The following is a 443,090-nucleotide window of genomic DNA, read 5'->3' on the forward strand; positions in this document are numbered from 1 at the left end:
CACCGCGCTGGAAGAGATGCGGGTGATCTTCCGGCAGGAGCCGGCCTGGGATTCGACCCTGCATTTCGGCTCGCGCCTGGTCTTCGACCGGCAGGGCCAGCTGTTTGTCACCACCGGCGAACGCTCGCGCCCCGAGCCGCGGCAACTGGCGCAGGATCTGGGCACGCATCTGGGCAAGGTGCTGCGCATCGACCCCGTCACCGGTAGCCCCGCGCCCGGCAACCCGTTCAGAGACGGGCAGGCCCGGCCCGAAATCTGGTCCTGGGGCCATCGCAACATCCAGGCGGCGGCCTTGGACGGGCAGGGCCGGCTATGGACCGTCGAACACGGGCCGCAGGGCGGCGACGAGCTCAACCTGCCGCAGGCCGGGCGCAACTATGGCTGGCCGGTGATCACCTATGGTCAGGATTACAGCGGCGCCCCAATCGGCCGGGGCATCACCCAGCGCGAGGGGATGGAGCAGCCGGTCTATTACTGGGATCCGGTGATCGCGCCCAGCGGCATGCTGTTCTATCAGGGTGCCATGTTCCCGGAACTGCAAGGCGACGCGCTGATCGGCGGCTTGCAGGCCGGCGCGGTGGTGCGGCTGCGCATCGAGGGCGATCGCGTGACCGGAGAGCAGCGCCTGCTGGAAGGCATCGGCCGGGTGCGCGACATCGAACTGGCGCCGGACGGGGCGCTGCTGGTCCTGACCGATGCGGGCGAACTGATCCGGCTGGCGCGGGACTGACGGCGGGCGCGCCTTCGCAACCTGGCCAGGGCCCAGGCGCCCGATTGCCGGGCGGGGCGGCGACCGCCGGTCCCGGTCATGCGGCCGGACCGGGGCCGGGGAACCTGCGACCGCTTTCGCAGTCCTTGGCCGTCGCTGGTGTGGTGCGGAATCGCCGCTGTTCCTTGCCAGGGACCGGATGGCTAGACCGGGCGCTGCAACGCGTCCTCGGCATCTTCGGGCGAGATACCAAGCGCCTCCATCCCGGCTTCCAGATAGTCGGCCAGCTGCGGCTCGCCCATCAGGTAGTCCTCGGTGGGGGTACTGCGCTCGGCCTTGGCGGTCTCGATCGCCTCGTCCAGATCCTCGGGGCCGAAGGTGTCGCGGCCGATCCACATCACCGCGACCAGGCTGGCCTGCTCGTCCTCGTTCAGGCTGGCGATGAACTCGGCCAGCTCGGTCTGCGTGCCATGGCCCTTGCGATGCCCGCTATGCGCCCAGGGGTTGATGCCGCTGTCGTATTCGCGGGCGCGGATGATGACATGGGCGATCTTTTCGGGGCTGATTTCCAGCATGGCGGCACCTCCGGGACTATCCATTTGTCGCCCCGAGCGGCGCCGGGGTCAATCGGGATCGAAGCGATGGCTGAAGCGGGCGATGCCCTCGGCCGCGGCGCATGCGACGATGCCGGCCGTCTCGGCGTCCTTGGCCGCGCGCCAATCGCCATGGTCCGGGCGGTTCTCATGCGGCAGCCGGTGCGGGGAAAAGCCCAAGCGGGCCTCAAGCCGGGGCAGGTCGGCACTGAGATGTTCGAGCTTCGGGCAGGGCGCCGGGGATTCGCCCTGCGGTCCGGTCAGGTAAGGCCGCGTCGGGATCGACAGCCGCGCCTGCGTCATCGGGTCGCGCAGGAAATCGGCAAAGCCCGCCGCCTCGGCCGGCCGCACCGAGAGGGGCGCAAAGCCCCGCCCGCCCAGCCAGGAATGATCGCTCGGCGCCTGCACCCAGGGGGGGGCCGCACCAGGGTAAAGACCAGGCAATCCGCCAGGGCGGCTGGATCGACCGGGCCTTGAATATCGGCCATCGTCGAAGGCTCTGACAACCGCACGCGCGTGGCCAGGTTCTTGACGCGGCGGCGGTTGCGGCCCTTGGGCGTGTCGGATGGGATGATGTCATCCTTGCCCGACACGCATCTCCAACCCCAGCGCGGTGCCGCCGGTTTTCGAAATATGGACAAGGACATAGCGATGCCGGTGCGAGGCGATCATCGCCCGAAAAGCCGCTCGATATCCGCCAGCTTCAACTCGATCCAGGTCGGGCGGCCGTGGTTGCATTGGCCGGATTTCGGCACCCGCTCCATCTCGCGCAGAAGTGCGTTCATCTCCTCCGCCGACATGCGCCGGCCCGAGCGCACCGAGCCGTGGCAGGCCATCGAGGACAGCACCGCATCGACCCGCGCCCGCAGCCGGTCCGATGCGCCCTGATCGGCCAGGTCGTCCAGGATGTCGCGGATCAGCCGCCGGGCGTCCAGGCGCTGGATCAGCGCCGGCACCTCGCGCACCGCCACGGCGCCGCCGCCGAAGGGCTCGATCACCAGCCCCAGCGCGGCAAGATCCTCGGCGATGGCCAGGATGCTTTGGGCGTCGGATTCGGACAGCTCGACGATCTCGGGGATCAGCAGGGCCTGGCTGGCGATGCCGCTGGCATCAAGCTGCGCCTTCAGCCGCTCATAGACCAGCCGCTCATGCGCGGCATGCTGGTCGACGATGACGATGCCATCGGCGGTCTGGGCGATGATCCAGTTCTCGTGCAATTGCGCGCGGGCGGCGCCGAGCGGCGCCTCGACCGACGCTTCGGGCTCCGGCTCGACCCTTGCGGTCGGCGCCTCGGCGAAACCCGGCGCCTGAAAGGCCAGGCTGGCGGCGATGGCCGGGGCCGAGGGGCGGGCGGGGCCGTAATGCGCCTGATAGCGGCGCGGCGGCTCGGAAACGGGTTCCGCCCGCGCCACTCCCAGCGCCGCCGCGGCCACGGTGGACGAGCTGCGATGCCCCGCCCCCGCCAGCGCGTGACGCAAGGCAGAAACCACCAGCCCGCGGGCAATGCCGGGTTCGCGGAACCGGACCTCGGCCTTGGCAGGATGCACGTTCACGTCGACCTGGTGCGGGTCGCAGGCCAGAAACAGCACCGCTGCCGGATGCCGCCCCGAGGCCAGCACGTCCATATAGCCCGCCCGCAGCGCCCCGGTCAGCAGCTTGTCGCGCACCGGCCGGCCGTTGACGTAAAGATGCTGCGCCACCGCCGCGCCGCGCGAATAGGTCGGCAGCGCGGCAAAGCCGGTCAGGGTGATGCCGTCGCGCGTCGCGTCGATGGGCAGGGTGTTGTCGATGAACTCGCGACCCATGACGCGCGCGAGCCGGGTCTGCAGGGCGCCGAACAGCTCGCCCTGCTCGGCATCGGCGCGGAACAGCAACCGGCCCTCGTCCTCGTCGGTCAGGGTGAAGCCGACATAGGGTTCGGCCATGGCCAGGCGGCGGACGACCTCGGCCACGGCCTGGGTCTCGGCCCGGTCCGAGCGCAGGAATTTCAGCCGCGCCGGGGTGGCAAAGAACAGGTCGCGCAGCTCGACCACGGTGCCGCGATTGCCGGCGGCGGGCTTGACCGGGCCGATGCGCCCGCCCGTGACGGCGATCTGCGCGCCGTCATGGCCGGCGGCGCGGCTGGTGATCGACAGCCGGCCCACCGCGCCCAGGCTGGGCAGCGCCTCGCCGCGAAAGCCGAAGCTGCGGATGTCCAGCAGGTCGCTGCCGTCGATCTTGCTGGTCGCGTGCCGGGCCAGGGCCAGCGGCAGATCCTCGGCCGTCATGCCGCAGCCGTCGTCGCTGACGCGGATCAGCGCCTTGCCGCCCTTGGCGATGGCGATGTCCACCCGCGCGGCCCCGGCATCCAGCGCATTCTCGACCAGTTCCTTGACCGCCGAGGCCGGGCGCTCGACCACCTCGCCCGCCGCGATGCGGTTGGCGGCGGCCTCGTCCAGCTGCCGGATCACGGGGCGCATCTGGGGGTCGTGATTGTTCATGCCCCCAGATCTAGCATTTCCCGCTGCGCCGGGAAAGGATTCGTCAATTGGTGGCGTCGATACCCTCGGGCCGGCCGACCAGAACGAAGCGGATCTGGCCGGCATGCAGCAGGCGCTTGGCGACGCGCTGCACGTCCGCGGCCGTCACCGCCTCGATCTTGCCGTTGCGGGTGTTGACGTAATCCGCCGGCAGGCCGATCAGCTGCATCCCGGCCAGAATGCCGGCGATCTTGCCGTTGCCGTCGAAGCGCAGCGCATATTCGCCGGTCAGATAGGTCTTGGCATCGGCCAGTTCCTTTTCCGTCACGCCGCCCTGGGCGAACCGGTCCCATTCCTGGCGGATCAGGCCGACCGCCTCGGCCACCTTGTCGTTGGCGCTGGCCATGCCGCCCTGCCAGGTCTCGCCATAGACGCCGTTCGCAAGGCCGGTGCGCACGCCATAGGTCAGCCCGCGCTTTTCGCGGATCTCGTCCATCAGCCGCGAGGAAAAGCCGCCGCCGCCCAGGATGTGATCGGCGACATAGGCGGCGAAGTAATCCGGGTCGGACATGGGCAGGCCGGGCTGGGCAAAGCTGACCACCGTCTGCGGGCTGTCCCAGTCGATCACCGTCACCCCGCCGGTCAGTTGCAGCCGGGCCTTGTCCGGCAGCGGGGCCGAGCCCTGCTCGGGCAGCCCGCCCAGCACCTTGTCGATCAGCCGGCCCAGTTCCTCGGCACTGATATCGCCAGCGGCCGCCACCACCACGCGGTCGCGGGCCAGAACGCGGTCCTTGGCCGCGATCAGGTCGTCGCGGCTCAGCGCCGCCACCGATTCGGCGGTGCCGTTGATCGAGCTGGCATAGGGATGCTCACCCCAGGCCTGCCGCGCCAGCTCCTTGCTGGCGATGGCGTTCGGGTCGGTCGCCTCGGCGCGGATCACCGCCTGCAGCTGCGCCCGCACCCGTTCGACGGCATCGGGGTCGAAGCGCGGCTCGGCCAGTGCCTGGCGCAGCAATTCGGCCGCCTCATCGCGGTTCTCGGTTAGCATGCGGGCATTGACGGTCAGCGCGTCGTCACCGACATCGAAACGGTTCTGTGCGCCCAGCCCCTCGACCGCCTCGGCATATTGCACCGAGTCCATCTGGCCCGAGCCTTCTTCCAGCAGCGCGGTCATCAGGCTGATCTGGCCGCGCTTGCCCGGCGCGTCCAGGCTGGCGCCGCCCCGGAACATCAAGGACAGCGCGGTGAAGGGGATCGAGTGATCCTCGACCAGCCAGGCCGTGATGCCGCCGGGCGAGGTGATCTGCTGGATCTCGATGGCGCGGGCCTGCTGAAGGCTGGCCGGCAGCGCGGCCAGCGCGACGAAGGCAAGGGCGGCAAGGGCGCGGATCATTCGGCTTCTCCCGGATTGTCGGTATCGGCAGAGACGGGTTCGGGCGCGGAATCGGCGCGGGCCTCGACCGGCGCCTCCGGCGGCGGCAGCAGCCAGCCGGTGACGCTGGCCCGGCTTTCCAGCACCAGTTTCGCGGCGGCCCGGATGTCCTCGGGGGTGACGGCGGCCAGGATGTCGGGCCAGTCGTTCACGTCCTCGACGGTCAGGCCGGTGGCCAGGCCCTGGCCATAGTCATAGGCCCGGCCATGCGCCGAATCCTGGGCATAGACGCGGCCGGCGCGGATCCGGGTCTTGACCCGCTCCAGCTGCGCGGGATCGGGGCCATCGGCCAGGAATTTCGCCAGCGCCGCGTCCAGCGCCGCCTCGGCCTCGGCATTCGACACGCCCGGCGCCGGCACCATCGAGATCGCGAAGGTGGTCGGATCGACCGCGAACCCGTCATAGGAGGCATTCACGTAAAGCGCCTTGCCGGTCAGAACCAGGTCGCGGGCCAGGACCGAGGTCTGGCTGGAACCCGCCAGCAGGTTGGCCAGCACGGTCAGCGCCGCGGCCTGCTGCTGTTCGCCCCGGTTGCGTTCGGGTGCGATCACGCTGCGGATCATCACCGGCTGGGCGACGCGGGCATCCACCCGCTCGATCCGCCGGGGCGAGCGCTGGATCGGTTCCTGCGGGCGCGGCTTGCGAGCGGCATCGGGCTTGGGCGGGATAAGGCCGTAATATTCTTCCGCCAGCTCCCGGACCTGCTCGGCCGTCACGTCGCCGGCGATGACCAGAACGGCGGCGTTCGGGGCGTAATGCGCGTCATACCAGGCGATGGCGTCCTCGCGCGTCAGCCCCTCCATCTCCTGCCGCCAGCCGATTACCGGGCGGCCGTAAGGGTGATTGTAGAACTGCACGGCGCTGCGTTCCTCGGCGAATTGCGCGCCGGGGTCGCTGTCGGTGCGCTGCGAGCGTTCCTCCAGCACCACCTGCCGCTCGGCCTGCCAGTCGTCCTCGCCGATCTTCAGATTGGCCATGCGGTCGGCTTCCATCTCCATGATCAGCGGCAGCCGGTCGCTGGCGATGCGCTGGAAATAGGTGGTGAAGTCATAGCTGGTAAAGGCGTTGTCCATGCCGCCATTGGCGGTCACGGTCCTGGAAAGCTCGCCCGGTCCCAGCTTGTCGGTGCCCTTGAACATCAGGTGCTCCAGGTAATGCGCGATGCCGGACTTGCCCGGCTGCTCGTCGGCCGAGCCGATGCGATACCACAGCATCTGCACGACGACCGGGGCGCGATGATCCTCGATCACCACGGCTTCAAGGCCGTTATCCAGGGTGAAATGGCTGATTCCCTCGGGCATTTCCGCCAGCGCGGGCGATGCGGCCAGCATGAGCGCAAGCGGTGCAAGTCGGGTCAGGATGGTCATGGGCAGGCTCCGGTTCCGGGTCGCGCCATGAACCTGCCCTTGTGCGCGGGTGCGCGCAAGCCTGCCGCCCCTCATCTCGGCGTGATCGGGGGCGATCAGTCCTCGCGCAGGATCGGCACGCGGTCGCGGACGCTGGGCCGGACCATCTCGCCGCCCCGGCTCATGCCGCGCGGGGGCGCGGCGGGCAGTTGCACGCCGGTCGGCCGCCACCGCTCCAGCTCCGTCCAGCTGTCCAGCGTCATCGAGTCATAGGCGCGGTAATAGACATTGGTCCGCGCCAGCACCTCGAGCGCGCGGCGGGAATGGCGGCTGCGCCAGGCCAGATCCTCTTGCGCGGTGGTCTGGCGGATCGCCGGGTCGCGGCCCAGCCGCGAGGCATGGGCGATCAGCGCCGCGTCCGCGGCGCCGACGCCCTGGGCGGAAAGCTGGCCGGGATTGCCGCCCAGCGCCGCTACGGCATCGGCATGGGGCGTCGGATCGGTGATGTTGCCGCCCCCCGGCGTCGGTGTCGGCAGCACGTTCAGGTCGGCCGGCATCTGCAAGGGCCTGGTCGGCAGGATCGAGAACTCGTCAGGGCTGGAGCGGCCGGCGCTGGTGTTCATCAGACGCGGATCGCTGCTGCAAGCGGCCAGCAGCAGCGTGGTCATGGTCAGCGCGATCGCCCGCATCTTCCGTCCCTCTTGTTCTTCCGGCCCGTTCTTAGCGCGTATTGCCGGGCTCGTCACGGGTCTTGTCGTCCAGCGCCAGTTCCGCCTGCGCATCCTCGCCGGGCAGCGTCGGTTCGCCGTTCGCGGGGCGGGGTTTCGGCGCCCGCGGCTTGGCCGGGGCGCGGCGTTTCCTGGGCTCGGGCTTCTTTTCCGGCGGCAGCAGCACCAGTCCCAGCGCACCCAGGAAGATCGCGATATCGGCCACGTTGAAGCTATAGGGGTTGCGCCAGCCCGGCAGCGACATGTTCAGGAAATCCGCGACCGCGCCATAGGTCAGCCGGTCCACGACATTGCCCAGCGCGCCGCCGATCAGCAGCCCGGCCGAAAGTTGGGCAAAGCGCGAGGGCTTGGCGCGTCCGACCCAGATCCCGACCCAGAGGCAGACGGCCAGGGCGATGGCGATCAGCACCCAGCGCATCACCTCGACATCGCTGGCGAACAGGCCGAAATTCATGCCTTGGTTCCAGGCCATGCGCAGGTTCAGCCAGGGGTCGATCACGTCGATCTCGCGCAGCTGGTCCAGCCGCAGCACATGCACGACCAGGTATTTCAGTGCCTGATCCAGCAGGAAGACCAGCCCCGCCACCAGCGCCACATTGCGCCCGACGCGCGGCGGCGGCGGCTTTTTCGAGCGCCGCTTCCGGGCCGCCGGGCTTTTCCGCGGCTTGGGGGTCGCGGTCTCGGCCATCAGTGGCGGAAATGCCGCTGGCCGGTAAAGACCATGGCCAGGCCCAGCCGGTCCGCGGCCTCGATCACCTCGGCGTCGCGCATCGAGCCGCCGGGCTGGATCACCGCCCGCGCGCCCGCCGCCGCCAGCGCCTCGACCCCGTCCGCGAAGGGGAAGAAGGCGTCAGAGGCCACCGAGGAACCGATGGTCAGCGCCTGCGCGAGGCCCAGCGCCTCGGCCATATCCTCGGACTTGCGCTTGCCGATGCGGGTCGAATCGACGCGGCTCATCTGGCCGGCGCCGATGCCGACGGTCGCCAGGTCGCGGGCATAGACGATGGCGTTCGACTTCACATGCTTGGCCACGGTCCAGGCGAAAAGCAGGTCGGCCAGTTCCTGATCGGTCGGCTGGCGCTTGGTCACCACCTTCAGGTCGGCGGGCAGAATGCGGCCGTTGTCGCGGCCTTGCACCAGGAAGCCGCCGGCGACCTGGCGGAAGGCCAGCCCCGGCGCGGCCGGATCGGGCAGCCCGCCGGTGGTCAGCAGGCGCAGGTTCTTCTTGGCGGCGAAGATTTCCTTCGCCTCGTCACTGGCGTCGGGGGCGATGACCACCTCGGTAAAGATCTCGGTGATCGCTTGCGCGGTCTCGGCGTCCAGCGTGGTGTTCAGCGCGATGATGCCGCCGAAGGCCGAGGTGCGGTCGCAGTCGAAAGCGCGCCGATAGGCATCGACGGCGCTGTCGCCGCGGGCCACGCCGCAGGGGTTGGCGTGCTTGATGATCGCCACCGCCGGGCCCTGGGCCGGGTCGAACTCGGCCACCAGTTCAAAGGCGGCGTCGGTGTCGTTGATGTTGTTGTAGGAAAGCTCCTTGCCCTGCCATTGCCGCGCGGTGGCGACGCCCGGCCGGTCCGAGCCGTCCTTGTAGAAGGCGGCGGACTGGTGCGGGTTCTCGCCATAGCGCAGGCTTTGCGCAAGCTGGCCCGAAAAGCTGCGCCGGCGCGGCGTTTCCTCGCCGATGGCGCCGGCCATCCAGGTCGAGACCGCGGCGTCATAGGCGGCCGTCCGGGCATAGGCGATCTGCGCCTGCCGCTGGCGGAAGGCCAGGCTGGTGCGGTCGTCATTGGCGTCAAGCTCGGCCAGCACGGCGGCGTAATCCTCGACATCGACCACCACCGTCACGAAGGCGTGGTTCTTGGCGGCGGCGCGGATCATCGCCGGACCGCCGATGTCGATGTTCTCGATGCAATCGTCATGGGCGGCGCCCTTGGCCACCGTCGCCTCGAACGGATACAGGTTGACGACCAGCAGGTCGATCATGCCGATCCTGTGCGACCGGGCGGCGGCCATGTGCTCCTCGTTGTCGCGCAGCGCCAAGAGACCGCCATGGACCACCGGGTGCAGCGTCTTGACCCGGCCGTCCATCATCTCGGGAAAGCCGGTCACGTCGGCCACGTCCACCACGCTCAGCCCCGCCTCGCGCAGCGCCTTGGCGGTGCCGCCGGTGGACAGGATCTCGACGCCCCGCGCCGAAAGCGCCCGCGCGAAATCGATCAGCCCGGTCTTGTCGGAAACGGAAATCAGCGCGCGCTTCAGCGGAATGCGGTCGGTCATCGGTCGGTAGCCCCGTGCGGTGGATGGCGGATTTGGCCCGTCACCTACCCCCGGAACGCGCCAAGGTCCAGCCGATCTGGATCGCCCGGCCCAGCAGATGCGCGGAAATCACCATCTGCCGCGAGGGGCGCGGCTCGGCCAGGGCGCGGTCGAGCAGGCAGGACGCCTCCAGCCGCAGCTGCCCCACGCCGTCATGGGTGAACAGCCATTCCTCGCCACCCGGCAGGGTCAGGTGGATGTCCTGCCCCTGCTGGCGGGCCTGGACCTCGGGGTGCAGGTGGAAGCGGATGTCGAAGGCCAGTCCCTCCTCCGGACGGACCTGGTCCAGCCGGGCCTGGGCGCTGGCATCCAGCGCCGCCAGCGAATCCTCGCCCTTGAGGCCCATGCCGTCGGGGTCGAGCCATAGCTCGCGCAGATGCGTCAGCCCGTGGCTGGCCAGCCAGCCGTCATGGCCGGCCAGCAGATGCGCCGGTTCCGGCGAATGCGCCGGGCCGCAATCCGGGGCGGTCAGGTTGCCCAGCGCGTCGCAATCGCCGGCCCAGACCAGGTCGGGACGCTCGGTCAGGATGTCGGGCTCGCCCTCCTGCCGGTTCGGGTTCAGCCGCGACGAGGACAGGCCGGCCAGGCACAGCGCCGAATGGCAGGGCGTGGCGCGGCTGGCCCTGGCCCAGAGCGGGCCGAAGCCGTCGCCGGGGCCGCAATTCACGATCAAGGGCTGGCGCGCCACGGTCAGTTCGAAGGCCAGGGTCGAGGCATGGGCGCGCACCGCCGCCGGACCGCCGGGCGGCGGCGCCGCATCCAGGATCAGCGTGGTGCGGGCCCGCGCCATGCGGGCAAAGCCCATGGCCAGCCCGCTGGCCGGCAGGGCGGGGCCTTCGGCCGCGCGCAGGCAGCGGTCGAGCCGCCCGGCCGCGCCGCGCCCGCCGCCATGGAAGCTGGGCAGCGCGCCGTCGGCATGGCGCAGCGCCCGCAGGATCGGCGCGATCTCGGCGATGATGGCGCGCAGCTCGGGCGGGCAGTCCAGCCCCACCTCTTCGGCGACCTCCTGCGCCCAGACCAGCAGCGCCATCGCCTCCAGCAGCGATTCGGGCGCGCGCGCCTCGGACAGGGTGGCGACGCCCATGGCGTCGGCCTCTTCGGCCAGGGCGATCAGCGCCGGCTGCGCCAGGGCCTGGCGGTCGCGCAGCGACATGGCGCCGATGGCGAGCCCCGCCAGCGCCTCGATCCGGCACAGCCCGTCGGTGCTGTCGAACCATCTGTCGCGCAGGTGAAGCAGGTGCTGGTCGAGGGCGCGGAAATAGGGCTCGGCCCCGTCGCGGTCCAGGCCCGGCAGGATCATCCCGGCATGGAAGATCCAGCGCAGCACCCGCCGCCCGGCGACCTGGGGCGCCCATTCCGGCGTCTCGGGCTGCGGCTGACGATGCCGGCGCAGCCAGCGCAGCACATGGTCCTGGGCGATGGCGCGGGCACGGGGCGTGCCCACGGCGGCAAGATCGTCGAGCCAGCCGAAGCCGGCCAGTTCGGCCGCGACGCTGGCGGGCAGGTCGGCGGCGAAGAAATCGCCCGAGAGCGTGATGCCGCCCAGGTGCAAGGTACCCGCGGCGATCTGTTCGCCGCGGCCGGGATGGCCGATGGCCTTGGGTTCGGGGCGGCGCAGGAATCCCCGGGGCGCGACGGTGCTATCGGTCATGGGCAACATTCACTAGGACGGCGCAACCTTAGGTCCGCTCGGCGGATTTCCGCAAGCGCGCGATGAAGAACCCGTCCATGCCGCCGCGTTCCGGCCACAGGTCCGGGCGCAGCCGCAAGCCGCCTCCGGGCGTGATCCAGCCCGGCTCGATGCCGGTGGCGCGGGGCGGCTCGACCGCCAGGCCGGGATGGCGGGCCAGGGCGGCGGCCAGCTGGTCCTCGCCCTCGGCCGGCAGGAGCGAGCAGGTGGCATAGACCAGCCGCCCGCCGGGCTTGAGCAGCGTGAGTGCATGGTCGATCAGCCGCGCCTGCAATCCGGTCAGTTCGGCAAGGCCGGCACCGTCGCGGATGCGCGGCAGCTCGGGATGGCGGCGGATGGTGCCGGTAGCCGAGCAGGGCGCATCCAGCAGCACCGCGTCCAGCGGCTGGTCGGGGTGCCAGTCCAGCGCATCCGCCGCGACCAGCCGGGCGGAAAGCCGGCAGCGGGCCAGGTTCTCGGCCACGCGGGCCAGGCGCGGCTCGGAGATGTCCAGCGCCGTGACCTCGGCCCCGGCGGCGGCGAGTTGCAGCGTCTTGCCGCCGGGCGCGGCGCAAAGATCGGCGATCGCCTCGGCCGGCTGCGGATCGAGCACCCGCACCGCCAGCGCGGCGGCCGCGTCCTGCACCCACCAGTTCCCCTCGGCATAGCCGGGCAGGGCCGAGACCTGCGCGGCGGCGGGCAGCCGGTGCGAGCCGGTCGGCAGCGCCTCTCCGGGACAATCCGCGTCCCTGGGCGTCAGGTCCAGGGCTGCGCCGGCCTCATGCGCGGCCTCGATGGCGCGGGCGATATCCTCGCCCCAGGCGGCGACGATGGGGGCGCGCAGCCAGGGCGGCATCTTTTGCGGCGAGAGCCGCGCCCAGGCCTCGGCGGCGCCGGCGATCTTGCGCAGCACCGCGTTCACCATGCCGGCCGCCGCCTGTCCCTTTGGCCCCGAGGCGCGGGCCAGAGCCACGGCGGCGTTGACCGCGCCATGCGGCGCCTCGCCCAGGGCCAGCATCTCGACGGTGGCCAGCCGCAGGATGCGCATGATCTCGGGCCGCGGCCGGCGGGCCAGCAGCGGCGCCAGCAGCAGGTCGGCGCGGTCCGCCCGGCGCAGCACCTCCAGCGCCAGGCGGCGGGCGCGGGCGCGGTCGGGCGGCGACAGGCGCTCGGTCAGCGCCGCCGCCTCGTCCAGCGTCGCGCCCTCGTCCACCGCGCCGAGCAGGCGCAGCGCGCCCTTGCGCGCCCCGTCCCTGGTCCCGTCCCTGACCGTCTTGCCCTGTGCCTTGTCCAAAGCCTGCCCCTTGCCTAGATTGGTCCGGTCTAGCGTGAAGCAGGGGAAACCGCCATGACCGACCGCAAGGATCTGCCGCCCGCCGCCCAGCGCGCGCTGGCCGAGGCCGAGGAGCGCCGCCGCAAGCAAAAGCCGCTGGAGCTGCCGGTCGAACTGGGCGGGCGCGACGGGCCCGAGCCGGTGCGCTATGGCGATTACGAAAAGAAGGGCATCTGCGTCGATTTCTGATCCGCTGCGCCCGGCCGCCCGGTCGCATGGGTATTTGGAGAACGGAGAAATCCACCCTGCTGGCGAATCCGTGATCGGGAATGAGCCGGCCGTTTACTTGCCATTGGGGTTCGGCGTCTAAACAATGCGCCAACCACCAAACCGCAAGGAACGGCAGATGGCCTCTGGGCAGGGGATGATGAGATGGGCGGCGCTGGCGATCCTGCTGGCGGGCCCGGCTTTCGCGCAGCAGGGACCGGGGGCGCGCGGACCGCAAGGTCCGACCCAGGTCGGGGTGATGGCCACTGCCGAGGAGGACGTGCCCTATACTGTCACCCTGCCCGGCCGCGCCATCGCCTATCAGCAGACCGGCATCCGGCCGCAGGTCGGCGGGGAAGTCCTGGAGATCGCCTATGATCCCGGCAGGCCGGTCAAGGCCGGCGACGTGCTGTTCCGGCTGGACCCCGAGACCCTGGCCGCGGCGCTGGCCGCTGCCGAGGCCGCGGTGGCCGGGGCCGAGGCCAGCCTGACCCAGGCGCAGAATACCGTCACCCGCTATCGCCGGCTGGAGGGGTCGGGCGTCTCGGCCGTGGAGCGGGCCAATGCCGAGGTGGCGCTGAAACAGGCCGAGGCCGACCTGAAATCGGCCGAAGCCGCGCGGGACGCGGCGCGGCTGGCCTTGCAGCGCACCGAGATCAGGAGCCCGCTGGACGGGGTGGCGGATGTGGCGGCGGTCTCGGTCGGGGATCTGGTGACGGCAAGCCAGTCCGAATCGCTGACCACCATCACCCAGCTCGACCCGATCTATGTCGATGTCTCGGAATCCAGCGCCCGCATGCTGCGCAACCGGGCGCGCATCAGTGCCGGCCAGCTGGTCGTCAACGGCGGGGTAACGACGCAGCTGATCCTGGAGACCGGCGAGGAATACCAGGGCGAGGGGCGGATCGTCAGCCCCGGCATCGCGGTCTCGCCCACCACCGGCACGGTGCCGATCCGGCTGCAATTCGACAATCCCGACCGGATGATCCTGCCCGGCCAGTTCCTGCGCGTGCAGCTGACGCTGGGCACCACCCGCGCCGTGCTGGTGCCGCAGCGCGCGACCAGTCGCGCCTCGGACGGCACGCTGACCGCCTTTGTCGCCCGCGACGGCAAGGCGCAGCAGGTCACGCTGAGCGAACAGGGCAGCTATCGCAACAGCTGGATCGTCACCCAGGGCATCAATCCGGGCGAGCAGCTGATCGTGGACGGGCTGGAAAACCTGCGCGCCGGCGCCGAAATCGCCACCGTCCCCGTCACCATCGACGCCCAGGGCGTCGTGCGCGAGGTCGATGAGCGCGGGGAAGGCTAGGACATGGCGCAATTCTTCATTCACCGCCCGGTCTTTGCCTGGGTGCTGGCCATCGTGACCATGCTGATCGGCACCTGGTCGCTGATCGGCCTGCCGGTCTCGCAATATCCCGACATCGCGCCGACCACGATCCGCATCACCGCCAGCTATTCCGGGGCGACGGCGCGGGCGGTGCAGAACTCGGTCACCACGCCGATCGAGGATGCGCTGACCGGGCTGGACGGGCTGCTCTATACCATCTCGACGGCCTCGACCGGGCGCAGCGTGATCGAGATGGTCTTCGACGACAGCGTGGACCCGGTCGATGCGCTGAACGAGGTGCAGTCCAAGGTCCGCTCGGTCGAAAGCCGGCTGCCGACGCCGGTGCAGAACGACGGCGTGTCGGTCACGCGCTCGTCCTCGTCGATCCTGATGGTCGGCTCGCTGGTCTCGACCACCGGGCAGCATTCCACCATCGAGCTGGGCAACCTGCTGGAGCAGGTGGTCGAGGGCCCGGTCAAGCGCACCGAGGGCGTGGGCGGGGTCAATGTCTTTGGCTCGGGCTATGCCATGCGGATCTGGATGGACCCGCTGCGGCTGGCGCAGTTCCAGCTGACCCCCACCGACCTGACCACCGCCGTGGCGCAGCAGAACAGCACCGTCTCGGTCGGCGCGCTGGGCGAGCAGCCGGTGGTGGCGGGCCAGCAGTTCACCGCCAACATCACCGCGCAAAGCCAGCTGACCTCGGTCGAGGATTTCCGCAACATCCTGCTGAAGACCGGCGAGGACGGCGCCACCGTGCGGCTGGGCGACGTGGCCGAGGTCGAGATCGGCCAGACCCGCTATGGCCGCGATTCGCGCTATAACGGCATGAACGCCTCGGGCTTCGCGGTGAACCTGGCCACCGGCGCCAACGCGGTCGAGACGGCCAGCGCGGTGCGCGCCACGCTGGAGGGGCTGAAGAACGCCCTGCCCGAGGGGGTCGAGGTGCATATCGCCTATGACACCGCGCCCTTCGTCGAACTGTCGATCGAGAAGGTCTATCACACGCTGATCGAGGCCATCGGGCTGGTCTTCCTGGTGATCCTGCTGTTCTTGCAGAACTGGCGCGCGACGCTGATCCCGATCATCGCCATTCCGGTCGTGCTGCTGGGCACCTTCGGCATGCTGGCGGCGCTGGGATATTCGGTCAATACGCTGACCATGTTCGCCATGGTGCTGGCCATCGGCCTTTTGGTGGACGACGCCATCGTCGTGGTCGAGAACGTCGAGCGGGTGATGGAGGAGGACGGGCTGGGCCCGGTCGAGGCCACGGAAAAGAGCATGGGCCAGATCAGCGGCGCGCTGGTCGGCATCGCGCTGGTCCTGTCGGCGGTGTTCCTGCCCATGGGCTTCATGCCCGGCTCGACCGGGGTGATCTATCGCCAGTTCTCGGTCACGATCATCACCGCCATGGTGCTGTCCCTGCTGGTGGCGCTGATCCTGACCCCGGCGATGTGCGCGAGCCTGCTGCGCCAAAGCCACGGCCCGGCGCGCTTTGCCCCCGCCCGCTGGTTCAATGCGGGCTTCGAGCGGGTGACGCGCGGCTATTCCGCCACCGTGCGCCGCAGCCTGCGCCGGCCGTTCCTGGTCATGCTGCTGCTGGCCGCGATCAGCTATGGCGCCACCGACCTGTTCGGCCGCATGCAAACCACCTTCATCCCCGGCGAGGACCAGGGCGTGCTGCAATCGCGCATCACCCTGACCGAGGGCTCGACCGCGCAGCAGACCGCCGCCGTGGTGCAGGAGATCGAGCAATACATGCTGACCGAGGAAAGGGAGGCGGTGGATTCGGTCTTTGTCGCCATGGGCTTCGGCTTTTCGGGCACCTCGCAAAGCCGGGCCATGGTCTTTGTCAAGCTGCGCGACTTCGACCAGCGCAAGGATCCGGCGCTTTCGGCCAGCGCCGTCGCCTCGCGTGCCAATGCACGCTTCCAGAACCATCGGGCGGGACGCATCACCTTCCTGCAGCCGCCGGCGATTCCGCGGCTGGGCAATGCGGCCGGCTTCAGCATGTTCCTGCTGGACCAGTCCGGCGGTGGGACCGAGGCGCTGACCCAGGCCGCCGAGGCGCTGGAGCGGGCGGCGGCCGAGGATCCGCGCCTGCAAAGCGTCGAAAGCAGCGGCACCGAATCCGAGGCGGCGCTGAAGATCGACATCGACCAGCAAAAGGCGGAAAGCCTGGGCGTCAGCCTGTCAGGGGTGAATGCCATGCTCTCGACCATCTTCGCCGGGACCGAGGTGAACGATTTCTCGCTGGGCGCGCAATTGCGGCCGGTGATCGTCCAGGGGGCGGCGGCCAACCGCATGCAGCCCGAGGACGTGGACAGCTGGTATGCCCGCAACGCCAATGGCGAGATGGTGCCCTTTACCGCCTTCATGACCACCCGCTGGGAGCCGGTCGAGCCGAGCCTGTCGCGCATGGACAGTATCGACGCCATCGAGATCACCGGCCAGCAGAGCGACAGCGCCAGCTCGGGCGAGGCGATGGCGGCCATGGAGGAACTGGTGGCGCAGCTTCCCGGCGGCTATGGCACGGCCTGGACCGGGCTTTCCTATCAGGAGCGGCAATCGGGCAACCAGGCGCCCTGGCTTTTCGCGCTGTCGGCGCTGGTGGTGTTCCTGTCGCTGGCGGCGCTTTACGAAAGCTGGTCGGTTCCGTTCTCGGTCATGCTGGCGGTGCCGGTCGGCGTCCTGGGCGCAGTGGTGGCGGCGCTGACCTTCGGCCAGGCCAATGACGTCTATTTCAAGGTCGGCATCCTGACCACCATCGGCCTGGCGGCCAAGAACGCCATCCTGATCGTCGAATTCGCCCGCGACCTGGAGCAATCCGGCCGCGCCACCGTCGCGGCGGCGGTCGAGGCGGCGCGGCTGCGGCTGCGGCCGATCCTGATGACCTCGCTGGCCTTTATCCTGGGGGTGCTGCCGCTGGCCATCGCCACCGGGGCGGGGGCGGCGGCGCAGAACTCGATCGGCATCGGGGTGATGGGCGGGATGATGGCGGCGACCTTCCTTGGCATCTTCATGGTCCCGGCCTTCTACGTTACCGTGCGCCGGCTGACCGACAGGAGAGCCCGGACATGAACGACCTTCCCCGACTGACCTCGCTGGCGCATGGCGGCGGCTGCGGCTGCAAGCTGGCGCCCTCGGTCCTGCGCGAATTGCTGGCCGACCAGCCCCTGGCGCAGGCGTTCCCGCAATTGCTGGTCGGGACCGAGACCTCGGACGATGCCGCGGTCTGGCAGGTCGACGACAACACCTGCGTCATCGCCACCACGGATTTCTTCATGCCGATGGTGGACGATCCGCGCGCCTTCGGCCGCATCGCCGCGACCAATGCGATTTCCGACATCTATGCCATGGGCGGCCGGCCGATCATGGCGCTGGCCATCCTGGGCATGCCGATCGACAAGCTGGCCCCGAACAGATCCGCGAGATCCTGGAGGGCGGGCGCGAGATCTGCCATGAGGCCGGCATTCCGGTGGCGGGCGGCCATTCCATCGACGCGCCCGAGCCGATCTACGGGCTGGCGGTGATCGGTCTCTGCCATCCGTCCGAACTGCGCCGCAATGCCGATGCGCGGCCGGGCGATGCGCTGATCCTGACCAAGGGGCTGGGCGTCGGCATCTATTCCGCCGCCATCAAGAAGGGCGCGCTGGACGCGGCCGGGATCGCCGAGATGATCGGCTCGGCCACCACGCTGAACAAGGTCGGCGCCGAGCTGGCCAAGCGGGCCGATGTGCATGCGATTACCGACGTGACCGGCTTCGGCATCCTGGGCCACGGGCTGGAGATCGCGCGGGGCGCCGGGCTGCGGCTGCGGCTGCGGCTGGCCGACCTGCCGCTGCTGTCGCGGGCGGCGGAACTGGCCGAGGCGGGATTCGTCACCGGTGCCTCGACCCGGAACTGGGCCGCCTATGGCGCCGAGGTCGAACTGCCCGAGGGGCTGGCGCCCTGGCAGCGGGCGCTGCTGACCGATCCGCAGACCTCGGGCGGGCTCCTGGTCGCCTGCGCGCCCGAGGCCGCCGGCGAGGTGCTGGATTTCATCCGCGGCGCGGGTTTCCCGCTGGCGGCCGTCGTCGGCCATGCCGAGCGGGGGGGCGCGGGCATCCTGGTCGAATAGCGCCGGGATTCCTGGGTATTTGGGGAACGAAGAAGCGGCGGGCGGCGCGGAACCCGGCGCTGCAGCGGACGTTGGGACGCAGGAGGATGCAGCCCATGCCCCAGATTTCCCCGTTCCGTTCCCTGGCCCTGAGCCTGGCGCTGGCCTGCCTGGCCGCGCCGCTTTCGGCACAGACCGCACCGGCCGCCGAGGAGCAGCCGCAGCAGTCCGCCCAGGCCGCGGCGGGCGAATGCCCACCCGCAGCAGCCCAGGCCGAACCCGCGACGCCCGAGACCGCCTTGGCCGACGGCACGGCGCCCGAGAACTCGGGCTCGACCGGCTGGACGGGCGGCACCGGCGGGTCGATGATCGGCACCAACCCTTCGGGTGCGGATCACGCCAGCCGGACCTGGCAGCCGCCCACCGCCCGGGGCCTTGATCTTGCCGGCCATCCCGAACCGGCGCCGGCCTGCTGATCCGGCGGACGATTGACGCTGGCGCCCCGGCCGCGGAAGATGCGGGCAAAACGGGGACCGCGATGACCGACGACCAGAATCCTGCCGCCATCGAGGCGCATTCGCCCTATTCCGAATCGCTGGAGATGCAGGTGGTCGCCGCCACGCTCGACGAGGTGGTGCTGCGCATGCCGGTGACGCGCAGCCTGACCAATCGCAACGGCGTGCTGCATGGCGGCGCGATCATGAGCCTGGCCGATCATGCCGCCGGCACCGCCACTCATCTGCGCCTGCCCCAGGGCGCGGCCACCACGACGCTGGAAAGCAAGACGAACTTCCTGCGCCCGATTCGCCTGGGCGACGTGGCCGAGGCCCGGCCCCGGCCGCTGCACCTGGGCCGGACCACGATGATCTGGCAGACCGATATCCTGCGTGGCGACGGCAAGCTTGCTGCCGTGGTGATCCAGACCCAGCTGGTGCTGGAATGGAAGGAGCCCGGCTGAGCTATTGCGCCGGACCGATGGTCAGTTCGACCGGTTCCAGCCCCTCGACCTCGCCGGCCAGCCGGTCGCCTTCCGCAACCGCGCCGACCCCGGCGGGCGTGCCGGTCATGATCAGGTCGCCCGGCGCGAGGTGGTAATAATGCGACAGGTCCGCGATCAGTTCCGGGATGGACCAGACCATGTCCGAAATCGGCGCATCCTGCCGCAGGGCGCCGTTCACCTCCAGCCGGATGCGTTGCCTCGCCGGGGTGAAGTCCCGCGCCGGGGTGAGCGCCGAGAACACGGCCGCCCCCTCGAAATTCTTGCCCAGATCCCAGGGATGGCGCTTGTCCTTGGCCCGCGCTTGCAAGTCCCGCCGCGTCATGTCGAGGCCCGTGCCATAGCCCCAGACCGCGGCCATCGCCCGCGCCGGCGCGATGCGGAAGGCGGGGGCGCCGATCGCCACCACCAGCTCGATTTCGTGATGCAGGTCGCGCGTGCCGGGCGGATAGGGCAGGGTCGCGCCACTTTGCCGCACCGCATGGGCGGATTTCAGGAAATAGAACGGCGCCTCGCGGTCGACCTCGGCCCCCATCTCGGCGGCATGGGCGGCATAGTTGCGCCCGACGCAGAAAATGCGGTTTGCCGGGAATCGCGCGTCTTGGCCGGAAACCGGCAGCGCGGCGGGCGGGGGCGGGGGGAACAGATATTCGCTCATGCCCGCGACCCTGCCACGGTAATGCAGTCGCGGCAAGAATGCGGGCGCCGTTGCCCGCACCGGATTTTCATGGCAAGAGAGCGTAAAGCCAACCGAATGCAGGGTTCGCATACATGACCGATTTCGCGCAGCGCCGCACCATGATGGTCGACACTCAGGTGCGTCCGAACGAAGTGACCAGCTATCCCGTCATCGAGGCGATGCTGAACGTCCCGCGCGAGCAGTTCGTCCCCGAATCGCGCCGGGACGTGGCCTATGCCGGCAACAATATCGACCTTGCCCCCGGCCGCGTCCTGCTGGAGCCGCGGACGCTGGGCAAGATGATGGATGTGCTGAACCTGCAAAACGGCGACCTGGTGCTGGATGTCGGTTGCGGCTACGGCTATTCCGCCGCCGTCATGGCCCGCATCGCCGAGGCCGTCGTCGCGCTGGAAGAGGACGCCGCGATGGCTGCCGAGGCGGAAAGCCGGCTGGCGGCGCAGGACGTGTTCAACGTCGCCGTGGTCCAGGGCGCGCTTTCCGAGGGCTGCGCCGGCCAGGCCCCCTATGACGCCATCCTGATCGAGGGTGCGGTCGAGCAGGTGCCCCAGGCGCTGGCCGAACAGCTGCGCGAGGGCGGCCGCATCGTCGCCATGTTCCGCGAGGGCAATCTGGGCACCGTCCGCATCGGCCACAAGCTGGACGGGCGGTTGAACTGGCGCTTTGCCTTCAATGCCGTCGCCCCGCTGCTGCCGGGCTTTGCGCGTCCGCGGGGTTTTGTCTTGTGATTCCGACAGGAAAGGCCATGGCATGTTTCGCAAAACGCTGAGAACTCTGCGGCCTCCGCTGATCGCAGCCCTGCTTGCGGGCGCGACGACCGCCCCGGCCGGGGCCGAATCGCTGGCCGATGCCATGGTCGCAGCCTATCGCCACTCGGCGCTGCTGGAGCAGAACCGCGCCGTGCTGCGCGCCGCGGACGAGGACGCGGCCACCGCCCTGGCCCAGCTGCGCCCGGTCGTGCAATGGATCGCCGAACACAGTTTCCAGAAGATCAACGGCCTGGCCATCGGCCGCTCGACCGGCATCGGGCTGCAGGCCCAGATCACGCTTTACGACTGGGGCCGCAACGCTATCGCCATCGACGCGGCCAAGGAGACCGTGCTGGCCACCCGCGCCGCGCTGGTCGGCGTGGAACAGGACGTGCTGCTGGGCGCGGTCCAGGCCTATCTGGACGTGCGCAGCGCGACCGAACAGGTTGATCTGCAAGCCAATTCCGTGCGGGTGATCGGTCAGGAGCAGCAGGCCGCCTCGGATCGTTTCGAGGTGGGCGAGATCACCCAGACCGACGTGTCGCAGGCCGATGCCGCCCTGGCCGCGGCGCGTGCCAGCCTGGCGGCCGCACGCGGCAATCTGGAGGTCGCGCGCGAGGCCTATCGCGCCGCGACCGGCCGGGCGCCGGGCCAGTTGGCGCCGCCGCCGCCCACGCCGGCGCTGCCCGCCTCGCTCGAGGCGGCGCGGCAGATCGGCCAGCGCAGCCATCCGGCGATCCTGCAGGCGCAGCGCCTGGCCGCCGCTGCCGAACTGGGCGTCGCTGCCGCTGCCGCCGCGCGCAATCCGACGCTGACCGGCCAGGCCAGCATCGGCCGGTCGAAGGAATTGTCGATCCAGGGGCAGGAATCGACCCGCAACACGCTGGGCGCTTCGCTCAGCCTGTCGCAGACGATCTATTCCGGCGGCCGACTGCCCTCGGCGCATCGCAAGGCCATGGCGCAGCGCGACCAGGCGCGGGCCGGGCTGCTTCAGGTGTCGCGCCAGGTCGATGAGGCGGTCGGCCGGTCCTGGGCAGGCATCGACGTGGCAAGGGCGCAGATCAGTGCCATCGACGAGCAGATCGTCGCCGCGCAGCAGGCCTACGAAGGCGTGCGCGAAGAGGCGACGCTGGGCGCGCGCACGACGCTGGACGTGCTGGATGCCGAGCAATTGCTGCTCGAGGCGCGGGCCAACAAAATCTCGGCCGAGGCCAATCTGCAATTAGCACATTATCAACTTCTGGCTGCTATGGGTCTGTTGACGGTGGAAAACCTGAAACTGGGGATACCGACCTATGACCCATCGGCCTATTACAATGCGGTGCAGGACGCACCCTATACCAGCAGGCAGGGCGAAAGCCTCGACCGCGTCTTGCGCGCGCTCGGCAGGGACTGACGCCGCCGCCCTCGATCCGGGGGCACATCATGCAGCATGAGGTTATGCGGCCACTGGCGCCGGGCCCCGGCTCGGACAATGTCGGCGACGTTCTGGCCTCGATCCGCCGGCTCATCGCCCAGGATGAGGCGGGCTGCCGTATCCCGGACCCGGCGCTGAACGCGCTGCCGGCCGAGGGCGAGGCGTCGCCGGCGCAGACCGCGCCGCTGCCGGCGGGCCGTCCGGCATTCCCTGCGCGAATCACCCCCTTGGTGCTGGATAGCAGCACCCTGGTCGCGGGCCAGCCTATGAAAGCTCCGCAAGCTGGCGCCCCTTCGGCATCGGAGCCGCAGGTCTTCGGCGATTGGCTGCGCATGCCGCCGGCCGAGGAATCTGCGGCGGTCGAGGCCGCGCCGGTGCGGTCAGATGCGACCGAACCCGCGCAAGCCGATGCGGGGACCACACCCGCCCCCCACCAACCCCTTGGCCCTTCGCCCGAGGCGCCGACAAGCACCATTCTGCAAATGGAGGAAACCATGCTGGAAACCATGCTGCATGCCAATGCTTCCGTGACCCCGATCAACCCGGCTGCCCAGGCACAGGCCGCTGAAGCCATGGCCCGCGACACCGGCGAGCCGCATCTTTTCGCGCCCCAGGACAAGGATGCGCAAAAGGGCACCCATCTGCGTGGCATGATCCGCGAGGCGATCCGGCAGGAGCTTCAGGGCGAGATCGGCAACCGGCTCAGCCGTAACCTGCAACAGATGATCCGGCACGAGATCGAACTGGCGTTGCGGCAGATGTGCGAACAGGACTGAACCGGCGTCGCGGCAGCGGGTTTCGGCCGCCGCGCGCCGGTCCGGGACGGGGTTCCGCTTCGTCTTGCCCTGAGCATGCGTCTCGATCCGGCCGGTTGCGAGGGATGCCCGTCGTGTTTCATTTGCCGATCGGCTTCGCGCCGCAAGCCAGGCCTGGGGGGCTTTCCCGAGGGCTGCGGGATCGGTTCAGCGCGATGCAGAGCCGTTTCAGCCCGCGCGTCGGATGGGCGGTCGCGCCCTTCGTCAGCCGGCTGTCGGTGCCGGATCGCCTTTGGCCGTCCCGGCGCGGCGACCCGGTCATCCGCCGATCGTTCGTGCCGGGCTGGTTCCGGTTGTTCGTCAATCCGCGCTCTGGCTTGCCGGGGGACAAAGCCGCACTTCGGTGCGCCATTCCGTGCAGCGCCGGTGCAGATCCTGGGGCAGGGGCTGGTCGGTGAAGACGGCGTCCAACTCGGCCAGGCTGGCGATGCGGGCCGGCGCCGGGCGGCCGATCTTGGAATGATCCGTGACCAGGAAGGCGCGGCGCGACTGGCGCAGGATGGCGCGGCTGACCCGCACCTCGGCCAGGTCGAAGTCCAGCAGGTCGCCGTCATGGTCCAGCGCCGAAGTGCCGATGACCGCGTAATCCACCTTGAACTGCTCGAAGAACTGGGTGGTGAGTTCCCCCACCAACCCCCCGTCCGAGCGGCGCAGCGTGCCGCCCGTCACCATGATCTCGCAGCCCGGATTGGCCAGCAGGATATTGGCGACATTCATGTTGTTGGTGATGACGGTGATGTTGGAATGATGGATCAGCGCGCGGGCCACCGCCTCGGTCGTGGTGCCCAGGTTCAGGATCAGGCTGCAATTGTCGGGGATCTCCGCCGCGCAGGCCGCGCCGATGGCGGCCTTGGCCTCGGCATTCATGCGCCGTCGCGCCTCGTAGCCCAGGTTGACCGCGCCGGCGCGCGGCACCGCCCCGCCATGCACGCGGTCCAGAAGGCCCGCCCCCGCCATCTCGCCCAGGTCGCGGCGGATCGTCTGCAAGGTCACGTCGAAACGCTGCGCCAGATCCTCGACCAGCACCCGGCCTTCGGCGCGGGCGAGTTCCAGGATCTCGTTCTGGCGTATGCTGAGCGCCACCGGGCTCTCCATCGGCTGGATCGCGATCACTTTATGCGATCAAGCCTCGCGCGCAAGCGTTCCTTGCGAGGCATGGAACCGGCGCCGATGTTCGGATCGCGGCGATCCGCCCGGAAACGAAAGCCGCTTGACCGACCGGATGCCGCGGTGCAGCCTGCGCATCACCCCGATGACAGCAGGCCGCCGATGACCCATATCCTTGCCATCGACCAGGGCACGACCTCGTCCCGGGCCATCGTCTTTGACGCTGGCCTGCGTCCGGTCGCCTCGGCGCAGCACGAGTTTGCGCAGCACTACCCCTCCTCGGGCTGGGTCGAGCATGACCCTTCGGACCTTTGGGTCAGCGTGGCGGGCGTGGCGCGCGCGGCGGTGGAGAAGGCCGGGATCCATGCCCGCGACATCGCCGCCATCGGCATCACCAACCAGCGCGAGACCACGCTGCTCTGGGACCGGCAGACCGGCCGGCCGCTGCACCGCGCCATCGTCTGGCAGGACCGCCGCACCGCCGATCTTTGCGCCCGGCTGAGCGCCGAGGGGCACGAGCCGATGATTGCCGCCCGCACCGGCCTGCTGCTCGATCCCTATTTCTCGGGCTCCAAGCTGAAATGGCTGCTCGACCATGTCGAGGGCGCCCGCGCCCGCGCCCGGCGCGGCGAACTGGCCTTCGGCACCGTCGACAGCTGGCTGATCTGGAACCTGACCGGTGGCAAGGTGCATGCCACCGACGCCACCAACGCTGCGCGCACGCTGCTCTACAACATCGCCGAGAACCGCTGGGACGCCGAGATCTGCGCGCTTTTCGACATTCCCATGCAGCTTCTGCCCGAGGTCAGGGATTGCGCCGCCGATTACGGCACCACGCGGGCGGACCTGTTCGGGCGCGAGATCCCGATCCTGGGGGTTGCGGGCGATCAGCAGGCGGCGACGGTGGGCCAGGCCTGTTTCGCGCCGGGCATGATGAAATCGACCTATGGCACCGGCTGTTTCGCGCTGCTGAACACCGGCGCGGACATGGTGGCCTCGACGAACCGCCTGCTGACCACCATCGCCTATCGGCTGGGGGGGCGGACGACCTATGCGCTGGAGGGGTCGATCTTCATCGCCGGTGCGGTGGTGCAATGGCTGCGCGACGGGCTGGGGCTGATCGGTCGGGCATCCGAGACGCAGGCGCTGGCCGAGGCGGCGGATCCGGGCCAGGATCTGGTCCTGGTGCCGGCCTTCACCGGGCTTGGGGCACCCTATTGGCGGCCGGATTGCCGCGGTGCAATCTTCGGGTTGACGCGGGCCTCGGGCCCGGCCGAGCTGGCGCGGGCGGCGCTGGAGAGCGTGGGTTTCCAGACCCGCGACCTGTGGGAGGCGATGCGGGCGGATTGGCCGGCTGCGGCGCGGGGCGTGCTGCGGGTGGATGGCGGCATGGCGGCGAGCGGCTGGACCATGCAGTTCCTGGCCGACATTCTGGGCGCGCCGGTGGATCGCCCGGCGGTGACCGAGACGACGGCGCTTGGCGCGGGCTACCTGGCGGGGTTGCAGGCGGGCCTGTGCCCGCCGCCCGAGGATTTCGCCCGCGCCTGGTCGCTGGAGCGCCGCTTCGAACCCGCCATGCCCGATGCCGACCGCGAGGCCCGATACGCAAGGTGGAAAACCGCCGTCGCCGCAACGATGGGGGTGGTATGACCGCGTTTTCCTTTGCCCTGCCGGGCCGGGTGGTCTTTGGCCGCGGCGAGGCGCAGAGGGCGCCGGCGCTGATCCGCGCCCATGGCCCGCGCGGCGTGCTGGTGCATGGCGCGAACCCGGCCCGCGCCGCCTGGCTGCTCGACGCGCTGCGCGCCGAGGGCGCCGAGGTCATGGCCGTGACCTGCGGGGCCGAGCCGACCCTGCCCATGCTGGAGGCGGCGCTGGATCAGGCCAGGGGCTTCGGCGCCGATTGGGTCGCGGCGCTGGGCGGCGGCGCGGCGCTGGACCTGGGCAAGGCGCTGGCGGCGTTGATCCCGGCGCCGGGCGGAATCATGGATCACCTGGAGGTGGTTGGCCGTGGCCTGCCGCTGGCCGCCCCGCCCTTGCCCTTCATCGCCCTGCCGACCACCGCCGGCACCGGCGCCGAGGCGACGCGCAACGCGGTGATCGGGCTGCCCGAGCATGGCCGCAAGGTCTCGATCCGGGACGAGCGCATGCTGCCGCGCCTGGCCATCGTCGATCCGGCCCTGACCGACCATTGCCCGCGCGCGGTGACGCTGGCCTCGGGGCTCGATGCGCTGGCGCAGGTGATCGAGCCCTATGTCTCGGCCCGCGCCACGCCCTTTACCGATGCGCTGGTGCGTCCCGCGATCCTGCCGGGCCTGCGGGCGCTGAAGCGGCTGATCGAGGCCGAGGATGCGGCGGCGCGCGACGTGATGGCCTGGGTCAGCCTTTGCGGCGGGATGGCGCTGGCGAATGGCGGGCTGGGCGCGGTCCACGGCCTTGCCGGCGTGATCGGCGGCGTGACGCCCGCCGCGCATGGCGCGATCTGCGGCGCGTTGCTGGGGCCGGTGCTGGCGATGAACCGCGCCCACAGTCCCGACCCGACCCGCATCCACGAGGTCTGCGGCGAGATCGCCGGCGTTCTCGGCGGTGGTGCCGGCGAGGCGCCGCAAGGGCTTTCCTGCTGGGCGCGTGCCGCCGGGCTGCCAGGGCTGGGCGCGCAGGGGCTGGACCCGGCCCGGCACCGGGCGGTGGCCGAAGCCTCGCTCGGCAGTTCCTCGATGAAGGGCAATCCCTTCGTCCCCTCGGTGCTGCAGCTGTGCGAGGTCTTGCGCGAGGCAGGCTGAGGGGGCCGTCGGCCGGTTTTCGGCGCGGGTCGCCCCGGATCCGCGCCGCGGCCTGATCGCCGCGCATGATGCGTGGCGCGCTGGCGCCTGTCGCGTCTTGCAACGGGCCGGATCTGGGTGATCGCTCGCCCGGCTGATGGTTGCATTTCCCGCGAGACAATTTGGCGGATTTCGCTTATCGTGCTGAAACAGAACGGTTCTTGTCACCTGTCAGCCAGACGGTATCGGGGGGACGGAATGGTCGAACGGGCCACGGGTGAGGTGCGCTTCGCGGTCGTCCTGTACGGCGGCGTCTCGCTGGCGATCTACATGAACGGCATCGCGCAGGAACTGCTGCGCATGGTGCGCGGCAGTTCCGACCTGCCGGACGAGGCGCTGGCGCCTGGCGAACTGATCTATCGCCGGCTGTCGCGCGCGCTGGCGGGCCCGCGCGGCGGGCGCAAGCGCTTCGTGATCGACATCATCTCGGGCACCTCGGCGGGCGGGATCAACGGCGTGGCGCTGGCCAAGGCGCTGGTTGTGGGCGCGCGCGACATCGACATCCTGCGCGAGGCCTGGACGGAAAAAGCCGATATCGGCCAGTTGCTCAACGACCGCCAGGGCATTGCCGGCCGCCTGCGCCCGACCGAATCGCTGCTGGACGGCGGCCATATGTTCCGGGTGCTGCACGACACGCTGGCCCGGCTGACCGGCGACGGCCGGCCGCTGGCCGAGACGGTGGACCTGTTCGTCACCGCCACCGACCTGCACGGCCGGCAGGCGCCGATCCACCTGACCGGCGCGCGGCTGGACGAAAGGGTCCACCGCAAGGTGTTCCATTTCGCCTATGACGGGGCGGGCCGCAACGATTTCGGCCCCGGAAACGAGGCCATGCTGGCCTTTGCCGCGCGCTGCACCTCGTCCTTTCCGGTGGCCTTTCCGCCGATGCGCTTTGCCGACATGCCGGCCGCGGCGCAGGATGCCGGCTTTGCCCGCTTCTTCGACCACGACCCGGATTATGCCGGCCGGCCGTTCGCCGATGGCGGCTATCTGGACAACCGGCCCTTCAGCTATGCGACCGGGCTGATCCCGTCGCGCCCGACCACCCTGCCGGGCGAGCGCAAGCTTCTGTTCATCGACCCTTTCCCCGAGGCGCCCGCGCCCTCCGGCCAGCCGTCCGAGCCAGTCGATTTCCTGCAAAACGCCCAGCTGGCGCTGACCGGGCTGCCGCGCTACGAGGTGATCCGCGACGATATCCGCGCCATTGCCCGCATGAACCGGCGGCTGGAGCGGCTGGGCGCCTTGCAGACCCGCTGGCGCGAGGACCAGCGGCGGGTCGAGGCGGCCGGGCGCAAGATGCGGCAAAGGCGCAAGCCGGCCGACCTGGACCGGATGGACCTGGCCGACCTGATGACCGGCGCCTATCAATACCCGCAGAACTACCCACTTTATCACCACCTGCGGGTCTATGGCACCACCGACGGGCTGTCGGCGATGGTGGCCGGGCTGGCCGGATACCCGCCGGATTCGGACGTGGCGCTGTATCTGCGCCAGATCCTGCGTGGCTGGCGCGACGAGAACTTCAGCGCCTATCACGCCGAGGGCCGCGAGACCGAGAACGCCTACCTGTCCCGCTATGACCTGGATTTCCGGCTGCGCCGGCTGATCCATCTGCGCGCCCATATCGACGAGGCGCTGGACCGGCGCGAGCGCATCCAGGGCGAGAACGTGGCGCTGCACCTGTCCCCGGAACTGCTGGCGCCCCTGCGCGTCCGGATCGAAGAGGAACTGGCCGAGCTGCGCCGCCTGGCCAGTCCCGACGGCAGCCGGGCGCAGGCCCTGCTGGCCGGCGCCGAGATCCTTCGGCTGGACGGGCTGATCTCGGCCGAATACAGCGCGGTGATGAAGCTTGCGACGCTCGATCAGCGGTATCGCAGGGCGCGCGAGATCTATCGCGGCACGGAAATCAAGGCGCTGGTGGACAAGGCACTGGCCCGGCTGGGCCGGGACATGCGCGCGGTCTTCGACGCCAGCAGCGCCCGCATCCGCGCCGACCTGGCCCAGCCCGAATTGCAGCCGCTTCTGGATGTCTATGACGATTTCCATTGGCATGACGTGATGACCTATCCCTTCCTGGAGGGGTCCGAGCTTCAGGAACATTCGCAGGTCGAGGTGTTCCGCGTCAGCCCCGCCGACAGCGGGCTGAACCCGCGGCCCGACAAGCTGGCGGGCATCGCCGTCGGTGCCTTCGGCGGCTTCCTGAACCGGGACTGGCGCGAGCATGACATCCTGTGGGGCCGGCTCGACGGGGCCGAGCGTATCGTCGCGGCGCTGATGTCCGACCGCCCCGAGGCCGAGCGCAACGCCTGGATACAGGAGTTCCAGAACCAGATCCTGCGCGAGGAATATGGCGAAGTGGCGGGCCAGGCCCGGCGGCTGGCGCTGCTCAAGGCCAAGCTGCGCGATGCCCGCATCGACGAGGACGCCTTCGAGGAGACTGCCGCCCAGGCGCTGGGGGTCAAGGACGCGGCCGAGCTGGACCTGCGGCGTTTCGGCACGCATTACAAGGATTTCAAGCCCATCGGACCGCGCCCGCCCGAGATCGCGGGCTGGAGCAGCCGCGCCATGGCGATCCTGTCGCGCATGATCGACGATCTGCCCGACGACGGCATCCTGCGCATGCTGGGCAGCCGCGGGGCGGCGGCGCTGCGGGCCGGTGGCGGGCTGATCTCGGGCTTTGCGCGCTTTGCCATGCCCGGCAGCTACTGGCGGATGCTGGCGGACAAGATGCTGTTCCTGGCCATGCTGGCGGGGTTGCTGGTGGTGCTGCTGTCGCCCTGGCTGGGATCGGCGGCTGCCAGGATCGGCTGGCTGCTGCTTGCGGTCGCGATCGCGACCTGGCTCCTGCTCCACAGCTTCGGGCGCTGGCTGCGCGGGCGCGACAGCCTGCCGCAGGCGTTGCGCTGGCTGGCGCTCTGCGTTGCGCTGGCGCTGATGGGCGTGGGGCTGGCAACTGTCGCAGATCGCCTGTTCGGCTGACGCAGCCCGCGCGAGGCCGCGTCGCAAACCGACTGCGCCTTGTCGCAATAGGGCCTGAGCGTTGCGCCGCCCGGTTGGAAAAAGGCGTCAACGGGGATAGAGGCGAACCGGAACGGGCAGGCCCGCGATGAATCGGGCTTGCGCATGCCGGCGCCTGCGCTATCCGCGCGCGGAGGGGCCGGGGTCTGCGCGAGGGATGCGGAATGCGAAGGAGAACGGGCCTATGGGGGCAAGGATCATCGACGGCAAGGGTTTTGCTTCTGGTGTTCGGGGGCGGGTTGCAGAGGCTGTGGCCCGGCTGAAGGCGGCGCATGGGATCACGCCCGGCCTGGCGGTGGTGCTGGTGGGCGAGGATCCGGCCAGCCAGGTCTATGTCCGCAACAAGGGCGTCCAGACCCGCGAGGCCGGCATGGCGAGCTTTGAGCACAAGCTGCCGGCCGAGACCCCGCAGGCGGAACTGCTGGCGCTGATCGCCCGGCTGAACGCCGATCCGGCCGTCCATGGCATCCTGGTGCAGCTGCCGCTGCCCGGGCATATGGACGCCGAGGCGGTGATCAACGCCATCGACCCGAGGAAGGACGTGGACGGCTTCCATGTGCTGAACGTGGGCCTGCTCGGCACCGGGCAGAAGGCGATGGTGCCCTGCACGCCCTTGGGCTGCCTGATGCTCTTGCGCGACGCCCTCGGCGATCTTGCCGGGCTGAACGCGGTGGTGGTCGGGCGCTCGAACATCGTCGGCAAGCCGATGGCGCAACTGTTGTTGAACGAAAGCTGTACGGTGACCATCGCGCACAGTCGGACGCGGGATCTGGCGGGGCTGTGCCGCAGCGCCGACATCCTGGTCGCGGCGGTGGGCCGGCCGCGGATGATTCGCGGCGACTGGGTCAAGCCGGGCGCCACGGTGATCGACGTGGGCATCAACCGCATCGAGGAGGAGGGCCGCACGCGCCTGGTCGGCGACGTGGATTTCGAGGGTGCAGCAGGGGTCGCGGGCGCCATCACCCCGGTGCCGGGCGGCGTCGGGCCGATGACCATCGCCTGCCTTTTGGCCAATACGCTGACCGCCTGCTGCCGGGCCAATGGCTGGCCCGAGCCCGAGGGGCTGACCGCCTGAGCGCGCCGCCGCACCGGGGGCGCTTCGCCCCCCGGACCCCCCGAGGATATTTGCACAAGGAAGAAACCAGGGCCCGTGCCCTTTCAGTGGAGAGCCAGATGAAGAAATACACGCTGACGGTCGCCTGCCCCTCGACCCGCGGCATCGTCGCCACCGTGGCCGGCTTTCTGGCCGAGCACGGCTGCAACATCACCGATTCGAGCCAGTTCGACGATACCGAGACCGGCAAGTTCTTCATGCGGGTGAGCTTCGTTTCCGAGGAAGGCGCGGGGCTGGAGGAGTTGCGCGAAGGTCTGGCCGAACCGGCCAGGCCCTTCGACATGCAATACGCCATCCATGACGAGGCCGAGAAGATGAAGGTCGTGATCATGGTCAGCCGCTTTGGCCATTGCCTGAACGACCTCTTGTATCGCTGGCGCATCGGCGCGCTGCCGATCGACATCGTGGCGGTGATCTCGAACCACATGGATTATCAGAAGGTGGTGGTGAACCACGACATCCCCTTCCATTGCATCAAGGTCACCAAGGAGAACAAGCCGCAGGCCGAGGCGCAGCTGATGGCCGTGGTCGAGGATTCGGGCGCCGAGCTGGTGGTGCTGGCGCGCTACATGCAGGTGCTGTCGGATGAGCTTTGCCGCAAGATGTCGGGGCGGATCATCAACATCCACCATTCCTTCCTGCCGAGCTTCAAGGGCGCCAATCCCTACAAGCAGGCCTTCGAGCGCGGGGTGAAGCTGATCGGCGCGACCAGCCATTACGTCACCGCCGACCTGGACGAGGGCCCGATCATCGAGCAGGACATCATCCGCGTGACCCACGCGCAATCGCCCGAGGATTATGTCAGCCTGGGCCGCGACGTGGAAAGCCAGGTGCTGGCCCGCGCCATCCACGCCCATATTCACCGCCGGGTGTTCCTGAACGGCAACAAGACCGTCGTCTTCCCCGCTTCGCCGGGAAGCTACGCCTCCGAGCGCATGGGCTGAGAGTGCGGGGCGGCCATCGAGCCGCCCTTTTCCGGCCCCCGCTCTCACCGTTGCAAAAATACTCCCGCCGGAGGCATGGCGCCGAAACAGACGCCGCCCGCGCGGAATAGGCTAGGATCCGTGACGCCGGCGCAGCGCCTCCTCGACCGTGGGGGCGTAATGCACCAGCGGACGGCGCAGGCCGTGGGTCAGCAGCACCCGGCGGATGTCGCGGCTGGTGCCGGTCAGCCACAGCGCGATGCCGCGGCGCTGCGCCTTGTGCGCCAGCCCCTCGATCATGTTGGCGCCGGTGGAATCCAGGAAGGGCACGGCGCTGAAATCCACCACCAGCACCCGGAACCCGTCCTGGATGCGATCCAGGACCGAGCCGATCGAGGCCGTGGCGCCGAAAAACAGCGCCCCCGAGATGCGATAGACCACCACATCGCGCGGCTGCGGCTGGTCCGGGCGCGGCTGGGCGCTGTCGGCCGTATCGGCGCCGACCAGCGCCTCGACCCCCACGGCCTGGCTCATGCGCTGGATGAACAGCACCGAGCCGAGCGCCAGCCCGACCACGATGGCCTCGGTCAGGTCGCGGAAGATGGTCAGCCCGAAGGTGACCAGCAGCACCGCCGCCTCGCCCCAGCCCGAGCGCAGCAGGATGGCGATGGCCGGTTTCTCGATCATGTTCCAGGCCACCACCGCCAGCACGCCGGCCAGCGCCGCCAGCGGGATATAAGACGCCAGCGGCGCCGCCAGCAGCATGAAGCCCAGCAGGAACAGCGCATGCAGCATCCCCGCCACCGGCCCATGCGCGCCCGCGCGCACATTGGTCGCCGTCCGCGCGATGGTGCCGGTGACGCAGATGCCGCCGAACAACGCCGAGCCCATATTGGCCACGCCCTGCGCCACCAGCTCGCAATTCGAGCGGTGGCGGCGGCCGGTCATGCCATCCGCGACCACCGCCGACAGCAGCGATTCGATGGCGCCGAGCAGCGTCAGCGAGACCGCTGCGGGCAGCAGCGCCAGCACCTTGTCCAGCGACAGCCCCGGCAGAGCGGGGGCGGGCAGGGAGGACGGAATGCCGCCGAAGCGGCTGCCGATGGTCGCGACATCCGCCCCCGCCGCCGCGGTGAAGCCCGCCGCCAGCGCCACGGCGATCAGCATGCCGGGCCAATGCGGCCGGGTGCGTTTCAGCCCCAGGATCACCGCGACGGTTCCCAGCGCGATCCCCAGGGCCGCGGGGCTGAGGCTGGCGCGGGCCTGCCAGAGGGCGGGGATCTTTTCCACCAGCTCGCCCGGCTCATGGGCCAGCGCCAGCCCGAAGATCTCCTTCAGCTGGCTGGTGAAGATGATGACGGCGATGCCGGCGGTGAAGCCGACCGTCACCGGAAAGGGGATGAACTTGATGAAGGTGCCCAGCCTGAGCAGCCCGATAGCCACCAGCATCAGTCCCGACATGAAGGTCGCCAGGATCAGCCCCGACATGCCGTGCTGCGCCACGATCCCGGCGACCAGCACGATGAAGGCCCCCGCCGGCCCGCCGATCTGGTAGCGCGAGCCGCCAAGCGCCGAGACCAGGAAGCCGCCGATGATGGCGGTATAGAGCCCCTGCGCCGGCGAGGCGCCGGAGGCGATGGCAATGGCCATCGACAGGGGCAGCGCCACGATGGCGACGGTCAGCCCGGCCAGGGCATCGGCGCGCAGCTCGGCCGCGCCATAGCCCTCGCGCAGGACGGTGATCAGTTTCGGGGTGAACAGCGGCGCAAATCCGGGACTTGCGCTGGCCTGCTGGGTCATCTGGTGCCGCACCTTTGCAAAAGGGGGCGGCGGGATCGTCGGCTTTCGTCGGCGGTCGCCGTCGCGGTTACGTCCTGGGACCGGATTTCAGCCGCACGCCGCGCCCGCCCGAGGGGCTGGCGGCGCCTTCGCCGATCAGCTCGATCCCGGCGGCCTCCAGCGCCTCGACCACGCGGGTCAGGCTTTCGACCACGCCGCGCACATTGCCGTCGCTGGCCTCCATGCGCTGGATGGTGGGAACCGACAGGCCCGAGAGTTCGGCCAGCCGCTTCTGGTCGATGCCAAGAAGGGCCCGTGCCGCACGCATCTGCGCCGAGGTCATCATGCGGTGATTTCCAATCCTTTATGATGGATGCCTAGCATGGCTATCATGATATTTCAAATATCATCTTTGCTTTCTGAGATATAAGGAAAAGGCCCCCGCGAAGGGGGCCTTTCCGGTTCGTGTCCGAGTGGGCAGGAGATCAGAACTTCATCGTCGTGCCCAGTGTGATCGTGCGACCGGGCGCCCAGACCGGCTCGATTCCACCGTTGCGATCATTCGCGGCATAACCCGAACGCTCGTAATAGTTCTTGTCGAACAGGTTATCGACGCTGAGCCGGACTGCCACGTTCTCATATGCCTGGGGCGTCCACTCGGCATAGGCGTTGACCACGGTATAGGACGGCTGCTTGTAGTAGGTTGTCGTGGAGGTCACCCGCTCGTCGATCGAGCCTGCCCACTCCACCGAGGCGCCCAGGACCGTGTTCCATGCCGGCAGTTCGTGATCGACCCAGAGCGTGGCGGTTTCGCCCACCGGCATGAAATAGACGCCGTTGTTGGGCAGGACATCGTCACCATCGCCGGTCACGTCCGCCTTGGTGAAGGAGGCGCCGATCCGGGTATTGCCGAAGTCATAGGTGCCATGCAGGGTGACGCCCTTGCTGCGATATTCCTCGGTGCGGTTGGTCAGCAGGGTCGAGGATTCGTAGCTCAGCAGTCCGTCGATCTTCGTGTCGAAGACCGTGATGCCGGCCTGCCAGGCGTCGCCGTTAAAGTTCGCTCCGACCTTGAGGTTCTTGGCCGTGCCCGTGTCCAAGTTCGGGTCGGTGACGAAGGCGTTGCTGCGGGCATGGACATAGCCGTAATCGCCGATGACGTAGCCCAGCCAGGTGCGCGAAGCACCCGCGAAAACCTCGATACTGTCGTTGACGCGATAGGCGAGGGTGCCATTCACGCTGGCGCCGGAATCGCTGAACCGCTCGCCGTTCCAATCGGTAAAGCGATGCGCGTCGTAGCGCGCGCCGGTCGAAAGGCTGAAGCCGTTCTGGAACTCGAACCGACCCTGGGCGAAGACGCCGATCTGGCTCGTCGAGAAGTTGCGGTAACGACGGTTGTTGTTGCCAGCGCCATAGTTGTCTGTGGCGTAGTCGTGTTGGTTGAAATCGACCCCTGCGGTGATCTTGCCGGTGTTGATCGTAAAGGTGTTCTGCACCTTGCCGCCGAACTGTTCCTCCTCGAAAATTGCGTTGCCGTTATTCGCAGAAACATAGGTCGGGTCACCATTTTCGTCTCTGCGCAGTGTCAGATAATTCGGTCGCCAGTATTCGTATTGGCTGAAGTAAAGCGAAACCTCGGGATCCCACATGTCGGTCGGCTCGGTCGAGGTATAGGTCAGCTTGACCGTGTCACGGCTGACCTTCAGCGGATGAACCTCGTCGCCGGCAAGGCCCATATTCGCCTTGATCAGACGATCGGCCTCGTCACGGCTGCGCTCCAGGCCAAGCTCGATCCGGTGCCCCTCGAACTCATAGCCCAGCTTGGCCAAGACATTGCGCGCCGCAGGTTCGGTGCCCAGTACTTCCTTGCCGTCACCGTTGTCGTAATTGTCGCCGTTCGAGCCGTGGGCCATGATGAACCAGTCGAACCCGCCGCTCCGGCCATAGCCGGCCAGGCTGCCCGAGAAGCCGCGACCATTCGAGCCATAGGAAAGTGCTGCACGGCCGCCGACGTTCTGTCCCGCTTCCAGCAGATCGAGCGCGCCCACCGTCTCGTAGCGCAGCGCACCCGCTGCGGCGGCAAAACCAGAGTCGGCTGCTGCTGCGCCGGCTTCGACTTCGACCGATTTCAGGAAGGCCGGGTCGATCACGTTCGAGCCGGTATGGTGCCAGCTGGTCTGCGCTTGCGGCAGGCCGTCCACGGTAACGGCAAGCAGCGATTGCTCGATGCCGAAGACACTGACCTTCTTCGCCGGTCCGCCACCACCCGAGACGGTGATGGAGGATTCGCGCGCGAACAGTTCCGAGACATCGGCGGGCTGCAGCGCCTCGATGTCCTCGGGGGTGACGGAAACGCCGCCGGTCGCCTCGACATTCTCCTGGCCATCGGCGACCAGGGTGATCGGATTGAGGACCACGGTCTCGGCGTTCTGGTTGTCCTGGGCGTAAAGGGCCGTCGCCAGCGCCAGAGAGGACACCCCGGCCAGCGGAAGAATTCGGCGCAATTTCATGGTCATTTGCCTTGAGTCGTTTGGAACTGGCGCGATTTACCGGGCTGCCCGCCATGAACACAAGTATTTTACTCGGAAATTCGGCCTTATCTCAGTAAAACAGTCGGGATTGTTGCGCATCTGCGTCACTTTCCCGGCCGGGCGCGATGTTCCTCGCAGAATGACGGGTCGCGGGATACCGAGATCCGAAGCCGGGGCTGGCGCAGGCGGGGGCATTGGGGTTACAGCAACCCAAACCCGCAGCCCGAGAAGCCACAGATGACCATCACCCTTTATCAAAACGACCTGCCGGACGATCTGGACCTGGGTCCGGTCGTGGCCATCGACACCGAGACGATGGGGCTCGATCCGCGCCGCGACCGGCTGTGCCTGGTGCAGCTGTCCTCGGGCGACGGCAATGCGCATCTGGTGCAGATCGCCCAGGGCCAGCGGCAGGCGCCGAACCTGGTGCGGATGCTGGCCGATCCCCAGGTGCTGAAGCTGTTCCACTTCGGCCGCTTCGACATCGCCGCGCTGGAGGCGGCCTTCGGCGTGGTGACGCAGCCGGTCTGGTGCACCAAGATCGCCAGCAAGATGGTGCGCACCTATACCGACCGGCACGGGCTGAAATACCTGCTTTCGGAACTGGTCGGCGTCGACATCTCCAAGCAGCAGCAGACCAGCGACTGGGGCGCGGCGGATCTGTCCGAGGCGCAGCTGGAATATGCCGCCTCGGACGTGCTGCATCTGCATGCGCTGAAGGCCGAGCTGGAAAAGCGGCTGGCGCGCGAGGGGCGGCTGGACCTGGCGCAGGCCTGTTTCGACTTTCTTCCCACCCGCGCCCATCTGGACCTGCTGGGCTGGGGGGATGAAAACGACATCTTCCATCACTAGGTAGCGGGCCATGAGCGCATATCTCGATACCGCCCGCCGGGTGATCCGCACCGAGGCCGAGGGGCTGGCCCTGCTGGCCGACGGCCTTGGCGACAGCTTCGACCGCGCGGTCGAGACCATCCTGGCCGCGCGCGGCCGCGTGGTCGTGTCCGGCATGGGCAAGTCCGGCCATGTCGGGCGCAAGATCGCGGCCACGCTGGCCTCGACCGGGACGCCGGCGCAATTCGTCCACCCGGCCGAGGCGAGCCATGGCGACCTGGGCATGGTGACGCAGGGCGACGTGGCGCTGGTGCTGTCCAATTCCGGCGAGACGCCGGAACTGGCCGACCTGATCGCCCATACCCGGCGCTTCCAGATCCCGCTGATCGGCGTCGCCGGGCGGGCGCAATCGACGCTGCTGCGCCAGGCCGACGTGGCGCTGGTCCTGCCCCAGGCGCCCGAGGCCTGCGGCACCGGCATCGTGCCCACCACCTCGACCACCATGACCATCGCGCTGGGCGATGCGCTGGCCGTGGCGCTGATGGAGCATCGCCAGTTCACGCCCGAGCATTTCCGCACCTTCCATCCCGGCGGCAAGCTGGGCGCGAAACTGTCGAAAGTGGCCGACCTGATGCACCGCGACATGCCGCTGGTGGCCGAGACCGCGCCCATGGCCGAGGCGCTGCTGACCATCAGCCAGAAAAGCTTCGGCGTGACCGGGGTGACGGATGCCGCGGGGCGGCTGACCGGCATCATCACCGACGGCGACCTGCGGCGGCACATGCAGGGGCTGCTGGACCATAGCGCCGCCGAGGTGATGACCCGCAACCCGCGCACCATCGGCCCCGACCAACTGGCCGAAGCGGCGCTGGCCGAGATGCAGGCCCGCCGCATCACCTGCCTGTTCGTAGTCACGCCCGAAGGGATGCCGGCCGGGCTGATCCATATCCACGACTTCCTGCGCACGGGGCTTGTCTGACGGTGGGCACCCGCTCGCGCATCGTGGCCTGGCTGCAGGTGATCCTGCCGCTGACGGCGCTGGCGATCCTGTCGGTGCTGTTCCTGCTGGGCCGCAAGCCCGACCCCGAGGCGAGCATTCCCTATGCCGATGTGGACCCGCGCGAACTGGCCGAGCGGCAGGCGGTGACCAGCCCGACCTATGCCGGCGTGACCCGCGATGGCGCGCAGCTGAGCATCGCGGCCGCCGAGGCCCGGCCCGGCGACCGCAGCAGCGGCACCCAGGCGCAGGCGGTGCGCCTGACGCTGCGGGCCAGCGACGGGCGGGCGGCGGATGTCAGCGCCGGGGCCGCCTCGATGCGCGACCAGCAGGTCCGGCTGGCCGAGGGGGTGCGCATGACCACCGCCGACGGCTGGGTGCTGACCGCACCGGAACTGTTGGCCTCGACCACCGAAGGCACGCTGCTTTCCGAGGAGGAGGTCAATGTGCTGGCCCCTTTCGGCCGGCTGACGGCGGGGCGGATGGAGTTTCGCCCCTCGGGGGAGGGCAGCGGCGATCACGTTCTTGATTTGAGCGGCGGAGTCCGCTTGATATACCGGCCATGACCCGGCGCCGCCGGCCGCATAGGGGGCCTTCGGGCGCCAGAAAGGAAATCCGATGATCCGGCCCGGACCGCTTTTGCCCGTGATCCTGTCGCTGATGCTGGCGGCGGGCCCGGCGCTGGGGCAGGCCAGGGGCTTTGGCAGCGCCCAGGATATCAAGGAACCGGTCGAGGTCACGGCCGATTCGCTGACGGTCGACCAGAAATCCGGCCAGGCCACGTTTTCGGGCAATGTGCTGATCGGCCAGGGTGCCATGCGGCTTGCGGCGGACAGCGTGACCGTGACCTATGCCCAGGGCGACCAGCGCCGCATCAGCGCCTTGCACGCGCAGGGCAACGTCACCCTGGCCAGCGGCGAGGACGCGGCCGAGGCGCAGGCGGCCGATTACGATGTCGAGACCGGCACCATCGTCCTGACCGGCGACGTGCTGCTGAGCCAGGGCGGCAACCTGCTGGCGGGTGACAAGGTGACGGTGAACCTGGAAAGCGGCACCGCCGAAGCCTCGGGCCGGGTGCGCAGCGTCCTGCAGCCGGAGAACTGACGCCATGGCCGAAAAGCAGGGGCTGCGCGTTCGCGGCCTGCGCAAATCCTATCGCAACCGCCCGGTGATCCGCGACGTGGCGCTGGACCTGGAGCGCGGCGAGGTGGTGGCGCTGCTGGGGCCCAATGGCTCGGGCAAGACCACCTGCTTCTATTGCGTGGCCGGGCTGGTCGCGCCTGATTCGGGCCAGGTGCTGATCGACGGGCAGGACGCGACGCGCCTGCCGATGTATCGCCGCGCCCAGATGGGCATCGGCTACCTGCCGCAGGAGATGTCGATCTTTCGCGGCCTCACGGTCGAGCAGAACATCATGGCCGTCCTGGAACTGGTCGAGCCGCATGTCCACCAGCGCCGCGAGCGGCTGGAGGAGCTGCTGGGCGATTTCTCGATCGGCCATCTGCGCAATGCCTCGGCCATGGCATTGTCGGGGGGCGAGCGGCGCCGGGTCGAGATCGCCCGCTGCCTTGCAGCCGATCCGGCCTATCTGCTTCTGGACGAACCATTCGCCGGCGTCGATCCCATCGCCGTGGGCGAGATCCGCGCCCTGGTCCACGACCTGAAAAGCCGCGGCATCGGCGTGCTGATCACCGATCACAACGTCCGCGAGACGCTGGAAATCGTCGACCGCGCCTATATCCTGCACGACGGCCATGTGCTGAAAGCCGGCACCACGGCCGAGATCGTGGCCGACCCGCAGGTCCGCCGCGTCTACCTGGGCGAAACCTTCCGCATGAACTGAACGCGAGGACGTGACGATCCCTTGCGCGCAGCCGTTGACACCGGGACGTGGCTATCACCAAATGAGGATATGGCCGGGCAGGACGCCGGGCCGAAGAAACCCGGACGGTGCCGCCGCGAGGGCTGTGACGACCAGGCCGGGCAACCGAAAGGACGGACCACCATGCGCTATCAGATCAGCGGAAAACAGATCGACGTGGGCGATGCGCTTTCGACTCATGTCAAGACCGAACTCGGTGCCACCGTTGAGAAATATTCGCAACGCCCGACGGATGCGACGGTGATCTTTTCCCGCAACGCGCATGAATTCATCTGCGATGCCGTGGTGCATCTCTCGACCGGGCTGACCGCCCAGGCCAAGGGCGGGGCCACCGACATCTATGCGGCCTTCGAGCAATGCCGCGAACGGATGGACAAGCAACTGCGCCGCTACAAGCGCCGGCTCAAGGACCACTACAAGGACCGGACCCAGCCGGTTGAATTCGAGCAGGCGGGAATGTATGTGCTGGCCGCCGATGAGGACGAATGGGAAACGCAGGCCGACGGCCTGCAACCCATGATCATTGCCGAGATGGAGACCCGCGTGCCCACCCTGTCGGTCGGCGACGCGGTGATGCAGATGGAACTGTCCGGCAGCCCGCTGCTGGTCTTCCGCAACGAGAAACATGGGGGCGTGAACGTGGTTCACCGCCGCGACGACGGCAACGTGGGCTGGATCGACCCCCGCAACCTGGGCTAGACTGACACAGAAGGGCAGTCTTGTTGAACCAAACGTCCCGGCCGCGCAGCCCGCGGCCGGGCCTTGACAATTTTCGGGCGACATGCAGATCAGCGACATTCTCTCCCCCGCCGCCGTGCGGACGATGAGCCAGACCACCAGCAAGAAACGGTTGTTCCAGGAAATTGCCGAACAGGCGCGGGCCGTCTATGGCGTGGACGCCGCGCAGACGCTGGACGCGCTGCAAGAGCGCGAGACCCTGGGCCCCACCGGGGTCGGCCATGGCGTCGCGCTGCCCCATGCCCGGCTGCACGGGCTTGAGCATGTGGTCGGCCTGTTCCTGCGGCTGGAAAAGCCGCTGGATTTCGACGCGGTGGACCGCCAGCCGGTGGACCTGATCTTTGCGCTGCTGGCGCCCAAGAATTCGGGCGTCGATCACCTCAAGGCTCTGGCGCTGGTCTCGCGCACGCTGCGCGACCAGGATCTGCGCGCCAAGCTGCGCGCCAACGAGGATCCGGTGGCGCTGCACGCCATGCTGGCCGCTGCCCCCGGCATCAAGGCGGCCTAGGGTCGCAGCCCTGTCCGCAAGGGGTGAAATGCCGCCGCATCCGCGCTATACTCCCGCGCGGGAGGAAGACCGACATGACCAGACATATCGCAGACCGCAGTCACGAAAGCAGTTCCGGCCGCACGCAATACTATACGCGGCAGGAACGCGAATCCGGCCTTCACCCGGCCATCGCCGCCCTGCGCATGCGGCCCCGTATCCGCAACAGCGAAGAGGCGAATCGCCGCGCCGCCGAATTTGCCCGGATCGAGCGCGGCCATCGGGTCTGATCCCGGCCCCGGCAATGCGAACCCGGCCGGGCGCTGCCGCCCGGCCGGGTTTCCATTTCGGTCCAGCGATCAGCTGCGGACCAGCTTTTCGTAATCCTCGGCGATCTTGCGGGTGGTGCCGCCGACCTGGAAATGCCAGTCGCCGATCTGCCCGACCGGCGTCACCTCGGCCGCGGTGCCGGTCAGGAAGCATTCCTGGAAATCCGCCAGCTCCTCGGGCTTGATCCGGCGTTCATGCACGGCGGTGCCGTTGTCCTTGAGCATCTGGATGACCGTCTGCCGGGTGATGCCGTTCAGGAAGCGGTCGGCCAGCGGCGTATGCACCTCGCCGTCCTTGACGAAGAAGATATTGGCGCCGGTGGCCTCGGCGACATAGCCCTCCCAGTCCATGAACAGCGCGTCCGAGCAGCCCTTTTCCTCGGCGGCGTGCTTGGACATGGTGCAGATCATGTAAAGCCCGGCGGCCTTGGCGGCGGTGGGGATGGTCTCGGGGCTGGGCCGCTTCCACTTAGCGATGTCGAGCTTGGCGCCCTGCCATTTCGCATCGCCGTAATAGCTGCCCCATTCCCAGGCGGCGACGGCCATGCGCACCGGGTTGCGGCGCGCCGAAACCCCCATATCCTCGCCCGAGCCGCGCCACATCACCGCGCGGACATAGGCGTCCTTGAAGCCGTTGGCCTCCAGCACGGCGGTTTTCGCCGCGTCGATCTCCTCGGCGGTATAGGGCGACTGCATGTCCAGAAGCCGGGCCGATTCGATCAGCCGCAGCGAATGCTCGTGTCCCTTGAAGATCTTGCCGCTGTAGCAGCGCTCGCCCTCGAAGACCGAGCTGGCGTAATGCAGCGCATGGGTCAGGATGTGGACATTCGCCTCGCGCCACTCCACCAGCTTGCCATCCATCCAGATCTTGCCGTCACGATCGTCATATGCGCCCGCCATTTTTCCCTCCGGCCGGTTCTGTTTGCGGAATGTTGCGCCGTCAGAGCATGTCTGGCAAAGAAAATTGCGCAACTTGAGGTCTGGGCTATCCATTCATGGTTGGAAAGTCAACAAGCCTGACGTAATAAGGGCCACGCAGCGAAGGGAAGGCCATGCAGAACAAGGTGAATGTCGCGCCGGCAGGCGGGGAAAGCCTGCTGTTCCTGACCGATGACCAGCTTCGCCGCGGCATCGAGGCGATGTTCTTCGCCTATCGCGCCTTTACCGCCGATCCCGACCTGATTCTGGCCGAGCTGGATTACGGCCGCGCCCATCACCGGGCGATCCATTTCATCCATCGCGAGCCGGGCCTGACGGTGACGGCGCTGCTGGACGTGCTGGGTGTGACCAAGCAATCGCTGAACCGGGTCTTGCGCACGCTGATCGAGGACGGGCTGGTCGAAAGCCGCATCGGCCGCCGCGACCGGCGCGAGCGCCAGCTCTACCTGACCGACAAGGGCGCGGCGCTGGAACGCCGTCTGTCCGAGGCGCAGCGCGCCCGCATGCGCGCCGCCTATCGCGCCGCCGGACCGCAGGCGGTGGCGGGCTTCCGGCAGGTGCTGGAGGCGATGATGGACCGCGACACGCTGCGCCAGTATCGTGCGCTGAAAGAACTGCCCGAGTCGCCATGACCGCTCCCGATCCTGCTTCCGATCCGCAGCCCGCCGCCCATATCTTGGTCGTCGACGACGACGAACGCATCCGCAGCCTGCTGCGCCGCTTCCTGATGCGCAACGGTTTCCTGGTGACCACGGCGCGCGACGCCGCCCATGCCCGGCGCCTGCTTGACGGGCTGGATTTCGACCTGATCGTGCTCGACGTGATGATGCCGGGCGAGGACGGGTTCTCGCTGACCCGCGACCTGCGCCGGCGCATGACCACGCCGATCCTGCTGCTGACCGCCAAGGGCGAGACGGGCGACCGCATCGAGGGGCTGGAAAGCGGCGCCGACGATTACCTGCCGAAACCCTTCGAGCCGCGCGAGCTGCTCTTGCGCATCGCCGCCATCCTGCGCCGTATCCCGGCGACCGAACCCAAGGGGCCGAAGTTCCTGTCGCTGGGGCCCCTGCGCTACGATGCCGACAAGGGCGAACTGTGGCAGGGCGATGCGCCGCTGCGCCTGACGGGAACCGAGCAGGCGCTGCTCAGGCGCCTTGCCGACACGCCGCGCCAGCCGGTCAGCCGCGGCGCGCTGATCGAGGATCTGGGCCGCAGCCCGTCGGAGGAGGCGGGCGAGAATTCGGAACGCGCCATCGACGTGCAGATCACCCGCCTGCGCCGCAAGATCGAGCCCGATCCCAAGGAGCCGCGCTACCTGCAGACCGTGCGCGGAACCGGCTACATGCTGGTGCCGGATTAGCGGCGCCTGGTCGGCTGCTCCGTTGCGATATGAGTATTTGAGAAACGGTGAAAGCCCAAGCGGTGCGCCCGGCTCTTCACCGTTTTCCAAATACCCATGCCGGGCCGGCCATCTTCGCGGCGGGATGAAGAAGGGGGCCCGAAGGCCCCCAAATCACGCCAGCGCGCCGTGGCAGTGCTTGAACTTCTTGCCCGAGCCGCAGGGGCAGGGATCGTTGCGCGACGGGTTGCCCCAAGTGGTGGGATCGGTCTCGTCGAAGCCGGCGACCCGGCCCGAGACCTCGCCGCCCTCGGCTTCCTCGTGTTCGGGGTGCATCTGCGCCTCGACCGCCGCCTGTTGCTGCTGGTATTCGCGCAGCATCTGCTCGCGCTCGGCATCGGTCAGCGGGCGGATGCGGGCCAGTTGCTGGGTCACGTCGAAGCGCAGCCCGTCCAGCATGGTCTCGAACAGCTGGAAGGCCTCGGTCTTGTATTCCGATAGCGGGTCGCGCTGCGCATAGCCGCGGAAGCCCACGACCGAGCGCAGATGCTCCAGCGTCACCAGATGCTCGCGCCACTTGCTGTCGATCTGTTGCAGCAGCACCTGCTTTTCGATCTGGCGCATGTTCTCGGAGCCGAATTGCTCGGCCTTCTGCGCCATATAGGCATCGGTGGCCTGCTGGATGCGTTCGCGGATCCCGTCCTGGTCCACGCCGTCCTCGGCCGCCCAATCGGCGACGGGCAGGTCCATGTTCAGCTTGTCGACCACCGCGTCATGCAGGCCCTGGACGTCCCATTGCTCGGCATAGGCGCGGGGTGGCAGATGCCGGTCGACCAGGTCGTCGATCACCTGCGCGCGCATGTCGGCGGCGATGTCCCCGACCTCGTCGGTATGCATGATTTCCAGGCGCTGGCTGAAGATCGCCTTGCGCTGGTCGTTCATCACGTCGTCGAATTTCAGCAATTGCTTGCGGATGTCGAAGTTGCGGCCCTCGACCTTGGCCTGGGCGCGTTCCAGCGACTTGTTGACCCAGGGGTGGACGATGGCCTCGCCATCCTTCATGCCCAGCGTCGACAGCACCTTGTCCAGCCGTTCCGAGCCGAAGATGCGCATCAGGTCGTCTTCCAGCGACAGGAAGAACAGCGAGCGGCCGGGGTCGCCCTGGCGGCCCGAGCGGCCGCGCAGCTGGTTGTCGATGCGGCGGCTTTCGTGGCGCTCGGTCGCCAGCACGAAAAGGCCGCCGGCATCCAGCACCGCCTGCTTCTCGGCGGCGTGCTCGGCCTCGATGCGGGCGCGGACCTCATCGGGGTTCGCCTCGGGATCGGCGGCCAGCGCCTCCATCACCTTCATCTCGACATTGCCGCCCAGCTGGATGTCGGTGCCGCGGCCGGCCATGTTGGTGGCGATGGTCACGGCGCCGAGCTTGCCGGCGTCGGCGACGATCTTGGCCTCCTGCTCGTGCTGGCGGGCGTTCAGCACGTTGTGCTGGATGCCTTCCTTGCTCAGCATCTGCGACAGCATCTCGGATTTCTCGATGCTCGTCGTGCCGACCAGGATCGGCTGGCCCTTGGCATGGGCTTCCTTGATCGCCTCGATCACGGCGGCGTATTTCTCGGTCGCGGTGCGATAGACGCGGTCATGCTCGTCGATGCGCTGTACCGGGCGGTTGGTCGGCACCTCGACCACGCCGAGCTTGTAGATTTCCGCGAATTCCTCGGCCTCGGTGGCGGCGGTGCCGGTCATGCCCGAGAGCTTGTCGTAGAGCCGGAAATAGTTCTGGAAGGTGACGGAAGCCAGCGTCACGTTCTCGGGCTGGATGGCGACGCCTTCCTTGGCCTCGATGGCCTGGTGCAACCCGTCCGACAGTCGGCGGCCCTTCATCATCCGGCCGGTGAATTCGTCGATCAGCACCACCTCGTCGTCGCGCACGATATAATGCTGGTCGCGCATGAACAGCTTGTGCGCCCGCATCGCCTGATTGGCGTGGTGGACGATGGTGGTCGATTCGGGGTCGTAAAGCGTCTGGCCCTCGGGCAGCACGCCCGCCGCCTGCAGGCGCTTTTCCAGGAATTCGTTGCCTTCCTCGGTAAAGGTGGCGTTGCGGGTCTTTTCGTCCAGCTTGTAATGCTCGGGCGCGAGTTCGGGCATGAAGGCGTCGAGCGTCTTGTAAAGCGCGCTGCGGTCCTGGCTGGGCCCCGAGATGATCAGCGGCGTGCGCGCCTCGTCGATCAGGATCGAGTCGACCTCGTCCACGATGGCAAAGAAATGCCCGCGCTGGGTCATCTGCTCGATCGAGCCCTTCATGTTGTCGCGCAGGTAGTCGAAGCCCAGCTCGTTATTGGTGGCATAGGTCACGTCGGCCCGATAGGCCTCGCGCTTTTCCTCGTCCGGCTGGAAGGGATAGACGACGCCGGTGGTCATGCCGAGCTGCGCAAAGACCTTGCCCATCCAATGCGCGTCGCGTTTCGCCAGGTAGTCGTTGACGGTGACGACATGCACGCCCTTGCCCGCTAAGGCATTCAGATAGGCCGGGAAGGTCGCGACCAGGGTCTTGCCCTCGCCGGTCTTCATCTCGGCGATATTGCCCTGGTGCAGGAAGACGCCGCCCATCAGCTGCGTGTCGAAGGCGCGCAGGCCAAGCGCGCGGCGCGCCGCCTCGCGGCAATTGGCAAAGGCCTCGGGCAGAAGCTTGTCCAGATCCTCGCCTGCCTGCGCGCGGCCCTGCAATTCGCGGGTCTTGCCGATCAGTTCCGCATCGGAGAGGGCGCGGAACTGTTCCTCCAGCGCGTTGATCTGGGCCACCAGCGGCCGGACCGATTTCACCTTGCGGTCGTTGGGCGTGCCAAAGACCAGTTTCGCCAAGTTTCCGATGCCGAGCATATGAACCTTCAAAATCGCGTATCTGGGGGTGCGCGGGACGTTCCGCCCACTTGCCGGCACCATTCGCCTTGCCCTATCACTTGGGCCGGAAAAACGGCGACGGGCGCGCATTTTCGGTTGCGCCGGATGTATGCCCCGGCCGGCCCACTGTCAACGCTTGCGCCCGTTCACCTCTGCGTGGACGCGCCGTCCCATGAAGGGGAAACCTATGCTGAAACCGCTTCTTGCCGTCTCCGTGCTGCTTTCGGGGACCGTCTCGGCCCTGCCCGTGCTGGCGCAGGATGCCGATACGGTCGTCGCCACCGTCAATGGCGAGGCGATCACGCTGGGCCAGATGGTCGCCATGCGGCAGGGGCTGGACGCGCAGGCGACCCAGGGCCTGCCGGATACGGCACTGTGGGATCTGATGCTGGACCAGATGATCCGCCAGACCGCCGTGGCCCAGGCGGCCGAGCCGCTGAGCAAGCGCGATACCGTGGCGCTGGAGATCGAGAAGCGCGCCTATCTGGCCGGCTCGGTGCTGGAAAAGATCGCCGCGGCCGAGCCGGACGAGGCCGAGCTGAAAGCCGCCTATGACCAGGCCTTCGGCGGCCAGGCCGAACCCGGGGTCGAATACAATGCCGCCCATATCCTGGTGAAGACCAGGGAGGAGGCCGAGGCCATCGCCAAGCAACTGGCCGAGGGCGCCGATTTCGGCGTGCTGGCCGAGGAGAAATCGACCGACAATTCCGGCCCGAACAAGGGCGACCTGGGCTGGTTCCAGCCCGAGCAGATGGTCGCGCCCTTTGCCGAAGCCGTGAAGGCGCTGGAAAAGGGCCAGGTCTCGGAACCGGTCGAGACCCAGTTCGGCTGGCATGTCATCAAGCTGAACGACACGCGCGAGGTCACGCCCCCCGCCTTCGACGAGATCAAGGAGCAGCTGGCCGTGCAGGTCCGTCGTGACAAGGTGCAGGCCGAGATCGAAAAGCGCGTCTCCGAAGCCAAGGTCGAAAAGACCGAAGGGCTCGCCCCCGACCTGCTGAACAAGACCGACATCCTGGGAGAGTGAGCGATGGCCAAGACGGATGACAAGAAGTCCCGGCTTTCCGATGCCGAAAAGCTGAAGGCGCTGAAGAAGAAGCTGAAAAAGCTGAAGGCGGCGCTGAAGGAAACCGCTGCCGGCCTCGAGGCACGGGCCGAGGCGGCGGTGGCGGCGGCGGTGAAGCCCAAGAACCCGGTCTCGCCGCTGGCGCCGGCGCGCTTTCCCGACCTGCCGGTGATCGAGGGGGCCGAGTTCGCCTCGGGCGCGGCGGGGGTGAAATACCAGGGCCGTACCGATGTCATGCTGGTCCGGCTGGCACCGGGCACGGCCATCGCCGGCGCCTTCACCAAATCCTCGACCCGTGCGGCCAGCGTGCTGGACTGCCAGGCCAAGCTGGCGCTGAAGCAGGACACCGCCCAGGGCGCGGCGATCATCGTGAACTCGGGCAATGCCAATGCCTTCACCGGCAAGAACGGGCAGGAGGCGGTGGATGCCGTCACCGGCGGCGTCGCCAAGGCGCTTGGGGTGCCGCGCGAGCGGGTGTTTTCCTCCTCGACCGGGGTGATCGGCGAGCCGCTGCCGGCCGAGCGCATCACCGCGGTGATCGGCGATCTGGCCGCCAACCTGGATGCGGCCGGCGCGGCCGGCGCGGCACGCGCCATCATGACCACCGACACCTTTCCGAAAGGCGCGGCGGCCAGCTTCGAGGGCGACGGGGGCACCATCAACATCACCGGCATCGCCAAGGGCTCGGGCATGATCGCGCCCGACATGGCGACGATGTTGGTCTATGTCTTTACCGATGCGCAAATCGCGCCGGCGCTGCTGCAGCGCATGCTGTCGGCGCGCATGGACCAGACCTTCAACGCCATTACCGTGGACAGCGACACCTCGACCTCGGATGCGCTGATCCTGGCAGCGACCGGCAAGTCCAAGGCGGCGCCGATCACTGACCTGCGCTCGGCCCCGGCGCGGGCCTTCGGCAAGGCGTTGTCGCAGGTGATGCTGGATCTGGCGCAGCAGGTGGTCAAGGACGGCGAGGGCGCGACGAAATTCGTCGAGGTGCAGGTGACGGGGGCCACCAGCGATGCCGACGCGCATCGCGTCGCCATGGCCATCGCCAATTCGCCGCTGGTCAAGACCGCCATCGCCGGCGAGGACGCGAACTGGGGCCGCGTGGTCATGGCGGTCGGCAAGTCCGGGGCCGAGGCCGACCGCGACCGGCTGACCATCCGCTTCGGCGACATGGTGCTGGCCGAGAACGGCTGGCGCGCGCCCGGCTATGACGAGGGGCAGGCCAGCGCCTATATGAAGCGCGACCATCTGGTGATCGGCGTCGACCTGGGGCTGGGCAGGGGCCGGCGCACGGTCTGGACCTGCGACCTGACGCATCGCTACATCGACATCAACGCCGATTACCGCTCATGAAGACGGTGCTTGTCGCGGCCGTCGCGCTGATCGACGCAGACGGCCGCGTGTTGCTGGCGCAGCGCCCCGAGGGCAAGTCCCTCGCGGGCCTGTGGGAGTTTCCGGGCGGGAAGGTCGAGCCGGGCGAGACGCCCGAGGCCGCGCTGATCCGCGAATTGCACGAGGAGCTGGGGATCGAGACCTGGCGCTCGTGCCTGGCGCCGCTGACCTTCGCCAGCCATGCCTATGAGGAGTTTCACCTGCTGATGCCGCTGTTCGCCTGCCGGCGCTGGCAAGGCGTGCCGGTGCCGCAGGAAGGGCAGAACCTGGCCTGGGCCCGTGCCGCAGAATTGAGCAAATATCCCATGCCGCCGGCGGATCTGCCGCTGATTCCGATCCTGCGCGACTGGATATGAGACATATCGGTCACGCTGGTTCCGGCTTTATCGTCCATCTGCCTGAGTCTGCGACATTCCCGGTTAACATTTGACGATTTTGCGACAATTCTGAAATCCTGTAGAGGAGGAGATCGGACATGATTCGCACGATCACGATCGGCAGTTGCATTTCGGTCCAGGGGATCTTTGAACGGCAGCAGGCGAACGGGAACATCGTGGTCCGAGTAGGCAGCAAGACCTATGAGGGCAAGCCCGTCCTGACCTGAGGCGACAGCAACGTGTCCATGATCGCGGAACGGGGCCCCTTTGCGGGCCCCGTTCTGTTTTTCGCTTGCCCTGTCGCCGGCCTCCGGCGGGGGTATTGGGGAAACGGAGAAGGCGGCGCACGCAAGGCGTCGGCGTTGCCATGTCGGCAGGTGGGCGTTCCTGCCGGGGTCCGGGCATGAAAAAGGGCGGACCCGCAGGCCCGCCCCCTTTGCCGCTGTCCGCGGGGATCACAGCTGGCGCTGCACTTCCTCGCGCTCGAAGATCTCGATGACATCGCCCTTGCGGATGTCGTCGTAATTCTCGAAGGCCATGCCGCATTCCTGGCCGGATTGCACTTCCTTGACCTCGTCCTTGAAGCGCTTGAGCGTCTTCAGCGTGCCTTCGTGGATCACCACGTTGTCGCGCAGCAGGCGCACGCCGGCCGAGCGACGCGCCACGCCCTCGGTCACGAGGCAGCCGGCGACATTGCCGACGCCCGAGACGCGGAAGACTTCCTTGATTTCGGCATAGCCGATGAAGTTCTCGCGCACCTCTGCGGAAAGCAGGCCCGAGGCCGCCGCCTTGATGTCATCCACCAGGTCGTAGATGATCGAGTAATAGCGGATCTCGACCCCTTTCTGGTTGGCGGCGTTCCGCGCCGGGGCATTGGCCCGGACGTTGAAGCCGATGACCGGCGCCTGGCTGGCCTCGGCCAGGCCGACATCCGATTCGGTGATCGCGCCGACGCCGTAATGCAGCACGCGGACGCGCACCTCGTCGTTGCCGATCTTTTCCAGCGCTTGGACGATGGCCTCGGCCGAGCCCTGCACGTCGGCCTTGATGACCACCGGCAGTTCGGCGACGCTCTCGTCCGCCTTGGCCTTGGCGAGCATCTGGTCCAGCGTGATCGCGGCACCGGCGGCGGCGCGCTTGTCCTTGGCGGCCTGGATGCGGTAATCCGCGATCTCGCGCGCCTGCGCCTCGGTCTCGACCACGTTCAGCACGTCGCCGGCCTCGGGCGTGCCGTTCAGCCCCAGCACCTCGACCGGGACCGAGGGGCCGGCAGTGTCGATGCGGTCGCCCTTGTCGTTGATCAGCGCGCGGACCTTGCCCCATTGCTCGCCGACGACGAAGATGTCGCCGCGCTTCAGCGTGCCGTTCTGCACCAGCACGGTCGCGACCGGACCGCGGCCCACGTCCAGCTTGGCCTCGATCACCGCGCCCTGGGCCGGGCGGTCGGGATTGGCCTTCAGTTCCAGGATCTCGGCCTGCAGCGCGATGGCCTCCAGCAGCTCGTCCAGGCCCTGGCCGGTCTTGGCAGAGACCTCGACGTCCTGCACCTCGCCCGACATGGCCTCGACCACCACCTCGTGCTGCAACAGGTCGGTGCGCACCTTCTGCGGGTTCGCATCCGGCTTGTCGACCTTGTTGATCGCCACGATCATCGGCACATTGGCGGCCTTGGCGTGGTTGATCGCCTCGACCGTCTGCGGCATGACCGCGTCATCGGCGGCGACCACCAGCACGACGATATCCGTCACCTGCGCGCCGCGGGCCCGCATCGAGGTGAAGGCCGCGTGGCCGGGCGTGTCGAGGAAGGTCAGCAGCGCCCCGTTCGACGCCTTCACCTGATAGGCGCCGATATGCTGGGTGATGCCGCCGGCCTCGCCCGAGACGACATTGGCATGACGAATCGCGTCCAGAAGCGAGGTCTTGCCGTGGTCCACATGGCCCATGATGGTGATCACCGGCGGGCGCGGCTTCAGATCTTCGGGCCGGTCCTCGACCTGGTCGATCACCTGCTCGACATCCGCATCCGAGACGCGCACGGCGCGATGGCCGAATTCGTCGATCACCAGTTCGGCGGTATCGGCGTCGATGGACTGGTTCGCCGTGACCATCATGCCCATGCGCATCAGCGACTTGATGACGTCCGGCGTGCGCTCGGCCATGCGGTTGGCCAGTTCCGAGACCACGATGGTCTCGGGCAGCTGCACGTCGCGCACCTGCTTTTCGGCGCGCTGGTGGCCGCCCATGGCCTTTTGCCGGGCTTTTTCCTGCTTGCGCTTCATCGCGGCCAGGCTGCGCTGGCGCCCGCCTTCGCCGTCCAGCGCCTGCGACAGCGACAGCTTGCCGGTGCGGCGGCTGTCCTCGCGGCCCTTGTTGCGGCTGTCGCGGTCGTCGGCGGGGCCGCGGGTGTCGCGGTCGCGGTCGGTCTTGCGCGGGCCGGCGGCGCTGACGCCCTTGGTCTCGGCGCGCACGGCGGCCGCCTCGGCGGCGGCGCGGTCGGCAGGGGTCGCCGGACGCGCATCGGCCTTGGGCTTGGCGATCTCGGCCTTCTTCTTTTCGCGCAGCTCGGCTTCGCGGGCGCGGCGCGCATCTTCCTCGGCCTTCAGCCGCAGGGCTTCCTCGCGTTCGCGTTCCTCGCGCTCCTTGGCCTCGGCTTCAAGCCGGCGGCGTTCGCGCTCTTCCTCGCGGGCCTTTTCCTCGGCGACGCGCTGCGCGGCTTCCTCGACCTCGCGGGCCTTGGCGGCCTTCAGCGCGGCCAGGCGCCGTTCCATCTCGGCATCCGAGATGCCGGCGGGACGCTTCGACGGGTCGCCCGACACGGCCGAGGGCGAGCCCGAGCGCCCGCCACCGGCCGCGCCGCCGGCCTTGCCGGGCACGACCACGCGCTTGCGCTTGGTCTCGACGACCACGTTATGGGTCCGGCCGTGGCTGAAGCTTTGCTTCACATGGCCCGAACGGCCGCCACCAAGACCCAGGGGTTTCTTTCCGTCAGTATCGCTCATCCGATCTTCATTCCTTCCCGGCGGGTGCACCGCCGTCATGCCCGCGCAGACCCGTCAGTCTGCTCGCGTCCCTGATCAATTTTTCGGTCAGGCCCCCCGGCGCAAGCGCGCTGTGTATGACATGATCGCGCCCAAAGGACAAACCCAATTCTGATGCGGTCATGCAGCCGAACCACCGGCCCCCCGGAGGGGTCCAGAGCTTGCCCTTGCCGCGTTCGGACCCGTCGCTGGCCTGCAAGAGCACCTTGGCCTTGCCGGCCGCCAGCCAATCCTTGACCTTCTCGAAGCCGGCCACCGCCAGCCCGGCCTTGCGCGCCAGCGACAGCGTGTCCGTCACCCGCCGCGCCAGCCCGGATTCGATGATCGCCAGCAGTTCGGGCGGGGCGGTCACCCGCGCCTTGGCGCCACGCGAAAACAAGCCCTTGGCGGCAGCCTTGTCCAAGGCTTGCCGGTCGGCCACGACCCAGAAGCCGCGTCCGGGCAGCTTTTCGGCCAGATCCGGCACCACCTCGCCATCGGGGCCCGCGACAAAGCGGATCAGCCCAGCCTTGGGCTGAACCTCGCCCGTGACGATGCAGCGCCGTTCGGGCGTCTCGCGGTCCTTGATACGGCCCCCGCGTGTCATCCGGTTTCCGGGGCGTTACACCCCGGCCTCCTGTTCGTCGCCCTCGGCCCCGGCCTCGTCGGCCGATTCGAACTCGGTCGGGTCGACCCAGCCCAGCATGACGCGGGCGGTCATCACCATGGTCTGCGCATCTTCCAGGCTGATGCCGAAGGGTTCCAGAATGCCGTCGTCCTTGACGCGCTGGCCGTTCTGCGTGGTCCAGCCGCCGGCCAGTTCCCAGTCGGCGCAGGTGGCGAAATCCTCCAGCGTCTTGACGCCGTCCTTGGCCAGGGCCTCGACCATCTGCGGGGTCAGGCCCTCGAACTCGATCAGGCTGTCCTCGACGCCAAGGGCGCGGGCGTTCTCCAGCGCGGCCTTGTTGGCGGCCTCCAGATGCTCGCGGGCGCGGGTCTGCAATTCCTCGGCGGTGCCTTCGTCCACGCCCTCGATCGACAGCAGCTCGTCCAGGTCGACATAGGCCACCTCTTCCAGGTTGGTGAAGCCCTCGGCGACCAGAAGCTGGGCGAAGAACTCGTCCAGGTCCAGCGTGTCCATGAACAGCTTGGTGCGGGCGTTGAACTCGGCCTGGCGGCGCTTCGATTCCTCTTCTTCGGTGAGGATGTCGATGTCGAGGCCCGTCAGCTGGCTGGCCAGCCGCACGTTCTGGCCGCGGCGGCCGATGGCCAGCGAAAGCTGCTCGTCCGGCACCACCACCTCGATGCGGGTGGCGTCCTCGTCGAAGACGACCTTCGCCACCTCGGCGGGTTGCAGCGCGTTCACGAGGAAGGTCGCCTGATCCTCGGACCACGGGATGATGTCGATCTTTTCGCCCTGCAATTCACCGACGACGGCCTGCACGCGGCTGCCGCGCATGCCGACGCAGGCGCCGACCGGGTCGATCGAGTTGTCATAGCTGATCACGGCGATCTTGGCGCGCGAGCCCGGGTCGCGGGCCACGGCCTTGATCTCGATGACGCCGTCATAGATCTCCGGCACTTCCATCTTGAACAGTTCCGCCATGAATTGCGGATCGGTGCGCGACAGGAAGATCTGCGGGCCGCGGGCCTCGCGGCGCACATCCTTGACATAGGCGCGGATGCGGTCGTTCGGGCGATAGCTCTCGCGGCCGATCTTCTCGTTGCGGCGCAGGATCGCCTCGCCGCGGCCGACGTCGACGATGATGTTGCCGTATTCCTCGCGCTTGACGACGCCGTTGATGATGGTGCCGGCGCGGTCCTTGAACTCTTCGTATTGCCGGTCGCGCTCGGCCTCGCGGACGCGCTGCAGGATCACCTGCTTGGCCGATTGCGCGGCGATGCGGCCCAGGTCGACCGGCGGCACCTGCTCCTCGAACACGTCGCCCGGCTGCGGCTTGCCCGAGAAATCGGTCAGCACCTGGCCGTCGCGCAGCCAATGGGCGCGACCGTCCTTCGAGGGCTCGAAATAGGCGCGGGCCTGGTCGGCGGTGAATTGCGCCTGGTAGTTCTCGACCGTATCATCCTCGACCACGGTGCGGGCGCGGGTGAAGGTGGCATTGCCGGTCTTGCGGTCGATATGGACGCGGATGTCCATTTCCGAGCCGTAGCGCGACTTCGCCGCGCGGGCCAGGCTGTCCTCCATCGCCTCGATCACCAGATCGGGGTCGATCATCTTTTCCCGTGCAACGGCCTCGGCGGTTTGCAGCAGTTCAAGCTGGTTGGCAGAGGTGATGGCCATTCCTCACTCCTTCGCGGCGGCGTTGTCTTCGCCGGCTTCCGTTTCGATCTCGTCAAAGGCGGTCTCGTCCAGATTCTCGATCTGCACGCCCGCGTCCTTTTTCTGTCGCAGCATCTCGGCGATCAGCTCGTCGGTCAGCACCAGCTTCGCATCGGAAAGCCAGTCGAAGTTCAGCCCGATGGTCTGGGTCTCGCCGCCTTCCTCGATGTTCAGCAGCACCTCGTCGCCGCCCTCGCCCTTTTCGACCCCAGCCAGCACGCCCTTGAAACGCTTGCGCCCGTCGATGGGCTGGTTGGTCTCCAGCCGCGCCTCGTAGCCCTCGAAGGTCTCGAAATCCTTCAGCCGGGTCAGCGGCCGGTCGATGCCGGGGCTGGAAACCTCCAGGTGATAGGCGTCCTCCAGCGGATCCTCGACATCCAGCATCGCGCTGACGACGGTGGAAATGTCGGCGCAGTCGTCGACATTGATGCCGCCTTCGGGACGGTCGGCCATGATCTGAAGCGTGGCGGTCTTGCCGCCTTGCAGGCGGATGCGCACCAGTTCGAAACCCAGATCCTCGATGACCGGGGCGATGATCTCGGCCAGGCGCCGGTCGATGGCGGTCTTGGCGATGAGGTCGCTCATGCTGATCCCCCAAATACAAAAAACGGGCCTAGGCGGCCCGTGCGTCTTACCGGTGGGCAGGTTGTGGACGCCTGCGCCGCTGTTGAGCCGCATATAGGGCCCCGTGCCGGGGATTGCAAGGAAAACCGGCGCGGCGCCGGCCGCCCGCCCCGCGGGGGCCGGAAACCGGCGGCCCCGCGGCCCTTGGCGACAGGGTCAGCGCCGCCTTGCCACATCCCGGAAACCGTCCATGACCCGCACCAGCTCGGCGGCGATTCGCGGCTCGCTCAGCGCATGGCCCGAGGCGGGGACCAGCCGCAACTCGGCCCTGTCCCAGCCCTGGGCCAGTTCCCAGGCGGTCGCCGGCGGGCAGACCATGTCATAGCGGCCCTGCACGATCACCGCGGGAATATGCTCGATGCGGTGGCGGTCGCGCAGAAGCTGGCCCTCGGTCAGGAAGCAGTCATGGGCGAAATAGTGATTCTCCAGCCGGGCGAAGGTGCGGGCATAATCGGGCGGCGCATGGCCCGGCCCATTGATCTCCAGCCCCGCCAGGGCGTTTTCCCAGACCAGCCAGGGCAGGGCGAAGCGCGTCTCCTGCCCGCGGTCGCCGCTGAACAGGCGCCGGTGATAGGCGGCGATCATGTCGCCGCGCTCGGCCTCGGGGATCGGGGCCTGGAACTCGGCCCAGCGGTCGGGGAAGAAGCGCGCGACACCGCCGCCATAGAACCAGTCCAGCTCGGCGCGCCGGCCCAGGAAGACCCCGCGCAGCACCAGCGCCTCGACCGGCTCGGGATGGGCCTGGGCATAGGCCAAGGCCAGGGTCGCGCCCCAGCTGCCGCCGAACAGGATCGCCCGCTCGATCCCCAGGCTGCGGCGGATCGTCTCGATATCGGCGATCAGGTGCTGGGTGGTGTTGGCCGCGACCGCGGCATGGGGCTGCGAACGGCCGCAGCCGCGCTGGTCGAACAGCACCGCCCGGTAATGCGCCGGGTCGAAGAAGCGCCGCATATAGGGGCTGCACCCGCCGCCGGGCCCGCCATGCAGCACGATCACCGGCACGCCGTCGGGATTGCCGCTTTGCTCGACATGCAGCTGGTGGCCTTCGCCGACCCCGATCACCCGGCGGTCGAAGGGTTCGACCATCGGGTGCAGCCTGCCATGCGACGGTGTGCCGCCGATTTGCCCTGCCAATCTGTCCATGGCACCACTATATAGCGCCTCGCATGCGCCCGCCACATGAAGGACGGCCAGATGACCGAAAGACCAGCCCCAAGCAACCCGGCCCCCAGCAACCCGGCCCCCAGCAGCATCGACCCGGCCGAGGTCGCCAAGTTCCAGGCCATGGCGCGGGAATGGTGGGATCCGAGCGGCAAGTTCAAGCCGCTGCACATGCTGAACCCGACGCGGCTGGACTATGTCACCGCGCAGATCGCCGCGCAGTTCGGCCGCGACCTTTCCGCCCCCGCGCCATTCGAGGGGCTGCGTCTGCTCGACATCGGCTGCGGCGGCGGGCTGATGGCCGAGCCGATGGCCCGGCTGGGCGCCACCGTCACCGGCGCCGACGCGGCCGAGGGCAATATCGCCATCGCCCGCCTGCATGCCGGGGAACAGGATCTCGCCATCGACTACCGCGCCACCACGGCCGAGGCGCTGGCAGCCGAGGGACATCGCTTCGACGTGGTGATGGCGCTGGAGATCGTCGAGCATGTCGCCGACCCGGCGCAGTTCATCGCCACCTGCCGCGAACTGGTGGCGCCTGGCGGCATGCTGATCCAGTCCACGCTGAACCGCACCGCGCGCAGTTTCGGCGCCGCCATTCTCGGGGCGGAATGGATCATGCGCTGGCTGCCCAGGGGCACGCATGACTGGCGCCGCTTCATCACCCCCGACGAGCTGGCGCGGATGACCGAGGCGGCGGGGCTGCGCGTCGTTGACCGCTGCGGCATGGTCTTCAACCCGCTGGGCTGGAGCTGGTCGCTGTCGCATCGCGACCTGTCGGTGAACTATGCGATGACCGCCCTGCGCGACGGCTGACTTCTTCGTTCCGCAAATACCCGGCAGCAGCGGCGCGGCCGGGCGGGCCCGCGCCGGTCTTCACCGTTTTCCAGATACTCCTGCGACCGGGCGACCGGCGGGCTCAGCGCCCGCCGCGCGATTCGTGACGCAACGTCTCTTCCAGCTGCTTGCGCAGCATGCGCAGGACCGGCAGCGCCGCGCGCACCCGGTCGGCGCCGACATCGCGCACCACATCGGCGATTCGCGGCATGAAGGCGGCCAGGGCCGCGTCCCGCGCCGCCCGCCCGGCCGGGCTGATGGCGATGAACTTGCGCCGCGCGTCGTCCCAGTCCGGGCGGATATGGATATGCCCCGCCCATTCCAGCCGCGACAGCGTGTTGGTCATGGCGCCGCGGGTGACGTGGAACGCCTCGGCCAGTTCCGCCGGCGTGCGCTCGACATTCAGATGCGCCAGCAGGTTCAGAACCGAGAAATGCGAGATCTGCATGCCCTTGGGCAGCGCCTTGCCGATCAGGTCGCGCGCCAGCTGATCGGCGATGAACACCTCGGAAAACAGGCTGGCCGCCAGGGCATCGGCCGAGGCTTCGGCATGGCCATGCGGGCTGTCTTGCGTCTTGTGGATCATGGGCCCGCGAAGTTCCGGTCATGCGTCAGGGAAGGGATGCGGGACCGTGCCCCGAGAACCGCCGCCGGGTCAAGCGTCACGAAGCTCACCCCCGGCTCGGTGCCGCCATCGGCCAGCACCTCTCCCCAGGGCCCGACGGCCAGGGAGTGGCCATGGCTGCGGCGCGGGCGGCGGTCCGGCTCGGCATGGCTTGCATGGCTGCCGCATTGCGCGGGCGCCAGGACGAAGCAGCCGGTCTCGATGGCGCGGGCGCGCAACAGCACCTCCCAATGCGCGGCGCCGGTGGTGTCGTTGAAGGCGGCGGGCACGGTCAGCACCTGGGCCCCCGCCTGGGCCAGCGCGCGGTAAAGCGCGGGAAAGCGCAGGTCGTAGCAGACGGTCATGCCGACGGGCAGGGGCCCCTGGGCCAGCACCGCCCGCCCGCCCGGCCGGAAGGCCGCCGATTCGCGATAGGATTCGCTTTCTGACACGGTCACGTCGAACATGTGCAGCTTGTCATAGCGCGCCCGGATGCTGCCGTCCGGTGCGATCAGGAAGCTGCGATTGGCAAAGCGGCTCTCGCCCGGATCGCCGGTCTTCAGCGACAGCGAACCGATCAGCAGCCAGATGCCCAGCTCGCGCGCATCCTCGCGCAATGCCGCGAGCGTCGGATCCTCGGCCTCGATGTGCAGAATCTGCTCCTGCCGCTCGCGGCCGGCACCCAGCAGGTTGGTCGCCTCGGGCGTCAGCACCCAGCCGGCCCCGCCCCGCGCCGCCTCGCGCACCAGCGCCTGCGTGACCGGCAGGTTGCGCTCGGGATCGTCCGAGACGCTCAGCTGCACCAGCCCCGCGGTCAGCGCCTGGCTCATGCGGTCAGGCCCAGCATGGCATCCAGCTGGCCCTGGCGGTCCAGCGCATGCAGATCGTCGCAGCCGCCGACATGGCGGCCGTCGATGAAGATCTGCGGCACGGTCCGGCGGCCGCCGGCGCGCTGGGTCATTGCCGCGCGCAGCTGCGGATCGCGGCTGACATCGGTGTCGTGATAGGCGATGCCCTTCTTGCGCAGCAGCGATTTCGCGGCAATGCAATAGGGGCAGGTGGGGGTGGTATAGAGTTCGACCTTGGCCATAGATATGCGCGTCCCGGATTCATGGTTCGGTTCCTATCTAGGCATCCTTGACCGCCCGCGCCAGAACCACGACCGAGATCGGCCCCGCGCCCGCTGCCGCCAGCGCATCGGCCGAGGCGGCCAGCGTTGCCCCCGAGGCCATCACGTCATCGACCAGCAGCACCGCCCGGCCCTGCACCTGCGCCGCCATGCGCGCCGGCACGCCGATCGCCCCGTCCACATTCGCGAAACGGTCGCCGACGCTGCCATGGTCCTGCATCGGCGTATGCCGCAGCCGCCGCAGGGCGCCGGGCAGATGCGCCAGCCCATGCGCGCGGGCGACATGCCGCGACAGCATCTCGGCCTGGTTGTACTTGCGCTTCAGCAGCCGGCGCAGATGCACCGGCACCGGCACCACCACCGTCTCCGGCCGCAGCAGCGGCAGGGCCGCCCGCGCCACCCAGCCGCCAAGCGCGGGTGCCAGGTCCAGCCGGTCGCCATGCTTCAGCATCAGGGCCAGCCTGCGGCCGCTGCCGCGATAGACCAGCGCCGCCCGGCCCTGTTGCCAGGGCCGCCGGACCCTCAGGCAGTCGTCGCAGACCAGCAACCCCGCCGCCGCGTCCGCCGCATCGCCCGCCCCGTCGCCAGGCAAGGGCGCGCCGCAGCGCGCGCAGCAGGTGCCGGTGATGAAATCGGCCTCGCGCCAGCAGGCGGGGCACAGCCCGCCCTCGTCGGCGACGGGCGCGCCGCAGCACAGGCATTGCGGCGGATAGACCAGCCGCAATGCGCCTTTCATCAGGCCGCGAAGCCCCCTATGTTCAGCCCCCATGATGCCCGATCCCACCTCTTCCGTTCCCGGCCTGACCGATCGCCGCGCGCTGGAGCGCAACCGCGCCCGCGCCCTGCGCCTGGGGCCGGTCGATTTCCTGCATCGAATCGTCGCCGACGAGATCGAGGATAGGCTGGCAGAGGTTAACAGACGGTTTAGCGCCGTCGCCGTCGTCACCGGCCAGCCGCAGTTCTGGCGCGATGCCATGCCCAGCGCGGCGATCGTCGCCGATACGCCCGTTCTGGCGCTGGAACCGGGGGCGCATGACCTGGTGATCCATGCCCTGGCGCTGCACTGGGCCGAGGATCCGGTGGGCCAGATCGCCCAGGCGGCGCGCGCGCTGCGCCCCGACGGGCTGTTCATCGCCGCCTGTCCCGGCGGGCGCAGCCTGCACGAGCTGCGCGACGCGCTGACCCGCGCCGAGGCCGAGGTGACGGGCGGCCTGTCGCCCCGCGTCCTGCCCATGGGCGAGATCCGCGACCTGGGCGGGCTTTTGCCGCGCGCGGGCCTGGCGCTGCCGGTCGCCGACCAGATCACCCAGATCGCCAGCTATCGCAGCCTGTTCCATCTGGCGCGCGACCTGCGCGCCATGGGCGAGGGCAATGCGCTGGCCCAGCGGCTGCGGCGCCCGACGCGACGAGATGTCTTGTTGCGCGCCGCCGCGCTTTATGCCGAAAACCATCCCGACCCGCAGGATGAAACGCGCATCCGGGCCACCTTCGATCTGGTCTTCCTGACCGGATGGGCGCCCGATGCCAGTCAGCAGAAACCGCTTCGGCCCGGCTCGGCCCGGATGCCGCTTGCCGAAGCTCTTGCCAGCACGAGAAAGCCCGAATGACCTTTACCGAGTACGCCCCAGCCGACCATCCGAACATCCCAGCCCGCAAGATTGGCGTGCTGGTCGCCAACCTGGGCACGCCCGATTCGCCCGACTACTGGCCGATGCGGCGCTATCTGAGCGAGTTCCTGTCGGACAAGCGGGTGATCGATTATCCCGCCTGGAAATGGCAGCCGCTGCTGCAGACTGTCATCCTGTCCAAGCGGCCCTTCACCTCGGGAGCGAACTACCGGCTGATCTGGAACAACGAGGCGAACGAAAGCCCGCTGATGACCATCACCAAGCAGCAGGTGGCGGCGCTGCGCGAGCGGGCCTCGGCGCTGTGGGGCGACCGGGTCATGGTCGATTTCTGCATGCGCTACGGCAATCCCTCGACGCCGGACGTGGTCGAGCGCATGGTCAAGGCGGGCTGCGACCGCATCCTGTTCTTCCCGCTCTATCCGCAATATGCCGGGGCGACGACGGCGACGGCGAACGACCAGTTCTTCCGGGCGCTGATGACGCAGAAATGGCAGCCGGCCTCGCGCACCGTGCCGCCCTATTTCGACCGGCCGGATTATATCGCGGCGCTGGCCGCCTCGGTCGAACGCGCGCTTGGCGGCCGCCAGCCGAGAAAGCTGGTCGCCAGCTATCACGGCATGCCGAAACGCTACCTGATGGAGGGCGACCCCTATCATTGCCAGTGCCAGAAGACCTCGCGCCTGCTGCGGGAACGGCTGGGCTGGGACGAGGGTGTGATCGACACCACCTTCCAGTCGGTCTTTGGCACCGAGGAATGGCTGCGCCCCTATACGGTCGAGCATGTGGCCGAACTGGCCAAGCAGGGCATCACCGAGATCGCGGTGATCTCGCCCGCCTTCTCGGCCGATTGCATCGAGACGCTGGAAGAGATCCAGGGCGAGATCCGCGAGGCCTTCGAACATGCCGGCGGCAAGGAGTTCACCTATATCCCCTGCCTGAACGCCGAGCCCGCGCATATCGACGTGCTGGCGACCGTGATCGCCGAGAATCTGGCGGGCTGGATCTGAGGGTCGGATATGCGGATGTCCGCTTTGCGGAACGAAGCGGACGGTCGTGGCATTAGTGAACATCACCGCGTGCCCTGTTCACCGCATCGATCCACTCGGATGCAACGGCGACCAGCGCGGCGTAGTCGCATATCCTGCATTCTGCCCGCCCTATCAGGTTGCTGAAGAAGTCGGCCCTCGACCTGGTTTGCGGACCATGGTTCACCCTGTGCGTGGCGACGGCGGGGAGCCCAATGGACGACGATTTCACCTAGGTCGCTACCTGGAGGGGTTGCGTGTATGTGGCTTTCGTCATCGACGCCCACGCACGCCGGATCGTCGGCTGGCGGGCGAGCCAAACAGCTCACGCAGGCTTCGTGCTCGAAGCCTTGGAACAGGCCGTGCATGATCGGCGACCGGTCACGGGCGCGGGGCTCGTTTACCATTCCGACCGCGTGTCGCCATACCTGTCGATCAAATACACCGAGAGGCTGGGCGAGGCCGGCATCGAACCATCTGGGGCAGCGTCAGCGACAGCTGCGACAACGCTTTGGCGGAGACGATCGACGGTCCCTTCAAGGCCGGGGTGATCCATCGACGCGGGCCGTGGCGCAGTTTCGAAGCTGTCGAGTATGCCACCCTCGAATGGGTCGACTGGCTCGACAACCGCCGCCTTCTCGAGCCGATCGGAAACATCCCGCCAGCGGAAGCGGAGGCAAGCTTCCACGCCGCTCTGGATACTGAAGACATGGCCGCGTAACTAACCGAAATCAGCCTCCGGAGAACCCGGAGCGGTTCACACCGTCAGCCCCCTACGAGATGCTGGCCAGGTTACAGGACCAGACCGTTAAGCGAAGCCTGGAGTGATCGGACGACGGGGTGTCCCGATTGACGCTGGAGATCGCTGACATCTTTCGCGCCCATGGTCCCACGTGGCGGCGGGCCAATGCCGGGCATGTCAGCCTGACCCAACTGAAGGTCACGTCGGGGCCATAGAGGCCTGCCGGACCGAGGCACTTGGGCCAGGCATGTGGCGGGTTGTGCCAGGTGCGGCCATCACCCTATCGCCTACAACTCCTGCAAGAACCGGCATTGCCCCAGGTGCCAGGGACCGGCGGCGCGCGACTGGATGGCAGCGCGTGCCGAGGATCTGCTCCCGGTCACGCCGTCTTCACCCTTCCGGCCGAGATCGCGCGGATCGCTTCTTGCAACAAGAGGGCGGTCTACGGGCTGCTGTTCAAGGGTGTGGGCATGACTGCCATCGGTCCGAAGGAATGCCCGAACGCGGAAACGGTCATGACCATCGCCGCCGGCCCCAAGCGCCTTGGCGCCCGTGTCGGCATGACCAGTGTGCTGCACACCTGGGGATCGGCGCTGACTCATCCCCACATCCCCATGATCGTTCCGACCGGCGGCCTGTTGCCCGAGGGCACGAGGTGGGTCACCTGCAAGCGCGGGTTCTTGCTGCATGTGCGGGTTCTGTCGCGGCTGTTCCGACGCCTGTTTCTGGACGGGCTGAGGGATCTGCACCGGGCCGGTCAGTTGGTCTTCTTAAGCGATCTTGCCGAGTTGGCCGACGCGCGCACCTTCACCGCCTGACGTGCCCCGTTCCGACAATCCGAATGGGTGATCTATGCCAAGCCGCCCTTCGGAGAACCCGAGGCCGTGCTGGCCTATCTCAGCCGCTACACGCACCGCGTCGCCATTTCCAACGCGCGTCTGGTCAGCGCCGATGCCCATGCCGTCGCCTTTCGCTGGAAGGATTACCGCATCGAATCCGGCGACCGGCAAAAAGTCATGCGGCTGGCCACGCCCGAGTTCATCCGTCGCGTCCTGATCCATGTCCTGCCCGATGGCTTCCACCGCATCCGGCATTCCGGCCTGCTGGCCAGTTCGGCTCGCAAGGCCAATATCACCAAGATCCGCGCCTTGCTCTGCGTCCAGCAGTCTGAACAGGTCGCCGTTCCAGAGCCAAAGCCCGAGATCGCCCCGCTCACCATGCCCCTCCTGCGGCGGTGTCATGCGCATCATCGAGATCTTCAGGCGGGGACAGACACCGATGTCGTGCGCGCCACCGAGGGAACAGGCCGCATGACATATCGCCCGTCGTCCGTCACGAAACAGCACCGGCCACAGACCGCAGGCCCGGTCCCAACAGCGCGTGCTTGTTCATTGCCAGCACGGCACGAGGCGGCAGAAACTCCAAACCGCACAGCCCTTGTCGAGATCATCGGCCGGGTTTGCGATCGTATCAGGTGCCTGGAACGCCATCAGCCGCACTCCGGATAAATCCGTCGTCCCGTCCCTTTGCGCGCTTTACCCCTAGCCTGATCCAAGACCCCCGCGGCTTCCGCCTTGGGAGGTTTTCCAACGCGGCCCGACCCCGCACCAGGGGCACCCTCATGCCGCGGCCCGCATCGGAAAACCTTCACCGTAGCGGTCGTTCCTGTCCCGGCCGGGTCAGATCAGCAGCACCTGGGTGCCGATCTTGGTCAGGTCGTAGAGCTGCTTGATATGCTCGTTGTAAAGGCCGATGCAGCCGTTCGAGGACTTGCGGCCGATCTTGCGCGTGTCATGCGTGCCGTGGATGCGGTAATACTGCCAGCTCAGCCACAGCGCATGGGTGCCCAAGGGGTTGTCCGGCCCCGGCGGCACGAAATCCGGCCATTCGGGGTTGCGCTTCTTCATCTCGGGGGTGGGCGCCCAGCTGGGGCCCTCGACCTTCTTGATGATCTCGGTGCGGCCGGTGCGGGTCAGGTCGGCGCTGACCGGGACCGAGGTCGGGAACAGCTTGTAGACCGACTGGTCCTCGGACCAGTAATGCAGCGCGCGCGAGGTCAGGTCGACCAGGATGGCGCCATTGGTCAGGCTGCTGAAATAGGGCTGCCAGTCCTGCATGCGGAAGCTGGAGATGTTGCGCCGCGAATCCTGTCCGGCATCGTATTGCACCATACCCGCATCCGGGGTGGCGCCGCCCGCCGTGCCCTGCAAGGGCTGGCCGGTATAGGGGTCGAAGGATTGCGCGATGGCCGGGGCCGCCAGCCCTGCCGCGCCCATCGCCACCGAGGCGGTCAGAAATGTCCGGCGCGAGACCGGTTTCTTCGGCGTGATCATGTGTCGCTCCTGATATGTGACGGACCGCTTCCTGCGGCCTTCTCTGCCCGAATGTGCGAAAGAGGTCTTGCTGGAACGGGGATTTACGCCTGCCGCGGACGCCTTGCAATTCAAACAAGCGTCATTGTCGCAACACAGTCGCAGGCTGTTGCGCTCACGCAATCTTGGGTTTGAAGCGGCGGTTGCGCTTTTGTATGGCTGGCGCAAACATCCTTGGGGACAGGACATCATGCTGAAACTTTCCACCCTGGCGCTTGTGTCGGTGCTGGCCCTTGCGGCCTGCCAGCAGCCTCAGCCGCAACTGGGCCCCGACGGCCAGCCGCTGCCCACGGCCTATCGCATCACCCCGCGCGAAGAGGCGCAGATCCCCGGCCGCGTCCTGGGCCAGATCAACGCGCTGCGCGCCAATGTCGCGGCGCCCGCCATGATGCAGAGCCCCGCGCTGGATGCGGCCGCCAAGGTCCATGCCCGCGACATGGCGGCGCAGAACCGGGCCTGGCATTTCGGCTCGGACGGCTCATCGCCGCTGGAGCGGGTGCGGCGCCAGGGCTATATGGGCCATCTGATCGGCGAGAACATCTCCGAGACCTACGAAAACGAGATCACCACCCTGAACGCCTGGATGCAGACCCGCGACACCCGCGACGTCATCATGGATCCGCGCGCCACGGAGTTCGGCATCGGCTGGTACCAGGAACCCTCGGGCAAGATCTGGTGGGTGTTGATCACCGGCGCGGCCGGTGCGCCGATGGCCATGGCCGGGGGCTTTGCCTCGGGCGCCGGCATCTGACAACGCGGCGCGGCCTTTTGCGGGCCGCGCCTTTCCGGCCGCTCGGCCAGCCGACGAAGCCCGATCAGGGCCGTCGGCGGCGCATGCCGGTTCGCCGAGAGGGCCGAAGCAAGGATGCCGGGTGCTGCATGTCCGGCCGACAGGCGGCACTTGGTCAAGGCCGTTGCCGCCGCGCGCCGCAACAGCGGCGCATGCCGGTTCGCGAACAGGAACGATGCGATCATGCGGCGCCCGATGCCGGGCGCTGCCATGGCCGGCCGAGACGGGCCTGCAAATGCTGTCGCGGGCCCGATCCCGCCGGGTGCCGCGCCGCAGCCGCCGCGGTTCCCCGGACCCTGCCGGCCGGGATCCTATTTGAAGGTGATCTCGTATTCGCCCGCCTCGAAGGCCAGCATCTCGACGAACTTCATCTCGTTGCGGTCCTCGAAGACATAGACATAGACGGTGTCATGCAGAAGCGTGGCGCGGCAAAAGACCTTCTCGGCCGTCACCCGTGCCGGGCAGGTCTCCAGGTCGATATGGTTCACGGAAGGCTCGAATGCTTCATAGCCGAAGTCCTGGGCCTGTGCGCCGGTGCCGACGAAGGTGGCGGCAAGCAGGGCGGGGGCGAGTAGCGATCTCATGGATGATCTCCGGGAATGGGTGAAGACGCGACTGATAATAACCAAGTGATTCAGTCAATTTTTTACCTAAAGGCAGGAATCGTCCGGGTGCAACCCATTGCTTTGCCGCGACGCGTCGGTTCACCCTGCGCGCTCGTCTGTTCGTCTGCTCGTCTGCTCGTTCGCTTGCCTGCCGGACCGCCCTGCGGTGCAGCCGCCGGAAAGGCCCATGGCGTTGTCCATGGCGGATGCGTCAGCCTGATGCCGGCCGGCGCTGGTCGCCCGGCTTGCTGCCGTCCCGGCCTTCCGACATGGCAAGGCCCCGCGCCGATGCGCGGGGCCTGGGTCATCGTTCGGCGGTGTCAGGGATGGCGTCAGGGATAGATGAAGATCGGCACGCCCGGCCGCAGCATGGTGAAGATCTCCTCGATCTCCTCGTCGGTGACGGCGATGCAGCCGGCGGTCCAGTCCGGCCGGTTCAGCGCCCGCCCTTCGGGACCGAGGCCGTGGATGAAGATGTCGCCCCCCGGCCGCTGGCCACGCGCCGCCGCATTGGCCACGTCCTGCGCCGAAGGATAGGAGATGCCGACCGACAGGTGATAGCGGCTGCGCGGGTTGAAGCGGTCGATGAAATACAGGCCCTCCGGCGTGCGGCCGTCGCCTTCGAATTGCTTGTGGCCCAGAGGCTGGTTGCCGAGGTCGATCTTGTAGCTTTTGACGACCTCCTTGCCGCTGACCAGATACATCTTGCGGTCGGCCTTCTTGACCACGATCTGCGTGATCGGCGGCCCCTGATAGGTCTTGCTGGGTTGCAGGCTGTCGCCCCCGCCGCAGCTTGCCAAGACGGCTACTGCGACAACCGCGAAAAATGCGCGTATTGCCCGAATCATCACTGCCCTCTGTGTGCGCTATGCGCTTCGTTTTGTTATGAAATACCACAGAGATTAAAATTTCGCTAGCGTCGGCGAATTTCCGCCACGGTCTCGACATGCGGTGACCAGCGGAACTGGTCGACCACGAAAAGCCGTTCGATCGCATAGCCGCCCTCGGCGAGAATCCGCGCATCCCTTGCAAAAGTGACCGGGTCGCAGCTGACCCAGGCCAGCATGGGCACCTGCGCGCGGGCGATCTCGTGCGCCTGCGCCTCGGCCCCGACGCGGGGCGGGTCGATCACGATTGCGTCATAGCCAAGCTCGTCGGGCAGCAGCGGCCGGCGCGCCAGGTCGCGGACCTCGGTCGTGATTCGGCGCAGGCCCGGCGCCTGCCGGGCGGCGGCATCCAGCGCCTGCAAGGGCGCGGCCAGCCCCTCGACGGCATGGACCTCGGCCGTCTCGGCCAGCGGCAGCGAAAAGGTGCCGCAGCCCGCGAACAGGTCCAGCACCCGCCCGGCGCCGCCGACCATGCTGCGCACGGCCGCCAGCAGCGCGGCCTCGCCCTCGGCGGTGGCCTGCAAAAAGCTGCCTGGCGGCGGCACCACCCGCGCCCGGCCCATGGCCAGCGCCGGCGGGCGGCGAGTGATCGGCTGCCCGTCCCAGCTGAGCCGCGCCAGGTCGCCTTCATCCGCCAATGCCGCAAGGGCCTGCAACAGCGCCGGCTGCATCGGCTTGCCGCCGGTGACGGCCAGGTCCAGGCCCGCCGGCGTCTCGGTCACGGTCAGCGACAACTCGCCCGAACGCGAGGCGCCGGCGACCACCAGCCGCCGCAACAGCGGCAGAGCGGACTGGATCCGCGGGCGCAGCACGTGACAGTCGGCGATGTCCACGATCACCTCCGAGGCGCGGGCGTGAAAGCCCACGAGCGCGCCCTTTTTCGTGCGCCGCCCCGACAGAACCGCGCGCCGGCGCGAGCGCGGCGGCGAGACATGCACCCCGGCGATGGGCGCGCAAAGCCCCTGCGCGCGCAGCGCCTCGGTCACCACGCCGACCTTCCATGCCTTCACGAAATCGTCCGAGCCATGCATCAGCGAACAGCCGCCGCAGGCGCGGTAATGCGGGCAGGGCGGCCGCACCCGTTCGGGCGCAGGCGTCACGATGCGCGGGCTGGCGATGCGGCCGGCCTCGGCCTCGCCCTCGATCACCTCGCCGGGCAGGGTCAGCGCGGCCAGCGCGCGGCTCTCTCCCGCGATGGCCACGCCATCGCCCTTGCGGCCCAGCCGCTCGACGGTCCAGGTGGTCACTCGGCGGCCTCGGTGGTGTCCTCGTCTTCCTCGGTGCCCAGGAAGCCGCCCGACTGGCGGTTCCAGTAGCGCGCATAGGTGCCATTGAGCGCCAGCAGTTCGGCATGGCTGCCCTGTTCGACGATGCGGCCGGATTCCAGCACGACGATGCGATCCAGTTCGGCGATGGTCGAAAGCCGGTGCGCGATGGCCAGCACGGTCTTGCCCCGCATGGCACGGTGCAGCGCGTCCTGGACCTGCGCCTCGACCTCGCTGTCCAGTGCCGAGGTCGCCTCGTCCAGCACCAGGATCGGCGCGTCCTTCAAGAGCGCGCGGGCCAGCGCGATGCGCTGGCGCTGGCCACCGGACAGCTTGACGCCGCGCTCGCCCAGATGCGCGTCATAGCCGGTGCGGCCCATGTGGTCGCGCAGCTTGAGGATGAACTCATGCGCCTCGGCGGCCTTGGCTGCGGCGACGATCTCGTCCTCGGTCGCGTCGGGGCGACCGTAGAGGATGTTCTCGCGCGCCGAGCGGTTGAACATGGCGGTTTCCTGCGTGACCATGGCGATGTTGCGGCGCAGGCTTTCCTGCGTCACGGCGCGCACGTCATGGCCGTCCACCCGGACCGCGCCGCCCTCCACGTCGTAAAGCCGCAAGAGCAGCGAGACCATGGTGGATTTCCCCGCCCCCGAGGCGCCGACGATGCCCAGCTTTTCGCCCGCCGCGACATGAAGGTCCAGGTCGATGATGCCGCCGCCATTGCTTTGCCCCTCGCCGCGGCCATAGGCGAAATCCACGTGGTCGAAGTCGATGCGGCCCTGGACCCGGCCCAGGGTGACGGCATCGGGCGCATCGGTCAGGGCATGGGGCGGGGCAAGGGTCTTCATGCCGTCCTCGACCTCGCCGATCGAGCCCCAGACCCCCATCAGCGCCATGCTGACCCAGCCGGTCATCTGCGCCAGCCGTATGGCGATGGCGCCGGCGGCGGCGATGTCGCCCGCCGTGGCCATGCCCTGCCGCCACAGCAGGATGGTGCCGCCGACCAGGATCACCGGCAGCGCGCCGGCAATGGTCATCAGCGACAGGCGGAACCAGGTGCTGACCCGGCCGAAATCCAGCGCGCGTTCGCGAAAGCCGGCCATGGCGCCAAGCGCGGCGCGGTCCTCGTGCTCGGCATGGGCGAAAAGCTTGACGGTCTTGATATTGGTGATCGTGTCCACGACCTGACCCGTCACCATGGCCCGCGCCGAGGCCCGGCTGGCCGAGCGCGTGCGGATGCGCGGCAGGAAGAAGCGGATCAGCAGCACGTAGGAGCCCAGCCAGACCATCAGCGCCAGCGCGCCCCAGCCGTCGACCGAGACCAGGAAGGCGGCCGAGCCGATTACCGAGGCCAGGGCAAAGGCCACCACGTTGACGAATTCGGTCGCCACATCGGTCACGGCGCGGGCGGTCTGCATCTGCTTTTGCGCGATGCGGCCGGCGAAATCGTTGTCGAAGAAGGTCACCGCATGGCCCATGGTCCAGCGATGCAGCCGCGACAGCACCAGGGGCAGGATGTTCGGCCCGATGATGACGCTGGAACTGGCGGTCGAAAGCCCGAAGATCGCCGGGCGGATCAGCAGGAAGAAGGCGGCAAAGCCCAGGATCAGCCCGCCCTGGTCCGCCCAGATCCGGTCCACGGGGGTCGAGACCACCGCATCCACCACCCAGCCCAGCAGCACGGCCGAGACCACGTCGGCGATGCCTCCCAGCGCCGAGGCCACCGCGGCCAGCGTCAGCCCCGGCCATGCGCCCGACAGGCACCAGCGGAAAAAGGCCAGCAGGCTGCGCGGCGGCGGGCCGTCCGCCGGGCGGAAGGCGTCGATCATGCGGGCGAAGAAATCATGCATCAGGCGCGGGCCTCCTGTTGCAGGGCGATCCGCAGCAGCGCCTCGCGCGGCAGGGTGAAATCGCTTTCGACAAAGGCGTCCTCGGCCCGGCGCAGCGCCTCGCCCAGGGCAGGTCCGGACAGGTCCGGCATCAGGTCGCGGGCAGTCAGCGGGAATTTTGCCCCGGCGCCGCGGGCAAGCTCGTGGCACCAGCCGAAGGCGGGCCTGTCGCCGCGGGCGGCGCGGATCAGCACCGCTTGCGCGGCGCTGGCGCGGCCCAGGCGATAGGCGGCGGCGGGCGCGGGCATGGTCAGCGCCTGCGCGATCCGGTCCTGGGTGCGGGCCTCGTCCCGCGACAGGCGCAGCGCCTCGGCCGGGTTCGGCGCGCCCAAGAGCGCCAGCCGGCGCGGCCAGCAGGGCAGGGCGCCGGTGCCGTATTCCCGCTCGATCTCGACCAGTTCCGGCAGGTCGCTGGCATCCGCGCCGGGCAGGACCAGCGGCAGCACCCCCGCCTCGGCCATCAGCGCCACGGCGTGGGACGGGTCGGGGGCGTCGAGCAGCTTGCGCATCTCGTGGCCGATGCGTTCCTTCGAGATGCCGGCAAGCCCCTGGCGCAATTCGCGGCAGGCGGCCAGCGCGTGCAGGTCGGCCTCGCGCCCATACCAGGCCAGCAGGCGAAAGAAGCGCAGGATGCGCAGATAGTCCTCGGCGATGCGCGCGCGCGGGTCGCCGACGAAGCGCAACCGGCGCGCCGCCAGGTCGGGCAGGCCGCCCACCGGGTCCAGCACCTCGCCCGAGGCGGTGGCGTAAAGCGCGTTCATGGTGAAGTCGCGCCGCCGCGCATCGTCCTCGATGCGGTCGGAATAGGCCACGACGGCACGGCGGCCATCGGTTTCCACGTCGCGGCGAAAGCTGGTGACCTCGAAGCCGCGGCCATCGGCGATGACGGTGACGGTGCCATGCTCGATGCCGGTGGGCACCGAGCGCAGGCCGGCCGCCTCGGCCAGTTGCACGGTCTCCTCGGGCCGGGCCGAGGTCGAGATGTCCACATCCGCCACCGGCTCGCCCAGAAGCGCGTTTCGGACCGCACCGCCGACGATCAATGCCTGGGCGCCGCCCGCGGAAAGCGCGGCCAGCACCTGCTCCAGGGCCGGGTCGTCCAGGAAAGGCGCGGTCAGCCGGGTCATGCGGAAAGCCTTGTCGCCAGGGAATGCAGCACGCGGGCGGTGGCGCCCCAGATATAATAGGGGCCCCAGGAGGCGACATAATAGTCCCGCCGCGCGCCGCGCCAGATCCGGCCCTCGATGTGGTAACTGGCCGGATCGGCGACATGGGCGAAGGGGACGGTGAACACTTCCTCGACCTCTCCGGCCTCGGGGATCGGGGTGAAGGGGCCGTGGATCAGCGCCAGCACCGGGGTCATGGCGAAACCGGTGATGGTGCGATGCGGCGGCATGGTGCCCAGCACCTCGACCCGGGCGGGATCGAGGCCCACCTCCTCATGCGCCTCGCGCAGGGCGGCGGCGACCTCGTCGGCATCGCCGGGATCGACCTTGCCGCCGGGCAGCGCGATCTGGCCGGGATGGTGGCGCAGGCTGGAGGCACGCTTGGTCAGAATCAGCCGGCCGTCCACCGCGTCGAAACCGGCCAGCACGCCGGCCGGGCGCAGCGCAACCTCGCCCGGCGGGGCGCCGCCGAAGTCGAAATCCGACGAGGGCCCCGTCCTTTCCGACAGGGCCCGCGCCAATCTCTCGCGGATCGTTCCCATCAAAGCGCGGCCCGGCTTTCCCCGGTCCCGCCCTTGGGCAGGGGATTGCCCTCGGCATCGATCTCTGCCTCGAAGCCCAGGCTCTTGGGGTCGAATTCGTAATGTGCGCCGCAGAACTGGCAATCGGCGGTCACGATGCCGTCTTCGTTGGTCATGTGGCCGATGTCCTTGGCCGAATAGATCGACAGCGTGCTGCGCACCCGCTCGGCATTGCAGGAGCAGCCGAAGACCAGCGGCTGCGCGGCGAAGGCCGCGGGCTCCTCCTCGTGGAACAGGCGGAAGACCAGGTTCGGCAAGGGCAGGGCCTGATCGACCAGTTCCATCGCCTCGACCGTGGCCATCAGCGTGGTGGCGCGGTTCCAGTCCTCGGATTGCGCGCCCTGCAGGATGTCGGCGGATTGCAGGTCGCCGCCCTCGGGCCCGGCATGGCTGCCGGCCGGCAGGGTCTGCAGCATGATGCCGCCGGCGCGCCAATGTTCCTGGTGTTGGCCGGGCAGCCGCGCGCGGCCCACCGTCAGCTCGAACCGGGTCGGCAGCTGTTCGGACTGTTCGAAATAGGTCTGCGCGCAGGTGGCAAGCGAACCGCCGGCCAGCGGCGTCAGGCCCTGGTAGGGGGTCGTGCCCTCGCCCTGGTCGATCAGCACCGCGAAATAGCCCTGGCCGAGCTGGTCGAAGCCGGGCAGACCGTCTTGCAACCGCTCGGCGTCGAAACTGGCCCAGGCACGCATGCGGGCGGGGCCGCCCTCGGTCTCGGGGGCGTAATAGTCGGTGGCGATGGTGCGGATGGCGCCGTTGCCGCGCACCTGGAGCGAGAGCTTCCAGCGCAGCTTGATGGTCTGGCCGATCAGCGCGGCGAGCGTGGTCAGTTCCGCCACCATGGCGCTGACCGGGACCGGGTAGTCGTGGCGCGACAGGATGTGTTCGAGCAGGGGCCCGAGACGCGCGACGCGGCCGCGCATGTCCGAGCGTTCCAGCTGGAAGGGCAGCATGCAGTCGTCCCAGGAAATTTCCTTCGTTTCGGTCATTGGAAGTCCTTCGGAATAGGGATGCGCGGGGGCCGGCTGCGGCCTGGCGCCTTGGCCCCAATATAGGCCCTGCGGCGGAAAGCCCAAGGGGGGAAGCCGGGGGCTTCGCGCCCCCGGACCCCCGCGGGGTATTTGGGAAACGGTGAAATGCGACCTTCAGGCCTGTTGACGGCCGCCCGGCCGGGACGATAACCGGGACCAGGGGCATTGCAGGGAGCCAGACATGACGTTCGACCGCCGCATCAAGATCGCGCCTTCCATCCTTTCCGCGGATTTCGCCAATTTCGGCCAGGAATGCCGCGCGGTCGAGGACCAGGGCGCCGACTGGGTCCATGTCGATGTGATGGACGGGCATTTCGTGCCGAACCTGACCTTCGGTCCCGCGATGTGCAAGGCGATCCGGCCGCATATCCGCGGCGTGATGGACGTGCACCTGATGATCGCCCCGGTGGATCCCTATATCGAGGCCTTCGCCGAGGCGGGCAGCGACATCATCACCGCCCATGTCGAGGCCGGGGCGCATGTCCACCGCACGCTTCAGGCCATTCGCGGCACCGGCGCCAGGGCCGGGCTGGCGCTGAACCCCGGCACCCCGGCGGAAGCCGCGCGGCCGCTGCTGGACGATGTCGACCTGATCTGCGTGATGACGGTGAACCCCGGCTTCGGCGGGCAGAAGTTCATCCACAGCCAGGTCGAGAAGGTGCGCGAATTGCGCGCCATGATCGGCGACCGGCCGGTGCATATCGAGATCGACGGCGGGGTCGATCCCACCACCGCGCCGCTGGTCGCGGCGGCGGGGGCGGATGTTCTGGTCGCCGGCTCGGCCGTGTTCCGCGGCGGCTCGGTGTCGAACAGTGCCCCTTACGGCGAGAACATCCGCGCCATCCGCGAGGCTGCCGAGGCCGCGCTGCGTTGATCTGGCGCGGCGCCACGGCGCTGGCCGGCGGGGCGCTGGGCCTGGCCGCGCCGCTGGCCGGGGCGGATTGGCGCGAACGGCTGGCGCTGTCCGGCCCCGCGGTCGCGCCGGGCGGGATCTGGCTGCATGCGGCCAGCGTGGGCGAGCTGAACTCGGCCCGCGTGCTGGCCGAGGCGCTGGCGCCGGACTTTCCCCTGGTGGTGACGACCAACAGCCTGACCGGGCGCGACCTGGCCCGGCGGCTGGGCCATCCTTGCGCGCTGGCGCCGCTGGACGTGCCGCAGGCGGTGGGCCGCTTTCTGGACCGGGTTCGGCCCGCCGTGCTGGTCACGGTCGAGAACGAGCTTTGGCCCAACCGCTCGGCCATGGCGGCGGCGCGGGGCGTGGCGCAGGTCGTGGTGGGCGCGCGCATCTCGGCACGCTCGGCGGCGCGCTGGCGCCGGCTGCCGGGGCTGATCGGGCCGATGCTGGCCCGCATCGACGCGCTGTCGGCGCAGGATCCAGGCAGCGAGGCGCGGCTGCTGGCGCTGGGGCTGCGGGCGGGCGCGCTGACGCCGCGGCTGAACCTGAAGCTGCTGGCCCCTGCCCGGGTCGAGCCGGGCGAGGACGGGCCGGAGCGCGCGCGCACCGTGCTGGCGGCCTCGACCCATGAGGGCGAGGATGCGCTGATGCTGGATGCCTGGGCGGCGGCGCGCGAGGCGGTGCCGGGCCTGCGGCTGATCCTGGCGCCGCGCCATCCCGAGCGCGGCGATGCCGTGGCGGCGCTGATCGCCGCGCGGGGGCTGGAATATGCGCGTCGCAGCCGGGGCGGCGGGCCTGGCGCGCCGGTGCTGCTGGCCGATACGCTGGGCGAGATGGCGCAATGGTATCACGCCGCCGGCATCTGCATCACCGGCGGTTCCTTTGCCGATCACGGCGGCCATACGCCATGGGAGCCCGCCGCCTGGCGCTGCGCCGTCCTGCACGGGCCGCATGTCGCCAACCATGCCGGCGACTATGCCGATCTGGCCGCGGCCGGCGCGGCGCAGGGCTGCGATGCGGCGGGCCTGCCGCAGGCGCTGGCCGCCCTGGCGCGGGATGCCGGGGGGCAGCGCCGCATGGGCGCGGCGGCGCGGGCGCTGCTTCTGGCGCGGGCTGGCAATCCCGCCACGTTGATCGGACGGATCGCGGCCCTGGCCCGGCGCGGGCTTGCATAAGCCCCTGCGCGGCCCGATATTTAAAGGGAAAGGAGCCGAGATGATCCGCTATGCCCTGCGTTGTGAAAAAGGCCATGACTTCGATGGCTGGTTCCGGTCCTCGGACGGGTTCGAAAGCCTGCGCGCGGCGGGGCAGGTCACGTGCACGCATTGCGGCTCGGCCCAGGTGGACAAGGCGCTGATGGCGCCGCGCGTGGCGCAGAGCCGCGACGAGGCCCCCGATCTGCACAGCCCCCGCAACGACCATGAGGCGGCGCTGGAAAGGCTGCGCCGCCATGTCGAGGAAAACTCGGATTACGTCGGCATGTCCTTTGCCGCCGAGGCGCGCGCCATGCACGAGGGCCTGGCGCCCGAGCGCGCGATCCATGGCGAGGCGAGGCTGGAAGAGGCCCGCAAGCTGCTGGAGGACGGCATTCCCGTCGCGCCCTTGCCCTTTCGCTCGCGGCAACGGGCGAATTGAAGGCCGCGGCGCTTTCTGCGGCAAGCGCCTTGCACCGGGAGATGGTCAGCCCGGCGCGTGTTCGCCGTCGATCAGCACCATGATGCGCCCGCGCGAGCAACGCTCGACCCGCGCCTCGACGCCATAGACCTGGGCCAGAAGCTGCGGGGTCAGCACCTGTTCCGGTCTGCCTTCGGCATGGGTGTGGCCGCCGTGGATCAGCACGATGCGGTCGGCCCATTGCGCCGCCAGCGCCAGGTCGTGCAGCACGGCGACGACGATGCGCCCCTCGCCCGCCAGGCGCCGCAGTTCGGAAAGCAGCCGCACCTGCCGCGCCAGATCCAGCGCGCTGGTCGGCTCGTCCAGCAGCAACAGGCGCGGGTCGCGCACGATGGCCTGCGCCAGGCTGACCATTTGCCGCTGTCCGCCCGACAAGGCCGACAGCGGTTCCAGCGCCAGCGAACCGATCCCCAGCTTGTCCAGCACCGCCATGGCGGCGGCATCGGCCTGGCGCGCGCCCAGGGTCTCGCCCGCGCGCAGCGCCGCGATCACGCTTTCCAGCGCCACCAGGGACGAGCCTGACGGCAGGCTTTGCGGCATGAAGCCGATCAGCCGGGCGCGGTCGCGCATCGGCACATGGGCCAGGTCGTGCCCATCCAGCAGCACCTGCCCGCCATGCGGCTGCAACTGGGCGATGGCGCGCAGCAGCGTGGATTTCCCGGCGGCGTTCGGCCCGGCCAGCACCGTGACCTCGCCCGGCCGCAGCAAGGGCAGGTCCAGGCCTGTCAGCACGCTGCGCGCGCCGTAGCGCACCGAGATGCCCTGTGCCAGCAGCCCCTGCATCAGCGCCGCCTGCCGCGCAGGATCAGCGCGAAAAAGATCGGCAGCCCGATCAGCGAGGTGACGAGGCCGACCGGCAGCAGCACCCCCGGCACCAATGTTTTGGAAAGTGTCGAGGCCAGCGACATGACCAGCGCCCCGGTCAGGATGCTGGCGGGCAGGAAGACGCGGTGGTTCTCTCCGACCAGCATGCGGGCGATATGCGGCCCGGCCAGGCCGACAAAGCCGATCACGCCGACCATGGACACGGCCGCGGCGGCCAGCAGGCTGACCCGCAAAAGCGTCCAGCGCCTGAGCCCGGCCACGTCGACGCCGAAGCTTTTCGCCTGGTCCTCGCCCAGCCGCAGCGCGGTCAGCTTCCAGGCCGCGCGGAACGAAAACGGCACCGAGACCAGCAGCACCAGGCCGATCATCACTACGCCGGGCCATTGCGCCGAGGCCAGGCTGCCCATGGTCCAGAACACCAGCTGTTGCAGCGCATCGGCCGAGGCGACGAATTGCAGCAAGGACAGCAGCGCGGCGGCGGTGAAGTTCAGCGCCACGCCGAACAGGATCAGCACCTCGGGGCCGCCGCCGCGGATGCGGCCCAGAAGTTGCAAGAGCCCCAGCGCACCCAGCGCGAACAGGAAGGCGTTGCCCGAGACGCTCCAGACCGCCGGCAGGCCGGGCAGGGTCAGGCCCAGCACGATCGCCACCGCGGCGCCAAGCGCGGCCGAGGACGACACGCCCAGCGTGAAGGGCTCGGCCAAGGGGTTCTCCAGCACGGTCTGCATCTCGGCCCCGGCCAGCGCCAGCGCCGCGCCGACCAGCAGCGCCATGCAGGCCACGGGCAGGCGCACGTCCCAGACGATGACCTGGGTGCCGCGGGCCACCTCGCCGCCGGCCAGCGCCCGCAGCGTCTCGGCCAGCGGCAGGCCGGCGGGGCCGGTTACAAGGTCCAGCAGCAGCGCCGCCAGCGCAGCAAGGCCCAGCGCCGCCACCAGAAGGGTGTTGCGCCGGCCTTGCCGGTGATAGCGTTGCAGCGTCGCGTCGCTCATTGTTCCGGCGTCACCCACCAAGTCCCCGGCACGATGACGGGTGAGAAGCGGGCGTTGATCTCGGCCAGCGTGGCGGCGGGATCGACGTCCTGGAACAGCTCGGGATGAAAGGTCTTGGCCAGGTATTCGATCAGCGCGATATGCACGGGCGAATCGTTGAACAGGTGCCAGACGCCGGCCGTGCGCCCCTGCTCCACCGCGCGCAGCGAGGCAAAGCCCGATGCCGCGATCAGCCGCTGAAAGCTGGCCTGCGCGGTTTCGGCATCCACGCCCGAGCCCAGAACCAGCCCGCCCCGCGCCGCCATATGCGTACCGCCGGTGGCGATATAGACATCCGGGTCGGCGCCGATCAGGTATTCCAGGCTGACATTGCCCAGCACGCCCTTGACGGTGTCATGGCCGATATTCTGCCCGCCGGCCGTGGTGATGAAGTCGTGAAACACCCCGCTGCCGACGGTCGAGCAGCAGTTCTGCGGCGCCGCATGGACGTGAAAGAACACGCGCGGCCGGGCGATGCCGGGCTCGGCCAGCCGGTCGCGGATGCGGGCCAGCCGGCTGTCGTAGAAGCTGGCGAATTCCTCGGCTCGATCCTCGGCGCCGGTCAGCTTGCCCAGGATGCGCAGGCTGGGGATCGAGTTCTCCTGCGGGTGCGAGAAGAAATCGACATAGGCGACCGGAATGCCCGCCGCCTCGATCTGCTGGCGGGCGACCTCCATGCCGGGATCGTTCTGGTCGATCAGCGTCAGCACCACCAGGTCGGGATGCAGCGCGATGATCGCCTCGGCCGAGATGTCGCGATTGCCCGAGCCGACCGGGCGGATCTGGTCGATGTCGGGGAATTTCTCGCGGTAAGCCTGCATGGTCGGCTCGTCCAGCGCCTTGTCCAGCCGCCAGCCGGAAACCAGCGCCACCGGATCGTCGTGCATCAGGCCCAGCACCGACAGGTGCCGCCCCTCGCCCAGCACGATATGGCGGGCGGGCTCGGGCAGATGCACCTCGCGCCCCAGGATGTCGGTGGCCACCACATCCGCTGCGGCAACGCCAAGCGAGGCGATCAGGGTAAAGGCGGCAAGCAGCGGGCGGGTCAGGGTCATGGCGGGTCCGTTGGCTCATGCGCCGGGGCGCGAACGCCCCGGCAGGGTCGAGGCCCTCTTACTCCGTGGCGGGGGTGATGCGCCAGATGCGGTCGCCCGCCTCGTCGTCCTCGCCCCGCGACTTGTTGACCGCCCAGACATTGCCCTTGCCGTCGGCGCGCAGCTGGTTCGGATAGCTGCCGGCGTCGAGATTGGCGACGATCTCGCCCTCGGGGCTGACCACGGCGATGGTGCCGGCGCCGCGATTGGCGACATAGGCCAGGCGGCCGACCGGCTCGAAGGCCACGTTCAGCGGACCGGCGCCCACGGCCACGTCATGCAGGACTTCGCCGGTCTCGGCCTTGACGATCAGCAGGTTGTCGGTGGCCTGCGAGGCGACGAAGATCAGCCCTTCCTGCGGGTCGTAGGCCACGCCCGAGGCGGCCTTGGTGCCGGGCAGCGGGATCACCTTGACCTCGCCCGAGGCCAGGTCGACCACCGCCGCCTCCGGCGTGGACAGGCTGACGGTCACCAGCTTGCCGCCCGCCTCGTCGATGTCCAGCGCCATGGTCGAGAACTCCTCGCCGCGGATCTGCGACTGGATGGTGATCGGCTCCAGCGGTTCCAGCGTCTTGGTGTCGAAGACCTTGATCTCGGGCGTGCCGGTGGCGCTGGCATAGGCGCGGCCGTTGGCCTCGTCCACCACCACGTCGCGGGCATGGGGCACGGCGCCCGGCTCGAACTGCTTGACCAGAGACAGGTCGGACTGCTTGTAGACCGCCGCCGTGTCCTGGCGGGTATTGGTCACCCAGACATGGCCGTTCGCCTCGTCGACATCGATGCCATAGACCGCGAAGACGCCGCCGTCGCTGCCATCGGGACGGGCGGGCGCGGCGCCGGGGGTCGCCTCGGCCTCGATCTTCAGCGTCTCGGCATTGATCTTGACCAGCTTCGATTCCTTGACTGGCGGCCGGCCGACCGCGCTGGTCACGAATGCGGCATTCGCAGCCTCGCTGAACTTCACCTGGTAAAGACCGCGCACCACCGGCTCGCTGGCGACGGCGAGTTTCTCGGTCCCCGCGACCGCCACCTCGGGCGAGACCTTCAGCTCGACCACCTCGGCCGAGGCCGGGTTCTCGGTGACGACCACGATGGGCTGCAAGCCGGTCTCGGCCTCGGCGTCGACATCCAGCGCAAAGCTGAACCCGCCCTCGGCATCGACGGTGATCGGCTCGGCGTTCAGCGTGGTGGTGCCGCGCATCAGCGTGACGGTCTGGCCGGGGATCAGGTTCTGGCCCTCGATCACCGCCTTGCCGCCCTTGTGGACCGGGGCGCGATCGACGCCGCCGGCGCTGACCCGGCCGGCGAACTCGACCAGCGGCTTGGTAAAGACGGTTTCGGCCAGGACGGGGCCCGCGATCACCGAAAGCGCAAGCGCCGAGGCCCCCAGCAGGGCGCGAAGTGCGGGGCGCGATGGATATGCCATGAGAAACTCCTTGAAAACAGACCAGGACTCGCTTTGGCTGACCCCGATCAGGGCTGGCTTCGGTCAGCGGGCAACCTATATTCCTGACCGTCCTTGTCAACTAACGCCGGCAAGGATGCAGGGCTTTGTGAACAGGGGGAATTGTCGCATCATGTCGCAGCTTGGACAGGTCGGGCCGGATCACGCCAGGAAACAGGCCGAACTGCGCATCTTTCAGACCGGGGCGCCGACCCATGCGCTGTCGCAGAAGGTGGTGGCGGTCGGGTCCAGCTACCGGCTGTTCCTGGCGGTGCCCAGGGCGCCGGCGCCGGCCAGGGGCTGGCCGGTGCTTTACATGCTGGACGGCAATGCCGCCTTCGACTTCCTGACGCCCGAGCATCTGGCGCTGGCCCCCGGCCTGATGATTGTCGGCATCGGCTATGACACCGACCGCCAATTCGCCCGCGAATTGCGGACGCTGGACTTCACCGCGCCGGACGGGCCGGGCGACGGGTTGCGCCCCGACCATGTCCACGAAGGCCGCATGGCCGGCGGCGCGGCGATCTTTCACGACCGGCTGACCGGCCCGCTGCGGCAGGCGGCCGAGGCCGGCCTGCCCGTCGATCCGGCCCGCCGCACGCTCTGGGGGCACAGTTTCGGCGGGCTGTTCACGCTTTACGCGCTGCTGGCGCGGCCGCAGGGCTTTGCCCGCCATGCCGCGATCAGCCCCTCGATCTGGTGGGACGAGGCGCTGATCCGCCGCGTGGCGCAAGAGGCCGCGCCCGCCTCGCTGCCGCTGCTGGTGGCCTTGGGCGACCGCGAGAAGCGCTCGGGCAGCGACGGCCCGCCGCCGGACGGACCGGCGCCCGCCACGATGCAATTCGTCGCCGATCTGGCCCGCCATCCGGGCCATCGCGCGCAGCTGCATGTGCTGCCGGGGCTGATCCATATCCAGACCCTGGCGGGCTCGTTCCCGCTGGTCCTGCCCTTTGCAACGGCGGATTAACCGGATCTCAATCTTCTTGTGCTGCTGTGGCCGCAGGCAAGAACGGAGACGGGGATGGTGTTCGCCAGATATGCGCTTGTCCTGCTGGGCCTGGTGCTGTGCGGGCTGGGCGTCGCGCAGGTGCAGCCGGGGGTGCCGGGCCTCGTCCCGCCTTCGCCTCCGGCCATGGCCGTGCCGGGACCGGATGCGGATGACGTCCTGCTGGGCCTGGGCGGGCTGATCGGCGGGCTAGTCTGCGGCCTCGTCGCATTGGCCTTGGCCCGCCCGCAGCCGCCGCCGGCCCGCGCGCCGGTCGGGGGCAGGGCCGGGACGGCGCCGGCCGGTCAGCCCTCGGCCAGCCTTTTGACCAGCTCCGGCGCGATCAGGGCCGTGGCCTCGGCCGAGGTCATCTCGGCATGCAGGAAGGGCAAGTCGATGACCTCCAGCCCCTCGGCATAGAGCGCCCACATTTCGGGCGTCAGCGTGCGGTCCTTGTGGTCGCGGGCGGCGCGGAAATGCGTGATCGTGCCGGCAAGGCGGCGATGGTGATGGCCGCGGATCAGCCGGTTGGTGCCGGTCACCGTGCGCACCACCCCGTCCAGTACCTGCGCCGGCAGCGCCCCCAGCGCGCTGTCGCCGCGGCGCAGGAAGGCCACCACCGCCTCGCGTGTGTCCAGCTCGCGATGCGCCTCGGGGTCGTAGCCGGCAATGGCCAGCAGCGCGCGCAGGGCGGCGACCGGGTCCGGCTCGGGCTCGTCGCGCCAGGCGTCGCAGGGATAGCTGTCCAGCATGGCGACCAGGCCGGGCTCGCGGCCGGCTTCCGCCAGGATCGCGGCGATTTCCTGCGCCAGGATGCCGCCGACCGACCAGCCGGCCAGATGCACCTGGCCCCGCGGCGCCAGCGCGGCGATGCGCTGCGCATAGTCCTGCGCCAGCGCGGCCAGGCTTTCCGGCATCGGCACCGCCGGGTCCAGGCCGGGATGTTGCAGCCCCCAGACCCGCCGGCTGGGCGCGATGCGCCGTGCCAGGCCGCGATAACCCCAGGCAAGCCCGCCGGCCGGGTGAATCAGGAACAGCGGCGCGGCCTGGGCATCGCCCTCGGCCAGCAGGATCAAGGGGCCCAGCCCGTCGTCGCGGGGTGCCTGCGCGTCCAGCGCCGCGGCCAGCGCGGCAAGCACCGGCTGCTCGAAGATGGTGCCCAGGCCGGGATCGCGGCCCGTCTCGGCCTCCAGCGCCTGCGCCAGCCGTACGGCGGACAGCGAATCTCCCCCCAGCGCGAAGAAATCCGCCTCGGCCGGGGCGGGGGCGTCCAGGTGCAGGATCTCGGCGTAAAGCCGCGCCAGCAGGCGCTCGGTCGCGCTTTCGGCCGCCCGGCCCGAGGCGGCGAATGCCGGCGCCGGCAGCGCCTTGCGGTCCAGCTTGCCGTTCGACGTGACCGGCAGCGACTCTAGCGCCACTTCGGCCGCGGGCAGCATATAGGCGGGCAGGCCAGCCGCCAGCCGCTCGGCCAGCAGCCCCGGTCGCCAGTCCGCCGCCGGCACCAGATAGGCGACGAGGCGCTTTTCTCCGGCATGGTCCTCGCGCGCGATCACCACGCATTCGCGGGCAAGGCCGGTGGCCATGATCGCCGCCTCGATCTCGCCCAGCTCGACCCGCAGCCCGCGGATCTTGACCTGATGGTCCGAGCGGCCAAGATAGACCACCGCCCCGTCCAGCCGCAGCCGCGCCAGGTCGCCGGTCGCGTAAAGCCGGCCCTGGGGCGCGTCGATGAAGCGTTCCGCCGTCAGGTCCGCCCGGCCCAGATAACCGCGCGCCAGCTGCACGCCGCCCAGATACAGGTGCCCGGCCAGGCCCGGCGGCACCGGGCGCATGCGGTCGTCCAGCACCTCCAGCGCCGTGTTCCAGACCGGCCAGCCGATGGGGATGGGGTTGGCGCGATCCTCGGGCCCGGCGGGCCAATAGCTCACGTCCACCGCCGCCTCGGTCGGGCCATAGAGGTTGTGCAGCTCGGCCCGGATGCGGGCGTGGAAGCGGTCGCGCTGATCCGCCGTCAGCTCCTCGCCCGAGCAGAACACCCGGCGCATCGCCAGCCCCTGCGAGGCGGGCGAGGCCAGGAAGGCCGATAGCATCGACGGCACGAAATGACAGGTGGTGATGGCGCGGTCCCGGATCAGCCGGGCGATGGCGGCGGGATCGCGATGCGCGCCGGGCGGCGCCATGACCAGTTCGGCCCCGGCCATCATCGGCAGGAAGAACTCCCAGACCGAGACATCGAAGGTCGCCGGGGTCTTTTGCAGGATGCGGTCGTCCGAAGCGATGCCGTAATGTGCCTGCATCCACAAAAGCCGGTTGACGATGGCGCGATGCTCGACGGCCACGCCCTTGGGCTCGCCGGTCGAGCCCGAGGTGAAAATCACATAGGCCAGGTCGCCCGGCTGCGGCGTCCCCGTGGGCCGACCCTCGGCGGGCCAGTCGGTGGGCAGCAGCAGCTCGGTGCCGGCCGGGAACAGCCCGGCAAGGTCGGCCGTGGCCAGCACCGCCACCGGCCGGGCCTGCGCCAGGATGCGGGCGATGCGCTCGGGCGGATGGGCAGGGTCCAGGGGCAGATAGGCCGCGCCGGCGCGCAGGATCGCCAGCAGCGCGAGGGGCAGTTCCAGTGATCGCTCCAGCGCCACGGCGACGATGCGGTCGGGGCCGGCGCCAAGGTCTTGCAGCCGCGCGGCCAGGGCGGCGCTGCGGCGGTCGAGATCGGCAAAGCTCAGGCTCTCGGCGCCAAAGCTGACGGCCGGCGCCGCGGGCGTGGCGGCAAGCTGCGCCGCGATCAGCGCGGTGAGCGTGGTGTCGGGCAGGGGATGGCGGGTCGCCTCGGCCCGCGCCTTTGCCGCGGCGATCTCGGCCGGGCTTGCGGTCGGCACCTCGGCCAGGGTTTCGGCGGCCAGCGCGGCCTCCAGAAACGCGACCAGCCGGTCGCCATGGCCGCGCACCTCCTCGGGCGTATAGAGAGCGGGATTCGCGTCCACCTCGAAGATCATGCCCGCGGCCGGATCGCCGCGGAAGGTCAGCGTCAGGTCGTCGACCGCGCCGGCGCCGAGGATATGCAGCCGGCAGTCGAGCCCCGGAAATTCCGGCGGCTTGTCAAAGGGCTGCACGTTCACCAGCGGCCCATAAAGCCGCCTGGTGCCGCCGACCAGTCCCAGCTCGCGGCGCAGAAGCTCGCTGCGGTAAAGGCCGCGGCGGCGGCCCTGCGCCATGCGTTTCGACTGCGCGGCCAGCCATTCGGGCAGGGGCGCGTCCTCGTCCAGCCGCAGCCGGTGCGGCAGCACGTTCATCGCCATGCAGGGCACCTGCGCGATCTTGCGGCCCATCCGCGCCATGAAGGGCAGGCCGATCACCGCCTCGCCCCCGGTCCAGCGCGCCAGATAGGCGCCGGTCAGCGCATTCAGCACATCGGGCCAGCCCAGCCGGTGCCGGGCGGCATAGCCCGCCAGCCGATCCAGCAGGGCCTGGGGCAGCATGCGGGTGTCGCGCAGGAAATCGGGCCCGCTGACCGCGCGGCCCGGCGCCAGTCCGGCGACCTCGGGCAAGCCGGCCAGTTCGGCATGCCACCAGTCGCGGTCGGCCTGCCGGCGGGGCGAGGCGCGCCAGGCCGCGTCCTCCTCGGCCGCCAGCGACAGCGGGCCAAAGGGCTCGGGCACGGGCGCCCCGGCCACCAGCGCGGCGTAATGCGCGGCGATGCGGTTCGTCACCAGCACCATGCCATAGCCGTCGATGGCCAGGTGGTGTATGCGTTCGTATAGCAGGTGCCGTTCGGGGCCCAGGGCGAACAGGGTCAGCGCCCCTGCCGGCTCGCAGCCAAGGTCCAGCGGGCGCCGGCTGTCGGCACGCATCTGTGCCAGGGCCTGCGCCTCGGCATCGGGCTGGGCCGAGAGATCGGCAAAGCCCAGCATCGGCGGCAGGCCGACCCATTGCCGCGGCCCCTGGGGCCCGGCTGCGAAGCGCAGCGCCAGGGCCGGGGTCTCGGCGATGGTGCGCTGCACGGCCTGGGCCAGCGCGTCGGGGTCCAGCGGGCCGGTCAGTTCCAGATATTGCCCGGTGTTCAGGATCGGGTTCTGCGGGTCAAGCGCCTGGACATACCACAGCCCCTCCTGCGCCTCGGTCAGGGGACAGCCGGTCTCGGCCGGGATGTCGTGACGCGTATCCATGTCAGGTCCGCCGCGGCCGGGAAGGGAGAAATCGTAAGGAAAGGATCGCGCTGACAACCATGTTACCCCAGGCACCGGATTGCGGGCCTTGCCCGTCTGCGGCCATGGCCATAATGTCGCTAAGGAATTTAGTCAACTTTGTGCGCGGAACCATGCCCTCCAGATCCCTGCCCTGGCGCGATACCGAACGGGTTTACGGGCAGGTGACGCGCCTGCTGCATTGGAGCATCGCCGCGCTGATGCTGTGGCAGTTCTTGGGCATGGGGCTGCGGGCGGTGCTGGGGCGCACGCCGCTGGTGTCCTTTTTCGTCGGCTCGCATCAGCCGGTGGGGACGGTGCTGTTCCTGTTGATCGTCCTGCGGGTGGGCTGGGCGCTGGCGAACCACGGCCGTCGGCCGGATCACGGGCCCGGCTTCCAGGGGCTGGCGGCGCGGCTGGGCCATCTGGCGCTGTACCTGGTCATGGTCGTGATGCCGGTCGCGGCCCTGCTGCGCGCCTATGGCGGCGAGCGTGCCTTTGCCCCCTTCGGATTCGAGATCTTCCCGGCCCAGCAGCCGCCGATCGTCTGGATGGTCAGCGCGGGCGAGGCGCTGCATGGCGAACTGGCCTGGCTGCTTCTGGCGCTGATCGCGGGCCATGTCGTCATGGTCGGCGTGCACGAGGGCATGTGGCGCGACGGCACGCTGGCGCGCATGGCCGGGCGCCGGCGGGCGGGTCTTTAGGCCAGAATCGCGCGGGGCCCGGCGCGGGGCCGCCCTTTTTCGTTGCCTGCGCGCCGGGGCGGTGTCACCATTCCTTCATGATGAATGCGCCCTTCGGTTTCCCGTCCGAACATGATCGCGTGGCCTTCGACCGGGCCGAACTGGGTGTCATCCTGTCCCTCTATGGCCGCATGGTCGCGGCGGGCGAGTGGCGCGACTATGCCATGTCCTTCCTGCGCGACATGGCGGTCTTCTCGATCTTTCGCCGCGCGGCCGAACATCCGCTTTATCGCATCGAAAAGCGTCCCAGGCTGCGCAATGCGCAGGGCCAATACGCGGTGATCGGCATGGACGGGCGCATTCTCAAGCGCGGCCACGACCTGCCCACCGTGTTGCGCGTGCTGGAAAGAAAACTGATCCGCCCGGTGGACTAGGCGGCGGCCCGTCAGGGCTGCCGGCTCTCCGGCGGACGGCTGGCGCGGTTGCGCAGATAGCTTTGCGGCGGCGCGCCGAAATGGCTGCGAAAGGCCGCGACGAAGGCGCTGGCGCTGCGATAGCCCAGCGAATGCGCGATGGTGGTGCTGCTTTCGCCCCGCTCAAGGCGCGCGATGGCGGCCAGCAGCCGCACCCGGCTGCGCCAGTCGCGAAAGGACAGGCCCGTCTCAGCCCGGAATAGCCGCTCGAGCGTGCGGGGGCTGGCCCCGGCCTCGGCCGCCAGCAGCGGCAGCGGCCGCGGGTCCGAGGGATGGCGGCCCAGATGCGCCGTCAGCCGCCGCAGCCGCGGATCCTGCCCGCCGGGCAGGTCGAGGGGCGCGGGCTGCGCCGCCGCGATCTCGTCCAGCGCCACCGCGCCTAGCCGGGCCAGGCGGCCGGCGTCCCGTTCGGCCGCCATGCGCAGGACCACCTCGCGCAGCAGGGCCGAGATCGGCAGCACCTCGCATCCCCGCCCCGCGGGCCGCACCGGGCAGGAGGGATCGACGTAAAGATTGCGCGTCCGCGCCCCGGTGCCGGGACGCGAGACCACCCGCATCTCGTGCCGCGTGCCGCCGGGGATCCAGATGCCGAAGCCGGGCGGCACCAGCCAGACCCCGTCCTCGGCGCCCAGCCGCAACAGCCCCTCGGCCGCCCACAGAAGCTGGCCGCGCGGATGGGCATGGGGGGCGACATGCGCGCCCGCCGCCAGGTCGCGCCCATGCGCCAGCACCGGCCGCGCCGGATCGAGGACAAAGGCGGTGCCGCTGGGATCGAAGCGCAGGCTTGGCGGATCATCGACATCTTTTGTCATGATGGCGAACTTACGCAGGAGGCCGGCTTCTGTCTAGCTTGCGCCGTTCTCCTGTGCAGGCGCCGCCATGAAGCTTTCCGTCCGTCCCCTCGTCTTTCTTGCCGGCCTGGTCCTGGCCGTCCTGCTGGCCGTCGGGCCGGTGCCGCAGCCGCTGGGCCGCAATGCCGCGGTTGTGCTGGTCACGCTGGCCTTGTGGAGCACCGGGCTGGTCCCGCCCTTCCTGACCTCGCTGATCTTCTTCGCCGCGGTGCTGATCCCCGGCCTTGCGCCGCCCGAGCTGGTCTTTGCCGGCTTCGGCTCGGCCGCGGTCTGGCTGATCGTGTCGGGCTTCGTCATCGGGGCGGCGATCACCGGCTCGGGGCTGGGCGGGCGGATCGCCGGGGTGCTGGCGCCGCTGGCGGGCGGCAGCTACCTGCGGCTGGTCCTGGTGATGACGCTGGCGGCGATGGCGCTGGGTTTCGTCATGCCCTCGTCGGTCGGCCGGGCGGTGGTGCTGGTGCCGGTCGGCATGGCGCTGGCCGAGCGGCTGGGGCTGCACAAGGGTTCGAACGGGCGCATCGGCCTGGCGGTGGCGCTGACCATGGCCTGCAACATGCCGAGCTTTGCCATCCTGCCCTCGAACATCCCCAACATGATCCTGGCCGGTGCGGCCGAGGGTCAGCACGGCGTCACCTTCGGCTACATGTCCTATCTGCTGCTGCATTACCCGGTGCTGGGGATCCTGAAATCGGCGTTGACCGTGGCGCTGGTCGTCGCGCTGTTCCCCGACCGGATCGAGCCCGGCTGCACCGAAACCGCCGCCCGGACTCCGCTATCGCCGCAGGAGCGGCGGGTGGCGCTGATCCTTGCCGCCACGCTGGCCCTGTGGATGACCGACCGCCTGCACGGCATCGGCCCGGCCTGGATCGGGATCGCCACGGCGGTTCTGCTGCTGATGCCGGGGCTGGGCGCGGTGCCGCCCAAGCAGTTCAACGCCTCGGTGGATTTCGGCATGGTGCTGTTCGTCGCCGGCGCGCTGGCGCTGGGGGCGGTGGTCAATGCCTCGGGGCTGGGCAGCGTGCTGGGCGGGGTCTTGCAGGACTGGCTGCCGCTGCGGCAGGGCGCGCGCTTCGCCAATTTCCTGTCGCTGACCTCGATGTCGGGGCTGATGGGGCTGGTCACGACCAATCCCGGCGTGCCCACCGTGCTGACGCCCATGGCGCCGGACCTGGCCGCCGCCACGGGCCTGTCGCTCAAGGCGGTGCTGATGACCCAGGTGGTCGGCTTTGCCACGGTGATCTTTCCCTATCAGGTCGGACCCTTCGTGCTGGCCATGCAGCTTTCGGGCGAAAAGCTGGGCCATGTGCTGCGCATCACCGTGCCGCTGGCGCTGCTGACCTTCCTGGTGCTGATGCCGCTCGATTGGTTGTGGTGGCGCCTCCTGGGCTGGCTGTGATCGGGGCATCGTTCAGCCGGCCCGGCTGCGCCGCCCCGCGGCCCGCCAGGGCCGCCCGTCGATCGCCGCCAGCCCCAGGCCGATCAGCGCCATGCCGGCGCCATGGCGCGGTTGAAGGGTTTCGCCCAGGAACAGGAGGCCCAGAAGGATGGCGCTGACCGGGATCAGGAATGTCACCAGCACGAGATTGGTTGCGCCCGCCGTGGCCAGGATGCGGAAATACAGCACATAGGCCAGCGCAGTCGAAATCGCCGCCAGGCCGATCAGCGCAAAGATGGCCGCCGGGCTTGGCGCCGCCAGCGTCCATGGCCGGTCGACGACCGCGACAAGCGGCAGCAGGATCAGGCTCGATGCGATCACCTGTCCGGTCGCCGTGCTCATCGGGCTGACCCCCATCGCGCGGAAGCGGCGCCCGTAGATGCCCGCGAAACCATAGGACAGCGCCCCGGCCAGGCAGGCAAGCTGCGCCACGACATGCGCGCCCAGGTCGCGCAGCGCATCCGCGCCGATCATCACGGCCACGCCGGCAAAGCCGATCAGCACCCCGGCCAGCTTGCCGCCGGTCATGCGCTCGTCGCTGGTCAGGACATGGGCGAGGATCACGGTGAAAAGCGGCGTCGCGGCATTCAGGATCGAAGCCGCGCCCGAGGCGATATGCTGCTGTCCCCAGACGATCAGCGAAAACGGGACGGCATTGTTCAGCATGCCCATGCCCAGGAAGGCCGCCCAGACCGCGCGGCCGCGCGGCATCCGCTCGCCCCGCAGCCGCAGGACGGCCAAAAGGATCAGCGCGGCCAGCGCCACGCGCGACACGACCACGGTGAACACCGGCAGTTCCCGCACCGCCACGGCGTTGAAAAAGAACGACCCGCCCCAGACCGCCGACAGGGCCAGCAGCATCGCCCATTCCAGCGGCGTCATGGGGCGGTTGGTGGCGGTCGGTACCGGCATGATCTTCCCTCCTTCGACCCCCGGGGCCGGTTGCGCAGGGCATGTTGCCGCCTTGGCACGCGGCCGCGATCCGTTTCTTGCGGCCGAAACCCGGCAGGATCAGCCTGCCTCGCCCGGCTTGATCTTTTGCGCCGTGCCCTGGGCAAAGCTGTCCAGCCGGCCCTTGGCGGCGTCCTGGGTGTTGACGATGCCGGCGACCATGGATTCGGCATAGGCGGCGTCCAGCCCCGACATGTTCTGCATATGCGAGATCGCCGAGCAGGCGGCGAAATTCGACAAGGGCGTGTTCTGCGCCACGCGACGGGCAAGATCATAGGCCATGGCCTCGCTGTCTGCCACGCGGTATTGCGCCAGCCCGACCTGCACTGCCTCGTCCCCGGAATAGAGCCGGCCGGTCAGCATCATGTCCACCATGCGCGCCTGGCCGATCAGCCGCGGCACGCGGATGGTGGCACCGCCGCCGGTGAACAGCCCGCGCTGGCCCTCGGGCAGGCCGAAATAGGTGGTCTCGTCCATGACCCGGATATGGACCGAGGAGGCCAACTCCAGCCCGCCGCCCACGACCGCGCCCTTCAGCGCCGCGATGACCGGCACGCCGCCGTATTCGATCTTGTTGAAGGCTTCGTGCCAGCGCAGGCAGATGCGCATGAACTCGGCCGGGCTGCGCTCTTCGCGCCCGTGCTCGACCAGGTCCAGCCCGGCGCAGAAATGCGGCCCCTCGGCGCGCAGCACCACGGCGCGGGCGCCCGAGGCGGGCAGGGCGGAAAAGACCTCGACCAGTTCCTCGATGGTCTCGGCGTTCAGCGCGTTGCGCTTGGCGGCGCGGTTCAGGGTGACGGTGGCGATGCCGTCTTCGTCCATCCGGAACAGCAGGTTGTCGAGCGTCAGGGCCGAGATGTCGCGCATGGTCTAGCCTTTCGTGATCCAGTGAATGACGACGGGAACCGTGGCGATGCTGGCCGCGGTCGAGATCAGGATGGCCGCCGAGACGCGCTGCACGGCGGTGCCGAAATATTGCGCAAGGATATAGACATTGCCGGCGACCGGCAGGCTGGCGGCGGCGATCATCACCCCCGCCGCATAGGGCTCGACCCCGAAGACCGCCAGCGCGGCGATGCCCACGGCCAGCGGATGCAGCACCAGCTTGGCGAAGCTGAGCCAGAGTGCCGGGCCCATGCGCTCGGCCGCGCGGCCGGCGAGGCTGGCACCGATGGCGAAGAGTGCCCCCGGCGTGGCCGAGGCGCCCAAGAGCGCCAGGAACTCGTCCAGCGGTCCCGGCATCGGCAGCTGCAGCCCGGCCCAGGCCAAGCCGGCCAGCATCGAGACGATCATCGGGTTCGAGACGATGCCGCGCAGCAAGGGCACCAGCGTCGAAAGCCGCACCCGCCCCTGCCTTGCCGCGGTGACGATCAGGGTGATGAGGGTCGAGAACACCACCATGTCGATGGTCAGCACCATCAGCACCGGGCCGATGGCACGCTCGCCCAGCAGCACGACCAGCATCGGCACGCCCAGAAAGCCGGTATTGCCGGTCATCGCGGTATGCGCCTCCATCGCCGCGGCGGCGAGCGGCTGGCGGCGCCAGCGCGCCACCGCAAATCCCAGCGCCCAAAGCGCGGCAGACCCCGACAGATAGGCCAGGACGAAGGCCGGGTCGAAAAGGCTGGCCACGTCCAGCGTCGCGGCAAAGCGGAACAGCATGGCCGAAAGCGCGAAGTAGAAGACGAATTTCGTCAGCCAGCCGGTCGCCTCGGGCGGGAAGAAGCGCGTGCGCCCGGCCAGCCAGCCCGTGCCGATAACGAGAAAGAACGGCAGGGTCTTCAGGAAGATCGCCAGCATCAGTCCGCGGCGATCGCGCAGGCGGGGCCGCGCTCGACGGTATATTCGGTCTCGCCCGGCGCCACCTCGCGGCTGCCGATCAGCCGGTGGCCGGATTCGGCGCAGAAATGCGGCACGTCGATCACGGCGGCGGGGTCGGTGGCCAGCAGCGTGACCCGCGCGCCCCGGGGCAGCGCCATCAGCCGCTTGCGCAGCCGCAGCACCGGCAGGGGGCACAACAGGCCGCGCGCGTCGATCTGCACGGTCATGCGGCGGAATCCGCCAGGCGGGCGCGGCACCAGTCGTCGATCTGTTCCGGCCGCAACTCTTCGGCCAGGTCGCCGGCAAAGTCGCGAAAGCCCGGCAGTTGTTCGTCGGGCACATGCACCAGCACCGGGATGCCGGCAGCCAGCGCGCGGGCGATGGTGTCGCGAAAGCCGCGGCCGAAGCATTCCTGCTTGCCGAACTTGTTGACGATCAGCAATTCGGCGCCGCGGTCCAGCACCGTTTCCGTGCGGGCGACGGCCTGGGCCAGCGCGCCGGTATCCAGCCGGCAGGCCTGCGAGCCCGCGCCCAGCGACTGGGTGATGCGCACCAGCGGGCCGGCGTCGCCCAGGATGCGCAGGTCCATGTCGCATTCGCAGCCGGGGCTGATCTCGGTATTGATCTGCACCGCGCCGGCCAGCCGCAGCCCGGCGGCGGCCAGCCGCTCGGCCGTGGCGGTCAGCAGCCGGTCGCCGGCGCCCGGCGTCTGGTCCTGGATGGTGACGAAACCCAGCATGACGATCCCTCTTTCGGCGGCCAGAATAGCTTTTGGCGGCGCGGGTGCAATATTGGGTATTTGAAGAACGAAGAAGCGGCCGGGTTCAGTTCCCCTCGGCCAGCGGGCCGTAGAGGATCAGCGCCGGATGCGGGCTGGGGCCTTCGCTGGCCAGCTGCCTGGCCAGGGCGGCGACGGTGGTGCGGATCAGGCGCTGATGCGGATGGCCCACCGCCTCGGCCAGCAGGGCGGGGGTGTCGGGGGGCAGGCCGTTTTCGACCAGCAGCGCCGCCATGCGCGGGAAGGTGCGCTGGCCCATGAAGACCACGGTGGTGGCGCGCGGATCGGCCAGGGCGGCCCAGTTCTGGTCCTCGGGCAGGCCGCCGGTCACGTCGGCGCCGGTGACGAATTGCAGCCGGCGCGCGGTCTGGCGTCGGGTCAGCGGCAGGCCGGCGACGGCGGCCGCGGCCATGGCCGAGGGCACGCCCGGCACGATCTGGAACGGGATGCCGTGGCTGCGCAGCGCCGCCAGTTCCTCTTCCAGCCGGCCGAATATGCCCGAATCGCCGGATTTCAGCCGCACCACATGCTTGCCCGCCTGCGCATGTTCGATCAGCAGGGCGTTGACATGTTCCTGTTTGGCCGAGGGCCGGCCGGCGCGTTTGCCGACCGAAATGCGCACGGCCTGCGGGCCGGCCTGGTCCAGCACCGGGCCCGAGGCGAGGTCGTCGTAAAGCACCACATCCGCCTGGGCCAACAGCCGTGCGGCGCGCAGGGTCAGGAGTTCGGGGTCGCCCGGACCCGAGGAGACGAAACTGACAAGGCCGATCTGTTCACGCATGATTCCGCGATGCGGCAAAATCCGCGCCAAGGCAAGGGGCTGCTTGCCGCCCGCCCCGCCATTTGCCATAGAAGGCGCGACCGCGACCTTGGGGATCAAGCCATGTTCCGTGCCCGCCATCTTCTGGGGATCGAGCCGCTCGCCCCCCCCGAAATCACCACGCTTCTCGATCTGGCCGAGACCTATGTTGATCTGAACCGCCGCACGGTGAAGCATTCCGATGCCTTGGCGGGGATGACGCAGATCAACATGTTCTTCGAGGCCTCGACCCGCACGCAGTCGAGCTTTGAGCTGGCCGGCAAGCGGCTGGGCGCCGATGTGATGAACATGGCGATGCAGACCAGTTCGGTGAAGAAGGGCGAGACGCTGATCGACACCGCGCTGACGTTGAACGCCATGCATCCCGACCTGCTGGTGGTGCGCCATCCGCAGTCGGGCGCCGTGGATCTCTTGGCGCAGAAGGTGAATTGCGCGGTGTTGAACGCGGGCGACGGCCGGCACGAGCATCCGACCCAGGCGCTTCTGGACGCCTTGACCATCCGCCGCGCCAAGGGGCGGCTGCACCGGCTGACCGTGGCGATCTGCGGCGATATCGCCCATAGCCGGGTGGCGCGCTCGAACCTGATCCTGCTGGGCAAGATGGAGAACCGGCTGCGCCTGGTCGGCCCGGCGACGCTGATGCCCTCGGGCGCCCGCGACTGGGGCTGCGAGGTCTACGAGGACATGCGCGAGGGGCTGAAGGGCGCCGATGTGGTGATGATGCTGCGCCTGCAGAAGGAACGCATGGACGGCGGCTTCATCCCGTCCGAGCGGGAATATTACCACCGCTGGGGGCTGGACGCCGAGAAGCTGGCGCTGGCGGCGCCCGATGCCATCGTCATGCATCCGGGGCCGATGAATCGCGGGGTCGAGATCGACGGCACCATCGCCGACGACATCAACCGTTCGGTGATCCAGGACCAGGTGGAAATGGGGGTCGCGGTGCGCATGGCGGCGATGGACCTTCTGGCGCGCAACCTGCGCGCCGAGCGCGGCGCCAAGGCGGCGGAGATGATGGCATGATCCTGCACTTCCACAATGCCCGGCTGGTCGACCCCGAGGCGCAATCGGTCGAGGAAGGCTCGCTGACCGTCCGCGACGGCCGGATCGAAGCCATGGGTGCCGACGCCCCGCAAGGCGCCGAGCTGATCGACTGCGGCGGCAAATGCCTCGCGCCCGGGCTGATCGACTGGGGCGTCAAGATCGGCGAGCCGGGCGAGCGGCACAAGGAAAGCTTCCGCAGCGCCGGGCTGGCGGCGGCGGCGGGGGGCGTGACCACGGTGATTGCGCGGCCCGACACGATGCCGCCGATCGATGCGCCGGAATCGCTGGAATTCGCCACCCGCCGGGCGGCCGACGCGCCGGTGAACATCCGCCACATGGCGGCGCTGACCCGCGCCCGCGAAGGGCGCGAGATGGTCGAGATGGGCTTTCTGCAGGATGCCGGCGCCGTGGCCTTCACCGACGGGGTGCGGGTGGTTTCGGACACCCGGCTCCTGTCGCGCTGCATGACCTATGCCCGCGGCCTGGGCGCGCTGATCGTCGGCCATCCGCAGGAGCCGGGCCTGTCCAGGGGTGCCGCGGCGACCGGCGGCAAGTTCGCCTCGCTCTACGGCCTGCCCGCGGTCTCGCCCATGGCCGAGGTGATGGGGCTCGACCGCGACCTGGCGCTGGTGGCGATGACCGGCGCCCGCTACCATGCCGACCAGATCACCGTCGCGGCCAGCCTGCCGGCCTTGAAGCGGGCGCGCGATGCCGGGCTGGACGTGAGTGCCGGTATCTCGATCCACCACCTGACGCTCAACGAATATGACGTGGGCGGCTATCGCACCTTCTTCCGCTTCACCCCGCCGCTCCGCTCCGAGGAGGACCGGCTGGCCATGGTCGAGGCGGTGGCCGAGGGGCTGATCGACGTGATCGCCAGCTTCCACACCCCGCAGGACGAGGAAAGCAAGCGCCTGCCCTTTGCCGAGGCGGCGCCGGGCGCGGTGGGGCTGCAGACCCTGCTGCCGGCGGCGATGCGGCTTTACCACCAGGGCGGGCTGAGCCTGCCGCAGCTGTGGCGGGCGATGTCGCTCAATCCGGCGCGGCGGCTGGGTCTGCCGGGCGGGCGGCTTGCGGCGGGGGCGCCGGCCGACCTGCTGCTGTTCGACCCGGACGCGCCCTTCGTGCTGGACCGCTTCACCCTGCTGTCGAAGTCGAAGAACACTCCCTTCGACGGCGCGCGGATGGAGGGCCGGGTGCTGGGCACTTGGGTCGCCGGCCGCCGCGTCTTCGGAGCGGACGCATGAGCCTGATCCTCTGGGCCGTCATCGGCTATCTTCTGGGCTCGATCCCCTTCGGCATCGTCATCACCCGGGCGCTGGGGCTGGGCGACCTGCGCCGGATCGGCTCGGGCAATATCGGCGCGACCAATGTGCTGCGCACCGGCAACAAGCCAGCGGCGCTGGCCACGCTGCTTCTGGACAGCGGCAAGGGCGCCATCGCCGTGCTGCTGGCGCGCTGGCTCGCCGGTCCCGATGCTGCGCTGGTCGCGGGGGCGGCGGCCTTCCTGGGCCACCTGTTCCCGGTCTGGCTGGGCTTTCGCGGCGGCAAGGGTGTCGCCACCTTCCTCGGCACGCTGCTGGCGCTGGACTGGCGGCTGGGCCTCAGCGCCTGCGGGATCTGGCTGCTGACGGCGGCGGTGGGCCGGATCTCCTCGCTCTCGGCGCTGGTGGCGGCGGCGCTGACGCCTTTTCTCGCCCTCTGGCTTGACGGCCCGAGCATGGCGGCGGTAGCGGCGTTCATGGCGGTGCTGATCTTCATCCGCCACCACGCCAATATAGCGCGCATCCTTTCCGGGACCGAGCCCCGGATCGGCAGCAAGCCGTGAATTTCTTCCATGTGCAAATAGCCCCGAGGGAATGTTTGGCCGGCCCCGTTGTCATGTGTCAAAGCCTCTGATCTGCGGTGTCAAAAGGTTTGAGCCTGCTTTTCGGGGGATCAGAGGGGGGGCAACCGCTCTTGGACGATCTCGACCACGTTTCCTCGACCCTCATCGGAAAGGCCGATGTGCGTCCAGGCCGGGAGATCGCCGCAAAGCTTCGGCCGTTCGGACCTCTTGGCGGTGAACTGCGTGACGGCTGACCGGATTGCGGCCGAGCCCGATAATAACCGATCCATCATCATCATCGGACATGTGGATCGTCCGGTTCATGTTGCCACCCTGCCATAACGGGGGTGGCCCCGTGTTTCTGCTTCGGCTTCCTGTAGCGTGCCGGGGTGACAGGAGCGCGTGGTGCAAACGGGCCTTCCGACGTCATGCCTGCCTGAAAGTGATCCTGCGTCGAGTGCAGCAGGGCCTTGCCGATTTCACCCATGGCCGGCGCTGCATCAACGAGGGGCATTTCAAGCATTCTGAAGGCGCGGGGCGATCTGGGAATCGTTGAATTCGACTTCAATCATGATTCACGGCCTCTTTTTTGGCGCGGCGTTCCGGGTCGACCCGCAGCCTTGCGGGGTTCTCGGCCTTGCACGCAAAGAGGCGCGCACGAACCCGTCATCGGCCTGCGCCTTCGCGTTCCGCTCGGTCAGGGCTGCCTGCAGGGCCTCGGCCGGCACGAAGCGGGCCGGGTCGGGCCCGCCTTCCGCATAGTGCGCGTTCCGGTTGCGCTGCGCGAGGTCGCGCGCGATGCTGTCCAGTTCGGCCAGTTGCGCGACCGCGCCTGCCGCGCACGTCATGCGCCTTGAGGCTGTTCCCCTGCCGTTGGCCGATCCATTCCCGCAGTGTCGGGAACATGCCGAGCCGACCTGAACAGCCCCGAGTTTCTCAGACGCCGTCACGTTTCATCATCTGCCGCCGTTCGAACTGGGCGGGCGACAGCATCCCGTTCCGCGCATGCTTGCGCTTCGGGTTGTAGGACATCTCGATGTAATCGAACACGTCCGGCCTGGCTTCTTCGCGGGTCCGGTAGGTCTTGCGCCTGATCCGTTCCCGTTTGAGCAGGTTGAAGAAGCTCTCGGCAACGGCGTTGTCGTGACAGTTGCCACGGCGGCTCATCGAATGCTCCAGGTTGTGGGCACGCAGGAACGCAGCCCAATCCATGCTGGTGAACTGGCTTCCTTGGTCCGAGTGGATCAGCACCTTGTTCTTGGGCTTGCGCCGCCAGACGGCCATGAGCAGGGCCTACAGGACGACATCTGTCGTCTGCCTGATTTGCATCGACCAGCGTAAGCGCGGCGGCAATCGCGTCGTGCCATTTCTGGCCTGATGCCTGCATTATGCGCGCATGGTCGCAGCGGAGATGCTGGATTTGAAGAGAGACGGCAAAATGGGCGTCCATTTGGACGGCTCGACAGGCGTTGAAACTTTCGGCTTGAGGTGATCGAGGGCCCGAGCGGTGGGCGGCTGGTCCACTCGGAGGGGGTGCCGTGTCCGCTGGCGGCAGGATAGTCGAAAAGCGAGCGGAACCCCCTTTTTTACTGCGGGAAAGGCGCGTTCCGTGCTTCACTTCCTGTCATGGATGCCGCGGATCTTGCACATGAAAATGCCTGCTGAAAGCCCGCCTCGCCGAGGTCGAGGCGATGCTGGCAGCAACGCAAGAGGCCAATCGGCGGCTGCAGGATATCCTGCGCGCGGCGCGGCGCAAAAAGTTTGGCCCCCGCTCCGGAAAATTGTCGCCCGAGCAGTTCAACCTTCCTCTGGAAGATGCCGAATTTGTGCAAGGTGTGCTCGAGGAGGCCCAGGAAAAGGCCGAAGCGGCGATGCAAAGGGCACGTGGTGAGGAGCCGCGCAGGCCCAAGCGTAACCGTGGGCATCTGCCCCGGGTCGAGCGCGTCATCGAGCCTGCCGGCACGCTTTGCCCCTGTGGTTCCGGCGAGATGACGAAGATCGGCGCGGATGTGTCGGAGTGGCTGGATAATAATGCCGGCACAGTTCCGGTTGCTGGTCACGCGGCGCCCCAAATATGCCTGCCGCTGGTGCGATAGTGTCCCACGGGATGGTGTAAGAGCGCCGACCCTCGGAAAGGTCAGGGGCTGATCAGGATGCCACGGCTGGCAGCCTGATGTTGGGATTGTCGGTGACGCGGGCGAGCGTTTCAAGGCTCATGTAGCGCCGCGCAACCGCCCACTCGTCGTTGGTCTCGAGCATCAGCGCACCGACCAGCCGGACAATAGCGTCGTCGTTGGGGAGTGAGGGCATGACTGCCACCGGTCCGAAGGAATGCCCGCACGCCTGGGAGACCGGCTCGCAGGCCAAGACCGGCGCCGGCAGATGGATCGCCTTCTGCAACCACCAGAGCGGCCTCGCGCCGCCCATGGCGGACAGCCGCCCACCGCGGTCTGCGTCAACAGCAGAGCGAAACCGACCGGCAGAGCCAGAGAGCGGCTTAAATCACCCCAGAGCCCGTCCAATGATCGCGAAGTGGCTCGGAAAATCCCATTCGTAATCGCGTCCGACCAGCGAGTAATAGGCCTGATAACGCTACCTTCCAACCAGTTCCATAAACACCGGAAAATTCCGACGGGCTCCGCCACTATTCCAGTAGCTCTTTGATCTCTTGTAAGGCAGAGGAGTATGAAATTGAACGAATGTGCCAAGCTTCCAGCGAGGCTCAACGACAAGGTTCAAGTTCGTTCCGGGGCGTCGGCGGCGTATATGCTGGGCCACGGCCCGCGTCAGAAGCCCTGGTCCGGTTTTTGACCATGTGCTATCATTATGGCGCTCTTCCAGGGATTTTTTTGCTGCAACTGCTGCCCAAACAATGGCGGGGTGCCCTGGCGGTGCCGCAATGACGTTATTCCCCATGACGCCGCCGGGCTCCTGATACACCACAAGGTTTGACCCCAAGCGAGTCAGCGGATATGGATCTCCCACGAGCCAGTCGTCGCAATCTGCATAAATTCCACCTTGGATCATGAGGTAGCAAAGGCGAAAATAGTCACTTTCCTCCGCGGGTGATGCGGCGTTTCTCAATGCATCGGCCCAGTCTTTCCCCAAATGCCGTGTCAGGAACTTCAAGGCGGCCTTCTGGTCGAACAATTGATAATGTTGACAAAAGGCTTTCTGCCAAGTTTGCATGATCTCCCGCAGATATGCCGGTGGGGTGCCCTTGTTCCAATATTGCATGACGCCCTCATGCCGCACCGATCCGCTATCGGCAGGGATCACCCTTGAGCTTGTCGAAGACAACCACCTTTCGATGGTCAGTATCGCGGGGGGCGTGGTTAATGAAACATTCTTTTCGTGCTTTCTCGAAAGCAGGCAATCTGCTGCAACCAGGCCGGCCAAAGTTGAAAAGAAATGCGGGTTGCTGTTTGCGCTTTGCCCCGACTGGTTATCCTTCACCAGATCGACTGCTGCGTCCAGGCGTCCAAGACGGATCAGCGATCGCAGTCGCATCTCGAAGTGGCTTTTCAATTTTCCCGACTCTTGAAGGGTTTCCAGCAGCTCCATGGTTCGAGCAGGACAACCCATCTCATACCAACATACGGCCATGGCTATGGTCCACGCCCGACTTCTGGAAAAAGAAGGTTGGTCGACTTTCTCCAACTCCCTTCTGGCAATATCCATCTGGCCGCTCTTGGTGAGAGACACGATATGCTCCCGGAACAAGGTCAAATCCGATGGATGCTTTCGACGGGCCATCCCAAGGTAACGTGCCGCAACATGCAATCTTCCCGACTGCTGCAAAAGTCGCGAAATGCTCAACACCTCCGCTACGGATCTATCATGCGGATCTCTAGGCCGGCCATGCAGAGCGTCCTTTGCCTTTCCGGTCATTCCTCCCATTTCCATGTCGAACAGAGGGCGCTCTGAATCGCCAAGCAAGCCGGAGAGGCGTTGAACAAGGCGTTCCGCCTCACGAATACCGCCTTTCGTTACCGATTTTATTATATGAACAAGATTGAAAGCTCGCAAATCATTCCGTGAAAGAATGCCTTCGATCGCGCCGCGATAAAGATATCCCAATCCCAGGGTTTCTGCCTTTTCATATGCGTTCCATAACAGCATGACCGGCAGTGCCCTAGCGCACCGCTCTGAGGCAGATGAAAATTCCTTCAGCAGGTATTCAGCGATTTTGTCCGGCATTTCCTTTATTGGGCCGAGAGCCGCCTCGGTGATGTTTCCCGCCTGATCTGGGAGGGAATTTCGGATGCGCGATGCGAGATCCTCAGCCACCAACATCAGTTCGTCTTCTCGGCCATCCTGTATGAGATTTCTAACCTTTCCAAGCAATGCCCATTTGTGGTCAGGTTGCTTGGCAAGGATCGCATCCAGATGCTTCTGGCTGGCCTGGAAATCCCCTGTCTCTCTTAAGGCAACAGAAATTTCGTGGTGCAGAGGGATCATGTCCGGATAACGCGATACAAGGGGGGTCAAAAACTCAAGCGCCTCGCCCGCGTCTCTCAACTGGCGCAGCAAGGCGCCCTTGCGCACCAGAAGATTGGCGTTTTCCGGTAGGATATTCAAAGCATTGTCGATGGCCTCGATTGCTTCTACCTGTCGACCCACTTGCATGAGGGTTTTGGCCCTTCCGAGCAGGGCCCATTTGTGCTGAGGTTGCCTGGCCAGGATCGCGTCAATATGCTCCAAGCTGGCCTGCAGATTTCCTGTCTCTTGGAAAGCAACAGAAACTTCGCGACGGAGAGAAATATTGTCTGGAAAATGGGACAGAAGGGGAAGCAAGAAATCAAGCGCTTCTCTGGCGCCCCTAAACTGGCGCAGCATTGCACCTTTACGCACCAAGAGGTCGATGTTCTCGGGCAGGATATTCAAGGCGTTGTCGATGGCCGCGAACGCTTCCACCTGTCGACCCGCTTGCATGAGGGTTTTGACCCTTCCGAGCAAAGCCCATTTGTGGCGAGGCTGCTTGACCAGAATCGCATCAAGATGCTCAAGGCTGGCCTGGAGATTGCCTGCCTCCCGAGAGGCAATGGAAAGCTCGTAGCGCAGAGGTATCTGGTCTGGATGACGTGGTAGTAAGGGGATTAGTACCTTGAGTGATTCTTCTGGTCCTTTCTGCTGCCGCAGCAAGGCAGCTTTTTCTACATATGAACTAACCTCACGAGGTTTTATTCGAGTTTCGTTCTCGATCAAATCCAGGTCATTAAGCATTATTCTAATACACTTTTGGGATAGGCTCGGGCGCTATGATTTTTATTGCTTATGATGCTTCTGGTAAAAATGCCCGGCCTTGTGCCGTGCCTGCAACGATTATCCGTGCCGACATAGCCAAAGTCCGGGCATGGGAGTTTGGGACTGATCGTCAGGCGGCTTTCAGTTTCGCCATCAAGACGTCGAATTCCCGGTCCACCTGATCAGAGAACGAGCCGGCGCCGAGACGTTCGCAAAGATATGCGGGCAACTGCCGGCGCGCGGAAATGCGAATGCGCTTCATCTCCGAGATGATCCGCTCTGCGCCATAGAGGGCCAGATACTCGTCATGGTTGTCGAACGACTTTCGGCTGATGTAGTCGACAAACGTTTCGGTCGGCGCACCATTCGCCAAGATCTCGTCGTGGTTCTCAGTCTCGATATGATAATAGGTGAACTCGCTGGGCATCGCAGTACTGTCGACGAAGCAGATCGAACTACCATTAACCAGCGCGCCCGCATTGATCACCATATCGTCGATAATCATGCCATGGTCGGCAGTGACATACAGATCGCTATGCGGAAGCCCGTCACCTAGCGATCCGGCTTTGATGCAAACCGGAAGATGGCGGCTGTCAAGCCGGTTATTGCGAACGGTCCTGCGGCCCACCCATTTTATGGTGATCGCCTTTCCTGTATGGGCCAGGATTTCATCGCCGGCAACCAGGGTTTCCACCGGCTTTTCGCCATCCGGAGTCGCGATCAGGGTTCCATGAAGGAAGCAAGGCAGTACTTCTTCATCAGTCAGGTCCATGGTTCCAGTTTCGTCGACCTCCACGGTAATCGCGGCCGTATCCAGGGCGTCTTGGACAGCATCACCGGCCCCGCGGATAAGTGCTGCAGCGGTGCCGCCGACCAAGGGAACGTCCTCCACAGCACTGGCCAGGTTTTCCAATGCTTCGCTCACGTCCGCGCCGACCGCCGTATATTCGTTTCCGGCCAGCGTGATGGTCAGCTCGACGCCCAGATGGCTGGGATCCAGCCCGTCTTCACTGATGACATAGAAATTTCCACTCTCGTCCTGGAAGAGTTCGCCCTCGAGAGGGTTCAATGTGGCGCCGAGACTGAACAGCGCGCCCAGCCCGACCTCCACCGAAGCAGTGGAAACCGTGATATCCCCGACATATGTCCCTGAAATGAGGGTATTTTCGTCGGAGTCGACAAGCGACAGCTCGTCCCCGTTCGAAAGCGTTGTGCCCGTGGGCGATTCGACATCATAGAGGGAAAATTCATTATCAGGCTGATTGGTGATATTAAGAAGGTTCAGGTCATTGGTGTCAATGATGATAGTATCGCCTTCAATCTGGATCAGACCTTCCGGAAGCTCTGTGAAATAGGGCATGTAATTCCTCACTAAGCGAATGTTTATTTCATGCGGAGTTAACTTTCGTCCGCCATCGAACCGGCGCCAAAGTCACAAAACATTAATGAAAAATACCATAACCAGCCCACGCCATCACGATTCGATAACGGGCAATTTATTTGCAGCATGATACTGGATAGAAATCAAGGGTTTTCTAGATGGGTCATGTCTTTTTCGACCCGCCGCACTGCGCGATCTGGCAGAAGCCTGGCCGGCCACTAGAATAGTCGGCCCTCGGTCCGGCCTTGATGCATGATTCATCCTGCGGATGGCGGCGGGCGGGACATGACCGGCGGGGCGGACAAGACGCGCGGGGCGTTGTTCAGCTGTTTCGACCTCGAGGCGCGTATCCCTGCGCGGCAGCCACTTTGCAAGATCCGGTGGGTGATGAGCAAGGCCCAGGCCGGCCTGGACGCCGAGTGCGAGGCGCTCTACATCAAGTTCGGACACCCTTCGATCACGCCGGAGTGGCCGATTCGGGTCTACCTGATCCAGATACGGTTCTTGGTTTGCTCTGAGCGTCAGTTGTGGAGCAGATGCAGCATGACCTGCCGTACCGGCTGGTCGTGGATCCTGGGACCGAAGACCCAGCGTGGATTCCGACCGGCTTCTGACGACTGGCAGTCAGGGAGGGTTATTGTGGCGATCCTGGCGTAGCCGCAGCGGTCGCGACACCTATGGGTCGAACCTCGTGCTTTCGTAACCGATGGGGTGGACGCCCCCCCGACGGCATCGATGTGCCAAGGTAGCGGGTGTTGAAACACCGCTATAGAGGAGAGCGTCCATGGGAGAGGTTAGCATCATCGGGCTGGATTTGGCCAAGAACGTGTTCCAGCTGCACGGCGCGGGGGCCGATGGGTCTGTCATTTTCCGGCGTAAACTTTCGCGTGTGCAGCTTTTGCGTTTCCTGGCGGAGCAGCCGCGCTGCATAGTGGCGATGGAGGCCTGTGCGTCGGCGCATCGCTGGGGCCGAAAGGTCGGTGAGTTGGGCCACGCGGTCAGACTGATTGCGCCGGCCTATGTGAAGCCGTTCGTAAAGCGGCAGAAGAACGACGCTGCCGATGCCGAGGCCATCGCGGAGGCGGCATCGCGCCCGACCATGCGGTTCGTGGAGGTGAAGCGCGTGACGAAGCAAGTTGCGGGCCTGACGTTCAAGACGCGCGATCTGCTCGTGCGGCAGCGAACGCAGGCGATCTCGGTGCTGCGGGGTCATCTGGCGGAATACGGCCTGATTGCCCCGCAGGGACCGGCGCATTTGGCACGCCTGAAGCATGCGCTCGAGCAGTCTGGTTCCGAACTGCCCGAAGCTGTCCTTGCCAATCTGTCAAAATACCACGTTGCGGACCGCCAAAGCCGCCATTCGGACGCGACTGCTTATTTCGGTGGAATAATTGACAAGTGTAAGCGGCACCGCACCTGCTTTCAGCTTGACGGCTTGAAGTTCCAGGGCAGCAGATCGTCGATCCTCGCTTGCGGGTGACTGGCGGCCACGGCTTCCAAGGTTGTCTTGAGGTAGGCGAAGGGCTCGACGCCGTTGACCTTAGCGGTAGCGATTAGGGATGCGATGCGAGCCCATGATCGACCGCCCTCGTCATGGCCGGCGAAGAGTGCGTTCTTGCGGGTCAGGGCGATCGGGCGGATCAGGTTCTCGATGCTGTTGGAGTCGATCTCGACCCGGCCATCGCGCAGGAAGGTCTGCAGCCCGTCCCAGTGACGATGGATATAGGCCAGTTTCTCCCCGAGGCGGGACTTTATCGATATGCGCCGGCACTGCAGCTGCAGCCAGTCGCCAAAGGCGGCGACCAGCGGCGCACTGTGCGCCTGGCGAGCCGACAGTCGTTGGCCGTGGCCCATGCTACGGGTCTCAGCCTCGATCCGGTAAAGCTCGGCGATCCGGCGCAGGCCCTCGGCCGCGATCTCGGAGCCGTCGCGCTCGAAGATCTCCTTCAACTTGCGCCTTGCATGTTCGAGATGCGCCAGGCCAGAACCTTGCGGGTGAACCAGTCCATGATGGCCACCAGATACAGGAAGCCGCGCCGCATCGGCAGGTAGGTGATATCGGCGCACCAGACCTGGCCGGGACGATCCACCCGCAGCCCGCCCAGCAGATAGGGCCAGGTCTTGCGACCCTTCCTCGGCTTGCTGGTGTTGGGCTTCTGGTAGATCGGCATCAGGCGCATGAGCCGCATCAGCCGCCGGATGCGCTTCTGGTTCACGCCATGGCCTTCATTCTGCAGATGCCAGGTCATCTGCCGGACGCCGTAGAAGGGCGTATCGAGGAACTGCTGGTCGATCAGCCGCATCAGCCCGAGGTTCCGCTCCGTCTCTCCGGCCGGTTCATGATAGAACGACGAGCGCGAGATCGACAGCAGGCGGCACTGCGCCACGATCGACAGCGCGGGATGGTCCCGCTCAATCATCCCACGCCTCACTTGCCGGTCCACGGCTTGAGCTTTCGTGACAAAAAATCGTTGGCGACGGCCAGCTCCCCGATCTTGGCGTGCAGCGACCGGACCGTCTCCTCATCCACTTCCGCAACGGGCTTTCTGCCGCCGCGCTCGAAGATATCCGCAGCCCCGTCGAGCAGCGCCTTCTTCCACTGGTGGATCATCGTCGGATGCACGCCGTATTCGGCGGCCAGCTCAGACACAGTGCGCTCGCCCTTCACGGCCTCAAGCGCCACGCGCGCCTTGAAGCCCGCGTCATGGTTCCTGCGCTTCCGCATTCCTAATCTCCTTGTCCGTGGAGACCAGCAAACGTCAGATCGTAGCTTCCGTCACTGTCCGATTTCAGGGGAGTAGCTCATGATCCGGAAATCCATCAAGACACGCGGCTCGTTTCCGACGGATGAGGCTGCGGCCAAGCTGATCCATCTCGCGATCCGCAATTTCGAGAAAGATGGCCGCAACGTTCGGGAATGGTTTGCGGCCCGCAATCAGTTCGCCAAAATGTGCAACGGGCGCTTCGCCGCCTGAGTGTCTGAAACCCCATGGAACGGGACAGATACACAGAGTTCAGGACACTCCCGACCCCATTGCAATGATCCGTAGCGCCGCAACCTTTGATTTTTATTGACCGTATTGTTCCGGTTTCCCCGCGCAACCCCTCTCATTGTGCAAAAAGCATCAAGGCTTCTGGCGCTCTCCATTGTAATGTATTGAGTCCACGTAGAAAAATAGCCACGCGGTCCCAAATCCTTTGTCCCCCATCATGCGTCCAGGGGGCGGTCAAACATGGAGGCAGAGCCCTCTTCTACCGCGTCGGTACCGGCTCCTCGCCGGAATAGTCGTAGAAGCCGCGCCCGGTCTTGCGGCCCAGCCAGCCCGCCTCGACATATTTCACCAAGAGCGGGCAGGGGCGGTATTTCGTATCCGCCAGCCCCTCGTGCAGCACGTTCATGATCGCAAGGCAGGTGTCCAGGCCGATGAAATCCGCCAGTTCCAGCGGCCCCATCGGATGGTTGGCGCCCAGCTTCATCGACTGGTCGATGGACTTGACCGAGCCGACACCCTCGTAAAGCGTATAGACCGCTTCGTTGATCATCGGCATCAGGATGCGGTTGACGATGAAGGCCGGGAAATCCTCGGCGCTGGCCGAGGTCTTGCCGATCTTCTCGACCACCTCGACCAGGGCCTTGTAGGTCTCCTCGTTGGTGGCGATGCCGCGGATCAACTCGACCAGCTGCATGACCGGAACCGGGTTCATGAAATGGAAGCCCATGAAGCGCTCGGGACGGTCGGTGCGGCTGGCCAGCCGGGTAATCGAGATCGACGAGGTGTTCGAGGTCAGGATGGTCTCGGGCTTCAGATGCGGCAGGAGATCCTCGAAGATTGCCTGCTTGACGGTTTCGCGCTCGGTCGCGGCCTCGATGATCAGGTCGGTCCTGCCCAGGTCCGCCAGGGTCATCGTGGTGGCGATGCGCTTCATCGCCGCATCCTTGTCCTCGGGGGTGATCTTGCCGCGGCTGACCTGGCGGTCCAGGTTGTGGTCGATCTGCGCCAGCGCCCTGTCCAGCGCCTCGCGCGAGATGTCGGTCATCAGCACGTCATAACCCGCCAGCGCAAAGACATGCGCGATGCCGTTGCCCATCTGCCCGGCGCCGATCACGCCCACCGATTGAATCGCCATGAACCTCATCCTTTCGTCGGTCAGGCGGGACGATAGGCGCAAGCGGGCCGGACGTTCAATGCAAAAACCGCCCGGCGGCCGGTCGGGCGGTTTTCGGGATATGTTCCGGGCGGTGAGGGGCTCTGCCCCCCGCGGCCCCGTGGCCCCTCGATGGGGCCGCGGGGTCGCTTCCCCGGGGTATTTGCGAAACGGTGAAAGCGCTCAGAGCTTGCCGGTCAGTTCCGGGACCACGGAGAACAGGTCGCCGACCAGGCCGTAATCGGCGATCTGGAAGATCGGCGCCTCCTCGTCCTTGTTGATCGCCACGATCACCTTGCTGTCCTTCATCCCCGCCAGGTGCTGGATCGCGCCCGAGATGCCCACCGCGACATAGAGCTCGGGGGCGACCACCTTGCCGGTCTGGCCGACCTGCCAGTCGTTCGGGGCATAGCCGCTGTCCACCGCCGCGCGCGAGGCGCCCACCGCGGCGCCGAGCTTGTCGGCCAGCTCTTCGATGATCGCGAAGCTCTCCTTCGAGCCGAGGCCGCGGCCGCCCGAGACCACGCGTTTCGCCGAGGTCAGCTCGGGGCGGTCGCTCTCGGCCACCTCGTCGGCGACCCAGCTCGACAGGCCCGGATCGGCGGCAGCGGCGGTCTCGGTGACCGGGGCGTTGCCGCCGATCCCCGCCGCGTCGAAGCTCGCCGTGCGGATGGTGAAGACCTTCTTCGCGTCCTTCGAGCGCACCACCTGGATGGCGTTGCCGGCATAGATCGGCCGCTCGAAGGTCTCGGCGTCGATCACGGCCGAGACATCCGACAGCACCATCACGTCCAAGAGCGCCGCAACCCGCGGCATGACGTTCTTGGCGTCCGTGGTCGCCGGCGCGGCGATGTGGTCGTAATCGCCGGCCAGGCCCAGGATCAGCGCCGCGGTCGGCTCGGCCAGGCGGTGGCCGTAAAGCGGGGCTTCCGCGACCAGCACCCTGGCGACCCCGGCGATCGTCGCCGCCTCCTCGGCGGCCGCTTTGGCCGAGGCGCCGGCGCAGAGCACCGTCACATCGCCAAGCGCCTTGACCGCCTGCACCGCCTTGGCGGTCGCATCGCGGTTCAGCACCCCGTTCGTCACTTCCCCAAGCAGCAGAACAGCCATCAGATCACCCCCGCTTCTTTCAGCTTGCCCAGCAGCTCGTCCACCGAGCCGACCTTGATGCCGGCCTTGCGGCCCTCGGGCTCGCGCACCGAGACCACCTCGAGACGCGGCGCGACGTCGACGCCGTAATCACCGGCGGTCTTTTCTTCCAAGGGCTTCTTCTTGGCCTTCATGATGTTCGGCAGGCTCGCATAGCGCGGCTCGTTCAGCCGCAGGTCGGCGGTGACCACCGCCGGCAGCGCCACCGCGATGGTCTGGAGGCCGCCGTCGACCTCGCGCGTCACCTTGGCCTTGGCCCCTTCGATCTCGACCTTGCTGGCGAAGGTCGCCTGCGCCCAGCCCAGGATCGCCGCCAGCATCTGGCCGGTGGCGTTCATGTCGTTGTCGATGGCCTGCTTGCCGGCGATGACCAGCTCGGTGCCCTCGGCTTCGGCGACCTTGGCCAGGATCTTCGCCACCGCCAGCGGCTCGATGTCCTGCTGCACGTCGTCCGCGGCCACCACCAGGATCGCCCGGTCGGCGCCCATGGCCAGCGCGGTGCGCAGCGTCTCGGCCGCCTGCTTGACGCCGATGCTGACCGCGATCACCTCCTCGGCCTTGCCGGCTTCCTTCAGACGGATCGCCTCCTCCACCGCGATCTCGTCGAACGGGTTCATCGACATCTTCACATTCGCCAGATCGACACCCGTGCCATCCGCGCGAACCCGCGCCTTCACGTTGTAGTCGATCACCCGCTTCACTGGCACGAGGATCTTCATCGGCCTCTCCCCTTTGGTTGCGTCACCTGTTCGGAGGGTTTGTTAGCGGGCCGTCGGCGGCAATGACAGGGAAAAAACGACCGTAACGCGTCGTAACATTTCCATTCCGCCATGTTGTCGCTAACGGCTGGCTCCTGGCACCCACAGGATATCCTGCGCGCCGTTTTCATTGGCGACGCGCCCCGCCACGAACAGCCAGTCCGACAGGCGGTTGAGATATTTCACCGCGGCGGGATTCGCATCCTCGGTCGCTGCCAGCGCCACGGCGGCGCGCTCGGCCCGCCGCGCCACGGTGCGCGACAGGTGCAGATGCGCCGCGAGCGCCGAGCCGCCCGGCAGGATGAAGCTGCGCAGGGCCGAAAGCCCGGCATTCATCGCGTCGATCTCGGATTCCAGCCGCTCGACCTGGGCGTCGATGATGCGCAGCACCGGATAGGGCGCCTCAGCATCCTCGTCCATGCGCGGGCGCGACAGGTCGGCGCCGAGGTCGAAAAGGTCGTTCTGGATCACCGCGATGCGCGCCGCGATCTCGCCCGTGGCATGCAGGCGGGCAAGGCCCAGCGTGGCGTTGAGCTCGTCCACCGTGCCGTAAGCCTCGACCCGCTGGGAGTGCTTGGGCACGCGCTCGCCATTGGACAGCGCGGTTTCGCCCTTGTCGCCGGTGCGGGTGTAGATCTTGTTCAGCACGACCATCGGCTAGCTCCTGACCCAGAGATAAAGCAGGAAGACCGCGATGGCGATGGCCTGGGCGATGATGCGCCAGCGCATCATGCGGTTGCCGTGCTTGCGGTTGAATTCGCCGCCGCGCGCGAAGCCGCCGATGCCGGTGGCCAGGATCACCACCACCGCAAGGCAGCAGATCGCGAGCAGGTAGAACAGCGGTTTGTCATGCATGGGCGGGCCCTTTCGGCGCGAAGCCTAGCTGCGGCGCGCGAACCAGTCCAGAGCGCGCGTGGAAAGAAGCCGTCGCCCGATGCCCGAGACATGGGTCGGCGTGGTGACGTAATAGCGCGGGCGGGGCCTCGGGCTTTCCAGCGCCTGGGCGATGCGGGCGCTGACCGCCGCGGGCGGCAGTTCGAAGCGGTCCTTCTTCGCGGCCGGTTCGTAGAGGCGCTTCAGCAGCGTGCGGCGGTATTGCTCGGCGCGCGGGCTCGACTGCCAGTCGATCCAGCGTTCGAAATGCGGGATCGAGTTCAGCCGGATCTTCGTGCCGATGGGACCGGGCTCGATCAGGATGACCTTGACCCCGGTATCGGCCATCTCGACGCGCAGCACGTCGGTCAGCCCCTCCAGCGCGAATTTCGTCGCCACATAGGCGCCGCGCCAGGGGATGCCGACCAGGCCCAGGACCGAGCTGATGTTGACCACCCGCCCGCCATGCGCGCGGAAATGCGGCAGCAGCCGGCGCGTCAGGTCATGGGTGCCGAACAGGTTCGCCTCGAAGATCGCGCGGAGCGCGCCGCGCGGCAGGTCCTCGGCGGCGCCGGGGATGGCGAAGGCGGCGTTGTTGACCAGCGCGTCGATGCGCCCCAGCGCCAGCGCGGCTTCGGCGCAGCGGGCCACGCTGTCCTCGCAGCCCAGTTCCAGCGGCAGGGTGTCGAAGCCCTCGGCGCGGCGGGCCTCGATATCCTCGGGCTTGCGGCAGGTGGCGATGACGCGCCAGCCGCGCCCGCGCATGTGGCGCGCCGCGTCCAGCCCGATGCCCGAGGAACAGCCGGTGATCAGAACGGTCTTCATGCGCGCCTCCTTGCCGGCGGTTTTGCGCCAAGGCCGGGCCTTGCGCAAGCCGCGCATTTCCGGCTGGACCGGGGCGACGCGCGGGCCTATTCAATCGGCCATGTCCGACGATCCGAACCTTCCAGATCCGACCCCGCCCGATCCCAGCGCGGATCAGACCACGTCCGAGCCGCTGTCGCGCGCCATCGGCGAGCGCTACCTGACCTATGCGCTGTCGACGATCATGAACCGGGCGCTGCCCGATGCCCGCGACGGGCTGAAGCCGGTGCATCGCCGCATCCTGTTCGCCATGCGCGAACTCAGGCTTTCGCCCAGCGGCGCGTTCCGCAAATCGGCCAAGATCAGCGGCGACGTGATGGGCAATTATCACCCGCATGGCGATGCCGCGATCTATGACGCGATGGCGCGCTTGGCCCAGCCCTTTGCCATGCGCTATCCGCTGGTGGACGGGCAGGGCAATTTCGGCAATATCGACGGCGACAACCCTGCCGCCAGCCGCTATACCGAGGCCCGCCTGACCGCTGCTGCCGAGGCGCTGATGGAGGGGCTGGCCGAGGACGCGGTCGATTTCCGCCCCAACTACGACGGCACGCTGGAAGAGCCCATCGTGCTGCCCGCCGCCTTTCCGAACCTGCTGTGCAACGGCGCCTCGGGCATCGCGGTGGGCATGGCGACCAACGTGCCGCCGCACAACCTGCACGAGGTGATCGACGCCTGCCTGCATCTGATCAAGGCGCCGGATGCCCGCGACGACACGCTGGTCAGCATCATCCCCGGCCCGGATTTCCCGACCGGCGGCGTGCTGGTCGAATCGCGCGAAACCATCGCCGAGGCCTACCGGACCGGCCGCGGCAGCCTGCGGCTGCGGGCGCGCTGGTCGGTCGAGGATCTGGGCCGCGGCCAGTGGCAGGTGGTCGTCACCGAGATCCCCTATCAGGTGCAGAAATCCAAGCTGATCGAGCGGCTGGCCGAGGTGATCCAGCTGAAGAAGGTGCCGATCCTGGCCGATGTCCGCGACGAATCGGCCGAGGACATCCGCATCGTGCTGGAGCCGCGCACCCGCGCCGTGGACCCCGAACAGCTGATGGCGGCGCTGTTCCGGGTCAGCGACCTGGAGGTGCGATTCGGGTTGAACATGAACGTGCTGATCGACGGCCGCGTGCCCAAGGTCTGCTCGCTGAAAGAGGTGCTGCGCGCCTTCCTCGACCACCGGCGCGAGGTGCTGGTGCGGCGCTCGAATCACCGGCTGGACAAGATCGCGGCGCGGTTGGAGGTGCTCGAAGGCTACATGATCGCCTTCCTGAACCTCGACCGGGTGATCGAGATCATCCGGCACGAGGACGATCCGAAGGCGGTGATGATCGCCGAATTCAGGCTGTCCGAGGTGCAGGTCGAGGCGATCCTGAACATGCGCCTGCGCGCGCTGCGCCGGCTTGAGGAAATGGAGCTGCGCGCCGAGCACGAGAACCTGACCCGCGAGCGCGAGGGCCTGGCGGCCATGCTGGCCGACGAGGGCGCGCAATGGGCCAGGATCGCCGAGGAGCTGCGCGAAACGCGGGCCAAGTTCGGCAAGTCCGCCCCCGGCGGCCAGCGCCGAACCGAGATCGGCGAGGCTGGCGAGGTGGCCGAGATCGACATGGATGCGATGATCGAGCGCGAGCCGATCACCGTCATCCTGTCGAAGATGGGCTGGATCCGCGCCATGAAGGGCCATCAGCCGCTGGACGCCGAGGTCAAGTTCAAGGATGGGGACGGTCCCTTCATGGCGATCCATGCCGAGACCACCGACAAGCTGATGGTCTTTGCCGCCAATGGCCGCTTCTACACCCTGCCGGCGAACAGCCTGCCCGGCGGGCGCGGCATGGGCGAGCCCTTGCGGCTGATGATCGACCTGCCCAACGATGCCGCGGTGATCGATCTCTTTCCCTGGCGCGAGGGCGAGCGTTACCTGGTCGCCTCGAAGGCCGGGGACGGGTTCATCGTCGCCGCGACCGACATCCTGGCGCAGACCCGCGCCGGCAAGCAGGTGCTGAACGGCGCGGCGGCGCTGTGCCGGCGCGTGACCGGCGACCACGTGGCGGTGGTCGGCCAGAACCGCAAGCTCTTGGTCTTCCCGCTGTCGGAACTGCCGGAAATGGCGCGCGGCAAGGGCGTGCGGCTGCAGAAATACAAGGATGGCGGCCTGTCCGATGCGATCTGCATCACCCTGGCCGAGGGGCTGCGCTGGCAGGAAACCGGCGGCCGGACGCGCAGCGAACCCGACCTTGCCGCTTGGCTCGGCAAGCGGGCGGGCGCAGGCTACATGGCGCCGCGCGGCTTTCCGCGCGACAACAGGTTCAACTGAGAAAGGGCGGGTCTGGTCCCGCCCTTTTCGCTAGCTGTTCACGCTCGGCGCGGGGGCCGGGCTTTCGGTCGGCGTGGTCGCCGCCGTTTGGTCGCTGGAGACCTTCTTGTGGCCGGGGCAGTCTGCAAGCGCGGGAATGGCGACCATCGAGAAAGCCAGCGCGAGGGCGACGGTCTTGCTGATCATCATCGGCTCCTTCGTGCGGTTCAGGCATGCCGGACAGGCCAGGGCACGGGCCCGGCATGCCCCAGCCTGACATGCGCGGGCGATTCGATCAATTCCGCCGCCTATTCCTCACGAACCTGTTTGCGGCCGGTAATCATCGGCCGCACCAGATCCTCGCGTTTCCAGTAGCGATAGAACAGGATCACCGCGACATGCAGCAGCACCAGGACCAGAACCAGATTGGCGCCCAGGTTGTGCCAGCCCACCGCCTTGGAGCGCGTCGTGCCGCTGACATAGGAGGCCAGCGGGCCGACATTGATATAGTCGTCGGGATCCGAGATCAGCCCGCTGCTGACCTGCGCCGCCAGCACCGCCAGCATGGCGAGCACCGACAGCGCGCCCAGCGGGTTGTGGCCGGGCCAATAGCTGGGCTCGCGCAGCAGCAGGCCGCGCATATAGCCGGCGATGGCCCCCGGTCCCCGGATGAAATGCGAGAACCGCGCCGGGGCCGGACCGACGAAGCCCCAGACCAGGCGAAAGACCAGCAGGCCCGCCACGACATAGCCGCACCAGAAATGCAGCGTCATCTTGGCCGGGCCGAACTGGCCCAGGCACCAGGCCGCGATGACGAAAAAGGCCAGCAGCCAATGGAACCCGCGCAGCAGCGGATCCCATAGCCGGACCTCGCGCACCGGGCCTTTCATCAGCTCTTTTCGCGGTAATTGTCGTGACAGGCCTTGCAGGCGCCGCCCAGTTTCTGCACCACGGCACCGACCTCTCCGGCGCCGCCCTTGACCGCATCCGAGGCGCCGGTCGCCGCCTCGCCCAGCCCGGCGAATTTCGTGCGGAAATCCTCGGGATTGGACCAGATGTCGGGCTTGGCCGCGCTGTCCTGGGCCTCGGCCGAACTGCTGCCCTCGACGAACAGGCTGGGCAGGTCGTATTGTGTCAGCGCCTCGATATTGGCGGCGGCGCGGCTGGCCGCGGCCTCGTCATAGGCTAGCTCGCCCTTGGCCATGCCCGAAAGCGTGCCCATGTTGATGGCCAGCATCTGATAGAAGCCGTGCCGGGCCTCGATGGCTTGCGTGACCGGATCGTCCTGGGCCAGGCTGGCCAGCGGAACCGCAGCAAGGGCGGCGGCAGTGAGAATCAGGCGCATGTCGTCGTTCCTTTCTTGTGGCATAGGGCTGCAATCGGGTTCGCGCCGCGTCAGAGTTGCACAGCCTGCTGCGCCTGCCAACGCATGCGCCGATGCCATTTTCGTGAAAACCCATGGCCGGGCGGGGTTTACCGTTCGCCGAACCGTGGTTTTTTCACCGCCGGCCCGCCGCGATGGTCAGGATTTGGGCAAAGCCGCTCCTATCCCGGTTGCGCAGTGCTGCGGGGCTTGCGCCCGGCCGCGCCGTGGGTGCAATCTGAACTGGACGGGGCAGTATCCCGTTACCCCGCGCCGCACGGGGTGCTTCATGAGCGACCGCCGTCCATGCCGCGTCTCCTCCCTCCGCGTGGGCATGGGCGGCGGCTTTTCAGCCTGCCGGGATGCGCAGCTTCAGGCAAAGGCGCAGCTGGCCGCAGGGCCGGGCGTCCGTGATCCAGCCATCCGCCGCCGCCAGATAGGCGCGGATCGTGGCCGCGATGTCGCCGGCATCCGCGGGGCGCAGGCCGTGGAACAGATAGGCGCCGCGCCCCGGCGCCTGCAGGGCCATCAGCACCGGCCGGGCGTCGCGGGCGTGCAGGGCGGCGCGGCGCAGGGCGATGTCCGGGCCAAGCCTGCGCAGCGTGTCGGCCAGGGCATCGGCCAGCGCGTCGGCCTCGGGGCCCGGCGGCAGGGTCAGCGTGACCGGCATCGGTCCAGCAGATAGATGTCCATGATCCAGCCATGCTCGGCCCGTGCCCGCGCGCGGGTCTCCAGGATGCGCCCGGCGACCTCGGGCAGCGGTCCGCGGATCAGGATCTGCTCGCGCATGCCCAGGAAGGCACCCCACCAGATATGCAGCCCCTGGGCGTCCAGGTTTTGGAACGAGCATTCGCCGTCCAGCATGACCACCAGCCGGTCCACCGTCTCGGGCCAGCCATGGTCGCGGATCTGCCGGCCGGTGGTGATCAGCACCGGCGCCGCTACCGCGTTCAGCGGTATGGCATGGGCGGCGCAAAGCGCCTGGATGGCGGTGATGCCGGGGATCACCCGCAGGTTCAGCGGCAGGCGCCGCGCCACCCGTTCCGCGATGCGCAGCGTGCTGTCGTAAAGCGAGGGGTCGCCCCAGACCAGCAGCGCCGGGCGGATGGCGCCATGGGCGCGGATCACCTGTTCCCAGCGGGCGGCGATGGCGTCGTGCCAGGCCTCGACGCCCTGGCGGTAGCCGTCCGAGACGTCGCGCGTGGGCATGTCGAACACCGCCAGCGGCGGCGGGCTGGCCAGAACCTGCCGGCAAAGCGCGCGGCGCAGCTCGGCCAGGTCGGCCTTGTCCCCGCCCTTCGAGGGGATCAGGATCAGGTCGGCATCGGCCATGGCGGCGATGGCCTCGCGCGTCAGGTGGCCGGGGCTGCCGGTGCCGATGCCGATCAGCGCAAGCTCGATCATGGCGCCGCTCCGATCAGGTGGAAGAAGCTGCCGGTGGCCTGGCCGCGGCACGAGCCGGTCTCGGGTACCGCATCGCCATTGGCGTCGGTGACGCAGGCCAGCGGTTCGTCGGGCTGGGCCAGGATGGTGGCATAGTGGAACTCGTGCCCGGCCAGCGGCTGGCGATAAAGCCCGGTCAGGGGCTCGGCCCGGCGATAGCCCAGGTGCATCCGGCGCTGCGCGTAGCTGGTCTCCAGCCCCAGCAGCCCGGCCATCTGATGCCGTGTGCCCTGGGCATCGACCAGCCCGGCGCCCATGGCCATGTAGCCGCCGCATTCGCCATGCACCGGCCGCGTTTCCGCAAAGCGCCGCAGCCCGTCGTGGAAGCGGCCGGCCGCGGCCAGCCGGCCCGCATGCAGTTCGGGATAGCCGCCGGGCAGCCAGCAGGCCCCGGCGCTGTTGTCCGGCGCCTGATCGGCCAGCGGCGAAAACGGCAGGAGCGTGGCCCCCGCCGCCCGCCAGCCGGCAATGAGATGCGGATAGACGAAGGAAAAGGCGTCATCCTGCGCCAGCGCGATGCGCTCGGCCGGCGGCGGCAGCGGGCGAAAGGGTTCCGCCGCGATCCCGCCCGCGGCGGCAGCGACGATGGCGTCAAGGTCCAGGTGCCGCGCCGCCGCCTCGCCCGCCGCCGTCAGCAGCGCCTCCAGCGCGGCGTGCTCCTGTGCCTGGACCAGGCCCAGGTGCCGCTCGGGCAGTTCGATCCCGGCCTCGCGCGGCAGCACGCCCAGCACCGGGATCGAAAGCTGGTCCAGCGCGTGCCGCATCAAGGCTTCGTGGCGGGGCGAGGCGACGCGGTTCAGCACCACCCCTGCCAGATGCACGTCGCGGCGCATCTCGCGGAATCCCAGCGCCACGGCACCGGCGGATTGCGCCTGGCCCTTGCAATCCATGACCAGCAGCACCGGCCAGCCGGTCAGCGCGGCGATATCGGCGCTGGCGCCGTTGCCGCAGCCGCCGGCGCGCGCCACGCCGTCGAACAGCCCCATCGAGCCCTCGGCCAGCGCGATATCGGCGTCCGCGGCCGTGCCGATCAGATGCGCGATCTGCGCCCGGTCCATGGCCCAGCTGTCGAGGTTATGGGATTCGCGTCCCGCCGCGGCGCGGTGAAAGGCGGGGTCGATATAGTCCGGCCCGCTCTTGAAGGGCTGCACCACCAGACCGCGCGCCCGCAAGGCCGCGATCAGCCCCAGCGTGACCGTGGTCTTGCCGCTGCCCGAGGCGGGGGCGCTGATGACCAGCCCCTTCATTCGGGAAACCGCGGTGCGGTGCCCACGGGGCGGAAGCGGCGGTCGTAATCGCCGGCATAGAGGCGGCTTTCGTCGAAGCCCTCGGCCGCCAGTGCTGGGCCGACCAGGATCAGCGCCGTGCGCTCGCCTGCGCCGATGCCGGGGTCCAGCGTGGCCAGCGTGGCGCGGATGATGCGCTGGTCGGGCCAGCTGGCGCGGAACACCACCGCGACCGGGCAATCCTCGCCGTAATGCGGCACCAGCTCCGCCTGCACGCGGTCCAGCACATGCACCGACAGGTGGATGGCCAGCGTGGCGCCGGTGGCGGCGAAATTGGCCAAGGTCTCGCCCTCGGGCATCGAGGAGGCGCGGCCCGAGGTCCGGGTCAGCACCACCGATTGCGCGATGCCCGGCAGGGTCAGCTCCGCCCCCAGCGCCGCGGCGGCGGCGGCAAAGGACGGCACGCCCGGCGTCACGTCATAGGGGATGCCGAGGTGGCGCAGCCGCCGCAACTGCTCGCCCATGGCCGACCAGACCGACAGGTCGCCCGAATGCAGCCGCGCCACGTCCTGGCCGGCCTGATGCGCGGCGGCGATCTCGGCGATGATCTGGTCGAGGTCCATCGGCGCGGTGTTCACGATCCGCGCGCCGGGCGGGCAATGGCTCAGCAGCGCCTGGGGCACCAGCGAACCGGCATAAAGGCAGACCGGCGAGGCGGCGATCAGGTCGCGGCCGCGCAGGGTGATCAGGTCGGCCGCACCGGGGCCGGCGCCGATGAAATGGACGGTCATGCGGGGTCTCCTTCTGCGATGGCGGCGGTGGCCATGCCGTCTTGCGAGATGACGCGCGGCGCGGTGATGCGCGCGCCGGGGCCGAGGGCGGCCAAGGCGGCGGCCTCGGCCAGCGAGCCGGTGCCGTGGCGCGCCAGGATGCGCGGCGATCGGGTGGGGGTGGCGATGCCGGCGACCTCGACGGCGATCAGCGGCAGGCCGGTCCGGGCGGCCAGCGCCCGCATCACCGGCGCATCCGCCTTGGCCGGGCTGGTCGCCAGCGCATCCGCCGAACCGGCGCGGGCCAGCGCGTCGGCCAGCGAGGCGAGGCTTGCCGCCCGGCGAAAGCCGATGCCCGCGACCCTCATGGCCAGCTCCATTGCGTGACGCTGCGCGCCGGGGTCCAGCCGCGCATCCGGCCCAGCGGCGCGGCCTCCTCCAGCGCGATGCGGGTCAGGCTGCCGCCGCGCGCGGCGTGGAGCGCGATCAGCAGCGCCTCGGTCTCCAGCGTCACCGCGTTCACCGCCAGCCGGGCCGGGGGCAGGGCGTCGATCAGCGTGGCCGAAGCGCCGCCGCCGATGAAGATTGCGTCGGGCGGCGGCAGGCCGGCCAGCGCCTCGGGTGCGGTGCCATGGATGGCGCGCATCCGGCCGGCCAGCCCGAACGCCTCGATATTCGCGGCGATATTGGCGATGCGGTCGGCGCGGGGCTCGATGGTCACGGCATGGCCGCCGTTCAGGCACCATTCGACGCTGACCGAGCCCGAGCCGCCGCCGATGTCCCACAGCATCTCGCTCCCCCGCGGCCCCAGCGCCGCCAGCGTCATCGCCCGGATGGCGCGGCGGGTGATCTGGCCGTCATGGGCGAAGCTGTCGTCGGGCAGGCCGAAGCCGCGCGGCAGGCCCGCGCCCGGTGGCAGGTCCGCGCCATCCAGCGCCACCGCCACCGGGGCTGCGCAGCCCAGCGCGAAGCCCTGTGCCCGCGCGGCGCGGATGCGCTCGCGCGGGCCGCCAAGCGCCTCCAGCACCACCATGCGGGTCGCGCCCAGTCCCTGCGCCACCAGCCACTCCGCCAGGGCGGCCGGGGCGCCGCCGTCGCGCAAGAGGCAGATCGCCCGCGCGCCGCGCGCCATCACCGGGCGCAGCCGGGCAAGGGGCGCGGCATGCAGGCCCAGGCAGGCGATCTCCTCCAGCCGCCAGCCCAGCCTTGCGGCGGCCAGCGAAAACGTGCCGGGCGCGGGAAAGGCCCGCCATTCGCCCGCTTGCAGAACGGCGGCGATGCTGCCGCCGGCGCCGTGCCAGAACGGATCGCCCGAGACCAGCGCCGCCACCGCCCGCCCGCGCAGGGCCAGCAGCGGCTCCAGGCCGAAGGGCACCGGCCATTCCCGGCCCCGCGGCCCCGCGATGCCCGCTAGTTCCAGGTGCCGGGGAGCGCCGAAGACGATTTCCGCCCGATCCAGCGCATCGCGGCTTGCAGGCGGTAGACCGGCCGGTCCATCTTCGCCGATACCGATGATGGAAAGCCAGGGATCAGGCATGATGCGCATCCTTTTGCTGGGCGGCACCACCGAGGCGGGGGCCATGGCCCATGCGCTGGCCGAGGCCGGGATGGACGCGGTCTATTCCTATGCCGGCCGCACCAGGAAGCCGGTGGTGCAGCCCTTGCCCACGCGCATCGGCGGCTTCGGCGGCCCCGAAGGGCTGGCCGACTACCTGCGGGCCGAGCGAATCAGCCATGTCATCGACGCCACCCACCCCTTTGCCGAGGGCATGAGCCGCAATGCCGTCGCCGCCTGCTGCGCCACCGGCACGGCGCTGATCGCGCTGGAGCGGCCGCCATGGGCCGCAGAGCCGGGCGATCGCTGGACCCGCGTCGCCGATTACCAGGCGGCTGCCCGCGCGCTGCCGGGCGACGGTTCTGCGGTGTTCCTGGCCATCGGCCGGCAGAACCTGCAACCTTTCGTGGGGCTGAACCATGTCTGGATGCTGCGTTTCGCCGAGGTGGCGGCGCATCCCCTGCGCGATGCCACGCTGATCGTCTCGCGCGGGCCCTTCACCGTCGCGGGCGACATGGCGCTGATGCGGCGCCACGCCATCGCCCATGTCGTCGCCAAGAATGCCGGGGGCCAGGCAGCCCAGGCCAAGCTGGCTGCCGCACGCGCGCTGGGCCTGCCGGTGGTGATGATCGACCGGCCCGTGCTGCCACTGCGCCGCGTCGTCGCCACGCCGGCCGAGGTCATGGCTTGGCTTCATGGCGCGGATCGCGGGGTATAGACCCATTTGCCCACCCGCCGCGTGGCGCTGTTGCCCAGGATGATGACGCTGCGCATGTCGGCCATCTCGGGCCGCGCATCGGCCAGGGTGACGGTGCGGATCGCCTCGTCCGGGGTCGAGACGGCGCGGGCGAAGGAGATCAGCCGGTCGGGGCCGCAGCATTCGCGCAGGATCTGCAGGGCGCGGGCGAAACCCTCGGGCCGGGATTTCGAGCGCGGGTTGTAGAAGGCCATGGCGAAATCCGCCTCGGCCGCCAGGCGCAGGCGCTTTTCGATCAGCGGCCAGGGTTTCAGATTGTCCGACAGGTTGATGGCGCAGAAATCATGCCCCAGCGGCGCGCCGATCCGGGCGGCGGCGGCCAGCATGGCGGTGATGCCGGGCAGGATGCGGATATCGGGGGCCTCGCCACGCCCCTCCAGCGCCTCGAACAGCGCCGAGGCCATGGCGAAGACCCCCGGATCGCCCGAGGAGACCACCACGACCCGCTTGCCGTCCGCCGCCAGGTCCAGCGCGAGGCGGGCGCGGTCCAGCTCGACCCGGTTGTCCGAGGGGTGCAGCGCCAGCCCGTCGCGCGGGGCGACGCGGGCGACATAGGGGATGTAGCCCACGACATCGGTGGCCTCGGCCAGCGCCGCCCGGACCTCGGGCGTGACCAGCGCATCCGCGCCCGGCCCGAGGCCAGCCACCGCGACCCAGCCCGTCATTCGGCGGCATCCGCGGCGGAATCGGACAGCGGCCGGCGGCCGTTGCCATGCACCAGCACGGTGGCGAAATAGGGGCAGGCCTCCAGGTCGGCCTGCGCCAGGGGGGTCACGCGCTGGCTGGGCATGGTGCCGCGCTCGACCAGCCAGGCGTCGGCCATGCGCCCGGCCGAGGCCAGCGCGCGGGCGATCTTGGGCAGGTTGCGGCCGGTCTTCATCACCACCACCGCGTCGGCGGCGCGCATGTGGCGGGCCAGCTCGGCCTCGGGCAGGGTGCCCATCAGCACGGTCATGGCGTCGTCGCCCCAGGTCATCGGCTGGCCGATGGCGTTCCAGCAGCCGGTCATGCCGGGAATGCCGGGGATGATCTCGACCGGGACGATGCCTTGCAGCCGCGCGTGCAGATGCATGAACGAGCCGTAGAACAGCGGGTCGCCCTCGCACAGCACCACCACGTCGCTGTCGGTGGCCAGCCGCGCCAGCCGCGCGGTCCAGTCGTCGTAGAAGGCCGAGAGCAGGCGATTGTATTCCGGGCTGTCGAAGGGGATCTCGGTCGTGACCGGATATTCCATCGCATGTTCGATCACGTCCTGGGCCAGCAGTTCGGCCACGATGCGGCGGGCCTGGCCGGCGCGGCCCTTCTTGCGGAAATAGGCGATCTGCCGCGCGCCGCGGATGGCCCGGTCGGCGCGGACCGAGATCAGGTCGGGATCGCCGGGGCCGAGCCCGGCGCAGATGATCTTTCCGGTTTGGGGGCCCATGGTCATTCCTTCCGGCTGGCCAGCGCGTTGACGGCGGCGACGGTGATGGCCGAGCCGCCCAGCCGCCCGCGCACCACCAGCGCCGGTGCGGGCAGGTCGTCGATCAGCGCCGCCTTGGATTCCGCCGCGCCGACAAAGCCCACCGGGCAGCCGATGATCGCGGCCGGGCGCGGGCAGGCCGGGTCGCGGAGCATGTTGAGCAGGTGGAACAGAGCCGTCGGCGCATTGCCGATGGCGACCACGGCGCCATCCAGGTCGTCGCGCCACAGCTCCAGCGCCGCGGCGCTGCGGGTATTGCCCATCTGCGCCGCAAGGTCCGGCACGCGCGGGTCGTTCAGCGTGCAGATGACCCGGTTCGCGGCGGGCAGGCGGGCGCGGGTGATGCCCTCGCTGACCATGCGCGCATCGCAGAGGATCGGCGCGCCGTCCTCCAGCGCCTGACGCGCCGCCGCGGCCATGCCGGCCGAGAAGACCACGTCGCGTTCCAGCCCCACCAGCCCGGCGGCATGGATCATGCGCACCACCACCGGCTCTTCCTCGGCGGAGAAGCGGGCGAGGTCGGCCTCGGCGCGGATGGTGGCGAATGACTGCGCGTAGATCCGGGCGCCGTCGGTTTCGTATTGGTGCAGCATCGGGGTTCCCTGGGATTTTCGCGGCTATCTCATGCAAGCGGGCATTGGGCAAGGTCAGAGCGGGATGCGGTCGGGCGCCAGCCCGCCTTGCGCGGCGGGATCGCGGGTACCGCCGCCCCGGATCAGGTCGAAGCGGTCGGGCGCGGTGGCGACCAGCGTGATCGCGGCCGGCCCCCGATGCGCGCAGCCCTTGGCGCAGCCGCTGACATGCAGGCTTTGGCCGGGTTCGAGCCGCGGGGCGAGGCTGCGGGCCAGGGCGCGGACATCGGCCAGCGCCTGCGGGCAGCCGGGCGCGCCGGTGCAGGCATGGATGCGCAGCAGCGGATCGTCGGGGTCGAGGATGGCGCCCCGGATCCGCGGGCGGGTGGCGCCCTCGATCAGGAGCGCGCGCCAGGGGGTCAGCCGCAGCGGGCCGATGGCGGCGGCGGCGGCCAGCTGCCGGGGCGTGACCTGGCCGAAGGCGAAGCCCAGCAGCCAGCCGTTCGGTGCCGGGCCGGGGCCGGGCGGATGGGCGCCGGCGGTTCCGGTGGCGCTGTCGCAGGGGTATTTGGAAAACGGAAAGGATGCCAGCGGGGTCGCGCCATGGGGCAGGGCGGGGCTGCGGCGCAGGTGGCCGCGCATCCGTCCGCGGCCGTCCTGAACGCCGCCTTGCATGAACCAATGCGCCAGGGCGATGGCGCGGGTGGCGGCCTGGGCGGTGTTATCGGCCTTGAGCGCCCAATCGCCGCCGTCCGGCACGATCAGCCATCCCGGACCCTGCGGGCGCAGCCTGATGTCCGCGGGCGTGTCGGTCAGCACCGGCGGGTCGGCATCGACGGCAAAGCCGAACTTGCCGGGCACCTGCGGCGCATCGGGCGCGGTCATCGCCTGGGCGATGGCCTCGGCCAGTTGCCAGGCCGGGCCGCCCACCGGGGCGAAGGGCGACAGGATCACGTTGCGCCGCGCTTCGGATTCCGGGTCGTCGTCGATCAGGCCGATGCCGGCCAGGGCGGCGACGGTCGCGGCATGGCCGGAAGGGTCCAGTCCGCGCAATTGCAGGTTGGCGCGGCTGGTCAGGTCCATCAGCCCGTTGCCGTGCCGCGCCGATAGTGCCGCGATCAGCCGTGCCTGGCCCGGTTCCAGCCGACCGTTCCGTGCCCGGATGCGCAGGACCAGCCCGTCGCCCGATTGCATCGGCCGCAGGGCGCCGGGGCACCAGCCCTTGACCGTGAAGCTCATGGCGCCAGCTCCGCCAGCACCGAGTTGCGGCGGCTGACCCAGAGGCCCGATTCGAGCAGCCGCGCAAACAGCGCGCGCATGGCGGCGAGCGCGGCGGGGTTTTCGCGTTCCATGAAGGCCACGACCTCGGGCCGGCCCAGCGTCGCGTCGTGATAGAGGTCGAAGAGATGGCTGGGCACCACGCCGGCCAGATTGGCGAAGGCGGCCATGTGATCGAGCGTCGCCGCGATCTCGGCCGCGCCGCGAAAGCCGTGCCGCATCATGCCGTCGGCCCAGGCCGGGTTGGCGGCGCGGGCGCGGGTGACGCGGGCGATTTCCTCGGTCAGGGTCCGGGCGCGGGGCTGGCCGGGGCGGGTGGCGTCGAGGTGGTAGAGCGCGGGCGCCGGTGCGCCGATCCGGGCCATGGCGGCGGCGAAGCCCGCCTCATGCGCGGCATAGTCGCCGGCCAGAAGCAGGTCGGATTCCGGCAGATCCTGCGCGTGGACGAAGGCATCGGCCTGGGCCAGGCGGTCGCGGATCGCCTGCGGCTGGTGGGTGATCCGGCCATCGGCGCCGATGGCGTGGGAGGCGGCGGCCAGCCATGCCTCGCCCGCCGCCTGCCGGGCCTGATCGGTGAAGCTTTCGGCCAGGTTGGCGAGGCCGAGGCCGTAGAGCCCCGGTTTCGGGCCGAAGACGCGGGGGGCGCGGCTGCAGTAGGGATTGTCCGCCGGGGCTTCGTCGCGGGTGGAGAGCGCCTCGGCCCCGATCTCGAAAAGCTGCGCGAGGCCGGGGAAGATGTCGCGGAACAGGCCCGAGACCCGCAGCGTCACGTCGATGCGCGGCCGGCCGAGTTCGGCCAGCGGCAGGATCTCGATGCCCGCGACCCGCCCCGAGGCGCCGTCCCAGCGCGGGCTGAGGCCGGCGAGATGCAGCGCCATGGCAAATTCCTCGCCCGCCGTGCGCATGGTGGCGCTGCCCCACAGGTCGACGACCAGCCCCTTGGGCCAGTCGCCATGGTCCTGCAGGTGGCGGCGCAGCAGCTCCTCGGCCAGCTTCACCCCTTGCGCATGGGCATTGCGCGAGGGCACGGCGCGCGGATCGACGGCGAAGAGGTTGCGCCCGGTCGGCAGCACGTCCAGCCGTCCCCGCGCCGGCGAGCCGGAGGGGCCGGGCGCCACGCGATGGCCCGAGAGCGCCCGGGCCAGCCCCTCGGTTTCGCCAGGGGCGGTGCCATAGATGTGCAGCCCGTCGCCGAACCGGCTGTCCTTGAGATCGCAGAGGAAGCGGTCGATCAGCGGGATCGCCTCGGCGGCCGCGGCATCGGGAGGCAGGCCCAGGTCGGATTCCACCCCTGCCGCGCGGGCCTCGTCGCGGATGGCCGCGATCAGCCGGTCGCGGCGGCGCGGGTCCAGCCCGTCGGCGGTGGAATATTCGTCCAGCAGCCGCTCCAGATGCGCCAGGTTCTCGGAGATGGCGGAGTCGACCAGCGGCGGCGGCATATGGCCCAGCGTCACCGCGGACAGCCGGCGCTTGGCCTGCGCGGCCTCGCCCGGATCGTTGACGATGAAGGGATAGACCACGGGCAGGTCGGCCAGCAGCGCCTCGGGCCAGCATTCATCGGACAGCGCCACGGATTTCCCCGGCAGCCATTCCAGCGTGCCATGCGCGCCCATGTGGATCAGCACCTCCGCCTGCGTCCGCAACCAGAGGTAGAAGGCAACGTAGTCGTGGCGCGGGGTGCGCGTCAGGTCGTGGTAATCGTCGGCGCGGGTCTTCACCTCGCCGCGCTCGGGCTGCAGGGCGATCAGGTCTGCGCCGTGGCGGAGGGCGGCGAAACGGAAGCCCTGGGCCGGCGGCTCGCCCCATGCCGCCTGCAGGTCGTCCTGCAGGCGTCGGGGCAGGCGGGCCAGCGCCTGCCGGTAGTCCGAAAGCGGCCAATGGATGCGCTCGGCCATCAGCCGGTGGCCGAGGTCGTCATGCGGGATGCCAAGGATCGTGCCGCATGATGCCAGCGCGTCTAACCCCACGGCATGGGCAAGCTGATGCGCCTTGCCGGGATAGGTGGAGAGCACCACCGCCCGGCGTGTCGCCTGCCGCAGCCGGTGCCAGGCCGTGACCCGCGCCACCGCAGCCTCGATGCGGTCCGTGTCCGGGGCGTGGATCACGCGGGCGAATTGCAGGTCGGGGTCGCGCTCTTGCGGTTGCTTGAAGCTGATCGCGCCCAGGAAGATGCGGCCATCGACCTCGGGCAGCACGACATGCATGGCCAGATCGGCGGCGGACAGGCCGCGCTCCTCGGCTGCCCAGAGCGCGCGGGGGGCGGTGGACAGCGCCACCTGGAAGACCGGGCAATCCGCACCGTCGAAGGGCGTGGCGCCGGCATCGTCGCGGGCGGAAAAGGCGGTCAGGTTCACCACCGCGATAAGGCCGGGCAGGTGCGGCGCCAGCCACTCGGCAAAGCCCGGCGCCTTGAGCGAGGGCGCAAAGACCCCGGTCGCCGCCAGCCCCGCCGCGCGCAGGGCGCGGATCATCGCATCCACCGGCGCAAGGTCGGCGGCGGTCAGGTAGCTGCGATAGAAGCTGACCAGCAGGCCGGGCTCGGGGCGGTCGATCACGCCGCGGTCGGGGTCGTAGAAGCCGAAATCCGGGATCGCGGCCTCGCCACGGACCGGGGCGGCGGGCAGTCCTGCCGCCTGCGCCAGTTCCGCCAGTGCCATCTGCGCCGCGACCGCGCCGCCCTGGTCGCAGAGCGCCGAAAGCCGGCGCAGCAGCGGCACCGGCAGGGTCGAGAAACGGTCCAGCGTGGGATCAGGGCGCCCGTCCGCCGGCAGGAAGGCCAGCGCGATGCCGCAGCGATGGGCGAGGTCTTGAAGGCTGGCCACGCCATAGGGCCAATAGGGCTCGCCGCCGATCAGCCGGACCAGCACGGCGCGGGCGCCCGAAAGCGTCGCCTCGACATATTGATCGACCGAGACCGGGTGCCGCAGCGCCGCGAGGTTGCACAGCCGCAGCGTGGGCAGGCCGCCGGCCGCCCGGTGCCAGCCCGCCGCGAAAGCGCCGAGGTCGCTGTCGGAATAGGACAGCACCACCAGGTCGGCGGGGCTTTGGCCGGGGTCGGTCGGGACCTCGGTTTCCTCAAGCCCACGGCTTTCGCGGAAGACGACGTGCATGGCTTACGCGGCCAGGACCGCCCGGATCGCGGCCTCGTCGATATCGTCATGCTCGGCGATGACGACAAGGCGCGAGGCGCGGGGCCCGTCGCCCCAGGGCCGGTCGTATTGGTGCCGCACCCGTTCGCCCACGGCCTGGACCAGCAGGCGCATGGGCTTGCCGGCGACGGCGACATGGCCCTTGACGCGCAGGATGTTCTGCTCGCGCGCCAGCCGCTCGATGCGGGTGGCAAGCTCGCCGGGGTCGGCGATCTCGGCCAGCTCGATCACCACCGAGTCGAAATCGTCATGTTCGTGGTCGTCGGCGCCGTCGTGATGGCTGGGGCGGGCGGCAAGGTCGTCCTCGGCCGCCGCGCCCAGCCCAAGGATCACCCGCGGGTCGATCACCCCATCGGTCAACGGCAGGATCGGCAGCTTGCGCGGCGCCTCGGCCTCGATCACCGCGCGGGCGGCGGCCAGCCCGTCCTCGCCGGCCAGGTCGGCCTTGGACAGCAGCACGATGTCGGCGCAGGCGATCTGGTCCTCGAACACCTCGGACAGGGGCGTTTCGTGGTCGAGGCTGTCGTCGGCGGCGCGCTGCGCCTCGACGGCGGCCTCGTCCGGGGCGAAGCGGCCGGCAGCGACGGCTTCGGCATCGGCCAGCGCGATCACCCCGTCCACGGTGATGCGCGAGCGGATGGCGGGCCAGTCGAAGGCTTTCAGCAAGGGCTTGGGCAGGGCAAGGCCCGAGGTCTCGATCAGGATGTGGTCGGGTTTCACCGGCATCGCCATCAGCCGCTCCAGCGTCGGGATGAAATCGTCGGCCACCGTGCAGCAGATGCAGCCGTTCGACAGCTCCATGATGTTCTCGGCCGGGCAGTTCTCGTCGGCGCAGGATTTCAGGATCTCGCCGTCGACGCCCATGGTGCCGAATTCGTTGACCAGCACCGCCAGCCGCTTGCCCTGCGGGTTCAGCATCAGGTGGCGGATCAGCGTGGTCTTGCCGGCGCCGAGAAAGCCGGTGATGACGGTCACGGGGGTCTTGGTCAGGTCGCTCATTTCTTATCCGATCGGGGGAATGCGCGCGAGGCTGCGCTTGCGGAAAATCGTGACACGCTCGCGCCAGGGCACGATGCCGTCGGGGGCCTGGGCATAGGCGGCGGCGCCTAGCAGGATCTCGGGGGCGTCCTCGGCCGACATGCGGCCATAGACATAGGTCCAGCGGCCCGGCGCCGACAGCGCGATGGCGGCGCCGCTGGCGCAGGCGGACAGGCATTCGACCGGGACGATGCGCACGCCATCCGGTGCGCCTTCGGCTGCCAGCGCGTCATGCAGCCGCGCGCCGGGCACCGGCTCGCCCTCAAGCACCGGCTGGCCGGCGCGGCAGGTGATGCAGACATGCAGCGTGACTGTCATGCGCCCTTCATCCCTCAAGGCGGCACGAGGCAGGGGACCAGCGCCCAAGCCCCAGCGGGAACACCCCGTCCGCCGGTCAATCCTTCGCGCGCTGGCAGGTCTCCCGGCTTGCGGATTCGGGCTTTGGCCCACGGCCGCCCCGCCTTCCCGGCTTTCGCCAGTGGCCATGGGGCGACCTTTCCGGTCACGGTCGCGGGGGCGGCTGCTTCCAGGCGGTTGCCTGTCGCATTCCCTCTTCGCCTGTCGTAGGACAGGAACCAGCGCCCCCTGTCTGTGCGCGCCCGGTCCCGACTTGTCAAGCGAAGGAGTGCCCGATGCAGACCGACGACAACGCCCGCCATGCCGAGAAGATGGCGAAGATCAAGGCTGCCCGCGACCGGATGATGGCCGAGAAGCAGGGCGAGAAGGGCCTGGTCATCGTCCATACCGGCAAGGGCAAGGGCAAGTCCTCGTCCGGCTTTGGCATGATCCTGCGCTGCATCGCCCATGGCATGCCCTGCGCGGTGGTGCAGTTCATCAAGGGCGCCTGGGACACGGGCGAGCGGCGGCTGCTGACCGCGCATTTCGCCGGTCTGTGCCAGTTTCACGCCATGGGCGAGGGCTTCACCTGGGAGACGCAGGACAAGGCGCGCGACATCGCCGCCGCCCGCGCCGGTTGGGAAAAGGCCAAGGAACTGATCCGCGATCCGCAGATCCGCATGGTCCTGCTGGACGAGATCAACATCGCCCTGCGCTATGACTACCTGGACCTGGACGAGGTGCTGGACTTCCTGCGCAGCGAAAAGCCGCCGATGACCCATGTCGTGCTGACCGGGCGCAATGCCAAGCCGGAACTTGTCGCGCTGGCCGATCTTGTGACCGAGATGGAGCAGGTCAAGCACCCCTTCCGCGACGGCATCAAGGCCCAGCCTGGGGTGGAGTTCTAGCCCGTTTCCTGTCATCTGCCGCTGGTGCAGAACGAGTGATTTTTCGAAAGGATGTTCGAACATGTTTGCGAGACAAGGCCTTGTGGCACTGCTGGCGATCTGCCCCGTCTCGGCGGCCTGGGCGGTGCCCGCCACCGATGAGGGGGCCCAAAGGCTGCGCGGCGTTTTCCAGACCTATTTCGGCGGCACCGAGGGCGTGGTCGCCGTCACCCCGCAGGGCGAAAGCTATGAGCTGCGCATCGATCCGGCGCCGCTTCTGGCGCAGGTTCCGGCCGATCAGGCCCAGGTCAGCGTCTCGGCCCTGACCTATCGGCTGACCGACAATGGCGACGGCAGCTGGGGCGTCAGCGAGGACCAGGTGCTGAGCTGGTCGGTGGTGGTGCCGAAGATGTTCGAGCAGAAGGGCTCGACCAGGGTCGAATCGACCGGCATCTGGGACGAATCGCTGATGAGCTTTCGCGAACAGAAGGCGGTGATGACGGATTACGTCATCGAATCGGTGCAATATGCGCCGCCGCTGCCTGCTGCCGAAACCGCGCCCGACCAGCCCTCGGCCGAGCCGCAGGTGGTTTCGCGCGATCACCAGCGCACGGCGCGAATGGAATGGTCGGTGAACGGCGCGCCCGGCAAGGCCGGCGGCGTCGATCAGGCCATGAGCTTCACCGCCGAGGGGCTGGAGCAGTCGCAGGAGATCCTGATGGGTCCGGGCGGCCAGCCGATGACCTTCCAGATCACCGCGCCGGGCTACGAGGGCAGCGGCCAGATCACCGGCATGCGCAGCGAAGGCGTGCTGTCCCTGCTTTCCTGGTTCGTCGCCCATCCGTCCGAGGAACTGATCAAGGGCGCGCAGGACGGGCTGCGCGACAAGCTGGCCGCGGCCATGCCGCTATGGGAAGACCTGTCGATGGATGCGGTGCTGCACGACCTGAAGATCGGCTCTCCGCTGGGCGAGTTCGGCCTTGCCTCGACCAAGGTGGCGATCGGCCTGTCCGGTGCCACCGCCGACGGCCGGCTGCACGAACGGGTGGCGCTGTCGGGCCTGACCGTGCCCGAAGGCGTGCTGCCGCCCTGGGCCGTGCCGATCCTGCCGCAAGAGATGACGCTGGACTTCACCGCTTCGGGCTTCGATCTGGCGGCACCGGCGAAGATGCTGATCGAGGGGTTCGACCTGGCCGCCGACGAGCCTTTTGCCCGGCTGGTACCCGAACAGTTGCAGGCGGCGCTGCTGCCCAGGGGCACGGCCGACCTGACGCTTGCGCCCTCGCAGATCAAGGGCGACGGCTACCGGATCGACTATCGCGCCGATATCGCGGCGGGTCCGGGGGCTGCGCCCACCGGCGCGGTGCTGATCTCGGCCATGGGGCTCGACAAGGTCGAGGCGGCGCTGGCCGCCGCCCCGCAGGAAGAGGCCGGCCAGCCGCTGATGATGCTGCGCATGGCCCGCGCCATGGCCAAGCCCGGCGCGAGCGGCGAGCATCTCTGGGACATCCAGATGCCCGAGGGCGGCGGGCCCTTTACCGTCAACGGCCAGCCCATGGGCCCGGCCACCTCGCAGCCCTGAACCAGGCGGCCCCGCCGGATGCGGTGGGGCCTTTCAGCGCCGCTGCCAGCCGGGGGCGGTGTTTTCCTGCCAGCCGGTGCGGTGCAGCAGCGGCGTGTCGTCGGTGAACTCGGGCCAGCCCAGGCAGAGCAGCGCCGAGAACTCCCAGCTTTCGGGCACCGCGAGCAGCGGGCCGATCCGCGCCGGATCGAGGATCGAGACCATGCCAAGCCCCAGGTTGCGCACCCGTGCCGCCAGCCACAGCGCATGGATCGCCATGGCCGTCGATTGCCGCAGGGTCTGCGGCATGGTGGCGCGGCCAAGACCGTGGCCCTCGGAGGGGTCGATCTCGGTAAAGACGGCCAGCCAGACCGGGGCGCGGTCCAGCCCGGCCAGCTTCAGCGCATCGTATGCCTGCCGCTGCCGGCCCTGGTAGCGGGTGGCGGCCTGGGCATTGCAGCGCAGGAAATCGGCGCGGATCGCGGCGCGCAGATCGGGGCTTTCGACGCGGATCACCCGCCAGGGCCGGGCATTGCCGACCGAGGGCGACAGTTCCATCGCCGCGCGCAATTCCTCCAGCAGCGGTTCGGGGACCGGGGCGTCGCGGAAATGCCGCACGTCGCGGCGCCAGCGCAGGATGCGCTGCAAGGCGGCCTTGTCCTCGGCGCCGAACTCCATCACGGCGCCGCGCAGATCGCGCTGTCGGGCAGGCCCGCGGCCCCGGCGCGGATGCCCACCGGCCGGTCGGGCACGGTCAGCTCGACGGCAAGCGGCCAGCCGGAGACGGTCAGCGGGCGGTGGTCGTTCGAGTTCAGCTCGACCCGCAGCCGGTCTCCGGGCCCCAGCGCGTCGAGGTGATGGGCCGGGCCGTAGAGCCGGGCGATCTTGGCGCCGTTGAGGTAAAGATGCGCATGGCCCTCGCCCCGGCGGTCGGCCAGCCCGGCATGTTCGGGGGCAAAGCAGAAGCCCTCGGCCTTGATGAACAGGTTCCAGCCCGCGGTGCTGTCGGGCTCCAGCCGGGCCGCGGCGGTGGCGCTGCCGGCGGGCAGGTCGATGGGCGCGCCGTGGTCATGCGCCGCGGCTTGGGCGCCATGGCCATGCGCGCCGTGGTCGTGGCCGTCCAGCGTGATGCCGTTGGCGGCGGCGATGACGAAGCCCATGCCGCCGCCGAAGACCAGACCGATCAGCAGCATCGGGATCGAGCGATCCATGTCTTTTCCCCGTTTCATGGAACAGCCGGGCGCGGCAGGCACGCCCGGCCGGAAGGGTTGCGGCGCCGATCAGGCGGCCTGCGGCACCGGTGCGCCTTGGCCTTCGCGCTGCCAGAACCAGCCGGCCAGCAGGCCGAGCAGGGCCCAGGCCATCGCGCCCGCCCCCAGCGCCCGGCCGGCGAATTCCGCCGAAAGCTCGGGCGGGACCGGGCCGGCATAGCTGTCGGGCTGCGGCGCGCCGATCAGATGCGGCGCCAGGATCAGCACGATGGCCGCGCCCCAGGCCGCCCAGCCCTTGCCGAAGGCGACCAGCCACAGCGCGAGCCCGGTGGTGGCGGCGGTGCCCAGCCACCAGATCGCGCGGAGCTGCACATCGGCGGCGGCGACGCCCGGCACTTCCGGGGCCAGGCCGAAGGCGGGGGCGAGCTGCATGGTCAGATAGCCGGCCAGGCCCCAAAGCAGCCCCTGCCGCGCCGTGACCGCGTTGCCCCGCGATTCGGAAACCGCCATCAGCGCCACCAGCATCAGCCCGTAGCCGGCATAGACCATCATGGTGAACAGGACCGAAAGCAGGTTGCGGGTCCATTCGAAGGATCCCAGATCCTGATGCGCGCTGACGGCTTCGGCGCCGAAATGCGCCAGTTGGCCGGATTCATACAGTTCGGCATGCAGCAGCACGGGCTGCACGAACCAAAGCTGCAACAGGGCGGCAATCAGCCCCGTTGCAGCGCCAGCGATCAATCCGCTGGTCAGAATGCGCGAGAACATCAGTGGCAGGGGAAGCCGGTGGCGTGACGCACGTCATGGGCGGCGTCATGCAGGGTCTCGGCCTGCACCAGCCCGGACATGAAGATCAGCCCGAAGCCGATCGCGAAGGCGGCGATGGCGGGAAACAGCACCGAGGCGCGGCTGGCCCCTGCGGCGGTCATGGGTTTTGCGGTCATCTGCGACCCTTTCCTTATGTCGTCCAACCCGACGACGTTGCGGTTCCATGCATCGGCAGGTCTCCTGGCTTGCGGGTCACGGCAGACGCCCGCCTTCCCGGCCGGATGGCCAGTGGCGCGATGGGCGTCCGCTCTCCGCTTACAGTCGCGGGGGCGGCTGCGGATTTGGTCCTGGATGCCCAGGGCTGCACCGCATTCCCTTTTGGCCCCGGAAAGGGGCACCGATACACGCGCATGTTACCTGCGATGGCGCGGCGGCGGCAAGCGGAATCGGGGGGAAGCTGCGGCGGGGTCGGAGAGCGGGCGACGGGTCGGCGGGCGGCGCTGCCGCATGGGTATTTGGAGAACGAAGAAGATGGCGGGGGATCGGGCTGGCGGAATCGCCGGGTGGCGGGTAGGCCGTGCCAATCAGGGTTCCGGCGGCCAGTCCAGGTCGACCCAGACCAGCCGGTGCGCGGAAGCCGCCAGCGCGGCCTCGGCCAGCGGGCCCTCGGCCGGCCAGAACACGCCCGAGCCCAGCACGGCCAGCCCTTTCGCGGGCAGGACGTAATCCACGCGCAGGTTGCCCGGCGGCTTGTCGTCCGGCCAGTCGCCGGTGTCCAGCGCCGGGTCGCCCTTGTGGCCGTCGTTGACGCCGCCTTTGGCCGCGGTGCCGCCGGCGCTGCGAGGCAGGGGGTCGGTGACATGCGCCATGATCCGGGCCAGCGCCTCGGGCCGGCCCTCGCTGTCCAGGGGGTCGAGGTTCAGGTTGCCGGCCAGTACGAAGGGGCCGTCGGGCAGGTGATGCAGCCAGAAGGCCAGCTCGTCATGGTTGCGCCGGCCGTTCAGATCCTCGGGTCCGTCGAAGACCGGCGGCGTCGCGGACATGGCGAGCAGGTGCAGCGGCCGGCCGGCGACCGTGACCACCGCGTCCCAATGCGCGGTCGAGGACAGGCGGCGGATCGCCGCCGCTTCCTCGGGCAGCGGCGGCATCAGGTGGCCGGGCAGGTCGCGCCACAGGAAGGCCGTGTAATCCGTCACCGGCCCGATCGGGTGGCGCGACAGGATCGCCATGCCGCCCTGGCCGGAGAAGGTGCCGAAGCCCTGCGCATCGTCGGCGCTGCCCAGCCGCCCGTCTGCGTTCAGGTCCAGCCCTGTCGCCATGCCGGAATTCGGCCGGGTGGCGAAGCGGTGCGGATAGTCCAGCCCGGCCTCGGCCAGCCTTGCGGCAAAGGCGTCCAGCGCCCGGCCGTCGTGGTCCCAGTCGAAATGCGTCAGCAGCAGGATGTCGGGGCGGGTTTCCGCCAGCACCTGCACCACCGCCTCGATCTGAGCGTCCTTGCGGCCCAGGTCGCGCAACAAAAGCCCCGGCCCGTCGCGCGACAGGTCGGGGCTGTAGGTCGCGATCCGCAGCGGATCGGCATGGGCGGCCAGGCCCAGGATGGCAAGCAGGGCCGCCCCGGCCAGCGGCCTTACACCCAAGGCCGGCTCTGGGCCATCTGCGCCTCGTAGGCGTCGATGGCGGGGGCCTTTTCCATGGTCAGGCCGATGTCGTCCAGCCCGTTCAGCAGGCAATGGCGGCGGAACGGGTCCAGTTCGAAGGGGAAGCTCTGCCCGTCCGAGGTGGTCACGGTCAGGTTTTCCAGGTCCACGGTCATGCGGGCATTGGCGCCCTTTTTCGCGTCCTCCATCAGCACATCCACCACCTCTTGCGGCATGACGATAGGCAGGATGCCGTTCTTGAAGCAGTTGTTGTAGAAGATGTCGGCGAAGCTGGTGGAGATCACGCAGCGGATGCCGAAATCCAGCAGCGCCCAGGGCGCATGCTCGCGCGAGGAGCCGCAGCCGAAATTGTCGCCGGCGACGATGATCTGTGCCTCGCGGTAAGCCGGCTGGTTCAGCACGAAATCCGGGATCTCGTTGCCCTCGGCGTCATAGCGCATCTCGTCGAACAGGTTCTTGCCCAGACCCGAGCGGTGGATCGTCTTCAGGAACTGTTTCGGGATGATCATGTCGGTGTCGATATTGACCAGCGGCATGGGCGCCGCGATGCCGGTCAGGGTGGTGAACTTGTCCATGTCGTGATCCTCGCAGAATTGACTTGGGCCGCCGTGGCCCGTTAACCGAGACCCGTCCGGCGCCTTGCGGCATGGAAAGGGCTTCGCTGATGTTTTTCGGGTTTTCCAGCTTTGCGGCCCTGCGCGCCTGCATCGCGCGCGACTGGAGGCCGCAGATCGGAGACCCCGAGATCACCGGCTGGCTGACGGTGCTCTCGTATCTGATATGCTTCGTGCTGGCCGTCATGGTGCTGCGCCGCCGTCCGGCCGGCGCTGCGCGCGGGCTGTGGCTGACGACCGCCGGGCTGATGGCCTTCCTGGGGCTGAACAAGCAGCTTGACCTGCAGACCGCGCTGACGGCTGCCGGGCGCTGCATGGCGCGGGCGCAGGGCTGGTACGACGACCGCCATCTGGTGCAGCTGGCCTTCATCGCCGGGCTGGTGCTGGGCGTGGCGATCGCGCTGGCCTGGGCGACGAACACCCTGCGCGGGCGCATGCGCCGCAACGGCCTTGCCCTGGCGGGGCTGGCTTTGCTGTGCGGCTTCGTGCTGGTGCGCGCGGTGGGCTTTCATCATGTGGACAGGCTCCTCAGCCTGGACTTCGCGAAGCTCGGGCTCAATTTCTGGTTCGAGAACGCCGGGCTGGTGCTGATCGCGATCAACGCCCTGATGCTTCTGCGGCGGGGCCGCTAGGGGCCCCACCCGAAGCATCAGACGGTTTCCGCCAGCAGTTCGCGCACATCGGTCAGGTGGCCCTTGATGCCCGCCGCCGCCGCCATGACCGGCGACATCAGGTGGGTGCGGCCGCCGCGGCCCATGCGGCCCTCGAAATTGCGGTTCGAGGTCGCGGCGCAGCGTTCGCCGGGCGCCAGCTGGTCGGGGTTCATGCCCAGGCACATCGAGCAGCCGGCCAGCCGCCATTCGAAGCCGGCGTCGATGAAGATCTTGTCCAGACCCTCCTCCTCGGCCTGCATCCTGACCAGGCCCGAGCCCGGCACGACCATGCCGCGCACGCCCGGCGCCAGCCTGTGGCCCTTGAGGATGCCGGCGGCGGCGCGCAGGTCCTCGATCCGGCCATTGGTGCAGGAACCGATGAAGACCGCGTCGATCTTGATCTGGTTCAGCGGCGTGCCCGGCTTCAGGCCCATGTAGTCGAGGCTGCGGCGCGCGGCCTCGACCTTGCCGCCCTCGAAATCCTCGGGGGCGGGGACCGTGCCGGTGATTGGCAGCACGTCCTCGGGCGAGGTGCCCCAGGTCACGACCGGGGCGATGTCCTCGCCGCGTATGGTGACGACCTTGTCCCAATGCGCGCCTTCGTCGCTGAACAGCGTCTTCCACCAGCTGACCGCGGCCTCCCAGGCGGCGCCTTTCGGGGCGTGCGGGCGGCCCTTGCAATAGTCGAAGGTCTTTTCGTCCGGGGCGATCAGGCCGGCGCGGGCGCCACCCTCGATGGCCATGTTGCAGACGGTCATGCGGCCTTCCATCGACAACTCGCGGATCGCCTCGCCGCAATATTCGATGACATAGCCCGTGCCGCCCGCGGTGCCGGTCTTGCCGATCACCGCCAGCGTGATGTCCTTGGCGGTGACGCCGGGACGGAGCTTGCCGGTGATTTCCACCTTCATGTTCTTGGATTTCTTCTGGATCAGCGTCTGGGTGGCCAGGACGTGTTCCACTTCCGAGGTGCCGATGCCATGCGCCAGCGCGCCGAAGGCGCCGTGGGTCGCAGTATGGCTGTCGCCGCAGACCACCGTCATGCCGGGCAGGGTCCAGCCCTGTTCCGGCCCGACGATATGCACGATGCCCTGGCGGATGTCGTTCATCGGATAATAGTTCAGCCCGAATTCGCGGGCGTTCTTGTCCAGTTCGGCGACCTGGATGCGACCCTCGGGGTTCTCGATCCCGTCCACGCGGTCGGCGGTGGTCGGCACGTTGTGGTCCGGCACGGCGATGGTCTGGTCGGGGCGGCGCACCTTGCGCCCGGCCATGCGCAGCCCTTCGAAGGCCTGGGGCGAGGTCACCTCATGCACCAGGTGGCGGTCGATATAGAGGATGCAGGTGCCGTCTTCGGAACGCTCGACCACATGGGCGTCGAAGATCTTGTCATAGAGGGTGCGGGGCGCGCCCGCATTGGTGTTGCCGGTCATGGCTGTCTCTTTTCTGGAAGACTAGCTGGGAAAGGGCGGAGGGGGCGCCGCAGCCTGCGGCAGGGCGCGCGCAGGCGCCCGCTCCCGTCAAAGTCGGGCGGTGACGGACAGGCTTTCGCCGTAGAACCGGCCGGGCAGGCGGGCGCGGTCGTGAATGTCGAAATAGACGAATCCTCGCATAGGGGGATTAATAGGGCGATTTCACTTCATATTCAATATCGCCACACGGCTCTGTTAATTCCAAGTTGAGAAATCGTCCCTATCTTGGTGCCAAAAGTCACGGAAGGGGACCGATCATGCTGATTCGCATCATCCTGCGGGCGATCCCGCTGATCTGCGTGGCCGTTTTCGCGCTGGCGGTACATTGGGCGGATACACCGCTCAAGCAGGCGCGGGCGGCGGCGGGCGTCGAAAGCCGGCACCTGGCCTGGGGTCCGGGGCAGGTCAGATGCGCCGATCCCTGGGGAAATCTGCCGGTTTCGGCCTGTCCGGCGGGCGATGCCTCCAGAAATCCGCCGCGCCTGCATTGAGCGGGCGCGATTCCGTGCTACATTGGTAAGGCCCCGGCGCCGGGGGAGATCGGCGTGATGACCGGAGGATGAACCCTGTCCAATACCGTCTCGCCGGCTGCTGCGCCGGCTGCGACCACCGCGGAATCCGGGCTGACGAGCGATCAGCTACTGGACCGCATTCTTGCCTCTCTTGACGACGACAAGGCCGAAGATGTCGTGACCATCGACCTGCGCGGCCGCTCGGCCATGGCCGATCACATGGTGATCGCCTCGGGCCGGAACGCGCGGCAGGTGGCCTCGATCGCCGAAAAGCTGATCGAGCGCCTGAAGGAGCAGACCGGCCGCTCGGCCCGCATCGAGGGCAAGGAAACCGGCGATTGGGTGCTGATCGACACCGACGACGTGATCGTCCATGTCTTCCGCCCCGAGGTCCGCGAGTTCTATCAGCTGGAAAAGATGTGGATGCCCGCCGACGCCCTGCGCTCGGCCACGCTGGAGCGGCTGCGCGCCGAACACGCCGCCGCCGAGGCCGGCAAGCCCCGCATCTGATCCATGCGCATGGTCATTGCCGCGGTCGGGCGGCTGCGGCAGGGCCCCGAGGCGAAGCTGATCGCCGAATATCTGGACCGTCACGCCAAGGCGGGCCGCGCCTTGGGCCTGCCGCCCGTGACCCTGGCCGAGGTCGAGGACAGGCGCAGCGGCGGCATGGCGGCCGAGGCCGCGCTGCTGGCCAGGGCCGTTCCTGACGGTGCCGCCCTGGTGGTGCTGGACGAGCGCGGCCAGATGCTGAGTTCCCCCGAATTTGCCGGCCGCATTGCCGGCTGGCGCGACCAGGCGCGCGATGTCGCCTTCGTGATCGGCGGCGCCGATGGCATCGACCCCGGCCTGCGCGACCGCGCCGATCTGGCCATCAGCTTCGGCCGCATGGTCTGGCCGCATATGCTGGCCCGCGTCATGCTGGCCGAGCAGATCTATCGCGCCACCACCATCCTGGCCGGCAGCCCCTATCACCGGGAATGACAAGCCCTTCAGATCGCTAGGATTTTAAGAAAACATCCGGCAAAGAACGGGTGAAATCCGCCGGGAAACGGCTAGGATAAGCCTGTCCAGATCACGTATCCGCGGGTGTGTCATGATTCCAGTCGTTCATCAGATCCAAAGCCGGGCCGGTCCCGCCGCCACGCCGGCGGCGCGAGAAGTCGAAATCATCGGCCCCACCCTTGCCCGCGCCCAGCCCGAGGTGCCGCCGGTCGAGGAATCGGGCGGGGTGGCCCAGGACACGCAGCTTGGCCGCCAGGGCGTCGGCCGCGCGCGGCAGGCCGCATCGGCCCGGGCGCCGCAAGGCAATGCGCCGGCCGGGGCCGCGGCCGAGGATGCCGACGGACCGCAGGATCGCGCCGTGTTCCGTGCCAAGGTGATCCGCTTCCTGACCGCGATCTATGGCGACGACGAATCCTTCCAGCGCGCATTGAAGCTGGGCACCATCGTGATTCGCGCGGTCGAGGACCAGCCGGAACCCGAGTTGCGGCCGGAACTGTCGCATGCGACCTATCGCCACGGTGCGACCCAGGCCCAGCAGGCGCCGGCAGCGGCGGAACGTCGGGGCGGCGACCAGCCAGCAACCGTCGCGGCGGGCGATTTCATTGCCTGGTGGCCGAAATAGCCCTTGCGCGAGCGGCGGATCGGTCGGCCGGAACGGCGCGGTGCTGATGGTCCGAAAGGGCTCGCGGCACAGGTTTTTCCCCGGCCTCTGGGAACGCCCGCCGATCAACGCCGCTGTACGACAGGATCCGCGACGACGCCTTGCCAATCCGCGACCGCGGCGGCGCGGCAGTTGACCGGGAAAGGTGCGGCGGGCGGCGGCGAAATGCGACGGCCTGCCGCGATCCGGGATGATGCCTTGCCGGCCATGGGCCTCAGGGTGCTGCTACCGGCCGGAAAGGCGCCGAGGAGCGTGCGGCAGCCGGCCGGAAAAGGCGCCGAGGCGAAGGGCCGCGGCGATATGCGGACCGCGGCCGCGGGTGATCGGCCAATGGGCCGGAGCCGCGAATTGGGGCCCAGGTGCGGAGGGTCCGGGCGGTGCTGCCCGTTTCAGGCGCAGGGCACGACCCAGTTGTCGATGATCTCGACCGCCTCGTCGGCGCTTTCCACGAAGCTGATCAGTTCCAGATCCTCGGGGCTGATGGTGCCGGCCTCGGCCAGGGCCTGCCAGTTGATGACCTTGTGCCAGAATTCCGGTCCGAACAGGATGAAGGGCACGCGCCGCATGCGGCCGGTCTGGATCAGGGTCAGGGCCTCGAACATCTCATCCATGGTGCCGAAGCCGCCGGGAAAGATGGTCACCGCCTTGGCCCGCATCAGGAAATGCATCTTGCGGATGGCGAAATAGTGGAAGTTGAAGCACAGGTCCGGCGTCACATAGGCGTTCGGCGTCTGCTCGTGCGGCAGCACGATGGACAGGCCGATCGAGGCGCCGCCCGCCTCATGCGCGCCCAGGTTGCCCGCCTCCATCACCCCCGGCCCGCCGCCGGTGCAGATCACGTTCTCGGCGCCATAGCTTTTCAGGCTGCGTTCGGTCATCAGCCGGGCAAAGCGCCGCGCCTCGTCATAGTAATGCGACAGGGCGGCCAGCGCCGGGGTGCGCGCGCCCTCGCGCCGCTCGGGGGCGGGGATGCGGGCGCCGCCGAACATCACCACGGTCGAGCGGATGCCGCGCGCATCCATGATCATCTGTGGCTTGAGCAGTTCAAGCTGCAACCGCACCGGGCGCAGTTCCTCGCGCAGCAGGAATTCGGTATCGGTAAAAGCCAGCCGATAGGCCGGCGCGCGGGTCTGTGCCGTGTCGGGCGTGGTCTGCGCCACGGCCACGTCCTGATGGCTGTCGCGGAACGGGTGGCTGCGCTCGTCAAGTTCTGTCATCCAAACCTCTGGCCGAAACCGCCGCATTGCGCGGCCGCAGCCCTCGGCTTATAGCCCTCGGGCAAGAGTTTCCACCGTTGAGAGGCCAGACCATGTCGAATGACGCCCTTGAAGCCGCCATCGAATCCGCCTGGGAGATCCGCGACCAGATCACCCCCGCCACCAGGGGCGAGGTCCGCGACGCCGTCGAGGCCACGCTGGAGGCGCTGGACAAGGGCGTTCTGCGCGTCGCCGAAAAGCGCGGCCAGGACTGGCACGTCAACCAGTGGGCGAAAAAGGCCGTGCTGCTGGGCTTTCGCCTGAAGGACATGGAGGTCCAGATGGGCGGCCCGCAGGGCGGCACCTGGTGGGACAAGGTGGACAGCAAGTTCGCCCATTGGGGCGAGGCGCAATGGCAGGTTGCCGGCTTCCGCGCCGTGCCGAACTGTGTCGTGCGCCGCTCGGCCTATATCGCCAAGGGCGTGGTGCTGATGCCCAGTTTCGTGAACCTGGGCGCCTATGTCGACGAGGGCACCATGGTCGATACCTGGGCCACCGTCGGCTCCTGCGCGCAGATCGGCAAGAACGTGCACCTGTCGGGCGGCGTCGGCATCGGCGGCGTGCTGGAGCCGATGCAGGCCGGCCCCACCATCATCGAGGACAATTGCTTCATCGGCGCGCGTTCCGAGGTGGTCGAGGGCTGCATCGTGCGCGAGGGCTCGGTCCTAGGCATGGGCGTCTTTATCGGCAAATCGACCAAGATCGTCGACCGCGAGACCGGCGAGGTCATGTATGGCGAGGTTCCGGCCGGTTCGGTGGTGGTCGCCGGCTCGATGCCCTCGAAGAACGGCGTGAACCTTTATTGCGCGGTGATCGTGAAGCGCGTCGATGCGCAGACCCGCTCCAAGACCTCGATCAACGAGTTGCTGCGCGACTGAGCCGCTGCGCCCCTGCACCGGGCTCGCCCTTGCGTGAGCCCGGCGTGAAACCCAAGCGCCGCCGCTGCGTTCAACCCTGACAGGCATCCTGAAAGCGGAGTTTCACATGCAGGGTTTGGGTTGGCTGGCCGCGATCATCGTCGGCGGTCTTGCGGGCTGGATCGCCAGCAGCATCATGAAGGCGGACACGGGGATCATCCTCAACGTCATCCTGGGCATCGTCGGCGCCATCGTCGGCAATGCGCTTCTGGGCCTGGTCGGGCTGAACGCCCAGGCCGGCAGCTGGCTGGCGCAGGGCGTGGCCGGGCTGATCGGCGCGGTGATCCTGATCTGGCTTTACCGCGCCGTGGCCGGATAGCGATCGGGGCGGGGTCATTCCCGCCCCCTTCCCATCTCAGGCGGTGAAATCCGCCGCCTTCGCGCCGGTAATGCGGAGCAGATCCGCGGGCGCGATGGCAAAGACATGGCGCGGCGTGCCCGCCGCCGCCCAGACCAGGTCGAAATCCAGCAGGCGCGGGTCCAGCCAGGCCTCGATCCGGCGCAGATGCCCGACCGGGGCGACGCCGCCGATGGCAAAGCCGGTCTCGGCCCGGATCAATTCGGCATCGGCCTTGTCCAGGCGCTGCCCGGCCACCCCGGTCGCCTTGGCCGGATCGACGCGATTGCCGCCGGCGGTCAGGAACAGCACCACATGACCGCTTTCCTCGCCGCGAAAGATGACCGACTTGGCGATCTGGTCCACGGCGCAGCCGACCGCCGCCGCGGCGCCCTGGGCGGTGCGGGCGCTGTCGTCGGTCTCGCGGATCCGGGCGGCAAGGCCGGCCGCCTCCAGCGCCGATTGCACGCGGCGCAAGCTCTTGCTCATTGTCTCCTCCATCCGTTTCGGGCGATATGACGGCAGATCGCGACAAAGGGAAAGCCATGCAACAGGTCTATACGCTTCTGGTCCAGGTCGGCCGCGCCGCGGATGACGGCCTGCCCGCAGAGGCCAGCGGCGCGGCGCTGGTCTGCTATGCTTCGGGCGTGACCGAGGAGGAGGCGGTGCGCGAGACGGTCGCCATCCTCAAGCAGGCCGGTCTTGCGCCGCTGGAAGTCACCGGCCACGGCAGCATCGACGAGCGCCTGGCCGAGGGTCACGAGATCCCCGAGGAGGAGCGCGCCCTGATGGACCGCGCGCTGGCCGAGAACGCGGTGATCGTGGCGCAGATGGAGCCGCTCTGGGACGAGCAGGGCTGATCCGCCCCTATCCAGCCGTGCCCGGCTGGGCTAGACTGGCCCGAAGCAGAGCAGGCAGAACAAGAATACGGAACGGACAGGCAGAATGACCAGACGCATCTCGCGCATCGCGACCATGGCCGTGCTGACCCTTGCCCTGGCAGGCTGCGGCGTGTCGCTGAACCAGGGACCGGGCGCCGTCGGCGGCGGCCATTTCGGCGGGCTGCCCACGGCCGGCGGGCAGGGCTCCGAGGCGGGCTTCCGCAACTGGGTGCAAAGCTTCCGCCCGCGCGCGTTGGCGGCCGGCATCTCGCCCGCGACCTTCGACAGCGCCATGGCCGGGGCGCATTACCAGCCCGGCATCGTGGCGCTCGACCGCAAGCAAAGCGAGTTCACCAAGCCGGTCTGGGAATACCTCGACGGCGCCATCGGCACGCGCGGCGCGACCGGCCGCGCCAAGGCCGCGCAATATGCCGGCACGCTTTCGGCCATTGAGGCGCGCTACGGCGTCCCGCGCGAGATCGTGCTGGCGGTCTGGGGCATGGAATCCAACTTCGGCGCCAATCGCGGCAATACCCGGATCGTGCCGGCCTTGGCGACGCTGGCCTATGACGGAAGGCGCGGCGAATTTTTCGCCGGCGAGCTGGTGGCGGCGCTGCGCATCATCCAGTCGGGCGACGTGGACAGCGCCCATATGGTCGGCAGCTGGGCCGGGGCCATGGGGCATACGCAGTTCATGCCCTCGTCCTTCCTCGGCCATGCGGTCGATTTCAACGGCGACGGCCGCCGCGACATCTGGTCGGACGACCCGACCGACGCGCTGGCCTCGACCGCCAGCTATCTGCGCCAGAACGGCTGGCGCCCCGGCCAGAGCTGGGGGACCGAGGTGATCCTGCCGCCGGGCTTCGACTTCAACCAGGCCGGCAAGTCGGTGCAGCATTCCGGCAGCCAATGGGCGGCGATGGGGGTGCGCACGGTCAGCGGTGCGCCGGTGCCCTCGGGCTCGATCCTGGCGCCGGCAGGTGCCCGCGGCCCGGCCTTCCTGATCACGGAAAACTTCCGCGCCATCCTGAAATACAATGCCTCGGACAGCTACGCCCTCGGCGTGGCCTATCTGGGCGAGGCCATCGCCGGCCGCCGCGGCATCCAGGGCAGCTGGCCGCGCGGCGACCGCACGCTGTCGAACAGCGAAAAGGCCGAGATCCAGCGGTTGCTGATGGCCCGCGGCTTCGACACCGGCGGGGTGGACGGCAAGCTCGGCAGCCAGTCGACCGAGGCGATCAAGGCCTTCCAGCGTTCCCGCGGCGTGACGCCCGACGGCTATGCCGATACCCGCCTGCTGGCCATGCTGCGCGGCTAGGATAAAGGGCGGCTCCGAAGGCCGCCCGCGCGCATTTCACCGTTTCCCCAATACCCATCCCGCCCGTGCCATGAGGCGCGGTGCGAGCCCATTCAGGCTAGGATGTCGCGAAACTCGCCCAGCACTTGGGCATAGACCTGGCGCTTGAAGGGCACGATGCTGTCCACCACATCCGCCGCCCGCATCCATTGCCAGCGGTCGAACTCGGGATGGTCGGTGGCGATCCGTACCGCCGAATCATCGCCCAGGAAGCGCATGGCGAACCATTTCTGCTTCTGGCCGCCGTATTTGCCCTTCCAGACCTTGCCCAGCAGTTCCGGCGGCAGGTCATAGGTCACCCAGCCCGGCGTTTCCGCCAGCACATCGACCAGGTCGGTGGTCACCCCGGTTTCCTCGACCAGCTCGCGCAGCGCCGCCTGGCGCGGGGTCTCGCCCCGGTCGATGCCGCCCTGCGGCATCTGCCAGGCCGGGCCGGGATTGTCGATGCGCTGCCCGGCAAAGACCAGCCCCGCCGGGTTGATCAGCACCACGCCCGCACAGGGGCGATAGGGCAGGCCCGAGGGACCAAGCAGGTCCGCGCTCATTCCGCCTGCGCCCCCTGGGCCGCATCCTCGCCGGTGACGGCGGGCTTTGCGGCATCGGGCACGGCCTGGGCATGATAGTCCACCGCCGCCAGGCCCTTGAGGATATCCACGGCATAGGCCAGCTGGTAATCCTCCTCGCGCAGCTTGGCGGTGGCCTCGACCTGCTTGGCCTCTTCCTCGATCTGCTTGCGTTCCTCGTCGCTGATCGAATCGTTGTTCAGCGCCCCGCGCAGATCCGCTTCCGAGTTCAGGAATTTCGATTCGGTCCGCGGCTTGCCGGCCTCGTCCTCCTCCTGCGGTTTCGGCGCGGGCTGTTCGACGATGATGTCGGGCTGGATGCCCAGCGACTGGATCGACCGGCCCGAGGGTGTGTAATAGCGCGCCGTGGTCAGCCGGATGGCGCTGTCCGAGGTCACTGGCATCACCGTCTGCACCGAGCCCTTGCCGAAGCTTTTGGTGCCCACGACGATGGCGCGGCGATGGTCCTGCAGCGCGCCGGTGACGATCTCCGAGGCCGAGGCGGAGCCGCCGTTGATCAGCGTCACCATGGGCTTGCCCTGCGCCAGGTCGCCGGGCTTGGCGTTCCAGCGCTCGCTTTCCTCGGGCTTGCGGCCGCGGGTCGAGACGATCTCGCCCTTGTCGAGGAAGGCGTCCGAGACCTCGATGGCCTGGTTCAGCAGCCCGCCCGGATTGTTGCGCAGGTCCAGAACGAAACCCGTCACCTTGTCGATGCCGCCCGCTTCCTTGATCGCCTTGTCCATCTCGGTCTTCAGGGTCGAGAAGGTCTCGTCGTTGAAGGTGGTGACGCGCAGCACCACGGCATGGCCCTCGATGCGGGTCTTGACCACGGTCAGCTTGATCGTGTCGCGGGTGATGGTCAGGTCGAAGGGCTCCTTCTCGCCCTCGCGCAGGATGGTGATCTTGATCTCGGACCCGACGGGGCCGCGCATCTTCTCGACCGCTTCGTCCAGGTTCATGCCCATCAGCGATTCGCCGTTCACATGGGTGATGTAGTCGCCGGCCCTGACCCCGGCCTCGGCCGCCGGCGTGTCGTCGATGGGCGAGATCACCTTGACCAGCCCGTCCTCCTGCCCGACCTCGATCCCCAGCCCGCCGAAGCTGCCGCGGGTCTGGGTCTGCATGTCGTCGTAATCCTTGGCCGACAGGAACGAGCTGTGCGGGTCGAGCGAGGTCAGCATGCCGTTGATCGCCGCCTCGATCAGCTTCTTGTCGTCCACCTGCTCGACATAGTCGGCGCGCACCCGCTCGAACACGTTGCCGAACAGGTCCAGCTGCTCATAGACCGAGGCGTTCCTGCCCGATTCCTGCGCGACCAGCGGGCCGGCGAATTGGGTGGCGACGGTGATGCCCGCAAGCGTGCCGATCGCCCCTGCCAGAAGATAATGTTTCATTCAGTTCCGTCCTGCCCGGTTGCGTTGCGGCCTGTCCCGTCCGCGGCCTCTCCGACAATGGGATTCATCACGAACCACTCTGCCGGGTCTAGTGTTTCCTTGCCCTTGCGAAGTTCAACATACAGTGTCTCGGTCTGTCCAGCACCGCCTCCGGCGGCGGCATTGGCGACGAATTCGGCGCCGAACTCCTGCGCGGGCGGTTCCTGCCCGCCCATCAGCCCCACCGGCTCGCCCGCCGCCAGCACGTCGCCCGTCTCGCCGAAGACCTGCGCCAGACCGGCGAATATCATCAGATACCCGCGCGCGGGCTCAACGATCATCACATTGCCGTAATCAAGCAGCGGACCGCGATAGCGGATCGTCGCAGGCCAGGGCAGCGTGACCAGCGCGGCGGGTGCGGTGGCGATGACCATGCCGGGCCGGCGCACCCCCGCGGCGTCGGGCTCGTCATAGCGGTGCAGCACCCGGCCCAGGACCGGCAAGGGCAGGCTGCCCTGCGCGCCCTCGAAATCGGCCATGGGGGCGCCCACGTCCTGCTCCATCCCGGCGATGCCCGATGCAAGCGCGTCCAGCGTATCGGCCGATTCCACCAGCGCGGTCAGTTCCCTGGGATCCTCGCCGAAGCGCACCGGCAGGCTGGAGCGGTCCGTCACCGCCGAGGCCAGCAGCCGCCGCGCCTCCTGCACCTGCCCGAGCCCCTGCGCCAGCGTGTTCGCGGCGTTCAGCTGGATCGTGCGCACGGCGCGGATCTCCTCCAGCTTCTGCTGCATCTCGCGGGCCTCGGCTTCCAGCCCCGGCGCGACCGAGGACAGGATCATCCCGGCGCGGGCCGAGGATTGCGGCCCCGAGGGATGCAGAAGCAGCACGGTCTCGGGCGATTTCTGCATCGAGGTCATCACCCCCAGCGCCCGGCCCAGCCGCTCGCGCCGGGCGTCGAACTCGGCGCGGATCTCCTGCTCGCGGATGCCGGCACGGCGCAAACCCTCGCGCAGCGCGGCCATGCCCTGCTCATAGGCGCGGATCATCCGGGTCAGCGAGGCGACCTGATCGTCCTCGGTCAGCGCCTCGTCCAGCTGGCCCACGGCGGCGCGCAGCAGGTCGGCCGCCTCGGCCGCCTCCTGCGCGGCCAGGTCCAGTTGCGAATCGCCCTGCGCGGGCGTCGCCGGCTGGGCCGGGGCTATCGAGCCGAGCCCGAAGGCCAGCAGAATGGGCAGCAGCAGCCTGGGTTTCATGCCCGCTCGATCAGCGAGGTGCCGGTCATCTCGGGCGGCAGGTCCAGGCCCATCAGGTCCAGCACCGTCGGCGCCACGTCGGCCAGCCGGCCGTTGCGCAGCGTCGCGCCCTCGGGCCCGCCGAAGACGATCACCGGCACCGGGTTGGTGGTATGGGCGGTATGCGGCCCGCCGGTCTCGGGGTCGATGGTGGTCTCGCAATTGCCGTGATCGGCAATGACCACCGCGGCACCGCCGGATTTTTCCAGGGCTGCCAGCATCATGCCCAGCCCCTTGTCCACCGCTTCGCAGGCGCGGATGGCGGCGGGCAGGCTGCCGGTATGCCCGACCATGTCGGGATTGGCATAGTTCACCACGATCAGATCGTAGCCTGCCTCGATGGCCTCGACGAGCTTGGCGCTGACCTCGGGCGCGGCCATTTCGGGCGCCAGGTCATAGGTCGCGACCTTGGGGCTGGCCGGCATGAAGCGGTCCTCGCCCGGCTCGGGGGTTTCCTTGCCGCCGTTCAGGAAGAAGGTGACATGCGGATATTTCTCGGTCTCGGCCAGGCGGAACTGGCGCAGGCCCTTGGCCGCGACCCAGGCGCCCAGCGTGTTCACCACCTGCCGCTTGGGATAGGCGGCCTGCATGTATTCGTCATGGCTGGCCGAATAGTCGACCATGCCCAGCAGCGCCGCCCATTGCGGCCGCCGGCCGGTGTCGAAGGCGGCGAAGTCCGGCTGGCCGATGGCGGCCAGGATCTCGCGCGCCCGGTCGGCGCGGAAATTGAGGCAGAAGAAGCCGTCGCCGTCCCCGGCGCCCGCATAGCCGTCGATCACCGTGGGCTGGATGAACTCGTCGGTTTCGTCGCGGGCATAGGCCTCGGCCACGGCCTGCGCGGCATCGGGGGCGGGCAATCCCTCGGCGCGGACCATGGCGGCATAGGCCCGGGCGACGCGTTCCCAGCGGTTGTCGCGGTCCATGGCGTAATAACGGCCGATGACGGTGCCGATGCGGGCGGCCTCGGGCAGGGCGCGCTGAAGCTCGGTGACGAAGCCCGCGGCCGATGCCGGCGGCACGTCGCGGCCATCGGTGATGGCATGGACCACCACCGGCACGCCCTTGTCGGCCACGGCGCGGGCGGCGGCGATGACATGCTGGACATGGCCATGCACGCCGCCGTCCGAAACGACGCCCATCAGATGCGCGGTGCCGCCGCTGGCCTTGAGCTTGCGGATGAACTCACCCAGCGCGGCATTCTCGTAGAAGCTGCCGTCCTCGATCGCCAGGTCGATCTGGCCCAGGTCCATGGCCACGACGCGGCCGGCGCCGATATTGGTGTGCCCGACCTCGGAATTGCCCATCTGTCCCCTGGGCAGGCCGACATCGGGGCCGAAGGTCACCAGCGTCCCATGCGGACAGCCGCGCATCAGCCGGTCGAAATGCGGCGTCCTGGCCTGGTCGGGTGCGCTCTGCTCGGGTCGCGAGGAAATGCCCCAGCCATCGAGGATGCAAAGGACGACGGGTTTCGGACGGGTCATGCGGCACCTCTTTCGCGGGTCGCGACGCTTCTACGACTGCGGGGCGCGCGGGGCAAGGTCGCCGCGGATCTTGCCGGATTCGTGAAGCGCCCCGCCCCTTCGGTACTGTTGCAGGGGTATTTATGGAACGAAGAAGCCCGGAGTCGGGCCAGGACTTCTTCGTTCTTCAAATACCCATGCGGCCGGGCCGCAGGCGCAAGGCATGATGCCGTTAGGCGCGGGCCTCGGCCGCGATCTGGGCGGCGGATTTGCGGCCGCGCTCGGTCGCGGATTTCAGCTGGCCGCAGGCGGCCATGATGTCCTCGCCCCTGGGCGTGCGGATGGGCGAGGCATAGCCGGCCTTGTGGACGATGTCGGCGAAGGCCTCGATCCGCTCCCAGCTGGAACGGCGATAGGGCGAGCCGGGCCATTCGTTGAAGGGGATCAGGTTCACCTTGGCCGGGATGCCGCGGATCAGCCGGACCAGCCGGCGCGCATCCTCGTCGCTGTCGTTCACCCCGTCCAGCATCACGTATTCGAAGGTGATGCGTTCCGAGTTCGACAGCCGCGGATAGTCGCGCAGCGCATTCAGCAGCGTTTCGATGTTCCACTTCTTGTTCACCGGCACCAGCCTGTCGCGGGTCTCGTCGGTGGTGGCATGGAAGCTGACCGCCAGCAGGCAGCCGATCTCCTCGGCGGTCCTGGCGATTTCCGGGACGATGCCGCTGGTCGACAGCGTGACGCGGCGGCGCGACAGGCTGATGCCTTCGCCATCCATCACCACCTTCATCGCGTCGCGGACATTGTCGAAATTGTAGAGCGGCTCGCCCATGCCCATCAGCACCACGTTCGAGACCAGCCGCGTCTCGTCCTTGGGCGCGCCGGGCTTCGGCCATTCGTCCAGGTCGTCGCGGGCCACCAGCACCTGGCCGACGATCTCGCCCGCGGTCAGGTTGCGCACCAGCTTCTGCGTGCCGGTGTGGCAGAAGGAACAGGTCAGCGTGCAGCCCACCTGGCTAGAGATGCAAAGCGTGCCGCGGTTTTCCTCGGGGATATAGACGGTCTCAACCTCATGGCCGCCATTGATGCGCAGCAGGTACTTGCGGGTGCCGTCGGCGCTGATCTGGCGCGTGACGATCTCGGGCAGGGCGATCTCGAACTTCTCGGCCAGGAGCGCGCGGTAATCCTTGGCCAGGTTGGTCATCTGCGCGAAATCACGCACGCCCCAGTGATAGATCCATTGCCAGATCTGGCCGACGCGCATCCTGGCCTGCCGTTCCGGCGTGCCGGCCTCGACCAGCGCCTCGTGCAGCTGCTCGCGGGTCAGGCCGACCAGGTTGCGGCGCGCCGTCTCGGGCAGCTTGCGCGGGATGGTCAGCAGATCCTGGGTGATCGGGGCAGAGGGCGTGACGGGCGACGGGGCGTTCATGGCTGGCTTGTCCGGGCGGCAAGGGGGCAATGGGCCTATATAGAACAAGGCGGCCCAAAAGAAAACAGGGGCTCGCGCCCCTGTCCGCTGCGGTTCCGGCAGTTGCGGATTATTTGCAGGCGGCCTGGGCCTTGTTCGTCGCGGCGGTGATGCCCGACAGGCTGAAGGTGTCCTTGGTCACGGTGCCCCGCGCCGAGCGCCCGGTCACCACCGCAGTCGAGCCCGCCCGCAGCGCCGAGACCAGCTTGGCATCATCGGCCGGAGAGCCGGTCCAGGCGCTTTCGCCCTCGGTGAACAGCTTGAAGACATTGCCGCCGACATTCACCTCGACCGCCGAATCGGGGGCGAAGGGATAGCCGCCCGAGAACGAGACCTCGCCCGACTGGCCGGGCCGATAGGCGACGTAAAGCCGGATGTCGCCACGCGTCACTTCCTTGGGCTTGCCGTTCGTGTCCAGGTTCTGGGTGGATTTCGGGGCCGACACTGCCCAGCATTCCTTGGGGCTGGTCGCCGAGAAGACGGTCCAGTCGCCCTCGGTCCCGATCACATTCGTCGAGTCCTGGGCCAGGACCGGCGAAGACGCGGCGATCGCAATTGCGGCGGCTGCCGCTGCGGCGCGCGGCGCGAATTTCAACATGCTCTGGCCTCCTGCCATGGTCCGGTTTGTTCCGGCTTGTTGCCGATGACGGTGGTGTTTTCAACCATCTGGCGGCAAGATAATGCGAAAAGGAAGCCGTGAAAAACCCCCGTTCGCGGAAAATCGCGCGATTGTCAGAGGAAAAGCAACCATGACCGCAGCCAGACTCATCGAATTGTGGCGGGGCGGCATGCGCGAAAGCACCCATCTGGGCCATGTGGTGATATCGGACGCGAATGGCATCGTCGAAGCCTGGGGCAATCCGGGTGCGGTGATCTATCCGCGCTCGTCCTGCAAGATGATCCAGGCGCTGCCGCTGGTCGAAAGCGGGGCGGCCGATGCGGCGGGGCTGGGAAGCGAGCATCTGGCCCTGGCCTGCGCCAGCCATAGCGGCGGGCGCATTCATACCGAGCGGGTCGCGGCCTGGCTGTCCGGCCTGGGGCTCGACGACGGCGACCTGCGCTGCGGCGCGCATCTGCCAGGCGATCCGGCCGAGCGCAAGCGGCTGATCTGCTCGGACGAAAGCCCCTGCCAGGTCCACAACAACTGCTCGGGCAAGCATGCCGGTTTCCTGACGCTGAAACGGCACATGAATGCCGGCCCGGAATATGTCGAGATCGACCATCCCGTGCAGCGCGCCGTGCGCCGCGCCTTCGAGGAGGTGACGGGCGAGACCGCGACCGGCTGGGGCATCGACGGCTGCTCAGCACCGAATTTCGCCTGCACGGTCGAGGGGCTGGCCCATGCCATGGCCGGTTTCGCCCGGCCGGGCGCCGGCGCGCGGGGCTGGGCGCAGCGGCGCCTGGTCGAGGCGATGCTGGCCCATCCGGAGCTGGTCGCCGGCGAAGGCCGGGCCTGCACCGAGTTGATGCGGGCCATGCAGGGCCGCGCCGCGGTCAAGACCGGGGCCGAGGCGGTTTTCGTCGGCATCGTCCCCGAACGCGGGCTGGGCATCGCGCTGAAGATCGCGGATGGCGGCACCCGCGGCGCCGAGGCCGCGATTACCGCGCTGATGGTGCATCTGGGCCTGCTGGAGGAAGCCCATCCGGTGGTGCAGAAATACCTGACCGGGCCCATGCGCAACTGGCGCGGCCTGGCGACGGGCGAATTGCGCCGGGCCGAGGGGTTCCCGAGCTGATCCGGGCGCGCAGCCTTCCCGATCAGATCGGGGGCTTTGCCCCCGCGCGTTCCGCGCTCCCCCAGGATATTTGGACAAGAAAGAACCCCAGGCCCCGGCCGCTTCTTCCTTGGGCAAATATCCTGCGGGGGAAGCCCGTCGGGCTTGCCCGGCGGGCGTGGGGGCGCAAAGCCCCCAACCTTCAGAGAATCTGCCAGATCAGCCGCAGCGCCAGCGCGGTCGAGGTTGCGACCAGCAAGGGCTTGATGACCCGCGCACCGATCCGTATCGCCAGCCTCGCGCCGAGCAGGGCGCCGGCAATCTGCGCCAGCGCCATGACGGTGCCGACCAGCCAGAGCGGCTTGCCTACCGCCGCAAAGGCGACCAGCCCGCCCAGGTTCGAAGCGAAGTTCAGCAGTTTCGTATACGCCGTCGCCTTGAGGATGCCGTAGCCGGCCAGCATGACGAAGCCCAGCATGAAAAAGGATCCCGTGCCCGGCCCGACCAGCCCGTCATAGAAGGCGACGAGGGGCACGACCGAGGCGGTGAAGGCGGCCGGGGCGATGCGGCGCATGCGGTCGGTATCGTTCAGCCCCGGCTTCAACGCGAAGAAGGCGGCGATGCCGATCAGCAGCAGCGGCAGGCCGTAGCGCAGCGCCTGCGCCGGGATCCAGCTGACCAGCAGCGCGCCGCAAAGCCCGGCCGCGAAGGCGACCGCCGCCGCGCCGCTCTGCCCGCGCAGGTCCACGAGCCCGCTGCGGGCATAGGAGATCGCCGCCGTCCCTGCGCCGAAGACGCCCTGGACCTTGTTCGTGGCCAGCGCCTGTGCCGGCGGCAGGCCGGCCAGCATCAGGGCGGGGACGGTGATCAGCCCGCCCCCGCCGGCGATGGCATCGACGAAGCCGGCGGCGAATGCGGCGCCGGCCAGGAGCAGCACGAGATCGAGGGAGAGTTCGAACATGCCGCCCCTTTGGGATGCCGCGCGGGAAATGTAAAGCCGGCGCGGGCGGCGGGGTCGCATGGGTATTTGCGGAACGAAGAAGTTCTGGCGAAAGGCCGGGCGCGGCCTCTGCCGGTCGCCCGGCCGGTTGGGTATTTGGGAAAGGGCGAAACCGCTCAGGCGCGGGGATGGGCGGCGCGATAGACCGCCATCAGGTGGGCGTCGTCCACGCCGGTATAGACCTGGGTCGTGGACAGGCTGGCATGGCCCAGCAGCTCCTGGATCGTGCGCAGGTCGCCCCCCGCCGCCAGCAGATGCGTGGCGAAGGAGTGGCGCAGCGCATGCGGCGTTGCCGTCGGCGGCAGGCCCAGCACCTGGCGCGCCTGGCGCATCGCGGACGCGACCAGCGTGGGGCTGAGCCGGCCGCCGCGGGCGCCGCGAAACAGCGGCGCCTTGGCCTCCAGCGGATAAGGGCACAGGCGCAGGTAATCGGCGATGGCCTTGCGCGCGATGGGCAGGACCGGCACCTGGCGTTCCTTGCCGCCCTTGCCGCGGAGTGTCAGCACCTCGCGCAGCGGCCAGTCGGCGCCGTCGAGCCCCAGCGCCTCGGAGATGCGCAGCCCGCAGCCCCAGAGCAGCGTCAGCACCGCCGCGTCGCGGGCGGCGATCCAGGCCTCGGGATGGGCGCTGGCGGCGATGTCCAGCACCGCCTGCGCCTGGTCCGGCGCCAGCGGCCGCGGCAGCGAGCGGGTGAATTTCGGGCTGCGCGAGGCCAGCGCCCTGGAGGCGTCGAAGCCGTGGCGGTCCGACATCCAGCGGATGAAGCTGCGCGTCGCCGAAAGCCTGCGCGCCAGCGAGCGGGGCGAAAGCCCGCGGCCGCGCTCGGCGGCGGCAAAGGCCCGCATGTCGGATTGCGTCAGCCCGGCCAGCGTCGCCGGCAGGGCGGGCGTGCCGTGATAGCCGCCGAGGAAGGCCAGGAAGGCCAGAAGGTCGGCCTGATAGGCGCGGATGGTGTGGTCGGAACGGTCGCGGGTCGCGCGCTCGCTGTCGAGCCAGCGCGCGAGGTTCTCGGCCATGGCCGGGGCCAGCGCCAGGGGCTTGGCCCCGCCGGTCATGTCCTGAGCCAGGAGATCAGCACCAGCCGGAATGCCTGGCCGAAGAAGCGCAGAAGATCCGTGCCCTGGGCCGGGTTGAAGCGCCCCAGATCGGCCGAGCCCATCAGCAAGAGCGCCGGGAAGCGGCCGGGGCCGAGATCGATGGGCAGCAGCGCCTCGGAGCGGATCGGCGCGCGGGCCTCGCCATGGAAGGGCAAGGTCTCGCGCGCCACGCGGCGCAGCACGATGTCGTCGCCGCGCGGCATCCGCCGCCCGCCCGAGATCAGCCGGGCCACCGTGCCGGAGGGCGCGATCACCAGCGGGCCGCTGGCCTCGGGCGCCGGGATCTCGCCGCCCGATTCCATCACCAGCCGCAGGGTTTCCACCCGCAGGATCGGCGCCACGGCGATGTCGAGGTTTTCCAGGAACTCCTCGAAATCCGTCGGTTCCAGCAGCGACAGCACGGCGCGGTGGATGGTGTTCATCCCCGACTGGTTGTCATAGGCGGCCGAGATCACCGATTCATGCGCCGCCTCGAGCCGGTCGAGCCGCGATTCCAGCGCCTGCATGGCGCGGCCGCGGATGTCGATGACGTTCTCGCCCACCTCGGCCTCGCGCGCGCCGATTAGCGCGCGCATCAGGTCGCGATCCGCGAGGATCAGCTCGGGCTGTGCCAGCAGCCGGGCGCGGATCTCCTCGGTCAGTTCGGCCGCGGTCTGCTCGGTCATCAGACGATCTTCTGCCCGGTCTTGGCCCAGTCGGCGGTGAACTGCTCCAGCCCCTTGTCGGTCAGCACGTGATTCGCCATCGCCTTGATGACCGCGGGCGGGGCGGTGATGACGTCGGCGCCGATGCGGGCGGCGTCGGTGATGTGGTTCACCGAGCGGATCGAGGCGGCCAGGATCTGGGTCTGGAAGTCGTAATTGTCATAGATCTCGCGGATCTGGGCGATCAGTTCCATGCCGTCGAAGTTGATGTCGTCGAGCCGGCCGATGAAGGGGCTGATGAAGGTGGCGCCGGCCTTGGCGGCCAGGATCGCCTGCGCGGCCGAGAAGCACAGCGTCACGTTCACCTTGTGGCCCTGCGAGGACAGCGCCTTGCAGGCTTTCAGCCCGTCCCAGGTCAGCGGCACCTTGACGGTGATGTTCGGGGCGATCTTCACCAGGTGCTCGCCCTCGCGGATCATGTCCTCGGCCTTCAGGGCGACGACCTCGGCGCTGACCGGGCCCTCGACGATGTCGCAGATCTCCTTGGTGACTTCCAGGATGTCGCGGCCCGATTTCAGGATCAGCGACGGGTTGGTGGTGACGCCGTCCACCATGCCAAGGTCGTTCAATTCGCGGATCGCGGCGACGTCGGCGGTATCGACAAAGAATTTCATGGGAGGGAGCCCTTCTTGCGGTTTTGCCGTGGGTTTAGCGCATAACAGCCGGCGCGTGAAGTCCGGCCTGCGCGGCTTGCGGGCCCGGCTTGCGGGGCAGGGCGCCGACATGCCACTAGTGGCGGACCTTTTGGATCACGCTTATCCGCCGCTGCCGCAGGAGGAATGCACTTGGAAGCCCTTCAGCCCGATCTCGTCGCCCTGTTGCCGGCCCTGGCCGCCGGTCCGTTCCTGGTCGGAAACTGGCCGCTGCTGCTGCTGATCGGCTGGGCGGCGCTGCCGGCCTGAGATGTCCCCGCCGCTCTTCTATCCCCATGGCGCGCGCATCGCGGTGCTGACGCAGGAGGTGGTCGGCATCCTCGACTATCTCGCGCCCGAGGGCGGCGTGCGGCTGGGCCAGCTGGTCGTGGTGCCGCTGGGCCCGCGCCGGGTGATGGGCGCGGTCTGGGGGCCGGGGATCGGCGATTTCGACGCGGCCAAGCTGCGGCCGGTAGCGCGGCTGATCGACGCGCCGCCGCTGGCGCCGGGGATGATCGAATTCCTGGCCCGCATGGGCGAATACACGCTGACGCCGCTGCCCTCGCTTTTGCGCATGGCGACGCGGGCGCCGGACCTGGACCAGCCGCCCTCGGCCCGGCGCATCATCCATCGCGCCGGGCCGGAGCCCGCGCGCATGACCGATGCCCGCGCCGCCGTGCTGCGGGTGATCGAGGATCACGGCGGCGCCGGCTTCGCGCCGGGCGAGCTGGCGCAGTTGGCCGGGGTCAGCGCGTCGGTGGTGCAGGGGCTGGTCAAGGCCGGCGCGCTGGCCGAGGTGCTGGCGCCGCGCGACGTGCCCTATCCGAAGCTGGATCCCGGCCTGCCGGGCAAGCCGCTGGCCGAGGACCAGGCCGAGGCCGCCGAGACCCTGCGCGCGGCGCTGAAGACCCGCGGCTATGGCACCACGCTGCTGCGCGGCGTCACCGGCTCGGGCAAGACCGAGGTTTACCTCGAGGCGGTCGCGGAATGCCTGCGCCAGGGCCGGCAGGCGCTGGTGCTGCTGCCCGAGATCGCGCTTTCGGCCGAGTTCCTCGACCGGGTCGAGGCGCGCTTCGGCGCCCGGCCCGGGGAATGGCATTCGGGCATCACCCGCAGCGAGCGGCGGCGGCTGTGGACCATGGCGGCCATGCATCATGTCGGGCTGGTGGTGGGCGCGCGTTCGGCGCTGTTCCTGCCCTTTGCCGATCTGGGTCTGATCGTCGTCGATGAGGAACACGATTCCAGCTACAAGCAGGAGGATGCGGTCTATTACAGCGCCCGCGACATGGCGGTGCTGCGCGCCAGCATCGAGGCCGCGCAGGTGGTGCTGGCCTCGGCCACGCCTTCGGTCGAAAGCTGGGTGAACGCGGCCTCGGGGAAATATCGCCGCCTCGACCTGCGCGCCCGCTATGGCACGGCGGACCTGCCCGAGATGGGCACCATCGACCTGCGCCAGCAGGAGATGGAGAAGGGCCGCTGGATCAGCCCCCGGCTTGCCGCCGAGATCGCGCTGCGCAAGGAACGCGGCGAGCAGTCGCTGCTGTTTTTGAACCGGCGCGGCTATGCGCCGATCACCGCCTGCCGCGCCTGCGGCCAGCAGATCGGCTGCGACCATTGCGACGCCCGCATGGTCGAGCATCGCTTCCAGAACCGCCTGGTCTGCCACCAATGCGGCGCGACCAGGCCGATCCCGACTGCCTGTCCCGCCTGCGGCGTCGAGGGCAAGATGACCGCCATCGGGCCGGGGGTGGAACGGCTGGCCGAGGAAGTGGCCGAGCGTTTCCCCGAGGCGAAGGCGACGGTGCTGTCCTCGGACCTGTTCCATTCGGCCCGGGCGCTGAAGGAGGCGATCGCCGAGATCGGCGCCGGCGGCACCGATATCATCATCGGCACGCAGATCGTCGCCAAGGGCCACAACTTCCCACGCCTGACGCTGGTCGGCGTGATCGACGCCGACCTGGGCCTGCAGGGCGCCGACCTGCGCGCGGCCGAGCGCAGCTTCCAGCTGATGCGGCAGGTCGCCGGCCGGGCCGGGCGCGAGGGTGGCGATGCGCGGGGGCTGGCGCTTCTGCAGACCCATCAGCCCGAGCATCCGGTGATCCGCGCCATCCTGTCGGGCGAGGACGAGGCGTTCTGGGATGCCGAGGCGGCGGCGCGGCAGGCGGCGGGGATGCCGCCCTTCGGCCGGCTGGCCGGGATCATCCTGTCGCATCCCGACCAGCCGGTGGTCGAGGACTATGCCCGCGAACTGGCCCGCCGCGCCGAGCCGCTGCGCGCCATCGGCGCCGAGCTGTTCGGCCCGGCGCCGGCACCCATCGCCCGCATCCGCGCGCGCTACCGGGTGCGGATGCTGATCCGGGCGCCGCGGCAGGCGCCGGTGCAGGGCGCGATTTCGCAATGGTTGCAGGCGGCGCCCAAGCCGCCGACCAATCTGCGGCTGGCGGTGGACATCGACCCGCAGAGCTTTCTCTAGGCGCAAGCCGCGCTCCGCGCCCTGCGACGGTATGCATGGCCAGCGCAAGCGGCGGGCCGATGAAGCCGCCCGGCCCGCGTCTTCTTCGTTCTGCAAATACCCCCCGCAAGCTTTCCGGCAGCGCCGAGATCGCAGAGTCAGGCCCGACAGTGAAGGGCCGGCCGGCCAGCCCGCATGATCCCCGGCTCCGGGTGGACCGGGTCGGGCGGGCGTGGGGGCCGCACCGATCGCGGCATGAAAAATCCCCAGGAACCGATGGCTCCTGGGGCTGCAATCGTTACCACTACCAATCCCCCGGGCAAGCGTCGCCGGGCGCCGTCCAGGGGCAGGAACGGATTACGACCGCAGATCGAAGCGGTCGGCCTCCATCACCTTCGCCCAGGCGGCGACGAAATCCGCGACGAACTTGCCGCCATTGTCGTCCTGGGCATAGACCTCGGCATAGGAGCGCAGGATCGAGTTCGAGCCGAACACCAGATCCAGCCGGGTCGCCGTCCATTTCACCGCGCCGGTCTTGCGGTCGCGGATCTCGTAATGGTCGCCGGCCTTGGCCCAGGTATTGGCCATGTCGGTCAGGTTCACGAAGAAATCCGTGGTCAGCGCGCCCTCGCGGTCGGTGAAGACGCCGTGCTTGCTGCCGCCATGGTTGGTGCCCATCGCCCGCATGCCGCCGACCAGGACCACCATCTCGGGTGCGGTCAGGCCCATCAGCTGAGTGCGGTCCAGCATCAGTTCCTCGGGGGCGACGGCATAGTCCTTTTTCAGCCAGTTGCGATAGCCGTCATGGATCGGCTCCAGCACCGCGAAGCTGTCGGCATCGGTAATCGCGTCCGTGGCGTCGCCGCGGCCGGGCGAGAAGGGCACCTCGACGTCATAGCCCGCCGCCTTGGCCGCCAGTTCCACGCCGACATTGCCGGCCAGGACGATGGTGTCGGCGACGCTGGCGCCGAACTCGGCTGCCAGCGGCTCCAGCACCGAAAGCACCTTTTGCAGCCGGGCGGGTTCATTGCCTTCCCAGTCCTTTTGCGGGGCCAGGCGGATGCGCGCGCCATTGGCGCCGCCGCGCATGTCCGAGCCGCGGAAGGTGCGCGCCGAATCCCAGGCGGTCGCCACCATCTCGGCTACCGTCAGCCCGCTTTCGGCGATGCGCGCCTTGAGCCCGGCGATGTTCCAGTCGCGGTTGCCGGCCGGAACCGGATCCTGCCAGATCAGGTCTTCGGTCGGGGCTTCGGGGCCGATATAGCGCGCCTTCGGCCCCATGTCGCGATGGGTCAGCTTGAACCAGGCGCGGGCGAAGGCGTCGCTGAACGCCTCGAAATCGTTCATGAAGCGCAGCGAGATCTCGCGATAGATCGGGTCCACTTTCAGCGCCATGTCGGCATCGGTCATCATCGGCATGTGGCGGATCGAGGGATCCTCGACATCGACCGGCTTGTCCTCGTCGGCAATGCTGATCGGTTCCCATTGCGAGGCGCCCGCCGGGCTGTGGGTCAGCGTCCATTCATGCTTGAACAGCATCTGGAAGAAGCCGTTGTCCCATTGCGTCGGGTTGGTCGTCCAGGCGCCTTCCAGGCCCGAGACCATGGTGTTGCGCCCGATGCCACGGCCCTTGGTGTTCATCCAGCCCAGGCCCTGGAACTCCGGCTCGGCGGCCTCGGGATCGGGGCTGAGGTCGGCGACATTGCCGTTGCCGTGGCACTTTCCGATGGTGTGGCCGCCGGCGGTCAGCGCCACGGTTTCCTCATCGTTCATGCCCATGCGGGCGAAGGTCTCGCGCATCTGGTAGGCGGTGGCCTGCGGGTCCGACCGGCCGTTCACCCCCTCGGGGTTGACGTAGATCAGGCCCATCTGCACGGCGGCCAGCGGGTTGGCCAGCGTCTCGGCCTTGGTCACGTCGTCATAACGGCTGTCGCTGGGGGCCAGCCATTCCTTTTCCTCGCCCCAATAAGTGTCCTTTTCGGGGTGCCAGATATCTTCGCGGCCGAAGGCGAAGCCATAGGTCTTGAGGCCCGCGACCTCATAGGCGACGGTGCCGGCCAGCACGATCAGGTCGGCCCAGGAGACCTTGTTGCCGTATTTCTTCTTGATCGGCCACAGCAGGCGGCGGCCCTTGTCGGTGTTGACGTTGTCCGGCCAGCTGTTCAGCGGCGCAAATCGCTGGTTGCCGGTATTGGCGCCGCCACGGCCGTCGCTGGTCCGGTAGGAACCGGCCATGTGCCAGGCGGTGCGGGCGAACATGCCGACATAGCTGCCCCAGTCGGCCGGCCACCAGTCCTGGCTGTCGGTCATCAGCGCGCGCAGGTCGGCCTTCAGCGCCTCGACATCCAGCTTTTTCAGTTCTTCGCGATAGTTGAAGTCCTTGCCCAGCGGGTTGGTCTTGCTGTCGTGCTGGTGCAGGATGTCGAGGTTCAGCGCATTGGGCCACCAGGCCGTGACCGAGCTGCCCATCGCGGTGTTCCCGCCATGCATCACCGGGCATTTGCCGGTGGTCTTGATGTCGTTTCCGTCCATGATAGCTCTCCTTTTGCTGGGTCGCGTCACCGGGGCGACGCAGGTACCGGGTGCGGAATATGGCTGTCATGCAACCGCAGCATGCGTCTCCTGCGAATCTGCATATCCTCTTGAGACAGGTTCTAGCAGCTTTCGGAATTATTGTAATTTATAAGTTTTAATTTACATGATAATTTCTGATTATGACATGGAGCGACCTGTCCGTGGCCCTTGCGCCGGTGGCGTGGACGGGCCTTCGTGGTCGGCGAAAGGGGTCAGCCGCGCGGCCGGGCGCGGTCCATCAGGCTGCGGATCCAGCGGCCCGAGGCCCAGGCCGCCGGGACGCCCAGCACCACCGCCGCGCCGGCGGCCTGCATGGGCGGCAGCACCGGCAGGCCGGTCCAACTGGCCAGCAGCGACAGCATGAACAGGTTGATCCAGACCGCCGCTGCCGCGAAGGGATAGAACAGCAGCGCCAGTTTCCAGGCCGGCCAGCCGTCAGTGGCTGGTTCCGTCCTCGAAGGTGATCTTGTTCCAGACATTGTATTTCCCCGAAGGCTTGCGCATCGGCAGCCGTTTCACCTCGTCCAGCGTCCTGGCATCATAGACCACGACCGCGCCCTCGTCCTCCCACAGCGAGACCAGCACGTGACTGCCGTCGCGGGTGAACTCGCTATGGGCGAAGGTCTGGCCCGGAAAGGGCGCCAGCGTCTTGACGATCTCCAGCGTGTTCTTGTCGATCACATGCATCTCGTCCTTGTGCGGGCCGAAGAACACGTCGGCCCAGACATAGGGGCTGGCGGCATGGCCACGCAGGAAGAAGCCGGGACCATCGGTCTTGATCTGCTTGACCAGGCTCCAGTCCTGCATGTCGATGACCGAAAGCACGCCCTCGCCCAGATGCGGGGTGGCCATGACGCGGCGGCCGTCCCGTTCCCAGGTGATGCCCGAGCCCAGATGCGGCATGCCGGGCAGGGGCAGTTCCGCCACCTTGTGCCCGTCGTCCAGGTCGATCACCACGCCCTTGTCGCCGTCGCGGTTGGCCCCGATCAGCTGGCGATAGTCGGGCGAGAAGAAGAAATCGTCCAGCGGCTCGTCGATGGGGATGCGGCGGACGGACAGGTCGGCGGTCGCGACCTCCCAGATCTCGGGCGCGTCCTTCAGCGCCAGCACGAAGCTTTCGCGCTGCGGCGCCTGATAGACGGCACTGACCCGGCTGGGGGTGCCGTCCACCTCGGTCTCGATCAGCCGCAGCGGGTTCAGGTCGGCATCCAGGATGGTCAGGCTTTCCGGCAGGTAGTTCGCCACCGCGATGCGCTGGCCGTCCGGGCTGATAGCGATGTTGCGGCTGTTCAGCGCGGCGCGAATGCGGCCGACCTCGGCCAGCGTCCAGATGTCGTATTTCTGCACCCAGCCGTCGCGCGACATGATGTAGACGAAGCGCCCGTCGGGGCTGAATTTCGGCCCGCCATGCACGGCGAAGGGGGTGGCGAAGCGGTCCAGCACCTCGAACGTGTCGCCGTCCAGCACGCTGACGTGATGGTCGCCGGTCTCGACCACCAGGGTGATGTTCAGCGGATCGGCGGCAAAGACCGGCTTTTCCGCGGGCTGGTAGTCGGCATTCATCTCGCGGCTGGCGGCGATCTGGTCGGTGCCCCAGTCGGGGCGGTCTTCCAGCGGCGTGGTGACGTAACCCACCAGCGCGGCGATGTCCTCGGGCGACAGCCGGTCGGCGAAACCCTCCATCTGGGTCGAGACCCGGCCCTGGGCGATCACCGCGTCGATGCCGCGCAGCCGGCCCAGGGTTTCGGGGATCAGCGCCGGGCCGGTGCCGCCCAGCCGGTCCTCGCCATGGCACGACGCGCAATGCTCGGCATAGTCGGCGGCCGGGTCGGCATGGACCGCCAGCGGCAGGGCGAGCAGCAGGCTAAAGAAAGCGATGGGCCGGATCATGGCTTTTTCCCCGGAAAGGCGTGACGGCAAGGCGGTCCAGGTCGGCGCCCTCGGCGCCGATCTCGGAGCCCGAGAGATAGCAGGCCGGATCCTCGGCCCAGGGGTCGCCGGTCAGTTGCAGCGCCCGGATGCGGGTATTGCCGCCGCAGACCGCCTGATAGGCGCAGGCACCGCAGCGCCCCTTCAGCGGCCGCGGCCGGGTGCGCAGCGTGGCCAGGATCGGGTCGTCCCCGGTCCAGATCGCCGAGAACGGCCGTTCCTTGACCGAGCCCAAGGTATAGTCCGACCAATAGGTGTCGGGATGGACGCGGCCCTGCGGGTCGATATTGCCGACGCCGAGCCCCGAGGAATTGCCGCCCCAGGCCTGCAGATGCGCGCGCAGATGCGCGACGGCGGCGGGCGCAAAGCGCGTCTCGGCCCAACGCAGGAAATAGACCGCATCGGCATCGTTGTTGCCGGTGACGACCTCCAGCGGCTCGCCCCGCTCGACCGCCTGCCAGGCGCGGGCGATCAGCAGGTCCATGGCGCGGCGGGTGCGGGCATGTTCGGTATCCTCGCCCCGGTGCTTGTCGCCGCGCCCGGCATAGACCAGATGCGACAGGTAGAACTTGTCCACGCCCTCGTCGCGGCACAGGTCCAGCATGGCGGGCAGGTGATGGGCATTGCCCTCGGTGATGGTGAAGCGCAGGCCCACCTTGACGCCCTGCGCCTTGCAGGCCCGCACCCCGGCCAGCGCCTGGTCGAAGGCCCCCTCGACGCCGCGGAACCAGTCGTTCACCGCCCCGATCCCGTCGAGCGAGATGCCGACATAGTCGAAGCCCAGCCCGGCCAGCCGCTCCACGTTGCCGGCGTCGATCTTGGTGCCGTTGGTGGACAGCGACAGGTGGCGGAAGTCCAGCCGCCGTGCCTCCTCGGCCAGTTCCCAGAAGTCGAAGCGCGACATCGGCTCGCCCCCCGACAGGATCAGCGCCGGGATGCGGAAATCCGACAGGTCGCGCAGCACCGCCATGGCCTGGTCATGCGAAAGCTCGCCCGGAAAGGGCCGGTCGGCCGAGACGGTATAGCAATGGCGGCATTTCAGGTTGCAGCTGCGGGTCAGGTTCCAGATCACCACCGGGCGGACCGCATCCGGCCGGCTGCGGCGGCGCGGCGGCGAGGGGTCCAGAAGCTGGTGCATATATTGGGTCAGGCGGAACATGGCTTTGCCTTTCTTAGCCGTCCTTCAGGCGCAGGCCGGTCTTTTTCAGGATCCGGGTGGAATAGAGGATGTCGTCGGCCCGGCAGGCGGCGCCCAGCAGCGCGCGGACCTGGGCGCGCTTTTGCTCGACCTCGGCGCGGCTCTGGCCGTGCAGCATGGCGAACAGGTTGTAGCGCCAGACCGGCGCGCGCGGGCGCAGGTAGCAATGCGTCACGAAATCCAGCGCGCCGATCCTTTCGCCCAGGGCCTCGGCCTGCGCGTCGTCCACGTCCCAGACGCTCATGCCGTTGGCGATCATTCCCAGCGCATAGTGGTTGGGCGCGATGGCGATGCGGCGGATCACGCCCTGCGCATGCAGGATCGACAGCCGGGTGATGACCTGCGTCTCGGTCAAGCCCAGCTCGGCGGCGATCCGGGCATAGGGCGCCTCGTCCAGCGGCAGGCCGGCCTGCGTGGCGGCGATCAGCCGGCGGTCGGTATCGTCCAGGACCGTCATGCCGCCACCCGAAAGCCGATGAAGAACTCCCGCAGCTTGGGAAAGCGCCAGACGGTCAGCCCGGTTTCGGCCTCGATGCGCCCGGCGGTCTCGGCGATGCCTTCGGGCGTGGCGGTGGCCAGCACGAACCACATGTTCAGCGCATGATCGCGGGCATAGTTATGCGCCACCTCGGGATGGGCGTTGACCAGCGCGGCGATGCGGTCGAAATCCGCCTGCGGCGCGGAAAGCGCGCAAAGGCAGAAGGCCCCGCCCATCGCCGCGGCGTCGTAGAACGGGCCGAAGCGGGTGATGGCGCCGATCGCGCGCAGGCGTTCCAGCCGCTCGATCAGCTGGGCGCCGGTCAGGCCAAGCGCCGCGCCGGCATCGTCGAAGGGGCGGGGGGTCAGGGGAAACCCCTCTTGCAGGCGGTTCAGGATGGCGCGGTCGGTATCGTCCAGCGCCTCGGGCGGCAGGGTCTGGCGGCTCATGCGGCAACCTCGGCGATGACGGCGCCCCGCTGGCGAAAGCAGCGGGTCGAGAACAGGATACGATGCGGCACGCCTTGCAGTTCGGGCAGGGCGCGGGCCTGGACCAGCACCTCCATCGCCTCGGCGCGCGAGCGGGCGTGGATCATGCAGAACAGCGGCCAGTTCCACAGCCCCGGCACCGTGCGGCGCTGATAGCACAGCGTCACGCCGGGCACTGCGGCCAGCGCCGTTCCGGCCGCCTCGACCGCCGGTTCGGGCAGGCGCCAGACCACCATGGCGTTTTCGCACCAGCCAAGCGCACGATGCCGCACGATCACGCCCACGCGGGTCAGGATGCGCGCCGCCGCAAGCGCCCGGATGCGCGAGATCACCTCGGCCTCGCTGCGGCCGAGCGCCTGCCCCAGCGCCACGAAGGGGCGCGGCACCAACGCCAGCCCGGTGGTCAAGGCCTGCATCAGCGCCTTGTCGCGCGGGCGCAGGACGTCCAGGTCGGTGGGCCGGTCCAGCGCCATGGCGCGGCGCGGGCCGATCAGCGGAAAGCCCAGGTCGATGTTGAAGGCCCGCACCAGCGGCAGCGACAGGGGCACCAGCCCCGTTGCCGTCTCGATCCGGACCAGGCTTTCCTCCAGCGCCTCGGCATCGGGAGCGGTGGCGACGAACCACAGGTTCCAGTCGCTGCCCTCGCGCAGATAGGAATGGTTGACGCCGGGCTCGGCCCCGACCAGCGCCGCGACCTTGTCGATGCGCCGCACCGGCACGCGCAGCGCGGCCAGCGTCGAGGCGCCGGCGGTGTTCGGCCGGCAGGTGGCGCCGATGCGGGCGATCAGCCCCTCGTCGCGCAGGCGGGCCAGGCGGGCGATCACCTCGGCCTCGCTGGTGTTGAGGCGGTTGGCGATGGCGGCGAAAGGCCGGGTTTCCAGCGGCAGGTCGCGCTGGAAACCGTCAAGCAGGCGCAGGTCCAGATCATCCATGTCATAACCCCGTGCGATGCGCGCGATCGGTGAAGAAGATGCCCGAGGGCGCGCGGGCCTCGATCTCGCCCAGCACCTCGCGGGTGCGGGTGTCGCGGATCTCGACCCGGTCCTCGTCGCGGACCGACAGCCAGACCTCGCGCCCGCGCGGGGCGAATTCCATGTGCAAGACGCCCTTGCCGGGGGTCAGCGTGTCCAGAACCTCGTGGGTCAGCACATCGACCACTTGCAGCTTGTCGTTGTCGGGCGGGGCGAAGTTCACCCAGACCTCGCGCTTGTCGGGGCGGGCCAGGGCAAAGACCGGCTGGCCGGCCAGGTCGGTGCGGGCGATCTCGGTCAGGTCCGCGGCATCGACCCAAAGCAGTTGGTGCAGCCCCACGGCGGGCAGGGCGAAAAGCCCCTCGGCCAGCGTCCAGCCTTGCAGATGCGGCATCTTGTAGACCGGCAGGTCCGGCAGGTCCTTGCCGTAATCGGGCAGGAAGCGCGTGACTTTGGGCGGATCCTGCCACAGATCGACCTGCACCAGCCCCTTTTCGCCGAACAGCCCGACGATATAGTGCCGCCCGTCGCCGGTCAGCAGCGCGTCATAGGGATTGGCGCCGATGCCCTCCAGCTTGGTGACTGCCGGCTGCGCGGCATCGGTGGAATGGTCGAGGATCCAGACCTCACCCGTGTCCCAGGTCGCGACGACGAAGCGCGAGCCCGGCGCATCGGCGATGCCCACGGTCTTGGAGCCCATCGGCACATCCGCCACCAGTTCCAGCGTCTCGGCGTCGAAGACCTTGACGCCGCCCGGCTCGTAATTCGCCACCGCCACCAGCCGGCCGTCGTCCGAGATGGCGCCGCCGATGGAATTGCCGGCCTGCACCACGCGGCGGACCATCTGCCGGGTCAGGATGTCGACCTTGGTCAAGCCGCCGTCGCGGCCGAAGACATAGGCGAAGCGTTCGTCGGGGGAATAGACCAGGCTGGCATGGGACAGATCGCCCAGCCCCTCGATCCGGCCGAGCGCGGCGCGTTCGCTGCGATCCACGACCAGCAGCGAGCCGGCCTCGCGCTCGACGATCAGGCCCAGATCGCCGGTGCCGCGCAACTCGTCGGCCAGCGCCGGGCTGGCGATCAGCAGGAGGGCGGCGAGAGTTGCCTTGAGCATCATTCCGTCTCCGTCGTCAGAAGGTAATCGGCGATCCAGCGCGCCTCGTCCTCGGTCAGCAGCGGGCGCCAGCCGGGCATGGCGGTGCCGGGCATGCCGTCCAGGATCACGCCGCTCAGGTCGTCGACGTCGCGCCCGGCCAGCGCCCCGGCGGTGATCGGCCGGCCCAGCCCGCCGGTCAGCCGCAAGCCGTGGCAGGAACCGCAATCCTGCCGCACCAGACGGCGCAACTGGTCCTGCCGCGCGGCATCGGGCGGTCCCGCAACCGCGGTCCCGGCCAAAAGCGCCAGCAGGAGCGCCAGCCTAGCCATGCGCCACCAGCCGCCATTCCGGGCGGTAAAGCCCCTGCGGCAGGGCGCCATCCTCGGCCAAGGCCGCGACATGGCCGACGATGAACAGCACCGGCGCCGGCAGCGGCTCGGCCGCCAGGGCGGCGGCGATGCCCGACAGCGTGGCGCGCAGTCGCCGTTCCTGCGGCGTGCTGGCCTGCGACACGGCCAGCACCGGCAGGTCGGCGGGCATGCCGTGGGCGATCAGCTCGGCCGCGATCTCGGCCATGTTCGCCGCGCCCATATAGACGGCCAGCGTGGTCTGCGGATCGGCCAGCGAGGCCCAGTCGAGGTCCAGCGCCGCGTCCCGCGCCCGGTGGCCGGTGACATGGCGCAGCCCGGTCGCGAGCCCGCGATGCGTCAGCGGAAACCGGGCCGAGGCGGCCGCCCCCTGCGCCGCGGTGATACCGGGCACATAGTCGCAGGGGATGCCGGCGCGGATCACGGCCTCGAACTCCTCGCCGCCGCGGCCGAAGATGGTCGGATCGCCGCCCTTGAGCCGCGCCACGGTCAGGCCGGCGAGGCCCAGTTCGACCAGCAGGGCGTTGATCTCATCCTGCGGCACCGGGTGGAAGCCCGCCGCCTTGCCCACCGGGATGCGCCGGACATGGGCGGGGACGCAGGCCATCACCTCGTCCGAGACCAGCCGGTCATGCACCACCACATCCGCCTGCTGCAAAAGCCGCAGCGCCCGCAGCGTCAGCAATTCCGGGTCGCCCGGACCGGCGCCGATCAGATCGACCCTGCCCAGTCCCGCCTTGCCCGCTGCCGCGTCGTTCAAGTTGCGCGCGGCCATGCCTGGCGCCGCGCCGCCCGTCACCGTCTTGCCGGCCATGTCGAACCCCATTGAAATACTGCCGGAGCGGGGGCGCGAACGCCCCCGCCTGGGTCGTAACCGCTCAATAGGTGTCGGTCATGGTGTTGTAGACGTTGAACTTGCCGGTGGGCGTCACCAGCCGCTCGTCCTTGATGACGTGCTTAAGTTCCAGCGTCTTGTCGTCCACCACGACCAGCGCCGATTCCTGGTCCTTGCCGTTCCAGACGCTGAACCAGACCTCGGTGCCGTCCTTGTTGAACTCGCCCTGCACGACGCGGGGCTGGCCTTCGGTGATGCCGGCCCATTCGGCGATGGGCAGGGTCTTGAACTCGGGGTCCGAACCGTCGCCCGTCATCGCCTTGATGTCGAAGACCGCGACCGAGCCGGAAATCTCGGCCTCGGGGTTCAGGGTCGCATCGACATAGAGATATTGCGAGTTCGGGTGCGTCTTGATGAACAGCGAGCCGCCCCCCAGCGCCGGGAAGCTGTCGAGGATCTTCCAGGCATTGTCGGGATGGCCCTCGGGATCGGTGCCGATCAGCGCCACCGAATCGTCGCCCATATGCGAGGTCGCCCAGACCGGCCCGAAGGTCGGGTGGACGAAGTTCGCGCCGCGGCCCGGATGCGGGGTCTGGCCGCCGGTATCCTCGATCGCGACCAGCTTGCCTTCCTTGGTGTCGATCACCACCAGCTTGTTGCGGGCGTTCGCCGCGGTGATGAAATAGCGGTGCGAGCCGTCCAGGCCGCCGTCGTGCAGGAAGCGTTCGGCGCTGATCTCGGTGGTCTTGAGGTTGTCGAGGTCGGTATAGTCCACCAGCAGGATCTTGCCCGTTTCCTTGACGTTCACGATGAACTCGGGCCGGTAATGGCTGGCGAGGATCGCGGCGACGCGCGGCTCGGGGTGATATTCCTGCTCGTCATAGGTCATGCCGCGCGTGGACTGGATCTTTTTCGGCTCCAGCGTCTCGCCGTCCATGATGACGTATTGCGGCGGCCAATAGGCCCCGGCGATGGCGTATTTGTCCTCCCAGCCCTCCATCTTCGAGGTCTCGATGGAACGCGCCTCCGAGCCGATCTTGATCTCGGCAACGGTGGTGGGCTCCTTCATCCACAGGTCGATCATGTTGACCTTGCCGTCGCGGCCGATCACGAACAGGTAGCGGCCCGATGCGGACAGCCGGCTGATATGGACGGCATAGCCGGTGTCGAGGACCGACTTGATCTCGTAGGTGGCGCCGTCGATCAGCGCGATCTGGCCGGCGTCGCGCAGGGTGACGCTGAACAGGTTTTCCAGATCCCAGTCGTTTTCCTGCTGGGTCGGCCGGTCTTCCGGCGCGACATGCACCTTCCAGGATTCGCGCATCTCCTTCATGCCGAATTCCGGCGGCGCGGCCGGGTCCAGAAGCAGGTAGTTGGCCATCAGGTCGACCTGCTCGGCCGACAACTCGCCCGAGGTGCCCCAGTTCGGCATCCCCGCCGGCGAGCCGTAGGTGATGAAGCTTTGCAGATAGTCAAAGCCCAGATCGCGGGTCAGGTCAGGGGTCAGCGCCTTGCCGGTCGCGCCTTTGCGCAACACGCCGTGGCAGCCGGCGCAGCGTTCGAAATAGATCTTGTTGGCCTCGTTGTATTGGGCATCGGACAGCGCCGAAACGCCCTCGGGCGCGCCGGGCGCCGCGACATCCTGCTGCGCAAGGTTGTCCAGCGAGGGCTCATAGCGATTGTCGGTGCGCGTCTTGTGGTCCTCCAGCGCGGCGGCTGGATCCTTTGGCGGTGCGACCTGTTCCTGTGCCGAGGCCGCAAGCGGTCCAAGGACAAGGGCCAGGGCTGCCGAGGCCAGGAGGCCGGGTCTGGCGAATGGAGTCCTTTGTCTCATCTGGCTTTCCTATTTGCTGGCGCGCGTTCACGCCGTTCCTGTGCGGAATTTGCGCGCAAGGCTTTGACCATTGTTAAGGCCGGGGTGCGGCATTCGCGCCATCTGCAGGGAAACCCTGGGATGCGGATGGCGATGCCGGTCAAATTTCCTCTTGCCCCCTGGCGCCTGCTGCCGGCGTTGCTGGCGCTGGTGCTGCTGATTCTGCCGGCGGGGGCCGAGCCGCCGGCCGCCCCCGACGCGATGCTGGCCCAGGCGCTGTTCGACGCCGAGGGGCCGGTGGTGCTGGACCGCCGCGAAACCCCGGCGCCGGGCTGGCGCGTCAGCCGCGACGGCCAGGCGTTGGGCATGATCGGCTCGACCTGGGAGATCGCGGCGACCACCGGCTATTCCGGCAAGCCGCTGGACGTGCTGGTCGCCGTCACGCCGCAAGGGGTCATCGCCGGGGCCAGGCTGGTGCGCCAGACCGAGCCGGTGCTGAGCCTGGGCATTTCCGAGGCGCATATCGCCGCCTATGTGGACGGCTTTCGCGGCGTCGATCTGTCGCAGGGCGAAGCACGGGGCCGGGCGCTGCCGGACGCGATCTCCCGCGCCACGGTCTCGACCGGGGTGATTCGCGACGGCATCCTGCGCAGCGGCCGGGTGCTGGCCCAGGCGCAGGGGCTGGGCGGCGGCGGCATCGACCGCGTCGGCTACCGCCCCGCGACCTGGGCCGAACTGCTGGCCGAGGGGGCCTTCGGCCATGCCTCGATCTCGATGGCCGAGGCGGCGCGGGCCTTTGCCGACGCCAAGGTGGCCATCGAGCCCTCGGATGCGCCCTTCCTGGACCTTTATGCCGGGCTGATCGACCCGCCAACCGTCGGGCGCAACCTGCTGGGCGCGCGGGACTTCACCGCCGTCGCGGGCGCCCTGCAACCCGGCCAGGCGCTGGTCGCGGTGCTGTCGCGCGGGCTTTACAGTCCGCGCGGCGCGGATTGGCGCCGCTCGGGCCGCTTCGAGCGCATCGGTTTCGAACAGGGCGCGCTGCGGATCGAGCCGCAGGACGGCGATTTCGTCATGGTCGAGAAGCTGGCGCTGCCCGACGCGCCGGCCTTCAGGGAAATAAGCCTGTTCCGGCTGAACATCGACCCGGCTGCTGGCGGCATCGATCCGCGCCGGCCCTTCGACCTGGTGGTGACGGCAACCCGGCCGCTGGCGGCGGGGGGCGCGGGGGCGTTGCCCATCCGCGCCACCATCCGCCTGCCCGCGGCCTATACCGTCGCCGACGCCCCCGCCGTCCCGCTGTGGCAGGAGTTCTGGCTGAAAAAGATCCCCGGCATCGCCGTGGTCGGCGCCATGCTGTTCGTGCTGGCGCTGATCCTGTTCGGGCAAGAGGCGCTGGTGCGCCGGCCGCGGCTGTGGCGCCGTGTGCGGCTGGGCTTTCTGGCCACGACGCTGGTGGTGCTGGGCTGGGGGCTGAACGGCCAGCTTTCGGTGGTGCAGGTGGTGGCCTTCCTGAACGCGCTGCTGTCCGGCTTTCGCTGGGAAACCTTTCTGATCGAGCCGATCATCTTCCTGATCTGGTCCGCCGTGGCGCTGGGGCTGCTGTTCTGGGGCCGCGGCGTGTTCTGCGGCTGGCTGTGCCCCTTCGGCGCGCTGCAAGAGCTGATGAACGCTGCCGCCCAGCGGCTGGGGGTGCGGCAGATCGCCGTGCCGCAGGCCCTGCACGAACGGCTTTGGGTGATCAAGTACACGCTGTTCGTCGCCATCGTGGCGCTGAGCTTTTACAGCATGGAGCAGGCGCTGATCCTGGCAGAGGCCGAGCCGTTCAAGACCGCGATCTCGATGCGCTTCCTGCGTGCCTGGCCCTTCGTGCTCTTCGCGCTTGCGGTGCTGGCGGGCGGGCTGTTCATCGAGCGGTTCTATTGCCGCTATCTCTGCCCGCTGGGGGCGGGGCTGGCGATCCCGGCCAAGCTGAAGATCTTCGACTGGCTCAAGCGCCGCCCGCAATGCGGCCGCGAATGCCGGCTGTGCGAGACGAAATGCACCGTCGGCGCCATCGACCCGCTGGGCCGGATCAACCCGAACGAATGCGTGCTGTGCCTGCGCTGCCAGGTGGTGATGAACGACCCCGGCACCTGCCCGGTGCTGAAACGCCGCGCCCGCAGCGCCGCCGCCCCGACCGGAGAAGCGCCATGAACCGCCGCCGTTTCCTGCTGCTGACCGCCTGCGCCGCGCTGCCCGGCATGGCGAAGGCCGCGCCCGAGGAATGGCAGGGCCGCGCCATGGGTGCCGATGTCGCCCTGCGGCTGCACGGGGCAAGCCCGGCGCAGGCCCGCGGCTTCTTCGCCGAGGCGGCGCGGCTGCTGGCCCATGTCGAAAACCTGTTCTCGCTGCATCGCGATTCCGATTTGGCGCGGCTGAACCGCGACGGGCGGCTGCGCTTTCCCGCTGCCGGGATGGTGGAACTGCTGGCCCTGTCAGACCGGCTGCACCGTGCCACCGGCGGCGCCTTCGACCCGACCGTGCAGCCGCTGTGGCTGGCGCGGGCGCGGGGCGGGGACGAGGCCGCGGCCCGCGCCCTGGCCGGCTGGGATGCGGTCGCCTGGTCGCGGTCCGAGGTGCGGCTGGCCCGCCCCGGCATGGCGCTGACCTTCAACGGCCTTGCCCAGGGCTGGGCCGCCGACCGGCTGGCCGAGGCGGCCGCGCGCCACGACCTGACCGACCTTCTGATCGACGCGGGCGAGATCCGGGCGCTGGGACCGCGGGGCTGGCGCGTGGGACTGGCCGATGCCGCGGGGCACGAGCATCGCCGCATCCGGCTGGACGGTCGGGCGCTGGCGACCTCGTCGCCCGGCGCCACGCTGATCGGGCCGCGCGGCCTGCCGCATATCCTGTCGCCGGATGGCGGGGCGGCACCGCTTTGGGACACGATCTCGGTCAGCGCAGACAGCGCGGCCATGGCCGACGGGCTTTCCACCGCGCTTTGCCTGATGCCGCCCCAGGCCGCCTGCGCCGCGCTGGCGCGTTTGCCGGGCTGCCGGATCGAGCTGGCGATCGCCGCGCCGGGGGCGGAATTTCCCGGTAAAACCCCAAGCTTTTGCCTCGCTTGACTTTCATCAATGAGCGACTCGCGCTTGCCGGACAGTGAGGTCACATCGGAAACAACAAATAGGGGACCCGCGTCATGAGCGACATCATGACCAAGAACATGGCCCGGAACGTCTTCTACGGCGGGTCCATATTCTTCATCCTGATCTTTGGCGCATTAACCGTACACAGCCATATCTATGCCCGCACCAAGGCCGTGGATGAAAGCCAGCTTACCCCTTCGGTCGTCGAGGGCAAGCATGTCTGGGAACGCAACGCCTGCATCGACTGCCATACCCTGCTGGGCGAGGGCGCCTATTTCGCCCCCGAACTGGGCAATGTCATGAAACGCTGGGGCGTGCAGGACGATCCCGAAACCGCCGTCGAGACGCTGAAGGGCTGGATGGAATCCATGCCCACCGGCATCGAGGGCCGCCGCCAGATGCCCCGCTTCGAACTGACGGACGAGGAATTCCGGGCGCTGAGCGATTTCCTGCTGTGGACAGGCACGATCAACACCCAGAACTGGCCGCCGAACGACGCGGGCTGAGGGGGAAACAGAGATGAGATACCATTCACAACGCATCGCCTATGCCTATTTCCTGGTGGCCATGGTGCTTTTCGCCGTGCAGGTCACGCTCGGCCTGATCATGGGCTGGATTTATGTCAGCCCGAATTTCCTGTCCGAGCTCTTGCCCTTCAACATCGCCCGGATGCTGCATACCAACAGCCTGGTGGTCTGGCTGCTCCTGGGCTTTTTCGGCGCCACCTATTACATCCTGCCCGAGGAGGCCGAGCGCGAGATCCATTCGCCGCTCTTGGCCTGGATCCAGCTGGGCATTTTCGTGCTCGGCACGGCGGGCGTGGTCGTGACCTATCTGTTCGACCTGTTCCACGGCCACTGGCTGCTGGGCAAGGAGGGGCGCGAGTTCCTGGAACAGCCGAAATGGGTCAAGCTCGGCATCGCCGTCGCCGCGGTGATCTTCATGTACAATGTCAGCATGACCGCGCTGAAGGGCCGGCGCACGGCGGTCACGAACGTGCTGCTGATGGGCCTGTGGGGGCTGGTGCTGCTGTGGCTCTTTGCCTTCTACAACCCGGCGAACCTGGTGCTGGACAAGCAATACTGGTGGTGGGTCATCCACCTGTGGGTCGAGGGCGTGTGGGAGCTGATCATGGCCGCCATCCTCGCCTTCCTGATGCTCAAGCTGACCGGCGTGGACCGCGAGGTGGTCGAGAAATGGCTTTACGTCATCGTCGCCACGGCGCTGTTCTCGGGCATCCTGGGCACCGGGCACCACTACTATTGGATCGGCCTGCCGGCTTACTGGCAGTGGATCGGCTCGATCTTCTCGAGCTTCGAGATCGTGCCCTTCTTCGCCATGATGTCATTCGCCTTCGTCATGGTCTGGAAGGGCCGGCGCGACCATCCCAACAAGGCCGCGCTGGTCTGGAGCCTGGGCTGCACCGTGCTGGCCTTCTTCGGCGCCGGGGTCTGGGGTTTCCTGCACACGCTGCACGGGGTGAACTACTATACCCACGGCACGCAGATCACCGCCGCGCATGGCCACCTGGCCTTCTATGGCGCCTATGTCTGCCTGGTGCTGGCGCTGGTGACCTATTGCATGCCGCTGATGAAGAACCGCGACCCCTACAACCAGGTGCTGAACATGGCCTCGTTCTGGCTGATGTCCTCGGGCATGGTGTTCATGACGGTGACGCTGACCTTTGCCGGCACGGTGCAGACCCATCTGCAGCGCGTCGAGGGCGGGTTCTTCATGGACGTGCAGGACGGGCTGGCGCTGTTCTACTGGATGCGTTTCGGCTCGGGCGTCGCCGTGGTGCTGGGGGCGCTGCTGTTCATCTATGCGGTGCTGTTCCCGCGCCGCGAGGTGGTCACAGCCGGCCCGGTGCAGGCGCACAAGGACGGCCATCTGGAGGCTGCGGAGTAAGCCATGAACGCGCATGTGAAAACCGAACGGAACGGGGCGGCCAACGCCCCCTTCTACCTGCCGCAGGGCGACGAGGTCGCGGTCTTCGAGGCCGCCGCCGCGAACGACCTGCCGGTGCTGCTGAAAGGCCCGACGGGCTGCGGCAAGACCCGCTTCGTCGCCCATATGGCGGCGCGGCTGGGCCGGCCGCTTTATACCGTGGCCTGCCATGACGACCTGTCGGCGGCCGACCTGATCGGGCGCTACCTGCTCAAGGGCGGCGAGACGGTCTGGACCGACGGCCCGCTGACCCGCGCCGTGCGCGAGGGCGCGATCTGCTATCTCGACGAGGTGGTCGAGGCGCGCAAGGATGTGACCGTGGTGCTGCACCCGCTGACCGACGACCGCCGCATCCTGCCCATCGACCGCACCGGCGAGGAAATCGAGGCGGCGCCCGGCTTCATGCTGGTCGCCTCCTACAACCCCGGCTATCAGAACATCCTGAAAACGCTGAAGCCTTCGACGCGGCAGCGTTTCGTGGCCATGGAGTTCGACTTTCCCGAACCCCGGCACGAGACCGAGATCGTTTCCCGCGAAAGCGGGCTCGACCGCGACCGCACCCTGGGGCTGGTGCGGCTGGCGGGCAAGATCCGCGGCCTCAAGGGCCAGGATCTGGAGGAGGGGGTCTCGACCCGGCTGGTGGTCTATGCCGCCAGCCTGGTCGCGCGGGGCATGTCCATCGACCGCGCCATCGAGGCGGCGATGATCGAACCCCTGACCGACGATGCCGAGGTCAAGCGCGGCTTGCGCGACCTGGCCGCGGCGATCTTCGGTTAAGGGAGGACGCCATGGGCCTGGATCTGGAACCCTGGGAGCCCGAGGAAACCGTCGGCAAGATCTGGCACGCCTGGGCCAGCAGCTTCGGCGCGCCGCAGGAATTCGAGGATCAGGCGGTGGCGCTGTCCGAGGTCTCGGGGCGGCTCGCGGTGCTGTTCCGGGCCCTGGGCGGCGGCGCGGGGGTCGAGATCCGGCCCGCCGCCGCCCAGGCATCGCATCATCGCATCGGCTGGCTGCGCCGGCTGGGCACCCCGGCCGAGATGGTGCCGCGCGCCAGTTTCGACGGCGAGATCCTGCGTCTGCCCGAACGGCTGGCGGCCTTGCCTTCGCGTCAGGCGAACGGGGCACTTTACCTGTGGCTGGCGGCCTGCGCGGCGCATGGCGCCCTGGCTGCGCCGCAGGACGATCCGCTGCGTTGCGACCTGATGCGGCTGGGCGCCGCCCGCCGCGCCGTGGCCGCGACGCTGGAGGATGCGCCGGGCCTGGCCGGGCTTTACGGCGACCTGGCGGCGCTGGTGCTGTCCCTGCGCCCCATCGCGCCGCTGCCCCCGGCCGAGGCGGTGGTCGAGACGCTGGCGCGGCACCTGCTGGGCGATCCGGCCCCCCTGCCGCCCCTGGCCCGCGACTGGCTGCCGATGCTGGACGATCCGCAGGTCAAGGCGCCGCGCGATTATTGCCCGATGCGGCCGGTGCCGCTTTGGCCCGACCTGGCCCTGCCCGAGACGACGCTGGCCGCCGCGCCGGGCGACGCGCCCGACGGCATCGCCGCCGACCCGGCCAGCGCGCGCATGTTCCGCGCCCGCCGCCGGCAGAGCGACCAGCCGCAGCGCCGCGACAGCCTGATCCTGCACAAGTTCGAGGCCCTGCTGAGCTGGGCCGACCTGATGAACCTCAACCGGCATGTCGACGATGACGATCAGGACGATGCGAAGAAGGCGGCCGAGGACCAGGAAGAACTGGGCCTTGGCCAGGTGTCCAAGGCACCGGCGACGCGCCTGCGCCTGCATCTCGATCTTGCGCCCGAGGATGCGGATCTTGAGGCGGTCGCCGGCATTCGCACCTATCCCGAATGGGATGCGCGGCGCGGCCGCTATCTTGCCCATCATGTGCGCGTGCTGGAAAACCGTGCGCCCGAGCATGACGAGGCGCTGACCCCGGATCCCCGCGCGCAAACCCGCATTCGCGCCGTGCGCCGCCAGTTCGAGGCGCTGCGCCCCGGTCGCCTCATCACCACCGGCCACCGCGACGGGGACGAGCTGGATGCCGAACTGACCGTCCGCGCCGCCGCCGACCTGCGCGCCACCGGCCAGGGCAGCGACCGCATCTGGCGCCAGTCCCGGCCCTTGGCGCGCAACCTTGCGGTGTCGATCCTGCTCGACGTGTCGCGTTCGACCGAAAGCGCGGTGACGGGCCGCGCGGTGATTGAGATCGAGCGCGAGGCGCTGGCGGCGCTGGCCTGGGGGCTGGACGCCTGCGGGGACCGCTTCGCGATCAACGCCTTTTCCTCGCTGAAACGCGACCGGGTGTTCCTCAGCGCCTGCAAGGATTTCGACGAGCCGATGGGCACGGCGATCGAGCAGCGCATCGCCGGGCTGCGGCCGCGCTTCTATACAAGGCTGGGCGCCGGCATCCGCCATGCCTCGGCCGGGCTGGCAGAGCAGGCCAGCAGCCGGCGGCTTTTGCTGGTCATCACCGACGGCAAGCCCAACGATCTCGACCATTACGAGGGCCGCCACGGCATCGAGGACAGCGCCATGGCGGTGCGCGAGGCGCGCCGCGCCGGCCATGCCGTGCATGGCATCACCGTGGACCGCGACGCGAAAAGCTGGTTTCCCCGCATTTTCGGCCAGGGCGGCTTTTCGCTGATCCCGCATCCCGACCGGCTGCTGGCGGCGCTGCCGGTGATCTATCGGCAACTGGTGGCGTGATGCGGGTCCAGGATCTGCCGGGCGAGCCGATCATGTGGGTGCTGATCGCATCCGAATTGCTGGTCTTTGCCGCCGGCATCACCGCCATGGCCGCGGTGCGGCTGACCGACCCGGCCGGCTTTGCCGCGGCGCAGGCGCAGCTGCACGGCTGGATGGCGGCGCTGAACACGGCGATCCTGGTTACTTCCGGCTTCTGCGCCGCCCTGGCCGAGCGCGCCTGCCACCGCGGCGACGGCCGCCGCGCCCGCATCGGGCTGGCGCTGGCGGCGCTGGGGGGCGCGGGTTTCCTGGCGGTGAAGGCGGTGGAATATGCCGGCGACCTGCGCGCGGGCCTGGGGATGGAAAGCCACCCGTTCTTCACCTTCTATTACCTGCTGACCGGCTTTCACGCGGCGCATGTGCTGTTCGGCATCGGCGTGCTGGCGCTGGTGGCGATCCGGCTGCGTGCCGAGGAGGTGCAGGCCGGTGCCGCCTTCTGGCACATGGTCGACCTGGTCTGGGTGCTGATCCTGCCGCCGGTCTATCTGCTGGGCTAGGGGATGGAATTGACCCGCATCTGGCTGATCCTGCTGGCGCTGACCGTCGCCACCACGGCGCTGGCCTTCGTGCCAGGCCCCGCCGCGGCTGTGGCGCTGCTGGCGGTGGCCTTTCTCAAGGCCCGCGCGATCCTGGGCGGCTTCCTGCATCTCGGCCGGGGCTCGGGCTGGCGCGCGGCCTTTACCGTGCCGCTGGCAATCTGGCTGGCGCTGATCTGGGGGCTGCACGTCATATGACGGCCCCGCCGGTCAGCGACCCGGTTCGTCCCGGTCCTGCGGCGGATGGCCATGCGCCAGGTTGACCAGCTGGGTCTGGCTGTTGACCCCGGTCTTGACGAACAGCGCCTTTTGCTGGGTTCGCACCGTCTCGTGCGACAGGCCGGCCGCCGCGGCGATCTGCCTGAGGTTGAAGCCGCGCAGCAAGCCGCCCAACACCCTGCCTTCCGCGGCGGTCAGGTCATGGGCAAGGCGCAGCCGGTCGCGCTTTTGTTCAAGGTCGAACCCGTGCAGCCCCGGATCGACGACCAGCATGACGCAGGGGCCAAGCAGCAGTTCCGACAATTCGTCGCGGTTGATCCGCACCATGGTGATCGTGGCCTGGGCCGTCCTGAACTCGGCCCGCTTCCGCGCGGCGGAGTTGCGCGACAGCATCTCTCCCAGGCAGTCGTCGGCGGTCTGATCGACCAGCCCGACCGTGCCAAAGGGCGATTGCCGGACCGCCCGCCAGATCCGATCCGAGAGCTGCGCGGCCGGCGAAACCGGCAGCATCCTGCGGTTCGCGTCGACGATCAGCACGCCAAGATCCAGCGACCGCGACAGCGCCGCCGGCAGTTCGGCCAGCGCGCCCAGCCCCGAGCCGCGGCGGCACCAGGCTACCGCCCGCTGCAGATGCCCGGAAATCCTGTTGAAGCTCTGCGACCAGGCTTCGATCAGCGCGGACTGGCCCAGCGGGGCCATGATGGTCAGCGTCGTCGCGCAGGAGCCGCGCATGTCGATCAGCAGCCCTGCCGCCGTGTCGAGCCTCAGGGGCCGCAGGAAGCCGTCATGGAACTCGGTGCGCAGCAGCTCTTCATGCGGAACCAGGTGATGTGCCGGCATGGATTGACGCGTGGGCGCGCGCATCGCCCGTTCCATCCACGGATTGCGCAGCGCATAATAGTCGCCGTAATCCGCGATGGCCCGCTCGGGCATATGGTTGTGGATGAAGGCGCAACCGCCTTCCATGCCCTGATGGAACAGCCCCGCGATTCCGCCCGGCGTTTCGCGCTCGATCTCGGCCAGGAAGTCCTGCCAGCTCCGCTCGCCCAGCAGGATCGCATAGATCAGGTCGATCAGCCGTTCCTCATGCCGTTCATGGATCGCCCGAATACCGCTCATACTGATAACCCCTCGGTTCGAGGTTATTTTCGGATCCCAGCGTGTCAAGCGCCGATACGGGGCAAGGCTATGGTTGTGGCTGCATTTTCGACGACGGCGCGCCGCGGCGGGCAGGCGCGCCGCGCCCCGCAGGCTACGCGGGGCAGCTGCTCATCCAGCCGTCCGGCGCATAGGCATAGGACTGGTTGGCGGTCTGCCGCGCCTCGGCGGCAAGGCGGCGGGTATTCTGCAAGGCGGTCTGGATGTCGGCGCTGCATTCGGCGTCCCCGGCCGCCCTTGCCTCGGCCAGGCAGGTCTCCAGCGTGGCGATTCCCCTGTTCGCGCCGCACCACGCCATCTTGGCCGAGACATGGACCGAGCTTCCGCCTTGCGCGCCCAGGGCGATCAGCCGGTCGGAATAGTCGCTGAGCCGGCCGCTTGCCGCGCGGCATTGCGGCCGCTGTTCGCATTTCCCGGTGCCGGGCCTGGGCGCCCCCGCCGAGGCCGCGCCCGGGGACGATGCGGGCGCCTTCAGCGTGGCGGTCGCGCCTTGGATCGGCGATCCCGTGGCGGCAGGCGCGGCTTCGGCCGCCGAACGCCGCATGGCGGCGTCGTTCAGGCTGGCGGTCGCGACCTGGAGCCCGGCGTCGCGATAGGCGTCCCCGCCGAAGGCCGCCGCCAGCAGGCCCACGGCCGCGGTCATCTCGCTCTGGTTCACCTGGTCGGCGGTCGCGGGGTCCAGCCCGGACGTGTCGCAGGCCGACAGCAGCATCAATGGCAACAAGGCGCTGGCAAAAACTAGGCTGCGGTGCATTTCAACCTCTCCATGAAAAGCAATGCAGCATGGCTATCGCGCAACCGCCCGCGCCGGCTTCACCCGATCGGGTGAAGCCGGCGCGGGCAATGCGGTTTTCGGGTCGGGTCAGTCCATGGCCAGCATGCGCAATTCGGCGATGTCGGCGATGGTGGCCTTGTCGGCCTCGACCTCGACGCCATGCTGGCGCAGCCGGGCGAAGGCGCGCGACAGGCTTTCGGGCTGCATGCCCAGATGTCCGGCGATAAGGCGCTTGTTATAGGGCAGCCGGACCTCGGTCGGGCCGGCCACGGCATCGGACAGGTCGGCCAGGAACTGCGCCACCCGCTGCACCCCGGTATGGGCCTTGAGCTTTTCGATCTGGTCCACCAGCCCCTGCAGATGCACGAAGGTCGAGGCAAGCAGGCCGATGGCGAATTCCTGGTTCTCCAGCAAAAGCTGGCGCAGCCGGGCCCCGTCGATTTGCAGCACCGTGCAGTCCGACACCGCCTCGGCCGAGACGGGATAGGGCGTGCCGCGCAGCGCCATCGCCTCGGCAAAGCTGCGGTTGCGGCCCAGGATCGCCACCACCGCCTCGGACCCGCCGGGGGTCAGCCGCGACAGCTTGATGAAGCCGTTCAGCACGATGAACACCGCCCGCGCCGGATCGCCTTGCAGGAAGATGGTCTCGCCCTCGCGATAGCTGCGCCGCTGGGCGTCCTTCAGCAGCTTGTCGCGCACTTCGGGGGCCAGCCCGTTCAGCAGAACGGATTTCTTCACCGCCTCGGGCAGGGGGGCGTTCATCGCAGCCTCATCCTTGGTTTCGCGCGGGTCCGAGTGTGGCACGAGCGGCGGGCGAGGGAAAGACCGTGCGTTCCACTCGGCATTCCGGGGCCATCAGGGCGACAGCCAATGCGCGCGCAAGGCGAAATCGTGGTCCAGCAGCACCAGGTCGGCCGGGCGGCCGGGGGCCAGCGTGCCATGGCGGTCCTGCAAGCCCAGCAAAGCGGCGGGGATGGCCGAGGCCATGCGCAAGGCCCGTTCGGGCGCGATGCCGACCTGGCCGACCAGCACGGCGATGGCCTGCGGCAGGGTCAGGTCGGCCCCGGCCAGCGTGCCGTCCGCCAGCGTCAGCCGCCCGTCATGGCGCAGCACCTTGCGGCCGCCCAGTTCCATCTCGGTCAGTCCGGTGCCGGCGAAGGCCATGCAGTCGCTGACCAGGAAGATGCCATCGAGCCGCGCCCCCAGCGCCAGCCGCATCACCGCCGGATGCACGTGGATGCCGTCGGCGATCAGACCCGCCGCCGCCTCGCCGGCCAGCACCGCGCCCACCAGCCCCGGCGCGCGGTTGCCGATCTGGCTCATGGCGTTGAACAGATGCGTGGCGCAGCGGGCGCCGGCGGCAAAGGCGGCCTGCGCCTGTTCGAAACTGCAATCGCTGTGGCCCAGGCTGACCACGGCGCCGGCCCCGGCAAGGGCGGCGATCTGCTGCGGGCTGGCCGCCTCGGGGGCCAGCGTCACCATCAGCGCCGGCAGTCGGCGGGCGGCGTCGCAAAGCCGCGCCAGATCCTCGTCCGTCATCGGCCGGATCAAAGCCGGATCATGCGCGCCCTTGCGACGCGGGTCCAGATGCGGCCCCTCCAGATGCAGGCCCAGAAAGCCCGGCACCCCTGCCTCGGCCGCGGCGATCCCCAGCGCGATGACATGGGCGGTGGCCGCTGGCGTATCGGTGATCAGCGTCGGCAGCACGCCCGCCGTGCCAAGCGCGCGATGCGCGGCGCAGATCCGGCGCAGCCCGTCCAGATCGGTCGTGCCGTCCAGCATCAGCCCGCCGCCGCCGTTCACCTGCAGGTCCAGGAAGGCCGGAGCCAGGATGCCCGACACCGCCCGCCGCCCCTCGGCCGGGGCCTCGGGCTCGGGCAGGATGGCGGCGATCTTGCCCGCCTCGATCACCAGCGCATGGCCGTCGAGGAAATGCGCGCCGTCGAAGATCCGCGCGCCGGTCAGAACCTCGCGCGCCATCACACCGTCTCCGTCACCTTGCGCAGATGCGGCGGCGTGTCGGGGTCGAAGCCGCGCCGCCGCGCCAGCCCCTCGATGAAGGCGTAGAAGCCGGCGATGGTCACCAGCGGCGCCACCAGCGGATGCAGGCCGGGGACCGAGGGCAGGGTGACGGCGCCCCCGACCTCGGTGCCGGTGACGAACACATCCGCGCCCTGCGCCGCCAGCCGCTCGGCCGTGGCCTTGAGCTGGGGCAGGGCGGCGTCCTCGATCCCCAGCGCCAGCACCGGGAAGCCGGCCTGCACGATGGCGGCCGGGCCGTGCAGCACCTCGGCGGCCGAATAGGCTTCGGCATGGATGCCCGAGGTTTCCTTGAACTTCAGCGCCGATTCGCAGGCGATGGCGAAGCTGGGGCCGCGGCCCAGCACGAAGGCCGAGCTGGCCCGCGCCAGCCGCGCCGACAAGGGCGACCAGTCCAGCCCCACGGCCTGCCCGAACGCCTCGGGCAGGGCGGCGACGGCATCCTGCAAGGCGTGATCCTCGCGCCATTCCGCCAAGAGCGACAGGCCGGCCAGCACCGAGCAGACGAAGGTCTTGGTGGCGGCGACACTTTTCTCCTCGCCCGCCTGAAGGGGCAGGCAATGGGCCGAGACCTGCGCCATCGGGCTGTCCTCGACATTGGTGATGGCGATGGACAGCGCCCCCCCTTGCCCCGAGGCGCGCATCATCTCGACCCCGTCTGGGCTGCGGCCGGATTGCGAGATGCCGATGCAGGCCGCCTTGCCCAGCCGCAGGGGCCGGCGATAGATCGAGGCGATGGAGGGGCCGACCGAGGCGACCGGCACCCCGGCCTCCAGCTCGATGGCGTATTTCAGATAGGTCGCGGCATGGTCCGAGGATCCCCGCGCCACCGTCACCACCAGGTCGGGATCCTTGCGGCGCAGGGCGCTGGCGGCGTCCGCCACCGCATCGCGCGAGCGTTCCAGGAATCGGGCGGCGGCTTCGGGGATCTCGGCCACTTCGCGCGCCATATGCGTCTGGCTCATCACGGGTTCCTTTCGCCTTCCGGGGCAAGTTTCAGTTCCACGGCGAAGTCATAGGCATCGCCGCGATAGAGCGAGCGGGTGAACTCGACCACCTTGCCCGAGGGCAGGTAGGAGATGCGTTCGATCCTGAGCCCGGCCACGCCGGGGCTGACGCCCAAGAGTTCGGCGTCCTTGGCGTTCAGGTTCGCGGCCGAGATGCGCTGCACCGCCCGCACCGGCCGCAGCCCGCGATCCTGCAGCACCGCGTAAAGCGAATCGGTGACGCCTTCGGGATCGGGCAGGATCGCCTGCGACAGCGAGGCGCGCTCGATGGCCAGCGGCACCCCGTCCGAGCTGCGCACCCGTTCCAGCCGCGCCACCTTCTCGCCGACGCCCAGTCCCAGCGCCATCACCTCTTCGGGCGCCGGGGCGTGCAACCCGCGGGCGATCCAGCGGCTTTCGACGCTGCGGCCGCGCCGGGCCATGTCCTCGGTGAAGGAGGTCAGAAGCGACAGCGCCTGCTCCAGCTTCTCGACTTTCGGCGCCACGAAGGTGCCCGAGCCGCGCTTCTGCACCAGCTGCCCCGAGGCGACCAGCTCCGCCACCCCCTTGCGCACGGTGACGCGCGACAGGCCGGTCATCGCCGCCAGCTCGCGCTCGGACGGCAGGCTGTCGCCGGGTTGCAGCCGCCCCGAGGCGATGGCCTCGGCGATCAGCCGGTGCAGTTGCAGGTAAAGCGGCCCGCCGCCGGTTTCCTCGAAGGCCTCGGGGGTGAACAGCTCGCCCATCACGCCTCCTGCCGGGCCAGATGCAGTGCCCCGTCGAGGCCCGAGCCCCTGGGCGGCTGGATGGGCCACAGCCCCTGCAGCCGGGCGGCGTAATGCGGGCCGAGCCCGCCCAGGAACACCACCGGCAGGTCGCGGCCGGCTTGCAGCCTGTCGATCATGGCGCGGATCTCGGCCACGGCCGCGGCAAAGATGCGCTCGCCCGCCGGGTCGGTGCCGGCAATGATGCGCGGCGCGAATTGCGCGAATTCGGCCGGCCGGGCGCGGAAGCCGAAGGAGATCACCCCCTCGATCCCGCCCAGCTCGTCCAGCACGGCTTGCAGCAGCGGGGTCATCGGCGCGAAGCCGTCCTCGGCGCGCAGGGCCTCGGCCAGCAGCGCCCGGCCCAGCACCGCGCCGCTGCCCTCGTCGCCCAGGACGAAGCCGCGCCCGCCATATTGCCGCATCGCGCCGCCGATCTGCACCGCGAAGACCGAGCCGGTGCCCATGGCGGCGACGATGCCGTCCCCGCCCCCAGCGCGCCGGTGGCGGCGGTCACCGCATCGGTGACGATGCGCGTGCGGCGAAAGGGCAGCATGGCCTGCAGGCTGCGGGCGGCGGCGGTGACATTGGCGCCGGCCAGGCCAAGCACGGCGGTCAGCTCGTCCAGATGGCCCTGTCCGGCGTCCTGAAGCGCGGCGCGGGCGGCGGCGAGGATGTTGGCGCAGGCCCCCTCGGTCTCGACCGAGATATTGGCCGGCCCGGCCGCGCCCTGGCCGATGATCCGGCCCGCGCCGTCCGCGATGGCAGCGCGGCAGCCGGTTCCCCCTCCGTCTATGCCCAGGAAATATGACATGGCGACTCCCTTTGGCTGCACGATACCAAAACAATACCAAAACGGAAGAGCTATTTTCGCAATCGCCACAAAATGCCAATTCTGGCGAATATTGAAGAAGGGTCTTTACAAGTGGTATTGTTTTGGCATTATCGATGGGACAGGGGGAATCACATGACCGCATCCGGCACCGAGGCAAGGCATCCGGCATCCGCAGGGCTTCACGCCCGTCCGGGCGGCGAGGTGCTGCGCGTCCTTCTGGAGGCGCAGGTCGCGGCGCTGGCTGCGTTGCAGCCCGCCTTGCCGGCGCTGGAACGCGCGGCCGAGGCCGCAGCAGGGGCGCTGCGCCGGGGCGGCAAGCTCGGCTATGCCGGGGCCGGTTCCTCGGGGCTGATGGCGCTGGCGGATTGCCTGGAACTGGCCGGCACCTTCGGCATCGCGCCGGAGCGCACGCCGATGATGTTCGCCGGCGGTACCGAGGCGCTTTTGCACCTGCAAGGCAGCGTCGAGGACGACCCGCGGCTTGCGCTGGCCGATCTGGACCGTTCGGGGCTAGCGGCGGGGGACGTGCTTCTGTGCCTCTCGGCCTCGGGGCGGACGCCCTATGCGCTGGCGATCTGCGCGGCGGCGCAGGAGCGGGGCGTGACCGTCGCCGGCCTTGCCAATGTGGCGGGCTCGGCCCTGCTGGAACGCGCCGATATCCCGGTGCTGATCGAGACCGGGGCCGAGGTGGTTTCGGGCTCGACCCGCATGGGGGCGGCCACGGCGCAGAAGGTGGCGCTGAACATGCTGTCGGTGCTGGTGGCGATCCGGCTGGGCCATGTCCATGACGGCTACATGGTCAATCTGGTGGCCGACAATATCAAGCTGGTGGACCGCGCCGCCCGCATCGTCGCCGCCGTGGCCGGGGTCGGGCGCGACGCGGCCGAGGCGGCGCTGTCGCATACCGGCGGCGCGGTCAAGCCCGCCATCCTGGTCGCGCGCGGCACGGCGCCCGACGCGGCCCGGGCGCGGCTGGCCGAAACCGGGGGCCTGCTGGCCCCGCTGATCTGATTGCAACCGGAGGGTCCGCGAGAGACCCGATGCCGAAGGGAGAAGACCATGACCAAGACCATCCGCCTGGCGCTGCTGGCCAGCACCCTGCTGGGCAGCGCCGCCTGGGCCCAGGACGTGACGCTGACCATCGAAAGCTGGCGCAACGACGACCTTGCCATCTGGCAGGAAAAGATCATCCCGGCCTTCGAGGCGGCCAATCCCGGCATCAAGATCAATTTCGCGCCCTCGGCGCCGCCGGAATACAACGCGGTGCTGAATTCCAAGCTGGATGCGGGCTCGGCGGGCGATCTGATCACCTGCCGGCCCTTCGACGCCTCGCTGGAGCTGTTCAAGAAGGGCAAGCTGGCCGATCTGAGCGACCTGGCGGCGATGGCGAATTTCTCGGACGTGGCGAAATCGGCCTGGCAGACCGATGACGGCGCCCAGACCTTCTGCGTGCCGATGGCCTCGGTCATCCATGGCTTCATCTACAACAAGACCGCCTTCGAGGAACTGGGCCTGGTGCCGCCCAAGACCGAGGCGGAGTTCTTTGCCCTGCTCGACAAGATCAAGGAGGATGGCAGCTATATCCCGATGGCCATGGGCACGGCGGACCAGTGGGAGGCCGCGACCATGGGCTACCAGAATATCGGCCCGAACTACTGGCAGGGCGAGGAAGGCCGCAAGGCGCTGATCGAGGGCACGCAAAAGCTGACCGACGAGCCTTGGGTCGCGCCCTTCCGCCAGCTGGCGAAATGGAAGGACTACCTGGGCGACGGGTTCGAGGCGCAGACCTATCCCGACAGCCAGAACCTGTTCACCCTGGGCCGCGCCGCCATCTATCCGGCCGGATCCTGGGAGATCGGCGTCTTCGGCCCGCAGATCGGCGGCGCCTTCGAGATGGGTGCGTTTCCGCCGCCGGTCCCGGCCGAGGGCGATACCTGCCATATCAGCGACCATACCGATATCGCCCTGGGGATGAATGCCGCGACGAAGCACCCGGAAGAAGCGCGGAAATTCCTGGAATGGGTCGGCTCGTCGGAATTCGCCTCGCTTTATGCCAATGCGCTGCCGGGCTTCTTCTCGCTGAATTCGGCGCCGGTCGAGATGGAAGACCCGCTGGCGAAGGAATTCGTCGGCTGGCGCGAAAGCTGCGAGCCGACCATCCGCTCGACCTACCAGATCCTGTCGCGGGGCACGCCGAACCTGGAGAACGAGACCTGGACCGCCTCGGCCAATGTCATCACCGGCGCCGAGACGCCCGAGGCCGCGGCCGAGCGGCAGCAGCAGGGCCTGGCCGCGTGGTACGCGCCGCAGCAGAAGTGACGGCCTGCCGGGCCTGACGGCCCGGCGGCGGCGGGGGGCCTTCTGCCCCCCGCACCCCCGAGGGTATTTTTCAAACGGAGAAGGAGGGCGTCATGGCGCAGCGGAAAGCGTTTCGCTGGCATATCGCGGTGTTTCTTGCCCCCGCGGTGCTGGTCTATACCGCCATCATGATCGTGCCGCTGTTCGGGACGCTGAACCTGTCGCTGTTCAATACCGGCGAGGAGGGGCGGGTCTTCGTGGGCCTGCGGAACTTTGCCACGCTGTTCGGCGATCCGCGCTGGTCGGCGAGCTTCTGGAACGCGCTGGGCAACAATGCCTGGTTCTTCCTGGTGCACATGCTGGTGCAGAACCCGGTCGGCGTGGCGCTGGCGGCGCTGCTGAGCTCGCCGCGGCTGCGGGGGGCGGCGTTTTATCGCACCGCCATCTTCATCCCGACCATCCTGAGCTTCGTCATCGTCGGCTTCGTCTGGAAGCTGATCCTGTCGCCGATCTGGGGCATCGCGCCCGGCATGCTGGACGCCGTCGGGCTGAAGTCGCTGTTCGCGCCCTGGCTGGGCCGCGAGGGTACGGCGCTGACCACGCTGGCGCTGATCTCGGTCTGGCAGTTCGTCGGCATCCCGATGATGCTGATCTATGCCGCGCTGCTCGCGATCCCCGACGAGGTGATCGAGGCGGCCGAGATGGACGGCGTCACCGGCTGGTCGCAGTTCTGGAAGATCAAGCTGCCGCTGATCCTGCCTTCGATCGGCATCATCTCGATCCTGACCTTCGTCGGCAATTTCAACGCCTTCGACCTGATCTATGTGACGCAAGGCGCGCTGGCGGGGCCGAATTTCTCGACCGATATCCTGGGGACGTTCCTTTACCGCACTTTCTTCGGTTTCCAGTTGCAGATCGGCGATCCGCATATGGGCGCGACCATCGCCACCGCCATGTTCGGCATCATCCTGCTGGGCGTCAGCTTCTACCTGTTCGCCATCCAGCGCCGGCTGCGCCGCTATCAGTTCTGAGGGGAGAGCCATGAGCCAAGCCCGCCATTCCACCGCCCGCAGCCTGGCCGCCCATGCCGTGCTGATCCTTTACACGGTGATCGCGCTGTTCCCGGTCTTCGTCGTGGTCATCAACAGCTTCAAGACCCGCCGGGCGATATTCGCCGATCCGCTGGCCGTGCCGGGGCCGGAAAGCTTCGACCTGGTCGGCTATCGCACGGTGCTGGCGCAGGGGGATTTCGTCCTCTACTTCCAGAACTCGCTGATCGTGACCGTGGCCAGCCTGTTCTTCGTGCTGCTGTTCGGCGCCATGGCAGCCTTTGCCCTGTCGGAATACCGCTTTCGCGGCAATATGCTGATGGGGCTGTATCTGGCGCTGGGGATCATGATCCCGATCCGGCTGGGCACCGTCGCCATATTGCAGATGATGGTGGCCTCGGGGCTGGTCAACACGCTGACGGCGTTGGTGCTGGTCTATACCGCGCAGGGGCTGCCGCTGGCGGTGTTCATCCTGTCCGAGTTCATGCGCGGCGTCTCGGACGATCTGAAGAATGCCGGGCGCATCGACGGGCTGTCGGAATACACCATCTTCTTCCGGCTGGTGCTGCCGCTGGTGCGGCCGGCCATGGCCACCGTCGCCGTCTTCACCATGATCCCGATCTGGAACGACCTGTGGTTCCCGCTGATTCTGGCGCCGAGCGAGGCGACCAAGACCGTCACCCTGGGCAGCCAGGTCTTCATCGGCCAGTTCGTCACCAACTGGAACGCCGTGCTGGCGGCGCTGAGCCTCGCCATCCTGCCGGTGCTGGTGCTTTACCTGATCTTCTCGCGCCAGCTGATCCGCGGCATCACCGCCGGCGCCGTCAAATGATCCGTCTTGCAGCAAGGAGATCCCGATGGGAGCCCTGACCCTTACCCAAGTCACCAAGTCCTTCGGCGCCACCCAGGTCATCAAGGGCGTGGACCTGAATGTCGAGGATGGCGAGTTCTGCGTCTTCGTCGGCCCCTCGGGCTGCGGCAAGTCCACGCTGCTGCGCATGATCGCCGGGCTCGAGGATGTGACCTCGGGCGACGTGGTGATCGACGGCGCGCGCGTCAACGACCTGGCCCCGGCCCGGCGCGAGATCGCCATGGTGTTCCAGAGCTATGCGCTTTACCCGCACCTGACCGTGCGCGACAATATGGGGCTGGCGCTGAAACAGGCCGGCACGCCCCGCGCGCAGATCGAGGCGGCGACCGAGAAGGCGGCCGAGATGCTGGCCCTGACGCCCCTGCTGGAGCGGCGCCCGGCCGAGCTGTCGGGCGGGCAGCGCCAGCGCGTCGCCATCGGCCGCGCCATCGTGCGGCGGCCGAAGCTGTTTTTGTTCGACGAGCCGCTGTCGAACCTCGACGCCGCGCTGCGCGTGCAGACCCGGATCGAGATCGCCCGGCTGCATCGCGAGCTGGGCGCGACGATGATCTATGTCACCCATGACCAGGTCGAGGCGATGACGCTGGCCGACAAGATCGTCGTGCTGCGCGGCGGCGTGGTCGAGCAGGTGGGCCGGCCGATGGACCTTTACAATGATCCCGACAACACCTTCGTCGCCGGCTTCATCGGCAGCCCGCAGATGAATTTCCTGGATGCCGGCAAGCTGGGCCTGCGCTCGCATCGGCTGGGCATCCGTCCCGAGCATCTGACGCCCGGCGGCGGGCAGATCAGCGGCCGCGTCAGCCATGTCGAGAAGCTGGGCGGTGAGACGCTGGTCTATCTTTCCTCGGAGGACCACGGCCTCTTGACCGTGCGGCTGTTCGGCGAGCAGGACTATGCCGTGGACGAGGTGGTGGGCCTGGGCTTCGAGCCGAACCGCGCCTTTCACTTCGATGCCGAGGGAAGGCGGCTGCGCTAGATCACCACGACGCCCGAATGCTTGGCCTTGTGCTCGGGCTCGACATGGATGGTGATCAGCGCGCCGGGCAGCTTGCGCCGGAGCGCCTGTTCGATGCGGTCGCAGATGTCGTGGGCGGCATCGACCGTGGTCTGGCCGTCCACCACCAGGTGGAAGTCGATGAAGGTGCGCGGCCCGGCGTGGCGGGTGCGCAGGTCATGCGCCTCGATGGCGCCGGCTGCGGCGCCCGAGATGGTGGCGCGGATCTCGGCCAGCGTGTCCTCGGACACCGCCTCGTCCATCAGCCCCGAGAGCGAGCTGGCCATGACCTTCCAGCCCGACCACAGGATGTTCAGCGCGACCAGTGCCGCCAGCGCCGGGTCCAGCACCGCCCAGCCGGTGGCGACCGCCAGCGCCACGCCGGCCACCACGCCCACGGACGAGACCACGTCCGACAGCAGGTGCCGCCCGTCCGCGACCAGCGCCGGCGATTTCAACCGCCGGCCGCGGCTGATCAGCAGCCAGCACCACAGCCCGTTGATGAGGCTGGCGAGGCCGTTGACCAGCAACCCCTCGACCGGGGCGTCCAGCATGCGCGGATTCTGGAAACCGTGCCAGGCCTCGCGCAGGATCAGCAACGCGGCAACGATGATCATCACCCCCTCCAGCACGGCGCTGAAGAACTCGGCCTTGTGATGGCCATAGGGATGGCCGCGGTCGGCGGGCTTGGCCGCGACCCGGATCGCGATTAGCGCGGCGACGGCGGTGGCCACGTTCACCGTGCTTTCCAGCGCATCCGACAGCAGCGCGACCGAGCCGGTCAGCCACCAGGCTAGGGCCTTGAGCGCCAGAACGACCAGCCCGACGAGGATGCTGCCAAGGGCGATCTTTTCGGTCGCGGACATGGGCGCTTCCTTTTCCGAATCCGTCGCGCCGGGGTTTTAGCCGGGATGGCGTCCATGGCCAACCGGCCTTGCGGGAAAGTTGCGTGTCGCGGGAAAGGGGTAAGCGAGGGCCCCGGTCAGGCCCGGAAGGATCGCGCGGCGGGATTTCCCGGACGCGGAGAGACCGTCCCGGCATAGAGATCGGAGGATTTTTCCAGCTGGCCGCGCTGGATCTCGTGCGGTTCGGCCGGGATCTTTCTGGCCGCCCATGCCTCGGCGGCGAAAAGGGCGCAGACGCCCGCGCCAAGGAAGCCGAGGGCCGAGACCCACCAGGGCAGGCCCAGGATCACCGTCAGGATTGCGGCACCCAGGCTGGCCGGCACGCTTATGAACATGATCCCCGCCGGCTCCGACAACTGAACAGTGCAGTTCACATACCATGACCGAAGCGCGATTCAACGAAAGTGTTTTCGGCGCATGCGCATTTTGTCGGGGTTGTCGGCGTGCCGGTGGCTGGTCTGGTCCTTGGCGCGGCAAATGAAAAGGGGGCCCGCAGGCCCCCGATCCGTCCTATTCCGCCGGCACCGCCGCCAGATCCTCGACCGGGGCGATGGGATGCTTCAGATGCGGCAGCATCTCCCTGGGGCAGACTTGCAGGAAGTTGGCCTTCTCGTCCTCCCAGTTCTGCAGGATCTCCTCGGCCCGGCGCGAGCGGGTTTCCTGGTAGTGCCGCTCGATCAGGCCCTTGAGCTCCCCTTCCCAATGCGCCTGCGTCACCGGGCACAGGACCAGCGTTTCGGCGTTGATGTAATCGCGCGCCAGGCCCTCGGGGTCGTAGAGATAAGCCATGCCCCCGGTCATGCCGGCGCCGAAGTTCGCGCCGATCCGACCCAGGATCACGGCGACGCCGCCGGTCATGTATTCGCAGCCGTTGCTGCCGCAGCCCTCGATCACCACCTTGGCGCCCGAATTGCGGACCGCGAAGCGTTCGCCCGCCCGGCCGGCGGCGAACAGATAGCCGTCGGTGGCGCCGTAAAGCACGGTATTGCCGATGATGGTGTTCTCGGCCGCCTTCAGCGGGCTGCCCATGGGCGGGCGCACGACGATGGTGCCGCCCGACAGCCCCTTGCCGACATAGTCGTTGGCATCGCCCGAGACCTCGATCTTCAGCCCCGGCGCCGCAAAGGCGCCCAGAGACTGCCCGGCGCTGCCGGTCAGCCGCACGGTCAGGTGGTCCGGTTGCAGCTTGTTGCGCATGCCGAAGGTCTGCACGATCATCGAGGACGTGCGCGTGCCCACCGTCCGCTGGGTGTTCCTGACCGCATAGGACAGCTGCATCTTCTCGCCATCCGAGAAGAAGCGGCCGGCATCGCGGATGATCTCGGCGTCCAGCGTGTCGGGCACCGCGTTGCGCGGCTTCGAGCGGTCGTAGACGATTTTCTCCGAGCCATCGACGGTGATCAGCAGCGGGTTCAGGTCCAGGTCGTCCAGCGACTTGTCGCCCCGGCTGACCTGGGTCAGCAGGTCGGCGCGGCCGATCACCTCGTCAAGGCTGCGCGCGCCGATGCTGGCCAGGATCTCGCGCACCTCGGTGGCGTAGAAGGTGATCAGGTTCACCACCTTGTCGGCCGAGCCGTTGAACATGGCCCGCAGCTTTTCGTCCTGGGTGCAGACGCCCACCGGACAGGTGTTCGACTGGCACTGGCGCACCATGATGCAGCCCATGGCGATCAGGGCGGCGGTGCCGATGCCGTATTCCTCGGCCCCCATCATCGCCGCCATGACGATGTCGCGCCCGGTGCGCAGCCCGCCGTCGGTGCGCAGCGTCACCCGGTCGCGCAGGCGGTTCATTGCCAGCACCTGATGCGCCTCGGTCAGGCCCATTTCCCAGGGCAGGCCGGCGAACTTGATGGACGTGGCCGGCGAGGCCCCGGTGCCGCCATTGTGCCCCGAGATCAGGATCACGTCGGCCTTGGCCTTGGCCACGCCCGCCGCGATGGTGCCGACGCCCGAGCTTGCCACCAGCTTCACCGTGATCTTGGCGCGCGGGTTGATCTGTTTCAGGTCATAGATCAGCTGCGCCAGATCCTCGATCGAATAGATGTCGTGATGCGGCGGCGGCGAGATCAGCGTCACGCCCTTGGTCGAATGCCGCAGCCGGGCGATCAGGTCCGTCACCTTCATGCCGGGCAGCTGGCCGCCCTCACCGGGCTTGGCGCCCTGGGCGACCTTGATCTCCAGTTCCTCGCAGGCGTTCAGGTATTCCGCGGTGACGCCGAACCGCCCCGAGGCGACCTGCTTGATCTTGGCGCAGGGGTTGTCGCCATTGGGCAGCGGGTGGCTATGCGCCGGATCCTCGCCGCCCTCGCCGCTGTCGGATTTCGCACCGATGCGGTTCATGGCGATGTTCAGCGTCATATGCGCCTCGGGCGACAGCGCGCCCAAGCTCATGCCCGGCGTCACGAAACGCTTGCGGATCGAGGTGATCGATTCCACCTCTTCCAGCGGCACCGGCTTGCCCAGGGGCTTGATGTCCAGCAGGTCGCGGATATGGATCGGCGGGTTCGCCCGCATGGTGGCGGTGAACTGCTTCCACACATCATAGGACGCCTTTTCGCAGGCCAGCTGCAACAGCCGCATGGTATTGGCTTCCCAGGCGTGCTTTTCGCCCGAGCGACGCGCCTTGTAGAAGCCGCCCACCGGCAGCAGGTCGACCAGCGGCGCGCGGAAGCCCTTGGCATGGGCTTCCTCCAGCTTGGCCTGCAGCCCGTGCAGGCCGATGCCCGAGATGCGCGACTGCATGCCGGGGAAATATTCCGCCACCATGGCGCGGGAAAGCCCCACCGCCTCGAAGTTCAGCCCGCCGCGATAGGAGGACAGGACCGAGATCCCCATCTTGGCCATGATCTTCAGCAGCCCGGCGTCGATGGCCTCGCGATAGCGGGTCATGATGTCGATCAGGTTGCCGTCCAGCAGCCCGCGCTCGATGCGCTCGGCCAGGGTGTCCTGCGCCAGATAGGGGTTCACCGTGGTCGCGCCGCAGCCGATCAGCACCGCGAAATCATGCGGGTCCACGCATTCCGAGGCGCGCACGTTCAGCGAGCAGAAGGTCCGCAGCCCCTTGCGCGTCAGCCAGCTATGCACCGCGCTGGTCGCCAGGATCATCGGCACGCCGACGCGGTTGGCCGAGATGCCCTCGTCGGTCAGGATGATATGGCCGTTGCCGGACCGCACGGCATCCTCGGCCTCGGCGCGGATGCGCGCCAGGGCCTCGGCCAGGGCGTCCGGGCCGCCATTGGCCGGGAAGGTGCAGTCGATCTGCGTCGCCTGGCCCTGGAACATGCGGGTCAGTTCCTCGAACTCGCCATTGGCGAGGAAGGGGCTTTCCAGCATGGTGATCTCGGCATGGGTCGAGCTTTCCTCAAGCACGTTCTTGAGGTTGCCGAAGCGGGTGCGCAGGCTCATCACCCGGCTTTCGCGCAAGCTGTCGATGGGCGGGTTCGTCACCTGGCTGAAGTTCTGCCGGAAGTAATGCGACAGCGGCCGGAACTGGCGCGACAGCACCGCGGGCGGCGTGTCGTCGCCCATCGAGGCCAGCGCCTCCTTGGCGTCCTCGGCCATCGGCACCAGCATCTGCTCGACCAGCTCGACGGTATAGCCGACCGCGATCTGGCGGCGGTGCAGCTCCTCGCCGCTGTGCAGCGCGGTCTCGGGCAGCTTGGCCATCAGTTCCGAGGGCTGCACCACCTTTTCCACCCAATCGCCGAAGGGCTGGCTGGCGGCCAGATGGTCCTTGATCTCGCGGTCGTGGTAAAGCTTGCCCTCGGCCATGTCGACGGCGATCATCTGGCCCGGCCCCAGCGCGCCCTTTTCGCGCACGGCGGTTTCGTTGACCGGGACCATGCCGGCTTCGGACCCGGCGATCAGCAGGTTGTCGCCGGTCACGACATAGCGCAGCGGCCGCAAGCCGTTGCGGTCCAGCCCGCCGCAGACCCAGCGCCCGTCGGTCATGGCCAGCGCGGCGGGACCGTCCCAGGGCTCCATGATCGAGTTGCAATAGGCATACATGTCCGCCCAGGCCTTGGGCATGTCGGTGGTGGCCTTGGACCAGGCTTCCGGCACCAGGATGGTCTTGGTCATCGGCGCATTGCGGCCGGACCGTACCAGCACCTCGAACACCGCGTCCAGCGCCGCCGAGTCGGACGAGCCGCCGGGGATGATCGGCTTGATGTCCTCGGCCATCTCGCCGAAGGTCCGCGAGGCCATGCGGATCTCGTGGCTCTTCATCCAGTTCGAGTTGCCCTTGAGCGTGTTGATCTCGCCGTTATGGGCCAGCATGCGGAAGGGCTGCGCCAGCCACCATTGCGGGAAGGTGTTGGTGGAATAACGCTGGTGATAGATGGCGAAGGCGCTCTCGAAACGCTCGTCCTTGAGGTCGGGATAGAACTCGGCCACCTGTTCGGCCAGCATCATGCCCTTGTAGATGATGCTGCGGCAGGACAGCGTGCAGATATACATGCCGGCGATCTGCGCCGCCACTGCCGCCTTCTCGATGCGGCGGCGGATGATGTAAAGCTCGCGCTCGAACTGCTCGTCGTCGATGTCCTTGTCGCAGCGGATCAGGATCTGCTCGATCTCGGGGCGGGTGGCATTGGCCTTTTCGCCCAGGACCGCGGTGTTCACCGGCACGTGCCGCCAGCCATAGATGTAATGGCCCATGCGCAGCACTTCGGATTCCACGATGGTCCGGCAGCGTTCCTGCGCGGCGAAATCGGTGCGCGGCAGGAAGACCTGGCCCACGGCGATCAGCTTGTCGTGGTCGGGCTCGTGCCCGGTGCGGCGCACCTGGTCGTAGAAGAAGGGCACCGGGATCTGCACATGGATGCCGGCGCCGTCGCCGGTCTTGCCGTCGGCGTCCACGGCGCCACGATGCCAGATCGCCTTCAGCGCGGTGATGCCGCTTTCCACCACCTTGCGGCTGGCCTTGCCGTCGATGCTGACGACCAGGCCGACGCCGCAGGACGAATGCTCGTCCTCGGCACGGTAGAGCGAATGTTCCGCCATCCAGTCGCGGCGGGCCTGTTCCTGCTGTTCCCAGCTCATCTGTTCACAGTCCTTCACGTCCGTGCCTCCTTCACAAGCTGCCACAGGATGTCGGCGCCCTGGCCGCCCACCATCTGCAGGTCGCAATCATATTCCGGCTTGGTCGAGCCGAAGCCGGGCTGCCCCGGAAACGAGAACGTCACCGGGCTGTCGTTGGTCTGGCGCACGGCGCCGGTCCAGTCCTCGGAGGTCTCGACGCCGCCATAGAACCGCCCCTGCGCGCGGCTGATGAATTGCTGGCCATGGCGCCGGATCAGCACCTGGCCGGATTCGCCATAGGTGGTCAGTTCGAACCGGGTGAGTTCCAGCGTCACGCCGTCGATCTGCACCGTTTCGCCGGTCAATTCGTCATGGCCGACATGGCGCAGCCGCTCGCCGTCGTTCGAGCGGGTCCAGAAATCGAAATCGTCCCGCCCTGTCTCCAGCAGGGTCGAGAACGAGGCGTGGTCCTGCGCCTCCTCCTCCAGCACATCGGTCAGGCCGCTGCGCAGGTCGGTGCTTTCCATCCAGCGCGTCTCGCGGTCGATGCGCGACTGGAAGGTCGGGCCTTCGGGGGTGAAATAGGTCACGCGCTGGTCGCCGGGCGCATCCGAGCCGCAGCGGTAATGCTGCGAGACGCTGCAACCGCGGTTCTGCACGGTGATTTCCAGCTTGCAGCCGGAAGGCGGGGTGAAATTGGCCGCCGCGGCGGGCAGGGCAGAAAGCGTCAGCATGGCTGCCGCTCCTGCCGCCAGCACCATGCCGCGCGCCGTCGGCGTGGCGCCGGCTGCGGGGCTGGGGCGTGGTTGTCGTGCCATGGCCGCCCCCTATTCGGCCGCGACGCGGGCGGCGCCGGAAAGATAGCCGGCGATGCTGTCCGCGGCCTCGCGGCCGTCGCGGATCGCCCAGACCACCAGGCTGGCGCCGCGCACGATGTCGCCCACGGCAAAGACGCCGGGCAGACTGGTCTGGTGCGTCTGGTAATCGGCCTTGATCGTGCCCCAGCGCGTCACCTCCAGCCCGTCCACGCCCCAAAGCCGCGGCAGTTCCTCGGGTTCGAAACCCAGCGCCTTGATGACCAGTTCCGCCGGCTCGTCGTAATCGGCGCCTTCGATCAGCTCGGGCGACTGCCGGCCCGAGACATCGGGCTGGCCCAGCCGCATCTTCTGCACGCGCACGGCGCTGATGGTCGGGATTTCGCCCGTATCATCCACGTCGCGTTCCTGCGCGACCATGGCCTCGCCGGTGACATGGCCGGTAAAGGCGCCAGGGGCGGACAACCAGACGAACTCGACGCCCTCCTCCTCGGCGTTCTGCACCTCGCGCTGGCTGCCGGGCATGTTGGCGCGGTCGCGGCGATACAGGCATTTCACCGATTGCGCGCCCTGGCGGATGGCGGTGCGCACGCAATCCATGGCGGTGTCGCCGCCGCCGATGACCACGACGCGCTTGCCCTTGGCGTTCAGCTCGCCATCCTCGTAATCGGGGATCTCGTCGCCCAGATCGACCCGGTTCGAGGCGGTCAGGTAGTCCAGCGCCCGTACCACGCCCTTGGCGGCGGCATTGTCGATGTCCAGGTCGCGGGTCTTGTAGACGCCGGTGGCGATCAGCACCGCGTCATGCTTGCCGCGGATGGCGTCGAAGCTGATGTCCTCGCCGACATTGACGTTCAGCACGAAGTCCACGCCGCCCTGGGCCAGCTGCTCGGTGCGCCGCTCGACCACCTGCTTTTCCAGCTTGAAGCCGGGGATGCCATAGATCATCAGCCCGCCGGCCCGGTCGTGGCGGTCATAGACCGTGACCTGGAAGCCCATGCGGCGCAGCCGGTCGGCGGCGGCCAGCCCGCCCGGCCCCGCGCCGATGATGCCGATGGATTCCGGCCGTTCCTGCATCGGCACGATCGGCGTGATCCAGCCCTGCTCCCAGGCGGTGTCGGTGATGTATTTCTCGATGGCGCCGATGGTGACGGTGCCGTGGCCGGACTGTTCGATGACGCAATTGCCCTCGCACAGCCGGTCCTGCGGGCAGATGCGGCCGCAGATCTCGGGGAAGGTGTTGGTCTCCTGGCTGCGCAGATAGGCTTCCTGCGTGCGCCCCTCGGCGGTCAGGCGCAGCCAGTCGGGGATGTTGTTGTGCAGCGGGCAATGGCTCTGGCAATAGGGCACGCCGCATTGGCTGCAGCGGCTGGCCTGTTCCTTGGCCTTGGCCTCGGCGAACTCGCGATAGATCTCGTGGAAATCTTCCGAGCGGGATGCCGCGTCACGTTTCTCGGGCATCTCGCGCCCGATGGTGACGAATTTGAGCATCTTTTGCGTGGCCATGGCTGCGCGTCCTTCGATGACGAGGGTGGTCCCAGCCTGATAAGTCAGGCCGCCGTCAAAGAAAAGTCAGCAGAGTTGACCCAATTAACGATTCTTCCGTCCGAACCCCTCTTTTTTACGCTGCGGGCGCGAAAAATAGGTCAGCACAGTTTACCATCCTGCCTGCAAAGCCAGCAAAACCACGACCCCGACTGCGATTCGCCACCAGGCGAAGAAGCCATAGCCATAGGTAGAGACATAGTTCAGCAGCCCACGCACCACGACCACGGCAGCCAGGAAGGCGCAGACAAAACCCAATACGATGTTCCCGGTCGCCGCTGCGTCCAGGATGTCGCGGTTCTTGTGGAGATCATAGACGAAAGCGCCCAGCATCGTCGGCATGGACAGGAAAAAGCTGAATTCCGCGGCAGAACGCTTGTCGGCGCCCAGAAGCAGGGCACCGACGATGGTCGCCCCCGAGCGCGAGACGCCGGGAATCATCGCCAGGCACTGGATGAAGCCGATCTTCAGCGCCATGGGCAGCGGGAAATCCTCGGCCGAGAAATGCCGCGGCCGGTTCGCCATCCGGTCCACGAACAGCAGCACCACGCCGCCGATGATCAGCATGGCGGCGATCAGGGCCGGGGTCTCGAACAGCACTTCCTTGATGATGCGATGCGCCAGCACGCCGATCACCACCGCGGGCAGGAAGGCCAGGGCCACCGCCAGGATGAAGCGCCTGGCGCGCGGATCATGCGGTGCGCCGGAAAAGATCCGCCACAGCCGCCCGGCATAGACGCCCAGGATGGCCATGATCGCGCCCAGCTGGATCAGCACCTCGAAGGCGCGGCCGGGGGAATCGAAGCCCAGGAAATGCCCGGCCAGCAGCACATGGCCGGTCGAGGACACGGGAATGAACTCGGTCAGCCCCTCCAGCAGACCAAGGGCGGCGGCAACGAGGGTGTTGTGGTCCATCAGCCGTTGCGCAGGTTCTTCGCCGAGGCGGTGATCGCTTCATATTGCCCCGAGGGCCGGAAGCGCCACAGGTATTGCGCGATGATGGCGGGGGCGGCGGTCGGTTCGATGCCCAGGTCGGCAAAGGTCTTGACCTGTCCCGAGACCCGGTTCGGCCGGCGCAGCAGCCGGGCCTGGTCGCGGGTCATGATGCGGTTGGTCAGCAGCCCGCCGCTGACGGTCTGCACCGTGTCCAGCACCGATCCCATCACCCGGCCCAGCCAATTCGGCAGGCCGATGATGGCGCGGCGCCGGTCGGTGGCAACCAGAACCTGCTGCGCCACCTCGCGCATGGTCAGGACGTCCGGCCCGCCAAGCTCGTAGATGCCCGGCTCGGCCTGTCCCGCGGCGGCCATGGCGGCGGCGCGGGCCACGTCCTCGACATAGACCGGCTGCATCTGGGTGTTCGCGCCCGGCACCAGCAGGATCGGCCCCAGCCGCGTCATCGAGGCGATGCGGTTGTAGAAATGGTCGTCCGGCCCGAACATGACCGAAGGCCGCAGGATCACCGCATCGGGGCGATGCGCCAGCACCGCCGCCTCGCCCCGGCCCTTGGTGGCGGCATAGCGGCTGTCCGAATCCGGATCCGCGCCGATGGCCGAGACATGCACGAAATGCCGGACCCCGGTTTCGGCGGCGATGCGGGCGACGCGGCCCGCGGCCTCCTCGTGGATGGCGTCGAAGGTGTTCCTGCCCTCGCGCACCATGATGCCGACGCAGTTGATGACCGCATCCGCATCGGCCATGCAGGCGGTCACGGAAAGGTCGTCGCGCACGTTGCAGGGCACCGGCTCGACCTGGCCGGGGGCGCCATAGGTGCGCACCACCCCGGCCTCGTTCGGGCGGCGGACGGCGACGCGGATGCGCCAGCCCTGGGCGGCCATGACCCGTGCGATCTGCCGGCCGAGGAATCCAGACCCGCCATAAATGGTGACAAGCTTGGCTGCGGACATGCGGCGCTCCCTTCGTGCGTGCTTGATCGTTCAATACCCAAGCCTTCCGCCAGCGGCAAGCCGTGGCCGCCGGCCTGCGACGATCGGGTCCGCCTTGCCGGCCCGTCCCGGCGTTGGCCGCGCCCTTTCAAGGCCGGGCAACGGCGGCAAATGGGCGAGGGATGAAAAGATCGTCCAGGCCGAGCCCCGGGGGGAGGCGCGGCACCGCCGCCGCGGCCGTTGGTGCCAGGCGTGCGGGGATCGCGGCCACCGGCTTGCGGCCTGCTCGCGGCCGCCTGGGGCGGCGGCATGCGGACGATCTCATGGAGCGCGGCAGGATCAGGCGGGTCCGTGCCGTGCGAAGGGGGCATGCCGGGCCGCGCTGATCCGGCCGAAGGGGCAGGGCTCTACCCGGCCGGGGCGCGGTTTTCCGGCGGCGCCGGCCGATGAAGCACGGCCCGGACACGGCCGGGCCGGCGGCTTCGAAGGCGGCGTGAACGGGGGCGCGAAAAAGATTTGCGGCCGGCGAAGATTTTTGTCGATCCCCCGTTGACACCCCCTGCGGCTGGGCTTAATCACCCGGCTCACGCGACCTGCCCAGGTGGCGGAATTGGTAGACGCGCACGGTTCAGGTCCGTGTGCCGCAAGGCGTGGAGGTTCGAGTCCTCTCCTGGGCACCATGAACAAAAGCCGCGCAAACCCTTGGGTTTGCGCGGCTTTTGCTTTGCGCGGCAGGGTGCTTTCGGGCAAGGCTTGCCGCCGGTGGCACGGTCGCTTGGGTATTTGGGAAACGGTGAAGCCATGCAGGCGCGGGCGGGGCGCAGCCATGGCCTTCCCGGCCGGGATGGGCACAGGCAGGGCGCCGTGGGGGGAAAGGAAGTGGCCGCATGATACCGCGTTTCGGAACGCCGCCGGGGCGCCGCGCCCATCGCCTGCGTCCGGGGGCCTATGGGCTGCTGATCCGCGACGGCGCGGCGCTGCTGACCTTCCAGCAGGCGCCGGCGCCCGAGTTCCAATTGCCCGGCGGCGGCATCGACCCCGGCGAATCGCCGTTGGCCGCCCTGCATCGCGAGGTGCGCGAGGAGACCGGCTGGAGCATCGGCAATCCGCGCCGCCTCGGCGCCTATCGGCGTTTTTGCCATATGCCGGATTACGGGTTCTGGGCGGAGAAGCTCTGCACCCTCTGGCTGGCCCGCCCGGTGGTGCGGCTGGGCGCTCCTTCCGAGCCGGGGCATGAAGCGCATTGGGTGCCCCTGCGGCAGGTCGCGGAACTGTTGCCCGATCCGGGCTCGCGCGCCCTGGTGCGGGCGGCGTTGCGCCGGATCTGAGCCGGGTCTCAGCCCCAGGGGCCGCCACCGTTCTTCTGCCGCTCGACCAGCACGGCCGAGATGTCGTCGCCGCGCCGGCCGCCGGCGTAATGCGCTGCCGACCAGCAGATCGATTCCAGCAGTGCATCGCCGCGCAGCGTGGCATTGGTGCGCAGGATGGCATTCAGCCCTTCTTCGCCCAGGGGTTCGCCGCGCGCATTCTCGCTTTCCGTGAGGCCGTCCGAGCTGATGAACAGCCGGTCGCCGGGTCCAAGCGCCAATTGCACCTCGTCATACGCGGCATCGGGAAACACCCCCACGGGCAGGCCGCCGCCGCCGATGCGCTCGATGCGGCCGTCGGCGCGTTGCAGCACCGGATGGGGGTGGCCCGCCTGCACCAGGCGCAGCTGGCCGGTCAGGAAATCCAGATCGGCATAGACCATGGTGAAATAGGATTCGGTACGCAATTCCTCGATCATCAGCGTGTTCAGGTGGCGCAGCACCTCGGTCGGCGGGCGGGCGTCGTAAAGGCCCAGGTCGGTGATGCGCAGCGCGATGTTCTGGTCCGTCCCACCGGAAAGCAGCGCCGCCAGCCGCGCGCAAAGCAGTGCCGAGGCGACGCCATGGCCCGCCACGTCCAGCGCGAACAGCCCGACGCGGCGGGCGTTGATCGGAAAGAAGCCGACCAGGTCGCCGCCGATATGGCCGGCCGGGCGCATCAGCAGCGAAAGGTCGAAATCGCCGTAGCGGCCATGGCGTTCCCGCACCAGCCCCTGCTGGAGGCGCTGCGCCTCGCGCAGGTCGCGGTCGATCGCGGCCTGGGTCTCGCGCAGCTGGGCCAGGGTGGCGCTGAGCTGGGTATTGGCGCTGCGCAGGCTTTCCTCCATGCGCAGGATGCGTTCGCTGGCGGAAAGCCGCGCCAGCAGTTCGGCGCCCGAGACCGGCTTGGTCAGGAATTCGTCGGCGCCGGCGCGCAGCCCCTGGGCGATGTCCTTCTTGTCGTTGCGCGAGGTCAGCAGGATGAAATAGCCATAGCGGTCCGACTGCATCTCGCGAAAGCGGCGGCAAAATTCCAGCCCGCTTTGGCCCGGCATCATCCAGTCCGAGATGACGATGTCGGGCCGCCGCTCCAGGCAGATGCGCATCGCCTCGTCGCCGCTGGCCGCCTCGACCACCTGGTAGCCGGCGCGGAGCAGCTGCACCGCCAGGGTCCGCCTTTGTGCCCGGCTGTCGTCGACAAGCAGCACCAGCCGCATGCTGTGCGGTATCGTCGTCGCGGCCTGGGGGTCGAGGATCATCATGCGCCAGGGTCTAGACCACGGGGTCTGAATGTTCCGTTAATCCAGACAATTTTCGCGATTAACACGTTATAGATGAAATTGCTGTTATGAAGGGTGGGTGATTCTTCCGAGGGTTGTCCATGCTGGATTGGAACCGTATCAACGAACTGCGCGGGGAGGTCGGCGATGACGAATTCCAGCTGATCCTGGAACTGTTTCTGGACGAGGTCGAAGGTGTCATCATGCGCCTGTCGCGCCGGGACGTGCTGCAGCTGGAAACCGACCTGCATTTCCTGAAAGGATGCGCCTGGAACCTGGGCTTTGTCGATTTCGGCAATCTTTGCGATGCAGGCGAACGCAAGGCGGCCGGGGGCCGGGGGCCGGGCGGCCGAGGTCGATGCCGAATCGCTGCTGGCCAGTTATTCCGCGTCGAAACAGGCGCTGATGCGCCAGCTGGACGCGGCGCTGCGTCCCGACAAGCGGATGCGCCTTGCCTGAGCGCCGGTCAGATCAGGAATTCCGCCAGCACCGGATCGCGGGTGATGTCGCGATAGCCGATCCCCGCCGCTTCCAGCCTGTCGCACAGCCGGGCAAGGTTTTCCGGGGCGGTGGTCTCGATGCCGATCAGGACCGAGCCGAAGTTGCGCGCCGATTTCTTCAGGTATTCGAAGCGGGCGATATCGTCCTCGGGGCCCAGCAATTGCAGGAAATCGCGCAGGGCGCCGGGCCGCTGCGGCATGCGCAGGATGAAATAGCGCTTGAGCCCCGAGAAACGCTGGGCGCGCTCCTTGACCTCGGGCAGGCGCTCGAAGTCGAAATTCCCGCCCGAACAGATGCAGACCACCCGCTTGCCGGCCAGGTCGGGAATGTCGCGCAGCACGTCCACTGCCAGCGCCCCGGCCGGTTCCAGCACGATGCCCTCGATGTTCAGCATTTCGAGCATGGTGGCGCAGATGCGATCTTCGGGCGCGGTATGGACGCGCTCGGCGCCGAAGCCGCGAAGCGCGGCAAAGGGCAGGTCGCCGATCCGCGCCACGGCGGCGCCATCGACGAAATTGTCCACGGCGGGCAGGGTCACGGGGGCGCCCGCCAGCAGCGCCTCGCGCAGGCTGGCGCCACCTTCCGGTTCGGCGAACTCGGCGCGGGTGCCGGGGGCCAGTTCGGCCAGCAACCGGGTGACGCCGGCGGCCAGCCCCCCGCCGCCGACCGGCAGGACGACGACATCCGGCGCGGCATCCAGCTGGTCGAGCAGCTCCAGCCCGACCGTGGCCTGCCCCTCGATGATGTCCGGGTCGTCGAAGGGCGACAGGAAGGTGGCGCCCTGCGCGCGGGCGAAATCCTGCGCCGCGGCCAGCGTCTGGTCGAAATAATCGCCGGTCAGCACGATCTCGATGGCGCCGTTGCCGAAGATGCGGGTCTTGTCGATCTTTTGCCGGGGCGTGGTGACCGGCATGAAGATCGTGCCGCGGGTGCCGAAATGCCGGCAGGCATAGGCCATGCCCTGCGCGTGGTTGCCGGCGCTGGCGCAGACGAAATGCCCCTGCGGCCCGGCGCCGATCTTGCGCATGGCGTTGAAGGCGCCGCGCAGCTTGTAGCTGCGCACCGGCGTCAGGTCTTCGCGTTTCAGCCAGATCTCGGCACCGTATTTCGCCGAGAGGTGATCGTTCTTCTGCAAGGGCGTCGGCTCGAAAAGGTCGCGCAGCGCGATCCCGGCCTGGCGGACAGAGGCGGCAAAGTTTTCCATGACCGGCGCATGGCGCGAAAAACCGCGGTTGGCAAGTGGGGATGGCTTGCCGCCCTGGGCGGCGGCGCCCGGCCGCCCTGGCTAGCGGGTGGCGTCCATCTTGCAGGGCAGGACGACGGGCTGTGCCCTGTCGGGCAGCCAGGCAAGCACCTGGGTATCGGAAAGGAAGGTGACGGAAAGGGGCCGGGACGGCATGGCTGGGAAATCGCATCGGTAGTTTTCCTGCCCATCCAGCGCCCGGACGAGGCTGGGCAGGTCGGGCATGATCGTCAGCGATGACGCAAGCGGCATCGCGATCATCGCGCTGAGCGGCAGGACAAAGGCCATCGACCGCAGGGCAGCGCCTCCACGCCTCGTCAGCATTTGCAGGGTAAGCAACCCCAACTGCAGCAGCATGAGCAGCGCCCCAGCCCCCGCGAAGGTCAGCCACAAAGTCGTGACCGCTGTCAGTACGTCCAGGGTCATCGGAAAGGTATCGGGCGCAACGCCGAAGCTTTGTGCCAGGATGCTGCGCGCCTTCATGCGGGCAAGCACGGCCATGCCCAGGGGAATGGCGAGGGCCAGGCCAAGCCTGAGGCCAGGCCATCCTTGCAAGCTGCCCATGATCGCGATGGCCCAGCCCAGCACCGCGATGCCGAAGGCCAATGTCAGCACGGCAAGGGCGACGGGATCATGCCAGCCGGGCAGCGGTTCGACCTGCAGCGGCGGCAGGAAGAGGAGCGCGGCGATGATCGCGCTGAGCCACCAGCAGTCGCGAAAGACACGCCGCAACAGCGCGCCCGCCTGGTCCATGAAGGCATCGCGCCACTGCCGCAGCCTGCGCCGGCACAGGATGGCGCTGCACCGGGCCCCCCGCCGAATTCCACCCGGTTTGCCGGAAAAGCCCTGCCTGCGCCTGGGCGGCGCCCCGCTCTTGTCGGTCATCGGAAAACATCCTATTGCAACATCAACTCAAAAAAAACGGGGGCCATATCGCATGTCCGACGCGCCGAAGAAAGTCGTCCTTGCCTATTCGGGCGGGCTCGACACCTCGATCATCCTGAAATGGCTGCAGACCGAATATGGCTGCGAGGTCATCACCTTCACCGCCGACCTGGGCCAGGGCGAGGAACTCGAACCGGCGCGCCAGAAGGCTGAACTGCTGGGCATCAAGCCGGAAAACATTCATATCGTCGACGTGCGCGAGGAGTTCGTGCGCGACTTCGTCTTCCCGATGTTCCGCGCCAATGCGGTCTACGAGGGGCTTTACCTGCTGGGCACCTCGATCGCCCGGCCGCTGATCTCCAAGCACCTGGTGGACATCGCGCATCGCCACGGTGCCGATGCCGTGGCCCATGGCGCCACCGGCAAGGGCAATGACCAGGTCCGGTTCGAACTGTCGGCCTATGCGCTCGACCCCTCGATCAAGGTGATCGCGCCCTGGCGGGAATGGGATCTGACCTCGCGCACCCGGCTGATCGAATTCGCCGAAGAACACCAGATCCCGATCGCCAAGGACAAGCGCGGCGAGGCGCCCTTCTCGGTCGATGCCAACCTGCTGCACACCAGCAGCGAGGGCAAGGCGCTGGAAAATCCCGCCGAGGAAGCACCCGATTACGTCTACCAGCGCACCGTCAGCCCCGAGGACGCGCCCGACCAGCCCGAATATGTCGAGATCGGCTTCGAGCGTGGCGATGCGGTGTCGATCAACGGCGAGGCGCTGTCGCCTGCCACCATCCTGACGGCGCTGAACGAATATGGCCGCAGGCATGGTATCGGCCGGCTCGACTTCGTGGAAAACCGCTTTGTCGGCATGAAGTCGCGCGGCATCTACGAGACCCCCGGCGGCACCATCCTGCTGGAAGCGCATCGCGGCATCGAGCAGATCACGCTGGACAGCGGCGCCGGGCACCTCAAGGATTCGATTATGCCGCGCTATGCCGAGCTGATCTACAACGGCTTCTGGTTCAGCCCCGAGCGCGAGATGCTGCAGGCGCTGATCGACAAGAGCCAGGAACATGTGACCGGTACCGTGCGGCTGAAGCTCTACAAGGGCAGCGTCCACACGGTCGGCCGCTGGTCGGACCATTCGCTCTACAGCGAAAAGCACGTCACCTTCGAGGACGATGCCGGCGCCTATGACCAGAAGGACGCGGCGGGCTTCATCCGGCTCAACGCGCTGCGGCTGAAGCTGGTGGCCAATCGCAACGCCAGGTTCAAGTAGACCCACCGGCCGCGGGCAGCCCCCGCGGCCTTTTTCATGAGGCCCGCCATGTCCCGTCCCGCCCATATCGCCATCGTCACCGTCTCGGACCGTGCCGCCAGCGGCGAGTACGAGGACAAGGGCGGTCCGGGGGCCGAGGCCTGGCTGCGCGCCGCCATCACCTCGCCCCTGGACATCACCCGCCGCATCATTCCCGACGGGCGCGAGATCGTCGCGGATTGCCTGCGCGACCTGGCTGACGAACAGGGCGCCGACCTGATCCTGATTACCGGCGGCACCGGCCCGGCGCCGCGCGACCAGACGCCCGAGGCCATGGCCGAGGTGATCGAAAAGGAACTGCCCGGCTTTGGCGAGGAAATGCGCCGCGCCAGCCTGCGCGAGGTGCCGACCGCCATCCTGTCGCGCCAGACCGCGGGCATCCGCGGCGCCACGCTGATGATCACCCTGCCGGGCAAGCCCTCGGCCATTGCCACCTGCCTCGATGCGGTCTTTGCGGCGGTGCCCTATTGTCTCGACCTGATCGGCGCGGCTTATGTCGAAACCGATCCTGCCCGCATCAAGGCGTTCCGGCCGAAGACATAGCCGCCGGCCGGACCAGCAGGTCGGCGGGCAGCGATTCGCGCAGTACCAGGTCGGCATTGCCGAGGTCGTTCTCCAGATGCGCCGTCACTTCGGCGGGGGAACGCCCTAGTCCCTGCCAGCGCGCCGTCAGGCGGCGGCGCAGCTCCGGCATCGACACGTCCAGCATGACCGACAGATCCCAAAGCCCGGCCAGTTCGCGCCAGGGCGCGCGGTCCAGCAGCAGGTAATTGCCCTCGACCACCACCAGCCGATCATCCGCTCCGACCCGGCCGGCGCCGGCGATGGCCAGGTCCAGGCCCCGGTCGAAGACCGGATGGATCACCTCGCCCCCGGCCTTGAGCCGCCGCACCAGCGCGACGAACCCCGCCGCGTCGAAGGTCTCGGGCGCGCCCTTGCAGCCGCGCAGCCCGCCCGCCTCCAGCAGGCGGTTGTCCAGGTGGAACCCGTCCATCGGCACCAGGACCGCATCCGCAAGCCCGGCCACCAGCTGCGCGGCCAGGGTGGATTTTCCCGATCCGGGCGCCCCGACGATGGCCACGATGCGCCGTCCCGGGCCCAGCCGCGCCACAAGGTCCAGTATTTCTTCCATGCAAAAATATCCTGGGGGGAGTCCGAAGGACGGGGGGCAAAGCCCCCCGCAGCCGTGCCGTTCAGGCCGCCGTCGCCACCTCGTCCGGCACCTTCGCCCCGGTCATGAAGGCCACCGCGTCCGACATGGAATAATCGTCCGGCCGGATCACGCACAGCCGCCGGCCCAGCCGGTGGATATGGATGCGGTCGGCCACCTCGAAGACATGCGGCATGTTGTGGCTGATCAGGATGATCGGGATCCCGCGCGAGCGCACGTCGCGGATCAACTCCAGCACGCGGCGGCTTTCCTTGACGCCAAGTGCCGCCGTCGGTTCGTCCAGGATCACCACCTTGGAGCCGAAGGCGGCCGCCCGCGCCACCGCCACGCCCTGGCGCTGGCCGCCCGACAGCGTCTCCACCGCCTGGTTGATGTTCTGGATCGTCATCAGCCCAAGCTCGGTCAGCTTCTCGCGGGCGAATTTCTCCATCGCCGGGCGGTCGAGTTTGCGGAACCACTGGCCCATGATGCCGGGTTTGCGCAATTCGCGGCCCATGAACATGTTGTCGGCGATGGAGAGGGCAGGGGACATGGCCAGCGTCTGATAGACGCATTCGATGCCATGGCCGCGCGCATCCAGCGGGCTGGCAAAGCGCACCGGCCTGCCCTCCAGCGTGATTTCGCCCTCGTCGGGCTGGACCGCCCCGGACAGCGCCTTGATCAGCGAAGACTTGCCGGCGCCGTTGTCGCCGATGACCGCCAGGATCTCGCCCGGCATCAGGTCGAAGTCGCAATGGTCCAGCGCCGTCACCTTACCATAGCGCTTGACCAGGCCGCGGGCTTTCAGAAGCGGTTCTGCGGAAGTGTTCGCGTTCATGCCGATGCCTTTCTGATCCATTGATCCACCGCCACGGCGAGGATGATGAGCAGGCCGATGAGGAAGAAGGTCCATTGCGGATCGGTGCCGACCATCTTCAGCCCCATCTCGAACACGCCGACGATCAGCGCGCCGAAGAACATGCCGACGATCGAGCCGCGGCCGCCGAACAGGCTGATCCCGCCGATCACCACCGCGGTGATGGACTGGATGTTGCCCAGTTGCCCGGTCGAGGCCGAGGGCGAGACCGAGCCGAAGCGGCCGATCATCACCCAGCCCGCGATGGCGCAGAACAGGCCCGCCAGCGCATAGACCTGGATCAGCACCCGCCTGGTGCGCACCCCGGCCAGCTCCGCCGCCTCCGGGTCGTCGCCGACGGCATAGACATGCCGGCCCCAGGCAGTATGGCGCAGGACGTAGGCCAGGATCGCGACCAGCGCCACCATCAGGAAGACGGCATAGAGGATCTTCACCCCGCCGGGCTGGATGGAATAGCCCCAGAATTGCAGCGCCGGCGCCTCGGCGGCGATGGCCGAGGAGCGGATGGTCTCGTTTGCGGAATAGATGTAGTTCGCCGCCAGGATGATCTGCCAGGTGCCCAGCGTCACGATGAAGGGCGGCAGCTTGATGCGCGCGACCAGCCAGCCGTTGGCAAAACCCATGGCCGTGCCCGCCGCCAGCCCCAGCGCGATGGCCAGCGGCGCCGGGATGCCATAGCGAAAGGTGAACTGCCCCATCAGCACCGAGGAGAACACCGCGATGGCCCCGACCGAAAGGTCGATCCCCGCCGTCAGCACCACCAGCGACTGCGCGCAGCCCAGGATGCCGACGATGGCGATCTGCTGCAGGATGGTGGACAGTGTCACCGCCTTGAAGAAGTTCGGCGACAGCAGCCCGAAGACGATGATCGCCGCGACCAGGACGATCATCGGCACCGCCGAAGGCGTCATGTGCAGCCAGTGCTGCAGGCGCTTCAGGGCGGTTTTCTGTTCGTGGAACTCGGCAACCTTGTCCGAGGCGCCTTGCAGGCCTTCCTCGTAGCTGGTGGCCGTCTTGGTGTCGGATGACATGGACGGTCTCCCCCTTGCAAGACGCCGTGCAGGGCGCCGCTGCTTGTGGTCAGGGCGGGACGATCCCGCCCTGCTGTTCAGTCGGGCCTCAGCCCCAGCAAAGCTCGGCGCCGCGGGCCGAGTCGATGGATTCGACGCCCTCGGCCGGCTTGTCGGTGACCAGCTGCACGCCGGTATCGACGAAATCCTTGCCCTCGGTCGGCGCGGGCTTGGTGCCGTCCTTGGCGAAGGCGGCGATGGCCTCGATGCCGCGCGCCGCCATGTCCAGCGGATATTGCTGCGAGGTGGCGCCGATCACGCCCTCCGCGACGTTCTGCACGCCGGGGCAGCCGCCATCGACCGAGACGATCAGCACGTCGTTCTCGCGCCCGACGGCCTTCAGCGCCTCATAGGCGCCGGCGGCGGCGGGTTCGTTGATGGTATAGACTAGGTTGATGTCGGAATCCTTGGCCAGCAGCGTCTCCATCGCCTTCAGCCCGCCTTCCTCGTTGCCCGAGGTGACCTCGTGGCCGACGATGCGCGGATCGGTCTCGTCGCCCCATTTCTCGGGGTCGCCCAGCTCGACGCCGAAGCCTTGCAGGAAGCCCTGGTCGCGCAGCACGTCGACCGAGGGCTGCGAGATCGCTAGGTCCAGAAGCGCGATCCTGGCCTCGGCCGCCGCATCGCCCATGGTGGCCCTGGCCCATTGGCCGATCAGTTCGCCGGCCTTGAAATTGTCGGTGGCGAAGGTCGCATCCGCCGCGTCGACCGGGTCCAGCGGCGTGTCCAGCGCGATCACCAGCAGCCCGGCATCCCGCGCCGCCTGCACGGAATCGACGATGGCCTTGGTGTCCGAGGCGGTGATCAGGATGCCCTTGGCGCCGTCGGCGATGCAGGCCTCGATGGCCGAGACCTGGCTTTCATGGTCGCCGTCGATGCGGCCGGCATAGGATTTCAGCTCGATCCCCAGTTCGCTGGCCTTGGCCTGGGCGCCTTCCTTCATCTTCACGAAGAAGGGGTTGGTGTCGGTCTTGGTGATCAGACAGGCGCTGTCCGCCTGCGCCATGCCGGCGATCAGGGTCAGGGTCGAGCCCGCCAGCGCAGCGCGCAGCAGTTTGGTCTTGGTCATGATGTCCTTCCTCCTCTGGGCGGGTCTGACCGCCGCCTCCTTCCAAAAGGCTGCCGAAGAAACGGGGGCTTGTCAATAAATCAATTTCGTTGATTTAATAGGGGAGAGGGAGGAAGCGACCATGCCGAACACCAATCCGGGGGCGACGCCGCAGGGGGTCCGCAGCCAGAACGAGCGGCTGATCCTGTGGCTGATTCGCCGCAACGGGCCGATGCCGCGCGCCGCGCTGGCCCAGGCCACGGGCCTGTCCGCGCAGGCCGTCACCAACATCACGCGCGAGCTGATCGCCGCCGGCCTGCTGGACGCTGGGGGTGAGCGGCGGCGCGGCAAGGTGGGCCAGCCGTTGCTGCCCTTGGCCTTGGCGCCGGACGGGGCGCTGTTTCTGGGCCTCAAGGTCGGGCGCCGGGTGGCCGAGCTGGTGCTGGTCGATTTCGCCGGCGCGATCCGGCAGATCCGGGTGCTGCCCCATGCCTATCCGCAGCCCGACGCGATTCGCGATTTTGCCATCGCCGGCGTGGCCGAGATCCTCTCGGGCCTGACCGAGGCGCAACATGCGCGTCTGGCGGGCATGGGCATTGCCAGCCCTTTCTACCTGTGGGACTGGGCCGAGGAGATGCAGCCCTGGCGCGGCCGCGACCTGCGCGCCGAACTGGCCGAGGCGCTGGACCTGCCGGTCTGGCTGGAGAATGACGGCTCCTGCGCCTGCGGGGCCGAGATGATGTTCGGCACCGAGGAATTGCCGCAGGATTTCCTGTATTTCTATGTCGCGCATTTCGCCGGCGGCGGCGTGGTGCTGGACGGGCGGCTGCGGCTGGGGCCGTCGCGCAATGCGGGTGCCATGGGCTCCTGTCCGGTGCCGGGTGGCCGGCAGGTGCTGGACGTGGCCTCGATCTCGGTGCTGGAAACGGCCTTGGGGGACGATCTGCCGCTGGAGGATGCGGCCTGGGATCTGCCGCCCGGTATCGTGCGGGAATGGCTGGACGAATCGGCGCGGGTACTGTCCCATGCGGCGCTGGGGGCGGTGGCCGTGCTGGACCTGCCGCTGGTGGTGATCGACGGTGCCATGCCGGCCGCGCTGCGGGCCGGGCTGGTGCAGGCGACCGCGGCCGGCCTGGCCGGGATGCGCCATCACGGCGTCACCCTGCCCGAGGTGCGCGCCGGAACCCTGGGCCGCCGGGCCCGCACGCTGGGGGCGGCCGCGCTGCCGCTGGGGGCGGGCTTCCTGCCGGGCGGCAGTTTCTCGGTCCCGCGGCCGGGCCGGAACGGGCATGAAACCCGAGGAACGCGCCCCGCGTTCCCGTGACGACAGGTGAAGAAAGGAAGCCGCGGCCATGGCCGACGATCCATACAAGGCGCTGGGGCTGGGCAAGAATGCCAGCCAGGACGACATCAAGCGGGCCTATCGCCGGATCGCCAAGACCGACCACCCGGACCTCAATCCCGACCCCGCCGCGCATGAGCGTTTCAAGGCCGCCTCGACCGCCTATGACCTGCTGAAGGATCCCGAGCAGCGTGCGCGTTTCGACCGCGGCGAGATCGACGCCCAGGGGCAGGAGCGGCCGCAGCGGCATTACTATCGCGAATATGCCGAGCAGGGCGACAACCCCTATCGCCAGCCGCATGGTTTCGACGATCTGTCGGATGTGTTTTCGGACCTGTTCGGCGGTCGTGCCGGCGGCGGGCGGCGCGGCGGCGCGCGCAGCTTCGACATGCGCGGCCCAGACCAGCGATTCACGCTGGAGATCGACTTCATGACCGCGGCGCGCGGTGGCTCGACCCGGATCACCATGCCCGACGGGGCTGTGCTGGAGGTCAGGATCCCCGAGGGTGCGCATGACGGCCAGGTGATCCGGCTGCGCGGCAAGGGCGGCCCCGGCATGGGCAATGGCGAGCCGGGCGATGCGCTTTTGACCCTGATCGTGGCCGAGGATCCCGACTGGAAACGCGACGGCAACGATATCGAGACCACGCTGCCCATCACCATCGACGAGGCCGTGCTGGGCGGCAAGGTCGAGGCGCCGACCATCGACGGCCCGGTGATGCTGACCATTCCGCGCGGTGCCAGTTCCGGCCAGAAGCTGCGGCTGAAGGGCCGCGGCATCAAGGGCGCGGACGGGCGGCGCGGCGACCAGCATGTGGTGCTGAAGATCGTCATGCCGCCCAGAATCGATGATGAATTGGCGCGCTTCGTGGAGAACTGGCGCCAAAACCATGCCTATGATCCGAGGAGGGGAAGATGACCCAGCGCCATTACACCCTGACCGAGACGCTGGAGGCGGTCGGCGATCTGACGCCCGAGCAGCTGGACCGCTATATCCGTGCCGGCGTGGTCGTGCCGGTGCAATCCGAACAGGGGCCGCTGTTTCGCGAGATCGACCTGGCCCGGCTGAACCTGGTCGTCGACCTGGCCGAGGGCTATCACCTCGACGAGGAGGCATTGGCCCTGGTGCTGTCGCTGGTCGACCAGCTCCACGGGCTCAGGGGCGACATGCGGGCGATTCTGGATGCGGTGGCGCGCGAGCCGGTGGAAACCCGGGTGCGGCTCAAGGCCGCGATCCGCGAGGTGCGGGTGGTGACGCGCTAATCCGCCGGCCGGCGCGCGGGCAGCGCTGCCATGATGGCCAGCCGCTCGGCCTCGGTCATCCGGCCCCAGCGGGTGATCTCGTCGATGCTGCGCAGGCAGCCGGTGCAAAGCCGGCTTGCCGGGTCGATCTGGCAGATGTCGATGCAGGGGGTCGAGGGCTTCATCCGCCGGCCCCCAGAAAGCGCAGCCGGTCCAGCGCGCCTTGCAGGATATAGCCGGCCGCGACCTGGTCGATGACCTCGGCGCGGCGCTTGCGCGAGGTGTCGCCCTCCAGCAGCGCCCGTTCGGCGGCGACGGTCGACAGCCGCTCGTCCCAGAAGGTGATCGGCAGCGGCGTCAGCCGTTCCAGGTTGCGGGCAAAGGCGCGGGTCGATTGCGCCCGCGGCCCCTCGCTGCCGTCCATGTTGCGCGGCAGGCCCAGCACCAGCCCGACCAGCGCCCGCTCGGCCGCGATCTGCAGCAGCGCCTGCGCATCGGCGGTGAATTTCGTGCGCCGGATCACCGTCAGCGGCGAGGCGACGCCGCGCAGCCCGTCGCTGACCGCGACGCCGATGGTCTTGGTGCCCAGGTCCAGCCCGGCCACGGCGCCGGTGCGGGGCAGGGCTTCGGCAAAGCTTTCGATATCCTCGCAGATCATTCCAGGCTGGCCTGTTTCGCCGCCGCCTCGATGACCTCCAGCGCCTGCGCATTGCCGGCGAATTGCCTGCGCGCCTCGGCCAGGATGTCGGCGGCATGGTCCTTTTGCCCGATCACCGGCAGGGACGAGATCAGCCGCGCCCATTCCTCGGGCGTGCCGCCCTGGGTGGCCAGCCGGGTCTCCAGCCCCTTGACCATGCCCTCGACCATCTGCTGACGCTCTTCGGCGGTCATCTCCTCGGCCGCGGCCATGGCGTCGGCATCCGGGCCGGGCATGGCGGGCAGGCTGGGCATGCCCGGCGTGCCAACGGCGGCGGGTTCGGGCGGGGTATAGTCCGGGTGGCCGGCAAACCAGGCCAGATCCTGGATCGAGCCGCGGATCGGCGCGATCCAGGGCGCGTTCTCGGGGCCCTCGGCCAGCAGCCGGGCCCAGACCGGGAAGGCCTGGTCGGGCCGGCCGTTCTGCAGGTGCAGCAGCCCCGCCATGAAGCGCGCCTGCGGATTGCGGGCGTCCCGCGCCAGCGCCTGGGCCACCGCCTCCTCGCCGTCGCGGGTGATGATGCCGCCCGCCGCCTCGATCGTCAGCCCGGCCAGCCGCGCCAGATCCTCGGCGCTGGCCTTGTCGCCGCGCAGCGCGACCAGCCGGTGCTGCGCGTCCTTGGCCGCGACCAGGTTGCCCAGCCGTTCCTCGTGCTCGGCCAGCAGCTCCAGGCCGCGCGGATCGTTGGGGTTCTTCTGCACCGCCTCGCGCAGCCGCTCGATCAGGGCGACATATTCGGCATCGGGCTCGGGGCGGGCGGGCCTGGGGGCCTGCGCCTCGGCATCGGCCTGGCTGGGGCGGCTGTCGTAAAGCGCCTGCGCCTGGGCGATGCGCTGCGCGATGGGGGCGTCGGGGCTGTCGGGCTGGCCCAGGCGCTGATAGGTCAGGAAGGCCCCGCCCAGCAGCGCGGCCAAGAGCGCCAGCGCCGCCCAGCCGCCGGCGCTGCGCCGGGTGCTGCCGGCGCGTTCCAGCGCGCGGTCGGCGGCCAGCACCTTGCGGCCGATCTCGACCCGCAGCCGCTCGGCATCCGCCGCGTCGATCACGCCGCGTTCCAGATCGCGCTCGACCTCGCGCAGCTGGTCGCGATAGATTCGCAGGTCATAGGCGGCGGCGGGCTCGGCCGCCTCGCCCTGCCGGCGCAGAAGCGGCGCGGCGATGGCCAAGGCCACCACCCCTGCCAGCGCGGCGCAGATGATCCAGAACATCGGCTTCCTCTCTTTGGCTGGTCCGGTGATAGCGGTTTTCCGCCGGCCGAGAAAGTCAAAGCCCTGCGACAAATCGCGAAGCGGGCCGCGGGACATCTGCGCCGGGCCGTGACGCAATTCGACAATCGCCCCGTCGCAACCCGGCTTGCCCGAAAACCGCCCCCGCTTCACTCTGCACGGGTCGAGTCGCAAGAGGTTCCCCATGCCCGCATCTGCAAGTTCCAGCACCGGCCGCTATTCGGTCTTTGCCATCGCGCGCGAGGCGATGCGGCTGCATACCGGCTGGAAACGCGCCTGGGCCAGTCCCGAGCCGAAGAAGAAATACCAGGTCGTCATCGTCGGCGCCGGCGGCCATGGCCTTGCCACCGCCTATTACCTGGGCAAGAATTTCGGCATCACCGATGTCGCGGTGATCGAGAAAGGCTGGCTGGGCGGCGGCAATACCGGCCGCAACACCACCATCATCCGCTCGAATTACCTGCAGGATCCGTCGGCGGCGATCTATGACAAGGCGCTGAAACTCTACGAGAACCTGTCGCAGGATCTGAACTACAACATCATGTTCAGCCCGCGCGGCCTTCTGATGCTGGCGCAGACCGAGCATGAGGTGCGCGGCTACAAGCGCACCGTCTATGCCAACCAGCTACAGGGCGTGGCGACCGAATGGGTCAGCCCGAAGCGCATCAAGGACATGCTGCCGATCATCAATATCGACGGGCCGCGCTATCCGGTCCTGGGCGGGCTTTACCAGGAGCGCGGCGGCACCGCCCGCCACGACGCCGTGGCCTGGGGCTATGCCCGCGCCTGCTCGGCCATGGGCATGCACATCATCCAGAACTGCGAAGTGACCGGCATCGAGACCGCGAACGGCCAGGTCCGCGCGGTGAACACCGGCAAGGGCCGGATCGAATGCGACAAGCTGGCGCTGATCGCCGCCGGCCACAGCTCGGTCCTGGCCGAGATGGCCGGCTTCCGCCTGCCCATCGAATCGCTGGCGCTCCAGGCGCTGGTTTCCGAGCCGATCAAGCCCTGCTGCGACCTGGTCATCATGGCCAACACCGTCCACGGCTATCTGTCGCAATCCGACAAGGGCGAGATGGTGATCGGCGGCGGCACCGACGGTTTCAACAACTACACCCAGCGCGGCTCCTGGCACCATGTCGAAGAAACCGTGCGCGCGCTGATCGAGACCTTCCCGATGCTGTCGCGGCTCAAGATGCTGCGGCAATGGGGCGGCATCGTGGACATGACCGGCGACCGCTCGCCGATCCTGTCCACCACGCCGGTCGGCAACATCTTCGTCAACTGCGGCTGGGGCACCGGCGGCTTCAAGGCCATCCCCGGCTCGGGCTGGGCGATGGCAGAGTTGCTGGCCAAGGGCCGGCCCGGCCCGCTGGCCGCCGATTTCGGGCTGAACCGTTTCGCCGAGGGCCGCTTCATCGACGAAAGCGTCGCCGCGGGGGTGGCGCATTGATGCGCAGCGCGGGCATGATCCTGCCGGCGCATGCGGTTTTTGGGCCGATTTTTGCCCAAGTGCCGGTTGCGGTGGAAAATTTCGTGCAAGGGTTGGGAAACTGTTTCCTGTCTGGTGAATTGTTGAATCACGTCACCATGACCAAGGAGTTTTCTTCATGGCCGAACAGAACAAGAGCAACCTCTGGCTCATCGTCGGCGTCGTCGTCGTCGTGCTGGTCGTCATCTATTGGTTCGTGTCTTCCGGCACCGAACCGGCAGCGACCGAGCCGCCCGCCGCGCCGGCCGTCTCGTCCGAGCCCGCGCCGGTCGATGACGGCGCCGTCTCGGTCGAGCCGCCGGCCGATGCTGCTCCGGCCGATCCCGCTGTTCCCGAGCCGGCCGAGCCTGCCACCCCGGCTCCGGCCAACTAAGGCGTCCCTCCCGGCGCCTTCGGGCGCCCTCTCTCTCCAGGGCCGGGGGGCGTTGTGCCCCTCGGTTCCTTGCCGTGTCATCTGCGACGGCCGAACAGGCCGCCCCTCCCATGCGCTGCGCCGCCGCGCCGTGCCCTTGTTCCCGGCCCCCGCCATCCTTGCCAGCCGTGCAGCCCCGCCGGGCATCGCGGGCTGCGGATGCCTTGCCGGGCCCCTGCCTTCCATCGCCGCCTTGCGCGCCCGGCCGACCCTCTGGGCGCCGGCCCGCCTGCGCGCCTTGCCGCCCAAGGAGTGATCCATGCTGACCCTGACCTGTCCCTATTGCGGCGTCGCGGCCGAGGAAACCGAGCTGCAACCCGGCGGCGAGGCGCATCTGAAGCGCTTCGGTCCCGGCTCGTCGGATGCCGAGTTCGAGGCCTATCTTTTCGCCCGCAAGAACCCCAAGGGCGTGCATTTCGAACGCTGGCGCCATGCCTATGGCTGCGGCAAGTGGTTCCTGGCGGCGCGTGACACCGCTACGCTGCAGGTCTTTGGCACCTACAGCGCCCAGACCCCGCATCCCACGCCCGAGATCGTCGCCGCCATCCAGGCTGCGCGTCCCGACTGGCAGCCCGACTGGCCCGAAACCTCCGCCGAAACCCCTGTCGATACCCCCGCCGAAAGCCTGAACGCATGACCCGGACCGGACCCTTCCGCCTGCCGCGCGGCGGCCGCCTGATCGACCGCGCCTATCAACTGCCCTTCCGTTTCGACGGCCGCCAGATGCGCGGGGTCGCGGGCGATACGCTGGCCTCGGCCCTGCTGGCCAACGGCCAGCTGATGATGGGCCGCAGCTTCAAGTATCACCGCCCGCGCGGCCCGATCGCCTCGGGCGCCGAGGAACCGAACGCGCTGCTGGGCCTCGGTCAGGGCGGCCGGTTCGAGCCGAACCAGCGCGCCACCACCACGCCGCTGGTCGCCGGCATGGTCACCGCCAGCCAGAATTGCTGGCCCAGTCTGAACGCCGATATCGGCGCAGTGAACAACTGGCTCTATCGCTTTTTCCCGGCCGGTTTCTATTACAAGACCTTCATGTATCCGCGCGGCTTCTGGAAACATGTGTTCGAGCCGATCATCCGCCGCTCGGCCGGCCTGGGCAAGGCCCCGACCGATCCCGACCCGGACAAGTACGAACAGGCCTATGCCCATGTGGACGTGGTGGTCGTCGGCGGCGGCATCGCCGGGCTGGCCGCGGCCCGCGACGCCGCGCGCCGGGGCAAGTCGGTCTGGCTGGTCGAGCAGGCACCGCATTTCGGCGGCCGCACGCCGACCGACCATGCCGACGGCCAAGCCCGCGTCGATGCGCTGCTGGCGGAATTGCGGGGGATGGAGAACGTCACCCTGCGCCGCTCGACCCAGGCGACCGGGCTTTACGACCACGGTTATCTGCTGGTGCGGGAATCGCTGGCCGATCACGACCCGAACGCGGGCATCCCGCGCCAGCGCCTGTGGCGCATCCGCGCGGGCCATGTGATCGTCGCCACCGGTGCGCTGGAGCGGCCGCTGAGCTTTGCCGGCAATGACGTGCCAGGGGTCATTCTGGCCTCGGCCGTGCGCGATTACATCGACCTTTACGGCGTGGCGCCGGGCCGGCGGATCGTCGTCGTCACCAATAACGACGATGCCTATCGCACCGCGCTGGCGGCGCTGGATGCCGGGCTCGAGGTCGCCGCGGTGATCGACGCGCGCAGTTCGGCCACGGGGGCGCTGCCCGCAGCGGTGCGCGCCCGCGGCCTGCGCGTCCTGACCGGCAGCGCCATTGCCGGCATCAAGGGCGGCCAGGCGGTCGAGGCGGTCAAGATCTGCGCCCATTCCGGCTCGGGCCAGGTCACCGAGACCGTGGATGCCGATTGCGTCGCCATGTCCGGCGGCTGGTCGCCGGTGGTCCACCTGTGGAGCCATTGCGGCGGCAAGCTGAACTGGTCCGACGCGCAGTCGATGTTCGCCCCCGACCCGAACCGCCCGCCGACCGGCGCCGACGGCAAGGCGATGGCCAGCTGCGCGGGTGCAGCGGCGGGCGACCTGCTGGTCCCGGAACTGACCGGCGCGCAGGCGGAATCCGCGACCATGCCGGTCTGGGTCATGCCGGCCCACGCCACGCGCAAGATGAAGTTCAAGATGTGGCTCGACTTCCAGAACGACGTGAAGGTCTCGGATGTCGAACTGGCCGCGCAGGAAGGCTATCACAGCGTCGAGCATACCAAGCGTTACACGACCCTCGGCATGGCGACCGACCAGGGCAAGGTCAGCAACATCAACGGCCTTGCCGTGCTGTCCCATGCGCTGAACCAGCCGATCCCGGCCACGGGCACGACGACCTTCCGCCCGCCCTATACGCCGCTGACCCTGGGCACCATCGCCGGCGAGGCGCGGGGCGAGATCTTCCAGCCCTTGCGCAAGACGCCCATGCATGGCTGGCACGAAAGCCGCGGCGCCTTCTTCGAGCCGGTCGGCCACTGGCGCCGCCCCTATTGCTACCCGAAGGCGGGCGAAAGCCATGGCGACGCGGTGGCGCGCGAGATCCGCGCGGTGCGGGCCTCGGTCGGCACGCTCGATGCCTCGACGCTGGGCAAGATCATCGTCAAGGGCCCGGATGCGGGCAGGTTCCTCGACATGATGTATACCGGCATGATGTCCACGCTGCCGGTGGGCAAGTGCCGCTATGGGCTGATCTGCAACGAGAACGGCTTCCTTGTGGACGACGGCGTGGCCGCGCGGCTCAGCGAGGACACCTGGCTGGTGCACACCACCACCGGCGGCGCCGAGCGCATGCACGGCCATTTCGAGGACTGGCTGCAATGCGAATGGTGGGACTGGAAGGTCTGGACCGCCAATGTCACCGAGCAATGGGCGCAGGTCGCCGTGGTCGGCCCGAAGGCCCGCGTGCTGCTGGAGCGGCTGGGCGGCATGGACCTGTCCCCCGAGGCGCTGCCCTTCATGGGCTGGGCCGAGGGCCAGATCGCCGGCATTCCCGCCCGCGTCTATCGCATCAGCTTTTCGGGTGAACTCAGCTTCGAGGTGGCGGTGCCGGCGAACCGCGGCCTTGAACTGTGGGAAAGGCTGCATGAGGCCGGGCGCGACCTGGACGTTACCCCCTACGGCACCGAGGCGATGCATGTCATGCGCGCCGAAAAGGGCTTCATCATGATCGGCGACGAGACCGACGGCACGGTGATCCCGCAGGATCTGGGCCTGAACTGGGCGATCAGCAAGAAAAAGGCGGATTATATCGGCAAGCGCGCGCAGGAGCGCAGCCACATGACCGATCCCCGGCGCTGGAAGCTGGTGGGGCTGGAAAGCGTCGACGGCCGGGTGCTGCCCGACGGCGTCTATGCGGTGGAAGAGGGCGTGAACGCCAACGGCCAGCGCAAGGTGCAGGGCCGCGTGACCTCGACCTATATGTCGCCGACGCTGGAGCGGCCCATCGCCATGGGCCTGGTGCGGCAGGGGCCGGAACGCATGGGCGAGGTGCTGGAGTTCCCGGTCGCGGGTCAGGAAAGCTACAAGGCGCGGATCTGCGATCCGGTCTTCTACGACAAGGAAGGGAGCCGGGCGAATGGCTGAGGCACTGGCGAAGATCTCTCAGGTGCAGGACTGGGGCATGATCCAGATCCGCGCCGACCTGGCGCGGGCGGGCGAGGCCATCGCCGCGGCGGCCGGGGTGGCGCTGCCCGGACAGGGCCGCATCACCACCGACGGCAGCCGCTCTCTCGGCTGGATGTCGCCGGACGAGCTGCTGCTGGTCCTGCCGTGCGCCGAGGCGGCCGAGGCGCTGGCCGCCCTGCAGGACGCGCTTGCGACTGAACACGCGCTGGTGCTGGATGTCAGCGACATGCGCGCGGTGTTCCGCATCCAGGGCGCCCGCGCGCTGGACGTGCTGGCAAAGCTCTGTCCCGCCGACCTGGCGGCCATGCCCGAGGACGGGCTGCGCCGCACCCGCGCGGCCCAGGTCGCCTGCGGCATCTGGCGCGAACCGGGCGGCTATGTGCTGATCGGCTTCCGCTCGGTCACCGACTACCTGCGCGGCATCCTGACCGGCGCGGCGGCGCCGGGCACGCAGCTTAGCCCGCGCTAGGACTTGTGGCGGCGGCAGGGCGGCGTATGGATGGGGGGTGAAAGCCACCCGGTTGATTCCATGCGCGCCGCCCTTGTCTTGCCCTGTCTCCTCGCCGGCCTGGTTTCACCGGGCCCCGCCGCCATGGCGCAGGCCTGGGGGCAAGAGCCGCCGGTGGTGATGATGTGCCAGATCCTCGACGAAAGCGGCACCGGCTGGGTGCCCGAGTTCATCATGATGACGCGCCAGACCGCCGGCCCGCGCCAGGGCCGGATCGAGGTCTTCGACCCGATCCTGCAGCGCATCGTCGGCCAGCCGATCGAGGCCAGGATCACCGCCGATGACCGCACCAGCCGCAGCTATGGCTGGGCGCTGGCCGGGGTGCGCAATGCCTCGGGGCAGCGGACCGAGCGGCTGGACTTTCGGCTGACGGTGCAAAAGGCCGATGGCAGCGCGCGGGTGACGGTGACGGCGCTGGGCTATGACAACATCATGACCGGGACCGGGGCCTGCGGCTCTCCTGGCGGGGGATAGGGCAGGAACCCGCGCCGCCTTGAAGGCGTTTAGCGGCCGACAGGGCTTTTCCCCGTTTGGCAGCTGTGCCAGAACAGATTCCGAAACCGTTGGAAAGGAAACCGAAAATGGCCTTCACGCTTCCCGATCTTCCCTATGCTCACGACGCGCTGGCTGCTGGCGGCATGTCCAAGGAGACGCTGGAATACCACCACGACAAGCACCACAAGGCCTATGTCGACAAGCTGAACGAGCTGGTCGCCGGCACCGAATGGGAAGGCAAGAGCCTTGAGGACATCGTCAAGGGCACCTACCAGTCGGGCGCCGTGGCGCAGAACGGCATCTTCAACAATGCCAGCCAGCATTGGAACCACGCCCAGTTCTGGGAAATGATGACCCCGAACCCCGGCGCCATTCCGGGCGAACTGGAAAAGGCCCTGACCGAAGCCTTCGGTTCGGTGGACGAGTTCAAGAAGAAGTTTTCGGAAGCCGGCGTCGGCCAGTTCGGCTCGGGCTGGGCCTGGCTCGTCAAGGACAAGGACGGCAGCCTGAAGGTCACCAAGACCGAGAACGGCGTGAACCCGCTCTGCTTCGGCCAGACCGCGCTGCTGGGCTGCGACGTGTGGGAACACAGCTATTACATCGATTTCCGCAACGCCCGGCCGAAATACCTGGAAAACTTCCTCGACAAGCTGGTGAACTGGGAAAACGTGGCCTCGCGCCTCTGATCCCGGCAAGGCATCGCGTCAAGGCCCGCCCCGTTCGGCGGGCCTTTTCCGTGGCGGGCGGAATCGGGTTGCGGCGCGGCGCATCCGGCGCCAGTCTTCGCCCGATGCGCAAGGAGACGAGATGAAACCGCTGCTGCCCGCCCTTTGCCTGGGCCTGATCCCCCTTGCCGCGCCGGCGCAGGATGCGGGGCTGGTCATCCATGGCGGCTATGCCCGCGCCGCCGATCCCCGTTCCGGCGCCGCCTTCATGGTGATCGAGAATCGCGGCGCCGGGGCCTGCACGCTTTCCTCGGTCGCCTCGGACGCGGCCGAGCGGGTCGAATTGCATACCCATCGCGACGAGGGCGGCGTGATGCGGATGGTCAAGGCGGGTCCGATCCGGATCCCCGCCGGCGCCCGGCACGAACTGGCGCGGGGCGGCGATCACGTGATGCTGATGGGATTGAAGCAGCCGCTTGCGGATGGCGAGGAACTGGCGCTGACGCTGGATTTCGGCCCCTGCGGCACGGTCCGGGCCCGCCTGCCGGTCGACAACAAGCGCATGCCCGGCCACGCGCATTAGCGCCGGGCTTCGGCCCTTTCGATCAGCGCCTCGACCTGGGGGCCCAGCGATTGCACGATCAGCCCGACCCCTTCGGCCGAGGCATGCAGCCCGTCGGGTTGCAGCATGGCCTTGTAGCCCTCGTCCGGCAGGTCGAAGAGCGGCTGATACAGGTTCTCCATCAGCAGCGCATCGTGCTGCGCGGCCATGCGCGGCCATATCTCGGCCCAGTCGCGGCGCAAGGGGTCGTCATGGTCGGGCGAGGCGATGCCGACCAGCAGCAGCGGCCGGCCGGTCTTGCCGGCCTGGCCCAGGATCGAATCCAGGTTGTCTGCGACCATGGCGGGGGAAAAGCCCATCAACAGGTCGTTGCCGCCCAACTCGACGATCACCGCATCGGGCTTGTGGCGGGCCAGCGAATAGCCGATCCGCACCCGTCCGCCCGCCGTGGTGTCGCCCGAAAGCCCGCCGTTCAGCACCAGCACGTCATGGCCGCGCGCCCTCAGCCAGTCCTGCAATTGCGGCACCAGCCCGTGCTTGCGCGGCAGGCCGTAGCCTTCGGTCAGGCTGTCGCCGAAGGCCAGGATGCGCAGCGGCGTCGCCGCCGCCATCGGTGCGGCCGCAAGGGCCAGGATCAGGACAAGGGCTTTCAGCATCATGCGGCACGCCTCAATCGCAACGCGTTACTGACCACGAAGACCGAGGACAGCGCCATGGCCCCGGCCCCCAGCATGGGTGACAACTGTGGCCCGCCAAAGGGCACCAGCGCCCCCATGGCCACGGGAATCAGGGCCACATTGTAGCCGAAGGCCCAGAACAGGTTCTGCCGGATATTGCGCATGACGCTGCGTGACAGGCGGATGGCCCGCGCCACGCCCATCGGATCGCCGCCGACCAGCACCACCTCGGCCGATTCGATGGCGACATCGGTGCCGGTGCCGATGGCAATGCCGGTCTCGGCCGCGGCCAGCGCCGGGGCGTCGTTGATGCCGTCGCCGACAAAGACCGTGCCGGGGCCCATCTCGCGGATGGCGGCCAGCTTGCCCTCGGGCAGCACGCCGGCGGTCACGCGGTCGATGCCCAGCTGGCGGCCCACCGCCTCGGCCGTGGCCTGCACGTCGCCCGAGATCATCGCGGTTTGCAGGCCAAGCGCGTGCAGTTCGGCCACGGTCTCGGCCGCCTCGGGGCGGATGGGGTCGGCCAGGGCCATGGCGGCGGCGTGCCGGCCGTCCACGGCCAGATGCACCGGGGTCGCGCCATGCGCCGCCCAGCCCTCGGCCGCGGCGATCAGGGCGGGGGCGGCGGTGATGCCCGCCTCGGCCAGCGCGGCGGCATTGCCGATCAGCAGCGCGTGCCCCTCGACCCGTGCCGAAAGCCCGCGGCCCGCCGCAGCCTGAACCGCCTCGGCCGTGGGCAGCTCCAGCCCCTTGCCGTGCGCGGCGCCGACGATGGCGGCCGCCAGCGGGTGTTCCGAACGCGCCTCGGCCGCGGCGGCAAGACGCAGGGCGTCCAGGGGCGCGATCTCCTCGGCCTCGATGGCGGTCAGGGCGGGCGCGCCTTGCGTCAGCGTGCCGGTCTTGTCGAAGCCGACGATGCGCGCCTCGGCCAGCCTTTGCAGCGCGTCGCCGCGCCGGAACAGCACGCCCAGTTCCGCGCCGCGCCCGGTGCCGACCATGATCGAGACCGGCACCGCCAGCCCCATGGCGCAGGGGCAGGCGATGATCAGGACCGCAATCGCCGCGACCAGCGCCTGCCCCAGCGCGCCGGCAAAGATCATCCACAGCGCGAAGGTCAGGGCCGCCAGCCCGATCACCACCGGCACGAAGACCGCGGTGATGCGGTCCACCAGCGCCTGCACCGGCAGCTTGGTGGCCTGCGCGTCCTCGACCATGCGGATGATGCGGGCCAGCACCGTGTCGCCGCCGGTCGCGGTGACGCGATAGGCCAGCGCCGCGTTGCCGTTCACCGTGCCGCCGGTCACGGGATCACCCGGCTGCTTGGCGACCGGCACCGGCTCGCCGGTCAGCATGGATTCGTCGATGGCGCCGCTGCCCTCGGTCAGCACGCCGTCCACCGCCACCCGCTCGCCGGGGCGCAGATGCACGATGTCGCCGGGATGCAGTTCGGCCACCGGGATTTCGACGATGCGGCCGTCGCGCTCGACATGGGCGCTGTCGGGAGCAAGTTCGATCAGCCGGCGGATGGCGTCGCCGGCCTGGCCCTTGGCGCGGGCTTCCAGCCAGCGGCCCAGCAGGATCAGCGTGACGATGACGGCAGCGGCCTCGAAATAGACATGCACCGAATCCGGCGGCAACAGGCCCGGCGCGAAGGTCGCCACCGTCGAATAGAGCCAGGCCGCCGAGGCGCCGAGCGCGACCAGGCTGTTCATCTCGGGTGCGCGGCGCATCAGCGCGGGGATGCCGATGCGGAAGAACATCCGCCCCGGCCCGGCCAGGACGGCGGTGGTCAGCAGGAACTCCAGCACCCAGAGCGTGCGCTGGCCGATGGCCATGTGCAGCCAATGATGGAAGGCGGGAAAGGCATGGCCGCCCATCTCGGCGACAAAGACCGGCAGGGTCAGCACCAGGGCGACCAGGAAATTGCGCTTCAGCGTGGCCGCATCGCCGCCATGGTCGTGCATGTGATGGCCGGCCTCGGCCTGCACCTGCGCCGGATAGCCCTTGGCGGTCACTGCATCGGCCAGCGCCTGCGGCGCGACGGCGGGGGAATGGCGGATGGTGGCGCTGCCGGTGGCCAGGTTCACCTGCGCCGTGGTCACGCCGGGCAGCGCGGCCAGCGTCTTTTCGACCCGGCCCGAGCACGAGGCGCAGGTCATGCCCTCAATGGCCAGGCGGGTTTGCTGCGGCTCGGCCGGGTAGCCGGCCCGCGCCAGCGCCTCGACGGCGCGGGGCAGGGCCTCGGGCGCGGCCAGGCGGAAATGCGCCCGGCCGGTGGCCAGGTTGACCTGCGGATCACGGACGCCCGGCACGGCGGCCAGCGCCTTTTCGACGCGGCCCACGCAAGAGGCGCAGCTCATGCCCGAGACGGTCAGCTCGGCATCGTTTGGGTGATGTTTCATCGGATTGTCCTGTCAGAATGGCGAAAGAAGGCGCGATTCAGACAGGGTGTGGCGGAGCCTGCGGATGGTGCGGTGCGTGGTGCAGAAGCTGCTGGGGCAGCGGCCCGTCGCCCGGCGCGGGGCGCCAGCGCAGCGGATGGCCATCGCCCGCCAGCATGGGACGGGCCAGGCGCGGACGGGCCGCGACATGGCAGCGGCAACCGCGCCCGCCCCGGCCCCGGCACAAATGCGGGGCGCGCACGGGCGCGCGACGCGGCGGGCGGCGGATGGAGGCACAGGTCGCGCAGGTCATGGCGGGCGGTCCTTTCCCGATGCAAGCTAGGCACGTTTGCCGCGCGTTTCAACCGCGTCACGGCGCTTTGAGTTGATCCCGGCCGCCCGAGCGGTTAGGCGCATGGTCAAGAAACGCAAGGATTCAGGACGGACAGATGAACCGCAGACAGATGCTGATGGCCGCCTTGCCGCTGGTGGCCGTGCCCTCGCTGGCCCTGGCACAGGCCCAGCCCGCGGCGCTGACCACCAAGGCCGAGCCCCGGCGCGATCCCTATGCCCCGACCGAGGTCTCGATCCGCAACGATTTCGAGGTCGGCAGCATCGTCGTGGTCTCGAAGGATTTCTTCCTCTATCACGTCATCGCGCCTGGCCGGGCGGTGCGCTATGGCGTCGCGGTGGGCAAGGCCGAGCTGGTCTGGAAGGGCCGCGCCACCGTCGGGCGCAAGACCGAATGGCCCAGCTGGACCCCCACGCCGGCGATGATCAAGCGCAATCCCGGCCAATATGCCAAATGGGCCGACGGCATGCCGGGCGGCCCGTCCAACCCGCTGGGCGCGCGGGCGCTGTATCTTTACGACGCCAGGGGCAACGACACCTCGATCCGCATCCATGGCACGACCGAGCCGAACTCGATCGGCCGCGCCGTCTCGAACGGCTGCATCCGCATGCGCAACGAGGCGGTGATGGACCTGTTCGAGCAGGTGCCGATCGGAACCCCGGTCTACGTCTACTAAGTGGACATCCGCCTGACATCGCTGTCGGACCCGGTGCTGTCCGGGTTCGATACCGTCATCGACACGCGCTCGCCTTCGGAATATGCCGAGGATCACCTGCCGGGCGCGATCAACCTGCCGGTGCTGTCGGACGAGCAGCGCGCGCAGGTCGGCACGATCTACAAGCAGGTTTCCCCCTTCGATGCCCGCAAGCTGGGCGGCGCCATGGTCGCCGCCAATGCCGCGCGTCATATCGCCGGGCCGCTGGCGGGTTTCGGCGGCGGCTGGCGGCCGCTGGTCTATTGCTGGCGCGGCGGCCAGCGCTCGGGGGCCTTCGCCACCATCCTGTCGCAGATCGGCTGGCGTGTCGGCCGCATCGAGGGCGGCTACAAGGCCTGGCGGGCGCTGGTGGTGGCGCGGGTCACGGCACCCGTGGCCGCGCCGGTGGTGGTGCTGGACGGCAATACCGGCAGCGCCAAGACCGAAATCCTGGCGCGGCTTGCGGCGCGCGGCCACCAAGTCATCGACCTGGAGGGGCTGGCGAACCATCGCGGCAGCCTGTTCGGGGCGCTGCCGGGCGGCCAGCCATCGCAGAAGCTGTTCGAAAGCCGCCTCGCCCTGGCGCTGGAGGCGCTGGACCCCGCGCGGCCGCTGCTGGTCGAGGCCGAAAGCTCGCGCATCGGCGCGCTGAACCTGCCACGCGGCATCTGGCAGGCGATCGCGGCGGCGCCGCGCATCCGTCTGGCCGTGCCGGTCGAGGCCCGCGCCGCCTATACCGAACGCGCCTATGCCGAGACCTGCGCCGATCCCGAGGCCGTGGCGCGGATCGTGGCGCTGTTGCGGCCCTTGCACCCGGCCGAGCGGATCGAGGGCTGGTTGCGCCTGGTCGATGCCGCCGACTGGCGCGGGCTGGCCGAGGGGCTGATGCGCGACCATTACGACCCACGCTATGAGAAGCACCGGGCGCGCCATGACGACGGTCGCGGGCCGGCGGTGGCGCTGGACGGGCTGGACGACCTCGAGGCCGCCGCTTCGGCGGTCGAGGCGGTGCTGGCGGGGCTTGAGCTTGCCGGGCCGGCGCCGGCGGCACGCTCGGCGGCCTCCGGCGGGGATATTTGAACAAGAAAGAAGCCGGGGTCAGGCGCCCTGGCCAAGGAAGCGGCGCAGGATGCGTTCCAGCTTGGCCGCGCCCAGCGGCGCCATGGCCTTGGTATGTTCGTGGCTGATCGATTCGTCCGAGAGGCCGGCGCCCATATTGGTGATGACCGAGACGGCGGCGCAGCGCAGGCCCAGGAAGCGCGCCAGGATCACCTCGGGCACGGTGGACATGCCGACCGCATCGGCGCCCAGGATGCGGGCGGCGCGAATCTCGGCCGGGGTCTCGAAGGAAGGCCCCGAGAACCAGCAATAGACCCCCTCGGGCAGCGCGATCCCATCGGCCTCGGCGGCGGCCCTGAGCCCGGCGCGGAGGCCCGGGTCATGGGCGTCGGTCATCGGCACGAAGCGCGCCTCGCTGGGTTCCCCGATCAGCGGATTGGTGCCGGCGAAGGCGATGTGGTCCGACAGCAGCATCAGGGATCCCGGCGGCATCTCGGCGCGCAGGCTGCCCGCTGCATTGGTCAGGATCAGCTGCCGGGTGCCGAGTGCCTTCAGCACCTCCAGCGGCAGGCGCATGACATCGGCGCGGCCGGATTCGTAGTAATGCGCCCGCCCGCCCAGGACCGCGACCCGCCGCCCCTCCAGCTGTCCGACGACCAGTTGCGGCACATGGCCCGACACCCCGGCATGCGGAAAGCCCGGCAGGTCGGAATAGGGGATCGCCACGCCCTCGACCGCCGCCGCCAGATGCCCGAGCCCCGAGCCGAGGATCAGCCCGTATTCCGGCGGCGCGTCCCCCGCCCGGCTGCGGATCAGATCGGCGAGTTCAGCGTTCCTTGACATAGGGCTCTCCTCCGGCGCGGGGCGGGATGGCGCGGCCGACGAAGCCGGCCAGGATGATGACGGTCAGGATATAGGGCAGGGCGTTCATGAACATCGAGGGCACGGTCACCACCCCCAGGTCGAGATTCGGGAAGCGGTTCGCCACCGCCTCCATCAGCCCGAACAGGAAGGTGGCGAAAAGCGCGCTCCATGGCCGCCACTTGGCGAAGATCAGCGCCGCCAGCGCGATGAAGCCGCGCCCGGCGGTCATCTCCTTGACGAAACCGGCCGAGATGCCGGTGGCGAGATAGGCGCCTGCGAGGCCGCAAAGCACCCCGCAGATCATCACGGCGGCAAAGCGCAGCCGGGTGACCGAGACGCCAGCGGTATCGACCGAGGCCGGGTTCTCGCCCACCGCGCGCAGCCGCAACCCGAAGCGGGTGCGATAGAGCACCCACCAGGTCAGCGGCACCATGGCGAAGGCGATATAGACCAGGATGGTGTGGCCCGAGATCAGCTCGGCATAGACCGGCCCGATCACCGGCACCGGGCGCAGGCTGTCGGCGAAGGGCAGGGTGATCTCGCCGAACCGCGCCGCGCCGGAGAGCGAGGGCGTGCGCCCGCCCAGCCCGAAGATCTTCTGCCCCAGAAGCACCGTCAGCCCCGAGGCGAGGAAGTTGATCGCCACGCCCGAGATCAGCTGGTTGCCGCGAAAGCTGATCGAGGCGAGGCCATGCAGCCCGGCCATGGCCGCGGCGCCGGCGATCCCGGCCAGCAGCCCCAGCCAGGCGCTGCCGGTGGCATAGGCGACCGAGGCCGAGGTGAAGGCCGCCATCAGCATCTTGCCTTCCAGCCCGATATCGAAGACCCCGGCGCGCTCCGAATAAAGCCCGGCCAGGCAGGCCAGCAGCAGGGGCGTCATCAGCCGCACCGCTGAATCGAGGATCTGGATCACGGTCGCGAAATCCATCACGCCCCCTTCCGGCGCAGCGCCGTGAACAGCCGTTCCAGCGGCATGCGCACCATGTTGTCCAGCGCCCCGGTGAACAGGATCACCAGCGCCTGGATGACCACGATCAGCTCGCGCGGGATCGAGGTCCACAGCGCCAGTTCGCCCCCGCCCTGGTAGAGGAAGCCGAAGAGCAGCGCCGCCAGGAATACCCCGAACGGGTGGTTGCGGCCCATCAGCGCCACGGCGATGCCGATGAAGCCGGCGCCCTCGACCGCGTTCAGCATCAGCCGCTCGGCCTCGCCCATGACGTTGTTGATCGCCATCAGCCCGGCCAGCGCCCCCGAGACCAGCATGGCCAGGACCGTGATCCGCACCGGCGAGATGCCGGCGTAAAGCGCCGCCTGTTCGGACTTGCCGAAGGCGCGGATCTCATAGCCCGGCCGCGTATGCCAGATCAGCAGCCAGACCAGCAGGCAGGCGGCGATGGCGACGAAGAAGGTGACATTGGCGGGCGTGTTCCGGCCCCATTCGAAGCCGAGCCCCAGCGCCATGTCCGAAAGCTTCGGCAGATGCGCCGCCGCGGGGAACCGGGCCGAGGCCGGGTCCATGCTGCCCACGGGCCGCAGCAGGTTGACCAGGACATAGTTCAGCAGCGCCGCGGCGATGAAATTGAACATGATGGTGGTGATGACGATATGGCTGCCGCGCCGGGCCTGCAGCCAGGCCGGGATCAGCGCCCAAAGCGCCCCGAACAGCGCCGCCCCGACCGCCGCCGCCGGCAGAGCGAAGGCCCAATGCGGCCAGGGCAGGGCCAGTACCACCAGCGCGACGCCCAGGCCCCCCAGGGCGGCCTGCCCCTCGCCGCCGATGTTGAACAGCCCGGCATGATAGGCGACCATGACCGCCAGGCCGGTGAAGATGAAATTCGTTGTGTAATACAGGGTGAAGCCCCAACCATAGCTGGATCCCAGTGCGCCCTGGACCATCACCTTCAGCGCCTCGACGGGATCTTCACCGATAGCCAGGATCACCAGTGCCGAGATGCCAAAGGCCAGCACCAGAGAAATCAGCGGCGTCAGGATCACATCCGCCCATTTCGGCATTCGCTCCATCAGCCCGCCTCTCCCGGTTTTCTCCGTTTTCCAAATACCCCCGCCGGAGGCATGCGACGGCTCATCCCGCACCGCCGCCGGCATCCGTCGCCGGCGCGGCCGCCGGCGGGATCGCCGCCTCGGGCGGCGTCAGGGCGGGATCGACCCCGGCCATCAGGCAGCCCAGATCTCCGGTCGTCGCCCCTTCGGCCGGGCGCTCGCCCATGACGCGACCGTCGAACATCACCGCGATGCGATCCGACAGCGCCATGATCTCGTCGAGCTCGACCGAGACCAGCAACACCGCCTTGCCGGCATCGCGCAGCGCCAGGATGCGCTTGTGGATGAACTCGATGGCGCCGATATCAACCCCGCGCGTCGGCTGGCCGATCAGCAGCAAGTCCGGGTTGCGCTCGACCTCGCGCGCGACCACGATCTTCTGCTGGTTGCCGCCCGAGAAATTCCGGGCCGTAAGGTCCGGGTCCGGCGGGCGGATGTCGAAACGCTCGATCTTGGCCATGGCATCGGCGCGGATGGCGGCATTGTCCATCAACGGGCCGCGCTGGAACTCGGGCGCGTGGTGATAGCCGAAGGCCGTGTTCTCCCAGGCGGTGAAATCCATGATCAGCCCTTCGGCCTGCCGGTCCTCGGGAACATGGCCGATGCCGGCGCGGCGCCGCGCGCGGCCGTCGGCCTCCGGACCATGCAGCGGCAAGGGCCGGCCATTGAGCCGGATCTCGCCCTGAAGCTTTGCCCCCGCCTCGGGAAAGCCGCCCAGGATCTCCAGCAGTTGCGTCTGGCCGTTGCCAGCCACGCCGGCGATGCCCAGGATCTCGCCTGCCCGGATCTCCAGGTCGATGCCGCGCAGCCGCTCGACGCCCTCGGCATCGACCATGCGCAACCCCCGCACTTCCAGCACCGGCGCGCCCGGCCGGGCGGGTGGCTTTTCCACCCGCAACAGCACCTTGCGGCCCACCATCAGCTTGGCCAGCTCGGTCGGGCTGGTCTCGGCGGTCTTGACCGAGGCCACCATCTCGCCGCGCCGCATGACCGAGACATTGTCGGTGATCTCCATGATCTCGCGCAGCTTGTGGGTGATCAGGATGATGGTCTTGCCCTCGTCCTTGAGCCCGCGCAGGATGCGGAACAGGTGGTCGGCCTCGGCGGGGGTCAGCACGCCGGTTGGCTCGTCCAGGATCAGGATGTCGGCCTGGCGATACAGCGCCTTCAGGATCTCGACCCGCTGCTGGTGGCCGACCGACAGTTCCTCGACCAGCGCATCGGGATCGACCTGCAAGCCGTATTCGGCGGCCAGCCGCTTCAACGTGCCGCGCGCGCGGGCCAGCGAGGGATGCAGGAGCCCGCCGTCCTCGGCGCCCAGGATCACGTTTTCCAGAACGGTGAAGTTCTGCACCAGCTTGAAATGCTGGAACACCATGCCGATGCCGGCGCGGATCGCGGCCTGGCTGTCGGCGATGGCGACGGGCTGGCCGCCGATCTGGATCTCTCCGGTATCGGGGCGGTAGAAACCGTAAAGGATCGACATCAGCGTCGATTTCCCGGCGCCGTTTTCGCCGATGATGCCGTGGATCGTGCCGCGCCGCACGACCAGGTCGATGTCCTTGTTGGCCTGCACCGGCCCGAAAGCCTTGGAAATCCCGCGCAATTCGATCGCCGGGGCGGGCGCGGCCGTCATCTACTGCACCGGGCAGGTATTGTCGGTCATGTAGTCATGCACCTTGATCCCGCCCGATTCGATGGCCTGGGCGGCGGCGTCGACGGCGGTGGCGATCTCGTCCGAGATCAGCGGCTTGTTGTTGTCGTCCATGGCCAGCGACACCCCGCCCGAAGCCAGGTCCATGACCCGGACGCCCGGCTCGACCTCGGTCCCGGCCTTGAAGGCCTCGTAGACGGAAACATCCACGCCCTTGACCATCGAGGTCAGCACCTGGCCCGGATGCAGGTGGTTCTGGTTGCTGTCCACGCCGATCGACAGCACGCCAGCATCCGCCGCCGCCTGCAAGACGCCGATGCCGGTTCCGCCCGCCGCGGCATAGACCACGTCCGCCCCCTGCGAGACCTGCGCCTTGAGCAGCTCGCCCCCCTTCACCGGGTCGTTCCAGGCGGCGGGGGTGGTGCCGGTATAGTTGATGATCAGCTTGCCGTCCGGCCGGGTGGCCTTGAAGCCCTGGGCATAGCCGCATTCGAATTTGTGGATCAGCGGGATGTCCATGCCGCCGATGAAGCCCACCGTGCCCGATTTCGACGCCAGCGCCGCGGCGACGCCGGCCAGGTACGAGCCCTGCTCCTCGGTAAAGACCACGGATTGCACGTTGGGCTGCTCGACCACCATGTCGATGATGACGAATTTCGTGTCGGGATAATCCGGCGCGATCTTGGCCAGCACCTCGCCAAAGGCAAAGCCGGTCATCACGATGGGATTGGCGCCCGATTGTGCCAGCCGGCGCAGGGCCTGTTCGCGCTGCGCCTCGGATTGCATCTCCAGTTCCTTGTAGGTGCCCCCGGTCTCGGCCTTCCAGCGTTCGGCGCCGTTATAGGCGGCCTCGTTGAAGGATTTGTCGAACTTGCCGCCCAGATCGAAGATCAGCGCCGGATCGGCCAGGGCTGCGACGGGCAGCAGGGTCAGGCAGGCGCCGGCGAGCAGGGATTTCATCAGGGACATGTCGGACCTCAAGACGGTTTGCGGGCGAGTCGGCCCAGGATGTTCGGATTAGGGCGCATGGGCCGGAATCCGTCAACAATCTTGTCTTGGGTCAGAGGGTGCGCCGCATCAGCACCGCATCCAGGCCGGGCGCGTAGTAATTCCGCCGCTTTCCAAGGGTTTCCCAGCCCGCGCCGGCATAAAGCGCCATGGCGGCCGCATTGTCCGCCGCGACCTCCAGGAAGGCCTCGCGCGCGCCGTGCGCCCGTGACGTGGCGGCGAATTCGGCCAGCAGCGCCGAGGCCAGCCCCTGCCGCCGCGCCTCGGGCGCGACGGCCAGCGTCAGCAGCTCGGCCTCGTCCGCGATGGCGCGGCCCAGCAGGAAGGCTTGCGGCCGGGTCAGCAGGAAATTCGGCGGGCCGGCCAGCAACGCCTGGAACTCGGCCGCCGTCCAGGGCCGCGGATGCGCGGCAAAGCAGCGGCCGTGCAACGCCGCCAGGTCGTCGGGCGTCATGACAGGATCAGCGGGCCGCGGTCGCGCGCCGGCGCGGCATCGGCCGGGCGCAGATAGATCGGCGCCGGGCGCGGCAGGTCCGGCTGGTCGCGGCGGGCGGCGGCGATGCGGGCGATGGCCTCGGCCAGCGGCATCACCGCGGGCAGGGGTGCGGGGCCGGGCGGCAAATCATGCGCGGGGGCCTGTTGCGGCCGGGTGGCCTGCCCGGTGCCGAAATCCTGCCAGATCACCTCGCCCGCACGCGCGGGCAGCGCGACGCGGCAGGGGCGGGGCAGGCCATGTGCGGCGGCCTCGGTCGCGCTGACGCCGATGGCGGGGATGCCCAGCGACAGCGCCAGCCCCCGCGCCGCCGCGACCGAGATGCGGATGCCGGTGAAATTGCCCGGCCCGATGCCGCAGCCGATGACGGACAGGTCGCGCCAGCCCAGGTCCGCCTCGACCAGCAGCTCTTCCAGCAGCGGAAACAGCCGCTCGGCCTGGCCGCGGGCCATGTCTTCCTGGCGCTGGACCAGCAGGCGGTCGCCTTGCAGCAAAGCGGCCGCGCAATGCGCGGCCGATGTGTCGAAGCCCAGCGAAAGCGCCTCAGCCAACGGGCCGCACCTCGGTCACTTCGGGGATGTAGTGGCGAAGCAGGTTCTCGATGCCCATCTTCAGCGTCAGCGTGGACGAGGGGCAGCCGGCGCAGGCGCCCTGCATGTGCAGATAGACCACGCCGCGGTCGAAGCCGTGGAAGGTGATGTCGCCGCCGTCCTGCGCCACGGCCGGGCGCACGCGCGTATCCAGCAGTTCCTTGATCTGGTTGACGATTTCTGCGTCGGGGCCGTCCTGGTCGTTATGGGCGCTGGCGGTCGCGCCCTCGATGGCTGGGGCGCCGGACTGGTAATGCTCCATGATCGCGCCCAGGACCGAGGGCTTCAGATGGTCCCAGACCGCGTCCTCGGCCTTGGTCACGGTCACGAAATCCGAGCCGAGGAAAACCCCGGTCACGCCTGGCACGGCAAAGATGCGGCGCGCCAGCGGGCTGGTCGCGGCGGCCTCGGCTGCGGGAAAATCGGCGGTGCCGCTGCCCAGGACGGTTTCGCCCGGCAGGAACTTCAGCGTCGCGGGGTTCGGGGTGGTTTCGGTCTGGATGAACATGGCGCGGGCTCCTTTGTGGCGGATATGGGGATCGAAGGGCGGACAAGTCAAGTCGGAGGGCCGCACGGCGGGCGGGCGGCCTTGAGCACGCGAAGAAACAGCATGTGCAGAAATCGCCATGGGCATGGCCGAAAGGGCTGCCCGCCAGCGCGGCAGGGACGCGATCTGCACGGTGCCGGGGGTCATTCCGGCCGCGCCGGCGCGGCAACGGTGCCGGGACCAGGCGTCGGCCAGGCGCAGCGACCATCCGCCGCAGCGGGCGGTTCGTCAGGTGATCTGCTCCAGCCGTTCGCGCGAGATGTCGCCGGGCACGATGGTGACGGGGCAGGGCAGGTTTGCCACCTCGCGCGTCAGCCGGGTGACCAGCGGTCCCGGCCCCGCGCTTTCGGTCGAGGCGGCCAGCACCACCACGCCGATCTCGGGATCGTCGTGGATCTGGGCCAGAAGCTCGGCGCCCGGCTCGCCCTCGCGCACCACCAGTTCCGGCTCGATGCCGGGACGGTCGCGCATCCATTTGGCAAAGACCTCGTAATGTGCCTCGATCCGCTCATAGGCTTCGGCGCGCATCACGTCGGCGACGCCCATGCCGTGCTGGATGGCCGTGGTCGGAATGACCGCGAGTACCTGCACCCCGCCGCCGGTCTTGGCCGCGCGCAGGGCGGCATAGCGGATGGCGTTCAGGCATTCGCGGGAATCGTCCAGAACCACCAGAAATTTCCGCATGAATCCGCCCCGGTTGCCCCAGAATGAGCAAAGACTGGCCGAAAGCTGGGGTTTGCGCAAGTGCGGCGCAGTTTATCCCTTGCGCTCATTCAAAATTAACGAGTGCTATGGTAGGGGGAGGATGGTAGCCACAAGCCAAATGCGGGACAGAATTGTGACGATTCACCAGGACTGGGAAAAAGCCGACATTGCGCGGCTCGCCACAGTGGCCCAAGACGAGATGTCGTGGTTCAAGGACCATGTGCATCCCCCCGCCATGACCACCATGCCCCTGTCGAAACGGGTATTCGACATCACCCTGGCGCTGCTGGCCCTGGTGCCGCTGTCCATCGTCATGGCGGCCTTTGCCCTGATCCTGCTGGTCGTGCAGGGACGGCCGATCTTTTACGCGGCGCCGCGGATGGCGGCGCCGGGGCGGACCTTCACCCATCTCAAGTTCCGCACCATGTTGCGGCAAGAGGGCGATTTCGGCGTGACCGGCGCGCACAAGGCTTGGCGCATCACGCCGCTGGGCCATTTCATGCGCCGCACCCGCATCGACGAATTGCCGCAGCTGTTCAACATCCTCAAGGGCGACATGAGCTTCGTCGGGCCGCGCCCGACCATCCGCGAATATGTCGAACGCTATCCCGCGGTCTATGGCCAGGTGCTGAAAAGCCGCCCCGGCGTCACCGGCCTGGCGACGCTGATCTACCACCGCCACGAGGACCGCATCCTGCGCCGCTGCAAGAGCGCCGAGGCGACCGAGGCCGCCTATGCCCGGCGCTGCCTGCCCACCAAGCTCAAGATCGACCTGATCTACCAGAGGAACCGGACGCTGGCGCTGGATCTGTGGATCATCTGGCGCACCGTGCTGATCGTGCTTTACAAGGACGAGCGGCCCCGGCGCCGCGGCCGCAAGTAAGGTCCGCGGCGATTTTTCCGATCTTCGCGGATCCCCCGCCCCCGCCGGGCGTTATGGCGGCATATCCGTCGTAGACCCACAGGATCCTGACGCGACCGGCGCGGAAACGGAAAGGGAAAGGCTTGCAGCGTAAGGCGCTCGTTACCGGAGGGGCAGGGTTCATCGGCAGCCACCTCGTCGACCGGTTGCTCGCCGCCGGAGAGGAGGTCGTCGTCCTCGATGACCTGTCCAGCGGCAGGGCGGACAACCTGCCCCCGCAGGTGCGGCTGGTCCGGGGCGATGTCTGTGACGCCGATCTGCTCGGCAGGCTGCTGGCCGGGGTGGATTGCATCTTTCACCTTGCCGCGCGGGTTTCGGTGCAGCTTTGCATCTCGGACTGGATGGGGGCGCATCGCGTCAACCTGGGCGGCACCATCGCCGTGCTGCATGCGGCGCATCGGGCCGGCAATATCCCGGTCGTCCATGCCTCCTCGGCGGCGATCTACGGCAACCGCGCGGGCGCGACATGCCGCGAAACCGACCTGCCCCTGCCGATCTCGCCCTATGCCGCCGACAAGCTGGCCGCCGAGCATCAGGCCGCCGCCATGGCCGAGGTGCATGGCCTGCCCTCGGTCGGGCTGCGCTTCTTCAATGTCTATGGCCCGCGCCAGGATGCGGCCTCGCCCTATGCCGGGGTGATCTCGAAATTCTGCGCCAACCGGCTGGCGGACCGGCCGCAGGTGATCTTTGGCGATGGGCAGCAGAGCCGGGATTTCATCTGTGTCGCCGACGTGGTCGAGGGTCTGTTGCGTGCTCGCGACCTGGCCGGCCAGGCGCCGGGCGCCCAGGTCTTCAACCTTTGCACCGGGACCGAGACAACGCTGCTGGAGCTGGTGCGCCAGATCGACGCCATTGCCGGGCGGGGGGCCAGCGCCATCGAACACGCGCCGGCGCGTTCCGGAGACATCCGTGCCTCTTGCGGCTGTCCGCAGGCCGCGCGCGACCGGCTGGGCTTCGCCGCCGCCACGGATATGCGATCCGGGCTGGACAGGCTCTGGGACGCGCTGGTCGCGGCCGGCTAGTTCAGCGGGCCCTCGGGAAAGGGCGGGGGCTCATAGCCCACCCCGGTCAGGTAAAGCCCCTGCGACGGGCAGACCGGTCCGCAGGCGGCGCGGTCGCATGCGGCCAGCGCCTCGGCCACGCGGCCGGGCGGCCAGGCGCCGGCGCCGACCCGCTCCAGCGTGCCGACGATCGAGCGCACCTGGTTGTGCAGGAATGACCGCGCCCGCAGGGTAAAGCGGTATTCGCGGCCCTGCGGGATCCGGGCTTCCTCGATGGTCAGTTGGTCCAGCGTCTTCACCGGGCTTTTCGCCTGGCACATGGTCGAGCGGAAGGTGGTGAAATCGTGCCGGCCCAGCAGATGCGCCGCGCCGGCGCGCATGGCCGCCAGGTCCAGCGGATGCGCCACCTGCCAGGCGCGGCCGCGGTCATGCGTCAGCGGTGCGCGGCGCGAGACCAGCCGGAACAGGTAGCGCCGCTCATGCGCCGAGAATCGGGCGTGGAAGTCGTCCGCCACCCGCGCTGCGGCCAGGATGGCGACGGGGGCGGGTTTCAGGTGCCAGTTCAGCGCCTCGGACAGCCGGAACGGATCCCAGTCGCGCTGCAGGTCGGCATGGGCGACCTGGCCGGTGGCATGGACCCCGGCATCGGTGCGCCCGGCCGCCGCGATCCGCGCCCCGGCCGCGAAGCCGGGGTCGAGCCGGCCGAGCGCCGCCTCGACGGCGCCCTGCACGCTGGGCCGGTCGGCCTGGGCCTGCCAGCCGGCGAAGGGGCCGCCGTCATATTCGATCAACAGGGCGAAGCGGGGCATGGCTAGCGGCGCGGCTTTTCCGATTCGTGCGGGATCAGCAGGTCATCAAGCGTCATCGGGCGCTGCAATTCGGCGGGTTCTGCGGGCGCGGGCCGGGGCCTTACGCCTTCGCGTGCCAGCCGGTCGCGCAGCACACTGATCTCGATGTCCAGGTCGGTGCGGCCGCCTTCCAGCAGCCGGGCGCTGCGGGCGGCGAATTCGGTTTCCAGGTCGTCCAGCAGCGTCTCGTAATCCTGGCGCGTACGCGGGTCGCGGGTCTGGGCGTAGAGATCGGCGAACTTGACCGTCGCGTCGCGCGCGCCCTGCAGGTAGACGCTGAGATAGCGGCGCAGCGCGGCGATGGTTTCGGGATTGTCCTCGACATGGGCGAAAAGCGCGCGCGCGGCGGCGGCGAACATGGCGACGCGGGCCTCGAGCCGGCGGTCGCCGGTGCGCAGGATGGCATCCTGCATGGCCTTCAGATGCGCCTCGCCCTCGGCCAGGATGCGTTGGGCGCGGTCCTGTCGGACGCCGTCGACGCCTTCCATGCCCTTGTCGCGCATCGGGTCGCTGCCGAAGGCGAGCCAGTGCAGCATGGCGCCGGCGACGCCGATCACCCCGGCGCCGGCATCGGCGCCCGGCACCCAGGCGCCGATGGCAAGGCCGAGCCCGGTCAGGATGCCGCCGAAGAGCTTGCGCGGGATCGCTGGGCGGCGGGCGACGCGGCGGGCGTCATAGGCAGCCTCGGCCTGCAAGCCCTGGCGCGTCATCCACATGCCCCAGGCGAGGCTGCCGAAGGCGACGAGATGCAGGGCGAGCCCGGCCGGATCCTGCCAGAAGGCGCTGATGAGGAAAGGGGTCGCCATGATCGTGACCCAGCGGGTGCGCGATTCCAGCGGATGCCGGATCTCGCCCGGCGCGGGGCGGGCGGGTATGCGCGGGCCGGTTCCGTCCGGCCGGGGCTGCGGCGAGAAGCGGCCGCCGAAACGCCTTGCCATCGCCGCCCCTCAGCCCGCGCCCAAGAAGGCGGCATAGAGCGTCAGGCCCATCAGCAGAAAGAAGGACAGGCGCTGCATGGCTTTGCGGGACATGGGCTTCCTTTCGGCGCGTCGGTCGGTTGGTCGGGCAATCTTGCCCGCAGGATATAGGGCCTTGGGTGCCGGAACGGAAGGGCGCGGCGGCCGGGGGCTCTGCCCCCCGCGCCTCAAGCGCCCCTCGACGGGGCGCATGAGGCGCTCCCCCCGGAGTATTTGCAAAACGGAGAAAGCCGGCCTGGGGCGGCTGGTTGCGGCATGCGGGGCAAATTGGAGCGGGTGATGGGAATCGAACCCACGTATTCAGCTTGGAAGGCTGCTGCTCTACCATTGAGCTACACCCGCGTTGCGCCTTTCTATAGGGGCTGGCGCGGGCTCGTGCAAGCGTCGCGCGCTTGACGGTCGCATGCCGGCGGGGCAAGCAGGCGGCATGATCGATATCCGTCCCGTGGCCAATATCGTCGGCAAGGTCGTCGTCACGCTGGGGGCGGCGATGGGGCTGCCCATGCTGGTCGATTGGTGGCATGGCGACCCGCATTGGCTGATCTTCCTGGAATGCGGCATCCTGACCATGCTGGCCGGCGGGCTGGTGGCGCTGTCCACGCGGCAAAAGGACAAGTCGCTGACCATCCAGCAGGTCTTCCTGCTGACCGCGATGCTGTGGCTGGTGGTGCCGGTGGCCGGCGCGCTGCCCTTCATGCTGGGCGCGCCTCAGGCCGGCTTCACCGATGCCTATTTCGAGGCCATGTCGGGCGTCACCACCACCGGCACCACCGCGTTCCCCGATCTCGACAACCTGCCCAAGGGCACGAACCTGTGGCGGGCCTTCCTGAACTGGGCGGGGGGGCTGGGGATCATCGTGGTCGCCATGATCTTCCTGCCGGTGATGAAGGTCGGCGGCATGCAGTTCTTTCGCTCCGAGGGTTTCGACACGCTGGGCAAGATCCTGCCCCGCGCCTTCGACATCGCGCGCGAGATGACCGGGGTCTATATCGCCATGACCGCCAGTTGCATGGTGGTCTATATCCTGCTGGGCATGAAGGGCTTCGATGCGCTGGTGCTGGCGCTGTCCACCTGCTCGACCGGCGGGTTTTCCCATTACGACGCCAGTTTCGCGCCCTTCATCGGGCCGGCGGAATATGCCGCCGCCTTCTTCATGATCCTGGCCTCGATCCCCTTCATCCGCATGGTGCAGCTGATCCGCGGCTCGGCCGAGCCGATCTGGCGCGACATCCAGGTCCGGGCCTATCTGCGCTGGACCTTCTATGCCATCGCGCTGGTGGTGCTTTACCGCCTGCTCTGGCTCAAGGCGAAGAATCCGTTCGACGTGATCCGCGAGACCACGTTCAACGTCGTCTCGACCTTTTCCGGCACGGGCTTTGCCTCGGCCGACGTGACGCAATGGGGGCATTTCCCCTTTGTCATCCTGATCGTGGTCGGGCTGATCGGTGGCTGCACCGGCTCGACCTCGTGCTCGGTCAAGGTGTTCCGCTATCTGGTGCTGTTCCAGGCGGTCAAGGCGCAGCTCAAGCGCATGCAATCGCCGCACCGGGTGTTCCCGCTGCTTTACGGTGGCCGCCCGCTGGAGGAGGACGTGGTCGATTCGGTCATGGCCTTCTTTACCCTGTTCATCCTGTCCTTCGGTCTGCTGATCGTCGGGCTGGCGCTGACCGGGCTGCATCCGCGCACGGCGCTGACCGCGGCCTGGACCGCCATCGCCAATGTCGGCGTGGTCTGGGGGCCGGAACTGACGCCCGAGGGGGCGGTGACGGATTTTCCCACCGCATCGAAATGGCTGATGATCTGGGGGATGTATCTGGGCCGGCTGGAGCTGATCTCGGTGCTGGTGCTGTTTTTGCCGCGGTTCTGGCGGGCCTAGAGCCGCCTAGTCCTGCGCTGCGGCCGGGGCGATGGCCGGGGCTTCGGGCTGGGCCTCGGCCGCGCCGGGGGCGAAGCGGGCCAGACTGTCCGAGATCTCGGCCGCCAGCCGGTGCTGGTTCTCGGGGTCCGAGACCGGCCAGATCAGCACGAAGCCCTGCACGCGGCCATCGACCACCCGGCCCTCGGCATGGCCGATATGGGTCTGGTTTCGGCCGTCCAGCACGACGCTGCCGCGTTCCACCTTGCGCCCGGGTGCCGGCACCCAGCCGAGCGCGGTGACGAGGCCGGTCAGGTCCAGCATCTCCTGCTGGCCGCCGGGCTGGCTGAACAGGATCAGCGCCGCGCCCGAGCCGTCCTTGGGCCCATAGATCGACAGCGCGCGCTCGGCGCGGTCGAATTGCAGCTTTTCCATCGGCGCGGGCAGCATCAGGCCGGTATGGGCGTCGCGCAGCTCGGCCAGGCCCATCTCGGCCCGCCAGGCCTCGCGGCGGCGGATCAGTTCGGTCATGGCGGTCGCGGTATCGGGCGAGGTGCGCAGGCGCAGGATTTCCTCGGCCATGGCGGCGCGAGTCTTGGGGCCGTCCTTGCCGTCGATGGCGCCGTCGTAATGGCCGGCCCAACGCAGGGCGCGCTGGATCTGTTCGAGCGGCGGCATGGGCACCGGCGCCGCATCCGGGGCAGGGGGGGCGCCCAGATCCGGCACCTTGCCGATGATCGCGATCTCGCCCATCTCCTCGCCCGGCGCGAGGAAGGCGTCCCTGGGCACGGCGCCCGCATCCCGGAACGCCTGGAGCCAGGCGGTGCCGGTCGCCCGATCCATCGGCCCGAAGCCGATGGCCAGCCGGCCGTTCGGCAGGGTCCACAGCCCGGCCTCGGGCAGGGTCTCGCGCCATTTCGCCAGCAATTCCTCGGCCCGCGCGCGGTCGGTGGTGGATTCGAGGCGCAGGAAGAACTGCTCGGGCGCGGGCTCAGCCGCGGTGCCGGCATCGGTGGTCGGGGCCGCATCCGCGCCGGCCAGGTCGCCGGGGAGGGGCTCGTCCTCTGTGGCCGCGGGCTGGGCCTGGGGGAAGGTCGAGGCATTGCCGGCGGATGCCGCCGCCTGGGGATCGGCGTCGGGTTCGGCGGCCGCGTCGCCGATCCGGGTCAGTTCGCGTCCCTCGGCGGCGGCCAGGAAGCTGTCGCCCGGCACCTTGCGCTGCTGCTTCAGCTGTTCCAGCCGCGCCGCCGCCTCTGCGCGCGGCATCGGGCCAAGCGCGATCCCGACCCAGCCGTCGGCCAGCGGGAAGGTCACGACATCGGGAAACTGCGCCCCCCAGTTGCGGGCGGTGTCGGCCGCGGCCTGCGCGCCGCGCTTGGCCTCGATGCGGATCAGCACATCCTCGGCCTGCGCGGCAAAGCCCAGAGACAGCGGCAGAGCCGCACCGATGACGAATGCAAAGCGCCGCATGGGCATGTCCCTCTCATTGACCCTGCGCCGCCCTCTGCCTAGAAGGCGGCAGACATTTCCTGCCAGTTATGCCGAAGGAAGCCCCGATGACCAGCCCAAAGGACCATCAGACGGCGAAACCCGTCTGCTTTCAGGACGTGATCCTGCGCCTGCAATCCTATTGGGCCGCACAGGGCTGCGCGGTGCTGCAACCCTATGACATGGAGGTCGGCGCCGGCACCTTCCACCCGGCCACGACGCTGCGCAGCCTGGGCGCGCGTCCCTGGGCCGCGGCCTATGTCCAGCCCTCGCGCCGACCGACCGATGGGCGCTATGGCGAGAACCCGAACCGGCTACAGCATTACTACCAGTATCAGGTCATCATCAAACCCTCGCCGCCGAACCTGCAAGAGCTTTACCTGGGCAGCCTTGCGGCCATCGGCCTCGACCCGATGATCCACGACGTGCGCTTTGTCGAGGACGACTGGGAAAGCCCGACGCTGGGCGCCTGGGGGCTGGGCTGGGAGGTCTGGTGCGACGGCATGGAAGTCAGCCAGTTCACCTATTTCCAGCAGGTCGGCGGGCATGACTGCCGCCCGGTTTCGGGCGAGCTGACCTATGGGCTTGAGCGGCTGGCGATGTATGTGCTGGGGGTCGAGCATGTGATGGACATGCCCTTCAACCCGCCCGGCAGCCCGATCCCGCTGAGCTATGGCGACGTCTTCCGCCAGGCCGAGCGCGAATATTCCCGCTGGAACTTCGAACAGGCCGATACGGAGATGCTGCTACAGCATTTCAAGGATGCCGAGGCGGAATGCGACCGCATCCTGGCCGCGGCCGAGACGGACGGCGCCGGGCGGCGCATCCCGATGGCGCATCCCGCCTATGACCAGGCGATCAAGGCCAGCCACCTGTTCAACCTGCTCGACGCGCGCGGCGTGATCTCGGTCACGGAACGCCAGGCCTATATCGGCCGCGTCCGCGCGCTGGCGAAACGCTGCGCCGACCTGTTCGTGACCACCGAGGCCGCGGTCCTGCAAGCGGAGGCGGCGGCATGAGTTCGGGCAAGATCGTCGCCTCGATGCTGGTGCTGGTGGCCGTCATGGCCGGCCTCGCCGTCTGGTATCTGCAGGTCTATGGCTTCTACGACCCGGTGGACGAGATCAGCGGCGCGCAGGACATCGTCGTCACCGACGCGCAGGGCGCCACCCATCCGGTCGCGGTCGCGGATTTCAAGGCCATCGACGCGGCAAGCTCGCCCATCCGCTATCGCGCCTGCTTCACGCTGGATCCGGCCGAACTGGCCGATGCCGCGCCCTATGACGGCGCGACGCCGTTGAACGGGCCGGGCTGGTTCAAGTGCTATTCCGCCCGGGCGCTGACCGCCGACCTGGAATCGGGCGCGGCGCGCGCCGTGCTGGGCCAGGCCGAGATCCGCCCCGACGTGGACCGGGTGATCGTGGTCTATCCCGACGGCCGCGCCTTTGCCTGGCACCAATTCAACGACAAGACCCCCGAACGCGGAGTGATGGACTGATGCCCGACCTTCTGATCGAGCTTTTCTCGGAGGAGATCCCGGCGCGGATGCAGGCCCGCGCCCGCGAGGATCTGAAGAAACGCGTCACCGACGGGCTGGTCGACGCAGGCCTGACCTATCGCTCGGCCGGCGCCTTCTCGACCCCGCGCCGGCTGGCGCTCGCCGTCGAGGGGCTGAGCGCGCAAAGCCCGACCACGCGCGAGGAGCGCAAGGGCCCCCGCACCGACGCCCCCGAGGCGGCGCTGGAGGGCTTCCTGCGCTCGACCGGGCTGACCCGCGAGCAGCTGGAGGCGCGCGACGACAAGAAGGGCCAGGTCTGGTTCGCGGTGGTCACGAAGCCCGGCCGCCCCGCCGCCGAGATCGTGGCCGAGGTGCTGGAACGCACGATCCGCGACTTCCCCTGGCCCAAGTCGATGCGCTGGGGCGCGGGCAGCCTGCGCTGGGTGCGGCCGCTGCATTCCATCATCTGCCTGCTCTCGGACGAAGCCGGCGCCAGCGTGGTGCCGCTGGAGATCGAGGGCATCCGTGCCGGCAGCACCACCCGCGGCCACCGCTTCATGGCGCCGGAGGAGATTGCCGTTTCGGGCTTCGAGGATTACGCCGCGAAACTTCGCCGCGCCCGCGTCATGCTGGACCCCGCCGAACGCGAGGCCGCGATCCGGCAGGAGGCGGCGAACCTCGCCTTTGCCCGCGGCTGGGAGATCGTGCCGGACGAGGGCCTGCTGACCGAGGTCGCGGGCCTGGTCGAATGGCCGGTGGCCCTGATGGGCGCCATCGAGGACCGTTTCCTGGCGCTGCCGCCCGAGGTGCTGCAAACCTCGATGAAGGAGCACCAGAAGTTCTTCTCGGCCCGCAATCCCAAGAGTGGCCGCATCGAGGGCTTTGTCACCGTGGCGAATATCGAGACCGCGGACCATGGCGAGACGATCCTGAAAGGCAACCAGCGCGTGCTGGCGGCGCGCCTGTCCGATGCGGCCTTCTTCTGGGACAACGACCTGCGCGAGGCCAAGGCCGGGATGGGTGACTGGGCCGAGGGGCTGAAGCACGTCACCTTCCAGAGCAAGCTGGGTTCGCAAGCCGACCGTATCGCCCGCATCGCCGCCCTGGCGCGCAAGATCGCGCCGCTGGTCGGCGCCGACCCGGATCAGGCGGAACAGGCGGCCAGGGTGGCGAAACTCGACCTGCGTTCCGCGATGGTCGGCGAGTTCCCGGAACTGCAAGGCATCATGGGCCGCTACTACGCGCTGGCGGCCGGCCTGCCCGAGCCGGTGGCCGACGCCGCCCGCGACCATTACTCGCCTTTGGGGCCCTCGGACGCGGTGCCCTCGGCGCCGGTGTCGGTGGCGGTGGCGCTGGCCGACAAGCTCGACACGCTGACCGGCTTCTGGGCCATCGACGAAAAGCCCACCGGCTCGAAAGATCCCTTCGCGCTGCGCCGCGCTGCGCTGGGGGTGATCCGGCTAATCACAACCAATAATCTGCGAATTCATCTCGATGACATTGCGGAGATGGCTGCCTCCATCCAGCCCACATTCGAATATAGTAAGAGAGAGCAGTTCCCCGGCGGGCTTTCGGACGAACAGGCAATGACGGAAATCGTCTCTTCCGTCTCGGTGGCGGCAGCCGTTGCCCGGACGCTTCGAGACTTCTTCCACGACCGCCTGAAGGTCCACCTGCGCGACCAGGGCATCCGCCACGACATCATCGACGCGGTGCTGAACATGCCCGGCAGCGACGACCTGGTGCTTCTGGTCAACCGCGCCACGGCGCTGAACGACGTGCTGAAGACCGAGGACGGCGCCAACCTGCTTCAGGGCTTGAAACGCGCCGGCAACATCCTCGCCCAGGCCGAAGAGAAGGACGGCGTCGAATACAGCTTCGGCGCCGATCCGAAATTCGCCGAGACCGACGAGGAACGCAGCCTGTTCGCCGCCCTCGACCAGGCCGAGCCGGCGATCCGCGAGGCCGTCCGGCTCGAGGATTTCCAGGCCGCGACCCAGGGCATCGCCAGCCTGCGCGCGCCCATCGACGCCTTCTTCGAGGCGGTGCAGATTAATACCGACAACCAGATCACCCGCCGCAACCGGCTGAACCTCTTGTCGCGCATCCGCGAGGCCGGCCGGCTGATCGCCGATTTCGGCCGCATCGAGGGCTGAGCGCCGCTTCTTTCTTGTCCAAATATCCTGGGGGAAAGCGCCTGCGGCCCCGTCCGGGGGCGGCAGGCGCTTGGGGGCAAAGCCCCCGCCACCCCCGCAGCTTGCGCTGTTCTTCGCACTTGCAGCAATGCGCCGGCCATGCCTAATGTGACGGCATCATGACCGCGCTGACAGATCCAGGTGCCATCGTCGAAATCACCCCCTCGGCGGGGATCCAGACCGCGCGCCATGGCTGGCGCGCGAAATGCCTGCAACGCCTGATCCGCATGGAACTGCCGGTGCCGACCAGCTTCGCGCTGTCGGCCGAGGCGGTGCGCGCCATCGCCGCCGGCCAGATGCCAGACCGCGCGCGCCTGGCCGCCATCATGGAACGCGCCGACGGGCTGGTCAGCGTGCGGCCCTCGGCGATGAACCCGGCCTGGGGCGGGCCGGGCACGGTGCTGAACGTGGGCATCAACCACGAATGCCACGCCCGGCTGGTGAAAAGCCGCGGCAAGGCGGCGGCGGATGCGATCTACCTGGGCTTCGTGCAATCCTATGCCATCCATGTCGCGCGGCTCGACCCCGACATGTTCTCGGACAGCGAGGGCGGGCTTGCCGCCGCCCTGCGCGCCTATGAGGACGAGACGGACGAGGAATTTCCCCAGGATCCGACGCGCCAGCTGGCCGAGGTGCTGCGTAGCATGGCGCGGGCCTGGGACGGGCCGACCGCGCGGCTCCTGCGCCAAGCCAAGGGGGCGCCGGCCCTCGCGCCGCTGGGGCTGGTGGTGCAGGACATGGCGCTGGCCATCGGGCCGGGCGTCACCGGTTCGGGCACCATCCAGTTCGTCGACAGCGTGACCGGCACGCCGCGCATCACCGGCCGGTTCCGCGGCCAGACCCAGGGCCGCTCCAAGGGCAAGGGGGCCGAGACGCTCTACCTGACCCGCGACCCGCGCGGCCCCTCGCTCGAGGAAGCCGCGCCCGAGGTCTTTGCCGACCTGGTCCGCTTTGGCGTCGCCGCCCGCGAACGCCTGCGCGAGGAGATGCAGATCGAATTCGTCGTCTCGGACAGCCGGCTGGCGATCATCGACGCGGTGCGGGTCAGCCGCAGTTCGCGGGCCAGCGTGCGCATCGCCGTGTCGCTGGCCCGCGACGGCATCATCCCGGCCGAGGAGGCGGTGATGCGGGTCGAGCCGCGGGCGCTGTCGGACCTCTTGCACCACCAGGTCGACCCGCGCGCGCCCCGCGACGTGATCGCCCGCGGCATCAATGCCAGCCCCGGCGCCGCCACCGGCCGCATCGTCTTTACCGCCGCCGCCGCCCAGGCCGCCGAGGCGCGGGGCGAGCGCTGCGTGCTGGTGCGCCGCGAAACCGTGCCCGAGGACATCCGCGGCATGCATGCTGCCGTCGCCGTCTTGACCGAGCGCGGCGGCATGACCAGCCACGCGGCGGTGATCGCCCGCGGCATCGGCCTGCCCTGCATCGTCGGTGCCAGCGGCATCGCCATCGACACGCGCGCCCGCACCATGCTGGTCGGCGGCCGATTGTTCCACGAGGGCGAGGAGATCACCATCGACGGCACCTCGGGCGAGGTGCTGGCCGGCGCCGCCGAGATGCTGGAGCCGGCGTTGGACGACAGCTTCACCCAGCTGCTCGAATGGGCCGATGCGCATTGCCGCATCAGGATCCGCGCCAATGCCGACACGCCCGAGGACGCCCGCACCGCCCGCAGGTTCAACGCCCAGGGCATCGGGCTGTGCCGCACCGAGCACATGTTCTTCGACGACGAGCGCCTGCCGGCCATGCGCGAGATGATCTTCGCCGGCAAGCCCGAGGACCGCCGCCTGTCGCTGGAGCGGCTCCTGCCCATGCAGCGCAGCGATTTCGCGGCGCTGTTCGAGATCATGGCCGGGCTGCCGGTCACCATCCGCCTGTTCGACCCGCCGCTGCACGAATTTTTGCCACATGACCGCGAGGGGATGCGGGAACTGGCCGAATCGCTGGACCTGCCCTTGTCGGACGTGACCCGCCGGGTCGAGGCGCTGTCCGAGTTCAACCCGATGCTGGGCATGCGCGGCGTCCGGCTGGGCATCACCGTGCCCGAGATCTATGACATGCAGGCCCGCGCCATCTTCGAGGCCACCATCGAGGCCAGCCATAACGGCGACCCGGTGGTGCCCGAGATCATGATCCCGCTGGTTTCCGCCCGGCGCGAGGTCGAACTGGTCAAGACCCGCATCGACGCGGTCGCCGCCGCCGTCCGCAACGAGACGCGCAAGGATTTCACCTATCGGCTGGGCGTCATGGTCGAGACGCCGCGCGCCGCGCTGCGCGCCGGCGACATCGCCGAGCATTCCTCCTTCTTGTCCTTTGGCACCAACGACTTGACGCAGATGACCTATGGGCTGTCGCGCGACGATGCCGGCCGCTTCATGGGCACCTATGTCAACCAGGGCGTCTATTCCGAGGATCCGTTCCACATCCTCGACCGCGACGGCGTGGGCGAGCTTGTTGCCATCGGCACCGAGCGCGCCCGCAGCCACAAGCCCGACATCACCATTTCGGTCTGCGGCGAACATGGCGGCAACCCGGAATCCATCGCCTTCTGCCTGCGGGCGGGGGTGAACTATGTCTCCTGCTCGCCCTTCCGGGTGCCGGTGGCGCGGCTCGCCGCGGCGCAGGAATCGATTCTCATGGGCCGGGAAGCGGCGGAATCGACGGCCGGGGCCGAGTCCTAGGACCAGCCGGTTTTGGCCGGAATCTGCCCGTCCGCCGATTTTCCGTCGGCGGGTTTCCGCCAAAATCGTTTGATTTCAATCGAATCGCGTCACTCACGTGCATGTGGGCTGGATCGGTCCGCCCTGTTTCGGGCCTTTAACGCCAGACCGCCGCCTCCGGGGCGACCTCGGGGCGGACCTTCCGACGAACCAGACCGGGCCGGGCCCGGACCGAAAACAGGACCAACATGTCGATTAGCAAGTCATGGCTGGCGCGCGTTTCCGTGTGTGTGGCTGTCGCCCTTTCCCCTGTCGCAACCACTCCGGCCATGGCCGATGGCAAGCATCAGGTCGCCTATGAAACCAAGGCCGGCCGCGCGCGCCAGGCGACCGTGAAGATCGATCCCGCCGATCTGCAATGCCTGTCCGAGGCGCTATATTTCGAGGCCCGCGGCGAAGGCGTGCAGGGCCAGCAGGCCGTGGCCGAGGTGATCCTGAACCGCGTCGATCACCCGCGTTTTCCCCAGACCGTCTGCGGCGTGGTGAACCAGCGCGGCCAGTTCACCTATAACAAGAACGCCCGCATCCGCGAAAAAGGCACCTATGCCAGGGTGCAAAAGGTGGCCATGGCGGCCCTGGCCGGCGCGCCGCGCACCCTGACCAACGGCGCGACCTATTTCCACGCCCGCGGCGTGAACCCCTCCTGGTCCAAGCGGTTTGAGCGCACGATCCGAATCGGCAGCCATACCTTCTACCGTTCGGACCGCCGGCTGGCCTCGAACTGAGGCGGCGCCCCGAGGCGGCGTCGCAAATCTGCTGCCCGATGCGCGGCCCTGTCCCTTGCGGCGGGGCCGTTTTCCTGAAAACACGGGTGGCATGGACCAGCCTGACCGTATCCACCTGCGCGACTACATCCTTTCGGCCGAGATCGGCGCGTTCCAGACCGAACGCGGCCAGCCGCAGCGGCTGCGCTTCAACATCGACGTGGAACTGGCGAGCCATGTCGTCGGCGTGAATGACGAGGTGGACAGGATCCTGTCCTATGACATCCTGACCGGCGCGGTTGCGGCGGGGCTGGCGGATCGCCGCTATGACCTGCTCGAGACGCTGGCCGAAAAGATCGCCGCGCAGATCCTGGCGCATCCGCGCGCCGCGCAGGTCTCGGTCACGGTCGAGAAGCTGGACCGCATCCCCGGGGCGCTGGGGGTGACGCTGGTGCGCCGCCAGGCGCGGGTCGAGGCCGACCCGGTCCGGGCGCCGATCCGGGTGATCTTTCACGGCCGCGACCTGGCGCTGCCCGACGGCGCGGTGGCGCTGGTCCCGGACGCGCCGGGGCTGCCGCTGCCGCAGGGCGGCAACCTGCGCGAGGTCGAGCTGCTGGCGCTGGACCAGGCCGCCTGGGCGCTGGCCGGCCATCTGGGGCTGACCGTGGCCGACAGCCGCACCGAGCTGGACTGGGCCGCGACCGAGGGCCGCGCCGTGGTCTGGGCGCCCGCGCGCATGGTGCGCGACGTGGCCGGGCTGGCGGCCGAGCCGCAGGCGCTGGCGCTGTGGCTGGCCGAGCGGCTGGGGGCGAGCCGGCTCGACTGGGCGCTGCCCGAGGGTGCGCCCGAGCCGGCTGTACCGACGGGTTTCTGCATTCCGACCGCACGGCTTTGATCTTCGTGCTTGAATCGGCCGCGCACCGGCGTAGAGACGCGAAGCATGACCGATTACTATCGCCCGATTCCCTGTGAGACGGGCCGCTGGCAGCTTGCCGGCGGCTGGGTGCGCTTTTCGCAATGCGAGCTTTTGCGCCGCGGCGAGGCGCCGCGCGTGGTGGACGGCGCCCCCGATGCGGTGCTGGCGGCGCTGACCGCGCCCCGCGCGCCGCTGCTGGGCCTGTCACTGGACAGGCCGCGCATCATGGGCATCGTCAATACCACGCCCGACAGCTTTTCGGACGGCGGCGCCTATGACGGGGCCGAGCAGGCGCGGCTGTTGGCCGCACAGGGGGCCGAGATCCTGGACATCGGCGGCGAATCGACCCGGCCCGGCGCGCGCGAGGTGCCCGCGGCCGAGGAAATCGCCCGCGTGACCTCCGCCATCGCCGCGGGCCGCGGGCTGGCGGCGGTCTCGGTCGATACCCGCAAGGCCGAGGTGGCGCGGGCCGCCGTCGCGGCGGGGGCGGGGCTGGTCAACGATGTCTCGGGCTTCGACTTCGACCCGGCCATGGCCGGGACGGTGGCCGCGGCGGGCGTGCCGGTCTGCCTGATGCACGCCCAGGGCATCCCCGAGACCATGCAGGACAACCCGACCTATGGCGACGTGCTGCTGGATGTCTATGACGCGCTGGCCGAGCGCATTGCGCGTGCCGAGGCGGCGGGCATCGCCCGCGACAGGATCGTGATCGATCCGGGCATTGGTTTCGGCAAGACGCAGGCGCATAATCTGGCCATTCTGCGGCGGATCTCGGTCTATCACGGGCTGGGCTGTGCCGTGCTGCTGGGGGTGTCGCGCAAGCGGTTCATCGGCAGCATCGGCGGGGCCGAACGGCCGGCGGACCGGGCGGCGGGCACGCTGGCGGTGACGCTTTCCGGGGTCGCGCAGGGCATACAGATCCACCGCGTCCATGACGTGGCGGAAACACGGCAGGGCCTCGCCCTCTGGCGGGCCGTGACCACAGAAACGAATTGAGCGGGGCAAGATGAGCAGGAAACTTTTCGGCACCGACGGCGTCAGGGGCCGTGCCAATACCCACCCGATGACGGCCGAGATGGCGCTGCGCCTGGGCGCCGCCGCCGGCCGCTATTTCCGCCGCAACGGCGAGGACCACCATCGCGTCGTGATCGGCAAGGACACGCGCCTGTCGGGCTATATGCTGGAAAACGCGCTGACGGCGGGGCTGACCAGCACCGGCATGAACGTGCTGCTGCTGGGCCCGGTGCCGACGCCGGCGGTGGGCTACCTGACCCGCTCGATGCGGGCCGATGTGGGCATCATGATCTCGGCCAGCCATAACCCGGCCGCGGACAACGGCATCAAGTTCTTTGGTCCCGACGGCTTCAAGCTTTCGGACGAGGCCGAGGCCGAGATCGAATCCATCGTGGCGGGCGAGATCGTTCCGGCCCGGCCGCAGAATATCGGCCGCGCCAAGCGCATCGACGACGGGCGCGGGCGCTATGTCGAATATGCCAAGACCACCTTCCCGGCCGGGCAGCGGCTGGAGGGGCTGAAGGTGGTGGTGGATTGCGCCAACGGCGCCGCCTATCGCGCCGCGCCGGACGTGCTGTGGGAACTGGGGGCCGAGGTGATCCCGCTGGGGGTTTCCCCGAACGGCCACAACATCAATGACGGGCTGGGCTCGACCCATCCCGAGGCCTGCGCCCAGGCGGTGCTGGAACATGGCGCTGACATGGGCATCAGCCTGGACGGCGATGCCGACCGGGTGATGATCGTCGATGAAAAGGGCCAGGTGGCGGATGGCGACCAGATCATGGCGCTGCTGGCCGACCGCTGGGCGGCGCAGGGCCGGCTGCGGGGCGGGGCGCTGGTGGCGACGGTGATGTCGAATCTGGGGCTGGAGCGGTTCCTGCAGGGCCGCGGGCTGCGGCTGGAGCGCACCGCCGTCGGCGACCGCTACGTGGTCGAGCGGATGCGCGGCGCCGGCTTCAACCTGGGCGGCGAGCAGTCGGGCCATATCGTGATGACCGATTACGCCACCACCGGCGACGGGCTCATTGCCAGCCTGCAATTCCTGGCGGCGCTGGCGGATGGCGGCAGGCCGGCCTCGGAACTGGTGGCGCAGTTCGAGCCGGTACCGCAATTGCTGAAGAACGTGCGCTATGCTGCCGGTGCCGATCCGCTGTCGGTCGATGCGGTCCAGGCCGAGATTGCGCGGGCCGAGGCGCGGCTGAACGGCTGTGGCCGGGTGCTGATCCGCAAGTCCGGCACCGAGCCCCTGATCCGCGTCATGGCCGAAGCCGAGGACGAGACCGTGCTGCGCGAGGTGGTCGAGAACATCGTCGCGGCGGTGGAGAAGGCGGCTTGACCGCCCTGGGCGCGGCGCCGGTGGCGGGCTTGGCAGGAGTATTTAAGAAACGGTGAAACGGGTGCGGGCGTGCCATGCGGGCTTGGCCCGGCGTTTTCACCGTTTTACAAATACTCATGCGGCGGCGACGCTGGCGTGGTCGCATGGGTATTTGGGGAACAGAGAAGTTCGGACGCCCGGCTAGGGGGTGGTCGGGTCGTGGTCGTAGAGCCAGGCGAAACGCTCGATCAGCCGGGCGGGGGCGAGGCGCGAGACGGCGCGCAGCCCGGCATGGGCGACCGCGCGGGTCGGGCCGCGCAGGTGGTAGTTGCGGGCATTGGCATTGGCCGCCTCGACGATGCGCCGGCAGCGCGGCTGGCGCAGGGCCTGGAACCGCGCCAGCGCGGCTTCCTGGTCCGGGCCGGCATCGAGGCAGGCGGCCAGCACCCAGGCATCCTCGATCGCCATGACCGCGCCTTGCGCCATGAAGGGCAGGGTGGGATGGGCGGCGTCGCCGATCAGCGCCCGCCGGCCGTCCTGCCAATGTGCGGCGACCGGATGACGGAACAGGCCCCAGATGCCGACATCCTGAACCTGCTCCAGCCATTCCGGCACCGGGCCGCCGAAGCGGGCGAAGGCGGCGCGCAGCTCGGAGGGCTCGCCGGGGGTGGACCAGCCTTCCTCCTGCCAGTCCGGCCGCTCGACCACGGCGACGAGATTGCGCTGGCCCTGGCCCAGCGGATAGCTGACCAGGTGCCGGCCCGGTCCCATGAAGACCTGTGCCACCGGCGCGGCATCGGGCTCGGCCGGGATCAGCGCGCGCCATGCGGTCTGGCCGGTGAAGAAGGGGGTCTCGGGGCCGTTCAGCGTCGGGCGCAGGCGGCTTTTCACCCCATCCGCGCCGATCAGCAGCGGCACGTCGGGCAGTTCGGTCACGTCATGGCCCAGCTTGATGCGGGCGCCGGCTTCGCGCGCGGCCTGTTCCAGCAGGGCGACCAGCCGGGCGCGATGCACCAGGCGGAACGGATCGCCGGGGCGATGCCGCGCCAGGTCCAGCCGCGCCACCATGCGGCCGGTCGAATCGCGCAGCTCGACCCGCTCGGAGGGCAGCGAGATCGCCCGGAACCGCGATTCGAGCCCCAGCGCCGCCAAGACCCGCATGGCATTTGGCGAAATCTGCAAGCCTGCGCCGACCTCGCGCAACGCCCCCGCGCGTTCCAGCACCGTGACCTCTGCGCCGCGCTGCGCCAAGGCGCAGGCGGCAGTCAGGCCGGCCACGCCTGCGCCGATGATGGTGACGGGATGATGCTTCAGGCCGGACATGGCGCCCCTGACTGCGAAAGCGGCCCCGAAGGGGCCGGCGGGTCAGTCGTCGCGATGCACGCGCTCGCGCCGCTCGTGGCGTTCCTGCGCTTCCAGGGTCATGGTGGCGATGGGGCGCGCGTCCAGCCGCTTGAGGCTGATCGGCTCGCCGGTCATCTCGCAATAGCCGTATTCGCCGGTCTCGATGCGGCGCAGCGCCGCGTCGATCTTGGCCACCAGCTTGCGCTGGCGGTCGCGGGTGCGCAGTTCCAGCGAGCGGTCGGTTTCCTCGGAGGCGCGGTCGGCCAGATCGGGCACGTTGCGGGCGCTGTCCTGAAGACCTTCCAGCGTTTCCGCGGATTGGTCCAGAAGTTCCTGCTTCCATGCGATCAGCTTGCGGCGGAAATATTCGAGTTGCCGTTCATTCATGAAAGGTTCGTCTTCGGCGGGGCGATAATCTTCGGGCAGAAAGGTCTGGGCTTTCATCGTTCCTCCGGGAGCCGGGCGACTGGATGCCCGATCCTTGGCGCCCGCATAAAGTATGGCAGACCAATTGTCACTAGGCCATTCCGACAGGTCGGGCCTGCGGCTTGCGAAGCGGGCGGGCGCTGGCTAGGGTCGCGCAGATTGCGCAAAGGACAGGCGAATGCAGTTTTCCTCGACCGAAACCTATGTGGCTCCTGCCGACCTGGCCATGGCCGTGAATGCGGCGATCACGCTGGAACGCCCGCTGCTGGTCAAGGGCGAGCCGGGCACCGGCAAGACCGAACTGGCGCGGCAGGTCGCGGCCAGCCTGGAGTTGCCCATCATCGAATGGAACGTGAAATCGACCACCCGCGCGCAGCAGGGGCTTTACGAATACGATGCCGTGTCGCGGCTGCGCGACAGCCAGCTGGGCGAGGCGCGGGTTCACGATATCGCGAACTACATCCGCAAGGGCAAGCTGTGGCAGGCCTTCGAGGCGCCGGGCAAGGTCGTGCTGCTGATCGACGAGATCGACAAGGCCGATATCGAGTTTCCGAACGACCTCTTGCAGGAACTCGACCGCATGGAGTTCCATGTCTACGAGACCAGCGAGACGGTGGTGGCCCGGCACCGGCCGGTGGTCATCATCACCTCGAACAACGAAAAGGAACTGCCGGACGCCTTCCTGCGCCGCTGCTTCTTCCACTACATCCGCTTTCCCGATGCAGAGACGCTGAAGCGCATCGTCGAGGTGCATTATCCCGGCCTGAAGCCGCGGCTGCTCGACGAGGCGCTGACGCAGTTCCTGGAGCTGCGCGAGGTGCAGGGGTTGAAGAAGAAGCCCTCGACCAGCGAACTCCTGGACTGGCTCAAGCTGATCCTGGCCGAAGATCTGGCGCCCGAGGACCTGCGGCGCCCGGCCGGAGAGATGCTGCCCAAGCTGCATGGCGCGCTCTTGAAGAACGAGCAGGACGTGGCGCTGTTCGAGCGGCTGGCCTTCATGGCCCGCCGCCAACGCTGAGGGCGGCAGCGATGATCCGCGCGCTTCGCCCCGAGGATCGCAAGGGCTGGCAGCGGCTCTACGAGGGCTACCAGGCCTTCTACGGCTTCGACGACCGGCCGCCGTCGTTCTACGACCGCGCCTTCGACCGGCTGATGGCACGCAACCCGCGCGACTTTCACGGTCTGGTGGCCGAGGCGGAGGGCCGGCTGCTGGGTCTGACGCATTACGTCTTTCACCCGAACCTGTGGCGCGAGGAGGGGGTCTGCTATCTGCAGGATCTGTTCACCGCCCCCGAGGCCCGCGGCCGCGGCATCGCCCGCGCCCTGATCGAAGGCGTCTATGCCGAGGCCGACCGCGCCGGCGTGCCTGCCGTCTATTGGCTGACGGCCGAGGACAATTATCCGGGGCGAATGCTCTATGACCGGATGGCGGTGAAGTCGCCCTTCATCCGCTACAATCGCAAGCTGTGATGCGCCTGTAAGGCAAGGGGCGGCCCGAAGGCCGCCCCCGCGATCCGCTGTCCCTCGCCTCAGCGCAGGCCGGTGGCTTGCAGCAGGCCCTTGCGCTTGGCCTCGTAGTAATAGCCGCGGGCATACCATTTCACCGCGGCATCCTTGTCGCCGTCGGCGACCATATAGGCGCCGCGCAGGTATTTGACGCCGTATTTCAGGTTCGTCTCGGCATCGAGCAGCCCGGCGGGCGGGCCCTGATAGCCCATGCCGCGCGCGGTGGCGGGCAGGATCTGCATCAGCCCGTAATAGGGGCCGTTGCGGGCGCCGGGACGATGGGTCGATTCGCGGATGATGACGCGCTGCACCAGGTCCACCGGCACATCGTATTCCGCCGCGTATTTGTTGATCAGCCGGCGCAGTTCCGGTGTCTCGTTCGGATGCAGCGCCGCGACCTGGGCGGCCGAGGCGCGGGGTTCGACCAGATAGCGGCGGTCGGGATCGACCCGGTTGTCGCCGCAGGCGCCGACGGCCAGCGTGCCGGCCAGCGCCAACAGTCCGAGGATGGATTTCATGACTGCCCCTTGTCTTTTCATTGACCAAGGGATTAGCCGCAGCTGCCAGAGTCGGGGAAATCAAAAGACAGGACCGCCCGGTTCAGGGGCGGTCCATCGGCGGAAACCCGCCGCAACATGGTGCCGGTTTCGGTGGCGATCCGCCGATCAGGCGTGGATCGCGCCGTCGCCGCAGGCCAGCGCCGCCTCGCGCACCGCTTCCGAGCAGGTCGGATGGGCGTGGCAGGTCAGTGCGATGTCCTGGGCCGAGGCGCCGAATTCCATCGCCACGCAGACCTCGTGGATCATCTCGCCGGCATTCGGGCCGATGATGTGGCAGCCCAGCACCCGATCGGTCTCGGCATCGGCGATCATCTTGACGAAGCCCTCGGCCTGGAACAGGGCCTTGGCGCGGGCATTGCCCATGAAGGGGAACTTGCCGACCTTGACCTTGCGGCCGCTTTCCTTGGCGGCCTCTTCGGTCAGCCCGACCGAGGCGACCTCGGGCGTGGTATAGATCACGCCGGGGATCACGTCGTAATTCACATGGCCATGCTTGCCGGCGATGACCTCGGCCACCGCCATGCCCTCGTCCTCGGCCTTGTGGGCCAGCATCGGGCCCGGCACCGCGTCGCCGATGGCGTAGATGCCCTTGACGCTGGTCTGCCAGTGTTCGTCGATCTGGACGAAGCCGCGATCGGTCAGCGCGACGCCGACCTTGTCCAGGCCCAGCCCGGCGACATAGGGGCGGCGGCCGGTGGCGACCAGCACGCATTCGGCCTTGATCTCATGCTCGCTGTCGTCCTTGCGCAGCTTGTACTTGACCTCGGCCTTGCCCTTTTCGACCTCGACCTCGGACACGGCCGCGCCCAGGACGAATTTCAGCCCCTGTTTCGCCAGGATGCGCTGGAACTGCTTTTGCACCTCGGCGTCCATGCCGGGGGTGATGGCGTCCAGGAACTCGACCACCGTTACCTCGGCGCCGAGCCGGGCATAGGCCGAACCCAGTTCCAGCCCGATCACGCCCGCGCCGATCACCACCATCGACTTGGGGATCTTCGGCAGCGACAGGGCGCCGGTCGAATCGACGACGATGCCGGCGGCATTATCGACCTCGACCCCCTTCAGGCTGGCCGGTTCCGAGCCGGTGGCGATGACGATGTTCTTCGTCTCGTGGACGGTGTCGCCGACCTTGACCTTGCCGGGCGCTTCGATGCTGGCCCAGCCCTTGAGCCAGTCGATCTTGTTCTTCTTGAACAGGAACTCGATGCCCTTGGTATTGCCGGCGACCGTCTCGGCCTTGTAGCCCTGCATCTTGTCCCAATCGACCTTGGGCTTGGCGCCCATCAGGCCCATCTTCTCGAAATTCTCGTGGGTCTCGTGCAGCATGTGGCTGGCATGCAGCAGCGCCTTGGAGGGGATGCAGCCGACGTTCAGGCAGGTGCCGCCCAGCGTCTCGCGTCCCTCGACGCAGGCGACCTTCAGGCCCAGCTGGGCGGCGCGGATCGCGCAGACATAGCCGCCGGGACCGGCGCCGATCACGATCAGGTCATAGGTGGACATTCAGGTCTCCTTGCAGTTCGCGGCGCGCTTGCCGGCGCCGCCCGTTCGGTTCAGGTGAATAAGGCGATCAGGATCATCGCCAGCGTGGCGACGAACCCCACCCCCCAGATGACCGAGCGCCAGGGCGACCAGCCATAGGCATAGGCGGGAATATAAAGCAGCCGCGCCAGCAGGTAGCTCCAGGCGCAAAGCACGGTCAGGGCCGAGCCGGCATCCGACAGCACCACCAGCACGACGGCGATGGTAAAGAGGATCAGTCCCTCGAAATGATTGTCCGCAGCGCGGCGCAGCCGTCCGGTCAGCGCGGAAAACTCCGGCTGCCTGTCGCGCGGGCTGGCGTTCCATTTCGCGCCGACATCGCGGTTCATCGAGGCGGCGGCCAGGCCGATCTGCACGGCTTGCAGCAGCGCGGCCAGCGCCAGGGCGGTGGTTTCGGCGGCCATCAGGCGGTCTCGACCAGGTGGAAGGCGGTGGCCGAGACGCCGGCCTGGCTGTTGAAGACCCCCGCTGCCCCTTCCAGATAGGCCCTGGCCACCGCCGCGTCGCCCACCTGGAACAGCGCCCAGGCGCTCTGGTCGTTCTCGCGCCACAGCTGCAGCAGCGACAGGCCGTTATTGCCGCGATCCTCGGCATCGGCGTCGAAGGCGGCCTTGAAGGCGGCGTAACCGGCGATGGTGTAATGGGCGATCATCTGGGTCATGGGGGACTCCTCCGTTTCGGCCCGGCTTCCCGTCGGGATGAGCGGCAAGGCGGCCCGGTGCGGGTCAACGGATACAGGCCGGAAAGAGTTGCGCGGCGGCTTCCTGGGCGCGCCGGGGGCGGGCCTGCCGCCCCCGGCAGGCCGGGATCACAGGTCCATCAGCAGGCGGCGCGGATCCTCCAGTGCCTCCTTGACGCGCACGAGGAAGGTCACGGCGCCCTTGCCGTCCACGATGCGGTGGTCGTAGCTCAGCGCCAGGTACATCATCGGCCGGATGACGATCTGGCCGTCCACGACGACCGGGCGGTCCTGGATCTTGTGCATGCCCAGGATGCCCGATTGCGGCGGGTTCAGGATCGGCGAGGACATCAGCGAGCCGTAGACGCCGCCGTTCGAGATGGTGAAGGTGCCGCCCTGCATTTCCGCCATGGTCAGCTTGCCGTCGCGGGCGCGGGTGCCCAGCTCGGCGATCTCCTTCTCGATCCGGGCGAAGCTCTTCTGGTCGGCATCGCGTACCACCGGCACCACCAGGCCGCTGGGCGTGCCCACCGCCACGCCCATGTGGACGAAGTTCTTGTAGACCACGTCGCCGCCGTCGATCTCGGCATTGACCTCGGGCACTTCCTTCAGCGCGTGGCAGCAGGCCTTCACGAAGAAGGACATGAAGCCGAGCTTGACCTTGTGCTTCTTCTCGAACTGGTCCTTGTAGGTGTTGCGCAGGTCCATGATGCCCTTCATGTCCACCTCGTTATAGGTGGTCAGCATCGCGGCGGTGTTCTGCGCGTCCTTGAGCCGGCGGGCGATGGTGGCGCGCAGGCGGGTCATCTTGACCCGCTCCTCGCGCGCCGCGTCATCGGCCGAGCTGGGCGCGCGCGGCGCCTGGGCCGGGGCCGGGGCGGGCGAGGCGGCGGCCGGTGCCGTAGCCGCGCGGGCCACGTCCTCCTTCATCACCCGGCCGTCGCGGCCGGTGCCGGTGACGGCATCGCGGCTGACGCCGGCCTCGGCCATGGCCTTCTTGGCCGAGGGCGCATCCTCGACATCCTTGCGCGGTGCGGGGGTTTCCGGGCCGGCGCCGGGCGATTGCACGGCGGCTGCGGCAGCAGCAGGGGCCTCGGCCCCGGGGGTCGCGGTCGCGCCCTCGGTGATGACCGCCAGCCGGGCGCTGGCCTCGACCGTTGCGCCCTCGGGGCGAGGATCTCGGCCAGCACGCCCGCGGCGGGAGCCGGAACCTCGACCGAGACCTTGTCGGTCTCAAGCTCGCACAGCATCTCGTCCTGCGCGACCGCATCGCCGACCTTCTTGAACCAGGTCGCCACCGTGGCCTCGGTCACGCTTTCGCCCAGGGTGGGCACCATCACGTCGACGGATTTTCCGCTCATCTTTCTCTGTCCTTCCTGAGCCTTCGTGCCCGCATCAGCCTTGGGCAACATTTCTTCCGGGCCGGCATCGCCCTGTTCCATGATCTGCGCGAGCAGCGCGTTGGGCGCGACCACCGTGCCTTCGGGCGCGACGATCTCGGCCAGCTTGCCGGCGACGGGCGAGGGCACCTCGACCGTCACCTTGTCGGTTTCCAGCTCGCACAGCATTTCATCCACGGCGACGCGGTCGCCCGGTTTCTTGAACCAGGTGGCCACCGTCGCTTCGGATACCGATTCCCCAAGCGTGGGGACGCGTAGTTCCACTGCCATGTCAGGCCCCGATGGTGATGGCTTCGTGGACCAGGGCCTCCTGCTCGGCCTTGTGGCGCGAGGCAAGCCCGGTGGCCGGCGAGGCCGCGGCATGGCGGCCGACATAGCGCGGACGGCCATGCTTGGCGCCGATGCGCGACAGCACCCATTCGATATTGGGCTCGACGAAGGTCCAGCCGCCCTGGTTCTTGGGCTCTTCCTGGCACCAGACGATCTCGGCATCCTTGAAGCGTTCCAGCTCCTTGGACATGCTGTGGGCCGGGAAGGGATAGAACTGCTCGAGCCGCAGGATATAGACATCCTCGGCCCCGGCGGCGTCGCGGGCCTGCAAGAGATCGTAATAGACCTTGCCCGAGCAGATCACCACCCGGCGGATCTTGTCGTCCGGGGCCAGCTTGAACTCGGACTTGCCGCGGTCGGCATCGTCCACCAGCACGCGGTTGAAGGTCGAGCCGGCCAGGAACTCGTCCGCCGTGGACAGCGCCAGCGGGTGACGCAGCAACGATTTCGGCGTCATCAGCACCAGCGGCTTGCGGAAGGGCCGCTTCAGCTGCCGGCGCAGGATGTGGAAATAGTTCGCCGGCGTGGTGCAGTTCGCCACGATCCAGTTGTCCTCGGCGCACATCTGCAGCCAGCGCTCCAGCCGGGCCGAGCTGTGTTCCGGGCCTTGGCCCTCGTAGCCATGCGGCATCAGCATGACGAGGCCCGACATGCGCAGCCATTTCTTTTCGCCCGAGGTGATGAACTGGTCGAACATGATCTGGGCGCCGTTGGCAAAATCGCCGAACTGGGCCTCCCACATGACCAGGCTGTTCGGCTCGGCCAGAGAATAGCCGTATTCGAAGCCCAGCACCGCATATTCCGACAGCATCGAGTCGATGACCTCGTAGCGCGCCTGCCCGCCGCGGATGTGGTTGAGCGGGTAATAGCGTTCCTCGGTCGCCTGGTCGATGAAGGCCGAATGGCGCTGCGAGAAGGTGCCGCGGGTCGAGTCCTGTCCGGCCAGGCGCACCGGATGCCCTTCCAGCAGCAGCGAGCCGAAGGCCAGCGCCTCGCCGGTCGCCCAGTCGAAACCCTTGCCGGTCTCGAACATCTGCTTCTTGGATTCCAGCAGGCGGCCGACGGTCTTGTGCAGGTCGAACCCTTCGGGCACGCGGGTCAGCGCGCCGCCGATCTCGGCCATGGTCTCGGGCGCGATGGCGGTCTGGCCCAGGTTCTCCTCGGCATGCTCGGCCTCGAGCCCCGACCATTTGCCGTCCAGCCAGTCGGCCTTGTTCGGCTTGAAGTTCTTGCCGACCTCGAACTCCTCGTTCAGATGGGCCTGGAAGGCGGCCTTCATCTCCTCGATCTCGCCCTCGGGGACCAGGCCGTCGGCGACCAGTCGCTCGGTATAGCGTTGCAGCGTGGTCTTGTGGCCCTTGATCTTCTTGTACATCACCGGGTTGGTGAACATCGGCTCGTCGCCTTCGTTGTGACCGAAGCGGCGATAGCAGAAGATGTCGATGACCACGTCCTTGTGGAATTTCTGCCGGAACTCGGTCGCGACCTTGGCGGCATGGACCACGGCCTCGGGGTCGTCGCCGTTGACGTGGAAGATCGGCGCCTCGACCATCAGCGCGATGTCGGTCGGATAGGGCGAGGTGCGGCTGAAATGCGGCGCGGTGGTGAAGCCGATCTGGTTGTTCACCACGATATGGATGCAACCGCCGGTGCGGTGGCCCTTGATGCCGGAAAGCTGGAAGCATTCCGCGACGATGCCCTGGCCGGCAAAGGCCGCGTCGCCGTGCAGCAGGATCGGCAGCACCGCCGTGCGATAGGTCTGGTCCGACAGCTGGTCCTGCTTGGCGCGCACCTTGCCCAGCACCACCGGGTTCACCGCCTCCAGGTGCGAGGGGTTCGCGGTCAGCGACAGGTGGACGGTGTTGTCGTCGAAGGTGCGGTCCGACGAGGCGCCGAGGTGATATTTCACGTCGCCCGAGCCGTCCACGTCGTCGGGCTTGTAGCTGCCGCCCTGGAATTCGTGGAAGATGGCGCGATAGGGCTTGCCCATCACATTGGCCAAGACCGACAGGCGGCCGCGATGCGGCATGCCGATCACCACGTCCTTGACCCCCAGCGCGCCGCCGCGCTTGATGATCTGCTCCATGGCCGGGATCAGCGCCTCGCCGCCGTCAAGGCCGAAGCGCTTGGTGCCCATGTATTTCACATGCAGGAACTTCTCGAAGCCCTCGGCCTCGACCAGCTTGTTGAGGATGGCGCGGCGGCCTTCGCGGGTGAAGGCGATCTCCTTGCCGTAGCCCTCGATCCGCTCCTTGAGCCAGGCGGCTTCCTCGGGGTTCGAGATATGCATGAATTGCAGCGCGAAGGTGCCGCAATAGGTGCGGCTCATCAGGTCGACGATCTGGCGGATCGTGGCGATCTGCAGGCCAAGCACGTTGTCGATGAAGATCGGCCGGTCCAGGTCGGCCTCGGTGAAGCCATAGGTCTTGGGGTCCAGCTCGCCATGGTCGGGGATCTCGCGCATGCCCAGCGGGTCCAGGTCGGCATGCAGGTGGCCGCGGATGCGGAAGGCGCGGATCAGCATGATGGCGCGGACGCTGTCCAGAACCGCGCGCTTGAGCTGCTCGTCCGTCAGGTTCACGCCCTTTTCGCCGGCCTTGGCGGCGATCTTGTCCAGAGCCGCCTTGGCCTCGGCCTTGGGCAGCATCGGCCATTCGCCGGTCAGCGCCGCGGTGGTGTCGTCCGCGGGCAGCGGCGGCCAGTCGGCGCGTTGCCAGCTGGCGCCCTTGGCCTCGCGGGTGACCACGGCCTCCTCGTCGCCCAGGCTGCGGAAGAAGGCGTCCCACGCCTGGTCGACCGCCGCCGGGTTCTGGGCCCACTGGCCGTAAAGCTGCTCGACATAGGCCGCGTTATGGCCTTGCAGGAAGCTCGAATCGTGGAAGGCCGAGTTTGGGGATTGATCGTTCATTGGCTTGCCTCCGGGAAGTCCTTATCCGTTCGCGCCCGGATCAGGGGCGGTCGCATTGTTCTGGCCATGTCCGGGAGCGGTCCCGGTGATCAGCCTGGTCTGAAGATCCTGATACCATGCCGGCAGCCCGGCGCGCGGCTGGCGCAGCAAGGCGGGCAGGTGGCGGCCGGCCAGCAGGGCGCCGCGGAACTGCGGCAGATCCCAGCGGGCGCCGGCGATGTCCTTGGGCAGTTCGGCCAGCGCCATGCGCAGGTACCACAGCCCATAGCGGGCCAGGTCGCGCCCCTGCCGTTCGGAATTGCGGCGCACGAAATAGGCGATGTTGAGCAGGGCCAGCATGGCGCTGATCCGGCGCCGGTCTCGGCCCGCAGCCGCCTCGAGGTGGTGGATCAGCGCATCGGGCGCGATGGCCAGCATCCCGTGCCGGCCAAAGCGATAGCTGGCATCCAGATCCTCGGCGATGGAACTGCCGACCAGCCCTTCGTCGAAGGGCTCGCGCAGCGCCAGGTGGCGGCGCAGGGTCAGGGCGAAGCCGACGATGAAATCGACGCGCAGCAAGCCCTGCGGCAGGGTGGCATCGCCTTGCCAGCGCCGCTCGGGGCGATCATAGCCCAGGAAACGCTGCTCGGCCGGAATCATCAGCAGGTGGCGCAGGGCAAGGTCGATGCTGCGCTGCACCGGCCCTGACCGGCCCGCGGCCAGCTTGGCGGCTGGGTTGGTGCGCTTGCTCTCACCCCCGCCCGTCACGCCATCCGAGCCGGTGTTCCGGGCCGAGATCGCCACGATGCGGCCCTGGGTGTCGGCGCGGTATTGCGCCATGATCCGCCCGGCGCAATCGGGATGCAGCAAGGCGTCGTCATCGATCATGAACAGGATGTCGGCCCGCGCCAGCGCGACGGCCTGGTTGCGCTGCACGGTCAGCGATTTGCGCCGGGCCGGCACATAGGTCAGCGGACAGCCGCCGGCCGCGGCGATTACCGCCTCGACCCTTTCGCGGTTCTGCGCCCAGTCGGCGCTGGCATCGACGATGACGATTTCGGCCGGCCGCTCGGTCGAGGCGAGCGCGGCGCGCACGCAGTCGCAAAGCTGCTTGCCGCGCTGGTAGGTCGAAACGCAAAGCGCCCAGTCCTGCGCCGCCACGGACGAGGCGGGGCGTTTCGCCGGCGGAGGGGGCTGCGGGATCATGCCGCGCCCCGGCTTGGCAGGGCAGGGCCGCGGGCCGGGCAGGGCGCTGTCCCGGCGGTTCTGGCGACGATCTGGCGACGACGGCGGTCCAATCTGGCACCTGCTGGTAAGGTCTGGCGCGGCCCCCGGTAAAGGTAGGCAGGGGCCGCGCCCAAGTCAAAAGCCTTGCGGCATTGTTACCGGCCGAGTGCTTTCAGCACCGCCTCGCCCAGACCCGCGGGGCTGTCGGCGACGACGATGCCGGCCGATTTCATGGCCTCGATCTTCGATTCCGCGTCGCCCTTGCCGCCCGAGACGATGGCGCCGGCATGGCCCATGCGGCGGCCCTTCGGCGCGGTGCGCCCGGCGATGAAGCCGGCGGTCGGCTTCCACTTGCCCTTGCGCTTCTGCTCGGCCAGGAACTCGGCCGCCTCTTCCTCGGCCGAACCGCCGATCTCGCCGATCATGATGATCGACTCGGTTTCCGGGTCGTCCAGGAACATGCGCAGCACGTCGATATGCTCCATGCCCTTGATCGGGTCGCCGCCGATGCCGACAGCGGTGGACTGGCCCAGGCCGACATCGGTGGTCTGCTTGACCGCCTCATAGGTCAGCGTGCCCGAGCGCGACACGACGCCCACCGATCCGCGCGAGAAGATCGAGCCCGGCATGATGCCGATCTTGCACTCGCCCGGCGTCAGGATGCCGGGGCAGTTCGGGCCGATCAGCTGCGACTTGCTGCCTTCCAGCGCGCGCTTGACCTTCATCATGTCGAGCACCGGGATACCCTCGGTGATGGCGACGATCAGCGGGATCTCGGCATCGATGGCTTCCAGGATCGAATCGGCCGCGAAGGGCGGCGGGACATAGATCACGGTCGCATTGGCGCCGGTTTTTGCCACGGCCTCGTGGACCGAGTTGAAGACCGGCAGGTCCAGATGCGTCGTGCCGCCCTTGCCGGGGGTCACGCCGCCGACCATCTGCGTGCCGTAAGCGATCGCCTGTTCGGTGTGGAAGGTGCCCTGGGATCCGGTGATCCCCTGGCAGATGACTTTGGTGTCTTTGTTGACGAGAACGGCCATTAGCCTCTCCTTAAGCGATTACGGAAACACGAAAGTCGCGCGGGCCGATCTTCTCGAAGAAGAGCCGCGTTCCGTCTTTCGCGTTGATATTTTTATAGAACGTCCCAATGGCATCCTTTGCCCTGATGCGAAGAATCCATTTGCCCGTTGCAATATCAGTTTCGAACGAGCCGACCGTATGGAGCTCGACGGTGATCGGCTTTCCTGCCTCCGACTTGTTTCCTCCGCCGAACGAGTCGGCGGGGAACAAATCTCTGATTGGGCTGACCGGGATATGATTGTTATCCACGTTTCCAGCCGTAATCTCGACAGCTTTGCCTTCCACCGCCTTGGCCATGGTGGTCAGCCCTTCACCGCCTTCACGATCTTCTGCGCCGCGTCCGACAGGTCGTCCGCCGCGATCACGTTCAGGCCCGATTCGCCGATGATCTGCTTGCCCAGCTCGACATTGGTGCCTTCCAGGCGCACCACCAGCGGGACTTGCAGCCCGACTTCCTTCACCGCGGCGATGATGCCTTCCGCGATGATGTCGCAGCGCATGATGCCGCCGAAGATGTTGACCAGGATGCCTTTGACGTTCGGGTCCGAGGTGATGATCTTGAACGCCTCGGTCACCTTCTCCTTGGTGGCGCCGCCGCCGACGTCCAGGAAGTTCGCGGGCTCGGCGCCGAACAGCTTGATGATGTCCATCGTCGCCATCGCCAGGCCGGCGCCGTTGACCATGCAGCCGATCTCGCCGTCCAGCGCGATGTAGTTCAGGTCGAATTTCGACGCCGCCAGTTCCTTGGGGTCTTCCTCGGTCTCGTCGCGCAGCGCCAGCACGTCGGGCTGGCGATAGAGGGCGTTATTGTCGAAGCCCATCTTCGCGTCGAGGCATTTGAGGTTGCCGTCCTTCATCACGATCAGCGGGTTGATCTCCAGCATCTCCATGTCCTTCTCGATGAACATGCGATACAGGTTCTTGACCAGCGCCACGCATTGCTTGACCTGCGCGCCCGTCAGGCCCAGGGCGAAGGCCACGCGGCGGCCGTGGAAATCCGAAAGCCCCGAGGCCGGATCGACGCTGAAGCTGACGATCTTTTCCGGGGTCGAGGCGGCGACTTCCTCGATGTCCATGCCGCCCTCGGTCGAGGCGACGAAGCTGATGCGCGAGGTGCCGCGATCGACCAGCAGCGCCAGGTACAGCTCGCGCTCGATGTCGCTGCCGTCCTCGATATAGATGCGGTTGACCTGCTTGCCGGTCTCGCCCGTCTGGTGGGTGACGAGGGTGCGGCCCAGCATCTGGCGGGTCAGTTCCTCGGCCTCTTCCACCGATTTGGCCAGGCGGACGCCGCCCTTCTCACCGGCTTCCTTTTCCTTGAAGTGACCCTTGCCACGACCGCCGGCATGGATCTGGGCCTTGACGACCCAGAGCGGCCCGTCGAGTTCCCCCGCCGCCGCCTTGGCCTCGTCGGCCTTCATCACCACCCGCCCGTCCGAGACCGGCGCGCCGTATTGGCGCAGCAACGCCTTGGCCTGGTATTCATGGATGTTCATCGTCTTCCCCCGCAGTTGTCGGTTGGCGGGGCTTGTGGCACATTCCACGCACGGCCCAAAGCACTATGATCGGCGAAATCCGTAAAACACGCGGGAATCCGCCTTTTGTGATCACAGGTTTCGGAGCTGTGATCGCAAATCTGCGCCAAGGGCCTGGGCGCCTTGGGGATCCGCTGCTTGCAGGGGGTGTGGGGCGTGGTTCCGCGGCTGGTCGGCCGGGGTCGTGCGACGGATCGAATCATCCCATGCCGCGGGCCTGGGCTGGACGATTGGACCCGCGCGCGTGGGCGGCCCGGCGCGCGCCTTGATGGTCGCGGGCGCCAGCGGCTTCCAGGGCGTACCGTCGGGCGCCGACTGAGCCTTGAAGTTGCGGCCAGCCGAAAGAACCAGCTGTTCGCTGTTCGCCCACGGCGGCGATGAACGGACGGCGCTAATCCATGAGCTTCACCAACTGGTGCAGCCGGTCCTGTGCCTCGGTCGCGTCGAGCTGGACGTTGATGCTGATCCCTGTCATTGAAAAACCCTGTATTCAGCCCTATATTTGCTGCTGCCGGAGACGACTGACTGGTGATTGGTCCTAGTAAGTCGAAGGTGCGGCGGTCGGATCACCCCGGCCGCTATTTTCGTTTCCAGCGCAGTTTGCCCACCCTCTGCTTGTCGATATGTCGGTAATCCGGCTTGGCGCGGTTGTAGGACGCATAGCCCGTGACCCCTTGCCAGCGGTTGCGTGGCAGTTCGAACATCGTGAAGAGCGACGTGTCGGGATCGACGCGGATGTAGCGGTGCGTCAGCAGCAACGCGGCCAGGGCCGATTGGACCCGCGCGCCCGGGCGGCCCGGCCTTGCCGCCCGGCATAAAAAGATTCATGGCTCTGCAATCGAGCGAATGACCGCTTCGTCCCGCTGAATCGCGCAAGGCGGACCCTGAGCATCAGAGTTCTTGACAGACATGCCCCAATAGAGAGGCCCCGCCGTTGCCGGCGGGGCCTTTCGTTTCGCGCGACCTTGCCGATCAGGCCAGGCTGGCGTCGATGCCCTTGCAGGCCGCGACCAGCCCTTTGACCGCATCCACGGACTTGTCGAACATCGCCTGTTCGTCCTTGTCCAGGGTGATGTCGATGACGCGCTCGATGCCGCCGGCGCCGATCACGGTCGGCACGCCGACATAAAGCCCGTCCAGGCCGTAGGCGCCCTTCACATAGGCTGCGCAGGGCAGCACGCGCTTCTGGTCCTTGAGATAGGCTTCCGCCATCTCGATGGCCGAGGTGGCCGGTGCGTAGAAGGCCGAGCCGGTCTTCAGCAGGCCGACGATCTCGGCGCCGCCGTCGCGGGTGCGCTGCACGATGGCGTCCAGCTTGTCCTGGGTGGTCCAGCCCATCTTGACCAGGTCGGGCAGCGGGATGCCGGCGACGGTGGAATAGCGGGTCAGCGGCACCATGGTGTCGCCATGGCCGCCCAGCACGAAGGCGGTCACGTCGCGCATCGAGACGCCGAATTCCAGCGACAGGAAGTGGCGGAAGCGTGCCGAATCAAGCACGCCGGCCATGCCGACGACCTTTTCATGCGGCAGGCCCGAGAACTCGCGCAGCGCCCAGACCATCGCGTCCAGCGGGTTGGTGATGCAGATCACGAAGGCGTTCGGGGCGTGCTGCTTGATGCCCTCGCCCACCGATTTCATGACCTTGAGGTTGATGCCCAGCAGGTCGTCGCGGCTCATGCCCGGCTTGCGGGGCACGCCGGCGGTGACGATGCAGACATCGGCGCCGGCGATGTCGGCGTAATCGTTGGCGCCCTTCATGACGGCGTCGAAACCCTCGGACGGGCCCGATTGCGCGATGTCCAGCGCCTTGCCCTGGGGCGTGCCCTCGGCGATGTCGAACAGGACGACGTCGCCCAGTTCCTTCATCGCGGCCAGATGCGCCAGCGTGCCGCCGATCTGTCCCGCACCGATGAGTGCGATCTTGGGTCGGGCCATGTTAACCTCCGATTTCCATGATGGTTCGCGCGGTGGCCTAGTCCCTCGGGATGAGAATCGCAAGCCTTGGCTGCGGGTCGGACGCGAAATCGGCCGATGTCAACCGCTAACGGGACAATGCCGCCCCGCATTGCCGCCGTCCGGCCGCTGGATTAGTCCGGGGGCGGTGACAACGGAGCGCGCCGATGGAGATGCTGGGCTGGGTGCTGGCGGTGATCGCCGCCTTTTCGATCGGACTGGCCAAGGGAGGGCTGTCCATGGTCGGCACCATATCGGTGCCGCTGCTGGCGCTGGTGATGTCGCCGGTGCAGGCAGCGGGCATCCTGCTGCCGGTCTATATCGTCTCGGACATTGGCGGGCTGATCGCCTTTCGCCGCGATTTCGATCCGCGGGTGCTGCGGACGCTGGTGCCGGGGGCGATCACCGGCATCGCCCTGGGCTGGGCTACCGCCCATCACGTCGATGACGCCCAGGTCGGGCTGATCGTGGGCGTGATCGGCATGGCTTTCGCGCTGAACGCGCTGCTGCGCAGCCGGATCGGCGCCAGCGCCCGGCCGCCGCGCTGGGGGGCGGGCAGCTTCTGGGGCACGATCTCGGGCTATACCAGCTTCGTGTCGCATTCCGGGGCGGCGCCCTATCAGGTCTATGCCCAGCCGCTGCGCATGACGCCGATGACCTATGCCGGCACCACGACGATCTTCTTCGCCATCTGCAATGCGGTGAAGCTGATTCCCTATGCCCTGCTGGGCCAGCTTTCCGCGCATAACCTGTCGGTGGCCGCCGTGCTGATGGTGCCAGGCGTGCTGGGCGTTCTGGCCGGGCTGTGGCTGGTGCGGCGGATGTCGCAGCGAATCTTCTATGGCTTCATCACCTGGGCGCTGATGCTGGTTTCGGCCAAGCTGATCTGGGACGGGATTTGACGCCGCAGTGCGGCAAATCGGCGCTTGCGATTCGCTTCTTTTCCGGGCAGGTTCGCGCAAGATTATTACGCGAGGCCCCGATGACCCGTCCCTATCGTTCCGTCCTCTATATTCCGGCCGCCAATGCGCGGGCCATGGAAAAGGCCCAGGCGCTGACCGCCGATGCGATCATCTTCGACCTCGAGGACGCGGTGGCGCCGGCGGAAAAGGTGGCGGCGCGGGACTTGCTGGCCAAGGCGTTGCAGGCCGATTACGGCGGCCGGGTGCGGATCGTGCGCATCAACGGCATGGACACCGAATGGGGCGAGGGCGATGCCCGCGCCTTTGCCTCTGGCGCCCATGCGGTGCTGGTGCCCAAGGTCAGCCGCGGTGCCGACCTGGACCGCGTGGCGGCGCTGGTGCCCGACACGCCGCTCTGGGCGATGATGGAGACGGCCGAGGGCATGCTGAACGCCGCCGAGATCGCCGCCCATCCGCGCCTGCAGGGCATGGTCATGGGCACCAACGACCTGGCCAAGGAGCTGAACAGCCGCTTCCGCGCCGACCGGCTGCCGATGATGGCCGGGCTGGGCCTGTGCCTCTTGGCGGCGCGGGCGCATGGCCGGGTGATCGTGGACGGCGTCTTCAACGCCTTCAAGGACGAGGAGGGCTTGCGTGCCGAATGCGAGCAGGGCCGCGACATGGGCTTCGACGGCAAGACCCTGATCCACCCGGCGCAATTGGCCATCGCCAACGAGGTCTTTGCACCGTCCGAGGCCGAGGTCGATCTGGCCCGCCGCCAGATCGAGGCCTTCGACGAGGCGCAGGCCCAGGGCAAGGGCGTCGCGGTGGTGGACGGCCGGATCGTCGAGAACCTGCATGTCGAGACCGCCCGTGCCACCCTGGCCAAGGCCGCGGCGATTGCCGAGCTGGCGGGGTGATGGCAAAGTAAGCGCCGTTAACATCCAGCAAAAGGACAAAGCCAGATGTTCATCCTGATCCTTGGCGTGGCGTTGTGGTGGGCGGCGCATCTTCTCAAGCGGCTGGCACCGGGGCTGCGCGACCGGCTGGGCCGGGGCGGCGTGGCGGGGGCGCTGGCGGTCTCGGTGGTGCTGATGGTGATCGGCTATCGCATGGCGGACGGCCCCTATTGGTGGGGCGCGACGGCCGCCCTGAAGGGCGTCAACAACCTGCTGGTGCTGCTGGCCTTCTACCTTTTCGCCGTTGCCGGCATGAAGACCCGCCTGGCCCGGCATCTTCGCCACCCGCAGCTGACCGGCTTTGCGCTCTGGGCCTTTGCGCATCTCTTGCCGAATGGCGACCTGCCCAGCTTCGTGCTGTTCGGCGGGCTGCTGCTTTGGGCGCTGGCCGAAATGGCGGTCATCAACCGCGCCGAGCCGGGCTGGACCCCGCCCGCCGGGCCCTTCCCGGTCCGCAAGGAGGCGATGGCCGCGGTCGGCGCCGTCGTGCTGTTCGGGGTCGTGGCGCTGATCCACGCCTGGCTGGGCTACAACCCCTTTGGAGGCTGACATGCCCAAGATCTATCGCCTGCTGACCGAGGACGACACCTCGGCCTTCTGCCACAAGGTCAGCGAGGCGCTGTCGAAAGGCTGGGCGCTGCATGGCGACCCCGCCTATGCCTTCGACGCGGCGCGCGGCGTGATGCGCTGCGCCCAGGCCGTCACCAAGGAGATCGAGGCCGATTACCACCCGGACATGAAACTGGGCCATCAATAGGGAACCACTATGAGCAAGACCAATCCCGGCCGCTTCTTCGAGGATTACCGCGTCGGCCAGGTGATCCGCCACGCCGTGCCGCGCACCGTGGCCGAGGGCGAGCGTGCGCTTTACCACGCGCTCTACCCGGCGCGGCACGCACTTTATTCCTCGGACGAGTTCGCGGCGGCCTCGGGGCTGGAGGGCAGCCCGCTGGACGACCTGATCGCCTTTCACATCGTCTTCGGCAAGTCGGTTCCCGACATCAGCCTGAACGCGGTGGCGAACCTGGGCTATGCCGAGGGGCGCTGGCTGAAGCCGGTCTGGCCGGGCGACACGCTGCGCGCCGAATCCGAGGTGATCGGGCTCAGGGAGAACTCGAACGGCAAGTCCGGCGTGGTCTGGGTCCGCACCCGCGGGCTGAACCAGCTGGACGAGGTGGTGCTGGATTATGTGCGCTGGGTCATGGTGCGCAAGGGCGACGACGCGGCGCCGGCGCCCGAGCCGGTGGTGCCGGAGCTGGCGAAATCGGTGGCGCCCGCCGACCTGGTGCTGCCCGAGGGGCTGGATTTCGCGCAATACGATTTCGGCCTGGCCGGCGAGCCGCACCGCTGGGGCGACTATGAGGTCGGCGAGGTCATCGACCATGTCGACGGCGTCACCGTCGAGGAGGCCGAGCACATGCTGGCCACCCGGCTGTGGCAGAACACCGCCAAGGTGCATTTCGACGCCACCTTCCGCGAGGACGGCCGGCGGCTGATCTATGGCGGCCATGTCATCAGCATGGCCCGCGCGCTCAGCTTCAACGGGCTGGCCAATGCGCAGATGATCGTGGCGCTGAACGGCGGGGCCCATGCCAACCCCTGCTTTGCCGGCGACACGATCCGCGCTTGGTCCGAGGTGCTGGACAAGGCCGACACCCATGCGCCGGGCGTCGGCGCGATCCGGCTGCGGCTGGTGGCGCACAAGGGCGCGGCCGGTGATCACGCCCTGCGCGGCGAGGACGGAAAATATGCCCCGCAGGTGCTGCTGGACCTGGATTACTGGGCCCTGATGCCGAAATGACCGCCTTGCGCCCCGGCGCGGCCGGCCCGCGAATCGCGGCTGCGCCGGGGTTGAACATGACCAAATCCCTCGGTTATCCGGGGAAAACCGGCGAGTCCGCCCTGATACCGCAATCATTCGAACCGGCCGGAGCCCGCCCGTGATCACAGCCGGCGTTTGCGTGATCACAAACTCGGAAAATCTGTCGCTTATCCGTCTTACGTCTGGCATCCACCCGTGACAGATGCGACAAGACGGCTAAAAGCAAACCCAATTTCGGCCAGCCCTCGCCGCCAGCCGTCGCGTGCGGGGCCTGAACGCAGGAGAGCGCATCATGGCTGACGTCAACCGGGGCAACCGGCCACTGTCACCGCATCTGCAGGTCTATCGCCTGCCACTTGCCGCAATCACTTCGATCATGACCCGCATCACCGGCCACGCCCTGGTCGCAGGGATCGTGCTGATCACCTGGTGGCTCGTTGCCGCTGTCACCTCGCCCGGCGCCTTCGCGGTGGCCGACTGGGTGGTGCGGTCCTGGCTCGGCTTCATCATCCTGACCGGCTCGATGTGGGCGCTGTGGTATCACCTGCTCGCCGGGCTGCGCCACCTGGCCTATGACGCCGGCTACGGGCTGGAGATCGAGGAAGCGCGCAAGTCCAGCCAGGCGCTGATCGCGGGCTCGGTCGTCTTGGCCGTGCTGACGCTGATCGTCTTTTTCGTGTTCTGAGGAAAGGGCAGGGATCATGCGTTACATCACCCCCCGCAAAGCCGCCGAAGGCCTGGGCTCGGCCCACGAAGGCACCCAGCACCACTGGGCCATGACCGTCAGCGCCGTGGCGCTGACCGTGCTGACGCCGCTGTTCATGATCGTCGTGGCCCGCGCCATCGGCCTGTCGCAGGAACAACTGCTGGCCTATTTCGGCCGCCCCTTCCCGGCGCTCATCACCGCTTTGTTCGTGATCGTGGGCATGGTCCACTTCATCAAGGGCACGCGGATCATGATCGACGACTATTTCCAGGGTGGCACCCGCAAGGCGGCCATCATCTTTTCCGTCATCTTCGGCTGGGCGGTGATCGCCGCCGCCGTCTATGCGCTGGCCCGGATGGGCCTTGGCGCGATCGTCGTCCTCTGAGGTTCCGCCATGGCTGCTTACAAATACGAAACGCACGAATATGATGTCGTGGTCGTCGGTGCCGGTGGCGCGGGCCTGCGCGCGACGCTGGGCATGGCCGAGCAGGGCCTGCGCACCGCCTGCGTGACCAAGGTCTTTCCGACCCGCTCGCATACGGTCGCGGCGCAGGGCGGCATCGCCGCCTCGCTGTCGAACATGGGCCCCGACAACTGGCAGTGGCACATGTATGACACCGTCAAGGGTTCGGACTGGCTGGGCGACACCGACGCCATGGAATACCTGGCGCGCGAGGCCCCCAAGGCGGTCTACGAGCTGGAGCATTACGGCGTGCCCTTCTCGCGCACCGAGGAGGGCAAGATCTACCAGCGCCCCTTCGGCGGCCACACCACCGAGTTCGGCGAAGGCCCGCCGGTGCAGCGCACCTGCGCCGCCGCCGACCGCACCGGCCATGCCATCCTGCACACGCTCTATGGCCAGTCGCTGAAGGAAAAGGCCGAGTTCTTCATCGAATATTTCGCCCTCGACCTGATCATCACCGACGGCGCCTGCACCGGCGTGGTGTGCTGGAAGCTGGACGACGGCACCATCCATGTCTTCAACGCCAAGATGGTGGTGCTGGCGACCGGCGGCTATGGCCGGGCCTATTTCAGCGCCACCTCGGCCCATACCTGCACCGGCGACGGCGGCGGCATGGTGGCGCGCGCCGGCCTGCCGCTTCAGGACATGGAATTCGTGCAGTTCCATCCGACCGGCATCTACGGCTCGGGCTGCCTGATCACCGAGGGCGCGCGCGGCGAGGGCGGCTACCTGACCAACAGCGAGGGCGAACGCTTCATGGAGCGTTACGCACCGACCTACAAGGATCTGGCCAGCCGCGACGTGGTCTCGCGCTGCATCACCATCGAGATCCGCGAGGGTCGCGGCGTCGGTCCCAACAAGGACCACATGCATCTGAACCTGATGCACCTGCCGCCGGAAAGCCTGGCCGAGCGGCTGCCGGGCATCTCGGAATCGGCCAAGATCTTTGCCGGCGTCGATGTGACGCGCGAGCCGATCCCGATCCTGCCGACGGTGCATTACAACATGGGCGGCATCCCCACGAACTATTGGGGCGAGGTGCTGAACCCGACCGTCGAAAGCCCGGACCAGGTCTTCCCCGGCCTGATGGCGGTGGGCGAGGCCGGCTGCGCCTCGGTCCATGGCGCGAACCGGCTGGGCTCGAACTCGCTGATCGACCTGGTGGTCTTCGGCCGCGCCGCGGCGATCCGCGCCGGGCAGGTGATCGATCGCAAGGCGGCGATCCCCAGCACCAACAAGGAACAGGTGGACAAGGCGCTGGACCGCTTCGACCGCATCCGCAACGCCAACGGCTCGGTGCCGACGGCCGAGCTGCGGCTTGAGATGCAGCGCACCATGCAGGCCGATGCCGCGGTGTTCCGCACCGACAAGACCCTGGCCGAGGGCGTCGAGAAGATGAAGGTGATCGCGGCCAAGATGGACGACCTGAAGGTCACCGACCGCAGCCTCATCTGGAACAGCGACCTGATGGAGACGCTGGAGCTGACCAACCTGATGCCCAACGCGCTGGCCACCATCGTCGGCGCCGAGGCGCGCAAGGAAAGCCGCGGCGCCCATGCCCATGAAGACTACCCCGAGCGGGATGATGCCAACTGGCGCAAGCACTCGCTTGCGTGGATCGAAGGCAACGATGTTAAACTGGCCTATCGGCCCGTGCACCTCGAGCCTCTGACCACGCAAGAGGAAGGCGGGATCGACCTGAAAAAGATCGCACCCAAAGCGAGGGTTTACTGATGCGTCTTCCCCTGATCCTGACCGCCGCTGCGCTGGCTCTTTCCGGCTGCGTGGTGCAGAACCCCGGCATGGCGCCGGCGCCGCTGCCGCCGGTCGCGGCCCCCGCGCCGGATGCGGCGATCCGTTCCTCGGCGCGCGTCGTCGTCAACCGCGAGATGGCGCGGCGCCTGCCCGGCGCCAATGTCGCGCCCTATACCGATTGCGTGATGCAGAACGCCACCAGCGCCGAACTGGCCAGCATCGCCGAGGCCGGCGCGGCCGGGGCAGGGGATGCGGTGGCCGCCATCGTCGGCCGCCCGGCGACCACGCAATGCATCGCCGGCGCCGCGGCGGCGGCCAAGCGGGCCGCCTGATGGCCTGGCGCGGCGCGATTGGCCCCGGCCTTGCCCCGGTTCTGCTGGGGCTGGCGGCCTGCGCGCCCGCGCCGGTGCGGATCCCGGTCGCCGAGGCCGAGCGCGTCTGCATGGTCCAGGCGCTGGATGCGCGGTCGCCGCGGACCCAGGTCGGGCTGGGGGTCGGCTCGGGCGGCTATCGCGGCGGTTTCGTCAGCGTGGACCTGTCCTCGGACCAGATCCTCGGGCGCGACCCGTCCCAGGTCTTCGACCGCTGCGTCCTCAACCGCTCGGGACAGATGCCGACGCGGCCGCTTTACCAACAGCCGGGCTGGGGGGTGCATTGACGCCCTCCGCCCAAGCCACCGCATGACGGCCTGATCGCAAGATGACGGCCTGACCACCAGGAGTTACCCAATGGTCCAACTTACCCTTCCCAAGAACAGCCGCATGCGGGTCGGCAAGACCTGGCCGAAACCCGAAGGCGCGACGAACGTCCGCCGCTTCAACATCTATCGCTGGGATCCCGATACCGGCGAGAACCCGCGCATCGACACCTATTTCGTCGACATGGACAAATGCGGGCCCATGGTGCTGGACGCGCTGATCAAGATCAAGAATGAGATCGACCCGACGCTGACCTTCCGCCGTTCCTGTCGCGAGGGGATCTGCGGCTCCTGCGCGATGAACATCGACGGCGGCAACCATCTGGCCTGCATCTTCGGCATGGACGAGATCAAGGGGGACGTGAACATCTATCCGCTGCCGCATATGCCGGTGGTCAAGGATCTGGTGCCCGACCTGACGCATTTCTACGCCCAGCACGCCTCGGTCCAGCCCTACCTGATCACCGAGACGCCGACCCCCGACAAGGAATGGCGCCAGTCGATCGAGGACCGCAAGAAGCTGGACGGCCTCTATGAATGCGTGATGTGCGCCAGCTGCTCGACCGCCTGCCCGAGCTACTGGTGGAACGGCGACCGCTACCTGGGCCCGGCGGCCCTGCTGCATGCCTATCGCTGGATCATCGATTCGCGCGACGAGGCCACGGGCGAGCGGCTGGATGCGCTTGAGGATCCGTTCAAGCTGTATCGCTGCCACACGATCATGAACTGCACCAACACCTGCCCCAAAGGGTTGAACCCGGCCAGGGCCATCGCCTCGATCAAGCACATGATGGTGGACCGGATCGTTTGATTTGCACGGCCGTCATGGCCGGTATGCCGTGATATGCCGTTTGACGCCGCGTCGCAGAGGTAGATTTTTCTGCGGCGCGGCATTATCTTTTCCGGCGGGGAAGAGCATCACTTCGACCCGGAGACCTTCGGATGAAAACCCTTGCCGAGACCCAAAAACCCAGTGCCAACCTGACCGTGCTGAAGCCGGCCAAGTCGGCAGACCGCGTGGCCCTGGCCGTGCTGGAGCAGATGTACGGCTATTTCAGCTTCGATCCGATGCCGATGGAAGCCGACATTCGCCAAGCCGCCTGAAGCGCGGCGCCTTGCCCGCTCGCGCGGGCCTTCCAGCGCGGCTTCCCGGCCGCGCTTTTGTCATTCCCGCAAGGCGTTTGCTGCGCGCTTTCTTGGGTATTTGGAGAACAGAGAAGCCAGGCCACATCTCCAGCTTCTCTGTTCTCCAAATACCCATGCGGCAGGGCGGAGAGGCGGGATGAGAGCGGCTTGCGATGCCACGGCCGCGCGCATAGCATCGCCCCATGACCTGCATCATTCCCGAAGACGCTGCCGAACGCCGGGCTGTCCGCCCGGTCATCTGCTATCCGAACGAGACGCTGCCCGATCCGAACCTGTCCGGTTTGCAGGCGCTGCGGCTGACGGCGCGCAAATCCGGCGAATGCCTGGTGCCCCCGCGCGAGGCGCGTTGCTTTCACGTCCCGGCCGGGCATTTCTTTCGCATCACCAGCGTCGAGGGGCCGCAGGTCGGCGATCTGAACCTGTGGTCCGCCGCCGATCCGCGTGAGCGGTTCTATTCCGGCAAGACCCGTGCCCTGCATGGCACGCATCTGACGCGCGGCCATCGCATGTGGTCCAGCTTTCCGCATCTGCGCCCGATGGCCACGGTGGTCGAGGATACGCTGGAATGGTATGGGATCGACGAATACGGCGCCTCGGTCCATGATGTGATCGGCACGCGCTGCGATCCCTATACCCATCGCCTGCTGAACGGGCAGGACTACCACCATTGCTGCCATTCCAACCTGGTCAATGCGCTGATGGCCGAGCTGGGCCTTTCGCGCCAGGAGGCCGAGCCCCTGGTGCATGACGTGCTGAACGTCTTCATGTGCACCGGCTTCACCCGCGACACCGGCCAGTATTTCATGAAGGCAAGCCCGGTGCGTCCGGGCGACCACATCGAGTTCTTCGCCGAGATCGACCTGATCGGCGGACTTTCGGCCTGTCCGGGCGGCGATTGCGGCAGCGAGCATTCCAGCGACGCCGCCGCCTGTCATCCGCTGCTGGTCGAGATCTTCGCGCCGGCCCGGCTTGCGGGGCGGGCAGAACCGGAACCCAGCACCTATCGCTGGCCCTGAGGGCGGGCTAGAGCGAGATCGGCCGCATCACCTCGGGTTCGATCACCTGCACGCCCGGCAGGCCGGCCTTCAGCGCCTCGGCATCCTGCGCCAGCAGCGGGAAGGTCTTGTAATGGCAGGGGATCACGGTCTTGAAGTCGAAATACTTCCGCGCCGCCCAGGCCGCCCGGTCCATGTCCATGGTGAAATGCCCGCCGGCGCAGAGGATGCCGATATCGGGCCGGTGATATTCGCCCATCCACGCCATGTCGGCCATGATGTCGGTATCGCCCGAGACATAGATCACATGGCCTTCGCCGGCGATCATGTAGCCCGACTCGTGCCCGGCATAGACCGGTCCCTCGTTGCCGTCGAAGGACGAGGAATGGCTGGCATTGACCATCGTCACCTTGGCGCCGCCCAGATCGACGGTGCCGCCCTTGTTGAAGCCGATGCCCTCGATGTCCTGATGCGTCTGCCAGGTGTTGATCAGGTCGTAGATGCCGACGACCGGGATCTTCAGCTCGCGCGCGATCGACAGCGTGTCGCCGGTATGGTCGCCATGGCCATGGGTCAGCAGGATATGGGTGGCGCCGCGGATCGCCTGGTCGCGGCTGCCCTCGGGGAACATCGGATTGCCGGACAGCCAGGGGTCGATCAGGATTACCGCCTGTTCTATCTCCAGCCGGAAGCCGGAATGGCCAAGCCAGGTCAGTTTCATGGGAGGGCTCCTTTTTCTTGCGTCGCCGCATCCTGCCAAGCCGGGCGGCGGGCGTAAAGTTCTGCCTGCGCGAGTGCTTGCCCCGCCCCGGCCGCCCCGGTAAAACCCGGCGCAAGCGAAAGGAGCCTCCCATGGCGATCACCGAGGACGAAGCCCGCAAGGTCGCGCATCTGGCGCGGATTGCGGTCAAGGACGCCGACCTGCCCGCGCTGGCGCAGGAGCTGAACGGCATCCTGCATTTCATGGAACAGCTGAACGAAGTCGATGTCGAAGGCGTCGAGCCGATGACCGGGGTCGAGCCGATGCGGCTCAAGCGGCGCGAGGACATCGTTACCGATGGCGAGATGCAGGATCTGATCCTGAAGAACGCGCCCGATGCGCGCGAGGGCTTCTTTGCCGTGCCGAAGGTGGTGGAATGAGCGACCTGAACAAATTGACCATCGCCGAGGCCCGCGACGGGCTGCGCAAAGGCGATTTCACCAGCACCGAGCTGACCGAGGCCTGCCTGGGCGCCATCGACGCCGCCGGCGCGCTGAACGCCTATTCTCACAAGACCCCGGAAAAGGCCCGCGAAATGGCAGCGGCGGCCGACAAGCGCATCGCCGCGGGCGACGCGCCCGCCATGTGCGGCATCCCGCTGGGCATCAAGGATCTGTTCTGCACCCGCGACGTGCCGTCGCAGGCTGCGAGCCGGATCCTGGAAGGCTTCCTGCCGCAATATGAATCGACGGTGACGCAGAACCTGTGGGATGCCGGCGCGGTCATGCTGGGCAAGCTCAGCATGGACGAATTCGCCATGGGCTCTTCCAACGAGAGTGCCTGCTACGGCCCGGTGGTCAACCCGTGGAAGGTCGACGACCGGCAGCTGACGCCGGGCGGTTCCTCGGGCGGTTCGGCGGCGGCGGTGGCGGCGGACCTGTGCCTGGCCGCGACCGGCACCGATACCGGCGGCTCGATCCGCCAGCCGGCGGCCTTCACCGGCACGGTGGGGCTGAAGCCGACCTATGGCCGGGTCAGCCGCTGGGGCGTCATCGCCTTTGCCAGCTCGCTGGACCAGGCCGGGCCGATGACGAAATCGGTGCGCGACGCGGCGATCATGCTGGGCGCCATGGCCTCGGTCGATGCCAAGGACTCGACCAGTGCCGAGCGCCCGGTGCCGGATTACGAGGCGGCGCTGACCGGCGACATCCGCGGGCGTCGCATCGGCATTCCGCGCGAATACCGCATGGAAGGCATGTCGGACGAGATCGACGCGCTCTGGCACCAGGCGGCCGAGATGCTGCGCGATGCCGGCGCCGAGGTGGTGGACATCACCCTGCCGCATACGAAATACGCGCTGCCGGCCTATTACGTCATCGCGCCGGCCGAGGCCTCGTCGAACCTCGCGCGCTATGACGGGGTGCGCTATGGCCGCCGCGCGAAGCTGGGCGCCGGCGACGGCGTGGTCGAGATGTATGAAAAGACCCGCGCCGAGGGCTTCGGCCCCGAGGTGCAGCGCCGGGTGATGATCGGCACCTATGTGCTGTCGGCGGGCTTCTACGACGCCTATTACAACCGCGCCCGCAAGGTCCGCGCGCTGATCAAGCGCGACTTCGACCAGGTCTTTGCCGATGGCATCGACGCGATCCTGACGCCCGCCACCCCCAGCGCCGCCTTTGGCCTGGGCGAGATGTCGGGCAAGGATCCGGTCGAGATGTATCTCAACGACGTCTTTACCGTCACGGTGAACCTGGCCGGACTGCCGGGGATTTCGGTGCCGGTGGGGCTGGACCGGCAGGGCCTGCCGCTGGGAATGCAGCTGATTGGCCGGCCCTGGGACGAAGGCGGGCTCTTGAACCTTGCGCAGGGCCTCGAATCTGCGGCAGGATTTGCGGCGAAGCCCTCGCGCTGGTGGTGAGCGGCCTCAAACCGGAGAGAATGATGCGGAACCTGGCGATCCTGGCCCTGCTTGGCCCCGTTCTTGCCCTGGCCGGCTGCGGCGAGAATACGGGCTGGAACCCGAATTACAGCGCCATGCACAATGGTTCGCCCTATGCGGAATACCTGCAGGCGCGCGAGGTCGCGCTGCATGGCAAGGGTCCGGTGCCCAAGGTGATCCCGATCGCCTTGCCGGCGCAGGCGCCCACCGCGGCCCAGATCGCCGGGACGGCAGCCAAGCCGCGCGCTTCGGCTGCCGCCCGTCCCGTGCCTGCCCCCGCCACAGCGTCTCCGCCGGCTGGGGCACCGGCGGCGGCTCAGGCCGCGACGCCCTCGCTGGTGCGTTATGCGCAGCAGGAAAGCCAGGCGCCGGGCACGCGCAAATACCAGCGCAGCGGCAGTTCCGAATCGGCGGCGGCGCGGGCCTGCCGCAGCTATGCCAGCGCCGACGTGGCGCAAAGCGCCTTCCTCGCGGCGGGGGGGCCGGTGATCGACCCGCGCGGGCTGGATCCTGACGGCGACGGTTTCGTTTGCGGCTGGGATCCGCGCCCGCTGCGCCAATCCGGGCTTTGAGCCCTTCGCCCAATCACGGCGACCGGCGCGGGCAGCGGCCCTCGCTGGTCGTGCTCCATTATACCGGCATGGCGGACGGGCCTTCGGCCCGCGCCCGGCTCTGCGACCCCGAGGCCGAGGTCAGCGCGCATTGGCTGGTCCATGAGGACGGGACGACCGAGGCGCTCGTCCCCGAGGATCGCCGCGCCTGGCACGCGGGCGCCGGCTCCTGGCAGGGGCGCGAGGACGTCAATTCGCGCAGCATCGGCATCGAGCTGGTCAATCCCGGCGACCGTCCCTTTCCCGAGCCGCAGATGGCGGCGCTGGAGAGGCTGCTGGGCGCCATCATGGCGCGCTGGTCCATCGGGCCCGAGGGCGTGATCGCCCATTCCGACATGGCGCCGGGGCGCAAGATCGACCCCGGCCCGCGCTTCGACTGGCGCCGGCTGGCCTTGCAGGGGTTGGCGGTCTGGCCGGATGGATCGGGCGCCGACCTGTCCTTGGCCGAGAGCCTGTCCCGCATCGGCTATCCGGACGAACCGGCGCGGCTTGCCGCCTTCCGCCTGCGTTTCCGCCCCTGGGCCGACGGCCCCGAGGACGAAACCGACCGGCGCATGGCCGCGGCGCTGGCCTGTTCCTGGCTTCTTCCTTGTCCAAATATCCCGCAGGGGGAGGCCGCCGCGTCTGCGGCGGGCGGGGGACGCGAAGTCCCCCCTTCACGGCCCTAGAACAGCGCCTCGATCCGCCGGGCCTCCTCGGCCAGGCCGTAAGGCGGGTTCAGCACCACCATGCCCGAGCCGATCATGCCATGGCCCGGCCGTGCCGGCGGGAACCGCAGCTCGGACAGCAGCGCCTCGGGATGGTTGCGGCGCAGCGCCTCGACCATGGGCGCATGGCGGAGATCGGCCAGGATCGGATACCACAGCGCGATCACGCCGACATTCCACTTGCGCGCCAGCTGGGCGACATGGCGCGGGATGGCGTCGTAATCGGCCTTGACCTCATAGCTCGGGTCGATCAGCAGCAACCCGCGCCGCGGCATGGGCGGGCAGATCGCCTGCGCCATCTGGAACCCGTCCTGCCGGTGCAGATGCGCAAAGCCCGCGACCTCGGCCAGGGCCGCGTGTTCGGCCGGGTGCAGCTCGGCCAGATGCGCCACGTCGCCCGGCCGCAGGAAATGCCGCGCGATCAGCGGCGAGCCGGGATAGGCCGTGGCGCCATGGCGGGCACGCACCGCGTCCAGGGCAAGGCGCAGCGGGTGATCCGCGGCCAGCCAATCCTCGGACAGGGCGCGGGTGATGCCCGCCGCTGCCTCGCCGGTCTTTTCGGCCTCGGGTGCTGCCAGGTCGTAGAGCCCGCGCCCGGCATGGGTTTCCAGATAGCTCAGCGGCTTGGGCTTGGCGGTCAGATAGGCCAGCATCCAGGCCAGCAGCGCGTGCTTGTGCAGGTCGGCCAGGTTTCCGGCGTGATAGGCGTGCTGATAGGACAACATGTCCCGCGATTAACCCGATGGCCCGGAAATGAAAAGCGGCGGTGCCCAGGGAGGAGGAGGGGGCACCGCCGCGCAACGCTGGCCCAGGGAGGAGGAGGGGCCGCGTATGGGGCGCGGCAATGGCAGGGAGGAGGAGGCCATTACCGCGTGCTGCCGGTCCCAGGGAGGAGGAGAGGACCGTCGCATTCCGTTCCGCCTTGCGGCGGTGTTTTGGCGGCGCCCTCCAGGGAGGAGGAGGGGAGGGCGCCGCGCAGAACGGGAAGCCCAGGGAGGAGGGGGCTTCGCCGTGTCGGTTTGGCGGCGCCTCCGGGAGGAGGAGAGAGGCTGCCGCCGGACCGCGAGACCCAGGGAGGAGGAGGGGTCTCGCCGTATAGGGTGCGGCAATGGCGGGGAGGAGGAGGCCATTACCGCGTGCTGACGGTCCCAGGGAGGAGGAGAGGACCGTCGCATTCCGTTCCGCCTTGCGGCGGTATTCTTGGCGGCATCCCCAGGGAGGAGGGGGAGCCGCCTGCACCGTGAAGCCCAGGGAGGAGGAGAGGCTTCACCGTATCTGGCGGCGGCATCCTCAGGGAGGAGGAGGGAGGATGCCGCCTGAACCCGGACCCAAGGGAGGAGGAGTGGGTCGGGTGTTCTATTCGCTTACTTCGTGCCCCAGGCGGCTTCGTAAGCCACGCTGCGGATATTGCTGCGGCTCAGCCCCAGATCGGCCAGTTCGCGGTTGGACAGCTCGCCCAGTTCGCGCAGGGTCTGGCGATAGACCGCCCGGCGGGCCATGTGGTCACGCAGATTGGCCACGAATTTCGCGATCGCGCCGTTGCCGGCGATGTCGTTGCGGTGCATACCGCCATGGATCAGATCGAGAACAGCCATTTCATTCACTCTTTCGTCTTGCGGATGGCGCGGTCGGTTTTCCCTGTCGCGCTGTTGAGACGAACATGGGCCCTTTTCTGCATCTGCACAATGGCTGCGGGCGAGATGCTGCTATGCAGAATCGGCATGGCTGTTTCTGGGCTTCGGGGTCAACTCGTTAATAATCCGTGAATTTTTCAGGCCTTTTACAAGCTCGATCAAGTTTCTCTAGCGGATCGGTCGTATTTTACGCGGGGTCACAGGGGGTTAGCGTTATCAGCCCGCAAGCCCGGCTTGCCCATCCCCGCGCGAATTGCGATGCTGCGGGCGCTTTGATGCGGGGGTAGCCATGACCATCTCACGGGAACGTGTGCTTGCGGAACTTGCCCAGATCGCGGTTCCGGGCGGCGGCAACCTGGTTTCTGCCGATCTGGTGCGTGCGCTCAACGTCGAATCGGGCGTGGTGCGATTCGTCATCGAGGCGGCGGATGCCGGTTCCGCCCGCGCGCTGGCCCCGGTCGAGGCCGAGGCGCAGCGCCGGCTTTCCGCCCTGCCGGGGGTCGAGAAGGTGCAGATCGTCACCACCGCCCCCGCCGCACCGCGCGGCGCGGCGCCGCAGGTTGCGGCGCGCTCGGGCGGCGAGGCGCCGCCCAGTCTCAAGATCGGCCGCCACCCGACGCCCCAGGCGGGGCCGGCCCCGGTCAGCGGCGTGGCACGGATCCTGGCCATCGGCTCGGGCAAGGGCGGGGTCGGGAAATCCACGCTGACCTCGAACCTGGCGGTGGCGCTGGCGCGCAAGGGGCGGCGGGTCGGGCTGCTGGATGCGGATATCTACGGCCCCTCGCAGCCGCGGATGCTGGGCCTGACCGGGCAGCGCCCGACCAGCGACGGCCAGATGATCGAGCCGCTGCACGCCCATGGCGTGACCGTCATGTCGCTGGGCCTGATGATGAAGGAAGGCGAGGCCGTGGTCTGGCGCGGCCCGATGCTGATGGGCGCGCTGCAGCAGATGCTGAACCAGGTGAAATGGGGCGAGCTGGACGTGCTGCTGGTCGACCTGCCGCCCGGCACTGGCGACGTGCAGCTGTCCTTGTGCCAGAAGGCGCAGGTCAGCGGGGCGATCATCGTCTCGACCCCGCAGGACGTGGCGCTGATCGACGCCCGTCGCGCCATCGACATGTTCGGCAAGCTCCAGACCCCGGTGCTGGGGCTGGTCGAGAACATGTCCACCTATATCTGCCCGAATTGCGGCCATGAGGCGCATCTGTTCGGCCATGGCGGCGTCGCTGCCGAGGCGGCGGCGCTGGGGCTGCCCTTCCTGGGCGAGATCCCGCTGAACCTCGACCTGCGGCTTGCGGGCGATGCCGGCACGCCGATCGCGGCCGGTGACGGCCCGGCGGCGCAATCCTTCGCCCGGCTGGCCGAGCGCCTGATCGCCGGCGGCATGGCCTGACCCGGCCTTTCGGACCCGTTCGGGAAATCACGGGAACGGGTCCGGGAAAACATGGGAATGGGTCCCGGATTCCGAATCACCGCGGCGTGAGTGCTTGTGAAGGCCAGCCGAATCCGCAAGCTTTCGTCCTTTTCGGTGGAAGAATCGCCGCTTGAGGGGAGCTTGGGGGACGATTCCGGGAAATGGTGGGATTTATTTGCCACATCCCGCCAGCATACCATATTTAGTGTCTCCTTTATCCCTGCATCCGATACCTTCCCCTCTTGTCGCGCGGTTGTGAATTTGTTCGCGCCGTGTTCGCCGGCAAGAGCCCGCCTGTGCTGGTGCCGCGACCAAACAAATCCATTGCGTCCCATGAAATCCCATGGCATCCCTTGGTTCACGGAACGGGCTCAAGGGGCAGCAAGACCCCAAAGGCGACAAGCAGCTTTCATACAGGCAACCCGTTTCCGAACGACCCCTGCGGCGCGCGAGCAGCACCTCCCCCAGGTGGCGCGAAACGCAGGGCGCGATCCCCGAAACTACGGGGCCCAGAGATGGGAACGAGGGCGGCGGATCGGGCAGTGGCAGCAGCCCGGTCCGCCTTTCCTTTTCGGCAAGACCGGAAAGGTCGGGACAGTGAAAGGAGGGCGCGCCCTTGGCACGCCGTTTCAGAGGGTCGGAAGAGGTCAAGGTGGACGCGAAGGGCCGCGTTTCCATCCCGGCCAAGTTCCGCCGGGTCTTTGAAGCCTCCGATCCCGACTGGCAGGCCGGCAAGCGCGCGCAACTGGTCATCGTCTACGGCACCCGCGACTGGAACTGGCTGCAGCTTTTCACCATCGAGGCGATGGAGGAGATCGAAGAGGGCATCGCCCGCATGCCGCGCGGCTCGGCCGCCCGCAACCTCCTGGAAAACATCTACCAGGGCCATGCCGACGAGGCCGAGATCGACGGCGACGGCCGCCTGGTCCTGCCGCAGAAGCTGCGCGAGAAGATCGGCCTGACCGACAGCGCCTTCTTCATCTCGGCCGGCGACAGCCTGAAGGTCTGGACCCCCGAGGCCTATGCCGAGGAAGAACGCGCGCTGGAGGCCCGCGTGCCGGAACTGGAGCCGGGCGCCGATCCGCTGTCGCTGCTGGCCCCCGCCGCGGCGAAGGACGAGGGCTAGGGCATGGCCGAGGCGCCGCATATCCCCGTCCTGCTTGGCCCGCTGTTGCGGGCCGTTCAGCCTGTGCAGGGCACCTGGGTCGACGGCACCTTCGGCGCCGGCGGCTATGCCCGCGGCCTGCTGGAACAGGGCGCCGACCGGGTGATCGGCATCGACCGCGACCCGGCGGTCTTTCGCATGGCCGAAGCCTGGGCGGGCGAATACGGCGACCGGCTGCGGCTGGTCCAGGGCACGTTCTCGGACCTCGACAGGCTGGCCGGCGGGCCGGTCGACGGCGTGGTGCTGGACCTGGGCGTCAGCTCGATGCAGCTCGACCAGCCCGAGCGCGGCTTTTCCTTTCTGCGCGACGGCCCCCTGGACATGCGCATGGGCGGCGACGGTCCCTCGGCGGCCGACCTGCTGAACACGGCGCCCGAGCAGGTCATCGCCGACGTGCTGTATCTTTACGGCGAGGAACGCGCCTCGCGCCGCATCGCCAAGGCCATCGTCGCTGCCCGGCCGCTGAGCCGCACTGGCCAGCTTTCGGACATCGTTGCCGGCTGCCTGCCGCGGCCGAAGCCGGGACAGAGCCACCCCTCGACCCGCGCCTTCCAGGCGATCCGCATCTGGGTGAACGACGAATTCGGCCAGCTGGTCGCCGGGCTTGCCGCGGCCGAACGGGCGCTGCGGCCGGGCGGCAAGCTGGCCGTGGTCAGTTTCCACTCGCTCGAGGATCGCATCGTCAAGCGGTTCATGCAGGCGCGCTCGAACAGCGCTGGCGGCGGCAGCCGCTACGCGCCCGAGGCCGCGCGCGAGGAGCCGGCCTTCACGCTGCCCTTCCGCCGAGCCATCGGCGCCGACGAGGCCGAACTGGCGGCGAATCCGCGCGCGCGCTCGGCGCTTTTGCGCGTCGGCATCCGCACCGCGGCGCCGGCTGGCCGGGTCGATCCGGCGGCCCTGGGCCTGCCGCTGCTGTCCGAAAGGGGGGCGTAATGCGTTCGGTGCTTTACCTTCTGACCGCGCTTTCGGTGATGGGTCTGGCCTTCTGGGCCTATCGCGAGAACTATCGCACCCAGGCCGCCATCAGCGAGATGAGCGACATCCAGCGCCAGATCGGCCGGCTGCGCGAGGATCTGGGCGTGCTGCGCGCGGAATGGGCCTATCTGAACCGGCCCGAGCGCCTGCGCCAGCTGGTCGACCTGAATTTCGAGCGGCTGAAGCTGGTGCCCTTCGGCTCCGACCAGTTCGTGGACGTGGGGCAGGTGGCCTTCCCGGCGCCCAAGCTGTTCCAGCCCGCCCCCGGCACGGATGCCGACCTGCCGGTCGAACGTCCCGCCGGCTTCCCGCCCCGCAGACCACAGGAGAGCACGCCATGATCCGCACCCCGCTGCGCCCGCTGGCCCGCATCCTTCGCGCCCGCGAAACCGGCGAGAATCCCGATGCCATCGAGGCCGCGAACCGCGCCCAGAGACATGCCGCGATCCAGGAAAGCGCGCGCGGCAGCGCCCGCACCCGGCTGTTCTTCATGTCCTGCGCCTTCGCGCTGGCCTTTGGCACCGTGGGCGCAAAGATGGGCGTGCTGGCCGCCAGCCAGCCCAGCGAACCGCGGGTGCAGACCACCGGCGCGCAGATCATCTCGCAACGCGCCGACATCACCGACCGGCACGGCCGGGTTCTGGCCACCAACCTGCTGACCCATTCGCTTTACGCCCATCCGCAGCAGATGGTCGAGCCCGAGCGCGCGGCGCGCGAACTGGTCCGCATCTTCCCCGACCTGGATATCGAGCGGCTCAACAAGGATTTCACCGGCAAGCGCACCTTCGTCTGGATCAAGAAGAAGATCAGCCCCGAGCAGATGCAGGCCGTCCATGACATCGGCGAGCCGGGCCTGCTGTTCGGCCCGCGCGAGATGCGGCTTTACCCGAACGGCCATATCGCCGCCCATATCCTTGGCGGCGCCACCTTCGGCAAGGAGGACGTGGCGAGCGCCGAGGTCGTCGGCGTCGCCGGCGTCGAAAAGGCCTTCGACCACTGGCTGCGCGATCCGGCCAATGACGGCGCGCCGCTGGCGCTGTCGCTGGACCTGACCGTCCAGGCCGCCATGGAGGAGGTGCTGGGCAACGGCATGAAGGTCATGAACGCCAAGGGCGCCACCGGCATCCTGATGGAGGTCAAGACCGGCGAGATCCTCGCCATGGCCAGCCTGCCCGATTTCGACCCCAACGACCGGCCGCGGCCGCTGCTCAAGGGCGATCCCTCGGACAGCCCGCTGTTCAACCGCGCGGTGCAGGGGCAATACGAGCTGGGTTCGACCTTCAAGATCTTCCCGGTGGCGCAGGCCATCGACCTCAAGCTGGTCAGCCCGGCCACGATGATCAACGCCAAGGCGCCGATGAAGATCGGCAAATACCTGATCAACGAGTTCCGCGGCCATAATTACGGCACGCTTTCGGTGACGGACATCATCGTGAAGTCCTCGAACGTCGGCACCGTCCGCGTGGCCCAGCTGCTGGGCGCCGAGCGGCAGAGGGATTTCCTGGAAAAGCTGGGCTTCTTCGAGCCGACCCCGATCGAGATGAGCGAGGCGCCGACCGGCAAGCCGCTGGTGCCGAAACGCTGGCCGGCCGTGACCTCGGCCACCGTGGCCTTCGGGCACGGGCTGGCGGCCAGCCCGCTGCATCTGGCCGCGGCCTATGCGACTGTCGCGAATGGCGGCAAGCGGGTGATGCCGACGCTGATTCACGACCGCCGCCCGCGCGGCGGCGAGCAGGTGCTGTCGTCCGAGGCCGCGCATATCGCCGTGCAGATGCTGCGCCAGGTCGTCGTCCGCGGCAGCGGCCGCAGCGCCAATGTCGAGGGCTACGAGGTCGCGGGCAAGACCGGCACCGCCGACAAGCCGCGCCCGACGGGGGGCTATTACGGCAACAAGGTGGTCTCGACCTTCGCCTCGGTATTCCCGGCCAGCGATCCGCAATATGTGCTGGTGCTGTCGCTGGACGAGCCCTCGACCATCGGTCCCGGCGGAGAAAGCCGGACCGCGGGCGCCACCTCGGCCCCGGTAGCGGCCGAGGTGATCCGCCGCGTTGCGCCGCTGCTGGGCCTGCGTCCCAGCACGGAAACGCAGCTGCCGATGGTTGAACGGCCTTTGCCGGATCGGCTAAAGCTCGTCTCGAACTGATGAGCGGAGGCTTCGTGACCGAGCGGGCGATGCGGCTGTCCCTTCTGGGGCTGAGGGGGGACAAGGGGCGCGACCCCGAGATAACGGGTCTTGCCGTCGATTCGCGGCAGGTCAGGCCGGGCCATCTGTTCGCGGCGCTGCCGGGCTCGGCCGCGCATGGGGGCGAGTTCATCCAATATGCGCTGCGCCAGGGGGCGGGCGCGATCCTGACCGACCGCAAGGGGGCCGAGATCGCCGCCGAGGTGCTGGCGGGTGCCGATGCCGCGCTGGTCGTGGCCGAGGATCCCCGCGCCGCGCTGGCCGGAGCCGCCGCACTGTGGTTCGCTGCCCAGCCCGAGACCATGGTCGCCGTCACCGGCACCTCGGGCAAGACCTCGGTCGCGACCTTCACCCGGCAGATCTGGCAGGCGCTGGGGCACAGGGCGATCAGCCTGGGCACCATGGGGGTGCAGGGCGACTACCAGGCCAAGCTGGCCCATACCACGCCCGAGCCGATCACCCTGCACCGGGTGCTGGCCGAGGCGGCGGAAGCGGGCGTCACCCATGCGGCGATGGAGGCCAGTTCGCACGGGCTTGACCAGCGCCGGCTGGACGGGGTGCGGCTGAAGGCCGGCGCATTCACCAATTTCAGCCAGGACCACCTGGATTATCACAAGGACTTCGACGAATATTTCGCCGCCAAGGCGCTGCTTTTCGATCACCTGCTGGACGAGGGCGCCGGGGCGGTCGTCAATATCGACGACCCGCGCGGCCGGCAGATGGCGCAGATCGCGCGCGAACGCGGCCTGGCGCTGATGAGGGTCGGTAAGGACGGGTCGGCCGACCTGCGCATCCTTGGGCAACGCTACGATGCCACCGGCCAGGATCTGCGCTTCAGCTTCCGCGGGCAGGCGCATCTGGTGCGGCTGGCGCTGATCGGCGGCTTCCAGGCGGAAAACGTTCTGGCCGCCGCCGGCCTGGCCATCGCCGCCGGAGACGAGGCGGCGCGGGTGATCGAGACCCTGCCCGGCCTGACCACGGTGCGCGGCCGCATGGAACTGGCGGCGGTGCGGGAAAACGGCGCGGCGGTCTTCGTCGATTACAGCCACAAGCCCGGCGCCTTGGCCTCGGCCCTGCAAAGCCTGCGCCCGCATGTCATGGGCCGCATCATCGTGGTCTTCGGCGCCGGCGGCGACCGCGACCGCCTGAAGCGCCCGCTGATGGGCGAGGCGGCGCGGCAATTCGCCGACCTGGTCTATGTGACCGACGACAACCCCCGCAGCGAAGACCCGGCCGCGATCCGCGCCGAGGTGCTGGCCGGCGCCGGTCCCGATGCCATCGAGGTCGGCGACCGCGCCGAGGCGATCCTGCGCGGCGTCGATGCCTTGCAGCCCGGCGATGCGCTGCTGATCGCCGGCAAGGGCCACGAGACCGGCCAGATCATCGGCAACGACGTTTATCCCTTCGACGATGCCGAGCAGGCCTCGGTGGCCGTCGCGGCGCTGGATGGCAAGATATGACGCTCTGGACCTCGCAGGATGCCGTCGCCGCGACCGGCGGCCGCGCCACCCGCGACTTCGCGGTCACGGGCGTTTCCATCGACACGCGGACGATCCGGCCGGGCGATCTGTTCATCGCCCTGCAAGCGGCCCGCGACGGCCACGATTTCGTCGCCCAGGCCTTGCAGAAGGGCGCCGGCGCCGCGCTGGTCAGCCGCATCCCCCATGGCGTTGCCGACGATGCCCCGCTGTTGGTCGTTCCCGATGTCCTGCCGGCGCTGGAGGCACTTGGCCGCGCCGGCCGCGCCCGGATGGGCGGCAAGGTCATCGCCATCACCGGCTCGGTCGGCAAGACCTCGACCAAGGAGATGGCGCGCATCGCGCTGGCCGGGCAGGGGCAAATCCATGCGGCCGAGGCCAGCTACAACAACCATTGGGGCGTGCCGTTGACGCTGGCGCGCATGCCCCAGGACACCGATTTCGCCATCATCGAGATCGGCATGAACCATCCGGGCGAGATCGAGCCGCTGGCCCGCCTCGCCCGCCCGCATGTCGCCATGATCACCACCGTCGCCGCAGCGCATCTGGAAGCCTTCGGCGCCATCGAGGGCATCGCCCGCGAGAAGGGCGCGATCTTCCGCGGGCTGATCCAGCCGGGCACCGCCATCCTGCCCGAAGATCTGCCTGTCACCCAGATTCTGCGCGACTGCGCGGATGAAGCGGGCGCCATCGTCATCGGTTTCGGCCAGCAGGGCATGGCCCGGCCGCTGACAGCCGAGACCGCGGACGGCGCGACCCGGGTCCGCGCCCGCGTGCTGGGCGAGGCGGTGGATTTCACCCTGGCAACGGCCGGCACGCATTTCGTCATGAACGCGGTCGGCGTTCTGGCGGCGCTCTCGGCCGCGGGGGCCGACCTGGCGCAGGCGGCGGCACGCCTTTCCGACTGGCGCCCGCCGCTGGGCCGCGGCGCGGTCGAGGATCTGGGTGGCATCCGGCTGATCGACGATGCCTATAACTCCAACCCCACCTCGCTTTCGGCCGGGCTTGCGACGCTGGCGCGGCTGACCGGCGGGCGCCGGGTGGCGATCCTGGGCGACATGCTGGAACTGGGGCCCGACGAGATCGCGCTCCATGCCGGCATGGCCGCGGATCCCGCCATGGAGGCGGTGGACCTGGTCCATACCGCCGGCCCGCGCATGCGCGCCCTGCACGAGGCGCTGCCTCAGGCCCGTCGCGGGCAGCATGCCGAGAGTGCCGCCGAACTGGCCGAGCGCGCCCGGGAGCTGGTCGCGCCCGGCGATATCGTGCTCGTGAAGGGTTCGAAGTCCTCCAAGGTCTCGACGGTGGTTGACGCGCTGCGGCGGACGCGCCAAAGCACGACGCCTGGCGAAAGGACAGCGTAATGCTCTATTGGCTCACGAACCTCTCCGACGGCGGGGATTTCTTCAACCTTTTCCGCTATATCACCTTCCGCGCCGGGGGCGCCTTCTTCACGGCGCTGCTCTTCGGCTTCTTCTTCGGCCGGCCGCTGATCGACCTCTTGCGCCGCAAGCAGAAAAAGGGCCAGCCGATCCGCGACGACGGGCCGGAAAACCATTTCTCCAAGGCCGGCACCCCGACCATGGGGGGGCTCTTGATCCTGGCCGCACTGACCATCGGCACATTGCTCTGGGCGCGGCTCGACAACGGCTATGTCTGGATCGTGCTGCTGGTCACGCTGGGCTTCGCCGCCATCGGCTTTGCCGACGACTATGCCAAGGTCACGAAGCAGCATCACGCGGGGCTCTCGGGCAAGGTGCGGCTGCTGATCGGGCTTGGCATCGCCGCCGCCGCCGGCGCGGCGGCCGCCTGGGCCCATCCGGCGGCGCTAAGCGGCGAACTGGCGCTGCCCTTCTTCAAGGATGCGCTGATCAACCTGGGCCTGCTCTACGTGCCCTTCGCGGTGCTGGTTATCCTGGGCGCGGCCAATGCGGTGAACCTGACCGACGGGCTGGACGGGCTGGCGATCATGCCGGTGATGATCGCCGCGGGCAGCTTCGCGGTGATCGCCTATATGGTCGGCAACGCGAATTTCGCCAATTACCTGGGCGTGCATTTCGTGCCCGGCACCGGCGAGCTTGCGGTCTTCGTCGCGGCGCTGATCGGCGGCGGGCTGGGTTTCCTGTGGTATAACGCCCCCCCCGCCGCGGTCTTCATGGGCGATACCGGCAGCCTCGCGCTCGGCGGCGCGCTGGGCGCCATCGCGGTGGTCACCAAGCACGAGATCGTCCTGGCCATCGTCGGCGGGCTTTTCGTGGTCGAGGCGCTCAGCGTCATCATCCAGGTGCTCTATTTCAAGCGCACCGGCAAGCGCGTCTTCCTGATGGCCCCGATCCACCACCATTTCGAGAAGAAGGGCTGGGGCGAGGCGCAGATCGTCATCCGCTTCTGGATCATCGCGCTGATCCTGGCGCTGATCGGGCTTGCGACGCTGAAGCTGCGCTGACAGGCTTTCTCCGTTTTCCAAATACCCTCGGGGGGTCCGGGGGGCGAAGCGCCCCCGGCCTGCCACAGCGAAGGAAACAGCATGATCCCGGTCCAGGGCGTCGAGAACCAGACCATCGCCGTGCTCGGCCTCGGCCGCTCGGGCCGCGCCACCGCCGCCGCGCTCGCTGCCGGCGGCGCCCATGTCGTCGCCTGGGACGACGGTGTCGATACGCGCGAACAGGCCCAAGCCGACGGGCTGCGCCTTCTCGACCTGACCCGCGACCAGAACTGGGACGGCATCGCCGCGCTGATTGCCAGCCCCGGCATCCCGCATCTCTACCCCAAGCCGCATCCGGTCATCGCGACGGCCTATGCGCTCGGCGTGCCGGTCGACAACGACATCGGCCTGTTCTTCCGCAGCTTCGCTACCGCGGAATGGGAACGCTTCGACACCATCCCGCGCGTCATCGCCGTCACGGGCTCGAACGGCAAGTCCACCACCACGGCGCTGATCCACCACATCCTGAAGGAGGCTGGCCGCCCGACCCAGGTCGGCGGCAATATCGGCACCGGCGTCTTGTCGCTGGAACCCGCCCATGACGGCGAGGTGGTGGTGCTGGAGCTTTCCAGCTACCAGACCGACCTCGCCCGCGCCCTGACCCCCGATGTCGCGGTGTTCACCAATCTCTCGCCCGACCATCTCGACCGCCATGGCGGGCTGGGCGGCTATTTCGCCGCCAAGCGCCGGCTTTTCGCCGAGGGCGGACCAGACCGCGCCGTGATCGGCGTCGACGAGCCCGAGGGCCGCTATCTTGCCGGCCAGCTCGCCATGGCCGCTTCGGACGACCGGGTGATCCGCATCTCCTCGGGGCAGAAGCTCGACCGTTTCGGCTGGTCGGTCTTTGCCCGCAAGGGCTTCCTTTCGGAATACCGCAAGGGCCGCCAGGTCGCCGCGATCGACTTGCGCGAGGTCAGGGGCCTGCCGGGCGAGCACAACCACCAGAACGCCTGCGCCGCCTATGCCGCGGCCCGCGCCGTCGGCATCGCGCCGCGCGAGATCGAGCGCGCCTTCCACAGCTTCGAAGGGTTGCCGCATCGCAGCCAGACAGTCGCCGAGATCGGCGGCGTGGCCTGGGTCAACGACAGCAAGGCCACCAATGTCGATGCCGCCGCCAAGGCGCTGGCCGCCTTCCCGCGCATCCGCTGGATCGCCGGCGGCATGGGCAAGGATGGCGGCATCGAGGCGCTGGCCCCCTTCCTCGGCAATGTCACCAAGGCCTATCTGATCGGCCATTCCGCCCGCGACTTCGCGCTGCAGATCGGCCAGACCCCCTATGAGATCGCCGAAACCATGGAGCAGGCCGTCGCCCGCGCCGCAGCCGAGGCCCAGCCGGGCGAGACCGTGCTGCTCGCCCCTGCCGCCGCCAGCTTCGACCAATACCCCAACTTCGAGAAACGCGGCGAGCATTTCACCGCCCTGGTCAAGGCGCTGCAAGGCTGATCTTCACCGTTTCCCAAATTCTCACGCTCCAGGGCTGCCAGGCGCGGCGCGTGCAGGACATGGCGAGGATCTCATCATGCCGATCAGGGCACGGCACCCGGCTTCTTCGTTCCTTAAATACCCATGGAACCGCCCAGCCAGGAGCCGGGCTCGCATGGACAAGGCCCCGGCGGAACCGGGGCCTTGTCCTTGTGACACGGATCAGAAGGAATAGCCGATGCGCATTGCGATCGCCCAAGCCTCGCTGTCGTCCATCCTGGCGACTTCCGTCTTGTTGCCGCTCGGTCCCACGCCCAGCGTGGCGTTGCCAAGCTTGGTGTAGTTGATGCCGGTGGTGATCTTGATGTTGTCCATCGTATAGATCGCGGCCACCGTCACCGCCTTGCGGCCGTTCACCGGGGCCAGCGGCGAAACCGTGTCGCCCTCGCTCGGTTCATAGAGGAACGAGACCGAGCCCGACCAGTTGTCGGTGAACTTGCGCCCGACGCCGATGGTGTAGGTGGTGGTATCCTCGACCTCGACCAGCTCCGCGCCCGTCTGCGTCGGGAAGAAGAAGTTGTCCACCCGGAACTCGGACCATTTCACCCAGCGGATCGAGCCGAACAGCAGCGTGTCGGCGGCGATGCCGGTCTGACCCTCCAGCGTCCAGCTGCGCGGGGTCTTGACCTCATAGCTGCCGCTCGCGGCGATCGGAGTGCCCGAGAAGCTCTCCTTCATATCAAAATCATGTTCGATCGGCGAGTTGTAGGTCAGCGACACGCGGGCCGCGATCTCGGGCATCTCGTAGGCGACGCCCGCGACCCAGCCGATGCCCCAGGCGCCGTCGATATCCAGGTCGTAGCCCGAGACCCCGGCAGGGGGCGGACCTTTGTAGCCAAGGCCGCGCAGGCTGAGCTGGCCATCCGCATGAGAGCCGCGGATACCGCCGTGCACCGAGAAGTTGTTGTCGAACTTGTAGCGCAGCAATGCGGTATAGGTGGTCGAGTTGACCTCGACCCGCGTGCCACCCAGCACCGGCGAATTCGCCGTGGGATAGAGGACGTCGGCACCGAAGGGTTGTTCGACGATCAGCGCGCCGGACAGGTTCTCGTTGAACTGGTGCTTGTAGGCCAGACCGAAGAAGCCATAGCCTTGCGCCACATCGCCTGTTGGGGCGCCGCCATAGACCGCCAGATCCCGCCCGGACACGTCCGGGTTCACCCCGCCGAAGCTCAACTCCAGGTAATTCCCGCTTTCGAACAGCGGCGCCAGCGATTGCGGCGCGCGCTCGATCCCGCCGGCCAGAACGGGCGCGGCGCTTGCCAGCAGGGCGCCGATGCCGGTGACGATCCTTTTCATGGTTTTCCTCCCTAGCCAGGTTCGTGTCGAACCCCTTGGTTCAACCTGCGGCAGCCTGCCTGCTTGCGTCAATCGCCCCCGCCCGGTAACGCGGCGTTCTGACGCATCCGGCCGCTCTGGCGTGGCCTGCCGGCAACGCTATGACATGAAGGATCAAGGAGGTCCGTCATGCGCTTTGCCCCACCCCGGCTCAACCCGCCCGGCCTCTGGCGCCGGGTTCCGCCCGCGATCTTTCCGCCGCTGCTGGGCGCGCTGGGGCTTGCCCTGGCCTGGCGCGGGGCGACGGCGCGCTTCGGCCTGCCGCCGGGGCTATCGGGGATGATGGTGGGCATGGTGATCGCGGGTTGGGGCTTTGCGGTCCTCGCCTATGGCAGCAAGTTGATCCGCCGCCCCAGCGTGCTGGTCGAGGAATTGCGCGTCCTGCCCGGCCGCGCCGGCATCGCGGCGGCGCTGGTCGGCATCTATGTCGCGGCGCAGCTGCTTGCCCCCTTTGCGCCGGCCTTGGCCCAGGGGGTGCTGGTCGCCGGCATGGCGGCGCAGCTGGCCTTCTGGGCGGTGGCGATCCCGGTCATGGCCCGCACGCCGGGGCAGGGGCGGGTGACGCCGGTCTGGCAGCTGACCTTCGTCGGCCCCATCGTCGCCGCGCAGGCGGCCGCCGGCTTCGGCTGGACGGCGCTGGCCCAGGCGCTGTGGTGGCCGATGGCGGCGACGGCCGGCTTCGTCTGGGCCGCCAGCCTGTATCAGGCGCTGACCGAGCGGCTGCCGGCGCCCCTGCGCCCGCTGCTGATGATCCACCTGGCCCCCATCGCCATGCTGGGCAATGTCGCCGCCGCGCTTGCCTGGCAGCAGGTGGCGCTGGTCCTGGCCTGGGCCGCGGCCGCGGCGCTGGTCCTGACCGCCCTGCGCCTGCGCTGGCTGGTCGAGGCGGGGTTCTCGCCGCTCTGGGGTGCCTTCACCTTTCCGCTGGCGGCGACGGCGGGGTTGTGGACCGCGGTCTCGGGCTTTGCGCCGGGCTGGGCGCTGCCGGCGCAGATCCTGCTGGTCGCGGCCAGCCTGGTGGTGCTGCCGATCCTGTTCCGGGTCTGGCGTGCCTGGGCCAGCGGCGGGCTGGCGATGAAAACCAACGCGGCCATCGCCTGACGGGCTGGACAATCCGGCCGGCGCGTGAAATGGGAAACTGCCAAACGAACCCCTGACAAGGATGCTCCCATGCAGATTCGTGAGGCTTTGACCTTCGACGATGTTCTCCTCGTTCCTGCGGCGTCCTCGGTGATGCCCTCGACCGCCGACGTGACGACCTATGTCACCAAGCAGATCCGCATGAACATTCCGCTGCTCTCCAGCGCCATGGATACCGTCACCGAAAGCCGCATGGCCATCGCCATGGCACAGGCCGGCGGCATCGGCGTGATCCACCGCAACCTGACCGCCGAGCAGCAGGCCGACGAGGTCCGCCGGGTCAAGCGTTTCGAATCGGGCATCGTCTACGACCCGATCACCCTGACCCCGGACCAGACCATCGCCGACGCCAAGGCCCTGCAAGAGCGTTACAACGTCACCGGCTTTCCGGTGGTGGACGCGGCCGGCCGCGTGGTCGGCATCATCACCAACCGCGACATGCGCTTTGCCAACAGCGACGACATGCCGGTGCGGGCGGTGATGACGGCCGAGAACCTTGCCATCCTGCGCGAGCCCGCCGACCGGGCCGAGGCCATCGACCTGATGAAGGCGCGCCGGATCGAGAAGCTGCTGATCACCAATGCCGAGGGCAAGCTGACCGGCCTGCTGACGCTGAAGGATACCGAGAAATCAGTGCTGAACCCCCTGGCCTGCAAGGACGAGTTGGGCCGGCTGCGCGTCGCCGCCGCCTCGACCGTGGGCGACGAGGGCTATGAGCGCAGCCTGGCGCTGATCGAGGCGGGCGTGGACCTGGTGGTGATCGACACCGCGCATGGCCATTCCGAGGGCGTGGCCCGCGCCGTTTCCCGCATCAAGGCGCATTCGAACGCGGTGCAGGTCATCGCCGGCAACGTGGCGACGGCCGAGGCCGCCCGCGCGCTGGTCGATGCCGGCGCCGATGCGATCAAGGTCGGCATCGGGCCCGGATCGATCTGCACCACCCGCATCGTCGCGGGCGTGGGTGTGCCGCAGCTGACCGCGATCATGGATGCGGCGCGCGGCGCCGGCGACGTTCCGGTCATCGCCGATGGCGGCATCAAGTTTTCGGGCGATTTCGCCAAGGCCATCGCGGCGGGGGCGTCCTGCGCCATGGTCGGCTCGGCCATCGCCGGCACCGACGAAAGCCCCGGCGAGGTGATCCTGTACCAGGGCCGCAGCTTCAAATCCTATCGCGGCATGGGCTCGCTGGGTGCCATGGCGCGGGGTTCGGCCGACCGCTATTTCCAGAAGGACGCGGCCAGCGACAAGCTGGTCCCCGAGGGGATCGAGGGCCAGGTGCCCTACAAGGGCTCGGCCGCCGCGGTGATCCACCAGCTTGTCGGCGGCCTGCGCGCCGCCATGGGCTATACCGGCAACGCCACCGTGGCCGAGATGCGCGGCGGCTGCCAGTTCGTGCGCATCACCGGCGCCGGGCTGAAGGAAAGCCACGTCCACGACGTGCAGATCACCCGCGAAAGCCCGAACTACCGGCTGGGCTGATCCGGCCTGCGGCGGGGCCGGCCACGGGCCCCGCTTACCGAATCTTAACCGCCCTGCGCTAGAGACGGCCAGAGAGTCCTTGTCTGTGGCCGTTTCATGTTCCGTCTTGTTGCAATCCTATATGCTCTGGCGCTGGTCCTGGCGCCTATCCGCGCGCTGGCGCTGCCCTCGGCCGAGGTTTGCGAATGGGCCGCGCAGCAGGCGGCCGCGGAAAGCGGGGTGCCCGCCGACATCCTGGCTGCGCTGACCCTGACCGAGACCGGGCGCCGGCTGGACGGGATCGTGCGCCCCTGGGCCTGGAGCGCCAATGCCGAGGGCGAGGGCACCTGGTTCGACGATCCCGCCAGCGCCGTCGCCTTTGCCCAGGATCGGCTGTCCCAGGGGCGCACCAATCTCGACATCGGCTGCTTCCAGCTGAACTATCGCTGGCACGGCGGGCATTTCTCGTCGGTGGCGCAGATGTTCGATCCGCTGGAAAATGCCCGCTATGCCGCCCGCTTCCTGCGCCAGCTGCATGACGAGACCGGTGATTGGCGGCAGGCGGCGGGGGCGTTCCATTCCCGCACCCCGGCCCATGCGCAGCGCTACCTGGCCCGTTTCGATACGCTGCTTCAGATGCTGCGCGAACAGGGATATGCGGGCCTGGCGGTTTCGCCCGAGACCTATAACAGCTTCGCCGCGATCGGCACCGCCCGACGCAGCCGGCTGCGCGAGCGGGTGATGCTGCTGGGCGCACCCCTCGGCAGCGATGTGACGGGGCGGCCCGGTTCGCTGGCGGTGCTGGCCGCGGGACGCTCGCCGCTGGCGGCTGGGGGTGAACCGATGATCTCGATCCGTCTGGCAGGGGCTGAAGGCGAAAGGGCTTCGCTCTGGCGGCCGGGGATGCTGGCCGGACGGGATTGACAAAGCCCGGTCGGCGGCTTTTCTGGACGCCATCCGCCATCCGCCATCCGCCATCCGCCATCCGCCATCCGCCATCCGCCATCCGCCATCCGCCGCGCCTGGGACGCTGCCTGACATGACGCCCGCCGCCCGTGCCGCCGCGGCCATCGCCATCCTCGACCGCATCCTCGACGGGCAGGCCGCCGAGGCGGCGCTGATCCGCTGGGCGCGCGCCAGCCGCTTTGCCGGCTCGGGCGACCGCGCGGCGGTGCGGGATCTGGTCTTCGACGCCTTGCGCCGGCTGCGGTCGCGTGCTGCCCTGGGCGGGGCGCTGTCCGGGCGCGGGCTGCTGCTTGGCATGTGCCGCGAAGAGGGGCTCGACCCGGAGGCGCTTTTCACCGGCGAGGGCCATGCGCCGCCGCCGCTTTCGGATACCGAGCGCGCCGCGGGACGCGCGCCGATGCCGGACGAGGCGCTGGACCTGCCCGGCTGGCTCTTGCCGCTGTGGCGCCAGGCGCTTGGCCCGGATGCCGAGGCGGTGGCGCTGGCCATGCGCGACCGTGCGCCGGTCTGGCTGCGGGTCAACCTGCGCCGCGCCGATCCTGCCCGCGCCGCCGCCGCGCTGGCCGGTGAGGGCATCGTGACCGTGCCCCATCCCGATCTGCCCACCGCGCTGCGCATCGCCGAAGGCGCCCGGCGCTTGGCCCCCAGCCGCGCCTATCGCGAAGGGCTGGTCGAATTGCAGGATCTGTCGCCGCAGATGGCCTGCGCGGCGCTGCCGGCGCGGGGCAGCGTGCTGGATTTCTGCGCCGGCGGCGGCGGCAAGGCGCTGGCGCTGGCGGCGCGGGGCGCGAGCCCGGTGGTCGCGCATGACATCGACTTGGCGCGCATGGCCGATCTGCCGGCGCGCGCCGAACGGGCGGGGGTGCGCATCCGTCTGGCGGCGCCAGGCCAGGTGGCGGGCCGCTTTGACACGGTCGTCGCGGACGTACCCTGTTCGGGCAGCGGAACCTGGCGGCGCAGCCCGGATGCCAAATGGCGCCTGACCCGCGACGATCTGGATCGGCTTGCAAGCCGGCAGGCCCTGATCCTGGAGCAGGCGGCGGGTTTCGTTGCCGAGGGCGGGCACCTTGCCTATATGACCTGCTCGGTTTTGGCCGCCGAAAACGACGAACAGGTGCAGGGTTTTCTGGCCCGCGATCCCCGGTTCGAGCAGATCCTGGCGCGGCATTTTTCCCCGCTTTCCGCCTCGGACGGCTTTTATCTGGCCCTGATGCGCCGCCGTTAACCCTCTGTTAACGCGCATGCGCTATGCAGCGGAAAAAGGCGGGTCGCGAGGGCTTGGATGAATTCGGAACGGGCGGAATCCCTGCGGGCGGCGCAAATCGTGCTGCCTTTCCTGACGCTGCCTGCGGTGGTCGGGGCGCTTTGGCTGGCCTTGCAGCCCCGGCAGGCCGCGGGGGGCGCGACCTTCCTGGCGGTGGGGGCGGCAGTGACCGCCTGGTATCTGCTGGGTGGGGCCATCTCGGTCCGTCATCTCTGGCGCGGGCTGGCGGTGCGGCGCGATCTGAACCAGGTGCTGCCCACCCTGCGGGACCATGAACAGCCGGCCTTTGCCGTCGGTCCGGACGGCCTGGTTCTGGCGCAGAGCCAGGCGGGGCTGGACCGGCTCGGCGACCTGGTCGGCCGGCATGTGCAGGATGCGCTGGGCCGGCGCCATGCCGATCCGAAGACGCTTTGGAACGATCTGGGCCTTGGCCTGGCGCGCAGCGGCAAGGTGCGTGCCGACCTGGGCGATGCTGGGCAATATCTGGTGACGCGGCGGGCGGGTTCGACCATCCAGCTGTGGCAGGCGACCGCGCCCGAACGCCCGGCGCAGCCCGCCGCACCGCCGCCGCGGGCAGACGGGGACGATTTCGACCTGGTTCCCGTCTCACTGCTGATCCTCGATCCGGCGGCCAATGTCGTGCGCGCCAATACCGCCGCCTGCGAGCTGCTGGGCGGGCCGGTTCTGGGCCAGAACCTGGCCGCATTGCTGGACGGGCTCGGGCGCGATCTGGCGGGCTGGATCTCGGATGTCAGCGCCGGCCGCACGGTCGGCGGCAGCGAGGTGCTGCATGTCAGGGCCGAGGGCCCAGACCGTTTCGTGCAGCTGTCGCTGACGCGCGGCCGGGACGAACATGTGACCGCCGTGCTTTCCGATGCCAGCGCGCTCAAGACGCTCGAGGCGCAATTCGTGCAAAGCCAGAAGATGCAGGCCATCGGCCAGCTCGCCGGCGGCATTGCCCATGACTTCAACAACCTGCTGACCGCGATCACCGGGCATTGCGACCTGCTGATGCTGCGCCACGACAAGGCCGATCCCGATTATGCCGACCTGGACCAGATCAGCCAGAACGCGAACCGGGCGGCGGCGCTGGTCCGGCAACTTCTGGCGTTTTCGCGCAAGCAGACGCTCAAGCCGCAGATCATGGATCTGCGCGACACGCTTTCGGAGCTGACGCATCTGCTCAACCGGCTGGTGGGCGAACGGATCGTGCTGACCTTCGACCACGACCCGGCCCTGCGGATGATCCATGCCGACCGCCGCCAGCTGGAGCAGGTGATCATGAACCTGGTGGTGAATGCCCGCGATGCCATGCCCGAGGGCGGCGACATCGCCATCTGCACCGACAATCTCCGGCTGGAGGCCAGGACCGAATTCGGCCGCGCCACCCTGCCGGCCGGGGACTACGTCCGCGTTCAGGTCCGCGACCAAGGCTGCGGCATTGCCCCCGACGATCTGGCCAAGATCTTCGAGCCTTTCTTCACCACCAAGCGCACGGGCGAGGGGACCGGGCTTGGCCTGTCCACCGCCTATGGCATCGTGAAGCAGACCGGCGGCTATATCTTCTGCGACAGCACGCCGGGCGAGGGCAGCTGCTTTTCCCTGTTCTTCCCGGCCCATGACCGAGGCATCCCCGAAGAGATGCCGGCCCCGGCCGCCGGTCCGATTCGCGCGCGCCGCGAGGTCGAGGCGACGGTGCTGCTGGTCGAGGACGAGGCGCCGGTGCGCGCCTTTGCCAGCCGGGCGCTGAAGCTGCAGGGCTTCGAGGTGCTCGAGGCCGCCTGCGCCGAAGATGCCCTGTCGCTGCTGGCCGACCGGCGGCTTGTGGTCGATGTTTTCGTGACCGACGTGGTGATGCCGGGCATGGACGGCCCGGCCTGGGTGCGCACCGCGCTGCGCGACCGGCCCGGCACGAAGGTCATCTTCATGTCGGGCTATGCCGAGGACATCTTTTCCGAGGGGCGACCGCCCGTGCCGGATGCGGCCTTCCTGGCGAAGCCGTTCTCGCTTTCGGATCTGACCGCGCTGGTCACGCGGCAATTGGAGGGCGGCGCCTAGCGCGGATTCGACTTAGTCCGGGTCATATCCGGCGGGCTCGAAGTAGTTCCGGCATTCCTCGGGGGTGAAGGCGGATAGACAGTCGGCGACGGCTGACCAGAGATCGTCAACGGTTCTGGCAGCGACCTTTCTGAGCAGTGCCTTGAGCTTGGAGAAAGCCATCTCGATGGGGTTAAAGTCCGGCGAGTATGGCGGGCGGAACAGGAGCCGTGCTCCAACTTTTTCGATGGCGTCGCGCACGCCGCTGATCTTGTGGGCGGGCAGATTATCCATGACCACGACATCCATGACCACGACGTCACCGGGGCGCAGCTCTGGTGCGAGCACCTGCTCGGCATAGGCGAGGAAGGCTGGTCCGTTCATTGGCCCATCGAGCAGCATCGGTGCCGCCATGCCAGATAGCCGCAGGCCTGCGGTAAAGGTGGTGGTCTTCCAATGTCCGTGTGGAATGGGCGCCCGGCATCGCTCGCCACATGGCGCTCGTCCTCGCAGCCGCGCCATCTTCGTGGATGCCGCGGTCTCATCGATGAAGATGAGCCTCTCGGGATCGAGATCGAGCTGGCCGTCGAACCAGGCTATGCGGCGGCGCAAGACATCGGGACGCTGCTGCTCTGAGGCATGCGCCGTCTTTTTTTGGCCGTCTTTTTTTGAACGTGATGCCGCGCCGGTCAAGAAACAGCCAGACCGTCGAGGGCGCCACCCGCACGCCGCGCTCGCCGATCTCAGCAAGAGTGATGTCCGGTGTCTTCTCGATGAGGCCCGGAATGAAGGCCGCGTGCGTATCAAGCTTCGAGCGCGACGGCTGTCCCTGCTTGCGCGCTTCCATCTCGCCGGTCTCGCGATAGCGGCGATACCAGGCCCCGGCCGTCGAGATGCCGATGCGGAAGCGTCGTGCCGCCTCCCGCGTCGAAACCCCATCTTCGATCGCGGCAATTACCCGACCGCGAAGGTCTCCGCTCAGGCTCCTCGTCTTAGGCTCCTCGTCATCATCTCCTCCTGGCAAATCACAGGAGCAGTGAATCAGACATTGTTCATCGCGTGAATCCTCAAAGCGACCCGGTGTTCGTCAAATTCGCTCTAGATCACCGGTGGCGCAGCTGGATCAGAGCGTATCGTAAAGCGCGAAATCGCGCGCCATGACCTTGCGCAGCAGGCCTTCCTGCTCGGCCTGCAGGCTGACATCGACCGCCGGAGGCACGTTGACGCGGGGCAGGCTGATCGCGCAATCCAGTCGATCCTCGAGGAAATGGGTGAAGGCATCCATGTCCTCGTAGCGAAAGATGCGATCGACGCGATCCGCTTCCGCGGTCAGGAAATCCGCCTGGGCGCCGACGCGTGCGATGTCGGGCCCGGCGGGATCGGCATAGGCCTGCGCGAAATCAGCGAAGCTGAGCCCGATCATGGCGTGGCTCGGATCTTCCTCGTCGTCGCGCAGGCGAAAGCGGTACCAGCTGCGCAGCCATCCTATCGGCTCGCGCATCAGGGCGATGGTGGTGAATTTCTCGCCGGTGACGGAATGAAGCCAGGGCTCGATATGGCGGCGATAGGTGCGCAGGTCGGCGTGTTTGAGTTCGGCCGGGCGCTGGACGGCGACATTGGCCAGGGCTTCGAGCGCGGTCTCGACCGCGGTGGATCCGGCTTTCGGCGTGGCCAAGAAAACCAGTCGTCTTTCCCAGAATATCAGCATTTCCTGCAAGCTTTCAGCCATTGCGGCACGCGTGCCGGCATAGCCACTCGCCCTGAGGCTGTAAACCGTTTCTTAATCCTCTTGCGGCAGACTGGGTCAGGAAGGCGAGAGACCTTCCGATTCGCAAAGCAGGACTTGCATTTCCGCGCAAGGATGCGCAAATAGGAACATCCCGTGAACAAAAGTGGCGGGCGGGCGCTGATTGCCCCGGATGGCGGGGTGTGAAATAAGCATGAGGACCGCATGGCAGGGGCAACACTTTTCGACATGAACGACAAGCGATCCGCAGACAAGCAGAAAGCGCTGGACAGCGCGCTGGCCCAGATCGAACGGCAGTTCGGCAAGGGCTCGATCATGAAGCTGGGCGCCGACAACCCGGTGGCCGAGATCGAGGCCACTTCGACCGGCTCGCTGGGGCTCGACATCGCGCTGGGGATCGGCGGTCTGCCCAAGGGCCGGATCATCGAGATCTTCGGGCCGGAAAGCTCGGGCAAGACCACGCTGACACTGCATGTCGTGGCCGAAGAGCAGAAGAAGGGCGGCGTCTGCGCCTTCGTTGACGCCGAGCACGCGCTGGACCCGCAATATGCCAAGAGGCTGGGCGTCAACCTGGACGAACTGCTGATCAGCCAGCCCGATACCGGCGAGCAGGCGCTGGAAATCGTCGATACGCTGGTGCGCTCGGGCGCGGTCAGCCTGGTCGTGGTCGATTCGGTGGCGGCGCTGACGCCGAAATCCGAGATCGAAGGCGACATGGGCGACATGCAGATGGGCAGCCAGGCCCGGCTGATGAGCCAGGCGATGCGCAAGCTGACCGCCAGCATCGGGCGGTCGAACTGCATGGTGATCTTCATCAACCAGATTCGCATGAAGATCGGCGTGATCTTTGGCAGCCCCGAGACGACGACGGGCGGCAATGCGCTGAAATTCTATGCCTCGGTGCGCCTGGACATCCGCCGCACCGGCTCGATCAAGGACCGGGACGAGGTGACCGGCAATGCCACCCGGGTCAAGGTAGTGAAGAACAAGGTCGCGCCGCCCTTCCGCGAAGTCGAATTCGACATCATGTATGGCGAAGGCATCTCGAAGGTTGGCGAGTTGATCGACCTGGGTGTCAAGGCCGGCGTGGTCGAGAAATCCGGATCCTGGTATTCCTATGGCGACGAGCGCATCGGCCAGGGCCGCGAGAATGCCAAGCAGTTTCTGCGCGACCATCCCGAGATGGCCTATGCGATCGAGGACAAGATCCGCGCCAGTCATGGGCTGGACTTCGGCGTCACGGACGACGGCGACGAGGTGATGGCCGAAGATTGACCCTGGATCGGGCCGGTTTTCGAGGCGAAGCACGGGGGCTTTGCCCCCACGCTTCCTGCGCCCTGGATGGGGCGCAGGAAGCATTCCCCCAGGATATTTGCACAAGGAAGACCCTGCCGCCGGCGCCAGGCCATGCAGGATTGCTGGACAGCCGCCATGGCTGGGGCTAGACCGGGCGGCACACCGGTTCTGGCCGGAAAGACCGCTTTGCGATGAAGGCCCGATATGCCCAGCTTGAATGACATCCGCTCGACCTTCCTGAACTATTTCGAACGCAACGGCCACAGGGTCGTCGAGTCGAGTCCCCTGGTGCCGCGAAACGACCCGACCCTGATGTTCACCAACTCGGGCATGGTGCAGTTCAAGAACCTGTTCACCGGGGTCGAGACCCGCGACTACAAGCGCGCCACCACCGCGCAGAAATGCGTTCGCGCCGGCGGCAAGCACAACGACCTCGACAATGTCGGCTATACTGCGCGCCACCATACATTCTTCGAGATGCTGGGTAACTTCAGCTTCGGCGATTATTTCAAGGACGGCGCGATCCCCTTTGCCTGGGAACTGCTGACCAAGGATTTCGGCATCCCCAGGGACAAGCTGCTGGTCACGGTCTATCACACCGATGACGAGGCGGCGAACATCTGGAAGAAGGTGGCGGGGCTTTCCGACGACCGCATCATCCGCATCCCGACCAGCGACAATTTCTGGCAGATGGGCCCGACCGGTCCCTGCGGCCCCTGCACCGAGATCTTTTATGACCATGGCGAGCAGATCTGGGGCGGCCCGCCCGGCTCGGCCGAGGAGGACGGAGACCGCTTCATCGAGATCTGGAACCTGGTCTTCATGCAGAACGAGCAGTTCGAAGACGGCTCGATGCGGGCGCTGGACATGCAGTCGATCGACACCGGCATGGGGCTGGAGCGGATCGGCGCGCTGTTGCAGGGCAAGCACGACAATTACGACACCGATCTGATGCGCAGCCTGATCGAGGCCAGCGCCCATGCGACCAGCGCCGACCCGGACGGTCCCGGCAAGGTGCATCATCGCGTCATCGCCGATCACCTGCGCTCGACCAGCTTCCTGATCGCGGATGGGGTGATGCCCTCGAACGAGGGTCGGGGCTATGTTCTGCGCCGCATCATGCGCCGCGCCATGCGGCACGCGCATATGCTGGGCGCCAAGGATCCGGTGATGCACCGCCTGGTCCCGGCGCTGGTGCGCGAGATGGGAGCTGCCTATCCCGAGCTTGGCCGCGCCCAGGCGCTGATCGAGGAGACGCTGAAGCTGGAAGAGACCCGCTTCAAGCAGACGCTGGATCGCGGCTTGCGGCTGCTGGACGAGGAACTGGCAAAGCTGCCCAAGGGGGCGAACCTGCCGGGCGAGGCGGCTTTCAAGCTCTACGATACCTATGGCTTCCCGCTGGACCTGACCCAGGACGCGCTGCGCGAAAAGGGCCGCGCGGTCGATACGGCCGGTTTCGATTCGGCGATGGCCGAGCAGAAGGCCAAGGCTCGCGCCGCCTGGGCCGGTTCGGGCGAGACCAAGGATGCCGCGATCTGGTTCGACATCGCCGAAGAGCATGGCGCGACCGAGTTCCTGGGCTATGATACCGAGATCAGCGAGGGCCAGATCCTGGCGCTGGTGCAGGACGGCGGTGCCGTCGAGGAGGCGGGCGAGGGGCAGGCGGTGCAGATCGTCGTGAACCAGACGCCTTTCTATGCCGAATCCGGCGGTCAGGTCGGCGATACCGGGCTGATCAAGACCGAGACGGGTGCCGCGCGGGTGACCGATACGAAAAAGGTCGGCGGCGTCTTCATCCATGTCGCCGAGGTGACGCTGGGCTCCATCCAGCGCGGCCAGGGTGCGCAGCTTTCCGTCGATCACGACCGCCGCAGCGCCATCCGCGCCAACCATTCGGCCACGCATCTGCTGCACGAGGCGCTGCGCCGCGCCCTGGGCGAGCATGTCGCGCAGCGCGGCAGCCTGAACGCGCCCGACCGGCTGCGCTTCGATTTCAGCCATGCCAAGGCGATGACCCCCGAGGAACTGGCGCAGGTCGAGCGCGAGGTGAATGATTTCATCCGCCAGAACAGCCCGGTCGAGACCCGGATCATGACCCCCGACGACGCCCGCGCCCTGGGGGCGCAGGCGCTGTTCGGCGAGAAATATGGCGATGAGGTGCGCGTGGTCTCGATGGGCGAGCTGCCGGGCTCGGGCAAGGGGACCGGCGGGCAGACCTATTCGCTGGAGCTTTGCGGCGGCACCCATGTCGCACGCACCGGCGATATCGGCATGTTCGCCCTGACCTCGGAAACCGCCTCGGCCGCCGGTATCCGCCGCATCGAGGCGCTGACCGGCCAGGCGGCGATGGACGCGCTGCGGCGCGTGGACGGCGAACTCAATGAGATCGCCGGCATCGTCAAGGCGCAGGCCGGCGACGTGGTGAACAAGGTCCGCGCCCTGGCCGATGAGCGCAAGGCGCTGGCCAACGAGGTCGCGCAGCTCAAGCGCCAGCTGGCCATGGGCGGCGGCTCCGAGGACAAGCCGCGCGAGATCAACGGCATCAAGCTGATCGCCCGCCGGGTCGAGGGGGTGAGCGGCAAGGAACTGGGCCCGCTGGTCGACGAGATGAAGTCGCGGCTTGGCTCGGGCGCGGTGGTGGTGCTGGCCGAGGCCGAGGGCAAGGCGACGGTGGCGGCGGGGGTGACCCCCGACCTGACCACCCGCATCAGCGCCGTCGAACTGGTGCAGACCGCGACGGCGGCGCTTGGCGGCAAGGGCGGCGGCGGCCGTCCCGACCGCGCCCAGGGCGGGGCGCCCAGCCTTGCCGCCGCCGACAGCGCCATTGCTGCCGTCGAAACCCTGATCGGAGAGAAGGCATGACTGCGCTGTGGATCGCCCATGTGAACGTGACGGATCCCGAGGCCTATGGCGAATATGCGCGGCTTGCGGGTCCGGCGATCGCCGCGCATGGCGGGGTCTTTCTCGCCCGCGGCGCGCGCTATGTGCAGCTTGAAGGCAAGGAGCGCGCCCGCAATGTCGTGGCGCGTTTTCCCAGCCTCGAGGATGCGGTGGCCTGCTATCACTCGGCCGAATATCAGGCGGCGCTGGATCATGCCCGGGGCGCGGCCGAGCGGGATCTGGTCATCGTCGAGGAAAACCCGGCCTAGGCGCCAGGGCCTTCTGGGCTTTCTGCGCGATCCGGGCTTTCCTTTTACGCCGGGGATCTGGCCCCGGCCGGGTCGCGGTTTTCGGGCGATGGTCTTGGTCAAGCCCGCGGCAGCGGCCGCCTGGGGGCGGGCGTTCGTGGAAACATCCTGCTCTGTTCTGGTCCCGCTAGATCCTGCCCATATCAAATCGAAGCATAGCCTGCGTTTTTGAGGTGGTTGGCGCACTCCTTTGCGGAGAAGCTGTCAGGTCATGTGCCGAGGCGTTTCCAGGCGGCTTCGACGGTGCGTTCGGCGGCGGAGCGCATGAGGGGCTTGGGCGCGGCGAACATGAGGGGGCGAATGCCATGCGTTCGAGTGAGCCCCCGATCGTGTTCGATGGGGCTCAGATCCGGGCTGTATGGCGGGAGGAACAGCAGATGCGCGCCTGCCGCCCGCATGGCCTTTCGCACCGCGCCGCCCTTGTGGCTGCCGAGATCGTCCATGACCACCACGTCGCCCGGACGCAGGGTCGGAAAGAAGCACCGGCTCGACACAGGCGCGGAACAGATCCCCATTGATCGGGCCATCGAGGACGCAGGGCGCGTCGATCCGCTCCATCCGCGGCGCCCCCACGAAGGTCATCCTGCGCCAGTGCCCCTGTGGCGCACGGCCCGGCAGGCGGGTGCCCCTCGGCCCCCGGCCGCGCCGCGGGGCCATGTTTGTCTGCGCCCAGGTTTCCTCGATGAACACGAGCCGGCGCGGGTCGATCCTGTGCTGGTGCCGCCGCCAGCGGGCGCGGCGGCGGGCGATGTCGGGCCGTCCGGTCTCGGCGGCAAGGACGGCCTTTTTTTGAACGACACCCCCTCGGCATGGACGAAACGCCACAACGCGCCATAGCTGACCCTGACCCTGCGCGCGGCCAGCCCGGCCCGGAGCCGGCGCAGGGGCAGCGAGGGGTGTTCCGCAAGCCGGGCCAGCGCGTCGTCCCGTCCCGGCGCCATCACATCGCGCCGCTTACCGCCCATCGGACTGGCCTCGCAACTGCCTGTCGCGCGCCATCTCCGGGACCATTTCACAACGCTCGGCACGCTGAGGCCGAACATAGACGCAACCGCGCGCACCGTCTCTCCCTCAGCAACGCGCGCAACAACGCGTGTCCGAAGATCGCTGGACAAAGGTCTCGCCATGCATGCCGGCCTCCTTTCCCAGCAGCCATGTCGAAGCAGACCATCCCCGATCTGGGAGCGCCCGATCCAGCCTGAAACGATCAGGCTTTAGGCTCTCCGCGAGGGATGGCCGCATTCTCGGAAGGACCGGAAGGGCTTGGTGGGGGCTGCTTGACCTTGCCGTATCACGAATGGCGAATTGATCCGGGCGCAGCATGGATATTGCCGCAATCCGGCGGGCGAGCATCCCCCCGGTTTCCCGATGATGCGTGGCAAGCTTGATTGCCCCCAGTGCCCCGCGGCTGCCGGCCGGCCCTATTCCACCGTCACCGATTTCGCCAGGTTGCGCGGCTGGTCCACGTCGGTGCCCTTGGCCACCGCAGTATGATAGGCCAGATATTGCATCGGCACCGCGTAAAGGATGGGCTGGAACAACCCGCCGCCCGCCGGCATCGCGAGCCCCGCCCGCACGCCATGACCGCCGGCCTCCAGCCCCTCGGCATCCGAGATCAGCAGCACCTGGCCGTGGCGCGCCATGACCTCCTGCATGTTCGAGACGGTCTTTTCGAACAGCCCGTCGCGCGGCGCCAGCACCACCACCGGCACGTTCCGGTCGATAAGCGCGATGGGCCCGTGCTTCAGCTCGCCCGAGGCATAGCCCTCGGCATGGATATAGCTGAGCTCCTTGAGCTTCAGCGCCCCCTCCAGCGCCACCGGGTAAAGCGCGCCGCGGCCCAGATACAGCACGTCCTGCGCCTCGGAAAGCCAGCCGGCCAGGCGGCGGCATTCGTCGCTGACCGCAAGCGCCTGGTTCAGCAGCCCCGGCAGCGCGCGCAGGTCGGCCAGGTGCGCAGCCAGTTCGGCATCCGTTAGCCGCCCGCGGTCCCGCGCCGCCTTCAGCGCCAGCACCGCCAGCACCGCAAGCTGGCAGGTGAAGGCCTTGGAGGATGCGACGCCCACCTCGATCCCGGCCAGCGTCGGCAGGGCGATGTCGGCATCGCGCGCGATGGCCGAGGTGCCCACGTTCACCACCCCCACGGTGCGCGCCACCTTGTCGCGGGCGTAATGCAGCGCCGCCAGCGTGTCCGCCGTCTCGCCCGACTGGCTGACGAAGATCGCCCAGCTCTGCGGCGAAAGCGGCGGTTCGCGATAGCGGAACTCGGAGGCTACATCCAGGTCGCAGGGCAGGCCGGCCAGCGCCTCGAACCAGTAGCGCGCGACATGGGCGGCATAGAAGGCGGTGCCGCAGCCGACCAGGGTCAGCCGGTCCACGTCGCGGAAATCCAGCGCCTCGGGCAGCACGATCCGCTCGCCCTTGATGTAATGGTTCAGCGCATCGCCCAGCACCACCGGCTGTTCGGCGATCTCCTTGGCCATGAAATGCCGGTAGCCGGCCTTGTCGATCTGGGTCGCGCCCACGTCGATCTGCTGGATCTCGCGGTTGGCGGGGCGGCCCTCGGCGTCGAAGATCTCGGCGCCCGCGCGGCGGATGATGGCGTGGTCGCCGTCTTCCAGATAGGTGATGCGGTCGGTGAAGGGCGCCAGCGCCACCGCGTCCGAGCCCAGGAACATCTCGCCCGTGCCATGGCCCACGGCCAGCGGGCTGCCCTTGCGGGCGGCGATCATCAGGTCGGGCTCGCCCTCGAACAGGAAGGCCAGCGCAAAGGCGCCGTGCAGGCGGGCCAGCGTGGCCCGCGCCGCCGCGACGGGGCCGAGGCCCTGGCCCATGTGCCAGGCGGTCAGCAGCGCCACGGTCTCGGTATCGGTCTGCGATTCCGGCTGCATCCCCAGCCGCGTGACCTCGTCGCGCAATTCGCGGAAATTCTCGATGATGCCGTTATGGACCACCGCCACCGGGCCGCGGCGATGGGGGTGTGCATTGGCCTCGGTCGCGGCGCCATGGGTGGCCCAGCGGGTATGGCCGATGCCGGCATGGCCGGTCAGCGGCTCATGCACCAGCCGGTCCGACAGGTTCACCAGCTTGCCCACGGCGCGGCGGCGGTCCAGCCGGCCGCTGCCGTCCACCGTCGCCACCCCGGCGCTGTCATAGCCGCGGTATTCCAGCCGCTTCAGCGCCTCGACCAGTTGCGGCGAGACCTCGTGATCGCCCAGGATTCCGATGATGCCGCACATGTCAGTTCCCCTTTTTCTGGCGCAAGGCCTGCATCAGCCGCGCGGCAAGGCCCGGCTTGACCACCTGCTTGGCGCGTCCCAGCGCCAGCGCGTCGTCCGGCACGTCCTGGGTGATGACCGAGCCCGAGCCCGTCATCGCCCGCGCCCCCACCCGGACCGGCGCCACCAGCATGGTGTCCGAGCCGATGAAGGCATGGGCGCCGATCTCGGTCCGGTGCTTGCTGACACCGTCGTAATTGCAGGTCACGGTGCCGGCGCCGATATTCGTGGCCTCGCCGATATGGGCGTCGCCCAGATAGGTCAGGTGGCCGACCTTGACGCCCTCGTCCAGCACCGCGTTCTTGATCTCGACGAAATTGCCGACATGCACGTCGCCGCCCAGTTCTGCGCCGGGGCGCAGCCGGGCAAAGGGGCCGACGGTGGCGCCGGCGCTGACATGGCAGCCTTCCAGGTGGCAAAAGGGCAGGATCTCGGCGCCGCTTTCCACGGTCACGCCGGGGCCGAAGACCACGTTCTGCCCGATTACCGCGTCGCGGCCGATGCAGGTGTCGAGCGCGAACCAGACCGTCGCCGGATCGCTCAGCGTCACGCCGTCCTCCAGCGCCTGTGCGCGGGCGCGGGCCTGAAAGGCGGCCTCGGCCGCGGCCAGTTCCGCACGGGTGTTGATGCCCAGCGTCTCGGATTCGTCGCAGGTCACGACCTCGACCCGGCAGCCGGCCTCGCGGGCCAGGGCGGGCAGGTCGGTCAGGTAATATTCCCCCGCCGCGTTGCGATTGCCGATCCGGGGCAGGCATTCGCGCAAAAGCGCCGCATCCGCCGCCAGCACGCCGGAATTGACCAGGCGGATCGCCCGTGTCGCCTCGTCCGCATCCTTGTATTCGACGATCCGCTCCAGCCCCTTGGGTCCGGTGACAAGGCGGCCGTAGCGGCCGGGATCGGCAGCCTCGAAGCCCAGCACCACCACATCGGCGGGGTGGGCGGCAAGGCTTGCCAGCGTTTCCTGCCCGATGAAGGGGGTGTCGCCGTAAAGCACGATCACCCGGCCCTCGAAGCCCTCCAGCAGCGGCAGGGCCTGGCCGACGGCATGGGCGGTGCCAAGCTGTTGGTCCTGCAGGGCGATCTGCGCCTCGGGGTCGAGCTTGGCCACGGCCTTCTTCACCGCCTCGGCGCCATGGCCGGCGACCACCACCACCGCCTCGGGCGCCAGCGTCCGGCCGGCGGCAAGCGCATGGGCGACCAGCGGCATGCCGCCCAGCCGGTGCAGCACCTTGGGCAGGTCCGACTGCATGCGGCTGCCCTGTCCGGCGGCCAGCACGATCAGCGCGACGGGTTTCTCGGTCATCTCTGCCCTCTTGCCTGTTCCTTATCCTTGCCGGGCGTTCTACCTAGAGGGCGACGGTCGGGAAAGGCCCCGGCAGATCAAACATCTTGACGGAAGGTTACAGCATGGCGGGAACGGTGGTCTTCGATCTGGACGGGACGCTGGCCGACACCTCGGGCGATCTGATCGCGGCGGCCAATGCCTGCTTTGCCGCGCGCGGCCTCGGCGCGCTGCTGGACCCGGTCGCGGACGCGCTGATCGCCTTTCACGGCGGCCGGGCCATGCTGCGCGCCGGCTATGGCCGGATGCCCGGCAACCATCTGCTGCCGCCCGGCGCCGAGGACGAGGATTACCCGCGCCTGCTGGACCATTATGGCCAGGCGATCGCCGTCCATACCCGGCTTTACCCCGGTGCCGAGGCGGCGCTGGAACGGCTGGCGGCGGCGGGCCATCGGCTTGCGGTCTGCACCAACAAGCCCTCCGCGCTGGCCGAGACGCTGCTGCGCGAGCTGGGCATCCGTGACCGTTTCGCGGCGATGATCGGCGCCGACACGCTGCCGGTGCGCAAGCCCGATCCGCGTCCTTATGCCGCCGCGGTCGAGGCGGCGGGCGGCACGGTGGCGCGATCTTTCCTGGTCGGCGATACCGAGACCGACCGCAAGACCGCCGCCGCCGCCGGGGTCAGGGTGGCGCTGGTCGGCTTCGGCCCCGAGGGCGAGGCGCTGCGCCGCCTGGCGCCCGAGGCGATGCTGGCGCATTTCGACGACCTGCCGGAGCTGGCCGCCGCCTGGCTGGGCTGACCGGGCAAAGGAAAAGGGGGCCGCGAAGGCCCCCCCCGATGACGCATGTGCCGCAGGCGCTATTCGGCCTCGTCGGCGGATTTGGCGTTGAGCAGGCCATAGTTCTGCGCGCCGATTTCCTCGTAAAGGCCCAGCTGGGTCTCCAGGAAGTCGATATGGCCTTCCTCATCGGCCAGAAGTTCGTCGAACAGGCCCTTGCTGATGTAGTCGCCGACCTTGTCGCAATATTCCCGCGCCTCGATGTAAAGCGTGCGGGCGTCGTATTCGGCCGCCAGGTCGGATTCCAGCGTTTCCTTGAGGTTCTGGCCGATCCGCAACGGATCCAGCTTTTGCAGGTTGGGATGGCCCTCCAGGAAGATGATTCGCTGGATCAGGCGGTCCGCATGATGCATTTCCTCGATGGATTCGCCGCGGGACTTGTCGGCGATCTTGCCGTAACCCCAGTCCTCTTGCAGCCGGTAATGCAACCAGTACTGGCTGACCGCGGTGAGTTCAGACCGTAGCGCTGCGTTGAGATACTCGATGACCTTTGCGTCGCCCTTCATGGCTTACCCCTGTGCGGTTGGCTTTCAGCCCCCGCAGGATGGGGGGCACAGCCAGATTATCGCATCCGCGCATGGTGTCCAGAAACAAAGGCATACAGCCCCCGCAATCGGCGCGCTTGCCGAGTGCGTGGTAGATCTTGCCGGGGGTGATGATCGTCTCGGGGTCGGCGGCACGCATCCAGTCAATCGCGGCCTTGATGTCGTGGTCGGAAATCTGGGTGCAGTGGCAGACGATCATTTACTCACCTCGGTTGGCCAAAACTTACCCATTTCGTCGGATAAGTAAAGCCTGAGTTTTTCACTTTGTGATGACCGTCGCCTTGACGGCCCCCGGTGGCCCGGACAGAAGCTAAGCCCATGAAGCTGGACGATTTCGACTTTCACCTGCCCGAGGGGCTGATCGCCACCCGCCCGGCGCGGCCGCGCACCGCCGCGCGGCTGCTGCTGGCCCAGGGCGATTCGATTCGCGACCTGCATGTGCGCGACCTTGTCGACCTGCTGGGGCCGGGCGACCTGCTGGTGCTGAACGACACCAAGGTCATCCCGGCGCGGCTGAACGGCACGCGCGCGCGCCAGACCCCGCAGGGCGAGGCGGTGGCGAAGGTCGAGGTGACGCTGCTGGAACCCGCGGCCGATGGCTGGAAGGCGCTGGCCAAGCCGCTGCGCAAGCTGAAGCCGGGCGAGGTGATCCGCTTCGGCGCGGCGCTGTCCGCCGAGGTGGCCGGGATCTCCGGGGGCGAGCTGACCCTGCGCTTCGACGCCACGGGCGAGGCGTTCGACGCCGCGCTGGCGCAGGTCGGCGCCATGCCGCTGCCGCCCTATATCGCCGCGCTGCGTGCGCCCGATGAGGCCGATCGCGAGGATTACCAGACCGTCTGGGCGCGGCGCTCGGGCGCCGTCGCCGCGCCGACCGCCAGCCTGCATTTCGACGATGCATTGCTGGAGCGGCTGGCGGCAAAAGGCGTCGGCTTCGCCCATGTCACCCTGCATGTCGGCGCCGGCACCTTCCTGCCGGTCAAGGTCGAGGACGTGACGACCCACAAGATGCACGGCGAATGGGGCGAGGTCACGCCCGAGGCGGCGGCGGCCATCAACGCCACCCGCGCCCAGGGCGGGCGGGTGATCCCGGTCGGCACCACGGCGCTGCGGCTGATCGAATCGGCGGCCGCCGAGGACGGCACCGTGCATCCCTTCCAGGGCGTTACGGAAATCTTCATCTATCCCGGCTATCGCTTCCGCGTGACGGATGCGCTGATGACCAATTTCCACCTGCCGAAATCGACGCTGCTGATGCTGGTCAGTGCCCTGATGGGCCCGGACCGCATCCGCGGCATCTATCATCATGCGGTCGAATCGGGCTATCGCTTCTTCAGCTATGGCGACGCCTCCCTGCTGATTCCGAAGGATCCGTGATGCTGACCGTCCTGCGCACCACCTGGCCGCTGCTTCTGGGCATCCTGCTCTTGATGGTCGGGAACGGGATGCAGGGCACGCTTCTGGGCATCCGCGGCAAGATCGAGGACATCTCGACCACGCAGATGTCGGTGGTCATGGCCGCCTATTTCGGCGGCTTCCTCCTGGGTTCGCGCGTGGTGCCGGAACTGATCCGCCAGGTCGGCCATGTCCGGGTCTTCGCGGCCCTTGGCTCGTTGATCTCCTCGGTGCTGATCCTCTATGCGGCGGCGCCGCATTGGATCGCCTGGGCGCTGATGCGGCTGCTGATCGGCTTCTGCTTCTCGGGGGTCTACATCACCGCGGAAAGCTGGCTGAATGCCGGCACCGCCAACGAGAACCGCGGCCAGGCCATGTCGGCCTATATGATCATGCAGATGCTGGGCATCATCACGGCCCAGTTCCTGATGAACACGGCCGACCCGGCGGGCTATCTGCTGTTCGTGATCCCCTCGGTGCTGGTCAGCTTGTCCTTCCTGCCGATCCTGCTTTCGACCCAGCCCGCGCCGCAGTTCTCGACCCTGAAACGCATGAGCTTCGGCAGCCTGTTCCGCGCCTCGCCGCTGGGCTGCATCGGCATCTTCCTGATGGGCGGGGTGTTCTCGGCGCTGTTCGGCATGGCCTCGGTCTGGGGCTCGACCAAGGGGCTTTCGGTGCGCGAGATCTCGGCCTTCGTGGCGGCGATCTATGCCGGCGGGCTCTTGCTGCAATATCCGATCGGCTGGCTGTCGGACCATGGCGACCGCCGCGTCATCGTGCTGGGGCTGTCGGTGCTGGGCGCGGTGGTCAGCCTGGCCACGGTAACGCTGCAGCCGGGGATTTGGGGCCTGCTGCTGGCCGCGGCGCTGATCGGCGGCGTGGCCAATCCGGTCTATTCGCTGCTTCTGGCCTATACCAACGACTTCCTGGATCAAAGCGACATGGCCGCCGCCTCGGCAGGGCTCTTGTTCATCAACGGCGTTGGCGCCATGGCCGGGCCGCTGATCACCGGCTGGCTGATGTCGCTGCTGGGCCCGGACGGGTTCTGGGCCTATATCGGCCTGCTGCTGGCGATGCTGGCCTTCTATGCCGGCTGGCGCCGCACCCGCCGCCCCACGCCGGTCCTGGACCAGAGCTTTGCCGTCATCGCCCCCTCGGCCACCCCCGTCGCGGTCGAGGCGGCGCTGGAAACCGCCAGTTCCGACGATGCCGACAAACCCGCCTGAACGGCTTGCGACCGGCCTTCGGCTCTGCGACCATCGGCCAAAACGGAGGGCAAGGCCATGACCGACACCACGACACCCGAGGAGATCAACCGCTTCTGGCTCGACGAGGTCGGCGAGAAGGGCTGGTATATCCGCTCGGACGCCGTGGACGAAACCATCCGCCGGCGCTTCCAGCCCGCCTGGGAACGCGCCGCCGACCTGGTGCCCGGCTGGGCCGCCACGCCCGAGGGGATGCTGGCCGGGCTGATCCTGACCGACCAGTTCCCGCGCAACATGTTCCGCGAGGATGCGCGCGCCTTCGCCACCGATCCCCTGGCCCGCAGCCTCGCGCGCGAGGCGGTCGAGAGCGGCCTGCACCTGCGCATCGCGCCGCCGTCCCGGCAATTCGTCTACCTGCCCTTCGAACATTCCGAGGATCTGGCCGACCAGGAACGCGCCGTTGCGCTTTTCGCCGAGTTCATGCCGGGCGAGAACCTGCGCCATGCCGAGTTGCATCGCGACACCATCGCCAGGTTCGGCCGCTTCCCCTGGCGCAACGCGGCACTGAACCGCGTGCCCACGCCGGCGGAAATCCGCGTCATGGAGGCCGGCGGCTATGGCGCGCTGGTCTCGGGCAAGCTGTCGCTTGCTGAGCTCTGAAAAATGGTTTAACGCTGAACTATCTTTTCTGATAGGGGGATTCCCATGGCGCAGAGCTTCGACATGGTGGTGATCGGTTCCGGCCCTGGCGGCTATGTCTGTGCCATCCGCGGCGCGCAGCTGGGGCTGAAGGTGGCCTGTATCGAGCGCGAGCATCTGGGCGGCATCTGCCTGAACTGGGGCTGCATCCCGACCAAGGCGCTCTTGCGCTCGGCCGAGGTCTTTCACCTCATGCACCGCGCCAAGGAATTCGGGCTTTCCGCCGACAAGATCGGCTACGACCTCGGCGCCGTGGTGCAACGCTCGCGCGGCGTGGCCAAGCAGCTCGCCGGCGGCGTCGGCCACCTGCTGAAAAAGAACAAGGTCACCGTCATCATGGGCGAGGCCAGCCTGGCCGCCCCCGGCAAGATCAGCGTCAAGACCGACAAGGGCACCGAGGAAGTCGCCGCGAAATCCATCGTGCTGGCCACCGGCGCCCGCGCCCGCGAATTGCCTGGGCTGGAGCCGGACGGCGATCTGGTCTGGAACTACAAGCACGCCCTGCAGCCGCCGCGCATGCCGAAAAAGCTGCTGGTCATCGGCTCGGGCGCCATCGGCATCGAATTCGCCAGCTTCTTCAACACGCTGGGCGCCGATACCACCGTCGTCGAGGTCATGGACCGCGTGCTGCCGGTCGAGGATGCCGAGATTTCGGCGCTGGCCAAGAAGCAATTCGTCAAGCAGGGCATGAAGATCCTGGAAAAGGCCGCGGTCAAGAAGCTCGACCGCGCCAAGGGCAAGGTCACCGCCCATATCGAGACCGGCGGCAAGACCGAGACGCATGAGTTCGACACGGTGATCTCGGCCGTCGGCATTGTCGGCAACGTGGAAAACCTCGGGCTGGAAAAGCTGGGGGTGAAGATCGACCGCACCCATGTCGTCACCGACGAATACTGCCGCACCGGCGTCGAGGGGCTCTATGCCATCGGCGACGTGGCCGGCGCGCCCTGGCTCGCGCACAAGGCCAGCCACGAAGGCGTCATGGTGGCCGAGCTGATCGCCGGCGGGCACCCGCATCCGATCAAGCCGAACTCGATCCCCGGCTGCACCTATTGCAACCCGCAGGTGGCCTCGGTCGGCCTGACCGAGGAAAAGGCCAAGGCCGCCGGCTACGAGATCAAGGTCGGCCGCTTCCCCTTCATCGGCAACGGCAAGGCCATCGCCCTGGGCGAGCCCGAGGGCCTGATCAAGACCATTTTCGACGCCAGGACCGGCGAGCTTCTGGGCGCCCACATGGTCGGCGCGGAAGTCACCGAACTGATCCAGGGCTATGTCGTCGGCCGCACGCTGGAAACCACCGAGGCCGAGCTGATGGAAACGGTCTTTCCGCACCCGACGCTTTCCGAAATGCTGCACGAGGCCACGCTCTCGGCCTATGGCCGCGCGATCCATTTCTGAACGACAAAGGGGCCTCGCGGCCCCCGATTTCTCCGTTTCACAAATACTCTCGGGGGTCCGGGGGCAGACAGCCCCCGGTCCGGCCGTCACGCCGGGATCGGCATCCGCGCCTCGACCATGCCGGCATACCAGCTCGACCCGGCCGGAATCGCGTTGTCGTCGAAATCATAGGCCGGATGGTGTACCATCGCCGTGTCGCCATTGCCGACGAAGATATAGGCGCCGGGGCGTTCGTTCAACATGTAGCTGAAATCCTCGCCGGCCATCAGCGGCTGCATCTCCATGTCCACCTCGCCCGCGACCTGCCGGGCGACCTCGGCCGCGAAGGCCGTGGCCTCGGGGTGGTTCATCGTCACCGGATAGCCGCGGTCATAGACTACCTCGGCCGCGGCGCCGAAGGCGGCGGCGACATTCTCCACGACGCGCCTGATGCCCTCTTCCAGCTGGTCGCGCACCTCCGGGGCAAGGCTGCGGGCGGTGCCCTTCAGCCTGACCACCTGGGGGATGACGTTATGCGCGGTGGAATCGCTTTGCACCACGCAGACCGAGACGACGCCGCTTTTCAGCGGATCGACATTGCGCGCCACGATGGATTGCAGCGCCACGATGACCTGCGCCGCGACCAGCATGGTGTCGATCGCCTCATGCGGCTTGGCGGCATGGCCGCCCTTGCCGGTGATGACGATGTCGAACTGGTCGGCGGCGGCCATCATCGCGCCCTCGCGGATGGCGAAGCTGCCCACCGGATAGCCGGGCATGTTGTGCATGCCGTAGAATTCCTGGATGCCCCAGCGCTCGACCAGCCCGTCGCGGACCATGGCGAGGCCGCCCGCGCCCCCCTCTTCGGCGGGCTGGAAGATCACTACGGCGGTGCCGTCGAAATTGCGCGTCTCGGCCAGGTATTTCGCCGCGCCCAGCAGCATGGCGGTATGGCCGTCATGGCCGCAGGCATGCATGATGCCGGGCGTCTTCGAGGCGTATGCCGCCCCGGTCTGCTCGTTGATCGGCAGCGCGTCCATGTCGGCGCGCAGCCCGATCACCCGGCCGCTGGCATTGCTGCGGCCCCGGATGACGCCGACGACGCCGGTGCGGCCGACGCCCTCGGTGACCTCGTCCACGCCGAAGCTGCGCAGCAGTTCGGCCACGCGGCCGGCGGTGCGGTGGACCTGGTAGTCCAGTTCGGGGTTCTGGTGAAAGTCACGGCGCCAGGCGGTGATCTCGGGCAGCAATTCGGCAAAGCGGTTCTTGACGGGCATGAACGATCTCCTTCGGCCTGCAGGTTACGCCTTTCGCCAAGCGCCGCAAGGCCATGCGGGCGCTTGCCCCGCACCGGACCGGGAAGGAAGCGAAAAACCCCGGCCGTTGCCGGGGTTTTCGCCGCGACCGCCCTATCCGGATCCGGGGCGCAGGCCGGACAGGGCCACCCCGTCCAGAGCGGCGCCCGCAGCGTCAGCCCGGCGTTGCGGGCGTCGCCATAGACCGCGGTGTCGCAGCAGCCCATCGTGGCGTGGCATTTCCTGTTGTGGATGTTGGTCACGCCGAGCGTCTCGAAGACGGCATGGGAGCCATGGTGGACCTTCGCGTTGACATCCGGGTCGAAACCCATGCTGTCCGTGCCGCTTTGCCAGCGCATCGCCTCGTCCACCGTCAGCTCGCGGTCGAACAGGCCCGCCAGCTTCCGCATATGCCTGGGCTGGTCGGCGGCGAAGCGGTTGCCGTCCTTGTCCTTCGAGATGCGCAAGGTATGGCCGGCCGAGACCTTCCAGCGGGTCGTCGATCGCTCCTGACGCCTCACGTTCGAAGCCGCGCGTGGCGGTGCCTTCGATGCTGTCGTAGACGCTGCGGTTCTCTTCGGGAATCCGGGTGATGTATCGGGCCGTCGCCTTCTGGTCGGTCTGGAAACTCGCTGCCGATGCGTAAAGCGCACCATCCATCGGGTTGCCCTTGACGCCCGGTTCGCAGTTCCAGCCATAGGCCGGCGGCGGATACTGGCGGTCGGCATCCTGCACCAGTTACGGCTGGTGGATGCAGGTGACGCTGCCATAGGCGGCATGGGTCGGGTCGATGCCATAGGTGAAGCCCAAATAAGGCGTCACCATGCCCGAGAAACTGCGCCGCGTTCTTGCCCGTCCCGCCAGTTCACCCGCGCCTTCGCGATCACCTTGATCCGGTCGGTCAGGCTGAACTGGCCGGTACCGCAGATGGCATATTGCCGGGGCGCGCTGTCCGGGAAGCAGTCCGGCGCGCGGCGCGGATGCAGGATAGCGGCCGTCCAGCCTGTAGGGGCTGACCGGGACATTCTCGCCCCGGCCATAGCCGCAGTAATGGCCCTCACCCCTTGATGCCATTGCGCCCGGCACGAGCCGATGGTCGCGCCCCAAGGCGCGGAAATCGCCGTTCAGTACCGCATTCAGGTTGCTCTGCCTGTCGCTGCCGGCATAGCGGGTGCCATAACCTTCCGGCCCGTCGCCGGTTTCGCGGTCGGGCGGGAAGACATGGTTGCCATCCGCATCCCGGTCCAGATGGATCCAGGCCCGCCTCGGATCCATGACGGTCTTGACATGGGTCGTGACCATGCGGCCGGTCCAGCCGCTCTGGAAAACATGCTCCAGCGCGCCGAAGATCGCGGTCCGCTCGGTATCGACATAGCTCCTGCCCGGTGCTGGATTTCATGGCCAGTCGATCAGGCACGCCATCGGCATAGAAGGGCTGCAATCCGCCCCGGGTCACGTTGTCGGCCTCGGTTTTCTGGTCGCTGATACTGGTGCCCAGGGTGGCGTCGTCGCCAAGATCGACCTCCAGCGTGCCGAACAGGGCATATTTGTCCTTGTGGTAGCGGTCGAGCGAACCGTCGCGGCTGTTGATCACGCTGACCAGCCGGCCGCGCACCGTGCCCAATTCGTTCAATGCCCGGACACGTCCGATTCCACCCGCGCGCCCTTGGGATAGGCCAGCAAGGGGGACGGCGCCGTCGTTACGGTCCTCGGCCTCCTGTGCCATGGCCAAGCCGGCCAGCAGCGCCAGGATGCCGGCGAAAAGTGCCGCGGTCGGCCGCGCCCGCGCGGCGCAGGAAATCGGGGGAGGGCGGTGTGTCATGGCACGCCATCCGATCAGTTTCGGTTTTTGACTGGCGCATGGCTGGCTGCCGTGCCTGCCATTCCCGTCGCGAGGGCCGGCGATCCGGCAGGGTCGTCAGCGGCAAAGGCTTGCGTTGCCTTGTGACTATCCCGCAACGCGGCGTTCAGCCATGCGTCGCCGGCTCGGTCAGCACCAGGTGGCCCGGCGCCACCTCGTGATAGGTCGAGGGCGCGGGCGCATGGCCGACGGGATGGATCGGCGAGGCGATGGGACGAAAGCGCAGATCCTCGCCCGTCTTGCGGCGGCGCGGATCGGCGACCGGCACCGCGGCCATCAGCTGGCGGGTATAGGGATGCTGCGGGTATTCGAAGACCTGCCTGCGGGTGCCGATCTCGACGATGCGGCCCAGGTACATGACGCCGACATGATGGCTGACGCGTTCGACTACCGCGATGTCATGGCTGATGAACAGCATGGAAATGCCCAGTTCGCGCTGCAGTTCCATCAGCAGGTTCAGCACCTGCGCCTGCACCGAGACATCGAGGGCCGAGACCGCCTCGTCGGCGATGATGAGCCTGGGGTTCAGCGCCAGGGCCCGTGCGATGGCGATGCGCTGGCGCTGGCCGCCCGAAAGTTCGTGCGGATAGCGGCGCATGAAGCCGCGCGGCAGCTCGACCCGGTCGAAAAGCTGGGCGATGCGGTCGCGGCGCTCGGCCCGGTTGCCGATGCCGTAGTTCAGCATCGGCTCCTCGATCTGGTCGAGCAGGCGCATCTGCGGGTCGAGGCTGGCAAAGGGATCCTGGAAGATCATCTGCATGTCGCGCCGCGCCTTGCGCAGGCCGCGGGCATCCAGGGCCAGGATGTCGCGCCCGCCCAGGCTGACCTGCCCCGATGTCGGCTCGACCAGGCGCAGGATCGAACGGCCGGTGGTGGACTTGCCGCAGCCCGATTCGCCGACCAGCGACAGGGTCTCGCCGGCATTGACGGTAAGGGAGACGTCCTCGACCGCATGGACCTGGGCCACGGTGCGGCGCAGGATGCCGCCCTTGACCGGAAAGCGGGTGCAGAGGTTTCGGACCTCCAGCAGCGGCTCGGGCGCGCGCGGGACGACCGGCTCGGGCCGGGCCACCTGTCCCTCGCGCATCAGCCGCATCGGCTCGGGCGCGTCGCGGCCGGCCATCTCGCCCAGGCGCGGCACGGCGGCAAGCAGCGCCTTGGTGTAATTCTCGCGCGGGGATTGGAAGATCTGCCCGACCGGGCCTTCCTCGACCTTGTTGCCGCGGAACATGACCACGACGCGGTCGGCCATCTGCGCCACCACCGCCATGTCATGGGTGATGAACAGAACCGCCATGCCGGTCTCGCGCTTCAGCCGGTCGATCAGCGCCAGGATCTCGGCCTGGATGGTCACGTCCAGCGCCGTCGTCGGCTCGTCGCAGATCAGCAGGCGCGGGCGGCAGGCCATGGCCATGGCGATGACGACGCGCTGGCGCATGCCGCCCGAAAGCTCGTGCGGGTATTGGCGCAGCCGCCGCTCGGGCTCGGGGATGCGCACCTCGCCCAGCAGGTCCAGCGCGCGGGCGCGGGCCTGGGCGCGCGACAGGCCGCGATGCACGATCAGCCCCTCGGCTAGCTGCTCGCCGACGGTGAAGACCGGGTTCAGCGCCGTCATCGGCTCCTGGAAGATCATCGCGATCTCGTTGCCGCGGATGTCGCGCATGGCGGCGGGCGGGGCCTTTGCCAGGTCCACCTCGCCCTGCGCGCGCTGGAAAAGCAGCCGGCCCTGGGCGATCTCGCCGCCGCCGAATTCGACCAGCCGCAGCAGCGACAGCGCGCTGACCGACTTGCCCGAACCGGATTCGCCCACCACGCAAAGGCATTCGCCGGGCCGGATGTCGAAGGACAGATCCTGCACGCCGGTGACCGGGCCGTCATGGGTCTGGAACGCGACCCGCAAACCCTCGACCCGGACCAGCGGCTTTTCGTCCAGCATCCGCGCCCCCTGACCATTGCTGCGGCATTCAGGCTAGTGCGGCCGGGCCATATTGCAACCGCAAACCCGGATCGGAACTTGATTCTTGCTTTTCTTCCGAGACCTGTCCGAAACTCGCCGCATTCGGGGGACGACAAGGCCAGGCAAACGGCAGAGACGCAACGACACCACCAGAACCGGCAGTCCCGCGCAGATCCACCAACAGGAGAAAGCGATGAAACTGAGATCCCTGATGCCGGGCGCGGCGGCCACAGCCGCCCTTGCCGCCGCCATGGCCCCGGCCGCATTCGCCGAGCGGGGCAGCGACGGGCAGGTCAATGTCATCATGTGGCAGGCGCCCTCGACGATGAATCCCTATCTGTCGGCCGGCACCAAGGACATCATCGCCGGCAGCGTGGTGCTGGAGCCGCTGGCCAGCTTCACCCCCGAGGGCGAGGTGGTGCCGCGCCTGGCCGCCGAGATCCCCTCGGTCGAGAATGGCGGCATTTCCGAGGATCTGAAGACCGTCATCTGGAAATTGCAGCCGGGTATAAAATGGTCGGACGGCACGCCCTTCACCGCCGATGACGTGGCCTTCACGGCGGAATATTGCATGAACCCGCAAGGCGGCTGCGCCCAGCTTGCCAAGTTCGAAGGCGTCGAGAAGGTCGAGGCGGTCGACGAGCTGACCGTGCGCGTGACCTTCGTCTCGCCCCGGCCCGATCCCTTCTCGGCCTTCGTGGGGGCGCAATCGCCGATCCTGCAGAAGGCACAGTTTCAGAACTGTCTGGGCGAGGCGGCGCCGACCTGCACCGAGCAGAACTTCAACCCCATCGGCACCGGCGCCTTCGTGGTCCGGGAGTTCCGCACCAATGACGTGATCTCCTTTGCCGCCAATCCCGAATATCGCGACCCGGCGAAACCCGCCTTCGCCACGCTGCTGATGAAGGGCGGCGGCGATGCGGCGGCGGCGGCGCGCGCGGTGCTGGAAACGGGCGAGTTCGACTATGCCTGGAACACCCAGCTCTCGCCGGATGTGATCGCCGGCATGGAGGCCGCCGGCAAGGGCAAGAACGCCGCCGCCTTCGGCAGTCTGGTCGAGCGCATCCATGTGAACCTGACCGATCCTTCGTCCAGCCTGCCCGAGGGCGAGCGTTCGACAATCAAGCATCCGCATCCGATCCTGACCGACCCGGCGGTGCGCAAGGCGCTGTCCATGGCCATCGACCGGCAATTGCTGACCGAGATCGGCTATGGCCCGGCGGGGCAGCCGACCTGCAACCTGGTGCCGGCGCCCGCCGCCTGGGCGTCCGAGAATACCGAATGCCTGACCCAGGACATCGAGGCGGCCAAGGCGCTGCTGGACGAGGCGGGCTGGACCGTCGGTGCCGGCGGCATCCGCGAAAAGGACGGCAAGCGGCTTACGCTGCTGTTCCAGACCTCGGTCAACGCGGTGCGGCAGGACTTCCAGGCGCTGATCAAGCAATGGTGGTCCGAGATCGGCGTCGAGACCGAGCTGAAGGTGGTGGACCCCTCGGTCTTTTTCGGCGGCGACGCGGGCTCGCCCGACACGTTCCAGAAATTCTATGCCGATGTCGAGATGTATGCCAACAACTTCGAAGGCTCGAACCCCGAGCCCTATCTGGCGCGTCAGACCTGCGACAAGGCGCCGGGGCCGGAAAACCAGTGGCAGGGCGAGAACACCAGCCGCTATTGCGACCCGGAATACGACCGGCTGATCGGCGAGATGACGCAGATCGTCGACCCGGCCGAGCGCGGCGCCATGGGCCGGCGCCTGAACGAGATGCTGACCCGCGACAGCAACGCCATCATCCCGCTGGTCTATCGCGGCACCACCTCGGCCGTGTCGAACGCGCTGGGCGGCGTCAAGCTGAACGCCTGGGACAGCGAATTGTGGAACGTCGCCGACTGGCATCGCGTGAAGTGACGCGGCGATGCTGAGCTTTGCCCTGCGCCGGCTGCTGCTGGCGGTGCCGACGCTGCTGTTCATCTCGCTGGTGATCTTCCTGCTGCTCGAGGCCTCGCCCGGCGATCCCTTGGGCGACGTGCCGCTGACCGTGCCGCCCGAGGTCAAGGAGCGGATGCGCGAGGCGCTCGGTCTCGGGCAGGCCTGGTATGTCCGCTACGCGCTGTGGCTGAAGCAGTTCTTCTGGGTCGAGCCGCTTTACTGGTTCGACCGCGTCTTCGGCACCGGCTTCAGCCAGGGTATGCAGCGCATCATCAGCTTCCAGAGCCGCAGCCCGGTCTTCGACGTGATCGCCGAGCGGCTGCCGCAGACGCTGACCGTCGTCGGCCTGTCCTACCTGGTCGGCGTGATGATCGCGCTGCCGATCGGCATCGTCTCGGCCTATCGGCAATATTCCTGGTTCGACCAGATCGGCACCTTCGTCTCGATGGTCGGCTTCTCGCTGCCGACCTTCTTTACCGGGGTGGTGTTCATCATCGTCTTCGGCATCAAGCTGCAATGGTTCCCGTCGATCTACGACACCACGCATCGGGTGACGGATTGGGACAGCTTCCTGGTGCAGCTGCGGCAGATGGCGATGCCGGTCGCGGTGCTGGCGCTGTACAACGCGGCGCAGATCAGCCGCTTCATGCGCGCCTCCATGCTGGACAACCTGCGCCAGGATTACGTGCGCACCGCCCGCGCCAAGGGCCTGTCCGAACGCGTCGTGGTGCTGAAGCATGTGCTGAGGAACAGCCTGATCCCGGTGGTGACGGTGATCGCGCTGGGGCTGCCGGCAGTCTTCGGCGGCGCCATCATCACCGAGCAGGTGTTCAAGGTGAACGGGCTGGGGCAGCTCTTGATCCTGGCGATCCATGCCAATGACATGCCGATGGTGATGACGCTGACCTTCATCTTCGCGGTGCTGATCGTCAGCTTCACCCTGATCGCCGACCTGCTTTACGGCGTGCTGGATCCGAGGATCCGCTATGACTGATCGGCTGCTGATCGAGGAAAGCGCGGTGAACGCGGCCGCGCCGGGGGCCGAGGCGCTGCCGCCCGCCGATCCTCCGCCCCAGGCCCCCGCCCGCAGCCAGTGGCGCGACATCTGGCGGCAGTTTCGCAGCCATCGCGGCGCCATGCTGGCGCTGGTGCTGTTCGTGGCGATCCTGCTGTTCGTCGCCGTCGGGCCGCTGGTCTGGACCATCGATCCGGGTTTCGTCGATATCCGCGCCCGCAACCAGGGCTTCAGCGCGGCGCATCCGCTGGGCACCGACCAGCTGGGTCGCGACATGCTGGCGCGGCTGATGGCCGGCGGCCGGGTCTCGCTGGCGGTCGGGCTGACCGCCATGGCCGTCGCGCTGACGCTGGGCAGCCTGATCGGCATCGGATCGGGCTATTTCCGCCGGCTCGACGCGCCGCTGATGCGGCTGACCGAGCTGTTCCTGGCCCTGCCGCTGCTGCCGCTGCTGCTGCTGATGGTGACGCTGTTCCGCGAGCCGCTGGGCCGGGCCATGGGGCCGGCGGGCGGCACCTTCCTGCTGATCGTCGGCGCCATCGGCATCACCTCGTGGATGCAGACCGCGCGCATCCTGCGCGGCGAGGTGCTGGGGCTCAAGGAGCGCGAGTTCATCCTGGCGGCGCAATCCATCGGCACACCGGCGCCGCGGATGATCCTGCGCCATGTGCTGCCCAACGTGATCTCGCCCATCGTGGTGGCGGCGACGCTGGGCATCGCCACGGCGATCATCACCGAAAGCGCGCTGTCCTTCCTGGGCCTGGGCTTTCCGCCGGATTTCCCGACCTGGGGGCGGCTGCTTTACGATGCGGTGGACCAGATGCAGATATATCCTTGGCGGGTGGTGTTGCCGGGATTGCTGATCTCGCTGACGGTGCTGTCGGTGAACTATATCGGCGACGGGTTGCGCGATGCCATGGACCCGCGGATCCGGGGACGCTGAGCGGCGCGGCCGCATGGGTATTTGGGAAACGGTGAAAGCGGTCAGAGCGCGCGGGCGAGCGTCGGGAGTTCCGAGCGCGGCAGGATCACGAGCATCGGGCCGTCGCATTCCAGCGTGACCGGGCCGGTCGCCTCGTTCGAGGTGCCGCTGCGGCCGGTCGGCGCGAAGGCCAGGCCGTCGATGGGCCATTTCAGGCCCCGCGACCGGCCGGTGGCCGGGCTCATCGGGAACAGCGAGACCCGTGTGCCCGGCGCGAGGTCCAGCGCGAGGCGCGGGGGCGCGAGGGCGATCACGTCCTCGCCCGCGATCAGGATGCAGGGCGGGCCGATGCGGCGGGCAAGCACATTGAGTACCGACAGGAAATGGTCGTGGCGCGCGCCGGAAAAGCCGAGCGCGACGACGAAGGGCGCATCGAGATTGGACAGGCATTTCTCGAAATCGGTGCTGTCCTGCTCGGCGATGGGGTGCTGGCGCTCGGCCGGGATCTCGGCGCGGGCGCGGGCCGAGATGCTGTCGAAATCGCCCCAGACCGCCGCCGGCATCAGCCCGTGGCTCAGCGCGGTATCGGCGCCGCTGTCGGCGGCGGCCACCACCGGCGCGAGCGCCAGCGCCTGCTGCAGGTCGGCGCGGCTGACCGGCGCGCCGCCGATCAGCGTGACCGGGCGGGCGCTTGTCAGCCTCATTCGCCCTTGCCGATGCCGGTGAAGATCTTGCGGAAGGGCAGCGCCCAGAGGATGCCCAGGGCGACATAGACCGCAAGCTCGACCAGGATCGGCGGGCGGCCCCAGATGCGGTCCATCCAGTTCACCAGGCTCACCGCCACCACGATATAGAGCGGCAGCCCGATCAGCAGGATCACCAGCGACCAGCGTTTGCGCGTCTTGAGGTCCATGCCAGCCCGTATCAGTCCGCGAAGGGATCGGTCACGAGGATGGTATCGTCACGCTCGGGCGAGGTCGAGAGCAGCGCGACGGGGCACTGGATCAATTCCTCGATGCGGCGGACGTATTTGATCGCATTGGCCGGCAGGTCGGCCCAGCTGCGCGCGCCTTGCGTCGAATCCTGCCAGCCCTCCATCTCCTCGTAGACGGGTTTCGCGCGGGCCTGCAGCGCCGCGGCGGTGGGCAGGTGGTCGTAATGCTGGCCGTCCACCTCGTAGCCCACGCAGATCTTGAGCGTCTGGAAGCCGTCCAGCACGTCGAGCTTGGTCAGCGCGATGCCGTCTACGCCCGAGATGGCGCAGGTCTGGCGCACCAGCACCGCGTCGAACCAGCCGCAGCGGCGCTTGCGGCCGGTGACGGTGCCGAATTCATGGCCGCGCTCGCCCAGGCGCTGGCCGTCGGCATCGTCGAGCTCGGTCGGGAACGGGCCTTCGCCGACGCGGGTGGTATAGGCCTTGACGATGCCCAGCACGAAGCCGATGGCCGAGGGGCCGAGCCCGGTGCCGCTGGCCGCCATGCCCGACATGGTGGTCGAGCTGGTCACGTAGGGATAGGTGCCGAAGTCGATGTCGAGCAGGCTGCCCTGCGCGCCCTCGAACAGGATGCGCTTGCCGGATTTGCGGGCGTCGTTCATCACCTTCCAGACCGGCTGGGCGTATTGCAGCAGCTTCGGGGCGATCTCCAGCAGCCTGGCGCGCAGTTCCGCCCGGTCGATGGGCGCGGCGCCGAGGCCCTGGCGCAGGGCGTCGTGATGGGCGAGCAGGCGGTCGAGGCGCGAATCCAGCGTCTCCTCGTCGCCCAGGTCGGCGACGCGGATGCTGCGGCGGCCGACCTTGTCCTCATAGGCCGGGCCGATGCCGCGGCCGGTGGTGCCGATCTTGCTGGCGCCCGCGGCTTCCTCGCGCAGCTTGTCGAGATCCTGGTGCAGCGGCAGGATCAGCGGGGTATTTTCCGCGATCATCAGGTTTTCCGGGCTGATCTCGACCCCCTGCGCGGCCAGTTTGTCGATCTCGGCGAACAGCGACCAAGGGTCCAGCACCACGCCATTGCCGATGACCGCCATCTTGCCCTTGCGCACGATGCCCGAGGGCAAGAGCGACAGCTTGAAGACCTGGTTGCCGATGACCAGCGTGTGGCCGGCATTGTGGCCGCCCTGGAAGCGCGCGATCACATCGGCGCGTTCCGACAGCCAGTCGACGATCTTGCCCTTGCCTTCGTCGCCCCATTGCGCGCCGACGACCACCACATTGGCCATAGTGCTTTCCCCTTGCGGTCATGAATGCCGCGAACCGTATAATGGCCGAAGCCTTTGGGGGAAAGCGCATTCCGTTCGGCTGCCGGATTCGTCCACGCCGCCGTGGGCCTGGCGCAGGCCCTGCGCCGGCCACGCCCGTGCTGCAATGCAGCGTTGCAAAAGATGCCATGGCGGCCTGGGCGAAACCGCCCTAGATTGAATGGCAGGGGAGGAAACCATTCGCCAAGACCGAAAGGGTTTCCCATGGCTATCATTGCAAGCAATCGTCCTCAGACCGGCCTTGCGGCGCTGTATTCCGGCTTTCGCGACTGGCTGGCCCGCGGGACCGAGGCCTATATCCGCCAGCAGTCGCGCCGCGCCGAGATCGAGATTCTGAGGGCGAAATCCGACGCCGAGCTGGCCCGCATGGGCCTGACCCGCGACCGGATCGTGCAATACGTCTTCAGCGACCGCATCTGGTTCTGACAGGCGCGATGCCGATGCGTCCGGCGGATTGACGCCGCCGATTCGGCGCGCGGCCTGCCGCCGGATCGCCTAGCCTTCGTGCCAGCAGGGTTGCAGGTCGCCCGGCCGCGGGCTTGCCGCGTGGACGCCGCGCGCGATGGCGCGGGCCAGCGTGCAGGCGGCGGCATGGCCCAGCAGAAACGGCGTCAGTGCCGGATCGGGCAGGGGCCTGGCCCCGGTCGAGACGGCAAAGACCAGGTCGCCGTCGAAGGGCGTGTGGCTGGGTACGATGGCGCGGGCCATGCCGTCCTGCGCCGCCGTCGCCAGCCGCGTCAGCCCGGCCTTGTCGAGCGCCGCGTCGGTCGCGACGATGGCGATGGTCGTGGCCTCGCCCAGCCGTTTCGCCGGGCTGGGTTCATCCGCGGCGGGGTAGGGGCCGGACAGGCCCAGCCCGCCGAACTCGTTCCCCAACTCCCATGGCGCGGCCCAGAACTGTCGGGTCTCGCCCGCCGTCACCGATCCCAGCGCGTTCACCACCACCAGCGCGCCGACGGTGATGCCGCCCTCCAGCACCGCCGAGGCCGAACCCAGCCCGCCCTTCCAGCGATGGGTCATCGCGCCGGTGCCGGCGCCCTCGCTGCCTAGCGCGAAATCCGCCGACGCAGCCTCCAGCGCCCTGCGCCCAAGCGCGGGATAGGGGTTCGCGGGCCAATCCTTGTCGCCGCCGTTCAGCAGGTCGAAGACGATGGCGCCGGGCACGATGGGCACGCGCACCGGGCCGACCTGAAAGCCCCGGCCCATGGCGCGCAACCCGTCCGAGACGCCGTCGCAGGCAGCCAGGCCAAAGGCCGAGCCGCCCGACAGCACCAGCGCATCCACCCCGCCGACCAGCTTGTCTGGGGCCAGCAGCTCGGTCTCGCGCGTGCCGGGGGCGCCGCCCATGACATTGACGCCGCAGGCGAAGGCTGCCTCGCCCAGCAGCACCGTGCTGCCCGAGCGCAGCGCGTCGTCGCGGGCATTGCCGACCCGCAGGCCGGAAACATCGGTGATCAGGTTTCGCGGTCCGGGTCGCATCGGGGCCTCCTGCACGGGGTCAGGCCGCAATCTGCACGACGCGGGCCCCCGGCCGCAACCCGCGCCCGCATTCCGGCGTTGCACGGTCGGGCCGCCGCGCCTACCTAATGCGGCAGGACATGCGAAAGGACGCAACCATGAATGCCCCCATTCACAGGATCTTCGGCCGCCCGCTGGATGCCGAAATGCCGAAAGGCTATGATCAGGCGATCTTCGGCATGGGCTGTTACTGGGGCGTCGAGCGGCTGTTCTGGCAGCAGGAGGGCGTCTGGCTGACCGAAGTCGGCTTTGCCGGCGGCACCGCCGAGAACCCGAGCTACAAGCAGGTCTGCGCCGGCGGCACCGGCCATGCCGAGGTGGTGCGCGTGGTCTATGACAGCTCGCGCGTCAGCTATGAGCGGCTGTTGCAGATCTTCTGGGAAAACCACGACCCGACCCAGGGCAACCGCCAGGGTAATGACGTGGGCTCGCAATACCGCTCGCTCATCATGGTGTTCAACGACAGCCAGAAGGCGGCGGCGGAACTTTCCAAGGCCGATTACGGCAACCGGCTGGCGGTGCAGGGCTATCCCGACATCACCACGCAGATCATCCCCGCCGGGCCGTTCTGGCGGGCCGAGGACGATCACCAGCAATATCTGGACCGCTATCCGAATGGCTATTGCGGCTTGCGCGGCACGGGTGTCAAAGCCCCCCTGACCGATACAGCCGAGGGATATTGAATGCCGACCTGGACTGCGCTGACCCATACAACCGGACGCGAGGCGGCCGAGGCGCTTGCCGAGGCGGGCGAGGATCTGACCCCCGAGCCCGTCGGCAGCGGCGTCTTCGAGATCGAGGACGGCTCGGACCGCTGGGAGGTGGGGCTTTACTTCACCGAGGCCCCGGACGAGGTGGGCCTGGCGCTGCTGGCCGTGGCCTGGGACGCCGAGCCCTTCGCGGTCTCGGAACTGCCCGAGGTGGATTGGGTGGCCCATGTCCGGCGCGAGCTTTCGCCGGTCGAGGCCGGGCGCTTCTTCGTGCATGGCGGCCATGACGCCGACAAGGTGCCCGAGGGCGCCGAGGCGCTGCTGATCGAGGCGGCCATGGCCTTTGGCACCGGCCATCACGCCACCACCAAGGGCTGCCTGCTGGCGCTGGACCGGCTGATCGCCGAAGGCGTGGCGCCGCAGCGCATCGTCGATATCGGCTGCGGCACCGCGGTCCTGGCCATGGCGGCGGCGCGGTCCTTCCCGGTGATCGTGCTGGCCGGGGACATCGATCCGCAGGCGGTGGACGTGGCGCGCGCCAATGTCATCGCCAACGGGCTGGACGGGCGCGTCGAATGCGTCGAGGCGGTGGGCTTCGACCATCCGCTGATCGAGAACGCGGCGCCCTTCGACCTGGTCTTTGCCAATATCCTGAAACAGCCGCTGATCGACCTGGTGCCGGACATGGCGCGCCATCTGGCGCCGGGGGGCAGGGCGATCCTGTCGGGCATCCTCGTCACCCAGGCCCAGGAGGTGATCGCGGCCTATGCGGCAGGCGGGCTGGCGCTGGAACGGCGCGACGACCTGGGCGAATGGTCCACCCTGGTCGTCAGGCGCGGCTGATCAGGGCAAACGCCCCGTCAGAAATACTGAAGGCGGCCTTGCGGGGCCGCCTGGTCGTCTTGCCCCTCCGGGCCGGAAACGGGTCTGCGGGTTTCCCACGCAGCCGATCTCGCGTCTTCAACCGCTGCTTAGCGGGCGCGCGCAATCCGCTCGATATCGCCGCGGCACAGACCGATATCGTCCAGCTCGCGATCCGTAAGACGGCTCAGCGCATTGCGGGTCATGCGCGCATCGTTCCAGGCCGACAGGGCCGCCCAGATTTTCGAGCCAATACCGAGAGAGCCCGTCCCGCCATGGATGCGGTTCGTGTCAATCGCCGACATAGTTTTTCACCTTGAGATCATTGCCCGCTCATCGGGCGCTTCGTTGATGCAACAGCATATAGGCCGGGCAGTTCGCGAAAACCACGGACAAACCGGCATCTCTGCCATGCAGCTTGTGCATAAGGCGCCGAAATTCCTGACTTTTTGCGCTAGGTGCCCGGAATGCATGCTGCGGTGCAATATTCTCCCGCGCGCAGGCGGTTTCCAGCGGGAAGATTGCGCGTTTCAGACCGGATCGTTCAGCGCCAGTCGCCCAGGGCCGCCTGCCAAAGCGCCAGTGACGCCACGGCAGCGGTGTCGGCGCGCAGGATTCGCGGGCCCAGGGCGACGGGCGTGACGCAATCCATTGCCGCAAGCCGCTTGCGTTCCGATTCGGACCAGCCGCCCTCGGGACCGATCAGAATCGCCCAGGGGCCGCGCGGCAGGCCGGACAGCACCTGCGCCGGCCCGGCCAGCGCCTCGTCGGCCCAGAGGATGCGCCGCCCGGCGTCCCAGCCGTCCAGCAGCCGCGACAGCGGCACCAGGTCGCCGACCTCGGGGACGAAGGTGCCGCCGCATTGCTCGGCGGCCTCGACGGCATGGGCCTGCAGGCGGTCCTGGCGGATGCGTTCGGAATTGGTGTGGTCGGTCTGCACCGGCAGGATGCGGGCGGCGCCCATTTCGGCAGCCTTTTCCACGATGAAATCGGTGCGCGCCTTCTTGATCGGGGCAAAGACCAGCCACAGGTCGGGCGGGTTGAGTTGCGGCGCGGTCCGGCGCAGCGCCGCCAGCGCGCCGTTCCGCTTGGCGATGCGCTCGATCCGCGCCAGCCATTCGCCGTCGCGGCCGTTGAAGACCAGGATCTCGTCCCCGGCACCCTGCCGCATGACCGAGGACAGGTAATGCGCCTGGTCGGGATTCAGCTCGACGCCTTGTCCCTCGGCCAGCGGGTGATCTATGAACAGTCTGATTTTCGCCATGATGGGGCGCAGCCTAATGCAGACCGACCACCGGACGCCAGAGGGGCCGACGCCAGAGGGCCCAAGCACCGTCGCCGACGCGCCGCCCGACAACTGGGTGGACCGCCACGCACCGCCGGACTGGAGGCCGTGGCTGCGCCTGTCGCGCGCCGACCGGCCGATCGGCACCTGGCTTCTGCTGCTGCCCTGCTGGTGGGGCATCGGGCTGGCGATGATCGCCGACGGGCCGGAATGGCGCGACCTGTGGATCGCGGTGGCCTGCGGCGTGGGCGCGGTGCTGATGCGCGGCGCCGGCTGCACCTGGAACGACATCACCGACCGCGACATCGACGACAAGGTGGCGCGCACGCGCTCGCGCCCCATCCCCTCGGGGCAGGTGACGGTCCGGGGCGCGCTGGTCTGGCTGGTGGCGCAGTCGCTGGCCGGCTTCGCCATCCTGCTGACGCTGGGCGGCGCGGCCATCGCGCTGGGCGTGGCCTCGCTGGCGCTGGTGGCGATCTATCCCTTTGCCAAGCGCTTCACCTGGTGGCCGCAGGTCTTTCTGGGCCTGGCCTTCAACTGGGGCGTGCTGCTGGCCTGGGCGGCGCATATGGGCAACCTGGCCCCGGCGCCGGTGCTGGCCTACCTGTCTGGCATCGCCTGGACGATCTTCTACGACACCATCTATGCCCATCAGGATGCCGAGGACGACGCGCTGATCGGCGTCAAGTCCACCGCCCGGCTGTTCGGCCGCGACACGCCGCGCTGGCTGGCGGGCTTCGCCGCCGCCTCGGTGCTGCTTCTGGGCCTGGCGGTGATGGCGGCGGCGCCCGCGGGGCTGGGCCTGACCCTGGGCCTGCTGGGCGTCGCCGGTTTCGCCGCGCATCTGGCCTGGCAGCTGTGGCGCTTCGACATGACCGACAGCGCCGGCTGCCTGCGGCTGTTTCGCAGCAATCGCGACGCCGGGCTGGTGGTTGCGCTGTTTCTTGCCTTGGCGGGGCTGGTCTGATTGCGAAAACCCGGCGCAGGGTTTACATGCGGCGGGTCGGTAACAGTCCCAAGGTTCCCCGGATGGCCAATCCCCAGCGGCAAGCGCGTCGTGGTCCTGTTCTTGTCGCCAGCCTGATCGCCCTTGCGGCGGCCGCCGGCCTGTCGTTCCTGGGCGCCCGCGCGGCCGCGGATTTCATCCAGACCCGCTCGGCCCAGGATCTGCGTGCCGCCCTGGCCGATTACGACTGGGTCGAGTTCACCACCGACGGCCTGCAGGTGCGGCTGGAAGGCATCGCGCCCGACGAGGTGCAGCGTTTCCGCGCCCGTGCCAGCGCCGAAACCGTGGTCGATGCGGGCCGCGTGATCGACCGGATGCAGGTCGCCGCCGCCGCCGAACTGGCCACCCCCGCCTTCGAGATCGAGCTTTTGCGCAACGACCAGGGCGTTTCGATCATCGGCCTGGTGCCCGCCACGCTGGACCGCGCTTCGCTGGTCGACCGGCTGAAGCGCCAGACCGGCGTGGCCCAGGTCTCGGACCTGATGGAAAGCGCCGATTACCCGGTTCCCGAGGATTGGGAGGATGCCTTTGCCTTCGGCCTCAGGGCCGCGCAGCTGGCCAAGCGCGCCAAGGTCTCGATCGCGGCCGGCGAGGTCTCGGTCCGCGCCATCGCCGACAGCCCGCGCGAAAAGCGCGACCTGGAGATGGCGCTGAACCGCGCCAGGCCGGCCACCGTGACGCTGACCGCCGACATCACCGCGCCGCGGCCGGTGATCGCGCCCTTTACCCTGCGCTTCGTCAAGGATGCGGCGGGCGCCCGCTTCGACGCCTGCGCCGCCGATACCGAAACCGCGCGCGACCGCATCCTGGAGGCCGGGCGCGCAGCCGGCGTGCCGGGCCAGCCGCCATGCACCCTGGGCCTGGGCGTGCCCTCGCCCCGCTGGGCCGATGCCGCCGTCCCTTCCATCCGCGCCGTCGAGGCGCTGGGGGCGGGTTCCGTCACCATCTCGGATACCGATGTGGCCCTGATTGCCCCCGCCGATATCGCGGCAGCGACCTTCGACGAGGCGGTCGGCCGGCTGGAGGCCGCGCTGCCCCCGGCCTTCACGCTGAGCGCCCGGCACGAAAAGCCCGGCGAGGTCCAGGCGGGACCGGCCGAGTTCTCGGCCATGGTCGATGCGGGCGGCGTCAGCCTGCGCGGCCGCATCACCGACGAGCGGATGCGCGACGCGGTGGAAGGCCTGGCGCGGGCGCGCTTCGGCCAGGTGGACAGCGCGCTGCGCAGCGATGCCTCGGTCCCCGAGGGCTGGACGCTGCGCGCCATCGCCGCGCTCGAGGCGCTGGACGGGCTTGCGCGCGGCGAGGCCAGGGTGACGCCCGAGCTGGTGCGCATCAGCGGCGTCTCGGGCAACCAGACCGCATCGGACCTGGCGGCGGCGCGGCTGGCGCAGCGGCTGGGTGCGGGCGCGCGCTATGAGCTGGCGATCCGCTACGACCGGCGCATGGATCCGCTTCTGGGCCTGCCCTCGGGCATCGAATGCGTGGACCGGCTGAACGCGGCGATGCAGCAATCCGAGATCGGCTTCGAGCCGAACAAATCCGTCATCGCCGGCGATCCGGGTCCGACGCTGGCGCTGCTGGCCGAGACGATGAAGCTTTGCGCGGATTTCCGCATCGAGATTGGCGGCCATACCGATTCGCAGGGGTCCGAAGGCTTCAACGCCGAACTCTCGCGCGCCCGTTCCCAGGCGGTGCTGGCGGCGATGACCGAGGCGGGGATGGATACCCGCAACATGACGGCCAGGGGCTATGGCGAAAGCCGGCCCATCGCCGACAACGACACCGATGCCGGGCGCGAGGCGAACCGCCGCATCGAGTTCCTGCTGCTGGCCGACGATCCCGTCGTCACCGAGGCCCCGGCCCCGGCCGAACTGGTCAAGGGTGTCACCGACAGTCCCGAAACCGTGGCGGCGCGGGCCGAACAGGCCGCGCGCCATGCCGCGACCGCCGCCCTCGGCCCGGCGCTGGGCGTGCCCACCGACCCCGAGGCGGCGCTGTTCGCCGCGACCGAGCCGGTGCGGCTGCTGCTGTCGGGGGTCGATCCGTCGCGCGTCGCCACCCAGCCGGCGCAAGAGGCCGCGCTGCCGGAACTGCCGGCGCTGCGGGCCGCGACGCTGCCCGCGGCCAGCCTGCTGCCCCCGCCCGCCGAGCCGGTCGAGCCCGCCGAGGCCGCCACCCGGCCGGTGCGCGAGGCGCTGGTCGGCGCCGCCACCGAGGCGGCGACCATGCCCGCGCGCGATGCCTTGCATGTGAACCGCCCGCTGCCGCGCCCCGAACCGGCCTCGGCGCCGTGATCCGCAACCCCTTGCCCTGAAGTCCCCTGCATGAACCGCACCGAATTCATCATCGCCACAGCGATCATCCTGTTCGCCGCCTTCATGCTGGGCTGGTTCGCAAGCTGGCTGGTCCACCGCCTGTCCCGCGTCACCCGCGCCGAGATGGGCGAGCTGGAGAGCATGGCCCAGCAGCTGCACGAGGCCGAGGAGCAGCGCGACCGCGCCGTGGACGCGCTGGAGACGCGCGAGGCCGACCTGGTCGCCCGACTGTCCCGCACCGAGGCCGAGCTGCGCGCCAGGCAGGCGCAGCTGCGCGAAAGCCTGACCGAGGTCGAGGAATTGCGCGACTATATCGACCGCAAGCTGGGTCGCAAGGGCTAAGCGGGCGCGTGACGGGGCTGCCGGGCCGGGGCTCTGCCCCGGACCCCGGGGTATTTGGAAAACGGAGAAAGGCGGGGCTTTCGGCGCGTTGCCGGAAATGCAGAACCGCCGGGCCAGGCCGGCGGTTTCGGTTTTCGGGCGGTCAGGTCAGACCCCGGCCTCGATGATGGCGCGGGCCAGGATCGGGATGGTGTCCTGGTTCAGCCCGGCGATATTGATGCGCGAATCGCCCACCATGTAGATGCCGAATTCTTCCTTGATGCGCTTGACCTGTTCGGGCGTGGCGCCGAGGCGCGAGAACATGCCGCGATGCTGGGCCACGAAGCCGAAACGGTCCGAACCGCTGAGGTCGCGCAGCTCGCCCGCCAGCTGCTCGCGCAGCTTGAGCATGCCGCCGCGCACCGCTTCCAGTTCGGCCATCCAGTCGGCGCGGAGTTCCGGCGTGGTCAGCACGGTCGAGACGATCTTGGCGCCGTGGAAGGGCGGGAAGGAATAGGTCTGGCGGTTCAGGAAGGCCATGGCGCCCTGGGCCAGCTCGCGGGTCGCGGCATCGGGGCAAAGCGCCAAGAGGCAGCCGGTGCGTTCGCGGTAGATGCCGAAGTTCTTGCTGCAGGAGGCCGCGATCAGCACCTCGGGGATGCGCGAGGCGATCAGCCGGGTGCCGGCCGCGTCTTCTTCCAGCCCGTCGCCGAAGCCCTGATAGGCCAGGTCGATCAGCGGCAGCGCCCCGGTCTTTTCCAGGATCGCGGCGACCTCGGCCCATTGCTCCAGCGTCAGGTTGGCGCCGGTCGGGTTGTGGCAGCAGCCGTGCAGCAGCACCACGTCGCCCTTTTTCGCCTGGGCGATGTCGGCCTTCATGCCCTCGAAATCGACGCCGCGGGTCTCGGCGTCGAAATAGCGATAGGTCTGGACCGGCAGGCCCATGAAATTCATGATCGAGACATGGTTGGGCCAGGTCGGGTCGCTGACGAAGACCCGCAGGTCGGGGTTCGCCATGCGCGCCAGTTCCAGCGCCTGCCGGATGGCGCCGGTGCCGCCGACGGTGGCCAGCGTCGCGGTGGTCTCGGGCTTGAGCCCCTCGCCCAGGATCAGCTCGCCCATGGCCTTGTGGAATTCGGGCTCGCCCGACAGGCCGGCATAGGTCTTGGTGGTCTCGGTCTCCAGCATGCGCTGTTCGGCGGCATGGACGGCGCGCATGATCGGGGTGTGGCCGGTCGCGTCCTTGTAGACCCCCACGCCCAGGTCGATCTTGCCCTGGCGGGGATCGGTCCTGAATTCGCCCATCAGGGCCAGGATCTTGTCGGGGGCCTGCGGTTTCAGATTGCCCAGCATCACGCGTCTCCGGTTGCGATTTTAAGGTCGGGGAAGCTGCCCCATTCGGCCCAGCTTCCGTCATAAAGCGAATGGTCCCGGTGCCCGATCCGTTCGAGCGCCAGGAACAGCGAGGCCGCCGTCACCCCCGAGCCGCAGGTGGTGATCACGGGTTTCGACAGGTCCACGCCGGCGGTTTCGAACTCGGCCCGGAGTGCCGCGGCCGGCTTCAGCGTGCCGTCCGCGTTGTAGAGCCGGCCGAAGGGCAGGCTTTTCGAGCCGGGGATATGGCCCGAGCGCAGGCCGGGGCGCGGCTCGGGCGCCTCGCCGCGGAAGCGTTCGGCCGAGCGGGCGTCGACGATCTCGTGATCGGCAAGCTTGCTGGCGGCGGCGACCTGGGTCACGTCGCGCACCAGCGCCGCCTGACGCTGCACGGTGATGTGGCGGTCGCGCAGGATCGGCGGCATGTCCTCGGTCTCGCGGCCCTCGGCCAGCCACTTGCCGAAACCGCCGTCCAGCACCGCCACGTCCTGTTTGCCCATCAGCTTGAAGGTCCACCAGACCCGCGCCGCCGAACGCACCGGCGAGTTGTCGTAGACCACGACCTGGTGGCCGTCGCCGATGCCCATGGCGCGCATGCGGCTGATGAACATCTCGGGCTGCGGCGCCATGTGCGGCAGCTCGCTGCGCTTGTCGGCGATCTCGTCGATGTCGAAGAAGCGGGCGCCGGGGATATGCGCGGCCATGTATTCGGCCCGCGCGTCGCGGCCCGGCTCCAGGAACCAGCTGGCGTCGATGATGCGCAGGTCGGGATCGTTCAGATGGGCCGCGAGCCAGCCGGTCGAGACCAGCACTTTCGGATCGTCGGAATCGGTGGACATCGGCCTTCCCCCGCGCGCGCAGAAACGACACCGATGTAACCGCAGCCGCGCGGGGCGGCAAGGCTTAACCCTGCTTCAGCAAACGCTGTTTCTGCCGGTTCCAGTCGCGCTTGGCGGCGGTTTCGCGCTTGTCGGCGACCTTCTTGCCCTTGGCGACGCCGATCTTCAGCTTTACCTTGCCGCGGTCGTTGAAATACATCACCAGCGGCACCAGCGTCATGCCCTCGCGGCCGATGGCCTGCCAGAGGCGGCTGAGTTCCTTTTTCGACACCAAGAGCTTGCGGCGGCGCCGTTCCTCGTGGCCAAAGACGCCGGCCTGCTTGTAGGCGGCGATATAGGCGTTGATCAGCCACAGCTCGCCCTGTTCCACCGAGGCATAGCTTTCGGCGATGTTGGACTGGCCGGTGCGCAGGCTTTTCACCTCGGACCCGGTCAGCATGATGCCGACCTCGAGATCGCTTTCGATGAAGTAGTCGAAGCGCGCCCGGCGGTTCTCGGCGATGATCTTGTAGTTCGGGTCGGATTTCGTGGCCATGATCGGGCAGAGATAGGGCGGGGGGCCGTGGCTGTAAAGGCCGGACTGTTTCGGCCAGGCGGGCCGCGGCGGACCCGCCTGCGCCGGCCGGCCACCCTGCGGGATCAGCGCGGGACGCCGGTGCGGAAGCGGTCGAGCTGCGCCGGGGACAGGCCGCGCGTCGTTCCGGCAGGGGTGCCGAAGCAGGCCGCCTGGGTGCCGACATCCTCTCCGCTGACCCCGACCACGCCGATGTTCAGCGCAAGCTCCGCGGGGAACTGCACGATCCGCTCGCCTGCTTTTTCGAACCGGACCTCGCTGGTGGCGATCGGCGCGCCGCCTCGGGGTTCCCACAGATAGACCGTCGCCTGCGTCTCGCCCGACGCGCGCAACGTCAAATGCAGCGCGCCATAGGGCCGCCATTGGCTTGTGGTCTCGTCGATCGCCATGACCAGCGGGGGGTAGATATCCGCCTTCAGCGTGTTCTTGCCGTCGATCCTGGCGATCTCGTAGGGGCCCAGCAACCCGCTGACCATGAAGCCGTCGACATATCCGGGCTCATGCGTGCCGACCGCCATCCGCTGGAAGGCGGCGCAATCGGGATAGCCGGGCGGCGGCTCCAGGACAGGTTCGCATCCCGCCAGGACCAACGGAACGAAAAGACAGATCAGCTTGCGCATTTCATTCTCCAAGGGTTTGAAAAACTTGGGAAAGCGTAATCACATTTCCGTGATCATCAATGATTCTTCCGCCTGCGGGGCTGGCGGGCTAAGCTGCCGGCGGTCCTTGAGGGCCGATGGGTGCGAGGACAGGGAGGCGGCGGCGATGCGGCATGGCGGGCAGATTCTGGTTGATGCGCTGAAGGCGAACGGGGTCGGGCGGGTGTTCTCGGTTCCCGGCGAAAGCTTCCTGGCGGTGCTGGACGGGCTTTACGCCTCGGGCATCCAGAACGTCGTCTGCCGGCACGAGGGCGCCGCCGCGATGATGGCCGAGGCGCAGGGCAAGCTGACCGGGCGGCCGGGCGTGGCTTTCGTCACCCGCGGTCCCGGCGCCAGCAATGCCAGCGCCGGGGTGCATGTGGCGCGGCAGGATTCGACGCCGATGATCCTGTTCGTCGGCCAGATCGCCCGCGCCGACCGCGACCGCGAGGCGTTTCAGGAGGTCGATTACCGCGCCATGTTCGGCCCGTTGGCGAAATGGGTGGCCGAGATCGACCAGACCGAGCGTATCCCGGAATATGTCTCGCGCGCCTTTCACCTGGCCATGTCGGGCCGGCCCGGCCCGGTGGTGCTGGCGCTGCCCGAGGACATGATCTCGGCCCGCGCCGAGGTGCCCGACATCGCCCCGCCGGCCGCGCCGCTTTCCGCTGTCGCCGGGGAATCGATCAAGGCCGTCGCCCAGGCGCTGGCCGGGGCCGAGCGGCCGCTGGTCGTGCCTGGCGGCACGCTGTGGTCGCAGGCGGCCGCCGACGACCTGGCGCGCTTTGCCGCAGGCTGGGGCCTGCCGGTCGCCGTGCCCTTCCGCCGGCAGAGCCATATGGACAATGCGCATCCGAACTATGTCGGCGACCTGGGCGTCGGCATGAATCCGGTGCTGGGGCAGGCGCTGTCGCAGGCGGATTGCCTGTTGTCCCTGGGCTCGCGGCTGGGCGACACGCTGACCCGCGGCTACGAGCTGATGGACCCGGTGCGCCCGCATGCGCGGGTGATCCATGTCCACCCCTCGCCCGATGAGCTGGGACATCTCTGGCGGCCCGATCCGGGGCTGGTGGCCGATCCGCGCGCGATGGTGGCGGCGCTGGCCGCCTTGCCGGCGCCGCGGCGCTGGGACGGCTGGACCGCCGGGCTGCGCGCGGGTTACGAGGCTTGGCAGCAGCCTCGGCCCACCCCCGGCGCGGTGCGGATGGAGGCGGTGATGCGCTGGCTGTCCGACCATCTGCCGCCCGATGCGATCATCGCCAACGGCGCCGGGAACTACGCCGCCTTCATCCATCGCTATTACCGCTTTCGCCGCTGGGGCACGCAACTGGCGCCGACCTCGGGCTCAATGGGCTATGGCCTGCCCGCCGCCATCGCCGCCAAGCTGCAGCATCCTGATCGCATCGTGGTCTGCATGGCCGGCGACGGCTGTCTGCAGATGACGGTGAACGAGCTTTCTACCGCCGCCCAGCACGGTGCCGCCGTCATCGTCATCGTGGCGAACAACGGCCATTACGGCACCATCCGCATGCATCAGGAGCGCAGCTATCCCGGCCGCGTCTCGGGCACGGCGCTGGCCAATCCCGATTTCGCGGCGCTGGCCCGCGCCTATGGCGGCCATGGCGAACGGGTCGAGATGCAGGAGGATTTCGCCGAGGCCTTCGCCCGCGCCCAGGCCGCCGGTACCCTGGCGGTTCTGGATCTGGCGCTGGACCCCGAGGCGCTGAGCACCGGGGCCACGCTCTCGGAAACCCGTGCCGCGGGCGAGGCGGCGTTGCGCCGCGCCTGACGGGCGGCAAGCGCGGCCGAGGGGCCGCAGGCGGCGGCATCAAGCCTCGCGGTCCGGATCGGGCGCCGGCTGCCGCGTGCAGGCCGAAGCCGGGCAGCCGGGCGCATGCCGGCCCGGCCAGAGCCCGCGGACATGAGGTTTCCCCGGAAAGCTCGGCCCTAGAACCCGCCGATCCAGACCAGCGCCGCGGCCAAAACCGCCGCCGCCGGCACCGTGATCAGCCAGGCACCGAGGATCATCCGCATGTAGGAGCGGCGCACCAGGTGGCGGCGACGGCGTTCTTCGGCGGGCAGGGGTGGCTGGCTGGCGGCCAGCCGCCGGTCACGCCATTCGCGGTAGAAGCCGACCCCGAACACGCCCCCCACCGCGACATGCGTGGTCGAGAGCGGCAGGCCCAGAAGCGAGGCGCCCAGCACCGTCGCCGCCGTCGCCAGCGACACGCAAAGCGCGCGTGATGCGTTCAGCCGGGTGATGCGGCTGCCGACCATATGCACCAGCCGGCGCCCGAACAGCAGGATCCCCAGCGCAATGCCCAGGCCGCCCAGCAGCAGTACCAGCCGGCCGCGCAGGGCATCGTCCCCCCCGGCCGACAGGCTGTCGAGGATGATGGTCAGCGGCGCGGCCACGTTCGATGTGTCGTTGGCGCCATGGGCAAAGCCCATGACCAGCGCCGCGGCGATCAGCGGCACCGCCAGCAACTGCTTCATCGCCAGCCGGCCGCCGGCCTCGCCGCGCGACTGCCGGTCGATGCGTCGCCGGGTATAGGCCCAGCCGAGCGCGCCGCAAGCCAGCGCCAAGACCGCATTCGCCGCCAGCCCCGTGCCATGCCAGGCCAGCTCCGCCACCCCCGCCAGCATGGCCGAGGCCAGCCCGACCACCACCGGCATCCAGGTGCGGGCGGCGGCGACGCGATCCTCGCGATCCAGCACCAGCACACGCAGCAGCGCCATCAGCCCCGCCGCCGCCAGGCCCGAGACCAGCGGCGAGACGATCCAGCCAAAGGCGATCATGCCCATGGCCGGCCAGTTTACCGCCTCCAGGCCAAAGGTCGCCATCCCCGCCCCGGCGATGGCGCCGACCACCGAATGCGTGGTGCTGACCGGTGCGCCGAGCCAGGTGGCAAGGCTGATCCAGCTGCCCGCCGCCAGCAGCGCCGCCAGCATCATCCGCGCCGTCGCCTCACCTTCGCCCAGCGTATTGCCGACCAGCCCCTCGGTCAGCGTGGCGGTGACGGCGCGGCCGGCGATGACCGCGCCCATGACCTCCATCGCCGCGACCAGGACGAGGCCGGCGGTCATGCCGATGGCGCCTGCGCCCACCGCCGGCCCCAGGGCGTTGGCCACGTCGTTGCCGCCGATCGACAGCGCCAGATAGGCGGCGACCGCCAGACTGGCCGCCAGGATGCCGATGGCCGGCTGGCCGGTGAAAAGGCCGGTGCCGACATAGCTGGCGGCGGCGATGAAGATCAGCGCCAGCCCCAGCCGCAACAAGGGCCGCGCCGAATGCAGCACCGCCCGCTCGGTATTGGTGACGCGGCTCAGATCCTTGTCGAGCGTGCGGTATTCGCGGGGTTCGCGCCTCATTCCGGAGAATGCCGCCGCTCGGCGGGCAGGCGGCGCAGGATCTGCTGCAGCCCGGTCTCGGCCACCATGCGGGCGGCGTCCTGGGGCGCGAACCAGCGGCGCTGACGCTCCTGCGCCTCGGGGAACTGCGTTTCCAGCGCCTCGACATACAGCGGAAAGACCCGCACCTCGACCGGGATGGCAAAGCCGCGGTCCTGGTCCTTGTCATAGTGATAGCGGCCGATCTCGACCTCGCCGACGCGGCCCTTGACGCCGGCTTCCTCCCATGCCTCCTGCCGGGCGGCATCGGCCAGGCTGCGGCCGGCCATGGGCCAGCCCTTGGGCACGATCCAGCGCCCGGTGCCGCGGCTCGTCACCAAAAGCACCTCGCCGGTCGCTTGGTTCAGGCACAGCGCCGCGACCTGCATGTCGGGCGGGCGGCGGCCGATCAGCCGCGCCAGCCTTTCGCGGAACTCGACGATCATGCCGGATCCTCCGCGTCGCGGATGCGGCCGCGCATCGCCTTGACCGCGCCGCGCTGGGTCTTGGCGGCCAGCCGGCGGCGCTGGCTGCCCAGCGTCGGCCGGGTGGCGATGCGCTTGCGCGGCGCGACCAGCGCCTGGCGGATCAGCTCGGCCAGCCGCTCGCGCGCAAGCTCGCGGTTGCGGGCCTGGCTGCGGGTCTCCTCGGCCCGGATCAGCAGGGCGCCGTCCTGGGTCCAGCGCCGCCCCGCCAGCCGCTTCAGCCGCGCCTTGACCGGTGGGGCCAGATGCGGCGACCGCTCGGCCTCGAAGCGCAGTTCCACCGCGGTCTCGACCTTGTTCACGTTCTGCCCGCCCGGTCCCTGGGACCGGGTGAACTGTTCGGACAGTTCCCATTCCTCGATGGCGATCTGGTCGGTGATGCGAAGCATGGTGCGAATATGTCGCAAATCCCGGTTAAGAAAAGGCCAAGCGAATCGCGAAGCGCGCAAATTATGTCAGTGCAGCCGGATTGCCGCACTGGCCGAGGCGCCATCGGCATCCACCACCGTCAATTCGGCAAAGCCGGGGCCGGGATTGGGCAGGCTGGCCGTGGGCTGCGGCCGGGCGATGGCGGCGGGCGCGCCGTTCAGCAGGAAGGTCCAGGGCCCGCGCCCGCCCCGCGCCTTGGCAGTCAGCGGTCCTGCTGCGTCGATCTCGGCCCCGTCGGGTGGATAGGTCAGGCGCAGCGCATCAGGGGCGGCGGGGCCCGCCGCCATGGCGCTGGCCTCGCCCGGCGGGGCAAAGCGGCGCAGGGGCAGTGGCAGGGCGCTGTTCGGCAGGGTCAGCGCCTGCGGCGGAGGCGGCGGCAGCGCCACCGCGGGCAGGGCGTCGAACAGGTCGAACAGCACCGGCGCCGCCAGCTCGCCGCCAAAGGCGCCGGGCACCGGTGTGCCGTCCGGCCGCCCCAGCCAGACCGCGCCGACCCGCGCCCCATCGAAGCCGATTGCCAGCGCGTCGCGATGCCCATAGGAGGTGCCGGTCTTGTAGGCCAGCGCGCGCTGCCGCGCACCCCGCGGGGCGGGGTTCTGGCTCAGGATATGGCCGACCTGCCAGGCCGCGACCGGGCCGAACATCGGCGCGGCCAGTTCCCGGCTGCCGCCCGGCAGCGGCGACAGCGTGATGCCCCGGCCGCCGCGCGCCAGCGCCGTATAGCCCTCGGCCAGCCCCTCCAGCGTCACGCCCGCACCGCCCAGCACGATGGCCAGCCCCGGCGCCTCGCCCGGCAGGCGCAGCTCGACCCCGCCGCGGCGCAGCGCCTGGGTGATGCGGTTCGGCCCCACCGCCTCGGCCAGCTTCACCACCGGGATGTTCAGCGACCAGACCAGCGCGTTCTTCAGGCTGACGGTGCCGCGGAAATGATGGTCGAAATTCTGCGGCTGCCAGCGGCCGAAGGCGGTGGGCCGGTCCTCGATCAGCGTCTCGGGATGCGCCAGCCCGTCGTCGAAGGCCAGCCCGTAGACGAAGGGTTTCAGCGTCGAGCCCGGAGAGCGCCAGGCCCGCGCCATGTCCACGAAACCGGCCGAGGCGCCATCCGTCCAGTCCGCCGCGCCGACCTCGGCCAGGATCTCGCCCGTCCGGTGATCGGCCAGCACCACGGCCGCCGAGAGCCGCCGCCCGGCGCCGCGCACGGCGCGCGAGGCCAGCTCCTCGGCCCGGCGCTGCAGGCGCACGTCGATGGTGGTCTCGATCCGTGCCGCGCCGGGGTTTTCCCGCACCAGCCGCGCGGCCAGCAGGGGCGCCAGCGCCGGAAAGGCGCGGCGCATCCGCGGCACCGGCTCGGCCATCGCCGCCCGCGCATCGGCATCGGAGATCAGCCCGGCCCGCGCCGCCCGCGCCAGAACCCGGTCCCGCGCCGCCTTGGCGGCTGCGGGGAAACGGTCCGGCCGTCGCGTCTCGGGCGATTGCGGCAGCGCCACCAGCAGCGCCGCCTGGGCGGGCGAGAGCCGCCGCGGCTCCTTGCCGAACCATTGCAGGGATGCCGCCCGGATGCCCTCGACATTGGCGCCATAGGGGGCAAGGCGCAGGTAAAGCTCCAGGATCCCGCGCTTCTCCAGCCGCCGCTCCAGGGCCAGGGCCAGCCGCATCTGCCGCGCCTTGCCGGCCCATTGCCCGGTCGGCCCCTCCTCGATCAATCGCGCCACCTGCATGGTCAGCGTGGATCCGCCCGAAACCACCCGCCCCTGCCGCAGCGCCTGCCAGCCCGCGCGCAACAGCGCCCGTCCGTCGACCCCGGCATGGCGCTGGAACCGCTGATCCTCCCACAGCAAAAGCATGTCCAAGAACAATGGATCGACCGGCCCCGCATCCAGCCGCCAGCGCCCGTCGGCCACCTGGAAGGGCCGCAGCAAGCTGCCGTCCCGCGCCACCACCTCGACGCCGACGGGCACATCGAGCCGGGGCAGCGCGGTCGCATCGACCCAGGCATCCAGCCGGTCGCGAAGCCCGGCGCCCAGCCCAAGCAGCAGCACGAAAGACATCAGCAACAGGGCGGCACGGCGCGCTCTCATGCCGGATTTATACGCCAGCACGCCCCGACAGGAAACGGTTGCTTCTTTGCTCTGAAAATACCCGGCCGGCGGTGCAGATGCGCGCGGCCGGATGGGTATTGGGGGAGCAAAGAAGACGAGCAGGCCCTGCGCGTTTCACCGTTTCTCAAATACCCCAGCAACGGGGCGCCTAGCGCGGCTCATCCTCGCCGAACAGCCCCTTCAGCCCGCGCGCGATCAGGTTGCCGACCCGCGGCCTCGGCTGGTGGATGAAGGGCAGCGGCCGGCAGACCTCCATCGCGGCGATGCCGACGCGGGCGGTCAGGGCGCCGTTCACCACCCCCTCGCCGAAGCGTTTCGAGACCTTGGCGAGCAGGCCGCCGCCGGCCACGGTATGGATCAGGTCGTCGCCGGCGGCGACGGCGCCGGTGGCGATCAGATGCGTCATCACCGTGCGCGCCAGCCGCCAGCCGCCGACAGCGCCGGCGCGGCCGCCATAGATCTCGGCCATGCGGCGGATCATGCGCAGGTTCGCCGCCAGCGCCGCGATCACGTCGGCCAGCGCCAGCGGGATCAGCGCGGTGGCGGCGGCGACGGTGCGGGCGGCGGCCTCGATCTCGCGCCGGGCCTCAAGGTCCAGGGCCGCCAGCAACTCGGTTTCGGCCAGCGCGATCAGCGTCTCGGCATCATAGGCGTCGGGCTTGCGCTCCTTGAGCCGGGTCAGCCCCCATTCCAGCTCCGGCCGGGCGCGATACAGGCCCTCCATCCGCGCCACCACATGCTGCGCTGCCTTCAGGTCGCCCGAGGCCAGCGCCGCCCCCGCCTCGCGGTTGATGCCGTCGATGGCGGCAAAGCGCGACCAGGCGCGGTATTCGCGAAACGCCATCCCCAGCGCCGCGAGGCAGAACAGCACCATCAGCGCGATGCCGATCCAGCCCAGCAGCGGATAGCTGTTCAGCAGGTCGGTCAGGTAGCGCAGCGCCGCCACCGACAAAAGGAAGGTGAACAGCGCCACCCCGGTATTGATGAAGAAGCGCGTCAGCCGCGATGGCCCGCGCCCGACCAGCCGGGCGACAAGCTGCATGGTGCGCGGCTGCGGCAGGGGCGGGGCCAGCCCGTCGTCGATCATCGGCGCATCGGCGGGCGAGGGCGCGGGTTCGCCCTCGCGCCACTCGGCCCGCGGCGCCTTGCGGTCGCGCTGGCCGGCTTGGGGCCGGGGCGGTTCGGCCGCGGCCTGCTCGGGTGGACCGCCCATTTCCAGCAGCACCGGCCCGCGCCGTTTCGGGGGTTCAGCCATGGCGCTCTCCTATAGCCTGTCGCCGATCAGGAACTCGGCCGCGCGGTCCAGCCGGATATGCGGCGGCCCGTCGCCCGGCCGCAGCGTGCCGGGCGCCGGGGCGAAATCCATGATCGCGTAATCGCCCTCCAGCCAGCGGGTCGCGCCCTGGCTTGCCGGCACCAAGAGCTCGGCCGGATTGGCCGGCAGCTCGCCCGGATAGAAGGCCGCCTGCCGCCCGTCCATCAGCGTGCCGCGCACCGCGGGCAGCTCCTCGCCGTCCTGCCGGATCAATTCCTCGGTGGTGGTGCGCAGCGAGGCGATGGACATGGCCTCGGTCCGCGCGCCCGAGAAATCGGCGCGGTCGCGGGCCTCGCGCAGCATGGCGGCGGTGATCGAGGTCAGGCGCGGATGCTGGATGTGGTGCAGGTGGTCGGCCTTGGTCGCGGCGAACAGGATCCGCCCCACCCGGCGCGAGCCCAGAAGCTGCGCCAGCCAGCCGGCGCGGCCGGGGCGGAAGGCGGTCAGGATGTCGGCCATGGCGCGGCGCATGTCCTCGACCGCCTGCGGCCCGGCATGGATGGCGCCCAGCACGTCCATCAGCACCACCTGCCGGTCGATGCGGGCGAAATGGTCGCGGAAGAACGGCTTCACCACCCGCGCCTTGTAGGCGCCGAAACGGCGCGCGAACTCGCGCCCCAGGGACGTCGCCTGCATCTCGTGCGGCAGGGGGGTGAAGGTCAGCGCCGGCGAGCCGTCCAGCTCCCCCGGCATCAGGAAACGGCCGGGGGTGCAGTCCGACCAGCCCGCCTCGCGCGCCAGGTGCAGGTGCCTCGTATAGGCCGCGGCCAGCGCCTGCGCGGCGGTCTCGTCAAAGCGGCCCGGCTCGGTCGCCGCCAGCGCGGCGCGGAAATCCCCGGCACCGGGACGAGCGGCCATGCGCTCCAGAACCTCTTGCGACCATTGGTCGAAATCCTTCTCTATCAGCCGCAGGTCCAAGAGCCACTCGCCCGGATAGTCCACGATGTCGAGATGCAGCACCTGCTGGCCGCGCCAGCCGGCGATCAGCCCGCGCGGCTGGATGCGCAGCGACAGACGCAGCTGGCTGACATGGCGGGTGCCCTCGGGCCAATGCGGGTCGGGGCCGGTCATCGCCGCCAGATGCCGCTCGTAATCGAAGCGCGGCACGGTGTCGTCGGGCTGCGGCTGCAACCACGCCGCCTTCAGCGAACCGTCGGCCGCGGCCCGCAGCGCCGCCATGCGCCCGCGATCCAGCAGATTCGCCACCAGCGAGGTGATGAACACGGTCTTGCCGGCCCGCGACAGCCCCGTCACCCCCAGCCGGATCACCGGGTCCGAGATGCCCAGGCCCTGCATCAGATCGTCGGCGATACCCATTCCGTCCCTCGCTTTGGCCGGGTCAAGATAGGCAGGCCGGCGGCGGATGTGTAGGGGCACCTCTTTTCGCCCCGACGGCGCTTTGCCATAAGGCGGGGATGCAGTTGCCCATCGACGCCGTATTGCCCGACCTGACCGCCGCGCTGGCCGCGCATGGCCGTGCCGTGCTGATGGCGCCGCCCGGCGCCGGCAAGACCACCCGCGTCCCCCTGGCGCTGCTGCCCGCGATTTCCGGCCGCATCCTGATGCTGGAGCCGCGCCGCCTTGCCGCCCGCGCCGCGGCCGAGCGCATGGCCGAGACGCTGGGCGAGCCCTTGGGCCGCACCGTCGGCTATCGCATCCGCGGCGAGGCGGTGGCGGGCACCCGCATCGAGGTGGTGACCGAGGGCATCCTGACCCGGATGATCCAGTCCGACCCCGAGCTTTCCGGCATCGGCTGCGTGATCTTTGACGAATTCCACGAGCGCAGCCTGAACGCCGACCTTGGCCTGGCCCTGGCCTGGGAGGCGCGGGGGGCGCTGCGGCCCGACCTGGCGCTGCTGGTGATGTCGGCGACGCTGGATGCAGAGCCGGTCGCGGCGCTGATGGAGGGCGCGCCGGTCATCCGCTCGGAAGGTCGCGCCTTTCCGGTCGAGACGCGCTGGCTGGACCGCCCCCTGCCCGCGGGCGCCCGGCTGGTCTCCGAGGCGGCGCGGCTGATTACCCAGGCCGAGGCGGCGACGCGCGACACCGGCGGCACCATCCTGGCCTTCCTGCCGGGCGAGGGCGAGATCCGCCGCGTCCAGGCCATGCTGGACGTCGATGCCGAAGTGCTGCCGCTTTACGGCGCCATGGATTTCAAGGCGCAGCGCGCCGCCCTGCAACCCCCGGGCGGGCGGCGGCGGATCGTGCTGGCGACCGCGATCGCGGAAACCTCGCTGACCATTCCCGACGTGAAGGTGGTGGTCGATGCCGGCCGGGCGCGGCGGGCGCGCTTCGATCCCGGCTCGGGCATGTCGCGGCTGGTGACCGAGCGCGTCAGCCGCGCCGAGGCCGAGCAGCGCCGCGGCCGTGCCGGCCGCGTCGCGCCGGGCATCTGCTATCGGATGTGGGCGCGGGCCGAAGAAGGCGCGCTGCCCGCCTTCGCCCCGCCCGAGATCGCCGTGGCCGACCTGGCCGGGCTGGCGCTGGAACTGGCGATCTGGGGCTCGGACGGGCGCGACCTCGCCTTCCTGACGCCGCCGCCCGAGGCGGCGCTCTCCGAGGCGCGGGCGCTCTTGCGCGACCTCGGCGCGCTGGACGGGGACAACCGCATCACCCCGCACGGCCGGCGTCTGGCGCCGCTGCCGCTGCATCCGCGACTGGCGCATATGCTGGTCACGGCCGGGCGCGAGGCCGCCGACCTCGCCGCGCTGATGGCCGAGCGCGACCCGCTGACCGGCGCACCCGCCGACCTGACCCTGCGGCTGGCGGCGATCCGCGACCTGCGCGCCTATCAGGACCGCCACCCCTGGCCGGCCAACCCCGGCACGCTGCACCGCATCCGCGACGAGGCGAAACGCCTGCGCCGCATGGCGGGCGAGGGCGCCGGCCTGTCGCCGGGCGCCATGGCCGCGCTGGCCTATCCCGACCGCATCGGGCTGCGCCGCAAGGGCGAGCAGCCGCGCTATGTGCTGTCGGGCGGCAAGGGCGCGGTGCTGCCCGAGGGCGACGCGCTGGCCGCACAGCGCCTGATTGTCGCGACCGACCTTGACGGCGATGCGCGCGAGGCCCGCATCCGCATGGCGGTGGCGGTGGATGAGGACGAGATCCGCGCCCTGTTCCCCGACCGCATCGAGACCGTCGAGCTGGTGGAATGGTCCCGCCGCGACAGCCGCGTCCTTGCCCGCCGGCAGGAACGCCTTGGCGCGCTGGTGCTGGCCGACCGGGCGCTGGACGATCCCGACCCGCAGGCGCTGGCCCGCGCCGCCTTCGAGGGGCTGCGCGCGACCGGGCTGACCTGGAGCCCCGGCGCCGCGCGGCTGCGGGCACGGGTCGCGCTGATCCCGGAACTCGGCCCGGTCGATGACGAAAGCCTGCTTGCCGATCCCGACTGGCTGCTGCCCTGGCTGGGCAAGGTGCGGACCCTGGCCGACCTGCGCGGGCTGGACCTGAGCGAGGCGCTGAAGGCGCGCATCGGCTGGGACGGCCAGCGCCGGCTGGATCAGGCGGCGCCGGCGCATTTCGTCACGCCGCTGGGCCGCAGGGTGCCCATCGACTACGACCACGAGACACCCTCGGTCGAGCTGAAGCTGCAGGAACTGTTCGGCCTGTCGCGCCATCCGGTGGTCGGCAACCGGCCCTTGCGCATCACCCTGCTGTCGCCCGGCGGCAAGCCCGTCGCGGTGACCACGGACCTGCCGGGTTTCTGGGCCGGGGGTTACGGCGATGTCCGTAAGGACATGCGCGGCCGCTATCCGCGCCATCCCTGGCCGGAAAACCCGCTGGAAGCCGACCCGACCACTCGCGCCAAGCCGCGCGGAACCTGATCATTTCACCGTTTCCCAAATACTCCGGCAACCGCGCAACCTAGACCGGCTTCAGCCCCTTCAACCGGAAGGCCAGCACGATCATCGCCACGCCGATCAGCAGCGCGAACAGGCCGATCAGCCAGGCGATGCCCAAGAGCCCCGCGGCCGGCACCAGCGCCATCAGCACGCCCCAGACGACCAGCAGCAAGCCGCTGAGCCCCAGCGCCCATTCGCCCTCGATCTCGTCCCGCAGCCGGAGGGCGGCGATGATGCGCAAGACGCCGGCGACCACGCCCCAGGCGGCCATCCAGATGATGAAGGCCAGCGCCGTCGCCGCCGGCCAGAACAGCGCCATTAGGCCGATGATGATCGACAGGACGCCGTCCAGCCCCCAGGCCCACCAGCGGTCGTCCTCCGCCTTGCGCCGGAAGGCCGTGACGATCGCCATCACCCCGTCGAAGATCGCATAGGCGCCAAAGACCAGCAGCAGGGCATAGACGGTCAGCCCCGGCCAGATCAGCGCCATCAGGCCGAACAGGATCGCCGCGATGCCGCGCAAGAGCGGCATCCACCAGTGATCGGCCATCACCCGGATCAGGTTTTCCATCGCCGCACCTCTTGGATCATACCATGCGCGCGATTAGACCGCATACCCGTGCAGGGTGCAAATGCCTGGCGAGGCGGGGGCATGCGGCGCAAATTTGTCCGTTTTGTCCTTGCCCTGTTCCCGCACCGGGAGCCATGGTTCGGGGAAAGAGGGTAGCAATGGGCGCAGGCAATACCGCGAGGCCGGTTTCCGCGATGCGGCTGGTGATCCATTTCTTCGGGGGTCTGGTTTGGGGGGATGGTCCTGTTCGGGCTGCTGGCCTTCATGGCGGCGGGTCATGGCATCGAGTTGCGGAACGACGCGGCGGGCCTGATCCTGGTCTTCATCGCGAGCCTGACCTCGGGTCATCTCTGGTATCGCCGCGAAAACGCCGTTCCCGCGCCGGGGCGGATGTTGCGGGCCGCGCTGCTCTGCATGCTGTTCTTGGCGATCTTTCACGCCGCGGTGATCGTGGCGATCCTGGCCCGTATCCCGCAATTTCCGGCCTTTGGCCGGCTATCGCAATCCGGGCGCGAGATGCTTTGGGTCGTGCTGGCGGGGGCGGCGCTGTTCTTGGTGCCGGTCGCCCGCATCGGACTGGGCCTGGGCATCCGCCAGGGCTGCAAGGCGGCGGAAAAGGTCGCCGAACGGGCTGCCCGCAAGGTTGCCCGGCAGGGCTAGCCCAGCCGGTCGGGCAGGGTCATGCCGCGCAGGATCTCGGCCGCGGGCATCGGGCGCTTCCCTTCGCGCTGCGCCTCCAGCACCTCGATGGCGCCTTCGCCGCAGGCGATGGTGAAGCCCGACAGCACCCGGCCCGGCGCGCCCGGACCGGCGGCGAGGCGCGAACGCAAGAGCTTCACCCGCTCGCCCCCGATCAGGCACCAGGCGCCGGGAAAGGGCGAGAGGCCGCGGATCTGCCGGTCGACCTGCGCGGCCGGCCGCGTCCAGTCGATCCGCGCCTCGGCCTTGTCGATCTTTTGCGCATAGGTCACGCCCTCGGCCGGCTGCGGCCGGGCGGGCAGGGGCAGGCGGTGCAGGGTCTCGACGATCAGCGCCGCACCCATCTCGGCCAGCCGGTCGTGCAGGTCGGCGGTGGTGTCCTCGGGGCCGATGGCGGTGCGCGCCTCGGCCAGCACCGGGCCGGTATCCAGCCCCGCCTCCATCTGCATGATGGCGACGCCGGTCTCGGCATCGCCGGCCATGATCGCCCGATGGATCGGCGCCGCCCCCCGCCAGCGCGGCAGAAGCGAGGCGTGGATGTTCAGGCAGCCCAGCCGCGGCGCCTCCAGCACCGCCGGCGGCAGGATCAGCCCGTAGGCCACCACCACCGCCACATCGGCGGCGAGCGCGGCGAAATCCGCCTGGTCCTGCGGCGCTTTCAGCCGCTCGGGCGTGCGGACCGGCAGGCCCAGTTCCTCGGCGGCGCGATGCACGGGCGAGGGGCGGGGCTTCTGTCCGCGCCCGGCCGCGCGCGGCGGCTGCGAATAGACCGCGACGACCTGGTGCCGCGCGGCGATGGCCCGCAGCGCCGGGACCGAGAAATCGGGTGTGCCCATGAAGATGACGCGCATCGCTGCCCTCCGTTGTCCTTGCCGCCTCATATCCCGGTCGCGGGCGCGGCAAAACCCTGCATGAAGGCGCGGATGTCGCGGGTGGCCTGCGCCCGTGCTGCCGGGTCGAACTCCAGCGGCGAGAGCGACGAGCGTTCGCGCTGGTCGAAGCCGTGATTGATGCCGGGATAGGTGATGACGGCCAGATGCGCGCCCTGCGCGACCAGATCCTCGCCCATCCTCTGGCAATCGGCGGAATCGGTGATCGAATCCAGCTCGGCCAGCAGCATCAGCCCCTGCACATGGCCGGGCCACGGTCCCTTGGCCGCGCCGTTCAAGAGGCCGCAATAGGGATAAAGCAGCACCACCGGGCCAAGCGGCGCGGCCAGGCTGCCGCGCGGCGCGGGCCAGGCGGTCAGGCCGGGCGGCGGCTCGTCCTCGCCGAGAGCGCGCAGCAGTTCCATCACCGTCCAGCCGCCATGCGAGGCGCCGAGCAGCGCCACGTCCGAGGCGTCGATGCCCGGCATCTCGCGCAGCGCCGCCAGCGCCACGGCCAGGTCTCCGGCGCGCTCGGCCCCCGGCAGCACCTGCCCGGCGCAGAGCGCCCGCCAGGCCTGCGCCTTGTCCAGCAGCCGCGGCGCATGGCTGTCCAGGATCAGCGCCGCCCGGCCCATGGCCACGAATTGCTGCGCCCAATAGTCCATGTTGTCATGCACGCCGTCGCAGCCCGACAGCAGCACTGCGGCGGGATGCGGGCCGGGACTGTCCGGCCGCAGGATGCGCCAATGCGGTTCCAGCCGGGCCAGCCGCTCGGCCGGGGTCTCGGTCGCGGGCTGCCAGCCGGCATAGTTGCGCGCCGTGTTCAGCGCCAGCGCCAGGGCCACCAGCCCCAGCAGCGCCGCCGCAAGGATCAGCCGTTTGCGCATCCGAGTCGCCCTTCCTGGCCGCAGATCGCCTTGAGCCGTTCGGTATCGGCCGCCGTCCAGCCCGCGGGCGCGGTGACCGCCACCCAGCCGTCGATATAGTCGCGGGCGTGATAGCTATGGCCGAAGCCCGGCGGCGCCGAGGTCGAGACCAGCATGTCCACCGCCAGCTGCAGCTGCGTCACCACCGGGGTAAAGCGCAGCCGGGGCGAGACATCGGGCGCCGGCGCCTCGCGCATCCATTCCGGCGCCCGCCACAGCGAGGCCGGATCGTAGAACACGATCGGATCGCTGGCATATTGCAGGAACAGGATGCGCAGCCGCCCCCAGGGCCGGCCGATGCGGTCGGGCGGCGCGTATTGGCTGGCATAGCGGATCACCTCGCCCTCATCCAGCTCGGGCAGGACGAAGCGGCTGCCGGGCTGGCGCGCGCCGTTGGCCTGCCGCCACAGGGTCGAGGTAAAGGGCGGGCCTACCCAGAAGGCGCCGGCGACCGGCTCGTTCATCATCTGGAACGGGTTGAAGGCATACATGGACGACCAGGCGCCCAGCGAGATGCCGTGCAGATACAGGCGCGGCCGCCGGTCCGGGGGCTGGTGGCGCCAATGCTCGTAGACCGCGCGCATCAGCGCCGTGGTCTGCTCGAGGCCGGATTCGGTCTCGAAGATCAGCGCCAGCGGGCTTTGCAGATAGGAATATTGCACCGCTACCGTCGCCACGTCGCCGCCATGCATGTATTCCAGCGCGTCATAGCTGGCCGGGTCCATCCAGCCGGTGCCGGTGGGGCTGGCCAGCACCAGCACCTTGCGCTCGAAGGCGCCCACCCGCAGCATCTCGTCCAGCGCCAGCCGGGCGCGGGCCTCGGGGCTCTTGTCCTGGGCCAGGCCGACATAGATGCGCAGCGGCTCCTTGGCCGGGTGGCCGGTGAAGCCCGAGATGGCGCGGGCGCGCGGCCCGCCCAGCACGAAGTCGCGCCCCGGCTTGCCCATCAGCTCCCAGTCGATGCCGGACGCGGCCGAGCCGGGCTGCCAGGATTCGGCGGGTGCTGGCACGCTGGGATCGGTCAGGTGCTGGGCCGCGGCATAGGAACTGTCGGCGATGCGCATCGCCCCGTTCACCACCCCGTCGCGGGTCAGCGTCACCACGATCAGCGCCGCCAGCAGCAGGCCCAGCACATTGGCGCTGCGCACCGGGATATAGCGCGCCAGCCGCAGCCGCAGCAGGTCGAACAGCGCCTGGATCGCCTTGCCGATCACGAACAGCGCCAGGAACACCGCCAGCGCCAGGGCCAGCATCTTGGCGGTATTGTTCACCTCCAGGTCCGGCATGCCCATGCGGGCGCGGATGCTGTTCTGCCATTCGCCCGACAGGATCACCCCGCGGCCCAGCAGGACCAGCACCGGCACCGCCAGGACCGCATGGGCGATGCGCGCCGGCCGGCCCCGCAACACCGGCAGTTCCAGCGCCCGCCACAGCGCCAGCAGGAACTGGGTCATCACATAGCCCGCCGCCATCGAGACACCGGCCAGCACGCCCTGCATCAGCCAGTCCCTCGGGATCAGCGAAGGCGTGAGCGAGGCGGCGAAGAACAGCAGACCGGCAAGAAGGGGCAGCACGGAAAACATCTCTGGCCTGGCGTCCCTCGGGCTATGCCCGCACGGGCGGCGGGCAGGTGGCAGCGGGAAAGGGCTCCGGCCCCAGGATGCACAGGGGGCGGGGCGTGTCGGAGGGCGCGTTCCCTCCGCCCGTTCGCCCCCGAGGTTAAGGGGGCGGGGCGGCAAAGAAAAGCGCTTGCCGTCGCGGTCCCCTTCCCGCGCCCCCGCCCCACACCCGGCTCCTTGCGTGCAGAAAGCCCGAGCTTCACCCGCTGGTGAAGGCGGGTCTGGGCTTCGGTCGTGTCGCGCTCGGTCCTGACGCTGATGCCCGTCATTGAAAATCCCCCGTTTCAGCGCGATATTCGTGGCGTGGGCGAGCCAGACAGGTGATGTGTCCAGATAGCCCTCCGCGCGACGGTCGGATCACCCCGGCCGTCATTTTCGTTTCCAGCGCGATTTCCCGCCGCGCCTGGATACCATTGGCGTCGGGGATGCCCATGCGGTCCTGCTGCGCCAGGCAGATCGTGACAGGTTCCCACCCCCGCTCACCGCGCGCAGAAAACCCTCGTCCTCCAGCGCCGCGCCGGTGGGCAACTGCCCCGGCCGCTTGCGCAGAAAGCCCTTTCACCGTTTTCCAAATACCCCTGCGGCCTTGCACTCTCCCCAGCGCGCCCAAATGGGGCGACAGCGGTTCCAGCTAGACCCGCGCTGTGCGTGGCGCGCGATCCGGTCAGCGGCGGGCCAGCTTGGCCGATTTCGCCACCAGCATCTTGCGGCGCAGGGGCGAAAGGTGATCGACATAAAGCCGGCCGTCCAGGTGGTCGATCTGGTGCTGCACCGAGGTCGCCCAGAGGCCGACGAAATCCCGCTCCTCGATCTCGCCATCGGCATTGAGGAAACGCACGGTGACGGCGCGCGGCCGCTCGATCCGGGCCGAGACGCCGGGCAGGTTCGGACTGGCCTCCTCATGGGCGCGCAGCTGCACGCTGGCGTGCAGGATCTCGGGATTGGCCATGCGCAGGGCCTGGCCGCGCTTGTCGGATGCGTCCACCACCGCCAGGCGCTGCATGATGCCGATCTGCGGCGCGGCAAGGCCGACGCCGGGCATCGCCTCCATCGTGTCGATCATGTCGTCCCAGATCATCCGCACGGTCTCGGTGATCGCGGGAACCGGCTCGGCCGGCATGTGCAGGCGGCGGTCGGCATAGGGCAGGAAGGGGCGGACGGTCATCGGGGCGGCCTTGTCAGGGATGGCCGCCCGGCTACCACGGCGGGGAATGAAGGTAAATCCGGCCCGGACTGTCCACCCGCCGCGAATCGCGCCGGACATGGAAGGCGCCCTGCCCATAGGCACGCCATTCGTCGTGGGACGGCTGGCATCCTTCGCGGCGGCGGGCCAGCCGCCGGCCGAGCCAGAGGCCGGCGAGAAAGCAGAGAATCTGGGACAGCGGGAACAAGCGGCGACTCCGGCGGCGGCATCTGCTCCCCCGGTCTATCGCGAAACGGTTAAGGCCGGCTTAACGCACGGTGGAATCCCGGCCGTCCAGCGCATCGAGGATCAGCCGGCCGTCCAGATGGTCGGCCTCGTGCTGGGCGATGCGGGCCTCGATGCCGGCCAGGGTCAGCAATTGCAGCGTCCCCATCAGGTCGAAGCAGCGCATCGAGACCGTCACCGGCCGGCTTACCGCAGCCGGCCGGCCGGGGATCGAGAGGCAGGCTTCCTCCAGGGTCTCGACCATGCCGCCCAGGGGCAGGATTTCGGGGTCGAGAACCACGCGGGGCAGGGGCGCGCCGGCCTTCCAGCCGTGATCCATGACGAAGATGCGCCAGCACTCGCCGATCTGCGGCGCGGCCAGGCCGCGGCCGCCGGCGTCATACATGGTCGCCAGCAGGTCGGCCGCAAGCTGCGAAAGCGCGTCCCAGCCCAGCCGCCCCACCGGCGCGCAGACCTGGCGCAGCGCCGGGTGGGGATGGACCAGTATCGGGCGGATGCGCCCGCGGGCGGCCAGCGCGGCGGGGTCGGGCCCCCTGGACGCCTGCGCGGCATCCTGGCCCGACAGGGGCTCAGGCACGGCCGCGCTCGCGCTTAAGCTTGACCATCTTGCGGGTGATCATCTGGCGCTTGATCGGACTAAGGTAGTCGATGAACAGCTTGCCGTCGAGATGGTCGATCTCGTGCTGGGCGCAGGTGGCCCAGAGCCCCTCGAAATCCCGCTCATGCGTCTTGCCGTCCAGGCCGAGCCAGCGCACCTTGACCTCGGCCGGCCGCGTCACGTCGGCATATTGCTCGGGGATCGACAGGCAGCCTTCCTCGTAGGTGTTCAGCGCCTCCGAGCGCCAGGTGATCTCGGGGTTGACCATGACGATGGGGTTGCGCGGCGCCTCGGGATCCTTTTCGCAATCCATGACGTAAAGCCGCGACAGCACGCCCACTTGCGGCGCGGCCAGACCCACGCCCGGCGCGTCATACATGGTGGCCAGCATGTCGGCGGCCAGGGTCTCGATCTCGGGGGTGATGCGGGCCACGGGCTCGCAGGGCTTCTTCAGCCGCGGATCGGGGTGGAGGATGATGCTGCGCAATGTCATGACCGTGATCTAGGGCAAGCCTTGGCCTTGCGCAACAAGCCGCTATGCTGCCCCCGAACAGAAAGCGCCCGAACGGAAAACGAGGGGAAACCATGGTCCAGCCCGATTTCGACGAGATCATCGACCGCACCGGCACCCATTGCTCGAAATGGGACGACATGCAGGCGATCTACGGCGTTTCGCCCCAGGACGGGATCGCGATGTGGGTCGCGGACATGGATTTCCGCCCGCCGGCCTCGGTGCAGCGCGCGGTCGAGGCGATGGCGGCGCATGGCGTCTATGGCTATCCCGGCGCCAACCCGGCCTATCTCGAGGCGATCCGCTGGTGGATGGAGACACGCCACGGCTGGCAGATCGAGCCGGACTGGATCCTCTCGGCGCATGGGCTGGTCAACGGCACGGCGGTCTGCGTCGATGCCTTCACCCGGCCGGGCGACCGGGTGATCGTCATGACCCCGGTCTATCACGCCTTCGCCCGCGTCATCCGCGCGTCAGGCCGCGAGGTGGCCGAGTTCCCGCTGGCCATCCGGGATGGGCAGTATCGCATGGACTGGGAGGGCTGGCGGAAGCTGCTGACCGGGCGCGAGCGGATGCTGATCCTGTGCTCGCCCCACAATCCCGGCGGCAGGGTCTGGAGCGCCGAGGAACTGCGCGAGGTCGCCGATTTCTGCGCCGCCCATGACCTGATCCTGGTCTCGGACGAGATCCACCACGACCTGGTCCTGCCCGGCAGCCCGCGCCATTCGGTGCTGGCGACCGTCGCGCCCGAGGCCGCGCCGCGGCTGGTGACGCTGACCGCCGCCACCAAGACCTTCAACATCGCCGGCGCCCATATCGGCAACCTGATCGTGGCCGACGAGGGGCTGCGCAAGCGCCTGCAAACCCGGTTGATGGCCCTGGGCATCTCGCCCGGCCTGTTCGGGCCGGGCATGGTCGCCGCTGCCTATTCGCCCGAGGGCGCGGCCTGGGTCGATGCGCTGGTGGCCTATCTGGACGGCAACCGGCGGTTGTTCGACGAGGGCGTGAACATCATTCCCGGCCTGCGCTCGATGCCCTTGCAGGCGACCTACCTCGCCTGGCTCGACTTCTCGGGCACCGGCATGGAGCGCGCCGAGTTCACCCGCCGGGTCGAGCATGGCGCCCGCATCGCCGTCAACCACGGCGGCAGTTTCGGCACCGGCGGCGAGGACTTCCTGCGCTTCAACATCGCCACGCCCCGCGCCCGGGTGGCCGAGGCCGTGGCGCGGCTGCAAGAGGCGTTCCGCGACCTGCAATGAGACGGCTGGGCGGGCTCTTCTCGGTGCTGTGCCTGGCGGCGGTGCTCTGGGGGCTGTGGCTGATCTGGGCGCCGCAGCCCGCGCCCGTCCCGGTGCCGCAGCCGCCGGCGGCCGGCTGGCACTGGCCGCGCCTGCCCGATCTGCGCCTGCCCGAGTTCCGGCTGCCGCGCATCACCCTGCCGCCGGTCTTCCAGCGCCCGCCGGCAAGGCCGGAGGCGCCCATCGCCTCGCCGGTCCAGCGCATCCTGGTCGAGAAATCCGCCCGCCGCATGACGGTGTATCAGGAAAGCGGCCCGCCCCGGACCTTCCGCATCGCCCTGGGCTTCGCGCCCGAGGGCGACAAGAGCCGCGAGGGCGATGGCCGCACGCCCGAGGGCATTTTCCGCATCGACCGGCTGAACCGGCAAAGCGCCTATCACCTGTCGCTGGGCATCGACTATCCGCAGCCCCGCCACCGCGAGGCGGCGCGCCGGCTAGGCGTCAGCCCCGGCGGCGACATCATGATCCACGGTCAGCCGAACCAGCTGCCCGACGGCTTTCGCGTCAAGGGCGACTGGACCGCCGGCTGCATCGCCGTCGACAATGCCGAGATCGAGGAGATCTTCGCCCATGCCCGCATCGGCACCGAGGTCGAGATCCGGCCCTGAGCCGTGACGCGGCGCGACGCCTTGCCGCAGCCCTTGCCCAAGGATAAGGCAGGGGCATGACGTTTCACCGCTACGCCCCGCATCTGCGCGCGACGCTCGCGCTCGGGCTGCCGCTGGTCGGCAGCCACCTGGCGCGCATGGCCATCCATGTCGCCGATACCGTCATGGTCGGCTGGTACGGGGTCGAGGAGCTGGCGGCGCTGGTTATCGCCGTGTCCTTCTTCAACATCCTGTTCTTCCTGGGCATGGGCTTCGGTATCGGCGTCATGGGGCTGATCGCCACCGCCATCGCGCGGGGCGACGAGGTCGAGGTGCGCCGCTCGGCCCGGATGGCGCTGTGGCTGTCGCTGGGTTTCGCCGTGGCGGTGATCCCGGCCATGTGGCATTCCGAGCCGATCCTGCTGGCCATCGGCCAGGAGCCGGTGGTGGCGCGGCTGGCGCAGGACTACCTGCGCATCGCCGGCTTCGGCCTGATCGCGATGCTGTGCCAGTTGACGCTCAACAGCTACCTGGCGGCGATGGAGCGGCCGCAGGTGGTGCTGTGGATCACGCTGGCGGGTCTGCCGCTGGTGATCGTGCTGAACTGGCTGCTGATCTTCGGCAATCTGGGCGCGCCGGAACTGGGGGTGCGGGGCGCCGCCATCGCCGCCATCGCCGTGCAGTTTTCGCAGCTTCTGGCGATCGCCGCCTATGCGGCCTGGCTGCCGGCGGCGCGCAAATACCAGCTGTTCCGGCGCTTCTGGCGCCCCGACTGGGCGGGGATGCGGGCGGTCTTCGTGCTGGGCCTGCCCATCGGGCTGACCATGGTGGCCGAGGGCGGGCTTTTCGTCGGCTCGAACGTGATGATGGGCTGGATCGGCACGCGCGAGCTGGCCGCGCACGGAATCGCGCTGCAGCTCGCCTCGCTGACCTTCATGCTGCATCTGGGCATGTCGAATGCCGCCACCGTGCGCATCGGCCAGGCCAAGGGCCGGGGCGACGGCCGCTGGATGCGCGACGCCGGCGTGACAGTGACCGCGGTTTCGGTGGTGATCGCCGCGCTGGCCATGGCGGCTTTCGAGCTGTTCCCGCGCCAGCTGGTCGGGCTCTACCTGGATGCCTCGGATCCCGAGACCCCGGCCATCGTCGGGATCGCGGCCGGACTGCTGTTCTATGCCGGGCTGTTTCAGCTGACGGATGCGATGCAGGTGATTGGGCTGGGGCTGTTGCGCGGGGTGCAGGACACGCGCGTGCCCATGGTGATCGCGGCCATCAGCTATTGGCTGGTAGGCATCCCGGTGGCCTACGGGCTGGCCTTCGTCGCCGGGATGGGCCCGGCCGGCCTGTGGCTGGGGCTGGTCGCGGGGCTGAGCCTGGCCGCGGTGCTGCTGATGCGCCGCTTCTGGCGCGGCTTCGCGCGCGGGGACTGGACCTGCGAGGCGCGCGTGGTCTAGTCTGACGCGGCAAGAGATCGAGAGGTTCGCCATGCGCCCGGTTTTCGTCCAGTTCCGCTGCTCGCCCGGCAAGACCTACGAGGTCGCCGATGCGATCTATGACCGCGAGATCGTCAGCGAGCTTTACTCGACCTCGGGCGATTACGACCTCTTGGCCAAGATCTACGTGCCCGAGAACCAGGATGTCGGGCATTATCTCTCCGAAAAGCTGTTCGACATCCCGCATATCGTGCGCACGCTGACGACGATCACCTTCAAGGCGTTCTAGGGGCAAGGCTTTCCAGGGGGTGTCCCCGCCGCGCCTGCTGCGCCCTGGGGCTTCGCCCCGTTCGTCGCTGAAAAAGGTCCGGCGGACCTTTTTCCGGGCGCTCCTCACCCCCCAGGATATTTGTCCAAGGAAGAAGCCGGCAGGCCGGCGCGGCCCTTGCGCAGGGGCGGAGTTTGGGGTTTCTGTGGCGCCATGATGCGCTTTCGCTTTGCCCCCATTCCCGCCGCGCTGCCCGCGACCGTTCCCTTCACCGGCCCCGAGACGCTGGAGCGCCGCCGTGGCGCGCCGTTCCGCGCCCGGCTGGGCGCCAACGAGAACGGCTTCGGCCCCTCGCCCAGGGCGGTCGCGGCCATGGCGCGGGCGGCGGCGGAGGTCTGGAAATACGGCGATCCCGACACCCACGACCTGCGCCATGCGCTGGCCGCGCATCACGGCGTCGCGCCCGAGAACATCATGGTCGGCGAGGGGATCGACGGGCTCTTGGGCCTGCTCGTGCGGCTGATGGTGGCGCCGGGCGAGGTGGTGGTCAGTTCGGACGGGGCCTATCCGACCTTCAACTATCACGTGGCGGGTTTCGGCGGCCGGCTGGTCAAGATGCCCTATCGCGACGATGCCGAGGATCCCGAGGCGCTGGCCGCCGCCGCGCATCGCCATGGCGCGCGCCTGGTCTATCTGGCGAACCCCGACAACCCGATGGGCAGCTGGCATCCCGGCCGGCGCATCGAGGCCATGCTGGGCGCCCTGCCCGAGACGAGCCTGCTGGTTCTGGACGAGGCCTATGCCGAATTCGCTCCCGCCGATGCCATCCCCCGCATCGAGCCCGAGGACGCGCGGGCGATCCGTTTCCGCACTTTCTCCAAGGCCCATGCCATGGCAGGGGCGCGGATCGGCTATGCCATCGGCCCGGCGGAACTGATCGCCGGCTTCGACCGCATCCGCAACCATTTCGGCATCGGCCGCATCGCCCAGGCCGGCGCGCTGGCCGCGCTGGAGGATCGCGACTGGCTGGCCCATGTCCTGGCCGAAACCGCCGCCGCCCGCGCGCGCATCGCCGCGATCGCGCGCGAGAACCGGCTGGAGGCGCTGCCCTCGGCCACGAATTTCGTCGCCGTCGACTGCGGCCGCGACGGCGCCTTTGCCCGCGCCCTGCTGGATGCGCTGGCGCAGGAGGGCATCTTCGTGCGCATGCCCGGCGTTGCGCCGATGGATCGCTGCATCCGCGTCTCCTGCGGCCCCGAACCCGAGATGGCCGCCTTCGCCGAGGCGCTGCCCAGAGCGCTCAGGGCGCTGGCCTGACCGTTTCACCGTTTCACAAATACCCCTGCGGCCGCGCCGCCGGCGGCGGTCAGTCCAGGGGAAGCGCCGTGGTCGCCTTAAGCTCTTCCATCGAGAGAAGCGCCGTGACGTTATGGATCCTCACCTCGGAAATCAGCGCCTGGTAGAAGCGGTCATAGGCCCGCGCATTGCGCACCCGCACCTTCAGGATATAGTCGATGTCGCCGGCCAGCCGGTGCGCCTCGATCACCTCGGGACGGGCGCGCACCGCGGCCAGGAAGCGGCGCGCCCAGTCCGGGTCGTGCTCGCTGGTGCGGATCAGCACGAAGAAGCAGGCGTCGAGCCCCAGCGCATCGGGGTCGAGCAGCGCCACCTGGGACCGGATCACCCCGGCCTCGCGCAGCTTGCGAATCCGGTTCCAGACCGGGGTCTTCGAGGCCCCCACCCGTGCCGCGATGTCGTCGAGCGACAGCGTGGCGTCCTCTTGCAGCAGGGACAGGATTTTGCGGTCGGTGTCGTCCAGCCGGATGGGAGTTTGCCTGTTGTCGCTCATTGTGAAACCTCGTCCTTGCTGCGCGGCTGACATGCGGAGATGTTTCTTATTTTTCTGCCCCACTCGTCAATATGGGGGATTTTTTTCTATATAGATGCCAGAGGAAACGAAAGGCAAAGGCCATGTCCAAAGGCTTCACCCCATCCCCCGCGACCCCCGGCGTCATCACCGCGAATGACCTGCGCATGGGCCATTGCGTGTGGATGCGCGATGGCAAGTGGACCGCGGACCCCCGCGAGGCCGAGCTGTTCGAGGACGAGGCCATCGCCGAACTGGCGCTGCTCGACGCAACCTCTCAGGCCCATCTCGTCGTCGGCCCCTACCTGGTCGAGGCGAAGCGCGGCGCCGACGGCCGCCCCGAGCCGGCCCATTTCCGCGAGGCGTTCCGCCGCAGCGGCCCGACCCACAAGCATTTCCAGCAAGCCGAGTTCGAGGCCAGCAATGTTTGACGCGCGTCCCCAGCACAACGACCAGCATCGCGAATACCTGCGCCACCGCACGCAGCAGTTTCGCCAGCAGGTCCAGCGCCGCCTGGACGGCAGCCTGACCGAAGAGGAATTCCGGCCGCTGCGGCTGAAGAACGGCGTCTACCTGCAGCTGCATTCCTACATGTACCGGGTGGCGATCCCCTATGGCGCGCTGACCCCGGACCAGCTGCGCATGCTGGGCCATGTGGCCGAACGCTGGGACCGCGGCTATGGCCATTTCACCACCCGCACCAATATCCAGTTCCACTGGCACAAGCTGGTCGACATCCCCGATTCCATGGAGGCGCTGAACTCGGTCGGCATCCACAGCATCCAGACCTCGGGCAACACCATCCGCAACGTCAATGCCGACGCTTTCGCCGGCGCTGCCGACGACGAGCTGGAGGATCCGCGCCCCTGGGCCGAGCTGATCCGCATCTGGTCCACCGACCATGCCGAGTTCCAGTTCCTGCCGCGCAAGTTCAAGATCTCGGTCTCGGCCGGCAAGCAGGACCGCTCGGCGGTCTCGGCCTATGACATCGGGCTGCGCATCGTCGAACAGGACGGCGCGCGCGGCTTCCAGGTCTGGGTCGGCGGCGGGCTGGGCCGCACGCCCTATCTGGGCCAGGTGATCCGCGATTTCCTGCCGCAGGCCGACCTGCTGCCTTACCTGGAGGCGATCCTGTCGGTCTACAACCTGACCGGCCGGCGCGACAACAAGTGGAAGGCGCGGATCAAGATCACCGTGAACGAGCGCGGCCTCGACGTGTTCCGGGCCGATGTCGAGGAAGAGTTCAAACACCGCCGCCGGCAGTTCTCGGGCCTGGACCAGGAGATCCTGCGCGAGTTGCGCGCCCGGTTCGCGCCGCCGGAATTCCGCGATGCCCCGGTCGAGGGCTATGAGGCGGCGCGTGCCGCGAACGGCGCCTTCCGGGCCTGGACCGACAGCAACCTGCATCCGCACCGCGTTCCGGGCTATGCCAGCGTCATCGTCACGCTGAAGGCGCCGGGCGCCACGCCGGGCGACATGAGCGCCGAGCAGATGCGGCTGGTCGCCGACCTGGCCGAGCGGCTGGCCCATGGCGACATCCGGGTGAACCACGACCAGAACCTGGTGCTGCCGCATGTGCGCAAGGCCGACCTGCCCGAGCTTTACGCCGCGTTGCGCCAGGCGGGGCTGGCCACGGCGAATTTCGGCAAGATCACCGATATCATCTCCTGCCCCGGCATGGATTACTGCACCCTGGCCACCGCGCGCTCGATCCCGATCGCGCAGGACATCGCCGCGCATTTCCGCGCCCGCGGCCTGGAGGACGAGATCGGCGAGATGAAGATCCGCATCTCGGGCTGCATCAACGCCTGCGGCCATCACCACCTGGGCCATATCGGCATCCTGGGCCTGGACCGGGCCGGGGTCGAGAACTACCAGATCACGCTGGGTGGCGACGGCTACGAGACCCCGACCCTGGGCCAGCGCGCCGGCGCCGGCTTCCCGGCGGACGAGGTGGTGCCGGCCATCGACCGGCTGATCGACGCCTACCTGGAACTGCGCGAATCGCCCGAGGAGCGTTTCATCGACGCCTATCGTCGCCTGGGGGTGGCTCCGTTCAAGGCGGCGCTGTATCCGGCCGATGCTTGATCAGGCGCTGGATGCCCGCGCGGCGCGGCTGAACGACCGCTATCGCCACCACGCGGCGACCGAGGTGCTGCGGCGCGCCCTGCGCGACCCCGACCTGGGCTCGACCACGCTGGTTTCCAGTTTCGGGGCGGAATCGGTGGTGCTTCTGCACATGGTCTCGGTGGTGGCGCCGGGGACGCCGGTGTTGTTCATCGACACGATGATGCTGTTCCAGGAGACGCTGGACTATCAGCTGGAAGTGACGGAACGGCTGAAGCTGACCGATGTGCGGGTGATCCGCGCCACCGAGCGCGAGGTGGCGCTGAACGACCCGGACGGCACGCTGCACCGGTTCAACACCGATGCCTGCTGCGATTTCCGCAAGACCGTGCCGCTGGAGCGCGAGCTGTCCAGGTTCGACGCCTGGATCACCGGCCGCAAGCGCTTCCAGGGCGGCGAGCGCCAGCAGCTGGAGTTCTTCGAGGCCGAGCCGCCGTCGCGGCTGCGCATCAACCCGCTGGCCCATTGGCGTCCGCAGGACGTCCAGGACTACATGGCCGAGAACAACCTGCCGCGTCACCCGCTGGTCGCCAGGGGCTATGCCTCGATCGGCTGCGCGCCCTGCACCTCGCCGGTCAAGCCGGGCGAAGACCCGCGCGCCGGCCGCTGGCGGGGCAGCCAGAAGACCGAATGCGGCATCCATTTCATCGGCGGGCGCATGGTCCGCACAGGAGCGAAGGCATGAGCGATTTCATTCTGGTCCGCGATGACGGCTTCCACCCCCATGACGGGGTCGAGCCGGTCACCCTGGCGCCCGATACGAGCCTGGCCGATCTCGAGTCCTATCTGGCGCATGACCTGATCGCCATCGACTTTCCGGCCATGACCGACGGGCGCGGCTTCTCGCTGGCCCGCATGCTGCGCCAGAAGGGCTACAAGGGCCGGCTGCGCGCCGTGGGCAAGCTGATCGCGGACCAATATGCCATGGCCCGCCGCGTCGGCTTCGACGAGGTGCAGATCCCCGCCGCGCTGGCCGAGCGCCAGCCGCAGGACCAATGGCTCTATCGCGCCGATTGGCGCGACTGGGACCATCGGTCGCGGCTCGCCGGCTGAAACCTGGGGTTTCGCCCCGTCCTCCCATGCATTAGATAGACCGGGAATCCCGAACATGACACTGGATCTTTCCGTGGACCTTGCCGCCAAACCCGCCAAGACGTTGCCCGACGCCCAGACCGTGACCTCGGTCAGGCACTGGACGGACCGGCTGTTCTCGTTCCGGGTGACGCGGCCGGCCAGCCTGCGCTTCCGCTCGGGCGAATTCGTGATGATCGGTCTGCCGGACGACAACGGCAAGCCGATCCTGCGCGCCTATTCCATCGCCTCGCCCAACTGGGACGAGGAGCTGGAATTCTATTCGATCAAGGTGCCGGACGGGCCGCTGACCTCGCGGCTGCAGAACATCCAGCCGGGCGACCAGATCATCCTGCGCCCCAAGCCTGTGGGCACGCTGGTGCTGGACGCGCTCCTGCCCGGCAAGCGGCTGTGGTTCCTGGCCACCGGCACCGGCATCGCGCCCTTTGCCAGCCTGATGCGCGACCCCGAGACCTATGAGCGCTACGAGCAGGTGGTGATGATGCATACCTGCCGCACCGCCGACGAGCTGGCCTATGGCCGCGAACTGGTCCAGAACCTGCGCCACGACCCGCTCTTGGGCGAGCTTTACGGCGAGGAATTCGCCAGCCGGCTGCTGTATTACCCGACGACGACGCGGGAAGCGACGCAATACACGGGCCGGATCACCGACAACCTGACCTCGGGCAAGGTGTTCGCCGACCTGAACCTGCCGCCAATGGATGCGGCAAATGACCGCGCCATGATCTGCGGCAGCCTGGCCTTCAACACCGATGTGAAGGCGGTACTGGAAGGCTTCGGCCTGCGCGAGGGCGCCAACAGCGATCCCAAGGAGTTCGTGGTCGAGAAGGCCTTCGTCGGCGACGGCATCTGACGCCGCAGCCGGGGGCTTTGCGCCCCCGGACCCCCGCAGGATATTTGGACAAGAAAGAAGCCCGGCGTTGACAGTTCGCCGGGCGACGCCCATGTTCCGGCGCCGAATCAAGCGAAGGAATCTTCATGCCCGTCGTCGTCGTTGAATCACCGGCCAAGGCCAAAACGATCAACAAATACCTGGGCGACGACTATACGGTTCTGGCCTCGTTCGGGCATGTGCGCGACCTGCCGCCCAAGGATGGCAGCGTCGATCCTGAGGCGGATTTCGCCATGAAATGGGAAGTGGCCTCGGAATCCAGGAAGCACGTCAAGGCGATCAAGGATGCGCTGGCCTCGGACCCGAAGCTGATCCTGGCCACCGACCCCGACCGCGAGGGCGAGGCGATCTCCTGGCACCTGCTGGAGACACTGGCGCCGGCGCTGAAGAAGGGCGCCGAGGTCAGCCGCGTCACCTTCAACGCCATCACCAGGAATGCCGTGACCGAGGCCATGGCCAATCCGCGCCAGATCGACCAGCCGCTGGTCGATGCCTATCTGGCGCGCCGGGCGCTGGACTACCTGGTCGGCTTCAACCTGTCGCCGGTCCTGTGGCGCAAGCTGCCGGGCGCCAAGTCGGCGGGCCGGGTGCAGTCGGTCGCCCTGCGCATCATCGTCGACCGGGAAATGGAGATCGAGGCCTTCAAGGCCCGCGAATACTGGTCGGTCCATGCCCGGCTGGCGACGCCGCGCGGCGACGAATACGATGCGACCATGACTGTCTTCGGCGGCAAGAAGCTGGAACGCTTCGACATCGCCACCGAGGAGCAGGCGAAGCTCGCCGTGGCCGCGATCACCTCGCGCGACCTGAGCGTCGCCAGCGTCGCCGCCAAGCCCGCCAGCCGCAATCCCTGGCCGCCCTTCATGACCTCGACCCTGCAGCAGGAGGCCAGCCGCAAGCTGGGCCTTGGCGCCCGGGCCTGCATGTCGGCGGCGCAGCGGCTCTACGAGGCGGGCCACATCACCTATATGCGGACCGACGGCATCGACATGGCGCCCGAGGCGGTGATGGCGGTGCGCGATGCCATCAAGGCGCGGTTCGGGGCGGAATACCTGCCGAAATCGCCGCGCATGTACAAGAACAAGGCCAAGAACGCGCAGGAAGCGCATGAATGTATCCGGCCGACCGACATGATGCTGTCGCCGGACCGCCTTCCTGTCGCCGACAAGGACCAGAAGGCGCTTTACGACCTGATCTGGAAGCGGACCCTGGCCAGCCAGATGGAATCGGCCCGCATGGAGCGCACCACGGTCGAGCTTGCCTCGGCCGACGGGCAGGTGGGCCTGCGCGCCAATGGCCAGGTGATGCTGTTCGACGGCTTCCTGCGGGTCTATGATCAGGGCCGCGACGACGAGGAGGACGAGGACGGCCGCCGCCTGCCGCTTATCCACGAGGGTGAGACGGCCGATAAGCGCGCGGTCACCCCCGAGCAGCATTTCACCCAGGCCCCGCCGCGCTATACCGAGGCCACGCTGGTCAAGCGCATGGAGGAACTGGGGATCGGCCGGCCCTCGACCTATGCCTCGATCATCGGCACGATCCAGGACCGCGACTATGTCCGCAAGGAGCAGAACCGCCTGATCCCCGAGGACAAGGGCCGGCTGGTCACCATCTTCCTGCAGAAATACTTCCCGCGCTATGTCAGCTACGACTTCACCGCCAACCTGGAGGGGGAGCTCGACGACATCTCCTCGGGCGAGCGCGCCTATCGCGAGGTGTTGCGCCGTTTCTGGCGGGATTTCACCGCCGCGCTGGAGGGCACCAGCGAGCTGCGCATCTCCGAGGTGCTGGAGGCGATCGACGAGGCGCTGGCGCCGCATCTCTACCCGCCGCGGCCCGACGGGTCGGATCCGCGCGAATGCCCGCTGTGCCACAAGGGACGGCTGCATCTGAAGACGGCGCGCTCGGGCGGGGCCTTCATCGGCTGCTCGATGTATCCCGATTGCCGCTTCACCCGGCCTATCAGCAGCCCGGATGCCGATATGGTGGGCGATACCGTGCTGGGCGTGGACCAGGGCGACGAGATCAGCCTGAAGAATGGCCGCTTCGGGCCTTACGTCCAGCGTGGCGAGGCGACGGCTGAACAGCCGAAGCCGCCACGCGCCTCGATCCCCAAGGGCTGGGATCTGGCCTCGGTCGACCTGGAGCGGGCGCTGGCGCTCTTGTCGCTGCCGCGCGAGATCGGCCTGCATCCCGAGGACGGCGTGCCGGTCGAGGCCGGCATCGGCCGCTACGGCCCCTATGTGAAGCATGGCGCGAAATACGCCAACCTGCCGGACGTGGACGAGGTCTTCACCATCGGCATGAACCGCGCGGTCGAGGTGCTGGCCTCGAAGCAGGTGCGGGGCAGGGCGGCTGCCGCCGCGCCGTTGGCGGAACTGGGCGAGCATCCCGAGGGTGGGCCGGTGCAGGTGATGAGCGGCCGCTATGGCCCCTATGTCAAATGGGGCAAGGTCAATGCGACGCTGCCCCGTGACCTGGAGCCCGGCGCGGTCACGCTGGAGCGCGCGCTGGAGTTGATTGCCGAGAAGGCCGCGAAATCCGGCAAGAAACCGGCGAAGAAGGCTGCCGCGAAAAAGCCCGCCGAAAAGAAGACCGCTGCCAAGAAGCCGGCTGCGGCCAAGGCGAAGAAGGCCGGCTAAGACGCCCGGCTGCGCGGCTGCGTCATGGGTATTTGAGGAACGAAGAAGCGGCGATTGCGCTGAAAATCGGGCGCTGCACGGGTCTTCTCTGTTCTTCAAATACCCATGACACGAGCGGGACGCTGGCGCGGCGCCGCGGTTTTGGCTTTTTGATCCGAGCCGTTCTGCTGCTAGGCTCGACCCGCAAGGGTTGAGTGGAGGGCGCCATGAAGGAACGAATCGTGGGGATGGGGCGGGTGTCGGCCGTCGTGCTGGCCGGCTGCATCGCATTTCCAGCGGCGGCGCAGGAGGCCGCGATCTTCGACGTGATGGACCGGATCCATCCGGTCTGGGCGGAAAGCGGCATGGTCTCGGCGCAGGAGCGGCTGGCAGCCGAGATCGGCCGCGACATCATGGCCCAGGGCGGCAACGCGGTCGACGCGAGCGTGGCTGTGGCCTTTGCCCTGGCCGTCACCCTGCCGCGTGCCGGCAATATCGGCGGCGGCGGCTTTATGCTGGTCCATGATGCCGAGACCGGCCAGACCCATGCCATCGACTATCGCGAGATGGCGCCGCAGGGTGCCTCGCGCGACATGTTCCTGGACGCGGCGGGCGAGGCCGACAGCGAGAAGTCGCTTTACAGCGGCGCGGCCTCGGGCGTGCCGGGGACGGTGGCGGGGATGAAGCTGGCGCTGGACAAATACGGCAGCATGGACTGGGCCGAGGTCATCGCCCCGGCGATCCGGTTGGCCGAGGAGGGGATCACCGTCACCCCGGAGCTGGCCGACAGCATCGAGGCCGAGCGCGAGCATCTGGAGAAGTTTCCCTCGAGCGCCGCGATCTTCTTCAAGGAGGGTGGGGCGGCCTATCGGCCCGGCGACCGGCTGGTGCAGGCCGATCTGGCCGCGACGCTGAAGAAGATCGCCGCCGAGGGGCCGGACGGATTCTACAAGGGCGAGGTGGCCGAGGCCATCGTCCGCGCGGTACAGGAGGCCGGCGGGCTGATCACCGTCGAGGACATGGCCGCCTACAAGCCTGTCGAGCGCGAGCCGGTGCGCGGCAGCTATCGCGGCCATGACATCGTCTCGATGCCGCCGCCCTCGTCCGGCGGGGTGCATCTGATCCAGATCCTGAACGCGCTGGAAGGCTATCCGATCGGGGCGCTGGGGCAGAACTCGGGCGAGACGATCCACCTGATGGCCGAGGCGATGAAGCTGGCCTATGCCGACCGCTCGGAATATCTGGGCGATCCGGATTTCGTTGAGGTGCCGGTGGCGGCGCTGACCAGCAAGGATTACGCGGTCGAGATGCGCCGCAAGATCAGCGCCGATTTCGCCACGCCCTCGGTGATGATCAAGCCGGCCGATCTCGCGCCCTACGAATCCGACCAGACCACGCATTTCTCGGTGGTGGACAAGCAGGGCAACGCGGTCTCGAACACCTATACCATCAACCTGAATTACGGATCGGGCCTGGTGGCGGCGGGCACCGGCGTCCTGATGAACAACGAGATGGACGATTTCTCGGCCAAGCCGGGCGTGCCCAATGCCTTTGGTCTGGTCGGGGGCGATGCCAATGCGGTCGAGCCGGGCAAGCGTCCGCTGTCCTCGATGACCCCCACCATGGTGCTGAAGGACGGCAAGGTCTGGCTGGTTACCGGTTCGCCCGGCGGTGCGCGGATCATCACCACGGTCCTGCAGGTGGTGATGAACATGATCGACCACGGCATGAACGTGGCCGAGGCCTCGACCGCGCCGCGCATCCATCACCAGTGGCTGCCCGACGAGCTGCGGGTGGAAGAGGGCATCAGCCTGGACACCATTCGCATCCTGCAAGGCAAGGGGCATGGCGTCGCGGTCAAGGAGGCGATGGGCTCGACCCAGTCGATCATGCGCGACCCGGCGACGGGCACGCTTTACGGCGCCTCGGATCCGCGCCGGCCGGACGCGGCGACGCTGGGCTACTGAGCCAGGTAATCGCGCAGGGCGACGGCATTGTTGTGCTCGGTGTCCCTGGCGCCGTAGAGCAGCGTCACCGGGCCCTTGCGGATCAGCGCCCGCAGCTCGCGCAGGGATTCGGGATTGGCATCCAGTTCCGCAGCATAGCGGCGGCGGAACTCGGGCCATTTCTCGGGGTCGTGTCCGAACCAGTGGCGCAGGTCGTCCGAGGGCGCGATGTCCTTGAGCCAGAGATCGGCCCCCAGCGTCTCGCGGCTGATCCCGCGCGGCCAGATACGGTCCACCAGCACCTTGCGCCCCTCATGCGGACGGGGCGGATCATAGGCGCGGCGGAGAAAGATGTCGGTCATGGCAAGCCTCTTTTGCAAGGGAAATTCCCGGACGGCCCGGCGGGTTCCCTGCCGGTCGCCGGGGGTTCCGCGCGGGCGGGACCATGGTTTCTCGGGGCGGCGATCCGGCAAGGGCGGTGCCGGCGGGTGTGGGCCGTCCTTGCGGGCATGGGCAAGGGGGGCGGGCTCGCGCCGGCAGGAAAACCGACTGAAATACCCCGCGATCCGGCGCCGGGGCGCGCGGTTTTGTCGCGTTGCAGGGGGCGCAAAGCCGGCCTGACGCCGGGTGGCACCGTTGACCATATCCGCGACCGGGGATAAACGGACCTTAGCCAAACCCATCGCGGGACGCCAGTCGGGTTCCTGCGAGCGAAAGGGAGCCCAACCCAGTGGAATACCTGCTGCAAGAATACCTGCCGATCCTGGTTTTTCTGGGAATGGCCTCGGCGCTTGCCATCGTGCTGATTCTGGCGGCCGCGGTCATCGCCGTGCGCAACCCGGACCCGGAAAAGGTCAGCGCCTATGAATGCGGCTTCAACGCCTTCGACGACGCGCGGATGAAATTCGATGTCCGTTTCTACCTGGTGTCGATCCTGTTCATCATCTTCGACCTGGAAGTCGCGTTCCTGTTCCCCTGGGCGGTCAGCTTTGCCAGCCTGTCGGACGTGGCTTTCTGGGGCATGATGGTGTTCCTGGCGGTCCTGACCGTGGGCTTTGCCTATGAATGGAAGAAGGGGGCGCTGGAATGGGCGTGATGACCGGATTGAATACCGCCGGTGCCGACCGCGACGTCGCCACGGCCGAGCTGAACCGCGAGTTGCAGGACAAGGGCTTCCTGCTGACCACGACCGAGGACATCATCAACTGGGCCCGCAACGGCAGCCTGCACTGGATGACCTTCGGCCTGGCCTGCTGCGCGGTCGAGATGATGCAGACCTCGATGCCGCGCTATGACCTGGAGCGTTTCGGCACTGCGCCGCGTGCCTCGCCGCGCCAGTCGGACCTGATGATCGTCGCGGGCACGCTGACCAACAAGATGGCGCCGGCGCTGCGCAAGGTCTATGACCAGATGCCCGAGCCGCGCTATGTCATCTCGATGGGCAGCTGCGCCAATGGCGGCGGCTACTATCACTATTCCTATTCGGTGGTGCGCGGCTGCGACCGCATCGTGCCGGTGGACATCTATGTTCCCGGCTGCCCCCCGACCGCCGAGGCGCTGCTCTACGGCATCCTGCAACTCCAGCGCCGCATCCGGCGCACCGGCACGCTGGTGAGGTGAGCCATGTCCGAAGCCCTCTCTGACGCCGCCCTGCTGGAACTGGCCGAGCATATCGCGCTGCGCCGCGGAAACGACGTGATCTCGACCCAGGTCGCCTTCGGCGAGCTGACGGTGAACGCGACGCTCTCGGGCGTGATCGGCCTGATCGAGTTCCTGCGCAACGATCCGAACTGCCGTTTTTCCACGCTGATCGACATCACCGCTGTGGACAACCCGGCACGGCCGGCGCGCTTCGACGTGGTCTATCACCTGCTGTCAATGTATCAGAACCAGCGCATCCGGGTGAAGGTCCAGGTGCGCGAGGACGAGCTGGTGCCCAGCCTGACCGGCGTCTTCCCCGGCGCCGGCTGGTATGAGCGCGAGGTCTTCGACCTGTTCGGCATCCTGTTTTCGGGCCATGCCGACCTGCGCCGCATCCTGACCGATTACGGCTTCCGCGGCCATCCGCTGCGCAAGGACTTTCCCACCACCGGCTATACCGAGGTGCGCTGGAGCGACATCGAGAAGCGGGTGGTCTACGAGCCGGTGAACCTGGTTCAGGAATACCGCCAGTTCGACTTCCTGTCCCCCTGGGAGGGCGCGAAATACGTGCTTCCGGGCGACGAGAAGGCGCCGGAGGCGAAGAAGTGACCGCAGCCGCGCAGCCTGCCTGCGCGCCACGCATCGGATTTGAGGGCTGACCATGGACGGCGACATCCGCAAGAACAGCTATGACGACGGCTCGATGGACGCCCTGACCGGCGAGCAGAGCATCCGCAACTTCAACATCAACTTCGGTCCCCAGCACCCGGCCGCCCACGGCGTGCTGCGCATGGTGCTGGAGCTGGACGGCGAGATCGTCGAACGCGCCGACCCGCATATCGGCCTGCTGCACCGCGGCACCGAGAAGCTGATGGAGAGCCGCACCTATCTGCAGAACCTGCCCTATCTGGACCGGCTGGACTATGTGGCGCCGATGAACCAGGAACATGCCTGGTGCCTGGCGATCGAACGGCTGACCGGCACCACGATCCCGCGCCGCGCCAGCCTGATCCGGGTGCTTTACTCGGAAATCGGCCGCATCCTGAACCACCTGATGGGCATCACCACCGGCGCCATGGACGTCGGCGCGCTGACCCCGCCGCTCTGGGGTTTCGAGGCGCGCGAGGAGCTGATGATCTTTTACGAGCGCGCCTGCGGGGCGCGGCTGCATGCCGCCTATTTCCGCCCCGGCGGGGTGCATCAGGATCTGCCGCCCGACCTGCTGGACGACATCGAGGAATGGTGCGAGCGTTTCCCGAAGCTGGTCGACGACCTCGACACGCTGCTGACGGAAAACCGCATCTTCAAGCAGCGCCTGGTGGATATCGGCATCGTGACCGAGGACGATGCGCTGGACTGGGGCTATACCGGGGTCATGGTGCGCGGCTCGGGCCTGGCCTGGGATCTGCGCCGCGCGCAGCCCTATGAATGCTATGACGAATTCGACTTCCAGATCCCGGTCGGCAAGAACGGCGACTGCTACGACCGCTATCTGTGCCGCATGGCCGAGATGCGCGAATCCTGCAAGATCATGCAGCAGGCGGTCCGCAAGCTGCGCGCCGAGCCCGCGGGCGACGTGCTGGCCCGCGGCAAGCTGACGCCCCCCAAGCGCGCCGAAATGAAGCGCGACATGGAAAGCCTGATCCATCACTTCAAGCTTTACACCGAGGGCTTCCGGGTTCCGGCCGGCGAGGTCTATGCCGCCGTCGAGGCGCCCAAGGGCGAGTTCGGCGTCTACCTGGTCGCCGACGGCACCAACAAGCCCTGGCGCGCCAAGCTGCGCGCGCCCGGTTTTGCGCATCTCCAGTCGATCGACTGGATGTCGCGCGGTCACATGCTGGCCGACGTTCCGGCGATCATCGCCACGCTCGACATCGTTTTCGGAGAGGTTGACCGCTGATGCTGCGCCGTCTGTCCCCCATCCAGCCGGACTCCTTCGAGTTCACGCCCGCCAACCTGGAATGGGCCCGCGCCCAGATGACCAAATACCCGGAAGGCCGCCAGCAATCGGCGATCATCCCGGTCCTGTGGCGCGCCCAGGAACAGGAAGGCTGGCTGAGCCGCCCGGCCATCGAATATTGCGCCGACCTGCTCGGGATGCCCTATATCCGGGCGCTGGAGGTCGCGACCTTCTATTTCATGTTCCAGCTCCAGCCGGTGGGTTCGGTCGCGCATATCCAGATCTGCGGCACCACCACCTGCATGATCTGCGGCGCCGAGGATCTGATCCGGGTCTGCAAGGAAAAGATCGCCCCCGAGCCGCATGCGCTGTCGGCGGACGGCCGGTTTTCCTGGGAAGAGGTCGAATGCCTGGGCGCCTGCACCAACGCGCCCATGGCCCAGATCGGCAAGGATTTCTACGAGGATCTGACGGCCGAGAAACTGTCGGCGCTGATCGACCGCTTCGCAGCGGGCGAGGCGCCGGTGCCGGGCCCGCAGAACGGCCGCTTCTCGGCCGAGCCGCTGGGCGGTCCGGTGGCGCTGGCTGCGCTGAAGGGCGGCGAGACCTATAACGCCAGCGTGGCGCGGGCGGTGCAGCTGGGCGACACGATCAAGCGCATCGACGGGACCGAGGTGCCGATCACGACGCCTTGGCTTGCGGCGCAGAACGGCGCCTGATCGAAGGGGAGCGGGCAGGACGCGATGGAACGGGCAGAATGCACCAGGAACTGCTGGATCTCGGCGGCGATCGCCGGGGTGGTGGTGCTGCTGTTCACCGCCGGCATCGGCGAGCTGCACTGGCTGGCCGGGCTGTTCCTGGGCGTCGTGACTTTCGTGCTGTTCGGGGCGCTGATGGTCTGGCTGGTCTGCCACGAGCGGCCCGAGCTGTTCGGGGACGGGGCAGGGCTGACCGGCACCGACTGGCAGCGCGCCGCGGTGGACCGCCAGCCCGAGACGCTGCTGGTCAGCGGCTCGTTGGGGCCCGAACCCTTCACCTCGGGCACGCAGATGCCCATCGTCGCCGGGGCGATGCCGTCGCCGGGGCCGCGGCCCGCTGCCGCCGTCAGACCCATGCCGGGTGCCGACGACCTGAAGCGGATCAAGGGTATCGGCCCGAAGATCTCGGACTGGCTGAACGCGCAGGGCGTGACGCGCTATGACCAGATCGCCGCCTGGGACGCCGCCACCGTCGCCGATTTCGCGCAGCGGCTGGGCCGGATGGGCGGGCGGATCGAGGCCGATGACTGGGTCGGCCAGGCGAAATTGCTGGCGGCGGGGGGCGAGACCGGCCATTCCCGCCGCGTCGACAGGGGCGAGGTCGGCTGATGGCCCGCCCGGCAGGACATGCGGCGTCGCAGGCGGACAGGGCCGCCGCGGCGGATGCCCGGCAGATGCGGCTGGTGGCGGTGGTGATCGCCGCGACCATGGCGCTGTGGCTGGGGGTGCAATGGCTGGGGGGCCAGCAGGGCTGGCCCGCGAAATACGCCTTTCTCGCCGATCTTGCGGCGATTGGGGCCTTGATCTGGTCGCTTTTGGTGACCTTTCGGATCTGGCGGCGGCGCAAGGCGTCCTCGCAGGGACAAGGATAAGACGATGCTGAACGATCAGGACCGGATCTTTACGAACCTTTACGGCATGGGCGACCGCAGCCTGGCCGGCGCGAAAAAGCGCGGCCATTGGGACGGCACCGCCGCGATCATCCAGCGCGGCCGCGACAAGATCGTCGAGGAGATGAAGGCCTCGGGCCTGCGCGGCCGCGGCGGCGCAGGCTTCCCGACCGGCATGAAATGGTCCTTCATGCCCAAGGAATCCGACGGCCGCCCCTCCTACCTGGTCATCAACGCCGACGAATCCGAGCCCGCGACCTGCAAGGACCGCGAGATCATGCGCCACGATCCGCATACGCTGATCGAGGGCGCGCTGATCGCCAGCTTCGCCATGGGCGCGCATGCCGCCTATATCTATATCCGCGGCGAGTTCATCCGCGAGCGCGAGGCGCTGCAGGCCGCCATCGACGAATGCTACGACGCGGGCCTGCTGGGCCGCAACGCCGCCGGGTCGGGCTGGGATTTCGATCTTTACCTGCACCACGGCGCCGGCGCCTATATCTGCGGCGAGGAAACCGCGCTGCTGGAATCGCTTGAGGGCAAGAAGGGCATGCCGCGCATGAAGCCGCCCTTCCCGGCCGGCGCGGGTCTCTATGGCTGCCCGACCACGGTGAACAACGTCGAATCCATCGCCGTCGTGCCGACCATCCTGCGCCGCGGCCCGGAATGGTTCGCAAGCTTCGGCCGCCCGAACAACGCGGGCGTGAAGCTTTTCGGCCTGACCGGCCATGTCAACACCCCCTGCGTGGTCGAGGAGGCCATGTCGATCCCCATGCGCGAGCTGATCGAAAAGCATGGCGGCGGCATCCGCGGCGGCTGGAAGAACCTCAAGGCGGTGATCCCCGGCGGCGCCTCCTGCCCGGTGCTGACCGCCGAGCAATGCGAAAACGCGATCATGGATTACGACGGCATGCGCGAGCTGAAATCCAGCTTCGGCACCGCCTGCATGATCGTCATGGACCAGTCCACCGACGTGGTGAAGGCGATCTGGCGGCTGTCGAAATTCTTCAAGCATGAAAGCTGCGGCCAATGCACCCCCTGCCGCGAAGGCACCGGCTGGATGATGCGGGTGATGGAGCGCCTGGTGCGCGGCGACGCCGAGATCGAAGAGATCGACATGCTTTTCGACGTCTCCAAGCAGGTCGAGGGCCACACCATCTGCGCGCTCGGCGATGCGGCGGCCTGGCCGATCCAGGGCCTGATCCGCAATTTCCGCGAAGAGATCGAGGACCGGATCAAGGCCAAGCGCACGGGCCGCATGGGCGCGATGGCGGCGGAGTAGGCGATGACGGCGACCGGCCCCCTTTTCCCGGCAAGGCGCCTCCCCCAGGGGGAGCGCCGGCGCCTGCGCGCGCGCCGGCCGGGCCGGATCACGGCGCCCTCACGGCTTGGTGCCGAACCTTCGGGGCGGCCGCATGTTATGGCAGGAGGCCATGACAAGGAGGCTATTGCCATGAAGCTGATCCCCGCCGCGCTGATCGCCGCGACGCTGGCTGCACCCGCCGCCGCGCTGGAGCCGCTGGCCCAAGAGAAATACATCAACGACCGGCTGATCGCCGCGCGCATCGCCGACCGCATCCGTCGCACCTGTCCCAGCATCGACGGCCGCATCCTCTATGCCTATGGCGAGGCGCGCAAGCTCAAGCGCTATGCCGAGGACAAGGGCTATTCGCGAACCGAGATCGACGCCTTCCTGGACAGCAAGGCGGACAAGGCGCGCATCTATGCCGTGGCCGAGGATTATCTGGCCCGCCAGGGCGCCAGGGCCGAAGACCCCGAGAGCTTTTGCCGCATCGGCCGGCGGGAGATCGCGCGAAATACCGTCATAGGCAGCCTGTTGGTGGCGAGATGAAGACTTGGATGAACCGGATCGGCATCGCCCTGATGGCGGCGGCAGCGGCGGCGATGATCGCCGCGGACGGCTTTGCCGCCGAGCCGGCGCTGCGGCCGGGACAGGATGGCGCCCGCGCGACCGTTCCCGTGCAGGAGGCGCAGCCATGACGCCGGGACGGATGGGATCGACAGGGCCACAGCAAACCGGGCCAGCCTTCGGCCAGCATTTACATCGCGCAAAACCTGCCGGAGATCGTTCCGGCGCGGTTTCCGGGCGCGAGGGATAAGGGAAGACAAGATGGCGGATCTTCGCAAGATCAAGATCGACGACGTGGTTATCGAGGTCGATCCCAACATGACCCTGATCCAGGCCTGCGAACTGGCCGGGATCGAGGTGCCGCGTTTCTGCTATCACGAGCGGTTGTCGATCGCCGGCAACTGCCGCATGTGCCTGGTCGAGGTGGTGGGCGGCCCGCCCAAGCCCGCCGCCTCCTGCGCCATGCAGGTCAAGGACTTGCGCCCCGGCCCGGATGGCGCGCCCTCGGAGATCCGCACCAACAGCCCCATGGTCAAGAAGGCCCGCGAGGGGGTGATGGAGTTCCTGCTGATCAACCATCCCCTGGACTGCCCGATCTGCGACCAGGGTGGCGAATGCGACCTGCAGGACCAGGCCATGGCTTACGGCGTCGATTTCAGCCGCTATCGCGAGCCGAAGCGCGCCAGTGAGGATCTGAACCTCGGCCCGCTGGTCGAGACGCATATGACCCGCTGCATCTCCTGCACCCGCTGCGTGCGCTTCACCACCGAAGTGGCAGGCATCACCCAGATGGGCCAGACCGGCCGTGGCGAGGACAGCGAGATCACCAGCTATCTGAACCAGACGCTGGAATCGAACATGCAGGGCAATATCATCGACCTGTGCCCGGTCGGCGCGCTGGTCTCCAAGCCCTATGCCTTCACCGCCCGGCCGTGGGAGCTGACCAAGACCGAATCCATCGACGTGATGGATGCGCTGGGGTCCAGCATCCGCGTCGACACCAAGGGCCGCGAGGTCATGCGCATCCTGCCGCGCAACCATGACGGCGTGAACGAGGAATGGATCAGCGACAAGACCCGCTTCGTCTGGGACGGGCTGCGCCGCCAGCGCCTCGACCGGCCCTATATCCGCGAAAACGGCAAGCTGCGCCCGGCCAGCTGGCCCGAGGCGCTGGAAGCCGCCGCCCAGGCGATGAAGGGCAGGAAAGTCGCGGGGCTGGTCGGCGACCTGGTCCCGGCCGAGGCCGCCTTCAGCCTCAAGCAACTGATCGAGGGGCTGGGGGGCCGCGTCGAATGCCGTACCGACGGCGCCCGGCTGCCCATCGGCAACCGCTCGGCCTATGTCGGCACGGCGCGGATCGAGGATATCGACACCGCGAAGCGCATCCTGCTGATCGGCACCAACCCGCGCGACGAGGCGCCGGTGCTGAACGCCCGCATCCGCAAGGCCTGGGCGCATGGCGCGCAGGTGGCGCTGATCGGCGAGCCGGTGGACCTGACCTATGACTACCAGCATTTCGGCAATGACCGCGCCGCGCTGGCCCGGCTGGCGGACGAGGATCTGTCGAACAAGGACGGCACCCCCGGCATCGTCATCGTCGGCCAGGGCGCCCTGCGCGAGGCGGATGGCGAGGCGGTGCTGGCCCATGCCATGCGCATCTGCGAGCGCGGCGACAGCAAGCTTCTGGTGCTGCACAGCGCCGCCGGTCGCGTCGGCGCCATGGACGTGGGCGCCGTGACCGAAGGCGGGCTCTTGGCCGCCATCGAGGGGGCCGAGGTGATCTACAATCTCGGCGCGGACGAGGTGGACATCGCCGCCGGGCCGCTGGTGATCTATCAGGGCAGCCATGGCGACCGCGGCGCGCATCGCGCCGACATCATCCTGCCCGGCGCCTGCTATACCGAGGAAAGCGGGCTGTTCGTGAACACCGAGGGCCGGCCGCAGCTGGCCATGCGCGCCAATTTCGCGCCGGGCGAGGGCAAGGAAAACTGGGCGATCCTGCGCGCGCTTTCGGCCGAGCTGGGCAAGACCCAGCCCTGGGACAGCCTGGCCGGGCTGCGCCGCAAGCTGGTCGAGGCGGTGCCGCATCTGGCGCAGATCGACCAGGTGCCGCAGAACGACTGGCAGCCGCTCGACCGCTTCGACCTGGGGCAGGCGAGCTTCCGCTATGCGATCAAGGATTTCTACCTGACCAACCCCATCGCGCGCTCCTCGCCGCTGATGGGCGAGCTTTCGGCGATGGCCGCGGCCCGCAAGGCCCCGGCGCTGGCGGCGGAGTGAGCGTCATGCGGGTCCGCCTTGCCCTGCTGACCGGGATCGGCGCCCTGGCGCTGCTGTCCGGCTGCGGTGCGACCAGGGATGCGCGTCCCCAGCCCAAGCCGGCCCAGCTGGGCGTGGCAGTGCTGCAAAGCGACGCGGGCGCGCCGGACAAGAAGGTGCTGACCAAGGGCCGGATCTCGACCAAGTCGGGCGAGATCCTGATTCTCGAACCCGACGGCTCGGTCAGCGGAATGGCGCTGGACAGCCCTGAGGGCCGCGACGCCTTTGCCGTGACCGAGGCCGACCTGATGGCGCTGAACGCGAATCTGGACCTGGACCTGTCGGGCCTGCCGGACATGGGCCCGCTGCGCAAGCGCGAGCCCACGGCGCAGGAAAAGGCGCTGGCGGCATTCGCGGCGCGCACCCGGCCGCTGCGGCTGAACCTGCCGGCCAGTTTCCAGGCCGATCCCCAGGATTTCCAGGGGGCGCAGATCGTCTCGCTGGCCGGTTCGCGCAAGGGGACGGACAGCCTGGTGGAAGTGACGGCAAACCTGCGTAGCGGGGTGGACGCCGACACCGCCTTCGCCTATGCCACATGCGCGCTGGCCAGCTGGGCCGATGCGAAAGGGGCGCCCTATGCCCGCCACATCCGCACGCTTCGCGACAAGCGGGGCGGCAAGATGGTCGTCGGCTCGGTCTTCACGCTTTCCGAAAGAAAACCGATGGGCCTGACGGTGATGACAACGAAACAGACCTTGCAGGAATGCAAGGCACGCGGCATTCCCGCGGCGTGATGAGAGGGACGAAAGATCATGGCTGAATTCTGGGCCTCGCCCTACGGTTTCGCACTCAGCCTGCTCTTGCAGGGTCTGGCGGTCATCGCCTTCGTCATGGGCTCGCTGATCTTCATGGTCTATGGCGACCGCAAGATCTGGGCGGCGGTGCAGATGCGCCGCGGCCCGAACGTGGTCGGTCCCTGGGGCCTGTTGCAGACCTTTGCCGACGCGCTGAAATACATCGTCAAGGAAATCGTCGTCCCGGCCGGCGCCGACAAGTTCGTCTATTTCCTGGCGCCCTTCCTGTCGATGATGCTGGCGCTTTTCGCCTTCGTGGTCATCCCCTTCGACGAGGGCTGGGTGATGGCGAACATCAACGTGGGCATCCTGTTCATCTTTGCCGCCTCCTCGCTGGAAGTCTACGGCGTCATCATGGGCGGCTGGGCCTCGAACTCGAAATATCCCTTCCTCGCCTCGCTGCGCTCGGCGGCGCAGATGATCTCCTACGAGGTGTCGCTGGGCTTGATCATCATCGGGGTCATCATCTCGACCGGATCGATGAACCTGACCGCCATCGTCGAGGCGCAGCGCGGCGATTATGGCCTGCTCAACTGGTACTGGCTGCCGCACCTGCCGATGGTGGTGCTGTTCTTCGTCTCGGCCCTGGCCGAGTGCAACCGCCCGCCCTTCGACCTGGTCGAGGCCGAATCCGAACTGGTGGCGGGCTTCATGACCGAATATTCGTCCACGCCCTATCTGCTGTTCATGGCGGGCGAATATATCGCCATGTATCTGATGTGCGCGCTTTTGTCGCTGCTGTTTTTCGGCGGCTGGCTGTCGCCGGTGCCGTTCATCGCCGACGGCTGGTGGTGGATGGTCATCAAGATGTGGTTCTGGTTCTACATGTTCGCCATGGTCAAGGCGATCGTGCCCCGCTATCGCTACGACCAGCTGATGCGGATCGGCTGGAAGGTGTTCCTGCCCCTGTCGCTGGGCTGGGTGGTGCTGGTGGCGATCCTGGCGCGCTATGAAGTGCTGGGTGCGTTCTGGGCCCGTTTCGCGGTCGGAGGTTAAGCCATGTATTCCAACAAGCTAGCCGAGGCATTTGCCAAAGCCAGTGAGACCGACAAGGTGGAACTGGCGCATTTCCTCGCCAACAATCTGGACAGTGCGGAGCAGGCGCGGGACAGCGCCCGCATCCGCGACTATGTCGCCGCGTTCGACCGTTTCGCGGCGCCGCGGGAAGGGGAGCGTTTCTGATGGCCTTCGATTTCGCGCGGGCGACCAAGTATTTCTTGATGTGGGACTTCATCAAGGGCTTCGGCCTGGGCATGCGCTATTTCGTCTCGCCCAAACCGACGCTGAACTATCCCCATGAAAAGGGCCCGCTGTCGCCGCGCTTCCGCGGCGAGCATGCGCTGCGCCGCTATCCCAACGGCGAGGAACGCTGCATCGCCTGCAAGCTCTGCGAGGCGGTCTGCCCGGCCCAGGCCATCACCATCGACGCCGAACCGCGCGAGGACGGCTCGCGCCGGACCACGCGCTACGACATCGACATGACCAAGTGCATCTATTGCGGCTTCTGCCAGGAAGCCTGCCCGGTCGATGCCATCGTCGAGGGGCCGAATTTCGAATACGCGACCGAAACCCGCGAGGAGCTGTTCTACGACAAGCAGAAGCTGCTTGCGAACGGCGAACGCTGGGAGGCCGAGATCGCCCGCAACCTGCAACTGGATGCGCCCTACCGATGACCTCCGTCGCCGCATATTCGCGCGGCCGCGCCCTGGCCGAGCATCTCAATCCGGGGATGGAGGCGGCCCTGCGCGACCGCTATGGCCATTGGCTGCCCGATGCGGTGGCCGAAACGGCCGTGGGTCACGGGATGGGCGAGGTCTATGCCCGCGAGGGGCTGGACCTGAAGACCCGTCTGCTGGTCACGGTCGGCGCGTTGGCGGCGATGGGCGGGCAGACCCGGCCGCAGCTCAAGGTGAACGTGGCCTCGGCCCTGCGCGCAGGCGCAAGCGCGCGCGAGATCTGCGAGGCGATCTTCCAGATGCATCTCTATGGCGGGATGCCGGCGGCGATCAACGCGCTGAATGCCGCCATCGAGGTTTTCGAAGCGGAGGGAACAAGTCCATGACCGATGCCTTCCAGAAGCTGTTCCAGCAGATGCTGCAATCCGGTCAGGAGATGGCGCGCGCCTTCAACCCGGCGCTCGAGCATTTCGACATGCGCGCCATGGAAAAGCTGGTGCCGACGATTCCCGCCGACATGCTGGAAATGTGGTTCGGCAAGACCTTCAACCGCGAGGGGCTGGACGCCAAGACGCGTCTGCTTCTCACCATCGGCGCGATCACCGTCCAGGGCGCGCTGGCCGAGCCGCAGCTGCGCATGACCGTGCGTCAGGCGCTGGCGGCCGGCGCCACCAAACGCGAGATCGCCGAGACGATCTTTCAGATGAGCATGTTCGGCGGGCTGCCCGCGATGCAGAAGGCGCTGGAAATCGCCCAGAGCGTCTATGCCGAGGAGGACGAGGAATGATGACCTTCGCTTTCTACCTGTTCGCGATCAGCGCCTGCGTCGCGGGCTTCATGGTCGTGATCGGACGCAACCCGGTGCATTCGGTGCTGTGGCTGATCCTGGCCTTCCTCGCCTCGGCGGGCCTGTTCGTGCTGCAGGGCGCGGAGTTCGTCGCCATGCTGCTGGTCGTGGTCTATGTCGGCGCGGTGGCGGTGCTGTTTTTGTTCGTCGTCATGATGCTGGACGTGGATTTCGCCGAGCTGAAGGGCGAGCTGGCGCGCTACCTGCCGCTGGCGCTGGTGATCGGCGTCGTGCTGCTGGCGCAGCTGGGCATCGCCTTCTCGGGCTGGACGCCCTCGGACCAGGCCGAAGGCCTGCGGGCCGCGCCGGTGGATGCGGCGGTCGAGAACACCTTCGGCCTGGGCATGGTGCTGTATGACCGCTATGTGCTGATGTTCCAGCTGGCCGGGCTGGTGCTGTTGGTGGCGATGATCGGGGCGATCGTGCTGACCATGCGCCACCGCAAGGACGTCAAGCGCCAGAACGTGCTGGAGCAGATGTGGCGCGACCCGGCCAAGACCATGGAGCTGAAGGACGTGAAGCCGGGGCAGGGGCTTTGAACGCGGCAAGCTGGACCGCGACAGCCATCGGGATCGCCACGGCGGTCCCAGTAGCAAACGGATATTTCAACGGGTGAACGACCCGGAGGGACCAGGACGATGATCGGATTGACTCATTATCTTGTTGTGGGGGCGATATTGTTCGTCACCGGCATTTTCGGGATCTTCGTGAACCGAAAGAACGTCATCGTCATCCTGATGTCGATCGAGCTGATGCTCCTGGCGGTGAACATCAACTTCGTCGCCTTCTCGACCCATCTGGGCGATCTGGCCGGGCAGGTCTTCACCATGTTCGTGCTGACCGTCGCCGCCGCCGAGGCCGCCATCGGCCTGGCGATCCTGGTGGTCTTCTTCCGCAACCGCGGCACCATCGCGGTGGAAGACGTCAACGTGATGAAGGGATAAGCGAGCATGGAAAAATTCGTCCTCTTCGCGCCGCTCATCGCGTCGCTGATCGCCGGGCTGGGCTGGCGTGCCATCGGCGAGAAGGCCGCGCAATACCTGACCACGGGCGTGCTGTTCCTCAGCTGCCTGATCAGCTGGTATCTGTTTTTGTCCTTCGACGGCGTGCCGCGGCACATCCCGGTGCTCGACTGGGTCGTGACCGGCGATTTCCATGCCGAATGGGCGATCCGGCTGGACCGGCTGACCGCGATCATGCTGATCGTCGTGACCACCGTCTCGGCGCTCGTGCACATGTATTCGCTGGGCTACATGGCCCATGACGACAACTGGACGCATGACGAGCATTACAAGGCGCGCTTCTTCGCCTATCTCTCGTTCTTCACCTTCGCCATGCTGATGCTGGTGACGGCGGACAACCTGTTGCAGATGTTCTTCGGCTGGGAGGGCGTGGGCGTCGCCTCCTATCTGCTGATCGGCTTCTACTACAAGAAGGCCAGCGCCAATGCCGCGGCGATCAAGGCGTTCATCGTCAACCGCGTCGGCGACTTCGGCTTCCTGCTGGGCATCTTCGGCCTTTACTGGCTGACCGGCTCGGTCCAGTTCGACGAGATCTTCCGCCAGGTGCCCGAGCTTGCGCAGACCGAGATGCATTTCCTGTGGCGCGACTGGAACGCCGCGAACCTGCTGGGCTTCCTGCTTTTCGTCGGCGCCATGGGCAAATCGGCGCAGCTCTTGCTGCACACCTGGCTGCCGGACGCGATGGAAGGCCCGACCCCGGTCTCGGCGCTGATCCACGCCGCGACCATGGTGACCGCGGGCGTGTTCCTGGTCTGCCGCATGTCGCCGCTTTACGAATTCGCGCCGGATGCCAAGACCTTCATCGTCATCATCGGCGCCACCACCGCATTCTTCGCCGCGACCGTCGGTCTGGTGCAGAACGACATCAAGCGCGTCATCGCCTATTCGACCTGTTCGCAGCTGGGCTACATGTTCGTGGCGGCGGGCGTCGGCGTCTATTCGGCGGCCATGTTCCACCTGCTGACCCATGCCTTCTTCAAGGCCATGCTGTTTTTGGGCGCCGGCTCGGTGATCCATGCCATGCACCATGAACAGGACATGCGGAACTATGGCGGGCTGCGCAAGAAGATCCCGCTGACCTTCTGGGCGATGATGATCGGCACCTTCGCCATCACCGGCGTCGGCATCCCGCTGACCCATCTGGGCTTCGCCGGCTTCCTGTCCAAGGACGCGATCATCGAAAGCGCCTATGCGGGCAGCACCTATGCCTTCTGGCTGCTGGTTATCGCTGCCTGCTTCACCAGCTTCTATTCCTGGCGGCTGATCTTCCTGACCTTCTACGGCAAGCCGCGCGGCGACCATCACGCCCATGACCATGCGCATGAAAGCCCGCCGGTGATGACCATCCCGCTGGGCGTGCTGGCCGTGGGCGCGGTCTTTGCCGGCATGGTCTGGTATGGTCCCTTCTTCGGCGACCATCACAAGGTGACGGAATATTTCCACATCGCCGGCGCGCAGCATGAGGCCGCCGAGAGCGAGGAAGCGGAGCACGCGACCGCCGAGGCTGCGGTGGAGCATGTCGCCGCCGATACCGCCGAGGGCGAGCCGACTGACGAGGCCGCCCATGCCGAGGTCGCGGCCCCGGTCGGCGGTGCGATCTACATGCATCCCGACAACCACATCATGGACGAGGCGCATCATGCGCCGGCCTGGGTCAAGGTCTCGCCCTTCATCGCGATGGTGCTGGGGCTGATCACCGCCTTCTTCTTCTACATCGCCGATCCGTCGTTGCCCAAGCGGCTGGCGGCGCAGCAGCCGGCGCTGTATCAGTTCCTGCTCAACAAATGGTATTTCGACGAGATCTACGACTTCATCTTCGTCCGCCCGGCGAAATGGCTTGGCCGCGCGCTGTGGAAGGGCGGGGACGGCGCCGTCATCGACGGCACCATCAACGGGGTGGCCATGGGGTTGATCCCGCGGCTGACCCGCGCAGCGGTCCGGGTGCAATCGGGCTATCTGTTCCACTACGCCTTCGCGATGGTTCTGGGCATCGTGGGCTTGCTGATCTGGGTGATGATGCGGGGCGCGCACTGACATGACGAACCTTCTTTCCATCATCACCTTCCTGCCGATCGTCGCCGCGATCATCATGGCGCTGTTCCTGCGCGGCCAGGACGAGGCCGCGGCGCGTAACGCCAAGTGGCTGGCGCTGCTGACCACCACGGCGACCTTCGTGATCTCGCTTTTCGTGCTGTTCCGCTTCGACCCGGCGAACACGGGCTTCCAGTTCGTCGAGGATCACGCCTGGATCATGGGGCTGCGCTACAAGATGGGCGTGGACGGCATCTCGGTGCTGTTCGTGCTGCTGACCACCTTCATGATGCCGCTGACCATCCTTTCGACCTGGGCGGTCGAGGACAAGGTCAAGGAATACATGATCGCCTTCCTGGTGCTGGAAGGGCTGATGATCGGCGTCTTCACCGCGCTCGACCTGGTGCTGTTCTACCTGTTCTTCGAGGCGGGGCTGATCCCGATGTTCCTGATCATCGGCATCTGGGGCGGCAAGGACCGCATCTATGCGTCCTTCAAGTTCTTCCTCTACACCTTCCTCGGCTCGGTGCTGATGCTGGTGGCGATGATCGCCATGTATCGCATGGCTGGCACCACCGACATCCCGACGCTGCTGACCTTCGACTTCCCGTCGGACAACTTCCGCCTCTTGGGCATGACGGTGGTCGGCGGCATGCAGATGCTGCTGTTCCTGGCCTTCTTCGCCAGCTTCGCCGTGAAGATGCCGATGTGGCCGGTCCATACCTGGCTGCCCGACGCGCACGTCCAGGCGCCCACCGCCGGCTCGGTCCTGCTGGCGGCGGTGCTGCTGAAGATGGGCGGCTACGGCTTCCTGCGCTTCAGCCTGCCGATGTTCCCGGTCGCCAGCGGCGTGGCCCAGCCCTATGTCTTCTGGCTGTCGGCCATCGCCATCGTCTACACCTCGCTGGTGGCGCTGGCGCAGTCGGACATGAAGAAGGTCATCGCCTATTCCTCGGTCGCCCATATGGGCTACGTGACCATGGGCGTCTTTGCCGCGAACCAGATCGGCGTCGACGGCGCCATCTTCCAGATGCTGTCGCACGGCTTCATCTCGGGCGCGCTGTTCCTGTGCGTCGGCGTGATCTACGACCGCATGCACACGCGGGAAATCGACGCCTATGGCGGGCTGGTGAACCGGATGCCGGCCTATGCGGCGGTGTTCATGTTCTTCACCATGGCGAATGTGGGCCTGCCCGGCACCTCGGGCTTCGTGGGCGAGTTCCTGACGCTGATGGGGGTCTTCCGCGTCGATACCTGGGTGGCGCTGGTCGCGACCTCGGGGGTGATCCTGTCGGCGGCCTATGCGCTGTGGCTTTATCGCCGGGTGACGCTGGGCCAGCTGATCAAGGAAAGCCTGAAGTCGATCACCGACATGACCCCGCGCGAGCGCTGGGTATTCGTTCCGCTGATCGCGATGACGCTGATCCTGGGCGTCTATCCGCGGCTCGTCACCGACGTGACCGGCCCGGCGGTCGCAGCACTCGTGCAAGACTACAACCAGAGCCAGCCGGCGGCACCCGTCGCCACGGCCCAAGCCAGCCACTAGGGGACGGATATGACCTCGCTCGATTTCTCGACCATTCTGCCCGAGGTGGTGCTGGCCGGTTACGCCCTTGCCGCCCTGATGGCGGGGGCCTATCTCGGCAAGGACAGGCTGGCCCGGACGCTGCTTTGGGTCACGGTCGCGGCCTTCCTGGTCGTCGCGGCCATGGTGGGCCTGGGCAACCATGCCGACGGCACCGCCTTCCATGGCATGTTCATCGACGACGGCTTCTCGCGCTTTGCCAAGGTGGTGACGCTGGTCGCCGCCGCCGGCGTGCTGGCGATGAGCGCCGATTACATGCAGCGCCGCAACATGCTGCGCTTCGAGTTCCCGATCATCGTGGCGCTGGCGGTGCTGGGCATGATGTTCATGGTCTCGGCCGGCGACCTCTTGACCCTCTATATGGGGCTGGAGCTGCAATCGCTGGCGCTTTACGTCGTCGCCGCCATGCGCCGCGACTCGGTGCGCTCTTCCGAAGCGGGGCTGAAATATTTCGTCCTCGGTTCGCTCAGCTCGGGCCTGCTGCTCTATGGCGCCTCGCTGGTCTACGGCTTTGCCGGCACCACCGGGTTCGAGGGCATCATCTCGACCATCCAGGGCGGCCACCTGTCGCTGGGCGTGCTGTTCGGGCTGGTGTTCATGCTGGTGGGCCTGTCGTTCAAGGTCTCGGCCGTGCCCTTCCACATGTGGACGCCGGACGTCTATGAGGGCTCGCCGACGCCGGTGACCGCCTTCTTCGCCACCGCGCCCAAGGTCGCGGCCATGGCGCTGATCGCGCGGCTGGTCTTCGACGCCTTCGGCCATGTCATCGGCGACTGGAGCCAGATCGTCGCGGCGCTGGCGGTGATGTCGATGTTCCTGGGCTCGATCGCCGGGATCGGCCAGACCAACATCAAGCGGCTGATGGCCTATTCCTCGATCGCGCATATGGGCTTTGCCCTGGTCGGCCTTGCCGCCGGCACCGCCATCGGCGTGCAGAACATGCTGCTTTACATGACCATCTATGCGGTGATGAACATCGGCACCTTCGCCTTCATCCTGTCGATGGAGCGTGACGGCGTGCCGGTCACCGACCTTGCCGCACTGAACCGCTTTGCCTGGACCGATCCGGTCAAGGCGCTGGCCATGCTGGTGCTGATGTTCAGCCTGGCGGGCGTGCCGCCGACCCTGGGCTTCTTTGCCAAGTTCGGCGTGCTGACGGCGGCGGTCGATGCCGGCATGGGCTGGCTGGCGGTTCTGGGCGTCATCGCCTCGGTCATCGGTGCCTTCTATTACCTGCGCATCGTCTATTACATGTATTTCGGCGGCGAATCCGAGGGCATGACCTCGCGCATGGGCGCGGTGCAATACCTGGCGCTGATGCTGCCGGCGCTGGCCATGCTGGTGGGGGCGATCAGCATGTTCGGCGTTGATGCCGCCGCCGGCCGCGCGGCCGAGACCCTGGTCGGTCCGGGCGCCGCTGTCGAGCAGCCCGCCGCGCAAGCCGAGCCCGCGCAAGGTGAGTGACGCCTGGCCCGCGGGCGTGGCCCGGCATGTGCTGGCCCGCACCGACAGCACCAATGCCGAGGCGCTGAAGCTGGCGCCCGGCCTTTCCGCTCCCGCCTGGGTGATGGCCCGCGAGCAATTCGCGGGCCGTGGCCGTCGCGGGCGCGAATGGGTCATGCCGGCTGGAAACTTTGCCGGCACGCTGGTCCTGCGGCCGCAGGGCGGGACGCTGGCGGCGGCGCAGCTGTCCTTCGTCGCGGCGCTGGCGCTTTACGATGCGCTTGGCCTGGCCTGCGGGCCGGCCGCGCGGCTGGCGATCAAATGGCCCAACGACGTGCTGCTGAACGGCGGCAAGGTGGCGGGCATCCTGCTGGAAAGCGCGGGCTCGGGTCCGGGGGTGCAGGCGGTGGCGGTGGGCATCGGCGTGAACCTGGCCGCCGCGCCGGATGCCAGCGTGGTCGAGCCGGGGGCGATCCCGCCGGTTTCCGTGCAAGGCGAGACCGGCCATGCCGTCGATCCCGAGGATTTCCTGGACCTGCTGGCCCCGGCCTTCGCGCGTTGGCAGGCGCAGCTCGACAGCTATGGCTTCGCGCCGATCCGCAACGCCTGGCTGGCCCGCGCCGCACGGCTGGGCGAGCCGATCATTGCCCGCACCGGCGCGACCGAAAACCACGGCATCTTCGAGGGCATCGACGACAGCGGCGCGCTGATCCTGCGCGGCCCGGCCGGGCGGCAGGTCATCCCCGCCGCCGAAGTCTTTTTCGGAGGCTGAGCGCCATGCTGCTTTGCATCGACACCGGCAACACCAACACGGTCTTTTCCGTCTGGGACGGCGAGAAATTCGTCGGCCTCTGGCGCATCTCGACCGACCACCGGCGCACGGCGGACGAATATTTCGTCTGGCTGTCGACGCTGATCTCGCTGCAGAAGCTGGAACTGAACATCGATGCCTGCATCATCAGTTCGACCGCGCCGCGGGTGGTGTTCAACCTGCGCGTGCTCTGCAACCGCTATTTCGACACGCGCCCGCTGGTGGTGGGCAAGCCGGACTGCCTGCTGCCGGTCGCGCCGCGCGTCGATTTCGGCACCGTGGTCGGGCCCGACCGGCTGGTGAACACCTGGGGGGCGTTCCAGCGGCACGGGCCGGACCTGATCGTGGTCGATTTCGGCACCGCGACCACCTTCGACGTGGTAGACACCGACGGCGCCTATGTCGGCGGGGTCATCGCGCCGGGGGTGAACCTGTCGCTGGAGGCGCTGCACATGGGCGCGGCCAGCCTGCCGCATGTCGACGTGACCATGCCGGCCAAGGTGATCGGCACCAATACGGTGGCCTGCATCCAGTCCGGCATCTTCTGGGGCTATATCGGCCTGGTGCAGGGCGTGGTGGACAAGATCCGCGAGGAACGCGGCAGGCCGATGAAGGTTATTGCTACGGGCGGTCTGGCGCCGCTGTTCGACCAGGGATTTGATTTGTTCGACGCGATCGAGGACGATCTGACCATGCACGGCCTGCGCCTGATCCATGATTACAACAAGGAGATGGGCAATGGCTGAGCGCCTGATCTATCTGCCGCTGGGCGGCGCGGGCGAAATCGGCATGAACGCCTATGTCTACGGCTACGGCCAGCCGGGACGCGAGCGGCTGATCGTCGTCGATCTGGGCGTGACCTTCGGCGACATGGATTCTGCGCCGGGTATCGACCTGATCATGGCCGATGTCGCCTGGCTGGAGGCGAACCGTGACCGCATCGACGCCATCTTCATCACCCATGGGCACGAGGATCACGTCGGCGCGCTCGGCCTGCTGTGGCCCAGGCTGCAAAAGCCGGTGCATTGCCGCCGCTTCACCGGCGCGCTGGCGCGGCTGAAGCTGGAAGAAGCCGGCCAGCCGGTCGATCAGCTGCATATCCACGCCCCGCGCCCCGACGTGGTGACGGCCGGCCCGTTCCGGGTGCAATTCGTCCCGGTCAGCCATTCGATCCCGGAAAGCTCGGCGCTGATCATCGACACGCCGGCGGGCCGGATCGTGCATACCGGCGATTTCAAGCTGGACGGTACCCCGGTGGTGGGCGAGGCTTTCGACCCGATCCTGTGGCACGACATCGCGAACGAGGGGCAGGGGATCAAGGTGCTGACCTGCGATTCCACCAATGTCTTCTCGCCCCATCCCGGCCGGTCCGAGGCGGTGCTGGCCACTCCGCTGCTGGATTTCGTCATGGCGCAGCGGCAGATGGTGGTGGCGACCACCTTCGCCAGCAACATCGCCCGGCTCAAGACCCTCGCCGAGGCCGGCATCGCCGCCGGCCGCAAGATCTGCCTTCTGGGCCGGGCCATGCGTCGCATGGTGACCGTCGGCATCGAGACCGGCATCCTGACGAATTTCCCCTCGTTCATCAGCCCCGAGGAGGCTTCCGAACTGCCCCGCGACAAGGTGATGCTGATCGTCACCGGCAGCCAGGGCGAGCGCCGTGCCGCCAGCGCCCAGCTGTCGCGCGGCCGCTACCTGGGCATCGAGCTGAAAGAGGGGGACAGCTTCCTCTTCAGCTCGCGCACCATCCCCGGCAACGAGCGCGGGGTGATCCGCATCATGAACGCGCTCTCGGAAATGGGCGTGGACCTGTATGACGCCGATGACGGGCTCTATCACGTCTCGGGCCATGCCAACCGCCCGGATATCGAGGCGGTGCATGACCTGCTGAAGCCGCAGATCGTCATCCCGATGCATGGCGAGCACATGCATCTGCGCGAACATGCCAAGCTGGCCGAGGCGCGCGGCATTCATTCGGTGGTGGCGACCAACGGCACCATGCTGGACCTGTCGGGCGAGGCGCCGCGGGTGGTGGATCAGATCGACACCGGGCGGATTTATCTCGACGGAACGGTGCTGATCGGCGCCATGGACGGGGTGGTGCGCGACCGCATCCGCATGGCGCTGAACGGCCATGCCATGGTCTCGGTCATCATCGACGAGGACGACACGCCGCTGCCCGATGCCTGGGTGGAACTCTCGGGCCTGCCCGAGAAGGGCCGTGCCGGCGTGCCCCTGGCCCGCAATATCGAGGCCGAGCTGGCCGGGTTCCTGGAACGCGCCGACGACCGCACGGTGATGGACGACGACCGGCTGGAGGAGGCGATCCGCAAGATCACCCGTCAGGTCTCGATGGAGGAGATCGGCAAGAAGCCCGAGGTGACGGTGGTGATCTCGCGCCTCGCCGCGGAATGACTTGACCCTGCCGCATGGGCCGGGCAAAGCCCTCCGCCAAGGAAAGACCATGAGCGAATTCGACCCGAACCCTCCGCGCCGCAATTTCTACGGCCGCCGTCACGGCAAGACCCTGCGCCAGAGCCAGAAGGGCTACCTGTCCGAGGATCTGGGCAGCCTGCGCCCGCGCGGCATTACCTTCGCCGAGAACCCCGAGAGGAAGCCCATCGACCCGGCGGCGATCTTTGGTGACGACCGGCCGGTCTGGCTTGAGGTCGGCTTCGGCGGCGGCGAACACATGGTCCACATGGCGGCGCGCTATCCCGAGATCGGCATCATCGGCTGCGAGCCCTTCATCAACGGCGTCGCCATGCTGCTGGGCAAGATCCGCAATGCCGGCGTGCAGAATGTCAGCGTGCATCCCGGCGATGCGCGCGACCTGATGGACGTGCTGCCGGATGCCTCGATCAGCCGCGCCTTCCTGAACTATCCCGACCCCTGGCCCAAGGCGCGCCATCACCGCCGCCGCTTTGTGACGCCCGAGCATCTGATCCCGCTCGCCCGCGTCATGAAGCCGGGCGCCGAATTCCGCGTCGCCACCGACATCCCCGATTACGTCCGCCAGACGCTGGAGGAGGTGCCGCAGGCCGGGTTCCAGCTGATCGGCGAAGGCCCGGAGCCTTGGCACGACTGGCCCGGCACCCGCTACGAGCAGAAGGCGCTGCGCGAGGGCCGGGCCCCGCATTACGTCACCTTCCGGCGACGATCCTGAAGCGGCGCTGATCGCCACCGATTGCAACCCCCGCCCGTGACCGCTATCACCTTGCGCGACAAGCACGAGGGGGCCTTCATGTCACATTCCGCCGAACCGCTTCCGATGACCGCCCGCCGCTCGGGTCCCCTGTCGGGCGAGGCCAAGGTGCCGGGCGACAAGTCGATCAGCCACCGCGCCCTGATCCTCGGCGCGCTGTCGGTGGGCGAGACGCATATCACCGGTCTGCTGGAGGGCCAGGACGTGCTGGACACGGCATCGGCGATGCAGGCCTTCGGCGCCCAGGTCGAGCGCCTGGGCGAGGGCGAATGGAAGGTCAACGGCGTCGGCGTCGGCGGCTTTGCCGAGCCCGAGGGCGTGATCGACTGCGGCAATTCCGGCACCGGCGTGCGGCTGATCATGGGCGCCATGGCCACGACGCCGATCACTGCCACCTTCACCGGCGATGCCAGCCTGTCGCGCCGGCCGATGGGCCGCGTTACCGACCCGCTGGAACTGTTCGGCTGCGAGGTCACGGCGCGCGAGGGCAAGCGGCTGCCCGTGACGATCAAGGGCGCGGCCGATCCGGTGCCGGTGCGCTACAAGACCCCGGTCGCCAGCGCCCAGATCAAGTCGGCGGTGCTGCTCGCGGGCCTGAACGCGCCGGGCGAGACGGTGGTGATCGAATCCGAGCCGACCCGCGACCATACCGAGCGCATGCTCGCCGGCTTCGGCGCCAGCATCCGCACCGAGACGACCGACGAGGGCCATGTCATCACCCTGCAGGGCCGGCCGGAACTGAGGCCGCAGCCGGTGGCGGTGCCGCGCGATCCCTCCAGTGCCGCCTTCCCGGTGGCGGCGGCGCTGATCGTGCCGGGATCCGAGATCCGCGTGCCGGGCGTCAGCCGCAACCCGACCCGCGACGGGCTTTATGTCACGCTGCTGGAAATGGGCGCCGACATCCGCTTCGAGAACCCGCGCGAAGAGGGCGGCGAGCCAGTCGCTGACCTGGTGGTCCGCCACGGCCCGCTGAAGGGCGTGACCGTGCCGGCCGAGCGTGCCGCCAGCATGATCGACGAATTCCCGATCCTCTCGGTCATTGCCTGCTTTGCCGAGGGCAAGACCGTGATGCAGGGCGTCCACGAGCTTCGCGTCAAGGAAAGCGACCGCATCGACGCCATGGCGGTCGGCCTGCGCGCCAATGGCGCCGAGGTCGAGGATACGCCCGACACCATGACCGTCCACGGCAAGGGCGGGCTGAAAGGCGGCGCCCGTTGCGCCACGCATCTCGACCACCGCATCGCCATGTCCTTCCTGGTCGCGGGGCTCGCCTCCGAGCAGCCGATCAGCGTGGATGACGGCGGCCCCATCGCCACCTCCTTCCCGGATTTCCTGCCGCTGATGCAAAGGCTCGGCGCCCGGATCGACTGATCCGTCGCGGCCGGGGGCTGTCTGCCCCATTGTCCATTGGTCCTCGGACCGATGGCGGACCAATGGCCAACCCCCGGGGATATTTCGACAAGAAAGAAAAAAGGAGAGCGGCGCCGGACGGGCGCCGCCTGTGGTCTTTCTCTGTTGCTCAAATACCCATTGCGGCCGTGGCCGCCGGGAGCGGCCTAGCCCGCCTTGGCAGCCTCGGGATAGCCGAGCCCGGCCAGCGCCTCGCGGATCTCGTCCAGGATCGCCGGGTCGTCGATGGTGGCGGGGGTCTTGAACGGTTCGCCGTCGGCGATCTTGGCCATGGTGGCGCGCAGGATCTTGCCCGAGCGGGTCTTGGGCAGGCGGTCCACCACGCAGGCCGACTTGAAGGCCGCGACCGGGCCGATCTTGTCGCGCACCAGCTTGACCACCTCGCGCGCCACCTGCTCATGCGGCGTCGCGACCCCGGCCTTCAGGCACAGGAATCCGACCGGCGACTGGCCCTTGAGGCTGTCCGCCACGCCGATCACCGCGCATTCCGCCACGGCGGGATGCGAGGCCAGCACCTCTTCCATGGCTCCGGTCGACAGCCGGTGGCCGGCAACGTTGATCACGTCGTCGGTGCGGGCCATGATGTAGAGATAGCCGTCCTCGTCGATATAGCCCGCGTCGCCGGTTTCGTAATAGCCGGGGAAATGCTCGAGATAGGACTTGCGGAAGCGGGTTTCGGCATTCCACAGCCCAGGCAGCGTGCCGGGCGGCAGCGGCAGCTTGACCGCGATGGCGCCCAGCGTGCCCGCCGGCACCGGGTGGCCGGCCTCGTCCAGCACCTGCACGTCATAGCCGGGCATCGGCACCGAGGGGCTGCCGAGCTTGGTCGGCAAGGTTTCGATGCCGATGGGATTGGCGGCGATGGCCCAGCCGGTCTCGGTCTGCCACCAGTGATCGACCACCGGCACGCCCAGATGTTCCTGCGCCCATTTCACCGTGTCGGGGTCGGCGCGCTCGCCGGCCAGGAACAGGGCTTGCAGGTCGTGCAGCTTGTAGCGCCGGATCCATTCGCCCTCGGGATCCTCGCGGCGGATGGCGCGCAGGGCGGTGGGCGCGGTGAAGAAGCTCTTGATGCGGTGGTTCTGGATGATGCGCCAGAAGACGCCCGGATGCGGGGTGCCCACGGGCTTGCCCTCGAAGACCACGGTGGTCGCGCCGGCGACCAGCGGCCCGTAGCAGATATAGCTGTGCCCGACGACCCAGCCCACGTCCGAGGCGGCCCAGAAGCGGTCGCCGGCGGCGATGTTGTAGATGTTGGTCATCGACCATTGCAGCGCCACCAGATGGCCGGCGGTATGGCGCACCACGCCCTTGGGCTGGCCGGTGGTGCCCGAGGTATAGAGGATATAAGCCGGGTGGTTGCCCTCGACCGGCACGCATTCGGCGGGCTTCACGCCGTATTGGAAGCCGTGCCAGTTGAAGTCGCGGCCCTCGACCAGCTTGGCCACCTCCTGCTCGCGCTGGAAGATGACGCAGAATTCCGGCTTGTGCTGGGCCATGTCGATGGCGGCGTCCAAGAGCGGCTTGTAATGCACCACCCGGTTCGGCTCGAGCCCGCAGGAGGCGGCGATGATCGCCTTGGGCTGGCAATCGTCGATGCGCACGGCGAGTTCGTTTGCCGCGAAGCCGCCGAAGACGACCGAATGGATGGCGCCAAGGCGGGCGCAGGCCAGCATCGCCTCCAGCGCCTCGGGGATCATCGGCATGTAGATGATGACCCGGTCGCCCTTTTCGACGCCGCGCATCCGCAGCGCCCCGGCCAGCGAGGCGACGCGCTCCTGCAACTGCCTGTAGGTGATGCCCTTGGTCGAAAGCGTGATCGGGCTTTCATGCTGGATGGCGATCTGGTCGCCGCGCCCGGCCAGCACATGGCGGTCGACCGCGTTCCAGCAGGTGTTCACCATCCCGTCCGAGAACCATTCGTAGATCGGGGCCTTGTCGTCGAACAGCGCCTTCGAGGGCTTGCGCTCCCAGTCGATCGCCCCGGCGGCCTGCATCCAGAAACCCTCGGGATCCGCCTGCCACGCGGAATAGACCTCACGATATCCCATGAAACAACTCCTCCCCGGATGAATGGGGCGGAGTTATGCGCGCCGGACGGCGAGGTGCAAGGATGTTATCGCCCACAGCCGGGGGGTGCGACAGAAAGTTTTGCAGAATGGCGCCGCGCGGCGCGGATTAATTTGCAAACGGCGCGGGACTTTGCTGCGGGCTGAAAAAACCGCGCGGTTTTGCAAAGCTGCGCGGACAGGCCGGGCCGCGGCAGAATCACCGCGGCCCCGCTGCTTGCGCCTAGCGATAGTGATCGACCGGGGTGCCGGCGATCGCGCTCATGTTCAGCAGCCCGCGGGTGGTGATCGAAGGGGTGACGATATGGGCGCGGTTGCCCATGCCCATCAGGATCGGCCCGACCTCGAGCCCGTTGGCCTTGAGCTTGAGCGCGTTGCGCACCCCCGAAGCCGAATCGGTGCCCGAGAACACCAGCGTATTCGCCGCGCCCTCGATGCGCGAGCGCGGCAGCAGGCGTTCGCGGATCGCGGGGTCGAGCGCGGAATCGACATGCATCTCGCCGTCGAAGATGAAATCGACGCCGCGCGCCTCGAGGATCGCCATCGCCGCGCGCATCTTGCGCCCCGACTCGGTGTCGAGGTTGCCGAACTGCGAATGGCTGCACAGCGCCACCTTGGGCGTCACGCCGAAGCGGCGCACATGGCGGGCGGCGCCGATGGCGGCCTCGGCGACCTGTTCGGGGGTGGGGGCGTGGTTGACCTGGGTGTCGGCGATGAACAGCGGCCCGTCCTCCAGGATCATCAGCGACAGCGCGCCATGCGGGCGCAGCCCGTCGCGGGCCAGGATCTGGGTGATATAGTTCAGGTGCCAGCTGTATTGGCCGAAAGTGCCGCAGATCAGGCTGTCGGCCTCGCCGCGATGCACCATGACCGCGCCGATGGCGGTGGTGTTGGTGCGCATGATGGCGCGGGCGATGTCCGGCGTCACGCCGCGCCGCGCCATCAGTTCGTGATAGGTGCCCCAGTAGTCGCGATAGCGCGGGTCGTTTTCCGGGTTCACGATCTCGAAATCGCGGCCGGGGCGGATCGGCAGGCCGGCGCGCTCGGCGCGCATCTCGATCACCTCGGGCCGGCCGATCAGGATCGGCGCGTCGGTGGTTTCCTCGAGCATGGCATTGGCTGCGCGCAGCACCCGCTCGTCCTCGCCCTCGGCAAAGACGATGCGGCGATTGGCGGTCGCCGCCGCCTCGAAGACCGGCCGCATGATCAGGGCCGAGCGGAAGACCGAACCGTCCAGCTTGCGCTTGTAGGCGGCGACGTCCTCCAGCGGCCGGGTGGCGACGCCGGTTTCCATCGCGGCCTTGGCCACGGCGGTCGAGACCACGCCGATCAGCCGTGGATCGAAGGGCTTGGGGATCAGGTAGTCGGCGCCGAAGCTCAGCTTTTCGCCGCGATAGGCCATCGCCGCCTCGGCGCTGGTGGTGGCGCGGGCCAGCGCGGCGATGCCCTCGATGCAGGCCAGCTGCATCTCGTCGTTGATCGTGGTCGCCCCCACGTCCAGCGCGCCGCGGAAGATGAAGGGGAAGCACAGGACGTTGTTGACCTGGTTCGGATAGTCGCTGCGCCCGGTGGCGATGATCGCGTCGGGGGCGACGGCGCGGGCATCCTCGGGCAGGATCTCGGGCGTGGGGTTGGCCAGCGCGAAGATGATCGGCCGCTTGGCCATCCGGGCCACCATCTCGGGCTTCAGCACGCCGGGTCCGGACAGGCCCAGGAACAGGTCCGCGCCCTCGATCACCTGATCCAGCGTGCGCAGGTCGGTCTTTTGCGCATATTCCGCCTTTTGCGGCGTCATCTCCTCGGTCCGGCCTTCATGGACCAGGCCGGCGATGTCGCAAAGCCAGACGTTCTCGCGCTTCACGCCCAGCTTCAGCAGCATGTTGAGGCAGGCGATGCCGGCCGCGCCGCCGCCGGTCGATACCACCTTGATGTCCTCGAAACGCTTGTGGGCGATGTGCAGGGCGTTGGTCGCGGCGGCGCCGACGACGATGGCGGTGCCGTGCTGGTCGTCATGGAAGACCGGGATGTTCATGCGCTCGCGGCACAGCTTCTCGACGATGAAGCAGTCGGGGGCCTTGATGTCTTCCAGGTTGATGGCGCCGAAGGTCGGCTCCAGCGCGCAGACGATCTCGGCCAGCTTCTCGGGGTCGGGCTCGTTCAGCTCCAGGTCGAAGCAGTCGATATTGGCGAATTTCTTGAACAGGACGGCCTTGCCCTCCATCACCGGCTTCGAGGCCAGCGCGCCGATATTGCCCAGCCCCAGCACGGCGGTGCCGTTCGAGACCACGGCGACAAGGTTGCCGCGCGCGGTATAGCGGGCGGCGGTGGCGGGGTCGGCCTTGATCTCCAGGCAGGCTTCTGCCACGCCGGGCGAATAGGCGCGGCTCAGGTCGCGGCCATTGGCAAGGGGCTTGGTCGCGCGCACCTCGAGCTTACCGGGGCGCGGGAATTCGTGATAATCCAGTGCTGCCTGCCGGGCGTTGTCCTGCCTGCGTTCTTCCATCGCCAGACCCTCTCCTCTCAAGATGGTTCAGCGTTAAACTATTTTTTCGGCGGGGAACAGGGGGCAATGCGGAGGCGGGCGGGGATGCGCCGGACTTGCATCGTGCGGGGCGCGGGCGCAAACTCCTGATCCGGTCGGACGGGCAGGCGAAAGGTGGGGTCTATGGCGCTTCTGGATGCGGCGCGCGAGGTGCGCGAAAGGGCCTATGCGCCCTATTCCAACTTCAAGGTCGGCGCGGCGGTGCGCGGCGTCTCGGGGCGGATCTATGCCGGCTGCAATGTCGAGAACGTGGCCTATCCCGAGGGCACCTGCGCCGAGGCCGGCGCCATCGCCGCCATGGTGGCGGCGGGCGAGACCGAGATCGTCGAGGTCGCCGTCATCGCCGACTCGCAGGGTCCGGTGCCGCCCTGCGGCGGCTGCCGGCAGAAGCTGGCCGAGTTCGGCCGACCCGAGACCCCGGTGCTGCTGGCCACCACCCGCGGCCACGAGCTGGCCACCACCATCGGCGAGCTGCTGCCCGGACGTTTCGGCATCAGCCACATGTCGGGCACCGAATGAGCCCTGCCGATCCGCGTCCGGTGATCGCCGCGGTCCGCGACGGGCGCGGGCTGGACGCGGCCGGCGCGGCGCTGGTCGCGCGCGGCCTGGCCGATGGTTCGGTCAGCGATGCGCAGGCCGCGGCCTTCGCCATGGCGGTGCTATTGCGCGGGCTGGACGAGGTCGGCCGGGTGGCGCTGACCCGCGCCATGCGCGATTCCGGCCATGTCCTGGCCTGGGATCTGCCGGGGCCGGTGGTGGACAAGCATTCGACCGGCGGCATCGGCGATACGGTCAGCCTGATCCTGGCCCCGCTGGTGGCCAGCTGCGGTGCCTATGTGCCGATGATCTCGGGGCGCGGGCTGGGCCATACCGGCGGCACGCTGGACAAGCTGGAGGCCATTCCCGGTTTCCGCACTGCGCTGCCCGAGGCCGAGTTCCGCCGCGTGGTGGCCGGGGTCGGCTGCGCCATCGTCGCGGCCGGGCCCGACCTTGCGCCGGCCGATGCGCGGCTTTACGCGATCCGCGACGAAAGCGCGACGGTGGGTTCGATCGACCTCATCACCGCCTCGATCCTGTCGAAGAAGCTGGCGGCGGGGCTCGATGCGCTGGTGCTGGACGTCAAGCAGGGCAGCGGCGCCTTTCTGCGCGGCCCGGATGCGGCGCTGGGGCTGGCCCGCGCGCTGGTCGATGCCGCGAAGGGTGCCGGCTGCCGCACCCGCGCCTATGTCACCGACATGGACCAGCCGCTGGCCCGCGCCGCCGGCAATGCGCTGGAACTGCGCGAGGCCATCGCCGTGCTGACGGGCGGGCAGGGGGCGCTGCGCGACCTGTCGCTGGCGCTGTCCTCGGCCTGCCTCGACCTTGGGGGCCTGTCCGATGGCGCCTTGCAGGCGCTGGACAGCGGCGCCGCGGCCGAACGTTTCGCCCGCATGGTCGCGGCGCAGGGAGGGCCCGCCGACCTGCTGGAGCATCCCGACCGCCACCTGCCCGCCGCGCCGGTGGTGCGCGCCGTGCCCGGCCATGGCCGCGTCGCCGCCATCGACACCGAGGCGCTGGGTCATGCCGTGGTGGCGCTGGGCGGCGGGCGGCTGCATGCCGGCGACCGGATCGACCCGCGGGTGGGGCTTGCGCAGATGCTTCGCATCGGCGAGGAGGCGGGCGAAGGGCGCCCGCTGGCGCTGGTCCATGCCGCCTCCGAGGCGGCGGCCGAGGCGGCGGTCGCCACCGTCGCGGCCGCCTATCTCATGGGTGATGGCCCCGAGCCCGGCCCGGTGATCCGCAGCGAGGTAACATGACCGACAGACGCGCCTTCCTGATCGTGATGGATTCGGTGGGCATCGGCGGGGCGCCCGATGCGGGCGCCTATTTCAACGACGGCCGGCCCGATACCGGCGCCAATACCGTCGCCCATATCGCCCGGGCGCACCCGCTGCACATGCCGCATCTGGACGCGCTGGGCCTGGGTGCCGCGATCCGGCTGGCCAGCGGCGAGGCGGCCCCGGGCCTGGGTGCCCGGCCGCTGGGGCTCTGGGGCGCCGCGACCGAGATCTCGCGCGGCAAGGACACCCCGTCCGGCCATTGGGAGATCGCGGGCGTTCCCGTGCCCTGGGACTGGCATTATTTCCCCAACATCCGCCCGGCCTTTCCGGCCGATCTGACCCGGCGCATTGCGCAGGCGGCGGGGACCGAGGGCATCCTTGGCAACGAACATGCCTCGGGGACCGAGATCATTGCCCGGCTGGGGGCCGAACATCTGCGCAGCGGCTGGCCGATCTGCTATACCTCGGCCGACAGCGTGCTGCAGATCGCCGCGCATGAGGAAGGCTTCGGCCTCGACCGGCTTTTCCGGCTCTGCGAGCAGGTGGCCGCCCTGGTCCACCCGATGCGCGTGGGCCGCGTCATCGCCCGGCCCTTCCTGGGCACCGAGGGCAGTTTCGTCCGCACCCCGAACCGCCGCGACTATGCCATCGCCCCGCCGGCGCCGACGCTTCTGGACGTGGCGCAAGAGGCAGGGCGGGCGACCCATGCGGTCGGCAAGATCGGCGACATCTTCTCGCATCGCGGCATCGACCGACTGTACAAGGGCCGCTCCGATGCCGAACTGGCCGATCATCTGCTGGCGCTGGCCGATCAGGCCGAAGCGGGCAGCCTGACCTTTGCCAATTTCGTCGAGTTCGACAGCCTTTACGGCCATCGCCGCGACGTGGCGGGCTATGCGGCGGCGCTGGAATGGTTCGACGGGGTGGCCGGCGCGCTGATGGCGCGGCTGCGGCCGGGGGATCTGGCGATCTTCACCGCCGACCATGGCAACGACCCGACCTGGCACGGCACCGACCACACGCGCGAGCGCGTGCCGGTGCTGGGCTGGGGCCATGGCGCGCGGGGCATCGGCCAGGTCGGTTTCGCCGATATCGCCGCCTCGGTCGCCACGCATCTCGGTCTGCCACCGGTCGGGCCGGGGAGGTCGTTCCTGTGAAATCGCTGAAGAAGATCGAACTGCACCTGCATCTGGAGGGCGCGGCGCCGCCCGGTTTCATCCGGGCGCTCGCGGCCGAGAAACATCGCGACATCGGCGGCATCTTCGACGGGAAGGGCGCCTATGCCTATCGCGATTTCAAGGACTTCCTGCGCGTCTATGAGGCAGCGACCTCGGTTCTGACCACGCCGCGCGACTATGCCCGGCTGCTGTCCGAGGTGCTGGCGGAATGCGCCGAGCAGGGCGCGATCTATGCCGAGCTTTTCGTTTCGCCCGAGTTCTGCGGCGGCGCGGACCTGCCGGCCTGGCGCGACTATCTTGCCGCCATGGAGGAGGCCGCGGCCGAGGCCGAGCGCGGCGGCATCGCCAGCCGCGCCGTGCTGACCTGCATCCGCCATTTCGGCCCGGACCGCGCCAAGCGCACCGCGATCTGTGCCGCCGAGACCTCGGGCGGCTGGGTCGCGGGCCTTGGCATCGGCGGCGCCGAGGATGCGGGCGAGCTTGGCGATTTCGCCTGGGCCTTCGACTGCGCGCGCGAGGCCGGGCTGGGCCTGACCGCCCATGCTGGCGAGTGGCGTGGGCCGCAGTCGATCCGCGACGCGCTGGCGCTTGGCGCGACCCGCGTCGGCCATGGCATCCGCGCCGTCGAGGACGCGGCGCTGCTGCGCGACCTGGCCGAGCGCGGGATCACGCTGGAGGTCTGCCCCGGCTCGAACGTCGCGCTGGGGCTGGTGCGGGACTGGGCCGCCCATCCCATTGCCCGGCTGGCCGATGCCGGGGTGCGCGTCACCGTCTCGACCGACGATCCGCCCTTCTTTCACACCACGCTGTCGCAGGAATATCAGCGGCTTGCCGATGCTTTCGGCTGGGCCGAGGCCGAGTTTCGGCAGATGAACCTCTGGGCCGTCGACGCGGCCTTTTGCGACCAGACCACCCGAACCCGCCTGCGAAAGGAACTGACATGACCCAAGCGCATCTGACCGTCGTCGATCACCCGCTGGTGCAGCACAAGCTGACGCTCATGCGCGACAAGACCACCTCGACCGCCGGCTTCCGCCGGCTCCTGCGCGAGATCAGCCTGCTTTTGGCCTATGAGGTCACGCGCGAGCTGGAGATGACCACCATCCGCATCGAGACCCCGCTTTGCGAGATGGAGGCGCCGACGCTGGAAGGCAAGAAGCTGGCGCTGATCTCGATCCTGCGGGCCGGCAACGGGCTGATGGACGGCATCCTGGAGCTGATCCCGGCCGCGCGCGTGGGCTTCATCGGGCTTTACCGCGACCCCGAGACGCTGCAGCCGGTGCAGTATTACTCCAAGGTTCCCAAGGAGTTGGACGCGCGGATGACCATCGTCGTCGATCCGATGCTGGCCACTGGCAATTCCTCGGTCGCGGCCATCGACCTGCTCAAGGCGGCGGGGGCGCGCAACCTGCGCTTCTTGTGCCTGCTCGCCTCGCCCGAGGGGGTGGCGCGGATGCGCGAGGCCCATCCCGACGTGCCGATCGTGACCGCCGCGCTGGACGAGCGGCTGGACGAGCACGGCTATATCGTGCCGGGCCTGGGCGATGCCGGCGACCGCATGTTCGGCACGAAATGAGCCGGCGTTAACCGGGCCTTCAGGGCTTTCGGCCTATCACCGGGTCAGGCGTGATTCGAGGATGGGGCGATGCGGGTTGTTCTGTGGCTGATGCTGGCGCTGCTGCCGGGGCTTGCGCTGGCGCAAGCGCCGCGCCCGGCCGAGGAGCCGCCGGCGGATTTCACATCGCGGCAATATATCGACAGCCGCGGCTGCGTCTTCCTGCGCGACGAGCTGGGCGGCTGGGCGGCGCGGCTGGCGCGCGACGGCACGCCGATCTGCGGCTATCCGCCGACGCTTTCCGCCCGCGGCGCCCAGGGCGAGCCGAAGCTGCGGGCGCTCGCCCCGGCGGCCGGACGCGGCCGGGCCGAACTGCTGGAAGAGGCGCTGTCGCAGCAGGTCATCACCAACCTGCGCCCCGGCGAACTGGCCAGCGACCCCCGGCCGATGGAGCGCCTGCCGGACCTGGGCCCCGAGCCGCATCCTCCGGCCCCGGCCGATGCGCTGCGGGCGGCGCTGACGGCCGCGCCTGCGCTGCGCCAGGGCATGGGCGCCGCCCTGCATCCGAACCGCCGGCTGTGCGAGCTGCTGGGCTATGACGGCGGGCCGGGCGCGGCCGGGCTGGACGATCCGACGCAGGGCTATTGCGGGGGATTGCCGAAGTCCGAACTGTCGCGGCTCAGCTTCATGCGCCCGGTGGGCAGCGCGGCGGGGGCGGGGATGATTGCCCCGCCCGACCGCGAAACCGCCGTGCCGCCGCCGCCCGCAGCGGTCCGGCCCGCGCCGCCCCCCGCCGCAAGGCCGGCGCCGGAAAAGCCGCTTCCCGCCGGGTCTGCATCCGCATCCGCACCGACGGCCAAGGCATCCGCCCCGGCCCGCGGCAAGGCGCCGGCCGCTGCCCCCGCCGCGCCGTCATCGGCCGGGATGATCCCGGCCGGGGCGCGCTATGTCCAGGTCGGCACCTTTGCCGATCCGGGCAATGCCGAACGCGCGGCCGCGCGCATCGCGCAGATGGGTTATCCGCTGCTGCGCGGCAGGGACCAGGCCGGCGGGCGCGAGGTGCAATTCCTGGTCGCCGGCCCCTTCCCGGATCGCGAAAGCATCGTCCGGGCGCTCGACGCCATCCGCAAGGCGGGATTCCGCGATGCCTTCCCGCGCTGACCGGCGGCTACTGGTCGCAGATCTCTTGCAGCGCGACCCATTCGCGGTCGGCAAGCACCGGGCGCGGCTCGGCCGTGCGAAAGGGATCTGCCTCGATCAGGCCCAGCACCGCCTCTCCGGTCGGATCCAGCGAGCGGGCATAGGGTTCGCTCGAGATGCCGGCGCGGGTGAAATAGGCCAGCAGCGGCTCGTCCTCGGGGCGGGGCGGCGGGCCGGCCAGCAGCTTCTCGCCATAGCCCGACAGCGATTTCTCCGGCAGCGTCCCGGCGGTCAGAAGGTGAAAGGTCGCGCGCGGCCCGGCATGGCGCAGCGCGGCCAGCAGCGGGTCGTCCCGGACCGCCGCCGCCTGCGCGGCCAGGATATGGCCGGCCGCGACCTCGGGCGTGATCTCGCCCGCGATCAGGTCTTCGCCGATGACGGTGATCGGGCCGGGCAGGCGCAGGGCGCCGCGCAGGCTGGCCGGCACCACGACGATCTGCGCATCCGGGCCGATCAGCCGCATCGCCAGCTTCTGGCGCACCATGTCGCCGGCCGGGCGCGAACAGGGGCTGCCGGTGGTCTTGGCGATCTCGGCCAGCACCATGCGCCCGATCTCGGCCCGCTGCGCCGGGGGGGCGATGTCGGCGGCGTGGCGCACCAGCGCCGGCGGCACCCAGAACACGGCCAGCAACGCCATGACCGCGGCCGCGCTCAGCATCAGCCCGCCGCGCAGCCGGCCGGGATGCGGCTTGCTGGCCTCGATCACCTGGTGCACCTTGGAAATGGCCGAGATCATCAGTTCGTCGTCGATCTCCAGCTCCTCGCCGGCGTCAAGGCCGCCCGGCGCATAGCGCGCCGGCAGCTTGCCGGGGTTGAGCCGGGTGACGGCGGGCAGCGACCAATGCGCCAGCGGCACCTCGGAACGCGGATCGGTCAGCACCAGGGTCGCATCCCCGAAGGAAACGATGACGTCGCGCAGCTGCGATCTGGGCGATTCGCGCCAGATCCCTGCGGCTTCCAGCCGTTGATATTGATTCAGCGCCGTCATGTCCGCGCCATCGGCCCTTGCTGTCCTGTTTTGACCATAAGCCAAGCCGGGCGCCGGTCAACTCTGCCCGCTGTCACGATAATTTCCGCATCGGCGCCATGGTCTGCAAGGGGCGTCGCGCCGGAAAATCGCCTGCCCTGCGCAGGGATCGCCCGCCCGGCGCCGCCTGACCTTTCTGGCCGGACCCCCGAAGCCCTTTCGGTCCCTGCCGCCGGGAAGGAAGGCGGCGCGGGCAAGGTGGAGGTTCGCGCCGAAATCCCGACGCCCCCTCTGCGCAAGGGGGCGCCAGCGGCTCCGGGGATGGAACGGGCGGGCCGGCGCCAAGACCAAGTCAGGCGGTTTCGGGCACGGTCATGCCTCGCTCGCGCGCCAGTTCGCGGATGCGGTTCTGCAGTTTCTCGAAGGCGCGGACCTCGATCTGGCGGATCCGTTCGCGCGAGACCTCGTAGCGCGTCGACAAATCCTCCAGCGTCATCGGGTCGTCGCGCAGCCGGCGCTCCATCAGGATGTCCTTCTCGCGGTCGTTCAGCACGTCCATGGCGGCGATCAGCATCTCGCGCCGCGCCGAAAGCTCGTCGGCTTCGGCAAAGGCCTGGGCCTGGTCGGCATCCTCGTCCTCCAGCCAGTCCTGCCATTGCGCGGTCGATTCCCCGTCGCCCGACCCGACCGTGGCGTTCAGCGAGGCATCGCCCCCCGAAAGCCGGCGGTTCATGTCGATGACCTCTTGCTCGGTCACGTTCAGGTCATGCGCGATCTGGGCGACGTTTTCGGGGCGCAGGTCGCCTTCCTCCAGCGCGCCCAGGCGCGACTTGGCCTTGCGCAGGTTGAAGAACAGCTTCTTCTGCGCCGAGGTGGTGCCCATCTTGACCAGGGACCAGGACCGCAGGATGTATTCCTGGATCGAGGCGCGGATCCACCACATCGCATAGGTGGCCAGGCGAAAGCCCTTTTCCGGGTCGAAGCGCTTGACTGCCTGCATCAGGCCCACATTCGCCTCGGAGATGACCTCGGCCTGCGGCAGGCCGTAGCCGCGATAGCCCATGGCGATCTTGGCGGCCAGCCGCAGGTGGCTCGTCACCAGCTTCTGCGCGGCCTCGGCGTCCTGGTGATCAACCCAGGCCTTGGCCAGCATGTATTCCTCTTCCGGCTCCAGCAGGGGGAACTTGCGGATCTCCTGCAAATAGCGGTTGAGGCCCTGTTCGGGGCTGGGTGCCGGAAGGTTGGTGTAGTTCGCCATCTGAAAATTCCCTGTCCCGCGCTTGGGCGGGTAATTGTGAACGCTGTCGGCGCGGTCCGGGTTCCGTCAGCCCGGCGCGCGGCGCAAGGTCGCCAGCAAGCCGGCCATGTCGGGCGGCAGCGAGCTGGCAAAGGTCAGCGCCTGGCCGCTGACCGGATGTTCGAAGCCCAGCTCGGCCGCGTGCAGCGCCTGGCGGGGAAAGGCGGCGACGGCCGCGGCACCCTCCGGCCCCAGCGCCCGGACCGAGGCCCGCCTGTTGCCACCATAGACCGGGTCGCCGACCAGGCCCAATCCCGCATGGGCCATATGCACGCGGATTTGATGCGTGCGCCCGGTCTCCAGCCGGCATTCGACCAGCATGGCGGCGGGAGGGGCGCCGAAGGTCTCGATCACGCGGGCGCGGGTCACGGCATGGCGGCCGTTCTGGAAGCTGACGGCCTGGCGCTGCCGGTCGCCGGGATGGCGGCCGATCAGCGTGGCGATGCGCAGCACGCCGCCCGGCTCGAACCCCACGCCCGGCAGGCCGCGCAGCCGCGCATCGGCCGGGTCGATCATGCCATGCGCGACGGCCAGGTAGCGCCGCCGCGCCGTGTGATCGGCGAATTGCCGCGCCAGGCCCTGATGCGCGCGGTCGGTCTTGGCCACCACCAAAAGGCCCGAGGTTTCCTTGTCGATGCGATGCACGATGCCGGGCCGCGCCGCGCCGCCGATGCCCGACAGGCTGCCCGCGCAATGCGCCAGCAGCGCATTGACCAGCGTCCCCGAGGGGGCGCCGGGCGCGGGATGGACCACCATGCCGGCGGGCTTGTCCACCACGATCAGGTCGGTATCCTCATAGGCGATGGTCAGCGGGATCGGCTCGGGCTGCGCGTCCAGGGGCTCGGGCGCGCCGATCTCGACCAGGTAGACGCCGGTTTCCGCCCGTGCCTTGCCGTCCGTGACCGGGCCCGAGGGGCCCCGGACCGCACCCTCGGCGATCAGCCGCGCCAGGCGCGAGCGCGACAGCGCCGCCTGCTCTGGCGCGGCAAGGGCAAGCGCCTTATCAAGGCGCTCGGACAGTCCTTCGGGGATGGTGATGAGGATTTCGGCCATGGCACGGGATGATAGGCTGGATGCGGGGCCAGAGGAAGCGTTGCCGATGCTGCGCTGGCTGCGCATCCTGGTGACGGCCCTGGCGGCGGTGATGGGCATCGGCATGCTGGTGATCGCGGCGCTTTTGTGGCTGCGCCTGTCGCAGCCGCCGCTGCCCGAACTGCCCGAGCAGGTCGCCCTGCCCGAGGGCGCGGTGCCCGCCGCCGTCACCTTCGCCCGCGACTGGCTGGTGGTGGTGACCGAGGCGGGCGAGGTGCTGCTTTATGATCGTCAGGGCCGGCTGCGCGAGCGGGTTCAGCCCTGAGCGTCGCCGGTGCCGAGCGGGCCGGTCGCATTGACCGAGGCCACGCCCTTGCCCTCCAGCGCGTCCAGGCGGGCGCGCAGCTCGGCGTTTTCGGACCGGGCCTTGATCGCCATCTCGCGCACCGCCTCGAACTCCTCGCGGGTGACGAAATCGCGCTCGGCCAGCCAGCGGTCGATCCAGCCGTTGAAGGCGGTCTGCGCCTCGTCCTTGGCGCCCTGGGCCACGCCCATGGCATTGGTCATCAATTTCGAGAGATCGTCGAGAAAGCGGTTGTTCGCGGTCATGGCGGGCCTTTCGGTTCAGCGAGACCCCCTATATGGCCCTGCGGGCGCGGCTGTTCAATTGCCTGACAGCGCCGGTTGACACCCGGCTGCCCCCGCGTAGCCTGCCCGCGCCGAAACGAGGAGCCCATGATCCCCTTTCCCGACATCTCGCCCGAGATCTTCACCATCCATGTTTTCGGCATGGCCTTTTCGCTGCGCTGGTATGCGCTGGCCTATCTGGCCGGGCTGCTGATCGGCTGGCGCATCATCGTGGCGCTGATGCGGCGGCCGCGGCTTTGGGGCGACGCGGCGCCCATGCGGCCCGAGCGGGTCGAGGAATTGCTGACCTGGGTGATCGTCGGCGTGGTGCTGGGTGGGCGGCTGGGCTTCGTGCTGTTCTACGAGCCGGCCTATTACCTGGCCAATCCGGGGCAGATCCCGGTGATCTGGCAGGGCGGCATGTCCTTTCACGGCGGTTTCCTGGGCGTGGTCTTGGCCTCCTGGTGGTATTGCCGGCGCCACGGCATCCCGGCGCTGCGGCTGGCCGATGCGTTGTCGATGGCGACGCCCATCGGGCTCGGCCTCGGCCGGGTGGCGAATTTCATCAATGCCGAGCTGTGGGGCCGGCCGACCGATATGCCCTGGGGCGTGATCTTCCCGGGCGAGGCGGCGCAGAACTGTCCCGGCATCGCCGGCCCCTGCGCCCGCCACCCGAGCCAGCTCTACGAGGCGGGGCTGGAGGGCGTGCTGCTGGCCGCGGCGCTGTTCCTGCTGGTTCGCATGGGCGGGCTGCGCCGGCCAGGGCAGGCGCTGGGGCTGTTCCTGATCGGCTATGGCCTGTCGCGTTTCGTCGTCGAGTTCTTCCGCCAGGCCGATGCGCAATTCATCACCCCCGACAATCCGCTGGGCCATGTGCTGGGCGGGCCGCTCTGGGGCGTGACCATGGGCCAGCTTCTGTCGCTGCCCATGGTGCTGGTCGGGCTGGCCTTCCTGATTCGCGCGCGCATGCGGCCGGCCCTGCCGCAGACGGACGCATGACGCCGCTGGCCCGCCTGATCGCGGCGCGCATCCGGCTGTCGGGGCCGATGGGCCTGGACGAATACATGCGGCTTTGCCTGCTGCATCCCGAGCATGGCTATTACGCCACCCGCGACCCGTTCGGCGCGGGCGGCGATTTCACCACCGCGCCCGAGATCAGCCAGATCTTCGGCGAGATGGTCGGCCTGGCGCTGGCGCAGGCCTGGCTGGACCAGGGCGCGCCCAGCCCCTTTACCCTGGCCGAGATCGGACCGGGGCGCGGCACGCTGATGGCCGACATCCTGCGCGCCATCCGCATCGTGCCCGGCATGGCCGAGGCGGCGCGGGTGGCGCTGGTCGAGGCCTCGCCGCATCTGCGCCGGATCCAGCGCGACCGGCTGGGCGCGGTCGCGCATCTGGACGACGTGTCGCAACTGCCGCAGGCGCCGCTGTTCCTGGTCGCCAACGAGTTCTTCGACGCCCTGCCGATCCGGCAGTTCCGGCGCGGCGCCCGAGGCTGGGCCGAGCGGGTCGTGGCGCTGGACGGGCAGGGCGGGCTGGAGATGGGGCTGGTCCCGGCCTCCGATGCCGCGCTGCCCCCGGCGCCACAGGGGGTGATCCGCGAAACCTGCCCCGAGGCGTTGCCGATCGTCGCGCAGCTCGCCGCGCGGATCGCGGCGCATGGCGGCTGCGCCATCCTCATCGACTATGGCGGCTGGGACGGGCAGGGCGATACCTTCCAGGCCCTGCGCCGCCACCGGCCCGAGGATCCGCTGGCCAATCCGGGCCAGGCCGACCTGACCGCGCATGTCGATTTCGCGCCCCTGGCCGCGGCGGCGCGGGCGGCGGGGGCGCGCGTCTCGCGCATGGTCGCGCAGGGCGACTGGCTGAAGCGGCTGGGGATCGAGGCGCGGGCGCGGCGACTGGAACGCGCGGGCGACGGGGGGGCGATGGCCGCGCTTCATCGCTTGACCGCACCCGATGAAATGGGACAGTTGTTCAAGGTGCTGGCCTTCTGGGCTCGCCATGCGCCCGTCCCCGCCGGATTCGAGCCCCTGGACGACGATGCAGACGACGCTTGAGATCCTGACCCATCCGCTGCTCGCCTCGGTGCGGCATGGCTTCTTCACCCGCCGCGGCGGCGCCTCCTCGGGGCTGTTCTCGGGGCTGAACTGCGGCTACGGCTCCAGCGACCAGGCCGAGATCGTCAGCATCAACCGCACCCGCGTCGCCGAGGCGATGGGCGTGCCGCCCGCCGGCCTCGCCACCGTGCACCAGGTGCATTCCCCCGACATCGCGGTGCTGCGCGCGGGCGACGATCCCGCCGGTCTTGCGGGGATTCGCGCCGACGGCATCGTCACCGACCGGCCCGGCGTGGCGCTGGCGGTGCTGACCGCCGATTGCCAGCCGATCCTGCTGGCCGATCCCGAGGCCGGGGTGATCGGCGCCGTCCATGCCGGCTGGCGCGGCGCGCTGTCCGGCGTGATCGAGGCGGCGGTGGGCGCGATGAACGACCTGGGTGCCAGCCGCATCCGCGCGGCGATCGGCCCCACGATCAGCCAGCGCGCCTATGAGGTCGGCGAGGATTTCATGGACGAATTCCTGGCCGAGGATCCGGATTACCACCGTTTCTTCGCCGGCGGGCCGAACGGGCGGCCGATGTTCGACCTGCCCTCCTTTGGCCTGATGCGGCTGCGCGAGGCCGGGGTTGAGGCGGAATGGACCGGGCATTGCACCTATTCCGATCCGGAGCGGTTCTTCTCCTATCGCCGCAGCACGCATCAGAACCAGGCCGATTACGGCCGGCTGATCTCGGCGATTGCGTTGTAGGTCGGGGGGATGGCGCGCGGGCTACGGCATTCGATGCCGGGGCGGGTGGCCGCGGGATGTCTGGCCGGTTTCCGCGATGCGGGACGAAGCTGTCAGTCACCCAGATATTGCGATGAAGATACCGCGTTGCGGATCGAAAACGGCGACATTCCCGCTGTGGTCAGACGAGATCATTGGCTGTACGGCTTTGGTATAGTGCCAGGGGTCAGGCGAACCACTCGCTTTGCGGATTTCCGCATCCCAACATTCGCCAGCATTGTTTAGGGCTCGCAGTTCAACCGCTGTTTCGTTCACCCGATCAGACAATGGAGTCACGCTCCATGGCTCGAAGCCGTTAGCCAATTCGGGTGGTTTTATGCTGGGCGAGGCACGATAGATGGCAACCACGCATACAAAAGACTGCGCTTCGCTGGCCAAGAGAGACAAAGGTTTCGCGTTTCCTTTGGCCACAAATCGGTAAGCAATGTCCTCCTCTACGCACCCAGACAACACGGCGAGCGCGATAAGTGACAGGAGCTTCAAGTGGGCCTCCAAGACATAGCCGCTGTCGGCAGAGTATGCGTATCATGACCGTCGGCTAAGAACTCAAAAGCTCTCGCCGTCACCGCATCCCCTCACCCCAGCGCCGCCGCCCGCTCCTCGACCACGCTGAAGGGCACGCCCGGCTCGTCCTTGGCGCAGCGGATCACCAGCGAGGTCTTGACCGAGGCCACGTTCGGCGCCGCCGTCAGCTTCTCGGTCAGGAAGCGCTGGAAGCTGGTCAGGTCGGGCGAGACGCATTTCAGGATGAAGTCGATCTCGCCGTTCAGCATGTGGCACTCGCGCACCAGCGGCCATTCGCAGGCCAGGGCCTCGAAGGCCGACAGGTCGCGCTCGGACTGGCTCAGCAGCCGGACCATGGCAAAGACCTGCACCTCGAAGCCCAGCTCGCGCGCATCGATGTCGGCATGGTAGCCGCGGATATAGCCCATCTCCTCCAGCGCGCGGACGCGGCGCAGGCAGGGCGGGGCGGAAATGCCGACGCGGCGGGCCAGTTCGACATTGGTCATGCGGCCGTCGGCCTGCAACTCTGCCAGAATTTTGCGGTCGATTTCGTCAAGTCTGGCGGCGGTCATCGCATCCCCTGGCTTGCCTTGCGGGCAAAAAACATGCCGGAAACTATCCCGCGGGGCCGGGTTGCGCAACATTCTTTCCACCGATGCGGGAACGGGCCTTATGGATTGCATGCGGGGCCGGCGGTGATTAGCTAAGGCTGCGCCAAGCGAAAGGTTCCCTGCCATGTCCCATGTTCCCGCCGAGATCGCCGCCGATACCAGCCTGCCCGCCCACAGCCGCGTGCTGATCGTGGGCTCGGGCCCGGCCGGCTATACCGCCGCCGTCTATGCCGCGCGCGCGATGCTTTCGCCGGTGCTGATCCAGGGCATGCAGCCGGGCGGCCAGCTGACCATCACCACCGAGGTCGAGAACTGGCCCGGCGAGACCGAGATCCAGGGCCCCGACCTGATGGTCAGGATGGAGGCCCATGCCCGCGCCATGGGCGCGCGCATCTTTACCGATACGGTGACGCGGCTGGACCTGGGCCAGCGCCCCTTCCTGGCCGAGCTTGATTCGGGCGCGCGCATCACCGCGGATGCGGTGATCCTGGCCACCGGCGCCCAGGCGCGCTGGCTGGGCCTGCCCAGCGAGGAAAGGTTCAAGGGATTCGGCGTCTCGGCCTGCGCCACCTGCGACGGCTTCTTCTATCGCGGCCGCGAGGTCGTGGTGGTGGGCGGCGGCAATACCGCGGTCGAGGAGGCGCTGTTTTTGACCAATTTCGCCAGCAAGGTGACGCTGATCCATCGCCGCGACAGCCTGCGCTCCGAAAAGATCCTGCAGGAGCGGCTGTTCCGCAATCCCAAGGTCTCGATCCTGTGGGATCACGAGCTGGTCGAGGTGCAGGGCGAGGACCAGCCGCCGGGCGTGACCGGCGTGCGCGTGCGCCATGTCCGCCAGGGGACCGAGCAGGTGGTGCCCGCGGACGGTGTCTTCATCGCCATCGGCCATGCGCCGGCCTCGGAACTGGTCAAGGACCAGCTGGAGCTGCATCACGGCGGCTATGTCAAGGTCGAGCCGGGCACGACCCGGACCTCGATCCCCGGCGTCTTCGCGGCGGGCGACCTGACCGACCACGTCTATCGCCAGGCGGTGACCAGCGCCGGCATGGGCTGCATGGCGGCGCTGGATGCCGAGCGTTACCTGGCCGAGCATGACATGGCCGGCGCGCCGAACCCGCATGCGGCCGAGATCCTGGCCTGAGATGGCCGGTTCTTTGCCGGGGCCCGGCCGATGAGCTTGCCGCATCACCAGCCGATCCGTGCGCTTCTGGTCAGCCCCGAGGCCGGCCAGAAACTGCGGGCCGAGGCGGCGCGCATGGCCGCCTGGGATCTGACGCCCCGGCAGTCGGCGGACCTGGACCTGCTGGTCGGCGGCGGCTTCTTGCCCTTGCGGGGCTTTCTGACCCAGGCGGATCACGATTCGGTGCTGGCGGGGATGCGGCTGGCCTCGGGCGCGCTCTGGCCCATGCCGCTGGCGCTGGAGGTCGATGCGGATTTCGCGGCCAGGGTCGAGCCGGGCGAGGACATTGCCCTGCGCGGCCCCGATGGCATGATCATGGCCATCCTGTCGGTCACGGACAAATGGAGCCCCGAGAGGGCGGAAGGCGCGGAGATGCCGGGCGTGGCCGGGCCGGTCTGCCTGGGCGGGCCGGTCAAGGGGCTGCCCGGCGCGGATGAGGTCCGCCTGGGTCCGAATGCCTGGCGGGCGCGCTTCCGTGCGCGGGGCTGCGAACGGGTTCTGGCCTGCGATCCCGCCGATGCGGCCGCCGGGGCGCGGTTGGCCGCCGAGCTTGGCGCCGAACTGCTGACGGCCGGGGCCGAGCCGCGCCATGCCGGCCCGCGCGAGGCGTTGTGGCAGGCGCTGGTCCGGCGCAACCATGGCGCCACGCATCTGCTGCTGCCCGCCGATCCCGCCGCGCAGGCGCTGCTGCGGCAATACCGGGCCGAGATCGGGCTGGAACTGGTCGAGGCCGGGATCACCCAGGCGCACGGCATGTGACGGCCCTTGCCGCGCGCCGTCCCGGCATTTGCTGATGGTGTTGGAAGGGTGGACGGCCGCCCCGCGGACGGCGCGAATGTCGCCATCGCCGCCGCCTTGCCCGGCGGCGGCATCGGCATCCTGCGGCTTAGTGGACGCTGACCGGGGTCAGTTCGTTCTGGCGGGCCAGCATGAAGGCCAGGCTGCGGTCCTTGACCAGGGCCAGCCGCTCTCCGTCGGGGCCATGCACGGCGTAAAGCGCGTCGGCTCCGGGCACCTGGCGGCGCACCTCGTCGGGCAGGCTGTCCATCGCGACGCGGCGGATATAGACGATGTTGCCCGCGTTTTCCGGGCCGAAATCGAATTTCTCGTTCATTTGCGATCCCCTTTCACTTGCGGCTGATCGGTATGGTCTGCACGATGCTGTCAGGCACCGAGCGGCGCAGGTCGATGTTCAGAAGCCCGTTTTCCAGTCCCGCCGACACCACCTCGACCCCGTCCGCCAGCACGAAGCTGCGCTGGAAGGCGCGGGACGCGATGCCGCGGTGCAGGAAGACGCGGCCTTCCTCGGCCTCGGCCTGGCGGCCGCGAACCACCAGCTGACGGTCCTCCAGCGTGATCGACAGGTCGTCCTCGGAAAAACCGGCCACGGCCAGCGTGATGCGAAAGCCGTTGGGCCCCTGGTGTTCGATGTTGTAGGGCGGATAGCCCTCGGCGCCCTTGGCGGCCCTTTCGGCCAGGCGTTCCAACTGGTCGAACCCCAGCAGGAACGGATGAGCGGCCAGACTGATCTTGGTCATTCCCAAGCCCTTTGCATCAAAGCGACTGTCGGCCGGACCCCGGAACGGCGATCCGGCAAGACCAATATGTGGATGGATGCCGCCGGAAACAAGGGCTTGCCGCATCGCGGCGGCGCGATCTCAGGGCCGCAGGCCGCAGGCGGCCATCGCGGCCCGGATCGCCCGGCCCGAGCCGGCCAGCGGCAGGCTGCCCCGGCCGCGATCATCCGCAAGCTCGACCCCGCTGCCGCCCAGCAGCCCCGCCAGCAGCGCCGAGCCGCGCGCCGCCTGCGCCGCGCGCATGCCGCCGCTGGCGGCAAAGGGCTGGGCCACCCGCCGGCCGTCGATGCGCAGCACCAGCGAGCCGGGCGATCCGGCCATGCCCTCGACGGCGACCAGCCCCTCGCGGCCGCGCTGGCACATGTAGCTCAGCGCCAGCCGTCCGGATTGCACGCGGGCGTAATGCGTCCTGCCGCCATCTGCGGCGCCGTTGCTCCAGCCCGCGCCCTGTCGCGGCGGCTGGGCGGGCTTTCGGCCGGGCGCCGCCCCCTCGCATTGCTCGGCCACGCAGGCGTGATAGCGCGGGTTCGAGGCGGGACCGAAGTGATACAGGCACTGGTTGACGCAAAGCTGCATTTGCTCGCCCCCGGCCTGCGCAGATGCGGGGCCAGGCGGCAACAGCAGGGCAAGCGCAAGGGCGCAGGGCCTGAGAGGGGCGGTGCGGGGCATCGGCTGCTCCTGCATGGGTTCGGATGCAAGTTTCGGGCCGAAAGCCGCTTCGTGGCAAGCGTTTTCCACACCGGCTGCCTTGCGTTAACGCGTTCCCGCAAAACCATTAACAACGCCCGGAGGCCGCGCTATAACCAAGGCGATCCAGCCCGAGGCCCGAGATGAACGCCCAGCACGAGATGTCCCATGAAGAGATCGCCCGCGCCAAGCTGGAGGTGCTGCGGCGCGAACATCGGGATCTGGACGAGGCGATCGCCGCGCTGTCGAGCCAGAGCCTGACCCATTCGCTGACCCTGCAACGGCTGAAAAAGCAGAAGCTGGCGCTGAAGGACCGCATCGCCCGGCTCGAGGACGAGCTGACCCCCGACATCATCGCCTGATTGCATGATCCCGCCCGGCGCTGTAGGGCGGGGCGCAAAAGGGGGTCGAGCCATGGAAAAAGCCGCCGAAAAACCCGTCGGAATCATCATGGGCAGCCAGTCCGACTGGCCGACCATGCGCGAGGCCGCCGCCATCCTGGACGAATTGGGCATCGGCTACGAGGCCCGGATCGTTTCCGCCCATCGCACGCCGGACCGGCTGTGGGACTATGGCAAGACGGCGGTGGCGCGCGGGCTGAAGGTGATCATCGCCGGCGCCGGCGGGGCCGCGCATCTGCCGGGCATGATGGCCAGCAAGACCCGGGTGCCGGTGATCGGCGTGCCGGTGCAGACCAGGGCGCTGTCTGGCGTCGATTCGCTTTATTCCATCTTGCAGATGCCCAGGGGCTACCCGGTCGCCACCATGGCCATCGGCGCGGCGGGTGCCGCCAATGCCGGGCTGATGGCGGCGGGGATCCTGGCGATCTCGGACCCCGGACTGGCGGCGCGGCTGGAGGCCTGGCGCCAGGCGCTCAGCGATTCCATCCCCGAGGAGCCCAAGGATGAGTGAACTGGAACCCGGCGCCACCATCGGCATCCTGGGCGGCGGACAGCTGGGCCGCATGCTCTCGGTCGCGGCCAGCCGGCTGGGCTATCGCTGCCATGTCTATGAGCCGGGCGCCGCGCCGGCGGGCGATGTGGCGCATCGGCTGACCACCGCGCCCTATGAGGACCAGGCGGCGCTGCGCGCCTTTGCCGAATCGGTCGATGTCATCACCTATGAATTCGAGAACGTGCCGACGGCGGCGCTGGACCTGCTGGAATCGATCCGCCCGATCCGGCCGAACCGCCATGCCCTGGCGATCTCGCAGGACCGGCTGAGCGAAAAGGATTTCCTGGCCGGCATCGGCTTGCGCACCGCGCCCTATCGCAATGTCGAAACCGAATCCGACCTGCCCGAGGCGCTGGCGACGCTGGGCGCGCCCGCGATCCTCAAGACCCGGCGGCTGGGCTATGACGGCAAGGGGCAGATCCGTTTTTCCGATGCCGGGCAGCGGGACTGGACCGGCGCCCCCTCGGTGCTGGAAGGGTTCGTGGAATTCTCGGCCGAGATCAGCGTCATTGTGGCGCGCGGCGCGGACGGGCAGGTCGCGGCCTATGATCCGGGCCTGAACGTGCATCGCGAGGGCATCCTGCGCACCACCACCGTGCCCTGCGGCCTGCCGGCCAGCCTGCTGACCGATGCGGTGCTGATCGCGGCGCGCATCGTCAACGCGCTGGACTATATCGGCGTCATGGGGGTCGAGCTGTTCGTGACCGCGGACGGGCTGGTGGTGAACGAGATCGCGCCGCGCGTGCATAATTCCGGCCACTGGACGCAGGCCGGCTGCGCCGTGGACCAGTTCGAGCAGCATATCCGCGCCGTGGCCGGCCTGCCGCTGGGCGACGGCCAGCGTTACGCCGATGTCGAGATGGAGAACCTGATCGGCGACGACGTGCTGCGCCTGCCCGAGCTGCTGAAGCAGCCGCGCTGCCAGGTCCATCTTTACGGCAAGGGCGAGGCGCGCCCGGGCCGCAAGATGGGCCATGTCAACCGGGTGCGGTAAAGGCGCCCGCCACGCGGTCGAATTCCGCGCGATTGCCGGGAATGCCCAGGCGAATCCAGCGCGGATGCCAGGGAAAGATGCGGCTCCAGATGCCGGCGCGGGCCAGCCGCTCATGCGCGGCCTGCGCGTCGGGCGTATCGTAGAGTCGGAACAGATGCGTGCCGCCCACCAGCGGCCAATGCGGGGTGACGATCTGGTCGAGATGCAGCGCCGCCTCGGACAGCCAGACCACGGTGTCGTCGATCCATTGCGCGTCGGCCAGCGCCTGCGCGCCGATCTCCAGCGCCGGGCCGCTGACCGACCAGGGGCCGGTGCGCTCGGCAAGGCGCGCCAGCAGATCAGGGGCGGCGATGGCGAAGCCCAGCCGCAGCCCGGCCAAGCCCCAGAACTTGCCAAAGCTGCGTAGCGCCGTCACGTTATCGGGCCGCGCGCCCGCCGCCGACAGGTCGGGGCGCGGATCGGCGAAGCTCTCGTCGACGACCAGATGCCCGACCGTGGCGGCGATGGCGGCGATCTGTGCGGGCGGGAACTCGCGCCCGTCCGGGTTGTTCGGGTTCACGATCACCGCCAGGTCGGCGCCCTCCAGCGCGGCCGGGTCGGTGGGCTCTGCCACCTCCCAGCCGGCGGCGCGCAGGCTGGCGGCGTGTTCGTTATAGGTCGGGGACAGCACCGCCGCGCGCCGGCCCGCCAGCACCTGCGGCAAAAGCTGGATCGCCGCCGAGGCGCCGGCCAGCGGCAGCACCTGGTCCTGCGGGCAGCCGAATCGGGCCGCGGCCGCGGCGCAGAGCCGGGCGGCATCGGCCCGCGTCGGCAGCGCGGTCAGGGCGTGGGGCGAAAGCGGCCCGACAGGCCAGGGCCGGCGGTTGATTCCCGTGGACAGGTCGATCCAGTCCGCCCGGCCGAAGCGGCTGGCCGCCTTGTCGATGTCGCCGCCGTGGTCGCGCATGGGCAGGTTCCTCCTTGGCCGCCGTTGAACCTGCATGAAGGCCGGCGGTCAAGCGGCGGAGGCTGGCCGTCGTGATCCGGTAACGGAATTTTCGCTTTACACCCTCGTGGAACCGGCACACGATATGTTGTAGGCACATCCCGGATACTACGCCGGGTGTAGTCTGGGCCACCAAGGGTTGGGGTTTTGACCTTGCCCCGCTCTCAGACAGGCAGGGGGACAGGATATGGCACAGCTGGACTTCATCCATAGCGATGACATCCATCCCATCGACATCGTGGAAACCGTCGCGGCGCATCACGAATGGGATTTCGACCGCCTGGCCGAGGACCAGATCGCCATGGCGGTCGAGGGCCAATGGCGCACCTATTCCATCACGCTGGCCTGGTCGCCGCGCGAGGAGGTGCTGCGGCTGATCTGCACCTTCGACATGGATCCGCCGGCCGAGAAGCTGCCGGCGCTCTACGAAGTCCTGAACCTGGCCAACGATCAGGTCTGGGACGGCGGCTTCACCTTCTGGGGCCCGCAGAAGCTGATGGTCTGGCGCTACGGGCTGGTGCTTGCGGGCGATGCCATCGCTGCGCCCTCGCAGATCGACCAGATGATCGGCAATGCCATCCTGGCCTGCGAGCGGTTCTATCCCTGTTTCCAGTTGGCCTGCTGGGGCGATGCGACGCCGGATGCCGCCATGGACATCGCCCTGTCCGAGGCCTACGGTCGCGCCTGAAATTTCCGCGGCAGCGCGGACAAGATCAGGGGGCAGGACATGGATTTTTCGGATCTGAATGCGCGCGGGCTGGTGCTGGTCGGCTGCGGCCGCATGGGCGGCGCGCTGCTGGACGGCTGGCTGAAGAACGGGCTGGCGGCGCGGGCGGTGCATGTGGTGGACCCCAATCCGCGGGCGGAACTGTCGGATCTGGGTATTTCGGTAAACGGAAAGCTGCCCGCGGCGCCCGCCGTGCTGGTAATTGCCGTCAAGCCGCAGATGATGGCGGATGTGCTGCCGCGGCTTTCGGTCGGGGCGGGGACGCTGGTCATCTCGGTCGCGGCAGGGGTGACGCTGGCGGCCTATGAGGCGGCGTTTCCGGCCGCGCCCATCGTGCGCGCCATGCCGAACACGCCGGCGGCCATCGGCCAGGGCATCACCGCCGTCATCGGCAATGCCAGGGCCGGTGAGGCCGAGATGGCGCTGGCCGAGGCGCTGCTTTCCGCCGTCGGCCGCGTCGTGCGGCTGGAGGGCGAGGACCAGATGGATGCGGTGACGGCGCTTTCTGGTTCGGGTCCGGCCTATGTCTTTCACATGATCGAGGCCATGGCGGCGGCCGGCGAGGCCGAGGGGCTTTCCGCCGCGCTGGCGCTGGACCTGGCGCGGGCCACCGTGGCCGGGGCCGGCGCGCTGGCCGTGCATGAGGACGCGGATCCGGCCAGGCTGCGCGAGGCCGTGACCTCGCCCGGCGGCACCACGGCGGCCGGTCTGAAGGAGCTGATGGACCCCAAGGCCGGCCTGCCGCCGCTGATGCGCCGCACCATAGCCGCCGCCGCCGCGCGGGGGCGGGAGCTGGGGAAATGAGCGAGCCGATCGCCTGGGCGGATTTCGAGAAGGTCGAGATCCGCGTCGGCCGCATCACCCGTGCCGAGCCTTTCCCCGAGGCGCGGCGCCCGGCCTTCAAGCTGTGGCTGGATTTCGGACCCGAGATCGGCGAGCGGAAAAGCTCGGCCCAGATCACCCGGCATTACGCGCCGGACGGGCTGGTCGGCCGGCAGGTGCTGGCGGTGGTGAATTTCCCGCCGCGCCAGATCGGCCCCTTCATGTCCGAGGTTCTGGTGCTGGGCCTGCCGGACGAAGATGGCGAGGTGGTGCTGATCGGTCCCGAGCGCGAGGTGCCGGTCGGGGGGAGGATGTATTGATGAAGCTTCTGGTGACGCGCCGCATGACACAGGCGGCGGAACATGCGCTGTCGACCCGGTTCGAGACCGAGATCCTGGATCGTCAGGACGGGCTCAGCGTCGACGAGGCGGCGCGGGCGCTGGCCGATTACGACGCGATCCTGCCGACGCTGGGCGACCGCTTCACGGCCGAGGCCTTTCAGGGCCGGCCGCGCTGCCGCCTGCTGGCGAATTTCGGGGCCGGCTACAACCATATCGACGTGGCGGCGGCGGCGGCGGCCGGCGTCGCCGTGACCAACACCCCCGACGCCGTGACCGAGGCCACTGCCGACATCGCCCTGACCCTGATCCTGATGACCGCGCGCCGGGCGGGCGAGGGCGAGCGGCTGCTGCGCCGCGGCGCCTGGACCGGCTGGCAGCCGACGCAACTGCTGGGCCGCCATGTCACCGGCTGCACCGTCGGCATCATCGGCATGGGGCGCATCGGCAAGGCCATCGCCCGGCGCTGCCATTTCGGCTTCGGCATGGACGTGATCTTTCACAACCGCTCGGTGGTCTCGTCGCTGGATTTCCCGGCCCGGCAGGTGGCCAGCCTGGACGATCTGCTGGCGCAGTCGGATTTCGCCGTCATCGCCGTGCCCGGCGGGGCCGAGACCCGGCACATGATCGGCGCGCATGAGCTGGAGCGGCTGGGGCCGCGCTCCTACCTGATCAACATCGCCCGCGGCGACGTGGTCGAGGAGGCGGCGCTGGTCGAGGCGCTGGCGCAGGGCCGGATCGCCGGGGCGGGGCTGGATGTCTACGAGTTCGAGCCCCGTGTCTCGCCCGCGCTTTGCGCCATGGAGAACGTGACCCTGCTGCCGCATCTGGGCACCGCGGCCGAGGAGGTGCGCACCGCCATGGCCATGCGGGCGATGAACAACCTGGTCGCCTTTGCCGAGGGGCAGGCGCTGCCCGACCGGGTGAACTGATGGCGCCCGGCGACCGCGCCATGGCGCTGATCCGCGCGGGCATCGCCGCCGCCGATCCTGCTGCCGCGGTGGCGCGCGGCATGGCCGAGGTGCTGGCCGATCCGCCGGGGCCGGGCGGGCGCTGGCTGGTGATCGCCGTCGGCAAGGCCGCCCGCGCCATGGCCGCGGCGGCGCTGGAGGCGCTGCCGGGGGCCGAGGCGCTGGTAGTGACCAATGCCGGCAATGACGCGGCGCTGGCCGGGGCGCGGGTCATGCGCGCCGGCCATCCGCAGCCCGACGCCAATGGCGCGGCGGCGGCCGAGGCGGTGATCGCCAGGCTTGCCTCTGCGGGGCCGCAGGACCGGGTGCTGGCGCTGATCTCGGGCGGCGGCTCGGCCATGCTGCCGGCGCCGGCCGAGGGCATGGCGCTGGCCGACAAGCAGGCGGTGAACCGGCTTTTGCTGGCCTCGGGTGCGGATATTGCACAGGTGAACCTGATCCGGCAGGGCCTGTCGCGGCTCAAGGGCGGCGGCTGGCTGCGGCTGTCGCGGGCGCCGCTGACGGCGCTGATCCTGTCGGATGTGCCGGGGGACGACCTGCGGGTCATCGCCTCGGGACCGACGGTGGCGCCGGTCGGCACGCGGGCGCAGGCGGCCGATCTGGCGCGTGCGCTGGGCATCTGGGAGCATATGCCCGAGGCGGCCCGCGCGGCGCTCAAGCGCCCCGAGGACCGCGGCGCCCTGCCGCAGGCCAGGAACATCCTCGTCGGCTCGAACGCGCTTTCCGTCGCGGCCATGGTCGCGGCCGGGGCCGATCCCGCGCCGATCCCGCTTTCGGGCGACGTGCAGGATTGCGCGCAGGCGATCTGGGCCTTGGCACCGGGGTTGCGGCCCGGCCAGGCGCTGGCCTTCGGCGGCGAGACCACGGTGAAACTGGTCGGCGATGGCATGGGCGGGCGCAACCAGGAACTGGCGCTGCGCCTGGCGCTGCTGGCCGAGGCGCAGCCGGTGGATTTCGACTGGGCCTTTGCCGCGGTCGGCAGCGACGGGCGCGACGGGCCCGGCGAGGCCGCGGGCGGGCTGGTCGGCCCCGCCACGCCGGCGGCGATCCGGGCGGGCGGCATCGATCCCGCCACGGCGCTGGCAAGGAACGATTCGACCCCGGCGCTGGCGGCGGGCGATGCGCTGGTGGTGACGGGCGCGACCGGCACCAATGTCGCCGACCTGGCGGTGCTGGTGCGCGGCTGAGCGGCGCGCGGTCCCGGGTTCGCCTGTCTGCAAGGCTGCCCTGCACCCGTCCGCCTTGCCCGTCCTTCCGGCAGGGCCTAAGACCGAAAGGCACGAGCCGCATGACGGGGAACCCGATGAGATCCACCCTGAGCTACATGACCTGGCCCTTCGTCGTCACCGGTGCGGGCCTGGCGCTGGCCGCCTTCCTTGGCTGGGAATATCACGGCACCGGCTCGGGGGCCTTCGCATTCTTCCTGATCGCCGGCATCCTGGCGGTGCTGGAAATCTCGCTCAGCTTCGACAATGCGATCGTCAATGCCAACAAGCTCAAGCAGATGGTGCCGAAATGGCAGCGCCGCTTCCTGACCTGGGGCATCCTGATCGCGGTCTTCGGCATGCGGGTGATCTTTCCGCTGCTGGTGGTGGTCATCGCCGCCCATCTCGCACCATGGGAGGCCATTCGTCTGGCCGCCACCCAGCCGCAGGAATATTCCCGCATCATCCACGAGGCGCATCTGCCCATCGCGGCCTTTGGCGGCTCGTTCCTGATGCTGGTGGCGCTGAACTATTTCTTCGACGAGGCCAAGGACGTGGACTGGATCAAGGGCGTCGAGGCCGCGCTGCGCAAGCTGGGCGAGATCCGCGGCATGGAGGTCGGCTTCGTGCTGGTCTGCATGCTGGTGATCGTCGGCCAGCTGCCGGCGGAAAAGGAGCATGCCTTCATCATCGCCGCGATCTGGGGGGTGATCACCTATCTGCTGGTGGACATGCTGGGCCATGTTCTGGACCGCTGGGGCGGCGGGCCGCAGCCGGTCGACATGGCGCGCGGCGGTTTCGGCGCCTTCCTCTATCTCGAGGTGCTGGACGCCTCTTTCAGCTTCGACGGGGTGATCGGCGCCTTCGCGCTGACCCAGAACCTGTTCCTGATCGCCATCGGGCTTGGCATCGGTGCGATGTATGTGCGCTCGATGACGGTGATGCTGGTCGAACGCGGCACGCTCGCCGCCTTCCGCTATCTCGAACATGGTGCCTTCTGGTCGATCTTCGTGCTGTCCATCCTGATGTTCGTCCAGACCCTGCGGCCGATCCCCGAAGTAGTCACCGGCCTTCTGGGCGCCTGTTTCATCGGCATGGCCTTCCTCAGCTCGCTGGCCTGGCGCCGCCGTCACCCGCACGGCTGAGATTGCCGCTCTTTCCGTTTTCCAAATACCCATGCTACGGCGCCCAGGGGCGCGGTTGCCGGGGTATTTGGGGAACAGAGAAGGCGCGCCGGGATGTCCCACCGGGTCGCGCCTTGCTGGTTGCGCCGTTCGGATGAGTATTTGGGAAACGGTGATAGCGCCGGTCTTCAGGCCCTGCCGTCCAGCGGCCGGGTCGCGCGATGGAGCCAGTCGCGCACCTCGCCCTCGACCAGGGGCGAGATCTTCTCCCAGACCTGCGCGTGATAGGCGTCGAGCCAGGCGATCTCGGCCGGGGCGAGCAGTCCGGGCTCGATGAGGCGACGGTCGATCGGGGCAAAGGTCAGGGTCTCGAAGCCCAGCATCTCGCGGCCATCCGGGCTTTCGCGCTTCTCGACCACGATCAGGTTCTCGATGCGGATGCCGAAGGCGCCCTCGCGGTAATAGCCCGGCTCGTTCGACAGGATCATGCCGGGCTGCAGAGGAATCTCCGAGATGCGCGAGATCCGGACCGGCCCTTCATGCACGGACAGGCCGGCGCCGACGCCATGGCCGGTGCCGTGGTCGTAATCCATGCCCTCGGACCAGAGCGGTGCACGGGCCAGCGCGTCGATATGGCAGCCGGCGACGCCCTTGGGGAACTGCACCTGCGAGATGGCGATCATGCCCTGAAGCACGCGGGTATAGGGCCGCCGCGCCGCCGGATCGGCTGGGCCCATCGGCAGGGTGCGGGTGATGTCGGTGGTGCCGTTGGCATATTGCCCGCCGGAATCGACCAGCAGCACATGGCCGGGCAGGATGCGCAGGTTGCTTTGCCGGTCGACATGGTAATGCGGGATCGCGGCATGCGGGCCTGTGGCTGCGATCGTGTCGAAGCTGATGTCGAGGATGCCGCGCGCCACGCGCAATTCCTCAAGCCTTTGCGCCACGTCGATCTCGGTCAGCGGCTCGGCGTCCAGATGCGCGGCGCGGGCGTCGAGCCAGCACAAGAGTTCCGCCACCGCCGCGCCGTCCTGCAGATGCGCGGCGCGCATGCCGGCGATCTCGGCCGGGTTCTTGCAGGCTTTCGGCAGGATCACCGGGTCCGGGCCCTCGGCAATGGGGGTCTTCATGCTTTCGATCAGCGCGAAGACCCGGTCGGGCGCGCTGGCCGGATCGACCCGCACCGGGCCGGCAAGGTTGGTCAGCGCCGGGGTCAGCGCATCGAGCGGCAGCACCGAGACCGCGTTGCCAAGCGCCGCCCGCACCTCCGCGCCGAACTTGGCCGGGTTGGTGAAGACGGCGACATGGCCGTTCTCCTCGATGATGGCGAAGCATTGCACCACCGGGTTCTTCGGCACGTCCGCCCCGCGGATGTTCAGAAGCCACGAGACCGAATCGGGCAGCGTCAGCACCGCCGCCTGCTGCCCGGCCTCGCGCAGCGCCTGGGCGATGCGGGCGCGCTTCTCGGCCGCGGTCTCGCCGGCGATCGCGTCGGGCCAGAGCCGCACCGCGCCCACCGGCGCCTCGGGCTGGTCGGGCCAGATCGCATCGACCGGGTTCGTGTCGAGCGCGATCAGGGCGATGCCCGAACCGGCCAGGCCCTTTTCCATCTCGCGGATCTCGCGCCGCGTGTGCAGCCAGGGGTCGTAGCCGATGCGCCCGCCCTCGGGCAGCGCCTCGCGCAGCCAGTCGGCGGGCCTGGTTTCCGGCCAGGGCACCGGGGTGAAATGCGCGGGGTCGACCTCGGCCTTGACCTGCACGCGATAGCGGCCGTCGATGAACACCCCGGCGCGGTCGGGGGTGACGATGCAGAAACCGGCGCTGCCGGTGAAGCCGGTCAGCCAGGCCAGCCGTGCGTCGCGCGCCGCGACATATTCGCCCTGATGCGCATCGGCGCGCGGCACCAGGAAGCCGTCGAGCCCGCGCGCCGCCAGTTCGCGGCGCAGCGCGGCCAGCCGGGGCGGATGTGCGGCGGGGTCGGAATGGCTGTCGTAATTCTGGAACATGCTTGCCTCTGGGTCTTGTTCTGGGTGTCAGGCGCGGGCCAGCGCCGCGCCCGCGCCGGGCAGGGTGCGCGCGAGGCCGTCGGCCAGGGCCTGGGCGCTGCGGCGGTGGTGGAAATCGGCGGCGACGCGGGCGCGGGACGCCTGCGCCAGCCGCCGCGCTTCCGCGGGATCGGCGTGCAGCCGGGCGATCTCCTCGGCCATGATCTCGGGGCGTTCGGGCGGCACCAGGATCGCGTCGCGGCCCGAGGTGATCAGCTCGTGATTGCCGCCGACATCGGTGACGACCACCGGCATCTCCATCGCCATCGCCTCCATGATCGCGACCGAGATGCCCTCGTTCAGGCTGGCCAGCGCAAAGACATGCGCGCGCTCCAGCCCCTCGCGCACCCGATCCTCGCTGATCGCGCCCAAAAGCGTGACCGCATCGCCGAGGCCCTTCCCGGCGATCAGCGCGTCGAGCTGGCGGTGATGGCCCGAGCCGCCCTGCTCGTCCTCGCCGGCGATTTCCAGCCGGGCGTCGATGCCCTGGGCGCGCAGCAGGGCGACGGTCTCGATCAGGTGGTCGTGGCCCTTGACCGCGTTCAGCCGGCCGCAGCTGAAAATGCGCAGCGCCTCGCCGGGGGCAGGAGGCTGCCAGGGCGTCCGGCGTCGGATCTGGTCGAGGTCCACGCCCATCGGCGCGACATTGATGACGGCGGGGCGGTCGGTGCCGATCTCGCGCTCGGCCACCCGCGTCAGCAATTGCGAGATGATGGTGGCGAAGCGCGCATGGCGCCATTTCTGCCGCTGGTTCGGCCCGTAGCCCTCCAGCGTCGGCCCGTGCAGGGTCAGGCTGTAGCCGGGCCCGCCCAGGCGTTCCGCGAACATGGCGATATTGGCGCTGTCGGCGCAGCTGTGGACATGGACATGGTTCCAGCCCTGCTGGCGGGCGATACGCTTCAGCCGCGCGCCCATGGCCAGCAGCGCCAGCATGCGCAGACGGCCCTTGACGCCCTGCGCCTCGGCGGTCAGCGCCGCGCGCCCAGCCGGCGGGCCCCGAGCGCAGGAATTCCGCAAGGATGCCCAGGCCCTCGCCGCCCAGCGGCATCAGGTAGCGGGTCCGGGCCTGTGCCTCGGCCGCCCAGGCATGCGAGGCGACGGCGCGCGGCGGCGGCCGGGTCGAGATCAGCTCGGCCTCGATCCCCAGTTCCGCCAGCGCCTGCCGCTCGCGCCACAGGAAGATATGGGTCTGGCCCGGAAATTCGGGAATGAAGAAGCCGATCTTCAGCACGTCAAATCCTTTGGCCTGTCAGGCGGAAAGCGGCCCCGGTCCGACGAAATTGGTCGCATGGGACGCCGGGCAGATCAACCAGCCCGAAAGAACAGGTTCAGCCGGCGCGGCGCAGGTTCATGGCGCGGGCGCGTTTCCTGGGATCGGCCTCGAACAGGGCGGCAAGCTGCTCGGTCATGGCGCCGGCCAACTGTTCGGCATCGGTGATCGTCACCGCGCGCTGGTAATAGCGGGTCACGTCATGGCCGATGCCGATGGCCAGCAGTTCCACCTGCTTCTTGCGCTCGATCATCGCGATCACGTCGCGCAGGTGCTTTTCCAGGAAATTCGCCGGGTTGACCGAAAGGGTCGAATCGTCCACCGGCGCCCCGTCCGAGATCACCATCAGGATGCGCCGCGCCTCGGGCCGCCGGGCCAGCCGCCGATGCGCCCATTCCAGCGCCTCGCCGTCGATATTTTCCTTGAGGAGCCCCTCTTTCATCATCAGGCCCAGGTTCGGCCGCACCCGCCGCCAGGGTGCATCGGCACCCTTGTAGATGATATGGCGCAGGTCGTTCAGCCGCCCCGGCTGCGCCGGCCGGCCGGCGGTCAGCCATTTCTCGCGGCTCTGGCCGCCCTTCCAGGCGCGGGTGGTGAAGCCCAGGATCTCGACCTTGACCTGGCTGCGTTCCAGCGTCCGGGCCAGCACATCGGCGCAGATCGCGGCGATCGAGATCGGCCGGCCCCGCATCGAGCCGGAATTGTCCAGCAGCAGCGTGACCACGGTGTCGCGGAACTCGGTGTCCTTTTCGACCTTGAAGGACAGGGGCGTCGTCGGGTTCGCCACCACGCGGGCCAGGCGGCCGGCGTCCAAGACCCCCTCCTCCTTGTCGAATTCCCAGCTGCGGTTCTGCTGCGCCTGCAGGCGGCGTTGCAGCTTGTTGGCCAGCCGCGAAACCGCGCCGCGCAGGGGCTCCAGCTGCTTGTCCAGATAGGCGCGCAGCCGCTCCAGCTCGGCCGGATCGGCCAGATCCTCGGCGCGGATCTCCTCGTCGAATTCCTGGGCATAGACGCGGTAGTCCGGGCTCGCCTCGCTGACCTGCGGCGGCAGGTCGGGCGGCGTCTCGGCCTCGGACATCTCGGCCTCGTCCACCAGCTCCTCGTCGGACTGGTCGTCCATGCTGACCTGGGCCTGGCGTTCGTCCTGGGTCTGGTCCTGCGTGCGCTCGGGGCTGGCCTCGGCCTCCTCGTCCTGGTTCTGGTCGCGGGACTGGTTATCGCCGGCCTCCTCGTCCTGCTCGGCGTTTTCCTCGGCCTCGTCTTCCTGCGGCTCGTCGGGGTCTTCGCCCAGCTGGTCGCCATAGCCCAGGTCGGCGATCACCTTGCGGGCGAGCCGGGCGAAGGCCGCCTGGTCGGCCAGCACCTCGCCCACATGATCGAGATCGGCGCCGGCCTGTTCCTCGACGAAGGGGCGCCACAGGTCCGCGACATGCTGCGCGGCCGGGGGCAGGGCGCGGCCCGTCGCCGCCTGCCGCACGATATAGCCCGCCGCGACGGCCAGCGGCGCATCGGCCGGGGCCTTGATCTGGCCATAGCCCTTGCGCTCGGCCTCCTGGCCCAGCTTGGCGTCGATGTTGCTGAGCGCGCCGGGCATGTCGCGCGCGCCCAATGCCTCGCAGCGCGCGGTCTCCATCGCCTCGTAGAGGTCGCGCGCCATCGGCCCGGCGGGGGCGTATTTCGCATGGGTCGCGGCGTCGTGGTGGCGCAGCTTCATCGCCAGGGCGTCGGCGGTGCCGCGCGCCAGCAGCACCTCGTCGCGGGTCATGCGGCGGCTGACCTGCGGCAGGCGCATGGTGTCGCCCGCCACGCCGGACGGGTCGGCGGTGAAGGTCACGTTCAGCTCGTGATCCTCGGCCAGCGCGCGGGTGGCCTCGGTCAGGGCCTTCTTGAACGGATCGGCGGGGTTGTCGGATTTTTTCATGGGCTGTTCCAGAAATCGCCTTTGTCCGCCATTGCACTACATTCGCAGCAAAAGGCCAAGAAACGAGCGTAGCGAGGTTGCTCTTCCATCATTCGTAAAACCTCAGCAGCGGTGCGCAGGAGGCTTTGTCTTGTGCGTAGATTGTCGCCGTGGGTTCGGGTTGATGGACGTCGAAGCCGCCGAATGCGTCAAGATAGGCTTTCGTAAAGCTGGTCTCCGTCATCGGCGAGGCCAGCGGGAAGCTCTTGACCGTATCGACCTCCAGAGCCCAACGAACGGAATCCCCGCGCTTTTCGTCGCGCCCGGTCACCGGATTGCTGCGCAGAACCATCCCGACTGCAATTGTAGCTTGCACGAAGTCCCGGCAACGGGTCTGCACATAGGCCGCGTCGTCAGCGTTCGGGTCGGCCGAGAGGGGTATCAGCGTTGCAGCCTTATCCTCGTTCGGCATGCCCGCGGTCAGGGCTGCGGCCATCGCCGGCAGGGCCATGGCCATCGCGCAAATGCTGACCGCCCCCCGCATCACCCCGCCTTGACCGCCGCGCTTTCCGGCAGTTCCTCGTCGAAGAGCCGCTGATAGAACTCGGCCACCGTCTGCCGCTCCAGCTCGTCGCATTTGTTCAGGAAGGTCAGGCGGAAGGCATAGCCCACGTTATCGCCGAAGATCCGCGCGTTTTGCGCCCAGGCGATCACCGTCCGGGGCGACATCACCGTCGAAAGATCCCCCTGCATGAAGGCCGTGCGCGTCAGGTCGGCCAGCGTCACCATCTGGTTGATGATCTTGCGGCCCTTCTCGGTGTTGTAGGTCGGGTTCTTGGCCAGCACGATGGCGGCCTCGGCGTCGTGGCTCAGGTAATTCAGCGTCGAGACCAGCGACCAGCGGTCCATCTGGCCCTGGTTGATCTGCTGCGTGCCGTGATAGAGGCCCGTGGTGTCGCCCAGGCCCACGGTGTTCGCCGTCGCGAACAGGCGGAAATAGGGATTGGGCGTGATGACCTCGTTCTGGTCCAGCAGCGTCAGCTTGCCATCGGCCTCCAGCACGCGCTGGATCACGAACATCACGTCGGCGCGGCCGGCGTCGTATTCGTCGAAGACGATGGCGGTCGGGTTGCGCAGCGCCCAGGGCAGAATGCCCTCGTGGAACACCGTGACCTGCTTGCCGTCCACCAGCTTGATCGCGTCCTTGCCGATCAGGTCGATGCGGCTGACATGGCTGTCCAGGTTCACCCGCACGCAGGGCCAGTTCAGCCGCGCCGCCACCTGCTCGATATGCGTCGATTTGCCGGTGCCGTGATAGCCCTGGATCATCACCCGGCGGTTATAGGCAAAGCCCGCCAGGATCGCCAAGGTGGTATCGGGATCGAACTTGTAGGTCGTGTCGATGTCGGGCACCCGGTCCGAGCGTTCGGCAAAGCCCTTGACCTTCATGTCGCTGTCTAGGCCGAAGACCTCGCGCAGGTCGATTTCCTCGGTCGGTTTCGCGTTCTGATCCAGCATGGGCGGCCCTTTCGATTGTCCCATGCTTGATGAATGATTCCCCGCGCGGGTGCAAGCCGGGCAAGGGGCGGGAACCATCGCCGGGGCCGCGAATTGCGCATGGGCGCGCCGCCGCCTAGAGTGCGGCGCGGGAAACCAGGGACGGGAAACGGGCATGAGCGGATTGCTGGCGCTGCTGGATGACGTGGCGGGGATCGCCAAGATCGCGGCGGCGTCGATCGACGACGTGGCGGGGCAGGCGGTCAAGGCCGGCAGCAAGGCCGCCGGCGCGGTGATCGACGACGCGGCGGTGACGCCGAAATACGTGCACGGCTTTTCCGCCGCGCGCGAGGTGCCGATCGTGATGAAGATCGCCCGCGGCTCGCTTTACAACAAGCTGGTGATCCTGCTGCCCATCGCGCTGCTGCTCTCGGCCTTTGCGCCCTGGGCGATCACGCCCCTGTTGATGCTGGGCGGCTCCTACCTGTGTTTCGAGGGCGCCGAGAAGGTCCTGCATGCGCTCAGCTACCACAAGGTCAACGAGCCGCATCTGAAGACGACCGCCGAGGGCGCCGCCGGGCTGGAAGAGGAACGGGTGCGCGGCGCGATCAAGACCGACTTCATCCTCTCGGCCGAGATCATGACCATCGCGCTGGCCACGATCCCGAACGGCGATGCGATCTGGATGAAGGCGCTGATCCTGGCCGTGGTGGCCCTGGGCATCACCGTCGCGGTCTACGGCTTCGTGGCGCTGATCGTGAAGGCGGACGATTTCGGCCTGCACCTGCATGAGCGCGGCGGCCCCGGCGCGGCGCTGGGCCGCGGCATCGTCCATGTCATGCCGGGCTTCATGAAGGTGCTGACCGTGGTCGGCACCGCGGCGATGATCTGGGTCGGCGGCCAGATCGTCATCCACGGGCTGCACGAACTGGGCCAGCACCAGCCCTATGAATGGATCCATGGCATGGCCGCGGCCGCGGCCCGGGCCCTGCCCGCTGCGCCCGGCTTCGCCGCCTGGGCCGCCACCGCCTTCTTCGACGGCATCTTCGGGGTGATCTGGGGCATGATCCTGATCCCGGTGGCGCATTACGCCGTCACCCCCGCCATCGAGGCGGTGAAGGGCGCGGTGGGCGCCAAGTCCTGACCCCGGCTTGCCCTTGGCCGGCTGCCGGGACTATCAACTGCCATACCAATGCCGCAGGAGATCTCCATGCCGATTCCCGCCCCGGCCCTCGACGCGCTTTCCGCGCTTCTGGGCGCGCGCCTGTCCACCAGCGGCGCCGACCGCGAGTTGCACGCCCAGTCCGAGACCTTCCACCGCGCCCCGCCGCCCGATGCCGTGGCCTGGCCGGTCTCGACCGAGGAGGTCTCGCGCATCGCCGCCATCTGCCACGCGCATCGCGTGCCGATGATCGGCTGGGGCACCGGCACCTCGCTGGAGGGGCAGGCCCTGGCGCCGCAGGGCGGGCTGGTCATCGACCTGTCGAAGATGGACCGGGTGCTGGAGATCCGGGCCGAGGACATGCAGGCCAGCGTCCAGCCCGGCTGCACGCGCGAGGCGCTGAATACCGAATTGCGGGCGACCGGGCTGTTCTTCCCGGTCGATCCCGGCGCCAATGCCTCGCTGGGCGGCATGGCGGCGACGCGCGCCTCGGGCACTACGGCGGTGCGCTACGGCACCATGCGCGACAATGTGCTGGCGCTGGAGGTGGTGCTGGCCGACGGGCAGGTGATCCGCACCGGCACGCGGGCGGCGAAATCCAGCGCCGGCTATGACCTGACCGGGCTTTTCGTCGGCTCCGAGGGCACGCTGGGCATCATCACCGAGCTGACCCTGAAGCTGCACGGCCAGCCCGAGGAGGTCGCCGCGGCGGTCTGCGGCTTTCCGACGCTGGAGCAGGCGGTGGAATGCGTCACCGCGACGATCCAGTCGGGCATCCCCATGGCGCGGATCGAGTTCATCGACGCCGACGTGGTGCGTGCCTTCAACCGCGCCTCGGGCACGCAGATGCACGAGGGCCCGCACCTGATGGTCGAGTTCCACGGCGGACCCGCCTCGGTCAAGGGCGATGCCGAGGCCTTCGGCGCGCTGGCGGGCGAGTTCGGCGGCACCGGCTTCGACTGGGCGACCACGCCCGAGGCGCGGGCGGCGCTGTGGAAGATGCGGCACAATGCCTATCGCTCGTGCCTGGCCTTGCGGCCGGGGGCGACGGCGGTGGTGACGGATGTCTGCGTGCCGATGTCGCACCTGCCCGCCGCCGTGGCCGCGGCGGCCGAGGACATCCGCGCCGAGGGCCTGCTGGGCCCCATCGTCGGCCATGTCGGCGACGGCAACTTCCACGCCCAGATCCTGGTGATGCCCGGAGACGAGGCCGAGCTGGCCGCCGCCAAGCGCGTCGCGCTGCGCATGGCCGAGCGCGCCATCGCGGTGGGCGGCACCATCACCGGCGAGCATGGCGTGGGCATCGGCAAGAAGCCCCTGATGCCCGCCCAGCACGGCGCTGCCATCGGCGTGATGGCGGCGATCAAGCAGGCACTGGACCCCCAGGGGGTGCTGAATCCCGGCAAGCTGGTGCCGGAGGTGGGCTGAGGCGCAAGGCGCGCCGGCACAGTCCGGCCCAAGGCGCCGCCCGGCCGCAGCGGCAGCGCATCCCGGCAAGGAGGAGCGGGAAATGCCAATGCCATGGACCTATCGCCATGCGTCCAAGGAATGGCGCGCGATTCTCGACGATCTCAAGGACCGCATGGACCTAGTCTCGGACAACAGCGCCTATACCGCCCTGGACGGCGTACTCCAGGCCTTTCGGCGCCGACTCACGGCGCAGCAGGGGCTGGACTTCGCATCTGTCCTGCCAGCGATTCCCAGGGCGATCTTCGTCGCCGGCTGGAAACCCGACGAGAAGCCGGTGCCCTTTGCCGACCGCCGGACCATGACCCGAGAGGCGCAACAGCTCCGGCCGCATCACAGCCTGACCCCGGACAACGCCATCGAGGCCGTGGCCTGGACCATCCGCCGCTATGTGAACAAGGCGGATTTTCAGCGCGTCCTGGAATGCCTGCCGCCGGGCGCAGTCCAGTTCTGGCATGTCGATGTGGCCGACCCCAGGGAGATCGGGCCGCGGATCTTCTGAAACGTGCCGCACAACCTGCGGTGGAGATGCGCGCCGGCCGGGGTGTCCCTGACAAACTCGTGACTGTCACGCCATCGTGACAGAGCGTCGCACCTTTGCGATAAGGACACGAAGCGCCGAGTACAGGCGCAGGGGCAGAGCGCGCGACATGCGCGCAGGCAGAGGGCAGAGATGACATTCCTGGGCAAGATTTTCACGGCGTTGGCGCTGGTCGCGCTGGCCTCCTGCGGGGGGCCTTCCAGCGGGCCGGCGGTGATGGCGGGGCAGGGCAGCGGCCCGCAATTCGGCGACAGCGCGCCCCATCCCTGGATCGGCGGGCATCCCTATGACCACCCGATCCACGGCATCGACATCTCGCGCTGGCAGGGCGACATCGACTGGCACCGGGTGCGCGGCTCGGGCATCAGCTTCGCCTTCATCAAGGCGACCGAGGGCGGCGACCATGCCGACCCGAACTTCCGCCGCTACTGGCGCGAGGCGGCGCAGGCGCGCATCCCGCGCGGCGCCTATCACTATTTCTATTTCTGCCGCTCGGGCTCGGAGCAGGCGGCCTGGTTCATCGCCAACGTGCCCAGGGAGCGCGGCGCCATGCCGCCGGTGCTGGACCTGGAATGGACCGCCTCCAAGACCTGCCCGCATCGCCCGGCCAGCCATGAGGTGCTGCGCGAGGCCAAGATCTTCAAGGACATCCTGCACCGGCATTACGGCCAGCGCCCGATCATCTACACCACGGTCGATTTCTACCGCGACAACAACCTCGGCTCCTGGCCCGAGGAGTTCTGGCTGCGCTCGGTCGCGGGCCATCCGCGCATCGTCTATCCCGGCCAGCGCTACACGTTCTGGCAATATACCGGCACCGGCATCGTGCCGGGGATCCGCGGCAACGTGGACCTGAACGTCTTTGCGGGCTCGCCCGCGCAGTGGCGGGCATGGCTGAACCAGCGCCTGCAATAAGGCGCGGCCTGCTCTGGGCCGAGTTCGCGGCGCTCTATGTCGGGACGCCGCTGGTGATCGCGCTGTTCCTGCCCGGCCATATGCTGTTCGAGGCGCTGGCGGTGTTCAGCCTGGCGGGGCTGGGCCTCTTGTGGCGCACCGGCGGCTTTCACTGGCACAGCCTGGTGCGCGGCTGGAGCCGGCTGCCCTGGCGCGAGATCCTGGCCGTGGCGCTGGCCACCCTGCTGGTGGGGCTGGCGATCCTGGCGCTCGACCGCCCGAACTCGATCTTCCAGATCGTGCGGCAGCGGCCCGAGTTCCTGCCGGTGATCTGGACCTTCTATCCGATCCTCTCGGCCCTGCCGCAGGAACTGATCTTTCGCCCGCTGTTCTTTCACCGCTACGCCGCACTGCTGCCGGCGGGGCAGGGGGCGATCGCGCTGAACGCGGCGGTGTTTTCCTTTGCCCACCTGATGTATTGGTCCTGGGTGGTGGCGGTGCTGACCTTCGTCGGCGGCTGGGTCTTTGCCCGCGCCTATCTGGAGCGCGGCTTTCCCTCGGCCTGGGTGCTGCATGCGGTGGCGGGGAACGTCCTCTTCGCTGTCGGCATGGGCGCCTATTTCTACACTGGCAACGTGGTGAGGCCGTTCTGATTGCTTGACTTCGCCGGCGCGGCGCGGTTCATGCGGGGCCGATACGCAAGGGGAAAAACGATGAGCGCCTATCGCAGCCATACCTGCGGCGAGCTGACCGCCGCTGCCGCCGGGTCCGAAGTCCGTCTGTCCGGCTGGGTCCACCGGGTCCGCGACCATGGCGGGGTGCTGTTCATCGACCTGCGCGACCATTACGGGATCACACAGGTGATCGCCGACAGCGACTCGCCCGCCTTCCCGGCGCTGGAAAAGCTGCGGGCCGAGACGGTGATCCGCATCGACGGCCGCGTCAAGCTGCGCGACCCGAGCCTGGTCAACCCCAAGCTGCCCACCGGCGAGATCGAGGTCTATGCCACCGCCATGGAGGTGCTGGGCGCCTCGGACGACCTGCCGCTGCCGGTTTTCGGCGATCAGGACTATCCCGAGGAGACGCGGCTGACCTATCGCTTCCTCGACCTGCGCCGCGAAAGCCTGCACAACAACATCATGCTGCGCTCGCGCGTGGTGAAATGGCTGCGCGACGCGATGTGGGATCAGGGCTTCACCGAGTTCCAGACCCCGATCATCACCGCCTCCTCGCCCGAAGGGGCGCGCGACTTCCTGGTGCCCTCGCGCCTGCATCCGGGCAAGTTCTACGCCCTGCCGCAGGCGCCGCAGCAGTTCAAGCAGCTGATCATGGTTGCGGGCTTTGACAAGTATTTCCAGATCGCGCCCTGCTTCCGCGACGAGGATCCGCGCGCCGACCGCTCGCCCACCGATTTCTACCAGCTCGACATGGAGATGTCCTTCGTCGAGCAGGAAGACGTGTTCCGCGCCATCCAGCCGGTGATCCAGGGCCTGTTCGAGACCTTCGGCGGCGGCCGCCGCGTCGATGCGACCTGGCCGCGCATCCCCTATGCCGAGGCGATGCTGAAATACGGCTCGGACAAGCCCGACCTGCGCAACCCCATCGAGATGCAGGTGGTTTCGGATCATTTCCGCGGCTCGGGCTTCGCGATCTTCGCGAAGCTGCTGGAACAGGAGGGCACCGAGGTCCGCGCCATTCCCGCGCCCACCGGCGGCTCGCGCAAGTTCGCCGACCGCATGAACGCCTTTGCGCAGAGCCAGGGCCTGCCCGGCATGGGCTATATCTTCTGGCGCAAGGCCGAGGACGGCACGACCGAGGCCGCCGGCCCCATCGCCAAGGCGCTGGGTGCCGAGAAGACCGAGGCGATCCGCATCCAACTGGGCCTGGGCGAGGGCGATGCGGCCTTCTTCCTGGGCGGCAAGCCCGAGACCTTCGAGGCCGTCGCCGGCCGCGCCCGCAACGAGATCGGCCGCGAGCTGGGCCTGATCGACGAGAACCAGTTCAAGTTCGCCTGGATCGTCGATTTCCCGATGTATGAAAAGGGCGAGGACGGGCGCATCGACTTCAGCC

432 protein-coding genes, 2 tRNA genes, 12 pseudogenes and 2 riboswitches (2 of these 448 cut by a window edge) are annotated in these 443,090 nt (G+C 68.6%); of the genes and pseudogenes, 227 read left to right on the forward strand and 219 right to left on the reverse strand.

The window, feature by feature from the left end; genetic code table 11:
* A protein-coding gene (locus tag ESD82_RS10975; RefSeq protein WP_024844041.1) for a PQQ-dependent sugar dehydrogenase crosses the window boundary here: on the forward strand, positions 1–730 show its 3' portion. 458 nt of this gene lie to the left of the window's left edge; 730 of the gene's 1,188 nt are visible here — the last part of the coding sequence; its start codon lies beyond the left edge, outside the window; the stop codon is at positions 728–730.
* A 182-nt stretch (positions 731–912) separates the two neighbouring features.
* Here ESD82_RS10975 and ESD82_RS10980 read toward each other — a convergent pair whose 3' ends face one another.
* The 10 genes from ESD82_RS10980 to ESD82_RS11025 form a co-directional block, all read right to left on the reverse strand.
* Positions 913–1,284, reverse strand: coding sequence for a DUF3775 domain-containing protein (locus ESD82_RS10980; RefSeq protein ID WP_024844050.1), 372 nt, complete (start codon positions 1,282–1,284; stop codon positions 913–915).
* A 48-nt stretch (positions 1,285–1,332) separates the two neighbouring features.
* Positions 1,333–1,710, reverse strand: a complete 378-nt coding sequence (locus ESD82_RS22195) for a hypothetical protein (RefSeq protein WP_231493188.1) — start codon at positions 1,708–1,710, stop codon at positions 1,333–1,335.
* 260 nt (positions 1,711–1,970) lie between these two features.
* Positions 1,971–3,782, reverse strand: a complete 1,812-nt coding sequence (mutL, locus tag ESD82_RS10990; RefSeq protein WP_024844040.1) for a DNA mismatch repair endonuclease MutL — start codon at positions 3,780–3,782, stop codon at positions 1,971–1,973.
* A 43-nt stretch (positions 3,783–3,825) separates the two neighbouring features.
* Complete coding sequence (locus ESD82_RS10995; protein ID WP_024844039.1) at positions 3,826–5,154, reverse strand: M16 family metallopeptidase; 1,329 nt, start codon at positions 5,152–5,154, stop codon at positions 3,826–3,828.
* On the reverse strand, positions 5,151–6,560 hold the full coding sequence (locus tag ESD82_RS11000) for a M16 family metallopeptidase (protein ID WP_024844038.1): 1,410 nt from the start codon (positions 6,558–6,560) through the stop codon (positions 5,151–5,153). Before ESD82_RS11000 ends, ESD82_RS10995 begins: the two co-directional genes overlap by 4 nt.
* Before the next feature lie 95 nt (positions 6,561–6,655).
* Positions 6,656–7,228: a DUF3035 domain-containing protein gene (locus ESD82_RS11005; protein WP_024844037.1), complete on the reverse strand. Its 573-nt coding sequence runs from the start codon at positions 7,226–7,228 to the stop codon at positions 6,656–6,658.
* A gap of 31 nt (positions 7,229–7,259) precedes the next feature.
* The gene (lspA, locus tag ESD82_RS11010; RefSeq protein WP_024844036.1) at positions 7,260–7,955 is read right to left on the reverse strand and encodes a signal peptidase II; all 696 of its coding nucleotides are present in this window, start codon (positions 7,953–7,955) and stop codon (positions 7,260–7,262) included.
* Complete coding sequence (gene purH / locus ESD82_RS11015) at positions 7,955–9,544, reverse strand: bifunctional phosphoribosylaminoimidazolecarboxamide formyltransferase/IMP cyclohydrolase (RefSeq protein WP_024844035.1); 1,590 nt, start codon at positions 9,542–9,544, stop codon at positions 7,955–7,957. Before purH ends, lspA begins: the two co-directional genes overlap by 1 nt.
* Positions 9,545–9,584: 40 nt before the next feature.
* Entirely contained in the window at positions 9,585–11,234 is a 1,650-nt protein-coding gene (locus ESD82_RS11020) for a heparinase II/III family protein (RefSeq protein ID WP_036764540.1), read from the reverse strand.
* A 28-nt stretch (positions 11,235–11,262) separates the two neighbouring features.
* Entirely contained in the window at positions 11,263–12,546 is a 1,284-nt protein-coding gene (locus ESD82_RS11025) for an RsmB/NOP family class I SAM-dependent RNA methyltransferase (RefSeq protein ID WP_024844033.1), read from the reverse strand.
* A 54-nt stretch (positions 12,547–12,600) separates the two neighbouring features.
* Between ESD82_RS11025 and ESD82_RS11030 the strand changes: the two genes are divergently transcribed.
* The 6 genes and pseudogenes from ESD82_RS11030 (at position 12,601) to ESD82_RS11055 (ending at position 19,179) form a co-directional block, all read left to right on the forward strand.
* Entirely contained in the window at positions 12,601–12,774 is a 174-nt protein-coding gene (locus tag ESD82_RS11030) for a DUF1674 domain-containing protein (RefSeq protein WP_036747342.1), read from the forward strand.
* A 157-nt stretch (positions 12,775–12,931) separates the two neighbouring features.
* On the forward strand, positions 12,932–14,101 hold the full coding sequence (locus ESD82_RS11035; RefSeq protein WP_024844032.1) for an efflux RND transporter periplasmic adaptor subunit: 1,170 nt from the start codon (positions 12,932–12,934) through the stop codon (positions 14,099–14,101).
* 3 nt (positions 14,102–14,104) lie between these two features.
* Complete coding sequence (locus ESD82_RS11040; protein ID WP_024844031.1) at positions 14,105–17,203, forward strand: efflux RND transporter permease subunit; 3,099 nt, start codon at positions 14,105–14,107, stop codon at positions 17,201–17,203.
* Positions 17,200–18,242: pseudogene (gene selD / locus ESD82_RS11045) on the forward strand (selenide, water dikinase SelD). Before ESD82_RS11040 ends, selD begins: the two are co-directional and overlap by 4 nt.
* A gap of 95 nt (positions 18,243–18,337) precedes the next feature.
* Complete coding sequence (locus ESD82_RS11050; RefSeq protein WP_024844029.1) at positions 18,338–18,697, forward strand: hypothetical protein; 360 nt, start codon at positions 18,338–18,340, stop codon at positions 18,695–18,697.
* Between the two features lie 62 nt (positions 18,698–18,759).
* A complete protein-coding gene (locus ESD82_RS11055) occupies positions 18,760–19,179 on the forward strand; it encodes a PaaI family thioesterase (RefSeq protein ID WP_024844028.1) in 420 nt (139 codons plus the stop codon).
* 1 nt (position 19,180) lies between these two features.
* Here ESD82_RS11055 and ESD82_RS11060 read toward each other — a convergent pair whose 3' ends face one another.
* Positions 19,181–19,876: a fumarylacetoacetate hydrolase family protein gene (locus tag ESD82_RS11060; protein WP_028709771.1), complete on the reverse strand. Its 696-nt coding sequence runs from the start codon at positions 19,874–19,876 to the stop codon at positions 19,181–19,183.
* 113 nt (positions 19,877–19,989) lie between these two features.
* On the opposite strand from ESD82_RS11060, the gene ESD82_RS11065 reads away from it, so the two are divergent.
* From ESD82_RS11065 to ESD82_RS11075, 3 genes are read left to right on the forward strand one after another with little or no spacing between them, the layout of a single operon-like run.
* Positions 19,990–20,643 (forward strand): protein-L-isoaspartate O-methyltransferase family protein, encoded by a 654-nt coding sequence (locus ESD82_RS11065; RefSeq protein ID WP_024844026.1) that lies wholly within the window; start codon positions 19,990–19,992, stop codon positions 20,641–20,643.
* 22 nt (positions 20,644–20,665) lie between these two features.
* Positions 20,666–22,060: a TolC family outer membrane protein gene (locus tag ESD82_RS11070; RefSeq protein ID WP_024844025.1), complete on the forward strand. Its 1,395-nt coding sequence runs from the start codon at positions 20,666–20,668 to the stop codon at positions 22,058–22,060.
* Between the two features lie 29 nt (positions 22,061–22,089).
* On the forward strand, positions 22,090–22,857 hold the full coding sequence (locus ESD82_RS11075; protein WP_143091225.1) for a hypothetical protein: 768 nt from the start codon (positions 22,090–22,092) through the stop codon (positions 22,855–22,857).
* Positions 22,858–23,196: 339 nt separating this feature from the next.
* Here ESD82_RS11075 and ESD82_RS11080 read toward each other — a convergent pair whose 3' ends face one another.
* Positions 23,197–23,979, reverse strand: a complete 783-nt coding sequence (locus tag ESD82_RS11080) for a DeoR/GlpR family DNA-binding transcription regulator (RefSeq protein ID WP_024844023.1) — start codon at positions 23,977–23,979, stop codon at positions 23,197–23,199.
* A gap of 186 nt (positions 23,980–24,165) precedes the next feature.
* Here ESD82_RS11080 and glpK point away from each other — a divergent pair, with 186 nt between their 5' ends.
* The 5 genes from glpK to purU all read left to right on the forward strand — a co-directional run bounded on the left by glpK (position 24,166) and on the right by purU (position 31,898).
* The gene (glpK, locus tag ESD82_RS11085; RefSeq protein WP_024844022.1) at positions 24,166–25,653 is read left to right on the forward strand and encodes a glycerol kinase GlpK; all 1,488 of its coding nucleotides are present in this window, start codon (positions 24,166–24,168) and stop codon (positions 25,651–25,653) included.
* Positions 25,650–26,783: an iron-containing alcohol dehydrogenase gene (locus ESD82_RS11090; protein ID WP_024844021.1), complete on the forward strand. Its 1,134-nt coding sequence runs from the start codon at positions 25,650–25,652 to the stop codon at positions 26,781–26,783. Before glpK ends, ESD82_RS11090 begins: the two co-directional genes overlap by 4 nt.
* Positions 26,784–27,020: 237 nt before the next feature.
* Positions 27,021–29,801: a patatin-like protein gene (locus tag ESD82_RS11095; RefSeq protein ID WP_024844020.1), complete on the forward strand. Its 2,781-nt coding sequence runs from the start codon at positions 27,021–27,023 to the stop codon at positions 29,799–29,801.
* 223 nt (positions 29,802–30,024) lie between these two features.
* Positions 30,025–30,915 (forward strand): bifunctional methylenetetrahydrofolate dehydrogenase/methenyltetrahydrofolate cyclohydrolase FolD, encoded by an 891-nt coding sequence (gene folD / locus ESD82_RS11100; protein ID WP_024844019.1) that lies wholly within the window; start codon positions 30,025–30,027, stop codon positions 30,913–30,915.
* A gap of 98 nt (positions 30,916–31,013) precedes the next feature.
* Positions 31,014–31,898: a formyltetrahydrofolate deformylase gene (gene purU / locus ESD82_RS11105; RefSeq protein WP_024844018.1), complete on the forward strand. Its 885-nt coding sequence runs from the start codon at positions 31,014–31,016 to the stop codon at positions 31,896–31,898.
* Between the two features lie 111 nt (positions 31,899–32,009).
* Here purU and ESD82_RS11110 read toward each other — a convergent pair whose 3' ends face one another.
* From ESD82_RS11110 to ESD82_RS11120, 3 genes are all read right to left on the reverse strand, one after another.
* Positions 32,010–33,677: a SulP family inorganic anion transporter gene (locus ESD82_RS11110; RefSeq protein ID WP_147428240.1), complete on the reverse strand. Its 1,668-nt coding sequence runs from the start codon at positions 33,675–33,677 to the stop codon at positions 32,010–32,012.
* A 67-nt stretch (positions 33,678–33,744) separates the two neighbouring features.
* The gene (locus ESD82_RS11115; RefSeq protein ID WP_024844016.1) at positions 33,745–34,002 is read right to left on the reverse strand and encodes a helix-turn-helix domain-containing protein; all 258 of its coding nucleotides are present in this window, start codon (positions 34,000–34,002) and stop codon (positions 33,745–33,747) included.
* 139 nt (positions 34,003–34,141) lie between these two features.
* Complete coding sequence (locus ESD82_RS11120) at positions 34,142–36,166, reverse strand: TonB-dependent receptor domain-containing protein (protein ID WP_147428239.1); 2,025 nt, start codon at positions 36,164–36,166, stop codon at positions 34,142–34,144.
* 258 nt (positions 36,167–36,424) lie between these two features.
* Here ESD82_RS11120 and ESD82_RS11125 point away from each other — a divergent pair, with 258 nt between their 5' ends.
* From ESD82_RS11125 to ESD82_RS11160, 8 genes are all read left to right on the forward strand, one after another.
* On the forward strand, positions 36,425–37,039 hold the full coding sequence (locus ESD82_RS11125) for a ribonuclease D (RefSeq protein ID WP_024844014.1): 615 nt from the start codon (positions 36,425–36,427) through the stop codon (positions 37,037–37,039).
* Positions 37,040–37,049: 10 nt separating this feature from the next.
* On the forward strand, positions 37,050–37,997 hold the full coding sequence (locus tag ESD82_RS11130; protein ID WP_024844013.1) for a KpsF/GutQ family sugar-phosphate isomerase: 948 nt from the start codon (positions 37,050–37,052) through the stop codon (positions 37,995–37,997).
* Positions 37,998–37,999: 2 nt separating this feature from the next.
* Positions 38,000–38,581, forward strand: a complete 582-nt coding sequence (locus ESD82_RS11135) for a hypothetical protein (RefSeq protein ID WP_024844012.1) — start codon at positions 38,000–38,002, stop codon at positions 38,579–38,581.
* 52 nt (positions 38,582–38,633) lie between these two features.
* Positions 38,634–39,119 carry a lipopolysaccharide transport periplasmic protein LptA gene (gene lptA, locus ESD82_RS11140; RefSeq protein WP_024844011.1) on the forward strand — a complete coding sequence of 162 codons (486 nt, stop codon included), beginning with the start codon at positions 38,634–38,636 and terminating at the stop codon, positions 39,117–39,119.
* Between the two features lie 4 nt (positions 39,120–39,123).
* Positions 39,124–39,858, forward strand: a complete 735-nt coding sequence (gene lptB, locus ESD82_RS11145; protein ID WP_024844010.1) for an LPS export ABC transporter ATP-binding protein — start codon at positions 39,124–39,126, stop codon at positions 39,856–39,858.
* Between the two features lie 162 nt (positions 39,859–40,020).
* Positions 40,021–40,596 (forward strand): ribosome hibernation-promoting factor, HPF/YfiA family, encoded by a 576-nt coding sequence (hpf, locus tag ESD82_RS11150; protein WP_024844009.1) that lies wholly within the window; start codon positions 40,021–40,023, stop codon positions 40,594–40,596.
* Positions 40,597–40,678: 82 nt separating this feature from the next.
* Positions 40,679–41,143, forward strand: coding sequence for a PTS sugar transporter subunit IIA (locus ESD82_RS11155; protein WP_024844008.1), 465 nt, complete (start codon positions 40,679–40,681; stop codon positions 41,141–41,143).
* A gap of 74 nt (positions 41,144–41,217) precedes the next feature.
* Positions 41,218–41,412, forward strand: coding sequence for a hypothetical protein (locus ESD82_RS11160; RefSeq protein ID WP_024844007.1), 195 nt, complete (start codon positions 41,218–41,220; stop codon positions 41,410–41,412).
* Positions 41,413–41,481: 69 nt separating this feature from the next.
* Here ESD82_RS11160 and ESD82_RS11165 read toward each other — a convergent pair whose 3' ends face one another.
* Entirely contained in the window at positions 41,482–42,351 is an 870-nt protein-coding gene (locus tag ESD82_RS11165) for a branched-chain amino acid aminotransferase (RefSeq protein ID WP_024844006.1), read from the reverse strand.
* Positions 42,352–42,503: 152 nt separating this feature from the next.
* Here ESD82_RS11165 and ESD82_RS11170 point away from each other — a divergent pair, with 152 nt between their 5' ends.
* Together ESD82_RS11170 and ESD82_RS11175 are read left to right on the forward strand one after the other, a co-directional pair.
* Positions 42,504–43,022, forward strand: a complete 519-nt coding sequence (locus ESD82_RS11170; protein ID WP_024844005.1) for a MarR family winged helix-turn-helix transcriptional regulator — start codon at positions 42,504–42,506, stop codon at positions 43,020–43,022.
* A complete protein-coding gene (locus tag ESD82_RS11175) occupies positions 43,019–43,750 on the forward strand; it encodes a response regulator (RefSeq protein WP_024844004.1) in 732 nt (243 codons plus the stop codon). The genes ESD82_RS11170 and ESD82_RS11175 overlap by 4 nt, the downstream gene beginning before the upstream one ends.
* A 153-nt stretch (positions 43,751–43,903) precedes the next feature.
* Here the strand turns inward: ESD82_RS11175 and secA are convergent, their stop codons facing one another.
* Entirely contained in the window at positions 43,904–46,609 is a 2,706-nt protein-coding gene (gene secA, locus ESD82_RS11180; RefSeq protein WP_024844003.1) for a preprotein translocase subunit SecA, read from the reverse strand.
* A 208-nt stretch (positions 46,610–46,817) separates the two neighbouring features.
* Here secA and ESD82_RS11185 point away from each other — a divergent pair, with 208 nt between their 5' ends.
* From ESD82_RS11185 to ESD82_RS22460, 4 genes are all read left to right on the forward strand, one after another.
* Complete coding sequence (locus ESD82_RS11185; protein ID WP_024844002.1) at positions 46,818–47,657, forward strand: peptidylprolyl isomerase; 840 nt, start codon at positions 46,818–46,820, stop codon at positions 47,655–47,657.
* A 3-nt stretch (positions 47,658–47,660) separates the two neighbouring features.
* Positions 47,661–49,058, forward strand: a complete 1,398-nt coding sequence (argJ, locus tag ESD82_RS11190; protein ID WP_024844001.1) for a bifunctional glutamate N-acetyltransferase/amino-acid acetyltransferase ArgJ — start codon at positions 47,661–47,663, stop codon at positions 49,056–49,058.
* Positions 49,055–49,453: a (deoxy)nucleoside triphosphate pyrophosphohydrolase gene (locus tag ESD82_RS11195; RefSeq protein ID WP_024844000.1), complete on the forward strand. Its 399-nt coding sequence runs from the start codon at positions 49,055–49,057 to the stop codon at positions 49,451–49,453. Before argJ ends, ESD82_RS11195 begins: the two co-directional genes overlap by 4 nt.
* A 119-nt stretch (positions 49,454–49,572) precedes the next feature.
* Complete coding sequence (locus ESD82_RS22460; protein WP_024843999.1) at positions 49,573–49,701, forward strand: hypothetical protein; 129 nt, start codon at positions 49,573–49,575, stop codon at positions 49,699–49,701.
* 228 nt (positions 49,702–49,929) lie between these two features.
* Here the strand turns inward: ESD82_RS22460 and infB are convergent, their stop codons facing one another.
* From infB to pip, 5 genes are all read right to left on the reverse strand, one after another.
* Positions 49,930–52,473, reverse strand: coding sequence for a translation initiation factor IF-2 (gene infB, locus ESD82_RS11200; RefSeq protein ID WP_024843998.1), 2,544 nt, complete (start codon positions 52,471–52,473; stop codon positions 49,930–49,932).
* A 7-nt stretch (positions 52,474–52,480) separates the two neighbouring features.
* A complete protein-coding gene (locus ESD82_RS11205) occupies positions 52,481–53,098 on the reverse strand; it encodes an RNA-binding protein (RefSeq protein WP_024843997.1) in 618 nt (205 codons plus the stop codon).
* A 15-nt stretch (positions 53,099–53,113) separates the two neighbouring features.
* Positions 53,114–54,793 carry a transcription termination factor NusA gene (gene nusA, locus ESD82_RS11210; RefSeq protein ID WP_147428238.1) on the reverse strand — a complete coding sequence of 560 codons (1,680 nt, stop codon included), beginning with the start codon at positions 54,791–54,793 and terminating at the stop codon, positions 53,114–53,116.
* A 3-nt stretch (positions 54,794–54,796) separates the two neighbouring features.
* On the reverse strand, positions 54,797–55,417 hold the full coding sequence (rimP, locus tag ESD82_RS11215) for a ribosome maturation factor RimP (protein WP_147428237.1): 621 nt from the start codon (positions 55,415–55,417) through the stop codon (positions 54,797–54,799).
* 195 nt (positions 55,418–55,612) lie between these two features.
* Positions 55,613–56,599 (reverse strand): prolyl aminopeptidase, encoded by a 987-nt coding sequence (gene pip, locus ESD82_RS11220; protein ID WP_024843994.1) that lies wholly within the window; start codon positions 56,597–56,599, stop codon positions 55,613–55,615.
* 51 nt (positions 56,600–56,650) lie between these two features.
* On the opposite strand from pip, the gene ubiG reads away from it, so the two are divergent.
* Positions 56,651–57,433: a bifunctional 2-polyprenyl-6-hydroxyphenol methylase/3-demethylubiquinol 3-O-methyltransferase UbiG gene (ubiG, locus tag ESD82_RS11225; RefSeq protein WP_051419417.1), complete on the forward strand. Its 783-nt coding sequence runs from the start codon at positions 56,651–56,653 to the stop codon at positions 57,431–57,433.
* A 103-nt stretch (positions 57,434–57,536) separates the two neighbouring features.
* On the opposite strand, the gene ESD82_RS11230 is transcribed toward ubiG, so the two are convergent.
* Genes ESD82_RS11230 through ESD82_RS11245 form a run of 4 tightly spaced genes read right to left on the reverse strand, consistent with a single transcriptional unit; the run spans position 57,537 to position 59,923 of the window.
* Complete coding sequence (locus tag ESD82_RS11230; RefSeq protein ID WP_024843992.1) at positions 57,537–58,040, reverse strand: MarR family winged helix-turn-helix transcriptional regulator; 504 nt, start codon at positions 58,038–58,040, stop codon at positions 57,537–57,539.
* Entirely contained in the window at positions 58,037–58,888 is an 852-nt protein-coding gene (locus tag ESD82_RS11235) for a carbon-nitrogen hydrolase family protein (RefSeq protein ID WP_177209304.1), read from the reverse strand. The genes ESD82_RS11230 and ESD82_RS11235 overlap by 4 nt, the downstream gene beginning before the upstream one ends.
* Positions 58,885–59,148 (reverse strand): glutaredoxin 3, encoded by a 264-nt coding sequence (grxC, locus tag ESD82_RS11240; protein ID WP_024843990.1) that lies wholly within the window; start codon positions 59,146–59,148, stop codon positions 58,885–58,887. The genes ESD82_RS11235 and grxC overlap by 4 nt, the downstream gene beginning before the upstream one ends.
* A gap of 37 nt (positions 59,149–59,185) precedes the next feature.
* Complete coding sequence (locus ESD82_RS11245; RefSeq protein ID WP_024843989.1) at positions 59,186–59,923, reverse strand: double zinc ribbon domain-containing protein; 738 nt, start codon at positions 59,921–59,923, stop codon at positions 59,186–59,188.
* A gap of 31 nt (positions 59,924–59,954) precedes the next feature.
* On the opposite strand from ESD82_RS11245, the gene ESD82_RS11250 reads away from it, so the two are divergent.
* The 4 genes and pseudogenes from ESD82_RS11250 (at position 59,955) to ESD82_RS11265 (ending at position 63,896) form a co-directional block, all read left to right on the forward strand.
* Entirely contained in the window at positions 59,955–60,794 is an 840-nt protein-coding gene (locus tag ESD82_RS11250) for a methyltransferase domain-containing protein (RefSeq protein WP_024843988.1), read from the forward strand.
* The gene (hemH, locus tag ESD82_RS11255) at positions 60,791–61,822 is read left to right on the forward strand and encodes a ferrochelatase (protein WP_024843987.1); all 1,032 of its coding nucleotides are present in this window, start codon (positions 60,791–60,793) and stop codon (positions 61,820–61,822) included. The genes ESD82_RS11250 and hemH overlap by 4 nt, the downstream gene beginning before the upstream one ends.
* A gap of 254 nt (positions 61,823–62,076) precedes the next feature.
* A pseudogene (locus tag ESD82_RS11260) lies at positions 62,077–62,561 on the forward strand (DDE-type integrase/transposase/recombinase); the annotation flags it as partial.
* A 119-nt stretch (positions 62,562–62,680) separates the two neighbouring features.
* Positions 62,681–63,896: pseudogene (locus tag ESD82_RS11265) on the forward strand (IS91 family transposase).
* A 365-nt stretch (positions 63,897–64,261) separates the two neighbouring features.
* On the opposite strand, the gene ESD82_RS11270 reads toward ESD82_RS11265, so the two are convergent.
* Complete coding sequence (locus ESD82_RS11270) at positions 64,262–64,915, reverse strand: L,D-transpeptidase (RefSeq protein WP_024843986.1); 654 nt, start codon at positions 64,913–64,915, stop codon at positions 64,262–64,264.
* A 229-nt stretch (positions 64,916–65,144) separates the two neighbouring features.
* On the opposite strand from ESD82_RS11270, the gene dalA reads away from it, so the two are divergent.
* Positions 65,145–65,705, forward strand: a complete 561-nt coding sequence (gene dalA, locus ESD82_RS11275; RefSeq protein WP_024843985.1) for a divisome-associated lipoprotein DalA — start codon at positions 65,145–65,147, stop codon at positions 65,703–65,705.
* A 350-nt stretch (positions 65,706–66,055) separates the two neighbouring features.
* Here dalA and ESD82_RS11280 read toward each other — a convergent pair whose 3' ends face one another.
* The 7 genes from ESD82_RS11280 to hslO form a co-directional block, all read right to left on the reverse strand.
* Positions 66,056–66,328 (reverse strand): hypothetical protein, encoded by a 273-nt coding sequence (locus ESD82_RS11280; RefSeq protein WP_024843984.1) that lies wholly within the window; start codon positions 66,326–66,328, stop codon positions 66,056–66,058.
* A gap of 353 nt (positions 66,329–66,681) precedes the next feature.
* Complete coding sequence (locus tag ESD82_RS11285; RefSeq protein WP_024843983.1) at positions 66,682–67,197, reverse strand: L,D-transpeptidase family protein; 516 nt, start codon at positions 67,195–67,197, stop codon at positions 66,682–66,684.
* 65 nt (positions 67,198–67,262) lie between these two features.
* Positions 67,263–68,483: a class I SAM-dependent RNA methyltransferase gene (locus tag ESD82_RS11290; RefSeq protein WP_147428236.1), complete on the reverse strand. Its 1,221-nt coding sequence runs from the start codon at positions 68,481–68,483 to the stop codon at positions 67,263–67,265.
* Positions 68,480–70,351, reverse strand: coding sequence for an ABC transporter ATP-binding protein (locus ESD82_RS11295; RefSeq protein ID WP_147428235.1), 1,872 nt, complete (start codon positions 70,349–70,351; stop codon positions 68,480–68,482). Before ESD82_RS11295 ends, ESD82_RS11290 begins: the two co-directional genes overlap by 4 nt.
* A complete protein-coding gene (locus ESD82_RS11300; RefSeq protein ID WP_024843980.1) occupies positions 70,351–71,517 on the reverse strand; it encodes a CCA tRNA nucleotidyltransferase in 1,167 nt (388 codons plus the stop codon). Before ESD82_RS11300 ends, ESD82_RS11295 begins: the two co-directional genes overlap by 1 nt.
* A complete protein-coding gene (locus ESD82_RS11305; protein ID WP_024843979.1) occupies positions 71,514–72,098 on the reverse strand; it encodes an NUDIX hydrolase in 585 nt (194 codons plus the stop codon). Before ESD82_RS11305 ends, ESD82_RS11300 begins: the two co-directional genes overlap by 4 nt.
* Positions 72,098–73,123, reverse strand: a complete 1,026-nt coding sequence (gene hslO / locus ESD82_RS11310) for an Hsp33 family molecular chaperone HslO (protein ID WP_024843978.1) — start codon at positions 73,121–73,123, stop codon at positions 72,098–72,100. Before hslO ends, ESD82_RS11305 begins: the two co-directional genes overlap by 1 nt.
* A 223-nt stretch (positions 73,124–73,346) precedes the next feature.
* Between hslO and rpe the strand changes: the two genes are divergently transcribed.
* Genes rpe through ESD82_RS11325 form a run of 3 tightly spaced genes read left to right on the forward strand, consistent with a single transcriptional unit; the run spans position 73,347 to position 75,695 of the window.
* Positions 73,347–74,039: a ribulose-phosphate 3-epimerase gene (gene rpe / locus ESD82_RS11315; RefSeq protein ID WP_024843977.1), complete on the forward strand. Its 693-nt coding sequence runs from the start codon at positions 73,347–73,349 to the stop codon at positions 74,037–74,039.
* A complete protein-coding gene (locus tag ESD82_RS11320) occupies positions 74,036–75,235 on the forward strand; it encodes a 3-deoxy-D-manno-octulosonic acid transferase (protein WP_024843976.1) in 1,200 nt (399 codons plus the stop codon). The genes rpe and ESD82_RS11320 overlap by 4 nt, the downstream gene beginning before the upstream one ends.
* Before the next feature lie 40 nt (positions 75,236–75,275).
* On the forward strand, positions 75,276–75,695 hold the full coding sequence (locus tag ESD82_RS11325) for a DUF1178 family protein (RefSeq protein ID WP_024843975.1): 420 nt from the start codon (positions 75,276–75,278) through the stop codon (positions 75,693–75,695).
* A gap of 45 nt (positions 75,696–75,740) precedes the next feature.
* On the opposite strand, the gene ESD82_RS11330 is transcribed toward ESD82_RS11325, so the two are convergent.
* Genes ESD82_RS11330 through ESD82_RS11345 form a run of 4 tightly spaced genes read right to left on the reverse strand, consistent with a single transcriptional unit; the run spans position 75,741 to position 80,110 of the window.
* A complete protein-coding gene (locus ESD82_RS11330; protein ID WP_024843974.1) occupies positions 75,741–76,517 on the reverse strand; it encodes an ABC transporter ATP-binding protein in 777 nt (258 codons plus the stop codon).
* Positions 76,517–77,551 (reverse strand): FecCD family ABC transporter permease, encoded by a 1,035-nt coding sequence (locus ESD82_RS11335; protein WP_024843973.1) that lies wholly within the window; start codon positions 77,549–77,551, stop codon positions 76,517–76,519. Before ESD82_RS11335 ends, ESD82_RS11330 begins: the two co-directional genes overlap by 1 nt.
* Positions 77,548–78,645: an ABC transporter substrate-binding protein gene (locus ESD82_RS11340; protein ID WP_024843972.1), complete on the reverse strand. Its 1,098-nt coding sequence runs from the start codon at positions 78,643–78,645 to the stop codon at positions 77,548–77,550. Before ESD82_RS11340 ends, ESD82_RS11335 begins: the two co-directional genes overlap by 4 nt.
* A gap of 58 nt (positions 78,646–78,703) precedes the next feature.
* Positions 78,704–80,110: a YncE family protein gene (locus ESD82_RS11345; RefSeq protein WP_024843971.1), complete on the reverse strand. Its 1,407-nt coding sequence runs from the start codon at positions 80,108–80,110 to the stop codon at positions 78,704–78,706.
* A gap of 151 nt (positions 80,111–80,261) precedes the next feature.
* On the opposite strand from ESD82_RS11345, the gene ESD82_RS11350 reads away from it, so the two are divergent.
* Together ESD82_RS11350 and ESD82_RS11355 are read left to right on the forward strand one after the other, a co-directional pair.
* Positions 80,262–81,095, forward strand: a complete 834-nt coding sequence (locus tag ESD82_RS11350) for an alpha/beta hydrolase (protein ID WP_024843970.1) — start codon at positions 80,262–80,264, stop codon at positions 81,093–81,095.
* Positions 81,096–81,149: 54 nt separating this feature from the next.
* A complete protein-coding gene (locus ESD82_RS11355; protein ID WP_123130200.1) occupies positions 81,150–81,533 on the forward strand; it encodes a hypothetical protein in 384 nt (127 codons plus the stop codon).
* Here ESD82_RS11355 and ESD82_RS11360 read toward each other — a convergent pair.
* Positions 81,419–85,276 (reverse strand): non-ribosomal peptide synthetase, encoded by a 3,858-nt coding sequence (locus ESD82_RS11360; protein WP_028709763.1) that lies wholly within the window; start codon positions 85,274–85,276, stop codon positions 81,419–81,421. The genes ESD82_RS11355 and ESD82_RS11360 overlap by 115 nt on opposite strands.
* A 152-nt stretch (positions 85,277–85,428) precedes the next feature.
* On the opposite strand from ESD82_RS11360, the gene ESD82_RS11365 reads away from it, so the two are divergent.
* Positions 85,429–85,998, forward strand: coding sequence for a cytochrome b (locus ESD82_RS11365; protein WP_024843968.1), 570 nt, complete (start codon positions 85,429–85,431; stop codon positions 85,996–85,998).
* Between the two features lie 80 nt (positions 85,999–86,078).
* On the forward strand, positions 86,079–86,411 hold the full coding sequence (locus tag ESD82_RS11370; protein ID WP_028709762.1) for a DUF2794 domain-containing protein: 333 nt from the start codon (positions 86,079–86,081) through the stop codon (positions 86,409–86,411).
* 11 nt (positions 86,412–86,422) lie between these two features.
* Here ESD82_RS11370 and ESD82_RS11375 read toward each other — a convergent pair whose 3' ends face one another.
* Positions 86,423–87,262 (reverse strand): AraC family transcriptional regulator, encoded by an 840-nt coding sequence (locus ESD82_RS11375; RefSeq protein WP_024843966.1) that lies wholly within the window; start codon positions 87,260–87,262, stop codon positions 86,423–86,425.
* A gap of 67 nt (positions 87,263–87,329) precedes the next feature.
* Here ESD82_RS11375 and ESD82_RS11380 point away from each other — a divergent pair, with 67 nt between their 5' ends.
* Entirely contained in the window at positions 87,330–88,697 is a 1,368-nt protein-coding gene (locus tag ESD82_RS11380; protein WP_024843965.1) for an SLC13 family permease, read from the forward strand.
* Positions 88,698–88,709: 12 nt separating this feature from the next.
* On the opposite strand, the gene ESD82_RS11385 is transcribed toward ESD82_RS11380, so the two are convergent.
* The 6 genes from ESD82_RS11385 to cobA (ESD82_RS11410) form a co-directional block, all read right to left on the reverse strand.
* On the reverse strand, positions 88,710–89,648 hold the full coding sequence (locus ESD82_RS11385; protein ID WP_024843964.1) for a DMT family transporter: 939 nt from the start codon (positions 89,646–89,648) through the stop codon (positions 88,710–88,712).
* Positions 89,649–89,747: 99 nt separating this feature from the next.
* Positions 89,748–90,554 (reverse strand): crotonase/enoyl-CoA hydratase family protein, encoded by an 807-nt coding sequence (locus ESD82_RS11390; RefSeq protein ID WP_028709761.1) that lies wholly within the window; start codon positions 90,552–90,554, stop codon positions 89,748–89,750.
* 3 nt (positions 90,555–90,557) lie between these two features.
* Positions 90,558–91,487, reverse strand: a complete 930-nt coding sequence (locus ESD82_RS11395; RefSeq protein ID WP_028709760.1) for an AEC family transporter — start codon at positions 91,485–91,487, stop codon at positions 90,558–90,560.
* Positions 91,487–91,735, reverse strand: a complete 249-nt coding sequence (locus ESD82_RS11400; protein WP_024843961.1) for a sulfurtransferase TusA family protein — start codon at positions 91,733–91,735, stop codon at positions 91,487–91,489. Before ESD82_RS11400 ends, ESD82_RS11395 begins: the two co-directional genes overlap by 1 nt.
* Positions 91,732–92,247 carry a DUF2478 domain-containing protein gene (locus ESD82_RS11405; RefSeq protein ID WP_024843960.1) on the reverse strand — a complete coding sequence of 172 codons (516 nt, stop codon included), beginning with the start codon at positions 92,245–92,247 and terminating at the stop codon, positions 91,732–91,734. The genes ESD82_RS11400 and ESD82_RS11405 overlap by 4 nt, the downstream gene beginning before the upstream one ends.
* An 85-nt stretch (positions 92,248–92,332) precedes the next feature.
* Entirely contained in the window at positions 92,333–93,067 is a 735-nt protein-coding gene (cobA, locus tag ESD82_RS11410) for a uroporphyrinogen-III C-methyltransferase (protein WP_028709759.1), read from the reverse strand.
* A 102-nt stretch (positions 93,068–93,169) separates the two neighbouring features.
* On the opposite strand from cobA (ESD82_RS11410), the gene ESD82_RS11415 reads away from it, so the two are divergent.
* From ESD82_RS11415 to plsY, 3 genes are read left to right on the forward strand one after another with little or no spacing between them, the layout of a single operon-like run.
* The gene (locus tag ESD82_RS11415) at positions 93,170–94,129 is read left to right on the forward strand and encodes an aspartate carbamoyltransferase catalytic subunit (RefSeq protein ID WP_024843958.1); all 960 of its coding nucleotides are present in this window, start codon (positions 93,170–93,172) and stop codon (positions 94,127–94,129) included.
* On the forward strand, positions 94,126–95,397 hold the full coding sequence (pyrC, locus tag ESD82_RS11420; protein WP_024843957.1) for a dihydroorotase: 1,272 nt from the start codon (positions 94,126–94,128) through the stop codon (positions 95,395–95,397). Before ESD82_RS11415 ends, pyrC begins: the two co-directional genes overlap by 4 nt.
* Positions 95,394–95,978: a glycerol-3-phosphate 1-O-acyltransferase PlsY gene (gene plsY / locus ESD82_RS11425; RefSeq protein ID WP_024843956.1), complete on the forward strand. Its 585-nt coding sequence runs from the start codon at positions 95,394–95,396 to the stop codon at positions 95,976–95,978. Before pyrC ends, plsY begins: the two co-directional genes overlap by 4 nt.
* A 575-nt stretch (positions 95,979–96,553) precedes the next feature.
* Here plsY and ESD82_RS11430 read toward each other — a convergent pair.
* Positions 96,554–96,826: a hypothetical protein gene (locus ESD82_RS11430; RefSeq protein WP_024843954.1), complete on the reverse strand. Its 273-nt coding sequence runs from the start codon at positions 96,824–96,826 to the stop codon at positions 96,554–96,556.
* Between the two features lie 88 nt (positions 96,827–96,914).
* Positions 96,915–97,313, reverse strand: a pseudogene (locus ESD82_RS11435) (IS3 family transposase); the annotation flags it as partial.
* A gap of 356 nt (positions 97,314–97,669) precedes the next feature.
* Here ESD82_RS11435 and ESD82_RS11440 point away from each other — a divergent pair.
* Positions 97,670–98,074 carry an IS66 family transposase gene (locus tag ESD82_RS11440; protein ID WP_051419408.1) on the forward strand — a complete coding sequence of 135 codons (405 nt, stop codon included), beginning with the start codon at positions 97,670–97,672 and terminating at the stop codon, positions 98,072–98,074.
* A gap of 52 nt (positions 98,075–98,126) precedes the next feature.
* Here the strand turns inward: ESD82_RS11440 and ESD82_RS11445 are convergent.
* The 3 genes and pseudogenes from ESD82_RS11445 to ESD82_RS11455 form a co-directional block, all read right to left on the reverse strand.
* Positions 98,127–98,291: pseudogene (locus ESD82_RS11445) on the reverse strand (IS256 family transposase); the annotation flags it as partial.
* Positions 98,292–98,570: 279 nt separating this feature from the next.
* Positions 98,571–101,186 (reverse strand): tetratricopeptide repeat protein, encoded by a 2,616-nt coding sequence (locus ESD82_RS11450; RefSeq protein WP_167521759.1) that lies wholly within the window; start codon positions 101,184–101,186, stop codon positions 98,571–98,573.
* A gap of 169 nt (positions 101,187–101,355) precedes the next feature.
* Entirely contained in the window at positions 101,356–102,585 is a 1,230-nt protein-coding gene (locus tag ESD82_RS11455; protein ID WP_147428233.1) for a Hint domain-containing protein, read from the reverse strand.
* A 273-nt stretch (positions 102,586–102,858) separates the two neighbouring features.
* On the opposite strand from ESD82_RS11455, the gene ESD82_RS11460 reads away from it, so the two are divergent.
* Complete coding sequence (locus tag ESD82_RS11460; RefSeq protein ID WP_147277984.1) at positions 102,859–103,263, forward strand: hypothetical protein; 405 nt, start codon at positions 102,859–102,861, stop codon at positions 103,261–103,263.
* Positions 103,264–103,390: 127 nt separating this feature from the next.
* Positions 103,391–103,918, forward strand: a pseudogene (locus ESD82_RS11465) (IS110 family RNA-guided transposase); the annotation flags it as partial.
* Between the two features lie 110 nt (positions 103,919–104,028).
* Here the strand turns inward: ESD82_RS11465 and ESD82_RS11470 are convergent.
* The 3 genes and pseudogenes from ESD82_RS11470 to ESD82_RS11480 all read right to left on the reverse strand — a co-directional run.
* A pseudogene (locus ESD82_RS11470) lies at positions 104,029–104,574 on the reverse strand (IS66 family transposase); the annotation flags it as partial.
* Positions 104,553–105,026 (reverse strand): IS3 family transposase, encoded by a 474-nt coding sequence (locus ESD82_RS22520; protein WP_147428231.1) that lies wholly within the window; start codon positions 105,024–105,026, stop codon positions 104,553–104,555. The gene ESD82_RS22520 and the pseudogene ESD82_RS11470, both read right to left, overlap by 22 nt.
* A gap of 8 nt (positions 105,027–105,034) precedes the next feature.
* Complete coding sequence (locus tag ESD82_RS11480) at positions 105,035–105,331, reverse strand: transposase (protein ID WP_024846207.1); 297 nt, start codon at positions 105,329–105,331, stop codon at positions 105,035–105,037.
* Between the two features lie 79 nt (positions 105,332–105,410).
* Between ESD82_RS11480 and ESD82_RS11485 the strand changes: the two are divergent.
* A pseudogene (locus ESD82_RS11485) lies at positions 105,411–105,581 on the forward strand (IS256 family transposase); the annotation flags it as partial.
* 277 nt (positions 105,582–105,858) lie between these two features.
* Here ESD82_RS11485 and ESD82_RS11490 read toward each other — a convergent pair.
* From ESD82_RS11490 to ESD82_RS11515, 6 genes are all read right to left on the reverse strand, one after another.
* Entirely contained in the window at positions 105,859–106,734 is an 876-nt protein-coding gene (locus tag ESD82_RS11490; RefSeq protein ID WP_024846208.1) for a 3-hydroxybutyryl-CoA dehydrogenase, read from the reverse strand.
* Positions 106,735–106,935: 201 nt separating this feature from the next.
* The gene (locus tag ESD82_RS11495) at positions 106,936–107,862 is read right to left on the reverse strand and encodes an electron transfer flavoprotein subunit alpha/FixB family protein (RefSeq protein ID WP_147428229.1); all 927 of its coding nucleotides are present in this window, start codon (positions 107,860–107,862) and stop codon (positions 106,936–106,938) included.
* Positions 107,862–108,620 (reverse strand): electron transfer flavoprotein subunit beta/FixA family protein, encoded by a 759-nt coding sequence (locus tag ESD82_RS11500; RefSeq protein ID WP_123130202.1) that lies wholly within the window; start codon positions 108,618–108,620, stop codon positions 107,862–107,864. Before ESD82_RS11500 ends, ESD82_RS11495 begins: the two co-directional genes overlap by 1 nt.
* A gap of 120 nt (positions 108,621–108,740) precedes the next feature.
* Positions 108,741–109,313, reverse strand: coding sequence for a cob(I)yrinic acid a,c-diamide adenosyltransferase (locus ESD82_RS11505; RefSeq protein WP_024843071.1), 573 nt, complete (start codon positions 109,311–109,313; stop codon positions 108,741–108,743).
* Positions 109,314–109,316: 3 nt separating this feature from the next.
* Entirely contained in the window at positions 109,317–109,514 is a 198-nt protein-coding gene (locus tag ESD82_RS11510) for a twin transmembrane helix small protein (RefSeq protein WP_024843070.1), read from the reverse strand.
* 24 nt (positions 109,515–109,538) lie between these two features.
* Positions 109,539–110,357: an SDR family NAD(P)-dependent oxidoreductase gene (locus ESD82_RS11515; protein ID WP_028709887.1), complete on the reverse strand. Its 819-nt coding sequence runs from the start codon at positions 110,355–110,357 to the stop codon at positions 109,539–109,541.
* A 100-nt stretch (positions 110,358–110,457) separates the two neighbouring features.
* On the opposite strand from ESD82_RS11515, the gene parC reads away from it, so the two are divergent.
* Complete coding sequence (gene parC, locus ESD82_RS11520; protein WP_024843068.1) at positions 110,458–112,701, forward strand: DNA topoisomerase IV subunit A; 2,244 nt, start codon at positions 110,458–110,460, stop codon at positions 112,699–112,701.
* A 30-nt stretch (positions 112,702–112,731) separates the two neighbouring features.
* Here parC and ESD82_RS21800 read toward each other — a convergent pair whose 3' ends face one another.
* The 9 genes from ESD82_RS21800 to cbiE form a co-directional block, all read right to left on the reverse strand.
* A complete protein-coding gene (locus ESD82_RS21800; protein WP_167521760.1) occupies positions 112,732–112,890 on the reverse strand; it encodes a hypothetical protein in 159 nt (52 codons plus the stop codon).
* 98 nt (positions 112,891–112,988) lie between these two features.
* A complete protein-coding gene (locus ESD82_RS11525) occupies positions 112,989–113,570 on the reverse strand; it encodes a cytochrome b/b6 domain-containing protein (RefSeq protein WP_024843067.1) in 582 nt (193 codons plus the stop codon).
* Positions 113,570–114,025, reverse strand: coding sequence for a c-type cytochrome (locus ESD82_RS11530; protein WP_024843066.1), 456 nt, complete (start codon positions 114,023–114,025; stop codon positions 113,570–113,572). The genes ESD82_RS11525 and ESD82_RS11530 overlap by 1 nt, the downstream gene beginning before the upstream one ends.
* A gap of 367 nt (positions 114,026–114,392) precedes the next feature.
* Complete coding sequence (locus ESD82_RS11535; protein WP_147428227.1) at positions 114,393–114,713, reverse strand: thioredoxin domain-containing protein; 321 nt, start codon at positions 114,711–114,713, stop codon at positions 114,393–114,395.
* The gene (cobF, locus tag ESD82_RS11540) at positions 114,698–115,447 is read right to left on the reverse strand and encodes a precorrin-6A synthase (deacetylating) (protein WP_024843064.1); all 750 of its coding nucleotides are present in this window, start codon (positions 115,445–115,447) and stop codon (positions 114,698–114,700) included. Before cobF ends, ESD82_RS11535 begins: the two co-directional genes overlap by 16 nt.
* A complete protein-coding gene (locus tag ESD82_RS11545; protein WP_024843063.1) occupies positions 115,444–116,733 on the reverse strand; it encodes a cobyrinate a,c-diamide synthase in 1,290 nt (429 codons plus the stop codon). Before ESD82_RS11545 ends, cobF begins: the two co-directional genes overlap by 4 nt.
* The gene (gene cobM / locus ESD82_RS11550; RefSeq protein ID WP_024843062.1) at positions 116,730–117,503 is read right to left on the reverse strand and encodes a precorrin-4 C(11)-methyltransferase; all 774 of its coding nucleotides are present in this window, start codon (positions 117,501–117,503) and stop codon (positions 116,730–116,732) included. The genes ESD82_RS11545 and cobM overlap by 4 nt, the downstream gene beginning before the upstream one ends.
* Positions 117,500–117,850, reverse strand: coding sequence for a cobalamin biosynthesis protein (locus tag ESD82_RS11555; RefSeq protein ID WP_024843061.1), 351 nt, complete (start codon positions 117,848–117,850; stop codon positions 117,500–117,502). The genes cobM and ESD82_RS11555 overlap by 4 nt, the downstream gene beginning before the upstream one ends.
* The gene (cbiE, locus tag ESD82_RS11560) at positions 117,847–119,019 is read right to left on the reverse strand and encodes a precorrin-6y C5,15-methyltransferase (decarboxylating) subunit CbiE (protein WP_024843060.1); all 1,173 of its coding nucleotides are present in this window, start codon (positions 119,017–119,019) and stop codon (positions 117,847–117,849) included. Before cbiE ends, ESD82_RS11555 begins: the two co-directional genes overlap by 4 nt.
* A gap of 1 nt (position 119,020) precedes the next feature.
* On the opposite strand from cbiE, the gene ESD82_RS11565 reads away from it, so the two are divergent.
* Positions 119,021–119,755: a cobalt-precorrin-6A reductase gene (locus tag ESD82_RS11565; RefSeq protein WP_028709888.1), complete on the forward strand. Its 735-nt coding sequence runs from the start codon at positions 119,021–119,023 to the stop codon at positions 119,753–119,755.
* Here the strand turns inward: ESD82_RS11565 and cobJ are convergent.
* Genes cobJ through ESD82_RS11600 form a run of 7 tightly spaced genes read right to left on the reverse strand, consistent with a single transcriptional unit; the run spans position 119,731 to position 127,611 of the window.
* Positions 119,731–120,459 (reverse strand): precorrin-3B C(17)-methyltransferase, encoded by a 729-nt coding sequence (gene cobJ / locus ESD82_RS11570; RefSeq protein ID WP_024843058.1) that lies wholly within the window; start codon positions 120,457–120,459, stop codon positions 119,731–119,733. The genes ESD82_RS11565 and cobJ overlap by 25 nt on opposite strands.
* Positions 120,456–121,217, reverse strand: a complete 762-nt coding sequence (locus ESD82_RS11575) for a precorrin-2 C(20)-methyltransferase (protein ID WP_024843057.1) — start codon at positions 121,215–121,217, stop codon at positions 120,456–120,458. The genes cobJ and ESD82_RS11575 overlap by 4 nt, the downstream gene beginning before the upstream one ends.
* A gap of 2 nt (positions 121,218–121,219) precedes the next feature.
* Complete coding sequence (locus tag ESD82_RS11580) at positions 121,220–121,849, reverse strand: precorrin-8X methylmutase (protein ID WP_028709889.1); 630 nt, start codon at positions 121,847–121,849, stop codon at positions 121,220–121,222.
* A gap of 54 nt (positions 121,850–121,903) precedes the next feature.
* Entirely contained in the window at positions 121,904–123,067 is a 1,164-nt protein-coding gene (locus tag ESD82_RS11585; RefSeq protein ID WP_024843055.1) for a precorrin-3B synthase, read from the reverse strand.
* A complete protein-coding gene (gene cobN / locus ESD82_RS11590) occupies positions 123,064–126,216 on the reverse strand; it encodes a cobaltochelatase subunit CobN (RefSeq protein WP_147428225.1) in 3,153 nt (1,050 codons plus the stop codon). The genes ESD82_RS11585 and cobN overlap by 4 nt, the downstream gene beginning before the upstream one ends.
* A gap of 3 nt (positions 126,217–126,219) precedes the next feature.
* On the reverse strand, positions 126,220–127,254 hold the full coding sequence (gene cobW, locus ESD82_RS11595; protein WP_024843053.1) for a cobalamin biosynthesis protein CobW: 1,035 nt from the start codon (positions 127,252–127,254) through the stop codon (positions 126,220–126,222).
* Between the two features lie 3 nt (positions 127,255–127,257).
* The gene (locus ESD82_RS11600) at positions 127,258–127,611 is read right to left on the reverse strand and encodes a DUF1636 family protein (RefSeq protein WP_024843052.1); all 354 of its coding nucleotides are present in this window, start codon (positions 127,609–127,611) and stop codon (positions 127,258–127,260) included.
* 76 nt (positions 127,612–127,687) lie between these two features.
* Positions 127,688–127,888: riboswitch (cobalamin riboswitch) on the reverse strand.
* 37 nt (positions 127,889–127,925) lie between these two features.
* Between ESD82_RS11600 and cobO the strand changes: the two genes are divergently transcribed.
* Together cobO and ESD82_RS11610 are read left to right on the forward strand one after the other, a co-directional pair.
* Positions 127,926–128,537 carry a cob(I)yrinic acid a,c-diamide adenosyltransferase gene (cobO, locus tag ESD82_RS11605; RefSeq protein WP_024843051.1) on the forward strand — a complete coding sequence of 204 codons (612 nt, stop codon included), beginning with the start codon at positions 127,926–127,928 and terminating at the stop codon, positions 128,535–128,537.
* Positions 128,538–128,598: 61 nt separating this feature from the next.
* Positions 128,599–130,098 (forward strand): hypothetical protein, encoded by a 1,500-nt coding sequence (locus tag ESD82_RS11610; protein WP_024843050.1) that lies wholly within the window; start codon positions 128,599–128,601, stop codon positions 130,096–130,098.
* A 33-nt stretch (positions 130,099–130,131) separates the two neighbouring features.
* On the opposite strand, the gene bluB is transcribed toward ESD82_RS11610, so the two are convergent.
* The 6 genes from bluB to leuD all read right to left on the reverse strand — a co-directional run bounded on the left by bluB (position 130,132) and on the right by leuD (position 134,289).
* Positions 130,132–130,755, reverse strand: coding sequence for a 5,6-dimethylbenzimidazole synthase (gene bluB, locus ESD82_RS11615; RefSeq protein ID WP_024843049.1), 624 nt, complete (start codon positions 130,753–130,755; stop codon positions 130,132–130,134).
* Positions 130,755–131,288, reverse strand: a complete 534-nt coding sequence (locus ESD82_RS11620) for a hypothetical protein (protein WP_024843048.1) — start codon at positions 131,286–131,288, stop codon at positions 130,755–130,757. Before ESD82_RS11620 ends, bluB begins: the two co-directional genes overlap by 1 nt.
* 69 nt (positions 131,289–131,357) lie before the next feature.
* Complete coding sequence (locus tag ESD82_RS11625) at positions 131,358–132,056, reverse strand: CbtA family protein (RefSeq protein ID WP_024843047.1); 699 nt, start codon at positions 132,054–132,056, stop codon at positions 131,358–131,360.
* Positions 132,056–132,232: a CbtB domain-containing protein gene (locus ESD82_RS11630; protein WP_024843046.1), complete on the reverse strand. Its 177-nt coding sequence runs from the start codon at positions 132,230–132,232 to the stop codon at positions 132,056–132,058. The genes ESD82_RS11625 and ESD82_RS11630 overlap by 1 nt, the downstream gene beginning before the upstream one ends.
* Positions 132,233–132,269: 37 nt before the next feature.
* Positions 132,270–132,473: riboswitch (cobalamin riboswitch) on the reverse strand.
* 167 nt (positions 132,474–132,640) lie between these two features.
* Positions 132,641–133,693: an endonuclease/exonuclease/phosphatase family protein gene (locus ESD82_RS11635; RefSeq protein ID WP_024843045.1), complete on the reverse strand. Its 1,053-nt coding sequence runs from the start codon at positions 133,691–133,693 to the stop codon at positions 132,641–132,643.
* Positions 133,684–134,289 carry a 3-isopropylmalate dehydratase small subunit gene (gene leuD / locus ESD82_RS11640; RefSeq protein WP_024843044.1) on the reverse strand — a complete coding sequence of 202 codons (606 nt, stop codon included), beginning with the start codon at positions 134,287–134,289 and terminating at the stop codon, positions 133,684–133,686. The genes ESD82_RS11635 and leuD overlap by 10 nt, the downstream gene beginning before the upstream one ends.
* 89 nt (positions 134,290–134,378) lie before the next feature.
* On the opposite strand from leuD, the gene ESD82_RS11645 reads away from it, so the two are divergent.
* Positions 134,379–134,960, forward strand: a complete 582-nt coding sequence (locus ESD82_RS11645; protein WP_051419468.1) for a hypothetical protein — start codon at positions 134,379–134,381, stop codon at positions 134,958–134,960.
* 17 nt (positions 134,961–134,977) lie between these two features.
* Here the strand turns inward: ESD82_RS11645 and leuC are convergent, their stop codons facing one another.
* Entirely contained in the window at positions 134,978–136,414 is a 1,437-nt protein-coding gene (leuC, locus tag ESD82_RS11650; protein WP_024843042.1) for a 3-isopropylmalate dehydratase large subunit, read from the reverse strand.
* A 296-nt stretch (positions 136,415–136,710) separates the two neighbouring features.
* Here leuC and ESD82_RS11660 point away from each other — a divergent pair, with 296 nt between their 5' ends.
* From ESD82_RS11660 to ESD82_RS11675, 4 genes are all read left to right on the forward strand, one after another.
* A complete protein-coding gene (locus ESD82_RS11660) occupies positions 136,711–136,944 on the forward strand; it encodes a hypothetical protein (protein WP_024843041.1) in 234 nt (77 codons plus the stop codon).
* 132 nt (positions 136,945–137,076) lie between these two features.
* Positions 137,077–137,475: a ribosome silencing factor gene (rsfS, locus tag ESD82_RS11665; RefSeq protein ID WP_028709891.1), complete on the forward strand. Its 399-nt coding sequence runs from the start codon at positions 137,077–137,079 to the stop codon at positions 137,473–137,475.
* A gap of 3 nt (positions 137,476–137,478) precedes the next feature.
* The gene (gene rlmH / locus ESD82_RS11670) at positions 137,479–137,946 is read left to right on the forward strand and encodes a 23S rRNA (pseudouridine(1915)-N(3))-methyltransferase RlmH (protein ID WP_024843039.1); all 468 of its coding nucleotides are present in this window, start codon (positions 137,479–137,481) and stop codon (positions 137,944–137,946) included.
* A 112-nt stretch (positions 137,947–138,058) separates the two neighbouring features.
* Positions 138,059–138,589: a hypothetical protein gene (locus tag ESD82_RS11675; RefSeq protein ID WP_024843038.1), complete on the forward strand. Its 531-nt coding sequence runs from the start codon at positions 138,059–138,061 to the stop codon at positions 138,587–138,589.
* A gap of 428 nt (positions 138,590–139,017) precedes the next feature.
* On the opposite strand, the gene ESD82_RS11680 is transcribed toward ESD82_RS11675, so the two are convergent.
* Positions 139,018–139,845: an LOG family protein gene (locus tag ESD82_RS11680; protein WP_024843037.1), complete on the reverse strand. Its 828-nt coding sequence runs from the start codon at positions 139,843–139,845 to the stop codon at positions 139,018–139,020.
* A 92-nt stretch (positions 139,846–139,937) separates the two neighbouring features.
* Here ESD82_RS11680 and dapD point away from each other — a divergent pair, with 92 nt between their 5' ends.
* Together dapD and ESD82_RS11690 are read left to right on the forward strand one after the other, a co-directional pair.
* Positions 139,938–140,762 carry a 2,3,4,5-tetrahydropyridine-2,6-dicarboxylate N-succinyltransferase gene (gene dapD / locus ESD82_RS11685; RefSeq protein WP_024843036.1) on the forward strand — a complete coding sequence of 275 codons (825 nt, stop codon included), beginning with the start codon at positions 139,938–139,940 and terminating at the stop codon, positions 140,760–140,762.
* A 106-nt stretch (positions 140,763–140,868) separates the two neighbouring features.
* Complete coding sequence (locus ESD82_RS11690; protein ID WP_024843035.1) at positions 140,869–141,120, forward strand: GlsB/YeaQ/YmgE family stress response membrane protein; 252 nt, start codon at positions 140,869–140,871, stop codon at positions 141,118–141,120.
* Positions 141,121–141,156: 36 nt separating this feature from the next.
* On the opposite strand, the gene ESD82_RS11695 is transcribed toward ESD82_RS11690, so the two are convergent.
* Positions 141,157–141,627 carry a YbaK/EbsC family protein gene (locus ESD82_RS11695; RefSeq protein WP_024843034.1) on the reverse strand — a complete coding sequence of 157 codons (471 nt, stop codon included), beginning with the start codon at positions 141,625–141,627 and terminating at the stop codon, positions 141,157–141,159.
* Between the two features lie 56 nt (positions 141,628–141,683).
* Between ESD82_RS11695 and ESD82_RS11700 the strand changes: the two genes are divergently transcribed.
* Positions 141,684–141,998: a hypothetical protein gene (locus ESD82_RS11700; protein ID WP_081750452.1), complete on the forward strand. Its 315-nt coding sequence runs from the start codon at positions 141,684–141,686 to the stop codon at positions 141,996–141,998.
* Between the two features lie 85 nt (positions 141,999–142,083).
* Positions 142,084–143,337 (forward strand): lytic murein transglycosylase, encoded by a 1,254-nt coding sequence (locus ESD82_RS11705; RefSeq protein WP_024843032.1) that lies wholly within the window; start codon positions 142,084–142,086, stop codon positions 143,335–143,337.
* 92 nt (positions 143,338–143,429) lie between these two features.
* Here ESD82_RS11705 and ESD82_RS11710 read toward each other — a convergent pair whose 3' ends face one another.
* From ESD82_RS11710 to ESD82_RS11735, 6 genes are all read right to left on the reverse strand, one after another.
* Positions 143,430–143,921: an RNA pyrophosphohydrolase gene (locus ESD82_RS11710; RefSeq protein WP_024843031.1), complete on the reverse strand. Its 492-nt coding sequence runs from the start codon at positions 143,919–143,921 to the stop codon at positions 143,430–143,432.
* On the reverse strand, positions 143,918–145,333 hold the full coding sequence (locus ESD82_RS11715; RefSeq protein WP_024843030.1) for a S41 family peptidase: 1,416 nt from the start codon (positions 145,331–145,333) through the stop codon (positions 143,918–143,920). Before ESD82_RS11715 ends, ESD82_RS11710 begins: the two co-directional genes overlap by 4 nt.
* Positions 145,330–146,565 (reverse strand): murein hydrolase activator EnvC family protein, encoded by a 1,236-nt coding sequence (locus ESD82_RS11720; RefSeq protein ID WP_028709893.1) that lies wholly within the window; start codon positions 146,563–146,565, stop codon positions 145,330–145,332. The genes ESD82_RS11715 and ESD82_RS11720 overlap by 4 nt, the downstream gene beginning before the upstream one ends.
* Positions 146,562–148,085 carry a 2,3-bisphosphoglycerate-independent phosphoglycerate mutase gene (gene gpmI, locus ESD82_RS11725; RefSeq protein WP_024843028.1) on the reverse strand — a complete coding sequence of 508 codons (1,524 nt, stop codon included), beginning with the start codon at positions 148,083–148,085 and terminating at the stop codon, positions 146,562–146,564. The genes ESD82_RS11720 and gpmI overlap by 4 nt, the downstream gene beginning before the upstream one ends.
* A gap of 211 nt (positions 148,086–148,296) precedes the next feature.
* Positions 148,297–149,493, reverse strand: a complete 1,197-nt coding sequence (rlmN, locus tag ESD82_RS11730) for a 23S rRNA (adenine(2503)-C(2))-methyltransferase RlmN (protein WP_024843027.1) — start codon at positions 149,491–149,493, stop codon at positions 148,297–148,299.
* A 109-nt stretch (positions 149,494–149,602) separates the two neighbouring features.
* The gene (locus ESD82_RS11735; protein WP_024843026.1) at positions 149,603–150,130 is read right to left on the reverse strand and encodes an invasion associated locus B family protein; all 528 of its coding nucleotides are present in this window, start codon (positions 150,128–150,130) and stop codon (positions 149,603–149,605) included.
* A 151-nt stretch (positions 150,131–150,281) separates the two neighbouring features.
* On the opposite strand from ESD82_RS11735, the gene ESD82_RS11740 reads away from it, so the two are divergent.
* Entirely contained in the window at positions 150,282–151,268 is a 987-nt protein-coding gene (locus tag ESD82_RS11740; protein ID WP_024843025.1) for an asparaginase, read from the forward strand.
* Between the two features lie 181 nt (positions 151,269–151,449).
* On the opposite strand, the gene ESD82_RS11745 is transcribed toward ESD82_RS11740, so the two are convergent.
* The 4 genes from ESD82_RS11745 to fsa all read right to left on the reverse strand — a co-directional run bounded on the left by ESD82_RS11745 (position 151,450) and on the right by fsa (position 154,662).
* Complete coding sequence (locus tag ESD82_RS11745) at positions 151,450–152,208, reverse strand: TSUP family transporter (RefSeq protein WP_024843024.1); 759 nt, start codon at positions 152,206–152,208, stop codon at positions 151,450–151,452.
* Between the two features lie 155 nt (positions 152,209–152,363).
* The gene (locus ESD82_RS11750) at positions 152,364–153,302 is read right to left on the reverse strand and encodes a tyrosine recombinase XerC (RefSeq protein ID WP_024843023.1); all 939 of its coding nucleotides are present in this window, start codon (positions 153,300–153,302) and stop codon (positions 152,364–152,366) included.
* Positions 153,299–154,009, reverse strand: a complete 711-nt coding sequence (locus ESD82_RS11755) for a DUF484 family protein (RefSeq protein ID WP_024843022.1) — start codon at positions 154,007–154,009, stop codon at positions 153,299–153,301. The genes ESD82_RS11750 and ESD82_RS11755 overlap by 4 nt, the downstream gene beginning before the upstream one ends.
* The gene (fsa, locus tag ESD82_RS11760) at positions 154,009–154,662 is read right to left on the reverse strand and encodes a fructose-6-phosphate aldolase (RefSeq protein ID WP_024843021.1); all 654 of its coding nucleotides are present in this window, start codon (positions 154,660–154,662) and stop codon (positions 154,009–154,011) included. The genes ESD82_RS11755 and fsa overlap by 1 nt, the downstream gene beginning before the upstream one ends.
* 289 nt (positions 154,663–154,951) lie before the next feature.
* Between fsa and ESD82_RS11765 the strand changes: the two genes are divergently transcribed.
* Positions 154,952–157,153 (forward strand): primosomal protein N', encoded by a 2,202-nt coding sequence (locus tag ESD82_RS11765; RefSeq protein WP_147428224.1) that lies wholly within the window; start codon positions 154,952–154,954, stop codon positions 157,151–157,153.
* A gap of 336 nt (positions 157,154–157,489) precedes the next feature.
* Here ESD82_RS11765 and katG read toward each other — a convergent pair whose 3' ends face one another.
* The 11 genes from katG to ESD82_RS11820 form a co-directional block, all read right to left on the reverse strand.
* Positions 157,490–159,664 carry a catalase/peroxidase HPI gene (katG, locus tag ESD82_RS11770; RefSeq protein ID WP_024843019.1) on the reverse strand — a complete coding sequence of 725 codons (2,175 nt, stop codon included), beginning with the start codon at positions 159,662–159,664 and terminating at the stop codon, positions 157,490–157,492.
* 254 nt (positions 159,665–159,918) lie between these two features.
* The gene (locus tag ESD82_RS11775) at positions 159,919–160,185 is read right to left on the reverse strand and encodes a hypothetical protein (protein ID WP_024843018.1); all 267 of its coding nucleotides are present in this window, start codon (positions 160,183–160,185) and stop codon (positions 159,919–159,921) included.
* A complete protein-coding gene (locus ESD82_RS11780) occupies positions 160,142–161,596 on the reverse strand; it encodes a nitrite reductase (RefSeq protein WP_024843017.1) in 1,455 nt (484 codons plus the stop codon). Before ESD82_RS11780 ends, ESD82_RS11775 begins: the two co-directional genes overlap by 44 nt.
* The gene (nirJ, locus tag ESD82_RS11785) at positions 161,571–162,794 is read right to left on the reverse strand and encodes a heme d1 biosynthesis radical SAM protein NirJ (protein ID WP_024843016.1); all 1,224 of its coding nucleotides are present in this window, start codon (positions 162,792–162,794) and stop codon (positions 161,571–161,573) included. Before nirJ ends, ESD82_RS11780 begins: the two co-directional genes overlap by 26 nt.
* Positions 162,795–162,807: 13 nt before the next feature.
* Positions 162,808–163,290: a siroheme decarboxylase subunit beta gene (gene ahbB, locus ESD82_RS11790; RefSeq protein WP_024843015.1), complete on the reverse strand. Its 483-nt coding sequence runs from the start codon at positions 163,288–163,290 to the stop codon at positions 162,808–162,810.
* The gene (locus ESD82_RS11795) at positions 163,287–163,760 is read right to left on the reverse strand and encodes an Lrp/AsnC family transcriptional regulator (RefSeq protein WP_024843014.1); all 474 of its coding nucleotides are present in this window, start codon (positions 163,758–163,760) and stop codon (positions 163,287–163,289) included. The genes ahbB (ESD82_RS11790) and ESD82_RS11795 overlap by 4 nt, the downstream gene beginning before the upstream one ends.
* Positions 163,757–164,731 (reverse strand): siroheme decarboxylase subunit beta, encoded by a 975-nt coding sequence (ahbB, locus tag ESD82_RS11800; protein WP_147428223.1) that lies wholly within the window; start codon positions 164,729–164,731, stop codon positions 163,757–163,759. The genes ESD82_RS11795 and ahbB (ESD82_RS11800) overlap by 4 nt, the downstream gene beginning before the upstream one ends.
* A 1-nt stretch (position 164,732) precedes the next feature.
* Entirely contained in the window at positions 164,733–165,887 is a 1,155-nt protein-coding gene (locus ESD82_RS11805) for a cytochrome D1 domain-containing protein (RefSeq protein ID WP_024843012.1), read from the reverse strand.
* The gene (locus tag ESD82_RS11810; RefSeq protein ID WP_147428222.1) at positions 165,884–166,195 is read right to left on the reverse strand and encodes a c-type cytochrome; all 312 of its coding nucleotides are present in this window, start codon (positions 166,193–166,195) and stop codon (positions 165,884–165,886) included. The genes ESD82_RS11805 and ESD82_RS11810 overlap by 4 nt, the downstream gene beginning before the upstream one ends.
* Positions 166,188–167,048 (reverse strand): uroporphyrinogen-III C-methyltransferase, encoded by an 861-nt coding sequence (gene cobA / locus ESD82_RS11815; RefSeq protein ID WP_024843010.1) that lies wholly within the window; start codon positions 167,046–167,048, stop codon positions 166,188–166,190. Before cobA (ESD82_RS11815) ends, ESD82_RS11810 begins: the two co-directional genes overlap by 8 nt.
* A gap of 64 nt (positions 167,049–167,112) precedes the next feature.
* Entirely contained in the window at positions 167,113–168,903 is a 1,791-nt protein-coding gene (locus ESD82_RS11820) for a nitrite reductase (protein WP_024843009.1), read from the reverse strand.
* A gap of 126 nt (positions 168,904–169,029) precedes the next feature.
* Here ESD82_RS11820 and ESD82_RS11825 point away from each other — a divergent pair, with 126 nt between their 5' ends.
* The 8 genes from ESD82_RS11825 (at position 169,030) to ESD82_RS11860 (ending at position 177,438) form a co-directional block, all read left to right on the forward strand.
* Entirely contained in the window at positions 169,030–171,078 is a 2,049-nt protein-coding gene (locus tag ESD82_RS11825; RefSeq protein WP_024843008.1) for a NosR/NirI family protein, read from the forward strand.
* Positions 171,075–171,992, forward strand: a complete 918-nt coding sequence (locus ESD82_RS11830; RefSeq protein ID WP_024843007.1) for an FAD:protein FMN transferase — start codon at positions 171,075–171,077, stop codon at positions 171,990–171,992. Before ESD82_RS11825 ends, ESD82_RS11830 begins: the two co-directional genes overlap by 4 nt.
* Before the next feature lie 74 nt (positions 171,993–172,066).
* Entirely contained in the window at positions 172,067–172,519 is a 453-nt protein-coding gene (locus tag ESD82_RS11835; protein WP_024843006.1) for a c-type cytochrome, read from the forward strand.
* A gap of 13 nt (positions 172,520–172,532) precedes the next feature.
* The gene (locus ESD82_RS11840) at positions 172,533–173,921 is read left to right on the forward strand and encodes a cbb3-type cytochrome c oxidase subunit I (RefSeq protein WP_024843005.1); all 1,389 of its coding nucleotides are present in this window, start codon (positions 172,533–172,535) and stop codon (positions 173,919–173,921) included.
* Between the two features lie 3 nt (positions 173,922–173,924).
* Entirely contained in the window at positions 173,925–174,737 is an 813-nt protein-coding gene (locus tag ESD82_RS11845) for a CbbQ/NirQ/NorQ/GpvN family protein (RefSeq protein WP_024843004.1), read from the forward strand.
* Positions 174,738–174,748: 11 nt separating this feature from the next.
* Positions 174,749–176,665, forward strand: a complete 1,917-nt coding sequence (locus ESD82_RS11850; RefSeq protein ID WP_024843003.1) for a nitric oxide reductase activation protein NorD — start codon at positions 174,749–174,751, stop codon at positions 176,663–176,665.
* A complete protein-coding gene (locus ESD82_RS11855) occupies positions 176,665–177,201 on the forward strand; it encodes a cytochrome c oxidase subunit 3 (protein ID WP_024843002.1) in 537 nt (178 codons plus the stop codon). Before ESD82_RS11850 ends, ESD82_RS11855 begins: the two co-directional genes overlap by 1 nt.
* 3 nt (positions 177,202–177,204) lie before the next feature.
* The gene (locus ESD82_RS11860) at positions 177,205–177,438 is read left to right on the forward strand and encodes a cytochrome C oxidase subunit IV family protein (protein WP_024843001.1); all 234 of its coding nucleotides are present in this window, start codon (positions 177,205–177,207) and stop codon (positions 177,436–177,438) included.
* 12 nt (positions 177,439–177,450) lie between these two features.
* Here the strand turns inward: ESD82_RS11860 and ESD82_RS11865 are convergent, their stop codons facing one another.
* The 8 genes and pseudogenes from ESD82_RS11865 to ESD82_RS22615 form a co-directional block, all read right to left on the reverse strand.
* Positions 177,451–178,578 (reverse strand): helix-turn-helix transcriptional regulator, encoded by a 1,128-nt coding sequence (locus ESD82_RS11865; protein ID WP_024843000.1) that lies wholly within the window; start codon positions 178,576–178,578, stop codon positions 177,451–177,453.
* A gap of 133 nt (positions 178,579–178,711) precedes the next feature.
* Positions 178,712–179,371 carry a hypothetical protein gene (locus ESD82_RS11870; RefSeq protein ID WP_143091235.1) on the reverse strand — a complete coding sequence of 220 codons (660 nt, stop codon included), beginning with the start codon at positions 179,369–179,371 and terminating at the stop codon, positions 178,712–178,714.
* 108 nt (positions 179,372–179,479) lie between these two features.
* Complete coding sequence (locus ESD82_RS11875; RefSeq protein ID WP_024842998.1) at positions 179,480–180,154, reverse strand: Crp/Fnr family transcriptional regulator; 675 nt, start codon at positions 180,152–180,154, stop codon at positions 179,480–179,482.
* A gap of 93 nt (positions 180,155–180,247) precedes the next feature.
* Positions 180,248–181,372 (reverse strand): N-acetylglucosamine-6-phosphate deacetylase, encoded by a 1,125-nt coding sequence (gene nagA / locus ESD82_RS11880; protein WP_024842997.1) that lies wholly within the window; start codon positions 181,370–181,372, stop codon positions 180,248–180,250.
* Positions 181,372–182,397 carry an SIS domain-containing protein gene (locus tag ESD82_RS11885; RefSeq protein ID WP_024842996.1) on the reverse strand — a complete coding sequence of 342 codons (1,026 nt, stop codon included), beginning with the start codon at positions 182,395–182,397 and terminating at the stop codon, positions 181,372–181,374. The genes nagA and ESD82_RS11885 overlap by 1 nt, the downstream gene beginning before the upstream one ends.
* On the reverse strand, positions 182,397–183,164 hold the full coding sequence (locus ESD82_RS11890) for a GntR family transcriptional regulator (protein WP_024842995.1): 768 nt from the start codon (positions 183,162–183,164) through the stop codon (positions 182,397–182,399). Before ESD82_RS11890 ends, ESD82_RS11885 begins: the two co-directional genes overlap by 1 nt.
* The gene (locus ESD82_RS22205; RefSeq protein WP_244314569.1) at positions 183,164–183,649 is read right to left on the reverse strand and encodes a hypothetical protein; all 486 of its coding nucleotides are present in this window, start codon (positions 183,647–183,649) and stop codon (positions 183,164–183,166) included. Before ESD82_RS22205 ends, ESD82_RS11890 begins: the two co-directional genes overlap by 1 nt.
* Positions 183,650–183,801: 152 nt before the next feature.
* Positions 183,802–183,996 (reverse strand): annotated as a pseudogene (locus tag ESD82_RS22615) (BadF/BadG/BcrA/BcrD ATPase family protein); the annotation flags it as partial.
* 153 nt (positions 183,997–184,149) lie between these two features.
* Between ESD82_RS22615 and ESD82_RS11900 the strand changes: the two are divergent.
* The 5 genes from ESD82_RS11900 to ESD82_RS11920 all read left to right on the forward strand — a co-directional run bounded on the left by ESD82_RS11900 (position 184,150) and on the right by ESD82_RS11920 (position 189,214).
* A complete protein-coding gene (locus ESD82_RS11900) occupies positions 184,150–185,028 on the forward strand; it encodes an N-acetylmuramic acid 6-phosphate etherase (protein ID WP_024842993.1) in 879 nt (292 codons plus the stop codon).
* A gap of 48 nt (positions 185,029–185,076) precedes the next feature.
* Positions 185,077–186,336: an ABC transporter substrate-binding protein gene (locus ESD82_RS11905; protein WP_024842992.1), complete on the forward strand. Its 1,260-nt coding sequence runs from the start codon at positions 185,077–185,079 to the stop codon at positions 186,334–186,336.
* A gap of 92 nt (positions 186,337–186,428) precedes the next feature.
* Positions 186,429–187,346 carry a carbohydrate ABC transporter permease gene (locus ESD82_RS11910; protein ID WP_024842991.1) on the forward strand — a complete coding sequence of 306 codons (918 nt, stop codon included), beginning with the start codon at positions 186,429–186,431 and terminating at the stop codon, positions 187,344–187,346.
* Between the two features lie 10 nt (positions 187,347–187,356).
* Positions 187,357–188,196 (forward strand): carbohydrate ABC transporter permease, encoded by an 840-nt coding sequence (locus ESD82_RS11915; protein ID WP_024842990.1) that lies wholly within the window; start codon positions 187,357–187,359, stop codon positions 188,194–188,196.
* 25 nt (positions 188,197–188,221) lie between these two features.
* On the forward strand, positions 188,222–189,214 hold the full coding sequence (locus tag ESD82_RS11920) for an ABC transporter ATP-binding protein (protein WP_024842989.1): 993 nt from the start codon (positions 188,222–188,224) through the stop codon (positions 189,212–189,214).
* Here the strand turns inward: ESD82_RS11920 and ESD82_RS11925 are convergent.
* The 7 genes from ESD82_RS11925 to ESD82_RS11955 form a co-directional block, all read right to left on the reverse strand.
* Positions 189,211–190,098 (reverse strand): cation diffusion facilitator family transporter, encoded by an 888-nt coding sequence (locus tag ESD82_RS11925; RefSeq protein WP_024842988.1) that lies wholly within the window; start codon positions 190,096–190,098, stop codon positions 189,211–189,213. The two genes, ESD82_RS11920 and ESD82_RS11925, sit on opposite strands and share 4 nt — an antisense overlap.
* A gap of 116 nt (positions 190,099–190,214) precedes the next feature.
* The gene (locus tag ESD82_RS11930; protein WP_028709896.1) at positions 190,215–190,472 is read right to left on the reverse strand and encodes a hypothetical protein; all 258 of its coding nucleotides are present in this window, start codon (positions 190,470–190,472) and stop codon (positions 190,215–190,217) included.
* Between the two features lie 175 nt (positions 190,473–190,647).
* Positions 190,648–195,180: a glutamate synthase large subunit gene (gltB, locus tag ESD82_RS11935; RefSeq protein WP_036747162.1), complete on the reverse strand. Its 4,533-nt coding sequence runs from the start codon at positions 195,178–195,180 to the stop codon at positions 190,648–190,650.
* Between the two features lie 14 nt (positions 195,181–195,194).
* Positions 195,195–195,977 (reverse strand): hypothetical protein, encoded by a 783-nt coding sequence (locus tag ESD82_RS11940; protein ID WP_244314570.1) that lies wholly within the window; start codon positions 195,975–195,977, stop codon positions 195,195–195,197.
* A 9-nt stretch (positions 195,978–195,986) separates the two neighbouring features.
* Entirely contained in the window at positions 195,987–197,480 is a 1,494-nt protein-coding gene (locus ESD82_RS11945; RefSeq protein WP_024842984.1) for an NAD(P)-dependent oxidoreductase, read from the reverse strand.
* Between the two features lie 150 nt (positions 197,481–197,630).
* On the reverse strand, positions 197,631–198,437 hold the full coding sequence (locus ESD82_RS11950; protein ID WP_024842983.1) for an undecaprenyl-diphosphate phosphatase: 807 nt from the start codon (positions 198,435–198,437) through the stop codon (positions 197,631–197,633).
* Positions 198,434–199,426: a complex I NDUFA9 subunit family protein gene (locus ESD82_RS11955; RefSeq protein ID WP_024842982.1), complete on the reverse strand. Its 993-nt coding sequence runs from the start codon at positions 199,424–199,426 to the stop codon at positions 198,434–198,436. Before ESD82_RS11955 ends, ESD82_RS11950 begins: the two co-directional genes overlap by 4 nt.
* 574 nt (positions 199,427–200,000) lie before the next feature.
* Between ESD82_RS11955 and ESD82_RS11960 the strand changes: the two genes are divergently transcribed.
* Together ESD82_RS11960 and ESD82_RS11965 are read left to right on the forward strand one after the other, a co-directional pair.
* Positions 200,001–200,085 (forward strand) — tRNA-Leu (locus ESD82_RS11960).
* Positions 200,086–200,292: 207 nt separating this feature from the next.
* Entirely contained in the window at positions 200,293–200,733 is a 441-nt protein-coding gene (locus ESD82_RS11965) for an NUDIX domain-containing protein (RefSeq protein ID WP_024842981.1), read from the forward strand.
* An 8-nt stretch (positions 200,734–200,741) separates the two neighbouring features.
* Here ESD82_RS11965 and ESD82_RS11970 read toward each other — a convergent pair whose 3' ends face one another.
* On the reverse strand, positions 200,742–202,013 hold the full coding sequence (locus tag ESD82_RS11970) for a PP2C family protein-serine/threonine phosphatase (RefSeq protein ID WP_074990374.1): 1,272 nt from the start codon (positions 202,011–202,013) through the stop codon (positions 200,742–200,744).
* 119 nt (positions 202,014–202,132) lie between these two features.
* On the opposite strand from ESD82_RS11970, the gene ESD82_RS11975 reads away from it, so the two are divergent.
* The gene (locus ESD82_RS11975; protein ID WP_322789439.1) at positions 202,133–202,546 is read left to right on the forward strand and encodes an Hpt domain-containing protein; all 414 of its coding nucleotides are present in this window, start codon (positions 202,133–202,135) and stop codon (positions 202,544–202,546) included.
* Here the strand turns inward: ESD82_RS11975 and ilvA are convergent.
* Together ilvA and ESD82_RS11985 are read right to left on the reverse strand one after the other, a co-directional pair.
* Positions 202,498–203,736, reverse strand: coding sequence for a threonine ammonia-lyase IlvA (gene ilvA / locus ESD82_RS11980; RefSeq protein WP_024842978.1), 1,239 nt, complete (start codon positions 203,734–203,736; stop codon positions 202,498–202,500). The genes ESD82_RS11975 and ilvA overlap by 49 nt on opposite strands.
* An 81-nt stretch (positions 203,737–203,817) precedes the next feature.
* Positions 203,818–204,660: a hypothetical protein gene (locus ESD82_RS11985; protein WP_024842977.1), complete on the reverse strand. Its 843-nt coding sequence runs from the start codon at positions 204,658–204,660 to the stop codon at positions 203,818–203,820.
* Between the two features lie 52 nt (positions 204,661–204,712).
* Here ESD82_RS11985 and ESD82_RS11990 point away from each other — a divergent pair, with 52 nt between their 5' ends.
* Together ESD82_RS11990 and mog are read left to right on the forward strand one after the other, a co-directional pair.
* Positions 204,713–205,939, forward strand: coding sequence for an argininosuccinate synthase (locus ESD82_RS11990; RefSeq protein WP_024842976.1), 1,227 nt, complete (start codon positions 204,713–204,715; stop codon positions 205,937–205,939).
* A 48-nt stretch (positions 205,940–205,987) separates the two neighbouring features.
* Positions 205,988–206,521 carry a molybdopterin adenylyltransferase gene (gene mog, locus ESD82_RS11995; RefSeq protein ID WP_036747156.1) on the forward strand — a complete coding sequence of 178 codons (534 nt, stop codon included), beginning with the start codon at positions 205,988–205,990 and terminating at the stop codon, positions 206,519–206,521.
* Here the strand turns inward: mog and ESD82_RS12000 are convergent.
* The 4 genes from ESD82_RS12000 to ESD82_RS12015 form a co-directional block, all read right to left on the reverse strand.
* Entirely contained in the window at positions 206,496–207,110 is a 615-nt protein-coding gene (locus tag ESD82_RS12000) for a nucleoside/nucleotide kinase family protein (protein ID WP_024842974.1), read from the reverse strand. The two genes, mog and ESD82_RS12000, sit on opposite strands and share 26 nt — an antisense overlap.
* A gap of 61 nt (positions 207,111–207,171) precedes the next feature.
* Positions 207,172–207,966, reverse strand: coding sequence for an ATP-binding cassette domain-containing protein (locus ESD82_RS12005; protein ID WP_028709901.1), 795 nt, complete (start codon positions 207,964–207,966; stop codon positions 207,172–207,174).
* A complete protein-coding gene (locus tag ESD82_RS12010) occupies positions 207,963–209,036 on the reverse strand; it encodes an ABC transporter permease (RefSeq protein ID WP_024842972.1) in 1,074 nt (357 codons plus the stop codon). The genes ESD82_RS12005 and ESD82_RS12010 overlap by 4 nt, the downstream gene beginning before the upstream one ends.
* An 88-nt stretch (positions 209,037–209,124) precedes the next feature.
* Complete coding sequence (locus ESD82_RS12015) at positions 209,125–210,144, reverse strand: sugar ABC transporter substrate-binding protein (RefSeq protein ID WP_024842971.1); 1,020 nt, start codon at positions 210,142–210,144, stop codon at positions 209,125–209,127.
* Positions 210,145–210,265: 121 nt separating this feature from the next.
* On the opposite strand from ESD82_RS12015, the gene ESD82_RS12020 reads away from it, so the two are divergent.
* From ESD82_RS12020 to ESD82_RS12030, 3 genes are read left to right on the forward strand one after another with little or no spacing between them, the layout of a single operon-like run.
* Complete coding sequence (locus tag ESD82_RS12020) at positions 210,266–211,447, forward strand: ROK family transcriptional regulator (protein ID WP_036747153.1); 1,182 nt, start codon at positions 210,266–210,268, stop codon at positions 211,445–211,447.
* A 28-nt stretch (positions 211,448–211,475) separates the two neighbouring features.
* Positions 211,476–212,384 (forward strand): DnaJ C-terminal domain-containing protein, encoded by a 909-nt coding sequence (locus tag ESD82_RS12025; RefSeq protein ID WP_024842970.1) that lies wholly within the window; start codon positions 211,476–211,478, stop codon positions 212,382–212,384.
* Complete coding sequence (locus ESD82_RS12030) at positions 212,381–212,728, forward strand: hypothetical protein (RefSeq protein WP_024842969.1); 348 nt, start codon at positions 212,381–212,383, stop codon at positions 212,726–212,728. Before ESD82_RS12025 ends, ESD82_RS12030 begins: the two co-directional genes overlap by 4 nt.
* On the opposite strand, the gene ESD82_RS12035 is transcribed toward ESD82_RS12030, so the two are convergent.
* Genes ESD82_RS12035 through ccmI form a run of 3 tightly spaced genes read right to left on the reverse strand, consistent with a single transcriptional unit; the run spans position 212,725 to position 214,609 of the window.
* Complete coding sequence (locus tag ESD82_RS12035; protein ID WP_024842968.1) at positions 212,725–212,892, reverse strand: DUF1289 domain-containing protein; 168 nt, start codon at positions 212,890–212,892, stop codon at positions 212,725–212,727. The genes ESD82_RS12030 and ESD82_RS12035 overlap by 4 nt on opposite strands.
* The gene (gene ruvX / locus ESD82_RS12040; RefSeq protein WP_024842967.1) at positions 212,889–213,365 is read right to left on the reverse strand and encodes a Holliday junction resolvase RuvX; all 477 of its coding nucleotides are present in this window, start codon (positions 213,363–213,365) and stop codon (positions 212,889–212,891) included. Before ruvX ends, ESD82_RS12035 begins: the two co-directional genes overlap by 4 nt.
* Positions 213,362–214,609 carry a c-type cytochrome biogenesis protein CcmI gene (gene ccmI, locus ESD82_RS12045; RefSeq protein WP_024842966.1) on the reverse strand — a complete coding sequence of 416 codons (1,248 nt, stop codon included), beginning with the start codon at positions 214,607–214,609 and terminating at the stop codon, positions 213,362–213,364. The genes ruvX and ccmI overlap by 4 nt, the downstream gene beginning before the upstream one ends.
* Before the next feature lie 202 nt (positions 214,610–214,811).
* Here ccmI and ESD82_RS12050 point away from each other — a divergent pair, with 202 nt between their 5' ends.
* From ESD82_RS12050 to ESD82_RS12085, 8 genes are all read left to right on the forward strand, one after another.
* A complete protein-coding gene (locus tag ESD82_RS12050) occupies positions 214,812–216,083 on the forward strand; it encodes a sarcosine oxidase subunit beta family protein (RefSeq protein ID WP_024842965.1) in 1,272 nt (423 codons plus the stop codon).
* A 157-nt stretch (positions 216,084–216,240) separates the two neighbouring features.
* Complete coding sequence (locus ESD82_RS12055; protein WP_024842964.1) at positions 216,241–216,495, forward strand: hypothetical protein; 255 nt, start codon at positions 216,241–216,243, stop codon at positions 216,493–216,495.
* A 298-nt stretch (positions 216,496–216,793) separates the two neighbouring features.
* A complete protein-coding gene (locus ESD82_RS12060) occupies positions 216,794–217,171 on the forward strand; it encodes a sarcosine oxidase subunit delta (protein ID WP_024842963.1) in 378 nt (125 codons plus the stop codon).
* Positions 217,168–220,098 carry a sarcosine oxidase subunit alpha family protein gene (locus ESD82_RS12065; RefSeq protein WP_024842962.1) on the forward strand — a complete coding sequence of 977 codons (2,931 nt, stop codon included), beginning with the start codon at positions 217,168–217,170 and terminating at the stop codon, positions 220,096–220,098. The genes ESD82_RS12060 and ESD82_RS12065 overlap by 4 nt, the downstream gene beginning before the upstream one ends.
* Entirely contained in the window at positions 220,091–220,609 is a 519-nt protein-coding gene (locus ESD82_RS12070) for a sarcosine oxidase subunit gamma (protein WP_024842961.1), read from the forward strand. The genes ESD82_RS12065 and ESD82_RS12070 overlap by 8 nt, the downstream gene beginning before the upstream one ends.
* Before the next feature lie 60 nt (positions 220,610–220,669).
* Positions 220,670–221,122 carry a hypothetical protein gene (locus ESD82_RS12075; RefSeq protein WP_024842960.1) on the forward strand — a complete coding sequence of 151 codons (453 nt, stop codon included), beginning with the start codon at positions 220,670–220,672 and terminating at the stop codon, positions 221,120–221,122.
* A gap of 107 nt (positions 221,123–221,229) precedes the next feature.
* Positions 221,230–221,829 carry a superoxide dismutase gene (locus ESD82_RS12080; RefSeq protein ID WP_024842959.1) on the forward strand — a complete coding sequence of 200 codons (600 nt, stop codon included), beginning with the start codon at positions 221,230–221,232 and terminating at the stop codon, positions 221,827–221,829.
* A gap of 121 nt (positions 221,830–221,950) precedes the next feature.
* Complete coding sequence (locus ESD82_RS12085; RefSeq protein ID WP_024842958.1) at positions 221,951–222,391, forward strand: copper chaperone PCu(A)C; 441 nt, start codon at positions 221,951–221,953, stop codon at positions 222,389–222,391.
* Here ESD82_RS12085 and ESD82_RS12090 read toward each other — a convergent pair.
* The gene (locus ESD82_RS12090) at positions 222,388–223,029 is read right to left on the reverse strand and encodes an arylesterase (protein ID WP_147428221.1); all 642 of its coding nucleotides are present in this window, start codon (positions 223,027–223,029) and stop codon (positions 222,388–222,390) included. The genes ESD82_RS12085 and ESD82_RS12090 overlap by 4 nt on opposite strands.
* Positions 223,026–225,449 carry a heavy metal translocating P-type ATPase gene (locus ESD82_RS12095; protein ID WP_024842956.1) on the reverse strand — a complete coding sequence of 808 codons (2,424 nt, stop codon included), beginning with the start codon at positions 225,447–225,449 and terminating at the stop codon, positions 223,026–223,028. The genes ESD82_RS12090 and ESD82_RS12095 overlap by 4 nt, the downstream gene beginning before the upstream one ends.
* A gap of 428 nt (positions 225,450–225,877) precedes the next feature.
* Here ESD82_RS12095 and ESD82_RS12100 point away from each other — a divergent pair, with 428 nt between their 5' ends.
* Together ESD82_RS12100 and mnmH are read left to right on the forward strand one after the other, a co-directional pair.
* Entirely contained in the window at positions 225,878–226,456 is a 579-nt protein-coding gene (locus tag ESD82_RS12100; protein ID WP_024842955.1) for a L,D-transpeptidase, read from the forward strand.
* Entirely contained in the window at positions 226,457–227,554 is a 1,098-nt protein-coding gene (gene mnmH / locus ESD82_RS12105; RefSeq protein WP_024842954.1) for a tRNA 2-selenouridine(34) synthase MnmH, read from the forward strand.
* 18 nt (positions 227,555–227,572) lie between these two features.
* On the opposite strand, the gene ESD82_RS12110 is transcribed toward mnmH, so the two are convergent.
* From ESD82_RS12110 to ESD82_RS12150, 9 genes are all read right to left on the reverse strand, one after another.
* Entirely contained in the window at positions 227,573–228,376 is an 804-nt protein-coding gene (locus ESD82_RS12110; protein ID WP_024842953.1) for a purine-nucleoside phosphorylase, read from the reverse strand.
* Complete coding sequence (locus ESD82_RS12115; protein WP_024842952.1) at positions 228,360–229,325, reverse strand: ABC transporter permease; 966 nt, start codon at positions 229,323–229,325, stop codon at positions 228,360–228,362. Before ESD82_RS12115 ends, ESD82_RS12110 begins: the two co-directional genes overlap by 17 nt.
* Positions 229,325–230,419 carry an ABC transporter permease gene (locus ESD82_RS12120; protein WP_028709904.1) on the reverse strand — a complete coding sequence of 365 codons (1,095 nt, stop codon included), beginning with the start codon at positions 230,417–230,419 and terminating at the stop codon, positions 229,325–229,327. Before ESD82_RS12120 ends, ESD82_RS12115 begins: the two co-directional genes overlap by 1 nt.
* 61 nt (positions 230,420–230,480) lie before the next feature.
* A complete protein-coding gene (locus tag ESD82_RS12125; RefSeq protein ID WP_147428220.1) occupies positions 230,481–232,094 on the reverse strand; it encodes an ABC transporter ATP-binding protein in 1,614 nt (537 codons plus the stop codon).
* Entirely contained in the window at positions 232,095–233,081 is a 987-nt protein-coding gene (locus ESD82_RS12130) for a BMP family lipoprotein (protein ID WP_024842949.1), read from the reverse strand.
* A 91-nt stretch (positions 233,082–233,172) separates the two neighbouring features.
* Entirely contained in the window at positions 233,173–233,574 is a 402-nt protein-coding gene (locus ESD82_RS12135) for a GNAT family N-acetyltransferase (protein WP_024842948.1), read from the reverse strand.
* Positions 233,571–234,164: a tRNA (adenosine(37)-N6)-threonylcarbamoyltransferase complex dimerization subunit type 1 TsaB gene (tsaB, locus tag ESD82_RS12140; RefSeq protein WP_024842947.1), complete on the reverse strand. Its 594-nt coding sequence runs from the start codon at positions 234,162–234,164 to the stop codon at positions 233,571–233,573. Before tsaB ends, ESD82_RS12135 begins: the two co-directional genes overlap by 4 nt.
* Positions 234,157–234,711 (reverse strand): NifU family protein, encoded by a 555-nt coding sequence (locus ESD82_RS12145; RefSeq protein ID WP_024842946.1) that lies wholly within the window; start codon positions 234,709–234,711, stop codon positions 234,157–234,159. The genes tsaB and ESD82_RS12145 overlap by 8 nt, the downstream gene beginning before the upstream one ends.
* A gap of 267 nt (positions 234,712–234,978) precedes the next feature.
* Positions 234,979–235,434: a universal stress protein gene (locus ESD82_RS12150; RefSeq protein ID WP_024842945.1), complete on the reverse strand. Its 456-nt coding sequence runs from the start codon at positions 235,432–235,434 to the stop codon at positions 234,979–234,981.
* Positions 235,435–235,573: 139 nt separating this feature from the next.
* On the opposite strand from ESD82_RS12150, the gene ESD82_RS12155 reads away from it, so the two are divergent.
* Positions 235,574–236,338, forward strand: coding sequence for a sugar transferase (locus ESD82_RS12155; protein WP_407672825.1), 765 nt, complete (start codon positions 235,574–235,576; stop codon positions 236,336–236,338).
* 122 nt (positions 236,339–236,460) lie between these two features.
* Entirely contained in the window at positions 236,461–237,399 is a 939-nt protein-coding gene (locus ESD82_RS12160) for an NAD-dependent epimerase/dehydratase family protein (protein ID WP_024842943.1), read from the forward strand.
* On the opposite strand, the gene truA is transcribed toward ESD82_RS12160, so the two are convergent.
* The 3 genes from truA to ESD82_RS12175 form a co-directional block, all read right to left on the reverse strand.
* Entirely contained in the window at positions 237,396–238,187 is a 792-nt protein-coding gene (truA, locus tag ESD82_RS12165; RefSeq protein WP_024842942.1) for a tRNA pseudouridine(38-40) synthase TruA, read from the reverse strand. The two genes, ESD82_RS12160 and truA, sit on opposite strands and share 4 nt — an antisense overlap.
* Positions 238,188–238,189: 2 nt before the next feature.
* A complete protein-coding gene (locus tag ESD82_RS12170; protein WP_024842941.1) occupies positions 238,190–239,164 on the reverse strand; it encodes a 5-bromo-4-chloroindolyl phosphate hydrolysis family protein in 975 nt (324 codons plus the stop codon).
* A gap of 307 nt (positions 239,165–239,471) precedes the next feature.
* A tRNA-Gly gene (locus ESD82_RS12175) sits at positions 239,472–239,545 on the reverse strand.
* An 85-nt stretch (positions 239,546–239,630) separates the two neighbouring features.
* Between ESD82_RS12175 and ESD82_RS12180 the strand changes: the two genes are divergently transcribed.
* Entirely contained in the window at positions 239,631–241,079 is a 1,449-nt protein-coding gene (locus tag ESD82_RS12180; RefSeq protein WP_024842940.1) for a TrkH family potassium uptake protein, read from the forward strand.
* 6 nt (positions 241,080–241,085) lie between these two features.
* On the opposite strand, the gene ESD82_RS12185 is transcribed toward ESD82_RS12180, so the two are convergent.
* Positions 241,086–242,528, reverse strand: coding sequence for a peptidoglycan-binding domain-containing protein (locus ESD82_RS12185; protein WP_244314571.1), 1,443 nt, complete (start codon positions 242,526–242,528; stop codon positions 241,086–241,088).
* Between the two features lie 86 nt (positions 242,529–242,614).
* On the opposite strand from ESD82_RS12185, the gene ESD82_RS12190 reads away from it, so the two are divergent.
* The 8 genes from ESD82_RS12190 to glmM all read left to right on the forward strand — a co-directional run bounded on the left by ESD82_RS12190 (position 242,615) and on the right by glmM (position 252,929).
* On the forward strand, positions 242,615–243,565 hold the full coding sequence (locus ESD82_RS12190) for a glycine--tRNA ligase subunit alpha (protein WP_024842938.1): 951 nt from the start codon (positions 242,615–242,617) through the stop codon (positions 243,563–243,565).
* The gene (locus ESD82_RS12195) at positions 243,562–244,044 is read left to right on the forward strand and encodes a DUF6446 family protein (protein WP_024842937.1); all 483 of its coding nucleotides are present in this window, start codon (positions 243,562–243,564) and stop codon (positions 244,042–244,044) included. Before ESD82_RS12190 ends, ESD82_RS12195 begins: the two co-directional genes overlap by 4 nt.
* On the forward strand, positions 244,044–246,200 hold the full coding sequence (gene glyS / locus ESD82_RS12200; protein WP_024842936.1) for a glycine--tRNA ligase subunit beta: 2,157 nt from the start codon (positions 244,044–244,046) through the stop codon (positions 246,198–246,200). The genes ESD82_RS12195 and glyS overlap by 1 nt, the downstream gene beginning before the upstream one ends.
* A gap of 158 nt (positions 246,201–246,358) precedes the next feature.
* A complete protein-coding gene (locus tag ESD82_RS12205; RefSeq protein ID WP_024842935.1) occupies positions 246,359–248,920 on the forward strand; it encodes a putative PEP-binding protein in 2,562 nt (853 codons plus the stop codon).
* A 308-nt stretch (positions 248,921–249,228) separates the two neighbouring features.
* The gene (locus ESD82_RS12210) at positions 249,229–249,684 is read left to right on the forward strand and encodes a cell wall hydrolase (protein ID WP_231486597.1); all 456 of its coding nucleotides are present in this window, start codon (positions 249,229–249,231) and stop codon (positions 249,682–249,684) included.
* A gap of 91 nt (positions 249,685–249,775) precedes the next feature.
* Positions 249,776–250,558, forward strand: coding sequence for a dihydroneopterin aldolase (locus ESD82_RS12215; protein WP_024842933.1), 783 nt, complete (start codon positions 249,776–249,778; stop codon positions 250,556–250,558).
* A gap of 45 nt (positions 250,559–250,603) precedes the next feature.
* Positions 250,604–251,575 (forward strand): dihydropteroate synthase, encoded by a 972-nt coding sequence (folP, locus tag ESD82_RS12220; RefSeq protein WP_147428219.1) that lies wholly within the window; start codon positions 250,604–250,606, stop codon positions 251,573–251,575.
* A gap of 10 nt (positions 251,576–251,585) precedes the next feature.
* A complete protein-coding gene (gene glmM / locus ESD82_RS12225) occupies positions 251,586–252,929 on the forward strand; it encodes a phosphoglucosamine mutase (RefSeq protein WP_147428218.1) in 1,344 nt (447 codons plus the stop codon).
* A 180-nt stretch (positions 252,930–253,109) separates the two neighbouring features.
* Here the strand turns inward: glmM and ESD82_RS12230 are convergent, their stop codons facing one another.
* Both ESD82_RS12230 and dksA read right to left on the reverse strand, forming a co-directional pair.
* Positions 253,110–254,231 (reverse strand): FAD-dependent oxidoreductase, encoded by a 1,122-nt coding sequence (locus ESD82_RS12230; protein WP_024842930.1) that lies wholly within the window; start codon positions 254,229–254,231, stop codon positions 253,110–253,112.
* 42 nt (positions 254,232–254,273) lie between these two features.
* On the reverse strand, positions 254,274–254,696 hold the full coding sequence (dksA, locus tag ESD82_RS12235) for an RNA polymerase-binding protein DksA (RefSeq protein WP_024842929.1): 423 nt from the start codon (positions 254,694–254,696) through the stop codon (positions 254,274–254,276).
* A 160-nt stretch (positions 254,697–254,856) separates the two neighbouring features.
* On the opposite strand from dksA, the gene ESD82_RS12240 reads away from it, so the two are divergent.
* Both ESD82_RS12240 and ESD82_RS12245 read left to right on the forward strand, forming a co-directional pair.
* The gene (locus ESD82_RS12240; RefSeq protein ID WP_024842928.1) at positions 254,857–255,696 is read left to right on the forward strand and encodes an AAA family ATPase; all 840 of its coding nucleotides are present in this window, start codon (positions 254,857–254,859) and stop codon (positions 255,694–255,696) included.
* Between the two features lie 11 nt (positions 255,697–255,707).
* Complete coding sequence (locus ESD82_RS12245) at positions 255,708–256,148, forward strand: GNAT family N-acetyltransferase (protein WP_024842927.1); 441 nt, start codon at positions 255,708–255,710, stop codon at positions 256,146–256,148.
* Between the two features lie 59 nt (positions 256,149–256,207).
* Here ESD82_RS12245 and ESD82_RS12250 read toward each other — a convergent pair whose 3' ends face one another.
* The 13 genes and pseudogenes from ESD82_RS12250 to mdh form a co-directional block, all read right to left on the reverse strand.
* Positions 256,208–256,702, reverse strand: coding sequence for a lytic transglycosylase domain-containing protein (locus ESD82_RS12250; protein WP_024842926.1), 495 nt, complete (start codon positions 256,700–256,702; stop codon positions 256,208–256,210).
* A 147-nt stretch (positions 256,703–256,849) separates the two neighbouring features.
* A complete protein-coding gene (gene lpdA / locus ESD82_RS12255; RefSeq protein ID WP_024842925.1) occupies positions 256,850–258,244 on the reverse strand; it encodes a dihydrolipoyl dehydrogenase in 1,395 nt (464 codons plus the stop codon).
* A 50-nt stretch (positions 258,245–258,294) separates the two neighbouring features.
* Complete coding sequence (locus ESD82_RS12260; RefSeq protein ID WP_024842924.1) at positions 258,295–258,687, reverse strand: MAPEG family protein; 393 nt, start codon at positions 258,685–258,687, stop codon at positions 258,295–258,297.
* On the reverse strand, positions 258,687–258,944 hold the full coding sequence (locus tag ESD82_RS12265) for a hypothetical protein (protein ID WP_147428217.1): 258 nt from the start codon (positions 258,942–258,944) through the stop codon (positions 258,687–258,689). The genes ESD82_RS12260 and ESD82_RS12265 overlap by 1 nt, the downstream gene beginning before the upstream one ends.
* 147 nt (positions 258,945–259,091) lie before the next feature.
* Positions 259,092–260,632: pseudogene (gene odhB, locus ESD82_RS12270) on the reverse strand (2-oxoglutarate dehydrogenase complex dihydrolipoyllysine-residue succinyltransferase).
* Position 260,633: 1 nt separating this feature from the next.
* Positions 260,634–263,600: a 2-oxoglutarate dehydrogenase E1 component gene (locus ESD82_RS12275; protein ID WP_024842921.1), complete on the reverse strand. Its 2,967-nt coding sequence runs from the start codon at positions 263,598–263,600 to the stop codon at positions 260,634–260,636.
* 21 nt (positions 263,601–263,621) lie between these two features.
* On the reverse strand, positions 263,622–264,785 hold the full coding sequence (locus ESD82_RS12280) for a glycosyltransferase family 2 protein (RefSeq protein WP_024842920.1): 1,164 nt from the start codon (positions 264,783–264,785) through the stop codon (positions 263,622–263,624).
* A gap of 176 nt (positions 264,786–264,961) precedes the next feature.
* A complete protein-coding gene (sucD, locus tag ESD82_RS12285; RefSeq protein ID WP_024842919.1) occupies positions 264,962–265,846 on the reverse strand; it encodes a succinate--CoA ligase subunit alpha in 885 nt (294 codons plus the stop codon).
* 10 nt (positions 265,847–265,856) lie between these two features.
* The gene (locus tag ESD82_RS12290; RefSeq protein ID WP_028709910.1) at positions 265,857–266,183 is read right to left on the reverse strand and encodes a hypothetical protein; all 327 of its coding nucleotides are present in this window, start codon (positions 266,181–266,183) and stop codon (positions 265,857–265,859) included.
* Between the two features lie 5 nt (positions 266,184–266,188).
* On the reverse strand, positions 266,189–267,382 hold the full coding sequence (gene sucC / locus ESD82_RS12295; RefSeq protein WP_024842917.1) for an ADP-forming succinate--CoA ligase subunit beta: 1,194 nt from the start codon (positions 267,380–267,382) through the stop codon (positions 266,189–266,191).
* 111 nt (positions 267,383–267,493) lie between these two features.
* Positions 267,494–267,817, reverse strand: coding sequence for a phage virion morphogenesis protein (locus ESD82_RS22620; protein ID WP_081750455.1), 324 nt, complete (start codon positions 267,815–267,817; stop codon positions 267,494–267,496).
* A gap of 182 nt (positions 267,818–267,999) precedes the next feature.
* Positions 268,000–268,179 carry a PBECR2 nuclease fold domain-containing protein gene (locus tag ESD82_RS12305; protein WP_147428215.1) on the reverse strand — a complete coding sequence of 60 codons (180 nt, stop codon included), beginning with the start codon at positions 268,177–268,179 and terminating at the stop codon, positions 268,000–268,002.
* A 214-nt stretch (positions 268,180–268,393) separates the two neighbouring features.
* The gene (gene mdh, locus ESD82_RS12310; RefSeq protein ID WP_024842915.1) at positions 268,394–269,356 is read right to left on the reverse strand and encodes a malate dehydrogenase; all 963 of its coding nucleotides are present in this window, start codon (positions 269,354–269,356) and stop codon (positions 268,394–268,396) included.
* Between the two features lie 185 nt (positions 269,357–269,541).
* On the opposite strand from mdh, the gene ESD82_RS12315 reads away from it, so the two are divergent.
* The 13 genes from ESD82_RS12315 (at position 269,542) to ESD82_RS12370 (ending at position 278,840) form a co-directional block, all read left to right on the forward strand.
* Complete coding sequence (locus ESD82_RS12315; RefSeq protein ID WP_147428214.1) at positions 269,542–270,276, forward strand: sulfite exporter TauE/SafE family protein; 735 nt, start codon at positions 269,542–269,544, stop codon at positions 270,274–270,276.
* Positions 270,277–270,356: 80 nt separating this feature from the next.
* Positions 270,357–271,196 carry an HpcH/HpaI aldolase/citrate lyase family protein gene (locus ESD82_RS12320; RefSeq protein WP_147428213.1) on the forward strand — a complete coding sequence of 280 codons (840 nt, stop codon included), beginning with the start codon at positions 270,357–270,359 and terminating at the stop codon, positions 271,194–271,196.
* 45 nt (positions 271,197–271,241) lie between these two features.
* Positions 271,242–271,784, forward strand: coding sequence for an NnrU family protein (locus ESD82_RS12325; RefSeq protein WP_024842912.1), 543 nt, complete (start codon positions 271,242–271,244; stop codon positions 271,782–271,784).
* 1 nt (position 271,785) lies between these two features.
* Positions 271,786–271,992, forward strand: a complete 207-nt coding sequence (locus ESD82_RS12330; RefSeq protein ID WP_147428212.1) for a DUF1737 domain-containing protein — start codon at positions 271,786–271,788, stop codon at positions 271,990–271,992.
* A gap of 9 nt (positions 271,993–272,001) precedes the next feature.
* Positions 272,002–273,036 carry a MaoC family dehydratase gene (locus ESD82_RS12335; RefSeq protein WP_147428211.1) on the forward strand — a complete coding sequence of 345 codons (1,035 nt, stop codon included), beginning with the start codon at positions 272,002–272,004 and terminating at the stop codon, positions 273,034–273,036.
* Positions 273,037–273,349: 313 nt separating this feature from the next.
* On the forward strand, positions 273,350–273,742 hold the full coding sequence (gene sdhC / locus ESD82_RS12340; RefSeq protein ID WP_024842909.1) for a succinate dehydrogenase, cytochrome b556 subunit: 393 nt from the start codon (positions 273,350–273,352) through the stop codon (positions 273,740–273,742).
* A gap of 16 nt (positions 273,743–273,758) precedes the next feature.
* The gene (gene sdhD, locus ESD82_RS12345; protein ID WP_011746913.1) at positions 273,759–274,148 is read left to right on the forward strand and encodes a succinate dehydrogenase, hydrophobic membrane anchor protein; all 390 of its coding nucleotides are present in this window, start codon (positions 273,759–273,761) and stop codon (positions 274,146–274,148) included.
* A gap of 9 nt (positions 274,149–274,157) precedes the next feature.
* Positions 274,158–275,960 carry a succinate dehydrogenase flavoprotein subunit gene (sdhA, locus tag ESD82_RS12350; protein WP_024842908.1) on the forward strand — a complete coding sequence of 601 codons (1,803 nt, stop codon included), beginning with the start codon at positions 274,158–274,160 and terminating at the stop codon, positions 275,958–275,960.
* Positions 275,960–276,313, forward strand: a complete 354-nt coding sequence (locus ESD82_RS12355; RefSeq protein WP_024842907.1) for a hypothetical protein — start codon at positions 275,960–275,962, stop codon at positions 276,311–276,313. The genes sdhA and ESD82_RS12355 overlap by 1 nt, the downstream gene beginning before the upstream one ends.
* Positions 276,313–276,639, forward strand: coding sequence for a hypothetical protein (locus ESD82_RS12360; protein ID WP_147428210.1), 327 nt, complete (start codon positions 276,313–276,315; stop codon positions 276,637–276,639). The genes ESD82_RS12355 and ESD82_RS12360 overlap by 1 nt, the downstream gene beginning before the upstream one ends.
* Before the next feature lie 70 nt (positions 276,640–276,709).
* Positions 276,710–277,489 (forward strand): succinate dehydrogenase iron-sulfur subunit, encoded by a 780-nt coding sequence (locus ESD82_RS12365; RefSeq protein ID WP_024842905.1) that lies wholly within the window; start codon positions 276,710–276,712, stop codon positions 277,487–277,489.
* 131 nt (positions 277,490–277,620) lie between these two features.
* Positions 277,621–277,782 carry a hypothetical protein gene (locus tag ESD82_RS21805; RefSeq protein WP_155984333.1) on the forward strand — a complete coding sequence of 54 codons (162 nt, stop codon included), beginning with the start codon at positions 277,621–277,623 and terminating at the stop codon, positions 277,780–277,782.
* 224 nt (positions 277,783–278,006) lie between these two features.
* The gene (locus ESD82_RS12370; protein ID WP_024842904.1) at positions 278,007–278,840 is read left to right on the forward strand and encodes an urea carboxylase-associated family protein; all 834 of its coding nucleotides are present in this window, start codon (positions 278,007–278,009) and stop codon (positions 278,838–278,840) included.
* 7 nt (positions 278,841–278,847) lie between these two features.
* On the opposite strand, the gene ESD82_RS12375 is transcribed toward ESD82_RS12370, so the two are convergent.
* Positions 278,848–279,540, reverse strand: coding sequence for a metal-dependent hydrolase (locus tag ESD82_RS12375; RefSeq protein ID WP_024842903.1), 693 nt, complete (start codon positions 279,538–279,540; stop codon positions 278,848–278,850).
* Positions 279,541–279,671: 131 nt separating this feature from the next.
* On the opposite strand from ESD82_RS12375, the gene gatC reads away from it, so the two are divergent.
* The 4 genes from gatC to ESD82_RS12395 are packed head-to-tail and all read left to right on the forward strand — an operon-like array spanning position 279,672 to position 282,737.
* Positions 279,672–279,959 (forward strand): Asp-tRNA(Asn)/Glu-tRNA(Gln) amidotransferase subunit GatC, encoded by a 288-nt coding sequence (gene gatC / locus ESD82_RS12380; protein ID WP_024842902.1) that lies wholly within the window; start codon positions 279,672–279,674, stop codon positions 279,957–279,959.
* Positions 279,956–281,437, forward strand: coding sequence for an Asp-tRNA(Asn)/Glu-tRNA(Gln) amidotransferase subunit GatA (gene gatA, locus ESD82_RS12385; protein ID WP_024842901.1), 1,482 nt, complete (start codon positions 279,956–279,958; stop codon positions 281,435–281,437). The genes gatC and gatA overlap by 4 nt, the downstream gene beginning before the upstream one ends.
* A 20-nt stretch (positions 281,438–281,457) precedes the next feature.
* Positions 281,458–282,030 carry a hypothetical protein gene (locus tag ESD82_RS12390; RefSeq protein ID WP_231486607.1) on the forward strand — a complete coding sequence of 191 codons (573 nt, stop codon included), beginning with the start codon at positions 281,458–281,460 and terminating at the stop codon, positions 282,028–282,030.
* A complete protein-coding gene (locus ESD82_RS12395; protein WP_231486595.1) occupies positions 282,027–282,737 on the forward strand; it encodes an N-acetylmuramoyl-L-alanine amidase in 711 nt (236 codons plus the stop codon). The genes ESD82_RS12390 and ESD82_RS12395 overlap by 4 nt, the downstream gene beginning before the upstream one ends.
* On the opposite strand, the gene rlmJ is transcribed toward ESD82_RS12395, so the two are convergent.
* From rlmJ to ESD82_RS22465, 3 genes are all read right to left on the reverse strand, one after another.
* Positions 282,734–283,501: a 23S rRNA (adenine(2030)-N(6))-methyltransferase RlmJ gene (gene rlmJ, locus ESD82_RS12400; protein WP_028709913.1), complete on the reverse strand. Its 768-nt coding sequence runs from the start codon at positions 283,499–283,501 to the stop codon at positions 282,734–282,736. The genes ESD82_RS12395 and rlmJ overlap by 4 nt on opposite strands.
* 639 nt (positions 283,502–284,140) lie before the next feature.
* Positions 284,141–284,371 (reverse strand): DUF1127 domain-containing protein, encoded by a 231-nt coding sequence (locus ESD82_RS12405; RefSeq protein WP_024842899.1) that lies wholly within the window; start codon positions 284,369–284,371, stop codon positions 284,141–284,143.
* Between the two features lie 5 nt (positions 284,372–284,376).
* Positions 284,377–284,499 (reverse strand): hypothetical protein, encoded by a 123-nt coding sequence (locus ESD82_RS22465; RefSeq protein WP_256233523.1) that lies wholly within the window; start codon positions 284,497–284,499, stop codon positions 284,377–284,379.
* 200 nt (positions 284,500–284,699) lie between these two features.
* Here ESD82_RS22465 and ESD82_RS12410 point away from each other — a divergent pair, with 200 nt between their 5' ends.
* The 9 genes from ESD82_RS12410 (at position 284,700) to murD (ending at position 295,552) form a co-directional block, all read left to right on the forward strand.
* Positions 284,700–285,803 (forward strand): Mrp/NBP35 family ATP-binding protein, encoded by a 1,104-nt coding sequence (locus ESD82_RS12410; RefSeq protein ID WP_024842898.1) that lies wholly within the window; start codon positions 284,700–284,702, stop codon positions 285,801–285,803.
* Positions 285,804–286,440: 637 nt separating this feature from the next.
* A complete protein-coding gene (gene mraZ / locus ESD82_RS12415; RefSeq protein WP_024842897.1) occupies positions 286,441–286,950 on the forward strand; it encodes a division/cell wall cluster transcriptional repressor MraZ in 510 nt (169 codons plus the stop codon).
* 3 nt (positions 286,951–286,953) lie between these two features.
* On the forward strand, positions 286,954–287,922 hold the full coding sequence (gene rsmH / locus ESD82_RS12420) for a 16S rRNA (cytosine(1402)-N(4))-methyltransferase RsmH (RefSeq protein WP_147428209.1): 969 nt from the start codon (positions 286,954–286,956) through the stop codon (positions 287,920–287,922).
* Positions 287,922–288,305 (forward strand): cell division protein FtsL, encoded by a 384-nt coding sequence (gene ftsL, locus ESD82_RS12425; protein WP_147428208.1) that lies wholly within the window; start codon positions 287,922–287,924, stop codon positions 288,303–288,305. The genes rsmH and ftsL overlap by 1 nt, the downstream gene beginning before the upstream one ends.
* Complete coding sequence (locus ESD82_RS12430) at positions 288,302–290,107, forward strand: peptidoglycan D,D-transpeptidase FtsI family protein (protein WP_024842894.1); 1,806 nt, start codon at positions 288,302–288,304, stop codon at positions 290,105–290,107. The genes ftsL and ESD82_RS12430 overlap by 4 nt, the downstream gene beginning before the upstream one ends.
* Positions 290,107–291,606, forward strand: coding sequence for a UDP-N-acetylmuramoyl-L-alanyl-D-glutamate--2,6-diaminopimelate ligase (locus ESD82_RS12435; RefSeq protein WP_374327619.1), 1,500 nt, complete (start codon positions 290,107–290,109; stop codon positions 291,604–291,606). The genes ESD82_RS12430 and ESD82_RS12435 overlap by 1 nt, the downstream gene beginning before the upstream one ends.
* Positions 291,603–292,988, forward strand: coding sequence for a UDP-N-acetylmuramoyl-tripeptide--D-alanyl-D-alanine ligase (locus ESD82_RS12440; RefSeq protein WP_147428207.1), 1,386 nt, complete (start codon positions 291,603–291,605; stop codon positions 292,986–292,988). The genes ESD82_RS12435 and ESD82_RS12440 overlap by 4 nt, the downstream gene beginning before the upstream one ends.
* Entirely contained in the window at positions 292,988–294,070 is a 1,083-nt protein-coding gene (gene mraY, locus ESD82_RS12445; protein ID WP_024842891.1) for a phospho-N-acetylmuramoyl-pentapeptide-transferase, read from the forward strand. Before ESD82_RS12440 ends, mraY begins: the two co-directional genes overlap by 1 nt.
* Before the next feature lie 81 nt (positions 294,071–294,151).
* A complete protein-coding gene (gene murD / locus ESD82_RS12450) occupies positions 294,152–295,552 on the forward strand; it encodes a UDP-N-acetylmuramoyl-L-alanine--D-glutamate ligase (RefSeq protein WP_147428206.1) in 1,401 nt (466 codons plus the stop codon).
* 201 nt (positions 295,553–295,753) lie between these two features.
* Here murD and ESD82_RS12455 read toward each other — a convergent pair whose 3' ends face one another.
* Entirely contained in the window at positions 295,754–296,890 is a 1,137-nt protein-coding gene (locus tag ESD82_RS12455; RefSeq protein ID WP_147428205.1) for an OmpP1/FadL family transporter, read from the reverse strand.
* A 168-nt stretch (positions 296,891–297,058) separates the two neighbouring features.
* Here ESD82_RS12455 and ESD82_RS12460 point away from each other — a divergent pair, with 168 nt between their 5' ends.
* From ESD82_RS12460 to ESD82_RS12480, 5 genes are all read left to right on the forward strand, one after another.
* Complete coding sequence (locus ESD82_RS12460) at positions 297,059–298,030, forward strand: TDT family transporter (protein ID WP_147428204.1); 972 nt, start codon at positions 297,059–297,061, stop codon at positions 298,028–298,030.
* Positions 298,031–298,099: 69 nt separating this feature from the next.
* Positions 298,100–299,548 carry an IMP dehydrogenase gene (gene guaB, locus ESD82_RS12465; protein ID WP_024842887.1) on the forward strand — a complete coding sequence of 483 codons (1,449 nt, stop codon included), beginning with the start codon at positions 298,100–298,102 and terminating at the stop codon, positions 299,546–299,548.
* Positions 299,549–299,644: 96 nt separating this feature from the next.
* Positions 299,645–300,451, forward strand: a complete 807-nt coding sequence (locus ESD82_RS12470) for a lysozyme family protein (protein WP_024842886.1) — start codon at positions 299,645–299,647, stop codon at positions 300,449–300,451.
* A gap of 115 nt (positions 300,452–300,566) precedes the next feature.
* Positions 300,567–301,718 carry an RsmB/NOP family class I SAM-dependent RNA methyltransferase gene (locus tag ESD82_RS12475; protein ID WP_024846194.1) on the forward strand — a complete coding sequence of 384 codons (1,152 nt, stop codon included), beginning with the start codon at positions 300,567–300,569 and terminating at the stop codon, positions 301,716–301,718.
* A 57-nt stretch (positions 301,719–301,775) separates the two neighbouring features.
* Positions 301,776–303,815, forward strand: a complete 2,040-nt coding sequence (locus ESD82_RS12480) for a PAS domain-containing hybrid sensor histidine kinase/response regulator (RefSeq protein ID WP_147428203.1) — start codon at positions 301,776–301,778, stop codon at positions 303,813–303,815.
* Positions 303,816–303,827: 12 nt separating this feature from the next.
* Here the strand turns inward: ESD82_RS12480 and ESD82_RS12485 are convergent.
* Positions 303,828–304,818 (reverse strand): IS630 family transposase gene (locus tag ESD82_RS12485; RefSeq protein WP_407672827.1). Its coding sequence is split into 2 segments (ribosomal slippage): positions 303,828–304,466 and positions 304,468–304,818, totalling 990 coding nucleotides; the frame shifts between segments, so codons are not numbered across the junction.
* Between the two features lie 99 nt (positions 304,819–304,917).
* A complete protein-coding gene (locus ESD82_RS12490) occupies positions 304,918–305,502 on the reverse strand; it encodes a sulfotransferase family 2 domain-containing protein (RefSeq protein WP_024846147.1) in 585 nt (194 codons plus the stop codon).
* Between the two features lie 243 nt (positions 305,503–305,745).
* On the opposite strand from ESD82_RS12490, the gene recA reads away from it, so the two are divergent.
* From recA to ESD82_RS12505, 3 genes are all read left to right on the forward strand, one after another.
* Positions 305,746–306,816: a recombinase RecA gene (recA, locus tag ESD82_RS12495; protein WP_024846148.1), complete on the forward strand. Its 1,071-nt coding sequence runs from the start codon at positions 305,746–305,748 to the stop codon at positions 306,814–306,816.
* 225 nt (positions 306,817–307,041) lie between these two features.
* A complete protein-coding gene (gene alaS, locus ESD82_RS12500; protein WP_028710988.1) occupies positions 307,042–309,699 on the forward strand; it encodes an alanine--tRNA ligase in 2,658 nt (885 codons plus the stop codon).
* Positions 309,696–309,986, forward strand: coding sequence for a DUF1330 domain-containing protein (locus ESD82_RS12505; protein ID WP_024846150.1), 291 nt, complete (start codon positions 309,696–309,698; stop codon positions 309,984–309,986). The genes alaS and ESD82_RS12505 overlap by 4 nt, the downstream gene beginning before the upstream one ends.
* 182 nt (positions 309,987–310,168) lie before the next feature.
* On the opposite strand, the pseudogene ESD82_RS12510 reads toward ESD82_RS12505, so the two are convergent.
* The 3 genes and pseudogenes from ESD82_RS12510 to glmU form a co-directional block, all read right to left on the reverse strand.
* Positions 310,169–311,152, reverse strand: a pseudogene (locus ESD82_RS12510) (IS630 family transposase).
* A gap of 294 nt (positions 311,153–311,446) precedes the next feature.
* Positions 311,447–313,264: a glutamine--fructose-6-phosphate transaminase (isomerizing) gene (gene glmS, locus ESD82_RS12515; RefSeq protein WP_024843231.1), complete on the reverse strand. Its 1,818-nt coding sequence runs from the start codon at positions 313,262–313,264 to the stop codon at positions 311,447–311,449.
* Position 313,265: 1 nt separating this feature from the next.
* Positions 313,266–314,606, reverse strand: a complete 1,341-nt coding sequence (gene glmU, locus ESD82_RS12520; protein ID WP_024843230.1) for a bifunctional UDP-N-acetylglucosamine diphosphorylase/glucosamine-1-phosphate N-acetyltransferase GlmU — start codon at positions 314,604–314,606, stop codon at positions 313,266–313,268.
* A gap of 104 nt (positions 314,607–314,710) precedes the next feature.
* On the opposite strand from glmU, the gene ESD82_RS12525 reads away from it, so the two are divergent.
* On the forward strand, positions 314,711–315,385 hold the full coding sequence (locus ESD82_RS12525) for an HAD-IA family hydrolase (RefSeq protein WP_147428202.1): 675 nt from the start codon (positions 314,711–314,713) through the stop codon (positions 315,383–315,385).
* Between the two features lie 59 nt (positions 315,386–315,444).
* Here the strand turns inward: ESD82_RS12525 and bfr are convergent, their stop codons facing one another.
* Both bfr and ESD82_RS12535 read right to left on the reverse strand, forming a co-directional pair.
* Positions 315,445–315,930: a bacterioferritin gene (gene bfr, locus ESD82_RS12530; protein ID WP_024843228.1), complete on the reverse strand. Its 486-nt coding sequence runs from the start codon at positions 315,928–315,930 to the stop codon at positions 315,445–315,447.
* The gene (locus ESD82_RS12535; protein ID WP_072461009.1) at positions 315,878–316,168 is read right to left on the reverse strand and encodes a (2Fe-2S)-binding protein; all 291 of its coding nucleotides are present in this window, start codon (positions 316,166–316,168) and stop codon (positions 315,878–315,880) included. Before ESD82_RS12535 ends, bfr begins: the two co-directional genes overlap by 53 nt.
* 119 nt (positions 316,169–316,287) lie before the next feature.
* Between ESD82_RS12535 and queA the strand changes: the two genes are divergently transcribed.
* The 4 genes from queA to lpdA (ESD82_RS12555) are packed head-to-tail and all read left to right on the forward strand — an operon-like array spanning position 316,288 to position 320,663.
* Complete coding sequence (gene queA / locus ESD82_RS12540) at positions 316,288–317,343, forward strand: tRNA preQ1(34) S-adenosylmethionine ribosyltransferase-isomerase QueA (protein WP_024843227.1); 1,056 nt, start codon at positions 316,288–316,290, stop codon at positions 317,341–317,343.
* Positions 317,343–318,587 (forward strand): MFS transporter, encoded by a 1,245-nt coding sequence (locus ESD82_RS12545; RefSeq protein ID WP_024843226.1) that lies wholly within the window; start codon positions 317,343–317,345, stop codon positions 318,585–318,587. The genes queA and ESD82_RS12545 overlap by 1 nt, the downstream gene beginning before the upstream one ends.
* Positions 318,588–318,644: 57 nt before the next feature.
* Positions 318,645–319,226, forward strand: coding sequence for a DUF924 family protein (locus ESD82_RS12550; protein ID WP_024843225.1), 582 nt, complete (start codon positions 318,645–318,647; stop codon positions 319,224–319,226).
* A 45-nt stretch (positions 319,227–319,271) separates the two neighbouring features.
* Positions 319,272–320,663: a dihydrolipoyl dehydrogenase gene (lpdA, locus tag ESD82_RS12555; RefSeq protein WP_024843224.1), complete on the forward strand. Its 1,392-nt coding sequence runs from the start codon at positions 319,272–319,274 to the stop codon at positions 320,661–320,663.
* 86 nt (positions 320,664–320,749) lie between these two features.
* Here the strand turns inward: lpdA (ESD82_RS12555) and ESD82_RS12560 are convergent, their stop codons facing one another.
* Positions 320,750–321,919, reverse strand: coding sequence for a M20 aminoacylase family protein (locus tag ESD82_RS12560; RefSeq protein ID WP_024843223.1), 1,170 nt, complete (start codon positions 321,917–321,919; stop codon positions 320,750–320,752).
* A 246-nt stretch (positions 321,920–322,165) separates the two neighbouring features.
* On the opposite strand from ESD82_RS12560, the gene ESD82_RS12565 reads away from it, so the two are divergent.
* Positions 322,166–322,450: a hypothetical protein gene (locus tag ESD82_RS12565; protein WP_147428201.1), complete on the forward strand. Its 285-nt coding sequence runs from the start codon at positions 322,166–322,168 to the stop codon at positions 322,448–322,450.
* A gap of 225 nt (positions 322,451–322,675) precedes the next feature.
* Here ESD82_RS12565 and ESD82_RS12570 read toward each other — a convergent pair whose 3' ends face one another.
* Both ESD82_RS12570 and ESD82_RS12575 read right to left on the reverse strand, forming a co-directional pair.
* Positions 322,676–323,239 (reverse strand): hypothetical protein, encoded by a 564-nt coding sequence (locus tag ESD82_RS12570; protein WP_147428200.1) that lies wholly within the window; start codon positions 323,237–323,239, stop codon positions 322,676–322,678.
* Between the two features lie 665 nt (positions 323,240–323,904).
* Complete coding sequence (locus ESD82_RS12575) at positions 323,905–325,734, reverse strand: ABC transporter ATP-binding protein (RefSeq protein WP_147428199.1); 1,830 nt, start codon at positions 325,732–325,734, stop codon at positions 323,905–323,907.
* Between the two features lie 214 nt (positions 325,735–325,948).
* Here ESD82_RS12575 and ESD82_RS12580 point away from each other — a divergent pair, with 214 nt between their 5' ends.
* Genes ESD82_RS12580 through ESD82_RS12590 form a run of 3 tightly spaced genes read left to right on the forward strand, consistent with a single transcriptional unit; the run spans position 325,949 to position 329,640 of the window.
* Positions 325,949–327,661 carry a peptide ABC transporter substrate-binding protein gene (locus ESD82_RS12580; protein ID WP_024843219.1) on the forward strand — a complete coding sequence of 571 codons (1,713 nt, stop codon included), beginning with the start codon at positions 325,949–325,951 and terminating at the stop codon, positions 327,659–327,661.
* Positions 327,662–327,668: 7 nt separating this feature from the next.
* Complete coding sequence (locus ESD82_RS12585; protein WP_024843218.1) at positions 327,669–328,676, forward strand: ABC transporter permease; 1,008 nt, start codon at positions 327,669–327,671, stop codon at positions 328,674–328,676.
* Positions 328,669–329,640, forward strand: a complete 972-nt coding sequence (locus tag ESD82_RS12590; protein ID WP_024843217.1) for an ABC transporter permease — start codon at positions 328,669–328,671, stop codon at positions 329,638–329,640. The genes ESD82_RS12585 and ESD82_RS12590 overlap by 8 nt, the downstream gene beginning before the upstream one ends.
* A gap of 41 nt (positions 329,641–329,681) precedes the next feature.
* Here ESD82_RS12590 and ESD82_RS12595 read toward each other — a convergent pair whose 3' ends face one another.
* From ESD82_RS12595 to ESD82_RS12605, 3 genes are read right to left on the reverse strand one after another with little or no spacing between them, the layout of a single operon-like run.
* Positions 329,682–330,323, reverse strand: coding sequence for a thiamine diphosphokinase (locus ESD82_RS12595; RefSeq protein ID WP_024843216.1), 642 nt, complete (start codon positions 330,321–330,323; stop codon positions 329,682–329,684).
* Positions 330,320–330,532: a DUF2842 domain-containing protein gene (locus ESD82_RS12600; protein WP_024843215.1), complete on the reverse strand. Its 213-nt coding sequence runs from the start codon at positions 330,530–330,532 to the stop codon at positions 330,320–330,322. Before ESD82_RS12600 ends, ESD82_RS12595 begins: the two co-directional genes overlap by 4 nt.
* A gap of 11 nt (positions 330,533–330,543) precedes the next feature.
* Positions 330,544–331,836: an adenylosuccinate synthase gene (locus tag ESD82_RS12605; RefSeq protein ID WP_024843214.1), complete on the reverse strand. Its 1,293-nt coding sequence runs from the start codon at positions 331,834–331,836 to the stop codon at positions 330,544–330,546.
* A 243-nt stretch (positions 331,837–332,079) separates the two neighbouring features.
* Here ESD82_RS12605 and ESD82_RS12610 point away from each other — a divergent pair, with 243 nt between their 5' ends.
* Positions 332,080–332,301 carry a hypothetical protein gene (locus tag ESD82_RS12610; RefSeq protein WP_024843213.1) on the forward strand — a complete coding sequence of 74 codons (222 nt, stop codon included), beginning with the start codon at positions 332,080–332,082 and terminating at the stop codon, positions 332,299–332,301.
* Positions 332,302–332,370: 69 nt separating this feature from the next.
* Here ESD82_RS12610 and ESD82_RS12615 read toward each other — a convergent pair whose 3' ends face one another.
* A complete protein-coding gene (locus tag ESD82_RS12615) occupies positions 332,371–333,354 on the reverse strand; it encodes a P1 family peptidase (RefSeq protein ID WP_147428198.1) in 984 nt (327 codons plus the stop codon).
* 137 nt (positions 333,355–333,491) lie between these two features.
* On the opposite strand from ESD82_RS12615, the gene msrA reads away from it, so the two are divergent.
* Both msrA and ESD82_RS12625 read left to right on the forward strand, forming a co-directional pair.
* A complete protein-coding gene (msrA, locus tag ESD82_RS12620; RefSeq protein WP_074990404.1) occupies positions 333,492–334,076 on the forward strand; it encodes a peptide-methionine (S)-S-oxide reductase MsrA in 585 nt (194 codons plus the stop codon).
* Positions 334,077–334,946 (forward strand): 50S ribosomal protein L11 methyltransferase, encoded by an 870-nt coding sequence (locus tag ESD82_RS12625; RefSeq protein WP_147428197.1) that lies wholly within the window; start codon positions 334,077–334,079, stop codon positions 334,944–334,946. It abuts the gene before it with no gap.
* Positions 334,947–335,074: 128 nt separating this feature from the next.
* On the opposite strand, the gene ESD82_RS12630 is transcribed toward ESD82_RS12625, so the two are convergent.
* Complete coding sequence (locus ESD82_RS12630) at positions 335,075–335,269, reverse strand: DUF1127 domain-containing protein (protein ID WP_024843209.1); 195 nt, start codon at positions 335,267–335,269, stop codon at positions 335,075–335,077.
* Positions 335,270–335,508: 239 nt separating this feature from the next.
* On the reverse strand, positions 335,509–336,228 hold the full coding sequence (locus ESD82_RS12635; RefSeq protein ID WP_024843208.1) for a 16S rRNA (uracil(1498)-N(3))-methyltransferase: 720 nt from the start codon (positions 336,226–336,228) through the stop codon (positions 335,509–335,511).
* A gap of 16 nt (positions 336,229–336,244) precedes the next feature.
* Between ESD82_RS12635 and ubiA the strand changes: the two genes are divergently transcribed.
* The 3 genes from ubiA (at position 336,245) to ESD82_RS12650 (ending at position 339,912) form a co-directional block, all read left to right on the forward strand.
* Positions 336,245–337,216 (forward strand): 4-hydroxybenzoate octaprenyltransferase, encoded by a 972-nt coding sequence (gene ubiA, locus ESD82_RS12640; RefSeq protein ID WP_024843207.1) that lies wholly within the window; start codon positions 336,245–336,247, stop codon positions 337,214–337,216.
* Positions 337,217–337,278: 62 nt separating this feature from the next.
* Positions 337,279–339,549, forward strand: a complete 2,271-nt coding sequence (locus ESD82_RS12645; RefSeq protein ID WP_244314572.1) for an OmpA family protein — start codon at positions 337,279–337,281, stop codon at positions 339,547–339,549.
* Between the two features lie 30 nt (positions 339,550–339,579).
* Complete coding sequence (locus tag ESD82_RS12650; protein WP_024843205.1) at positions 339,580–339,912, forward strand: hypothetical protein; 333 nt, start codon at positions 339,580–339,582, stop codon at positions 339,910–339,912.
* Positions 339,913–340,059: 147 nt separating this feature from the next.
* On the opposite strand, the gene ESD82_RS12655 is transcribed toward ESD82_RS12650, so the two are convergent.
* The 4 genes from ESD82_RS12655 to ESD82_RS12670 all read right to left on the reverse strand — a co-directional run bounded on the left by ESD82_RS12655 (position 340,060) and on the right by ESD82_RS12670 (position 343,298).
* Complete coding sequence (locus ESD82_RS12655; protein ID WP_024843204.1) at positions 340,060–341,244, reverse strand: amino acid aminotransferase; 1,185 nt, start codon at positions 341,242–341,244, stop codon at positions 340,060–340,062.
* A complete protein-coding gene (gene sseA / locus ESD82_RS12660; protein ID WP_028709931.1) occupies positions 341,244–342,104 on the reverse strand; it encodes a 3-mercaptopyruvate sulfurtransferase in 861 nt (286 codons plus the stop codon). The genes ESD82_RS12655 and sseA overlap by 1 nt, the downstream gene beginning before the upstream one ends.
* Before the next feature lie 64 nt (positions 342,105–342,168).
* On the reverse strand, positions 342,169–342,639 hold the full coding sequence (gene smpB, locus ESD82_RS12665) for an SsrA-binding protein SmpB (RefSeq protein WP_024843202.1): 471 nt from the start codon (positions 342,637–342,639) through the stop codon (positions 342,169–342,171).
* Positions 342,640–342,743: 104 nt separating this feature from the next.
* Positions 342,744–343,298: a hypothetical protein gene (locus tag ESD82_RS12670; protein WP_147428195.1), complete on the reverse strand. Its 555-nt coding sequence runs from the start codon at positions 343,296–343,298 to the stop codon at positions 342,744–342,746.
* Between the two features lie 145 nt (positions 343,299–343,443).
* On the opposite strand from ESD82_RS12670, the gene ESD82_RS12675 reads away from it, so the two are divergent.
* Positions 343,444–345,105: a thiamine pyrophosphate-binding protein gene (locus tag ESD82_RS12675; RefSeq protein WP_147428194.1), complete on the forward strand. Its 1,662-nt coding sequence runs from the start codon at positions 343,444–343,446 to the stop codon at positions 345,103–345,105.
* A gap of 158 nt (positions 345,106–345,263) precedes the next feature.
* Here the strand turns inward: ESD82_RS12675 and ESD82_RS12680 are convergent, their stop codons facing one another.
* The 6 genes from ESD82_RS12680 to ESD82_RS12705 all read right to left on the reverse strand — a co-directional run bounded on the left by ESD82_RS12680 (position 345,264) and on the right by ESD82_RS12705 (position 352,351).
* Positions 345,264–346,688: an inorganic phosphate transporter gene (locus ESD82_RS12680; RefSeq protein WP_147428193.1), complete on the reverse strand. Its 1,425-nt coding sequence runs from the start codon at positions 346,686–346,688 to the stop codon at positions 345,264–345,266.
* Positions 346,685–347,152: an NUDIX hydrolase gene (locus ESD82_RS12685; RefSeq protein ID WP_147428192.1), complete on the reverse strand. Its 468-nt coding sequence runs from the start codon at positions 347,150–347,152 to the stop codon at positions 346,685–346,687. The genes ESD82_RS12680 and ESD82_RS12685 overlap by 4 nt, the downstream gene beginning before the upstream one ends.
* Complete coding sequence (arfB, locus tag ESD82_RS12690; protein WP_024843197.1) at positions 347,149–347,580, reverse strand: alternative ribosome rescue aminoacyl-tRNA hydrolase ArfB; 432 nt, start codon at positions 347,578–347,580, stop codon at positions 347,149–347,151. Before arfB ends, ESD82_RS12685 begins: the two co-directional genes overlap by 4 nt.
* Before the next feature lie 66 nt (positions 347,581–347,646).
* The gene (gene pbpC, locus ESD82_RS12695) at positions 347,647–349,698 is read right to left on the reverse strand and encodes a penicillin-binding protein 1C (protein WP_244314573.1); all 2,052 of its coding nucleotides are present in this window, start codon (positions 349,696–349,698) and stop codon (positions 347,647–347,649) included.
* A gap of 169 nt (positions 349,699–349,867) precedes the next feature.
* Positions 349,868–350,974, reverse strand: coding sequence for a YcjF family protein (locus ESD82_RS12700; protein WP_147428191.1), 1,107 nt, complete (start codon positions 350,972–350,974; stop codon positions 349,868–349,870).
* Between the two features lie 9 nt (positions 350,975–350,983).
* Positions 350,984–352,351 (reverse strand): YcjX family GTP-binding protein, encoded by a 1,368-nt coding sequence (locus ESD82_RS12705; RefSeq protein WP_147428190.1) that lies wholly within the window; start codon positions 352,349–352,351, stop codon positions 350,984–350,986.
* Positions 352,352–352,449: 98 nt separating this feature from the next.
* On the opposite strand from ESD82_RS12705, the gene hrpB reads away from it, so the two are divergent.
* The gene (gene hrpB, locus ESD82_RS12710) at positions 352,450–354,858 is read left to right on the forward strand and encodes an ATP-dependent helicase HrpB (RefSeq protein ID WP_024843193.1); all 2,409 of its coding nucleotides are present in this window, start codon (positions 352,450–352,452) and stop codon (positions 354,856–354,858) included.
* 40 nt (positions 354,859–354,898) lie between these two features.
* On the opposite strand, the gene ESD82_RS12715 is transcribed toward hrpB, so the two are convergent.
* A complete protein-coding gene (locus ESD82_RS12715; protein ID WP_024843192.1) occupies positions 354,899–355,447 on the reverse strand; it encodes an HdeD family acid-resistance protein in 549 nt (182 codons plus the stop codon).
* A 237-nt stretch (positions 355,448–355,684) separates the two neighbouring features.
* Here ESD82_RS12715 and ESD82_RS12720 point away from each other — a divergent pair, with 237 nt between their 5' ends.
* Positions 355,685–356,107 carry an ABZJ_00895 family protein gene (locus tag ESD82_RS12720; RefSeq protein ID WP_147428189.1) on the forward strand — a complete coding sequence of 141 codons (423 nt, stop codon included), beginning with the start codon at positions 355,685–355,687 and terminating at the stop codon, positions 356,105–356,107.
* Here ESD82_RS12720 and fmt read toward each other — a convergent pair.
* The 7 genes from fmt to def (ESD82_RS12750) form a co-directional block, all read right to left on the reverse strand.
* Positions 356,104–356,997 carry a methionyl-tRNA formyltransferase gene (fmt, locus tag ESD82_RS12725; protein ID WP_147428188.1) on the reverse strand — a complete coding sequence of 298 codons (894 nt, stop codon included), beginning with the start codon at positions 356,995–356,997 and terminating at the stop codon, positions 356,104–356,106. The two genes, ESD82_RS12720 and fmt, sit on opposite strands and share 4 nt — an antisense overlap.
* Before the next feature lie 26 nt (positions 356,998–357,023).
* Positions 357,024–357,902, reverse strand: a complete 879-nt coding sequence (locus tag ESD82_RS12730) for a dienelactone hydrolase family protein (RefSeq protein WP_147428187.1) — start codon at positions 357,900–357,902, stop codon at positions 357,024–357,026.
* Positions 357,887–359,524: an alpha/beta hydrolase gene (locus ESD82_RS12735; protein ID WP_024843188.1), complete on the reverse strand. Its 1,638-nt coding sequence runs from the start codon at positions 359,522–359,524 to the stop codon at positions 357,887–357,889. The genes ESD82_RS12730 and ESD82_RS12735 overlap by 16 nt, the downstream gene beginning before the upstream one ends.
* A gap of 301 nt (positions 359,525–359,825) precedes the next feature.
* Positions 359,826–359,993, reverse strand: a complete 168-nt coding sequence (locus ESD82_RS21810; protein ID WP_155984336.1) for a hypothetical protein — start codon at positions 359,991–359,993, stop codon at positions 359,826–359,828.
* Positions 359,994–360,224: 231 nt separating this feature from the next.
* Positions 360,225–360,725 (reverse strand): peptide deformylase, encoded by a 501-nt coding sequence (gene def / locus ESD82_RS12740; RefSeq protein WP_147428186.1) that lies wholly within the window; start codon positions 360,723–360,725, stop codon positions 360,225–360,227.
* A gap of 286 nt (positions 360,726–361,011) precedes the next feature.
* On the reverse strand, positions 361,012–361,566 hold the full coding sequence (locus ESD82_RS12745) for a peptide deformylase (protein WP_024843186.1): 555 nt from the start codon (positions 361,564–361,566) through the stop codon (positions 361,012–361,014).
* The gene (gene def, locus ESD82_RS12750; protein WP_024843185.1) at positions 361,559–362,080 is read right to left on the reverse strand and encodes a peptide deformylase; all 522 of its coding nucleotides are present in this window, start codon (positions 362,078–362,080) and stop codon (positions 361,559–361,561) included. Before def (ESD82_RS12750) ends, ESD82_RS12745 begins: the two co-directional genes overlap by 8 nt.
* 92 nt (positions 362,081–362,172) lie before the next feature.
* Here def (ESD82_RS12750) and ESD82_RS12755 point away from each other — a divergent pair, with 92 nt between their 5' ends.
* From ESD82_RS12755 to ESD82_RS12775, 5 genes are all read left to right on the forward strand, one after another.
* The gene (locus ESD82_RS12755) at positions 362,173–363,357 is read left to right on the forward strand and encodes a MalY/PatB family protein (protein WP_024843184.1); all 1,185 of its coding nucleotides are present in this window, start codon (positions 362,173–362,175) and stop codon (positions 363,355–363,357) included.
* Positions 363,354–364,004: a L,D-transpeptidase family protein gene (locus ESD82_RS12760; RefSeq protein WP_024843183.1), complete on the forward strand. Its 651-nt coding sequence runs from the start codon at positions 363,354–363,356 to the stop codon at positions 364,002–364,004. Before ESD82_RS12755 ends, ESD82_RS12760 begins: the two co-directional genes overlap by 4 nt.
* Positions 364,005–364,060: 56 nt before the next feature.
* A complete protein-coding gene (locus tag ESD82_RS12765; RefSeq protein WP_147428185.1) occupies positions 364,061–365,437 on the forward strand; it encodes an MATE family efflux transporter in 1,377 nt (458 codons plus the stop codon).
* 31 nt (positions 365,438–365,468) lie between these two features.
* The gene (locus ESD82_RS12770) at positions 365,469–365,705 is read left to right on the forward strand and encodes an Lrp/AsnC ligand binding domain-containing protein (protein WP_024843181.1); all 237 of its coding nucleotides are present in this window, start codon (positions 365,469–365,471) and stop codon (positions 365,703–365,705) included.
* A 192-nt stretch (positions 365,706–365,897) separates the two neighbouring features.
* Positions 365,898–367,001: a pyridoxal phosphate-dependent aminotransferase gene (locus ESD82_RS12775; RefSeq protein ID WP_147428184.1), complete on the forward strand. Its 1,104-nt coding sequence runs from the start codon at positions 365,898–365,900 to the stop codon at positions 366,999–367,001.
* A gap of 49 nt (positions 367,002–367,050) precedes the next feature.
* Here the strand turns inward: ESD82_RS12775 and ESD82_RS12780 are convergent, their stop codons facing one another.
* Entirely contained in the window at positions 367,051–367,533 is a 483-nt protein-coding gene (locus tag ESD82_RS12780) for an Lrp/AsnC family transcriptional regulator (RefSeq protein ID WP_028709929.1), read from the reverse strand.
* A 122-nt stretch (positions 367,534–367,655) separates the two neighbouring features.
* On the opposite strand from ESD82_RS12780, the gene ESD82_RS12785 reads away from it, so the two are divergent.
* From ESD82_RS12785 to ggt, 7 genes are all read left to right on the forward strand, one after another.
* The gene (locus ESD82_RS12785) at positions 367,656–367,982 is read left to right on the forward strand and encodes a DUF2849 domain-containing protein (protein WP_024843178.1); all 327 of its coding nucleotides are present in this window, start codon (positions 367,656–367,658) and stop codon (positions 367,980–367,982) included.
* Positions 367,975–369,639 (forward strand): nitrite/sulfite reductase, encoded by a 1,665-nt coding sequence (locus ESD82_RS12790; RefSeq protein WP_024843177.1) that lies wholly within the window; start codon positions 367,975–367,977, stop codon positions 369,637–369,639. The genes ESD82_RS12785 and ESD82_RS12790 overlap by 8 nt, the downstream gene beginning before the upstream one ends.
* Positions 369,632–370,363 carry a phosphoadenylyl-sulfate reductase gene (locus ESD82_RS12795; protein ID WP_024843176.1) on the forward strand — a complete coding sequence of 244 codons (732 nt, stop codon included), beginning with the start codon at positions 369,632–369,634 and terminating at the stop codon, positions 370,361–370,363. The genes ESD82_RS12790 and ESD82_RS12795 overlap by 8 nt, the downstream gene beginning before the upstream one ends.
* Positions 370,360–370,731: a DUF934 domain-containing protein gene (locus ESD82_RS12800; RefSeq protein ID WP_147428183.1), complete on the forward strand. Its 372-nt coding sequence runs from the start codon at positions 370,360–370,362 to the stop codon at positions 370,729–370,731. The genes ESD82_RS12795 and ESD82_RS12800 overlap by 4 nt, the downstream gene beginning before the upstream one ends.
* A 55-nt stretch (positions 370,732–370,786) precedes the next feature.
* Positions 370,787–371,623: a ferredoxin--NADP reductase gene (locus ESD82_RS12805; RefSeq protein WP_024843174.1), complete on the forward strand. Its 837-nt coding sequence runs from the start codon at positions 370,787–370,789 to the stop codon at positions 371,621–371,623.
* A gap of 125 nt (positions 371,624–371,748) precedes the next feature.
* Positions 371,749–374,304: a type I DNA topoisomerase gene (topA, locus tag ESD82_RS12810; protein ID WP_147428182.1), complete on the forward strand. Its 2,556-nt coding sequence runs from the start codon at positions 371,749–371,751 to the stop codon at positions 374,302–374,304.
* 206 nt (positions 374,305–374,510) lie between these two features.
* Positions 374,511–376,250, forward strand: a complete 1,740-nt coding sequence (ggt, locus tag ESD82_RS12815) for a gamma-glutamyltransferase (protein WP_208852071.1) — start codon at positions 374,511–374,513, stop codon at positions 376,248–376,250.
* Here the strand turns inward: ggt and ESD82_RS12820 are convergent.
* Positions 376,244–376,591 carry a DUF488 domain-containing protein gene (locus tag ESD82_RS12820; RefSeq protein ID WP_024843171.1) on the reverse strand — a complete coding sequence of 116 codons (348 nt, stop codon included), beginning with the start codon at positions 376,589–376,591 and terminating at the stop codon, positions 376,244–376,246. The two genes, ggt and ESD82_RS12820, sit on opposite strands and share 7 nt — an antisense overlap.
* A gap of 368 nt (positions 376,592–376,959) precedes the next feature.
* On the opposite strand from ESD82_RS12820, the gene ESD82_RS12825 reads away from it, so the two are divergent.
* The 27 genes and pseudogenes from ESD82_RS12825 to aroA all read left to right on the forward strand — a co-directional run bounded on the left by ESD82_RS12825 (position 376,960) and on the right by aroA (position 400,392).
* A complete protein-coding gene (locus ESD82_RS12825; protein WP_011748536.1) occupies positions 376,960–377,325 on the forward strand; it encodes an NADH-quinone oxidoreductase subunit A in 366 nt (121 codons plus the stop codon).
* Complete coding sequence (locus ESD82_RS12830) at positions 377,316–377,849, forward strand: NuoB/complex I 20 kDa subunit family protein (protein WP_024843170.1); 534 nt, start codon at positions 377,316–377,318, stop codon at positions 377,847–377,849. Before ESD82_RS12825 ends, ESD82_RS12830 begins: the two co-directional genes overlap by 10 nt.
* Positions 377,850–377,852: 3 nt before the next feature.
* Positions 377,853–378,479, forward strand: a complete 627-nt coding sequence (locus tag ESD82_RS12835; RefSeq protein ID WP_024843169.1) for an NADH-quinone oxidoreductase subunit C — start codon at positions 377,853–377,855, stop codon at positions 378,477–378,479.
* A gap of 52 nt (positions 378,480–378,531) precedes the next feature.
* The gene (locus ESD82_RS12840; RefSeq protein WP_024843168.1) at positions 378,532–379,770 is read left to right on the forward strand and encodes an NADH-quinone oxidoreductase subunit D; all 1,239 of its coding nucleotides are present in this window, start codon (positions 378,532–378,534) and stop codon (positions 379,768–379,770) included.
* Positions 379,770–380,468, forward strand: a pseudogene (nuoE, locus tag ESD82_RS12845) (NADH-quinone oxidoreductase subunit NuoE); the annotation flags it as partial. The gene ESD82_RS12840 and the pseudogene nuoE, both read left to right, overlap by 1 nt.
* Before the next feature lie 45 nt (positions 380,469–380,513).
* Positions 380,514–381,137 carry a hypothetical protein gene (locus ESD82_RS12850; RefSeq protein ID WP_114669314.1) on the forward strand — a complete coding sequence of 208 codons (624 nt, stop codon included), beginning with the start codon at positions 380,514–380,516 and terminating at the stop codon, positions 381,135–381,137.
* Positions 381,137–381,400 (forward strand): DUF5337 domain-containing protein, encoded by a 264-nt coding sequence (locus tag ESD82_RS12855; RefSeq protein ID WP_024843165.1) that lies wholly within the window; start codon positions 381,137–381,139, stop codon positions 381,398–381,400. Before ESD82_RS12850 ends, ESD82_RS12855 begins: the two co-directional genes overlap by 1 nt.
* Before the next feature lie 4 nt (positions 381,401–381,404).
* A complete protein-coding gene (gene nuoF / locus ESD82_RS12860; protein WP_024843164.1) occupies positions 381,405–382,700 on the forward strand; it encodes an NADH-quinone oxidoreductase subunit NuoF in 1,296 nt (431 codons plus the stop codon).
* Between the two features lie 171 nt (positions 382,701–382,871).
* Positions 382,872–383,270, forward strand: a complete 399-nt coding sequence (locus ESD82_RS12865; protein ID WP_147428180.1) for a DUF5333 domain-containing protein — start codon at positions 382,872–382,874, stop codon at positions 383,268–383,270.
* Between the two features lie 8 nt (positions 383,271–383,278).
* Complete coding sequence (locus ESD82_RS21815) at positions 383,279–383,419, forward strand: hypothetical protein (protein WP_155984335.1); 141 nt, start codon at positions 383,279–383,281, stop codon at positions 383,417–383,419.
* 130 nt (positions 383,420–383,549) lie between these two features.
* Positions 383,550–385,568, forward strand: coding sequence for an NADH-quinone oxidoreductase subunit NuoG (nuoG, locus tag ESD82_RS12870; RefSeq protein WP_147428179.1), 2,019 nt, complete (start codon positions 383,550–383,552; stop codon positions 385,566–385,568).
* Positions 385,569–385,573: 5 nt separating this feature from the next.
* Complete coding sequence (locus ESD82_RS12875; RefSeq protein ID WP_147428178.1) at positions 385,574–386,341, forward strand: hypothetical protein; 768 nt, start codon at positions 385,574–385,576, stop codon at positions 386,339–386,341.
* 18 nt (positions 386,342–386,359) lie between these two features.
* Positions 386,360–387,397 carry an NADH-quinone oxidoreductase subunit NuoH gene (nuoH, locus tag ESD82_RS12880; RefSeq protein ID WP_024843160.1) on the forward strand — a complete coding sequence of 346 codons (1,038 nt, stop codon included), beginning with the start codon at positions 386,360–386,362 and terminating at the stop codon, positions 387,395–387,397.
* A gap of 3 nt (positions 387,398–387,400) precedes the next feature.
* Positions 387,401–387,583, forward strand: coding sequence for a hypothetical protein (locus ESD82_RS12885; RefSeq protein ID WP_024843159.1), 183 nt, complete (start codon positions 387,401–387,403; stop codon positions 387,581–387,583).
* Positions 387,583–388,074 carry an NADH-quinone oxidoreductase subunit NuoI gene (gene nuoI / locus ESD82_RS12890; protein ID WP_011748524.1) on the forward strand — a complete coding sequence of 164 codons (492 nt, stop codon included), beginning with the start codon at positions 387,583–387,585 and terminating at the stop codon, positions 388,072–388,074. The genes ESD82_RS12885 and nuoI overlap by 1 nt, the downstream gene beginning before the upstream one ends.
* Positions 388,071–388,463 carry a carboxymuconolactone decarboxylase family protein gene (locus ESD82_RS12895; protein ID WP_024843158.1) on the forward strand — a complete coding sequence of 131 codons (393 nt, stop codon included), beginning with the start codon at positions 388,071–388,073 and terminating at the stop codon, positions 388,461–388,463. Before nuoI ends, ESD82_RS12895 begins: the two co-directional genes overlap by 4 nt.
* Positions 388,460–388,864 carry a carboxymuconolactone decarboxylase family protein gene (locus ESD82_RS12900; RefSeq protein ID WP_011748522.1) on the forward strand — a complete coding sequence of 135 codons (405 nt, stop codon included), beginning with the start codon at positions 388,460–388,462 and terminating at the stop codon, positions 388,862–388,864. Before ESD82_RS12895 ends, ESD82_RS12900 begins: the two co-directional genes overlap by 4 nt.
* Positions 388,861–389,463 (forward strand): NADH-quinone oxidoreductase subunit J, encoded by a 603-nt coding sequence (locus ESD82_RS12905; protein WP_024843157.1) that lies wholly within the window; start codon positions 388,861–388,863, stop codon positions 389,461–389,463. Before ESD82_RS12900 ends, ESD82_RS12905 begins: the two co-directional genes overlap by 4 nt.
* A gap of 99 nt (positions 389,464–389,562) precedes the next feature.
* The gene (nuoK, locus tag ESD82_RS12910) at positions 389,563–389,868 is read left to right on the forward strand and encodes an NADH-quinone oxidoreductase subunit NuoK (RefSeq protein ID WP_010392916.1); all 306 of its coding nucleotides are present in this window, start codon (positions 389,563–389,565) and stop codon (positions 389,866–389,868) included.
* A 6-nt stretch (positions 389,869–389,874) separates the two neighbouring features.
* Entirely contained in the window at positions 389,875–391,980 is a 2,106-nt protein-coding gene (nuoL, locus tag ESD82_RS12915) for an NADH-quinone oxidoreductase subunit L (protein ID WP_024843156.1), read from the forward strand.
* Position 391,981: 1 nt separating this feature from the next.
* Positions 391,982–393,523 (forward strand): NADH-quinone oxidoreductase subunit M, encoded by a 1,542-nt coding sequence (locus tag ESD82_RS12920; protein WP_024843155.1) that lies wholly within the window; start codon positions 391,982–391,984, stop codon positions 393,521–393,523.
* A 9-nt stretch (positions 393,524–393,532) separates the two neighbouring features.
* Entirely contained in the window at positions 393,533–395,026 is a 1,494-nt protein-coding gene (nuoN, locus tag ESD82_RS12925; RefSeq protein WP_024843154.1) for an NADH-quinone oxidoreductase subunit NuoN, read from the forward strand.
* A complete protein-coding gene (locus tag ESD82_RS12930) occupies positions 395,019–395,777 on the forward strand; it encodes a biotin--[acetyl-CoA-carboxylase] ligase (protein ID WP_024843153.1) in 759 nt (252 codons plus the stop codon). Before nuoN ends, ESD82_RS12930 begins: the two co-directional genes overlap by 8 nt.
* Positions 395,778–395,782: 5 nt before the next feature.
* Positions 395,783–396,562, forward strand: coding sequence for a type III pantothenate kinase (locus ESD82_RS12935; RefSeq protein ID WP_024843152.1), 780 nt, complete (start codon positions 395,783–395,785; stop codon positions 396,560–396,562).
* Positions 396,555–398,231, forward strand: coding sequence for a ribonuclease J (locus tag ESD82_RS12940; protein ID WP_024843151.1), 1,677 nt, complete (start codon positions 396,555–396,557; stop codon positions 398,229–398,231). The genes ESD82_RS12935 and ESD82_RS12940 overlap by 8 nt, the downstream gene beginning before the upstream one ends.
* A 49-nt stretch (positions 398,232–398,280) precedes the next feature.
* Positions 398,281–398,982: a tRNA (guanosine(46)-N7)-methyltransferase TrmB gene (trmB, locus tag ESD82_RS12945; protein WP_024843150.1), complete on the forward strand. Its 702-nt coding sequence runs from the start codon at positions 398,281–398,283 to the stop codon at positions 398,980–398,982.
* A gap of 78 nt (positions 398,983–399,060) precedes the next feature.
* On the forward strand, positions 399,061–400,392 hold the full coding sequence (aroA, locus tag ESD82_RS12950) for a 3-phosphoshikimate 1-carboxyvinyltransferase (RefSeq protein ID WP_147428177.1): 1,332 nt from the start codon (positions 399,061–399,063) through the stop codon (positions 400,390–400,392).
* 185 nt (positions 400,393–400,577) lie between these two features.
* On the opposite strand, the gene ESD82_RS12955 is transcribed toward aroA, so the two are convergent.
* Together ESD82_RS12955 and ESD82_RS12960 are read right to left on the reverse strand one after the other, a co-directional pair.
* Positions 400,578–402,482, reverse strand: a complete 1,905-nt coding sequence (locus tag ESD82_RS12955; RefSeq protein ID WP_147428176.1) for a propionyl-CoA synthetase — start codon at positions 402,480–402,482, stop codon at positions 400,578–400,580.
* Positions 402,483–402,723: 241 nt separating this feature from the next.
* A complete protein-coding gene (locus tag ESD82_RS12960) occupies positions 402,724–405,003 on the reverse strand; it encodes an NADP-dependent malic enzyme (RefSeq protein WP_024843147.1) in 2,280 nt (759 codons plus the stop codon).
* Positions 405,004–405,165: 162 nt separating this feature from the next.
* Between ESD82_RS12960 and ESD82_RS12965 the strand changes: the two genes are divergently transcribed.
* The 6 genes from ESD82_RS12965 to ESD82_RS12990 all read left to right on the forward strand — a co-directional run bounded on the left by ESD82_RS12965 (position 405,166) and on the right by ESD82_RS12990 (position 410,756).
* Positions 405,166–405,561 carry a cytidine deaminase gene (locus tag ESD82_RS12965; protein WP_147428175.1) on the forward strand — a complete coding sequence of 132 codons (396 nt, stop codon included), beginning with the start codon at positions 405,166–405,168 and terminating at the stop codon, positions 405,559–405,561.
* A complete protein-coding gene (locus ESD82_RS12970) occupies positions 405,558–406,838 on the forward strand; it encodes a thymidine phosphorylase (RefSeq protein WP_147428174.1) in 1,281 nt (426 codons plus the stop codon). The genes ESD82_RS12965 and ESD82_RS12970 overlap by 4 nt, the downstream gene beginning before the upstream one ends.
* Entirely contained in the window at positions 406,835–408,019 is a 1,185-nt protein-coding gene (locus ESD82_RS12975; protein WP_147428173.1) for a phosphopentomutase, read from the forward strand. The genes ESD82_RS12970 and ESD82_RS12975 overlap by 4 nt, the downstream gene beginning before the upstream one ends.
* Positions 408,016–408,984 (forward strand): adenosine deaminase, encoded by a 969-nt coding sequence (locus tag ESD82_RS12980; protein ID WP_147428172.1) that lies wholly within the window; start codon positions 408,016–408,018, stop codon positions 408,982–408,984. Before ESD82_RS12975 ends, ESD82_RS12980 begins: the two co-directional genes overlap by 4 nt.
* The gene (upp, locus tag ESD82_RS12985) at positions 408,981–409,616 is read left to right on the forward strand and encodes a uracil phosphoribosyltransferase (protein WP_024843143.1); all 636 of its coding nucleotides are present in this window, start codon (positions 408,981–408,983) and stop codon (positions 409,614–409,616) included. The genes ESD82_RS12980 and upp overlap by 4 nt, the downstream gene beginning before the upstream one ends.
* A 69-nt stretch (positions 409,617–409,685) precedes the next feature.
* A complete protein-coding gene (locus tag ESD82_RS12990) occupies positions 409,686–410,756 on the forward strand; it encodes an SPOR domain-containing protein (protein WP_147428171.1) in 1,071 nt (356 codons plus the stop codon).
* Positions 410,757–410,763: 7 nt separating this feature from the next.
* On the opposite strand, the gene ESD82_RS12995 is transcribed toward ESD82_RS12990, so the two are convergent.
* From ESD82_RS12995 to ESD82_RS13005, 3 genes are all read right to left on the reverse strand, one after another.
* A complete protein-coding gene (locus tag ESD82_RS12995; protein WP_024843141.1) occupies positions 410,764–411,783 on the reverse strand; it encodes a hypothetical protein in 1,020 nt (339 codons plus the stop codon).
* A 331-nt stretch (positions 411,784–412,114) separates the two neighbouring features.
* Positions 412,115–413,020 (reverse strand): RNA polymerase sigma factor RpoH, encoded by a 906-nt coding sequence (gene rpoH, locus ESD82_RS13000; RefSeq protein ID WP_024843140.1) that lies wholly within the window; start codon positions 413,018–413,020, stop codon positions 412,115–412,117.
* Positions 413,021–413,086: 66 nt separating this feature from the next.
* A complete protein-coding gene (locus ESD82_RS13005) occupies positions 413,087–414,112 on the reverse strand; it encodes a pseudouridine synthase (protein ID WP_147428170.1) in 1,026 nt (341 codons plus the stop codon).
* Here ESD82_RS13005 and ESD82_RS13010 point away from each other — a divergent pair.
* On the forward strand, positions 414,111–414,416 hold the full coding sequence (locus tag ESD82_RS13010) for a DUF6476 family protein (protein ID WP_231486613.1): 306 nt from the start codon (positions 414,111–414,113) through the stop codon (positions 414,414–414,416). The genes ESD82_RS13005 and ESD82_RS13010 overlap by 2 nt on opposite strands.
* On the opposite strand, the gene ESD82_RS13015 is transcribed toward ESD82_RS13010, so the two are convergent.
* The gene (locus ESD82_RS13015; RefSeq protein ID WP_024843137.1) at positions 414,407–414,700 is read right to left on the reverse strand and encodes an accessory factor UbiK family protein; all 294 of its coding nucleotides are present in this window, start codon (positions 414,698–414,700) and stop codon (positions 414,407–414,409) included. The two genes, ESD82_RS13010 and ESD82_RS13015, sit on opposite strands and share 10 nt — an antisense overlap.
* A gap of 126 nt (positions 414,701–414,826) precedes the next feature.
* On the opposite strand from ESD82_RS13015, the gene lgt reads away from it, so the two are divergent.
* From lgt to pgeF, 3 genes are read left to right on the forward strand one after another with little or no spacing between them, the layout of a single operon-like run.
* Positions 414,827–415,717 (forward strand): prolipoprotein diacylglyceryl transferase, encoded by an 891-nt coding sequence (gene lgt, locus ESD82_RS13020; RefSeq protein ID WP_024843136.1) that lies wholly within the window; start codon positions 414,827–414,829, stop codon positions 415,715–415,717.
* Positions 415,714–416,778 carry a class I SAM-dependent methyltransferase gene (locus ESD82_RS13025; protein ID WP_024843135.1) on the forward strand — a complete coding sequence of 355 codons (1,065 nt, stop codon included), beginning with the start codon at positions 415,714–415,716 and terminating at the stop codon, positions 416,776–416,778. Before lgt ends, ESD82_RS13025 begins: the two co-directional genes overlap by 4 nt.
* Positions 416,762–417,526, forward strand: coding sequence for a peptidoglycan editing factor PgeF (gene pgeF / locus ESD82_RS13030; RefSeq protein ID WP_147428169.1), 765 nt, complete (start codon positions 416,762–416,764; stop codon positions 417,524–417,526). Before ESD82_RS13025 ends, pgeF begins: the two co-directional genes overlap by 17 nt.
* Before the next feature lie 96 nt (positions 417,527–417,622).
* Here the strand turns inward: pgeF and ESD82_RS13035 are convergent, their stop codons facing one another.
* Positions 417,623–418,048: a hypothetical protein gene (locus ESD82_RS13035; protein WP_147428168.1), complete on the reverse strand. Its 426-nt coding sequence runs from the start codon at positions 418,046–418,048 to the stop codon at positions 417,623–417,625.
* A gap of 92 nt (positions 418,049–418,140) precedes the next feature.
* Positions 418,141–418,641, reverse strand: coding sequence for an Lrp/AsnC family transcriptional regulator (locus ESD82_RS13040; protein ID WP_024843133.1), 501 nt, complete (start codon positions 418,639–418,641; stop codon positions 418,141–418,143).
* Positions 418,642–418,804: 163 nt separating this feature from the next.
* Between ESD82_RS13040 and trxB the strand changes: the two genes are divergently transcribed.
* Positions 418,805–419,821, forward strand: coding sequence for a thioredoxin-disulfide reductase (trxB, locus tag ESD82_RS13045; RefSeq protein ID WP_147428167.1), 1,017 nt, complete (start codon positions 418,805–418,807; stop codon positions 419,819–419,821).
* Between the two features lie 30 nt (positions 419,822–419,851).
* Positions 419,852–420,619, forward strand: coding sequence for a bifunctional sulfate adenylyltransferase/adenylylsulfate kinase (locus ESD82_RS13050; RefSeq protein WP_147428166.1), 768 nt, complete (start codon positions 419,852–419,854; stop codon positions 420,617–420,619).
* Between the two features lie 127 nt (positions 420,620–420,746).
* On the opposite strand, the gene ESD82_RS13055 is transcribed toward ESD82_RS13050, so the two are convergent.
* From ESD82_RS13055 to ESD82_RS13065, 3 genes are all read right to left on the reverse strand, one after another.
* Entirely contained in the window at positions 420,747–420,974 is a 228-nt protein-coding gene (locus ESD82_RS13055) for a DUF1150 family protein (protein WP_024843130.1), read from the reverse strand.
* A gap of 13 nt (positions 420,975–420,987) precedes the next feature.
* Positions 420,988–421,398, reverse strand: a complete 411-nt coding sequence (locus ESD82_RS13060; RefSeq protein WP_024843129.1) for an Hsp20 family protein — start codon at positions 421,396–421,398, stop codon at positions 420,988–420,990.
* 120 nt (positions 421,399–421,518) lie between these two features.
* On the reverse strand, positions 421,519–422,106 hold the full coding sequence (locus ESD82_RS13065) for a hypothetical protein (RefSeq protein ID WP_147428165.1): 588 nt from the start codon (positions 422,104–422,106) through the stop codon (positions 421,519–421,521).
* A gap of 161 nt (positions 422,107–422,267) precedes the next feature.
* On the opposite strand from ESD82_RS13065, the gene ESD82_RS13070 reads away from it, so the two are divergent.
* Genes ESD82_RS13070 through ESD82_RS13080 form a run of 3 tightly spaced genes read left to right on the forward strand, consistent with a single transcriptional unit; the run spans position 422,268 to position 424,072 of the window.
* Positions 422,268–422,486 carry a YdcH family protein gene (locus tag ESD82_RS13070; protein ID WP_024843127.1) on the forward strand — a complete coding sequence of 73 codons (219 nt, stop codon included), beginning with the start codon at positions 422,268–422,270 and terminating at the stop codon, positions 422,484–422,486.
* Between the two features lie 52 nt (positions 422,487–422,538).
* Positions 422,539–423,036 carry a 5-(carboxyamino)imidazole ribonucleotide mutase gene (gene purE / locus ESD82_RS13075; protein ID WP_024843126.1) on the forward strand — a complete coding sequence of 166 codons (498 nt, stop codon included), beginning with the start codon at positions 422,539–422,541 and terminating at the stop codon, positions 423,034–423,036.
* Positions 423,029–424,072, forward strand: coding sequence for a 5-(carboxyamino)imidazole ribonucleotide synthase (locus tag ESD82_RS13080; protein WP_024843125.1), 1,044 nt, complete (start codon positions 423,029–423,031; stop codon positions 424,070–424,072). Before purE ends, ESD82_RS13080 begins: the two co-directional genes overlap by 8 nt.
* Here the strand turns inward: ESD82_RS13080 and cobD are convergent.
* Positions 424,056–425,018, reverse strand: a complete 963-nt coding sequence (cobD, locus tag ESD82_RS13085; protein WP_147428164.1) for a threonine-phosphate decarboxylase CobD — start codon at positions 425,016–425,018, stop codon at positions 424,056–424,058. The genes ESD82_RS13080 and cobD overlap by 17 nt on opposite strands.
* 226 nt (positions 425,019–425,244) lie before the next feature.
* Here cobD and ESD82_RS13090 point away from each other — a divergent pair, with 226 nt between their 5' ends.
* The 6 genes from ESD82_RS13090 to ESD82_RS13115 all read left to right on the forward strand — a co-directional run bounded on the left by ESD82_RS13090 (position 425,245) and on the right by ESD82_RS13115 (position 430,265).
* Positions 425,245–425,745 (forward strand): type III secretion system chaperone family protein, encoded by a 501-nt coding sequence (locus tag ESD82_RS13090; protein WP_024843123.1) that lies wholly within the window; start codon positions 425,245–425,247, stop codon positions 425,743–425,745.
* A gap of 39 nt (positions 425,746–425,784) precedes the next feature.
* Positions 425,785–426,588, forward strand: coding sequence for a pyrroline-5-carboxylate reductase (gene proC / locus ESD82_RS13095; protein WP_024843122.1), 804 nt, complete (start codon positions 425,785–425,787; stop codon positions 426,586–426,588).
* Entirely contained in the window at positions 426,585–426,926 is a 342-nt protein-coding gene (locus ESD82_RS13100; RefSeq protein ID WP_024843121.1) for a tRNA-binding protein, read from the forward strand. The genes proC and ESD82_RS13100 overlap by 4 nt, the downstream gene beginning before the upstream one ends.
* Positions 426,926–427,876, forward strand: coding sequence for a 2-hydroxyacid dehydrogenase (locus tag ESD82_RS13105; protein WP_024843120.1), 951 nt, complete (start codon positions 426,926–426,928; stop codon positions 427,874–427,876). Before ESD82_RS13100 ends, ESD82_RS13105 begins: the two co-directional genes overlap by 1 nt.
* Positions 427,876–429,102 (forward strand): glycerate kinase type-2 family protein, encoded by a 1,227-nt coding sequence (locus ESD82_RS13110; protein WP_147428163.1) that lies wholly within the window; start codon positions 427,876–427,878, stop codon positions 429,100–429,102. Before ESD82_RS13105 ends, ESD82_RS13110 begins: the two co-directional genes overlap by 1 nt.
* Before the next feature lie 101 nt (positions 429,103–429,203).
* A complete protein-coding gene (locus ESD82_RS13115; RefSeq protein ID WP_024843118.1) occupies positions 429,204–430,265 on the forward strand; it encodes a DUF475 domain-containing protein in 1,062 nt (353 codons plus the stop codon).
* A 167-nt stretch (positions 430,266–430,432) separates the two neighbouring features.
* Here the strand turns inward: ESD82_RS13115 and ESD82_RS13120 are convergent, their stop codons facing one another.
* The 5 genes from ESD82_RS13120 to cobS all read right to left on the reverse strand — a co-directional run bounded on the left by ESD82_RS13120 (position 430,433) and on the right by cobS (position 436,977).
* A complete protein-coding gene (locus tag ESD82_RS13120) occupies positions 430,433–432,250 on the reverse strand; it encodes an aminopeptidase P family protein (RefSeq protein WP_147428162.1) in 1,818 nt (605 codons plus the stop codon).
* Between the two features lie 27 nt (positions 432,251–432,277).
* Positions 432,278–433,222 (reverse strand): exopolysaccharide biosynthesis GT4 family glycosyltransferase EpsE, encoded by a 945-nt coding sequence (epsE, locus tag ESD82_RS13125; protein ID WP_244314574.1) that lies wholly within the window; start codon positions 433,220–433,222, stop codon positions 432,278–432,280.
* A gap of 395 nt (positions 433,223–433,617) precedes the next feature.
* Positions 433,618–435,480, reverse strand: coding sequence for a cobaltochelatase subunit CobT (gene cobT / locus ESD82_RS13130; protein ID WP_147428161.1), 1,863 nt, complete (start codon positions 435,478–435,480; stop codon positions 433,618–433,620).
* An 88-nt stretch (positions 435,481–435,568) separates the two neighbouring features.
* Positions 435,569–435,976 carry a hypothetical protein gene (locus ESD82_RS13135; RefSeq protein WP_231486611.1) on the reverse strand — a complete coding sequence of 136 codons (408 nt, stop codon included), beginning with the start codon at positions 435,974–435,976 and terminating at the stop codon, positions 435,569–435,571.
* 26 nt (positions 435,977–436,002) lie between these two features.
* A complete protein-coding gene (cobS, locus tag ESD82_RS13140) occupies positions 436,003–436,977 on the reverse strand; it encodes a cobaltochelatase subunit CobS (RefSeq protein ID WP_024843113.1) in 975 nt (324 codons plus the stop codon).
* Between the two features lie 154 nt (positions 436,978–437,131).
* Between cobS and ESD82_RS13145 the strand changes: the two genes are divergently transcribed.
* From ESD82_RS13145 to aspS, 6 genes are all read left to right on the forward strand, one after another.
* Positions 437,132–438,100: a DUF808 domain-containing protein gene (locus ESD82_RS13145; protein ID WP_147428159.1), complete on the forward strand. Its 969-nt coding sequence runs from the start codon at positions 437,132–437,134 to the stop codon at positions 438,098–438,100.
* Positions 438,101–438,166: 66 nt separating this feature from the next.
* Positions 438,167–439,546 (forward strand): FAD-binding oxidoreductase, encoded by a 1,380-nt coding sequence (locus ESD82_RS13150; RefSeq protein WP_147428158.1) that lies wholly within the window; start codon positions 438,167–438,169, stop codon positions 439,544–439,546.
* An 82-nt stretch (positions 439,547–439,628) separates the two neighbouring features.
* Complete coding sequence (locus ESD82_RS13155) at positions 439,629–440,087, forward strand: DUF2267 domain-containing protein (RefSeq protein WP_147428157.1); 459 nt, start codon at positions 439,629–439,631, stop codon at positions 440,085–440,087.
* Between the two features lie 171 nt (positions 440,088–440,258).
* Complete coding sequence (locus tag ESD82_RS13160; protein WP_024843109.1) at positions 440,259–441,041, forward strand: glycoside hydrolase family 25 protein; 783 nt, start codon at positions 440,259–440,261, stop codon at positions 441,039–441,041.
* Entirely contained in the window at positions 441,017–441,673 is a 657-nt protein-coding gene (locus tag ESD82_RS13165) for a type II CAAX prenyl endopeptidase Rce1 family protein (protein ID WP_024843108.1), read from the forward strand. Before ESD82_RS13160 ends, ESD82_RS13165 begins: the two co-directional genes overlap by 25 nt.
* 60 nt (positions 441,674–441,733) lie before the next feature.
* A protein-coding gene (gene aspS / locus ESD82_RS13170) for an aspartate--tRNA ligase (RefSeq protein WP_024843107.1) crosses the window boundary here: on the forward strand, positions 441,734–443,090 show its 5' portion. 419 nt of this gene lie beyond the right edge of the window; the window shows 1,357 of its 1,776 coding nt (coding positions 1–1,357); it begins with the start codon at positions 441,734–441,736; the stop codon falls past the right edge of the window.

Source organism: Paracoccus pantotrophus, from assembly GCF_008824185.1.
In the GTDB taxonomy this organism is placed as follows: Bacteria; Pseudomonadota; Alphaproteobacteria; order Rhodobacterales; family Rhodobacteraceae; genus Paracoccus; species Paracoccus pantotrophus.

Bases quoted from the DNA above. Each gene is read 5' to 3' on its own strand.
- ESD82_RS10980 (WP_024844050.1), bottom strand. From the start codon at position 1,284: ATGCTGGAAATCAGCCCCGAAAAGATCGCCCATGTCATCATCCGCGCC.
- mutL (WP_024844040.1), bottom strand. From the start codon at position 3,782: ATGAACAATCACGACCCCCAGATGCGCCCCGTGATCCGGCAGCTGGAC.
- ESD82_RS10995 (WP_024844039.1), bottom strand. From the start codon at position 5,154: ATGATCCGCGCCCTTGCCGCCCTTGCCTTCGTCGCGCTGGCCGCGCTG.
- ESD82_RS11000 (WP_024844038.1), bottom strand. From the start codon at position 6,560: ATGACCATCCTGACCCGACTTGCACCGCTTGCGCTCATGCTGGCCGCA.
- ESD82_RS11005 (WP_024844037.1), bottom strand. From the start codon at position 7,228: ATGCGGGCGATCGCGCTGACCATGACCACGCTGCTGCTGGCCGCTTGC.
- lspA (WP_024844036.1), bottom strand. From the start codon at position 7,955: ATGGCCGAGACCGCGACCCCCAAGCCGCGGAAAAGCCCGGCGGCCCGG.
- purH (WP_024844035.1), bottom strand. From the start codon at position 9,544: ATGACCGACCGCATTCCGCTGAAGCGCGCGCTGATTTCCGTTTCCGAC.
- ESD82_RS11020 (WP_036764540.1), bottom strand. From the start codon at position 11,234: ATGACCGATAGCACCGTCGCGCCCCGGGGATTCCTGCGCCGCCCCGAA.
- ESD82_RS11030 (WP_036747342.1), top strand. From the start codon at position 12,601: ATGACCGACCGCAAGGATCTGCCGCCCGCCGCCCAGCGCGCGCTGGCC.
- ESD82_RS11035 (WP_024844032.1), top strand. From the start codon at position 12,932: ATGGCCTCTGGGCAGGGGATGATGAGATGGGCGGCGCTGGCGATCCTG.
- ESD82_RS11040 (WP_024844031.1), top strand. From the start codon at position 14,105: ATGGCGCAATTCTTCATTCACCGCCCGGTCTTTGCCTGGGTGCTGGCC.
- ESD82_RS11050 (WP_024844029.1), top strand. From the start codon at position 18,338: ATGCCCCAGATTTCCCCGTTCCGTTCCCTGGCCCTGAGCCTGGCGCTG.
- ESD82_RS11055 (WP_024844028.1), top strand. From the start codon at position 18,760: ATGACCGACGACCAGAATCCTGCCGCCATCGAGGCGCATTCGCCCTAT.
- ESD82_RS11060 (WP_028709771.1), bottom strand. From the start codon at position 19,876: ATGAGCGAATATCTGTTCCCCCCGCCCCCGCCCGCCGCGCTGCCGGTT.
- ESD82_RS11065 (WP_024844026.1), top strand. From the start codon at position 19,990: ATGACCGATTTCGCGCAGCGCCGCACCATGATGGTCGACACTCAGGTG.
- ESD82_RS11070 (WP_024844025.1), top strand. From the start codon at position 20,666: ATGTTTCGCAAAACGCTGAGAACTCTGCGGCCTCCGCTGATCGCAGCC.
- ESD82_RS11075 (WP_143091225.1), top strand. From the start codon at position 22,090: ATGCAGCATGAGGTTATGCGGCCACTGGCGCCGGGCCCCGGCTCGGAC.
- glpK (WP_024844022.1), top strand. From the start codon at position 24,166: ATGACCCATATCCTTGCCATCGACCAGGGCACGACCTCGTCCCGGGCC.
- ESD82_RS11090 (WP_024844021.1), top strand. From the start codon at position 25,650: ATGACCGCGTTTTCCTTTGCCCTGCCGGGCCGGGTGGTCTTTGGCCGC.
- ESD82_RS11095 (WP_024844020.1), top strand. From the start codon at position 27,021: ATGGTCGAACGGGCCACGGGTGAGGTGCGCTTCGCGGTCGTCCTGTAC.
- folD (WP_024844019.1), top strand. From the start codon at position 30,025: ATGGGGGCAAGGATCATCGACGGCAAGGGTTTTGCTTCTGGTGTTCGG.
- purU (WP_024844018.1), top strand. From the start codon at position 31,014: ATGAAGAAATACACGCTGACGGTCGCCTGCCCCTCGACCCGCGGCATC.
- ESD82_RS11110 (WP_147428240.1), bottom strand. From the start codon at position 33,677: ATGACCCAGCAGGCCAGCGCAAGTCCCGGATTTGCGCCGCTGTTCACC.
- ESD82_RS11115 (WP_024844016.1), bottom strand. From the start codon at position 34,002: ATGATGACCTCGGCGCAGATGCGTGCGGCACGGGCCCTTCTTGGCATC.
- ESD82_RS11120 (WP_147428239.1), bottom strand. From the start codon at position 36,166: ATGAAATTGCGCCGAATTCTTCCGCTGGCCGGGGTGTCCTCTCTGGCG.
- ESD82_RS11125 (WP_024844014.1), top strand. From the start codon at position 36,425: ATGACCATCACCCTTTATCAAAACGACCTGCCGGACGATCTGGACCTG.
- ESD82_RS11130 (WP_024844013.1), top strand. From the start codon at position 37,050: ATGAGCGCATATCTCGATACCGCCCGCCGGGTGATCCGCACCGAGGCC.
- lptA (WP_024844011.1), top strand. From the start codon at position 38,634: ATGATCCGGCCCGGACCGCTTTTGCCCGTGATCCTGTCGCTGATGCTG.
- lptB (WP_024844010.1), top strand. From the start codon at position 39,124: ATGGCCGAAAAGCAGGGGCTGCGCGTTCGCGGCCTGCGCAAATCCTAT.
- hpf (WP_024844009.1), top strand. From the start codon at position 40,021: ATGCGCTATCAGATCAGCGGAAAACAGATCGACGTGGGCGATGCGCTT.
- ESD82_RS11155 (WP_024844008.1), top strand. From the start codon at position 40,679: ATGCAGATCAGCGACATTCTCTCCCCCGCCGCCGTGCGGACGATGAGC.
- ESD82_RS11160 (WP_024844007.1), top strand. From the start codon at position 41,218: ATGACCAGACATATCGCAGACCGCAGTCACGAAAGCAGTTCCGGCCGC.
- ESD82_RS11165 (WP_024844006.1), bottom strand. From the start codon at position 42,351: ATGGCGGGCGCATATGACGATCGTGACGGCAAGATCTGGATGGATGGC.
- ESD82_RS11170 (WP_024844005.1), top strand. From the start codon at position 42,504: ATGCAGAACAAGGTGAATGTCGCGCCGGCAGGCGGGGAAAGCCTGCTG.
- ESD82_RS11175 (WP_024844004.1), top strand. From the start codon at position 43,019: ATGACCGCTCCCGATCCTGCTTCCGATCCGCAGCCCGCCGCCCATATC.
- secA (WP_024844003.1), bottom strand. From the start codon at position 46,609: ATGCTCGGCATCGGAAACTTGGCGAAACTGGTCTTTGGCACGCCCAAC.
- ESD82_RS11185 (WP_024844002.1), top strand. From the start codon at position 46,818: ATGCTGAAACCGCTTCTTGCCGTCTCCGTGCTGCTTTCGGGGACCGTC.
- argJ (WP_024844001.1), top strand. From the start codon at position 47,661: ATGGCCAAGACGGATGACAAGAAGTCCCGGCTTTCCGATGCCGAAAAG.
- ESD82_RS11195 (WP_024844000.1), top strand. From the start codon at position 49,055: ATGAAGACGGTGCTTGTCGCGGCCGTCGCGCTGATCGACGCAGACGGC.
- ESD82_RS22460 (WP_024843999.1), top strand. From the start codon at position 49,573: ATGATTCGCACGATCACGATCGGCAGTTGCATTTCGGTCCAGGGGATC.
- infB (WP_024843998.1), bottom strand. From the start codon at position 52,473: ATGAGCGATACTGACGGAAAGAAACCCCTGGGTCTTGGTGGCGGCCGT.
- ESD82_RS11205 (WP_024843997.1), bottom strand. From the start codon at position 53,098: ATGACACGCGGGGGCCGTATCAAGGACCGCGAGACGCCCGAACGGCGC.
- nusA (WP_147428238.1), bottom strand. From the start codon at position 54,793: ATGGCCATCACCTCTGCCAACCAGCTTGAACTGCTGCAAACCGCCGAG.
- rimP (WP_147428237.1), bottom strand. From the start codon at position 55,417: ATGAGCGACCTCATCGCCAAGACCGCCATCGACCGGCGCCTGGCCGAG.
- pip (WP_024843994.1), bottom strand. From the start codon at position 56,599: ATGGACAGATTGGCAGGGCAAATCGGCGGCACACCGTCGCATGGCAGG.
- ubiG (WP_051419417.1), top strand. From the start codon at position 56,651: ATGACCGAAAGACCAGCCCCAAGCAACCCGGCCCCCAGCAACCCGGCC.
- ESD82_RS11230 (WP_024843992.1), bottom strand. From the start codon at position 58,040: ATGATCCACAAGACGCAAGACAGCCCGCATGGCCATGCCGAAGCCTCG.
- ESD82_RS11235 (WP_177209304.1), bottom strand. From the start codon at position 58,888: ATGAGCCAGGCGCTGACCGCGGGGCTGGTGCAGCTGAGCGTCTCGGAC.
- grxC (WP_024843990.1), bottom strand. From the start codon at position 59,148: ATGGCCAAGGTCGAACTCTATACCACCCCCACCTGCCCCTATTGCATT.
- ESD82_RS11245 (WP_024843989.1), bottom strand. From the start codon at position 59,923: ATGAAAGGCGCATTGCGGCTGGTCTATCCGCCGCAATGCCTGTGCTGC.
- ESD82_RS11250 (WP_024843988.1), top strand. From the start codon at position 59,955: ATGATGCCCGATCCCACCTCTTCCGTTCCCGGCCTGACCGATCGCCGC.
- hemH (WP_024843987.1), top strand. From the start codon at position 60,791: ATGACCTTTACCGAGTACGCCCCAGCCGACCATCCGAACATCCCAGCC.
- ESD82_RS11270 (WP_024843986.1), bottom strand. From the start codon at position 64,915: ATGATCACGCCGAAGAAACCGGTCTCGCGCCGGACATTTCTGACCGCC.
- dalA (WP_024843985.1), top strand. From the start codon at position 65,145: ATGCTGAAACTTTCCACCCTGGCGCTTGTGTCGGTGCTGGCCCTTGCG.
- ESD82_RS11280 (WP_024843984.1), bottom strand. From the start codon at position 66,328: ATGAGATCGCTACTCGCCCCCGCCCTGCTTGCCGCCACCTTCGTCGGC.
- ESD82_RS11285 (WP_024843983.1), bottom strand. From the start codon at position 67,197: ATGATTCGGGCAATACGCGCATTTTTCGCGGTTGTCGCAGTAGCCGTC.
- ESD82_RS11295 (WP_147428235.1), bottom strand. From the start codon at position 70,351: ATGCATGATTTCTTCGCCCGCATGATCGACGCCTTCCGCCCGGCGGAC.
- ESD82_RS11300 (WP_024843980.1), bottom strand. From the start codon at position 71,517: ATGACCCGGCTGACCGCGCCTTTCCTGGACGACCCGGCCCTGGAGCAG.
- ESD82_RS11305 (WP_024843979.1), bottom strand. From the start codon at position 72,098: ATGGGAACGATCCGCGAGAGATTGGCGCGGGCCCTGTCGGAAAGGACG.
- hslO (WP_024843978.1), bottom strand. From the start codon at position 73,123: ATGACCGAAACGAAGGAAATTTCCTGGGACGACTGCATGCTGCCCTTC.
- rpe (WP_024843977.1), top strand. From the start codon at position 73,347: ATGACGTTCGACCGCCGCATCAAGATCGCGCCTTCCATCCTTTCCGCG.
- ESD82_RS11325 (WP_024843975.1), top strand. From the start codon at position 75,276: ATGATCCGCTATGCCCTGCGTTGTGAAAAAGGCCATGACTTCGATGGC.
- ESD82_RS11330 (WP_024843974.1), bottom strand. From the start codon at position 76,517: ATGCAGGGGCTGCTGGCACAGGGCATCTCGGTGCGCTACGGCGCGCGC.
- ESD82_RS11335 (WP_024843973.1), bottom strand. From the start codon at position 77,551: ATGAGCGACGCGACGCTGCAACGCTATCACCGGCAAGGCCGGCGCAAC.
- ESD82_RS11340 (WP_024843972.1), bottom strand. From the start codon at position 78,645: ATGACCCTGACCCGCCCGCTGCTTGCCGCCTTTACCCTGATCGCCTCG.
- ESD82_RS11345 (WP_024843971.1), bottom strand. From the start codon at position 80,110: ATGGCATATCCATCGCGCCCCGCACTTCGCGCCCTGCTGGGGGCCTCG.
- ESD82_RS11350 (WP_024843970.1), top strand. From the start codon at position 80,262: ATGTCGCAGCTTGGACAGGTCGGGCCGGATCACGCCAGGAAACAGGCC.
- ESD82_RS11355 (WP_123130200.1), top strand. From the start codon at position 81,150: ATGGTGTTCGCCAGATATGCGCTTGTCCTGCTGGGCCTGGTGCTGTGC.
- ESD82_RS11360 (WP_028709763.1), bottom strand. From the start codon at position 85,276: ATGGATACGCGTCACGACATCCCGGCCGAGACCGGCTGTCCCCTGACC.
- ESD82_RS11365 (WP_024843968.1), top strand. From the start codon at position 85,429: ATGCCCTCCAGATCCCTGCCCTGGCGCGATACCGAACGGGTTTACGGG.
- ESD82_RS11370 (WP_028709762.1), top strand. From the start codon at position 86,079: ATGAATGCGCCCTTCGGTTTCCCGTCCGAACATGATCGCGTGGCCTTC.
- ESD82_RS11375 (WP_024843966.1), bottom strand. From the start codon at position 87,262: ATGACAAAAGATGTCGATGATCCGCCAAGCCTGCGCTTCGATCCCAGC.
- ESD82_RS11380 (WP_024843965.1), top strand. From the start codon at position 87,330: ATGAAGCTTTCCGTCCGTCCCCTCGTCTTTCTTGCCGGCCTGGTCCTG.
- ESD82_RS11385 (WP_024843964.1), bottom strand. From the start codon at position 89,648: ATGCCGGTACCGACCGCCACCAACCGCCCCATGACGCCGCTGGAATGG.
- ESD82_RS11390 (WP_028709761.1), bottom strand. From the start codon at position 90,554: ATGCGCGACATCTCGGCCCTGACGCTCGACAACCTGCTGTTCCGGATG.
- ESD82_RS11395 (WP_028709760.1), bottom strand. From the start codon at position 91,487: ATGCTGGCGATCTTCCTGAAGACCCTGCCGTTCTTTCTCGTTATCGGC.
- ESD82_RS11400 (WP_024843961.1), bottom strand. From the start codon at position 91,735: ATGACCGTGCAGATCGACGCGCGCGGCCTGTTGTGCCCCCTGCCGGTG.
- ESD82_RS11405 (WP_024843960.1), bottom strand. From the start codon at position 92,247: ATGCTGGGTTTCGTCACCATCCAGGACCAGACGCCGGGCGCCGGCGAC.
- cobA (WP_028709759.1), bottom strand. From the start codon at position 93,067: ATGCGTGAACAGATCGGCCTTGTCAGTTTCGTCTCCTCGGGTCCGGGC.
- ESD82_RS11415 (WP_024843958.1), top strand. From the start codon at position 93,170: ATGTTCCGTGCCCGCCATCTTCTGGGGATCGAGCCGCTCGCCCCCCCC.
- pyrC (WP_024843957.1), top strand. From the start codon at position 94,126: ATGATCCTGCACTTCCACAATGCCCGGCTGGTCGACCCCGAGGCGCAA.
- plsY (WP_024843956.1), top strand. From the start codon at position 95,394: ATGAGCCTGATCCTCTGGGCCGTCATCGGCTATCTTCTGGGCTCGATC.
- ESD82_RS11430 (WP_024843954.1), bottom strand. From the start codon at position 96,826: ATGACGTGCGCGGCAGGCGCGGTCGCGCAACTGGCCGAACTGGACAGC.
- ESD82_RS11440 (WP_051419408.1), top strand. From the start codon at position 97,670: ATGCTGGCAGCAACGCAAGAGGCCAATCGGCGGCTGCAGGATATCCTG.
- ESD82_RS11455 (WP_147428233.1), bottom strand. From the start codon at position 102,585: ATGCCCTATTTCACAGAGCTTCCGGAAGGTCTGATCCAGATTGAAGGC.
- ESD82_RS11460 (WP_147277984.1), top strand. From the start codon at position 102,859: ATGATTCATCCTGCGGATGGCGGCGGGCGGGACATGACCGGCGGGGCG.
- ESD82_RS22520 (WP_147428231.1), bottom strand. From the start codon at position 105,026: ATGATTGAGCGGGACCATCCCGCGCTGTCGATCGTGGCGCAGTGCCGC.
- ESD82_RS11480 (WP_024846207.1), bottom strand. From the start codon at position 105,331: ATGCGGAAGCGCAGGAACCATGACGCGGGCTTCAAGGCGCGCGTGGCG.
- ESD82_RS11490 (WP_024846208.1), bottom strand. From the start codon at position 106,734: ATGGCGATTCAATCGGTGGGCGTGATCGGCGCCGGGCAGATGGGCAAC.
- ESD82_RS11495 (WP_147428229.1), bottom strand. From the start codon at position 107,862: ATGGCTGTTCTGCTGCTTGGGGAAGTGACGAACGGGGTGCTGAACCGC.
- ESD82_RS11500 (WP_123130202.1), bottom strand. From the start codon at position 108,620: ATGAAGATCCTCGTGCCAGTGAAGCGGGTGATCGACTACAACGTGAAG.
- ESD82_RS11505 (WP_024843071.1), bottom strand. From the start codon at position 109,313: ATGGTCGTGCTGAACAAGATCTACACCCGCACCGGCGACAAGGGCGAA.
- ESD82_RS11510 (WP_024843070.1), bottom strand. From the start codon at position 109,514: ATGCATGACAAACCGCTGTTCTACCTGCTCGCGATCTGCTGCCTTGCG.
- ESD82_RS11515 (WP_028709887.1), bottom strand. From the start codon at position 110,357: ATGAAGACCGTTCTGATCACCGGCTGTTCCTCGGGCATCGGGCTGGAC.
- parC (WP_024843068.1), top strand. From the start codon at position 110,458: ATGTCCGACGATCCGAACCTTCCAGATCCGACCCCGCCCGATCCCAGC.
- ESD82_RS21800 (WP_167521760.1), bottom strand. From the start codon at position 112,890: ATGATGATCAGCAAGACCGTCGCCCTCGCGCTGGCTTTCTCGATGGTC.
- ESD82_RS11525 (WP_024843067.1), bottom strand. From the start codon at position 113,570: ATGAAAGGCCCGGTGCGCGAGGTCCGGCTATGGGATCCGCTGCTGCGC.
- ESD82_RS11530 (WP_024843066.1), bottom strand. From the start codon at position 114,025: ATGCGCCTGATTCTCACTGCCGCCGCCCTTGCTGCGGTTCCGCTGGCC.
- ESD82_RS11535 (WP_147428227.1), bottom strand. From the start codon at position 114,713: ATGCCGGTCACGCTGACCCTGCCGCCGGGCCCCGAGGCCGACGCGCTG.
- cobF (WP_024843064.1), bottom strand. From the start codon at position 115,447: ATGATCGAGCTTGCGCTGATCGGCATCGGCACCGGCAGCCCCGGCCAC.
- ESD82_RS11545 (WP_024843063.1), bottom strand. From the start codon at position 116,733: ATGAAGGGGCTGGTCATCAGCGCCCCCGCCTCGGGCAGCGGCAAGACC.
- cobM (WP_024843062.1), bottom strand. From the start codon at position 117,503: ATGACCGTCCATTTCATCGGCGCCGGCCCCGGTGCGGCCGACCTGATC.
- ESD82_RS11555 (WP_024843061.1), bottom strand. From the start codon at position 117,850: ATGAGGGTCGCGGGCATCGGCTTTCGCCGGGCGGCAAGCCTCGCCTCG.
- cbiE (WP_024843060.1), bottom strand. From the start codon at position 119,019: ATGCCTGATCCCTGGCTTTCCATCATCGGTATCGGCGAAGATGGACCG.
- ESD82_RS11565 (WP_028709888.1), top strand. From the start codon at position 119,021: ATGCGCATCCTTTTGCTGGGCGGCACCACCGAGGCGGGGGCCATGGCC.
- cobJ (WP_024843058.1), bottom strand. From the start codon at position 120,459: ATGACGGGCTGGGTCGCGGTGGCTGGCCTCGGGCCGGGCGCGGATGCG.
- ESD82_RS11575 (WP_024843057.1), bottom strand. From the start codon at position 121,217: ATGGGCCCCCAAACCGGAAAGATCATCTGCGCCGGGCTCGGCCCCGGC.
- ESD82_RS11580 (WP_028709889.1), bottom strand. From the start codon at position 121,849: ATGCTGCACCAATACGAAACCGACGGCGCCCGGATCTACGCGCAGTCA.
- ESD82_RS11585 (WP_024843055.1), bottom strand. From the start codon at position 123,067: ATGAGCTTCACGGTCAAGGGCTGGTGCCCCGGCGCCCTGCGGCCGATG.
- cobN (WP_147428225.1), bottom strand. From the start codon at position 126,216: ATGCACGTCGTCTTCCGCGAAAGCCGTGGGCTTGAGGAAACCGAGGTC.
- cobW (WP_024843053.1), bottom strand. From the start codon at position 127,254: ATGAGCGACCTGACCAAGACCCCCGTGACCGTCATCACCGGCTTTCTC.
- ESD82_RS11600 (WP_024843052.1), bottom strand. From the start codon at position 127,611: ATGACAGTCACGCTGCATGTCTGCATCACCTGCCGCGCCGGCCAGCCG.
- cobO (WP_024843051.1), top strand. From the start codon at position 127,926: ATGCAGACCGACGACAACGCCCGCCATGCCGAGAAGATGGCGAAGATC.
- ESD82_RS11610 (WP_024843050.1), top strand. From the start codon at position 128,599: ATGTTTGCGAGACAAGGCCTTGTGGCACTGCTGGCGATCTGCCCCGTC.
- bluB (WP_024843049.1), bottom strand. From the start codon at position 130,755: ATGGAGTTCGGCGCCGAGGACAAGGCCGCCTTGCAGCGCATCCTGCGC.
- ESD82_RS11620 (WP_024843048.1), bottom strand. From the start codon at position 131,288: ATGGATCGCTCGATCCCGATGCTGCTGATCGGTCTGGTCTTCGGCGGC.
- ESD82_RS11625 (WP_024843047.1), bottom strand. From the start codon at position 132,056: ATGTTCTCGCGCATTCTGACCAGCGGATTGATCGCTGGCGCTGCAACG.
- ESD82_RS11630 (WP_024843046.1), bottom strand. From the start codon at position 132,232: ATGACCGCAAAACCCATGACCGCCGCAGGGGCCAGCCGCGCCTCGGTG.
- leuD (WP_024843044.1), bottom strand. From the start codon at position 134,289: ATGGACAAGTTCACCACCCTGACCGGCATCGCGGCGCCCATGCCGCTG.
- ESD82_RS11645 (WP_051419468.1), top strand. From the start codon at position 134,379: ATGTTTTTCGGGTTTTCCAGCTTTGCGGCCCTGCGCGCCTGCATCGCG.
- leuC (WP_024843042.1), bottom strand. From the start codon at position 136,414: ATGACCGGCAACACCAATGCGGGCGCGCCCCGCACCCTCTATGACAAG.
- ESD82_RS11660 (WP_024843041.1), top strand. From the start codon at position 136,711: ATGCTGATTCGCATCATCCTGCGGGCGATCCCGCTGATCTGCGTGGCC.
- rlmH (WP_024843039.1), top strand. From the start codon at position 137,479: ATGCGCATGGTCATTGCCGCGGTCGGGCGGCTGCGGCAGGGCCCCGAG.
- ESD82_RS11675 (WP_024843038.1), top strand. From the start codon at position 138,059: ATGATTCCAGTCGTTCATCAGATCCAAAGCCGGGCCGGTCCCGCCGCC.
- ESD82_RS11680 (WP_024843037.1), bottom strand. From the start codon at position 139,845: ATGACAGAACTTGACGAGCGCAGCCACCCGTTCCGCGACAGCCATCAG.
- dapD (WP_024843036.1), top strand. From the start codon at position 139,938: ATGTCGAATGACGCCCTTGAAGCCGCCATCGAATCCGCCTGGGAGATC.
- ESD82_RS11690 (WP_024843035.1), top strand. From the start codon at position 140,869: ATGCAGGGTTTGGGTTGGCTGGCCGCGATCATCGTCGGCGGTCTTGCG.
- ESD82_RS11695 (WP_024843034.1), bottom strand. From the start codon at position 141,627: ATGAGCAAGAGCTTGCGCCGCGTGCAATCGGCGCTGGAGGCGGCCGGC.
- ESD82_RS11700 (WP_081750452.1), top strand. From the start codon at position 141,684: ATGCAACAGGTCTATACGCTTCTGGTCCAGGTCGGCCGCGCCGCGGAT.
- ESD82_RS11705 (WP_024843032.1), top strand. From the start codon at position 142,084: ATGACCAGACGCATCTCGCGCATCGCGACCATGGCCGTGCTGACCCTT.
- ESD82_RS11710 (WP_024843031.1), bottom strand. From the start codon at position 143,921: ATGAGCGCGGACCTGCTTGGTCCCTCGGGCCTGCCCTATCGCCCCTGT.
- ESD82_RS11715 (WP_024843030.1), bottom strand. From the start codon at position 145,333: ATGAAACATTATCTTCTGGCAGGGGCGATCGGCACGCTTGCGGGCATC.
- ESD82_RS11720 (WP_028709893.1), bottom strand. From the start codon at position 146,565: ATGAAACCCAGGCTGCTGCTGCCCATTCTGCTGGCCTTCGGGCTCGGC.
- gpmI (WP_024843028.1), bottom strand. From the start codon at position 148,085: ATGACCCGTCCGAAACCCGTCGTCCTTTGCATCCTCGATGGCTGGGGC.
- rlmN (WP_024843027.1), bottom strand. From the start codon at position 149,493: ATGAACGCCCCGTCGCCCGTCACGCCCTCTGCCCCGATCACCCAGGAT.
- ESD82_RS11735 (WP_024843026.1), bottom strand. From the start codon at position 150,130: ATGTTGAAATTCGCGCCGCGCGCCGCAGCGGCAGCCGCCGCAATTGCG.
- ESD82_RS11740 (WP_024843025.1), top strand. From the start codon at position 150,282: ATGACCGCAGCCAGACTCATCGAATTGTGGCGGGGCGGCATGCGCGAA.
- ESD82_RS11745 (WP_024843024.1), bottom strand. From the start codon at position 152,208: ATGTTCGAACTCTCCCTCGATCTCGTGCTGCTCCTGGCCGGCGCCGCA.
- ESD82_RS11750 (WP_024843023.1), bottom strand. From the start codon at position 153,302: ATGACCGGCGGGGCCAAGCCCCTGGCGCTGGCCCCGGCCATGGCCGAG.
- ESD82_RS11755 (WP_024843022.1), bottom strand. From the start codon at position 154,009: ATGACCGAGCAGACCGCGGCCGAACTGACCGAGGAGATCCGCGCCCGG.
- fsa (WP_024843021.1), bottom strand. From the start codon at position 154,662: ATGAAATTCTTTGTCGATACCGCCGACGTCGCCGCGATCCGCGAATTG.
- ESD82_RS11765 (WP_147428224.1), top strand. From the start codon at position 154,952: ATGTCCCCGCCGCTCTTCTATCCCCATGGCGCGCGCATCGCGGTGCTG.
- katG (WP_024843019.1), bottom strand. From the start codon at position 159,664: ATGGACGGAAACGACATCAAGACCACCGGCAAATGCCCGGTGATGCAT.
- ESD82_RS11775 (WP_024843018.1), bottom strand. From the start codon at position 160,185: ATGTCTGGAACAAGATCACCTTCGAGGACGGAACCAGCCACTGACGGC.
- ESD82_RS11780 (WP_024843017.1), bottom strand. From the start codon at position 161,596: ATGATCCGGCCCATCGCTTTCTTTAGCCTGCTGCTCGCCCTGCCGCTG.
- nirJ (WP_024843016.1), bottom strand. From the start codon at position 162,794: ATGTTCCGCCTGACCCAATATATGCACCAGCTTCTGGACCCCTCGCCG.
- ahbB (WP_024843015.1), bottom strand. From the start codon at position 163,290: ATGACGGTCCTGGACGATACCGACCGCCGGCTGATCGCCGCCACGCAG.
- ESD82_RS11795 (WP_024843014.1), bottom strand. From the start codon at position 163,760: ATGAGCCGCCAGACCCTGCCGCCCGAGGCGCTGGACGATACCGACCGC.
- ahbB (WP_147428223.1), bottom strand. From the start codon at position 164,731: ATGGATGATCTGGACCTGCGCCTGCTTGACGGTTTCCAGCGCGACCTG.
- ESD82_RS11805 (WP_024843012.1), bottom strand. From the start codon at position 165,887: ATGATGCTCAAGGCAACTCTCGCCGCCCTCCTGCTGATCGCCAGCCCG.
- ESD82_RS11810 (WP_147428222.1), bottom strand. From the start codon at position 166,195: ATGGCTAGGCTGGCGCTCCTGCTGGCGCTTTTGGCCGGGACCGCGGTT.
- cobA (WP_024843010.1), bottom strand. From the start codon at position 167,048: ATGGCCGGCAAGACGGTGACGGGCGGCGCGGCGCCAGGCATGGCCGCG.
- ESD82_RS11820 (WP_024843009.1), bottom strand. From the start codon at position 168,903: ATGAGACAAAGGACTCCATTCGCCAGACCCGGCCTCCTGGCCTCGGCA.
- ESD82_RS11825 (WP_024843008.1), top strand. From the start codon at position 169,030: ATGGCGATGCCGGTCAAATTTCCTCTTGCCCCCTGGCGCCTGCTGCCG.
- ESD82_RS11830 (WP_024843007.1), top strand. From the start codon at position 171,075: ATGAACCGCCGCCGTTTCCTGCTGCTGACCGCCTGCGCCGCGCTGCCC.
- ESD82_RS11835 (WP_024843006.1), top strand. From the start codon at position 172,067: ATGAGCGACATCATGACCAAGAACATGGCCCGGAACGTCTTCTACGGC.
- ESD82_RS11840 (WP_024843005.1), top strand. From the start codon at position 172,533: ATGAGATACCATTCACAACGCATCGCCTATGCCTATTTCCTGGTGGCC.
- ESD82_RS11845 (WP_024843004.1), top strand. From the start codon at position 173,925: ATGAACGCGCATGTGAAAACCGAACGGAACGGGGCGGCCAACGCCCCC.
- ESD82_RS11850 (WP_024843003.1), top strand. From the start codon at position 174,749: ATGGGCCTGGATCTGGAACCCTGGGAGCCCGAGGAAACCGTCGGCAAG.
- ESD82_RS11855 (WP_024843002.1), top strand. From the start codon at position 176,665: ATGCGGGTCCAGGATCTGCCGGGCGAGCCGATCATGTGGGTGCTGATC.
- ESD82_RS11860 (WP_024843001.1), top strand. From the start codon at position 177,205: ATGGAATTGACCCGCATCTGGCTGATCCTGCTGGCGCTGACCGTCGCC.
- ESD82_RS11865 (WP_024843000.1), bottom strand. From the start codon at position 178,578: ATGAGCGGTATTCGGGCGATCCATGAACGGCATGAGGAACGGCTGATC.
- ESD82_RS11870 (WP_143091235.1), bottom strand. From the start codon at position 179,371: ATGCACCGCAGCCTAGTTTTTGCCAGCGCCTTGTTGCCATTGATGCTG.
- ESD82_RS11875 (WP_024842998.1), bottom strand. From the start codon at position 180,154: ATGAACGCCCCCCTGCCCGAGGCGGTGAAGAAATCCGTTCTGCTGAAC.
- nagA (WP_024842997.1), bottom strand. From the start codon at position 181,372: ATGGCGCGCGAGGTTCTGACCGGCGCGCGGATCTTCGACGGCGCGCAT.
- ESD82_RS11885 (WP_024842996.1), bottom strand. From the start codon at position 182,397: ATGAGCCAGACGCATATGGCGCGCGAAGTGGCCGAGATCCCCGAAGCC.
- ESD82_RS11890 (WP_024842995.1), bottom strand. From the start codon at position 183,164: ATGGGCGAGCTGTTCACCCCCGAGGCCTTCGAGGAAACCGGCGGCGGG.
- ESD82_RS22205 (WP_244314569.1), bottom strand. From the start codon at position 183,649: ATGGGCACCGGCTCGGTCTTCGCGGTGCAGATCGGCGGCGCGATGCGG.
- ESD82_RS11900 (WP_024842993.1), top strand. From the start codon at position 184,150: ATGACCGCATCCGGCACCGAGGCAAGGCATCCGGCATCCGCAGGGCTT.
- ESD82_RS11905 (WP_024842992.1), top strand. From the start codon at position 185,077: ATGACCAAGACCATCCGCCTGGCGCTGCTGGCCAGCACCCTGCTGGGC.
- ESD82_RS11910 (WP_024842991.1), top strand. From the start codon at position 186,429: ATGGCGCAGCGGAAAGCGTTTCGCTGGCATATCGCGGTGTTTCTTGCC.
- ESD82_RS11915 (WP_024842990.1), top strand. From the start codon at position 187,357: ATGAGCCAAGCCCGCCATTCCACCGCCCGCAGCCTGGCCGCCCATGCC.
- ESD82_RS11920 (WP_024842989.1), top strand. From the start codon at position 188,222: ATGGGAGCCCTGACCCTTACCCAAGTCACCAAGTCCTTCGGCGCCACC.
- ESD82_RS11925 (WP_024842988.1), bottom strand. From the start codon at position 190,098: ATGTCCGCGACCGAAAAGATCGCCCTTGGCAGCATCCTCGTCGGGCTG.
- ESD82_RS11930 (WP_028709896.1), bottom strand. From the start codon at position 190,472: ATGTTCATAAGCGTGCCGGCCAGCCTGGGTGCCGCAATCCTGACGGTG.
- gltB (WP_036747162.1), bottom strand. From the start codon at position 195,180: ATGAGCTGGGAACAGCAGGAACAGGCCCGCCGCGACTGGATGGCGGAA.
- ESD82_RS11940 (WP_244314570.1), bottom strand. From the start codon at position 195,977: ATGGCACGACAACCACGCCCCAGCCCCGCAGCCGGCGCCACGCCGACG.
- ESD82_RS11945 (WP_024842984.1), bottom strand. From the start codon at position 197,480: ATGGCCACGCAAAAGATGCTCAAATTCGTCACCATCGGGCGCGAGATG.
- ESD82_RS11955 (WP_024842982.1), bottom strand. From the start codon at position 199,426: ATGTCCGCAGCCAAGCTTGTCACCATTTATGGCGGGTCTGGATTCCTC.
- ESD82_RS11965 (WP_024842981.1), top strand. From the start codon at position 200,293: ATGATACCGCGTTTCGGAACGCCGCCGGGGCGCCGCGCCCATCGCCTG.
- ESD82_RS11970 (WP_074990374.1), bottom strand. From the start codon at position 202,013: ATGATGATCCTCGACCCCCAGGCCGCGACGACGATACCGCACAGCATG.
- ESD82_RS11975 (WP_322789439.1), top strand. From the start codon at position 202,133: ATGCTGGATTGGAACCGTATCAACGAACTGCGCGGGGAGGTCGGCGAT.
- ilvA (WP_024842978.1), bottom strand. From the start codon at position 203,736: ATGGAAAACTTTGCCGCCTCTGTCCGCCAGGCCGGGATCGCGCTGCGC.
- ESD82_RS11985 (WP_024842977.1), bottom strand. From the start codon at position 204,660: ATGACCGACAAGAGCGGGGCGCCGCCCAGGCGCAGGCAGGGCTTTTCC.
- ESD82_RS11990 (WP_024842976.1), top strand. From the start codon at position 204,713: ATGTCCGACGCGCCGAAGAAAGTCGTCCTTGCCTATTCGGGCGGGCTC.
- mog (WP_036747156.1), top strand. From the start codon at position 205,988: ATGTCCCGTCCCGCCCATATCGCCATCGTCACCGTCTCGGACCGTGCC.
- ESD82_RS12000 (WP_024842974.1), bottom strand. From the start codon at position 207,110: ATGGAAGAAATACTGGACCTTGTGGCGCGGCTGGGCCCGGGACGGCGC.
- ESD82_RS12005 (WP_028709901.1), bottom strand. From the start codon at position 207,966: ATGAACGCGAACACTTCCGCAGAACCGCTTCTGAAAGCCCGCGGCCTG.
- ESD82_RS12010 (WP_024842972.1), bottom strand. From the start codon at position 209,036: ATGTCATCCGACACCAAGACGGCCACCAGCTACGAGGAAGGCCTGCAA.
- ESD82_RS12015 (WP_024842971.1), bottom strand. From the start codon at position 210,144: ATGACCAAGACCAAACTGCTGCGCGCTGCGCTGGCGGGCTCGACCCTG.
- ESD82_RS12020 (WP_036747153.1), top strand. From the start codon at position 210,266: ATGCCGAACACCAATCCGGGGGCGACGCCGCAGGGGGTCCGCAGCCAG.
- ESD82_RS12025 (WP_024842970.1), top strand. From the start codon at position 211,476: ATGGCCGACGATCCATACAAGGCGCTGGGGCTGGGCAAGAATGCCAGC.
- ESD82_RS12030 (WP_024842969.1), top strand. From the start codon at position 212,381: ATGACCCAGCGCCATTACACCCTGACCGAGACGCTGGAGGCGGTCGGC.
- ESD82_RS12035 (WP_024842968.1), bottom strand. From the start codon at position 212,892: ATGAAGCCCTCGACCCCCTGCATCGACATCTGCCAGATCGACCCGGCA.
- ruvX (WP_024842967.1), bottom strand. From the start codon at position 213,365: ATGATCTGCGAGGATATCGAAAGCTTTGCCGAAGCCCTGCCCCGCACC.
- ccmI (WP_024842966.1), bottom strand. From the start codon at position 214,609: ATGTTCTGGATCATCTGCGCCGCGCTGGCAGGGGTGGTGGCCTTGGCC.
- ESD82_RS12050 (WP_024842965.1), top strand. From the start codon at position 214,812: ATGCCCGCATCTGCAAGTTCCAGCACCGGCCGCTATTCGGTCTTTGCC.
- ESD82_RS12055 (WP_024842964.1), top strand. From the start codon at position 216,241: ATGGCCGAACAGAACAAGAGCAACCTCTGGCTCATCGTCGGCGTCGTC.
- ESD82_RS12060 (WP_024842963.1), top strand. From the start codon at position 216,794: ATGCTGACCCTGACCTGTCCCTATTGCGGCGTCGCGGCCGAGGAAACC.
- ESD82_RS12065 (WP_024842962.1), top strand. From the start codon at position 217,168: ATGACCCGGACCGGACCCTTCCGCCTGCCGCGCGGCGGCCGCCTGATC.
- ESD82_RS12070 (WP_024842961.1), top strand. From the start codon at position 220,091: ATGGCTGAGGCACTGGCGAAGATCTCTCAGGTGCAGGACTGGGGCATG.
- ESD82_RS12075 (WP_024842960.1), top strand. From the start codon at position 220,670: ATGCGCGCCGCCCTTGTCTTGCCCTGTCTCCTCGCCGGCCTGGTTTCA.
- ESD82_RS12080 (WP_024842959.1), top strand. From the start codon at position 221,230: ATGGCCTTCACGCTTCCCGATCTTCCCTATGCTCACGACGCGCTGGCT.
- ESD82_RS12085 (WP_024842958.1), top strand. From the start codon at position 221,951: ATGAAACCGCTGCTGCCCGCCCTTTGCCTGGGCCTGATCCCCCTTGCC.
- ESD82_RS12090 (WP_147428221.1), bottom strand. From the start codon at position 223,029: ATGATGCTGAAAGCCCTTGTCCTGATCCTGGCCCTTGCGGCCGCACCG.
- ESD82_RS12095 (WP_024842956.1), bottom strand. From the start codon at position 225,449: ATGAAACATCACCCAAACGATGCCGAGCTGACCGTCTCGGGCATGAGC.
- ESD82_RS12100 (WP_024842955.1), top strand. From the start codon at position 225,878: ATGAACCGCAGACAGATGCTGATGGCCGCCTTGCCGCTGGTGGCCGTG.
- ESD82_RS12110 (WP_024842953.1), bottom strand. From the start codon at position 228,376: ATGTCAAGGAACGCTGAACTCGCCGATCTGATCCGCAGCCGGGCGGGG.
- ESD82_RS12115 (WP_024842952.1), bottom strand. From the start codon at position 229,325: ATGGATTTCGCGACCGTGATCCAGATCCTCGATTCAGCGGTGCGGCTG.
- ESD82_RS12120 (WP_028709904.1), bottom strand. From the start codon at position 230,419: ATGGAGCGAATGCCGAAATGGGCGGATGTGATCCTGACGCCGCTGATT.
- ESD82_RS12125 (WP_147428220.1), bottom strand. From the start codon at position 232,094: ATGACGGCCGCGCCCGCCCCGGCGATCGAATTGCGCGGGATTTCCAAG.
- ESD82_RS12130 (WP_024842949.1), bottom strand. From the start codon at position 233,081: ATGTCCCTGATGAAATCCCTGCTCGCCGGCGCCTGCCTGACCCTGCTG.
- ESD82_RS12135 (WP_024842948.1), bottom strand. From the start codon at position 233,574: ATGACGCCCGACGACCTGGCGGCGTTGCACGGCCGCTGCTTTGCCGCG.
- ESD82_RS12145 (WP_024842946.1), bottom strand. From the start codon at position 234,711: ATGTTCATCCAGACCGAAACCACCCCGAACCCCGCGACGCTGAAGTTC.
- ESD82_RS12150 (WP_024842945.1), bottom strand. From the start codon at position 235,434: ATGCGGAAATTTCTGGTGGTTCTGGACGATTCCCGCGAATGCCTGAAC.
- ESD82_RS12155 (WP_407672825.1), top strand. From the start codon at position 235,574: ATGCGGGACAGAATTGTGACGATTCACCAGGACTGGGAAAAAGCCGAC.
- truA (WP_024842942.1), bottom strand. From the start codon at position 238,187: ATGCCCCGCTTCGCCCTGTTGATCGAATATGACGGCGGCCCCTTCGCC.
- ESD82_RS12170 (WP_024842941.1), bottom strand. From the start codon at position 239,164: ATGGCAAGGCGTTTCGGCGGCCGCTTCTCGCCGCAGCCCCGGCCGGAC.
- ESD82_RS12180 (WP_024842940.1), top strand. From the start codon at position 239,631: ATGATCGATATCCGTCCCGTGGCCAATATCGTCGGCAAGGTCGTCGTC.
- ESD82_RS12185 (WP_244314571.1), bottom strand. From the start codon at position 242,528: ATGCGGCGCTTTGCATTCGTCATCGGTGCGGCTCTGCCGCTGTCTCTG.
- ESD82_RS12190 (WP_024842938.1), top strand. From the start codon at position 242,615: ATGACCAGCCCAAAGGACCATCAGACGGCGAAACCCGTCTGCTTTCAG.
- ESD82_RS12195 (WP_024842937.1), top strand. From the start codon at position 243,562: ATGAGTTCGGGCAAGATCGTCGCCTCGATGCTGGTGCTGGTGGCCGTC.
- glyS (WP_024842936.1), top strand. From the start codon at position 244,044: ATGCCCGACCTTCTGATCGAGCTTTTCTCGGAGGAGATCCCGGCGCGG.
- ESD82_RS12205 (WP_024842935.1), top strand. From the start codon at position 246,359: ATGACCGCGCTGACAGATCCAGGTGCCATCGTCGAAATCACCCCCTCG.
- ESD82_RS12210 (WP_231486597.1), top strand. From the start codon at position 249,229: ATGGCCGATGGCAAGCATCAGGTCGCCTATGAAACCAAGGCCGGCCGC.
- ESD82_RS12215 (WP_024842933.1), top strand. From the start codon at position 249,776: ATGGACCAGCCTGACCGTATCCACCTGCGCGACTACATCCTTTCGGCC.
- folP (WP_147428219.1), top strand. From the start codon at position 250,604: ATGACCGATTACTATCGCCCGATTCCCTGTGAGACGGGCCGCTGGCAG.
- glmM (WP_147428218.1), top strand. From the start codon at position 251,586: ATGAGCAGGAAACTTTTCGGCACCGACGGCGTCAGGGGCCGTGCCAAT.
- ESD82_RS12230 (WP_024842930.1), bottom strand. From the start codon at position 254,231: ATGTCCGGCCTGAAGCATCATCCCGTCACCATCATCGGCGCAGGCGTG.
- dksA (WP_024842929.1), bottom strand. From the start codon at position 254,696: ATGAAAGCCCAGACCTTTCTGCCCGAAGATTATCGCCCCGCCGAAGAC.
- ESD82_RS12240 (WP_024842928.1), top strand. From the start codon at position 254,857: ATGCAGTTTTCCTCGACCGAAACCTATGTGGCTCCTGCCGACCTGGCC.
- ESD82_RS12245 (WP_024842927.1), top strand. From the start codon at position 255,708: ATGATCCGCGCGCTTCGCCCCGAGGATCGCAAGGGCTGGCAGCGGCTC.
- ESD82_RS12250 (WP_024842926.1), bottom strand. From the start codon at position 256,702: ATGAAATCCATCCTCGGACTGTTGGCGCTGGCCGGCACGCTGGCCGTC.
- lpdA (WP_024842925.1), bottom strand. From the start codon at position 258,244: ATGTCCACCTATGACCTGATCGTGATCGGCGCCGGTCCCGGCGGCTAT.
- ESD82_RS12260 (WP_024842924.1), bottom strand. From the start codon at position 258,687: ATGGCCGCCGAAACCACCGCCCTGGCGCTGGCCGCGCTGCTGCAAGCC.
- ESD82_RS12265 (WP_147428217.1), bottom strand. From the start codon at position 258,944: ATGACCCAGATGATCGCCCATTACACCATCGCCGGTTACGCCGCCTTC.
- ESD82_RS12275 (WP_024842921.1), bottom strand. From the start codon at position 263,600: ATGAACGATCAATCCCCAAACTCGGCCTTCCACGATTCGAGCTTCCTG.
- ESD82_RS12280 (WP_024842920.1), bottom strand. From the start codon at position 264,785: ATGATCCCGCAGCCCCCTCCGCCGGCGAAACGCCCCGCCTCGTCCGTG.
- sucD (WP_024842919.1), bottom strand. From the start codon at position 265,846: ATGGCCGTTCTCGTCAACAAAGACACCAAAGTCATCTGCCAGGGGATC.
- ESD82_RS12290 (WP_028709910.1), bottom strand. From the start codon at position 266,183: ATGGCCAAGGCGGTGGAAGGCAAAGCTGTCGAGATTACGGCTGGAAAC.
- sucC (WP_024842917.1), bottom strand. From the start codon at position 267,382: ATGAACATCCATGAATACCAGGCCAAGGCGTTGCTGCGCCAATACGGC.
- mdh (WP_024842915.1), bottom strand. From the start codon at position 269,356: ATGGCCCGACCCAAGATCGCACTCATCGGTGCGGGACAGATCGGCGGC.
- ESD82_RS12315 (WP_147428214.1), top strand. From the start codon at position 269,542: ATGGAGATGCTGGGCTGGGTGCTGGCGGTGATCGCCGCCTTTTCGATC.
- ESD82_RS12320 (WP_147428213.1), top strand. From the start codon at position 270,357: ATGACCCGTCCCTATCGTTCCGTCCTCTATATTCCGGCCGCCAATGCG.
- ESD82_RS12325 (WP_024842912.1), top strand. From the start codon at position 271,242: ATGTTCATCCTGATCCTTGGCGTGGCGTTGTGGTGGGCGGCGCATCTT.
- ESD82_RS12330 (WP_147428212.1), top strand. From the start codon at position 271,786: ATGCCCAAGATCTATCGCCTGCTGACCGAGGACGACACCTCGGCCTTC.
- ESD82_RS12335 (WP_147428211.1), top strand. From the start codon at position 272,002: ATGAGCAAGACCAATCCCGGCCGCTTCTTCGAGGATTACCGCGTCGGC.
- sdhC (WP_024842909.1), top strand. From the start codon at position 273,350: ATGGCTGACGTCAACCGGGGCAACCGGCCACTGTCACCGCATCTGCAG.
- sdhD (WP_011746913.1), top strand. From the start codon at position 273,759: ATGCGTTACATCACCCCCCGCAAAGCCGCCGAAGGCCTGGGCTCGGCC.
- sdhA (WP_024842908.1), top strand. From the start codon at position 274,158: ATGGCTGCTTACAAATACGAAACGCACGAATATGATGTCGTGGTCGTC.
- ESD82_RS12355 (WP_024842907.1), top strand. From the start codon at position 275,960: ATGCGTCTTCCCCTGATCCTGACCGCCGCTGCGCTGGCTCTTTCCGGC.
- ESD82_RS12360 (WP_147428210.1), top strand. From the start codon at position 276,313: ATGGCCTGGCGCGGCGCGATTGGCCCCGGCCTTGCCCCGGTTCTGCTG.
- ESD82_RS12365 (WP_024842905.1), top strand. From the start codon at position 276,710: ATGGTCCAACTTACCCTTCCCAAGAACAGCCGCATGCGGGTCGGCAAG.
- ESD82_RS21805 (WP_155984333.1), top strand. From the start codon at position 277,621: ATGAAAACCCTTGCCGAGACCCAAAAACCCAGTGCCAACCTGACCGTG.
- ESD82_RS12370 (WP_024842904.1), top strand. From the start codon at position 278,007: ATGACCTGCATCATTCCCGAAGACGCTGCCGAACGCCGGGCTGTCCGC.
- ESD82_RS12375 (WP_024842903.1), bottom strand. From the start codon at position 279,540: ATGAAACTGACCTGGCTTGGCCATTCCGGCTTCCGGCTGGAGATAGAA.
- gatC (WP_024842902.1), top strand. From the start codon at position 279,672: ATGGCGATCACCGAGGACGAAGCCCGCAAGGTCGCGCATCTGGCGCGG.
- gatA (WP_024842901.1), top strand. From the start codon at position 279,956: ATGAGCGACCTGAACAAATTGACCATCGCCGAGGCCCGCGACGGGCTG.
- ESD82_RS12390 (WP_231486607.1), top strand. From the start codon at position 281,458: ATGATGCGGAACCTGGCGATCCTGGCCCTGCTTGGCCCCGTTCTTGCC.
- rlmJ (WP_028709913.1), bottom strand. From the start codon at position 283,501: ATGTTGTCCTATCAGCACGCCTATCACGCCGGAAACCTGGCCGACCTG.
- ESD82_RS12405 (WP_024842899.1), bottom strand. From the start codon at position 284,371: ATGGCTGTTCTCGATCTGATCCATGGCGGTATGCACCGCAACGACATC.
- ESD82_RS22465 (WP_256233523.1), bottom strand. From the start codon at position 284,499: ATGCCGATTCTGCATAGCAGCATCTCGCCCGCAGCCATTGTGCAGATG.
- ESD82_RS12410 (WP_024842898.1), top strand. From the start codon at position 284,700: ATGACCATCTCACGGGAACGTGTGCTTGCGGAACTTGCCCAGATCGCG.
- rsmH (WP_147428209.1), top strand. From the start codon at position 286,954: ATGGCCGAGGCGCCGCATATCCCCGTCCTGCTTGGCCCGCTGTTGCGG.
- ftsL (WP_147428208.1), top strand. From the start codon at position 287,922: ATGCGTTCGGTGCTTTACCTTCTGACCGCGCTTTCGGTGATGGGTCTG.
- ESD82_RS12430 (WP_024842894.1), top strand. From the start codon at position 288,302: ATGATCCGCACCCCGCTGCGCCCGCTGGCCCGCATCCTTCGCGCCCGC.
- ESD82_RS12435 (WP_374327619.1), top strand. From the start codon at position 290,107: ATGAGCGGAGGCTTCGTGACCGAGCGGGCGATGCGGCTGTCCCTTCTG.
- ESD82_RS12440 (WP_147428207.1), top strand. From the start codon at position 291,603: ATGACGCTCTGGACCTCGCAGGATGCCGTCGCCGCGACCGGCGGCCGC.
- mraY (WP_024842891.1), top strand. From the start codon at position 292,988: ATGCTCTATTGGCTCACGAACCTCTCCGACGGCGGGGATTTCTTCAAC.
- murD (WP_147428206.1), top strand. From the start codon at position 294,152: ATGATCCCGGTCCAGGGCGTCGAGAACCAGACCATCGCCGTGCTCGGC.
- ESD82_RS12455 (WP_147428205.1), bottom strand. From the start codon at position 296,890: ATGAAAAGGATCGTCACCGGCATCGGCGCCCTGCTGGCAAGCGCCGCG.
- ESD82_RS12460 (WP_147428204.1), top strand. From the start codon at position 297,059: ATGCGCTTTGCCCCACCCCGGCTCAACCCGCCCGGCCTCTGGCGCCGG.
- guaB (WP_024842887.1), top strand. From the start codon at position 298,100: ATGCAGATTCGTGAGGCTTTGACCTTCGACGATGTTCTCCTCGTTCCT.
- ESD82_RS12470 (WP_024842886.1), top strand. From the start codon at position 299,645: ATGTTCCGTCTTGTTGCAATCCTATATGCTCTGGCGCTGGTCCTGGCG.
- ESD82_RS12475 (WP_024846194.1), top strand. From the start codon at position 300,567: ATGACGCCCGCCGCCCGTGCCGCCGCGGCCATCGCCATCCTCGACCGC.
- ESD82_RS12480 (WP_147428203.1), top strand. From the start codon at position 301,776: ATGAATTCGGAACGGGCGGAATCCCTGCGGGCGGCGCAAATCGTGCTG.
- ESD82_RS12490 (WP_024846147.1), bottom strand. From the start codon at position 305,502: ATGCTGATATTCTGGGAAAGACGACTGGTTTTCTTGGCCACGCCGAAA.
- recA (WP_024846148.1), top strand. From the start codon at position 305,746: ATGGCAGGGGCAACACTTTTCGACATGAACGACAAGCGATCCGCAGAC.
- alaS (WP_028710988.1), top strand. From the start codon at position 307,042: ATGCCCAGCTTGAATGACATCCGCTCGACCTTCCTGAACTATTTCGAA.
- ESD82_RS12505 (WP_024846150.1), top strand. From the start codon at position 309,696: ATGACTGCGCTGTGGATCGCCCATGTGAACGTGACGGATCCCGAGGCC.
- glmS (WP_024843231.1), bottom strand. From the start codon at position 313,264: ATGTGCGGCATCATCGGAATCCTGGGCGATCACGAGGTCTCGCCGCAA.
- glmU (WP_024843230.1), bottom strand. From the start codon at position 314,606: ATGACCGAGAAACCCGTCGCGCTGATCGTGCTGGCCGCCGGACAGGGC.
- ESD82_RS12525 (WP_147428202.1), top strand. From the start codon at position 314,711: ATGGCGGGAACGGTGGTCTTCGATCTGGACGGGACGCTGGCCGACACC.
- bfr (WP_024843228.1), bottom strand. From the start codon at position 315,930: ATGAAGGGCGACGCAAAGGTCATCGAGTATCTCAACGCAGCGCTACGG.
- ESD82_RS12535 (WP_072461009.1), bottom strand. From the start codon at position 316,168: ATGATCGTCTGCCACTGCACCCAGATTTCCGACCACGACATCAAGGCC.
- queA (WP_024843227.1), top strand. From the start codon at position 316,288: ATGAAGCTGGACGATTTCGACTTTCACCTGCCCGAGGGGCTGATCGCC.
- ESD82_RS12545 (WP_024843226.1), top strand. From the start codon at position 317,343: ATGCTGACCGTCCTGCGCACCACCTGGCCGCTGCTTCTGGGCATCCTG.
- ESD82_RS12550 (WP_024843225.1), top strand. From the start codon at position 318,645: ATGACCGACACCACGACACCCGAGGAGATCAACCGCTTCTGGCTCGAC.
- lpdA (WP_024843224.1), top strand. From the start codon at position 319,272: ATGGCGCAGAGCTTCGACATGGTGGTGATCGGTTCCGGCCCTGGCGGC.
- ESD82_RS12560 (WP_024843223.1), bottom strand. From the start codon at position 321,919: ATGCCCGTCAAGAACCGCTTTGCCGAATTGCTGCCCGAGATCACCGCC.
- ESD82_RS12570 (WP_147428200.1), bottom strand. From the start codon at position 323,239: ATGGTCACGACCCATGTCAAGACCGTCATGGATCCGAGGCGGGCCTGG.
- ESD82_RS12575 (WP_147428199.1), bottom strand. From the start codon at position 325,734: ATGCTGGACGAAAAGCCGCTGGTCCGGGTCGAGGGTTTGCGGGTCGCG.
- ESD82_RS12580 (WP_024843219.1), top strand. From the start codon at position 325,949: ATGAAACTGAGATCCCTGATGCCGGGCGCGGCGGCCACAGCCGCCCTT.
- ESD82_RS12585 (WP_024843218.1), top strand. From the start codon at position 327,669: ATGCTGAGCTTTGCCCTGCGCCGGCTGCTGCTGGCGGTGCCGACGCTG.
- ESD82_RS12590 (WP_024843217.1), top strand. From the start codon at position 328,669: ATGACTGATCGGCTGCTGATCGAGGAAAGCGCGGTGAACGCGGCCGCG.
- ESD82_RS12595 (WP_024843216.1), bottom strand. From the start codon at position 330,323: ATGAGGCTGACAAGCGCCCGCCCGGTCACGCTGATCGGCGGCGCGCCG.
- ESD82_RS12600 (WP_024843215.1), bottom strand. From the start codon at position 330,532: ATGGACCTCAAGACGCGCAAACGCTGGTCGCTGGTGATCCTGCTGATC.
- ESD82_RS12605 (WP_024843214.1), bottom strand. From the start codon at position 331,836: ATGGCCAATGTGGTGGTCGTCGGCGCGCAATGGGGCGACGAAGGCAAG.
- ESD82_RS12610 (WP_024843213.1), top strand. From the start codon at position 332,080: ATGGCTATCATTGCAAGCAATCGTCCTCAGACCGGCCTTGCGGCGCTG.
- ESD82_RS12615 (WP_147428198.1), bottom strand. From the start codon at position 333,354: ATGCGACCCGGACCGCGAAACCTGATCACCGATGTTTCCGGCCTGCGG.
- msrA (WP_074990404.1), top strand. From the start codon at position 333,492: ATGAATGCCCCCATTCACAGGATCTTCGGCCGCCCGCTGGATGCCGAA.
- ESD82_RS12625 (WP_147428197.1), top strand. From the start codon at position 334,077: ATGCCGACCTGGACTGCGCTGACCCATACAACCGGACGCGAGGCGGCC.
- ESD82_RS12630 (WP_024843209.1), bottom strand. From the start codon at position 335,269: ATGTCGGCGATTGACACGAACCGCATCCATGGCGGGACGGGCTCTCTC.
- ESD82_RS12635 (WP_024843208.1), bottom strand. From the start codon at position 336,228: ATGGCGAAAATCAGACTGTTCATAGATCACCCGCTGGCCGAGGGACAA.
- ubiA (WP_024843207.1), top strand. From the start codon at position 336,245: ATGCAGACCGACCACCGGACGCCAGAGGGGCCGACGCCAGAGGGCCCA.
- ESD82_RS12645 (WP_244314572.1), top strand. From the start codon at position 337,279: ATGGCCAATCCCCAGCGGCAAGCGCGTCGTGGTCCTGTTCTTGTCGCC.
- ESD82_RS12650 (WP_024843205.1), top strand. From the start codon at position 339,580: ATGAACCGCACCGAATTCATCATCGCCACAGCGATCATCCTGTTCGCC.
- ESD82_RS12655 (WP_024843204.1), bottom strand. From the start codon at position 341,244: ATGCTGGGCAATCTGAAACCGCAGGCCCCCGACAAGATCCTGGCCCTG.
- sseA (WP_028709931.1), bottom strand. From the start codon at position 342,104: ATGTCCACCGATTCCGACGATCCGAAAGTGCTGGTCTCGACCGGCTGG.
- smpB (WP_024843202.1), bottom strand. From the start codon at position 342,639: ATGGCCACGAAATCCGACCCGAACTACAAGATCATCGCCGAGAACCGC.
- ESD82_RS12670 (WP_147428195.1), bottom strand. From the start codon at position 343,298: ATGCGCAAGCTGATCTGTCTTTTCGTTCCGTTGGTCCTGGCGGGATGC.
- ESD82_RS12675 (WP_147428194.1), top strand. From the start codon at position 343,444: ATGCGGCATGGCGGGCAGATTCTGGTTGATGCGCTGAAGGCGAACGGG.
- ESD82_RS12680 (WP_147428193.1), bottom strand. From the start codon at position 346,688: ATGAGGCGCGAACCCCGCGAATACCGCACGCTCGACAAGGATCTGAGC.
- ESD82_RS12685 (WP_147428192.1), bottom strand. From the start codon at position 347,152: ATGATCGTCGAGTTCCGCGAAAGGCTGGCGCGGCTGATCGGCCGCCGC.
- arfB (WP_024843197.1), bottom strand. From the start codon at position 347,580: ATGCTTCGCATCACCGACCAGATCGCCATCGAGGAATGGGAACTGTCC.
- pbpC (WP_244314573.1), bottom strand. From the start codon at position 349,698: ATGAGAGCGCGCCGTGCCGCCCTGTTGCTGATGTCTTTCGTGCTGCTG.
- ESD82_RS12700 (WP_147428191.1), bottom strand. From the start codon at position 350,974: ATGGCTGAACCCCCGAAACGGCGCGGGCCGGTGCTGCTGGAAATGGGC.
- ESD82_RS12705 (WP_147428190.1), bottom strand. From the start codon at position 352,351: ATGGGTATCGCCGACGATCTGATGCAGGGCCTGGGCATCTCGGACCCG.
- hrpB (WP_024843193.1), top strand. From the start codon at position 352,450: ATGCAGTTGCCCATCGACGCCGTATTGCCCGACCTGACCGCCGCGCTG.
- ESD82_RS12715 (WP_024843192.1), bottom strand. From the start codon at position 355,447: ATGGAAAACCTGATCCGGGTGATGGCCGATCACTGGTGGATGCCGCTC.
- ESD82_RS12720 (WP_147428189.1), top strand. From the start codon at position 355,685: ATGGTCCTGTTCGGGCTGCTGGCCTTCATGGCGGCGGGTCATGGCATC.
- fmt (WP_147428188.1), bottom strand. From the start codon at position 356,997: ATGCGCGTCATCTTCATGGGCACACCCGATTTCTCGGTCCCGGCGCTG.
- ESD82_RS12730 (WP_147428187.1), bottom strand. From the start codon at position 357,902: ATGCGCAAACGGCTGATCCTTGCGGCGGCGCTGCTGGGGCTGGTGGCC.
- ESD82_RS12735 (WP_024843188.1), bottom strand. From the start codon at position 359,524: ATGTTTTCCGTGCTGCCCCTTCTTGCCGGTCTGCTGTTCTTCGCCGCC.
- ESD82_RS21810 (WP_155984336.1), bottom strand. From the start codon at position 359,993: ATGGGCATCCCCGACGCCAATGGTATCCAGGCGCGGCGGGAAATCGCG.
- def (WP_147428186.1), bottom strand. From the start codon at position 360,725: ATGACCGTCCGCCCCTTCCTGCCCTATGCCGACCGCCGCCTGCACATG.
- def (WP_024843185.1), bottom strand. From the start codon at position 362,080: ATGACATTGCGCAGCATCATCCTCCACCCCGATCCGCGGCTGAAGAAG.
- ESD82_RS12755 (WP_024843184.1), top strand. From the start codon at position 362,173: ATGGTCCAGCCCGATTTCGACGAGATCATCGACCGCACCGGCACCCAT.
- ESD82_RS12760 (WP_024843183.1), top strand. From the start codon at position 363,354: ATGAGACGGCTGGGCGGGCTCTTCTCGGTGCTGTGCCTGGCGGCGGTG.
- ESD82_RS12765 (WP_147428185.1), top strand. From the start codon at position 364,061: ATGACGTTTCACCGCTACGCCCCGCATCTGCGCGCGACGCTCGCGCTC.
- ESD82_RS12770 (WP_024843181.1), top strand. From the start codon at position 365,469: ATGCGCCCGGTTTTCGTCCAGTTCCGCTGCTCGCCCGGCAAGACCTAC.
- ESD82_RS12775 (WP_147428184.1), top strand. From the start codon at position 365,898: ATGATGCGCTTTCGCTTTGCCCCCATTCCCGCCGCGCTGCCCGCGACC.
- ESD82_RS12780 (WP_028709929.1), bottom strand. From the start codon at position 367,533: ATGAGCGACAACAGGCAAACTCCCATCCGGCTGGACGACACCGACCGC.
- ESD82_RS12785 (WP_024843178.1), top strand. From the start codon at position 367,656: ATGTCCAAAGGCTTCACCCCATCCCCCGCGACCCCCGGCGTCATCACC.
- ESD82_RS12790 (WP_024843177.1), top strand. From the start codon at position 367,975: ATGTTTGACGCGCGTCCCCAGCACAACGACCAGCATCGCGAATACCTG.
- ESD82_RS12795 (WP_024843176.1), top strand. From the start codon at position 369,632: ATGCTTGATCAGGCGCTGGATGCCCGCGCGGCGCGGCTGAACGACCGC.
- ESD82_RS12800 (WP_147428183.1), top strand. From the start codon at position 370,360: ATGAGCGATTTCATTCTGGTCCGCGATGACGGCTTCCACCCCCATGAC.
- ESD82_RS12805 (WP_024843174.1), top strand. From the start codon at position 370,787: ATGACACTGGATCTTTCCGTGGACCTTGCCGCCAAACCCGCCAAGACG.
- topA (WP_147428182.1), top strand. From the start codon at position 371,749: ATGCCCGTCGTCGTCGTTGAATCACCGGCCAAGGCCAAAACGATCAAC.
- ggt (WP_208852071.1), top strand. From the start codon at position 374,511: ATGAAGGAACGAATCGTGGGGATGGGGCGGGTGTCGGCCGTCGTGCTG.
- ESD82_RS12820 (WP_024843171.1), bottom strand. From the start codon at position 376,591: ATGACCGACATCTTTCTCCGCCGCGCCTATGATCCGCCCCGTCCGCAT.
- ESD82_RS12830 (WP_024843170.1), top strand. From the start codon at position 377,316: ATGGGCGTGATGACCGGATTGAATACCGCCGGTGCCGACCGCGACGTC.
- ESD82_RS12835 (WP_024843169.1), top strand. From the start codon at position 377,853: ATGTCCGAAGCCCTCTCTGACGCCGCCCTGCTGGAACTGGCCGAGCAT.
- ESD82_RS12840 (WP_024843168.1), top strand. From the start codon at position 378,532: ATGGACGGCGACATCCGCAAGAACAGCTATGACGACGGCTCGATGGAC.
- ESD82_RS12850 (WP_114669314.1), top strand. From the start codon at position 380,514: ATGGAACGGGCAGAATGCACCAGGAACTGCTGGATCTCGGCGGCGATC.
- ESD82_RS12855 (WP_024843165.1), top strand. From the start codon at position 381,137: ATGGCCCGCCCGGCAGGACATGCGGCGTCGCAGGCGGACAGGGCCGCC.
- nuoF (WP_024843164.1), top strand. From the start codon at position 381,405: ATGCTGAACGATCAGGACCGGATCTTTACGAACCTTTACGGCATGGGC.
- ESD82_RS12865 (WP_147428180.1), top strand. From the start codon at position 382,872: ATGAAGCTGATCCCCGCCGCGCTGATCGCCGCGACGCTGGCTGCACCC.
- ESD82_RS21815 (WP_155984335.1), top strand. From the start codon at position 383,279: ATGAACCGGATCGGCATCGCCCTGATGGCGGCGGCAGCGGCGGCGATG.
- nuoG (WP_147428179.1), top strand. From the start codon at position 383,550: ATGGCGGATCTTCGCAAGATCAAGATCGACGACGTGGTTATCGAGGTC.
- ESD82_RS12875 (WP_147428178.1), top strand. From the start codon at position 385,574: ATGCGGGTCCGCCTTGCCCTGCTGACCGGGATCGGCGCCCTGGCGCTG.
- nuoH (WP_024843160.1), top strand. From the start codon at position 386,360: ATGGCTGAATTCTGGGCCTCGCCCTACGGTTTCGCACTCAGCCTGCTC.
- ESD82_RS12885 (WP_024843159.1), top strand. From the start codon at position 387,401: ATGTATTCCAACAAGCTAGCCGAGGCATTTGCCAAAGCCAGTGAGACC.
- nuoI (WP_011748524.1), top strand. From the start codon at position 387,583: ATGGCCTTCGATTTCGCGCGGGCGACCAAGTATTTCTTGATGTGGGAC.
- ESD82_RS12895 (WP_024843158.1), top strand. From the start codon at position 388,071: ATGACCTCCGTCGCCGCATATTCGCGCGGCCGCGCCCTGGCCGAGCAT.
- ESD82_RS12900 (WP_011748522.1), top strand. From the start codon at position 388,460: ATGACCGATGCCTTCCAGAAGCTGTTCCAGCAGATGCTGCAATCCGGT.
- ESD82_RS12905 (WP_024843157.1), top strand. From the start codon at position 388,861: ATGATGACCTTCGCTTTCTACCTGTTCGCGATCAGCGCCTGCGTCGCG.
- nuoK (WP_010392916.1), top strand. From the start codon at position 389,563: ATGATCGGATTGACTCATTATCTTGTTGTGGGGGCGATATTGTTCGTC.
- nuoL (WP_024843156.1), top strand. From the start codon at position 389,875: ATGGAAAAATTCGTCCTCTTCGCGCCGCTCATCGCGTCGCTGATCGCC.
- ESD82_RS12920 (WP_024843155.1), top strand. From the start codon at position 391,982: ATGACGAACCTTCTTTCCATCATCACCTTCCTGCCGATCGTCGCCGCG.
- nuoN (WP_024843154.1), top strand. From the start codon at position 393,533: ATGACCTCGCTCGATTTCTCGACCATTCTGCCCGAGGTGGTGCTGGCC.
- ESD82_RS12935 (WP_024843152.1), top strand. From the start codon at position 395,783: ATGCTGCTTTGCATCGACACCGGCAACACCAACACGGTCTTTTCCGTC.
- ESD82_RS12940 (WP_024843151.1), top strand. From the start codon at position 396,555: ATGGCTGAGCGCCTGATCTATCTGCCGCTGGGCGGCGCGGGCGAAATC.
- trmB (WP_024843150.1), top strand. From the start codon at position 398,281: ATGAGCGAATTCGACCCGAACCCTCCGCGCCGCAATTTCTACGGCCGC.
- aroA (WP_147428177.1), top strand. From the start codon at position 399,061: ATGTCACATTCCGCCGAACCGCTTCCGATGACCGCCCGCCGCTCGGGT.
- ESD82_RS12955 (WP_147428176.1), bottom strand. From the start codon at position 402,482: ATGGGATATCGTGAGGTCTATTCCGCGTGGCAGGCGGATCCCGAGGGT.
- ESD82_RS12960 (WP_024843147.1), bottom strand. From the start codon at position 405,003: ATGGAAGAACGCAGGCAGGACAACGCCCGGCAGGCAGCACTGGATTAT.
- ESD82_RS12965 (WP_147428175.1), top strand. From the start codon at position 405,166: ATGGCGCTTCTGGATGCGGCGCGCGAGGTGCGCGAAAGGGCCTATGCG.
- ESD82_RS12970 (WP_147428174.1), top strand. From the start codon at position 405,558: ATGAGCCCTGCCGATCCGCGTCCGGTGATCGCCGCGGTCCGCGACGGG.
- ESD82_RS12975 (WP_147428173.1), top strand. From the start codon at position 406,835: ATGACCGACAGACGCGCCTTCCTGATCGTGATGGATTCGGTGGGCATC.
- upp (WP_024843143.1), top strand. From the start codon at position 408,981: ATGACCCAAGCGCATCTGACCGTCGTCGATCACCCGCTGGTGCAGCAC.
- ESD82_RS12990 (WP_147428171.1), top strand. From the start codon at position 409,686: ATGCGGGTTGTTCTGTGGCTGATGCTGGCGCTGCTGCCGGGGCTTGCG.
- ESD82_RS12995 (WP_024843141.1), bottom strand. From the start codon at position 411,783: ATGACGGCGCTGAATCAATATCAACGGCTGGAAGCCGCAGGGATCTGG.
- rpoH (WP_024843140.1), bottom strand. From the start codon at position 413,020: ATGGCGAACTACACCAACCTTCCGGCACCCAGCCCCGAACAGGGCCTC.
- ESD82_RS13010 (WP_231486613.1), top strand. From the start codon at position 414,111: ATGGCACGGGATGATAGGCTGGATGCGGGGCCAGAGGAAGCGTTGCCG.
- ESD82_RS13005 (WP_147428170.1), bottom strand. From the start codon at position 414,112: ATGGCCGAAATCCTCATCACCATCCCCGAAGGACTGTCCGAGCGCCTT.
- ESD82_RS13015 (WP_024843137.1), bottom strand. From the start codon at position 414,700: ATGACCGCGAACAACCGCTTTCTCGACGATCTCTCGAAATTGATGACC.
- lgt (WP_024843136.1), top strand. From the start codon at position 414,827: ATGATCCCCTTTCCCGACATCTCGCCCGAGATCTTCACCATCCATGTT.
- ESD82_RS13025 (WP_024843135.1), top strand. From the start codon at position 415,714: ATGACGCCGCTGGCCCGCCTGATCGCGGCGCGCATCCGGCTGTCGGGG.
- pgeF (WP_147428169.1), top strand. From the start codon at position 416,762: ATGCAGACGACGCTTGAGATCCTGACCCATCCGCTGCTCGCCTCGGTG.
- ESD82_RS13040 (WP_024843133.1), bottom strand. From the start codon at position 418,641: ATGACCGCCGCCAGACTTGACGAAATCGACCGCAAAATTCTGGCAGAG.
- trxB (WP_147428167.1), top strand. From the start codon at position 418,805: ATGTCCCATGTTCCCGCCGAGATCGCCGCCGATACCAGCCTGCCCGCC.
- ESD82_RS13050 (WP_147428166.1), top strand. From the start codon at position 419,852: ATGAGCTTGCCGCATCACCAGCCGATCCGTGCGCTTCTGGTCAGCCCC.
- ESD82_RS13055 (WP_024843130.1), bottom strand. From the start codon at position 420,974: ATGAACGAGAAATTCGATTTCGGCCCGGAAAACGCGGGCAACATCGTC.
- ESD82_RS13060 (WP_024843129.1), bottom strand. From the start codon at position 421,398: ATGACCAAGATCAGTCTGGCCGCTCATCCGTTCCTGCTGGGGTTCGAC.
- ESD82_RS13065 (WP_147428165.1), bottom strand. From the start codon at position 422,106: ATGCCCCGCACCGCCCCTCTCAGGCCCTGCGCCCTTGCGCTTGCCCTG.
- ESD82_RS13070 (WP_024843127.1), top strand. From the start codon at position 422,268: ATGAACGCCCAGCACGAGATGTCCCATGAAGAGATCGCCCGCGCCAAG.
- purE (WP_024843126.1), top strand. From the start codon at position 422,539: ATGGAAAAAGCCGCCGAAAAACCCGTCGGAATCATCATGGGCAGCCAG.
- ESD82_RS13080 (WP_024843125.1), top strand. From the start codon at position 423,029: ATGAGTGAACTGGAACCCGGCGCCACCATCGGCATCCTGGGCGGCGGA.
- cobD (WP_147428164.1), bottom strand. From the start codon at position 425,018: ATGCGCGACCACGGCGGCGACATCGACAAGGCGGCCAGCCGCTTCGGC.
- ESD82_RS13090 (WP_024843123.1), top strand. From the start codon at position 425,245: ATGGCACAGCTGGACTTCATCCATAGCGATGACATCCATCCCATCGAC.
- proC (WP_024843122.1), top strand. From the start codon at position 425,785: ATGGATTTTTCGGATCTGAATGCGCGCGGGCTGGTGCTGGTCGGCTGC.
- ESD82_RS13100 (WP_024843121.1), top strand. From the start codon at position 426,585: ATGAGCGAGCCGATCGCCTGGGCGGATTTCGAGAAGGTCGAGATCCGC.
- ESD82_RS13105 (WP_024843120.1), top strand. From the start codon at position 426,926: ATGAAGCTTCTGGTGACGCGCCGCATGACACAGGCGGCGGAACATGCG.
- ESD82_RS13110 (WP_147428163.1), top strand. From the start codon at position 427,876: ATGGCGCCCGGCGACCGCGCCATGGCGCTGATCCGCGCGGGCATCGCC.
- ESD82_RS13115 (WP_024843118.1), top strand. From the start codon at position 429,204: ATGACGGGGAACCCGATGAGATCCACCCTGAGCTACATGACCTGGCCC.
- ESD82_RS13120 (WP_147428162.1), bottom strand. From the start codon at position 432,250: ATGTTCCAGAATTACGACAGCCATTCCGACCCCGCCGCACATCCGCCC.
- epsE (WP_244314574.1), bottom strand. From the start codon at position 433,222: ATGCTGGCGCTGCTGGCCATGGGCGCGCGGCTGAAGCGTATCGCCCGC.
- cobT (WP_147428161.1), bottom strand. From the start codon at position 435,480: ATGAAAAAATCCGACAACCCCGCCGATCCGTTCAAGAAGGCCCTGACC.
- ESD82_RS13135 (WP_231486611.1), bottom strand. From the start codon at position 435,976: ATGGCCATGGCCCTGCCGGCGATGGCCGCAGCCCTGACCGCGGGCATG.
- cobS (WP_024843113.1), bottom strand. From the start codon at position 436,977: ATGCTGGATCAGAACGCGAAACCGACCGAGGAAATCGACCTGCGCGAG.
- ESD82_RS13145 (WP_147428159.1), top strand. From the start codon at position 437,132: ATGAGCGGATTGCTGGCGCTGCTGGATGACGTGGCGGGGATCGCCAAG.
- ESD82_RS13150 (WP_147428158.1), top strand. From the start codon at position 438,167: ATGCCGATTCCCGCCCCGGCCCTCGACGCGCTTTCCGCGCTTCTGGGC.
- ESD82_RS13155 (WP_147428157.1), top strand. From the start codon at position 439,629: ATGCCAATGCCATGGACCTATCGCCATGCGTCCAAGGAATGGCGCGCG.
- ESD82_RS13160 (WP_024843109.1), top strand. From the start codon at position 440,259: ATGACATTCCTGGGCAAGATTTTCACGGCGTTGGCGCTGGTCGCGCTG.
- ESD82_RS13165 (WP_024843108.1), top strand. From the start codon at position 441,017: ATGGCTGAACCAGCGCCTGCAATAAGGCGCGGCCTGCTCTGGGCCGAG.